A 461,373-nucleotide genomic window follows, 5' to 3' on the forward strand; every position below is an offset into this window, starting at 1 on the left:
CCTCTGCTGCAGGGGGTACTGGCGGATAACATAGGTATTCAGCATGCTTTCTTCCTGCCGATCATCTGTTACCTGTTCATTATGTTCTATGGTGTGAAGGGGTCTAAGCTCTAAGGGCTATGCTCTAAGGCTTGGGTCATTAAACCTATAATTCAGAGGCAAGCAGCAATGCTTGCCTTTTTTAACGCCATAATGGCCGCTAGCGCTTGCCTATTAGGGGCTTAACTCCTATGATCGCCAGCGATTTTTATTATCTAGGCTCTGCTACTTTAGGCTCAACTATGTTAAATGCGTCGCTATCTCCAAGTTCAACCGAATTAGTTATCAATGTGCTGGCCATGGTGCTCGAAGAGGGCAAACCGCTGGACAGAGCCTATTCACATCACTTCTCTGGACTCAAATTAGCGCCGTCGGAGCAGGCACGCATCACCTATGTCACCGGTGATCTGCTGCGCCGCCTCAACTTCTACTGCTATTTGGCGGATATCTCAACCGATGAGATTGCCCGTATGGGTTCACGCCTGCTCAATGCCTGGCACATGGCGAACGAGCTGCCTATCCCTAAGTTGCAGTACACCTTGGCGATCGAAGAAGATGATTTTAATCAGCGCCTGGCAGCGGCCAAGCAGCAAGCGGCACTGTTCGATGGTTGTCCCGAATGGCTCGATACCTTGGGGCAGGAGCAGTTAGGCGAGGATTGGGCCAAGGAGCGCGCCGCGCTGGCACAGGCGCCTAAGCGTTACCTGCGCGTTAACCCGCTTAAGACAAATAGCGAAGATCTAACCAAGCGTCTTGCCAAGGAAGGGGTCGAGACCCGTGAGGTGCCAGGCGTGCCAAGCGCGCTCGAGGTGATCTCTGATGCGGCGCTGTTTCGTACCGAGTGCTTCAAGCAGGGGCTATTTGAGCAGCAAGACGCCGGTTCTCAGCACGTGGCCGCCGCTGTGGGCGCTGAGCCAGGCATGCGAGTGATCGATGCCTGCGCCGGTGCCGGCGGTAAGACACTGGCCATCGCCGCACAGATGCAGGGCAAGGGTCGTTTGCTGGCCATGGATGTGGAGCAGTGGAAACTGGATAACCTCAAACAGCGTGCTCGCCGCGCCGGTGCCCACAATGTCGAGACCCGTATCATCGCCAGTAGCAAGACCATTAAGCGCCTTAAGCTGAGTGCCGACCGGGTGCTTCTGGACGTGCCTTGTTCTGGCCTTGGGGTTCTCAAGCGTAATCCCGATGCAAAGTGGCGCGATACGCCGGATCGCCTGCCTGTACTGGTCGAGCTGCAAAAGGAGATCCTGCAGAGCTACAGCCGTATGGTGAAGGTCGATGGCATCTTGATCTACGCCACTTGCTCTATCATGCCTCAGGAGAATCGCCTGCAGGTTGATGCCTTCCTGGCCGCCAACCCACACTTTAGTTTTATCGACGATGAAACCGTGAGCGTGGCCGATACCGGCTTCGATGGCTTCTATCTGGCGCGTATGAAGCGTACCGCCGAGTCTGCCTAATCCTTTCTCGAGAACGTAATTTTTTGATCTCAGTCACAGGTGTCGGTTTAGGGCGTGGGTAACTGCGCAGTAAGCCGACACTTGACCTTAGTAGGCTACAACAAGCCTGATAAATAGTGATATCATCTCTCCTTTCATTTGCTGATCTTGGTCTATCTGCCTTTTTCTCGGACGATGTTATTACAAACGGCTGTACAAGAGTTTTCACATCAAGAAAGGTTTTCCGCGCTGCAAGCGTTATTGGGCGGTCGGTTGCTGGAGTGTCAGCGCCAGGCCCATATCATCCGCGGCGTCTTTGCCGGTGAGCCTAAAATAACCTGCCAGGTCTCCCTTAACGATCAGGGTAAGATAAGCGGTCGCTGCGACTGTGGTCAGCCTCGTTGCGCCCATCAGGCGGCGTTAGTGATCGAGCAGGCGGCGCTTCGTGCCCTCGATGAGCAGGGGCGCTCCAGACGTTCAGATACCGCCATTCGCCTGTTTAGAAGCGATCTTAAGGAGCGTTTCGATCCTTTCCCCACCATGGCGCGCCACCGCATCCTCTATCTGTTAGTGCCGAGCGAGGCAGGCTTGCAGCTCAAGGTATTAAAAGGCTATCTGAATAAGAATGGCCGCTACCAGCTCAAGGGCCCGTTAGGATTCGAGCTGCTGCAGAGCCAGCCTGTGCCCAAGTATGTCAGTCAGACTGATCTCAAGTTGCTGCACACGCTTAGGGCGTTGGCCGATGACTTTAGCAGTCACAATAGCGCTGACTTTAGCAGTCAAAATAACGATGAACTCAGCAATGCTCTTGGCAGCAGCACGGAAGGCAGTAGTAGCGTTAGCGAAAGCAGCAGTAACTTCAACGCCGAAAGAAGCAGTGAAAAGAAAGGCCAAGCCAAGCTACCCGATTATTTAACCTCTGTGGCCTCGAGCCTGGAGGTTCAAACGGCGCAGCAAGATCTGTCACCGGCCGAAGCATCGAGTGAGCAGGCGATCATTATCGATCTCGATTGCGCCTTTGCCAAAACCAATAGCGATACAGATAACTCCAATGACAGTTCGGCGCAGCTTGGCAGCGATTTTTATCGCCTGCTGTTTGCCAGCGGTCGCTGTTTCTTTGGCAAGGTGGCGGGGGAGCCGGTGCGGCTTTCTACCCACTATGATGAAGACTACCTAGATGAAAGCTTCATGCTGCCCCTTTGCCCCGGTGTCTGGCTCGATACCTGCTCAGGCACAGGGATCATCGATAAACGCCGTGACGTGCGGGTGAATCAAACTCTGTTAGAAGGCGTGGATCTCGACGGCGACTGGCTGCCAAGGCTAGAGATCGCCCGCGAGAGCCTAGATCAAAACTGGCTTGAACCCCTGCTGGCGCCAATCGACGTGGCCAAATTTTCCATGGTTCACCGCGGCCAGCGTTATGACTTCGAGTCGCTCAGTTATCTTGGTGCGGGCCATAAGGCCTTCATGGCGCAATTTGCCAAGTGTCAGCTGCTGCTCAATCCCTTGCCGCTACTCACCAGTCAATTCGAGCCGGCCGTGACTGAATCACTCGGCGAGGGCCTGCGTCTGGTACCGGGTGAGGCGAGTGAGCATGTGGTTCTGCTGCGCACGCTCTCCCTCAAGGGCTGGCAGGTTGAACTGGTGGCCAAGCAACGTTTCGTTCAAGTGGCGGCCAATGCCTGGTATGGCGAGGTGAACAGCGCCGACAAGGATTGGTTCGAGCTCAGCCTTGGGGTCGAGGTGGAAGGAAAGCGGGTTAACCTCCTGCCATTGCTGGTCAACCTCATTCGTCAAGGCAAGCTCAGCCGGGATTTCAATCAGGTGACGAGCGCCGATCAATCTGACGCAAAAGGTAGTGCGGATCAACCGCAGGAGGTGGCACTTGAGCTGGAATCTGGCGCCATCCTAACCCTGCCGGCGGCGCGTATCCAGCGCATACTCACGGTGCTCGACGAGCTATTTGCGCAGCAGCCGCTTAACGATCAGGAAAAGCTGGTGCTGGCACGCCATCACCTCGGGCGCATTCCGCTGCTCGATGATGCCTTGAGTCAATCTGAGCAGGCGCTGACCTGGTCGGGTGAAGCCAAGCTGAGGCAACATGCAAAGGCGCTCGGCCGTTATCTTAATGAGCAACAGAGCAGGCGCGCAGATAAGCAGGGAACCACAGACTTTGTCGTACCCGATGGGCTTAACGCCGAGCTGCGTCCCTATCAGGTAGAGGGTGTCGCCTGGCTACAATTTATCAAACGACATGGCTTCGGCGCCATACTGGCCGATGACATGGGGCTGGGTAAGACGCTGCAGACCCTGTGTAGCATCCTCTTGGATAAACAGGCCGGGGTGACTAAGGCGCCCGTGTTGGTTATCGCGCCAACCAGTTTGCTCAGCAACTGGCAGCGGGAGATCGCCCAGTTTACGCCTAGCCTGACTAGTTTCGTCTGGAGCGGCCGCGCCCGCCATGATAACGAGCAGGCGCTGACGGATGTCGATGTGCTGATCACCAGCTATGGGATCCTGGCCCAAGACGCCGAGCGGCTGACCAAGCTCAATTGGCATCAGGTGATCCTGGATGAGGCCCAGACCATCAAGAACAGTCGCAGCCGTATCACTAAGCTGGTGAACCGGCTGCAGACCCAGCATCGTCTCTGTCTGACGGGGACGCCGATGGAGAATCACCTCGGTGAACTCTGGTCGCTGTTTCATTTTCTGATGCCGGGCTTTCTCGGCACGGCCACTCAGTTTCAACGTCAGTTTAAACAGCCGATAGAGAAAGATCATTGCGATGCCAGTCGTCAGCGGCTGGCTCAGCGCCTGGCCCCTTTCATGCTAAGGCGCACCAAGCGTCAGGTGGCGACCGAGCTGCCGACCAAGACGGTGATCAATACCCTGATCGAGCTCAGCCAGAGCCAGTCGGATCTCTACGAGACCATACGTCTCACCGTGGCCGAGCAGGTGCAGTTGGCCCTGAGACAAACCGGCGCCAAGGCCAACCGCCTGATGATCAGCAATGCGCTGCTTAAGCTACGTCAGGTGTGTTGTCATCCGGCAATGCTCAATCTGGCTCAGGCAGGCGAGCGCGCGCATCTTGCTGAGGCAAGCTCTGGCGGTAAAACAAGCCTAATGAATGCGGCCTACGATGGTGGCCAGGATGAGCTTAACGTCGAGTCCTCTAAGCTAGCCTGGTTAGAGAACAAGTTGCCGAACATGATAGAAGATGGTCGCAACATTCTGATCTTCTCCTCCTTTACCAGCATGCTGGATCTGATCGCCGAGCAATTGGATCGCCAGCAGATAGGCTATGAGATGCTTACCGGGCGAAGCCGTCATCGCGATCGCATCATAGAGCGTTTTCGTCGCGGCGAGGTCAATGTGTTTCTCATCAGCCTCAAGGCTGGTGGATCTGGTCTCAACCTGACCGAGGCGGATGTGGTGATTCATGTGGATCCTTGGTGGAATCCCGCGGCCGAGGAGCAGGCCAGTGACAGGGCCTATCGCATCGGCCAGGATAAGCCGGTATTCGTCTATAAGCTTATCTGTCAGAACACGGTCGAGGAGCGCATTCAGCAGCTGCAGCAGAGTAAGCAGGCACTGGCCCAAAGCATGTATCAGACCGAGAGTCTCACGGCCGCCGAGATGGACAGAGATGATTGGCTGGCCCTATTGCAGCCCATTACTGAGCAGCCAACCTAAACACAACCAAGGACTGAGCAGCCAATCACCGAACCGCCATGTACAGATGGGTAGGGGCTATTCGCCCTGAATGGTGAGTATTAAGGTGCGGCCACTGGCGCGGTTGCGGGCCTCACACAGGTAGACCCCTTGCCAGGTACCCAGATTAAACTCGCCGTCGGTGATCGGCAGGGTAAGCTCGCAGCCCAGCAGGGATGATTTAAGGTGCGCCGGCATGTCGTCATCACCCTCATAGGTATGGGTGTAGTAGGGCTCATTCTCCGGCACCAGACGGTTAAAGAAGCGCTCGAAGTCCTCCCGCACGCTGGGGTCGGCATTCTCGTTGAGGGTGAGTCCCGCCGAGGTATGCTGTAACAGGAGATGGGCGAGACCTATCTTAATCTCGCTAAGCTGGGGAGCGGCGCGATAGATCTCTTCGGTGATCAGATGATAACCGCGTTGTCTCGGGGCTAGATTTATCTCGACTTGAATCCACATGATCAATTTTCCTACGCTATTTTTTATCGCCAAATTGCGGCACTTTTTGTTATTTTGCTAAGAGTGCTTCAACTTCTCATGCTTGTAAATAGGCTTTTAAGTAAGCGAGTAAATTGGCTTGTAGAGGCTGTTATAAAAGGAATCACCACTAAGAGTATAATCGCTGCTTAGGGGATGATGAATTGACCAAAACGAGCGACCAAGGCGAGCGTTCAAGACAGAGCGACCAAGACCGCGCGAACACGATATAGAGACCTGAACCTCAATGACGCAGCGAGAGAACGAAAAGCCAGTAGGGGTTAAAAACCCAGTGCGGATAAGTGGAGAAGCGTCACGGCCGGCTAAGGTGCTGCCGACCTATTACTACCTCAGCAATTTTCAGATAATGCTTGAGGGCGTCGCTCGCCGCTATGGCGATCTCCTCGATGAGGTTGAGCTTGGCTTCATCGATACTTTCTCAGCCTTGACCCCTGATGCCCAGTGTCTGCTGGTTAGGCTTATCTCCCGCAAGGGCCCCTGGTTCTGTGAGGCTCAGCTCAATTACAGTGAGATCGAAGGGATCCCTGGGGCCATCTCCGAGCTTTGTGAGCACAGTCTTATCTGCTATGAACAGCCAGATACGACCTGGCTGCTGCACAAGAGCACTAAGACGGAGCTGATCCAGGCCTTAGTTGAGACAAGACAAGCCTTGGTGGAGACAAGCCAAGCCTTGATTGAGACAAATGAGGCATCGGCGCGGGAAGGGGCGTTGTCTGAGATAGCGAGCCTCCACGCCTATCAAACACGGGCGGATATCAAGCGGTTAAAGAAGAGTGAGCTTGTTGGGTATGCTCAAGAGACAGGCTTGTTACCGCATCTGCTAGGGCGTTTGGCACCAAAACAGCATTGGTTCTGCCTTAGCCCTCAGGCTGTCTATCGCCGCTTCGAATTACTCTATTTCGAGCGCATGAGTCAGTCCTTGAGTCAGTTTATCTTGGCCGATCTTGGTATTCATAATTTTGAAGCCTACTCGACCAGCATCGCCAGTCGCAGCTTCAATACGCGAGTCGAGATAGAAGGCTTGTATACGTTGTCTTGTCTATACCAAGAGTTTGAAGAGGGTGGTCTGAGCGGCAAGCCCAGTGACATTGGTATCGAAAAATTTGATTCATTTTGTCAAAGACTCACCGAGCTGCCTGATTTCGCCAAAGAGGCTGGGAATGAAAAGCTGAACCGCATGACCCAGGGGCTCTGGCTAATGGCGGCGCGCCAATTGGAGCGCTTAGGCCACTTTGAGCGCGCCTTAGCCCTGTATGGAAACACAGAGAGACCGCCGAGCCGGGAGCGCCGGGCTCGCTGCCTGAATAAGCTTGGCCGTGATGATGAGGCGTTAGAATTAGTAGAGCTGATGCTAGCGGAACCTTTGGAGGAGAGTGAGCGTCTGGTCGCCAGGCGTTTGCAGAAAAGCCTGCATCGCAGCCTAGGACGCGCGGCGCCAAAGCCTTGGCAAGGGGAGTTTGATACCTTTAATCTTGAGTGTCAGCGCACAGCGAATGATAAGAGCCTTGAAGGCGAAGAGTTAAACGCCGAGCGCGTCGAGCAATGCGCCGCCAGGCACTTGAGCACTATGCAGGGTGAGCCGCTGCGGCTTTGTGTCGAGGTAGAAAATCGCCTCTTCTGTAGCCTGTTTGGCCTGGCCTTCTGGGACATCATCTTCGCCGATGTTGGCGGCGCCTTCGCTAATCCCTATCAGAGCAGGCCGAGCGACATGTATCAGAGTGAGTTCTACCCAAGGCGCAAACAAGCGATAGCGTCGAGACTCACTGCATTAGCCTCGGGTGACACCCAGATGATCATGGAGCATTTTTATCAAAAACGCGGCATCACCAACGACTGGGTACACTGGCCCCTGTTTGAGGAGCTAAGCCTAGATCTGCTAGGGCTTAATCTGCTCAAGCTCCATCTTACGAATAGTCGAGAAAACGTTGAGATTCCGCTTCTCCTGCAACTGGCACTACAGGCATTCAGCGGCGCCTTTCTTGCGAAACTATTTCGACAGATGCTGTTCGATCTGCGTTATTACCGCGCTGGCTTTCCCGATCTTATCTGTTTTCATCTAACTGCCGAATATCTTGCAACCGAACGTCTAGCAACCGATGACGGGGCAACGAGCTTAGCGCATAACAGAGTCACAGCCGAGCTTATCGAGGTGAAGGGCCCGGGAGATGCCCTAAGAGATAATCAGACAATCTGGCTGGACTGGTTTAACCGAAGCGGCGTTAAGGCCAGCGTCTGCTATCTCTCTTGGCTCGACTAACATTGAGCAGCCTTGACTAAAAAAGGGTGTTCGCTCAGGCGTTTTCACAACGCATACTCTTTCTTGCGAAGTGGTATAACTATATCTTTCGCTGTCCTAATACCATGATTTTTTGCTAACCTCGTTAATAAGATAGGAAACTTTTGTTAGTAAAGTTCGCCTGGTACAAGCTTTAAAGAAAGCTATAAAAGAAAGTGGTTAACCAGCTGTGAAGGGACAATGATGTCACGAGAACAGAAGATGCAAGGCGTTCTGCCGTCGGTAGAGGGGAGAACGAGATCCCCCATGATAGTCAGGCTTCTTTGGCTGTCGATGGCAATGCTCGTTAGCTTGTCTATGGTGCTGCCGAGTCACGCTGCGCCGCGCTTGGATTTGAGCGCCAAGACACAAAGCGGCGAGCTGGTGTCACTTGAGGCCTATAAGGGCAAGGTGGTCTACGTGGATTTCTGGGCCTCCTGGTGCGCACCCTGTCGTGACTCCTTTCCCTGGATGGAGCTGATGCATCAACGCTATGGCGATAAGGGGCTGGCGATCGTGGCGATCAATCTCGATGAAGAGAGTGAGATGGCCGGGCCATTTCTGGCCGACTTCAACACCAGTTTCGATATCCTCTACGATCCCAAGGGGGAGGTGGCCGGTCACTTTAATCTGCAGGGGATGCCCAGCAGTTATCTGTTTGATGCCGAGGGAAATCTGGTTAGCGAGCATCTGGGCTTCTTCAAGTCCAAGCAAGTTGCCGTCGAGCAGGAGATCCAATCTTTGTTGAAGAAGAGGTCTGCCGATGCGAACTGATTTAACGCTGCTGCTCATATTGATAGCCTTGCTGTCTGGCTGCGCCAATCTGGGCGTAAAGCCCTGGGAGCGAGGGCAGTTTGCCCGGGAGGATATGCAGCTAGAGGCCGATGAGATGGATATGGCGATAGAAGATCACATCTATTTTAGTAAGGAGGGCGCCAGCGGTGGCCGCACTCTTGCCGGCGGTGGCTGCGGTTGTAACTAGGTTGTTTTAAGAGATAACAGGGAAAAGGAAGATCGCTTGAGCGACATGAATGACAGGCCGACACCAAATCAACTCGGTACATTAGAAAGCGCTTTGCTAAAAAGTGGATCGCTAAAAAGTGCCTCGCTAGAAGGCGAGTCTGTGATGGCATCTCTGCTGATGGCCAGCAGCCTGTTTCTCGGTGTCGGCGCGGCACTGACCAGTGACAATGCGCTTGCAGGCGAACAAGCCGCCGAGACGCGCGATAATACCGCTGAGCAAGAGGAACATGCGAGCGATCCGCTCGCCGGCGCGACCATAGATGCGGCCCTGGTCTACTATCAGGAGCAGGACAGGGTCACGGCGGCAGAAGGGATCATCAACTATCGTCAGGCACTGGATGACGCCAATATTATTCGCGGCAAGATAGCACTGGACGCCCTAACTGGTGCCTCGGCTAATGGCGCCGTGATCCAGGCAAACCCTCAAAGCTTTACCCGGCCTTCGGGTACCGGTGTCTATCAGGCGAGAGCCGGAGAACTGCCGCTGGATGACACCTTCAAAGACACCCGCTTGCAGCTGAGCGCCAACTGGCAGCATCTCTTCTCTGCCAAGTGGCAGGCCAGTCTCGGTGGGTACCTCTCGCGCGAATATGATTACACCTCACTTGGTGTCAATGCAGGGCTCGAGCACTCCTTCAATCAGAGCAATACCCAGGTGTTTGCCGGCGCGGCCTACTATTTTGATATCGTCAATCCTGTGGGCGGGCGGCCCGTGGGGATGAGCGAGATGGTGTTTCGTAATGACTTTGCCAGCGAGGCCGAGTTTAGGCAGGCATTCGATGCCACCCGTTTCTATGACAGCGCACTCAAGCGCACCTTAGATCTCAATGTGGGCATCACCCAAACCCTGAATCGTCGCTGGCAGGCTCAGCTAAGTTATGGCCTCTCCAGTGTGAATGGCTACCTTAATGACGCCTACAAGGTGGTTAGCCGGGTCGATAGTAGAGGGCAGGCGCTTGGTTACCACTATGAGCAGCGCCCCGACGAGCGGCTGAAACATAACCTTTATCTCATGACCAAGGGCGCCTTAGAGAGCGGCACGCTGACCTTTTCCTATCGCTACAGTAATGATGACTGGTCGCTGCAGGCCCATACCTTTGATGCCCGTTATCGTTACAACCTCAGCGGCGCCGCCTATTGGCAATGGCAGTTTAGAGTTTATTTGCAGGATGCGGCAGAGTTTTATCACCTCTATCTCACCGAGGGTCAGCCCTTGCCCGAGTTCGCCTCGGCGGATCATCGTCTGGGTCAGATGCAGACCTATACGATAGGCGTCAAATATGGCCAGAAGTTAGAGCAGGGGATGCTGGCCAGTTTGCGCCTGGCCTACTATCAGCAGCGCTCGCAAAACCCGGGTGTCGAGTTGCCGGGTGAGCTCGCCAGTTTCAATCAGTTCCCGCGCCTCGATGCCATAGTGCTTCAATTTGGAATGCGATTTTGATCTCAACAGGTGAAGGTCTAAACCTGTCGCCGCTCGTTGATCTGGGCGATCAACAGGCGTTTGCCTCAGTTGAAAGCGAACATGCTTTCGCCGATAGCCAATATGGACACAAAAACCTTAAGGGTCTCAAAGGCGAGTTCATGGCCATGGCCAGTCGCTGTGAGTTCTTGGCGCGTCCTAAGCAAGCAGGTAGCAAGGCGCAAGGTAACAAGGCTCAAGGTGACAAGGTTCAAGCTGACAGGACTGGCCAAGAGCGAATAACTCAGGCCTTTGAGCGCGCCATGGCCGAGGTTAAGCGCATCGAGGCTAAGTACAACCGTTTTAGCGAGAACAGCGTATTAACTCAGATCAATCGCGGCGCCGGAGACTGGCAAGCGATCGACGATGAAACCCAGGGGCTACTCAAGTTTGCCGAGCATTGTTACCGATTAAGCCAAGGCTGTTTTGATGTGACCGCAGAGCCCGTATTGGCCCTCTGGCCATTCGGCATTGGGGAGAGTGCAACTCCGCCGAGTAACAGCCAGATAGAGGCGGCGCTTATATGTGTCGGCTTCGAGCGGCTGATTATCGAGGATCTGCGCTTCTTTCTACCCGATGGCATGGGGATCGATCTCGGCGGGATCGCCAAGGAGTATGCCGCCGACAAAGCCATAGAGGTTCTGCGTCATGAGCTGCCAGAATATGATCTCTTAGTGAACCTCGGCGGCGATATGATTGCCTCCCCAGGTTGCGAGCAGCCCTGGCAGATAGGCATTGAAGATCCCCGCAAGCTAGATACCCCGGCACGTGTGGTGACGCTTAAATCTGGCGCGCTAGCCACCAGCGGACACTCCCGGCGTTATCTACTGCACCAAGGTAAACGCTATGGCCACATCATAGACCCCAGCACTGGGTACCCCATCAAAGGCGCGCCGCTATCGGTGAGTGTGTTTGCCCCTCAGTGCGTGGTCGCTGGTATGCTGGCGACTCTGGGCATGTTACAGGGGGAGGAGGCAGAGACCTTCCTTGCCAGTCAGGGGGCCGTGCACCATATCATCCGTGGCTAGTCTTTTATGATGAGCTTGTCATGACTAACTTTTCATGACTAGTTTTTCACGATCAACGTTTAGGTATTTAAGTCGCGGGAGCGAGTCAATAGTCATGCTCGCTTTGACTTTTCTGGTGCTCGTTTATCCGGCAGGATTGTGCTAGAGTGTTAATAAATCAATGACTTTAGTTTAGTAAGTCATCAATAATAGGTTTATTAAATATGCATGCGTGTTTTTCCAAGTTGAGGCGCTTTCGTACTAGTAAAATGTTAGTTGCATAAGGTATCGAACCATATGGGCTTAAAATGAACAGATGCAGAAAATGTGGCCTGCCAACTACAACTGGTGATTGTTGTAAGTTTTCTACTAAAGATGAAGAGTTCAAGACAGAAATAAAATCATAAATAATATGAATTGGCAGCGGACCAAGCATTGGAAATTGGATTAGCCAGCTTTATCTGGAGAAGATTTATCAACGCCAAAATAAGTGAGCAACAGGCGTGGAAGGAGAAGCAAAACGCAATAGCAAGCATGGCGTCTAATTACGAGAATAAGTACAAGCCAATCATAGAAGAAAAAGATAGAGAAATTGTTTACCTCCAAAATTTGGTTAAACGGTAGCAGGGTATGCTCCAGGAAAGTAAAGAAGCTGATAAGCAATCAAACGGCTCTTCTATTGTTTGTAGCGGTTGTGGTTCTACCACAGGTTGTTATTGTCGGTAAGCAACTAACAAGTCGCTTAACTTCGCGCCTTCGGCGCCGGAGGCAGCGAATCAGCTCCGGTTATTGAGGCGTTAGGCGTCTCTGAAGCCGATGGAAGTTTAAAGTAAAGATCCGTCCCTAAAACAGGACCGTAAGTATGTCAAAAGTAGTTCTATCTCTCACTCTAGTTTTGGCAATACTAGAGTCAAGTGCTTTCGCTGCGTGGACAAAGCCCGCCGAGAAGACATTAGCTGTAAAGTGTATTCTCAATGATGGAAATGAAGTGTCGTTTGAGTCCGAGAAGGATGGAAAATCAGTACTCTTCCCACCTTTGTTCCAAGAGGCTGAAGTAGAGCTGAGCAATCAACTCTACCGCAGTGACGGCTTCGTCATATCTGGGAGCGGAAGTTCTGCTGGTTATAATCATTTGTTCAATTTATATGTGTCGAATAAAAAGGCGAGTAGTTATTTTATCTACGCGAGAACAAACCCTATGGGGGAGTTAAACCGAGCGCTTACTGCGGAGGTTGATTGTATCACGACTTACAAATTTAAGTGATCATGCAACTGCCTAACAATGCGGCTCACTAACTCGTCGCTTCGCTCCTCTGGGACAAAAGGCACAGCGAGGCAAGCGGCTAGCCTTTGCCCACGGCGTTAGTCCATAGAAATTGCTATCTGAAACCTGCGCCCATAAAAAACGCCCCGTAGGGCGTTTTTTTGCAGAACTTGCTAAGAACTTAGCCGGCTTTAGAAGTTTGCAGACTTAGGCGCGCGTGGGAATGGGATCACGTCGCGGATGTTCGATACGCCGGTCACGTAAGAGACCAGACGCTCGAAGCCCAGACCGAAGCCTGAGTGTGGCACTGTGCCGTAGCGGCGCAGGTCACGATACCACCAGTAATCTTCCTTGCTTAGACCCATCTCGTCCAGACGGGTATCTAGCACGTCCAGACGCTCTTCACGCTGGGCACCACCGATGATCTCACCGATGCCAGGAGCCAGTACGTCCATGGCCGCAACCGTCTTGCCATCTTCGTTAAGACGCATGTAGAAGGCTTTGATATCTTTTGGATAGTTCTTCACGACCACAGGTGCCTTGAAGTGCTCTTCTGCCAGGTAGCGCTCATGCTCAGATTGCAGATCGATACCCCACTCGACATCGAACTCGAACTTCTTGCCGCAAGATTTTAGGATCTCGATGGCGTCTGTGTAGTCAACTTGGGCGAAATCGCTGTTAACGAAGCTTTCTAGACGTTCGATGACTGTCTTGTCGACACGTTGGGCGAAGAATTCGAGATCGTCACGGCGCTCGTTAAGCACGGCGCGGAAACAGTACTTCAGCATGCGCTCTGCCAGACCGGCAACATCGTTCAGATCGGCGAAGGCCACTTCCGGCTCAACCATCCAGAATTCTGCCAGGTGACGGCTGGTGTTTGAGTTTTCGGCGCGGAAGGTTGGGCCGAAGGTATAGATCTTAGACAGCGCACAGGCATAGGTCTCGCCGTTCAGCTGACCCGATACCGTCAGGAAAGATTCCTTACCGAAGAAGTCTTCGCTGAAATCGACCTTGCCATCGTCGGTGCGTGGCAGGTTTTCCAGATCCAGAGTCGAGACGCGGAACATCTCACCGGCACCTTCACAGTCAGAAGCGGTGATCAGCGGGGTAGATACCCAGATGAAACCTTCTTCGTTGTAGAAGTTGTGGATCGCGTGAGACAGACAGTTACGCACACGGGCCACGGCGCCAATGATGTTGGTGCGTGGACGCAGGTGAGCCAGTTCGCGCAGATGCTCGATAGAGTGACGCTTGGCCGCCATAGGATAGGTATCAGGATCTTCAACCCAACCCGTAACCTCAACCTTAGTCACCTGCATCTCAAACGCCTGGCCTTTACCTGGGCTCTCTACCAGTTCACCCGTCATCACGACTGAGCAACCGGCCGTGAGGCGTAAGATTTCGTCGTTATAATTGTCTAAGCTATTTGGCACAACGCCCTGAATGGGATCAAAACAGGAACCATCATATACGGCAAGAAAAGAGATGCCGGCCTTGGAATCTCGGCGAGTTCTTACCCAACCGCGTACGGTAACTTGCGAACCAACCGCAAAATCACCCTTAAATACAGAAGCGACAGATGCAATGCTCATTGTTGCTTAGTTCTCCAACGAAACGTTTTATTAAAAATTTTGGAGGTTTATATTACCTTGCTGGTGGCTTTTCTCAAGGGAAAAACAGCAGATAGATTGGCCTAAAGGCAAATAAAATGGGCATTTCAGCCAAGGCAGGCGTAAGCGCCGTGAAAAAGCGGCCTTAATCTGCTGTTTATCCGTGAATGGTGTTAGGCTGGAAAGCTTGTTATGCTTAAAATATGGCCAGTTAATTCAGTGGGCTAAATGAAAAAAGTCAAAATTTTCCAGATTTTTTTAGGCACCTTGTCGATCTTAGGTTGGTCCTTGGCCGTGTACGCATTACTGCTATTTGGTGAGGCCAGACCGGATCGCGCCGTGGGCTACTTTCTCAGTAAAGGGGCCAGCGTGCGCCTTACCTGGGATCCCACCATTACCCTGAGGCTGGAGTATGTGATCTGGAGCTGCGCCGCCATCAGTTTGATCAACCTGGCCTTTAATTTCTATGTGGCCCACCACAGCCGCATGGGCTACTGGTTTAATATTCCACTGCTCTTGTTAACCTCTACTGCGGCAGGTCTTTATCTTAAGTTTTTTGTCTAGTTCTTCGTCTAGGGCTTCAGCACATTTATTTTCGCTGTATTCACTATTTGCTGGCGCAAGTACGCCAAGAGGCTTTCGTAGCGTGGGCTAGCTGGGGCTTAGCTCTTATTTGGAGTGGGCTTAGCCATTTTTGTAACGATCGGGTTTAGAGCGGTTGTTCATTGCCTATCTGGCGGCAGAGTCTGTCTATCATGGCGGCAGTGGCGCCCCAGATAAAATAGTCGCCGTAGGGAATGAAGTAGACGGGGTAATTCACGCCGCGGCGGGAAAACTGCTTCTGAATGCGATTGGCAGGATTTAACAGGAAACTTAGGGGCACGCTGAACAGCTCATCCACCTCGCCGGGATCGAGCACAGGCTCAAAAGCTTCTCTTACCACACCTATGATGGGCGCGATGGCAAAGCCGGTGAAGGTGTTGAACATGGGGTATTGGCCCAGCACCTCGACATTGTCTCGCGGTAGGGCGATCTCCTCAAACGCCTCACGCAGGGCGGTGTCGGCGTAACTGGCGTCACTCTCTTCAACCTTGCCGCCGGGAAAGCTTATCTGCCCCGGATGGGCCCTGAGGTGAGTGGGCCTGCGAGTGAGCAGTAGTTCCAGCTCGCCACTAGCTTCCATCAGGGGAACGAGCACGGCGGCCTGTCGCAATGTGCGATGGATCTGCGGCCCTGTGTCTGTGGGCAGTTGGTGCAGAGCGTAGCGCCGTTTAAACTCGTCCAGTGTCATATTTGCCTAATTACTTGTCAGTGACTCAGTATGGGGAGGATCTTACTCACCTTATCATAACTCTCCTGATATTCGGCATCGACCTGTGAGTCGGCCACTATGCCGCCACCCGCCCAGCAGTAGAGACGTGGTGGCTCGGCCACCAAGGTACGTATGGTGATGCTGGTGTCCATCTGCCTGTCTTGGCTGATATAGCCGATGGAGCCACAGTAGAGGCTGCGGCGCGATGGCTCCAGCTCTTCGATGATCTCCATGGCGCGGATCTTAGGAGCGCCCGTAATGGAGCCACCGGGAAAAGCGGCTCTTAATAGATCGCAGGGGCTGTTGGGGGTAGCCAGCTTGGCAGTCACTGTGCTCACCAGATGGTGCACCGCCGGGAAGCTCTCGATGGCAAACAGATGGGGCACCCGCACGCTGCCGGGGCTTGCCACCTTGCCGATATCGTTTCGCAGCAGATCCACGATCATCAGGTTTTCGGCGCGATCTTTCTCCGATGCCGCCAGGGCTTGGGCGGCGGCCTTATCGGCTGCTGCATCAATGGATCGCGCCATGGTGCCCTTGATCGGCTTGGTCTCTATGGCATCGCCCTTAAGCTTGATGAAGCGCTCCGGCGAGATGGAAAGAATGGCGTGTTGTTCGAGACGGATAAAGGCAGAGAAGGGCGCCTTGTTGCTAGCTCTGAGTTTCAGGTAGGCCTGCCACTCATCTCCACGAAACTCGGCCTCGAAGCGCTGTGTCAGGTTGATCTGATAGCAATCGCCGCTGTGTAGATAATCCTGCACCCGATCAAACTTGTCTCTGTATTCATCCTTAGTGATCTGTGGCTGCCAGTCGCGGCTCAGGGCAAACTTCTCACCATTGGCTGCTTTGCTTGACCGCGAATCTAGTCTCGCCTCTAAGTCTGCTAGACGTTCTTTAAGCGCCGTTTCACCTCGATAGTGCACCAGAGACCATGTCTGACTCTGGTAGCAAAACAGCAGCGCCCAGTCATAGAGGCCGACATTCATCTCGGGAAGCGCGATATCCTTGGCCGCGGTGGCGGGGAGCTTCTCGATGCGTCTGCCCAGATCATAACTAAAGGTGCCCAGTGCGCCGCCGCTGAAGGGCAGCTCACAGGCATGCTGTATTGGGAAGTAGTCGGCTACTGCCGCTTGCAATATCGAAAATGGATCGTCCTGGCTAGTATCATCACTGTTTTTAGGGTTGTTTTTCCCAGTAGCGGTCGCCGCAGTTGGACGCAGATGCTTGGTTTGGGTCACGCCATCCTGGCTGGTGATGGTGGCCAGAGGATTGAAGCTGATGATGTCGTACTGGGCGTCAATGTGGTCGGCGCCGGCAGAGTCCAGCAGTATGGCCCAGGGCAGGTGAGCGAAGCAGTCAAATACCTCAATGGTGGAGAGTTGCCAGTCTAACTTTTGCACTGCAACGCCTTGAGTCGACGAAAAATCCATCGATAACCCTTATCTAAAATGTGATGTTCCCCTAAAAGTCGCGAAAGAGTATCATATTGTGAACGGATTCAAAAAAAATACGCGACCCTGCAAAAGGGCGGTGAATAACCAAAACGTGAGTAAGGAAATGTCTGTGACTATAGAACAGCCCATCATCAAGCAAGCGGACCTCATCGAGAGTGTCGCCGACGCACTACAATATATCTCCTATTACCACCCTAAAGATTTCGTTGATGCCATGGCCGAGGCCTATGAGCGTGAAGAGAGTGCGGCGGCAAAAGATGCTATCGCGCAGATCTTGATCAACTCTCGTATGTCCGCCGAAGGCAAGCGCCCGCTGTGTCAAGATACAGGTATCGTGACCTGTTTCGTTAAGATCGGTATGGGCGTCAAGTGGGACAAGACAGACATGACGGTGCAGCAGATGGTGGATGAAGGGGTAAGACGCGCCTACACAAACCCAGATAACCCGCTGCGCGCCTCTATCGTTGCCGATCCTGCCGGTGGCCGTAAGAACACTAAAGACAACACGCCATCTGTGGTACACGTCGAGATGGTGCCAGGTAACCATGTTGAGGTCGCCATCGCCGCTAAGGGCGGTGGATCGGAAAACAAGTCTAAGATGGTGATGCTTAACCCATCGGACGATATCGCCGAGTGGGTCGAGAAGACACTACCAACTATGGGCGCCGGCTGGTGTCCTCCAGGCATGCTGGGCATAGGTATCGGTGGCACCGCCGAGAAGGCGGCCGTGATGGCCAAGGAAGCCCTGATGGATCCTGTCGACATCCATGAGCTGCAAGCCAAGGGCGCCGAAACCGCCGAAGAGAAGCTGCGTCTAGATATCTTCGAGCGCGCTAACAAGCTAGGCATAGGTGCCCAGGGCCTTGGCGGTCTGACTACCGTGCTAGATATCAAGATCAAATCGGCGCCAACCCACGCGGCCTCTAAGCCTGTGGTGATGATCCCTAACTGCGCCGCGACCCGCCACGTGCACTTCCACCTAGATGGTTCAGGCCCAGCCGAGCTGGAGACGCCTAAGCTGGAAGATTGGCCAGAGATCACCCGCGAAGCGGGCGAGGGCGTACGCCGCGTGGATCTTAATACTGTTACCCAAGCTGACATCGAGCAGTGGAAGAGTGGTGACGTGCTGCTGCTAAACGGTAAGATGTTGACCGGTCGTGACGCGGCGCACAAGCGCATTCAAACCCTTATCGAGAGCGGTGAAGGTCTGCCAGAAGGCGTTGATTTCACCGGTAAGTTTATCTACTACGTTGGCCCGGTCGATCCTGTGGGTGACGAAGTGGTTGGCCCTGCGGGTCCAACGACGGCGACCCGTATGGATAAGTTCACCGACCTGATGCTGGATAAGACAGGTCTGATGGGCATGATAGGTAAGGCTGAGCGTGGCCCGGCCACTGTCGAGTCTATTAAGAAGCACAAGGCGGTTTACCTGATGGCCGTCGGCGGCGCCGCCTATCTGGTGTCTAAGGCGATCAAGAAGTCACGCGTAGTGGCCTTCGAAGACCTAGGTATGGAAGCCATCTACGAGTTCGACGTGACCGATATGCCGGTGACCGTTGCCGTAGACAGCGAAGGGGTCAATGCTCACGAAACTGGCCCTGCCACCTGGCGTGTCAAACTTGCCTAATCCAGAGTAAAGCAAGAAGAAGTGGGTGGGTTTTAGGTGAGTCAGACGACTTGCTTAACCCCCCATTTTTGTTTAGTGTCTGTTGCGTATTTTGGCGACACTTTTTGGCTTTAGGCGCCTTTTCTTAGCATTAAGCATTGTCGCCTTGCCGTTCAACCATAAAGATGACTATAACAATGAAAAAAACTGCAATCATACTTGCCTTGGCGACAGCCGGTCTGGTGTCTGGCGCTCACGCCGCAGCACCAGAGCCTTTCAAGGTACAACATCTCGTTAAAATGAATAAGCTGCATTCCAGTGCACTGTCTAATGACGGCACTAAAATCGTGTATGCAGTTAAAAAATTTGATGATAAGGGTGATGCGCAATCTGACCTTTATCTTCAGTCGCTGACCGATGGCAAGGTAAAACGCCTGACCTCGGCCAAAGGCACTGAGCATAGCGTTGCCTTTAGCGCAGACGATAAGAAGATCTACTTCCTGGCGGCGCGCGATGGCAGCTCACAACTGTATGAGCTGGCACTCGATGGCGGCGAAGCGGTTAAGATCTCTAATCTGCCGCTGGACGTTGAAGGCTTTAAGCTGTCTCAAGATGGCGCTCAGGTCGTGATGAACATGCGTGTCTACCCTGAGTGTGACACCTTGAAGTGCACCGCCGACAAGCGAGAGCAAGAAGCCGAGCGTAAATCTACCGGCCGCGAATACAAGCAGCTGATGGTGCGCCACTGGGATACCTGGGGCGACCACAGCCGCAGCCACCTGTTTGTGGCAAAACTAGACGGCAAGATGATCGACACTGTCGTGGATGTGACTAAAGGCCTGGACACCGAAACCCCACCACTGCCATTTTCTGGCATGGAAGAGGTGACCTTTACCCCAGACGGTAAGTATGTGGTCTACAGCGCCAAGGCGCCGAGCAAGTCACAGGCTTGGGAAACCAACTACGACCTGTGGCAGGTCTCAGTGCTGGGCGGTGAGGCGAAAAACCTGACCGACAGCAACAAGGCGTGGGACGCCCAGCCAACCTTCTCGGCCGATGGCCGTTACCTGGCGTATCTTGCCATGAGCAAGCCTGGCTTCGAGGCGGATCGTTACCGCGTCATGCTGCGTGACACTGTGACTGGCCAAGAGAAAGAAGTGGCGCCGCTGTGGGATCGCAGCCCAAGCTCGCTGACCTTCGGCGCAGATAACCGCACACTTTACGTGACGGCGCAGGATCTGGGCCAGGTGAGCATCTTCGAGGTTAACACTCAATTTGGTGACGTGAAGACGCTACACAACGACGGCAGCAACAGCATCTTGGGTGTGACCGGCGATAAGATCGTCTTCAACCACAAGAGTCTGGTTGAGCCGGGCGATCTCTATACCATGTCTCTCGACGGTCAGAATGTAAATCGCCTGACCGAGGTGAACAAAGACAACCTGGCCAAGATCAAGTTTGGCGAGTTTGAACAGTTCAGCTTCAAGGGCTGGAACAACGAAGAGGTCTATGGTTACTGGATCAAGCCTGCTAACTACAAGCAAGGTAAGAAGTATCCCGTTGCCTTCCTGGTACACGGTGGCCCACAAGGCTCATTCGGTAACTCATTCAGCAGCCGCTGGAACGCTCAACTTTGGGCAGGTGCCGGTTACGGTGTGGTGATGATCGATTTCCACGGTTCTACCGGTTATGGTCAGGCCTTCACCGACTCTATCTCTAAGGATTGGGGCGGCAAGCCGCTAGAAGATCTGCAGAAGGGTCTGGCTGCGGTTACCGCTCAGCAGAAGTGGCTAGATGGCGATCGCGCCTGCGCCCTGGGTGGCTCATACGGTGGCTACATGATGAACTGGATCCAAGGTAACTGGAACGACGGCTTCAAGTGTCTGGTTAACCACGCGGGTCTGTTCGACATGCGCTCTATGTACTATGTGACCGAAGAGCTGTGGTTCCCTGAGTATGAGTTCGGTGGCACCTACCAGGACAACAAGGAACTGTTCGAGAAGTTTAACCCGGTTAACTATGTCGATAACTGGCAGACGCCTATGCTGGTTATCCATGGTGAGAAAGACTTCCGTGTGCCTTACGGACAGGGCCTAGCGGCGTTTAGCTTCATGCAGCGCAAAGGGATCCCATCTGAGCTGCTTGTCTACCCAGATGAAAACCACTGGATCCTTAACCCAGACAACCTGGAGCAATGGTACGCCAACGTGCTGGGCTGGATGGACCGCTGGACCAAGAAATAAGCCGAGTTTAAGACTCGTAAGATGCGGGTGATAATTTAGTCACCCGATCATAGAAAATAAAAAGCCAGAACTGAGTTCTGGCTTTTTTGTGTGAGCTGATAGGGCTTACTGTTGTCTAGTTCACATGCGCTTTTAATGATAAACGGGCAGGGTGAGCAATCGTTTGCCTACATCGCGCCCTCATTCGACAAATTTGCACATACCTAGTCCGAGAGGTTCCCCGGTTCTGGGGCTGTAGCCAAATCGAGAATAAAATGCTTCCTTACCGCAGGCGGCCAACAGCCCAATGGTGGCGCCGGGCAGGGCGTTGTCTGCAAGAAAACTCTCTATCTCCTTCATAATTGATCTGCCTACACCTTGGTTTTGATACTCGGGTGAGATCACTATGTCTTGCAGATAAAAATACATAGCGCCGTCGCCCACAATACGGCCGTAACCCACAAGCTTCGAATCGATATGGGCGCAAACGTGAAAAATCGAGTTATTCAGGCTTTGTTGAACCAGTCCAGGCTTGGGGGTCGTCCAGCCAACTGCAGTTCGCAAAGTCATGAACTCTTCGAGATCAGGTGCTTGGTTGCTTATTCTCACTTCCATCTTTCTCCTTGTGGTGTTTCCTCATCTTGCTAAAGATTTATCTCGTTGATTCATTTTATGATATTTTGTCAAACGCATTTGTAATGGGTATTTAATAGACTTAGCCCCACGGCAACCAATAGCCAGTGAACATCCTATTTTCAAAGGCTGACGCGTATGATGCTGATATATGCATCCTCTGGGAGTCGAATCGCTTTTGCGCGTTCCATTCGAAGAATCATAACAGTGGGCCTGCAGATTTCTTTTAATAGTACACCTAGTGTCAGGAGAGTCAGTCAAGATGAAAGGTAAATGTCTGTGTGGAGGTGTCGAATTTTATATAAGCGGACCTCTTCCTCATTTCTATCAGTGTCATTGTTCTTTATGTCGAAAGTTGTCTGCTTCCTCGTCAGATACCGCCACATTTCTTAATAAAGCGCAATTTACATGGATTAAAGGTGAGTCCCTTGTTAATTCATACATCACTGAAACCGGTTATCGTTCCGATTTCTGTAGCAAGTGTGGCAGTACAGTCCCTCACCTGATGAGTAATAAAAAGCAGTATTGGATCCCAGCCGGTTTACTCGATGATGCGAAAGATAGCCGTGTCGTCGCGCATCTGTTTGTTGAGTCTAAAGCCCATTGGGACATTATCGGTGACAGCGGAGCACAATTTGAAGAGATGCCCGATATGGAAACCCTTAATAACGCTTTGCAAAGATCAAATTGACGATCAATTTCGGCTCGTCATTTCTCAGTAAGGCTCTATCAAATTAAGCGTGTTATCTCCCTTAGTGGCAACCTGTGATGAGGCCTGAAAAATCTATGTCGCTTTCCAAAGTGGTCGGTCGAGATATGCGGCCAACTGTTTAGCGCTGGCTTCGATTTCTAACTCGCTGCCGTGATCCATCACATTGGCTCGCTCACCATCGCGAAAAACCAGATTAAGCTCATAGCTGCGGTACGATCGATTGTTAGAACGTATAGACTCACTGATGAGCTGCAACGCGTAGATGTCGCTGAGTCTTCCCTGGCGACTGGCATCATCTCTTTTCGCGCCATCGTAGCTTTTGCCGCAAAAATAGGTGCCTAAGGCTTTATCGAAGGTCATGTGCTTCTTGCCGGACAGCATCATGAGACTATCCCCGATGAATAGGGCGCCAAGTAACGCCATGGCGCTGCCACCACCTGATTCACCTTCGAGAAACAGGGTGGGACTGACGATGAAAAATATCCCTAAACCAGGTAGCAAAAACATCGAATATAAAATAATAGCCGTGACAGAGTGCTTAATAACAATTCGGCCTTGGGTCTCGACCATATCTTGTGTTTTAAAGTTTGCGCCGCCAGATTTCAGCGGATCCCAGCTGGTCTTTTCGGCAACAGGGTCATCCGTATCAGCTAATTTCAATTCGAATTTGTTGATTCTAATGTCCTTAATGGCGCTCATGGGCGTTTCCTTCTGTGGCATTACTCCTTAAGGGAAAGAGTGCAATGCTATGGGAGTATTGAGTTTGAATATCAGTGTCGGCGTCAATTATGACTTGTCATCTTCTATGCGGTTAGCGACTTCTCAAGCGAAAATCATTTCAAGCGACAGTCATCTCAAGCAACAGGCACTTTTAGCGACAGGCATTACTCTCAGAGTGAGTAAACAAAGAGTCCTTTTCATCTGGCATTTCCTATCGGTTACCACCTCTTAAGAACGCGCACCTTACTCGGCGCACCTGGCCAGCTTTGCTAGCAAACTTTAAAGGAGATAATTTATTTTACAATAACTTAGCACCGTCTTTGGCTGGTTGCCAATAGGTTGAATTGGGGGAGCGTGGGAGATTTACTAAGCAAGAGCGCTGGTCGGTAGCTTGCTGTGTGATTCATCGCGAGCTCAGATATCGATGAGCTCGCAAATGCATCTGGATTACATCTTAAGGGAATTCTGGGGACTTGCTTTCGATGCTGCGACGCTTAGTGCCCTGGCAAGCCGTCGTTGATGCGATACCAAGAGGTGAGGCTGTATCTGTCGTGGTGCGACAGGGAGACCTCGTGGGGGAAGAGTTCGCTTAAGAAGATCACCATGGTACCGAACCTTGGCTCGACAACTTGGAATGAGGTTGTTTCGTCGCCTTCGTACATCAGTAGTTCACCGCCGTGGCTGGGTTGCCAGTCTGGGTTGAGGTAGAGGATGCTGGTGAGCTTGCGGTTGGTCTGGCCCCTAAAGGCATCTAGGTGGCGTTTATAGAAGGCACCGGGCGCATAATAGGCCAGCATGGCTTCTTGATCGAACAGGCCCAGATAGAGATAGCGGTTGACGGCGAGGCGAAGCTCTTCAGACCAATCGAAATAGGCTTTGGCGAACTCTACCGACTCGTTTAACCAGCAGATCTTGTCCCGGCGAATCGACTCGACGACCTGTTGGTCTTGCTGACGACCTATGGCGGCGGCCTTAAAGTCTTCCTCGGCAAGTCCCGTGATGCCATCCAGCAGTTGTTGCAACATAGGCTGAGCCAAGACGTTGTGCAGCACAACATAGCCGTGGGTAGCTAGCCGATCGCAGATGTCGGCAAACAGGATATCTTTGAGTTCTGAATCTGATATTGAATCAGACGTTAAGTCTAAATGTGCTGTCAATGGCTTAGGATCCTAACAAGGGGTGGTGCCTTATAGCCCTAAGCTGACAGTCTTGCTAACTAATAATTTTTGTGGTCAAGGTAAAAAGCTTTTTCACTATTAATTACTGATTTAAAACAATTGGATAGAGTCGTTATGAGGAACGGTTGGCGCTGAATGAGAGGCACAAAAAAGGTGCTCTAAGAGCACCTTTTTAATGATGAGTGAGAGATGTAATTCGCGATACTAGCGCTCGCGTGAGTCCCTCAAGCGATTAGACGGCGTCTTGATACTTCTTACCGTAGAAGCTGGCGGTGAGGATCGCCTTGAGCTCTGCAATCAATGGGTATCTTGGGTTTGCCCCGGTACATTGATCGTCGAAGGCATCTTCGGCAAGCTCGTCGAGTTTAGCGAAGAAGTCGGCTTCGTTGACGCCTGCTTCTTGGATCGAAGCCGGAATGCCAATCGTCTTCTTGAGTTCATCGATTTTTTCGAGCAACGCTTCCACTTTTTCTTCATCGCTAATGCCTTCGCCTGTCGCGCCTTTTAATTTGAGATGTTCGGCAATCTTTGCGTAACGACAAAGGGCCTTGGGTCGATCGTACTGGCTGAATGCGGCCTGCTTAGTCGGTAGATCGGTCGCATTAAAGCGGATCACGTTGCTGATCAGCAGGGCGTTTGCCAAACCGTGTGCCAGGTGGAACTCGGCGCCCAGCTTGTGCGCCATAGAGTGACAGATCCCCAGGAAGGCGTTGGCGAAGGCGATGCCGGCAATGGTTGCGCCGTTATGTACCTTCTCACGGGCCACTGGTGCCTGAGCGCCCAGTGCGTATGAGTCTGGTAGGTACTTAACTAACAGATCCAGCGCCTGCAGTGCCTGACCGTCGCTGTACTCGTTGGCCATCACGCTGACATAGGCTTCCAGCGCGTGGGTGATGGCGTCGATACCCCCGAAGGCGGTGAGCGACTTTGGCATGTCCATCACCAGGTTAGGGTCAACAATCGCCATGTTGGGCGTCAGCTCATAGTCGGCAATTGGGTATTTCATGCCGGTTTGCTCGTCGGTGACTACGGCAAATGGTGTGACCTCTGAACCTGTGCCTGAGGTAGTAGGAATCGCCACCATCTTGGCCTTCTTGCCCAGTTTAGGGAACTTGTAGATACGCTTACGAATATCCATGAAGCGAAGCGCCAGATCGGCAAAGTCGACTTCAGGGTGTTCATACATCACCCAGATGATCTTGGCCGCATCCATAGGTGAGCCACCGCCGAGGGCGATGATCACATCGGGTTGGAAGCTCTTAGCCACGCTGGCACCTTGGTTAACAATCGCCAGGGTTGGATCGGCCTCTACTTCGTAGAAGACTTCGGTTTCCAGGCCCTGAGACTTTAAGATCTTGATGGTCTCGTCACAGTAGCCGTTATTAAACAGATACTTGTCGGTAACGATCAGCGCGCGTCTCTTATCGCTTAACTCTTCGAGGGCGATAGGTAAGCTGCCGCGGCGGAAATAGATAGAGGAGGGGAGTTTATGCCACAACATATTTTCGGCTCGCTTAGCGACAGTTTTCTTGTTGATCAGGTGGCTAGGACCTACGTTTTCTGAGATTGAGTTACCGCCCCATGAGCCACAGCCCAGGGTGAGTGATGGCGCCAACTTGAAGTTGTAAAGATCGCCGATACCGCCTTGTGAGGCCGGGGTGTTGATCAGAATACGCGCGGTTTTCATTCTAAAACCGAAAGTTCTTACCCGCTCTGTCTGAGTATCTTGGTCGGTATAGAGACCCGATGTATGGCCTATGCCGCCCAGTGTCACTAAGGCTTCGGCCTTGTTGAGCGCGTCGTCGAAATCGCTGGCGCGGTACATGGCCAGTAGCGGAGAGAGCTTCTCGTGGGCGAAGGCCTCGCTTTCGCTGATCTCGGTTGCCTGACCAATCAGCACCTTAGTGCTGGCGGGCACCTTGATGTTGGCCATTGCCGCTATGGTTGCCGCGCTTTGGCCTACGATGTCGGCGTTGAGTGCACCATTTTTAAGGATCACCTTCTGCATCGCCTTGGCTTCTTTGCTTGAGAGCATGTAGCCGCCATGGCTGGCGAAACGCTCTTTGACCGCATCATAGACGGTATCGACCACGACCACGGCCTGCTCTGACGCACACACCACGCCGTTATCGAAGGTCTTTGACATCAGGATAGAACTAACCGCGCGTTTGATGTCGGCGGTCTCGTCGATAACGATAGGCGTGTTACCCGCGCCGACACCGATTGCTGGCTTGCCTGAAGAGTAGGCGGCCTTCACCATCCCTGGGCCCCCTGTGGCCAGGATCAGGTTGATCTTGTCATGGGTCATCAGTTGGTTAGACAGTGCCACGCTGGGCTCATCGATCCAGCCGATAATATCTTTCGGCGCGCCGGCTTCGACCGCCGCTTCGAGCACCAGGCGGGCGGCGGTAGTGGTTGAAACCTTGGCTCTTGGGTGCGGCGAGAAGATGATGCCGTTACGGGTCTTGAGGCTGATCAGCGCCTTGAAGATAGCGGTAGACGTTGGGTTAGTGGTTGGCACTATGCCGCAGATGAGGCCAACGGGCTCGGCGATGGTGATGGTGCCGAAGGTTGGGTCTTCCTCTAGGATGCCACAGGTCTTGTCATCCTTATACTTGTTGTAGATGTATTCGGAGGCGAAGTGGTTCTTGATCACCTTATCTTCCAGTACACCCATACCGGTCTCGTTGGCCGCCATCTTAGCCAGGGATATACGGGCATCGGCCGCGGCCAGGGCGGCGGCGCGGAAGATTTTATCGACCTGCTCCTGACTAAAGTTGGCAAATTGTGCCTGGGCCTTGGCGACCCGTTCGACCAGTTGGTCGAGTTCCTGTTGGTTGCTAACAGTCATAATAAGATCCTTGGAAAAAAATTTAGCGAAAATTGGTTTTGGCTAAATTCTCTTTATGAAGGAAAATTACACTTTTGGCGGGGCGCTAACCGTGATCGGCGCCGCAAAACCGCCTGTTAATGTAATAAAATAACATTGTGAGCACAATGTGACGGCTTTCACTGGGTTAATTTTAGTCGGGTAAAAATAGAATATTTAAGTCAAAGTTGTGAATTGTGATAGAAAATCTCGTTTTTCCACGGAGGAGCAATACTGTACAGTAGGCGTTTTTCAACCATACTGCTTTTTAACCGACTATAGCGTCACTTGAGGAGATGACATTGGATTTAACACTTTATGTTAAATTTTTTCTTGGCTTGGTAGCGATAATCAACCCCATAGGTTTGCTGCCCGTGTTTGTGAGTCTGACCAGTCACCAGACAGAAGCGGAGCGTAACCATACGGGTAAGGTTGCCAACTTTGCCGTGGTGGTGATCCTGCTTGTGACCATCATCGCCGGCCAGCATATCCTCAACATGTTTAGTATCTCGCTGTCGGCGTTCAGAATTGCCGGCGGAACCCTGATCGCCATCATCGCCATGTCCATGCTGCAAGGTAAGCTGGGCGAGGTGAAGCGTAACCAGGAAGAAGACAGGGAGGCGTCGGGCATGGAGTCGGTTGCCGTAGTGCCTCTAGCCTTGCCGCTGATGGCCGGGCCTGGTGCGATCAGTTCGGTGATCGTATCGGCGGCGCAGCACAACACCTTTAGCGACCTTATTGGCATGTCGATCACTGTGGTGATCTTCGGCCTCACCAGCTTCACCCTGTTTCGTATGGCGCCGGTGATCTTCAAGCTGCTGGGTAAGACGGGCATTAACGTGATCACCCGTCTCATGGGTCTGTTGATGCTCTCTATCGGTATTGAGGTGATGGCGGCCGGTTTCAAGGGCTTGTTCCCCAGCCTGATAGGCAGCTAACCGGCTTTGGAAAAGCCTATGAATAAGAAAAACGCGCCCGGTGCGCGTTTTATATGCCTATTTCCTTCGTGTCTCTTGGTGCTTTGCGTTGGGCTTACTGCAGATCGATCAGGGAACCCGCCTTGGCGCTAAACAGATGTTGGTGCAGGCGTGCGGCAAACTCATCTGTCATTCCCGAGATGTAGTCGGCGATCACCCGGTTGCAGTTGCCTTCTTGCTGGGCCATCTGTTGCCAGCGCTCCTGGGTATTGAGCGGTAACAGACGCTCGGGATCAGAGGCGAAGGCCTCGAACAGCTCCATCACTATCTGCTGGCCCTTATATTCCAGCATCTGGATCTCGGGTTTGCGGATCACCCGCTTATAGACAAACTGCTTAAGCACATGGAGCGCCTCGGCGAAGGGAGGCTCCAGGCGGGCGTTATATCTGAGCAGTGGCTCGATAAAATTAGGGTTTTCATCGATCAAGATGGCGGTGACGAAACCGTTAACCAGGGTACCTATGGCGTCTTTGCGCAGGTGATTTTCCAGCGCAAACAGCTTATCGCCTATGGTGGCGAACTCCTTGGCAATCCATTCATCGTCGCTGCCCGCTAGCAGGCTGGCCACATCTTGCTGCCACATGGCCTGGGTGACGATTCCCATGACGATGGCATCTTCGAGATCGTGAATGGCATAGGCGGTATCGTCCGCCAGCTCCATGATAGAGCAGTCGAGCGACTTATGCCGGGTGCGTCTGTGTTGATCTCTTTCCCCTGCCTCTGCCGAGACGAATCGCTCTCTGTCTTGGGTCGATAGCGGCTCGAGTACCCAGTCGAGCACTGGCTTGTCCTCAAAGAAGATCCCTTTAACCGGACGCCACTGGCTGGGCTTGAGCTGACGATAGCTGTCGACCTCTGGCCTTGGCTGGGACTGATACAGTTCATTGTAGCTGGCGGGGTATTTAAGGATCCCCAGCAAGGTGCGCCGGGTGAGGTTCATGCCAAAGTGCTGGGTATAGGGCTCGAGTGCGGTGAGGATCCTGAAGGTTTGTCCGTTGCCCTCGAAGCCGCCGTCGCTACGCATCATATAATTGAGCGCGACCTCACCGCCGTGACCAAAGGGAGGATGGCCTATGTCGTGGGCCAGACAGAGGGATTCTATCAGGCTCATGGAGTCGAGCAGATGATGCAAGTCCGGGTATTTCTGTTTGAGCTGGGCGCAGATCCCTGTGCCTATCTGCGACACCTCCAGCGAGTGGGTGAGGCGGGTGCGATAGAAGTCGTTCATGCCGACACCCAGCACCTGTGTCTTGGCCTGTAAACGTCTGAAGGCGGCCGAGTGTAGAATGCGGGCGCGATCGCGCTGATAGGGGCTGCGGTGGTCGTTGCGCCTGAGTTTCTCTTCGCCCAAGCGTCTTTCATGCCAGATGGCTGATGTCATATGCTTTCCTCGTTGCCAGACATTGCTGCTAAAGCAGGCGATTGATCTCGTCGAGATTTAGCTCGAAGCTGGGAATAAAGGTATCGATAAAATATTTTACCGCTGGATCCGGATTTTTGCCGAGGGATTCGGTGAGGCGTCGCTTGGCGGTATTGAACTCGTGGTTGCCGGCCGTCTGCTCCTCCAGGCATTTGAGGTAGGCGCACAGGGTATCGGCAGATTTCACCAGTTGCTTGTACTCCTCGTCGGCCTGATCGCTCAGTAAAAGGTCCCGGTAATCTTCTTGAAACTCTTCGGGCACCATCTCCAGCAGCCTGCGCTCGGCAATCGCCTCTATCTTCTTGTACTCGGCCTCGATTTCCTTGTTGAAATATTTGACCGGGGTCGGCAGGTCACCGGTGAGGATCTCGCTGGCGTCGTGAAATATTGCCAGGGTGGCGGCGCGCTCCGGGCTGAGCTGCTTGTTGAATTTCTTGTTGGCTATGATGGCTAAGGCGTGGGCCACCATGGCGACCTGAAGCGAGTGTTCCTGCACATTTTCCGGCCGGACGTTGTACATGAGCGGCCAGCGTTGGATCAACTTCATCCTGGCCAGGTGGGCAAACAAATGACTCATACTGCTATCCCTGTTGCTAAGTTGCTTTAACAGTAACACAGGGCAAGTAAATAGAAACAGAGCCTTAAAAATAAAAAAAAGCGATCCTGAGATCGCCTTTTCTTTGTTTAGTTACAGCCAGAAAGCTTATTGGCTGTAGCTGGTGAGGAAGTCACCGAACTCCACCAGTGCCTTGTGCAGATCTTCCTTGTGGGGCAGGAAGACCACCCTGAGATGATCCGGCTCTGGCCAGTTAAAGGCGGTGCCTTGGACCAGTAAGATCTTCTTCTCTTTGAGGAGATCCAGCACCAATCGCTCATCATCCCTCAGGTTAAACTTCTTGGCGTCGAGCTTAGGGAAAGCGTACAGCGCGCCCTTAGGTTTCTTACAGCTGACCCCTGGGATCTGATTGAGTAGCTCATAGCAAGTATTGCGCTGCAGCGTGAGTCTTCCCTCGGGAGCCACCAGCTCGTTGATGCTCTGATAGCCGCCCAGCGCGGTCTGTATCGCGTGCTGATTGGGCACGTTGGAGCACAGTCGCATGGAGGCCAGCATGTCCAAGCCTTCGATATAGCTCTTGGCGGCCTTGAGGTTACCCGAGAGCATCATCCAGCCGACGCGAAAGCCCGCGGCGCGGTATGACTTGGAGAGACCATTGAAGGTGACGGTCAGAATATCGTCCGACAGTGTCGCTGCCGGAATATGCACAGCGCCATCGTAGAGGATCTTGTCGTAGATCTCGTCGGCAAACAAGATGATGTCGTGCTGACGGCACAGCTCGATGATCTCCAGCAGTAACTCGCGGGAGTAAACGGCGCCCGTGGGGTTGTTAGGGTTGATCAGCACAATTCCGCGGGTACGGCTGCTAATCTTGGATTTGATGTCGTCGAGATCGGGAAACCAATCGGATTCTTCATCGCAGCGATAGTGCTGCGCCTTGCCGCCAGAGAGGTGCACCGCCGCCGTCCACAGAGGATAGTCGGGTGAGGGCACCAGCACCTCATCGTCACTGTTCAGCAAGCCCTGCATCGCCATCACGATGAGTTCCGACACGCCGTTGCCTATGTAGATATCCTCGATATCGACGCCAAACAGCCCCAGGCTCTGGTAGTGCTGCACGATCGCCTTGCGCGCCGAGAACAGCCCCTTGGACTCGCTGTAGCCTTGGGCGCTGGGCAGGTTGAGGATCACGTCGCGCACTATCTCTTCCGGGGCCTCGAAACCAAAGGGGGCCGGGTTACCAATATTGAGCTTAAGGATGCGATGGCCTTCATCTTCCAGGCGTCTGGCTTCCTTATGGACAGGCCCGCGGATGTCGTAACAGACGGTGTCGAGTTTATTGGATTTAATGATAGGGCGCATCGAAACCTCGTGATAGCCGGTAAAGAAAAAAGCTGATTGTGTCAAAGCTCGTAAGTTATCGAACAATAACGAAAAAAAGTATTGTTTAAAAGGGGCTTTGCTGCAATTTAGGAAATATTTTTAGAGGAAAATGCTGAATAGGTTATTTGTTAAAAATAATATTGGAGTTTTATTCTAGTGTGTTTGCTGTTGGCAGTTATTGTCACTACTTTTGTCAGCTTCAGGTACAAAAAAGCCAGCGAATTACGCTGGCTTTTGTTATCGAGTTAACGGCTTGTTTAAGCGCGCTTTTTGAACTCGTGTGTGCGAGTGTCGATCTCGATCAGGTCGCCAGTCTTAACGAAGTCTGCAACGCTCAGGGTTGCACCACCAGCGATAGTGGCAGGCTTCATGACTTTACCTGAGGTGTCGCCACGAGCTGAAGGCTCGGTGTAGGTCACTTCACGTACAACAGTGGTTGGTAGTTCAACAGAGATAGCCTTACCTTCGTAGAAAGTTACCTGGCACTGTTCTTCCATACCGTCAACGATGTAAGCAGCAGCATCGCCTAGGTTGTCGGCTTCAACGTCGTACTGGTTGTATTCGGCATCCATGAAGACATACATAGGATCGGCGAAGTAAGAATAAGTACAATCAAGACGGTCTAGAATGATATCTTCCATCTTGTCTTCACCCTTAAAGGTGGTTTCGGTAGATGATTCTTGAAGTAGGTTCTTCAGCTTCATCTTAACGATAGCCGCGTTACGGCCTGAACGAGTTGTTTCAGTCTTTTGAACAACCCATGGGCTGCCATCTAACATGATCACGTTACCTGGACGGATTTCATGAGCAGTTTTCATTTCTCTATTTCCTATATTTTAGGGTGTTTCTATTTCAACGCAGTATCTTAGCTATTTTTAACGAATTGAACTAGTCGTGTTGCAAGATCTGCATCATTTAATGCTTCATTCGGCCAATCTTGTGCGTGTTGCGTGAGGGCCAAATACGCGTTATCCACTCGTTGCCACAGGGAAAGCAGGCTTTCCTGCTCGCCTTGGTTAAAGCCGATATTGAGCTTTTTCCAGGCGCTGGCGATTTCTGGGGCCAGATTATGACAATAAAGTGCCATAAAGGCTTCTAATTTTATCAGGTGATAGTCTTCTTCCTGGGGATAGATATGCCAGATAAAGGGTTTCGCGGCCCATTGGGCGCGCAGGAAGGAGTCTTCACCGCGCACTATGTTGAAGTCACAACTCCATAGCAGGCGATCGTAACCCTGCTGATCTGTCATCGGCAGCAGATGTATGGTCAGCTTGCCGTGGTGAAAACGACTTCCAGGTGTCAAAGCCTGCTGCTGGTCGATGAAGGCTCCCAAGCTATTGAGGCTGCGGCCGATAGGCACTAACAAATGCACTTGCTTGTCGCCATCTTGCCAATGGCGGCACAGCGCCTCGAGACTTTCGGTTTCATAGCTAAACAGGCTGATGACGGTATCGTCAGTCTTAATGCCGCTGAGTCCTAAGGTCTCAAAAAAGGCCAGCCGTTCGTTGTTTTCCTGCCACGTTTGACGGCGCTCCAGCAGATCCGCTTCGCAGATGAGGCCGCCAGTCTTGTTGGTAAAGCCAGGAAAATAAAATTGCTTCTTTAGGCCACTGCGCTGCAATGAGGGGAGGCCGTGGCAGCCCTCGACCCAGTCTTCGGCGCTCAGATACTCAAGGTTTAGCCAAACGGGCACCTTGTCGCCGCCTTGATGTAGCTCGGCTATCTTGCTGAGCACCTCGGGGGGCAGTTCACAGGCAAACGCCTCGATAAGTACCTCTCCCGGCAGATACTCCTGGCTTAGCGGCGCATCCCACTGTTTGATGCAAACGCCCTCGAAGTTTTGGCTAGCACATTTAGGGTCCAGCTTTGGCAAGATATGACCAAAGCTGGCTAAGTCGTCCACCCATAGGGTGACGGCCAATCCATATTCTTTTGCTAACTGTTTGGCCAGACGCCAGGTGACGCCGATATCGCCATAGTTATCGACGACGGCGCAGAAGATATCCCAGTGGTTGGCGTGTGTTTGACTCTGCATGGGGTTAGCTAATTTGGGTTCTCTATTACTCGGGGAGTGTTTAACGCGACTTATTTCTTCGCTACTATCCCTTTGCCATTATCCCTTCGCCATTATGGCTTCGCAAAGGCGAGAGTGAAGTCTTGCATTAGGGTTCATATATTAGGGCTAATATGTCAGGGCTAAAAAAAGCGGCTATTCGCCGCTTTTTATACTGATGTGGCCGAAAGATTAGTCTTCCAGCTCTGCCAGGCACATCTCTTCGTAGATCTGCTTAACCCAGGCATCGACACGCTCTTCGGTCAGCTCTGGTTGACGATCTTCGTCGATACCCAGACCCACGAAGTGCTTATCGTCGGCCATGCCTTTAGAGGCTTCGAAGTCGTAGCCGTCGGTTGGCCAGTGACCGATAACCACGGCGCCGCGCGCCTCAACGATCTCGTTAACCATGCCCATGGCATCGAGGAAATACTCGGCGTAGTCTTCCTGATCGCCACATCCGAAGATAGCGACTAGTTTACCGTCGAAATCGATCTGTTCTAATTCAGGGAAGAAATCGTCCCAATCGCATTGGGCTTCACCGTAATACCAGGTCGGGATACCGAATAGCAGCAGATCATATTCTGCAATCTGTTCTTTGGTACTCTTAGCGATATCCTTAACGTCGACCATCTTCTTACCCAGTTTCTTCTGGATCATCTTGGCGACGGCTTCGGTATTACCTGTATCACTGCCGAAAAAAAGACCTACAGTTGCCATTGTCTTTCCTTTATCTAGTTCACTGACGTTTGTTTCAATACCACTTAAGATCAGCTTCTGACCTGCTTAAGCAGTATCGATTCGATTAATTGGCTGCGGCTGATGTTACTGGCCAAAGCCTTTTCATTCAAGGCGTCGTATAAATCTTGTGACACCTTTAACTCTATTCGTTTTAATCCTGCGGCTCTGTCGCGCTGGATCTGATTTCGCTTATTGACCTTTAGTTGTTGCTCCCGGGGAAGGGGATTGCTGCGAGGGCGTCCTCGGCGTTTCTCCGTTGCAAACAGGTCTATCGTTGTTCTGTCTGAAGATTCTTTTGCCATCGAATGTTCATTTAACCTATGCCAGAGCTCTCCCAGGAGAGTTGGATCAAGCCCTTAGCTATAAACCCGGCACAGCCGAGAAATAATACTAACCAAACAATATAGCGGCCAAATTTAGGGACATTTCCCTGTTTGAGCACGTCATGTATTGCCATACCAATAAAGAAAAATATCGCTGCAAAGAACAGGTTTAAGCCAACTGCCTCTATCTGTTCCATATACTGAGATAACATGCTGCGTTCCCTCAGGCTAAAAAAAGAGGCGCGAATATACCATAGTTAAGCGATATCTGCTACACGCTTTACAGACAAGATTCAGTCATTTTCTGCGATAAACTCGGCGACGATGCGATTGAAAATAGCCGGTTTTTGTGCGTGTAACCAATGACCTGTGCCGGCCAGTGACTTGGCCTGGATCTTAGGGAACTGAGACAAGAAAGCCTGACGGTGCGCCGCGGTGACATAGTCTGAATCGGCGCCGCGAATGCAGAGGCTAGGGCCAGTGTAGGTTTTATCTGCCAGCGGCCAACCAATGAGGTGCTCGTAGCTGGATTTCAGACCGGTCAGGTTCATCTTCCAGGCAAAGCCTTGCTCATCCTTGGTGAGGTTTTTCAGCAGAAACAGCGCCGTACCTTCATCAATACCGGCATCGAGTAGCTGCTTTTGCGCATCAGCGCGGTTAGCCAGTGTGCTAAGGTCTAGGTTGCTTAGGCCTGCAAACACGGTTTGATGCCTGGGCTGATAGGCGACGGGCGAGATATCTGCCGCCACCAGACTCTTGACGCGATCGCCATAAAGCAGGGCCGTCGCCATGGCGATCTTGCCGCCCATAGAGTGGCCGACCAGGTGCGCCGATCCCAGCTCAAGCTCATCCATCAAACCAATTACGGCCTCGGCCAACATGGGATAATCCATGTTGGGCCAGTGTGGGCTGAGGCCATGGTTTGGCACGTCGATACGGATCACCTGATGATCTTCGAGTGCATTGCCTAAGGTTTTTAGGTTATCCAGGTTGCCAAACAGGCCGTGGATAAGGATAACCGGGCTACCTTGTCCCGATTGGGTGTAATTCAAGCTGGTCATGGAAAGGCTGGTCTTGGAAAGTTAAGCGTGAAAATAATTGCCCAAATTGTGCCTGTAAAACGGCTTAAAAGACAGCATTAAGCGCGATCGCGCCATTCTCTGACGGGTTTTTGCGCACTTGAGGCGTAATTTATTGATCTTGTAACCAAGTTGTGGATTTTTAATGCGATCGCTCTTTATTCCTGTGGGAAAGATAGCATACACTTGAACGGATCTGGCATCAGTTGCTGCGGATCGCGTTCGCGATAACAATAACCTAATTACCTTTACCGTCTAAGGAAGATTCTAGTCATGAAATATATTGAGATTGATGAAGAGCTATATCGCCATATTGCCAGCAAGACAGAGCGCATAGGAGAGAGTGCTTCAGAGATCCTGCGACGATTACTCGGCCTAGACGTAGAGACGGTTGCCATGGAGCAGCCTAAGCAGATCAGCCAGCCAGGCCTAGATAAAGAGGTGGCGCAAACTCATCAGGCGGCAAGTATCGATCCAGAGACCTTGATCGACAAAGGGGCTCTGGCCCAGCAAAAAGGCGCCGTTGGCCGTTTCCTGTTTACCTTAGAGGCTATCTATAAAGCGACGCCTAATCAGTTTGACCAGGTGCTGCAGATCCAGGGGCGCGATCGTCTCTATTTTGCGACCTCTAAAGAATCGCTACTCAAGGCCAGTAAGTCGGCCAACCCGAAAGAGATAGGTAACAGTGGCTTCTGGGTCACCACCAATAACAACACGGCGAAGAAGCGCACCATCCTAAGCGAAGTATTAGGTCAGTTCGGCGTGCAAGAAAAACAGATTGAATCCATTATCGGTCATATTTAAGTGAGATACTGAGGCTCAATCTACCCGACACTTAGGAGTACATTTTGGCGCTACACGAGCGAGCCGGTAAACCGGCACAACAAAGGGACTTGGTTAATATTCCTAAACTGATGAGCCACTACTATCGGCTCTCTCCGGATGTGACCAAAGATGCGCAGAAGGTCACATTCGGCACCTCGGGTCACAGAGGCTGTGCCTTTAATAAGAGTTTCAACGAAAAACATATCCTGGCGATTGTGCAGGCGGTGGTGGATCACCGCATCGAGGCGGGTATCAAGGGGCCGATGATCGTCGGTATCGACACCCACGCGCTGTCTCAGGCGGCTTATGTCACCGCCCTCGAGGTGTTAACCGCCAATGGCGTACAGGTGATTGTCGCTAAAGGTGATGAATATACGCCGACTCCAGTGGTGTCCCATGCCATCATAGCGGCGAACAGAGTGCAGGGGGCAGGGCTTACCTATGGGCTTAACTATGGGCTTACTGATGGCCTTATTATCACGCCATCTCACAATCCGCCTCAAGATGGTGGCATCAAATATAATCCCCCCCATGGCGGACCCGCCGAAGGCGGTATTACGGCCTGGGTCGAGCTGCGCGCCAACGAGTATCTGGCGAAGCAGTTAGAAGGGGTTAAGCGCCTGACCTATTCAGTGGCGGTTACGACCAGTCTTATTCAAGAGCGCGATCTGATGGCGGATTATGTCGAAGATCTCGAGCAGGTGATCAACATGCAGGCCATTAAGCAGGCCGGCATTCGCATTGGCGTCGATCCCCTCGGCGGCTCAGGAATTCACTATTGGGCCAAGATTGCCGAGCGCTATGGGCTGGATATTACCCTAGTGAACGATCGCATCGATCCCGCCTTTGGTTTTATGCCCCTGGATAAGGATGGCAAGATCCGTATGGACTGCTCATCGCCCTATGCCATGGCGGGTCTGTTGGCCCATCAGGATGCCTTTGATATCTGTGTCGGTAACGACCCCGATTACGACAGGCACGGTATTGTGTGCCCGGGCAGCGGCCTGATGAACCCAAACCATTATCTGGCGGTGGCTATCGAGTATCTCTTGTCCCATCGCCCGCAGTGGTCTGCCGATCTTAAGATAGGCAAGACACTGGTCTCCAGCGCCATGATAGATAAGGTGTGCTTAGAGCGGTCTCGCAGCCTCTGTGAGGTGCCGGTTGGCTTTAAATGGTTCGTCGACGGCCTGGCCGATGGCAGCTTCGCCTTCGGCGGTGAAGAGAGTGCCGGCGCCGCCTTCCTACGTCGTGACGGCGGCAGTTGGTGTACCGATAAAGATGGTTTCATCCTGGCGCTGCTGGCGGCAGAGATACTGGCGGTAACGGGTAAGACGCCGGCTAAGCTTTACGCCGAGATGGTTGAGCGTCACGGCGAGAGTTTCTACAAGCGTATCGACTCGCCGGTTAACCCTAAACGTAAGGCTAAGTTTAATCAGTTGGTGAGCGCGCCCCTGAATGTCAGCGATATTGGCTGTGAAGCCATGGCTGGAGATGCCATCCTCGAGGTGCTGACCCATGCCCCGGGCAATGGCGCGGCTATCGGCGGCATCAAGGTAGTGACCGAAAATGCTTGGTTCGCCGCACGCCCATCGGGCACTGAGGCGTTGTTTAAGCTCTATGGCGAAAGTTTTGTCAGCGAGGCGCATCTCGAGCAGGTGCTCGAGCAGGCCCAGCAGATGATAGAGCGGCTCTTGGCCTAATCGAAGTTGGCCTAGTTCGTTAGCCTAGTTCGTTGGACTAGTTCGTTAGACTAACAGGCTCTTGGATAAACCTTAGTCGGTTACTCCATGGAATCTTAATTCTTAGTACAGATCAAAAAAGCCAGTGATTCACTGGCTTTTTTTGTGGGCGTAACTTGCATCGAGCTGCTTGGAATAACCAAGCGCTAGTAGGTGAGGTGACAGCTAGGCAAGTTGTTCTTTTCTAGATAGTTCTGATGATACTCCTCCGCCTTATGGAAGGTGAGCACTGGGACTATCTCAGTCACTATGGGTCTAAGCCCCCATTTACCGCTGCGGGCGAGGGCCAACTTTGAAGCTTCGGCCTGTTCCTTCTGGGTCTTGTCGTGGAAGAAGATGGCGCTGCGATACTGACTGCCGATATCGCCGCCCTGCATATTGAGCATGGTGGGATTATGGTTACTCCAGAACACGGCCAGCAGATCGTCGAAGCTCACCTTGGTCTCGTCAAACTCGACCTGTACCACCTCGGCGTGCCCGGTTGTGCCAGTCTTAACCTCTTTATAGGTGGTCGCCTTGTCATCACCGCCCATATAGCCACAGGTGGCAGAGGTAACGCCGTCTATCTGCTTGAAAAAATACTCTACGCCCCAGAAACAGCCTGCGCCAAATGTTGCTAATGCCATGGTTGACCTCTTCTCGATTAACGCTTATCTATCTTTTGTTCATCTAGATAACCAATTATCTAGTGTCTAAATTATCTAACGAATCGTCTAGTCCAGTTAATTTTATACGTTTAGATGGCTAGACGGCTTTATTCTGTATTATCTGATTAACGAATGCAACAGGGAAAATATGCGGCGATCGACTGGCCCGCGTGGTCGTCGACTCGCTTAAGTGTTACTATGCTGGCCAACTGATAATAATGCTAATAAATCCAAGGAGTCGCTATCTTTCAGGCCTACAAGGTGGGCGCTGTGATGGTGATGCAGTAAGGAGTTTGCAGTGCAAGACACCCTGATGTTGTCGAAAGACTTTTTGCAATTGACACTAGACAATCCTGTCGGCCTCGAGGCGTTTGAATTTACCCTGGGGCAACACACACAGGTGTCGGTATGGGATACCGGCGTCATCCAATTTGAGCCACTCACTAAGCATGAAACTGATCAAGAGGGCGAGCTAGATGGAAAGGAAGATGCGCTTAAGAGCATAGTGCTTTCCTCGGCGGTGCACGGTAATGAGACGGCGCCTATCGAGCTGTGTGATCAGCTTATTACTGTGCTGCTATCTGAGACGCTGATCGCCCGTCATCGGGTGCTGTTTCTAATCGGTAACCCACCTGCAATACTCAATGGCACACGTTTCGTCGAAGAGAACCTCAATCGTCTCTTCAGCGGTGCCCATGCCAAGGGTGAGAGCAATGCCGAGCGGGTACGTGCTAAGAAGCTGGAGCAGTATGTGGATCGCTTCTTTAACGCGGCGCCCGAAGGCGGCAGTCGTTATCACTACGACCTGCACACGGCAATTCGCGCCTCTAAGCATGAGAAGTTTGCCATCTACCCTTATCCCCATGGCGAGCCCTATAGCGGTGAGCAGATCATGTTCCTGGCCGCCTGCGGCATCAAGACAGTGCTGTTCCACCACGAACCTACGACCACCTTTAGTTACTTCTCGGCCCACGGTTATCAGGCACACGCCTTTACCATAGAGCTGGGCAAGGTGATGCCTATGGGGCAGAACGATATGACCCGCTTTATCGCGGTCAAGGAGATGCTGACTCGTCTGGTAAGCGGCCGCGATCTCGAGCTCGGTGAGTTTGACCCGAGTCAGGTGAATCTGTATCAGGTTAATCGCTCAATCAATAAGCAATTTGACGACTTTAGCTTTACCTTTGCCGACGACGTAGAGAATTTTACGGCGTTTCCAAGAGGTTATATATTGGCTAAGGATGGCGGGACTGAGATTAAGGTCGAGGCCGAATCTGAGTCCATCGTGTTTCCCAACGCCAATGTGCCGGTTGGCCAGCGCACTGTGCTGTGTTTAGTGCCTGCCAAAGATTATCGCGTGGTTTAGGCTCTGGCTTGTAAAGCTAGCGATACATGGGTGAGGCTAGCTAGTTGCTAACCGCGCCCCGTGATAGCTTGCTAGGTAGTTTACGTTAACGTAACTTTAAGGCCGCGTCATAATAGAGAATAGTGAACAACTTAGGGTGTTCGCAGTCAGATAACAAGAATACTCAGCTGATAAGAGAATAGTATGAGCAACGCAACGAGCAATACAGAGACTGTCCATCGCGTCAGTTTTCTCGATAAGGATTCATTATCGATCCCGATCCTGAAGATCCTTCAAGCCGACGGTACCACCTTCGAAAATGCTGTGTTACCCGTGATCGATCAGGATTTGGCTGCCAAAATTTATGATACTTGTGTGTTCACACGAGTACTCGATGAGCGCATGTTAGCCGCTCAGCGTCAGGGACGGATCAGCTTCTACATGACCTGTACCGGTGAAGAAGCCGCCGTGGTCGGCAGTGTCGCCGCCTTGGATCAAGACGATGTCATTTTAGCCCAGTACCGTGAGCACGCGGCGATCCGCTATCGTGGCTTCACCACTGAGCAGTTTATGAACCAGATGTTCAGTAACGAGAAAGATCTGGGTAAGGGCCGTCAGATGCCGATCCACTACGGCTGTGAGGCGCTCAATTACCAGACCATCTCATCACCGTTGGCTACTCAGATCCCACAGGCGACGGGTGTTGGCTATAGCCTCAAGATGCAGGGCAAACGTAACGTTGCCATCTGCTACTTCGGTGAAGGTGCTGCCTCAGAGGGCGATTTCCACGCCGGTCTAAACATGGCTGCAGTGCTGAACTCTCCTGTTATCTTCTTCTGTCGTAACAATGGTTACGCCATCTCGACCCCGACCAACGAGCAATTTGCCGGTAACGGTATCGCCAGTCGTGGTGTGGGCTATGGCATGCATACCATTCGCGTGGACGGTAACGACATGTTGGCGGTAATGGCCGCGACTCAGCAGGCGAGAGCCTATGCGCTGGAGCACAACAAGCCTGTGCTGATTGAAGCCATGACCTATCGTCTTGGCGCTCACTCCTCTTCGGACGATCCATCTGGCTACCGTTCTAAGGATGAAGAGGCCAAGTGGCAGCAGCATGATCCGGTTAAGCGTTTCAAGCTGTGGTTGATCAACAAGGGCTGGCTTGCCGAGAGCGACGATACGGCCCTGTATGAGAAGTACCGCGAAGAGGTGCTGGCCGCAGTGAAGGTTGCCGAGAAACTACCTGCACCGAATATCGACGAGATCATCGAAGATGTCCTCGACGAGCCGACGCCTAGGCTTAAGCAGCAGCTGACCGAGCTTAAGCAGCACATCAAGAAATATCCTGATTCCTATCCACGCAGCGCAGGGAGAGATTAAATCGTGGCAAAGATTAATATGTTACAAGCCATCAACGATGCCTTGACCATTGCGATGGAAACCGACGACAAGGCGGTGATCTTCGGCGAAGACGTTGGCCATTTTGGCGGCGTATTCCGCGCCACCTCTGGCCTGCAGGATAAATTCGGTCGCGATCGTTGTTTCAACACCCCGCTGACAGAGCAGGGTATCGCTGGTTTTGCCAACGGTCTGGCATCTAACGGCATGACGGCCATCGCCGAGATCCAGTTTGCCGACTATATCTTCCCGGCCTTCGATCAGATAGTAAACGAGTCAGCCAAGTTCAGATACCGCAGCGGTAACGAGTTTAATGTGGGCGGTATCACTTACCGTACCCCTTATGGTGGCGGCATCGCCGGTGGTCACTATCACTCGCAATCGCCAGAAGCGTATTTCACTCAGACACCGGGTCTTAAGGTGGTCGTGCCCCGTAACGCCTATCAGGCTAAGGGTCTGCTGCTTGCCTCTATTCGTGACAAGAACCCTGTGGTCTTCTTCGAGCCTAAGCGTCTCTACCGCGCCAGCGTGGGCGAGGTGCCGGATGAAGCCTATGAGATTGAGCTAGGCAAGGCGGAAGTGGTTCAGGAAGGTACAGACATTACCGTGTTGGCCTGGGGCGCTCAGATGGAGATCGTCGAAGAGGCGGCTAAGATGGCAGCCAAGAAGGGGATCTCTTGTGAGGTTATCGATCTGCGCACACTAGCGCCTTGGGATGTCGATACCGTTGCGGCATCGGTTAAGAAAACCGGACGCTTGGTGATCAACCATGAAGCGCCGCTGACCGGTGGTTTTGCCGGCGAAATCGCCGCGACCATTCAGCAGGAGTGTTTCCTCTATCTGGAATCGCCAATTAGCCGTGTATGTGGTCTGGATACCCCATATCCGCTGATCCATGAGAAAGAATATATGCCTGATGCGCTCAAGACCTTTGAAGCGATCAAAGCATCGATGAAATACTAGGAGCCCCAGGCATGATTAAAGATTTTATTTTGCCCGATATTGGCGAGGGCGTGGTGGAGTGTGAGCTGGTCGAGTGGTTGGTTGCCGAAGGCGATACCGTCACCGAAGATCAGCCCATTGCTGATGTGATGACAGACAAGGCGCTGGTGCAGATTCCAGCGGTTCACGGTGGTGTCATCAAAAAACTTCACTATAAGAAAGGTGACATAGCCATCGTTCACGAGCCGCTGTATTCAGTGGAAATCGATGGTGAGATAGACGGCGATGCGACCACAGAATCGGCAGCTGAAGAAGCTGTCGTTCAATCTGATTCACAGCCAGTTGTTGGCGGCAAACGTGTCGAAGAGTTCCTGTTACCGGATATCGGTGAAGGGATCGTCGAGTGCGAGTTGGTGGAGTGGTTGGTTGCCGAAGGCGACATGGTGGTCGAAGACCAACCTATCGCCGATGTGATGACCGACAAGGCACTGGTGCAGATCCCGGCCATCAAGAGCGGTAAGGTGGTTAAACTCCATTACCGTAAGGGTCAGCTGGCACAAGTGCACACCCCGCTTTTCTCTATCGAGGTAGAGAGCGAAGAGGGGGCCGTTGCCGCGCCGGTAGCAGATTCCGCCCCAGCTGCGGTTGACCACGAAGAGGTTGAACTGCACGCCCCAGCAGGTAATGGCAAGGCGCTGGCCAGCCCGGCCGTGCGTCGTCTGGCGCGCAGCTATGATATCGATCTCAGCCTGGTACCGGGTTCTGGTAAACATGGCCGAGTCTATAAGGAAGATGTCGAGCGCTTCCGTAGCGGCGAAGCGGTGAAGGCCAAGGCGGCGAAAGCACAGACCCAAAGCGAGCCAACAGCAGCGCCTGTAGCGGTTTCACCAGGCGATCGCGTCGAGCCTATTCGCGGCGTCAAGGCGGTCATGGCCAAGATGATGACAGAGTCTGTCTCTACCATTCCACACTTCACCTACTGTGAAGAGCTGGATCTGACCGAGCTGGTTGCGCTTCGTGAATCGATGAAGGCGCGCTACTCCAGCGACGATCTTAAGCTGACCATGATGCCTTTCTTCATGAAGGCGATGTCGCTGGCGCTGACTCAGTTCCCTGGCATCAACAGCCGTGTGAACGACGATTGCACCGAGCAGACATTCCTGGCGTCACACAACATAGGCATGGCGGTAGACTCTAAGGTGGGTCTATTGGTGCCAAACGTGAAGGATGTGCAGCAAAAATCGATTCTTGAGGTCGCGGCTGAAATTACCCGCCTGACCAAGGATGCCCGCAGTGGTCGTGTCAGCCCGGCGGACCTAAAGGGTGGCAGCATCTCCATCTCGAATATCGGTGCCTTGGGGGGGACTGTGGCAACGCCTATCATCAACAAGCCTGAGGTGGCCATCGTTGCCCTAGGTAAGTTGCAGACCCTGCCGCGCTTCAACGATAAGGGTGAGGTCGAGGCCCGTAAGATCATGCAGATCAGCTGGTCTGGCGATCACCGTGTGATAGACGGAGGCACAATAGCCCGCTTCTGCAACCTGTGGAAGCAGTATCTTGAGTCACCACAGGAGATGTTACTGGCGATGCACTAATCGCATGTAGCAGTTCACTAATAAGAGCGCCATTTGGCGCTCTTTTTTTTATCCAGAGTTAATCTTTGGCGTCAGATTAAGTATAATGCCGCTAATTAGTCCCACTCTTTGGTTTGAGCATGAGTCAAGTAGCACCAAGCATCGAAAATATTCAGTATCCATTTCCAGCAAAGCCCATTCCCCTAAGCGATAGCGAGAAGCAGGCCTACAAGGCGCGCATCAAGCAGCTGTTGAAGGAGAAAGAGGCTGTCTTGGTGGCCCACTACTATACCGATCCTGAGATCCAGGCGCTGGCGGAAGAGACGGGCGGCTGTGTATCTGACTCGTTAGAGATGGCCCGCTTCGGTCGTGAGCATCCCGCCAAGACGCTGATCGTGGCCGGGGTTAAGTTTATGGGCGAGACCTCTAAGATCTTAAGCCCGGAAAAGACTGTGCTTATGCCAACCTTGGATGCGACCTGCTCACTGGACGTAGGCTGTCCTATCGACACCTTTAGCGCCTTCTGTGATGCCCATCCAGATCATACTGTCGTGGTATACGCCAACACCTCGGCCGCCGTTAAGGCGCGCGCCGACTGGGTGGTGACCTCGAGCATCGCGCTTGAGATCGTCGAGCATCTCGATAGCCAAGGTAAGAAGATCATCTGGGGACCGGACCGTCACCTGGGAAGCTATATCGCCAAGCAGACTGGCGCTGACATGCTGATGTGGCAGGGCGAGTGTATCGTGCACGATGAGTTTAAGGCCAAGGCGCTGCGTCAGTTAAAAGAGCAGTATCCCAATGCGGCAGTGCTGGTGCATCCCGAATCACCGGCGAGTGTGGTGGAGATGGCCGATGCCGTTGGCTCCACCAGTCAGCTGATCAAGGCGGCGCAGACCCTGGACAATGACACCTTTATCGTGGCGACCGACAAGGGCATATTCTACAAGATGCAACAGACGGCGCCGAATAAGACCCTAATCGAGGCGCCCACCGGCGGTAACGGCGCGACCTGTCGTAGCTGTGCCCACTGTCCTTGGATGGCGATGAACGGCCTTAAGGCGATCGAGGCGGCATTGCTTAACGACGGCTCTGAGCAACATGAGATATTCGTCGATGAGTCGCTCAGAGAGCGTGCACTACTGCCGCTCGATCGTATGCTGGATTTTGCCAAGACGCTGAACATGCAAGTTAAAGGTAACGCCTAGGCGTCAAACGGCTTCTGCCAGCACACTTTGCTAACGTTAAAAGCGCCTCTATGGCGCTTTTTTGTTGCCTGTCGACCGACAGTGCCCCGGCTATACTAGACTTTATGGGCATTGTGAGGCTCCTTAAGGCATGTTAAAAAGTGCATAGTGTCATTTTATTGGTGCCTTTAGTGCATGTTTTTAGGCGAGTTTTACTTTAACGTCAGATTTTTATGCTAGTGTTAATACGGTAATGGGCAAGGCTTAAGTGCGCCTTGTCTATGAAGTGACGCAAGGCCACTCTATCAACCCGCGATGGTTAGGGATAACGCAAGATGAATATGCAATGGATCAGTGATCTCAATATAAAAAATAAGCTTTTGCTGGTGATAGTGCCGCCTATTCTGGGGGCAACTTTCTTCGGTCTGTTCGTGGTCTATGGCCAATATCAGCTGCATCAGGGACTGAGTCAGGTAGAGACCCTTTCCGAGCTGGCTGTGGTGAACAGTGATTTTGTACATGAGTTGCAAAAAGAGCGAGGCATGAGCGCTGGCTTTCTCGGCTCAAAAGGCAAGAGTTTTGGCGATAAGTTGCCAATGCAGCGTCAGTTGAGTGACGAGCAGCTTAATAACTTCAAGGCCTTTACGGCAAGTCATGAGCTGCCTAGGGCGTTTGCCCAGCAGATGAGCCAGGTCAATCAGATGATTAACCAGCTCGGCGATATACGTAGCAGGGTCGACAGCTTAAGCATCTCTGTGCCGGAGGAGGTGGCCTATTACACCAAGCTCAATGGCCTGCTGTTGGCGATTGTGGATCAGACCAGTCAACAGGGGGCTAGCCGTCAGATCGCGGTGGAGTCGGCCAGTTTTGCCGCCTATCTGCAGATGAAGGAGCGCGCCGGTATCGAGCGCGCCGTGCTGAGCTCCACCTTTGGTAACAGCGCCTTTAAACCCGGCATGTTCCTCAAGTTTGTCAATCTGGTCTCAGAGCAGAACACCTATCAGGAGCGCTTCTTAGCCTTGGCGACCGATAAGGTAAACGCCGATTATCAGCAGGTCGCCTCTTCGCCCACCTTCATGGCGGTCAATGCACTGCGTGACAAGGCGATGAGCCAGGACGCTGGCGCCTTGAGCGGTCAGAGCTCTACCGACTGGTTTGCCAAATCCACCGCCCGTATCGACGCCCTGCGTCAGTTCGAGCGTCAATTGTCCCATCATCTGTTAACCGATACTCGCAGCGCGCTAGCCAATGCCAAGTCGCTGATGGTGAGTGTTATCGTCTTGATGTTGGTATCAGGCCTCATTGTGATCTTGCTATCGCTGTTTATCGGACGTTACCTGCATGCCTCTCTCAGACACCTGTATCACAAGGTGACCGAGTCGCAGAAACATTACGATCTCAGCGTGCGGGTCGACCTTAAGGGTAAGGATGAGATAGGGCAACTTGGCTCTGCCTTCAACCACATGATGGCCGATTTCGAGAAGGTGATCGGTATGGTGAGGACCAATACTCAGGGTCTGCTCACCGCCTCTCAAGAGATGGAAGGCTGCGCCCGCATCATGCGAGAAGATGTGGCCCTGGGTCACAGCGAGGTGGATCAGGTTGCCTCTGCGATGACAGAGATGAGTGCCACGGTACAAGAGATCGCCCAAAATGCGGTGCAGGCCTCTGAAGCCTCTGCCCAGGCTAACAAGGAGGCGAAGGAGGGCAGCCTGGAGGTGGAGCGCACCGCAGATTCCATCAATGAGCTGGCTCAGGAGATCGCCGATGCGGCTCAGGCCATCAATAACCTGGATGAAGACATTAAAGGCATCGTCGATGTGCTTGGGGTGATCAGCGGTATCGCAGAGCAAACCAACCTGTTGGCGCTTAATGCAGCCATCGAGGCTGCCCGCGCCGGCGAGATGGGCCGTGGCTTCGCCGTGGTCGCCGATGAGGTGCGCAGTCTGGCTCAGCGCGCACAGACCTCCACCGAAGATATTCGCAGCATGACAGAACGACTGGAGCGTGGCGCCAAGATCGCCGTGAAGGCGATGGAAAGCGGTCGCAACAAGGCGGAGATCAGCGTGGTCGAGTCCAAGCGCGCCGGTGAGGAGCTTATTCGTATCGTTAGCGAGGTGAGCGTTATCGACAGCATGAACGAGCAGATCGCGGCGGCGACCCATGAGCAATCGGCGGTGTCCGAAGAAGTGAACCAAAATGCGATGAAGATCAGCGACATCTATCGTAATACCCACGAGGTGTCCGATCGTCTCAGCCAGCTCAACGAGTCACTGCTTAACGATGTAAGCGCCATGTCGGAACTGGTGAGTAAGTTCAAATAGGGCGGATATGCAGCGAATTGGCGATCTATTACGCAAATGCCTGAGTGGACAGTTTTTTAACTTGACCCTGTTTAGCGATTTGCGTAAAGTACCGCTCCGTTGATGCAGTTCCTTGAAGGATATTTCAGGATAGCGCGCATCAAGATTCGGTGAGTTGTCCGAGTGGCTGAAGGAGCACGCCTGGAAAGTGTGTATACGGCAACGTATCGAGAGTTCGAATCTCTCACTCACCGCCACATTCAATAAGAAAGACGCCTAAGGGCGTCTTTTTTATGCCTGTCATTCGGCGCCAGTCCTATTTATGCTCGGCTTAGGGGGTAAGTCATCGCTCTCCAGAGCGCATTCCTGATAAAAAATGCTCATAGTCCGAACCGCAATAGCCAACGTGAAAATACGCGTGGCATCCGACGCAACCCATAGCCGACTAACTAACATGGTACACAAGGCTAACTTGTTAGCTTGGTTATTCTTTCTCAACGCTTTAGGGCAGGCTATAGGCAGGCGGCGTCTTAATGATTATAATCAAATGATAATGTTTTTAGTGCGAGGAGTTGGCAATGGAAAATAAGACGGCACGCTTTACCGTGTTACTCGACCCCAGTAAGAAACAGGCATTCGAACAGTTGTGCGCCTCTCAGGATTTGACGCCCTCACAGGTCGTCAGACAGCTGATCCGCGGCTACTTAGAGCAACATGGGGTGAGCTATGGTCAGGCTGAGCCGACCAAGAATCCTAAGGTTAAATCTTAAGGCTAAATCTAAAGGTCAAATCTTAAGGCTAAATCTAAAGGTCATAGTGTAGCCAAGTTCGGCGTCTAGAATCTTAGCTGGCCTGAGTATGATAATTTTATTATAATACTATTATCATTGTGAGCGGTTTTAGAAGAAAGCCACCAAGTCATTCTAAATGACAGGCCGGATACTTAGACCGATCCTTACCTTTTTAATGAAAGAGAAAGAGTTATGAGCGATACAATTCCACCATGCCCAAAATGTGAGTCACCTTATGCCTATGAAGATGGCTCATTGTTGATCTGTCCAGAATGTGCTCATGAATGGAACCCTAACGAAGTGGCTGTCGATCCCGATGCGATCATTCTGAAAGATGCGGTAGGCAACTTGTTAGAAGAGGGTGACAAGGTTACCCTGATTAAAGATCTTAAGGTGAAGGGCACTTCACTGACCCTGAAAGTGGGTACCAAGGCGGTGATCAACCGTTTCGTCGACGCCGACCACGATATCGACTGTAAGGTTGATGGTCACGGCCAGATGATGCTGAAATCTAAGTTCGTGAAGAAGCAGAGCTAAGATCTCTGATTAGGCATAGGCTAAGAACAAGTTTTAGTTTTAGGTTAAGCCCAAAGATTCAATAAAAAGACCTGCCAGCTGGCGGGTCTTTTTGTATCTAAGCTAAGTTTGAGCTTTGTAAACGTTAGCTATGAATGCCAATCAAGGTTTTCATGCAGTAGCCGTGAGCCAATTAAAGTAAAGGGCTGAAGAGATAGAAGAGGTGTTCAATCACCCTTTGGTATAGTGGTCTGCTCTGCCAACGCTTGTATTCGAGCTGCTCGGCATTGTCGATATAGCCCTGCTGCAGCACTCTTAACTCCTTAGCAAATGTCTTATCATCGACCGCTAGAGTCAGTTCGAAGTTAAGCCAAAGGCTGCGCATATCCATGTTAACCGTGCCTATGAGGCAATGTTCATCATCGATCAATACAGATTTGGTATGCAGCAGGCCGCCCCTGAATCTGTGGATCTTCACCCCAGCCTTGAGCAGCTCGGCAAAGAAGGAGCGACTGGCCCATTTGACCATAGTCGAGTCGTTCTTCTGGGGAATGATGATGTTAACATCGACGCCCCTCGCCGCCGCAGTCACCAAAGCGTCCAGCAGGTTCTCGCTGGGCACAAAGTAAGGCGTGGTGATCACTATCTTATGGCAAGCCTGGTAGAGGCTCTGTAGCAAGACCTGGTGGATCACCTCTTCGGGCATACCCGGCCCTGAGGGGATCACCTGTACTAGGGAATCCGCCTCACGGCTCACTTCACCTGATGGCTCACATGATAGCTCATATGATATCTCGTGTGATGATGCATAAGGTTTTTCGGGTTTGCTCGGCGGCTCGGGCAAATAACGCTCGCTGGTTTCCACCTCCCAATCCCAGGCGGCGACAGTGTTGACTAGCGGTACGGCCGGCCCCACCATGCGCACCATGACGTCGATCCACTGGCCGACGCCTTCTCCCTGCTTAAAGTACTTAGGATCCACTAAATTCATCGAGCCTGTGTAGGCGATTCGGTTATCGATAACCACTATCTTACGGTGCAGGCGCAGATCTAAGCGCCTGAAGAACATCCTCAAGGGGCTAACACTTAGGGCCTGAGATATCTCTACGCCGGCCTTGCGCAGCTGTGTCGGCCAGGGAGAGTTAAAGAAGGTGCGGCTCCCGGCAGCGTCCAGTAGGAGTTTTACGGTGACACCACGTTTTGAAGCTTTTATCACGGCCCTGGCGACATCATCGGCCAGCCCGCCAGGATGCCAGATGTAGAACTCCATCACTATGCTCTCCTTGGCCGCGTCGATATCCTGGATGATGGAATTGAGTATGCTCGATGGCGTATGCTGCAAGCAGAGCTGGTTGCCGCTGAGCGAGGGTATGCCGAGCTGAGTATCGCACAGCTGACTGATGGCTCTGGCGTGGTTACTCTGGCGCTCTGGTGTGTGCAGCGGATGCTGATACAGGGCCGCAAACCACTGGCCGTAAGGTTTAAACATCGCCTTGGAGCGACTCGCTCGGGTCTGCCCCAGGTGCAGCTCCCCAAACAGGATGTAGGCGATGATACCGACGAGGGGGAGAAAATAGATCACCAGTATCCAGGAGAAGGAGACCCCTATGGTGCGGCGTTTAATCACCAAGCGCAGCGCAATGGCGCCAAGAAACAACCAATAGATGAATACGCCGGCAATGGCGAGGATTTGATGTACATTTTCCATAATGTCTGCTTGAGCCTGAATTGCACTCGCTCGAGTATGATTCGATAATGGCGTTGAATCTAAATATAGCCTGATCGCTATCATATAGGCTAAGCTGCTGGTGCTAAAGCACTATTTTTATCAGCTAGATTTAACGACAGTCACTTCGACAGTAGAGTAACTCTGTGAGCCAAAACCGATCCAATTCGCCGCGTTTACTGCGCTGGGGGATAAAATCATTACTATTATTACTCCTAAGTGCGGCTGCTTATGTGGCCGTGGTGACCTATCTTAACGGCGAGCCCGAGGTGATGATGAGTGAGGTTGAACCGGTTTTTGTCTCCCAATGTGTTGCCGCGCACACTAGTCAGGCGCTAGATAATGATGGTCAACTCAGGGTCGGTGTGTGGAACATCTATAAGCAGCAAAAGCGTGGCTGGCAGCAGGATCTCAGTAAGATCGCCGAACGTAGCGAGCTCATGTTGTTGCAGGAAGCTAAGTTAAACGCAGGCTTTAATCAGTATCTTAACGGCTCTAGCCTGCATCTGGTGATGGCTAAGGCGTTTTCGCTGCTGAAATCTTCCGTAGGGGTAATGAACCTCGCCACAGAGCAGGCGCGCGATGCCTGCGCCTATCATGCCGTCGAGCCCTGGATCCGTTTTGCTAAATCGACCCTCATCTCGCGTTACCCCCTGTCCAATGGACAGACTCTCCTGGTGGTCAATCTCCACGGCATCAACTTCGACTGGCAGCTTAAGAGCTATCGCGCCCAGTGGCAGCAGATAGTACAGAAGATTAATCTGCATCAGGGGCCAGTGATCTTAGGCGGAGATTTTAATACTTGGCGGGGTCAGCGTATGGCCTATATCGAGCAGCTCGCCCACCAGCTCAGGCTGAAGGAGGCGGTATACGAGGAGGACAAGCGTCAGCGGGTGTTCGGCTTGCCGCTGGATCATCTCTATTATCGGGGCCTGAGTCTAGTTGCGGCCGAGTCTTTTACCAGCCAGGCATCGGATCACAATCCCATCTGGGCCGAGTTCAGGTTAAAGCCAGTGGCACATTAGCCCCTCGATACCTCACCACCAATTGAAGCTCATTGATAGTCGAAACGACATTCCTCCGTATGACGGTTGAACCTGGCGAGGAAGCCCGGATGCTTGGCCAAGAAGGTTTTACCAAAGTAGACCCCAAGATCGATACGCATGTTTGGGCGTTTGACGAAGGCGTCCATTGAGAGGTGCGACTGACGTACCTGCTCCTCAAACAGAAGTGCATTCTCCATCACACCGTCAATGCGCCTGGCGTCCAGTAACTTGACCAACTCGTTGATGGTGGGAAAGATCTTCACCTTTTTGAACTTATTCTTGGCTAACCAGTGGGCGCTATTGGAATGGATCCGCGCGCCAAACAGGGTATTGGATTTCAGGCTAGCCACACTGGTCGGGATCCGGTACTCGTTGTGGTAATAGAAGTTCCACTCCTGTTGAATGAAGGTATTACTCTGCACGGCAAATTGATCGCGCCATTCGTTGCGCGAGGCGGAGAAGAAGCCATCATATTTTCCCTGTTTGACGCTGTTTTGTGCCCGGCCCCAGGGAAGGAAGATCACTCTATAGGGTTGATCGATTCTTGTCATGACACAATCGAGCGCGGTTAGTCCAAAACCGCCTTGATGGGCGACGCCCTGTGCGTCTATCTCCTGGCTATGGTAGGGCGCCCATTCCTGCGTTGCTATTGTTACTAGTTTAGGAGTTACTCGCTTAGGCTTTTCTTTATTTGATGAATCATTTTGATTCTCTATTGCCTCTACATTAGTGGTCGTGAAGAGTGGAGCTCCTAAAACTAATAGGCTTGCGTAAAATATTTTCACGGCTATGTAATGCAAAGAAAGTTGCCTAGAAGGGTCACTTTTCCTGCTTTTTAATTGGGCGCTATTCTTAGCGTTTGTGCGCGCGCTAAATTGGGCTTTCGACTGGGTGTTATTCAGCATGACTACCTCTTGAGGCTCTAAATTCAGTGTAGTGCCCGTCAACTCTCTGTCAAAAGCCGCTTGCCTTATACCTTGTGTGGTTGAGCTAAGCGCTTAACTCCGGTGCAAGGTTAGTTTTTCATGCTTGGCCGATAGAGGGTTAAGCCTAGCAAACACCTTTGTAACAAAGCTTGTCTAAGATGGTGTGATAGCTGCAATTTTCATGGCAACGTGATTTACTATGGGCCAACTGGGCTAAGCTCATGTATCAGCTCATCTATCGGTTCAAGTATCGCTGCCGCTAAAAACGTCGAGTAATGCCATTAAAGGCATGTTATAGGCTGCAAGCTAAGAAGTCGTTATTAGAAAACCGTTAAGAGAAAGTCGTTAATAATAAGAATGAAGGGAAGAAGAATCATGAAGAAAAGCGTCATCGCTGCCGCCATCATCCTGGGGCTAGGTAGTCTTACCGCCTGTCAGACACACACTAGCGAAACTGCAAGTACTCAGATGGCGAGCGTTGCCGAGGTACAGGCACTGAGTTTTGCCGAGTTTTCCAATCAATTTATCGATGCCTTGTGGCAGCAGTCGCCGACCTGGGCGCTCTATAGTGGTTATCACAAATATGACGGTGTGCTTAAGGTGCCCAATGCCCAAAGCCGTATCGAGAGCTTAGCCTTCGTCGACGCCCAGCTTAATCTGTTAAATGGCTTTGATGTGAATAAGCTGACGCCGAGTGAGCTTATCGACTACAAGCTTATCGAGAACCTGTTGAAGCAAGACCGCTGGGAGATAGACACCTTCAAGTCTTGGCAATGGAATCCCGCGAACTACAACGTAGCCGGTGGATTCGCTCAGCTGGTTAACGAAGACTTTGCACCGCTGGACGAGCGTCTGCGTTCATTCCTGGCTCGCATGGAGAATGTTCCTGCCTACTACGCCGCGGCAAAAGAGAATATCGACAAGCCGACCCTAGAGCATACTCAGTTAGCCATAATGCAAAACCGCGGCGCCTTCAGCGTCTTCTCAGACGACTTATTGAAGCAGGTAGCTGCCTCGGGTCTCAGCGATGATGAGAAAACCCTGTTCACTGCCCGTTTCAAGCTCGCGGTCGATGCCATCAATCAACATATCGATTGGTTGACTGGCCTGGAAGCCAAGCTGACTAAAGAGGGCGCCCGTAGCTTTAGAATTGGTGAAGAGCTCTATGAGCAGAAGTTTGCCTTCGATATTCAATCGGGCATGTCGGCCAAGCAGCTCTATGAGAAGGCCTTAGCGGATAAGGCAAGAGTCCAGGGCGAGATGGCTAAGATCACCACGCAGCTGTGGAGCAAGTATTTCAATACAGAGATGCCCAGCGACACTAAGGTGGCGACTCGACAGTTGATCGACAAGCTGTCGGCCCGCCATGTGAAACGCGAAGACTTTGTTGCCGAGGTGCGTGCCCAGATCCCTGAGTTGGTCAAGTTCGTCAACGAGAAGCAGTTGGTGACGTTAGATCCTAACAAGCCCTTGGTGGTGCGTGAAACCCCAGAATATATGCGTGGTTTCGCCGGCGCTTCGATTAGCGCACCTGGCCCCTATGAGAAGACGGGTAATACCTACTACAACGTCACACCGCTGGATGGCATGAGCGACGCTTCTGCAGAGAGTTACCTAAGAGAATACAACCATTGGATCTTGCAGGTACTTAACATTCACGAGGCGATCCCGGGTCACTACACCCAACTGGTTTACTCTAACGAGTCGCCAAGCTTGGTGAAGAGCCTATTTGGTAACGGTGCCATGGTTGAAGGTTGGGCGGTTTACGCCGAGCGTATGATGCTGGAAGAGGGCTATGGTAACTTCGAGCCAGAGATGTGGCTCATGTATTACAAGTGGAACCTAAGGGTCATTGCCAACACCATTCTGGACTACAGCATTCAGGTTAAGGGGATGACAGAGGAGGAGGCGATTGCGTTGATGACTCAGGAAGCCTTCCAGCAACAGGCTGAGGCCGAAGGCAAATGGCGCCGCGCGACTCTGAGCCAGGTGCAACTCACCAGTTACTACGCGGGTTATCGCGAGATCTATGATTTCCGTGAGGAACTTAAGGCTAAGCAGGGAGAAGACTTTAACCTTAAAGGCTTCCACGAACAGTTCTTAAGCTATGGTAGCGCGCCGGTGAAATACATTCGCCAGTTGATGCTCAAATAGAGACAACTTGTCTTTAAGGGCCCCAAAAGGGGCCTTTTTTATGTCGCGAGTATCAATGGGGTGGGATGCTGGTCAAAGTTTTATCCTTTAGAGGTATAAAGGACTGGATTGGCCCGATGAGTTAATGTAACCTTAATGATAACAATTATCATTAAGGTTCTTAAATGGAAAGAGTGTTACTCGTTGATGATGATCCCTTTGCGCGCGAAGTCCTCTATCTTGGCCTAGTCGCCAGCGGGTATCAGGTGCATTGTGCCAGTAATGGCCAGGAAGCACTGCTTATTCTAGGCAAAATGGCGATCGATCTCATTATCTTGGATATCGAGATGCCCCTTGTGGATGGTTTTGCGTTTCTTGAGGCGCGCAGCGACAACCTGCCGGTGATTCTGATTTCGGCCACCGATGAAGAGGAGCGGCGGGTAAAAGGGTTTCGTCTTGGCGCCGACGATTTTCTCTCTAAACCTGTGAGTGTACGTGAGCTGGTGGTGCGTATCGATGCCCTGCGTCGCCGCGTGGCCATTACCAAGGCGCAGCTGACCGAGGTTCTGCCGCTGCCAATCAAGGCGATCTATTTTAACCAAAATGATTTCAGCATAGAGGTGGCTGAGCGTCGCGTCGCCCTGACCCAGACCGAGTTTAAGCTGCTCAAGTACCTGTTCGATCGCAAAGGAGAGGTGATCACCAAACAGGAGCTGCAGAAAAGTGTGCTGAAGAAAGATCTGGGGCAGTTCGATCGTAATCTGGATATGCACATCAGTAATACCCGGCGTAAGCTTGCCAAGATCTGCCTGCCGAAAACCATCATCAATACCGTTCGTGGCCAGGGATACAGCTTTCTGTGTTAGTCAAAATGACAGCAAAAAAACTGGCTTTTATTTGGCGCTAGCGGTGCGAAAACGGGGCGAATTAGTTTATCCTTAGGGGATCAGCAGACCCAAGATGTCTGCCTTAACTCAATGAAGGAATGGATATGCTAATCAGTGCCAATTTTGACGGCGGTAATATTGAGGTCATCAACCAAGATGATATCAATAATGTGCAACTGGCCATTAGACCCGATGAAGGGGGCGAGTTTTTCCAGTGGTTCAACTTTCGTCTGCAAGGTGAAGTAGGCCAGCGCTATACCCTGAATATCATCAACGCGGGCCAAGCCTCTTACACCAAGGGCTGGGAAGACTATCAGGCTGCGGCCACCTACGATAGACAGCAATGGTTCCGCCTGCCGACCCAGTATCAAGATGGCAAACTTACCATAGAGGTCGAGCTGGATTGCGAGATGATCCAGATCGCCTACTTCGCGCCCTATAGCTACGAGCGTCATCAAGATCTGCTTAGCGCCGTTCAGGTGCATCCACTCGTCTCACTCGAGCATCTGGGTAAGACCTTAGACGATCGCGACATGACCCTGGTAAAGGTGGGTGATGAAGATGAAGAGAAAGCTAAGATCTGGATCACCGCGCGTCAACATCCTGGCGAAACCATGGCCGAGTGGCTGGTGGAAGGCCTGCTAAATAATCTTCTCGATGGCGATTGTCCGACGGCCAAGGCCCTGCTGGATAAGGCCAACTTTTATATCGTACCTAACATGAACCCGGATGGCGGCGTACGTGGCCACCTGAGAACCAATGCTAAAGGCGTTAACCTAAACCGCGAATGGCAGAGTCCGTCGCTGGAGAAGAGCCCAGAGGTGTATCATGTGGTCAATCGCATGAAAGAGACTGGCGTCGATCTCTACTACGATGTGCATGGCGATGAAGGCCTGCCATATGTGTTCCTCGCAGGCTGTGAAGGCGTGCCGGGTTACAATCAAAAGATGGCGGATCTGCAGGGCGATTTCGTTAAGGCATTGCTGATGGCCAGCGCCGATTTCCAAGATGAGTTTGGCTATGATAAGGATGAGCCAGGCCAGGCTAACTTGACGGTTGCGTCAAACTGGGTGGCGCAGACCTTCGGCTGTCTCTCTAACACCCTGGAGATGCCATTTAAAGATAACGCCAATATGCCAGATCCTATGTCTGGTTGGTCGCCTGAGCGTTGTATCTACCTGGGTGAGGCGTCACTGCTGGCCATGCTGGCTGTGGTCGATAAGCTAAGATAGGAGTCCGAAATGGCCTTAGTAGAATGCCCAAGTTGTCAAAAGCGCATATCGAGTTTGGCTAAGAGCTGCCCTCACTGTTCCTCGGGCTTGTCTGGGGATAACGAGTCGCTTAATCGGATCAGCCATATCAAGCGTACCAATCAGCTGATGAACCAGAGCTTTCTGGCGATGACGCTGTTTATTGCCGGAGTGGTGATCTGGTTTTGGGGCGGCGAGCCGGCGGAAGGGCTCAGAGCCAATATCGCCGGCATCTGTTTCGTCTTTGGCTTCGTCGGCTATCTGATAGCCAGAGTCCGCATAGTGTTACATAAACGGAAGAGTATATGAGTGATATCAATAAGGTGATTGACGATATGCCTCAAGAGGTATACGAGCGATTACTCAGCGCCGCCGAACTCGGCAAGTGGGAAGATGGCACTGTGCTGTCTGATGAGCAGAAAGACTCTACGCTGCAGCTGGTAATGCTGTACCAGGCTCGCAGGTTGAACCAGACAGATCATTTCACCATCAATAATCAAGGTGAATTGAACGAACTGTCAAAGGCCGAGCTGAAACGTCAGTTCAAGGGCGAGAGTATCGCCGCCTTTAAAGAGCAAGACCTTTAAGAGTGAAAAGCCCCTGATGACAGGGGCTTTTTTATTTCGCATTGTTAGTCTTAAACCAATTATACCAATCACGGTAGGTAAGTGATCAGAAATTGCGCAGAAAAAACGGTCGAGAACAAGGCCGTATTTTTAGATAAGTAGTTATTCTACAATCAAAAATAGTAACGCCGTTATCGGATGTTTTAACCAGCTAGCATGATCAGTTATTTACTACGATTGGTATTAGTCTTCGGTGAGCTCGCCGCAGAGATCTTGCTGCATCTGCACGCGAATATCACTTGGCGAAAGCTCGGTAGATAGCAGGTAGTGCAGTTTGGTCAGCGCCGCTTCCGTGGTCATGTCAAAGCCGCTGATCACCCCGGCTTTGGCCAGTGCGTTGCCCGTAGCATAGCCGCCCATGTTGACCTTACCCTGCAGACACTGGGTCAGATTCACAAGTATGATGCCGCGCTCGTTGGCTTTGCGAAGACACTCGAGTAACTCTGGGTTTTGTGGCGCGTTGCCGACACCATAGGTAAGCAAAATTAGCGCCTTTACTGGCTGTTGTAGGATGTTGTCGATGATCTCTGTGGTGATCCCTGGGTAGAGGGTAACCACGCCTATGGGCTGTGGGCTTATCTTGTTGACCGTCAGGGTATTGGCCTTGCTCTCGCTGATGCGGCCCGCCTTGAGGCGGATCTTAATGCCTGCCTCTAACAAAATAGGGAAGTTAGGCGAGGCGAAGGCATCGAAGCCATCTGCATGGGCCTTAGTGGTGCGATTGCCACGAAACAGCTTGTTGTTAAAGAAGAGGCATACCTCGGCCACCGGATAGTTGGCGGCGATATAGAGGGCGTTAAGCAGATTGGTTTGGCCGTCTGAGCGCAGCTGGGCCAGCGGGATCTGCGAGCCGGTAACGATAACGGGTTTGGTCAGTCCCTGCAGCATGAAGGAGAGGGCCGAGGCGGTAAAGGCCATGGTGTCTGTGCCATGGAGGATCACGAAGCCATCATACTTGTCGTAGTTCGCCTTGATATCGTCGGCGATCATCTGCCAATCCGTCGGCGCCATGTTTGAAGAGTCGATCAGTGGACAATATTCACTGATGACAAAGTCTGGCATCTCCTGGTGAAAAAACTCGGGCATGGCTTTGACGCAGTCGGTGAGAAATCCCGGTACCGGCGCGAAACCATTATCTGTCTTTTGCATGCCTATGGTGCCGCCTGTGTAGGCGACATAGATGGAGGGTTTTTTCATTATAGTGATAGCTTTATTGATGCAGGATTGGCGGGATTATACTTAGGATGGCGCCAATAAAAAAGCCCGCATCGGCGGGCTTTTCTGTGATAGCGTCTTTGCTGCGAGTACAGCAGAGCGATTAGTAGTTACAGCTGTCGCAGTAGAGGTAGAGGCCATTTGGATCGTCAAAGGCGTTAAACTCTTCGACTACGCTGCTCACCTCGCCAAGCAGTTGTTCGACCAAGCTGCTCTGAGACAGACTCTGTGGCATATAGCTGACGGCCTGGGCAAACATCTGCTGGATGAACTGCTCCTGTGGCGACAGCTCCTGCTCAATAAGTTTGGTATCGAACTTCTCTAGCTTAGCCAGCTCGGCCGCCTTAGTCACCGCCTGCTCAAGATCGCCAAGTTCATCGACCAGGCCAAGCTCCAGAGCGCGTTTGCCAGACCAGACACGACCCTGGGCAATCTTATCCACCTCTTCGGGTTTCATGCCGCGCTCCTCTGAGACCAGCGAGATGAAGTCCTGATAACCACGCTCGATATGGCGCTGTATGATCTCCTTGAGCTCATCGCTGATCCCCTGGGTGCTTGAGAATGCGGTCCAGCCTGAGGTGGAGACGCCATCAGTGTGGATCCCAAGTTCTGCCAGGGAGTCTTCGAAGGTGGTCATCATGCCGAAGATACCGATAGAGCCGGTCAGCGTCGTTGGTGTGGCGTAGATATAGTCGGCGCTTGCCGAGATCCAGTAGCCACCCGAGGCGGCGTAGGTGCCCATACTGACAACTACTGGCTTGTTGGCCGCCTTGAGGGCCAACACTTCCTGGCGGATCTGCTCGGAGGCAAACGCGCTGCCGCCTGGGCTGTCCACTCTGAGGACCACAGCTTTCACCTTGTCATCGAATCTCGCCTTGCGCAGCAGGGCAGAGGTGCTCTCGCCGCCGATCTGGCCCGCTGCCTGGTGACCATTGAGTATGTTGCCCTTGGCGACTATGATGCCGACGGCGTCGTGCATCAACACTGGTGGGAACTGCTGGATCACGCTCTGATAGTCATAGAAGCTTATCTGCTTAAAGCTGTGACCTTCTTTTGCTTCTCCTACGCGTTCGACCATGTCCAGACGGAACTGCTCGGCAGAGGCGAGCTTATCGACCCAGCCAAGGTTGATGGCCATCTCGGATGAGCGACCATTGGCCTTGTTCAGCTCGGCAAGATAACGCTCGGCGCTCAGCATCAGGTCATCTTGTTTGATGCCGCGGTTTTCGCTGACCGTGGCTTCGAAGCTGTCCCAGATATCTTGTAGCAGTTCGCGGTTGGCCGATTTCGCCGCCTCAGACATGTCGTCGCGCATAAATGGCTCGACCGCAGACTTGAAGGTGCCCACCCTGAAGACGTGCGCCTTGATCTTGAGCTTATCCAGCGCCGACTTGAAATATTGGCGGTAGCGGCTCAGGCCTTCTATCTCTACCGAACCTTGAGGGTTGAGGTAGATGGTGTCGGCAAAACTGGCTAGGAAGTACTGGTTTTGTCCATACCAGTTACCCATGGCGATAATCGGCTTGCCTGAGGCCTTAAAGCGGGTCAATGCATCGCCTATGCTCTGCAGCTTGCTGATCCCTGTCCATCTTAGGTGACCTATGTCGAGCACTATGGCGGAGATGCGTTTGTCGCTGGCCGCATTGTCGATAGCATTTAGCAGATCGGCGAGTAGGATCTCGCCATCGCTTTGGCCCCCTTTACCACTCTTCATGGCGGCCTCTATGGGGTCCACCTGACGTTTCTGCTCCACCACGCTGCCTGAAAGATCCAGCACTAATGCCGAACCTTCTTCGACCGTTGGGCTCTCCTCACCGGCGAGGATCACGAACAATAGGGCTATAAAACCGAAGAAGAATAGATTTAAGATCACCTTGCGTGTGGTGTTGACCACCTTCCACAAGGTGGAAAAGATCCGTTTAAATATTGAGGGCTTAGCGGACATTATCCACTCCTTTATGACTCTGATCCCTCTATGCTAACTGAAAATGGCCATAGGGGCGAAACACAATTGTAAATGAATCTTAAGGCTTGGCACGCATTGAGTATTGAGCTAAATCCAAACAGCGGGTATGCTGATTTAAATCACTTGTTTAAAAAGGATGTTTAAATGTCGTTTCCGCATTTATTAGAACCCTTAGATCTCGGCTTCACACAATTGAAGAATCGTGTGCTCATGGGCTCCATGCACACCGGGCTCGAAGAAGAAAAGGGCGGTTTTGAGAAACTGGCAAAATTCTACCAAGAACGTGCTGCCGGTGGTGTTGGCCTGATTGTGACAGGCGGGATCTCGCCTAACCTCAGAGGGCGTTTGGCGCCCAATGCCTGTCAGCTAAGCTTCCCCTGGCAGGTTGCCAAGCATAAGATCGTCACCAGTGCAGTGCATGAGGCGGGCGGTAAGATCTGTATGCAGATCCTGCACGCCGGACGTTACGGCTATCATCCTTTTTCACAGGCGCCTAGCAAGATTAAGTCGCCTATTACCCCCTTTACCCCCTCGGCCATGTCGGCCCGTCAGGTAAGAAGCACCATCAAAGATTACGCCACCACGGCGGCGCTGGCCAAGAAGGCGGGCTACGATGGCGTGGAGGTAATGGGATCTGAAGGTTACCTTATTAATCAGTTTATCTGCGCTAGAACCAATAAGCGCAGCGACGAGTGGGGCGGTGAGTTCAGCCAAAGGGCTAAGTTCCCGGTGGAGATTGTCAAGGCGATCCGTGAAAGGGTCGGCAGCGATTTCATAATAGTGTTTCGCCTCTCTATGCTTGATCTGGTGGATAACGGCTCCTCCTGGGAGGAGGTGGTGCAGCTGGCCAAGTGGCTGGAGAGCGCCGGCGTGACCATCATCAACACAGGCATAGGCTGGCATGAGGCCAGAGTACCTACCATTGCGACTAGCGTGCCCCGCGGCGCGTTTGCCTGGGTAACTGAGCGCCTCAAGCAAGAGGTTAGCGTCCCCCTTATCGCCACTAACCGTATCAATACCCCAGAAATCGGCGAGCAGATCATTGCATCGGGTCAGGCGGATATGGTCTCTATGGCGCGTCCTTTCCTGGCCGATGCCGAGTTCGTCAACAAGGCGGCCGCGGGTGAGAGTCAGCTGATTAACACCTGTATCGGGTGTAATCAGGCCTGTCTGGATCATACCTTCGCGCTGAAACGCGCTACCTGTTTGGTCAACCCCAGAGCCTGTTACGAGACAGAGCTGAATTTTGTGCCGGCGACAAACAAGAAACGCATCGCCGTCATGGGCGCAGGCCCAGCGGGCATGGCATTTTCCATCTATGCCGCCAGCCGTGGCCATCAGGTGGTGCTGTTTGAAGCTAAGGGTGAGGTCGGTGGCCAGTTTAACCTGGCCCGTAAGATCCCGGGTAAAGAGGAGTTTGATGAGACCATCCGCTATTTCACCGAGCAGATGAAGCTCAACAAAGTCGAGCTAAGGCTCAACACCCGATTGGACGCCTCTGTGGTGAGAGACGAGCCTTTCGATGAGGTGGTTATCGCCGCCGGTGTTGTGCCAAGAGCGCTCGACCTCCCCGGTTTCGACAGCCCCAAGGTAGTGAATTACCAGCAGGTGCTGAATGGCGAGGTCGAAGTAGGCGAGCGGGTTGCCCTGATCGGCGCCGGTGGTATTGGCTTCGATATGGCGCACTATCTCGGAGAGCAGGAGTCGATCACACTCAAGCCCGATATCTGGCTCAAGCAGTGGGGCATAGACAAGGCCTATGGTGAGCGAGGCGGTTTAACCACGCCGCAACCGGAACACACAAGCCGAAAAATTTATCTATTGCAGCGTAAAACCAGCAAGATGGGTAAGGGACTCGGTAAAACCACAGGTTGGATCCACCGCGCTGTGGCTAAGCACCATGATGTCGAGATGCTAAACGGTGTCAGCTACCAGAAGTTCGATGAGCAAGGCCTACATATCAAAGTCGGTGAGGCTGCTCAGGTTCTAGAGGTAGACAATGTGGTGTTATGTGCCGGACAAGAGTCTAATCGCAGCTTGGTCGATGAGATGAACAACACAGGTCTGCCTGTGCATCTTATTGGCGGTGTAGATGTAGCCGCCGAGCTCGATGCCAAACGAGCGATCCGCCAAGGCGCAGAGCTGGCCGCACGCATCTAAAAAATTAAAAAGTCGGCTACCGCTAGCTTGTGGTTATTAAACTAGTTTGCGGTTATAAAAAGTTAAAAGCTAATCCTTTGGGTTAGCTTTTTTTATGGCTTTGGCATAACTTAAGCTAATGCTTACTAAGGTGGATTAGATAATGATCGAAACTAGAACAAAAGCGAATACAAGAACGAGTACCAACAACCATCGCTTGCTCGTTACTTTGATGGGCGTAGTAGCGGCACTGGTGGTGAGTTTGCCGCTTAGCGCGGAAAGCTATGATGCCGAGCTTGCGGCAAGAGTCGGCGCCGATGACTATGGTATGAAGCGTTACGTGATGGCTATGCTCAAGAGTGGCCCTAATCGCAGCCAATCTGAAGAAGAGGCAGAGCGGCTGCAGCGCGCACACCTGGATAATATCGGCCGACTGGCCGAGGAGGGTAAACTGGTACTGGCAGGGCCCTTCTTGGAAGAAGGGGCGTTAAGAGGCATCTATATCTTTAACGTCACCAGTGTCGAGGAGGCCAAGGCATTAACCGAGTCTGATCCCGCCATTAAGGCCGGGCGCCTGATGATGGAGCTGCATCCCTGGTATGGCAGCGCCGCCCTGATGGAGGTGAACCGACTACACCATAAGCTAGCGAAGAAGGCTATTTAGCTGAATATTATGGGGATCTGTCCTGTGTATCAGTTAGCTTATCTGTTTAATGCTTCTGTTTGAGACAAGTTTCTGGTGAATCTGCAAAGGAATACCTGAATATCGTCGCAGGTGTTTTTTGGGATTTTACTTGGAACTTGAAAGCTTTTACCTAGCGCCTGTCTGAGGCTAGATTTGAATTAGTTTCAGCGGCTAGCTATTCGGCGGTGCAGGCAACGGGCTCTGGTGCATGTGTCGTGACCACCTCTGCACCTTGGGCAGAAAGTGCCAGGTCGAGATCGCCGTCGGGATGACAGCAGCAGGGCAGACACTCATCGGCTTCCAGTTCGACCAGCGGCTCTGTGTGATAGACGACGCTACCGCGATTAATCTTGGTCTTGCAGGCACCACAAAAGCCGTTACGACACTCAGAGAAGATACGAACCTTCTTCTGCTCGAGTGCCGCTAACAGGCTCTGGTGGTTACTGGTATAGAGGAGTACAGGCTGTCCATGAAGGCTCACGATGGGAGCCTTCTTAAAGACCGCCTGACTAAAGACCGTCTTGTTAGAGATCAAAGTCGGCAAACTCACTCTCATCGACAGACGCGTCAATTTGACCAACCAGGTAAGAAGATACCTCTACTTCCTGCGGTGCAACCTGTACCGAGTCACTCTCGAGCCAGTTCTTCATCCACGGCAGCGGGTTACTCTGGTCGGCATAAGGGCTTACCAGGTTAACCGACTTCATACGCTCGTTGGTGATGTACTCGACATACTGGCAGAGGATCTGCTCGTTCAGGCCGATCATAGAGCCGTCTTTGAACAGGTACTTGGCCCACTCTTTCTCTTGCTCTGCCGCCTTAACGAAGATGTCGATCGCCGTCTGTTGGCACTCTTTGGCGATCTCGGCCATCTCTGGGTCGTCCTTGCCGCCTTGCATCAGCTTAAGGATATGCTGAGTGCTGTTCAGGTGCAGGGCTTCATCACGGGCGATGAGGCGGATGATCTTAGCATTACCTTCCATCAACTTGCGCTCGGCGAACGCAAATGAGCAGGCGAAACTGACGTAGAAACGGATCGCTTCGAGCACGTTAACCGACATCATACACAGGTACAGGGCTTTCTTGATCGCGCGGGTGGTGACCTCTACAGTCTTGCCGTTGATCTCGTGGGTGCCTTCACCCATGAGGTGATAGATTTGGCTCAGCTCGATCAGGTTATCGTAGTAATCGGCGATATCGCTGGCGCGCTTGAGGATCTCTTCGTTCTGTACGATATCGTCAAATACGACCGAAGGATCGTTAACGATATTACGAATGATGTGGGTGTAAGAGCGCGAGTGAATCGTCTCAGAGAAAGACCAGGTCTCGATCCAGGTCTCAAGTTCAGGCAGCGAGACCAGCGGCAGGAAGGCGACGTTTGGCGAGCGGCCTTGAATTGAGTCCAGCAGGGTCTGGTACTTGAGGTTAGAGATGAAGATATGCTTCTCGTGATCCGGCAGCGCAGCGTAATCGATCTTGTCTTTGCTGACGTCAACTTCTTCTGGACGCCAGAAGAAAGAGAGTTGCTTCTCGATCAGTTTCTCGAACACTTCATATTTTTGAATATCGTAACGGGCAACGTTAACCGATTGACCGAGGAACATAGGTTCCAGCAGGGCATTGTTAGGTGTTTGACAAAATGTTGAATAGGCCATTTTTCTATCTTCCGATAAAGGGGGCAAAGCCCCCTGATAAAAGGTTAAAACACGTAGAGTTAGATCTTACATGCGCCGCCTGCGCAGCTATCGTCTTCTTTCTCAATGGAGGTGATATCGTCATATTTGTCTGACGCACCGTCACGCGTGTTGTGATAGTAAAGTGTCTTCACACCGTATTTATATGCGGTCAACAGGTCCTTCAGCAGCACCTGCATAGGTACCTTGGCACCTGGGAAGCGGCTTGGGTCATAGTTGGTGTTGGCTGAGATAGATTGGTCAACAAACTTCTGCATCAAACCGACCAGCTGCAGGTAACCTTCGTTGCCTGGCATCTGCCATAGCAGCTCATAGCTGTACTGGTACTTCTCAAAATCAGGGACCACCTGCTTGAGCTGACCATCCTTACTCGCCTTAACGCTGATCAGGCCACGTGGCGGCTCGATACCGTTAGTCGCGTTAGAGATCTGCGATGAGGTCTCAGATGGCATCAGGGCTGACAGGGTCGAGTTACGCAGGCCGTGAGTCTTGATCTCTTCACGCAGGGTTTCCCAATCCATGTGTAATGGCTCGTCACAGATCTTATCGAGGTCACGCTTGTAGGTATCGATAGGCAGGATACCTTTGGCATAGTTGGTCTCGTGGAAGGCAGGGCAGGCGCCTTGCTCTTTCGCTAGATTCATCGAGGCCTTCAGCAGATAGTACTGGATCGCTTCGAAGGTCTTGTGAGTGATGCCGTTGGCGCTGCCGTCTGAGTAGCGCACGCCTTCTTTAGCCAGGTAGTTAGCAAAGTTGATCACGCCTATACCCAGGGTACGACGGTTCATCGAGCCCTTGTGCGCCGAGACGATTGGGTAGTCCTGATAGTCGAGTAGGCTATCGAGCGCGCGCACGGCCAAATCGGCCAGGCTTTCCAGCTCATCAAGTTTCTTGATGGCACCCAGGTTCAACGCAGATAGGGTACACAGGGCGATCTCACCATCGGGATCGTCGATGTTGTTCAGCGGTTTGGTCGGCAATGCGATCTCAAGACACAGGTTCGACTGACGTACAGGGGCAACCTTAGCGTCGAACGGGCTGTGGGTATTACAGTGATCGACGTTTTGAATATAGATACGACCGGTAGAGGCACGCTCCTGCATCATCAGGGAGAAGAGTTCTACCGCCTTGATCTGCTTCTTACGAATGCTCTCATCTTGCTCATACTTCACATACAGACGCTCGAACTCTGCCTGATCTTCGAAGAAAGCATCGTACAGGCCTGGTACGTCTGATGGACTGAATAGAGTGATCATGCCACCCTGGATAAGACGTTGGTACATCAGCTTGTTCAGCTGCACGCCGTAGTCCAGGTGACGGATACGGTTATCTTCGACGCCGCGGTTGTTCTTAAGTACCAGCAGAGACTCTACTTCCAGGTGCCACATAGGATAAAAGAGGGTTGCCGCACCGCCGCGCACGCCACCTTGAGAGCAAGATTTCACCGCCGTCTGGAAATACTTATAGAAAGGCAGACAGCCTGTGTGGAACGCTTCGCCGCCGCGAATTGGACTACCCAGCGCGCGAATACGACCTGCGTTGACCCCTATGCCCGCTCGTTGCGACACATACTTCACAATAGAAGAGGCGGTCGCATTGATTGAGTCTAAGCTGTCGCCACACTCGATCAGTACGCAAGAGCTGAACTGACGTGTCGGTGTACGCACACCTGACATGATAGGTGTAGGTAGCGAGATCTTAAAGGTCGAGGTCGCGTCATAGAAATCTTTAACGTACTGAAGACGCGTCTCTCTCGGGTAGTTGGCGAACAGACAAGCCGCTACCAGAATATAGAGGAACTGCGCACTCTCGTAGACTTCGTGAGTCACACGGTTTTGAACCAGGTACTTACCTTCCAACTGCTTAACCGCAGCATAAGAGAAGTTCATGTCGCGCCAGTGGTCGATATAGCTGTCGAGTGTATCTAACTCCTCGCGGCTATAGTCGTTCAGAATATGCGTGTCATATTTACCCAGCTCAACCAACTTCACCACATGGTCGTAAAGCGAAGGCGGCTCAAACTGGCCGAAGGCTTTCTTACGCAGGTGGAAAATGGCCAGACGCGCAGAAAGGAACTGATAGTCTGGTGACTCTGGCGAGATAAGGTCGGCAGCGGCCTTAATAATGGTTTCGTGGATCGCTTCAGTTGGGATTCCATCATAGAACTGAAGGTGTGAACGTAATTCGACTTCCGATACTGAGACGTTATTCAGTCCTTTGGCCGCCCAAGTGATCACTCGGTGGATCTTATCGAGATCGATGGTTTCACGTTCGCCACTGCGCTTCGTGACTTGCATATTGCTGTTCATTGAAGATAAGCCTTGAATTAAATATCGCTGGGAGGGAAAACTCCGCCCTACGTTTCCATGTAAAAACAATCGAAGATGTTAAAAAAAGTACCTGAGCACTACTGCAGTTCTAGTGGCTTCGACCGCCGCCCATACACAAGATATGGTGTTTTTTCTTTTATAGGATACAAGATAGTGAGGTTGGTGGGATATTGCAAGCGGGTTTTTAGGGGACAAGTTGTGGATATCTTGGGGGTAAACCAAAGGGTTAGTAACGGCTTACCTTTAACCCTTGTTTTCAATTACGATAGCACCGGCGGGTCAAGTTTTAGGCGACTGATTCGCCCTATCATGAAAGCTAAAATATTGGCCAGATCCTGAGGATCTTTTTACGCCGAAAAAGGATCGCGATCTCAGCTTCGACGACTTTTTACTGACACGTCACACGCTCTAGCACCAGAGCGCGTGATGCATCTCATTTAATTGTGACTTAACCGTGACTTATGCACGACTTAACCGCCACTTAGTCCTGTCTTAGGAGTTCAAGCACGGCGACTGGTGTGTTGAAGCCAAAGTCGTGGGGCCAGAGGTGCGCCTCATCATTGTTTCCAATATAACCCCAATGGGCGATGCCCCCCAGCATGTCGCTATTGCGAGCAGCTTCTAGGTCTCGTTTGGCATCACCTAGGTAGAGAATTCCCTGGCAGCTGACGCCAATTTGCGACGCCGCCAGACGCATAGGCGCCGGATGGGGTTTACTCTGAGTGGTGGAATCACCGCTGATGATGGCTGGCATCTTGTCGGCTAAATCAAGCCTGTGCAGCAAAGGCCTCGCGAAACGCGCCGCCTTATTGGTGACGACACCGAAGGGAATGCGTTGCTCGCTAAGGTGCTCGAGCAGGGAACTCATGCCATCGAAAAGCTTGGCCTCTTGGCCGTTAACATTATGGTAGTGCTCAAGCAGCGCCTGCTGGACGGCCGCTTTTTCCTCATCATTAAGATGAGGCTGGGCGGCGTTAACTAATGCCAGGCTGCCATGGGAGGCGGCAAAGCGAATATCTTCCAGTCGTTGGCTCGGCAGTCCAAAATCATTTAGCGCCAGGTTAAGCGCCAGCACAAGATCCGGCGCCGTATCGACCAGGGTGCCATCGAGATCAAACAGCACTCCTTTTATTGGCCTAGTGGCAGTTCGCGTACCTTCAATCGTTTCAGCGTTAGCACCTGGCACGATTTGATCAGTCATCCTGCTTAACCGTGGCGATCATATAGTTAACTTCTAGCGACTTGGTGTAGCGGAAGATCTCCGTCAGCGGATTGTAGGTGATGCCGGTTGCATCGACGCACTCGAGATCTACCGCATCCGCCATGCCAATAAGTTCGGCAGGCTTGATGTACTTCTTATGATCGTGGGTGCCTACCGGTAGCATCTTAAGCAGGTACTCGGCGCCAATCACTGTCTCTACATAGGCTCTGATGTTGCGGTTAATGGTCGAGAAGAACACATAGCCGCCAGGCTTAACCATGTCGCTACAGGCCTTGATAACAGAGGCAGGGTCGGGCACATGTTCGAGCATCTCCATGCAGGTGACCACATCATACTGGCCCTGATGACTATCTCTGTGATGCTCCGCCGTGTCCTGGATATAGTTGATCTCGACACCCATCTCTAAGGCGTGCAGCTTAGCGACATCGAGGGGCTCGGCGCCCATGTCCAGACCATCTACCTTGGCGCCAAGACGTGCCATGCTCTCAGAGAGAATACCGCCGCCGCAGCCGACATCCAGCACGCGCTTACCAAACAGACCACCGACGGCTTGATCGATATAGTTAAGTCTCAGGGGATTGAGCTTATGGATGGGTTTAAATTCTCCTTCGGGATCCCACCAAGTGGCTGCCATCTTCTCAAACTTAGCGATTTCTTGTGGATCGACATTGGCATTACTAGTCTCAGAAAAATTTGTCTCAGAAAGGTTAGACACGGAGAGTCCTCTGAAGGGAATAAATGATGTAGCTATTATACCCATCGCCTTAGATAAACAAAGGAGAACCCGGCGAAAATGTCTGCTTTGTCATCAGATTGCTGTTAAAGCGCTCATCTTGGTCAAAACGAGGCGGGGTTTTGGGTCGTAAACAGATATTTGGCGTGAAATTTCAATAGGGTCTAGCGCCTTTAAATATCTGTGTTAGAATGCCAAATCACGTTTTCAGGCTTGGTAAAATATTGCCTGGTTTTTAAGCAGTATTTTGTCGGCTAAATTTCAAGGGATCGAGCAGTTTATGACTGATCTGGCTTCATCTATAACACCAATTAATATTGAAGACGAATTAAAGAATTCATATTTGGATTACGCCATGAGCGTGATCGTGGGCCGTGCGTTACCCGATGTACGTGACGGCCTAAAGCCGGTTCATCGCCGCGTATTATTCGCGATGAACGAGTTGAAGAACGATTGGAACAAACCTTATAAAAAGTCGGCGCGTGTCGTCGGTGACGTTATCGGTAAATATCACCCACACGGTGACTCTGCGGTTTACGACACCATCGTTCGTATGGCGCAGCCATTCTCTATGCGCTACACCTTGGTCGATGGTCAGGGTAACTTTGGTTCGGTCGATGGCGACGCTGCGGCGGCCATGCGTTATACCGAAATTCGTATGGACAAGCTGGCGCATCAACTGCTGGCTGACCTAGAGAAAGAAACCGTCGACTATGTACCTAACTATGATGGTACAGAGCAGATCCCAGCGGTATTGCCGACCCGCATTCCTGCTTTGCTGGTGAATGGTTCATCGGGCATCGCCGTCGGTATGGCGACCAACATTCCTCCTCACAACCTGTCAGAAGTGATCTCCGGCTGTTTGGCTCTGATCGATGAGCCAAGTCTCTCCATCGAGCAGCTGATGGAACATATTCCTGGGCCAGATTTCCCAACGGCAGCGATCGTCAACGGCCGTAAGGGTATCGAAGATGCCTATAAGACGGGTCGTGGAAAGGCGGTCATGCGTGCCCGCGCAACCGTTGAGACCGAAGATAACGGCCGTGAGCGTATTATCGTAACCGAAATCCCTTATCAGGTGAACAAGGCACGTCTGATCGAAAAGATCGCCGAGCTGGTAAAAGATAAGAAGATCGAAGGCATCAGCGGCCTGCGCGACGAGTCTGACAAAGACGGTATGCGTATCGTTATCGAAGTGAAACGCGGCGAAGTAGGCGAGGTGATCCTCAACAACCTGTATGCCCAGACTCAGCTGCAGACCTCTTTTGGTATCAACATGGTGGCCCTGACCAATGGTCAGCCTAAATTGTTCAACCTTAAAGAGATGCTCGAGTGCTTCATCCTTCACCGTCGTGAAGTGGTGACTCGTCGTACCGTATTCGAACTGCGTAAGGCTCGCGAACGTGCTCATATCCTTGAAGCACTAGCGATTGCTCTGGCCAACATCGACCCTATCATTGCGCTTATCAAGGCGTCACCAACCCCTGCCGAAGCCAAGACTAAGCTGGTTGCTCAAGGCTGGGCCCTTGGTAATGTACAAGGCATGCTGGAGAAGGCCGGTGATGATGCAGCGCGTCCAGAGTGGTTGTCGGCGGAGTTCGGTATTCGTGATGGTCTCTACTACCTGACCGAGCAACAGGCGCAGGCGATTTTGGACCTGCGTCTGCACAAGCTGACCGGTCTGGAACATGAGAAGATCCTAAGCGAATATGAAGAGCTCCTAGAGCTGATCGCAGCCCTGCTATATATCCTCCGCAGCCCTGAGCGTCTGATGGAAGTGATTAAAGAAGAGCTTCAGGAAGTGCTAGAAGTGTTTGGCGATGAGCGTCGCACCGAGCTTAATGCCTCTGCGGTCGATATCAGCCTTGAAGATCTGATCAACGAAGAAGATGTAGTAGTGACCCTGTCGCATCTGGGTTACGCCAAGTATCAGCCTTTGAGCGATTACCAGGCCCAGCGCCGTGGTGGTAAGGGTAAGGCTGCGACTAAGGTGAAGGATGAAGATTTCGTCGAGAAGCTGCTGGTTGCTAACACCCACGACACCATCTTGTGTTTCTCTGACTTCGGTAAGATGTACTGGCTCAAGGTGTACCAGCTACCGCTGGCTAGCCGTCAGGCCCGTGGTCGCCCAATCATCAACCTGCTGCCGCTGGCGGAAGGTGAGCGCATTACTGCTATCTTGCCGGTGCGTGATTACGACGCCGACAAGTATGTGATCATGGCAACTTCTCACGGCACCGTGAAGAAAACCTCGCTGGATCAATACTCTCGTCCGAGAGCCAACGGTATCATCGCCGTTAACCTCAAAGATGGCGATCAGCTGATTGGCGTCGATATCACTAACGGTGATAACGAGGTGATGCTCTTCTCTAACGAAGGTAAGGTCGTTCGCTTTAGCGAAGATCAGGTTCGTGGCATGGGCCGCACCGCAACAGGTGTTCGCGGTATCAAGCTCGAAGATGGCCAGAGCGTAGTCTCACTCATAGTACCTAAGAACGACGGTGCAATCCTGACCGTTACCGAGAACGGTTATGGTAAGCGCACCGAGCTGGATGAATACCCAGCTAAGAGCCGCGCAACCAAGGGTGTAGTATCGATCAAGGTGAGCGAGCGTAACGGCGCCGTCGTCGGGGCGGTACAAGTACTCGAAAACGACGAGATCATGTTGATCAGCGATAAGGGTACCCTAGTTCGTACACCAGCATCTGGCGTATCAACCATAGGTCGTAACACTCAAGGTGTGACCATTATCCGTACCGCTACCGACGAGACGGTCGTTGGGCTGCAGCGTATCGATGAGATCCAAGATGAACAGGAGTTTGACGAAGAGGGCAACCCTATCATCACGGATACTGTCGATGAGCAGCAAGTCGAAGGCGAAGCGCCCGAGGCTGAGCCAGACGTTGAGCCAAATGAATAACGTTTAACGAAATTAACGGGCGTCCTTATGGACGCTCGTTTTGTTTCGGCAAGTGAAACCCGATAATAAAATACGCCAATGGCATTTAATCTGACGCAACACAGTTGAAAGAAGAGCAAAGGAGAAAGCAGTGAGCGCGACATATAATTTCTGTGCAGGGCCGGCCATGTTACCTCAGCCCGTGATGCAAAAAGCACAAGAGGAGTTATTGGATTGGAACGGGCAGGGTGTCTCCGTAATGGAGATCAGCCATCGTAGTAAAGAGTTTATCGCGCTTACCGAGCAGGCCGAGGCCGACATCAGAGATTTGATGAATATTCCCAGCAACTACCATGTGCTCTTTATGCATGGTGGCGGTCGCGGACAGTTCGCCGCGGTTGTGAATAATTTTTTGGGTGAACAGGGTAAGGCCCTCTATCTGGTCGATGGCAGTTGGTCATCTGCCGCGGTCGAAGAAGCCAAGAAATTGGCCGGTGACGCGCAGATAGATACGTTAAACATTGTCGAAAAAGTCAATGGTATCAGCCGCATTGTCGTGCCAGATCTTAATGAGATCAAACAAGATTATCGTTACCTGCACTACTGCCCAAATGAGACGGTAGATGGCATCGAAATTTTTGAAGAGATTAATTCACCTTGGCCGATCGTTGCCGACATGTCTTCAAACATCATGTCGCGCGAGATAGATGTCAGCCGTTATGGACTCATCTATGCCGGCGCCCAGAAGAATATCGGACCATCGGGTTTAAGCATCGTCATCGTTCGCGACGACTTACTCGCGTATCCGCAGCTCACCCAGGCATCGATCATGGACTATCGCCTGGCGGTAAAACATGACTCCATGTTTAACACGCCGCCGACCTTTGCCTGGTATCTGGCCGCCGAAGTCTTCAAATGGCTCAAGGCACAGGGTGGGGTGGCAGAGGTTGCCAAGGTCAATGATCGTAAGGCCGAGACGCTCTATGCCTATATCGACAGCGGCGATTTCTATGAAAACCGCGTCGCGGTTGCTAACCGCTCTAAAATGAACGTTACCTTCTATCTGAAAGATGAGTCGTTGAACGAGCAGTTTTTGGCGGAAGCCAAGGCCGCTGGCTTAGTGGCGCTAAAGGGTCATCGCAGTGTCGGCGGTATGCGCGCCAGCCTCTACAACGCCATGCCATTAGTGGGTGTCGAGGCCTTGGTCAGCTTCATGAAAGCCTTCGCCGATAAATACGCAGCCTAACTTTAAAAAAACATCAAAACATAAAGGGGACCAAATGGTCCCCTTTTTTATGAGTATTCAGGCTGTATTACAACACCTTGGCGATAGACTCCGCCAGATAGTCCACATTACCTTCACCAATACCAGCGATGCTGATGCGGCTCGAATCGACCATGTAGATGCTGTGATCTGCTTGAAGCTTAGCGACTTGCTCTGGGGTAACGCCGAGGAAGGAGAACATGCCTTTCTGCTTGGCGATAAAGCTAAAGTCTCGGGTGACGCCTTTTTCGATCAGCTTATTGACCAGCATGGCGCGGTTGCCGTTGATGCGATCGCGCATGATCTTCAACTCATCGAGCCATTGCTGCTTAAGCTCGCTGGAGCCGAGAATCGTCTCGACGATGGCGGCGCCATGAGCCGGCGGCATAGAGTAGATGCAGCGCACCACATAGAGCAGTACCGAATAGGCCACATTGGCCGAATGACTGTCTTTGCCGACGATAGAACAGGCGCCTATTCGCTCACGATAGAGGCCGAAGTTTTTCGAGCAAGAGCTACACAGGATCATGTCATCGACGTTAGCGGCCATCTGGCGCACGCCGTAGGCATCTTCATCGACACCATCGCCAAAGCCTTGGTAGGCCATGTCGATGAGCGGCGTGAACCCCTGTTGCTTGGTCAGCGCGATCACCTGATCCCACTGCTCGTTAGTGAGGTCCATGCCGCTTGGGTTGTGACAGCAGGCGTGGAACAAGACCACATCGTCGGCGCCAATCTGGGAAAGGGCTGCCAGCATCTCATCAAATTTCAGAGTCTTGTTCTGATAGTCATAGTAAGGGTAGGTCTTAACCTTAATACCGGCCGCCTCAAACAGACCCGTGTGGTTGGCCCAAGTCGGGTCACTCACCCAGATCACGCTATTTGGGTTAACACGCTTGATGAAATCTGCCGCGACGCGAAGGGCGCCCGTACCGCCCGGAGTCGATACTGTACGAATGCGATCGGCTAGCAGTGCTGGGTTGTCCTGGCCAAAAGCCAGTTCGCCCATCAGCTGATTAAAGGCAGGAGAACCTGTTGGGCCAATGTAAACTTTGGTTGCCTCTGTGTCGATACGGTGCTGCTCGGCGCGTTTGACACAAGCTAAAATCGGGGTGTTTCCCGCTTCGTCCTTGTATACACCTACACCCAGATCCACCTTGTTTGCATGGGGATCTTCACGGAATTTAGTCATTAGCCCTAGGATAGGATCGGCGGGCATAGGGGAAAGATTCTCGAACATGGCTCCAACTACCTTATGTCTTGTTATAGGCCCTAAATGGCCTTCGCTGTGCGTAGCCTTAGGATAAACTAATTTTGCGCGGAATTTACAGCGCAAGGCGAGATTTTATCGAAACTTAAACTTGGCAAATTTTCATGCCAGTGGCGGTAGACGGGTCTGCTTTTGGCGATTTTTTGTGAGCATGCAAAGTGCTAAGAAAGAAAATTACTCATTAAAGGCCATAAATCGTAAAAAAGGGTTGAATAGTCCGCCTCAATCAGTAATTTTATAACCACGAGGCTCAGGTCTATTGAGCAGATGGCCATTTTGTCGTGATGGCAAGTTTTTAGTATCTAACAGTATCAATAATCCGCGGTCGATTCTGACTGCAACCAATTAAGAAGTGATTAATGAAACAACTACGACTCGATCCCATATCTAAGGTTCATGGTACCGTGAATATTCCCGGTTCTAAGAGTATTTCTAACCGCGCCCTGTTATTGGCGACCTTAGCTGAAGGGAAAACCCGACTGACCAATCTGCTCGATTCTGACGACATTCGTCACATGCTTACTGCCCTCAAGCAGCTCGGGGTTAATTATCAATTATCTGACAATAACCGGGTTTGCGAACTCGAGGGGCTGGGCGGCGTGATTAATAACGGCACAGCCCAGACACTGTTTCTCGGTAATGCCGGTACGGCGATGCGCCCCTTATGTGCTGCGCTGACTTTAGGCAGCGGCGAATTTACCTTAACCGGTGAGCCGAGAATGGAGGAGCGTCCCATTGGCGACCTAGTCGATGCCCTAAACACACTGGGTGCCGATATACGCTACCTGAAACAACCTGGCTTTCCGCCACTGACCATTAATGCCACCGGACTCAATGGCGGCGATGTTGAGATCGCTGGAGACCTTTCCAGCCAGTTTTTAACCGCGCTGCTGATGGTAACGCCGCTTGCCAAGGCCCAGGTGAATATCAAGATTAAAGGAGAGCTAGTCTCCAAACCTTATATCGACATCACTATCGCGTTGATGGCGCAGTTTGGCGTGACGGTTATTAATCACGACTATCAGCGCTTTGAGATTCCTGCAGGCCAGAAATATGTCTCCCCCGGCACTGTGCTGGTTGAAGGCGACGCCTCATCGGCCTCATACTTCCTGGCGGCGGGAGCCATTCAGGGCGGTGAGGTTAAGGTCACCGGCGTTGGACTGAAAAGTATTCAAGGGGATGTTAAGTTTGCCGAGGTGCTCGAAGCTATGGGCGCAGAGATAGAGTGGGGCGATGATTTCATCATCGCCAGAAGTGCGCCGCTACATGGGGTGGATCTCGACATGAACCATATTCCGGATGCTGCCATGACCATAGCGACAGCAGCGCTGTTTGCCACAGGCACCACGACGCTGCGTAATATCTACAACTGGCGTATCAAGGAGACGGACCGTCTCGCGGCCATGGCCACCGAGCTACGTAAAGTTGGCGCCGAGGTAGAAGAGGGCCATGATTATATTCGCGTCACGGCGCCAGCTCAGTTAAATACGGCCGATATCGATACCTATAACGATCATCGCATGGCCATGTGTTTTTCGCTGATGGCCTTTGCCGATTGTGGCATTACCATCAACGATCCCGATTGTACCTCCAAGACCTTCCCCGACTACTTCGCCCAGTTTGCGGCGCTTGTCCAGTAGACGCAGTCTCTCATCGCGGGTCAGTGTTTTTGACCCGCGATAATAAGTGATCCAATTATGTTAATTCGTAACTTTTTGCCGCTTTATGATTGCTTTTAGTTTATAATGCGCGCGCAGTTTTTTCGTGGACGACATTCAGGATCTTTAGGGAAGATAGATTTAATTTGGAGAATCATATGTCACAACGGGCTCCCATCGTCACTATTGACGGCCCAAGCGGTGCAGGTAAAGGCACTATTAGTCAGATACTTGCTTCGCGTTTAGGATGGAAGCTGCTTGATAGCGGTGCCATATATCGTGTCTTGGCCCTCGCGGCAATTCACCACAACGTCGAGTTAGATAACGAAGCCTCGCTGGCCCTGTTAGCCGCGCATTTAGATGTGCAATTCATTACGGCTAATGGCAATGGCATTAAAGTGGTCCTTGAAGGCGAGGATGTATCCCACGCCATCCGTAGCCAGGAGTGCTCTAATGCAGCCTCAAAAGTCGCGGCATTCCCCCGCGTTCGTGAGGCACTTCTTCGTCGTCAGCGCGCCTTTGCCGAGGCTCCAGGTTTGATCGCTGATGGTCGTGATATGGGCACGGTCGTTTTTCCCACAACTCCAGCTAAACTTTATTTAACCGCGTCAGCTGAGGAAAGGGCCCAAAGGCGCTATAATCAGTTGCAGGACAAGGGCTTCGATGTTAATATCGACCGTCTTTTGGCCGAGGTCGTTGAACGCGATGAGCGTGATATGAATCGCCCGGTCGCTCCTCTGGTTCCTGCCGAGGATGCGCTGGTGATCGATACGACTGGCATAGGCATTGATGAAGTAGTTGAGCTTGCGCTCTCTCACATCAAAGAAAAATTACCTGATCTTGTTCTCTAGGGGGCAGGGTCGTTACGATTTGTCACATGGATGCGACAAATGATTAATCTGACTCCACGTCTAGGATGGGCCGTGGTTTATTACTTAAAGTAAATTAACATGACTGAATCTTTTGCTGATCTATTTGAACAATCCCTTCAACAACTTGAGTTCCGTCCAGGTTCTATCGTTCGTGGTACTGTAGTATCAATCCAGAACGGTATGGTACTGGTTGACGCTGGTCTTAAGTCTGAAAGCCCAATCCCAGCTGACCAATTCAAAAACGCTCAAGGCGTTCTAGAAATCGCTGTTGGTGATGAAGTTGACGTAGCCCTTGACTCTGTTGAAGATGGTTTCGGTGAAACTCAACTTTCTCGTGAGAAAGCTAAGCGCCACGAAGCTTGGATCGTTCTAGAAAAAGCTTACGAAGATGCTGAAACTGTAATCGGTGTCATCAATGGTAAGGTTAAAGGCGGTTTCACCGTTGAACTAAACGGTATCCGTGCATTCCTACCAGGTTCTCTAGTTGACGTTCGCCCAGTTCGCGACACTGCTCACCTAGAAAACAAAGAACTAGAATTCAAGGTTATCAAGCTAGACCAGAAGCGTAACAACGTTGTTGTTTCTCGTCGTGCTGTTATCGAATCTGAAAGCAGTGCAGAGCGTGATGCGCTACTTGAAAACCTACAAGAAGGTCAAGCAGTTAAGGGTATCGTTAAGAACCTGACTGACTACGGTGCATTCGTTGACCTAGGTGGCGTTGACGGTCTTCTACATATCACAGATATGGCTTGGAAGCGCGTTAAGCACCCATCTGAAATCGTAAATGTTGGTGACGAAATCAACGTTAAAGTACTTAAGTACGATCGTGAGCGCACTCGTGTTTCACTAGGTCTTAAGCAACTTGGCGAAGACCCATGGTTAGAAATCAGCAAGCGCTACCCAGAAAACACTAAGTTGACTGGTCGCGTAACTAACCTAACTGACTACGGCTGCTTCGTTGAAATCGAAGAAGGCGTTGAAGGTCTGGTACACGTTTCTGAAATGGATTGGACTAACAAGAACATCCACCCATCTAAGGTTGTTAACCTAGGTGATGAAGTTGAAGTTCTAGTTCTGGACATCGATGAAGAGCGTCGTCGTATTTCTCTAGGTCTGAAGCAATGTAAGACTAACCCATGGGATGATTTCGCAGAGCGTTACGCGAAAGGCGACAAGGTTACTGGTAAGATCAAGTCTATCACTGACTTCGGTATCTTCATCGGTCTAGACGGCGGCATCGACGGTCTGGTTCACCTGTCTGACATTTCTTGGAACGGTACTGGCGAAGAAGCTGTATCTGACTACAAGAAAGGCGACGAAATCAGCGCAGTTGTACTGTCAGTTGACCCAGAGCGTGAGCGTATCAGCCTAGGCGTTAAGCAGACTGAAGACGATCCATTCAACGCTTATCTTGCAGATAAGAAGAAAGGTGCTATCGTAACTGGTACTGTTACTGCAGTAGACGCGAAAGGCGTTACTATCGAGTTGGCTGAAACTGTAGAAGGTTACCTACGTGTTTCTGACATCTCTCGTGAGCGCATCGAAGATGCATCTACTGTATACTCAGTAGGTGACACTGTTGAATCTAAGTTCATGGGTGTTGATCGCAAGAACCGTTCTATCAGCCTGTCTATCCGTGCGAAAGACGAAGCTGATGAGAAGGAAGCGATGGCTAACTTGAACAAGCAAGATGACGTTGCAATGAGCAATGCCATGGCTGAAGCGTTCAAAGCGGCTCGCAAATAATTCGCCTGAAGTTCGGGGATGGTAACATCCCCGCTAGGTGACTGTGTTTGGCTTGATTATAGAGGGTACAGGATGACTAAATCCGAACTGATCGAAAAACTTGCCACTAGGCAGTCGCAGCTGTCGGCAAAAGAAGTAGAAAGCGCTATTAAAGAGATGTTGGAGCAGATGGCAACGACATTGGAAGGCGGTGACCGTATCGAGATCCGTGGCTTTGGTAGTTTTTCCCTTCATTATCGTGCACCACGTACAGGCCGTAATCCTAAGACTGGCACTTCAGTTGAGCTGGAAGGCAAGTATGTACCGCACTTTAAGCCTGGCAAAGAACTGCGTGAGCGCGTTGATGCTATCAACTCGTAAATGACATTGTTTTAAAAGCCTCCGAAAGGAGGTTTTTTTATGCCTAAATTCTAGGTATGGCTAGCTAGTTCGCTAAATTTCTTGGATAATCAACCCACCACCACGGGTTTATGGAGAGTAACGTGAAGTCATTTATCGCGACCGTGCTTGTCGCCCTGTTTTTCGTCTTGGCTTTATTGTTTGGTGCACGCAACGAACAGCTGGTGAACATCAGTTATTTTGTCGCTCAGGGTGAATATCGACTGCCTGTCGTGCTCGGCGTGGTGTTTCTGGCGGGCTTCCTGGTTAGCTGGCTGTTTGCCATCTACCATATTACTAAGGTAAGGCTGCAACTGCGAAAGGCCAATAAAAAATTAGAGCAGTTAGAAGCCAAGTTACCGGTTGAGATACTCCCACCATCTACCCAAATCGAACATCAAGCGAAGGAAGTAAACGCTTAATATGTTAGAGATTCTGTTTCTGTTGTTACCCATAGCAGCCGGTTATGGTTGGTACATGGGGCGCCGTAGTATCAGGCACAAGCAGAATAGTAAGCGAAAGCAGTTAAGCCGCGATTACTTTACCGGCCTTAATTTCCTTCTGTCCAACGAATCGGACAAGGCGGTCGATCTCTTTATCTCCATGCTCGACGTGGATGATGACACCATAGATACCCATCTCTCGCTAGGCTCGTTATTTCGTAAGCGAGGCGAGGTGGACAGGTCTATCCGCATTCACCAAAATCTTATCGCCCGCCCAACCCTGACCACTGAGCAGCGCGACATCGCCATGATGGAGCTCGGCAAAGACTATCTGGCCGCCGGCTTCTACGACAGGGCAGAGGAGATCTTCCTCAATCTGGTTCGACAGGAAGATCACAGCGAAGAGGCAGAAGATCAGCTGATCGCCATCTACCAGGTGACCAAAGACTGGCAGAAAGCAATAGATATCATCAAGAGCCTCAAGCGTAAGCGTCAGCAGTCGCTCAAACACTTGCAGGCCCATCTCTATTGTGAGCTTGCCGATGAGGCCAGCGATAGCGAGCTCAAGCTTAAACACCTGGCGCAGGCGATAAAGCAAGATCCCCAATGTGGCCGCGCCATGTTAACCAGCGCCAAGCTGTTCCTCGCTCAGCAGGAATTTGGCCGTGCCAAGGAGATGCTCTGCCGGCTGAAAGATGCCGATATCGAACTCTTTCCCGAAGCCCTCGCCATCGCCAAAGAAGCTTATCAATCGACCGAGGATCTCGGCGCCTATCGTGAACTGCTACGCGAAGCGTTAGAGCAGGGTGCTGGCGCGAGTGTGGCCATCACTCTGGCGCAGCAGATGATCACCCAGGGGGAAACCCAAGATGCCGAGAAGTTGATCCTCGACGGCCTCTATCGTCATCCCACCATGAAGAGCTTTCAGCATCTAATGAAGATGCAGATCCAATATGCTGAAGATGGTCAGGCAAAACAGAGTTTGAACATGCTCGCCGAACTGGTCGAGCAGCAGATAAAATTCCGTCCCAGTTACCGCTGTATTGAGTGTGGTTTCCCGTCCCACACCCTCTACTGGCATTGTCCTTCCTGTAAGAGTTGGGGCACCATCAAGCGGATACGCGGACTCGACGGGGAGTAAATAGACAATAAAATGCAAAGCAACAGGAGAACAGCATGAGCAACAAACCTATTATAGTGGCGCTAGATTACGATAATAAATCCGAAGCTTTGCAGCTCATCGATCAGCTAGATCCCAAGATGTGCCGCCTCAAGATAGGCAAAGAGATGTTCACCCTCTTTGGTCCTGAGTTGGTCAAAGAGATCCACAGTCGTGACTTTGACCTCTTCCTGGATCTCAAATTCCACGACATTCCGAACACCGTCGCCAAGGCCGTCGCCGCAGCGGCAGAGCTAGGGGTGTGGATGACCAACGTGCATGCCAGCGGTGGCCTGGCCATGATGCAGGCGGCTCGCGAGGCGCTGCTTCCTTATGGCGACAAGGCGCCACTGCTGATCGCCGTGACGGTACTGACCTCTATGAGCGACGATGAGCTAGCGCTGCTTGGCATCAATGTGCCAGCGGCCGAGCATGTCAAGCGTCTGGCAAGCCTCACCAAACAGGCAGGACTGAACGGCATCGTCTGTTCGGCCCAGGAAGCTAGCATGCTAAAGACCGAATTTGGCGCCGACTTTAAGCTGGTCACGCCGGGGATTCGCCCTGCCGGCAGCGACAAGGGCGATCAACACCGTGTGATGACCCCGACGCAGGCGCTGGCAGCGGGTTCCGATTACCTGGTGATTGGTCGTCCTATCACCAAGGCGGCTAATCCACTCGCGGCATTGACCGAGATCCATGCATCGCTTAAATAGCTTGACCTGACACTTCGAGCCTCCTAGTTTAATTCTTAAGGTTTTATTAGACAGGGAAAGAAGATGTTCGATTATCAAGGGAAAAACGTCTTTGTAGTGGGCGGTACCAGTGGCATCAACCTGGGCATCGCCAAGGCTTTTGCCAAGGCGGGCGCTAACGTTGCCGTGGCCAGCCGCCGTCAGGAAAAGGTCGATGCGGCCGTAGAGGCGCTGCATGCGATTAATGGTCAAGGTAAGATGCTTGGCGTCGCCTTCGATGTGCGGGATCTCGACGCGCTAAAGGCAGGTTTTAAGCAGATTGCCGCTGCATATGGCCAATTGGATGTGCTGGTCAGTGGCGCGGCCGGAAACTTCCCGGCGACGGCGGCGGAACTTTCCGAAAACGGCTTCAAGTCGGTGATGGATATCGATCTGCTGGGCAGTTTTCAGGTGCTCAAACAGGCCTATCCCTTAATGCGTCGCCCCGGCGGCGCCATAGTGCAGATCTCGGCGCCTCAGGCCTATATTGCCATGCCGATGCAGTCCCATGTAAGCGCGGCCAAGGCCGGGGTCGACATGCTGACTAAGAGTCTGGCACTCGAGTGGGGCGTTGAGGGGATCAGGGTTAATTCCATAGTGCCCGGTCCCATCAGCGGCACCGAAGGATTCAATCGCTTGGCACCCAGTGATGCACTGCAACAGGCAGTCGCCCAAAGCGTGCCTCTTAAGCGAAACGGCAGCACGGATGATATTGCCAATGCGGTGATGTTTATCGCTTCACCCATGGCCAGTTACATTACCGGCACAGTGTTGCCTGTAGACGGCGGTTGGTCCCTCGGTGGTGCCAGCATGGCCATGAGTCAATTAGGCAAAATGGCCCAACAACCGAAAGAGAAGTAGGTAGCGCAGATAGTGTTGCCCAATGAGTGAGAAGAAAGATGGCAAACCCATTTCAAGAGCAGTTGCTCAAAGCTGGCTTGGTCAGCAAACAGAAGGTTCGCGATGCCAAGACCCAGAAGCGTCGCGATCGTAAAGCTAAGGTCGATGATGGTTCAGAGGCCTTGAAACAAGAGATCGCAGCGAAGAAACAAGCCCAGATAGATAAGGATAAGGCGCTAAACGAGCAACGTTTCGCCGAGGCGATGGAGAAGGGCCAGGTGCGCGGGCTAATCACCGAATTTAAGCGCTGCGCCATCGAGCCGCCAAAGGATGCCGAAGTTAAGTTTAACTACACGCTAGGCACTAAAATCTTTAGCCTGTACGTGAACGAAAAACTGCAGAGCCAACTGCTCAACGGCCAGTTAGGGATAGTTCGCCACGAAGAGGTAAGCTACCTGGTTCCCCATAAGCTTGCCGAGCGGGTTAACCTGCTGGTGCCCGACTGGTGCGGTTACCTGTGGCAGGCAGAAGATGCCACCCAAGTGGTGGAAGAAGACGACCCATACGCAGATTATGTGATCCCAGACGACCTGATGTGGTAAGTCCCTCATTTGGTAACTAGCTGTAACTTAAGAAGCCTCGCAATCTACGCGGGGCTTTTTTATTTGCGCTGGCGGACAATATTTGACTAAAGGGCTTTATTCTCAGCCGCAACTGAGATAGATTAAAACAACTGTTTTAATCTAACGTTTAAGAGAGGCGAGATGAATCCATACCAGGCGCCATTGGCCGACATGAAATTTCTGTTGGAGCGCGTGTTCGATGCTCCACAAACTTGGGGTGAACTAGCGGCCTTGGCCGAGACAGTCGATATGGATACGGCAACGGCGATCCTCGATGAAGCCGAGAAGATCTCTCGGGATCTTATCCATCCTATTAACCGTCCCGGTGACGAGCAAGGCGTAAGCTTTGAAGATGCTATGGTGATCACACCCGATGGCTATCGTGAGGTTTATGACCAATATGCCGAAGGTGGTTGGGTAGGGCTGTGCGGCGATCCTGAGTTTGGCGGCATGGGCATGCCTAAGATGCTTGGCGTGCTGGTCGATGAGATGGCCTATAGTGCCTGTAACGCCTTTACCTTGTATGGTTCACTCACCGCGGGTGCAGCCCTCTGTATCAATGCCCACGGCAGTGACGAGCTAAAAGAGAAGTACCTGCCAAATCTGTACTCGGGTCAATGGGCCGGCGCCATGGACATGACAGAGCCACAGGCGGGTTCAGATCTACGTAACATCCGCACCAAGGCCGTACCACAGGATGATGGAAGCTATCTTATCTCTGGCAGTAAGATTTTCATCACTGGCGGCGACCATGATCTCACCGAAAATGTTATTCACCTGGTACTGGCAAAACTGCCGGACTCGAACGGTATCTCACTCTTCTTAGTGCCTAAGATTAAGGTGGATGATAACGGTGAGCTAGGCGAAACCAACGGCGTTACCGTAGGCTCAATTGAGCACAAGATGGGGCTTAAGGGCTCGGCGACCTGTGTGATGAATTTCGACGATGCCCAGGGTTATCTGATCGGCAAGGCGAACCGTGGCTTAGTGTGCATGTTCACCATGATGAACTATGAGCGTTTGGCGATTGGTATTCAGGGCCTAGGCATTTCTCAGGCGGCCTACCAGATGGCTAGCGATTATGCCAAGGAGCGTCTGCAGGGCCAGGCCGCAGGTGGTAGCGACAATGCCAGTGACCCTATTTTGGTACACGGTGACGTGCGCCGCATGCTAATGACCATACGCTGTTATACCGAAGCGGGACGCGCGCTGTCGGTGTTTACCGGTCAGCAACTGGATCTCGCTAAACACGCAGAGGGAGAGGTGCAGGAGAAGGCGGCTCGTTATGTCGGTCTGCTGACTCCGGTTGCCAAGGCGTTCTTGAGTGACAGAGGCCTGGATGCCGCCGTGATGGCGCAGCAGGTGTTTGGTGGTCACGGCTATATTCGTGAGACGGGTATCGAGCAGCTGGTTCGTGACACCCGTATCGCGCAGATCTACGAGGGTACAAACGGTATTCAAGCCATCGATTTCCTGGGTAGGAAAACCACGGGAGACGATCTGCGTACATTGACTGAGTTTGTTGCCGAGTGCCAGAGTCAGCTGACAGCCATGACCAATGTAACGGATGCGCAAAAGGCGCTTATCACTTCGCGTTTCGATGCCTTGCTGGCGAGCGGTGAATACATCAACGCCAACAAACTAAGCAATCCGGCCTTGATCAACGCCTGCGCCGTCGATTTCCTCGATGCCTTTGGTCATCTGGTCTATGGCTATTTCTGGTTGCTGATGGCCGATAAGGCTGCCGATCACCAAGATGAAAGCTTTAGCACGGCGAAACAACAGCTGGCTGATTTCTATCTGGCCAAACTACTGCCTAAGGTCGACTACCATCTGGCGCAGGTCAACGCGGGTGATGCCAGCGTGATGGCGATGGCAGAAGAGCTGTTTTAGCAGCTAGATTTAATAATATGAAAACGCCCGGTTCATTAGGCCCGGGCGTTTTTTTATTTAACCTATTTTACTAAGTGCATGTTATTGCGCAGTGAGCGTTTTTGGGGTGCTCTTCTTATCCTCGTTTTCATTACCTTGGCTTTTGACTATCTGCCCTTGATTATCCAGCAGGCTTTGCAGGAAGAGGGCGCTAAAGGGCGCAGGGCTTTGTTTCTTACTCTCTTGGCTCTGGCCATTTTCCATGACCACGAAGAGCAATTGGTGACTTGCGTCGAGTGAAAGGTAACCCGCTAAATTATCGACACCCTGCATAGAACCTGTCTTGGCAGAAACCTTATTCATCAAGGGAGCTTGATGAAAGCCGCGCTTATAGTTGAGGGTACCGCTAACCCCGGCGACCGGCAGCAGCTCAATGAGGGGGCGTAATTTTTCATCCTTCGCCATCAGGCCCAGGACCTCAGCCAGTTGCCTGGCCGAGATAAGGTTATAGCGAGAAAGGCCCGAGCCATCGATGATCTGCGTGTGGCTGAGATCTATCCCGTCCGCCTCGAGTATCGCCTTAACGGCCCTGGCGCCGGCATGAAAGCTTTCTGGCACCTTGTAATAGTGTGCGCCTACGGCTTTAAACAGGCTGTCGGCAATCAAGTTATCCGAATCGAGCAGCATGGTACGAAGGAGCGCCTCGAGCCTTTCCGATTTGTGGGTCACTAAGGGCTTAAGGCCTATCGGCGTTCTGTGCGCAATAGCTACTTGTCCGCTCATTTTGATGTGGGCGCTCTTTAACATGCGCGTTAGCATCTCTTTGGCGTAGAGCGCAGGGTCATCCACGGCGATTGCCAGATTAAGCGGCTTATCACCCGGATAACAGCCACTGATGTGGTAATGATTGTCGGGCAGCCTAGCTAAGTTGAGTTCACAGAAGGGCTCTTGCTGCGTCTTATCAAATACCGCGGTTGTCGACACCTTGATGGGCAGATATCGCGGAAAGTTGAGTTGGCTGGCGCTGCTTGCCAGCTTTGGCTTTAACTGGCCCTTGACGCAATTTTGATTGACGATAAAGCTGGAAACTGGCGCGGCGTAGCAGATCCCAAGATCGTCCCACACCCAGCCGGGGGCGCGCGTCTGCTCCTTGGCTTGCCCCACAAGCAAGAGGTTCCCTTTAACGGTATGAATGCCTGCATCTTTCAAGCTCTTTAACATAGCTCGTAGATCGTCTGTGGTTAAGGTGGGGTCGCCACTAAAGGAGAGATAGAGATCGCCCGTTAACACACCGTGAGACAAGCGCCCCTTGGTTGAAAATTGGGTCGCAAAGCTGAACTCTTCACCCAATACCCGCATCGCGGCGACGGCCGTGAGTAATTTTTGCGTACTGGCAGGCAGCAACAGGGTATCGGCGTTGTGCTGATACAGTATCGCGTCGGTGCTGAGATCTTGAGCCAAAATAGACAGTTGCGAGTGAGGCGGCGCGATCACCGACAAGAGGTTGTCATAATAGCTTTGATTATCATAACCCTTGCTATCAAGCTGCTTGGTATTGGTATTGGTATTGGTATTAGCGTCGGTCCCGGCATTGCTGGCTGCAGGTATTAAGGCAGCCGCGACAGCTAAAGACAAGGCGAAAGGTTTTGCAGCCGGAATCGCCTTAGTCAGCAAGCTTGGGAAATTAAGGGGAAGGGCGCTTAGCCCGCTTGTCAATCTTGTAAACATAAGCGTCGAAACAGTTCCTTGTTTTCGGTTTTGGCTAATCGTCCGTTGAAGGCTCATCTTTTTCCATCAAACGGTATAAACGCAGGGTGACAAATAGCACTAATACAATAAAGAGCGGCAGCACCATAAAACCGAGCTGCGCCTTAAAATGAAAGATGCCCCATGCGGCTAACAGGGTTATTGCCAAGGTAAGAAGAATGGTTTTATTCATGCTGGAACCTAAACGAAGACAGATAAGCCTATTGTAAGGTGTTTTACGCCCAATGTCGGAGCGTTAAACGAGAATTAAGACTAAGGATGCAAAACTTAGCACTTTAGCCGCTGATTCTGCTTAATTTTAACCCGGTTTGTCTCAAGTGCGACTGACAACAACAGAAAACCCTTGCCCCAAACCCGGTAAATGGGTAATTTCTACCCCTTAAGATTTGGGATGGAACCAGTATGCCACACATTCGTATGCGCGGTTTACCGCAAGAGGCGGTATGTCGAATCAGTGAGACCTTACTCGATGAGCTTGCAAACCTTTGTCAAATCAAGGCTGAGAGCTTCACCTTAGACTGGGAGCCAAGCGTCAGCTATCGCGCCGGCAAGGTCGATACGACATTCGTGCAAGTCGAGGTGCTCTGGTTTCCTAAAGATCCCGAAATTCGTCACGCAGTAGAGCAGATCATTCGTCAGGCCGTATTAGCGCACTATTCGCCTGCAAAACATATCTCAATCATGTTTATGGCGCTCACCCCACAATGCTACTACCGTGATGGGCAGCATTTTTAAAGGAGGATACCTTGCTGGATAAGCTAGGTGGAATTGCGTTACCCGCCGACGCCATACGTTGGTTGCTAACGCCTGCGGCGCTTAAAGCCGAATTACTCAATCAGATCGCGAACGCCAAACGAGCGATCACCCTTGCCGCACTCTATCTTGAAGACGATGAGGCGGGCAGGGAAGTATTGGCTGCCCTGATGGCGGCCAAGGCAGCCACACCCGAATTGGATATTACCGTTCTGGTTGATTTTCATCGTGCCAGACGTGGGCTTATCGGCCATAAGGGTGACAGCGGCAACTACCTCATGTATCAAGAGGTGGTTAACGCCGCAGAGCATCCGATCAATATTCTTGGCGTACCGGTAAAGTCCCGTGAATTTATGGGCGTACTCCACCTTAAAGGTTTCATCATAGATGACACTGTTATCTACAGCGGTGCCAGCCTGAATAACATCTATCTGCATCAGGGCGAGAAGTACCGTTTCGATCGTTACCATGTGATCGAATCTAAGCCATTGGCTGAATCCATGCGTAACATGGTGATGGAATATATCGCCAGTGACAGAGCCGTGACTTCGCTCACCCAAGATAGGGCGACCGAAAAGCTGCCGGAAAAAAATGATGTTCGTAGCCTGAAACAGCGTCTGGCTAAGGCCAAATATCGTTTTGCGAGTACCAAGACGGGCAATCGCATCACTCCTGTGGTTGGTTTAGGGCGCAAGAAGAATAAGCTAAACAAGCTAGTGATCGATCTGGTATCCCAGTCTCAGCGCTCACTGTTTATCTGCACGCCCTATTTTAATCCGCCTTATATTCTCTCCAGAGCGCTTGCTAAGCATCTGCGAAAAGGCAAACGAATCGACATCGTAGTGGGCGACAAGACGGCTAATGACTTTTACATTCCGCCGGAGGAGAAGTTTTCGACTATCGGCGCCTTGCCCTACATGTACGAGCAGTCGCTGCGTAAATTTGCCAAGCGTCAGCAATGGGCCATTGATGCCGGGCTGCTCAACATTCATCTGTGGAAGCATGATCGCAACAGCTATCACCTTAAAGGAATTAGCGCCGATGATCGCCTGCATCTGATCACTGGCTCTAACCTAAATCCAAGGGCCTGGGCGCTGGATTTAGAAAACGGTTTATTGCTGCAAGATGAAACCCAAGCCTGGACCGAAGAGTTCAAACAGGAACAGGCGCACATCCTCGAGCATACAGAGCGTCTCTATCATTACAGCCAGATAGATACCCTGAATAACTATCCTAAGCCGGTACGCAAGATCATGAATCGTATCAGACGTCTGCGCGCCGATTTCCTGCTACGCCGTATCTTGTAAAACAAGAAGGCGAATCGTTGTCGCCGCGCATAGATAATGAGTTAGCATTAAAACAGGCGAACATCATGGTTCGCCTTTTTTATGAATGAGATTTGAATGGTTCTGCCCGGGTTATACTTAACCAGGCAAGCCATTGCGTGTAAGCACCAAGTTTTTAGTTTTTAATAGGTTACCCAATGACACTTCCTCCCCATGCGGTACATCAGCGCTACCAATATCGAAAGGCGATCTCTACCCGTCCCTATAATGCCCGGGGGAAAAACCTTGAGCGCTGTGAGGCCTGCCTGCTGGCTCAGCGCTACTGTACCTGCGATACCCGCGCGCTGTTGCAATCCAAGGTTAGTTTTCTGCTGGTGATGTATGACGATGAGGTGTTAAAACCCAGTAATTCTGGTCGCTTAATTGCGGATCTTATCCCCGATACCCATGCCTATATCTGGGATCGCACTCGGACTAATCGTAAGCTCCTGGCGCTACTCGACTCGAGCGAATATCAGCCTTATCTGGTTTTCCCCAGCGAATATGCCATGCCATCTCAAGCAGTGGTGCCCGATGTAGCGCTTAAAACGCGTTTAGCCTCGGAAACCAAACGCCCGTTGTTTGTGCTGCTCGATGGCAGCTGGCGTGAGGCGATCAAGATGTTTAATAAGAGTGACTATCTGCACCATCTGCCTATGCTGTCGTTTGCTCCGGACGCCGCGGCGCGATATGGCCTACGTAAGGGAAGTCGTGACTTTCAGCTCGGTACCGCCGAGGTGGCGAGTCTGGTACTTAGCGCTGCCGCAGAGCCCGAGAATGCAGCCAGTCTGTCGGCCTGGTTCTCGCTGTTTATCGAATCATCCCTCTATAGCCGCAGCCGTAAGAGTCCTAAAGATCTCGCGTCGCTCGATAGTTTGAAAGCCGCTTTCCTAAAGACTTTAAAGTTAACGTTAAAGTAGACCTTAAAGTCACAAGCCTGTCTGATTTTTGCGCCGAGGGGAATATTCTCATATAGTGAAATAAGCGGCTATGCCAGAGGTTGGCGTGTTTAAGTCGGGTTATTCGATATTGGCTTTTGCTCAACGGGGTGTAGCATCAAACAAAATAAGGAGTAGCTATGTTAAATATACCTCTACATAGAAGCTTGCGCATAAGTGGGCATAGTTTCTCTTCGGGCGGCTACTCACTCTTGTTCGGAATCTTTCTCTTAATGGGCTGTGGTACGCCAAGCCAAATCGGTAACGGCTCAAATCAGGCTATTGGTCTGGATACCGTGAGCTACAACAGGTATCAAGCCATCTATTTTTGCAAACAAAATCGCTGGGCGTTTTGCCAGAGTTGGGGCGAGCTAAGTGTTACACGGCTCGCCTAAGGCTTGAGACCTGGATGTTAGTTCGACCAGATCTGCGGTTTGAGATAGTTGCTTTGCATCTCAAGCTATCTTTATTCTTCTTACTGACACGCTTACTGTATCTGCGGGCTGAGCCAGAGAATTAACTAGATGCGAGGGGCATTTGCCAATTTAAATTGCCGACTTATTCGCTATTGAGACAACTCGTTAGCCAACAGACAAATGCCCCCTACGGACTAATCTTTGTAGATCACGCCATCCTTCATAACGAAGCTCACCCGTTCCATTAGTGATATATCCGCTAACGGATCGCCATCTACGGCTATGATGTCGGCATAGAAGCCAGGCTTAAGCTGCCCAAGGGTGTCTTCTTGCTGGATCAACGCCGCACTGTTAACGGTCGCGGCCTGCAGCGCCTGAGCTGGCGTCATCCCAAAGGTAACCATACGTGAGAACTGTTTACCATTGTCGCCATGGGGATAGATGGCCGCATCCGAGCCAAACACCATCTTGGCCCCGGCTAAGGTGGCGCGTCTGAAACTATCACGCTGGGCCTTAGAGACTTGCTTCTCTTTCTCTATGTTGGCCTGGGGTACGCCATTGGCTTCGCCAAAGGCCAGGGTATATTCAGTATTGTAGATGTCGCAGGACAGGTAGGTTCCGGCTTTAACCGCCATCTTAATTGCCTCCTCATCCATAAAGCTGCAGTGCTCGATGCTATCTATGCCGGCGCGAATCGCGGCCTTGATGCCGCTGGTGCCGTGGGCATGGGCGGCAATGACTAAACCGCGTCGATGGGCTTCGTCGGCCGCCGCGGCTAACTCCTGCTCGCTATATTGCTGCACGCCGACCTTGGTTCCCTTTGAAAAAACGCCGCCGGTTGCGCAGATCTTAATGGCATTGGCGCCATATTTGATATTTTCGCGCACCTTCTGCCTGACAGCCCAAGGGCCATCGGCGACACCAGCTGCGACACTATGCGCCTCTGGCGCGGCAAAGTTATCGTCACAATGGCCGCCAGTGATACTCAGCGCATGGCCAACGGCCCAGATGCGGGGCCCGGGGATCTCACCAGCGTCGATGGCATCGCGCGTAGCGATAACCGAGTAGCCAGAGGCGCCGAGATCTCGCACAGTGGTAAAACCTGCCATCAGGGTGCTGCGGGCATTTTTAACCGCCTTCACCGTCTGTCTCGGAATGGAGTAATTCATCGATTCGAGAAAGTTGTCTTCGGCGTCGCTGGAGAGATGCACATGCATATCCATGACCCCAGGTAACAGATACTTATCCTTAAGGTCAACCACCCGATAATCGCCTAGCTTAGCCACACTGCCTTGATGGCCGACCGAGATAATCTGATTGCCGCGCACCACTATGGCTGCATCTTCGATAGTCTTTCCCTTAGCGACGTCAACATAGCCTTTAGCAAGTAGCAAGGTGTCTTGCTCTTGTTGCTGAGTTTGGCTCTGAGCCAGGGTCTCAGCTTGAACTTGAGCATAGCTCGGCAGTACTACCGCCAAGGCCAGTGCAAGTGTGCTCAAAGGTTTGGTTAGGGCTAGCAGGGAAAAAGATGCTCTTTGCTGAGAATCATCATAGGGGCGTTGCAACATCATAGGTTTTCCTTATTGTTATTAATGGGTAACGCAAGAGTCATCTTAAGTCATATTGGGCCGAATAGACGAGTAAGTTTTAAAGTCAGTCCTTAGCCGTTAACTTTGCTTAGTGGCGAACACCTGTTGCCAAAACTCAGCGCCGAGGGCGCTGATCACTCGTGACTCGCCGTTGAGTAAGATGGCGATCCCCAGATCCAGCTCAGGAGAGTAAGCCACTTCGGTCACATAACCTGCGACCCAACCGGCGTGATAGATCAGCCGATGGCCGTTAAACTGGTAGATGCGCCAGCCCTTGCCGTAGTGAGCATCATCAAGATAGGGTTTCCAATCGCGCCGGCGCAGCTCCTTAGTGGTGCGAACCCCTGGGGTAGTGATATCTTCAAGCACCTGAGGCGAGAGCACCTTAGGTTCATGCCCCATGTTGGCCATGAGCCACTTAGCCATATCCTTGATACTGGCATTGACTCCAGCCGCCGGCGCCAGCTGATAATAGTTAGGTTTCACCTTAACCTGCTTAAAACCATGTTTCGTCTTGATGTGAGGCTCGGCGCGATTGCTGGTATGCGTAAAGGCCTCATAGCCGATAGAGGCTGTCTCCATGGCAAGTGGTGCGAAGATACGCTTGTCGATCAACTCTTCATAAGGCTGACCGCTTTCCTGCTCGATCGCCTGCTCGATAAAGGAGAAGGCGACGTTTTGATAGCTGTAACAGACGCCCGGCGGGCAGATGGGGGTCAGCTCGGCAAATTTGGGAATGATCTTATTCAACTTAACGTTGGCATTAACCAGGTTATCGTAGCTGTTTGGCATCAGGCCCGTGCTTTGACCTATCACATGCCCCAGGGTGATCGCATGACTATCGGCAGGCTTAGCCAGGGAAAAGTCAGGAAGGTATTGATTGATAGGTTGTTGCCAGCTGAGTTTATGTTCGTGAACTAGTTGACTCGCCAGCGCCCCGGCAAAGGTTTTTGAGACGGATGCCAGGCGAAACACAGTGTCGGCATTGATCTTCTTGCTACCGCCTTGATGGCGTTTACCATAGGTATCCAGAGTAACTATGTTGTTGCCCTGGACTATCACAAAGGCGCCGCCGGGTACTTTGTTCGCCTTGAGCTCCTTCTTAAAATTTTGCTGAAAACTTTTGCCTAGGTGTTGATAAGACTGGGCCATTGTCGAGGCATTGAAAAGGAGTGCGCAGCAGCACACGGCGAATGACGACAGGGCCGTATTGAAAGACATGAATAAGCTACCCGAATAAACAAAGTGAAACGATCAACGTCTGTAAATTATGTACGTTTGTATTAGTTATTATCTTAAAAATCATGCCCTTTAGAAAAAGGGCGCGTCAAAATCACAATCTCTGTCATGACTTTGACGTTCACTCCATACTAACTAAAGGTGGTTGAAGATGTAAGTCGTGATGGTGTAACAATCTGGTAACTGCGCAATTGTTCGGCAAACCCAGCAAGGAAATTCAGCTAGCAAGCTAAGGTTAAGTGACACGGGTTTGAAATCTAACGCTACTAGACACTAAGTAAGGTTTCTATTTACCTGCTTGTTATCCCAAGGTTATGATGCTCGGTTCGTTATCTGTTGGAAATAAGGGAGTAAAAGATGAAGGTAGCCGATAGCCAGAGATTAAGGTTTGCGATGATCACCGAGCAAGACGCCCAGCTGCTCTACGATTTAAATCTAGATCCCGAGGTAATGCGATACATCAATGGTGGCAAGCCATCGACCATGGCCGAGATTGAGGACTATTTCATCCCCCGTATCCAAGGCTTTTCCAATAGCGACACGGGATGGGGTCTCTGGAAGGTCACCACGTTAGCCAGCGAATCGGACCTTGGCGATACCTTTATCGGTTGGATCCTGGTGCGGCCGATGGATTTCTATACCGATGAGCCAAAGCATTCGGATCTCGAGGTGGGTTGGCGTTTTGCTCAGGCGAGTTGGGGAAAGGGCTACGCCACAGAGGCTGCCAAGGCGGTTTGCAACGCGCTAGTTAAGCAGTCTAGTGGTAATGGCAAGGCAATCACCCATTTCAGCGCCATCGCCGACCCGGATAATAAGGGGTCAATCAATATTATGACCAAGCTTGGCATGGAGTATATTAAAAACACTAGCGTCGACACCCCGGAAGGCGAGGTCGAGGTGGTGTTATACCGCATGGCGGTTTAACGCAAACTAGCCTAAGGGGACAAGGTTTAGCCCTTTTTCTAGATGACAAACCTAAGGGCAAGGGCATTTTCCGCCAGGCTATCCATAAATAACGTTTATTTAGCTCCTATTGGGGCGTACCATTTATCTTGAACCCCTGCATTAGACTAGCGTCTAACCAATTAAAGGCAGGGGAGTAATGTAAATTGGTTTTCCTTTTGGTAAAATGCCGCAAAATTTACTGTGAGAGTTAATTATGCCAATGTACGTTGTGGGTCATAAGATCCCAGATTCAGATTCAATTTGTGGTGCGATTGCACTGGCTTACCTTAAAAACCAGATCGGTGAAGAAGCCATTGCCGCAAGACTGGGTGAGCCATCACCAGAGACCGCCTTTATCCTGGAACGCTTTGGTTTTGAAGCCCCGCTGTATAAAGAGCACTACGCCGGTGAGCAGGTTTACATCGTTGATCACTCTGAGCTGACACAGGCACCGGACGATATTGCCGAGGCCACTATTGTCGGCATCGTTGATCACCACAAACTGGGCGACCTGACGACCTCTACACCGCTTGAGTGTTGGATCCGTCCTGTGGGCTGTAGTAACACAGTGATCAAGATGATGTACGACTTCTACAATGTCGAGATCCCGAAAGATATCGCTGGCATCATGATGTGCGCCATCCTGAGCGATACAGTGATCTTCAAGTCGCCAACTTGCACCACGGCCGATATCAAGTGTGTCGAAGCCCTGGCTGAGATCGCCGGTATCGAAGACTACAAGGCGCTTGGCATGGAGATGTTCAAGGTTAAGTCGGCTGTCGAAGGCACGCCGGTTCGCGATCTAGTGATGCGTGACTTTAAAGACTTCAACATGAACGGTAACCTGGTCGGTATTGGTCAGCTTGAGGTTATCGATCTGTCAGTATTCGATAAGGTTAAGGCTGAACTCGAAGCCGATATCGCGGCGCTTAAGGTTGAAGGCAATCGCCACAGCGTGCTTTTGCTGCTGACCGATATCATGAAAGAAGGCTCTGAGATGCTGGTCGTGTCTGATGATGCTGACCTCACCGAGCGCGCCTATGGTAAGGCAACTGAAAACGGCCGCGTATGGTTAGATGGCGTACTCAGCCGTAAGAAGCAGGTGGTTCCGCCGCTGCAAGAAGCCTTCGCTTAATAGCTAAAGCTTAATAACTTAGCATTAATGGCAATGCTCTTAGCATTAGCTAAGTGGCTAAGTGGCTAAGTGGCTAAGTGGCTAAGTGGCTAAGTGGCTAAGTGGCTAAGTGGCTTAGTGATTGGGAAGATTAAAAAAGCCGGTCAAGTACCGGCTTTTTTTTTGGCTAATGATTTGGGTTCTAGTCTCGAATCGGCGCTTAAACCTTAATCCTCAAACCCTAACTAATTTTCCATAAATCTTTGCTCCTAGACCTTAGCCTTTTGAGTGCGCTTCACATGATCCCTCAGTTTCTGCAGTCTGGCATCGGCCATGGCGTAGAGGCTGTCCTTCGGATAGTCTTCGAACTCAAAATCACGTTCACCCGCCGAAATACCCGTTAAGATCTCAACCGCTTCATTGACATGATCGATCGCCCAGATGGAGAACTCTCCCTTGCTCACGGCATCGACGATATCGGCTCTAAGCATCAGATTTTGCACATTGGTGCGCGGAATGATCACCCCTTGGCCCTTATGACGTCCCTTGATCTTACAGACATCGAAGAAGCCCTCGATCTTCTCATTCACGCCGCCGATGGGCTGTGCCTGACCAAACTGGTTCATCGAACCTGTAATGGCAATATCTTGGCGCAGTGGCACCTTGGCAAAGGCGGAGACGATGGCACACAGCTCTGCCATCGAGGCGCTATCACCGTCGACACCCGAATAGTTTTGTTCGAAGGTGAGGTGAGTGGATAGCGGTATCTTATCCGTTTGACCAAAAATCGTCGCAAGATACGCCGTTAGAATTATCACCCCCTTGGAGTGGATCTGACCGCCGAGTTCTACCTTGCGCTCGATATCGAACACGGCGCCTTCACCGAGTGAGACGCTGGCGGTGATACGACTTGGGGCGCCGAATTGATGATCAGAGGTTGCCACCACAGACAGGGCATTGATCTGACCTACCACACTATCTTGCGTATCGATGAGCGTGGTGCCATTGATGAAGCTCTGCATCACATGATCACGCAGGCGACAGACCCTGAGCTCATGATTATGCAGTGCTTGCTCAACATGGCCTGCTCGGATCATATTCGACTTACTCGTCCTGGCCACATAATTAGATTCCCGCAGCAGGTTGGCAATATCCGCCGAATGCAGGGATAACTTATTTTGCGCATCGGCCTGGCGCGCACTGAACTCTATGACGCGTTTTATGGCGCCGCGGTCGCAGTGCAGCATCTTGTTGCCCACCACTATGCTAGAGATAAATTTCGCGTACTGCACCTCGGAGGCATCGGTACGTGGCATCTCATCTTCAAAGTCTGCGGTAACTCTGAATAGCTCTTTAAATTCAGGATCATAATGTTGCAAAAGCTGATAGGTCTGATAGTCGCCAAATAAAATGATCTTCACATCTAATGGGATGGCCTCTGGGTCCAGCGAGATGGTACCCGATAGCGTTACCTCGCGCTCCAATGAGCTGAGACTCAACTTACGAGAGCGCAGGGCGCGCTTCAAGCCGTCCCATACATAGGGCTGTTCCAGTACCTTGATGGCGTCAATCATCAGCACGCCGCCGTTGGCCTTATGCAGGCTGCCTGGCCGGATCAAGGAAAAATCAGAAAAGATGGTGCCCTTATAGGTGGCGTTTTCTATGTAGCCGAAGATGTTGTGATAGTTAGGGCTCTCCTCAATCACTATGGGCATAGGGATATCGGCATGATTAACTAACACATTGACCTGATAGCGCCTCGGCATCTTCTTAGCCAGGGAGGCGTAGGAGAGGGCGATCTGCTCCTCATTTTGCTCGAGGAAGATATCCAGATTGTCTAAGATATCTTTGTGCATCTCATTAAGATGGGCCTTCACCTCGGGATATTGCGCGTAACGCTCCTTTAGGGAGTCAAGCAGATGCACCAAGACTTCCTGAGCCACCTGTTCATCATGCTTCTGCTGCTTGTCCGAATAACTCTCTTCCCAGGCGGTGAACTTGCGCACGACTTCCCTAAGCTTAGATTCGAGTGCCCCGATATTTTTCTCGAGTTTCGCCTGTTCCTTGCTGCTTAGCTCGGAAAAACTGGATTCGGTATGGGGTTCCTCACCATTCATGGCGACCAGCTCGTAGCTGCCTTGTGGGTTGATGGACAGGCTGATCTGCTTGGCGGCGGCTTCTTTGGTTATCTGCCCCAGCGCCGATTCTTGCTTCTCGGCCAGCTGTGTCTTTAGTTTCTCGGCCCGCGAATAGTAGAGCTCGTTATCAAAAGCCAAGGGTAGGGCCTTAACCAGGCGCTTCATTAAGTTTTCGATATCAGCCTTGAAGGTCTGGGCCTGACCACGAGGTAGTTTAAGCACCTTAGGCGTGCGGGCATCGTCGAAATTCACCACATAGCACCAATCGAAGAGTTGGTGATGCCCGTTGGGGTCATATCTGTCCAGGTAACGCATTACCATAGTACGTTTACCCAGGCCATTTCGGCCGATGGCGTAGATGTTGTAGCCCTTATCTTTCATCGACATGGCAAATTCAACCGCCTGTTGGGCGCGTTCCTGACCGACAATTTCGTTGAGCGGCGTCAGCTGTTTAGTCGATTTAATGCTGGGATCGAGTAGGGCAAGTGTGGAAGAACGATATAGCTTGTCACTGGCAAGAGGAGAAATGGACATAGGCGAGTGCCCTCATATGACAAATGTTAACCCCAGTGTAGGCAGCTCATTTTTCAATTTACAATCATTTTTTATGTTGAAAGAGGTATTTAGGCGCGCCAATTGATTTGTTCGCTCAATATCTGTACAAATCGTTAACACTTTCGAAGTAAAGCGGCTCAAGATGATTATTTTGACGATTCAGGACCACAAAAACGAGTCAATAAATCCCGCAGCGCCGAGATAACTTGTTAATATAGCACTCGTAGTTAACACAACTATACTCTTGTTAGGTACAGGGAACGTCAATTTAAACAAGAAGAGACCCTAATATGCCGTATGATGCGCCCAATCTACATCCAGATCTGCTCCAATGTCTGGCCAGTGACAGCTATCTGTTGCAACTGACATTAGATACCTTACCTGTGCCTATCTTCTATAAAGATAAGGCAGGCGTCTATCTGGGCTGCAACAAGGCATTTGAATCCTTCATTAAACTCACCCGGGACGAATTAATTGGTAAGAGCGTTTATGAGCTGTTCGACGAGGAGCTTGCCGAAGTCTACCAACGCGCCGATCAGGCGTTATTCGACAATCCTGGCGTGCAGATCTATGAGAAACAGATAAAGACCCGTGAAGGTGATTCTGTCTTTGTGCGTTTTCATAAGACAAGTTTTAACGACAATCGTGGTGAGGTGGCCGGCCTAATTGGTGTGATATTCGATATCACTGAGTTAAAGGCGCTGGAAGCCCAGCTGACACACCATGCTATCTACGACGATCTCACGCAGTTTTACAACCGCCGCGAGGGTATCGCCATTGGTGAGCGTCTGTATCACGCCTGTAGTCAGCAGCTGGGAGAACTGGGCGTCATCCTTATCGATGTCGATTATTTCAAGTTGATCAACGACACCTACGGCCACATGGTCGGCGATGATGCGCTGCGCCATATTGCCGCGACCTTAAAGCAACAGCAGGATCCCGAAGATGTGCTGATGCGTTGGGGCGGCGAAGAGTTTGTCGTCTTGGTTAATCGTCCCTTTGGCACAGACCAAGACTTCGAGACTTATCTCGAGGCCCGTGCACAGGTCTATTGTGATGCTATAAGAGAAAATCGATTTCAGATCGGTGATGACGCGCTGCAGATCACTTTTAGCTGTGGCCTAAGCGCGTTCGAGCCGGGTAAGAGCCTGACGCAGATCCTACACGATGCAGATGCTGCGCTTTATAGGGCAAAGGATGCTGGTCGCGATAATGTAAGCTGGTAGTTGGCCGACTTGGTAGGTTGTTATTTTAACGTAAAAGTTGCTAACGTTGCTTCAGGCTAATACTCGTTCTGCCCCATTTAAGCGTCTCATGGCTTGTAAATCTTACGACGCTAATTTAAGAGTCTCTTGGTAGTACTGATATTTTGTTAACCTATATTTTGGTAACACTGATATTTTGGCGTTTTCAGCCTGACCAGGTTGTCACACTGAATTTATTACTTCATAATATTCAGCACTTTATTTGCATTTGTTTATCTAGCGCCTATTTTATCTTTGAGCGGATATGTCATTTTAGGCAATCAATAAGTCACTTTGTGCAAACCCACCTCTGCTGTGATTCCTATACTGAATCGTAAGTCGGGAGGGCAGATACTTGAACGTATTTTCTCTCCTGCTACCGATAACGAGTACGGAGTAAAGCAGATGAACCGAGTTACCTTTCCAAATACCAATGGCCTAGATATCACCCTAGCTGGGCTAATCAATTTCCCTGCAGATTTTGATGAGAATAAAACCTATCCAGCGATCGTCGTTTCTCATCCTGGCGGTGGTGTAAAAGAACAGACTGCGGGCACTTACGCTAAAAAACTGGCCGAAAACGGTTTTATCGCTATCGCGTATGATGCTTCTTACCAGGGCGAAAGTACTGGTGAACCCCGTCAGCTGGAAAACCCACATGTGCGCACCGAAGATGTTAGCGCTGTAATTGATTATCTTACAACGCTGAACTATGTAGACAACGATCGCATTGGTGCCATGGGCATTTGTGCGGGCGCAGGTTACACAGCCAATGCCGCGATAAACGATCGCCGCATTAAAGCGGTCGGTACCGTGAGTATGGTTAATATCGGTCAGATGTTCCGCAACGGCTGGGAAAACAATGTTAAGGATAGCGATGCTCTGCCATACATAGAGGCAGGCTCTGGTGCCAGAACGTCAGATGCTAGCGGCGCAGAAATCGCCACCATTCCAATGGCACCGTTAAAAGAAGAAGACGCACCTAACGAAGAACTCCGCCAAGCGTGGGAATACTATCACACTAATCGCGCAGCTTATTGCACTGCACCGGGCTTTGCGACAGCACGCAGTCTGACGCAAATCATTACCTACGATGCGTTCTTCAAGGCGGAGGCCTTTTTGACTCAACCGCTGCTTACCGTTGTCGGTAGTGATGCCGGCAGTAAGTGGATGAGTGAAGACTTGATGGCGCGCGCGGCCAGTAGCGACAAACAAATGTATGTCGTTGACGGCGCAAATCACATGGATCTCTATGATGGTGAGTCCCCAATTGCCGAAGCTATCGGTGTGCTAGCACCATTCTTCCAGCGCACGCTGTAACCACGCGCCAAAGTATTAACCAATAGAAAGGCTTAGTGCTACTAGGCCTTTCTATCAGATAAGGCTTTCATTATGAACATCCAAAAAGTGACATTCAGAAATGCAGATATGGCCTGGGATATGGCGGCGCTAATTCTGTTGCCAGAAGGCTTCGACGAGTCAAAACGCTACCCAACTATGGTCAGTGTCCATCCATTTGGTAGCTGTAAAGAGCAAACATCCAGTGCCGTGTACGGTAAAGCGCTGGCTGAGCTGGGATACGTGGTGATCGCTTTTGACGCCAGTTTTCAGGGCGAATCTGGCGGGTCACCTCGCTATGTTGAAGACCCAAGCCAACGGGTCGAAGACATCAGCCGTGTGATCGACTATGCGGTTAGTTTACCTTATGTCGACGAAGACAGAATCGGTGGTCTTGGTATCTGTGGTGGCGGCGCTTATATTTTCAGTTCCGCTCTGATTGAAAAGCGTTTGAAGGCGGTTGTTGGTATCACCCCGGTAAACTTGGGACGCTTATTCCGAGAAGGATTCAGCCAGTACAATCCAATCGGAGCACTAGAAGCTATGGCCACCCAGCGCACTGCTGAAGCGAGGGGTGAGAAGCGACAGGTCAATGAGCTTCTGCCGCCGAGTCCTGAGTTTGCAAAACAAAATGGATTGACCGAACGCGACCTGTTCGAAGCCACGGATTACTATAAAACGCCACGAGGGCAGGCCGAGGGCGGGGCAACGCGTATGTTGTTCTCTCATGCGCAAAAAACGCTGAGTTGGGATGCTTTCGCCTTTGTAGAAACCCTGATGACGCAACCAATGATGGCAGTTGTCGGTCAAAAAGTAGGTGCATTTGGCGCGTATCGTGACGGACACGAGATCTATGGCCGCTCAATTGTGTCCAAAGACCGCCAGTTGGTCGAATTGCAAGATTGGTCCCACTACGATCTGTATGACCATCCGCAAGCGGTGAGTCTGGCAATAGAGAAAATTGGTCCTTTCCTGAGCCAACACCTCTAACCAACACTTCTAGCCAACACCGCTAACCAAAGAGGTGAACGTGTCCTGAACACTGCCGAGGGCACGTTCTCTTTTTACAAGGCAGCGAGTTTGCGCTAAGGCATATTGGCTTTAGCGATAAATAGCCAAAAGTAACAAAGGAAGCAACTATGGGTCGTTGGATATTGATTGGTTTGCTGATCGTGCTGGCATTAGTAACATTAATTGCCTTAGTCGTGACGCAGATTGAAAACGCCCAGGACGCCAAGAATAGATCGCATCTGTCCAGCGCGACGACCGGTCGAGTGGCCATGGTCAGTACGGCTATTGTGGTGTTCTCCCGCTCTGGCAATACTGGCGTCCTTTCGGACCATATTGCGCAGCAAACCGCGGGTCATGTGTATGAGATCACGGCCGATAGTTACCAACTTGGGATCCCGGGCTGGATTAACGCGCTGAAAGACGCAAGAAGCAATGTCGCCGACATTTCGCCATCGCATATTGATCTCGAGCCTTATGACACTGTCTATCTAGGTTCGCCGATCTGGCTCTATAGCCCGGCACCACCGATTTGGCAGTTTGTCAAAAACAATGATTTTACTGGCAAAAACGTCGTGCTCTTTAATACCTTCAACAGCAAGTTTAAGCAGCAATACATTGATGATTTTGCTAAATTGGTTTTTGCTAAAGGCGCCAAATCATTCAAGCACAGGTACGTAAAACGAGGACGTATGGGCGACCAAATTTCACAGCAGCAGATGCTGAAAGAATTTGACGCGCAATCTAACGAGGTCAAGCAAGTAGGGCATGTTTATGTTAATCACTAGCGGTAACAGCATGATTCAATCTCTAGCAGATAAAGCATTTGCTTACGGGAGAAGGGAAGGTGACCATGACACCAGCATCCCTGACCTGACGCTTCACATCAGAAACAACCCGACCGAGCCACTGCACTGTATCTATACCTTAAGTCTGTCGCTTATCTTGCAAGGCAGTAAGCAAGTCGCTATCGACGACAGTTTGCGCGTCTGTAACGCAGGACAATCTATGCTGACGACATTTGATTTGCCTGTCATTTCACATGTAACAGAAGCGACAAGGCATCATCCGTTTATCGGCTTAGTCTTGAAGTTGGACTATGGATTAATTGCCCAGACTTGCACTGAACTTAATCTGGAAAGACCATCCAAAGATCTTAGATATCAAGCCATTTCTACCCAAGATGTCGATACTGGGTTGTGTGATGCAATGAGCCGTTTGCTGGGGTTACATCACACGCCTGAATATATCGAAAGCTTGGCACAACTGTATAAAAAGGAAATCGTTATTCGATTGCTCCATGGCCCACATGGAATGCACTTGCGACATTTGGCGTCGGTTGGCTCGCCGAGCAGGCAAATCGTACAGATAGTGGCTTGGATGAAGCAGAATTTCGCTCAAGCGATAGGCATCAATGAATTAGCTGACAAAGCCCATATGAGTGCATCAGCCTTTCGGCAACATTTTAAAGCGTTGACGGGTAGCAGCCCATTGCAATATCTCAAGCATCTGCGCCTGCAGGAAGCGAGGGACCAGATGCTGTTAAATGGTTTAGATGCCAGCCAGGCAAGCGGAGTCGTTGGCTATGAAAGCCCATCTCAATTTAGCCGTGAATACAGTCGGCTATTTGGGCTTCCTCCACAAAAGGATATCCAGCGATTACGTCAGGCGTAATGAATAATGTTGTGCTCCTAGAGTGGTACGCGACATTGCGACGGGTAACTTGTATCGGAAAAGGTCATCTGCAGGCTTATGACAACCTCCATGGAAATGTTCACTTAAACTCAGAATCTGAGCCAATTAAATCCCAACCAAATCATCAAGCTTTCTTACATTGTCGTAGCAGCCTTGCTAGCGTAAATCCTCAACATCTAACACAGTTATCGTGTGAAGCGCTGTAGCAGAGTGGTGGATTATTGAATTAGTTATGCGGTGAACGAGATTCGCAGTCTGAATGAAAATGCCCAAAAATTTGGTAAGGTTCACTGAAAGTCAGAATCTGAGTCTTCTAAGTGATTCAGGTTCCTAGGGTTCTCTAAACCATTGTTCTTAAATCGTTCTTTTAAGTTAAGATTATCTTCATTCATTTTCATTTAAAATAAGATTTTATTGCAAACCTGCGAAAAAAGTAGGGAAGTGCAATTAAGTGATTGATTTTTAGTGCTTTCATTTTGACTTGGATTTACCTTGAAAATTTTCATTTAAGTTAAGATTTTCTGATCCCAATACACTCGACTATACATGTATTTACGATAGCTTCTAGGTAAATCGAGAAGACTAGTGATACGGATGGTTTAACTTTGGCTGAATGATTGGTGATATGGAGAACTGATCTTCTTTGCTGCAACTTGCTTTAGTTAAATGGCTTAATGAAGGCAATCATAAACAGTGTATGAGGTTTCGCTTATTAAGGCCCTCAATCACAACAACTTCACTTGTCCACATTCTGTAACTTTAAGTGGCCTCCCTTGTCAATACTCTCATGCTAAGAGATAGTTCTAACTATTCCCTATGTGTCGACCTGCATCGGCATAAAATCAAAGAATAGGTACGAGCGCGCCTAAGAGAAGTTATGTCCGAGGTTGTCTAGGCTATAAGAGGTGATTCAGTATGGTGTTGTTAACAAATAACTACTCGATACAAAATTTTACGACTTAGCTAGGCACTTTAACAAAAAAACTCTATCTAACTTGCCCTGTTTACGCTTTTAGCTGCGTTTTACAATTACTTATGAATTCTTGATAGGCTGGGAAGACAATGAGTAATGAACTTGTTACAGGGCTTTATTTCAACGAACATCATCATCGTATGTGGATCTTGTACACTGAGCTCTACCCCGAGTGTATTGAAGGTATCGACAAAGACCGATACGTTGGACTATTAGAAGAGTTAAGACATACCAATGGAACACGTTATGACATCTACAACTTGCTGCTATTCAAAACAGAAACAAAATCACGTGTTTTCGATGTTTTTGAAGCACCTCAGGTCGAATAACGGGCTCTCTCAAGAACAGCTTTGTATGCATCTTAGAGAACACAGCAGTTTATTTTATAATCTAGATACTATAACTGTCAGTCGTTGGGAGAGAGGAGTGAACATTCCATCTTTGGCTAAGCAAGCAGAGATTGTTGAGTTATACGATAAAGAACTAACTAGTATTTATAGTGCAGACCCCTTATTTCTCGATGAATGTCGAAATCTGGTATCAATACCAGAAACCCAGCCAACTAAATCTAATCATCCTTATTATTCTAACGAGACGTACGAGATAAAATCTATTGATATCAACGATGACAGCTTTTATCTAGTGCTAAAAATGATATTACGATATGAGAATAATCCTAGTCTAATATTGAAGCCTCCATTGGAATCTTATCACGGCCTTGACAAGCTAAAGATAAACATAGCGACAGCGTTTAATGGACAGATCGTCGGGCATGCGCTTTTTGTAGAAACTTCTTCACAAAACATATTTGAATTGATAAACATAAAAAGTGACTTAAAAACCTTGATGTCTGGCTTAACAAATAAAACACCTGATGGAATGTTGGTTCTATCTACGGCTGGTGCGACAATAGAACTTGAAAATAGTATTATGTCATCTTATATAAATTCATTTTCGGCAAACAAAAAGCTAAGATATTTATGCTTTAGTGTTTGCAACGATAATTTTATAAAAAAGCTTCAATCTGAAAAGATTGAAGCATTTAAGATTCGCAAGTTTTGTAGTGGCGACAAGAAATTAACAATACACTCTTTTCTTTTAAGTCGCTCTGAGTTAATGGCGAATAAGTTTTTGTTAAAACTAGCAGTTATATCGTCTAATCAATTGTCTAGTTTTATTGCTAATAATGTTAGGTAGTAACAATGAATATTCTAATTGTTGATGATCAAGCCTTTATTCGTGAGTACATAAAAAATGAACTGTTATCATTGAATTATGATCACAACTTTAAAATATTTGAAGCGACTAGTGGGAACGCAGCTATTGAAGTTTTGGAAGAGTCGAGTATCGATGGTGGAAACTGTATTGACCTAGTTATAGCTGATTTAAAGATGGATAATGGCGATGGATTGTCAATAATTAATCATTTGGCAACATCGAGAGATAAATCTATATCTTTAGCAATAATCAGTTCTTCTGATATTCGCACATTGGAATTGATAAGTAACATTGTCAATGGTTTTAATTTAAATTTTGTTGGTGTTTATCAAAAGCCAATAGATGTGAATGCTTTGCTAGATAATATTCTCAAGAATCAAAATGACAAAGAACTCGCCCCAGAACCTGACGTGCCAGTTCTGTGCAATGAATATAATATCACAGAATTATTAAATGAAGACAATCTGTTTCTTTGTTATCAGCCAAAAATTGAGATTGCCAGCGGTGATATAATAGGTTTTGAAGTTCTAGCAAGATTATGTTTAAAGGGCGACGGTTTTATCTACCCTGATAAGTTCATCCCTTTAGCAGAAAGGGCTGGGCTAAATTGTCAATTGACTAAGCTCGTGTTAAATCAAGCCATATCTCAGTGGTTGTTGTTTCCCGCCTTAAAGAGTTATAGCTTATCGGTAAATATCAGTGCCGGTGAATTAATGTCCGTTGAATTTATAAATTATATTATTGGTAAACATAATTCAAATACAGACATTAAACTAATGCTAGAGTTAACTGAATCTCAAGATATGATAAACCAAGAGCAAACACTCCAGGCGCTTGCGAAACTAATCATAAACGGTATTCCAATCTCTCTTGATGATTTTGGAAAAAGTTACTCAACATTTGATCGCTTAGATAACATTCCGTTTGAGGAAATTAAAATAGATAAGGATTTTGTTTGTGATCTTGACAGTAATTCTCAACATCTTGCGATTGTAGAAGCAACAATTGCATTAGCACAAAAGTTGAAGGTTAATGTTGTCGCCGAAGGTGTAGAAACCATAGGAGTTTTGGAAAAGTTAAAAACATTGGGCTGCGATAGAGTCCAGGGCTACTACTTTAGTCCACCTATCGAAGGAAGACACTTGCTTAACTGGATTGACGAATACAATAAACAAAAAGAGGCTATATATGCCAAGACAAATTATAAACCTAAAATTAATAGAGTTCTTTAAATGTTATGACAAAGCAACTCAAAGCAAAATGTATTGCCTTTTGTTGATAGAGTTAGATTCATTACTTCAATCAGCAAATTTGTTAGGTGATGAACAGCAAAAAGAACTAAATAATTTAAATCATAAATTCAATGGTGTTTGCCGCTACCTTAAGCTTGAAAAGGATATCATAGTTTGTAAGGACATGAGTAGAATTGAGATTTTGTCTAAGCTAAGTGCTTTACAATGTTCACTTAAGGAAATTCATATTGAGGCCTTGTAATTTAGCATGCATATCTTTGGTTATTGGTTTTTTAATTACAATGTCGATAGACGTGACGTTGTGGGAGCATGCACGCAACGAAATACAGAGTGAACACCAAAGAAAAGTTGATGCTGCCCTTGATTCAGCAAGAGAAATGTTGATACAACACAAAATCATGATTGGGGCGTTAAAGTCTTTCTTTAATGCATCTGAGGAAGTATCACAAACAGAGTTCTCAATCTTTTCAAAAGACCTATTAAAGATAAAATTAGCTATTGCATTCACCCTTAACGAAGAACTAAAGCCAACTTTAATATCAGATCCGTCTTTTATTAATGTAATCTCAGCTGGCGTTATAGAAAGAAAAAATCAAGAAATTCACGATTTCCGTTTGGACGGTTTCGAAACTATACTGATTCCAATTGATGTTCCTCATATGCCTTATCTTGTTTACGCCATATCTCACGAGCGGGTTCAAAAAAAGATTGATTCAAATACTGATATGTGTGAGCACTTCATTTTGGGTGGTGCCGAGTTTGAAAATAAAGAGTGCAATCTGATCGATCAGAGTTTTTTATATGACGTGATAGGTATTAACACAGAATATAAAGTTAAAATTCAAGAGTATGGTTTAAATTATACACTAGTTGTTGGTACGCTACCTTCAGAACAAAAGCTGTTCGAAGTTTCGATGTTGCTACTTACAGCGACTATATTCGGAATTTCATCTTCTTTGTTACTTTTTATTTTCATCCAGAATAGATTAAATGTAACCAGAGAACAAACAGAAACAAATTCAAAAATTGCGTTGCTATCTACTTTGAATCATGAGATACGGACACCTATAAACGCAGTTTTAGGTTATGCTGAAATGCTTAAAGCCATGAGCTCATGCAATGCATCTGGCCAAGAGGTTTTAGAAAAAATAATATGGTCAGCAAATTTACTCAATAGTGTTGCGCAAAATACATTGATGTATTCGAAAGCGGCTACAGGCCCATTAGAACTACATTATGAAAATGTTGATTTAAATGAATTTTTAAAAAGTATAAGTGATTACTATGAGGCATTTGGTAAAACTCAAGGGAAAAATCTAATCATAAAGGTGGATGAATTGCCTTGGCCAACGTATGCTCTTGACAAAACTAAGTTCTTTCAATTGATCACTAACTTTATAAATAATTCATTCAAATATAGTAGTGGTGATAATGTCATAGTTAAAGTAAGTGTAAAGAACAACGCCTCTGTCAACAAAGGCTTATCCTGCCCTAAAGTAGATGGATTTATAAGAGTTGCCGTGAGAGATTTCGGAAAGGGAATGTCATCCGAATCTAAACTGGCTTTAAGCAGACCTTTCACCATCGATAGTAAAAGCGCTACGGCGTTAAAATCCGGCATTGGTATTGGCCTATACACTTGTAAGAAAGTAATAGAAAGCGTTGGTGGCTCTATAAGAATCCGTAGCGAACTTGGCAAAGGAACATTGGTTTTGTTTAACTTCCCATATAGAGAAGTCAGCGAAGAACACATAGTTAATGCGATGCCTGAACCTTCTAAAATGGATTTCTGTGAAAGGATAGAAAAGGAAGTTGAATCATGTGTTATAGGTGCACCTAAAAAAGTTATATTGGTTGATGATAATGTGTTTAATCTTGAAGTTTGTAAATCGATGCTTGAAATTGCTGGATTTACTGTCTTTCCAGTTCAAACAGTTGAAGAGTTATTTAGTTTGCTCAAGAAACTCGACGTCAAACCACTAATGACATCTAAACAAAAACTTACTGAATTTATTGTTCTGATGGACTATAAGCTTGGCAATACTAACGGCCTTACACTCATTAAGTCTTTGCAGACTCAAGGCTATCGCCAAATGCGATATTTTATCCTTTCTGCCAATTCCAAAGATGAAATCCCTGATTCTGAGTCTGTCAAGGATGTTGATTTTCTTGAAAAGCCATTAGATTTAGCAATTTTAAGGGAGCAATTGAACTTACCTACGGATATAGGTAATGATTGAATCTCCACTCATTTTGTTAAGAGGTGGAGTGGACCTCCACCAGTGGTTAACTATCAACTATGAATTGCCCAAAGTGAAACAGAAAGTTGGATCAAACTCCTCATTCTCTTCACCTTTATATCCCTTTGGATTACACAGCACATTGCAAGACTCAATATGATAATTTGCACTGTTATGCAAATGACCATGTAGCCAATAATCGGGCTTATGCTCTTGAATAAAAGCCATTAAATCCGAAGCGTAAGCAGCGCAGAGGATATCCGCTTTGTAGTATTCCGGAACGGATAGCATATGAGGTGCATGATGTGTAACGACAACATTAACATTACTAGTCGAATTCTTTAAGCTATCTGAAAGCCACATTAGCGAACGGTTATGAATTTCGGCAACATCTATCGATCTTAATTTAGAATAAGATGGTTCCTTTCTAATCTTTTTGTAATCTGTCATCCTTTGCTGGCATTGATAACCTGAAATTCTCGCATCACCAAAGATTTGAAAATCAGTCCAAAGTGTTGCGCCATGAAATCGCACGCCATCAATTTCAACACTCTCATTTTCAAGAACATGTATGTTGGGTTGTACAGCTCGAGTTTTTATTTTATCGATTAGACTTGGATAACGGTGCTTATAATATTCGTGATTACCTAAAACATAAATTACAGGGCACTTAAAATTTTGACGAGTTATCCAATCAACACCCTTAGTGCCTATATCAATATCACCGGCCAGAACGACAACGTCAACCTCTGATGTTGTAGCTTCAAAATCTTGAAACTCGATGTGTAAATCACTGTATAGACGAATCTTCATTACTTATCCAAATGAAAGAAATAGGCTTATTGTCAATAGGTTATAGTGAGAGTTAGAATTAATCTCAGTTAAATCCGCTGTTCAAAGAAAGTCTACGAACAAAAATTTCCATACTCGCAGGTAGTAGTAAACTTAAATTGGCCACGGTTTAGTTTCCCTGTTATGCGTATTGCACTCATTAGAAGTGAAACAGTTGTAGTACAGGTGAGTGTTTTGCCAATAGGCCACATTTAGTGTTGCAGTGTTAGCTATATGGCTATCTTTCAACTGATTCACACCAATGTTAGCTATATAGCTAACTTCACAAGCTAATCCTTCAGTAAAAAGACACTTTAGTGCAATGACGGTCGTGATGTCTACTGAACGAGGTCCACTCAATGGAATTTGACAGGCGTCTAGTTAATTACTGGCGATTCACTACATTTTTTCTTTAGATGGTATGAAACCTAATGTTTTCCAGTACATGACAATAGTAAAAATCAGCTCTCTAATGTCCGAGTCAATATCTATATTGCGTTCCTCTAGGGAACTTAGCTTGGTAGTGCACACATTAGGACGCTATAACCTTGCTAAGAGCGCTTAAACAGATTTGGTTGCTCTGTGTGCTATGGAGATACTTTGGTACCTCACCGCTGATATCAATTGCGCTTCTGACGTCTAAACCGAGCTCTTTAATAAAATTGAGGATGCCTCACTCTTAGTGTACTACATCATCAACATTGAATGCGGTTTCGAACAATAGGGGCTCTGAATTTCCGTTACTTTACTAATCGACTCCCTGGCAAGTGGTGACTTATACTGTCTAGAAGGGTAATAACTAGAGACTTAAATCTTTGAGACAAGAATTAGCTGTTAAAAGACTTTACGAGCTTGATTCAAAAGGCAGTTATGTCTTTTTGCACCGAGATTTAGCCAAAATTTTTCACGAAGATTCCCAGCGTTCATTGAACGATAGCCTGGCTCGCCTAGTAAAAAACGGATTACTCGAGCGAGTTGCGAGAGGAGTCTACGTATATGGCTTATCAAGAAACAAAAACTCCTCAAAGACAATTGAGCTTATTGCTATCGCATTAAGAAGAGGCCAGTACAACTACGTAAGCCTTGAGTCGGCATTGTCTTATTATGGGGTTATTTCTCAAATCCCAGTAGACAGACTCACCTTGATGACAACAGGGGTCAAGGGAATTTACAAGACAGATTACGGAGTAATCGAGTTCACTCATACAAAACGCTCAGTTTCAGATATTTTAAGTCAGGTGATCAACACCGATAGGCCGCTTAGGGTTGCGTCAAAGGCTGCGGCTCTGAGAGATTTGAAGCGCGTGGGTCGTAATACGCAATTGATTGATATGGAAGCGATTGTAGATGACTAAGACGAAAGAAAATTTGTGATGTACTAGTGTAGAAAGGGCTTGCTCTGGGGGCACTACGTATATAGATCCTGTAATTGAGATGGAAATCCTTCATCAAGACATCGAGTTTACATTAGATGAGTCTAAGTTGCTTGATCGACAAGTTTTAAAGCCGGTACTGAATCAGTTGAATCCCTGCAATTTCTTAGAAATGAAGTTAAGGCCAATGGAAGGGTAATTGAGTATGGAAGCTGGGACACCTCGTTTTTCAAGTCTAGCCCTTAGTGACAGTAGCGACTGTGCTAAGGAACCTACTTCGTTTAACAGTCTTTCGGCCGACACCAAATCATCTAGAGTTTCCGCGATTTTCATAAAGTTTAATAGTCCTCCAATCTCGATACTCGAAGCCCAAGTGATAGTCCTCACAACACCCTGTGGGTCGGCCTTCATTGGTGCAAAATCATAGATAGGTGCGAGCATTATTTTTCCTTGGCTTCTCATCATAGAGATGTTGCGCCCATGGTTGTCTGAGTTTCCAAAGATGATGTTCAAGAGGTCTCTTTTAACCCACTCTATGACGAAGCTCTCTACGTCAAACTGATAACCCTGTTCTTGAACCATGAAGCTGCTTTGAATTGTCTGAATCAGTGTTCTTAGGGTTTCTTCGTGGTCCAGTAGAGAGCCTGGAGGCTTTTCCAAAACCGAATACACCGACTCGACCGCTAGTTGAGTTACGCCGCCATCATCGGCCGCTAGAACATCGAAACGAGGAAGCCAAAGAGAAGGGCACTTCGGGCCCTCCAGTAACATCATTCCGTTTGTAGCGATAGTATTAAACCCCAAAGCTTCCAGTTCGCGATAATAGTGAAATTCAGCTCTAAGGATGTCTGAGTCAATTGCTGATTGCTTTCCTCTAGGGAACTTAACTAGGTAATGCACAGAATTGGGCTCTATATCCTCCCCAGGAGTTCTTAAGCAGATTTGTTTACCCTGCTTGCTAAGCAGAAACTTTGGTGCCTCGCCGCCGGCACCAGTAGCGCTTCTAACGTCTATACCGAGCTTTTTAGCATAATCGAGGAAGTCCCATCCTTTATTTACTACATCATCAACAGTGAATGAGGTTTCGCACAGCAGCGGGGCTGCACATGTTGAGGCATTAGCTTCTTTTACTCGGATATTGCCAATTGGTCCACAAGCAAATTGATGAAGCAGGTTGTAGGAAGAGGAGTCTTTTGGCAAACCATTTGCCATCCAGAACCGTTTGCCGGCACCACTGAGGATTATGTCATCAATGAATCTAAACGGTTTCTTTGTCGGAGTGTGATAGGGGAAGACAGTGACAGGCAGGTTTACTGAAAGCGCGCGATTGTCGTCGCAACCAAAATGCTCGAGGGCGTATGATTCAAGATATCTTAAAGACATTTTATCTTGTTCAATCTTTAAAATAGCCGCATCGTGCCAAGTAAAGTTTAGTTTAATTTGAAGTGTCAATTCTGCCATTTCATGCCTCGTCCATTTTTCTAGACCGTCAACTCAGTTCAGTCACGAATTGTCTCTTGGGCAGAGGGGAATAACTTCTACCGTCACCCCTTCGATTTCGCAATCGTGGATAATTTTGTTAAAGACTGACTCCGCATAGCTTGATAGGTCATTCTCACCATCTTTATATAGGTGATAGACAGTCCCTGAAGCCTGAGGCCATTCAAAGTGGCCTCCTTTGTCTGATAGCTCGGACATGTCATAGGTGCCTGATGACAGCCTCCAACTTTCTTCCAGCACAAAGGATGAGAAGACTTTAAAAATGGCCGGGCCTTTTGGTGGCGATATTCTAATAACAATCCAACCCGATGGCTTCATTATCATTGTTTAACCTCCTACTTTATCGACCAGGTGACTCCTCTTCGGCTTTGGTACCCGTGATGCAAAGAGGTCTAACTGGTCAGATTCAACGCTATTGCGCAGTGCGATAACGTCTTCGAAATTACATAAATCATGACCACCATGAATAGCAACGCTTGGAGGCCTTAATCTCCCTAGCTTTCTCAGCAACCGTAGACTAGATACTGACACCTTGGTGAGCTTACTGGCTTTATTGAAAGAGACATATTGAGGCCGAAACTCCTGAAACTTTCTCAGTCCAAAGGTTTTTAGCTCTTGTTCTGTCACAAAAATTGAATCAGTAATGTGCGAACCAGGTTTGTAGTTTGTGGTTAAAACACCAGACTTAATGGCAATGAGAATATCGACCAGGTTAAGTGCGTAAAAATCCATTATCTCGCGAAGTTCCATTAGTGATTTCTGGCAACGCTGTTTTGTCTTTTGCGTTTCTAGCAGCACTAGGACAAGGCTGATATCGATAATTGAATCTAAATGAAGGCGAGAGTGCGTCCGAGATACCAACTCTGCTTCTTGCAGCCTTTGTAGACCATCTCGGTTTGTCACCAACAACTTGGTTGCTTGTTCAACACTAACCTTTAATGTGTTGGATAAGCAGGGGGGTGATGGCCTAAACAATTGCTTTTCAAATAGGGCCTTATTTTTCCAATCACCTATCAAATTGGCTAACGTTGTGTTGATGATACTTCGAAATGTTGATGGCCATGCTCCGGGAAACTCTTTAGCTAGTTTAAGGAGCCAGTCATTTGCCGCTTCTTTGCTGGTTAGCAGCCTAAATCCATTCGTAACCGCCTGAGTTGGCAGCTCCAGTTTTGGCCATTTTGAACCCACGCAATGTAAATTGCCTGGTGCTATTGAGTAATAGTAGTTAGCCAGTAGACAGTCAGATACTTGTTGTTCAGTTAGATCTCCTGGATAGCCAGCATTTAAGTGAGGAGCGAGTAAAGCGCCACAGTTGATATTAGTACATCTCGCATCTAGCAAACTAATATCCCATTCCAGGTGCTTATTACAACACCGGCACCACTCAACAAAGTGAGCTTTGTGCACACTACACGTTGTGACAAAAGGGTTTTGTACTTCCTTCGCAATTAACTGGTTGTTGGTTATACAATCTAAACAAACTCTAGCAGTCAGCAATCGATTGACTTTGAACAGGGGGTTAAAAGTAGCACTCAGTGACTCAGTCGCTTCTATCTCAAGTAGTCTACCTGTATCAATCTTTTTGCTATTAATACCTTTACAGAGCCATTCTATCTCCTGCGCTTTATAAAGTGAGGATAGGTACTGAATACCGTTACGCTGGGCGTAGCGTAGCGCGTATCCAATACCGCTTTCATTTGGTATTGGGGAAGGCTTAATAGCCATTATCATGTCTCCAATCTAACACCTGTTCCCGATGGTGCTCCATCATTGAGTTGGCATCGGTTGCACTGAATGCTTTAGTGCAAAAAGGATTATCTTCCTGGGGGCAGTTAAGCTCGAAGCTTTTCTTTAAGGCATTAAGTAAAGATTTGCGGTCGGTAACATATGAGAAATCATAGCCGCTGAACAGTTTGTCCAAAGTACCGAAATAGTGGTTCCTATATGCAAGGCACAATCTTGCAATAATATCTTTTTCGTCTTGAGCGAGTAGAGGCAAGTTCGCTTTAGCAAAGAAGAAGTTAAAAGCTTCAAAGCATTCTATGTTTCTTGGTAAAATCTCGTGCAATTTAATCGGTTTGATTAAACGTCGAGAAAGTTGTTCGTCGTCATCATAGGTACCTTTGCTCTTACCAAAATTCATTAGACGTTCTGCTGCTCTTGTTCCCATGAACACAGTAGGCACCCTTGATTGGTCCAATAGACTGGCAAAAAATTTAAGCATTTCTTGCGTTTTTATACCATCACGCTTCGGAAGTGTGTGTTGAACTTCATCGAGGATTAGCAACTCCACTTCAAAGGCTTTTAGCAGGTAATTGAACTGCGCGAACAATTCACTAAACTCTACAGTCTTACGTGGTACTGGTGCTCCCATTGCTTTAATAAGGCTTCTTAGCAGTATCCCTGGACTATTTGTCGCAATCGGCACCTCAAAGTGGAGCACCGGTATAGTGTTCAGCTCAATAGTCTTTTTAGGAACACTTTGGTTCGTGTAGGTCTCAGCTAAAAAGGACTTCCCAATTCCAGAAGGGCCAGTAATAAGCAATCCAAAGGCTTTTTCATGCTGCCTAAAATTATAATGAACATGGTTCATCGCTTTCCAAGCCGCTTTTAAGGTAGGATGAGACGCCATAGTCAGAGGCATTTCCATGTGCGCTAGGCCATGATTATTTAATCCCATAAGTCACCCTCATTACGACGTTTAACATCTGATTCAATACCTTCTTCTGGGAGTTCACAGGTCAGATTAGCATCATAGGCAGTCCGTTCTTTAGTCACTTTATGGTGCGAAGCATTTATCCTATCTAGAGCCGATAGATGGTTTGAATTGTTGTCTTCGAACGAGCTAACAGCCTTTCCAGAGCGATTTCTTCGGGTTTTTACTTTATGCAGTTCACTATGGACTTCATTGGTATATTCGAACCCTTTGTCTTCAAGGTACACTGTTATGGCTTTAGGCTTTTTCCCATGCATTTCTTCGACCGATACTGGATGAGGCCATTCTTCTATTGACTTTATTGGTACCACTTCTTTGATAACCTGTCCGGTTTTTGGGATTTGACCTATTACTGTGATATGTCTTATATCAAAAGGGTTGTATAGAACCGTGACTTCTGGTGTACCAGAGCCATACGTTTTCATTTGTATGAAGAGCCTTTTCAACCCAAGTGAAGAGTAGTAATGATTAAAACAATAGACATAACCTCTATCTTGCAGCTTCCGAGTGTTTGGTTTTGTATATACATGAAATGCTGCAAAAACTTCGTCATAGGTCGAATCTTTCTTTGAGCGCATTACTAGACTTCTGTTAAATCGTTCCGCTGGTGTTTCGCCTGTTTGACTATGTTTGGTGAGAGTGTACTCCTGTAGAAAGCGGTTGAAATGCTTTATAAAGTCACTGACTGTCATTTTCGCTTGTTTTTTAAGGTCAACTGCGGCGTAATCATTTTTTGTTCTCTTAGGAAAGTAGCCAGGTATTCCAATCACTCTGCTTCCATCCTTCAGATTGACTTTATACCCTTGGAAAAACTTCTTCCTAAGAGTGTTATTAAATGACTCAACAAATGGTTTCATTGCCGGACAATATGCTGGGTTGTAGATCAGGTTCGCCCCTAAGTTCGAAGCTACCGATTGAAGTACGCTATTGTTGAATCCGGGTCCATTGTCTGTAACAAGGTCTTGCGGTTTTATACTGGCGGGCAAAAATTTGTCCGACTCAAAAATGGACTGAACTAAGCGGGTTGCAGATTCTTTATTTTCACTTTGTCCGAACTCTAAAACGATACCTATGGGATAACGGCTATAGGCATCAAATGCGACATATATCCCCAACTTTTCTGTCGGAAGGTTTGTTTCATCATCTATCAAGCAAAAATTCAAGCAAAGTTTATCGAGTTCAATCCGCTCACCTACATAGGTTAGTTTGACTTTCTTTAATAAAGTCCGAAGTAGTGATGCTCTCTCAGATTCATGAAGATTAGGATTTTTCAATTTTTCTTCGTACTCGCTCAATCTTCTGATTCGACGCCGATATGTGCTGTAGGAAGCAAGTTTCAAAGGCTTAGCACTTTTTTCTACACTATCTTTATATGCGTCGTAACATCCAATAACGGTAGAGTAAGTTCCCTTACAGAAATCGGTGCATATCAACTCCTCAAGAAATAGCTCACTTTCAAGATCCAGGCGGAGTGATGTTTTTCTCTTTTTGGGCGCTAGAGAATTGTCGTCAAAACCACTAGTGACCCATCGCTGCCAGTAACTGCAGATTGTCGACCGCCCGGGTAAATTCTTGTAGACAAGTTCTGGTTGCCTCTTCAACAAAATTTCTTTCATCGCTTCGTAGGCTGCAGGAGTGGTTGGTGCCAGGTGGCGTTTTGGGTCATTGACTATCTCATTTAGTGTATGTACATAGGCCAACTTCCGCTTAAGGACTTCTTGTTGCATTTCATTCAATATGCAGGGTTCTGACTTTGCTTCAAATTCTTGTAGCTCGCCATTAACTATTTTTTCTGCAAACTTGTCCATTTCATAATATTCGCGATGGTTTTCACCGGTTTCGTCGTCAAGAATAACCAGGTTTTCATCTGCGAATATCTGTGTAAGGATTGCCCCGGTATCAGTCTGATAACGTTTGAGTGTAGGCAAGGCTTGTTGTCCCATCAGCTGATCCTCCTTAAGAGCGAATCAGGGTTTAACGGTAAACACTCTTGATATTCATATTCCTGCTGTGCAAGTAGTTCATATATCGCACCTGCGGGATCAGAACTTACCGCTGAAAGGCATTGGTGTAGGTCGCTAAACGTTGTTTCTAAGGGCAGGGTATCTACATTAACGTGTTGTAGTGCGGTTTTATTTCTGTTGACGGTAATTAGCTTCAGGTTTTCCCCAAGCTCAGTAGGCAGGTCTTTGTTTGTGACAATAATAAAACCTGAAGTGGAGTGCGCTTTGATGTGTTCGCTTACCGCTTCCATTTTGGATAAGAACGTTTCATTGATGAATTCGGTATGGTGTACTTCGACGTAGTAGGAAGAGCCATCGACATTTGCCACTAAGAAGTCTGGAGTATATGTCGACTTCCGACCATTTATCCTCACATGGAGGCTTTCAGGTTGGGTGGCATAACTCTTTACCTCTGCAGATAGCTCAAGCAGGTAGGCATAAGTTTGCTCTAAGAATGAGTCAATAAAGATACTTTGACCATTCTTAGCACTGAACATCCATGTTACGTTACGTCCTCTCCGTTTTCTCGGTACACGTCGCGTATTCAACTTTTTTTCCTCATCATGTCGCGCTGAACAAATAATAGCCTATTGGCGGGTAAACAGGTGTTTGACTAGGATTTTGGGTCTTCTCCCCATTCAACGACAAAAACTCAAAAAAATCTCAGAAAAATCAGCCTCTAAAAATTTAAAAAAGAGATTTCAAAATTTTTTAAGTCCGCGTATTACGACACATTTATGTTTACTGTTACACCCAAACTCGAAAAAAGTTTTGTGGATAATTTCGGGGATAAAGCTGTTGATAACTTGATTTTGCCCAAAAAACGAACAGGGGTTCAAAAAATATATATTTCCAACTCATTGAAAAATAACAGTTAATTTTTGCGCAGATTTACACTTTGTTACAAAATACTGCTGCGACATATTATGTCAAAATTTTTTTGAAAATTTTTTAGGTAAGTATTTTCTTTTGGCGTTAACAACTTAGTTGTCAACTTAATTTTTGGTTTAACTGACGGTTAGCTCTATAGCCTCCAAAAAACACGTTTTTTTCAATTATTAATTTTTTTTAACCTAAGCAAAAGCAATGCAAATAGCTGTCTAGATGCATGTTTTTTCACCTTTGCGCTGTCTAAAATTTAAACTGCGCCCCCTGCAAATTTGAAATTTTGGGACTCAAAAAATCGATGTAAACCGATCAATGTTTTACTGAGTGAGGAAAAGGGATAAGGGAGTAAAAGTTCTTTGGTGAATTGTGAACAGCACAGCTTTACACAACAGAGAAGGGGCTTTAGGCTGTCCGGCAACATGTCATTAAGGGATTAGGAACATGCTAAAACTAGCTAGTTTTGCTTTATCAGCATTAATCACCATCACATACGTGATTGGGTTCATTTATGACGCCTCGTTTCTAGAGGCATTTCATTTGTCCTACTACGAGCTTCTTGGTTCGCCTCTCGATTACCTGACGATTGGAGGCATGTACTTAGCTTTAATTACAACTAAGAATCTCCTCGCAGTAGTTATCCTTTCTTTGTTGAGCAGTTTATTAGCGGCGGCTATAAGCAATTATTCGCACCTCTTTAATCAACTGCTCCCGAATCGATACAATTCTGCGTTTGTGTTACTAACACTAAGTCCTTTGGGGCTCATACTGCTCATGCTGGTTGTACATCATTCTGCGCGAGCAAATTCAGAGAACTACAAGAAAGATGGCAATCACATCATTCAGGTTGAGGCGGCTACCGGTCAGGTTGTGAGCTACTGCGGAAACATACTCAGATATCGTGATAACAAGACAGTTTTTTACATACCTTCTAATGATAAAACTATGGTGGTACCGGATAAAAGAGTGGTTCAAGTTTTCACGAGAGAATGTAGTCGTCAAAAAGAACAATGATTGGTGATTGGCATTCAAAATCGAGTTGTTGGTAAGTGATAAGTTTACTGTTCGGGTATTTTCTATCCGTTTTCGTTCACTCAAGATTCGATGTTTATCGATAGACTTATTGCACGTTACTGATGGCTGTCGAAATCTTGTTCAAGCAGCCCGGTAAAGGGTGTAATTTCATTCCCTATAGGTGCAATATAATCCCCAACAACATTTCACGGGAATCTTTTAAATACCGCAAAACAGTAACTTAATGGAATAAGGCTTGTTGGCATGCTCCTTGATATCTAAACGGTATGTCTAACAACAGAAAAAGGAACAACGATGGCGTTATTGCGATATGCAAATCTAGTAGAACATCGACCAGACATTCTTCTTAAGAATGCGGTCAGAGGGCTCGGTGATTTCTATAAATACCTTGATACAACCCGTAAATACCTTGAAAGCACTAAGGCTGTAAAAGCGGTCGCTTGGGAACTAATTGAAAAATCATCTGAAGGTGTTTGGGTGCATTTATTAGAACCTGATGATGATTGTGGCGATTTTGAGAAAAACGTAAAGCTCATCCTTGATGAGAATACAGAGCGGGTATACGAAGCTAGTCCAGCTCGCTGGCAAGCAGTTGGTAGTGCTTCTAAGGAGTGCCCCAAATGCGTTCGCCATGGCAAGCCTAAAATGTCATATGCAACTCAGGAACATGCGCAGGAAATTGCTAACGACCTGAATGGAAACCTGTCGGTATATCCATGTGAGCATGGTTATGGATGGCACCTGACCAGTAACCCACAAGACAATATACACTTTAAGGCTTCAAACGCTTTAGAGGTCCTTGACCGTTCGGTTGAAAATGACAGCATTCTCCTGAATCGCTTGCCTAAATACGATTACTTGGTGGTACGCCCCAATACCTATCAATTGCAATGTCAAATAAAAGCTTTGCAGAAACTACAAGATTCGCCTTCGAGGCATCATCTACCTTTACTGCGCCTCTTTGAGGGCATCAATCATGTTAAATGGCCAAATGTTCCCTTTGAAGAACATTTGTTTAACAACGATTATTTTGTACTAACTAATACTGAACGGCCAGGAACTAGTCAACAAAGAGAATTCGTCAATATTGCTTTAAATACGCCGGACTTTGCCTTTTTAGAAGGCCCCCCAGGTTCAGGCAAAACGACAGCCATTTGCGAATTGGTTCTTCAGTTAGTAAAGCGTGGTAAACGTGTACTGCTTTGTGCTTCTACTCACGTCGCTGTTGACAATGTGCTGGAACGCATAATGAGTGATGACAATGCCTGTAAAGACATGGTGTTACCAGTGCGTATAGGGGACAAATCTGACGTTTCCCAAAAAGTGAAGAAATGGCAACTTGAGGAGTTCGTAAAAACTGAGCGCACCCGTCTGGGTCAGCATCTACAGCGTCAAGAGGAACTTTCACTCAGTCAACAGCTGCTAAAAAGCAAACTGAGTGAAGGTCGTTATGTTGTAGAGCGCATGGTTTTAGAAGCCGCTAACTTAGTATGTGGAACGACGATTGGATTGCTGCAGCACCCAGACATAAAAAACAAACGTTCTTCCTCACCAATATTTGACGTCATGATTATTGATGAAGCATCTAAAACTACCTTTCAGGAGTTTTTAGTGCCTGCTGTGCTAGCAAAGAAGTGGATTTTAGTTGGCGATCCGAAACAGCTCTCTCCCTATGTTGATGATGAAGCAACTGAAGTAAACCTACAGCCATGTTTGCCACAAAACCATATAAGGAAAGCGTGCGCTGATGTTTTTGCCGCCAGCCAACCTAGCGCGAAAAAACGAAACGTTTCTCTAGTATGTGATGCTACTTCTGAAACGATTGAATTCTATCAAGCGCAAGGTAGGGCAAGAGGGGTTCCAGTTGCAACCTTAAGCAGCACACCGATGGAGATTGCAACCGCATCTATCATTATTGGTAGTGAAGAGTTCATTAATCAAAATGCGGCTAACCTTCCTTTAGATATTTCTGTTGTACGTGATTTAGATGTCATGCCAAATTTACTGGAACGGCGTTTAACTGCCTATAGCCGGAGAAGCAATCAAACCATTCACAATAGCAACGAAAGTTGGGAGGCTATGGCAGCCTGGCGCCTTGCGCGCATGTACGAGCAGCGCTTGAATGTTGAAGCTACCGGCAAGTCTGATACGGCCGAAAAGCTACAGGCTCACATTCATACATTGCTACCTTGTACAACTGAGAAAGAAACGTTCGCAGCCATTGATCGTGTTCGTCGAATCGCATTGCCCTCCATCTTAGAGTCATTGCAATGTGGCTTTGAGCGTTCCCAAAACCAAAGACAAGGAACAGCTTTATCTGATGGCCTGCTTCCTGAGGTTTTACGGCAGCGCCAGGTAACTCTTACTTACCAACACAGAATGCATCCCGACATCGCAGAGTTCTCACGCAAGCATATTTACCATGGGAAGGCACTAATAAGCCCTGAAGGACAGGCAGAAAAGCGCGACTGGGGATACAGAAAGGGCGGCTATCGTAGTCTTTGGCACGATGTTAAAGGAAAGAAAAACAAGGATGGTGCTATTTTGGCGGAATCCAAAGCGATGTTGAAGGAACTTGAATCTTTCCATCAATGGGCGTCTCAAAACCCAAACATTGAAAATGGGAGACAGAAGCCATGGGAAGTAGCCGTTTTAACCTTTTACAAAGCTCAAGAACGTGTCCTACGTAAAGAACTTCGTAAATGGTCAAAACAACCTAAAGGCATTCGTCACTTCTATCGTGGTACCAAAACTAACCCCGTCATAGATGTTCAAGTTTGCACAGTTGATAGGTTTCAAGGCCATGAAGCTGATTTAGTTTTACTCAGTTTTGCTAATGATCATCCAACGAGTTTTTTAGAAAGTCCCAACCGACTCAATGTGGCTATTACGCGTGCCAAGCACCAACTTATCGTTTATGGAAACCGTCCAGCAATGAAAAGGGCATCTGGTGTACTGGCAACTTTTGCTAGTCAGGATTTTTGGTCAACGACGATAGAAACAGAAGCAGATTCACTGGAGGCAGTATGAGCCAAGACATCATTTTGAAGCGAAAATTGGTAACACAGACCTGGCTTGTTCAAGGAGAGATCGCTACTGCTAGTAAGCGACCTGAGATCAATTGTGTATTGGCGTTTTTAAGTGAGTACCCCAACTCAAAAGCTAAGGTATGTTCAGAACATTTATTTGGCGACAAAATTGGGCGTCAAGTTGTTGCACAAAGACTGTTAGACATGGCTATCCGCCTGGAGTTGGCTGAATCGACTTACGGAAGTTACAGACTGACTGATTGCGGTCAAGAAGCGTTAGATAAAGAACAAGTAATGGTTCCCGAGGATGGGTGCTGGAAAATATGTGTATCCAATGACGCCTTGCTTCCACACAAACTAGTGAGCATAGAAGCTCATACAGAGCCAAGTGCTAGCATGGTTGGATTGGGTAAAAATTCTAATAATCTCATAGCGCGAAAAGACAGACTTGTACCGATCCCGCCCATTATTAAATCCATTGCTAATCTGCAAGCTCAACCGATAGCCGGCGGTGATGAAGTCAAAGTAAATGTTATCGAAAACAAAGGTGAGAATTTACAGGACCAGGACAATCAATTCCAAATCGAATGGAACATTACCAGAGGTTCCATTTCGGTGAAGAAGGGTAAAGAGGTCATCCACACTAGAAATGTTGAGCCTATCGATCGAATGAAGGTTTTGAATTTGTTTTTCGATGGTGAGGGCCTACTCAATCAGTGGGACGAGAGCACTGAAACGCTTTCTGTTAATTTCAATGAAACAACTGATGCTGAGCGTATTAGCATGAAGCGAAATGTCAAAATTGCTAGACCAACTATTTCGCCAAATTCATCGCCAGTTTCAATGGCCGCCCCCCAATCATTTGAGCCTCTAACTTTGCAAAATTTGAACATATCGGCAGATTCCGATACCGACGCGTACGAATGGGCATTGTGGAGACTAGCAAACAGCATCAACATGTATGCATCAAAAGATAAATATGAATCATGGAAAGAGAAGTCACAGGCTCCATTTGCTCGCTTCGAGTTGTCACTTCCAAGTAGAGATGAGCTTGCCAGTAGTTTGTGGTTTGAATCAGACAAGCTTTCACAAGCTAACTGGCAGGTGATCGCCGCCAATGATTGGAACTTGTAAGGAGACAGAGAGATGAATTTAATTAACCGTTTTACAAAGAGTGAAAGTCAGGAAGTGGATCAATCAAAGGTAAAGCTTCCACCAGTTTTTATACCACTACTGACAGATAATGCCTCAACGCCATTATCTAACAATGGTTCGGTGTACGCATCTAACTTACAAGAGTTGGCTGTAGAGCTAATAGACTCAGCGAAAGAGTCAGTTGTTCTTTGTACATTCCTGCTTGCCGATGAACGGGTTGAAGCAGCTGTATACGCCGCGGCTATGAGAAAAGTCAGAGTCTATCTTTTGTTAGCTTGTGAGACTCGTTTAGAAGGGGCGGAGCCTGACGATGATTTTGGGAAAAAATGTCTCACACAGCATAAGTCGATGTTGGCAAAGTTATCTGGCCACGTTCATTTTGCTTCTGCACCTCATTTTCACGCAAAGGCCATTTTAGTCGATGCATTACAAGGGATTGATCATGCGAAAGGCCTGCTGTTGACAGCCAACCTGACTAATGAAGCACTGACTCGAAATGAGGAGTTGGCAGTATCTCTTAGCAAACAGCAAATATCAGAATTTATAGAAATTTTCCGGTGGGCGATTTTTGAAAGTGCAGAGCATCACATGATAAACAAGGGAGAATTCGCTTCATACAAATCACCAGGGAATGTTCATTTCCCTAATCAACTAGAAGAAGTCCTTTTCACTTCAAGTGAAGGTGCCACAATACGTGAACGAGCACTTCAGATAATACAACAAGCCGAAAGGGAACTTATCGTTTCCAGCTTTGGATGGCAAGAAGAGCATGTTCTTATTGAGGCAATCTGTAATAAAGCTCGTGCGGGAGTTAAAGTAACTGTTCTTGCACGTCAAAGACCTGCTGCCATGCCGGCGTTGTTAGCTATGAGTAAAGCGGGTGCTGTAGTTAAGTGTTTCAGGTGGTTACATGCCAAAGCAATCTGTGCAGATGGAAACCGCGCAATGATTATGACAGCCAACCTACAATTACATGGCATGGACGAAGGCTTTGAATTAGGTATTCCATTAAAGGGCAGCCAAATTTCAGAGTTGCAAACGTGCTTAAACAGCTTTATTGCTAAGGATCATAAAGAGTTGCACACAAACATGTCACTGGGACTATTGTCAGGAAGCTTCGAGGTTTGGGAAAACGACCAGTTTAAAGAATACTCTGCTAAAGATTCAGAGATTATTGAGCTTAAGCCCTTACAGGCTGAGTGCCTTTCCCAAATGAATCTTAAACAACAAGTTCCTAAGGTAGACTGGCGAAGGAATACTAGTAGCAAGATTGAGTTTAAGTGGATAGTAAAACCACCAGTCATTTCTGCTAACAAGCCAGAGCATTATATGCCGACTGTTTTGCCCGATTCGGAGATGAATGAGCAGAAAGTGAGTGTTCCTAAAGTAAGTTATCAGCCTAAAGTGGTTAAACTTACCAAAAAACAATTGGCAATCACTGTACGCAAGGAATCTGAACTAGCTTTAGCCGAAGCTTTAAAGAAAAATGAGTTTCCTAAAGCTGTAGTTGTACTTGAGGCTTAGCTATGACAACAAACAACAATACTTTACTTTGCTGGCATTCTAAGCGAGCAGGAGTTGAGGTACTCGTTGAAGCAATCAAGTGTCTTAAGAATCGTAGGGTTCTTATAAATAGAGCTATTGTATTGGTGCAGACTGATACCGACAGCTCCCTTTATTTGAACCATGAATTTGGAGACATAGGACTTAGGTTTATAACAGCAAGTCTAGAAAACCCAGCTAATCACAATGAAATTTATCAAAGATTAGAGACAAGCGTTTTACCTGAGCTAAAAGATGTCGCCAACCTTCATATCAATGTATCGCCGGGGACTCCGGCGATGCACGCTGTATGGTTAATTTTGCACGCTCGAGGCCACTTTCCATCAGGAACTAAGCTTTGGTCATCCCAGTTTAATCCTGATACAAAAAGAACAAGCATTTCTTCGGTTGACTTCAATGTTAATACTTATTTAGCTGAAATATCCGCAATTTCAAACAGCGAGGGCAGTTATGCCCTCTACGGAGTGGATCCAAAATCTGCGGCTAGGCGGGAAGCTTTAGCAACATTAAAGGAGTTTGCTCAAGTACCCAAAGCCCCTTTATTGGTCTTAGGTGAGCGGGGGACCGGGAAAACCCGTTTAATCGAAAGTGTTGTAGGTATAGTTAAACAGAAAAAGGTGGTTACCTTAGCTTGTGGAGGTTTGGACTCCCAGGTGGTGGACAGCATGCTTTTTGGTCATGTAAAAGGTGCCTTTACGGGCGCCGAAACGCAAAGAAGCGGCCTGTTAAGGGAAGCTGAAGGAAAAGTTTTATTTCTCGATGAAATCCAAGACTTACCGACTAGTGTACAGCGTAAACTTGTTCGTGTATTACAAGATAACCACCACTACTATCGTTCAGTTGGTAGTGACAAGGAAGAGACATCTGACTTTGAATTGGTTTGCGCAAGTAATAAAACCATTAAGGAACTAGCCACAACTTTGGATGCCGATTTCTTTGACCGGATCTCCATGCTAACAATCACAATCCCTCCGCTGAGGATCTGTCGAGAAGACTTACTAGACGACTGGCAAAAAATATGGGGAGAAGTAAACGTCAATCCTAGCTTGCCAAAGCATGCGCCTACATCTAGACAATTGAATAAACTTTTAGAGTCGTCGTCATTGGCCGGCAATCTTCGAGACCTGAAGAAGCTTGCTTTTATTACCTGTGCATACATGAATAGCTATAGCCCAACTGAAGCACTGTCCAAAGCCATCTGCTCGCTACAGGCGTTTGACGACATTGAGGAGAATGAAGGAACCAAATTTAGTTTTGGGGACTTGTCTAATACGACCAAAGATGAATTAGACAAGCTATTTAAGTATGAGCTAGCAAGGGCTGCGAAACGCCAATTTGGGACTTGGAGTAATGCCGGTAAAAACCTTCAGGTTGACCAGAAAACACTACAGAAGTACATGAAAAATGATAGCTGATAACTTTTGCGGACTGATACACATCTCTGGAATGCATTAACGATGCTTCGCAATATAAATTGCATTTTTGACCATTCTAGCGACTGCTCAAATGCATCAGCCACTCCTCTTTTGGTTAAAAGTTGCATTTACAGATCGGTTAACTAAAGGGGGAGGGCCAGTGTGTTACGCTTATCTTTCTTTGTGTTCTACACTAATAGTTCTACACATTAACAAGGACGTATAATGCTGATACTTACCCGAGCGGAAGGCGAATCGCTCTACCTAGATAACATCTACGACGCAGACGGCAATCAATTGCCTCCCATTGAAGTGATCAATATGGGAAAGAATAGCATTGGCGTACATGCTGCCAACTCAATCACTATCTTAAGATCAGAAGTCCATCACAGAGCCAAAATAAAGGAGCTCAATGCACGGTATCGAGACAATGTTTGCTTAGCTGACAATGATGAGTAAAATCGCTTCTTTTCTAAATAATGCAATATCGCAAAGCTGGGCATTCAAAGTAGAAAAGGCCGGGGTTAATCTATTACTGTGAGTGCAGCACAATGTTCTCCCAACTTTATCTGGCAAACTATCCACTAGCATGAAAATGCCCCTTTTCGTGTTTCGCATGACTGAACTAGCTTTGGTAGGTACTTGCCTGTTGACTTAATTTTAGTAATGCTGAAAAGTGTCTATTGTTCTAGGGGCATACCAACAACTTGCTTCTATCAAGATCTACACAAGGACATGAATAAATTGGCAAGGAATAATAACCAGATCGCGTTGGCTGATGTTTTAAGGGAGTTTGAAGAAAACGGCACTACCTTTACCGCTGAGATGGTAGCCCAACGCACCACGTATAGTAAAAACTCCATCAACAAGTACATTAATGAGAAGTTGCTTGATAAGTACATTTTTCATGCTGGTTCACGTGCCAAATACCGAATTGAAGGGATAAGTGTCTTATCAAATGACGAGTTCCTTGCGGTAATGAGTCAGTCAGCGAAAGCTAAGCAAAAAAAACCGGAAGAGCAGTTTCACGACAAGCTGGTTAGTCGGAGTCTCGATGCGTTTACTTTAGCGCTGGAGGTATATAACCGACCAAGTATGAAAAATCGTGTTGAGGCCTTCGCAATCATGATGGTCAATGCTTGGGAACTGTTACTCAAAGCAGAAATACTCAAGGCTGAAGGGTATGAAAAAATTTTTTATGATGGGGATAAAAGTATATCTATTTCAGATGCGGTTAAAAGGAGGCTGCAAGAAAAAGATCCTGTCAGAATCAATTTAGAGACGATTATTGATTTACGTGACCACGCCATCCATTTGCTGATACCAGAATTACAGCCACAATTGTCCCGGCTTTTTCAAGCAACCGTTCTGAACTATCAGACACGTTATAGGAATGAAATGGGTAATGCCCCTCTTGCTGGGCAAAGTGTGGGTATGCTGAGTTTGGTAGTAGATGGCCCCGCTCCAGAAGTAGCATTAATTCAAAAGTTGTATGGTAAGCATGCAGCTCAATCAGTATCGAAATTCATTCAGCGCTTTGACGAAACATCGAAGAAGGTTGATTCTACGGAGTTCTCAATCCCGGTTGACTACAGGCTTGCGCTTGTTAAACGGGAAGATGAAAGCGATCTGTCACTTAGTGTAGGTGATGCCGGTGAAGGGGCTATTATCATCACGAAGACTAAAGATCCAGATGCTACACACCCCTACCATACGAACGAGGCCCTTGATGAAATAAACAAACGGCAGGCAACTATTTCAATCAAGAGTGGCGCTTTTCAGGCCGTGCTGAATAAACACAAAATTAATAGTCAGCCAAAGTCAGATATGCGTTGGGTGATTGATGGGAGACCTCGCTATTCTGAAAAATTCATTAGATGGTTTGTGGACAACTTAAAGCAACCCAAGTGGCTGGAATCTGCTAAGGAATTTAGACGCAGCCAACTTAGGAACAAGAGCTGATATGTCAGAAATAAAGTTTGATCGTGAGGCTCTAGATGGATGCCTATTCATCGGCGTCGTGTACGACTTATACCAACCGCTCTACTTTCGAGATTTTGAATTTGGAACAACTCCTTCCGACGTGAACTACGTTTTGCACGTCCATCACAGGGCAAGTGCCCTGAACGATACATTTAAGTCACTTGAAACTATCTACCAACTATTGTCACTGACGAATCTTCCGGTTGAAACGCCACTTGGAAATATTTCACGTTACAACTGGGTTCGTTCGATTCTAGATGTCATGTTAGGTAGAGTAACGTCGATTAGGGATTGCGTATTTCTATTGATTGAATCGGTTTGTGAGGTTGGCCTGTCTCCGCGAAAGGTATCCAGAAAAGCGTTAATTAGGAATAAAAAAATAACTAACAATAGGTTAATAGAGCTAATAGATGAAGTGGCTGAAACGGGAAAACATTTGCGTGAGGAAAGAGATAGACTTTTTCACCGGGGAGAGAGAAGAACTTTGGGGAGCCTCCCAGAATTTTATTATGCGGCAAGTGCAATGGAAGCTTTTGGAAGTTCAGGCAAGCATACTGGACCGGACGGCGAGGAATTGGTTCTAGAAGCGGAGCACAAAAATGTTATCACGGAGATAGAGGTCGATTTCCATCAAGTTGTAACTGTTCTGTCGGCAACACTCACAGAAATATTTTCAAACCTTTACCCGGTGTTTAAAGAGACATTTATTGGAAAGATGAAAGCCGAAGATGGTACAAGCGAAGTCGCATTGGGTTTAATAGAGCGAGCGGAATACTACAACAGTAAGTTTTATCAAAACTAATCTATTGAAACAGAATTTGTTGAGCATTCACGACTATGATTGTTGCTATTAATGCCGGAGATGTGGTTGCTTGTTAATTACTCGATTTATTAGCGCTTAACTGTTTCTCAAAGTACTATTTTTCGAACTGTAGAGGATGGGTGGGTTTGGCCACTAGCTGAGAATCCTTGCCACACATAAAGTAATCCGTAAAACGCTAATCAAGCAAAGCCAATGACTCATTTTTGTCCAATTTCTAGTTATGGCTCTTCTAGTTATGCCTCTCTGTAGCAATAGAGCTGAACTTAGGCAAACCCACTAGTTCAAGAAAGCCGCATTGCAGATGAAATTACTTTCCTTTGTTAGCTCCCTCTTCTAACACTTAATCCTAGGAATGTCTGACCACCGTGTCGTATATCGCGGAGTTAGAAAGTCTCGCCTCATTTGCCATTTCGGCTCAACGCCTTGGCCAGCTACAAAAAGCGAGTCAGCTCCATAACGCGCATTGATACAATCAAGCGCCTTCATTAGAGTCGAACTCTTAGGTTGATTGAATAGATCTTGTTGGAGGTGCTTTTCGCTACATAGCTCAATCAGGCCTACGCCAACTTTGTAGTAACGTACCCCTGGTTGAAATCTAAGGCTACTGTAGTGCACAGCCTTTTCTATCAATTCGCATGTATCATTCGTTAGTATCTCGAGGGGGAGCGTGATTTTGAATCCTGTCGGACGCTCATCAAACGGTGAGTTACTCGCAAAGACAAGCAACGTTTTGCAAAGGGAGCCTTGTTGTCTTGCTTTGGCTGCTGCGATGGCGACGTGCTTGGTGATAGCTTGGAGTAGGGATGCTTTATCAGAAATACGGTTACCCATACTCCTCGTTGAAAAAATCTGCTTTTTATCAGCCCTTGCAGCATCCCAGCCTTTGCATGGAATGCCATTGAGTTCTCTTACTGTGCGCTCGAGTTCAATACTAAATTGCTGACGCGCAACACTCGGTTCAAACCGGGCCAAGTCTAATGCTGTATTGATACGAAGAGCCGCGAGGCGTTTTGCGATACGCTTACCCACTCCCCATACATCTTGAGTCTCCATTTGCTCGAGAATACAACTGCGCTGCCCATCTGTGGTGATAGCACAAACACCGGCGTAGCCTGGTAGGTGTTTAGCCGCATGGTTTGCTACTTTGGCTAGTGTGAGAGTCTCTCCTATACCTACACACACCGGCAACCTTGTTTCTTTCCATACGGCTCTGCGGATTTTATGGCCGTGAGATATTAGACAGGGGATAGCCGGGTAAACATTTCTGAAAGATAAAAATGACTCATCAATACTATAAATGTGTTGTTCAGGCGCAAACCGACCAATAACTTCCATCATGGCGGCAGAAAGAGAGCCGTATAGTTCATAGTTGGATGACAGAGCAATCACGCCTTTCTGCTGACATAATGATTTTACCTGAAAGTAGGGGACGAACTTACTTATCCCCGCTTCCTTGGCCTGACGATTAGCCGCGACAATGCACCCATCGTTATTGCTGAGCACCACTATTGGCTTTCCACGCCATTCAGGTCGAAACACCTGTTCAGCACTGCAATAAAAGGAATTAGCGTCGACCAAAGCAAACAAGGTTATTAACTCCTGCTCAGTATCGAGCTTTGCCTGTGACAGCGAATTGAACGAATCACCACGCCCTCAATAGTAAAGGAATCATGCTCAAAAATAGGTGTGTTCATATGAGATTCGTTCGCAGATATCAACTGCCTGTTGACTGTATCTATGATTTTGCAAACAAAGCAGCCATTGTAGTTCGCAACGATAATGTCTTGGTTTTTGACGGTTACGTGCCTATCTACAATGAGTATATCTTGATCAAAGATGCCAACACCTTGCATTGAGTCGCCACTTGCCTGGCCGATAAAGGTGGCGCTAGGGTGTTCAATAAGCAACTCATCGAGGCTTAATGGCAACTGTTTATAGTCCGTTGCTGGGGACTCAAAGCCGGTTATCCCGGCACTGGCTAAAATGGGTATGACTTTCATTTATGGCTGACACTGTTTATTTGTACAGTATTTTAGCTGAATTTAGTTTTTTGGCAATATTCGGGAGCTTTCCTTGTGCATGCTACAGCTCGGTTCAGCGAAAGGTCACAATCCGTTTTGATTTTTACCACCCAAATAGCCCTACACCAAAGTCCGCTAGTGTGCAGATTTTGCTAGCTTTTCTCGGCAAAGTTATTTAGCTTACCGAAGAGACATATCAAGTATCGGCGAGAAATGAAACCAAGGGTTGGTCTTTCAATCGCTGTAATGTCATAAACATGGAGGTTTGTATGAATAGGGTGTACGCGGGCTTAATACGCCGAATCGCATTCGCTTTGGCTTTTACCGTGCTCACGCCTAGTGCCATTGGTCATAGTGGTGCAAAAGATGAAAATGGTGGCCACCTTGATAGGTCAACCCGTACATACCATTGCCATACCCAAGACTGTCTGCTCCCAATTAATGGCGCTGCTGCAACTAATTACCTTTCGATTGTGTCTTTCAATATTCAATTTCTGGGTAACTTTAAAGACCGCGATGATAAGGCGCTAGCTCAACTATTAGCGAATGAGGATATCGTCGTCATTCAAGAGCTCGTAGCACCACCTTACGATGGTACCTTTCCAGACAACACCTCATACAAGCCAGATGTTGAAGCTCGGCGCTTTTTTGAAGCTATGTCCTCATATGGGTTTGATTACATTCTGTCAGAAGAAGACACGGGCACGAATGACACCATACACCTTAATAGTGCTGCAACTGAATGGTTTGTCACGTTTTTTAAACCAGACAAAGTGCAATATGAACCAAGCTTGCCAAAGGGGTTCTTAGCGGCAGATCGCTCCAATAACGATAAGTTCGAGCGCGTCCCATACGCTACTCCGTTTAAAGCAAAAGCGACGGGGAATGACTTTGTCCTGATATCTGTCCATCTGCAACCTGGCACAAGTAAGAAGGATGAGGTACGCCGTAAAGGTGAGCTATTCGAAGTAGCCAAATGGATAGAAGAGAACGATTCTGTTGAACGAGATTTCTTTGTATTAGGCGACATGAACTTCGAAGACTGCGATGAAATCTCAACGATTTTACCTGACGCATTGTCTGCACTAAATGCAGGGGATAGTTGTCTCATGACCAACACTAACGTTAATAGTCCCCGGCCGTATGACAACGTCATCTTTCCGACCTCAAATACAAGTAGTTTGTTTTTGGGCGGGCAGTTTGAAGTCATCGACTTAATAGATGAGATGAAAGATGACTGGTTTGAGGATTTTACGACTCCATACCCAGGCTCCCCGTACAACCACAATGCATTCAGGGCTCGGTATTCTGACCACCATCCAGTTCGTTTTAAGGTCGTACTAACTGGCGATGATGATTGAGTTGATAGAGATGAACAAGACAGATTTGGCGACCATGATGCCCCAAGAAAGTACTAGCTCATGAAAAACTTTTACACCGAGCATGTGAAAGCACTCTGCACCCAATACAACGCACAACGCTTTGAAGATGTGCATCAATCATGGCAAGACTTTTGGCCGACAGCCGAACAGCGCGTGCTTGATGTCGGGGCTGGCACCGGGCGCGATGCAAAGTGGTTTTCCCATCAAGGCTGCGAAGTATATGCACTTGAACCTAACGATGAAATGCGCGCAGAAGGGAAGCGCTATACCCAATCACACAGTGTGACCTGGCTGAATGATAAGTTACCCGAGTTAAAAAATATTCTTTCACTGGGTGTTCAGTTCGACGTTATTCTCGTCAGCGCGGTGTGGATGCATTTGGCTGAGTCCCATCGTCAGCGTGCATTTCGAAAGCTCAGTAACCTTTTAGCACCCAACGGAAAGTTGATTATTACACTTCGCCATGGTGAGTTTGATGATGGTCGCGTCAGCTATCCGGTGAGCGTCAGTGAGCAAGAAACACTTGCCAAGATACATGGCTTGCAAGTGGTTCATGTACAGAGCGCGCCGGACAATATGAAGCGCGACGCAGTTAACTGGGAAACGGTTGTAATTAATATGCCCGACGATGGTTCGGGGGCACTGCTTAAAATTCGGCATATTTTGGTTAACGACAGTAAAGTCGCAACCTACAAACTCGCGCTCCTGCGGGCATTGGTCCGAATAGCTGATGCGCATCCTGGATGCGTTATAGATAAGACGGACGGTAAAGTGGCGCTTCCATTAGGGCTTGTATCGCTTTACTGGACCAAGCAATATCACCGCCTTCTATCTTATCCGCTAAAGCAAGGCAGCGATGATGATTACCATGAGAGTCATAGCGGAATTCAACAGAGCAGCAATAAAACGAAAGGGCTGGGTTTCATCAAAGATAACTGGCGCTCTTTGAATAGCCTTCTCCATACCAATGACTTATCTATCGGCGCGTTGTTTCTCGGCCAAGAGGCCCGAGCAGTGACAGGTACACTCTCTGATTGTGCAGCAACAATACGCGATATGCCGGTTAAGCATTTATGGCACAAAGATAAAGCTAACCATTTATTTCAGGTCAATAAGCTAACCGTCCGAAAAAGCGACCGAGTGATAATTGATAGACAATACCTCGAATCTTTCGGTGAATTCATTCTCGATGAACAGTTTTGGCACAGTTTAAAGGTGTTTGGAAGTTGGATAGAGCCACTTATTGTGAATCAGTGGATAGGGCTGATGCAAAGTTTCGCGTTGAACAAATCAAGACAAGTATCACTTGAACAGTACTATCAAGCACTACAATGGGAAGACGCTAAGCATGATACCAGAGCTGTGCGACAACGCGCAGACGAGTTAATACGTCAGAAAAGTAGGTTGGAGTCAGTGTGGAGTGGTAAAGATATTAGTAAAAACTATCACATAGACCATTGCATACCATTTGCTCACTGGCCAAATAACAATTTGTGGAACTTGCTTCCATCGTCAGTAGCTGAAAATCTGCGCAAGAAAGATAGGGTGCCTAGTGCAGCACAATTACAGCAGTCAAAAAATCGAGTTTTGGAGTGGTGGCAAGAGGCCTGGAGTAATGAAAATGAAAAGCAGAAGTTCATGATTCAAAGCACTATGGCATTGCCAGGTCTAGCTATAGATACTCATAGCTTTGAAGATGTATTTGAAGCTATGAATTACCAGGTTAAAGGTGTTAAGGGTAAATTCTTGTTAAGTGAATGGCATGCGTAAAAGTATAATAGGTTAGAGCGTCTAGCTCTGAAAGCCCCATTCCAAGCTAGCGCATTTATGTATCACACTTTACTGATGGGAATTTGACCTATTTTGTTCTAATCAATGTATTGTCTAGTGAAATGGGGACTTACCTATCTGTCAAAGAGTTATCTTGTGCTTAAAGAGTCGAGCCCACCGTTTGTAATTGAACGAGAACATCACTTTCCAGATATTAAGTCGGACCGATTATGAACCAGAGATTGCTCAGATCAAAGTAGTGATGTGAGTCGAGGATTAACTAATGGGAAGTTTTGCAGACATAAATATTAACAGCCACGAGCTTCTATCTTGGAAAAACACCTATGATGAGTGGTTTTTCACCAAGCAAGATAGGGTGCGGGAAGTTCACGATGATGAAGGGCTGCAAGATTTCATTGGATATAAGATTAATGCAAAAACTCTGAAGAGGCGTTTACAGCTTGCAGGTTACGATTTGAGATTTGCTGAACAGGATTTTAATGACGTTAAAAGCTCTTGGATCAAGGAAATGAAAGAGACCTTAGAGTTATGCAAAAGCAATAAAAATGGCATCTATGTTGATGATGTTGACCAGATACTAGCTGATTTAAAAATTGTTGAGAGTCATAGTTTTCAAGATTGGCTGCAAACACTTCCCAAAGTATTTGATAAGTCGAGTGCGGATTTAGATACCGATTGCTTTAATCCCAAAGTTAACATTGATGGTGAGCCACTACTGTCATTCATGCTCTCTGCATTTCATAGTGTTTATGATGAACATCAGGGGTTCGCTGGTACTTCATTCCCATGTAAGTATGCTGAAACTTATGCCGTGGTTCTTTTAGAGCATTGCGATGACGAAGCAGAGTGTGTGCTTGATATCACTGACATAGTTAACGATGGATGGGTTACCGATTTTGACGATATTGCTGAGGTTCAGGCAGGAGAAACAAAGTTTCATCAGAACTTTTATGCTTCTTTGAATGAGCTAGCAGTTCTAAACGAATCAACGGAAAATGCAACACTACAAAGAATGGTGTTTGCCAGTGTGATTACTGCGATGGAGGCGTATCTGTCTGACACAATGAAAAGCCATGTGTTGAACCAAAGTGCAGTTAAGCGACGATTTGTTGAATCACATCAGTTTTTTAAAGAAAAACTAGCTAAGAAAGACGTGTTTGCGTTTTTAGACACACTTGATAAGACGCTAAATACGGAAATCGATAAAATCTCATTCCATAACATTGATACCGTAAAAGATCTGTATCAAAAAGTTCTGGCCTGTGATTTCCCAGAGGATAAATTGGATCAACTAAGACAGTCGGTTTTCGTTAGGCATGACATTGTGCATCGCAATGGAAAAAAGTCAGATGGGTTCTCTGTTAATGTGTCTCAGCAGGATGTGATTGAGCTAATTGAGTTGGTTAAGAGTCTTATCAGAGACATTGATCAGCAAATTCTAGATGGATTATTGATAGATTGATAGCTAACTGAAAATTCAACAAAATATATGAGTTCCTGTTCATTGAGTATGTGACCTATGGCATGATTAACCTGTTCATAGATACAGGAATTTTGAATGGCACAGCAGATCCTCAAATCGAGAGTCAATTTACTGGGTAATTGCAAAGGGATTGTGCTCGGAAAGCACTCTCTCAAGATTGTTTACAAGTCCCGTACTCAAAGGGTGAATTACTCAGAAATACTCGGTTTTTGTACGATAGAGCGTTCATTGCTTGGACATAAGTTTGAGATAACTACAGATAGTGGGGTTATTAATGTCAGTGGTCTTAGTCATCTAAAAGTAATCCCACAGTTCAACACTATCAATTTCAACATCAAGTCATTCATAGAGACGCAGATTAAAGATACTTACAGTAAGTTTTCAAAAGCTGCTGTTGGTCAGTATCTTCGTGAATCTAAAATCTCCGAAGTTCAGTCTATAATTGAGCCAATGGTTCGTTTGTTTAACAAAAATAGTGAATCTTGGAGTTCGCACATATCGCAAGAACATTTCGATAGAATGAAAAAGTTGGCTGAGCTAAGCCCTTTATCGAAATCTGCTGAATCATTAAGAGCTATTCATACCAGCAGAGTGCTAGAAGGTCGTGAAGCTTTTTACGACAGCATTGAGAATAACCCACTAACACCAGAACAACGTTTGTCAGTTGTACAGCATGATGATTACAACATGGTGCTTGCGGCAGCGGGTACTGGTAAAACATCAGTTATGGTCGCTAAAACAACAGATATCTTGGAGCGTGGTTTAGCAAAGCCTAACGAAGTTATGGTTTTAGCATATGGTCGTGAAGCTGCAAAAGAACTAAAAGCTCGCTCCAAAGAAAGACTCAAGAAAGCAAACATCTCATATGACTTAGATAAACAAATCTCAACATTCCACAGTCGTGGTTATCAGATAATCGCAAAAGCCCAAAAAATGTCTGTTGAGGAATTCAAAAAACTCAGAATGAGTCGATTAAGAAAAGATGGGGCTCGTAAGGAGTTCATCAATAACTGGTTGGTAACGTTCATAGAAGACAGCGAGGATAATCTAAATGCATTCATTGAAACTGTTTACTATGCATATAACCCGTTCTTAGCCGAATCTGAAGAAGCTCATCAGGAAGCTCTAAAAGGCAAGAAATACATCACGCTTAATGGTGTAGAAGTTAAAGGTTATCAAGAAGTATTAGTTGCTAACTGGTTGTTCAAAAACGGTGTTAACTACAAATATGAACCAAATTATGGAAATGAGATTAGTAAGGATATTGGCTTTCCGTACCATCCTGATTTCCAAGTTAGAGATACGAATGTTTTCATTGAACACTTTGGTATAGACAAAGACGGTAAGACTAGAGCGGGTATCAACAATATTAAGTATAAACAACAGATTAAAGAGAAGATTGCACTCCATGACGATATGGGTACAAGGTTGGTTAAAACATTCCATTATAATTGGTGTGATGGTGAGCTTGAGTCAGAGCTAGAGAGGCAACTTGTTGATTATAAAGTCGAGTTGAGTCCAATTTCGAAAGAACAAATTATTGCTGCTGTTACGCAACAGAATTTTATCAAGAATGCAGTTAATGAGTTAAGTGCTACGTTGGCTGCTGTTCGTTCAGAAGCTATCGAAGGCTATGAAATACAAGCTCGTCTCGAAAAAGCTGGCGTTCAAAACGCTAAAAGCCATATGTTGCTGATTGAGAGTTTACGTCAAGCATATGTTGCTGAGCTTAGAAGTAGAAACCAGATTGATTACGACGATATGATTCTATTAGCGACGGAGTATCTTCGTGATGGAATGTTCGAGCCTCAGTGGAAGTACATCTTAGTTGACGAATTCCAAGATATCTCTGTATCTCGTTGGAACTTCTTACTTGAATTACTCAAAGCCAAAGACAGTAGTTTAACGGTTGTTGGAGATGATTGGCAGGCAATCTATGCATTTACTGGTGGTAAGTTAGAGTACACGACGAGGTTTAAAGAAAAGCTAGGCAATCATGCTCTAACGATGTTGCAAAAGACATTCCGCTATAACAACAGTATTGCTGATACTGCTGGTGGATTTGTAATGAAGAATCCAGAGCAGTACAAAAAGGATATAGTTACTCATACTCAGGTTAATAGCTCTGAAGTCTATCTAATGGATAATCAAGATGATGAGAAAGATCCGTTACTAGCCACGTTGAATGTAGTTGAAAGAGCCATGCTTGAAATCTACAAAGAAGACCCACAAGCTTCTATTAGTATTTTGTCGAGATACAATAAAACGAAGAATGCTGCCAAGGAAAGATTTGGTAGACACAGTGGTTTTAACAACATTGATTTTTGGACATTGCATGGTTCCAAGGGTCTTGAAGCTGATTACTGCTTTATCTTGGATTTAAATCAGGGATTTTTTGGATTTCCAAGTGAAAGAAAGGAAAACGAAATTGTCAGCGCATTGATGCCTACCATTGATATCTATCCGCATGCTGAAGAACGTCGCCTATTCTACGTAGCCATCACCCGCTCAAAAAAACGATGCTATCTCATAGCTGATCCTAAAGAGCCGTCAGAGTTTGTTCTAGAGCTTCTTAGACCTGAATATCAATTGAATATTGTGTCAGAGCACTTTACTCCAGAGAAGCTAGCTGCCAGAAAATGTCCTAAGTGTAAAACTGGGTACATGAAACCGAAGTGGGGTGCATGGGGTGTGTATGAGTGCTCTACAGGTTTAGGGTGTCTCACTGAAGCCGTTGATTGTGATGATTGCGGCGGTATTGCTATCAAAAAGGAAAACTACGGTGAGTGCATCAGCTGTAAATCCAGGTTTCAGCTTTGTCCTAACTGTAAAGCCCCGAAAGTTGTGCGAGCAAATAGTAAGAATAAAAGACTCTTCGTGGCATGCAGTTCATTTCGTGGTGATAAAGATAAGTCATGCAAGTTTACGGGCCCACTTAACCCAAGACTACAGCAGCGATTAAAAGAGAAAGATAGAGTTCCTTTTAACTAAACCTTATCCACAATAAGAAACTGATATGCCAAAAACTAAAACGCCCCCAACAGATAACTTGTTGGTAAAGAGAGCTGACATTACTAGTTGTCACTTTATAACTCAGAAGTGTCCATAGGTGTGTCTGAGGCGATCAAGTTCAACACATCTTTGCCCCAAAACGAGTTAGCAGTGAGATTCCCTTCTAACTCTAATACTTCGTGATTGACAAAATTTGAGTGTTGTTATGGAGTGAATAGGGTAACGATGGCTAATAATGTCACGAGGGAATTGAAATAATGAAGCTGTTAAGTGTTTTTATAAGAACAATCAAGATTGTTTTTACTCTTGGTAGCATTCTATGTACCAACGTCCAATCAGCTGATATGAAAATTTACAGTTCTCCTATTGGTTCTAAACACTTAATTTTGTCTGGTGAAATTGGAGATGGGGATTTTAACAATCTTATTAAAGCTCTTTCCAATAATAGCATCGGATTGGTTGAGCTAAATTCAAATGGAGGAACGGCTCTGGAAGCCATGAAAATGGGAAGATTCATTCGGCAGATAGGTATTGATACTGTTGTTCAGCACAAGTGCTTATCTGCATGTAATTTTATTTTTCTTGGTGGTAACAAGAGATACGTGTTTAGGCATGCTGTCGTTGGTCAACATCAAGGTTCTTATGGCAGTGGCGTAAAGTTGTCTCCTTTAGATCTCATCAGTTATAACAAAGCTGTCGCACAATTTTATCGAGAGATGTTGGTTCCGGATGATAAAAATATGTGGTCGTTTAATTGTGAAAATAAATGGTTTGAGCTAGGAAAGAAAAGAGAGTTCTCTTACATTAGCTCAAAGGTTTACCATGAGATTCCACTTAACTCGAGTGCAATGCCAAAAGAACTAGTTGAGTATTTGATAACAGATTTGGATGCCCAGATGTACTGTGTTGAGCCTATTGACTAAGTAACAGATATAGGATCTAGTTTGCTGCAGGAAGTATTAAAAAGGGGGCGACCTTGGCCGACAAAGATATACAAAAATCAAAAAAACTACCCAAATGGATCACAGAACATTTCGAAGATTCTGTAGAGTCTATTCAAACGTTGATACAGATCGTTCATTTAAGCGAAAAGGGAATATCTGTTCTCCGGGGGATGCCACAAATCGTAGGTGTTTTGGCCAAGGTTAACGGCGACACTGAAGCAATTTCTACGGAGAAACAACTTGAAAATGCCAAAAAGGAAGCTTTACTAGCACAGACTGAGGTTGAAAGTGGCTTTCCTGTCCTCCACGGTTTTGCTGTCGTTTCTCTTTGGAGTTGGCTTGAGCAATTTATTAAAGAGTTTGTAGCACTGTGGCTTTTTCACCGTAAATCAGCCTTGTCTGCACCTTCTGTTCAGAAACTTAGAATCAGATTTGGAGAGTACATGCAGCTCCCCAAGAGCGAACAGGCTGCTTATCTCGTAGAGTTGTTAGAGAAAGATATGGCAAGTTCTTTGAAGAAGGGAGTCAATCGATTCGAAAGTCTTCTTGACCCATTTGGATTGGGGGGAGCATTGTCTTCCGGTTGTACTCAGAGCCTATTCGAGCTTCAGCAAGTAAGAAATTTATTAGCACATCGAAGTGGTCGAGTTGATCGGCGTTTTAAGTCTGAATGCCCATGGATAAAGTGTCGGGTGAAGGATCAATTAGTAGTTAATCAAGAGATGCTCGAACGCTACAGCTCTGCATGCATAGAATATTGGATGGAGTTACTTTATCGACTAGGGGATGTTCACGGAGTTGCTCTTCGACCAGAATCTGGTAAAGCCTTCGATGCAAATACCTAGCAACATACCGTGTTGATATTGCTTTGGGACTGCACTGACTCTGGCATATTTTCTAAAAAAGTACTGGGTTTACATTGCCCGTCAGTACAGTTCCAAAATCGTGCATTAGTTCATAGAAATTCGCCTGATACAGCCGACGTTCTAACACGGGAATGTCCAAAAGCGGGTTAGGGGTCTTAACTCGCTGCAGCTCAGTTAATTGTCCCCGAAAAAATTAAGTTCGATGAATTCATTTCTGTAGCAACGATGCCACTGTTGATAGGAAGTCTGGCTTAATATGGTTTGCGACTCTAGATGAAGCAAAACACCATAATGGTTGAGGGTAAAAAGATGAACCTAGTACTTTGTCGTCAAAACTTACTGAATGACTAGGAACCTGATTAGCCCACTAACTTGTTCACCACAAAGAGGGTTCATCTAAGACAGAAGATTTGAAGAACCTAATGATCATCTGCGAACGCGGTGGTTAACCGACGTAGCACCAATGCCACAACTAAACCTGGAAGTTAAAGCCAGAGATTTTGATCCGTCGCAGTTGGTTCCGCTTAGACTTGGTCGACTAGGTTGGCAAACGCACCTATAGGTACAACTTCATATCTGCTTTTAAGTACACGCAGAAACAAAAGCCTATTTTTCTTTAGAAACATACATCTGTGTTGGTTCCAAACTGAACCACATGGAAAGAGTATAGGTGGGGGCCGGGTTTTATTTAGCTGTTTGAACGAGATTCTGACTTTCAGTGAACCTTGCCAAATTTTCCGGGAACTATTTTAACTCACATATCGCATTTAACATAATATACATTGTGCGCACTAGCGTGTGATTAGATAAAACATCTTTATTTCAGCGCTAGTGCTTTCTACAAAAACACTTTCGTAGGGATACGTCTAGCAATCTGTTTAGCGAGTGTTGTTGATAAAGCCCTTTAATGCCCACATCGTTGGTGATTCAGTCAATAAACGATGGGCTCTTTGGACAACATCTTGTAGTTTTAACTATTGTACCACAAACTGACGACAACAAGAAAATAAACACGTAAAAACAGTGCCTTACACAATAACGCGTTATTGTTCCTCGTCACTCACGATTGCTATTACCTAAAATAGAAAATGACATAAATTTAAGCGTCGCTACGTGAAATCTGGTGGGTAATCCCCTTGTTTAAGTCATTTCGTGCACGTAGCAACGCGTGCAATTTGTATTGGATTTTCCCTGCGTCAGCTATTTGTTTAATAACGATAGAATTTTGCGAACTACTAAAGCTAGTGCAGACATAGCCTTCAATTAGCAAGCACTTGGAAAGCTAAAGTTAGTTTAGATGCTTTTAGTGTTACGGGTGTTAGTTAGGAACCAACCAGGCTTGCCGGTTTGATCGTTTCGGTGCGTTACTCTGAATGCTTTGCCTAATTTTAAACATTTAGATGTTTAATCTGGGGGCTCTCAATAGACGAGTAATGCAAAACTCAGCGCATGACTAACCTAACTACAGCTCATAATCTGCCTAGCAATACGCAATCGGCACGCCTTAGCAGCTTAACAAATGATTCAATCTAGCCCCTCAGATGCAAACGTTCAAAAGTAACCTAAGTAACTTAAACCTCTTGATATTGAGAATCGTCATATAGACTGAGAGCTGCCAGTCAGAAAATTTGCTAAAACGAGCTTTTAGTCAGATGCCGATAATGATACTTATCGGCATTAAGCGATTTGAAAAATGGCTGCCACTCATATGTTAAAAGTAAGGTTATCAGTATGGCTAAAATTTACGCACCCGGTCATCATAATGTTTATAGGTTGGCAGAAACCTTTAGTTAAGCATTAACTAAAGCGTCATCTGAATGACATGGAATCGCAAAACAGCCTGTTTAAACTATTATCGTCAACTCAAATTAGAGCCCTGTCTATTAAGTCTTTTCTTGTTGAGATACTTAAGCGATGCGACCGCTTTAGGCTCCCTACCCGTGTCTTCCCGGACACGGGCTTTTTTGATCATTCGATGCCGGCTAATCTGTCCATAGGCTTATTAGCTGCACTCTGATGCCTTTCGGCCTGAGATGTGTGCAGATACTGAGATGTGGTATCGATGCTCTCATGCCCTGCGTCCGCCTGAACATGGGATAAGGGCCGACCATTGAGGTTAATGTCATGGGTGATCCCGGTATGGCGGATGCTATGCACTGTCAGTTTTCGCATCACCTCTGCATCTTCCCAAAGCCCGTCCGCATGGGCCTTGTTGGCGGCGTGATTGATCAGCGACTGTACCGCCTCCCTCACCTGGCGAATGCCCAGATTCGCATCGACCAATCCCGCTTCACGTCCTCGCCCAGCGGCCCTATGGCGCACGAAAATTGGCGTCTGTTCCTGATAGCCGGGTAAAGGTGGCAGCCCCAAATGTTGCCGATACTGTTTAAGTGCCTCTATTAATGCATTGGACAAGGGGATTTGTCGCTGCTTGCCCCCTTTACTCTTGGGAATATGAAAACGCCAGATCCCTGTCTGCTTGTCTTGCTTAAATTGTCCCATGATAGGGCTGTAACCGGTTCGCGCACTCACATCAGATACACGCAAATAACAGCCGTAAATCAACTTGATAAGAAATAAACTGCGTTGATGGATTTCAGGTTCCGCATTAGCAAGCTGTTCGACACTTGAGATCACATAGGACCATTGCAATTCGGTAAAGGCGAGTCCACTACCCTCCTCTTCACTCATGGCGAACTTTCGCTTATGGGCAAACTTTGAATGGTTCATCCAGGCCTGTGCCGGATTGCGCTCGCAGTAATCTTCTGCCACCAAGAAGCCATAAAATGAAGAGAGTATCGCCATCTTAGTTTTGAGGGCGTTATCGCTAAGGCGGTATTCTTCCCCTCGTTTCCCCACAAAGGGTCGCCATAACAGATTGGGCACGCGCTGCTGACTCGACTTGTCGAGTTTAAACTGGGCAACGTTAAATTGACCGATTAATTCCTTTGGTGGCGACTGACAGTAAGCCACGAATTTATCCATGTCACGTCTACTTATTTGCCCAGGCGACTGCTGCACCACATCGAAACACCAATGCAGAAAACAGGTGATTTCGCTTCGAAAACTCTTATAACTGTTCTCATTTTCCCGCTGGGCGAACAGTAGATCGGATGCCAGCTCATAAACCAAGCCTGCATCTTCGACGCTATTCATGGCTATCGCCGTAATGTGCTGATTGATGATGGGATTGCCGGCTTCGATATAATCGATCGATTCAAATAGAGGTAAGGCGTGCAAGAGTCGACTCCAATAAAAAAGCGCCATGGGATGCCCCACGCACTATAGCAACAAAAGCGGGAAAATATTTAATAAAATTGGCACGTTAGATCAGTATTTGATCGGTTAGATTAAAGAGCGCTTGCTCAGTAAACACAAGTATATGTTTTCCGCCCTTATGTTCGCCGCCCTGCTATCATCACGCGATACGCAACAAAGAGGGCTAACTGCCTCATTTAATCTGCAATTTCAATTTCTCACCTTCTAAATTCTCCAGCTAAATGCCACGTGAGTTACTACACTAATAAATAAGGTCAATTTAGTTCACCTAAGAGGGGTACGGATGCTAATTGATATGGCGAAAAAGAGTCCACTGTTCTCAGGTAAAAAGAAAGCAGCCGAAACAGAAACAGGACCGGCCTGGCGCATACTGATCGTAGACGATGAGCCCGATGTACACACAGTGACAAAACTCGCACTGTCGCGGTTTAAACTAGATAACCGCGGCATAGAGTTCATTAATGCCTATAGCGGCGAAGAAGCAAAGCGGGTGTTACAAGATGAAAAAGACGTGGCCATGGCGTTTATCGACGTGGTCATGGAGAGCGATCACGCCGGTCTTGAGCTGGTCAAATGGATCCGTGAAGATCATAACGACCGCAGCATCAGATTAATCCTGCGTACCGGTCAGCCGGGACAAGCGCCTGAAGAAGATGTGATCGTCAATTACGACATCAACGATTACAAGGCAAAGGCTGAATTGGATTCACGTAAGCTGATCACTAGCGTCTACTCTGCGCTGAGAAGTTACCGCGATATCATGGAGATCGAAGCGGCCAAACAAACGCAAATCCGCTATCGAGAAGGACTAGAGCGTGTAGTTAAGGCGACATCAGGCCTGTTTGAACTCAGAACTCTGTATCATTTTGCCGACGGCCTGCTGACTCAGGTCGCCAACCTGCTTAACCTCAACAACGAGACCTTGCTGCTGACCTGCAATGCCATAGATGCGATGAGCAAGGATTTAAGTACAGACAAACTCCATATCCTGGCTGGCACCGGCCAATTTGCCAGTCACCATGAACAAGCCATCCCCGAGCCCATTGAGAAGTTGCTTAAACGGGCACTACAGGAACAGACATGCCTGTATGAAGACAATCTGTTTGTGGGTTACTTTCCGGCCAAGAGTGGCTGGATCAACCTGTTGTATATGGACAACATACATGCCATCGGCGATCTGGATAAGAAGCTTATCGATATCTTTGCCATCAATGTCGGCGTCGCCTTCGAGAACCTGCTGCTGAACAAAGAACTAGAAGATACCCAATCAGAATTGATCTTCCGCCTAGGCGATGTGGTCGAGAGCCGCTCGAAGGAAGCTGCCAACCATGTCAAGCGTATGGCCGAGTACTGTTATATCCTGGCAAAATTGGCCGGGCTCGATGATCAACAGGCCGATCTCATCAAACACGCATCACCCATGCATGACATAGGTAAGATTGCGACACCGGATGCCGTGCTGTTAAAACCTGGTAAACTAAACGATGAAGAGTGGCAGATCATGCGCCAGCACCCCGCCATCGGTCACCAGATCCTGGGCAACTCAGAGCGCCCTATTCTTAACGCCGCCGCCATCATAGCCTTGCAACACCATGAGAAGTACGATGGCAGTGGTTATCCTGATGGCTTAAAAGGCGATGAGATTCATATATTTGCGCGCATTGTCGCTATCGCAGATGTGTTCGATGCGCTCTCCCACGAGCGCTGCTATAAACCAGCCTGGCCGTTGGATGAAGTGATAGCCGAGATCGCAAAAGGTGCGGGGTCACACTTTGATCCTGACCTTACCTCGCTCTTTATCGATAACATAGAACGCTTCAATAAGGTGCGATTAGCCCTGTCTGACAGCAATTAAGGTTTAAGCAATCAGCGGTCGGCGTGAGCGGGTTTTATTGATCTAGTGAGTTGTGTCTATTTTTTGAGTCTGATTATTTGAGTCTAAATATTTGAGTACGATGGCATAGATGAAGCTAGCTGCCCCTAAAAAGCTTTGTTCCATACAAGGCAGCTTGAGTCGATTAGCACAGCTTTTAGCCATTCTTAGCCGGATTATCGGCCAAAAAGTCGTACATAACGGTCTTAGATTGACCGCCTATCTGGAAGCTGGCGATAAGACGCCACACCATATAATTACTGCTGCAAGAACCGTATATTAGCGTTCCTTGATAGGTGTTTTTACCAGTTTCACTTAAAATGAGTGGAATAACCCCCATAAACATATCTCTACCCTCAACACTAACCTGGAGGTTTTCCAGTGGTTCACTACTGGTCAAGGTCACCGATAACGGCTTCTCGCTAGGGGTGTCTTCAGGTGAAATTGCCAATGAAATAAGCGTTTCACCGAGTTTTTTATCGCAGGTTTTTTGATGGAAATCGCACAGACTCGGGTCTATTTCAAAGGCGGTTTCTTTAGCCGCTTTTACATCTTGTTTAGGGGTTTTTGGCGCTTTTTCGCAGCCCGTTAACAGGGGCATTAAAAATAGGCTTGCAGTCAGCGTAATCAGGGAGATTTGTCGATTCAGTAGCACAATTATTAACCTTTTGAATCATAGTGTTTACATTCTATCCAGGTAGTTTGATCTGGATCAATATCCTAGGCCGCATAATTCCTATCTTTTTTGATATTGCTCAAGTATCATTGCGTTACTCGGCATTAATTTGCGTTAATGTTGCGTGACACATTGACACAAACTTGTTTGTTTCGTAGGGAAACAAGCCTTTGATGTCATTTTACCGGGTAAAGTGCCGCTTTACTCAAACAATAAGTATAAGTAATAAGCAGTGGAAGCAATATGATGAACCATTCCCAGCCTCAAGGCGCTGATTACAATTACACTGTTGTCCGCCAATTTGCCCTCACCACAGTTTTGTGGGGCATTATCGGTATGACAGTAGGTGTATTGATCGCGGCCCAGTTAATCTGGCCACAACTTAACTTCGAAACTCCATGGCTAACGTACAGTCGTCTAAGACCTCTGCACACCAACGCCGTGATTTTCGCGTTTGGTACTTCAGCGTTATTTGCAACATCCTATTATATCGTCCAGCGTACCTGCCAAACCCGCCTATTTGCACCTAAATTAGCTGCATTTACCTTCTGGGGATGGCAAGCCATTATTCTTTCAGCCGTTATTACTCTGCCGCTTGGTCTAACCAGCAGTAAAGAATACGCTGAACTTGAATGGCCTATCGACATCGCTATTACCATAGTGTGGGTAGCCTATGCCGTTGTGTTCTTTGGCACAATTGTGAAACGAACCACGTCACACATCTATGTGGCAAACTGGTTCTTCGGCGCCTTCATCATCACGGTTGCAGTTCTGCACATCGTGAACTCTATGGCAGTACCTGTCAGCCTGTTCAAGTCATACTCATTATACTCTGGCGCCGTCGATGCCATGGTGCAATGGTGGTATGGCCACAACGCCGTTGGCTTCCTACTGACCGCCGGTTTCCTGGGTATGATGTACTACTTCGTACCTAAGCAAGCAGGTCGTCCTGTTTATTCTTACCGTCTGTCTATCGTTCACTTCTGGGCATTGATTGCACTGTACATCTGGGCGGGTCCTCACCACCTGCACTACACAGCGCTACCAGACTGGACACAGTCACTGGGTATGGTGATGTCTCTGATCCTGTTCGCACCTTCTTGGGGCGGTATGATCAACGGTATCATGACCCTGTCAGGCGCTTGGCATAAGCTAAGAACTGACCCTGTTCTACGTTTCTTGATCGTTTCTCTGTCTTTCTATGGTATGTCGACCTTCGAAGGTCCAATGATGGCCATTAAGACAGTTAACGCATTGTCTCACTACACCGACTGGACCATAGGTCACGTTCACTCAGGCGCACTTGGCTGGGTGGCTATGGTATCTATCGGTTCGCTATACCACCTGATCCCTGCTATCTACGGTCACGGTCGTATGTACAGCACACAACTGATTAACGTTCACTTCTGGTTAGCGACTATCGGTACTGTACTTTACATCGTTTCAATGTGGATCTCGGGTGTTATGCAAGGTCTGATGTGGCGTGCAGTTAACTCTGACGGCACCCTAACCTACAGCTTCGTTGAAGGTCTGGAAGCATCATACCCATTCTACTTTGTTCGCTTCTTAGGTGGCCTGTTCTTCGTCACTGGTATGCTGCTAATGGCATACAACGTGGTTAAGACAGTAAAAGCGCCAAAAGAATCTTTGCCAGCGCTGGCTGAAGCATAAGGAGTAGATTTGATGAAATTTAATCATGAGATAGTCGAGAAAAACATCGGTCTGCTAGGTATCTTTACCGTAATTGCTATCAGTATTGGTGGCCTGGTACAGATCACTCCCCTGCTTTTCCAAAAAGACACTACTGAGCCAGTAAACGGACTACGTCCATACTCAGCACTTGAGCTCGAAGGTCGTGACATATACATCCGTGAGGGTTGTGTTGGTTGTCACAGCCAGATGATTCGTCCGCTTCGTGCAGAAACTGAGCGTTACGGTCACTACTCTGTTGCCGGTGAATCAGTTTGGGATCACCCATTCCTATGGGGTTCTAAGCGTACTGGTCCAGACTTGGCCCGTGTTGGCGGTCGTTACAGCGACAAGTGGCATGAAGTCCACCTACTTGATCCTCGCGCAGTAGTACCACAATCAAACATGCCTGCCTTCCCTTGGTTGGCCGAGAACGTCCTAGATGGCGAGCTAACGGCTAAGAAGATGGAAGTGTTCCGTGGTTTCGGCGTGCCTTATTCTCAAGATGATATCGACAACGCTAAGAAAGCGGTTGAAGGTAAGACTGAGATGCAGGCACTAATTGCATACCTGCAGTCGCTAGGTCACGCACTGAAATAAATTGGAGGCATAAATATGGATTACGGCACAGTACAAGGGATTATTACCATTGTCGTCATGGTGACGTTTGTCGGTATTTTTGCATGGGCTTATAGCGGTCGCCGTAAAGCGCAGTTTGACGAGGCCGCTAACCTTGTTTTCTCAGATGATGAGAAGCACAAGGACTCAGGAGAACATAAGTGATGATGAGTAGCTTCTGGAGTATTTGGATTACCGTACTCACAATTGTGGTAATCGCAGGATGTTTCATCCTACTGTTTGTTGTCTCTAAAAACACCACAGGTGTTGAAGAAGGCAAATCAATGGGTCACAGCTTTGATGGCATTGAAGAGATCAATAACCCGCTGCCTAAGTGGTGGAGTTATATGTTCTACATCACCATCATCTTCGGTGTGGTCTATCTGGCAGCCTACCCAGGTCTTGGTAACTATAAAGGTTTCCTAGGCTGGTCAAGCTCGAACCAAAGCATTGGTACCGACAAAGGTATCAAGGAAGATTCTGCCGCTGCCGTTGAACTGGCTGCAAATGAACATCGCTGGGTTCAGTATGACCAAGAGGTTGAGAAAGCCAATGCTAAGTACAGCCCGATCTTCGCGGCTTATCTGGCAACACCGCTCGAAGAGCTAGTGAAAAACGAAGAAGCCCTGAAAGTGGGTGGTCGTTTGTTCCTGCAAAACTGTGCTCAGTGCCACGGTAGTGACGCACGCGGTAGCAAGGGCTTTCCTAACCTGACTGACGGTGATTGGTTATATGGCGGCGATCTTGCCACCATCAAGACCACTATCATGAACGGTCGCAACGGCATGATGCCACCAAAAGGCGGTCTACCTATCGAAGACAGCGAGCTGAAAGGCCTGGCTGAATACGTCGTTAAACTGTCTGGTCGCGACCACGATGAAGCCTTGGCCGCTCAAGGTCAGGCGTCATTCATGAAAGGTTGTTTCGCCTGTCATGGTATGGACGGTACTGGTAACAAGTTCATGGGTGCACCTAACCTCACCGACAACACCTGGTTGTACGGCGGTAGTCGTGGTGTGATCCAAGAAAGCATTAAGAACGGACGTTCTGGTGTAATGCCTGCTTGGAAAGATGTCTTGGGCGAAGAGAAAGTTCACGTCATCGCAGCCTATGTTTATAGCTTGTCAAACAAGTAATTACATATAAGTAACACCAAGGCCTCGAAACAGATCGAGGCCTTTTTTTTAAGTGCTATCACTGCCTTTTAACGGTAAGATATGGCCAACAAAAATAACAGGTAGTATCCATGAATAAACCACAAGCTTGGTATAAACAGTTTTGGCCTTGGTTTCTGATTATTTTGCCGCTGTGTGCCGTATTTGCCAGTGTGAATTTGATGTTGCTCGCAGTCGAAAATAAAGACTCCTTAGTATCGGAAGACTATTACAAAGACGGCAAGGCCATTAACATGGACCTGCGTAAGATTAAACACGCCAAGCAACTTGGCTTGCAGTTTGAGTTACACCTTACCCAAGATGAACTCACCCTCACCCAGCATGGCGGTGAGCCCTATACAGCTGCGCTCAACGTATCCTTCTATCATCCAACGCTACAAGAGAAAGATTTCGCCGAGGTTGCCACCGCCGACGGTAATCAGGTTTACCATATTGCGCTCAACTCGCCACTTCAGGGCAGCTGGGAAGTCAGACTGGAAGGGTTTGATGGCACATGGCGCATCCAGAAACGTCTCGAGCTAAAAGATAATCAACAATACTGGTTAAATTAATCTTTTATGGATGCGTTAAACTGCTTTCATTGCGGCGAGCCGGTAACCACCGGCCGCCAGTTCGAGACCCTTATCGACAATGTCCCTCAGCCCATGTGTTGCCCCGGCTGCCAGGCGGTATCTGCCGCCATCATAGAGGCGGGACTGACTAACTATTATAAGTATCGCACCGAGCCAGGCAGCAAGCAGACGGCGCTGGTGCCCGAAGCCCTTAACGCATTTTCCGCCTTCGATCTTAAAGAGGTGCAGCAGGACTTTGTGCATCAAGACAAACAGAGTGCCAGCACCTCTCTAACCATAGATGGCATTACCTGCGCGGCCTGCGCCTGGTTGATCGAACATAAGCTGCAGCATCTCGAAGGCATCAATAAGATAGCGGTCAACACCACCACAGAGCGGGCCCAGGTCAGCTGGGATCCCGAAAAACTCAAGCTGTCAGAGATCTTAGCGCAGATCAGCCGTATCGGCTATCAGGCGGCCCCTTATCAGGTGGATGACGAAGAGATCCAGAGCAAGAAGAACAGTCGTAAGTTCCTGCTCAGACTTGGCCTGGCAGGCTTTGCCACCATGCAGGTGATGATGTTTGCCCTGGCGCTCTACTCTGATTACTTTACCGATCTCGACGTGGAGTTCAGGGACTATTTTCGCTGGGTCAGCATGATCTTCGCAGCGCCCGTGGTCTTCTATTCGGCGCAGCCCTTCTATTTCAGCGCCGTGCGGGCCATGTTATCCGGCCGGCTCAACATGGACGTGTCTGTGTCAATCGCCATCTGCGGCGCCTATATCGCCAGCTGTATCGCTACGGTATCTGGCCAGGGCGAAGTCTATTTCGAATCCGTCAGCATGTTTACCTTCTTCCTGCTGCTAGGCCGCTATTTCGAGCAAAATGCGCGGCAGAAGGCCTCGATTAGCTCCAATAACCTGCACAAATTGATCCCGCTTACAGCTAACCTTTTGGACGATGAAGGTAATCAAACCGAAGTGCCGGCCAAGCGTCTCAAGGTTGGCGATCTCATCATGGTCAAGCCCGGTGAGGTGATTGCCGCCGATGGCGATATCATAGAGGGGATGAGCAGCGTCAATGAAGCCATGCTTACTGGCGAGCAGATGCCGGTGACCAAGAATGTCACCAGCCAGGTGTATGCGGGCACCATCAATGTGGATCATCCGATAAAGGTCAAGGTCACCGCGACTGGGCAAGACCAATTGGTCGCCGAAATCATTCGCCTGCAAGAGGCGGCATCGAACAACAAGCCAAAGGTGGCGCTCTACGTCGATACTATCTCCAACTATTTCACCTGGACCATCTTAGTGGTTGCCGCCCTCACCTATCTGGTATGGAAGCACTATTGGCCGGATGATGCCTTTTGGGTCACGCTTTCCGTCTTGGTCGCTACCTGCCCCTGCGCGCTGGCATTGGCGACACCGACTGCGGTGACCTGCGCTACCGGCCTCTTTACCAGGCTTGGGGTGGTTGCTCGCCGTCCAGGTGTATTTGAGAAACTACCCAAAGTCGATCAGGTGGTGTTTGATAAGACGGGCACTCTCACCTGCGGCAGCCTCACTCTGCGCGAGACTAAGAAATTTACTCAGCGTTTTAACCCAGATGACTCTCTCGATGTGCTGGCCATCGCCGCAGCCATGGAATCGCATTCGATTCATCCCATCGCTAAAGCGTTTGCGCCATATTATCAGAGTGGCTACCGTTTGGATGAGAGTCAGTACCTAGCAGGTGCGGGCGTGCAGGCTAAGGTCAACGGCACTCGCTATTTCCTCGGCAGCGCGGATTTTATTCTCCAAAACACAGGGCTTACCGCTATCGACGGCCAATACAGCGTCTATCTCGCCGATAATGACGCGCTGCTCGCCGGTTTTACCCTGAGCGATACGGTGCGAGAAGATGCCAAGGCAACTCTAGCAACCCTCAAGGAGATGGGCTTTGCCACCTGTATTGCCAGTGGTGACACCAGTGAACACGTTGAGCAAGTTGCCAAAGAAATTGGCATAGAAAACTTGCACAAAGGCCTCAAGCCTCAAGATAAACTTAAACTTATCAATCAACTAAAAGATGAAGGTAAGCAGGTTGTGATGTTCGGCGATGGTGTAAACGATGCGCCGGTACTTGCCGGAGCCAATCTGTCGGTAGCCATGGGCAGCGGCGCGGACATTGCCAAAAACAGCGCCGATCTTATCCTGCTCGGCGATCAGCTATCACGCTTTCCTCAGGCGGTTCACATCGCCAAAATGACCGAGCAGATCATCAGACAAAACCTGATCTGGGCGCTTGGCTATAACCTGCTTATCATTCCTTTAGCGGTAACTGGACACGTGTTACCCTACATTGCCGCCATAGGTATGTCGGCCAGCTCATTAATTGTTGTCGCCAATAGCCTCAGACTACTAAAGGTTCGTTTATGAGTATTATTTATGTCTTGATCCCTATCGCCATGCTGTTCGTGCTGGTTGCCGTAGGCATTTTCTTCTGGGCGGTTAAATCTGAACAATTTGACGATCTCGACAGACAGAGCGTGTCTATCTTGTTCGATGACGACATCAAACAGAAGCCAAGTGAGTCCAGCGATGAGTCGACACCGCGTTGATCGACTTTAGCATTACCGGCGCCTTCCTCGTCGGCCTAATGGGTGCTGGCCATTGCATCGGCATGTGTGGTGGCCTGGTGGGCGCCTTCTCCCAGCAGCTCCCAAGAAAGGCCAGCGACAATATCTTGCTGGGTCAGCTGCAGTTTATCCTCAGCTATAACCTGGGCCGAATTCTCAGCTATACCCTGGCAGGCGCGCTAGTAGGCGGTTCAGCCAGCCTCCTCACTACCCTCTTCAGTATCGATGCTTACCTGATTGGCATGCGTGTATTTGCCGGTGTGATGATGATAGTCACCGGACTCTATATCGCGCAGATCTGGTCAGGTGTGGTGCAGATTGAGCGTGTAGGGAAATTATTGTGGCGCTTCATCGGTCCTATTGCGAATAAGTTGTTACCGATAACAGATTTAAAACAAGCCTTTGCGGCAGGTCTACTATGGGGCTGGCTGCCCTGTGGCTTGGTCTATAGCACACTTACCTGGGCGGTCGCGGCAAACTCGGCGCAGCAAGGGGCGATGATAATGGCCGCCTTCGGTCTAGGCACCCTGCCGGCGCTGGTCAGTGTCGGCATCGCTGCACGCTATTTTGCCCAGCTAGTACAGGCACGAAAAGTAAGGCTTATCAGTGGCTTAATCTTAGTAAGCTTTGGCATACACACTTTGTATATTGCATTTGCGCAGCTAGGCTAGCTGTGACTATTAAATTAGTTTAACATAAGCCTAATTGTGAAATTCGAGAGAGATTATGACAGATAATATTAAAAGTCGTCGTTCGGCTGTACCCGGATGCGCCATTCATTGTCATGACTGCAGCATGGGTACTTTGTGTATCCCTTTCACGTTGAATAACAACGAGCTAGATCAGCTTGATGACATTATTGAACGTAAGAAACCGATACAAAAAGGCGAGCAAATTTTTAAGTCTGGCGACTCGTTAAAATCTCTCTATGCGATTCGCTCGGGTACCATCAAGAGCTACACCATAACCGAACAGGGTGATGAGCAGATCACTGGCTTTCACCTGGCCGGTGACGTGATAGGTTTCGATGGCATTCACTCTCAGATCCACCAGAGTTTTGCCCAGGCACTAGAGACCTCTATGGTATGTGAAATTCCTTTCGATACCTTAGACGAACTCTCGGGCACCATGCCTAAGCTCAGACAGCAGATCATGCGTCTGATGAGCAACGAGATCCAAAGCGACCAAGAGATGATCTTGCTACTCAGCAAGAAGAACGCCGAGGAGCGTCTAGCGGCATTTATCAGTAATTTGGCCAGCCGTTTCGGCAGCCGTGGTTTCTCGCCCAAAGAGTTCCGTCTCACCATGACACGCGGTGATATTGGTAACTATCTTGGTCTGACTGTTGAAACCATCAGCCGTCTCCTGGGACGCTTCCAAAAAGCAGAATTGATCGAGGTAAAAGGAAAGTACATTACCATCGTCGATTTTGACTCGCTCAACAAGTTAGCCGGTAACAACAAGATAGGCCGCTAATTAGCCGATTTTCTGGGCAAATTTGATCTAAAACAAGGCAATTTGCCCTATATCGCTCATTATTTAAGTACCACCTCAGATAAAGGAAGAATCTATGAAGGACTATCATAAGATCCTTGTTGTAGTGGATCCAACAAGCGACAAGCAATCTGCCCTCGCCAGAGCCGTCGAACTTGCCTCTAAAAACCAAGCGTCAATCACCGTTTTTCTCTCTATTTTCGATTTTTCCTACGAGATGACCTCTATCCTGTCGGGTCATGAACGAGAAGCCATGCGCCAAGGGGTGATTGCCCAGCGCAGAGCCTGGCTAGACGATATCCTCGCCGGTTACAAAGATAGCGGCGTTGCCATCGACAGCGAAGTGATTTGGCACAATCGTCCCTTCGAGAGCATCATCTTACACGCCATCGAAGGCGGTTATGATCTGATCGTTAAAGGCACCCACGAACACGATAAGCTCAAGTCGGTGATCTTCACCCCGACCGATTGGCACCTGATGCGTAAGGCGCCGGTGCCTGTGCTCTTGGTGAAAGAACATGACTGGCCTGTGGCCGGTAAGATCCTGTGCGCCATCAACGTGGCCTCGGAAGATGACGATCATCAAACTCTTAACGGTAAGATCATCGAACATGCCCTGGATCTGGCCAAGAAATTCGATGCTCAGGTACATCTGGTGAATGGTTATCCTGGCACCCCAGTTAACCTGGCTATTGAGTTGCCTGACTTCGATGCGCACACCTACAGCGAAACCATTCGCATGCAGCACGAGCAGCGCGTCTGTTACCTTGCCAGCAACTATGGTATCTCCAGCGACTTCTGCCATATCAAGGAAGGTCTGCCTGAAGATGTTATTCCTGAGCTCGCCGAGCAGCTGGATGCCGAGCTGGTGATCTTAGGTACCGTAGGTCGCACCGGCTTCTCGGCGGCGCTTATCGGTAACACCGCCGAGCATGTGATCGACAGCATCAACTGCGACCTGCTGGCGATCAAGCCTGACGGTTATAAGTCACCGTTAGAAGAGGAATGATCGCCTTAGGCCATCTTCTTTAGCCCCATTTTTTAAGCTATACTACGCGCCCAGAATTTTACGATACTAGGCGCGTTTTTTATTATGTCTGAAGAAACCCTCTCAAAGAAACAGATAACTCGGCTAAACAAGCTACAAAAGCGCCTAAGGCGCGAAGTCGGTAGTGCCATCGCCGATTACAACATGATTGAAGAGGGCGACACCGTCATGTGCTGTCTTTCTGGCGGCAAAGACAGTTATGCCATGCTGGACATCCTGGTCAATCTGCAGCAGAGAGCGCCGGTTAACTTCAACCTGGTGGCCGTTAACCTGGATCAGAAACAGCCCGGTTTCCCAGAAGATATTCTGCCGGCTTACTTAGATAGCCTAAAGGTGCCTTATCATATCCTCGAGAAGGACACCTACTCTATCGTTAAAGATAAGATCCCAGAAGGCAAGACCACCTGCTCACTCTGCAGTCGTCTGCGCCGCGGCACCTTGTACGGTTTTGCCCAGAAGATTGGCGCCACCAAGATTGCTCTGGGTCATCACAGAGACGACATCATAGAGACCATGTTCCTCAACATGTTCTACGCCGGTAAGCTCAAGGCGATGCCACCTAAGCTGCTCTCAGATGATGGCGCTAACGTAGTGATCCGTCCCCTCGCCTACAGCCGCGAGAAAGATATCGCCGAATATGCCGAGTTAAAGGCATTTCCTATCATCCCTTGTAACCTATGTGGCTCACAGGAAAACCTTAAGCGTGCGGCGGTAAAAGAGATGCTCAAGAGCTGGGATAAGCAGTTCCCGGGCCGTATCGAAACTATCTTCACCGCGATGCAAAATACCAGCCCGTCACAGGGCGTTGACCGAGACCAGTTTGATTTCGTCTCTTTGAAGCAAGATCCCGATGCACCGATGAAAGGTGATGTTGCTGAGTCGGACCTGCCGGCATTCGATTTCTTAGACCTTGCCAACAGCGGTCATATCGATCTCGATGCAGCCAAGCGCAGCAGTGACCTGCTCAAAATTGATGTGGTGAGCACCTATACGCCTTAGGCGCTTATCTCAGATATAAAAACGCCCTCAGTTGAGGGCTTTTTATTATTCAGTCATCGTGACCAATGAAGCGCTTAGATTAGGAGCTTTTCACCCAAGGGCTGACCACCTTAGGCGTTTCACTAAAGCTAATCTTAATTAGCGCGCTTATTTCATCACTCGCTAAGCGATAGATGCCGTCAACCTGCTGCGCTTTACCATCGATCGTCACCTGCGCCTTACCCGCAAACTCAAAGCTGACCCCGGCAATATCTTCGGCGAAATATTTCATCGGAAAGCCCTGCATCTGCTTGAGCAGCTCATCCATCTGGGTTGCCAGCTCGCTAAGTGCTGCCTGGCTATATTCGCTCGATGGTGATTTGGCGCGGATCTGCATGGCGACACCACAGCGGGTAGCATCATTTTTCATCTGCAGATTGATCAGGGCACGCTCAGACTTTAGGGTCTCATCGAACGGAATATACAGACGTTGGTCATTGGAGATCGTCAGCGGATAATCGCGCTTCTCCGTGGTGATTGAGCCACTCTCGATAACACAGCCGTTCGCCTTAGGGACGGAAAAGGCGATATCGATAAGCGAATAGTTGCCTTTGTTCATCTGCTTCATTCTTTGATAGAAGCCCTGATAGTCGAGAGAGATGGGCGTTGCCTGAACAACACTCGTTGCCAGAAGCAGGCAACTACACAGCAGGCCTTTGTTCATGATTTTCCACCAAAAATTGATTGTTATGACGTAGCATATCAAGCAGCTCTTCAACATAAGCTTCTTGACGCTCTGAGTAATTCATTAGGCCGTACACCAACTTCTCGGCGCTAACCGGCTGATTCTGCGCTCTTAGATCGGCGCGAATGGCGCGCAGCAGCGAATAAGCCGCATTCGAGTTGAGGTTACGCATATAGGAGCCCACCGAATCTTCGACGCTCTTAAAGACGGCCACTTCATGGCTTAGCCCCTCGCTTCGTGATTGCGGCACCAGACCACAGCCCTTCTTAAAGCACCATTGGCCGAAGAAGTTCATCCCTTCTCTGGCAAAACGGCTACTGCCCCAACCTGTCTCGTTAGCCGCCTGAATGAGTACTAAATCTTCGGGAATGGTATCGACCCGCGTTAATAGCTCATCCAGAGACTCCAGAGTAGCTGTGCGCATCGAATACTGGTATTTGCTTGCGAGCTGCAAGATACGATAATCCTCGGCCTCGGACAGTGCCTGTTGGTTAGCCAAGTGGGCGCGAGATTGCTCCAGAAACTTGCGCTCATCGCTAATCACCGCATTGTGATGCCTGATAGCCGGGCGCAGGAAATCGAAGAAGGCCTGCTTTTTCATGCCGACATCGCCGATCGCCTGAAAATCTGGGATGGCACTAAACTGACTGCGGTTTTTCAAAATCGTCCCGGGCGCTTGGTCTGGCTCGGTTTTGCGCTCAATCAAGAATAGCTTTACCGCCAATACCGCCAGCGCAACAATCCCTAGGGATAGTATCAACTTGTTGATGTGACCTGTTCTCAAATGCTTCGCTCTTATTATGAGTTCATGGGCGGCATTATATGTCATCTGCGCGATGAACAAAACCGCTATACCTAGGGGGGGAATTGGTTATAATGAGCGGCAGGTAAATGGGGATTCAGGAAGGAAATACCCGAAATGCGCGATTGTGCCATCAATCAATATCAACATGTCGTCGCCATCGGCGGAGGCCATGGACTGGGCCGAGTCTTATCCTCTCTCTCATTTATCGGCCCTAAACTGACGGGCATAGTGGCGACCACAGATAACGGTGGTTCTACCGGACGACTACGCCAGCAGCAAGACTGCATCGCCTGGGGCGATCTGCGTAATTGCCTGTCGCAACTCGCCAGCCGGCCTTCCGTCGGCTCACTGCTGTTTGAATATCGATTCGGCGGTACGAGTGAACTTGCTAATCACAATCTGGGGAACCTAGTGCTGATGGCGCTGGACGACCTCTGTGTACGGCCGTTAGATGCGGTCAATCTGATCCGCAAGCTGCTCAACATTGAGACCAAGGTGATCCCCATGTCGGAGCAGCCTACCCATCTGGTCGCCATTCAGTCGTGTGGTAACCGTATCTTCGGCGAAGTCGAGGTGGACCAGAAGTGTGAAGACCCTATCGCCCTATCGCTGGAACCTATGGTGGATGCCACCCTCGAGGCCTGTGAGGCGGTTCGTCAAGCCGATCTCATCATCTTAGGCCCTGGAAGCTTTTTGACCAGCATCATGCCGCCACTCCTGCTGCCTAAGCTAGCTGAGGCGCTGCATGCCTCTAAGGGAAAAGTGATTCTGATCGATAATCTCACCCAGGAGCCTTCGGCCGCGGCGAACTTCAGCCTGGAGAAACGCCTTGGCTGGTTTAAACAGGTGATGGGCAATAAGGCTGTCGATCATGTGCTTTGTCACGGTGACAGATATCTCACCACAGGCATAGTCACCCATTACCCGCTACGTAGTCGTCATCATCAGGCGCTCCACGATAGAGCGGCGCTGGCAGACGCTTTGTCTCTCATCGTTGAGCCTCAAGCGCTTGAGGCACTGGCATAAAAAAACGCCACGTTATTGCTAGCGTGGCGTCTTTGTTAATCGTGTTTTACCTATTATGAAGGTTACAGCACCTGGGCAATCGCGCGGCAGATGGTATCCATGTTAGCACGGGTCATGCCGGCAACGCTGATGCGGCCCGAACCTACGATATAGACGCCAAACTCTTCTTTCAGGCGTGCCACCTGATCCTTATTAAGACCAGAGAAGCTAAACATGCCGTTTTGCGCCGAGATAAAGCTGAAATCTTGCTCGACGCCCTGCTCAGACAATGTCTTAACGAACAGTACGCGCATCTCCGCGATACGTTCACGCATCTGTGTCAGCTCTTCTTCCCATAACTTGCGAAGCTCTGCGTCACCGAGAATGGTCGCCACAATCAATGCACCATGTGCCGGTGGATTAGAATAGCTGCTGCGAATGGTGCTCTTGATCTGGCTAAAGGCACGTTTGGCCGTCTCTTCGTTTTCGGCGACTAGGGTCACGGCGCCGATACGCTCATTATAGAGACCAAAGTTTTTCGAAAATGAGTTAGCCACCAAGAGTTCAGGCACCTTGCTGGCGACCAGACGAAGTCCCTGAGCGTCTTCTTCTACACCGGCGCCGAAACCTTGATAGGCGAAGTCAAACAAGGGGATCAGGCCTTTGTCGACACAAAGCTGGGCGATCACTTCCCACTGACTAATGTTAAGATCGATACCCGTTGGGTTGTGGCAGCAGCCATGCAGCAGGAGTAGATCGCCGCTGTCTGCCTGCTCCAGGCTGGTAAGCATGGCATCGAAATCGATGTCGTGACTGGCCGCATCATAATAACCATATTGCTTAACGGTTAGACCGGCAGACTGGAAAATGTTGTTGTGGTTTGCCCAGGTTGGGTTGCTCACCCAAACGGTGCGCGAATCGGTATTACGTACCACGAACTCGGCCGCCATTCTAAGCGAACCTGTACCGCCCGGCGCCTGAGCCGTTACCGCGCGCTTCTCACTCATCACGGCGTGATCTGCGCCAAACAACAAACCTTGTACCGCTTGGTTATAAGCGATCACACCATCGATACCCAGATAGCTCTTACTGGTTTCAGTTTCCAGCAGTTTTTGCTCGGCTAACTTAACTGACTTGAGGATCGGCGTCTGTCCAGACTCATCCTTATAGATGCCAACACCTAAATTAACCTTATCTGCGCGAGGATCGGCCTTAAAAGCATCGGTAAGACCTAAAATGGGATCTGCGGGGGCCAGTACAACCTGGTTAAATATCATGGTGGTGTTCCTAAACGTCAATATAAGAAGGGGTTCGGGGCTAGTTATACCACTGTCTCATCGCCCTTCAAAGCGGATATTTTTCTATATCAATATTTTTCTTGTGCCGCCCTAGCTTTCCTGATTTTTAAAGGGTTAAAGCGTAATTCTTTTAGTGATTATCGAGCGATATGAGCAAAATTTAGCAGATCCCTTAAGATGAGATCTCGCTCACATTAGCTTTGTTCAAAGGAGTAGACTTACACTTTTAAACTTGCTGAAAGTAAGAACCGGGTTGCAGTGCTAACAATAAATGAAGCGTTAACTCTAAGGTTAGATAAGAAAGTGATTGCCCAAATACAACAAAGCCCCACTTATTAGCGAGGCTCTTTTCAATCATATTCTTTTGATTATGATGGTACCCGAGGACGGACTTGAACCGTCACGCTGTTACCAGCGAGGGATTTTAAATCCCTTGTGTCTACCGATTCCACCACTCGGGCCTAGTGTGTTTTATCGTGATTTACGTTAAAACGAAAAGTGGAGGCGCGACCCGGAGTCGAACCGAGATCGACGGATTTGCAATCCGCAGCATAGCCATTCTGCCATCGCGCCTTTATCTGAAGCGGTTTACGGTGTGACCGTAAATTTGGAGCGACATATCGGGTTCGAACCGATGACCTATACCTTGGCAAGGTATCGCTCTACCAACTGAGCTAATGTCGCATCTGAAACGCTTGCCAGCCAAGTGCTCTATCGAGCTTTCCCCTGACTGCGGAAAGGAATTCTACCGATTTACCTAAAAGTGTCAACGTCTATTTATGGCTTAAACAAGGTTTGTTGCATCAACTGCTGCATTAATCACCTTTGTGACTCTTTGTTAAGCATATTCAACTTCTTATGGATAAAAAAAATGCCCCGGTACTTACCGAGGCGTTTAGATTTATCTAGCGGTTAAGGTTAAGCAGCAGGTAGAGACTGGTAGTTTAGACCCAGCATCTTCTGCATTACGCCAACAACCTGGCAGCTATAACCGAACTCGTTGTCGTACCAAACATAAAGAATGGCGCGGTTACCCTCGGCGATGGTTGCCTGTGAGTCGACAACACCAGCGTAGCGAGAACCAACCAGATCAGAAGAGACGATCTCTGTTGACTCGGTGAAGTCAACTTGGTTTTGCAGCTCAGAACATAGCGCTACGTTACGTAGGTACTCGTTCATGTCTTCTTTGCTGGTTTCACCATTCAGGTTCAGGCTGATGATCGCCATAGACACGTTTGGTGTAGGTACGCGAATCGCATTACCAGTTAGCTTACCAGCAAGCACTGGCAGCGCCTTAGCGACAGCCTTGGCCGCACCTGTTTCGGTGATCACCATGTTTAGCGGTGCGCTGCGACCACGACGATCGGCTTTGTGGTAGTTATCGATCAGGTTTTGGTCGTTAGTGTATGAGTGAATCGTTTCAACGTGACCGTTGACGATGCCATACTTGTCGTTTACCGCCTTCAGCACTGGCGTGATGGCGTTAGTCGTACAACTTGCCGCCGAGACGATAGTGTCTTCATCCAGGATATCGTTTTCGTTAACGCCGTAAACGATGTTCTTAATTGCGCCTTTGGCCGGTGCAGTCAGCAGCACCTTAGAGGCGCCGTTACATCTTAGGTGTAGTCCCAGACCGTCTTCATCTTTCCAGATACCTGTGTTATCGACCACCAGCGCATTGTTGATGCCATAACGAGTGTAATCTACTTCATCTGGAGAGTTGGCGTAGATCACCTGAATATAGGTGCCGTTGGCGATAATAGCGTTGTTCTCTTCATCGACTTCAACTGAGCCGTTGAATGGGCCGTGTACAGAGTCACGACGCAGCAGGCTGGCGCGCTTCTCGAGATCGCCCTTACGACCGCCGCGCAGAACGATAGCGCGAAGACGCAGCTTGTTGCTCACACCCGTTCTTTCGATCAGTAGACGCGCAAGCAGACGTCCGATACGGCCGAAACCGTATAGCACTACATCGCGTGCTTCTTGGTTGTCTTCATGATCGATTGCCGAAGCCAGCTCTTGTGACATGTAGGCTTCGATCTGGCTCGCATCCTTATGTTCGCGCCAGTAGTTAACCGCTAATTTACCGATATCAACTTTACATTGCTTCACCGCTAGTTTGCTAAGTGCCTCAACAAACGGGAAACTTTCGCGTAATCTGAGTTTGTCACCCACATGACGACGCACTAAACGGTGTGACTTAATGATCTCGATAGTGGAAGCATTAAGAAGCGGCTTACCGTATAGAACGACTTCTACACCTTGGTTACGATATAACTTACCAAGTAGAGGCTGCATTGCCTCCGCCATTTCGAAACGTTCTTGCCAGCTTTGTAGGTGTTTATCAGCGGTCATTTACAGATCCTTTATCTCACTTTTACTACATTTATTGTAGAAATGATTGAGTAACAAAAAGAAAAGACCAATACTCTATTATTATCGGACGTCAATCCTGTTATTGGTCGGCGCCATTGTAATGAAAAGTGAGCCTGCGATCTAGTAAGATATTTTCTCTAACCGTGTAATTTTATTAGATAAAATCCTAAGGAGACACGCTTTTGAGATTAAATTTTGTAATCATTACACCAATTATGTCTCTTTTGGCGCTTTTCAGCCTGTTTGGCTGTGATAATGCTGCTAATACCGCCACGATTTGTAAAAATAATCCTGAGCTTTGCGACGATTTACATCGCGATAGCTGGTGTCGATATGAGCGAGCCGACCTGATCCAGAAGCGTTACACACTTAAAAACACCCCCTCGCCCACCGGCAAGCAGATTTATCAGCATCTGATCAATCTGGAAAACTATAGTAAATGTATCGAACTGGCCGCTGGCGTGCAGCACATCATGCACCCAGAGCGGACCAACGATAGGGTGCGAGCCTTCGGCATCAGCGCCCAAAACCTGGCGCAGCTGAGAGAGACGACCAAGGACAACCCGGATCTCTATCTCTCCTACTATCACTGGATCCGCCTAAATGACCAGGCGGCCCTGTCTCGCGTGATTAAGGCGCAGCAGGCAGGCAGCATAAAAGATCTCGAGATCCTGGCCAGTCTCGCCTCTTATTACCAGAAGTCGGATCTCGATAAGGCCAAGGCGCTCTATCTGCAGCTGTTAGACAATGCCGATCCGGACAGCTTTAATCCCGACTGGCTATTAGGCCTTGCCAGCATCTACCACCAGCAAAACGATCTGGAAAAAACCTATCTCTTCTCAAAAGCCAACGTATTGATGACGCGCAACACGGCATCCGATGCCAAAATGAACGCCTTAATCAATGGCAACCAGCAACTGGCGCATTTTTTAGATGAACAAGCCGATACCTTAGTGGAACATCTGAAAAACGGTGACTACGCTTCTAGTGAGATCCGCGCTCAGTTAAATACCTCGTCTTAATTGAGCCATTCTCCTTGCTGGCAAAATGTTTGCCACTAGTATTTTTTTTACAGAAATCGGCTCGGTTTTTGTAAAAAATCTGATCTTTGTAAAGAAAACAGCAAATTTGTTAAGCTAACTAGCCAATAAAACCCGATATTGCTTGACGATAGCTGTCAATTTGGTAATTTTACTACCAGATATTTTTATACATTTACCTGAGGGATATGAGATGACTATCCGCGTAGCAATTAACGGCTATGGCCGTATCGGTAGAAACGTACTTCGCGCACTTTATGAAAGCGAAAAGCAGTACCCCATCCAAATCGTTGCCATCAACGACCTGGGTGATGCTTCAATCAACGCTCACCTGACTAAGTACGACTCTGTACATGGTCGCTTCAACGCCAAAGTTGAGCACGACGACGAAGCTATCTACGTCAACGAAGACAAAATCCAAACTTTCTCTGAGCGTGACCCAGCTAAACTGCCTTGGGCCGAGCTTGAAGTCGATGTTGTGTTCGAATGTACCGGTATCTTCACTTCTAAAGAAGCGGTTCAGCCACATCTAAACGCTGGCGCGAAGAAAGTGATCATCTCTGCACCGGGTAAGAACGTTGACGCAACTGTTGTTTACGGCGTAAACAACGATGTGATCACCTCTGACATGACTGTGATCTCTAACGCGTCTTGTACCACTAACTGTCTGGCGCCTTTCGCTAAGCCGCTGAACGACGAGATTGGTATCGAATCTGGTCTGATGACCACTATCCACGCTTACACTAACGATCAGCGTCTATCTGACGTTTATCACACAGACCTACGCCGCGCTCGTGCCGCTGCTATGTCTATGATCCCAACTAAGACTGGTGCTGCAGCAGCCGTTGGTCTGGTGGTACCTGAGCTGGCTGGTAAGTTCGACGGTATGGCAGTACGTGTACCTACAGTAAACGTATCTCTGGTGGATCTCTCTTTCGTTGCCGCGCGCGACACCACTGTTGAAGAGATCAACGCCATCATCGAGAAGGCTGCAAGTGTTGCACCTATGAGTGAAGTGCTGTCGGTAAACAAAGAGCCATTGGTTTCTATCGACTTCAACCACAACCCATTTTCTTCTAACTTCGATGCGACACAGACCCGTGTAAATGGTCGTCTGGTTAAAGTGATGGCATGGTACGACAACGAATGGGGCTTCAGTAACCGTATGCTAGACAACGCAGTTGCGCTGATGACTGCTAAGTAAGCAAAGTTTTATTTGAGTTACATTCATAAAAAAGGAGCCATTTAGGCTCCTTTTTTGTTCCTGTCTTTCAACTTCTTTTTCTGTTCTATCGTATGGCTTAGTGTTATTTTCTTAGTGTTTTTTAATCGCGTTATACCGTGCGCGCCATGGCATCGTCCAGGCTCGCTATCCCCTGCGAAAGATACCCGAGTAGAATGTCTGTCTCTGCATTGCTAAGATCAGCCGACAGCACATAGCGATAGAGTTCGAGTAATCGACTCTTATAGGAAAGAAGCTGCTTAACACCGATAGCACCGGGTAAGAAGTAATGCTCCGCCAGGCAATCTGTGACCCGCTGGCAATCGCTCTGAATAAGGCGCTTGATAAAATAGGCTCGGCTATTGGCAGCGTGAAGTGCACCGGCCTGCGCCGCTGGAATATGTTTGAGTTGTGCTTGGAGTCTTGGGGTGGCATTTGCTTGCATAGTGAACCTCTTAAGCCTATCGCTTATTTCGTTTCACTATTATATTGGCCACAAACTGAACAGCGGCTTACCCGAAATGGATTAATCAGCTTTTAAATCAGTTCTAATGCCAAAACTTTAACTAGATCTGCCTGACCTAGCCAGCAACCGTTCACTATCATCTCGAATTGCACTAAGCACATTGCACGCACATAGCATCAAGTTAGAAACGTTTGATACGCACCACTTTCATCACTTCAAAATCGAAGCCAGCAACGGTTTCAGTCTCAGGGTAGTAGGTCATATTTACCTTGTGTCCCTGTAGGCTGCGGTACTTCTTGGTACGGCGAAACTTAAAGGGGGCGTCACAACCTTCTATGGTTACCGTATGTTGCACCCATTCATCAATCTCTCTCTGGGTATGGGATAAAATTTTCACGCCCTCTGAATGCACCAGTTTCTGATGTTTATCGAGCATCTTATCTACAACATGTTTCATAGCGGGTAACCTTTATCGATGAGTTCTAACCTGTTTAAAAAAACGACAGTAGAAAATTATAGAACATCTCATCGGCTTTGCGTGTGGTTGAGCTATGGTATCAAAAATTCGGCCCTAACTGTACCTGTCCCTGAGCCAAGCATATTGATAATAGGCACTTTGTCCTAAGCGTCGCAGTCGCGCGAAGGGAAACTTAGGCAGTGGTGATTGATAAAGCGGCAGCTCAGGCAAGCGCTCGCCGGCAATATGCTGTGCCAGGCGATAGGCGGCCTGAGCAGAAAATGCAACGCCTGAGCCACAATAGCCCAGGCTATAACCCATATTTCCCTGACTAAAGACATGGGGCATATCATCTAAGGCGGCAGCGATCCATCCGGTCCAGTTATGATCAACTGTTACTTCGGCAAGCGCCGGGAAGCAATCTGTCATGGCGCTCTTTAATCGCTCGCCATAGCGAGGATCGCCGGCATCGGCGCCGCTTATCGCGCCGCGCCCCCCAAACAGCAGGCGATTACCGCTAAGCAGGCGATAGTAGTACTTGAGCCTGCGGGTATCCATCACCACCTGATGTGTCTTAAGGCCCGTCGCCTCAAGTTGCGCATCAGTGAGAGGCGCAGTCACTATGATGTTACTCAATATGGGCAGGTAGCGATTATCAACCGCTTGATTAAAACGTTTAGGCGTATAGGCGTTACCTGCACTGACAACCTGGTTTGCGATCAGCTCTCCCTTATCGGTTATGAGTCTGTGGTGAGGTCCCTCCTTTAACCACTGCCTCACGCAGCTATTTTCATGCAAGGAAACGCCAAGGGATTGCACCACGCGCTTATAGCCCAAGCAGAGTTTTAGGGGATTGACGCCGAAACCATCGTTAAGGCGCAGCGCGCCATAGGCTTGATGGTTATCCATGTAGCTCTCTTTAAGATCGCTGGGTGTGAGAAACTGGGCGTCGTCGCCAAGATGTTCGGCGATGAAGTCGGCCGCTCCCTTTAATGTGCTATAGGCCTTGGCGTTGTGCGCTATCTTCAGATAGCCCTTGGGCTGCGCATCGCAGGCAATCTCATGCTGTTCAATCAACTGCTCGACGCGGCGCACCGCGCTCGTGAACTCACCATAGATCCCTTTGGTGGTCTCCATGCCCCACTTCTTGGCCATTTGACTATAGCCCATACGTCCAGAGCCTTTGAGTACGAAACCGGCATTGCGGCCGCTGGCGCCAAAGCCTATCTGATTTGCCTCTAACACCCTGGCCTCAATATTAAACTCGCTGGCAAGATAATAGGCGGTCAGCAAACCAGTAAAGCCTCCACCGACGATGGCTACATCGGTTTGCACCCGCCCGCTGAGAGATGGCAAGCGTGCAGGACGAGAGACGGTCGTCGCCCAGTAAGAGTCCGGCCAGGGCTGACCATCGGGAAAGTCATTGAGTAAAGGATCGTAGGACATAATGTTTAGGACTTATAGAAAGTGATGACGTATAAGGTTATGGCTGGTCGATTCCCTAAGCTAGAAAGTCAGGATCATCTCGCAGGCGACGCAATGACATTCGCTGCCACACAGCACGCAGATATAGTCGGGATGATCTGGGTTATTGTTCCAGCGCTCAGGATGTTCCTTGATAAGCTTGCCTCCAGCCTTGGTAAAGTAGCCCACGGCTGAGTTATCTGGGCTCTGTTTCCAGAGATGGCTAACGCCAGCCAAGGCGCCTTGGGCCTTACAGGTTTCAATCGAGCTTTCAAGCAGGGCCTTACCTATGCCGAGTCCCCTAGCCTCCTCGGCGACCGTATTACATTTAAAATAACAGCAATGTTCGGGTGCAACAGGCCAAAGCGCTGGCGAGCACCAGCGATCCAGCGACCAATTGCCTGGCGCGTAGGTAAGCCGAAAGCCGACTAATTCGCCCTCTAAGTAGGCAACAAAGTTTGCATTGAGGCCAGATTTTAATGCCTTATGTTGCATCTCGCTAAGCATCTGCTCATCCAGATAGCCATCGCCGTGCACCAGATTACCAAGGGCGATGACTCGCTGAAAATCTTCCTGTGCTAAGGGTCTTATCTCTACTTGGCTACGCATCGCCTCACTCATCTGTTTACCTTAAATTAACCTCAAGGTAACATAAAAACCCTTAAATGAAGTAAGGATGCGATTAAGCGCGTATTTCTTGAACAATCCCAAATCATAATGGAGTCATTGGGTGAATACAGATTTCTCAAAACCTGCGCTGGAAGACAAACTCAACCGGATCACTTCGATACCACAAAGATTCAACCAGGGCCTTAAGAACGTCTGGCAACGCCTCACGCTGCCACAAAGGCTTTACCTACTGGCCGCGCCACTGTTGATGAGCGAACATTTAGGCTTAGTGGCCATCATTACCACAATAGCCCTCACCCTGGAGTTTTGGCCTCTGTTTGAGCGTGTGTGGCACTCGCTCGCCGGTAAAGCGGTATTGCTACTCTTCTACGCTATTGTGGCCAACTATGCTCTGGCAATGGCCGGCGCCATTGTTAACGAGGTGGTGGGCGTACCGGCAACGCACTTTAATTACACCCACAACTTTGCCATCTTGCTGCTTCTGCCCGCCTGGATCTTGGGTATCAGCGCCATCGGACTGTTGTTTGTGCAGCTATTGATGCCTTTCTACCTCATGATAGCCCTTATGTTAAAACCCATTGGTATCAAACTCTTTTCGCTGACAGGTAACAGTCACTACCGTTTCACCACCCTGATGGTGAGATTCGTACTCTCCTTGGTCTTGCTCTACCATTTGATCTTGCTAATCGGTGATGTGGAGGAGAGAGTGGAATCTGCGCTGAACGATTTAAAAACCATTGAGGAATCGGTAAAGGACGACTCGAACAAAGGTCAAGACAAGCAGCTAACCGCAAACACAGATGAGGTGGCCGCCAATTTAGAAATGAAGGCGCAACCCGGCGCTGAAGCGCCAGAGAAGGATGAAGCGTTATCAAACGCCAAATCTGCCGAAAGAGGGACAGATGATCAACAAACTCGCCAAGCAGAGAGCGAGGCATCGTTAGCGAAAGAATACGCCTCGCTACGTCACGCCTATCAGGGTGAGATCCGCGAATTGATTGCCGAGTTCGCCTACCGCCTCGAGGCCGATAGCCGTTCTCGTTGTGAAAAGAGTGAGAATGCCAACGTCGTCGAACTCAACGACTATGAAATTCTCGAGGTGGTGCCAGACAGTACGGCAAAATACCGTTATCGGTTTACGGTAAGAAAATGCATTTCACCGGCTTTTCCGGCCAAATAAGCTAAATACTTCGCTTGGGCGTTAGCCATAGACCGTTAATAAAAGTCCGTTAATAAAAGGCCGTTAACAATAGGCTGTTAATCATAGCGCCCAAGCCAGTAACCAATTGTCTTAACCGCTACCAAGGGAGCTGCTGGCCATCGAAGTTTAAAAACTGTCCGGACTGAGTTGCGTCCAGGTTTTCGATACATCTAGCCATCTGATCTACAGCCTCATTTACTGTGATCAGCGCGTTGGGCCCGCCCATGTCTGTCTGTACCCAACCAGGATGAAACGCTAGGCAGTAGATCTCCTCGCTACTCAAGTCGATAGCCAGGCTCTTAAGCGCAGCGTTGAGTCCCGCCTTTGATGACCGATAGAGATAGCTGCCACCACTCTGGTTATCCGCTATGCTCCCCATCTTTGAGGAGATACAGATCACCTTGGCATTAGTCGCCTTTTGCAACATGGGATAGCAGATCTGGGTCACCATGATGGGGGCTATGGTATTAACCGCAAGCACCTTCTGCCACTCTGTCGCCCTAAGCTGACCGAAACCTATCCCCTTAGGGCCATAGTAGCCGGCGTTATTGATCAAGATATCGATGGCCGCGTCATTTAAATGCTGGGGTAAGGCGTGCACCGAGACATCATCGGTAACGTCCAGCTGAATAATATTGAGCTTGGCATGGATCTCAGCCAGTTGGATCAAGGCACTTGCTTGAGCGGGCTGCCGGCAACAGGCACTCACTCTATCGCCTTTAGCCAGATAATGCCTGACAAAGCCTAAGCCTATACCGCGATTTGCCCCTGTGATCACCACATGCTTTGTCATAACAACTCCCTACATCATCAATAGTTAACAACAAGAATCATAACCTAAGGTTCGATGTTTTGCCTGTTTTACCCATCTTTGCACATCTATAAGCCCTGGATATGCAAAGGGCTAAACCTGCAAGTTGACAAGTCGCCTTTCCTCGGTTTTTATTGTCTGCGACAATAGGGACAAATTGATGACAACCTATGTCATGTCAGCATGCCCTGTCAGTGACTAGCTAGGAATCCTCTATCTTGAATATTGAGCAACTGCTTTGCGAAACACTCTCATGCGAAAAAGTCATAAAGCTGGGTAAACTGCAGACCCTTTGGAGTGGCTATGGCGAGATAGCCCGCTTTATGGTGCATTACCTGCCAGAAAGACCATATGAGAGCTCCCGTGATGATTTAATTAACAGGCCTGCTTCGCAAACTGTCATCGTTAAACATATCGCACCGCCAACACAGAGCAGCCATCCACACCAATGGGACACAGAGATCTCTCACCAACGTAAGATGCGCTCTTATCAGGTAGAGCTCAATTGGTATCGAGATTTCGCTTGCCGTTGTCGGGGTATGCTTAACCTCCCGCAACTTATTGCCGCGAAGGAAGATACTGAGAACCAAGAGATGCTGCTGGTCATGAGCGACCTCGACGCACAGGGATTTGATCAGCGTCGCATCAACCTAACCCAGGCGGAGCTTTACGCCAGCATAGAATGGCTGGCACGTTTTCATGCATTGTTTACCTATGAAGCTTTTCCAAAAGAAGATACGCTGGATGATGCTTCCTACGCTGGCCTTTGGCCCATCGGCTCCTACTGGCACTTGGCGACCCGGCCCGATGAGTTAGCCGTAATGACAGATTCACCTCTGAAACGCGCCGCAGAGGCGATCGACGCTAGACTCAATCAAGCCAGGTTTCAAACCTTAGTGCACGGCGATGCTAAGGTCGCCAACTTCTGCTTTCACAAAGAGATAGAGACCTTAGGCGTTGACGGTGTAGCGGCGTTAGATTATCAATATGTCGGCGCCGGCATTGGCATAAAAGACTTTATCTATCTGCTAGGCAGCTGCCTGGACGAGGCTCAGTTGGTGACTAATTATGACGCTGCCTGTAGCCACTATTTTAAGACCCTCAAACAGCAGCTTTCTGGTCGTTGGGCGGCTGAGCAAATTGAGGCTTTGGTAACTGAGTGGTACGTGCTACTCCCCTTTGCGTGGGCCGACTTTGAGCGTTTCCTCGCTGGCTGGCAGCCAGAGCATCATAAGCGCAACGGCTTTAGCCAAGATATGACTCAGAGAGTGCTAAAGGCGCTCGGCTAAATACGGTAGCTAATCCCATTGTCCAAGTCCAAGTTCATTGTTTAAGTCCATTGCTTGAGCCCAATGTCTAAGATTGTTGTATAAGTTTATTGGTTAAAGGCTGTTTATTTAAGGCGACTGATTTAAGAGGACTGATTTAAGACGATTAGTAGAGCCATTGAGTTGATGTTGAGCAGTTTCAGCAAGCGCCTCCACACCCCAAAGCTAGCCTCTAATGACTGACTCCCCCAAAGCGTCCAAAAGGCCCGAAAACAGGGGGCAAATCACACCAGAAGGGCTACAATCATACTAAGAGAGTGCTCGATATACGCAAACGGGTGAGTACCCAAATGTGCTATCTAAGTTAGCCAATAACGCGGCATCACGCTCTCTTTCTTTTGCCTGTTTCTTTCGGCTCTATCTTGCCTAATCTTTTACCTTTCTTGCTACTTTGTTCTGGTGCATTTGCGCCTCAAGCGAAAATTGCGAATGCCCCATACAACGCAAATTACATACCTGTTTACATTTAAGCGCTTTAACAAATTACCCATTTCGATAACATTTACCCTGCAAAAAATCTTTCGCCTAAGTATAAAAGCGTTTTTATTAATAAATTTATTATCTTAGCTCCAACAAGAGGAAGTGTTTGTGGCTACCGTAAAACAGTTCGTATTGCCCATCGCCGTGCTAGTGCTCGGGGGCGGCACCTTTGCCGTGCTAGCATCGATGAAAAAACCACCAGAAGAGAAACCTGTCGTTGACAATACGCCCGTCGTGGCCGTCGAGATTATCGACAAGGAGCCCATGACCTTTACCGTAAACTCCTACGGTATCGTCAACGCCAAGTATGAAACTGACCTTGTGTCTCAGGTTACCGGTGAGATCGTCTACCTGAGCGACGCTTTCGTTCGCGGTGGCTTCGTGAAGAAAGGCCAGATACTGGCAAAGATAGATCCTAGCGATTACGAGGCCGCCCTTATCGATGCCAAGGCCACAGTGGCCAGTGCAAAGGCGACTCTGGTACAAGAAAAAGCCTATGGCAAGGTGGCCGCCGAAGAGTGGAAGCGAATCGAGAACGGCACCCCTACCGAGCTGAGCCTGCGTAAACCACAGCTGGCTCAGGAAGTTGCCCGCCTCAATTCATCTGAAGCGGGCCTCAAGCGCGCGACCCGTAATCTCGAACGCACTGTTATCAAGGCGCCCTATGATGCCTTAATCGAGAGCCGTCATATAGGCTTGGGCTCATACGTCTCCGCCGGTACCCAAGTGGGTAAGCTGCTTAGCACGGAAAAAGCCGAGATCCGCCTTCCTCTCCCCGATAAGGAGATACGTTATCTCGACAACAAGGGCCTGGGTGCTCAGGTGATGGTTAAGGGAAACTTTGCCGGTGAGAACACCGCCTGGAAAGGTCAAATAGTGCGCAGCGAAGGCGTTATCGACAATCGTAGCCGCATGACCTATCTGGTGGCCGAGGTGATCGATCCCTATGGCCTCAAGGACAACAAGCAACCGCTGAGATATGGCAGCTATATCACGGCGCAGATCCACGGCTCACAGGCCCAGGATGTCACCACCATCGCCAGACACCTGGTAGTTAACGACAAGGTCGCCGTTATGACGCCGGAAAACACCCTGGCATTTAAGTCGGTAGATATACTGCGTCAGCAAGGTACCCAGGTAGTGATCGGTGACGGGTTAGATGATGGCATGCGCCTCATCACCTCGGCACTGGATTACCCCATCGAAGGTATGAAACTTGCCCTGGCCGAAGACAAGCAGACCCCGGGACAAGATGAAGCCGTCGCCGATCAACTGGCCATGGAAGACAAGGAGTAAGGGCGAATGCCAGATCCAAATAAAGGCATGATCGCCTGGTTTGCCCGCAACAGCGTGGCGGCAAACCTGCTGATGATCATCATCATTATCGGAGGTCTGCTGACCGCCAGCACGATACGCAAACAGTTTTTTCCCCAGACAGAGACCAACTGGGTCGAGTTTAGCGCCTTCTATCCCGGCGCCGCGCCCCAAGAGGTGGAGGAAGGGATCACCATCAAGGTCGAGGAAGCCCTGGAGCGGGTACAAGGCCTGAAGCGGGTGATCACCTATTCTAACCGTAACTCGGCATCGGGCTATTTTCGTATCGAAGACTCCTACGACCCTCAGGTGGTCTTGGATGAGATCAAATCTGAGATCGATTCTATATCGAGCTTCCCCGATGGTATGGAACGACCACGGGTTGAGCGCATCAAGAATCGACAGGAGGTGTTTTATATCAGCCTCTATGGCGACCTGCCGCCAAAGCAGCTCAAAGAGTTCGGCGAGAAGATCCACGATGAGTTGATGCAGCTGCCGCTGGTAAACATCACAGAGTTTTATGGCGGGCTGGACTATGAGATGTCCATCGAGGTCAGCAAGGATAAGCTGCGCGAATACAATCTCTCCTTCAACGATGTCGCCAAGGCGGTTCGCGGTTATTCACGCAACATGTCGGCCGGCCAAATCAAAGCCGAAAACGGTTACATCAGCCTGAGGGTGCAAAATCAAGCCTATGTCGGTTACGAGTTTGAGAATCTGCCGCTGATCACCCTAGAAGATGGCACCAAGTTGCTGCTTGGCGATGTGGCCAATGTGGTCGACGGTTTCGAAGAGGGTATTCAATACTCCAAGTTCAACGGTAAGAACTCGGTGACTTTCTTCGTGGGCGCATCAAACGATCAGAGCATGACGGATGTCGCTAAGGTGGTTAACCAATACGTCGAAGATAAACAGGCTTCACTGCCCCAGGGCTTGAACCTGGAAACCTGGGTCGATATGACCTATTACCTGCAGGGTCGTCTGGATCTTATGCTCGACAGCATGAAGAGCGGCGCCATCTTGGTGTTTATCATGTTGGCCCTCTTCCTGCGGGTTCGCCTCGCCTTTTGGGTGATGATGGGGCTGCCCGTCTGCTTCTTAGGTACACTGCTGCTGATGCCGACCGCCATGATAGATGTCACCATCAACGTGATCAGCCTGTTTGCCTTCATTCTAGTGCTGGGGATAGTGGTCGACGATGCCATCGTCATGGGCGAGAGCGCCCATACCGAGTGTGAAGAGAAAGGCCAGAGCATTGACAATGTGATCCGCGGCGTGAAGAAAGTAGCCATGCCCGCCACCTTCGGCGTGTTGACCACAATTGCCGCCTTCCTGCCCATCACCATGGACGATGGCCCCTCGTCGGCCTTCGGCCAGTCAATCGGCTATGTGGTGATCTTATGTCTGCTGTTTTCCCTGGTGGAGTCTAAGCTCATCCTACCGGCGCACTTAGCCAAGATGAAACATAAAACCCAGGTTAAGCCGGGCTCGAAGAATCCCATCAACCTGCTGCGTATCGGGGTCAATTATCTACAGGCCAAGGTGGACAATGGACTGCAGTTTGTGATCTATCGTCTGTACAAACCCTCGCTGACATTGTCGGTGAAATACAGATATATGATCATCGCCCTGTTCATCTCCTTAATTCTGGTCTGCGCCGGCCTCTATTCCGGCGGGATCCTGCGCTACGTGGGACAACCTAAGATCCCCCATGATTTCCCACGTATCAGCGTCGAGATGAACCTGGACTCATCAGAGCAAGCGACCCTGTCTGCCGCATTGGCAATCGAGGCGGCGCTGCATAAGGTCGATGATCAGCTGGAACAAGAGTTTGGCCAACGAATGATCGCCGACATGCAAGTCGATCTTCAAGGCAGAACCCGTGCCCAGGTGATGACCAAGCTAGTGACCCCAGAGCTAAGGCCTATAGATACCTTTGCCCTCGCCGAGCGCTGGCGTGCAGCCATGCCGCAGATCCCAGGGGTGAAGTCCTTCAATATTCAGGATAACCTCTTCGGTGGCGGCCGCGACGATGGCGACATCAGCTTCCGTCTCGAAGGCAAAGACGAGGCACAACTCATCGCCGCGGCCAAGGCATTAAAGGCTAAGCTTAACAGCCTGCAGGGCGTTGGCGACGTCAATGACAGCCGCCAGTCCAGCGCCAAAGAGGTGCAATTTAGCCTTAAGCCGCTGGCCAACAGCGTCGGCCTTACCCTTGCCGATGTCGCCTCTCAGGTCAGCGCCAGCTTCTACGGTCTCGAGGCCCAGCGTATTTTACGCAACGGCGAGGAGATCAAGGTGATGCTGCGCTATCCCGAGGAGCAGCGTAACTCTATCGCCCATGTGACCGAGGTGATGATCCTCACGCCACAGGGCGCAGAGATCCCGCTCTCCGAGGTCGCAGAGATCCAGGTGACGCAAGGAGTCAGCGGTATCCGGCGTGAAAACGGCAACCGGACCATCAACGTCTGGGCCTCGGTGGACGCCTCTCAGGCCGAGCCATTTAAGCTAGCCCAGGACATTCGTGATAACTTTATCCCCGAGCTGCTGCGTCAGTATCCTAGGGTGAAGAGTGAGGTGGCAGGTAACATTCAGGAGCAGATCGACAGCGCCAATACCCAGATGCGTAACTTCATCATCTCGCTGCTGGTGATCTATAGCCTGTTAGCCGTGCCGCTTAAGTCCTATGTGCAGCCAATGATGATCATGTCAGTGATCCCCTTTGGCATCATAGGCTCTGTGCTTGGCCACATGCTACTTGGGATAGACCTAAGTGCCCTCTCCCTATTCGGCATCATTGCCGCCGCCGGGGTGGTGGTGAATGACTCCTTGGTGATGGTGGATTACATCAACCGCGCCCGACTGGCCGGTATCAGCATGAAGGTTGCCGTGATTGAAGCAGGTTGTCGTCGTTTCAGGGCAATTCTGCTCACCTCGCTGACCACCTTTATCGGCCTGGTACCCATCATGAGCGAGACCAGCATGCAGGCGCAGATGGTGATCCCTATGGCGGTGTCGCTCGCCTTCGGCGTACTGTTTGCCACTATAGTGACTCTGGTACTCATTCCATGTCTCTATGTGGCAATCGAAGATACCAAGTCTGCGTTTAGTTGGATATACAACCGAATTACCGGTGTTAAGGTGAATCAAGAAGTGGTGTCAGAGCAGTAGTCTGATTGCCACTTGCTAAAACAGAAAAAGCCCGCGTAACAGCGGGCTTTTTTATAACCAAACTCTTCTCCAGCGCCAGAAGGCTTTAACTAATGATTCAAACAGTCTTTGGATATGAAAAGAAACGAAAAAAGGGCTCCATTTCTAGAAGCCTTTTCTCTTAATGTGGAGGAAAGATAGCTGGGCTTAAACGTTAGGAACCCGGTTATTGCTCTTTTCCGATATGCTAGATAGCACAAAGCCCGCTTGTTAGCGGGACTTGTTAATGTGGTGAAGAGATAGCCTGATTTAAATATTGGGAAGCCTGGGTTCAAATTACTTCCGTTTACCTAGTAACTACTTAGCGCTTATCGAGTCCAAAACGAAAAAGGCTTCCATTTCTGGAAGCCTTTTTTCTTAATGTGGCGGAGAGATAGGGATTTGAACCCTAGACGGGCTATAAACCCGTGCCGGTTTTCAAGACCGGTGCATTCGACCACTCTGCCATCTCTCCGAACGCCGCGAATAATATAGCGCCCTATTTCACTTGTAAAGGGAAAATATAACGAAAAGGCGAATTTGGCGAACTTACGCTCACTTTGTCGAATCTTCCTCCTGATGCAGCGCAATTTTTGCCGGATCTGGGGTAGAAATGGCGCCGAACACAGCTCGCCACTTGTCGTAACCTCTCACCTGAAAACCGATTAGCACGCCTATGGCGCTGACGACTATGCCGACACCAATCGCCTTCTCGCCGCTACTGGCCCATAACGCCACAAGAGAGGATGCGCCAAAGGCGATACTGATCTGCAAGAAGTTTTGTAATCCCGCCGCCTTGGCCGATGCCTGCTTGAACACCTGCAGCGCAGAGTTAACCACTATGGGATAACAGGCGCCATTGGCCGCCGCCATCACAGAGAAGATACTCAACAGAGGCCAGATAGTGCTAGATGGGTAACACAGGGTGACCAAGGCGATACCGGCGACACAGGCACCGAATAGCAACAAGACCCAGGTAAGCGTCACCTCGGCGCCTAAGCGTCGAATAAACAACTTGCTCAGATAGCCCCCGAGAATAAACATCACGGTCTGCGGAACGAAACTCAGGCCGATCGCCTTAGCCTCATACCCATGTTGCTCCATCACTATCGGCCAGAGGGTTAGGTAAGAGAAAAATGCCGCGGAGCAGGCCCCAAATATCAGCACGTTGCCCAGATATCTGGGGCTGGCCAGCATCGCCAAATAGCTCACGCGCACACTCTTTTGAACTTCAGTGGGTTTACTGCCTTGCTGGCTACTTGCCTCGTCGGTCTTACTATTAAGGCTTTCCTTGCTATCGACCCAGGCAAGGGTCGCTAGGATAAGCAGCAGGCTTAAGCCGCCTAGGATGAAGAAGATGCTGTGCCACTGCTGCCACTCCAGCAGATAGGCGCCCAGGATAGGCGCTAAGGCCGGCGACAGAGCCACGAGCGGCATGATATTACTAAATACCTGCTGCGCCTCGCTGGCCTTATAACGATCGATCACTATCGCCTGCCAGATCACCGAGGCGCTACAGGCACCCAAGGCTTGGAAGAAGCGCGCCACATTAAACATGGCGATTGAGTCGCTATTGGCAATCACCAGACTGGCTGCGCCGAACAGAACAAGACCCAATACCAGACTCAGACGTTTACCTATGGCTTGTACCAGGGGGCCATACAAGAGCTGACCCAAGGCCAGACCGGCGAGGAAGAAAGTCAGCGAGCTTGCGACCTGAGTAGCACTGGCATCTAAACTTGTTTCAATTGCTTTGAAAGCAGGTAAATACATGTCAGTCGCAATAAAGCCCAACATGCTGAGTAGCGCTAGATAGATAAGAAAAGAAAAATTAGCGATTTTATTCATAAAATTAGAAGATTCACTTTAACTAACCAAAGAAGTCGGTGAGTCTATTGACTTGCCAATTGCTTGTGAAACGTTTATTTTTGCTTACAGCCTTCAAATATTCTCACGGCAAATTTAGGAGCAAATTCGAGATGCTTTCAGAACAGTCGATGCAATTAATTGATATGGTGGCCCGAGTCGGCAGTTTTACCGCGGCGGCCAACAAGTTACACAAGGTGCCCTCTGCCGTGAGTTATGCCGTGAAGCAGGTTGAGGAAGATTTGGGGGTCGTGTTGTTTGAGCGCCACCATAGAAGCGTGAGCCTCACCCCGGCAGGCGAACATTTCGTCAAGCAGGTGCGCTCCATGCTTACCCATTTGGCGTCGCTAAAAGAAGACACCAAACGCGTGGCCAACGGCTGGCAACCCACACTCTCAATCGCCCTGGATAACATAGTGCGCGCCGATAAGATCAGTAACCTGATCGCCGATTTCTATCGCCATTTCGACAATGTCGAGCTGATCATACGCATCGAGGTCTTTAACGGCGTTTGGGAGGCAATAGCCACCGGCCGCAGCGACATCGCCATCGGTGCCACCACCGCGATTCCTGTGGGCGGTGATTATCGCTTTAAGGATATGGGCGATATCGAATGGACCTTCCTGGTGAGTAAGCATCACCCCCTGGCCGCTATAGATAGACCGCTGCTGGATGATGAGCTGCGCAGCTACCCCTCTATCTGCTTGGAAGACACCTCTCGCGAGATCCCCAAACGCATGACCTGGCTATTAGACAATCAGCGCCGTTTAGTCGTCCCAGACTGGATCCGCGCCATCAACTGTTTCCGCGAAGGCCTGGGCATAGGTTACATGCCCAAGCACTTCGCTACCCCTTTTGTACAGGCCGGCGCGCTGATAGAGAAAGAGCTGGAACGCCCTAAGGCTCCAAGCCCCTGTTGCCTGGCCTGGAACGATGCCAACATGTCCCCCGCCATGGCCTGGGTGCTGGATTATCTAGGCGATAGCGAAAAACTGCAGCGAGACTGGTTTAACTAAATCTCTTTAAATCAGTCACGTTTAATGAGTTATGTTTAGTTACGCGCTCTTAACTGAACGCATTGAATTTACCAGGCTTAATTAACCGCTTATCGAGCAGATGGGGTTTCGCCCTCCCCTTGGCTCGGTTATGATAATAGCTTTGAAAAACAAGTTAAATCCGGTTCATGAAATGGAACTCTTGCAACCGATTTGACTCAAATAAACCATCAAGTTAGTGATAGTCACTGGAGATAAAGATGACGCAAGAAACACTATATGCAAGCCATGCTTCGACACAAGAAGTGAATAAGCTGCTTAAAAATACCTATCTGCTGCTCTCAATGACACTGGGCTTCTCCGCGCTCTGTGCAGGATTGGCAATGGTGTTGCAAATCAGTCCTCTCATGTCTATCGGTCTGTCGATCGGTGGTTTCATTTTGTTGTTTGTCACCCTGAGAAAAGCCGAGTCGGCCGCGGGTCTGTTTTGGGTATTCGCCTTTACCGGAATGGAAGGTGCCTCGCTTGGCTACATGCTTAATCATTATGCCGGCATGGCCAACGGTCCTCAGCTGATCATGCAGGCCTTAGGCCTAACCGCAGTGGTGTTTGTAACCCTAAGTGGCTATGCCATCACCACTAAGAAACACTTCTCTTTCATGCGTGGCTTCCTGCTGGCTGGTCTAGTCATTGCCATCGTTGCAGGCATCGCCAACATCTTCATCGGTAGCGGCGCGGTGTTCATGGCCCTCAACGCGGGTATCGCCCTGTTGATGACAGGCTTTATCCTGTTCGACACCAGCCGCATCGTCAACGGAGGAGAGACCAACTACATACGCGCTACCGTGTCGCTGTACTTGGACTTCCTCAACCTGTTTATCTCTATTTTGCACCTGCTGGGTGCAGGCAGTGACGATTAAGCAAGCTAAGCTTAGAAAGCCCGCCCTCATCGGCGGGCTTTTTTTATGCCCGTTTCTATGACTAATTGGTCTTTTACTTGGGTAAAACTCCCTCCTTATCCACCAGACATTTGGGATCGATTTAAAAAACAGATAGAATAGCGGCTCAAAGCCGAGCTCTTACGGCGCAATATTAAGTTATGGTTAATGAGTAAGCTCATCATTCAAGTCAATCAGGCTGGGTACGGCCAGGGTAGCAGCTATCAGGCGCTGCAATTTACTAAGGCGGCTATCGACGCCGGCCATGAGGTGATTAAGGTCTTCTTCTATCAAGACGGCGTATTGTCGACCAATCATCTGCAATCGCCTGCCTCCGATGAGTTTGCCCTCTACCAGGCCTGGCGAGAGCTGGGACAGACACATCAGGTGCCCCTGGTTAATTGCGTATCGGCGGCGTTACGCCGCGGCGTGTTGTCTGCGGCCGAATCGGCTGAAAACCAATTGCAGCACTGGAATCTCGAGCCCCCCTTTCAGATGGGCGGCCTTGGCGAACTCGTGACCGGTGTGGAGCAAGCCGATCGCGTGATCTGTTTTTAAGCGCCAGATGTTAAGCATTCGCTTTTTGGAAAAATGATGAAAAAGATCACCATTATCTTCAGGCATGCCCCCCATGGCAGTGCCAAGGGCCGGGAAGGACTGGATTTTGCGCTGCTCAGCGCCAGTTTCGAGCAAGAGGTCAGCCTCATCTTCGTCGATGAAGGCGTACTTAATCTGGTGCCGCAGCAGACGCCGGAAGCCATAGGCGCCAAAGATTTCCTGGCAGCCTTCAAGGCATTGCCCCTTTACGATGTCGAGTGCGTCTATGCCTGTCGGCAGAGTCTGGCAGACTATCAACTGGATGAATCGGCCCTGGCCATTCCGCTGGAAGTCAAAACCCCAGCCGAGATAGGTGGGCTGTTAACCCAAGCCGATGAGGTCTTTGTCTACTGATGATACTGCATATCGTTCAATACTCAGCGACTCAAGATAACGCGCTTACCACCTGCCTTCGCTACATTCAGCAGCAAGACACTCTCTTGCTGCTCGGCGATGGCGTAAACTCTCTGCTGCTACAAAATTGGCAACAAGCCTTGGCTGACACCCAGATCTGCCTGCTTGAGCAAGATGTGATCGCCAGAGGCTTACAAACTCGCTTAAGCCATTATAAACAGCTTAGTCAGGATGAATTTGTTCAATACACATTAACTCACGCTAAGGTGATCACTTGGTAAATTTTATTACATATGGCGATAGTCAGATCCCCACGGATCCACAGGGCTATTTGAAAAATGTCAGTGACTGGAATGAAGAACTGGCAGTACTTATCGCCACCGAAGAAGCGATAACCCTAACGCCAGCGCACTGGGAAGTGGTGCATTTTGTGCGTGATTTCTACATGGAATTTAAGACAAGCCCGGCCATTCGTGTGCTGGTCAAGGCGATCGGCCAGAAACTCGGCGCCGAAAAGGGTAATTCCAAGTATCTCTATACCCTCTTCCCCCTTGGGCCGGCGAAACAGGCGACAAAGATAGCTGGGCTACCTAAGCCAGCCAAGTGTATCTAATCTTTAAGCCGTTATTACCACCTAATTAATTGTATTTAGATAATAAAAAACCTTCGCGATTGCGAAGGTTTTTTTGTTGTTAGAGATTTTTCATCACTAACATAATCGCTTTCCCAAATGTTGCTAACATTACTGCGACGAAGATACAGATAATGACGACATAGGTTAGCCACTGAAAATAGCGCCCACCGTTATCCATGTTTCACACTATCTCTTTATCGCGTTAGCCTATTTGAGTCAGGCCGCCCATGTATGGACGTAGCGCCTCAGGTACTGTGATTGAACCATCGGCATTCTGATAGTTTTCCAGCACGGCCACCAAGGTACGACCGACTGCCAGACCTGAGCCGTTCAGTGTGTGCAGCAATGCCGGCTTCTTGGCAGATTTGGCCTTGTAGCGCGCTTGCATGCGACGCGCCTGGAAATCTTGCATGTTGCTGCAAGATGAGATCTCGCGGTAGGTGTTCTGCGCCGGCAGCCAGACTTCGATATCGAAGGTCTTCGCCGCGCCAAAGCCCATATCACCAGTACAAAGTACTACGGTGCGATATGGCAGACCCAGGCGTTGCAGCACGGTTTCGGCGTGTAGAGTCAGGCTCTCGAGCGCAGCCATAGATTCTTCAGGCTTCACTAGCTGCACCAACTCTACTTTGTCGAACTGGTGTTGACGAATAAGACCACGAGTATCGCGGCCGTATGAGCCGGCTTCGCTGCGGAAACAAGCCGTATGAGCAGTCATCTTAATCGGCAGCTCATCTTCATCGATAATGGTATCGCGAGCCAGGTTAGTCAGCGGCACCTCGGCGGTCGGGATCAGGCTTAGGCCCTGACCTTCTTCGGTCGCAGGCTTGGTGTGGAACAGATCTTCACCAAACTTAGGCAGCTGACCGGTACCAAGCAGGCTGTCTTCGTTAACCAGCAGCGGCACATAGGTTTCAGTGTAACCATGCTCGGTGGTGTGCAGATCCAGCATGAACTGGGTTAGCGCACGGTGCATGCGGGCAATCTGCCCCTTCATGACGATGAAACGAGAACCGGTGATCTTAACGGCGCTCTTGAAATCAAGACCAGCGTGTTGCTCACCCAAATCCACATGATCTTTCACTTCGAAATCAAACTGCTTAGGCTCACCCCAGCGGCGGATCTCAACGTTGTCGTTTTCGTCCGCACCTATAGGCGCCGACTCGTCCGGCAGGTTAGGCACGCTCATGGCGATGGCGTTTAACTCTTCCAGCAACTGGTTGAGTTCGGCTTTCTTGCTGTCTAGCTCGGCGCCAAGATCGCCGACTTTGGCCATAATAGGCTCAACATCTTCGCCCTTTGCCTTAGCCTGACCGATAGACTTGGAGATCGCATTACGGGACGCTTGCAGCTCTTCTGTCGCCACCTGTAGTGACTTACGCTTTTCCTCTAACTTGCTGAGACGATCCACATCCAGGATAAAACCACGGGTGGCGAGACGCTCGGCGGTCGCTTCTAATTCAGTACGTAAAAATTTGGGATCTAACATGTTTTTAGTTTCTTAATAGTTAAATGCGAGAAAAAACCAACTGCTGTCCTAAGTAAACCATGAATAAACATAGACATAGGTTCAGAGCGATATTTGTAAATGCTTTCAACCAGGCGCCCTGCTGCATCAATAACAGGGTTTCGTTCGAAAAAGTTGAAAACGTCGTAAGTGCTCCTAATAACCCAACACCTACTAATGCTTTGATTTCAGGACTGACCTGGCTCGCTTCACCTAGGGCATAGATCACCCCCATCAGGAAGGAGCCGATCACATTGACCATGAGTGTACCAAAAGGAAAAGAAGAGCCAAACACCTGAATCATGAATATTGAAATAAGATAACGAAATACCGCGCCGATGGAACCACCCAGGGCCACAAAAATGAGATTATTCATAGCGTTTCACCTCACTTGCCCTGTCCATTTCGGCCAAGGTGGCCAGCTTGGTCTTGATACGTTTCTCGAAACCATGTTCGCTAGGGTAATAGAACTGCGCCCCTGCGAGCGGCTCGGGGAAATAACACTCACCACTGGCATAATGATTGGGCTCATCATGGGCGTAGCGATACCCCTCGCCAAGGCCGATATCGGCCATCAACTTGGTCGGCGCATTGCGCAAATGATTAGGCACAGGTTGACTGCCGGTCTCCCGCGCCAGCTGGCGCGCCGCCTTGAAGGCGGTATAGACGGCGTTACTCTTGGGCGCGCAGGCGAGATAGACGACGGCCTGGGCAATTGCCCGCTCCCCTTCAGCCGGCCCGACCCGATGGAAACACTCCCAGGCATTGACCGCTACTGACATGGCGACAGGATCGGCGTTACCTATATCTTCCGAGGCGATGGCCAGCAGGCGACGGGCTACATATAAGGGATCGCAGCCCCCTTCGAGCATGCGGCAATACCAGTAGAGCGCCGCATCCGGCGCCGAGCCGCGAATCGACTTATGCACAGCCGAGATAAGGTCGTAATATTGATCGCCATTCTTATCGAATCCGGCCAGCTGATGCCCGGCCACCTCGATAAGCATCTGGGGATGAAACTCGCCGCCGTCCGGCAGCATGTCGCTCATCAACTCGATAAGGTTTAGAGCCTTACGGGCATCGCCATCACAGAGACTAGCGAGTTTGCCCGCCACTTCATCAGGCATCTTAAGCTGACGCTTACCCAAGCCACGCTCCTCATCTTCCAGCGCCTGACGGACTATCTTGATGATCTCAGCGTCTTGCAACCGCTTGATTAGATAGACCCTGGCGCGGGATAACAGCGCGTTATTGATCTCAAACGAGGGGTTTTCCGTGGTGGCCCCGATAAAAATCACAGTGCCATCTTCGATAAAAGGCAAGAAGGCATCTTGCTGGCTCTTGTTGAACCTGTGCACCTCATCGACAAACAGCAAGGTGCGCTGCCCACGCGACTGGGCCACACTCTTGGCGTGCTCGATGGCGGCGCGGATCTCTTTCACCCCAGAGGTGACCGCAGAAATACGCTCGACATGAGCATTGGCATAATGGGCAACCAACTCGGCGAGTGTGGTCTTGCCGGTTCCTGGGGGGCCCCAGAACATCATGGAGTGAGCCCTGCCAGCTTCGAGGGCCTGACGCAGCGGCTTACCCTCACCTAACAGATGATCTTGCCCTATATATTGCGACAGGGTTTCCGGCCGCATTCTTGCGGCAAGCGGGCGGAAATCGGGCGCGAAATCGAAACTTAAGCTAGACACAAATGGCCTTTTCTAATGACTTATTCAAATGGCTTATTCTAATAGCTAATTCAAAGACTTAATCCAATGCTTTGAGGCGCTGATCGTCAATATCGACGCCTTCGGGGACGGTAAACTGAAACAGGTTAGCATCGGCGTCTTTCAAAGGCGCCTGGGCTGACAGATTGAAGACGCTGAGGTTACCCTGCTGATCTGTCAGCTTCATCACCTCGAGTAGCTCATCCTTAAAGCAGACCTCAACACCGGTCACGCTGGCATCGACGGCCTTAGGGGTTATCTGATAACAATCGTCCTGACGCTTTACCTGATAGGCCTGCCAGGTCGCTTCGTCGCGATGAACCAAGAGCGCGATCGGCGAGGCATCGATGGCCTGATTGAAATCTAACACGGATACCTCTTCGGCGAAGGGATTGTAGATCCACACGTCCCGGCCATCAGCAACGATAAGCGACTCATCGGGCTGGGTCAGATGCCAATAAAACTGATTGGGTACCGCCAGGGCGAAGGTGCCCGTGCCCTGCTGGATCACCTTGTTGTTAACGTCGGTGACCTGCTGGCTAAAATTGGCCTTAAGGTTATCCAGCTTGGCAAGCTTATCCTTTAGGGCTGCCGAATCATCGGCGTAGCTCGATGCCGCCACGACTAAAGGCAAGGCACAGACTAATTGAGATAAGGGTTTTAGCATTACAAATCCTTTCATGTAAAAGCGCTCGCTATTCACTCGGGTTACTGTCCCCATAAACTCAGGAGTTTAAAGTCCTGACTTATAACTCTCTACCTTTTATCAGAGAGTGTCTCACGAGTTTGTCACGAGAAATATTAACGAGAGCTTAATAATCTTTCGGCGGCGGAGGCGCCAGCACCTCACGGTTACCGTTATGACCTTGAGAGCTGACGACGCCCTGCATCTCCATCTGTTCTATGATGCGAGCGGCGCGGTTATAGCCAATCTTAAACTTACGCTGCACGCTGGAGATAGAACCACGACGGGTCTCGGTCACAAAGGCCACCGCCTCATCGTAGAGAGAGTCCATCTCTTCATCATTCTCCGCGGCTTCACCCGGCAGCAGCACCTGCTCCCCTTCGGCCGAGCCCTGCAAGATCTCATCGATATATTGCGGTTTGCCGCGACTATGCCAGTCGGCCACCACAGCATGGACCTCATGGTCATCGATAAAGGCGCCGTGAACACGGATAGGCACACTGGTCCCGGGTGGTAGGTAGAGCATGTCACCCATACCCAGCAGCGTTTCAGCGCCCTGCTGATCTAAGATGGTGCGCGAATCGATACGGGATGATACCTGAAACGCCATACGGGTTGGGATGTTGGCCTTAATCAGGCCCGTGATCACATCGACCGATGGACGCTGGGTCGCCAAGATAAGGTGAATACCGGCCGCACGCGCCTTCTGGGCGATGCGGGCGATCAACTCTTCCACCTTCTTACCGACGATCATCATCATGTCGGCAAATTCGTCGACGATCACCACGATAGACGGCAGTTTATCTAGCTCAGGCGCCTGCTCTTCCATGCTGTCTTGTGAGCGCCAAAGCGGATCTGTGATCACCTCACCGCGCTCCTTGGCTTCTTTGATCTTGGCGTTATAGCCTTTGAGGTTACGCACCCCTAAGGCAGACATCAGCTTATAACGACGCTCCATCTCACCTACACACCAGCGCAGGGAGTTGGCGGCTTCCTTCATGTCGGTGACCACCTCACAGAGCAGATGCGGGATCCCTTCGTACACCGAAAGCTCCAGCATTTTAGGGTCAATCATGATGAAGCGTACATCGTCGGGACCCGACTTATAGAGCAAGCTGGTGATCATCACGTTGACCCCCACAGACTTACCCGAACCTGTGGTACCGGCTACCAGGAGGTGTGGCATCTTACCAAGATCCACCACCACAGGCTCGCCCGAGATATCCTGACCCAGCACCATGCTAAGGTGCGACTTGCTATGCTCAAAGGCTTCGCTACCCAGCACGTCACGCATAAACACGGTTTCGCGGAACTTGTTAGGGATCTCCAGACCCACATAGGCCTTACCCGGGATCACCTCGACCACACGAACGCTCTCGGCTAGCAGCGAGCGCGCGAGGTCCTTCGACAAGTTAGTGATCTTAGACGCTTTGACGCCTGGCGCGAGCTCAAGCTCGAAACGGGTCACCACAGGACCAGGGAAGACGCCGACCACCTTAGCCACAATGTTAAAGTCTGCAAGCTTGACCTCGACCAGACGCGCCACCTGATCCAGCTCTTCCTGACTGATTGGGTTTGTCTTACGATTTGGCACATCAAGCAGTGAAATATCCGGTAGCGGCGTAACAGGCTTCTTCGGCTGAGCCTCTTCGCCACCCGGCAGGACGACTATGCCATCGACAATCTTTGCCTGCTCGACCTTCTGATTTTTTGGCAGTTTCTTGGGTAGTACGGCGCCGGTTGAATGCTTGGCATCGAAATCTATGGAGACTTCATCATCCTGAGCACGGAAGCTCAGAGCAGGCTCTTGCGCTTCTACCTCGGCAGCGGTTTTTGCCGTTGGCAGGCTAAAGCTTGGCTCCTTAACCCGGCCGCGAGAAGAAGTTTCTTGAGCCTCATCTTCACCATATTCTTCATCGTAATCATCCTGATCGTCTTCATAGACCTCTTCTTCGGCCTTAGCCAAAGCCTTTTGACGACGAGACTCCTTATATCGGTCAAATACCGACATGAACCCCTTGGTATCATCGGTTTCGGGCGCACTCGAGAATTTCTCGGGAACATGTTTAAGCTGCTTCAAACACCAGATGGTGGCAAAACCAACCACCTCGACCACGGTTAGCCAGCTGATGCCGGTCAGCAAGGTAAAGCCGGCGCCGACGAAACAGAGCAGCAGCAAGGTGGTGCCCAGCTGATTAAAATAAGGCAACATGGCATCGGCGATCACATCACCGGAGACGCCGCCGGCCGAGAACTCGTAGATGTCGTTGGCATTCATGCTGGCCAGGGATGCCAGGCTAAAGGTGATCAGCAAGAAACCAATCAGCCTTAGGCCTACCGAAAAATAGTCGATCTCCAACAGGCGATGAATACGTTTGAACAACAGCCAGCCGGTCACCGCCACTATGATAGGGATAAGGTAAGCGGTGTAACCAAAGAAATAGAAGAGCACATCGGCAAGCCATGCTCCCACGGCGCCGGTAACGTTTTTAATCTCACCTTCAAAATTAGACTGACTCCATCCAGGATCAGACGAATGAAAGCTGCTCAGTGCAAGCAGAATATAGGTGGCGACCATGCAGCAGAGGATGAGTCCGCCTTCAAGCAGACGCTGCAGACCGCTGAGTGTTTTGACACTATTTCCCTTAGACAAAAGACAACCCACAAAGCAAAAACGAAAAGGTGAGCCTAAGATATCAAAATAATTCGTGCTATGCAGCGTTTTACCTGCCTATACAGCACAATAGCAAGGCAAAAGGCCTTCATTGGTGAAAAACTATTCGAGGTGAAAAAAAAGGAGCCTTTATGGCTCCTTTTTTACGACATAAATCGTTTTTAAGACTCAAGCGTTACATTGATTGCAACTCTATTGGTCTGCTTGACTTCTTCCATCACAACGTAGGTACGAGTATCAGAAACAGCGGGCAACTTAAGTAGAGTTTCACCTAACAAGCGACGATAGGCAGACATGTCAGAAACACGGGTCTTCAATAAATAGTCGAAGTCGCCAGAAACCAGATGACATTCTTGAATATCATCGAGCAGCTGTACGGCACGATTAAACTTATCAAATACTTCTGCAGTATCGCGATTTAGCGTGATTTCTACGAACACAAGTAATGAAGCCCCAAGATAATGGGGATTTACTAGCGCAGTATATCCATTTATGTAACCTTGCTTTTCGAGTCTTTTAACTCTCTCTAAACAGGGAGTGGGGCTCAGCCCTACACGCTTTGACAACTCAACATTGGAAATGCGGCCGTCGATTTGCAACTCGTTAAGGATGTTACGATCGATCCGATCTAAGTCTTTTATAGGACTCTTTTTATTATTAACCATATTTTTAACCTTGCTTTATCACTAAAACAACATTTACTGCTACGTATGTCAAAAGTTCAGCAGCATTAACTGCCGAAGTGATACTATACTAGATTTCCCTGAAACAATCACGTTCAGGACCTATAAAATAACAATTCAACCCAGAATAAATGGGTTTTTATTCAATTTGAGGCTCGAAGATGATAATTGGTGTACCTAAAGAAATCAAAAACCACGAATATCGTGTTGGTATGGTGCCGTCAAGTGTCCGCGAATTGACCCTAAAAGGTCATGAAGTATTTGTAGAGAAGAATGCAGGTGTTGGGATCGGTTTTAGCGACCAAGACTATGTCGATGTAGGCGCGTCAATCTTAGACACTGCAGCTGAAGTTTTTGCGAAAGCAGAAATGATCGTTAAGGTAAAAGAACCTCAAGCGGTCGAGCGTGCCATGTTGCGTGAAGATCAGTTGCTGTTCACTTATCTTCATCTTGCTCCCGATCTGCCACAAACTGAAGATCTTATTAAGAGCGGTGCCGTCTGTATCGCTTATGAAACAGTAACCGATGCCCGTGGTGGCCTTCCGCTACTGGCGCCAATGTCTGAAGTTGCCGGTCGTATGTCTATCCAGGCTGGTGCCATGGCACTGGAAAAATCAATGGGTGGCCGCGGCATGCTACTTGGCGGCGTACCTGGTGTTGAGCCAGCTAAAGTCGTTATCATCGGCGGCGGTATGGTTGGTACCAACGCAGCGCAGATGGCCGTAGGCCTGGGCGCAGACGTGGTAATCCTAGATCGCAGCATCGATGCGCTGCGTCGTCTGAACGCTCAGTTCGATAACCGTGTTAAGGCGATCTACTCGACTGCCGACGCTATCGAGAAGCACGTACTGGAAGCCGACCTAGTGATCGGTGGCGTACTGGTTCCTGGTGCAGCAGCACCTAAACTTGTGACCAAAGATCACATCAAGCGTATGAAGCCAGGCAGCGCTATCGTTGACGTCGCCATCGACCAAGGCGGTTGTGTTGAGACTTCTCATGCGACCACTCACCAAGACCCAACTTATATCGTTGATGAAGTGGTACATTACTGTGTGGCTAACATGCCAGGTGCAGTGGCTCGTACCTCTACCTTCGCGCTTAACAACGCGACCCTTCCTTACATCATCAAGTTGGCCGACATGGGCTACCGCGAAGCACTGCGTCAAGACAAGCACCTGCTAAACGGCTTGAACGTAATGCATGGCAAGGTAACCTGTAAAGAAGTTGCCGAAGCCCTGAACTTTGAGTTTGTTGATCCAAGCGTACTACTCGCTTAATCAAGTAAAGAGTGTAAACAAAGGGAGCCAATGGCTCCCTTTTTCGATTAGAACAATCTAAAAGATTGCCTTTACCCCTTAGGGGAAATTCCCTACAATCGCTGCAATTCGCTAAAGGCACGGAGAAAAAGATGAGCCAAGCTAGACACTGTAACTTATTAATTTTGGGTTCGGGCCCTGCTGGGTACACCGCCGCTGTTTATGCTGCCAGAGCAAACCTAAAGCCTGTATTGATCACGGGTATGCAGCAAGGTGGTCAGCTGACGACCACGACTGAAGTTGAAAACTGGCCAGGCGACGCCGACGATCTAACCGGTCCGGCTTTGATGGAGCGTATGCAGAAGCATGCCGAGAAATTTGAGACTGAGATCATCTTCGACCACATCAACGAAGTTAACCTGCAAGAGCGCCCTTTCCAACTGAAAGGCGACAGCGGTGAGTACACTTGTGATGCCTTGATCATCTCAACCGGCGCCTCGGCCATGTACCTTGGCCTGGAATCGGAAGAAGCCTTCAAGGGTAAAGGTGTTTCGGCCTGTGCCACCTGTGATGGTTTCTTCTACCGTAACCAGAAGGTTGCCGTGATCGGTGGTGGTAACACGGCGGTTGAAGAAGCGCTTTATCTGAGCAACATCGCATCAGAAGTTCACCTGATCCATCGCCGTGACAGCTTCCGCTCAGAGAAGATCCTGACTCAGCGTCTGATGGACAAGGTTGCGAACGGCAACATAGTACTGCATCTCGACAGCACACTAGACGAAGTCGTTGGCGACAACATGGGTGTAACCGGGGTGAAGATCAAGAGCACCAAAGACGACGCCATCACAGAGTTTGATGTCATGGGCGTGTTCGTCGCTATCGGCCACAAGCCAAACACTCAGATGTTTGAAGGTCAGCTAGAGATGAACAACGGCTATATCAAGGTGCAGAGCGGTCTTGGCGGCAATGCCACCCAAACCAGCATTCCTGGTGTATTCGCAGCTGGTGACGTGATGGATCAACATTACCGTCAGGCGATCACCTCTGCCGGCACCGGCTGTATGGCTGCCCTGGACGCAGAGCGTTTCTTAGACGCACAGTAAGCGTTACGCTTAATAAGAAAGCAGGCCGAGTGCCTGCTTTTTTTTGTCTTTAATACCAATCACGGTAGATAAGTGCTCAGAAATAGCACGGGAAAAACGTTCGAGAACAAGGCAGAGTTTTTGATAAGTAGTTATTCTACAATCAAAAATGATAATACCGTTATCGGACGTTTTAACAAGCTAGAGTAACCAGTTATTGACTACGATTGGTATAAGTTCAGCCAAATAAATTTGCGGTGATCGGGCACAAAAAAAGGGACCCAGGGGTCCCTTTCAAAGCAAAGCTCACTAATTACTTAGCTAGAGCCTCTTTTGCCTTTTCAACTAGAGTGGCGAAAACCACTTTGTCGAATACAGCGATGTCTGCCAAAATCTTACGATCGATTTCGATAGACGCCTTTTTCAGACCGTTGATGAAACGGCTGTAAGACAGACCATTTTGACGAGAAGCCGCATTGATACGTGCAATCCACAGTTGACGGAATTGACGTTTCTTCTGACGACGGTCACGGTAAGCATATTGGCCAGCTTTGGTTACTGCTTGCTTAGCAACACGGTAAGTACGTGAGCGAGCTCCGTAATAACCTTTAGCTAGTTTTAATACTTTCTTGTGACGAGCACGAGCGGTTACACCACGCTTAACTCTAGGCATTGTTCTTTACTCCTCTAATTAAGCGTATGGTAGTTGACGTGCAATTGCTGGCACATCAGACTTCGCAACTAAACATTTAGCACGTAAGTGACGTTTACGCTTAGTGCTCTTCTTGGTCAAAATATGACGTAAATGGGCTTGCTTGCGCTTAAAACCGTTAGCGGTTTTCTTAAAACGCTTTTGTACACCCTTGTCTGTTTTCATTTTAGGCATTGCTAAAACTCCGCATTGGGAAATTAATAAAACGCAAGGCGAGCAGAGGCCCTCAGAGAGGTCTCTGCTACTTTTAAATTTGCCTTACTATTTCTTTTTCGGCGCAAGTACCATCACAGCCTGGCGACCTTCCATTTTTGGAAAAGCCTCCACAACTGCTATCTCAGCCAGGTCGTCTTTAATACGATTCAAAAGATTCATACCAAGACTCTGGTGAGCCATCTCGCGACCACGGAAACGCAGCGTAACTTTCGCCTTGTCGCCGTCTTCTAGAAAACGCTTCAGGTTGCGTAGTTTTACCTGATAGTCGTTTTCGTCAGTACCGGGACGGAATTTTATTTCCTTCACCTGTATCTGTTTCTGCTTCTTCTTTTGCTCTTTTTGGGCCTTAGCCTTGTCAAAAAGATACTTTCCGTAGTCCATTATGCGACATACAGGCGGCTCAGCGTTTGGGCTGATCTCTACCAGATCTACGCCCGCTTCATCTGCAAGTTCTTGCGCTTCACGAAGACTTACAATGCCGATAGTTTCACCGTCTAATCCATTGAGGCGTACTTCTGATACGCCAACAATGAGTTCGTTAATTCTATTCGCCGCTGCTTTACGCACGTCTGTTTTCTTGATCTTTATGACCTATTCCTCCAACAAATTTAGACTACGGAGCGAAATCTGTTCTTTAACCATGGCAGCAAATTGATCGATTTTGATCTTACCTAGGTCAACACCATCTCTGGTTCGCACCGCGACTTCCCTATTTTCCATCTCTTGATCGCCCACGACCAATAGATAGGGAACACGCCTTAGGGTGTGTTCGCGTATTTTAAAGCCAATCTTTTCATTCCTCAAGTCTTTCGAGGCACGAATTCCCTGATCTTTAAATAATTTGACCACTTCGTCAACATATTCAGACTGTTTGTCAGTAATATTCATCACAACGGCTTGAACCGGTGCTAACCAGGTTGGGAACTTACCTGCGTATTCCTCGATCAGGATTCCTAGGAAACGCTCCAGCGAGCCTAGAATCGCACGGTGGATCATCACTGGCGTCTGACGGCTGTTATCTTCGGCAACATAAGTCGCGCCTAGACGTCCAGGCAAGGCGTAGTCGAGCTGCACTGTACCGCACTGCCATGCCCTGTCTAAGCAGTCATGGAGCGTAAATTCGATCTTAGGACCATAGAAGGCACCTTCGCCCGGTAGGATCTCATACTCGATGTCGTTGGCTTTCAGTGCATCCATCAGCGCCTGCTCTGCCCTGTCCCACATGGCGTCGTCACCGATACGCTTCTCTGGGCGAGTAGAGAGTTTCACCACGATATCGTGGAAACCAAAGGTCGCATAGGTGTCATAGACCATCTTAATACAGCCACTTACCTCTTGCTGCACCTGCTCTTCGGTACAGAAGATATGGGCATCATCTTGGGTAAAGCCACGAACACGCATCAAGCCATGTAGAGAACCCGATGGCTCATTACGGTGACAACAACCAAACTCGGCCATACGCAGTGGCAGATCGCGGTAAGATTTGAGGCCTTGGTTGAAGATCTGCACGTGACCCGGGCAGTTCATCGGCTTCACCGCGTACTCACGGTTTTCCGAATGCGTAGTGAACATGGCTTCGGAATACTTATCCCAGTGACCACTGCGCTCCCACAGTACGCGGTCCATCATCAAGGGGCCTTTCACCTCTTGATAGGTGTATTGACCCAACTTCTGACGAATGAATCTTTCAAGCTCGAGGAACAGGCTCCAACCGTCGTTGTGCCAGAACACCATGCCAGGGGCTTCTTCCTGCATATGGTACAGGTCAAGCTGCTTACCTATCTTACGATGGTCGCGCTTGGCCGCTTCTTCGAGGCGAGTCAGATGCGCCTTAAGGGCCTTCTTGTCTGCCCAAGCGGTACCATAGATACGCTGCAGCATCTTGTTGTCTGAGTTACCGCGCCAGTAGGCACCGGCAACACTCATCAGCTTGAAGTGATGACAGAACTTCATGTTAGGCACATGGGGGCCACGACACATGTCGGTATATTCTTCGTGATGATAGAGCGCAGGCTGGTCGTCTTTGCTGATGTTCTCATCCAAGATGGCCATCTTGTAGCTTTCGCCGCGTGACTCGAAGGTGTCACGGGCCTCTTGCCAGCTGACGACGCGCTTCACCACATCATAGTTTGTCTTAGCCAGTGCCAGCATACGCTTTTCTAGCTCGGCTACATCTTCCTCGGTCAGCTTATGATCGAGATCCACGTCATAGTAAAAACCGTTATCGATCACCGGGCCGATGGCCATCTTGGTTTCAGGCCACATCTGCTTGATGGCGTGACCCAATAGGTGAGCACATGAGTGACGTAAGATCTCTACCCCTTCATCGTCTTTTGCGGTGATGATAGCGAGTTCGGCATCTGTCTCGATCAAGTCACAAGCATCTTTCAGCTCGCCATTGACGCGACCTGCGATACAGGCTTTTGCGAGACCAGGACCTATGTCCGCGGCGACATCTAGGGTAGAAACGGCGTTAGCAAACTCGCGCTTGCTGCCATCGGGAAGTGTAATTACAGGCATGTATAATCCTTATCCAGTGGTGACCCCTACGTAGGGCCACTTGGTCATATTGAGAAAAATTTAAGCAACTGAAGCGCAAAACATTACCGGAGTTTTGATCTACTTCAGCGCAGGCCTGACATTCTAGGGCCGCATCAGGCAAATCGCAAGGTTTAAGGCCGCCGCTTCGCTTAAAATCACCAACCAACTGACTCGCTAGTCGCTGCCAGTTAAATCTGTCACCAATTGTCCATCTGGATGTCATCGAAAAGTCATGGACGGCCCCTACTCTAGCCGCCATATCGTTATGGCTAATTCGCTAAGGAGCCCGACCATGATGAAGCTTATATTATTGACCGCACTCTTCTATCAGCCTTTGTATCCTAACGACGGCACTCGCGGCGCGTCTATGCTAGAAACTGCCGCACAGCAAACTCAAGTGCAGGCTTTCGAAGCCAAAGGTATCGAATTGCAAACATCGACTATTGGCCTGGATGTGAGCCAACTCGAAAATGAGATAGCTATTGAGCTCGACCAGCAGCTCAAGGCGCTACATGCCGAGTTGCCGCAGCAAGGCGGCGATCAGGAGCTGCTCGCCAGCCAAAACTGATAACGATTAAAACCAAACAGGTCAGTTGCCTTGGGCTTAAACTGCACTATAGTGCCTGCTATTGTCCGTGCACTTGCTATGCTATTGCAACCTATTGCTATACGGGAGAAAGTCATCCAAGATTGTGCTCAAAAGATGATGAGCAACTTAGATGACAATGAGCAAGTGGGCACTGGTAACCGGCGGCGCCAAACGTATTGGTGAAGCGATCGTATTAGCCTTGCACGGTAAAGGCTTCAATATACTGCTGCACTATAAGGGATCAGAAAGTGAAGCAATGGCGCTTGCAGGCAAGCTTAACCTCAGCCGAGTAAACTCGTGCCAGACTGTGCAAGCCAACCTCGCCACCGAACAAGGGCCTCTTAGCCTTGTCCAACACATTAATGACCATCAACTCCCGCTTGGGGCTCTTATCAATAACGCCTCGCTGTTTGTACCAGACAGCAGTATTGAAGACTGGCAATCTAGTCAGCAGGTGTTAAACCTTAATCTGCTCGCGCCCTATCTGTTAGCCACAAAGCTTAGTGAAAACCTTGCCAGTAATGACGGCTGCGTCATAAACCTGGTGGATATTCACGGGGACCGCCCCTTAAAACGCCATGGGCTATACTCAATATCTAAGGCAGGATTAAACATGGCGACCCGCGCCCTAGCCCAGGAGTTAGCACCTAAGGTCAGGGTCAACGGCATATCACCAGGCGCGATACTCTGGCCATCCCAGAGCGATCAAGCGGCTATCTCCAGCGTCACTCAGGCCATCCCTCTGGCTAGAGCCGGCAGCCCCGAGGATATCGCCGATACCGTATGTTTTATCCTGGAAAGCCCCTACCTTAATGGTCAGGTGATCGCTATCGATGGCGGTCGTAGCGCAACCGGATATACAGGAGCCGACGGATGAAAATTTTTGATAAAGTGATCTGTTGTCCCCACTGTGGGCACCATCAACATATCAACTTAGATATCAGCTGTGGCGATCAGGACTACTACGACGATTGTCGCATATGCTGCAACCCAATCCATTTTCGAACCCACATAGACGATTCCCGGCAAAAAATTGAAGTCTATGTGGACTCGGACGATGAGCAGTACTATTAAGCCAAGGCGGCTTAAACTTATAGACGGTTTAAACTTATAGGCAACTGAATCTTATCGCCCGCTTAATCTTATAGGTTGCTAGGGACTTGCCACAAAAAGCCTTGGCTTATTATCTACGTTGCTAAATTTAGCCAGATAAAGGTCACCCACACCTGGTTACGCCTTAATCTACGCCTCAACGCCAAGCCTTATCCGTTAACCAAGCCGTCTAACCCAAACGCTTGGCCAATACCCGCTCAACCGTGTCCACGATAGCCTGAGTCTGACTGTCTATCTCGATATTAAGCATGGTGCCGACAGCGACCTCGTCTAAGTTGGTGATCTCCAGGGTTTCTGGAATGAGGTGCAGCATAAAGCCAGATTCACTCACCTCACCAACGGTCAGGCTACAACCATTCACGCCAACGAAACCTTTGTAGAGAATATAGTTCATCCATTTAGGGTCGACTTCGAGACGGATATCAAAATGGGCAGGCGTATGACTTACCTCGACAACGGTTGCCTGAGTGTGCACATGACCCGACAACACATGGCCACCTATCTCGCTGCCATAGGTCAATGAGCGCTCGATATTAACCTGGCTACCCACAGACAGACCGGCCAAATTGGTAAGCCTCAATGTCTCTTCCATTACATCGAAAAACACCCTATCATCTGCCATCTCGGTAACGGTCAGACAGACGCCGTTATTGGCGACACTTGCACCTCGCTGCAAGTTTTCCTTAAGGTGTGACGGCATCGCAATTTCGATTGTATTAAGACCATCTTTTTTATGAATAGCCACCACTTCACATGTGGCTTGAACAATACCTGTAAACATTTTTTACTCTCTGCATTAAGGCGTTTTCATGAATCAATTCGGCTTTCAAGCCAAAAAGCTCGTCCATCTCGCGTTACCTGTGCTAATCGCCCAGGTCACCCAAACCATGATGGGGTTTATCGATACCGTCATGGCCGGACGTGTCAGCGCATTGGATATGGCCGCGGTGGCCATCGGCGGCAGTCTGTGGCTGCCGGCGCTACTGTTCGTACAGGGTTTGCTGGTCGCCTTTACCCCTGTGTTTGCCAGCCATCATGGCGCCGATAATCAACACGCTATCAGGCCTATGGCTTTTCAGGCTGCCTATATTGCCATAATCGGCGCGGCCGTAGTGATAAGCTTTCTGCTTTTTGCGCCGCAGATCTTCAAATTAATGGATTTGTCCCCCGAACTGGCCGAGCTGAGTGTCAGCTATCTCCATGGATTTGCCTGGGGCGTCCCCGCCTTCGTGCTCTATCAGGTCTTGCGAGGATGTAGCGAGGGGATCTCCTACACGCTGCCGACTATGGTAATAGGGTTTGTTGGCCTGGCGGTAAACATCCCGGCCAACTATATCTTCATCTATGGCCACTTAGGTGCGCCCGCGCTGGGCGGTGCGGGCTGTGGTATCGCAACGGCCCTGGTGTTCTGGGCCATGTTTATCGCCATGACCATTTACATGCAGTGGCACAAGCGCTTCGCCGTTATCAAGCCTCTAGGTGCCTTCCACCTGCCGGATCTTAAGACCATGAAGAGAATGACGAAACACGGAATGCCCATCGCCATGGCCTTGTTTTTCGAGGTGAGCCTGTTTGCCATCATAGCGCTGCTGCTCGCCCCGCTCGGCGCAGACGTTGTAGCCGGCCATCAGATCGCGCTTAACTTTTCATCCATAGTGTTTATGCTGCCACTCTCTATCGGCATCGCCGTGTCGATACGGGTTGGATATTATCTCGGACAGGATAAGGCGGACGTGGCTAAGCTAGTGACTAAGGTCGGTCTGGCTATCGCCTTTAGCCTGGCGGCCTGCACGGCCGTCATCACTGTGGTGTTTCGCACTCAGATAGCGCTGCTCTATAACCAAAACCCCGAGGTGGTCGCCCTGGCGAGCAGCCTGATGTTCCTGGCCGCCCTATATCAGCTGTCTGACTCGGTGCAGGTAGTTACTGCAGGTGCCCTGCGTGGCTATCACGACACCCGCAGCGCCTTCTACATTACCCTTGTCTCTTATTGGGCCATCGGCATGGTGCTCGGCTATCTGCTGGCAGAAACCGACTTACTGGTGCCCGCCATGGGCGCCCACGGTTTCTGGATTGGTCTGATCGCCGGCCTCACCAGCGCCGCACTGCTGTTTGCCTTAAGGCTTCAGTATATTCAAAAGCATCCAAAGCAACTGGCCTTGGTTGATCAGCCGATTAATCACGCCGACCTATAGCCAAGATCAACACAGGCAAGCTGATGTTTAGCTAAATAATCATCATCTTGCCTGAATCTTTATGTAAACGATTTGCCGAATATAACGACACTTTGGCGTTAAAAAGATCAAGTTGCGCAGCAAATCACCGCTTGATTGAAAAATTACGATTTTTTACTTGCAACTCACATCACATCCCTCGTAATATAGCGCTCGTTCGCTGGCCGACAGGTCGTGAACGGTAAAGCAGTACAACCGTAGCTCAGTTGGTTAGAGCACCACCTTGACATGGTGGGGGTCGGTGGTTCGAATCCACTCGGTTGTACCAATTTTACAAGAGATAACAATACAACCGTAGCTCAGTTGGTTAGAGCACCACCTTGACATGGTGGGGGTCGGTGGTTCGAATCCACTCGGTTGTACCATCTTGTAAAAATATCAGCCAGCGCAAGCTGGTTTTTTTATGCCTGTTACTCGCTATTCAGCCTACTTCGCACTCACCATAACAACAATCGGCTCACCACCGCCGGATCTATTGCTGGCAAGATCGGTAATGCTCACCTTGGTCTTCACGCGATTGGCGCTCGATGAGTGACGCTCAAGAAACTGAAAGCTTTGTGATGCCTGATACTGGTAGGCAAACTGCGCCAGACTCACGCCATTGCAGGAGATGCTGTTGACCCCAAAGCGCATGTTGTGGTCATAGTTAACCAGTTTACGCTTTAACGCCGAACTGTTATCGCTACCCGCCGCAATACAGATCTTAGTCTCGACACTACTGTCCTGCGCCACAAATCTATAATTGGCATTGGTGTTAGTGCTGGTATTAGCGGCGGCTGCCGCCTCTTCACCCACTGCCAGCTGAGAACTCAAGCCTAAACCTAGAGCCGTAACAGCTACACCGATAGATACAAACGCCCCTGTTTTCATCTTCAACTCCTTAAGCCGTATTGATAACGGCGCCGCGATACCTGTTTATTGCCGATCCGCAAAGGCACTTAGGTCTGCATCTCATTGCATTGCCAGTCGCCTCGGCGCGTCAGAACCCCTCAAGTAAAGCCCAAAAACCGCGTCAAGGTTGTTAACCCTTGATGTCAAAGTGTTGCAAGCTGTGTAGCCCAAATGAAGGGCATGGTGAATGGTGCTTATCCTACTAAAATCCTAGAGAAAAAAAGTACAACTGAGGTACACTGTTTGCTGGCGAGTGACAACAGGAGCCGCGAATGAGCCAGCGTACATTACACACCCTTTTTAAACCTAAGTCGGTGGCCATCATTGGAGCCTCGAACGGCGCCAAGCGCGCCGGCAATGTCGTAATGCGCAACCTGCTCTCCAGCGGGTTTTCCGGGCCTATCATGCCGGTCACGCCAAAATACGATGCCGTGATGGGCGTGCTGGCCTACCCCAATATCGAAGCTCTGCCGCTTAAGCCCGATCTGGCCATCATCTGCACCGCGGCCAGCCGCGTCCCCGCCATCGTCGAACGTCTCGCCCAATTTGGCTGCAAGGTAGCGATCATCAACGCTTCCGGCATGGCCAATCAGCTCGATGAAGAGGGGCAGAATCTACTGACGCTGACCCGCGCCCACGCCAAACGCTACGGCATGCGGATCCTCGGCCCTAACAGCCTGGGGATGATGCTGCCCAATTTGGGGCTCAATGCCAGCCTGGCACACACCAGCGCCCTACCGGGTAAAATCGCCTTTGTCTCCCAGTCTGCCGCCATCTGCACCACGGTCCTGGACTGGGCCAACAACAAGGGGATCGGCTTCTCCTCCTTTATCTCACTTGGCGATGCGACAGATATAGATTTCGACGAGCTGCTGGACTTTCTCGGACGAGACTCGCGCACAACGGCGATCATGCTCTACATCGACTCTGTCAACGAGAAGCGCCATTTCCTTTCAGCAGCCCGCGCCGCCGCGCGTAACAAGCCAATATTAGTGATCAAATCGGGTCGCAGCCTTGAGGGCACCACGGCCGCTAAGCTCCACACCGGCGGCGAGGTGGGTAACGACGCCGTCTACGAGGCCGCCTTCAGACGCGCGGGTATGCTGAGGGTGAACGATCTGGTAGAGCTGTTTGCCGCAGTAGAAACCCTGGCTCACTCGGCGCCCCTTCAAGGCGAGCGTTTGGCCATTCTCAGTAATGGCGGCGGTCCCGCCGTACTAGGCCTAGATCAGCTAATTCTCGGCGGCGGTAAAGCCGCCACCTTAGACGATGACACCTTCGACAAACTCAATGCCTTGCTACCCGATACCTGGTCCGGACAAAACCCGGTGGATATCGGAGGCGATGCCGATGCCAAGCGTTACACCCAGAGCCTGGATATCCTGATGAACGCCGATGTGGCCGATGCCATCTTGGTGTTGCACTCTCCTTCTGCTCTTGGAGATAGCATAGAGATCGCCGACAGCATCATAGAGCTCGTCTCAAAACATCCAAGGCGTCACAAGGTCAATGTGCTCACCAACTGGAGCGGCGAAGACTCGGCCTATCAGGCCCGTAAACACTTTAACCGCGCCGGGGTGCCCACCTATCGCACACCAGAGGGAGCCGTTGGCGCCTTCATGCATATGGTGGAATACAGACGCAACCAAAAGTTGCTACAGGAAGTGCCGCAATCTATCCCAGATAATATTCCAACCGATGCTCAACTTGCGCGCTCCTTGCTGCAAAGAGCGATAGCCGATAACAAGCAAGTGATCGAGACCCATGAGGCAAGCGCTATCCTCAAGGCCTATGGGCTTAACACCATAGAGACCCACTTTGCCGCCAGTGCGGAGCGCGCCGCCGAAATCGCCGAACAGATAGGCTATCCCGTCGCCCTCAAGGTGCAATCGCCGGATATTCACCATAAATCCGATGTTCACGGCGTCATGCTCAACCTCACCTCCCATCAAGAGGTGTTACAGGCTGCCGATGCCATGGTCGGGCGGGTACACTCGCTCAACCAGGACGCCGACATTCAGGGGCTCATAGTGCAGAAGATGGCACTCACCGCCGGCACACAGGAGATCCGCGTCGCGGTGACCCATGATCCCGTGTTTGGCCCGGCGATTCTGCTTGGCGAAGGCGGCTCCGAGTGGCAACCCAGCACAGATGCCGCGGTTGCTCTGCCACCACTGAATATGACTCTGGCCCGCTACATGGTGATCCAAGCGCTGAAGACCCACAAGCTCAAAGACAGGCATCTGCCGCTGGGCTTAGACATGAACGCCCTGTGCGTCATGCTGACCCAGATCTCTCATCTCATCATAGATTGCCCCGAGATCGGGGGCTTAGATCTTAACCCTGTGCTGTGCGCCGGTGAGCAGATCACCCTGTTAGATGTGAATATTCAGCTCAATGCCAATGCCCAGGACAATACCAACCGCCTAGCTATCTGCCCCTACCCTAAGGAGCTTGAAGAGCATGCGGTATTGAAAAACGGTCTTGAGATCATGCTAAGGCCAATTTTACCGGAAGATGAGCCTAAGCATCTGGCCTTTGACAACTCCCTCTCCGACGAAGACAGGTATAAACGTTACTTCGGCGTGCGCTCTAAGATGACCCATGAAGAGATGGCTGTGCTTACGCAGATTGACTACGCCAGGGAGATGGCCTTTATCGCCACTACCAAGGGTGCCGACGGCGATGATATTACTTTAGGTGCCGTGAGGGCTTCTATAGACCCCGACAATACCGAGGCCGAGTTTGCCATGGCGGTGCGCAGCGACCATCAGGGGATAGGCATAGGTAAATTATTACTGGAAAAATTGATCGCCTATTACAAGGCCAATGACACCGAGCTGCTTACCGGCTTCACCATGTTTGAAAACCGCAACATGGCAAGCCTGGCGAAGAAGTTGGGCTTTAGCGTTACCTTCGACATGGAGGAGCATCTGATCAAGATGGACATGCCCCTCAAGCCGAAACAAGACTAGCTGGTGCGCCCAGCTTGTAAGCCGTGCTTATTTAGCGTGTTTGCTAAGCGTTAACCATTTTACGTTTAGCTGCTAAATCTGCTTTCACACCTGCATACAGAGAAGCTAGCTCACAACAGAGCTAGCCTTTGAAACAGTTACTTATTGAGCCCCTTAGCCCTTCACACAGTTACGGCCCGCCGACTTGGCTCTATATAGGGCCTCATCGGCACGCACCAGATAAGACTCTCTGTCATCATCGTGGCGCAGTGTCGCCACCCCGATGGAGACGGTGATCGCCCCAAGTGATAGCTTCTTACCTTTGCCTATGCTTAGATGGCGCTCGGCGATACGTGCCCTAAGCTGCTCGGCCACGACCATGGCGCCTGAATGCTCGGTATCGGGCAGCAGGATCACAAACTCTTCACCGCCGTAACGCGCGACAAAGTCATCCCCCTTCACCCCTTGTTTTAACGCCAGTGCGATATAGGCGAGTACCTTATCGCCCACCAGGTGACCATGGGTATCATTAAACTGCTTAAAGTTGTCGATATCGACCAGCAGCAAGCTGCTAAGGCGCTGCTCTCTTCTGAACCTTTGAATATGACCCAGCACCTCCTCATCGAAGGCGCGGCGGTTACGAAGCGAGGTGAGCTGATCTGTCATCACGGCGATATTGAGATCTTCCATCTCGGCCTTCAGCGCGGCGACCTCCTGATTCATCGTCTTCAGATTCGCTTCCATCTGACGATTGCTGATCACCACCTGAGACACCTCTTCGGCCAGGGTATCGACCAGGCGCTCGAGGGTCTTAGGGTCTGGATCCTGGCTGATATTCTGCTGAAAGGTTGTCAGACTGAGGTTAAATTGCGCCGTACCTGCGGTGACCTCGGATAAACGGGTCATAAAATTATTGATCAAGATCTGCGTCTCTATCTGCACATTCTCGATCACCTCGGGTGACTGCTCGCGAATGAAGCTGTTATAGAGACCGGCATTGACCTCAGAGGTAAACTGAGCGCGGCTGGCCACCAGGGTGTCGATGGCGCGCTTAAGATCCAGATTGACCCCACGGAAATACTCATACCAAACGGCATAATTATCTGGGGTTACTGGGATATTGAGTTCTGACATGCGCGGAACGGCATGTCGGAGAATTTTAGCGGAAAGTTCGGTCTCGGTAAGTTGCTTAGCCAAATTCATAGAGATTTTCGCCATTTTATTATTAGAGAAACACTAGCGCACACTAGGCGCCTTCATCCGCGTAATTTAATGAATGAAGGCGCAATCTCTACAATAACGAAAATTTTAAGCCTTACCAGCTATTTTTGTTGTTTTTATGTTACAAACCACTATTTTACCCGGCAAGTCGCAAACAGATCCTTCTCCTTGCGATACACCTCGGTCGATACGTTCATCAGACCAAGCAGGCTGGAAAAGAGGTTATCGTGGGAGAAGCCGCCCTTGGTGGCATGGTCGCGCAAACACTGCTTGTCTAAACCATTGTCGGAGGCGAAGTCCGCTGAAAGCCAGGCCAGCATAGGGATCTTGATCTGCTCATCCGGCGCTATCGCATAAGGCGCGCCGTGAAGGTACATGCCACTCTCCCCCAGCGACTCGCCGTGGTCTGACACATAGAGCAAGGCGGTATCGGCCTTGTTCTGCTGCGCCTCAAGGCGTGAGATCACCTGAGCGATAATATAGTCGGAATACAAGATGGTGTTGTCATAGGTATTCATCAGCTCTTCATCGCTGCAGTTTTGGATGTCGCTACGCTGACAATCGGGCACAAACTTGCGATGGGCTTCTGGATAGCGCAAATAGTACGTCGGGCCGTGTGAACCTATGATGTGAAGGACGATAAGGGTATCCTTGGTGACACCTTCGGCAAGGCGCTTATCGAGTTCATTCAGCAGCACCTGATCGTAGCAGTAGTGACCGTCGCAGAGCTCCGGGTCGCTATTGAGATCTATGTTGATGTGTTTAACGCGGTCACACACGCCCTTGCAGCCACTGTCATTATCCAGCCAGTCCAGCGAGATACCGGCGTGATCCAGCACGTCCATGGCGGTGTCCTGGGCCTGTGCCTGGCGCGCGTCATAATCTTCTCTATCCATACTCGAGAACATACATGGCAGAGATACGGCCGTTGCCGTGCCGCATGACTCGGTATCTTTAAAGGCGATCATGTCATAAGCCTTGGTATGGGCGTTGGTTGGCTTATCATAGCCATAATACTCATAGTTATGGGCCCTGGCGGTCTCGCCGACCACAACCACCACCAAGTTAGGCTTGCCGTTATGATCTAGCGTCAGGTTCTTAGCATCTTTGCCCTGCACCTTATAGACCAGTGGTTCCTGGAAGTAGTTAACCTTGACATACTTGATCATAGAACCGATGGCATAAGTAGGGACTATGTAGCGCTTCATCTGATCGTTGTTACGGCCAAAGGCGACATAGTTTTGATAATAGAAGAAGCCGATCACCGCGATACCGGCAAGCATGGCGAACATGAAGGCAAGCTTATGCAGTAACTCTTTCACGAAAGGCTTGTAGACGATATCGGCCTTAAAAATCAGCAGGGCCGGCAGCAAACCGGTCAGGGTAAAGTTTAAGATTGATGACCAGTTAAGATAGGTTAAGGCCTCTGCGCTGTTGGTCTGCACTGTGTTTTCAATCATGCCGTAATCGAACACGACGCCATATTGCAGCGCGGCGAAAAACACGCTGGAAGAGATCAGGGTAACGATGATGAAAAACGGTTTAAGTAGATACTTAACCGAAAAAAGCGAGAAGATGAAGCTTAACGCGAAGATAAGAAATAGCGGAATGGTGGCGATGAAGAGGTAATTAACCTCGCCCTGCTTCTCTATACCCTGCTGAACGATCTGAAACAGCGGAATATTAAATACGCCTACATAAAATAACGCGGTGATCAGTGTAAACTGATTCACCGAAAGGGTTTTAACGCGTGACAGCACTGAGTGTTCTCTCTGTAAATAAACCTAAAATGACGTTCAAAAAAATCGCCAAGCCGCCGGTTACAACGACCTGCCTATCAAATAACGCCAAGACTTCGTTTTCATCTTCTGCATCATCTTTCACATCAGGGCCAAACCTGGCCTGAGTCAGAAGCAATTCATGCTCTAAGCACTTAACTTTTAACACTTAGCTAGCAGCACTTAACTAAAAGTACTTAACTAATAGCACTTCTCAAATAGCACTTAGCTATCAAAATTTTGCCATTAGCCAAATTTCAGATAGCCTTGGCGCAGAAATGTTGCGGCAATATTACCAATCAACACACTGCGCCACAATTGTAATCGCTATCCGCCTACCAACACAGGCACAGAACACCTTTGTTAACAGCTATGATTTAAGGGCGATAGGTGAAAGGCTATTTATTAACTGCTATTTGCTTATCGCGTAATCCTATTAACCAGCACGATTTGAAAGTTTTGAATTAACACTCGGGAGTTTACACACCCGAGGTGAAAAAAAAGTGTTTTTACAGACGCAGTGCATGAGTTGCGGGTTAAAACTCGCTGTTCATGCGCTGAAAAAAACTCAACAAGAGCTCACGCTCGCTGTCGGAGAACTTAGCGGTAAGTTGATCGGACAAACCGTGGTGCAGTTGGTCATGCTCCCGGTAGACAGCCTGCCCCTGCTGGGTTAGACCAACCAGAATCGATCGTCTGTCTTGCTGGTGGGCCTTGCGTGCCACCAGACCCGCCTGCTCCATCTTATCGATCTGCACCGTCAGAGTACCTGTGGTGATCCCCATTTTCTCCGCCAGCTCTTTCATGCGCATGTCACCATTGCCGCCCAAAATCTCTACGGCATGGATCTGAGGCAAGGAGTGGCCAGCATCCTTGACTACGGCCATCTCCCAAGACGAGAGCTTTTCATAAAATTCGACTATGGTGTGGCTCAATAGGTCATTATTCATCTTTAACGCACAATTCCTTTTTAAAGAGTTCGAAACTTAAGCTTATTCTGCCACTTGGCAAGCGGTTTGACGGCAAGTGATGAGTTCGACCGTCAGATGGTCAATACGTTCAAATCTCGCCAACTTCTGCTTGAAATAATCCAGCTCCTTAGGCGCATGGCTGACGATTGAGACCATGGCGGCATAATGATCGGCGCTAATGCGCCAGACGTGAATGTCGCTCACCTGATGATCTTGCTCAGCCTCGATCAACTCGACCATCTGCTTAACGTATTGTTTCTCTATGCTGGCATCGAGTAGAATCGGCCCGGTTTGCTTCATCAAGCCCCACGCCCAGCTGGTAATGATCACAGCGCCAACCACGCCCATCACGGGATCTAACCAGGTCAGTCCCAGATACTTACCGAACAGTAAGGCGCCAATGGCGAGCAGAGAGGTCAAAGCATCGGCCATCACATGGAAATAAGCGGCACGCAGGTTGTGATCATGATGCCCCTTGTCACCTTGTGCATGCGCTTTTTGATGTTTATGCTCATGAACATGGTGATGAGCATCATGCTCGTGGCTATGATCATGGTGATGACTATCGTGGTGAAGGTCATGGCTATCTTCGTGCTCATGGCTGTGATCATGATGGTGGTCATGGCTGTGATCGTGATGATGTCCATGACTGTGATCATGATGATGCCCGTGGTGGTGATGTCCATGGTGGTCTTTTAGCAAAAAGACAGAAATTACATTGACCGTCAGGCCGATCACCGCCACAAAGATGGCTTCGTTAAAGTGGATCTGCTCGGGGTTAAACAGGCGGCTCACCGACTCAACCACCATAAGTAACGCTACCAGTCCGAGCGCGACGGCACTGGTAAAGCCCCCTAAGACGCTTACCTTACCTGTACCAAAGGCAAAATCAGGGCTGTTGGCATGTTTCTTCGCATAGTGATAGGCAAACAGGGTAATGAGAAACGCTGCGGCATGGGTACCCATATGCCAACCGTCGGCCAATAAGGCCATCGAACCGTATACGGTACCAGCAACAATCTCGGCAATCATTGTAAATAGGGTTAGCAGTAACACATAACGGGTGTTGCGCTCGCCATCAGTGTTTAAATTAGCGAACTGGTGGCTGTGCTGCCAGGGGGCTAGATGATCCTTTACGTTAGGCATGAATGTTTCTCTATTCGTTTTTATTGGTTAGCTTTTGCTGTTTACTTTGGTTAATTAACTTTGGCTAGTTAACTTGGGTTGTTTAGCTTTTAACGATTAACTTCTACTGGTTCGTATATAGGTTCGTACATCGGCTCGTATATTGATTCGAAGCTAGCAGTTTGTGTTTATCAGTACCCGAGACGCTCAGCCAAATACTTTGAAAACCAAACAATCAGCATATTAACTAGTTTGATTTTCAAAGTAAACAAATATGAGATGCTCGAATAGAAAAGTGCCATTCTCGTCACAAGCCATATTAAAAATTAACTAAAAACAATAAATTAAAAATTATTTCTTTGCTTTTAACCCTTTTCCTCTATGCTAGCGTTTATACCTGGTATAACCGTTCAATTTAACGCTAGGAGCTTTCATGAAATTACCATTGAACAAATATACATCTGTCCTATTAATCGGCCTGAGTCTCTCCCTTAGCACCTTCTGTGCCCAGGCGACCAGTCCTGCCAAGCCACAGCAGTTAACCATGCCCGTCGCAATAAGCTACTCTGCAAGCGACTATCAAGCCGAGGATGCAACTAAGATGTTTCCTGCGCCAACTGACGGCCTGGTGCAACACATTCTTACCCTGCCAAAGCTTGCCAATGAGGACGACTACCGACTGGAGATAGCCATCGGCCGAAGCGAAGAGGTAGATTGCAACAAACATGGGCTGTCGGGGGAGATAACTCAGCATACGGTACAAGGCTGGGGCTATAACTATTATCAGGTCGATGCCATACATCAAGGCCCTAGCACCATGATGGCCTGTTTCGATAAGGCAAAGAAGACAGCATTTCTCACCCTGCCTGAGAAACTTACCTTAGCCTACGACAGTCGCTTACCTAAGGTGTTTTACTTGCCAGCAGGTGCTCAGCTTAGATACCGCATCTGGCAGGCCAGCAGCGACTACCAGTACAGCGAAGCCAAGTAGTTCTGTTCAGGTTGACGGCCTGTAGCTCATATTCATCAGATACAAAAAAACCTCTGCCTAGGCAGAGGTTTTTTATATTGCTATCTGTATTTAGAAGCAGTTATTACAGGCCGTTGATGGCGTCTTTGCACAACTGGGTGATACGCGCCCAGTCGCCCTGCTCCATGGCATCGGTTGGGGCTATCCAGCTGCCGCCGATACAATCGACATTCTTAAGCGCCAAATAATCTTTGTAGCTGCTCGGGGTAATGCCGCCGGTTGGGCAGAAACGTATGTCGGCTAGCGGACCTGAGAAGGCCTTCAGCGCATTCACGCCGCCAGATGCCTCTGCTGGGAAGAACTTAAAGTTGGTGTAACCCAAGGCCATACCCGCCATCACCTCAGAGATGCTAGCAACGCCAGGGATTAACGGCACGCTACCCTTCATCGCCGCCTTTAGCAGCTCAGGCGTGGCACCCGGGGTGATCACAAACTGAGCGCCGGCATCGATAGCCTGCTGCAGCTGCGCTTCGTTGAGCACGGTACCTGCACCAACCAGGGCTTCGGGCACCTCTTTGGCGATCTTGGTGATCGCTTCCAGCGCACAAGGGGTACGCAGCGTCACTTCCAATACGCTGATGCCACCTTCGACCAGGGCTCTGGCGAGTGGAACCGCATCCTCAATCTTATTAATCACCATGACGGGAACGATCGGGCTACGTTTAAAAATATCTTGGGGTTGAATTGACCAGTTATTCTCAGCCATTGCTAAAAGCTTCCTCAATGATTAATAATTTTCGTCTATGGTCGTGGTGCAACGTGCACCCGTCTCTGGACTACTTAAATTGGAACGCAGCGCCGCAAACAGTTCGCGGCCCATGCCGAAACTGGTACTGCGTAGATCGACTTTTTCCGCTTCACGACTCGCCAGTACAGCCTCATCGACCAGCAGGCTCACCTCACCTGTATTAGCATCGACACGAATCAGGTCACCATTTTCAACTTTAGCGATCAGACCACCGTCTAATGCCTCTGGCGTCAGATGGATCGCCGCAGGCACCTTACCCGACGCGCCTGACATGCGGCCATCGGTCAGCAGCGCGACCTTAAAGCCTTTATCCTGTAGCGAGCCCAGGATAGGCGTTAGCTTGTGCAGCTCAGGCATACCGATCGCCTTAGGTCCCTGACCTTTAACCACGACGACGCAGTCTCTGTCGAGCTCTCCGGCCTTGAACAAGCCTTCGAGTTTGTTCTGATCGTCGATCACTACGGCTGGCGCCTCGACGAATCGGTGAGATTCGGCAACCGCTGAAACCTTGATCACCGCGCGGCCCAGGTTACCCTTAAGCAGTTTTAATCCGCCGTTGGCCTGGAATGGCGATGCCACGGCTGTCAGCACCTCTTTATCTAGAGAGTCACTTGGGCCTTCGACCCAAACCAATTCATTGTCGATGAGGCGTGGCTCCTGGGTGTAACGACGCAGACCAGGACCGGCCACCGTCAGCACATCTTCATGCAGCAGTCCGGCATCGAGCAGTTCCTTGATCAGGAAGGCCATACCGCCAGCGGCGTGGAAGTGGTTGATGTCGGCGTGACCGTTAGGATAGACGCGAGCGAGTAACGGCACGGCATCTGACAGCTCTGAGAAATCATCCCAGTTAACGATAATGCCGGCAGCACGGGCAGCGGCAACGATATGCATGGTCAGGTTCGTCGAGCCACCCGTTGCCAGCAAGGCAACTATGCCATTGACCACAGATTTCTCGTTGACCACTTCACCGATAGGCGTGTATTGAGTGCCCATCTCGGTGAGACGACACACCTGCTTTGCCGCCATCTTATTGAGGGCTTCACGCAGCGGATCATCAGGATTCACGAATGAGGAACCTGGCAGTTGCAGACCCATCACTTCCAGCATCAGCTGGTTGCTATTTGCCGTACCGTAGAAAGTACAGGTGCCAGCGCTGTGATAAGACTTAGACTCAGCTTCAAGCAGCGCAGCGCGATCCACCTGCCCCTGGGCAAACTTTTGACGAACCCGCGCCTTCTCCTTGTTAGGAATACCGGATTTCATCGGGCCGGCTGGCACAAACAACATAGGCAGATGACCGAAGCTCAGGGCACCGATCAACAGGCCTGGAACTATCTTGTCACAGATCCCCAATAGCAAGGCGCCATCAAACATGTTGTGAGACAGACCCACAGCCGTTGACATGGCAATCACCTCGCGGCTCAGCAGGCTGAGTTCCATGCCCGGTTGCCCTTGGGTCACACCGTCACACATGGCGGGCACACCGGCTGCCACCTGGGCAACACTGCCGACCTCGTGACAGGCGTCTTTCAACAGCTGAGGGTAATGCTCGTAGGGCTGATGGGCCGACAACATGTCGTTGAAGGCGGTGACAATACCTATGTTGGCCTTGTTAAATGCCTTGATGGCATTCTTGTCCGCCGGGCTACAGGCGGCAAAACCGTGGGCTAGGTTGCCACAGCTCAGGCTGCTGCGATGAACGCCGTTGGCTTTTGCTTCGCCCAGCGCCGCAAGATACTTTGCGCGAGTCGCTTGGCTTCTGGCAATGATCCTGTCGGTAACTGACTGTACTACTGAATGCATAATCGCTCCTTAAGCGCTCCAATAAACATCGACGGGTGTCTTGTGCTGGGCAAGTACCGCACGTATCGGCATCGCCTTGGCATCGTCATTCTCGAGCGCTTGTCGGTAAACGGCGAGCTTCTGTTCACCGACTATGTGTAAATAGATCTGGCGTGACGCTAAGATCCCCTGCTTGGAGATGGTCATGCGACCATGGGGCGCCTCGCCCGGATTCACCGCCAGGCACAACGCCTGGGTAGTCAGCGCCTGTTCTATCTCCTTAGCGCAAGGGAACCATGAACAGGTATGGCCATCGTTGCCCATGCCAAGCACCACCACATCGAAGGGCCTCGGGAAGTTGGCGAGTTGCTCTATGGCCATGTCGACGCCAGCCTCTGGGGTGGTGAACATATTCTTCAGGCCGCGAAACTTAGCGCCCGCGGCGCGGTTTTGCAGCAGGTGTTGTCTCACCAAGCGCTCGTTGGAATCGCTGTGCTCGCTATCGACCCAGCGCTCATCGGCCAGGGTGATATAGACATCGTTCCACTCAATTGCCTTCTGACTCAGCAGCTTAAACAGGGCCAGCGGTGTCGAGCCGCCAGACACTACTAGGCTCGCCTTGCCGCGGGCGTCGATAGCCGCCTGAAGCTGCTCGGCGATGCGATCGGCAAGCTGCGCCTCCAGGCTGGTTTTGCTATCAAAAGATTTGAATACGGATTCTTTAATCATCTTAAAATCCCCTTATTCGTCCCAAGAGCGGCCGTCTTTAGCGATCAAAGCAACTGATGCCACAGGGCCCCAGCTACCGGCAGGGTATGGCTTAGGCTTCTCATTACTCTCTTCCCACGCCTGGATGATGCCGTCGACCCAGGTCCATGCCTGTTCAACTTCATCGCGGCGTACGAATAGCGCCTGATTACCCAGCATGGCTTCGAGCAGCAGACGCTCATAGGCATCGGCGATACGATCGTTCTTGAAGGTATCGGAGAAACTCAAGTCCAGCTTAGTGGTTTGCAGTCTTTGTTTCTGCTCAAGACCCGGCACCTTGTTCATCATCTGGATCTCAACCCCTTCATGAGGCTGCAGACGAATCGTCAGCTTGTTTGGCGGCAGGTTACGGTAGCTTGAGCGATACAGGTTGTGTGGTGGATTCTTGAAATAGACGACAATCTCAGAACTCTTGGTCGGCATACGCTTGCCGCTACGCAGATAGAAAGGCACACCGGCCCAACGCCAGTTGTCGATGTCGACGCGCAGGGCGACGAAAGTTTCGGCGTGAGACTGAGTATTCGCGCCCTCTTCCTCTAGGTAACCAGGTACTGGCGCCCCTTTGAGGAAACCGGCCGAGTACTGACCGCGCACCGTGTTTTCATAGATGTTATCCGCATCTATCTTACGCAGTGACTTAAGCACTTTTACCTTCTCATCGCGAATGCTGTCTGCATCCAGGTTTACCGGTGGATCCATGGCGACCAAGGTAAGTACCTGTAGCAGATGGTTTTGGATCATGTCCCGCATCTGACCGGCCTTATCGAAATAGCCCCAACGCCCTTCGATACCCACCTCTTCGGCAACGGTGATCTGCACATGGTCGATCGTGCGGTTATCCCACTTAGAGGCAAACAAAGAGTTGGCGAATCGCAGTGCGATCAGGTTCTGTACCGTCTCTTTACCTAGGTAGTGGTCGATACGATAGACCTGGTTTTCATTAAAGTAGGCGCTGACTTGATCGTTGATGACTTTAGAAGAAGCGAGATCTGAGCCAATGGGCTTTTCGAGGACGACACGGGTATCGGGATAGATAAGGTTTTGTTCATGGAGGCAACGACAGATATCGCCGAAGATGGCCGGCGGCGTCGCGAAGTAGTTCACCATGACGCGCTTCTTAGGCTCGAGGATCTCATGGAAGGCACTGTAACCTTCTGCCTCGGTGAAGTTAGTCCCAATATAGACACAGCGCTTTAGGAATCGCTCGAGGGTTTCATCACACAGGGCTTCTTTAACGAAGCTCTTTAGTGCCGTGACGACCAGCTCCTGATACTCATCATGGCTAAAGGCGTCTTTGGCTACCCCGACTATCTTAGTCTCCTCATTGAGCAGACCGGCCTTATCCAATTGATAAAGAGAAGGGAGTAACTTACGTCTGGCGAGATCGCCTTTGGTGCCGAACAATACAAAATCACAAGCTTTGGCTTCTGGTGATGTCATGCCCATAGCTTAAAAATCTCCTATGTACTGTGTCCCATCGTTTCGATGAGAAGCTCACATGTTTGTTGTAATATAACAACAGAATTTGTTAATTGCATCTAAATTTTGCAAAAAATGACCTATTAGTAAACTAGCAACGAGACACCAAAATCTGATATGCTTTTTGTGATTAAATTACTATATATAGTAGAAAGTTTGCTCTGTAGTTAGATCATAATTCGTCATATAAACCAAACTGTAGCACTTTTTGTTTGGTTCTATCATGACATAAAAGAATAAATATAATTACATTACAATCCAGTGGATGTACGCATATGAATACCCTAGAAAAGGTTCAGAAAAACCTAACACATTTCAGTAAGTCGGAACGTAAAGTGGCTGAGGTGATCCTGGCGTCACCACAAACCGCGATTCACTCCAGCATCGCCACCCTGGCTAAGATGGCCGACGTGAGTGAGCCTACTGTGAACCGCTTCTGCCGCCGTCTCGACACTAAAGGCTTCCCCGATTTTAAGCTGCACTTAGCACAGAGCCTGGCCAACGGTACGCCTTATGTCAGCCGCCACGTCGAAGAAGACGACAGCCCAGACTCCTACACCACCAAAATCTTCGAGTCTTCAATGGCGGCACTGGATACCGCCAGACAGAGCATGGACACGGCTGCCATCAATAAGGCGGTCGATATTCTTACGCAGGCAAAGAAGATCTCCTTCTTTGGCCTTGGCGCCTCGGCCTCTGTTGCCCATGACGCACAGAACAAGTTTTTCCGCTTCAATGTCCCTGTGATCTGCTTCGACGATGTCTTGATGCAACGCATGAGCTGTATCAACAGCAGCGAAGGCGACGTGGTGGTATTGATCAGCCACACGGGCCGTACCAAGTCACTGATTGATATCGCCCGCCTGGCCCGTGAGAACGGTGCCGCGGTGATCGCCATCACCTCTCGTAACTCACCGCTGAGCGCCGAATGTACCCTACCGGTGACCATGGAAGTCCCCGAAGATACCGACATGTATCTGCCCATGGCTTCACGTCTGGCTCAACTGGTCATTGTCGACGTATTGGCAACTGGTTTTACCCTGCGCCGCGGACCACGTTTCAGAGAGAGTTTGAAGCGGGTAAAAGAGGTGTTGAAAGAGTCTCGCATCGACAAAGAAGCGACACTATAGTCCAGTTTTGTAAGGATATTAGGCGGCCCTTGTATAAGGGGCCGCCTTTTTTTTCACTTTTAATCGCAGCAGTTCACAAAATTAATAATTTGAGATAGATCATTTTGTTTGTAATTTTCCTACAAAACTCCATTTTGTCTGTTAATATAGAGTAAGATTATTTAAAACTTAACGGAGTATCTCATGTTCCGCAGAACCAAAATTGTAACGACTCTGGGTCCAGCAACCGATCGCGACGACAATCTACGTCGTATCATCAAGGCTGGTGCAAACGTTGTTCGCCTAAACTTCTCTCATGGTTCACCTGAAGATCACCTGAAACGTGCCACCGACGTGCGAAATATCGCCAAAGAACTCGGTGTTCACGTTGCCATACTGGGTGATCTACAAGGCCCTAAAATCCGTGTATCAACCTTCAAAGACAACAAGAAGGTGCAACTGGATATCGGTCAGGCATTTATCCTAGATGCCGATCTCGAAAAAGGCCAAGGTGATGAGCACCAAGTGGGTATTGACTATAAAGAGCTACCACAAGATGTCACCATCGGCGATATCCTGATGCTCGACGATGGTCGTGTTCAGCTTAAAGTAGAAAAAGTTGAAGGTAATAAGGTTCACACCACAGTGACGGTTGCCGGTCCCCTGTCTAACAACAAGGGCATCAACAAGAAAGGTGGTGGTTTGTCTGCCGCGGCGTTGACCGAGAAAGACAAGCAAGACATCATCACAGCAGCGGCTATCAAGGTCGACTACCTGGCGGTTTCTTTCCCACGCAGCGGCGCCGATCTGAACTACGCCCGTGAACTGGCCCAGAAGGCTGGTAGCAATGCCCTGATCGTCTCTAAAGTTGAGCGCGCCGAAGCCGTTGCCTCTGACGAAGCGATGGACGATGTGATCCTGGCCTCTGACGCCGTGATGGTTGCCCGTGGTGACCTGGGTGTTGAAATTGGTGATGCTGCTCTGGTGGCTGTACAGAAGAAACTGATCAGCCGTTCTCGCCAGCTGAACAAGAGCGTGATCACCGCGACTCAGATGATGGAGTCTATGATCACCAGCCCAATGCCAACCCGCGCAGAAGTAATGGACGTGGCTAACGCCGTGCTTGATGGCACTGACGCCGTGATGCTTTCGGCCGAAACCGCTGCCGGTGATTTCCCAGAAGAAACCGTTAAGGCGATGGCTAACGTTTGTCTTGGCGCCGAGGCTCACCCAAGCGTTCAGGTGTCTAAGCACCGTATGGACGAGCGTTTCACCTCGGTTGAAGAAACCATCGCGCTATCAACCATGTATGCGGCCAACCACCTAGAAGGCGTAAAGGCTATCGTTGCGCTGACAGAATCTGGTGCGACACCTCAGCTTATGTCTCGCATCAGCTCTGCCCTGCCTATCCTGGCCCTATCACGTCACGACGTGACTCTGGCTAAGATGGCACTGTATCGCGGCGTACAACCTGTCTACTTCGACTCAACGGCCCACGGCGCAGACGAGCTAGCGAAGAAGGCACTCGAAGCCCTGACCGAAGCAGGTTACCTCACATCCGGTGATATGGTACTGATGACCAAGGGTGACGCGATGGAAACTATCGGCGGCACTAACACCTGTAAGGTTCTGATCGTCGCCTAAGACTTTCAGCAACAATCAAGCGGTTCGCTTAGTTAGATGAACCGCCTTAAAAGAAAAAGGTACGCAATGCGTACCTTTTTTTATGCCAGGCTAAATGTCAGCGCCTGCATATTAAAACTGAAAGCTTAACGTCACCGACCGTTAGAGGCTTTCAAACTCATCCACAGCGATCGCTATCTTACGTAGCCTGTCGGCCTCGAGTAGCGTGTCGCGCTCTGCCTCTGTGATGATCTTAAGCTCATAGGCTTGGGCATACAGGGCATCGTTTGCCTGTTTACGCTCAAGTTTGCCTTCCTTCTGAGCCTTGCGCAGCGTCTTAAACAGGTGCTTTGCCTTGTACTGAGCGATAAACGCATCTTCCACCTCGGCGATCCCGCCATTATCCCCTTCGAAATCTGGGCAAAGATGGGTCAACCTATCGCGGGCAGGACCGGGTCTGAGCATACTCTGACACACGGCAATGGTGAGCTTGTCATCTGGACCATCGAAATGGTTACCCAGAGGGAACACCAGCGCACGCATCGCATAGGCCAGTGGGCGATTAGGGAAGTTACGCAGCGCGCCATAAAGCGCCTTAGCTGCCCTTTGCAACCTAAGCTGCATCACATAGTGTACGGTCGGAAGATCATCCTGCTGACGGCCATTGTCTTCGAATAGCTTGAGGGTAGCCGAGCCAAGATAGAGTTCACTGAGCACATCACCAAGTCGCGCCGACAACATCTCCTTGCGCTTGAGATCGCCGCCCATCACCAACATGGAGAGATCTGTGACGAAGGCGAGCGCCGCCGACAGACGAGTCATGTCTTTGTAGTACTGTTTGGTTTCGCCAGATACGGGCGCCGAATTGAATCGGCTGCCGGTTAACGCGCCCCATAGTGAGCTCAAGGCATTACGAGCCGCATAGCCAATGTGACCCAGCAGCAGATTATCGAAACGCTCTAACGCCTCGCCGGTATCTTCCATGGCCGCGGCTTCCATCTCGGCCAGCACATAAGGATGACAACGTGTCGCCCCCTGACCGAAGATCATCAGGCTGCGGGTAAGAATGTTCGCCCCTTCTACCGTGATCGATATCGGCGTGGCCATATAGCCATGACCTAGATAGTTTTTAGGCCCAAGCTGGATCCCCTTGCCCGATTGAATATCCATGGCATCGTTGAGCACATCCCGGCCCATCTCTGTCATATGATACTTAGCGATAGCGGTAACCACTGAAGGCTTGACCTTAAGATCTATCCCCGTTGTGGTCAGGCGGCGCGCCGCCTCTAGCTGATAGGTGTTGGCGATAATACGCGCCAGGGCCTCTTGCACCCCTTCAAACTGGCCGATCGACAAGCCAAATTGATGGCGTACATAACTGTAAGCAGTCGTGGTCTTAGTGGTGACATGACCGGAAGCCGTCGCCAAGGCGGGCAGCGAGATGCCGCGTCCTGCAGAGAGACACTCGACCAGCATACGCCAGCCACGGCCCGCGTATTGCGGCCCACCAATGATCCAATCCAGCGGAATGAAGACATCCTCGCCGCGAGTGGTACCATTCATGAAGCCCATGTTAAGCGGGTTGTGACGATTACCTATTTCAACGCCGGGATGATCCGTTGGAATAAGGGCACAGGTGATCCCTATCTCTTCTCTGTCTCCCAGCAAGCCTTCAGGGTCACGCATCTGGAAGGCCAAGCCCAATACCGTCGATACCGGAGCCAGGGTGATATAACGCTTGTCCCAGTTAAGCTTGAGGCCTAATACCTCTTCGCCCTGGAACTCACCGCGGCAGACTATGCCGGTATCGGGAATGGCGCCCGCATCTGAACCCGCCTCGGGACCTGTCAGGGCAAAACAGGGCACAGCTTCACCGCTGGCCAGTTTCGGCAGCCAGTGATCGCGCTGCTCCTTGGTGCCATAGTGGGTCAGCAGTTCGCCAGGGCCTAGAGAGTTTGGCACCATAACACTCACCGCCGCGCTGACGCTACGACTGGCAAGCTTGCTGACGATGGTTGAGTTGGCATAGGCAGAGAAGGCCTTACCGCCATACTCTTTGGGAATGATCAGGGCGAAGAAGCCCTCTTTCTTAAAGTAGTCCCACAGCTCGGGCGGCAGATCTTTACGCTCCTGCACTATGTTGAAATCATCAATCATAGTCAGGGCCGTCATCACCTGCTCATCGATAAAGGCTTTCTCCTCTTCGGTCAGCCTTGGACGACCGTAGCTGTGCAGCGTGTCCCAGTTGGGCTTGCCACGAAACAGCTCGGCTTCCCACCACACATCGCCGGCTTCCATCGCCTCTTTCTCAGTATCGGAGAGCGGCGGCAACACCTTCTTAAAGAAGGCAAATACGGGCCGCGTGATGCACTGCATACGGATATTTTTGACGCCAAAAAGCACTATGATGACCAATAGTGCTAGGATAAAGAGTGTCATGTTGCCCCCTACTGCGTTGTCACAGGCACTGCCACACCGGCAGCCAGATATGGAATAACCTTGCGGATCACGGCTTCGATATCATTGTGCTCATTGAAATCTGCCTCGGCAATTTCGGTCAAGGCATCGGCCGATGCCATGGTGAAGACCACAGTGCCTAAGGTAAAGTGTAATCGCCAAAACATCTCTGCGGGGGGAATATGTGGCGCGCTTTCGGCAACCGCCTTCACAAACTCGCTCAGATGCTCACCATAATGCGTGGTGATGAACCATCTCAGGTGCCCCTGACTCTCAATATAGCCACGGCCCAGCAACTGCAAAAAGGTGCGTGTGCCATCGGCCTTAAACTTGTTAAGCTCGAGGAGCGGTTTTACCAATGACGAGAAGATCTCATTCAGGCTAGGTTCGCTAGCCTGTTTTAATTGCACCACGGCATCTGAGGCTTCTGGCATGAAACGGTCCAGATAGCGCGCGAGTACGGCGCGGATCAGCTCTTTCTTAGAGCCAAAATGATAGTTTACCGAGGCGAGGTTAACCTCTGCCTTGCTGGTGATCAGCCGCAAGGAAGTTTCTGAAAAGCCGCGCTCGGCGAATAGCTTTTCTGCCGCATCCAGTATTCTTGTTTTCGTGTCGGATCGATTTGCCATTCCGTGACCTACAACTCTGATTTAAACGTGTGTTTAAATTAAACACTGGTTCACCTATTGTCAAATGGAAATCGACAAGCTTTACGCGGCCTTGCACAAGCATTGGGACCATTAATGGCTATGACAGACAAGGAAACGCGCGTTCAACTGTAAAATTTGGTGAAATTGAGTAAACTATGCCCCACAAAAAGCCACACAAAAATAACAAAGGAAGCACTCATGAAACCAATTTGTGCCAAGTTGACCCCGGTTGCCGTGGTCATCGCACTCTCTCTAGGGATCGGCGGCTGTAACGACGATAACAATGCTAATACAGAAAGCAAGGCCACTGCAGAAAGCAAAGCCCAGCAGGCAGCAGGGCAAGATGGTCTAAAACAGCAAACCTCTGAGCAAGATAAGCTGGCCGAGGCCAAACAGTTTATCAGCAATGCCGAGAGCCAACTCGCCGATCTGTCTATCGAACAAAACCGCGCCGAGTGGATCTACAGCAACTTCATCACAGAAGACACGGCCGCCCTCGCCGCCTCTGTCGGCGAACGCCAAACCGCCCTATCGGTACAACTTGCCACCCAGGCCGCCAATTATAGCCAGCTGCCGCTGGATGAGGTTAACGCCCGTAAACTCAATATCCTACGTAGCGCATTGGTGCTGCCGGCCCCTCTGGATCCTAAGAAGAATGCCGAGCTTGCCAATATCAGCGCCGAGCTAAATGGCCTCTATGGTAAAGGCAAATACTGTCTGGCCGATGGACGTTGTCTCACTCAGCCAGAGCTTTCGGGCATCATGGCCAGCTCACGCGATCCAAAAGAGCTTGAGGAGATCTGGAAAGGCTGGCGCGAGATCGCCAAGCCGATGCGTCCGCTATTTGAGCGCGAGGTTGAGTTAGCCAACGAAGGGGCTAAAGATCTCGGTTATGCCAACCTGTCTGAGCTCTGGCGTAGCCAGTACGACATGCAGCCTGATGCTTTCTCTGCAGAGCTCGACAGACTCTGGGGCCAAGTAGAGCCTCTGTATGAATCGCTGCACTGTTATGTCAGGGGCGAGCTGAACGAAAAATATGGCGATGAAGTCGCACCTAACAAAGGCCCTATTCCAGCCCACCTACTTGGCAACATGTGGGCCCAGCAATGGGGTAACGTCTATGACATGGTGGCGCCGCAAGATGCGGACCCTGGCTATGATGTGACCGAACTGCTGGCGAAACAGGGCTACGATGAGCATCAGATGGTTAAACAGGCCGAGAGCTTCTTCACTTCGCTCGGTTTTGACGCACTACCAGAAACCTTCTGGAGCCGTTCGCTCTTCCTGCAGCCTAAGGATCGCGACGTTGTCTGTCACGCATCTGCCTGGGATCTGGATAACTTAGATGATATTCGTATCAAGATGTGTATCCAGAAGACGGCGGAAGATTTCACCGTGATCCACCATGAACTGGGCCATAATTTCTATCAACGCGCCTATAAAGAGCAACCCTTCATCTTTAAGAACAGCGCCAACGACGGCTTCCATGAGGCGATTGGTGACACGGTTGCCCTGTCGATCACGCCTAACTATCTGAAACAGATCGGCCTACTGCAAGAGGTGCCGGATGCCTCTAAGGATATCGGCCTCTTGCTAAGACAGGCACTTGATAAAGTAGCCTTCCTGCCCTTTGGCCTCATGATAGATCAATGGCGCTGGAAGGTATTTAGCGGTGAGATCACCCCGGCGCAATACAACCAAGCCTGGTGGGAACTGCGTGAGAAGTATCAGGGCGTCAAGGCGCCAATCGCCCGTAGCGAAGCCGACTTCGATCCGGGTGCCAAGTACCATGTACCCGGCAACGTGCCCTACACCCGCTACTTCCTGGCGCATATTCTCCAGTTCCAGTTCCATAAGGCGCTGTGTGATATCGCCGGCGATAAGGGCCCGGTTCACCGTTGCAGCATTTATGGTAACAAGGACGCGGGCGCTAAGCTAAACGCCATGTTAGAGATGGGTCAGAGTAAGCCTTGGCCAGAAGCCCTTGAAGTGGTCACTGGCTCGCAAAACATGGATGCCTCAGCGGTACTCGATTACTTTGCGCCGCTAAAAGTCTGGCTGGATGAGCAGAACAAGCAGGCTAACCGTCAGTGTGGCTGGTAAGCGGTAATCTCATTAAACAGGCACACTTAAACCAACACATAGCCTGATTTGATACAGTAGAAACAAAAAATCACCTCCTCGGAGGTGATTTTTTTAAACTAAACACTATTAAGGCAGCAACAAACGCTCTCACAAATTAAGAGCCTTGCTAGGTTAAGCCCAGCGGTGTGTGCCTTTAGCATGTTGCTCTGCGGTGTCTAACTTATCTTGCTCCGATTTCGTTAGCATCACCATCATGGCACCTGGACCGCCCCAGGCAGCTGGCGCACTATGAAAGCCCTGCACCACCTCTATCTCGGCAAGCCAGGCAGCAACGTAAGATTTGAGCTTGGCGGGAATAGGCTGACTATTCACCCCTGTGCCGTGGATCACGATAAGGTTTCTTAGCCCTGACGCCTGACTGTTTATCACAAAATCGAAAAGCAGCTCTCTGGCCCTGGCTAGACTCAGGCCGGTTACATCCAGATCCGCCTGTACAGCATATTTTCCCTGGCGAAACAGCTTAAACACCTGTCCCTGCACGCCCTGTTTCTTAACGCTCACCACGGCATGTGGGTCCAGCGGCGTAATATCATTCAGTTCGAGGGACAAGTTCTCCAGCGCTAAGCGCCGCTGCGCATCATGATGACGCTGCTGCCCCTCAGCGCTCAAACCACTCTTTATTGGCGTGGCCGCATTACTTGTCTTTAATGGCTTAACACCTTGCATAGAAGCGAGAAATAAAGCGCTTTCATCTTCACTCATGCCTATCTCCTCAACTTCTTTCTTTCACTAACACGCCGGGAACCGCTATGGGTGTTATTGTTACGAGCGACACCGCCTAAAAGCTCACTCAATGCATAAGCAAATCGGCGAGTCATTCGCAGGGTTAATTTGCTACAAGCATCGCGAAACCAATCACAATAACCATCGCAAACCAATTGCAGCATACAAGCACCCGGTCAGGTAAAAGTATCCGTTTAGCCTAAGCAAAACTCAAGTGCGGTATCGAGCGGGCCCCTTCAAGCGACTCAAAAATCACCAATCCATGGTCAGCAACCTGGTAGGTTTTGCTTTGCAGGCCTTATAAAGCTCTGAAGCCTTGATGCTTGTAAACGTCTAGGAAAGAGGTGATTAGCGGTAAAGTTGCAGAAAAAAGCAACGTCCAGTGCCAGAGACACAATTTGTTAAGAACTAAATCTTTCGCATCAAAAGGCCATGGATTATAGTGACCCTAGTATTAGCAGCAGCGTATAGCTAAATGAAACTCTTCAAATTTGTCCTTGTCTTGGGGCTCTGTGCTCTCAATTTCCAAGCCTTTGCCCAAAAGAATGACAATGATGCCTTAAATCAATTCTATAAGCAGTTCAGCGTCGCGTTTGAACAGCTAGACGCGGCCATCATTCAGGATATCTATGCGGAGAATGCCTGCTACATTCCCGAGCAACAGAACAAAGAGATCACCATGGGGCGCGATAACATTATCGAGCTCTACAAACGCTTCTTTGGCAAGATTAAACATAAGAATGCTCAGATAGAGGTGGATTTTCGCGTGGTCGAGCGCCAGCTAGATAAACAACAGGCGACAGATGTGGGCTACTATCTGATCCGCTTCTATCCGCCTAAAGAAACCGAAGAACCCGTGAGTGAGTTCGCCGGTAAGTTTGTCACCGTCTCCAAGAAGAAAGCAGATGGCAAATGGTACCTCACGGTAGATACCAACAATCGCTCGGAACCGTCGTTTTACTACAGTGCCAAGCCGTTACCTAACCTCTATTATGGCCGTCAGTTTTCGACCCTAAATGAGTCAAGCAGCAATCATGATTAACCCCTCCCTCCCATGCCCCTGTGGCAGGTCGGTGAAAGATAAACCCCTAAGCTACAACCAGTGTTGTGAACCTTTTCATCTCGGGGTCATTGCACCGGATCCCGAATCTTTGATGCGCAGCCGTTATTCGGCCTTCGTGCTCAAGTTGCACAAGTATCTGATCGCGACCCATCATCCCGATCATCTGGACGGCCTGAGTGTCGAGATCCTCGATGAAGAGAATCATACGAGTTGGCTGGGGCTGAGCGTTAATCGAAGCAGCAGTACCCAAGATGCGGGAATGGTAGAGTTTCACGCCTGGTACCAGAGCAGCAACGGACTGGACGCCATTCATGAAATCTCAGACTTTGTGAAGCAAGATGGTCGCTGGTGGTACACCCAGGGCGAGCAACTTGTGCCTAAATACCCCAAACGCAACGATCCCTGTGTCTGCCAGAGCGGCAAGAAATTTAAGCAGTGCTGTCTTAAATAGTTAGATTGGATTTATTTAGCCGAGAAAACTAATAGATAGGCTAGCAAACCGGCTATGGCGGCTTATCCACCACAAACCTGAGCGCCCACGCCAACTTTCAACGCTAGCTCACTACAAAGCGGTGGCATTACTGTGGCATCAGTTTGGTTGCTTTAATGCAGCGGCGTCTCGGCATTGGCTCGCAGGAACTGGCTGAATTCGGCCTCCCTAAGGGCTGGGCTGTAGAGGAAACCTTGGGCCTGATGACAGCTCAATGCCGATAGGAAAGATTCTTGTTCTGCGGTCTCGACCCCTTCGGCCGTCAACGACAGGTTAAGTGCCTTGGCCATGGCGATGATGGCGCTGACGATCTCACGGCTCTCACGGCTGACACTCAGATCTGAGATGAAGGATCTGTCTATCTTAAGCTTAGAGATGGGGAACTGCTTGAGATAACGCATCGAGCTGTAACCCGTGCCAAAATCGTCGATCGCCAACCCTACCCCTAGCTCGGCCAGCTCCTTACAAAGATGCGTCGCATAGACCACATCTTCCATCAGCTCTGTCTCGGTGATCTCTAAGATCAGGGTATTGGGCCGAATACGATAACGGGTGACCAGCTGCCATACCTGATCATAGAGCTGAGTACTGAAAAACTGCCGCGCCGATACATTCACATGCATGGAAATGTTGATGTTATGGTGCTGCCACAGGTTGAGCTGACGGCAGGCGGCCTCTAACACCCATTCGCCAATGGCGGCGATCATTCCGGTTTGCTCGGCGATATCGATAAAGGCGCCGGGATAGAGCACGCCCTTTTTGGGGTGATGCCAACGGATCAATGCCTCGGCGCCGATATAGGCCTGACGGCCGAGATCTTTAAGCGGCTGATAATAGAGTTCAAACTCACGATTCTTCAATGCCGCCTGCAGATCCCGTTCGATCTGCGCATCCTCTTTGAAAGTGTTTAACAGTGCGTGGTTAAAGATCTGTATCGCGCTGCCCTGCTTCTTCTTGGCATATTGCACTGCGATATCGGCGCAGGTAAGCGCAGAAAACCCTGCCTCCAGGGCATCTATCTCGACCACAGAGAGCGCAGGTTTAGCTTCAAATGATTCGGCGCCCACCTGCACAGGCAGGCTCAGCTGATGATAGAGGCGCTTGATGGCATAATCCAGGTTCTGCTCATCCTCTACCCCTTGTAGCACCAGGGCAAACTCATCGCTGCCTACACGGGCCATCAACTCAGCCTTCTTCACGCTGGCAAAATGTTTGATACGACGCGCTACCTCGATCAACAGGCTATCGCCCTTCTCATGACCATAGGTATCGTTGAAGCGCTTAAAGCCCCTGAGATCGATCAGCATCAGGTGGCCGCTGCGCAGTTTTTCCAAGGCGCGATTGAAATAGCTGCGGTTATACAGGCCAGTCAGCGAGCAGCGCCAGGCAAGACGCTCGAGTTCATTCTGCTGTACCAACTCTTCCGAGCAATCTTCTGCGGTCACCAAGGCGTAATGGTTGCCTCTGGGCGTGGTGAAGGGACGCACTCGATAACGCAGCCAGTAACTCTCGCCGTCGCGGCGGGTCAACTGGGTGTTTCCCTTGGTGATCTTGCCTTGCTTGACCTGAGCGAGTACCGCATCGGCCTGCACCGGCGATTGCTTAAAAAAATCCAGACAGGCGAGCGATTTGCCTAAGATCTGCTGCTTAGGCACCCCAGAGATGGCGTGATGGGCGCCGTTGACGTATTCAATCTTATCCGTGGCCAGATTGACTACCATGCTGATCTGTTCAGACTGCTCTATCGCCTTCAAGAACAGGCTCAGGCGCTCGTCTGTTTCGTAGGCTCTCTGGGTGGCCAGGGTCAACGCTAGCTGATCGGCGACCTGGGAAACGATATGGATCTCGCTTTCCGGCCATTCATGGGGCTGTAAAGACTCGAGATAGAGCACACCTTCAAGATGGCCATTGATCCGAATCGCCACATCGAGATGTGACACCACAGCGTTAGCCGTTAGATGCTCACGAATCTCGGCGACGCGGTAGTCCTGCTCCACGTCGAGCACATCTATGATACGACCACGTTTGAGTTGTTCGAAATAGTTAGTACAGAGACCCTGTGCGGGGCGCGAAGCATGACGCTGAGCAGAGTGATTAAATGAAGCTTGGCTTTGAGAACCCGAAAGAGCTATGAGCTCACTTGTTTCGCAACCGGAAAACAGGCAAACACCTATGTTGTCGACCTTCAGGGATTGACTGAGCAGATCACAGGCAAGCTCGGCCGTCTCTTTAAACTGGCCTTCTTGTTTCTGCGTCGAATTGACTATCGTTTCAAGCAGATGTTGAAATTGTCGCTTGGTCATAAAATCCTACTGCCGATAACCTTTGCCAATAAAAAGGTTATCAAGATAAAAACCGCCAAAGACGGTACAACATAGATGTTATTGTTATTATTTAACGTTCAATTTGTGCACATTACACGAATAACTAGCTAATTAGCAAGCAAATATGGCTGCCCCCTATTAGAGGCCATGCTCGAGTTGAAAAATCATCTTCTCGGCGCTGTAACCAAAGGTCAGACGTAGCTCCAGGGCGCCTTCTACCGCCTTAATTTCACTCTCTACGCCCTCGAAACGCTGTTTGGCCGCATCTGCCATGGCTTGCAACTCGCTCTGGGCCTTGTCACCCTCACGAACCAGAGTCAGTACGGTATCAAACTCATCGATCACCGCGCCAATATCGGCATAGCTGCCACAATCGTTACAGGTATCGTTGACTAACTCGGATTGACCTTCTTGAATCTTCTTCATTTTGACGCTTAACCTTTTAACTGAAAATGCTCTTAGCTATATATAGCAAAACCCGAGCGTTCGCACTTAAAACTAAGCCAAAATGTCTCCTAACGCACGTTGCCTGACGATCTGCTCGGTAAAATGGGGCAGCTCCATCACAGGTGCATCGGCGTCGAGTTCATTATGAAAACGCGCCAAGGTAACGGGATCGCAATTAGCCAACACCTCTTGCATCGCCAGTGGATCTCGCCCTCTATGCACCAAGGGCTCGGGGTTTAAATATTGCTGTAGATGAAAACCACAGAGACCCGCTTGATGAAACTGCTCACTATTATCTCTGTCTTCACCCAGATGCAGTGCGCTGGTCAGGGGCTGAGCGTCCGGTAACTCAAACTGACGCTTGAGTTTCGCCTCAATATCACTGGGTGCTTGCTCCAGGTTAAACTGCGCCATATCGCGGGCGTCGTTAGACAACATGGCCAGCAGCAGACCAAATTCGCCCCGGCGATGATCGACTATCGCCTGGTTGAGTCGGGTCCCCAATTGATTTTCGTTGATGATCAACTGACTAGTTCGCATAAAAAAACATCAATAAAACAGCTCGTTGCTATTTAATCGACCGCTTGCGCCATAACTTTAGTAATTATTTTAAATTGGGGCTTTACAGCGCCAACGATTCTGACTACTATGGCCGCCGCAATTGAGGAGGGGTTCCCGAGTGGCCAAAGGGATCAGACTGTAAATCTGACGGCTCAGCCTTCGAAGGTTCGAATCCTTCTCCCTCCACCATTTGCCTACAATGTAATAAAGAGATACTCGTGGAGGGGTTCCCGAGTGGCCAAAGGGATCAGACTGTAAATCTGACGGCTCAGCCTTCGAAGGTTCGAATCCTTCTCCCTCCACCATCTTTATCTTGTTATTACCTTGTGCTGCTGTAAAAAATATGGAGGGGTTCCCGAGTGGCCAAAGGGATCAGACTGTAAATCTGACGGCTCAGCCTTCGAAGGTTCGAATCCTTCTCCCTCCACCATTTTTTCTCCTGCGTTATCTCATCTCTCAGCTTTATCCTAAACCTCAGCTTTCTCTTAAAACTTGGCTTCCCCGTTTGTTTTACCTATTGCCTTAAAGCGCATCTGTTTTAAAGCAAAACTAATTTCGTCCCGTTTGCTACCCACTGCAGCCTACGGCTTAAGCAATTTTCCTGTCGCTCCTTCAATCATCACAACACGCGCCCTCAACGCTCAGTCGCATTTCTTTTCGATTTTCCTTTTCGTTATAAATTATTTCGTTAAGCTATAAGGTCTATCCGCTCAATAACCTCAGGAGCCACAATGGATCAATCTTGGGTCAACCAGGCCATCGCAAAGATCGAGGCTGATTATCAACGCAGTGCAGACACTCATCTGATCAAGCTGGAACTGCCCATGCTGCCCGGCATCGATATCTACCTAAAAGATGAAAGCACCCATCCCACAGGCAGCCTCAAGCATCGCCTGGCGCGATCCCTGTTTCTCTACGCCCTGTGTAATGGCTGGATCACCCAAGATACGCCCATCATAGAGTCTTCATCTGGCAGTACCGCAGTATCAGAGGCCTACTTCGCGCGCTTGCTGGGGCTACCCTTCATCGCCGTGATGCCCGCCTCTACCGCCAAGAAGAAGATCCAACAGATAGAGTTTTATGGTGGACGCTGCCATTTCGTCGAGCATTCGAGTCAGATCTACGCCGAATCACAACGCCTGGCCGACGAGCTATCGGGCCACTATATGGATCAGTTTACCTATGCAGAGCGGGCCACCGACTGGCGCGGTAATAACAATATCGCCAACTCCATCTTCGAGCAGATGCAAAGAGAACCGCATCCCGTTCCCAGCTGGATCGTGATGAGCCCTGGCACGGGCGGCACTTCGGCCACCATAGGCCGCTATATTCGTTACCAGTGTGCCAAGACCAAGCTTTGTGTGGTGGACCCAGAAAATTCGGTGTTCTATGACTATTACCATAGTGGCGACGCCACCATCAGCTGCGCCAGTGCCAGCCGTATCGAAGGCATAGGTCGGCCGCGGGCGGAGCCCTCTTTTATCCCTGGGGTAGTCGACCATATGGTCAAGATTGACGACAGCGCATCGATCGCCACTATCTATTGGTTAGAGACGCTGATAGGCCGTAAGGCAGGTCCTTCTACAGGCACCAACCTCTATGGCGCCCTGCAACTTGCGAGCGAAATGCATGCCAACGGCCAAACCGGCTCTATCGTTACCCTACTATGCGACTCGGGAGATCGTTATCTCGATACTTACTACGACAAGCAATGGGTCGATGAGCATATCGGCGACATCAGTGAGTATCAGGCCAAGCTTACGGCCTTTAATGAGTCGGGGCATTTGGAATAGCGAGTTCAATCTTTTCGGTTCTCAAACAAGGACTTTAGAGAAGATAAAGAGGCTCAAGCAGTCATCAACGAAAAACGGCGCCTTTAACTGGTTACTCCCGGTTGGCACCGTTTTTTTATGTAAATATAAGTATCCCTAATACTTAATCGATATTCAGATATTTATGGGTCTGAATAGAGAGGCGCCAGTTACGCTCGATGCAGACCTTCATCGCCAGCTCGGTGGCGCGAGGCTTCTGACTAATCGGCTGCAGACAGATGGTCTTGCCCAGGGTATCAATGCCTTTGAGCAGCTCATCGAGCTCCTCGATATGCGAAGCCTTGGCGACCGGGTGTTTGATCTCATCGGCGCGTTCCAGCGCCTGCTCTAACACCTTATATCCGCCCTTCATGTTGATCTTAGGCGATACCGTCACCCAGGCACGAGGGTCCACCAACACATCGAAGGTCCCACTGGTCTCGATTTGACACTGCATACCGGCATCCGCAAAAGCTTGAGTCAAGGCGATAAGGTCATAGATACAAGGCTCGCCGCCGGTGATCACCACATGTTTGGCGCTAAAGCCCTGCACTTTGAAGTGCATCAGCAGCTCACGGGCATCCAGCTCGGCCCAGCGGCCGATGGCGCCGTCCACCTGGATCACTTGCTCCGAGGAGACGCGGTTCTCGGCTAAGGTTTCCCAGGTATGTTTGGTATCGCACCATGAACACCCCACAGGGCAGCCCTGCAGACGGACAAAGATCGCCGGCACGCCCGTGTAAACCCCTTCACCTTGGATGGTTTCAAAAACTTCATTAACCGGATACTTCATCTTAAACCTCGTCACTTGCGGGCGGCTTTTATAGAAGATTTTGCCCCTACAAGCAAGTATAACCCCATTAATTCCCCAAGGTTTCACCAATTTGCCCATGGCTTAGGCGGATCGCCACAAGAAAATTTGCAAGGCCTTGTGGGTCAGTTAAACTATCGACAAATTTTCTATCTGGACAGAGCAGATGTCTAAAGCTGTTGTTGTGTTTAGTGGCGGACAAGATTCCACCACCTGTTTAATTCAAGCCCTGAATCAATATGATGAAGTGCATGCGGTTACCTTCGATTATGGCCAGCGCCACAGCGAAGAGATCGCCACCGCCGCCAAGCTGGCCAAGGACCTCAAAGTCGCCAGCCACAAGATATTAGATGTAACCGTGCTGAACGAGCTGGCTATCTCAGCCCTGACCCGTGATGCCATTCCTGTGTCGAATGAATTAATGGAAAACGGCCTGCCCAACACCTTCGTGCCCGGCCGCAACATACTGTTTCTCACCTTGGCCGGGATCTACGCCTATCAGCTGGGCGCCGAGAGTGTGATCACCGGCGTGTGCGAAACCGACTTCTCCGGCTATCCAGATTGTCGCGATTCATTTATCAAGGCGATGCAATCGGCGCTCGAGCAGGGAATGGATCGTGAACTTAAGCTTGTCACTCCCTTAATGTGGCTTAACAAGGCACAGACCTGGGCACTGGCAGACAAATACCACAGCCTGGAGCTGGTCAGAGACCAGACCCTCACCTGCTACAACGGTATCGTCGGCAGTGGCTGCGGCACCTGCCCCGCCTGCCTGCTGAGAGCCAAGGGACTGAATGACTATCTAGATGACAAAGCAGGCGTCATGGCCGAACTGGACACAAAATGTTAGGTCGGCTGACGTCGCGCGCTACGCCCTATGGCGTGGTGCTGGGGATCAGCATACTCTGCGCTCTGCTCTACTTTCTCCATCTTGACGGTACACTCGCCTTTCGCCGCAGTGCCATTGCCCACGGAGAGTGGTGGCGCCTGGTTAGCGGTAATCTGCTGCACACCAATCATTGGCACCTGCTGATGAACCTGGCGGGTCTGTGGGTGATCAGTTTTCTGCACGAAAACCACTACCGCGCCGGTAATTTAACCCTGCTGTTTGTCCTTCTCTGTCTGCTACAGGGACTGGGGCTCTACTGGTTTTTCCCCACCTTAGGCGGCTATGTAGGCCTCAGCGGCATGCTGCATGGTTTGTTTGCCTACGGCGCCCTCAAAGATATTCAGATGAAGATCCGCTCCGGCTACCTGCTGTTTGCCGGCGTCTGCTTCAAGGTGGCTTATGAGCAGTATTACGGCGCCACGGATCAGATCACTAAGCTGATCGATGCCAGGGTCGCCACAGAGGCGCATTTGGTTGGGGTTATCAGCGGCGGGCTGGTATTTTTGCTCTATCGTCTCATCAGGCGACTGGCGCGCTAATGACCAGGCACTAATGACAAAGCGCTAATGACCTAACGCTAATAACCTAGTTAACGGCATTGCTTATAACATTGGCCCTGAAAAGATAAAAAGGCTCACCTAGGTGAGCCTTTCTTTGTCGCATCGCTTATAAGTGAGTGCTAAGCCTTAATCAGCGCCTCGCGCAGGGCCAACACCTCGTCACGCAGCGCGGCAGCCTGCTCGAACTCCAGGTCTCTGGCATGCTGGTGCATACGCTTCTCCAGCTCATCGATCTGATGACTGAGGCTGGACGCGTCTTGCTTGGCATAGGTAGTTCTGGACTCGGCCACCTTTTGATATTTCGGCAACACCTTGGCGGTATGCTCGTTATAGTCACCCAGATCCATCACATCGGCGATCTTCTTCGACACCCCCTTCGGTGTGATACCGTTGGCCAGGTTAAACTCATGTTGCTTCTCCCTGCGACGCTCAGTCTCGCCGATCGCCTTGGCCATCGACTTAGTTATATTATCGGCGTAGAGGATCACCTTGCCGTTCACGTTACGGGCGGCGCGACCTATGGTCTGAATGAGGGAGCGCTCCGAGCGCAGGAAGCCTTCCTTATCGGCATCTAGGATGCACACCAGGGAGACCTCGGGCATATCCAGGCCCTCCCTAAGCAGGTTGATACCGACCAGCACATCGAACACACCGAGGCGCAGGTCGCGGATGATCTCCACCCGCTCGACCGTATCTATGTCTGAGTGCAGATAACGTACCTTGACACCATGCTCATCGAGATACTCGGTGAGATCCTCCGCCATACGTTTGGTTAGCGTGGTCACCAGCACCCGTTCGTTCACCGCGACGCGCTTGTTGGCTTCAGACAAGAGGTCGTCCACCTGAATAGCCACCGGGCGCACCTCTATCTCGGGATCCAGCAGGCCTGTCGGGCGCACCACCTGCTCGGCGATCTCGCCGTCACTCTTATCCAGCTCATACTGGGCCGGGGTCGCCGACACGAAGATGGTCTGTGGCATCAAAGACTCAAACTCTTCGAACTTGAGCGGACGGTTGTCCAGCGCCGAGGGCAGACGGAAACCATACTCCACTAGATTCATCTTGCGGGAACGGTCCCCCTTATACATGGCGCCGATCTGTGGCACGGTCACGTGAGACTCGTCGAGGATCAACAGACCGTCGGCGGGCAGATAATCCAGCAGGGTCGGCGGCCCCTCACCCGGACGTCTGCCAGAGAGATAGCGGGAGTAGTTTTCGATGCCGGAGCAGTATCCCAGCTCTGTCATCATCTCAATATCGTATTGCACCCGCTCGGAGATCCGCTGCGCCTCGATAAGCTTATTATTGTCCAGCAGATACTGCTTGCGCTCTCTGAGCTCCTGCTTGATCTCCTCTGTGGCTGCCAGGATCTTCTCTCTGGGCGTCACATAGTGGGTCTTAGGATAGACAGTGGTGCGCGCGATGCGCTGCAAAATATGGCCGGTCAAGGGATCGAACAGGCTGAGACGGTCAATTTCATCGTCGAACAGTTCGACACGGATCGCCTGCTTGTCAGATTCGGCCGGGAAGATATCTATCACCTCACCGCGTACCCTGAAGGTGCCGCGATCCAGCTCGATATCGTTACGGGTATATTGCAGCTCGCTCAGGCGCTGCAGGATCTCCCTCTGCCCCATAAAATCGCCCTGACGCAGATGCAGCAACATCTTCATGTAGGACTCAGGGTCGCCCAGACCATAGATGGCCGACACAGAGGCGATCAGCACCACATCGCGCCGTTCAAGCAATGCCTTAGTTGCAGAGAGTCGCATCTGCTCGATATGGGCGTTGACCGAGGCATCCTTCTCGATGAAGGTATTGGTCGACGGCACATAGGCTTCGGGCTGATAATAGTCGTAGTAGGAGACGAAATACTCCACGGCATTATTAGGAAAGAACTCCTTCATCTCGCCATAGAGCTGGGCCGCCAAAGTCTTGTTGGGCGCCATGATGATAGTTGGGCGCTGCATCTGTTTGATAACATTGGCGATGGTAAAGGTTTTGCCGGATCCCGTTACCCCAAGCAGTGTCTGGCTTGCCAGCCCGGCATCCAGGCCGTCGACAAGTTGCTTAATCGCCCCTGGCTGATCGCCGGCGGGCGCGTACTGCGAAACGAGATCAAATGCTGATTCACTCAATGGTGCACTCCTTTATAGCTGTGCACCTATCTTAAAGTACCCACAGCTATTAGCCAATGAGACGGTTCATTTTCTTATTAGGCAGAATTCACCGAATCGCCCCATAAATGTCATCGGTTTGTCATGTAAGTTTTGTACAAGCGGCAAATTTGTACTCAGCGGTCAAAAAACAGGCTAAAACTCACGCCTGTAGCCAATTTAATACACAAGTAAAGGGCAAAAAGTCATTACATATCTGTAACGTCTTGCAGATAATTGCATTAAGGGGCTTGATTTTCATAAGTTGTTGATAATTGGTGCCAATATTAAGATGCGCTAATTCTTGTCATTTTAAGTACAACCCGCAGAGCCACTGCGTTTGCCCGGCGATTTAGTGCCTAACCCACAGGCTTATCCACAGATTTAGTGGATAACTCCCGCAACCTCAGGATAATCGCGGCTTTAGCCCCTTTTGCACATAGCCGCCCTTTTCGCTATAGGGATGTAATTTTACTACATTTGAAAACCCAACCTATCAGAGGAGCGTCGTCGGCTGTCATATAGCGTCAGCATAAAATGCCAATAGCCGATAAATTTCAGCCAGATATGGCCGTTAAAGCAGCAAAATGCGCACTTAGCGATCACTGTGCGCATTAGATGAGCACTTAACAGCATAATTACACTTTTTTTGCCAAGTCGAGTTGACTCATGTGTAAGAGCGATTTAATATGCGCTCCGTCTTCAACGACGAGTCGCTTACACGATTCCCCAGTAGTTCAGTCGGTAGAACGGCGGACTGTTAATCCGTATGTCACTGGTTCAAGTCCAGTCTGGGGAGCCAAGCGTCAAATTGAAGAAGATGAGTTAGCTATATAGATGTTCCCCTGTAGTTCAGTCGGTAGAACGGCGGACTGTTAATCCGTATGTCACTGGTTCGAGTCCAGTCAGGGGAGCCAATTTAGTTAACCATATAAGTATCAATTCCCCAGTAGTTCAGTCGGTAGAACGGCGGACTGTTAATCCGTATGTCACTGGTTCAAGTCCAGTCTGGGGAGCCACTTATACCATAGAGAAGTATCTACTCCCCTGTAGTTCAGTCGGTAGAACGGCGGACTGTTAATCCGTATGTCACTGGTTCAAGTCCAGTCTGGGGAGCCACTTCACTATCATATCTCTCTCGATTCCCCAGTAGTTCAGTCGGTAGAACGGCGGACTGTTAATCCGTATGTCACTGGTTCAAGTCCAGTCTGGGGAGCCACCTTCTTAAGTTTTACCCTCTGCGTTAACCTAAAAAACTCATCGGCCATAAAGCGTTAGACTAACTGTTTCAAATTTAGCTAGAATGAGCAGTCGATCAATTTAGGTTACTTTCTTATGGGCGTTGGAAAATCTATACATCTATTGCTGATAACGGCTTGTCTTGCCTTGACGGCGCTGGCCTATCTCAATCAGCGACAAGAGATCGCCGCAATAGCTGACTTCCAACTCAAGGAATATCAGGCCGATCCCATCTGGCAACAGCCCCTGCCCGAGCAAGGCCAGGCACTCTATACCCTGCTGACTAAGCAATACGAGTTTCAGTTCTTCCAATATGTGCACCAATTAGACGGCAACCTCAACTACACCCATGGCGAACTTATCGCCTCAGACACAGATCTGGCAACGGCGCTCTTTAATCAGCCAAGGGAAAACACCCAGGCACTGCCCCAAGGCCGCCTGCAGGTGAAACTCTCCAGCCGCGCCATAGCCAAGGATGCACTGACTCATTTTACCCAGACTCTTATCTGGATAGTCGGTGGCTATCTGGCCCTGGCGGTACTCTTTACCCTCTTGATGGCCAGACAGAAGCGGACCATAGGCTATGCGGTCAATGCCCTGGACGGTTTCGCCGAGCTTAAATTTGATGCCATCGCCCATTCACGTTTTCACGGCGAACTCAAACCCTTAGGCCAGGCGCTGGAGCATTGCCGCGTCGCCCTGCATGACAAGTTCGATCAGCTGCAGCAACAGACAGAGCAGCTTAATCGTGAGGCCTATCAAGATCCTGTCACCCTATTTGGCACCCGCCCCAAGTTTACCGAGAAGCTCGACGCCCTCGCCAAGCCCGGCAAGTCGCGTATCGGATTGATGGCGATGATTAAGGCCACCGAACTTGGCCATGTTAACCAGAGCCAGGGCCGCGCAGCGGGCGATGACTACCTGGCAGGCGTCGCCACCTGCATCCGCAAGGCCCTACAAGGGATGCCCAATATTGAGGCATTTAGGATCAGCAGCGCCGATTTTGCCGTCTTCATACCGGATCTGGTACTAAAGGATGCCCAGCAGCCACTGGAGAAATTAAAAGCCCAGTTTGATGAGTACCAGCAAGGCAGCGATCTCGAATCGGTCGCCTATATCGGCATGGTGCCCTATGAGCAAGGCGGCGACGCCCTGTCTCTGGTCTATATTGCCGACGCGGCCGTCAGCATCGCCCAGACACTCGGCCCCAACAGCTATCATGTGCAGGAGAAGCTCAGCGACGAGGAACTGGTTGGCGATTCCCATTGGAAACTGGCCATCGAAGATATTATCAAGCGCCGCGCCATCAAGTTTCACGCCCAAGATATTCAACCCTGTCGCGGCGCCGACAACGTCTATCGCGAGTTGCTGTCGCGCTTCTATAGCAGCGAGGGCAAGTTTCTGCCCACTGGCACAGTGATCGCCATGGCCGAGCGTCATGGGCTCAGCGTAGAGCTGGATAAGATCATCATACTCAGCACCCTGCGCCTGTTGCTCGACACCCCAACCTTCACCGGCGCCTTAGGGATCAATATCAGTACCGCCTCGGTCAACCAGCCCGCCTTTACCGCCTGGCTGAAAGATATCTTCGTGCGTCAGCGCCAGATCGCCTCGCGCCTGGTGTTGGAGGTGAATGAGGCGGGAATGCAGGCCAATATCCGCCAGGCCCATAAGTTTGTACGTGACATGCACAGCGTCGGCGCACGGGTGGCGGTCGAGCACTTTGGCATGGGGTTCACCTCCTTCAAGTTCTTTAAAGAGGTCAGGCCCGACTTTATTAAGCTCGACGGCAGCTATTCTCAGGGAATAGACACAGATAGCAACAATCGCTTCTTCGTGAAAATGATCGTCGATGTGGCCCGTAAGCAGTCAGTGAAGGTGATCGCCTCTAGTATCGAGCGCCAGGAAGAGAAGTTTGCCCTGGAGCAGCTTTTGGTGGACGGTCTGCAAGGCTTTTACATCGCTAAGCCTAAACCATTCACCGTAAAGGATGAACAATCTGCGCGCAGTCAGACGGCGGGATAAATAATCCCTTCATTCTTTGTGTTGTTTATCCCGGCCGAAAGGCCGATAATAGCCCGTAAATTAGATATAGATAACCCATTGAGATGAGCGAATATCTCCTCCTATTGGTCGGCACAGTGCTGGTCAACAACTTTGTATTAGTTAAATTTCTCGGCCTCTGCCCCTTCATGGGGGTCTCGAGTAAGTTGGAATCGGCTATCGGCATGTCGATGGCGACCACCTTCGTGCTCACCCTTGCCTCTATCTTAAGCTATCTGGTCGACACCTATCTGTTGACCCCTTTCGATCTCAGCTATCTGCGCACCATGGCCTTTATCTTGGTTATCGCCGTCGTGGTGCAATTTACCGAGATGCTGGTACAGAAGACCAGCGCCGCCCTGCACAGGGCTCTGGGTATCTATCTGCCGCTGATCACCACCAACTGCGCCGTACTGGGTGTAGCCCTGCTCAACGTCAACGAAAAACACGACTTTATCGAGTCGGCCATCTATGGTTTTGGCGCGGCGGTCGGTTTCTCCATCGTCTTGATCCTCTTCTCCGCCATGCGTGAGCGCCTCGCCGCAGCCGATGTTCCAGCGCCATTCAAGGGCGGCGCCATCGCCATGATCACCGCAGGCCTGATGTCTCTGGCATTCATGGGCTTCACAGGTTTGGTTAATTAAGCATGAGCCAAGTTATTATTGCCATTATCCTATTAGGATTACTCGCCCTCGCTTTCGGGGCGCTGCTGGGTTACGCCGCCGAAAAATTTAAGGTCGAAGGCGATCCCATTATCGACCAAGCCGAGGCACTACTGCCGCAAACCCAATGTGGCCAATGCGGCTACCCAGGCTGCCGTCCCTACGCCGAGGCGATCGCCAACGGCGAGAAGATCAACAAGTGTCCACCGGGCGGTACCGCCACCATGGAGAAACTTGCCGAGTTGATGGGCGTCGACCCAGAGCCACTTACCGCCAGCGCCGAGACCCAGGTAAAAAAGGTCGCCTTCATTCGCGAGGCCGAATGTATCGGCTGCACTAAATGTATTCAAGCCTGTCCGGTCGATGCCATCCTAGGCACAGGCAAACAGATGCACACGGTTATCACAGACTACTGCACCGGTTGCGATCTGTGTGTCGAGCCTTGCCCTGTAGACTGTATCGACATGATCCCCGTTGCCGAGACACTGCAAAACTGGAGCTGGCAGCTCAATGCCATACCCGTGGTCAATATTAGCGAGGAATCTAAGTGTTAACCTTGTTAGAACAGATAGATAAAGGCACACTCTGGCGTATCCCCGGCGGTATTCACCCACCCGAACATAAAACGCTTTCCAACCAGAGCAAGATAAGCCGCTTGCCCCTTGCGGACCACTACCTCATTCCTGTCCCGGGCGTCGGCGAAAACTGCACATTAGCCGTGAAAGTCGGCGACACTGTCACCAAGGGACAGCCCCTGACCCTGGGCGAAGGCTTTCGCCATCTGCCGGTGCACGCCCCTGTCTCAGGCAAAGTCGTCGCCATCGAAGAGCGTGCCAGCAACCACGCCTCTGCACTCCCCGTGCTCACCTGCGTGATTGAAAACGATCATCAGGAAAAGTGGATCGAAAGCGTTCACGCGCCACTGAGCCTTGAACAAGTGGCTGAGATGGACAACGACGCCATCATTAGGCGGATTCAGTCGGCCGGCATAGCGGGCCTTGGCGGCGCCGCCTTCCCAACTCATATCAAGCTGAAACCGGTTAGCGAGATTGAACTGCTGATCATCAACGGCGTCGAGTGTGAACCCTATATCACCTCGGACGACAAGCTGATGCAGGAAAGCTGCGATGAGATAGTCCGCGGCATAGAGATAGTCCATCAATTACTCAGCCCGAAACGCATCATTGTCGCCATCGAAGACAATAAACCAGAGGCCATCGAGCAGATGGGCCATGCGCTTAACCGCAGCCAGCTGCCGAGTCACTGCGCGCGAGTGAGCAAGATCCCCACGCTCTATCCGTCGGGCGGCGAAAAGCAACTTATCCAGATCCTCACAGGACAAGAGGTGCCATCGGGCGCCATTCCGGCCAACCTGGGCATTCTGGTACAAAACGTGGGTACAGCCTACAGCATAGCCCAGGCAGTCTATCGCAACATGCCGCTGGTCGAGCGCGTGGTGACTCTGACAGGCCAAAATATCGCCAAACCCGGCAACTACTGGGTCCCTATCGGCACGCCAGTCGAGCACCTGCTAGAGGTGGGTCAGTTTAGGGGCGATGCTAATGCCCCGGTGATCATCGGCGGTCCCATGATGGGCTACATGCTGCCGAATGTGGCGGCGCCTATCACCAAGGGCACCAACTGTGTCCTGATGCCGAGTGAGCAAGAGGTTGCACCGCCGAGTCCGGAGCAGCCCTGCATCCGCTGCGGCGAGTGTGCCCAGGCTTGTCCGGCGCAGCTGCTGCCTCAGCAACTGTTTTGGCATGCCAAGGCCCAGGAATATGACAAGGCCGCCAGCTACAATCTGCGCGACTGCATCGAATGTGGCTGCTGCAGTTATGTCTGCCCCAGCGACATTCCACTAGTGGAATACTATCGCGTCGCCAAATCTGCACTGCGCCAAGAGGCGGAAGAGAAGAAACAGGCGGAGCTTGCCAAGCAGAGATTCGATTCCCGCACCCTGCGTCTCGAGCAGGAGAAACTGGCGCGTGAAGAGAAAGCCAAACAGGCGGCCGAGCGTCGCAAGGCGCAGATGACTGGCTCTGATAAAGATGCCGTCGCCGCCGCCATGGCAAGAATCCAGGCCAAGAAAGCCGCAGAGGCACAAGCCTCAGCAGGCGCTACAACAGAGCAGCCACAAGACAAGGTCGCCGCCGCTATCGCGAGAGCTAAGGCTAAGAAAGCGGCCCAGAAAGCTTCCAGCGAAACAGAAACTGAGACGACCGAGCAGCCAGCATCACAAGTCACGGGTGCCGACAATAGCGAATCGGCCGCTCTGAGTCAGAAAGAGAAAGTGGCCGCCGCCATCGCCAGAGCCAAGGCGAAGAAGGCCGCACAAGACACGAGCGATACCACTGAAGCAAGCCAAGCGCCCGCTCAGCAAGGTGCTGAGACTGCGCCATTAAGCCAGAAAGAGAAGGTCGCGGCGGCAATCGCCCGCGCCAAGGCCAAGAAAGCCGCTCAAGCAGGCTCTAACGAGCAGCAAACCGCGACTGTTGAGCACAGCGACGAGCCAGTTGAGCGCAGCGGCAAACCAGTTAAGCCAAGCGAAAGCCAGAGTGCTAGCACAGATGATGCCGAAGGCACCGAGAAGGCCGATGCTGCGGCAGCTAAGAAGGCAAAAATTGCCGCCGCCGTCGCTAACGCTAAAGCCAAGAAGGCACAGCAAGCCGGATCAGGACTAGAGCCAAAAGCGGAAGCCGCAACTGATGCAGAGCCAGCTAAAGCGGTACAGGTACAAGCTGAAGCGATAGACAATGCAGAGGCCAACAGTCCTGAAGCGATCAAGAAAGCCAAGATAGCCGCGGCGGTCGCTAAGGCGAAAGCCAGAAAGACACACCAGGCCGGATCAGGCGATGAGCCAAAAGCGGAAGTCACAACTGATGCAGAGCCAGCTAAAGCTGCACCTGTACAAGCAGAAGCGATCGACGATGCAGAGGCCAACAGTCCTGAAGCCATCAAGAAGGCAAAGATAGCCGCCGCTGTCGCCAAGGCCAAGGCGAAAAAGGCCGCTCAGGCAAACGCAAGTGATGAGCAACTCGCGCCAAGTGAAAGCCAGACCGATATCGAAGACTTTGCCGATACCGAAGACTTTGCCGATACCAGCAGCCCAGAGGCCATCAAGAAGGCAAAAATTGCCGCCGCTGTCGCCAAGGCCAAGGCGAAGAAGCAGGCTAAGGCCGAGGCAGAGACCCCAAACAATGAGCACAAGGATTAATCATGGCATTTAAGTTGGCCTCATCGCCACACCTATCCACCAAGGCACAAACCCGTGGCCTGATGTTTAAGGTCATGCTGTGCGCCCTGCCCGGCGCGCTGGCCCAGTGCTACTTTTTCGGTTGGGGAACCCTGATCCAGATAGCCTTGGCTATTGCCATCGCAGTGGCCACAGAGGCGGCGGTACTAAAGTTACGTGCGCGTCCCGTGGGCAAGACCATCAGTGACAACAGCGCGGGCCTTACTGGCCTGCTCATAGGTGTGGCGATTCCTGCCCTGGCACCTTGGTGGATTGCGGCCATAGGCGTAGTCTTTGCCATCTTAGTGGTCAAGCAGCTCTACGGCGGCCTTGGCAACAACATCTTCAACCCGGCCATGGCGGCCTATGTGATGCTGCTGATCTCCTTCCCGGTGCAGATGACCACCTGGGTCGCCCCAAGCGGCGCTGCCCTGCATGACCTGGGGCTTATGCAGAGCCTGAGCATCATCTTCCAAGGCGCCGACGCCGAGCTGATCCTCGCCTATCGCGCCGGCATAGACGGCGTGACCATGGCCACGCCTCTCGATGCGGTGAAGACAGGCCTCTCCACCGGCCTGACCCTGGATGAGATTTTAACTAAGGCCAGCTTTAGCGACGGCTTTGGCATCGGCTGGGCGGTGATAAACCTGGCCTATCTGGCTGGCGGTCTGGTGATGCTCAAGCTTAAGCTGATCCGCTGGCAGATAAGCACCGCCATCCTGGCAAGTTTGTTTGTCTGCGCCAGCATAGGTTATCTGCTGAGCCCTGATACCCACATGGGCCCCTTGCTGCATCTGTTTTCCGGCGCCACCATGTTAGCGGCCTTCTTTATCGCAACCGATCCTGTGACCGCGGCGACCAGTACCCGCGGCCGACTGATCTTCGGTGCCCTGATCGGTCTCCTGGTCTATCTGATCCGCAGTTTCGGCGGCTATCCCGATGCCTTTGCCTTTGCCGTGCTGCTGGCAAACCTGTGCGCGCCCTTTATCGATTATTATGTCAAACCCCGAGCCTACGGCCACAGAGCAAGCCGCTAAGCCCACGGCAGGAGTATGAAGTGAAACGTTCTATCGTCAAAAATGCTAGCTTACTGGGATTATTCGCCCTCCTGTGTACCGCCTTGGTGGCCCTGGTTAACCAGTTCACCTTCGAGCGGATCAAGCAGCAGCAAGATCTCGAGCTAATGCGCACCCTGCATCAGATCATCCCTGATGAGATGCACGACAACGCGCTTATTGAGCACTGCATCCTGATCCAGGACGCCGATGTGCTGGGCATAGATGAGCCTCTGCCCGCCTACATCGCCAGCCATGGTGGTGAGCCGGTAGCCATCGCCATGGAGACCGTCGCACCGGACGGCTACAACGGTCAGATTAAGCTGATCGTCGCCATCGATGCCAAGGGCGAGGTTTTAGGGGTGCGTACGCTCAACCATAACGAGACGCCGGGCCTTGGGGATAAGATAGATCTGCGTAAGTCTTCCTGGGTACTGGGCTTTAAGGGTCACAGTATTCAGGGCGAGCAAGATAAGCGCTGGGCGGTGAAGAAAGATGGCGGTCAGTTTGATCAGTTTACCGGCGCCACCATCACGCCAAGGGCCTATGTCGGCGCCGTCAAGCGCACCCTGGCCTATTTCAATGCCAACCAGCAGACCCTGTTAAACCGCCCTGCCAACTGTGAGGTCCAGTATGAGTAACTATCGTGATATCGCCTGGCAAGGGCTATGGAAGAATAACCCGGGCCTGGTACAGCTCCTGGGCCTGTGCCCGCTGCTGGCGGTCACCGCTACCCTGACCAATGCCATAGGCCTTGGCTTAGCGACACTTGTGGTGCTGGTGGGCTCCAACGTGCTCGTCTCCCTGGTGAGAGAGTTTGTGCCCAAAGAGATCCGCATACCCGTATTTGTGATGATCATCGCCGCGTTGGTGACCTGCGTGCAGCTGCTGATCAACGCTTATGCCTATGGCCTCTACCTGTCTTTGGGGATCTTCCTGCCGCTTATCGTCACCAACTGTGTCATCATTGGCCGCGCCGAGGCCTTCGCCTCACGCAACAGCGTGGTTAAGGCGGCGTTCGATGGCCTGATGATGGGACTGGGCTTCACCCTGGTGCTCATGCTGTTAGGCGCTTGCCGCGAGATCTTGGGCCAGGGCACACTGTTTGACGGTGCCGATCTGCTGCTTGGCGACTGGGCTAAAGGGCTAACGATTCATCTCTGGCAGGTGGATACCAACTTCCTGCTGGCCATGCTGCCGCCCGGCGCCTTTATCGCCATGGGCTTTCTTATCGCCATCAAGAACATGATCGACAAGCAGCTCGAGGCGCGTAAACCCGCCTTAGAGGCCGCACCAGCCGTCACCCGCGCACGCATTACCAAGGTGAGTTAAGTTATGAATACCGAGAAGCGCCGCAAGATCCTGGAGATCTTTCGCGACAACAACCCTAAGCCAGAAACCGAGCTTAACTTCTCCTCTCCCTTCGAGCTGCTGGTTGCCGTCACCCTGTCGGCCCAGGCCACGGACGTGAGCGTCAACAAGGCCACCGACAAGTTATTTCCCGTCGCAAATACCGCCCAAGCCATCTATGACCTAGGCGTCGAGGGGCTCAAAGACTATATCAAGACCATAGGCCTGTATAACAACAAGGCGATCAACGTCATCAAGGCGTGCGAGATCTTGCTGGAGAAGCACGGCGGCGAGGTGCCCGAAGATAGAGAGGCACTCGAAGCCCTGCCTGGCGTGGGTCGTAAGACGGCCAACGTAGTATTAAACACCGCCTTCGGCTGGCCGACCATTGCCGTCGATACCCATATCTTTCGCGTCGCCAACCGCACCAAGTTTGCCATGGGCAAGAATGTGGATCAGGTGGAGCAGAAGATGTTAAAGGTGGTACCGGCCGAGTTTAAGGTAGATGTGCACCACTGGTTTATTCTTCACGGGCGTTATACCTGTGTCGCCCGCAAACCAAGATGCGGCAGTTGTGTGATTGAAGAGCACTGCGAGTTTAAAGAGAAGGTCTATCCAGACGAATAGGCGTTCAGGCTTGAGCTGATTCTAGAACTAATACTTGAGCAAACACTTAAGCAAACTCTTGAATAAAAATAAGCTCTCAAAGATAAAAAGCCGCAGATGCGGCTTTTATCAGACTCAGTAGCGAGGGTTCGCTGCTGAGCTATACCAATCACGGTAAGTAAGTGATCAGAAATAGCACGGGAAAAACGTTCAAGAACAAGGCAGCATTTTTTGATAAGTAGTTATTCTACAATCACAAATGGTAACACCGTTATCGGACGTTTTAACACGCTAGAGTGATCAGTTATTTACTACGATTGGTATCAAAACATACAGACAAAAAACACAGATAGAAACAGTGCTATGGTGGCCGTTAATCCCAGGGCCATTTTCAATTCGTTTGGCATCGACAACTCCTCTAGTAACCAAGCTCAATTATCTCAGCCATCCGGGTTAACACCAGTGACATCACCCCATTCTGTGACAGTGATCATGGCGATTTACGCCTGTTATTCCCAGGCTGTTATTGAGCAAGCAAACCGATAGCGCAGATTTAAATGGCGGATAAATAAGGTATACTTGGGCCTAGCATTCCCCTAAAAAGAGGTCCTTATGGCACAACTTTTACACACCATGCTGAGGGTCGGCGATCTCGATCGTAGCATACATTTTTACACCGAGATCCTGGGCATGAAGCTACTGCGCAAGTCCGAGAATCCAGAATACCGCTATACCCTGGCCTTCGTTGGTTTCGACGAAGAGGCGACTGGCGCCGCTGTGGTCGAGCTCACCTACAACTGGGATACGGACAAGTATGATCTCGGCACCGGCTTTGGTCATCTGGCGATCGGCGAAGAGGATATCTACAGCCGCTGCGCCGCCATCGAAGCCGCCGGTGGTAAGGTGACCCGTCAGCCTGGCCCCGTTGCCGGTGGCACGACTGAGATAGCCTTCGTAGAAGACCCTGATGGCTACAAGATTGAGTTCATTCAGATGAGATCTGCCCAGCATGGCTTAGGCTAATTTTGGTACTCGCATAAAAAAAGCGCCCTAGGGCGCTTTTTTATTTTCAACTACTCGTTAGAACTTAACGGTTACACCGCCGTAGATCTGACGACCGATAGTGTCGTAAACCTCAGGCACTGTGCCTGCCTCGTTACCACTTGCCACCATCACAGGCTTCTCGTCGGTGAAGTTCTTCACGCCCAAGCTTGCCGTAATGCTGTCGTTGATGTGGTACATACCCGAGATGTTGTGGTACAGCACTGAATCAACTGTGTCACCATAGTTGATGTCATCCATCTCACCGATAAAGCGGTTAGAGTACATCAGACTCCAGTCACCCTGGCCGGCCTTCACGCTGAAGTTGTTCTTCACCTTAGCGTAACCACCGAACATGCCGCCGATAGTGCCAGTGTAGTCGATGCCATCCTGTTCAAACTCGAGCAGGTAAGTCAGATCGTTGCTGATGCTCCAGTCCAGACCCAGGCCTTCGAAACGGTAAGCCAAGTTAAAGTCGATACCACTTGTGTCTTGATAACCCACGTTGGTCAACGGGTTAGTCAGGTTCTCCAGGTTACCGTCAGGGGTAACACCGAAGGTTTCACAAGCTGTAGTATCACCGGCGTGACAAGCATTCAGACCAGCTTGAACGTCCAGACGCGAAATGGCGTCTTTGATCTTGAAGCGCCAGTAGTCCAACGTCAGTGACATACCGTCGATATAGCTTGGCGAGTAGACCAGACCAGCTGTGTAAGACTCTGAAGACTCAGCCTTCAGATCGGGATCTGAAGTGTAGTTCACCAGGATCTGTGGGTCTTGCTCGTTGCCCCAAGGATCGTCCAGGTAATCGTATGACCCCACGTTACCACCGAACAACTCGCTCACGTTTGGCGCACGGAAACCGGTTGCCGCTACAGCGCGAAGCATAAGATCGTCGGTCGCCTCATAGGTCAAGCCTATCTTCCAAGTTGATGCGTTACCAAAAGTTGAGTAGTCATCGAAACGCAGCGCAAATTCACCGGTCAGCTTGTCGGTGAAAGGTACGCTCACCTCTTGATAGACGGACACCACGCTGTAGCTACCATCGGTAGGGTCTTGCTGTGCTGCTGTACCTTCACCGGCGACGATCACTGGATCTGGATTGTAGTAACCACTGTCATGGCGATACTCGGCGCCAATCGCATACGCTACTGGGCCCGCTTCCAGGTCGAAGGCTTCGCCACTGATCACGCCGGAGACGATGTGCTGCTCGTTACCACCGGTAGTGCTTTCCAGGTAGCTGATGTCGTCGACGATAGCTTGAGACAGTGGGTCACCGCTGAACCAGGCATCCTGGTTGTCATAGACAGACTGCGCCATGTTCTTAGCGTTGATTGAGTTGTGCACCCAGGTCTCTGCCTTGTTCTTACCATAGGTGTAGGAAAGATCCCAGGCGATGCCTGTGTGAACATCGAATTCACCGGCCAGACCCGCTGAGACACGCAGGGTGTCAGTGTCTTGCTCATAGATACGGTTACCCGCATCTGTCGTTCTTCTGCGATATTCGACGCGGCCTTGGTCGTCAGGCGTGATGCCACCGGCAACCATCTCGTCGGTTAGCGTGATGCAGTTACCTGTTGAAGTTGGTGTGCACACATCTAACATCACAGAGGCTGGCTGAGCCGCCATCATCTGCTCAGATTGACGCTTGGTATAAAGCAGATCGCCGGTAAAGACGATTTCGTTCGCAAACTCTTGGGTCGCATTGGCGAAGAAGCTGTAACGCTCGTTAGGTGTCTGTAGCCAGCTGTCCTGGGTATAGTCATAACCTTCGGTTCGATCGACCCAGTTACCGTTCTCGTCTTGTACCTTGCCGCCTAATGAGCCGGTTGGGATGAAGCTACTGGCGCCCTTCTCGACCCAGTCGCGATCTTTTTGCATCACGCCACCACGGTCTGAGTAAGCCACACCAAAGGTATAGTTACCACCGTCTGTGTTGAAGCCGTAAAGTGCGCTGATCTCAACGTTTTCGCCGTCGCCCTTGTCGGTCGCGCCGCCATTGATGTCCAGCTGGAAGCCTTCAAAATCTTTCTTGGTGATGATGTTCACCACACCGGCAATGGCGTCAGAACCATAAACCGCTGAGGCACCGTCTTTCAAGATCTCCACACGGGCGATCATCGCCACAGGGATAGTGTTCAGATCCACTGCACTGTCGGCGCCCGAACCTGAGTTCACCATGCGGCGGCCATTTAACAGCACTAGCGTACGGCTTGCGCCCATACCACGTAGATCCACCTGGGCGACACCGTCGGCACCATTGTTAGTGGTAGAGCCTACTGCCATACCCGCCATGGCCGGTTGCGCCTGTAGGATCTCATCGACCGAGTTGTAACCCTCGGCGCGAATGGCACTGGCGTCGATAACGGTAACAGGTGAAGCCGTTTCCATGTCTTGACGTTGAATGCGTGAACCCGTTACCGCGATACGTTCAAAAGAGGCACTTTCTTCGGCAGCAACTGCATTGTTGGCAACAAAATATCCGCTGGTCGACACTGTCGCAATTAAACTTAATTTAACTGCCGCAGCTAATCTGCTTGTTTTAATCATGTAGGTCTACTCCCTAATTCAATTTTTATTCGGCGCCGTTCTTTTATTTATTCAACGCTCGATTCGATACTCTCCTTTCACCCCAAATGCGTCAATCCACCAATTCATTAACCAATGAAAAATAAAAGTTAATACAAAGTATTATTTAAGTAACAACGCAAGTTTAATATTTCACCCCAGAGAGTGAATAAGCATTCACCTGGTTTAATTAACTAGAAAATTTGTTCCGAGCCAGTGTTTTCCTCCGCAAGAGTTGCAACACAATCACAACGCACACAAAAGACAAAAGTGTGATCACCATCACAAATTAACAGTCTAAACACTTGTTTCAATCTGGCGTTTTTACGCCGCAGGCACATAAACACGCCACCATTAACAAATCCGCCGACCTGGGCCTTAAATGAATAAGGATGCTGAGCGATGATTAGACTTGCTTGTTACAATATTTTACAAGCGCGGAGAAAAGCAGCGTTAGTTAACTTATCTCTCTACCTAGTTTCCATCCCGCCCAATTAAATCAATTACTGACTTAACGCATTTAATCTTAAGGAGTAACTAAGTGCAGAGTTAATAAAGCGGATATAAATCAAGCTTCAATTTAAATACACTCAATCTTTGTGGAGAATTAACACAATCACTAACAAGTAGGCTTATTAAATTATATAAGTGTAACGCTTTGTATCTTTTATTCCCTTAACATGAACTCTTTTAGCTTAAATTTTAAACGAAAGGATTCTGAAATAGGATTCAGAATAGCTAGACAGCAACCGACTCGAATCATCGACCTGATTGCATAGAAATTCGAATGCGTCCCTAGCAACGACAGCGCGACAGCCGCAAGATCATAACGCTCACGGCACACTCATGAAGACGTTATATTAGCGCCTTAGATTAAAGGCTTTGATTGAAGGCTTTGATTGAAGGTGTTGATTGAAAGCTTTGATTAAATGTTCAGACAGGGAGGTACTGGGTAGACAGCAAAGCAATCGTATGTCGAGCCAGTTGGTGACAACAAAAAAGCGCGGCCTCTCGACCACGCTGTTTAACGCTCAACTCACTAATGTGAAAGATAATAGCCGTTCGTCTAGTGATTATTCCGGCTGGATCAGGTTGAAGTGCTGATAGGCTCTGGCTGTCGCAATACGACCCCTTGGGGTGCGCTGGATGAAGCCTTGCTGGATCAGGAAGGGTTCGAGCACATCTTCAATAGTCTCACGCTCTTCGCCGATGGCCGCGGCCAGGTTATCCAGACCCACAGGGCCGCCCATAAACTTATCTATGATAGCCAGCAACAGCTTGCGATCCATATAATCGAAGCCTTCGACATCCACATCCAGCATATCCAAAGCGCTCTCGGCGACCACCTTGTTGACCTCGCCATCGTGCTTCACCTCGGCGTAGTCACGCACCCGTCTAAGCAAACGGTTAGCGATACGCGGCGTGCCGCGAGAACGTCTGGCAACCTCTACCGCGCCTTCTTGATCGATCGGCAACTCAAGCACCTTGGCCGAGCGCGTGACGATACTGCTAAGATCTTTGACGTTATAGAACTCGAGACGCAGGGGGATGCCAAAACGGGCACGCAGCGGCGATGTCAGTGCGCCGGCACGAGTGGTGGCGCCAATCAGGGTGAAAGGAGGCAGCTCTAGCTTAATGGAGCGCGCCGCCGGGCCCTCGCCTATCATGATATCCAGCTGATAGTCTTCCATCGCCGGGTAGAGGATCTCCTCCACCACAGGGCTTAGTCTGTGGATCTCGTCGATAAAGAGCACATCACCTGCCTCGAGATTGGTAAGCAGGGCCGCGAGATCCCCCGCCTTCTCCAGCACAGGGCCCGAGGTGGACTTGATGTTAACCCCCATCTCGTTGGCGACGATCATGGCGAGCGTGGTCTTACCCAGACCTGGTGGTCCGTAGATCAACATATGATCCAGGGCCTCGCCGCGCTTCTGCGCCGCCTCGATAAACACCTTAAGCTGGGCCCTGGCATCGTCCTGGCCCGTGTACTCATCCAGCAGCTTAGGACGCATCGCCCTATCTATCTGCTCGTCCCGCTCCTCTGTGCCTTGGGGCTGGGCGTGAACTAACCTATCGGCTTCAATCATCTATTTCTCACTCTGAGCGCTAGAGCATCGATTTCAGCGATGCCTTGATCAAGGTTTCTGAATCCATGCCCTCTTCGAAGACACTGGACACCGCCTTACTGGCCTGTGCCGGCTTATATCCTAACGCCAAAAGCGCCGAGATGGCATCTTCTTCCGCGGTGTTGACCACAGGTGCAGGAGTATAGTTAGACTGCAACACAAACTCGCGCTCATTGCCATGGGAGGCTTCCATCAGGCTCTTGAGCTTATCGCGCATCTCAACCAGCAAACGCTCGGCAGTCTTCTTGCCGACACCCGGCAGCTTAACCAAGGTTGCGATATCGTCATGCTCGACGCATTTCACAAATTCGCCCGCCGTCATGCCAGAGAGAATGGTCAGTGCCAGCTTAGGACCGACGCCATTGGTCTTGATCAGCAGCCTGAACAGCGCCCTCTCCTGCTTGGTGATGAAGCCATACAGCAGCTGGGCATCTTCACGCACCACGAAGTGGGTGTAGATCACCGCCTCTTGGTTTAAATCTGGCAGTTCATAAAAACTGGTGAGCGGCATCTGCACCTCATAGCCGACACCGCCAGTTTCAATCAGCACCTCGGGCGCTTGCTTCTCGACGAGTAATCCCCGTAAACGACCTATCATCTATATCTTCCGTAAGTTCTCGCGCTAGCCTTACCGCCCATGGCGATCAGGCTCTGATATGTGTGGAAATGGCACAGGGCAACGCCTAACGCATCGGCCGCATCGGCCTGCGGCGCCGCCGGCAACTTGAGGATCTGTTGCACCATGTGCTGTACCTGACTCTTCTGCGCCCGTCCCGTGCCTACCACGGCATTCTTGATCTGGGTCGCCGAATATTCGGCCACCGGCAATTGAGCATTGGTGGCGGCGACGATGGCCGCCCCGCGCGCCTGGCCGAGCTTTAACGCCGAATCGGCATTCTTAGCCAGAAACACCCGCTCGATAGCAAATTCATCCGGCTGGTATTGGCGAATGATCTCGCTTATCCCATCGAAAATTACCTTGAGACGGGAAGGCAGATCATCGGATTGGGTACGAATACAGCCGCTGCCCAGGTAGATCTGCTGCCTGCCCTGGCACTGGATCACCCCATAGCCTGTGATCCGCGAGCCGGGATCCACCCCCAAGATTATCGGCATACTCTGCCTATTCGAGGCTGGCTAAGATCTCATCTGAGATCTCGGCGTTATGATAGACCTCTTGTACATCGTCGTGATCTTCAAGGTTATCGATGAGGCGCAGAAATTTAGGCGCCGTCTCAGCATCCAGCTCTGCCTTAGTCGATGGCACCATGGTCACCTCGGCGTTAACCGCCTCGAGACCGGCTGCATCCAATGCATCCTTAACCGTACCAAAGGCCTCAGGCGTGGTGTAGACATCGATAGAGGTATCATCATTGGTCACCACATCCTCGGCGCCGGCGTCTAGCGCCGCGTCCATGATGGTGTCTTCATCGCTGCCTTCGGCGTAAGAGATCACGCCACGCTTCTCAAACAGATAGGCTACAGAACCATCCGTGCCCAGGTTACCGCCCGACTTGCTAAAGGCGTTACGTACGCCAGAGACGGTGCGGTTACGGTTGTCTGTCATGGTCTCGACCATCACGGCGGTGCCGCCCGGACCATAACCTTCATACATGATGGTTTCCAGCACCTGACCATCGAGCTCACCGGCGCCTCGCTTGATGGCGCGCTCGACCGTGTCACGGGTCATGTTATTTGACAGCGCCTTATCGATTGCTGCCCTGAGTCTCGGGTTTGAATCGGGATCCGAGCCGCCTTCTCTGGCCGCTACCGTGAGTTCGCGAATGAATTTGGTGAAGAGTTTACCGCGTTTGGCGTCTTGTGCCGCCTTGCGGTGCTTGATGTTGGCCCATTTACTGTGACCGGCCATAGGGACTCCTTATTCGAGTTTGCCTCGAAAAAGCCGAGCAAGATGCTCGGCTTATTGGTTCAATCTTGCTTTATTCCTGCTCTTTTTTCGCTTCTACTACGCTGACCCCGAGCTCCTCGAGCTGTACAGGGTTAGCAAAGCCAGGGGCATTGGTGAGCGGACAGGCTGCCGTGGTGGTCTTAGGGAAGGCCATCACGTCACGAATCGAGCTGGCACCTGTCATCAGCATCACCATACGGTCGAGGCCGAATGCCAAACCTGCGTGTGGCGGCGTACCATACTTGAGGGCCTCGAGCAGGAAGCCAAACTTCTCTTGGGCTTCCTCGTCGTTAATCCCCAGAATTCTGAACACGGCCGACTGCATCTCTGCGTCGTAGATACGTACCGAGCCACCGCCCAGTTCACAACCGTTAAGTACCATGTCATAGGCATCAGAGATGGCCGCCGTAGGATCCGCTTCCAGCTCGGCTGGCGTGATACCACTCGGCGCGGTGAACGGATGGTGCATGGCATGCAGGCCACCGTCAGAGGTGCGCTCGAACATTGGGAAGTCAACCACCCATAGTGGTTTCCAGTCGCCTTGTAGCAGGTCGAAATCTTCACCTACCTTGAGACGCAGCGCGCCCATGGCTTCGGCCACTATGTTCGCCTTGTCGGCGCCGAACAGGATAAGGTCACCGTTGGCCGCACCTGTGCGCTCCAGGATCTCCTTAACCACCTCTTCGCTTAAGAACTTAAGCACTGGCGACTGAATGCCTTCCAGGCCTTTCTCCAGCTCGTTGACCTTCATCCATGCCAAGCCTTTGGCGCCATAGATGTTGACATACTTGCCATATTCATCAAGCTGCTTACGTGACAGGCTAGCACCGCCCGGCACACACAGCACGGCAACACGGCCTTCACTGTCGTTGGCTGGCTCCTGGAACACCTTGAAGTCGACATCTTTAACCAGGTCGGCTACATCGACCAGCTCCAGCGGGTTACGCAGATCTGGTTTGTCTGAGCCGTAACGGCGCATCGCTTCGGCGAAGGTCATCTTAGGGAACTCGCCCAGGTCGACGTTTAGCAGCTCTTTAAACAGGCCGCGTACCATCTCTTCAGTCTTGTCCATCACCTGCGCTGAGGTCATGAAAGAGGTTTCGATATCGATCTGGGTAAATTCAGGCTGACGGTCGGCGCGTAAGTCTTCGTCGCGGAAACATTTCACGATCTGGTAATAACGGTCGAAGCCAGACATCATCAGCAGCTGCTTAAACAGCTGTGGTGACTGTGGCAGCGCGAAGAACTGGCCCTTGTAGGTACGGCTAGGCACCAGATAGTCCCTGGCACCCTCTGGGGTTGCCTTGGTCAGAATTGGGGTCTCGATATCGAGGAAACCATTGCCGTCGAGGAAACGACGCACGGCGCTGGTCACCTTAGAGCGGAAGATGATGCGCTCGGCCATCTCTGGGCGACGCAGATCCAGGTAGCGATACTTCAGACGCTGCTCTTCGGTGTTGTGTTGATTTTTGTCCATGTTGATCGGCAGTGCCGGTGCGCTGTTGAGTATGGTCAGGGCCTTACCCAGCACCTCAATCTCACCTGTGCGCATCTGGTCGTTGATCTGGCTGTCTGGACGCGCGCGTACCAGGCCTTTCACCTGAACACAGAACTCGCTGCGCAGTGTGCTGGCGACATCGAATACCTCTGGCAGATCAGGATCATATACTACCTGAATCACGCCTTCACGGTCGCGCAAATCCAGAAAAACCACGCCGCCGAGATCGCGACTACGGTTAACCCAACCTACGAGAGTAACTTCTTCCCCAACATGAGACCGATTAACGTCTCCACAATAATGACTGCGCATCTAACACTTTCCTTTCATCCGTCAAGGCCGTGCTTGAGGATATTCAATACATGACAAAAGCGGCATTATAGTGAAATATTGCCGATTTCAAAACAACTTCATCCGCTTAAAATGAAGTAAACCTTTGGGTTGGATAAATATCCATCAAATCCTGAACTGGGGTCACAGATCAGGCGCTCTGGTAACAGCGCCCGCCCTGTTTCACCGCCCGCGACATCAGCTTGTCGGCGGTCTTGAGTAGCTCCACCACAGTATCGCCATCGCTTGGGAACATGGCCACCCCTATGCTGACCGATAGTGCCACATCTAGGCCGTTGATCGCAAAGGGGGCGCTAAAGCCACCGACTATGCCATCGGCCACTTGGCACACGGTATCGAGATCTTTGCTGCGATTAAGCACCATCACAAATTCGTTGCCGCCGAAACGCGCCAGGGTATCAGACTTACGCACCGCCGATTTAAGGCGCTGCGCGCCCTTGGCCAGTACCCTGTCGCCCACCTGATGGCCATAGGTCTGGTTGATCTCACGCAGGTTATCAAAGCTGATAAAGAGTACGGCAAAGGGCTGCATCTCGCGGCGATGTAAGAGCACAGACTGCTGCAATCTGTCATCGAGCAGGCTGCGATTCGGCAAGCCGGTGAGTGCATCGAACTGCCCAGCCCGGGTCAGCTCATGGGCAAGCTCCTTGGCGGCCGCCAGGCGGCTACGCTGAGCGCGCCAGATAAGATAGACAAACACCACAAAGCTGAGTAACGCCAGAAGATAGAAGGCACTCTGATAGTTCACCCAGGCCCTCCAACTGCTAGGTTCTTCTTTTACCCAGTGCTGATAGATTTCCTCTTGCCGCTCTGGGGTGATCTGGGCGATGGCCTGATCCCACAGAGGCACCAGCGCAGCAAACTTAGGGTTCAGGGCGAAATGGCTCTGCTGCTGGGAAAAGTCCGCCAGCACAGACATCTTAAGTGCCTTGTAGTCTGACTCCTTAAGCACCATAGCCATGTTGATCACCTTCTCGATGAAGGCATCGGCCTTGCCTTGGGCCACCGCATCGACACCGGCGCGGCTGTTGGGCACAATCACCAGCTCGATTCCCAGCGCCTTGTTCATCAGATTGGCGATGAGATGATACCCCTCGACGATCGCCAGACGCTTACCACTCATCTGACTCAGGTTAAACACAGTCACTTGGCTAAGGTTGGTTACCAAGCCCCAGGGGGATGGCCAATATGGGGTGGTAAAGATCATCTCCCGCTCACGCTCTGGGGTATGGGCGACGCTGCCGACCATATCGATGTCACCCTGTTTAAGCGCCTCTAGCAGACTGCTCCAGCGATCAAATGGCACACCCTCTATGGTTAAGCCCAGCTGCTCTGCGACCCAGTGGCTGATCTCGCTGTTGATCCCCATAAACTCACCGGACGGCCCCTGATACTCCATGGGCGCCCAGGCAGCAAGGTAGCCCACTTTAAGCGTACCCAAGCTATCCAGATAACGGCGCTGCTCCTCAGTGATAGCGAGCGGATTAAGCAGAGACTGCACGCTCCTGTCGTCTCTATCCAAGATCCATTTATTCTCTATGGCAGCGAGCTCGGCGTTGCTGATCAGACGAAAGCCCGCCGCGATACGCTGAGCCAGTCCCTTGTCCTCGTTGCGGGTCAAGGCATAGATGTCTGTGGTGAAGGCCAGTTTGCGATACTGGTGAAAGTCAGACCAGGATTCGGCGCGCAGCAGATAGTGCTGGGTCCAAGCCGATGCCGCCACGAAGGCGGCGATATGCCCCTGCTGGGCGGCTTGGATCATCTGAGTCACATCGGTATAGAGCTTGAGCTCGGAATTTGGCAGCGCCTGCTTGAGTTTATCCAGATAAGGCGCGGTGGGCACGGCGCCGACACGCTTACCCTTTAACTCATCCAGGCTATTGATCGCCTTACCATAACTGAACAGACGACTCTTGACCTGATAGGTGCGCCACGCACGGGTGAGATTGGTCTTCATGGTGTCGCTCTCTGGATACCCCACATGGATATCGGCGCGGTGAAACTTGAGTTCATCCAGGCCATCTTCCATAGCGGCGGGGCGAAACTCCACCTCTATGCCCGTCTTCTTAGACCAGAGCTTCCAGATATCGATATAGAGACCGTGTGGCTCGCCGTCACCGCCGGTATCGACAAACGGTTGGATACCTGTCGTGGTGGCAATCACTAAGGTGTTGGCATCATGGCTAAAACCTAGCCAACGCTTGTCTATCTCGGCGCGGCTGGTTTGGCTCAAGCGGTCAAAGCCGCGGTTGATCTCTGTGATAAGATCCAGCCGTCCCTTGCTGACGGCGGGCACCAGCGCCGTCTTCTTGATAAGCAGTCGATTATCCAGGGGAAACTCTTCCAGGACGGCGCGGCTAACGGCGTTATCCTTTAAGTAGCCTTCCATGCCGGCGAAGACATCGACCTCGCCTGCCACCACGCCACGGAGCAGTTCGGCGCGGCTATTGTAGTAGCGGTAACTCAAACCATTAACTTGCTGATTGAGAATGGACTCATGGGATGAGCCGGTCACTATGCCGATACGATAGGGCTGGAGATCGCTAAAACTCTTCTTACCCTTTAGCGTGTTGCGCACATAGAGATAGGTACTGACATAGGCGATGGGCGCCGCGAAATCGAAATCTTTATCCCGCTCCTTGGTGATCCCAAGGCCGATATGGATATCGGCATCCCCCAGCGCCAGCTGTTTCAAGGAGTCCTGCCAATGACGGGCAACAAATACAACGGGCACCTGAGTCTGAGACGACCACTCACGCCAGAGATCCACCAAGACCCCCTTGACATCGCCATTCTCATCGACGAACTGATAAGGGTAGCTGTCCTCCCCCATGACCAAGACTAGCGGGGTTTGCTGCTCTTCTGCAGACACCTGAAAACTAAGCATTAGACTCAGCGCCAACGCGGCAGTTCCCAGCACAAAACGGGCCATCATAAGCGGCGCAAAGACTATGCATGGCGACAGGAGGCGTCGCCAGGCAACATAGGCCGAAGCAAAAGAGTGTAGTGGTGTCAAAGGTAGGTCCCAGTTTCTATTATCATTTTTATATCAAGCCAAGCTATCACTTGTTCTAAAAACAGTCCCTTATAAAAAGGGCTTATAAAATGCAGCTTATATTACAAGCTGGCTACAAAAAATAACCTTAGCATCTCTGCGTCGAGCGCAAAGTCACCGCGCTGTAAAATATATGTTGTTATTAGGATATTAGACAGAATTTTATTCCTAATTACCAGTACCAGACTTGCTGCGAACTGTTATCATTAGCTAGAATGAAATATTGAATTTACTCAAAAAACTCTGATGAACTCAACTCAAGATACTATTTACGCACAGGCCTGTGAACATATCAGTGACTTTCAATTCGACGATAGAGTCGCAGGCGTCTTTAGCGATATGATCCGCCGTTCTGTTCCCGGCTATGGACAGATCATCAACACCCTGGGCGATTTCGCCGACAAATGTGTCACCCCCAATAGCAAGATATATGATTTGGGCTGCTCCTTAGGTGCGGCCACCCTGAGTGTGCGTCGCCGCATCGAAGGTCGCGGATGTGAGATCATCGCCGTCGACAACAGCGAATCTATGATCGAGCGCTGTAAACAGAACCTTAGCGCCTATGTCAGCGAAACCCCGGTCGACCTTATCTGCGCCGATATTCGCGATATCGAGATCCAAGATGCCTCCATGGTCATCTTAAACTTCACCATGCAGTTTTTGGCCCCAGAAGACAGACAGACGCTGATCGCCAAGATCTATCAGGGGCTCAAGCCCGGCGGCATTCTGGTGCTGTCAGAAAAATTAGTGTTCGAAGATGAGCCGGTGCAGCATCTGCTGGATGAGCTGCACCTCGACTTTAAGCGCGCCAACGGCTATAGCGAGCTTGAGATCAGCCAAAAGCGCAGCTCGCTCGAGCATGTAATGAAACCTGACACCCTCCCTCAGCATCAGCAACGGCTTAAAGCCCAGGGCTTTAGCCATTTCAGCGTCTGGTTCCAATGTTTTAATTTCGCATCTATGGTGGCCATCAAGTGATCAGCTTCAGCTCCTTTTATCAACAAATTGCCGACTCCAATCTTCAACATTGGTTAGAAGAGCTGCCGGCGATCCTCGGCCAGTGGCAACGTGAACATAAGCATGGCAACCTACCCAAGTGGGAGAAGGTGCTCAATAAGTTGCACTATCCTGCGCCGGACAGAATCGATTTCACCACTAAGGTAGAGGTCGGCAGCGGCGAGCAGCTCAGCAAGGGCCAGCAGGAAAAACTCAAGAACCTGCTTAAACTCTTCTGCCCCTGGCGCAAGGGCCCCTTCGATCTACATGGCATCCATATCGACACCGAGTGGCGCTCAGATTGGAAGTGGGAGCGAGTTCAGCCCCATATCTCACCACTGAAGAATCGCACCGTGCTGGATGTCGGCTGTGGCAGCGGCTATCACATGTGGCGTATGCTGGGTGACGGCGCTAAACGCGTCGTGGGTATCGACCCCTCGCCGCTGTTTCTGTGTCAATTTGAAGCGGTAAAACGCCTGGCGGGCAATGATCACCCAGTGCATCTGCTGCCTCTGGGCATAGAGCAGCTACCGCCACTGGATGCCTTCGACACCGTCTTCTCCATGGGCGTGCTATATCACAGACGCTCCCCCATAGATCACCTGCTGCAACTGAGGGATCAACTGAGAACCGGCGGTGAACTCGTCCTCGAGACCTTAGTGGTCGATGGCGATGAAAATACCGTACTGGTCCCAGGGGAGCGCTACGGCAAGATGAACAATGTCTGGTTCCTGCCGTCGGCCAAGGCGCTGGAAGCCTGGCTAAAGAAGGCGGATTTTGTCGATGTTCGCTGCGTCGATATCGATGTGACTTCACTTGCAGAGCAGCGCAGCACAGAATGGATGCCTAATGAGTCCTTGGTGGACTACCTGGATCCTAACGATGTCAGCCTGACGGTTGAGGGGTATCCGGCGCCCAAACGCGCCACTTTTATCGCCGTTAAGAATCAACCTAACAAAGATTTGGTTTAAACAAAAATAGTAAACGGGAAGCACTATGTTAAAACAGATGACCACTCTCGCCTTAGTAACCAGCCTGGTAGGCTGCGCGGCCACCCAAGATCCTAAGCAGCCCGCGCCTGTCGATGTCGACACCTTCAATGCGAGCCTGAGCGAGCAGAAGAGCGAGCTAGTCACCCTGATAAGCACCAGCCAAAGAGAGCAGCAGGCGGCGCTGACTTCCCTGTCTGCCCAGCTGGAGCAGCTGTCCAAGCAAGTGGCGGCCGTCAAGTCCCAACCCGAGAAGCAGGTGGTACAGGTTCCTATGCAGTGTGACCCGTCCCCTATCGGTGACAAGTTTATCCTGGGCGCGGTTGAACACGTCTATATCGATGAGATCAAGGCAGGCTTCGAGACCCGTATCGATACCGGCGCTGAATCTTCATCCCTCGATGCCCACAACATCATACTGTTCGAGCGTAATGGCAAGCAGTGGGTACGCTTCGATGTCTTCACTCAAGGCGTCGATAAGCCATCACAGACCTTCGAGTCAAAGGTCGAGCGCTTCGTGCGCATCAAGCAAGATGCAGAAGATAAGAATGACAGACGCCCGGTGATCCATGCCCATCTACAGATTGGCAATTACAAGGCGGAAACCGATCTTAACCTGGTCGATCGTAGTCACCTCGACTATCAGCTGCTGCTGGGACGTAAGTTTATGCAAGACATTGCCGTCGTCGATGTAGGACAGACTTTTGTGCACGGTAAGAACAATCCATCAAAAACAGCCAAATAATAGGATGTAAATTCGATGCACTCTAAAAAACCTTTTTATATCTTAGTGGCCCTGCTGTTTATCGCCGGCATTGCCGCCAGCGTCTATCGCGGCATAGAACACAATGTCCCCTTCCTCCCAGGCGAGCAGGTACAGAGCTGGGCCGTGGATGCCAAGGTGAGCTTCCAGGGCACCGGCGAACCTGCCGAGGTGACCTTCTCACTGCCCAAGGATCCTGCCTTTGAGATCTTAGCGGAAAACGCCACCTCACCAGGCTACGGCTTGTCAGCCAAAGAGGATGACACAGGCCGTCAGGTCACCTGGTCGACCCGCGAGGCGATTGGTCAGCAAGATCTCTACTATAAGGTGACACTAGTACCGACCGGCAAGAATGAGATCCCGGCCGACAAAGAACCCGACGCGCCGCAGGCCTACAACTGGCCTGCCACAGAGAAGGCCGCTGCCGAGCAGGTGATGAGCGAGATCTGGTCGCGCAGCGCCACTAACCTGTCGTTTGCGCAGCAGCTTAACAAGAGCTTCAACGCCACCGAGCGTAGCCAGAACCTTGAACTACTTCTGACCAGTAACTCCCGCGCCGAACTGTTTATCCGCATGCTCAACAGCAAAGGGATCCCGGCGAAGAAGGTCAGCGGTCTGTTTTTAGAAGATCAACGTCGTCGTCAGCAGCTGACCAACTATGTTGAGGTCTATCATCAGGGTCAGTGGATCATCTTCAATCCCAACGATGGTACCCAGGGACGCCCTGACAACCTGCTCATCTGGGATAGAACCGCCAAGTCGACCCTGGACGTAGTAGGCGGGGTTAACTCTCAGGTTAACTTCTCCATGTTGCAAGACACCCGCTCGGCACTCGCCACCTCTATCGACATGCTGAAGAACAAGAATGCCTTGGACTTCTCCCTTTATCAGCTACCGCTGGAAGAGCAGAGCCTGTTTAAGGGTATCTTGCTGATCCCTATCGGCGTGCTTATGGTGGTGTTCCTACGGGTGATTATCGGCATCAAGACCTCGGGTACCTTCATGCCCGTGCTGATCGCCCTGGCCTTTATTCAGACAACCCTGCTGACCGGCCTTGTCGGCTTCCTGCTGATCGTCGCCTTCGGTTTAATGATCCGCTCCTATCTGTCGGATCTCAACCTCTTGCTGATCTCGCGGATCTCGGCGGTGATCATTGTGGTGATCGGCATCATAGGCCTGTTTACCCTGCTCTCTTATAAGTTCGGTTTGAGCGAGGGTCTCACCATCACCTTCTTCCCGATGATCATCCTGGCATGGACCATCGAACGTATGTCGATTCTCTGGGAAGAGGAAGGCGCCAAAGAGGTAATGGTTCAGGGCGGCGGCAGCCTGTTTGTTGCCACCTTAGCCTACCTGGCCATGAGCGCTACCTGGGTACAACACTGGGTATTTAACTTCCTGGGTATCCACCTGGTGATCCTGGCAACTGTACTCCTGATGGGCCAATACACAGGTTATAAGTTATTGGAACTTAGACGCTTTAGACCTTTAGCGGGAGAATAACTATGCTGTTTGCAAAGCCCCGAAAGCTGAAGGAAAACGGCGTACTTGGCATGAACAAGCGCAATATCGACTACATAGGTCGCTACAACCCGCGCAAGTTCTACAAGCGAGTGGATGACAAGCTCACCACCAAGCAGTTGGCCCTGGCGAACGATATCGCCGTGCCGGCGCTAATCGGCACCGTCTGTCAGCAACATGAGATCATGCACATCCCCGAGATGGTCAACAACCGTGACGGTTTCGTGATCAAGCCGTCACAGGGCTCGGGCGGTAAAGGGATCTTGGTGATCACTAAGGTAGAAAATGGCCACTATTTCAAACCCAACGGGCACGAGGTGACGCCAAGCGAGATCGACCGCCATATCTCTAACATTTTGAGCGGCCTCTTCTCTCTGGGCGGCAAGCCAGATGTGGCCATCGTCGAGGGACTCATCGAATTCGACCCCGTATTCGACGGCTACTCCTTCGAAGGGGTGCCCGATATTCGCCTGATCGTTTTCAAGGGCTTCCCTGTGATGGGGATGCTCAGGCTATCCACCGCGGCGTCCGACGGTAAGGCCAACCTACACCAAGGCGCCGTGGGCGTCGGCCTGGATATCGGCACAGGCCGAGGCCTGCATGCGGTACAATTTGACCGTCCGCTCGATCTGCATCCGGATACCGACAAGAAGCTCACCGAGATCCAGGTGCCCCATTGGGACACGCTTCTGCATACGGCCTCTAAGGCCTATGAGATGAGTGAGCTGGGTTATCTGGGTACCGACATGGTGCTGGATCAGAAGCTTGGTCCTCTGCTGCTTGAGCTCAACGCTCGTCCGGGTCTGGCGATTCAAATCGCCAACGGCCAGGGCCTGCTGCCAAGGCTCAAACATGTCGAGCAGATGAAGAACAAATCTATGTCAGTGGAAGAGCGCGTCGCCTATGCTAAAACGCATTTTAGCAGTCTCCCTAGCGCTTAACTTCAGTCCGGCGGCCCTGGCCGCCTCTCCTATCACACTGCTCAGCGAGCAGTGTATCGACTATCAGGTTTCCCTGTCTCAAGCTCAGGAAAGCCCCACACCGCTCGATGCCAGTGTGCGACTCGAACGCGAGTTGATCGGTCTGTTTAACCTCAAAGACAGCGTGCGCTTCTATCGCCACTATCCTTTAAATGCCGAAGATAAAGAGGCGCTGCTTCAATGTCAGCTGCATCTGGCCGATGAGTTTGACCGCCTGGCACACGAGCCTTGGCTCCAGACCCAAAGCCAGAACTGGTCTCAAAGCGACTCGCCAGGGCTGCGCCAGTTTGGTCAGTTGCTGACGCAGCAGATCGCCGAGCAGATTGACCAGCAGCAGAAGGCAAAGATCCACACCGCCCAGGCCAGCATCGCCCACGGTCTGAAGCAGAAAGATCTGTCGCTCATCATAGGTCAGAGTCAGTGCCGCCTTACTGATGAAGAAACGGATCACGCTGACCAAACAAAGCAGACCTTCGATAATTCGATAGCCAGCTACCTTATCCATCAACAAGATGAAAGCTGTAAGCGTCAGGTGTGGCAGGCCTACCAGGTCAGGGCCAAACAGAAGAATCAGGCGGCCATCTCCCTCATCATGGCGACCAAGCAGACGATAGCGCTCGAGCATGGCGCCGACGACTATGCAAGCTGGGCGCTGAGCCATCAGCGGCTCACCACCCCCGCACAAGTCAAACATTTCCTCGACAGCCAGACCCAGCTAGCCCCAGCCCCCTGGGCACTCGGGGCCGTACTTGCAAAGCTTTCCAAGGTCGAGGTAACACCACACTCGGGTGAGCAGCTGCTGGATGATATTCAAGCCGAGCTCTCGCTCTTTGGCCTTGAATTTGAAACCGTTAATGCCAATATGCTGCGGCTTTGGCATAAGGGGCGTTTGCTGGGGGATGTTTTTCTCGATCGCCCACCCAAACCCCAATTAGCAGGTTCGCAGCGAGCTAATCCGCCGCTAGGAAAACAAGAGCCCCCCCCAACAGAGAAAGCGCAGACGCCGACACTTAAGACGCCGACACTTAAGACGCAGGCGCTTAAGGAACATAAGGCTCAGTTGAGCCCCCTGAGACAAACCGTGGTCGGGCAACAATTTGGTCAGCTGACCCTGACCCTGCCAGATCAGTTAAATGATTATCGCAGTCAGGAACAGCTTATCGCAGCGGTGGCCGAGATGGTGTCTCGCCTGCTCACAGGTGGGCGCTACTATCTCAACAACACCTTAGGCGATGGCCAGGCGATCGCCAGTCTCTGGCTGAATCAATATCTGAGCCAACAGCTGCTGCCCGAGCTGCCATCCAATAGCCGCGAAGCCGAGCTTAAGGCCTTCTCCAAGCAGCTAAAGGTATTTCGCAGCAAGCTGGCTTTGTCTGCGTATCAAACCTTCGGTAATCGACTCTACCGGGATCTCAGCCAGGAATTTGGTGCCAGTTTCGGCGCGCCCTGGCCATGTGCCGATGACGCCCTCTACAGTTTTACCGGTGTGGTGACTCAAGGGCCACTCTATTACCTCACGCTGTGGCATCAGCGCCTGGCTGAGCAGATCTTGAGTGACACTCAGCTGGAGGCAAAAAAGGTTTTTGAACTCCTTCTCATCAACGAGCAGCAACAGCCCCTTGATGAGCAACTCACCGCAATTTTTGGCAGCGCGCAATCTGTCGCCACCATCCTAGAAAGGAGCCAACATGATCAACCTAAGCCCGTACACTAGAATCTTTGGTGCACTCGCACTCACCTCCGCCCTGCTACTCCCTAGCCTGCCTGCGGCGGCTAAAACAACAGCATCACTGGACGCACAGGGCGTCAAACAGGCGATCCAACAAAACCTGGAAGATAACCTCTACCAGCTGCCACCAAGGGTGCAGGGACATTACGGCATCCGCCTCTATCGCATGACGGGCGATGACAAGTATGCCAATGCGGCCCTGGTGGATCTCTACGCCGTCACAGAGTCTCAGGCCTTCTACGCCTGTCAGCTGGATAAACCGGGTTTTATCGAGCAAGAAGCTCAGGCCGCCATCGACGTGCTGGGTAAGGGCCCAAGAGCCAAGGCTCGCAAGAAGGCGCTGGCTCCCTTCCCCGAGTTTCTCTTCTATACCGACGTGCTACTAAGATTCTCGAGCCGCATCGACGAGTTTGGTCTACAAGGTCCCTGTCACGACAAGTTGGTCAAGGCGCTAAAGGCAACCGATCTTAAACGCGGGCTCACCGACAAGGCGATGATCGAAGCCTGGGCGGCGCAGCTAGTGAACTATGTTTACTGGGCGAAGCAGCTTGGTGTGGGTGATTATGTGCAGGAGTATAAGGACGGGTTCAATCGCGTCTATCCTCAGAGTCGCGATGCCAAACTCGATAAGAAGCAATTTCGCAACAAAATCTACGGCATGACACACTTTATCTTTGCCGCCAGTGAGTATTATCAGCATCCGGTCGATAGAGCTGAGTTTGCCTGGATCTTAGATTACTTCGAGGCCAACATAGACAGGATCCTGAAAGATGCCACCGACGATATCATCGCCGAGGTGGGCATCAGCTTCCATCTGGCGGGAATGTCAGACAATCCTGTGGTGAAGAAGACCCAGGCGCACATCATGGCCGCCTTCGATCCTAAGGCACAGACCATACCCTCACCCCGTGGCAACCCAGATCTCGCCCTGGGCGAGCACCGCAACGTGTTAGCTATGATGCTGTTAGATTGGCCTAAGAGCCTGCATCAGGGCCCCTATTTCCATCAGCTAAAGGCGACCAAGAAGTACCTGCCTAAGCTGGTCAGCATCAAGGCCGATGCTGCAAAGGGAAAAACCGATAAAGCAAAATCTAAAGCCGAAACGCATTAGGAGCGCAGGAGCAATATGAGTCAGGCAAAATCGACCTTCGAGCAGTGGCGGATCCTACAGGCGGTTGTTGACTGCGGTGGCTACGCCCAGGCGGCAGAGAAGCTTAACAAGAGTCAGTCTTCCCTTAACCATGCGGTGGCCAAACTGCAGACCCAGTTGGGGGTCGCCCTGCTGGAAGTGAGGGGACGTAAAGCTTATCTCACCGAGAGCGGCGAGGTGCTACTTCGGCGCTCTCGCCACATCACCCGCTCGGTGAGTGAGCTGGAGCAGTTAGCCAGCAATCTGGAGAAAGGCTGGGAGCCGAGCCTGTTGATCTCCCGCGAGATGATCTATCCCATGGAACATCTCATCGACGCCCTGGCCGAGTTTGAGCCTCAGGGGCGCGGCACCCGGATCACCATCTTAGATTCGGTGATCAGCGGCAGTGCAGAACTGGTCGAGTCGGAGGCCGTGGATCTCGCCATCATAGGCGGCGCGCCGCCAAAGGGTCATCTGGCTCAGCCCCTGTGCAACGTCGATTTTCACCTGGTCTGTCACCCCTCTCACCCCTTGGCGAGCATGGAGTTACCGCTGGACGATCAGACGCTGGCTGAGCAGCTACAGATAGTGATAAAAGATACGGGCCAGATCGCCCGCGGCGAGCTGGGTTGGCTCAAGGCGGAGCGGCGCTGGACGGTAGCCAATTTCCATGAGGCCCTGGTGGTCCTGTCCAAGGGGCTCGGCTTTTGCTGGATCCCCAGTCATCTGATCTGCGATGCTATCAAGGAAGGTCGCCTCACCCGCTTGACCCTCAAGGGCTCGAGTCATCGTCAGGTGCCGCTCAGCCTGGTTATCCCCAACCGCGACAAGCAAGGACCCGCCTCACAGTTGCTGGAGCAGTTGATCCTCAAGAATCATTCAGTCTTAGAGGGAGAAGGCGAAGGATGAGGCAGATGTTGAAGAAGCGTCAGACTCGCCCGCTTGGTAGCGCATCGACAGGGCTTCAGCGCTAAACAGAAGACCATTGGCCGCCAGGAGCTGGCGACTGATCCGCTCTATCGATTGTGAAGGGCTTCTATCATCATCCAGCGGCGAGGGGGAGTCGATTCTGGCCGCAGAGATCTTGCCCTTATCATCCACGTTACCGCTCACCTTTGGCGTCACTGGCTCTGGCAGCTGACGCTGCTGCTCACTCTTACCAGCATCGATAAGTGGCTGCATCTGCTCTGGGGTGATGGCGCTTTGCTGCCGCGTCTTAGCCAGCTCCGCCTTTGCCGAATTCATCTTACGCAGGGCTTCGCTGGCCACCCGGATATCTGCCATCGATGGGGTCGCGGGCGCCATCGCCGCCGCGTAGACCTGCTTCATCTTGTTCAGGGTAGCCAGGGGATCTCCAGGCACGGAGGAGATATCGATCGCCACCTCGCCATCTACCGCATAACGCCTGCCATCGCTGCCCTGCTCATACTTAAAACTTGGGCTGCGCGCGAAGGTTCCCCCGACGCTAGCATGGGCCTGCTCATGGGCTCTCACCTCGGCGTCACGTCTGGACAGCTCTTTTAGCTCGGCCTCCTGGCGGGCAAGTTCTGGATCTTGTGAGCGGCTCTCATCGCCCGGTGCGTCCTTTCCCTCTCGCTTGTCCGCGAAGGGGTTGTATGCCTCGCCGCGGGTTTCCTCGGCCCCACCAAAGATATCGACTACCGGCTTTTCCCCCTCAACTGCGCTGCCGCGACTAACATCTGCCCCACCACCTTGTCCGGCTGCAGTACTCGCACTTTGTCCTTCATGACGACTTGTATCAGGCGCTAAACCGCGAGTAAAACCAGAGTCAGGTGTTACGCCGCCTCCAGTGCCCGGTAGTGCAAGAGCAACATCGATCCCGCCGCCATTGCCCATGCCTTTGCTCAAGCCACTGCTAAAACCAGAGCTCGCCGTTTGATTGAGTAGGCCGCCGACTCCGAGCGGCCCGCTGGAGAGGCTATATCCCCCTTGGCCTGACGAACTGCCATTGAAGACAGGCTGACTCTTACTTGAGCCGCTTTGCGTTGTCAGGCTAGAACTTAAGTGACCAGAGGTCAGTACACTGCTTGCTACCGAAGGCGTCGAAGAAACCGCCGTGTTGGCCTTTAGGCTGGCATGCGACGCTTGATGAGAGAAAGCTGGCGTTGAAACAGCACTTACAGAACTTGAAGCTCTATTTGAAGAAGATAAAGAAGCTGTAGAGGATGAGGAAATTGAAGACGTTGAAGCAGAAGAAGACGGCAATGCGCTAAGGCGCATCGCCGTTAAGGGGGGCGTAGTCATGGCACCGGCCATGGCCTACACCTTGATATCTATCACTGTACCTAGGGTCTCGTTAGCGGTCTCTAATACTTCAACCGCGGCTTCCCCTTGGTTTTTCGATTCTATCGCCGAGACCAGGGCCTCAGTTTTATCTGTGGCGTTGACCGGATTGGTCATCTCTGTGCCGCCAGCTTCACTCACCTGAGGTTGGCTGGGTTTGGCGACATCCACAGTAGCCTGAGTCAGGCCAGACTGAGCGCTTTGCAAGCCGGCCAGACCGGAAGAAAAGCTCGATGGTATTTCCATAATTGATGGCCCTTTTTCATGAGTCACAGTTATGGCTAATTATTAATCAAAAGCCAAGCAAAGTACAGCATTACAGAGGGCTCGGCTAACATCTTGAATTGGTTAGCCTGCGCCTATCCAGCCAGCCTCCCAGTCTTTCCACACAGGGGTAAAGCCACGGCTTCGAAGGACACTGGCAACCTCGGCGGCGCTACGTTCATCGCTGATCTCAAACTGATCTAGCTGAGCGGCCGGATTGACATAGCCACCCGGTTCGGTGCGACTACCGGCGCTCATCTGGGTGATGCCGAGCCCTATCAGGTTATCTCTCAAACTAGGCGTCTCTCGGGTCGAGAGGCTGATCTCAAGCTGCTCGTTGAAGAGACGAAAGGCGCAGATAAGTTGTACTAAACCTTTGTCGGTCAACTGCACCTTTGGCGTGATACCGCCGACGCAGGGTCTGAGCCTGGGCAGGGATATGCTGTAACGACTGCGCCAGAAGCGGCGTTCGAGATAATCCAGGTGATAGCCCATCAAGAGCGCGTCCATGCGCCAATCATCGAGACCCAGTAACACACCTAGGCCTATCTTATCCACGCCCGCCTGGGCGATCCGCTCCGGCGATTCGAGACGATAGCCATAGTCCTGCTTATTGCCCCTCAGGTGATGTCTGCGATAGGTCTCAGGATCGTAGGTTTCCTGATAGAGCATCACGGCATCCAGCCCCTTCTCCACCAAAATCCCATAGTGTTCACGGCTCAGCGGCTGCACCTCCATGGCCACATGGCTAAATTCCGCCTTCACCAAGGGTAAGATATCGGCAAAGTAATCTATGCCGACCTTGGTTTCATGCTCGCCGGAGACCAACAAGATGGAATCAAATCCCTGAGGCTTAATCACCGCCATCTCCGCCGCCAGTTCATCATGGCTAAGCACCTTGCGCTTAAGCTTGTTGCTCATGGTGAAACCACAGTAGTCACACTCGTTGGCGCAGAGATTTGAGAGATAGAGCGGCAGATAGAGGCCGATGTTGTGACCAAATCGCTGCCGGGTTAAGGCGGCAGCATGTTGCGCCATCGGCTCTAGGTACTCCTCAGCGGCCGGCGACAGCAGGGCTAACAGATGATCCAAGTTGCCCTGCTCACCCTCGATCGCCGCTTCTACCTGGGCCGCCGTGGTGGAATAGAGCGCCATACGCAACTGCTCGCGAGAGAGTCCACTCAAGGTATCGAAGAAACTCATTGGGTTACTCCGATAAGAAGGCGGTGAGCGCCTGCTGGGGACTGGTGCCAATCGCCCTCTGGTGAACCTGGGCCAGGCCCGCCTCATAGGCCTTACGCCCCGTGGAGACGGCATCGGCAAAGCAGAGCGCCATCTTCACCGGATCGCGGCTGGCAGCAATTGCCGTGTTCACTAGTACGGCGCTCGCGCCCATCTCCATGGCCGCCATCGCCTGAGAGGGTGAGCCTATTCCGGCATCGACCACCACAGGCACCTTGGCCTGCTCTATGATCATCTTCAAAAATGCCGCCGTCTCCAGCCCGCGATTGGAGCCTATTGGGCTACCCAGAGGCATCACGGCCGCACAGCCTACAGATTCCAAATTACGGCAGAGCACAGGATCGGCATGCACATAGGGCAATACGGTAAAGCCGCGTTCACACAGCACCTTGGCGGCGTTAAAGGTCTCTATTGGATCCGGCATCAGATACTTAGGATCGGGATGGATCTCAAGCTTTATCCAAGAGGTACCCAGCACCTCGCGAGCCAGCTCGGCGACGAAGATCGCCTCCTTGGCATTGCGCGCTCCAGAGGTATTGGGCAGCAGCTTAACACCGCTCTGACGTATGGGCGCCAGAATATCATCGAAACCCGCCTTGAGATCGAGCCGCTTCATCGCCAGCGTCACTAATTGCGAACCGCTTGCTGCCAAAGCCGCCAACATCTGATCGGCGCTGGCAAACTTGCCCGTGCCGGTAAAAAGGCGTGAAGAGAACTGACTATCGCCTATCGTTAACATATTAACCTCCTGCCACTACGCCAAAGAGTTCAATCACATCGCCCGCCTCACACAGGGTTAATGCCCACAGAGACTTTGGAACCACCTCACCTGCCCGCACCAGCGCCACGCTATCCAGGGTGATCTGCTGGTCCTCCAGCATAGACAGCAGACTCGCATTGGCTGGCACCTGTATTAACTGACCATTTAAACTTAAGCTGATCTCACTCATCATTTTCTCCTAAGGCCGATGAACAGGCTGTCTCACCACGTGCCGCATAAGCCTTTTCATTCGATTCTTTAATTTCCGCGCAGACCGCGCATTTGGGATCCCGGCGCAGCGCGAATTTCTGGATTTCGCCGGTTAAACCATCGAATCTGTGCAACCAGCCCAGGCCCGGTAACCCCAGCAATAGCTTTATCGCCAGCAGCGCCTGCATCGACGCCATAGTGCCCACCATGGGCCCAAGTATGCCGATGGTGCTGCAGCTCTCGCTCACCTTAAGCTCTGCCGGAAACAGGCAGTGATAGCAGCCGCAATCCGGGGATTTGCTCAGATCAAACGCCATCAACTGACCGGCAAAGTGGGCCGCAGCCGCCACCACGGTAGGCGTGCTCAGCGCCACACAGGCGGCATTAATATGCTGGCGCGTGGCGAAGTTGTCGCTGCAATCGAGCACCAGATCCACACCTGAAAGCAGAGACTCGGCGTTATCGCCATCCAGACGCACAATCTTGGCCGCTATCTGATAAAAAGCTGATACCTGACTGTTTTGAGTCTTGCCTTTTTCTACCAGCCTGTCTCTGGCGACTTCCGCCTTGTACTGGCCGCAATCGTCATGGGAAAACAGCAGCTGCCTGGGCAGGTTACTCAGCTCCACCTTGTCATCATCGATCAGGATCAGGCGGCAGATCCCCGCCGCGCTCAGATACTGGGCGCAGAGCTGTCCCAAGCCGCCAAGCCCCACGATGGCGACACTTACTTCCATCAGCCTTTGCTGGCCCAGTTCGCCGACCTCGGGCAACATGATCTGCCGTGAATATTGGATAAACGTCTTATCATCGAGGGACATAGGCTTTCTCCCACGTCTTGGCAAGCTGTGTATAGGCCTCGCCCGGCGAGTCCGCCTGAGTCACCGCGCGCACCACGGCCACCGCCTCAACACCTGTTGCTTTAACCCCCTCCAAACGCGAAGCATCTATACCGCCGATGGCGACTCTGGGGCAATCGGGCGTCCAAAGCGCGACCATACGAGCAAGCGTACTCAGCCCCTGAGGATTGGAAGGCATAGATTTCGTCGGTGTGGGGAAGATATGCCCCAGCGCCAGATAGGATGGATTAAGCTGACAGGCCAGTGCCAACTCAAACACCCCATGGCTGGAGACGCCCAGGGCTATACCCGCCTCGGCGATCCTCTCGAGATCCACCTCAAATAGATCTTCCTGCCCAAGATGGATACCGAAGGCGCCATGCTTTAACGCCAGCTGCCAGTGATCGTTGATAAACACCTGCGCATCGTAATTACGCCCCAGCGCGATTGCCGCTTGGATCTGCGCTTCTAACGCGGCAGCGCCTTGGCCCTCTTCTTGTTTGCTCTCTTCTTGTTTGCTCTCTTCTTGATTGCTAGCTGCTTGGCCATCATCCTCAAGCTTGATCCTCAGCTGAGCCGTGCTTGCCCCGGCGGCCAACACCTGCTCCAAAGTATTCAGATTATCCACCACGGGATACACCCCAATGGGATGCTTAAGCCTTGGAAAACTCAGCGTCGAGGGGCTATCTGAAGCGCGATCTGAAGAACTTAACCAAGTGGTGCCAGCCAACTTTGTGATACGGGGAAGCGATACCAGGCCCGAAGGCCAGCCGCAGCGGGCTAAAGGCCCGGCACCGGCGCCCAAGGCCTTGGCCGACGCTATCCCTTGAGCGACATAAGTTTTAGCAAGCAGAACAGCATCGTGGAGCACCAGGCCCTGGGCCAGAAAACTGGCAATCGCCGATGACAGGGTGCAGCCGCTACCGTGGTGATTGGGGTTATCCACTCGCTCACCATTCAAGCGAAAGCTGGTGTGCTGGTGCTGCGGCGAGGTATGCGCCACCGCGTTACAGATAAAGAGATCTTCCGCCTTATTGCTGTGCCAGAGCGCGCCCTTGTCACCACCTGTGATCAGCAGATTACAGGCTAAACGCGTTGAAAGCGCACTTGCCTGACTTAACATCTCATCACTCGATCTCGCCTCGCTTCCCACTAACTTGCCAAACTCGCTGGCGTTCGGCGTCATCAGGGTAAGCTGCTTAGCGAAGGCGGTGAAATCCAACCCGGTAAGGTGCTTGGGCTCAGTTTTGAGCTCAGTTTTGGGGTGAGCGGAAGCCTGAACAGCAGGTTCGCCAGTAAAGGCATCGCCGCAGGAGGCCACCATCACGGGATCCAGAATAATCGGAATAGGCTGGCCATCATCCGTTTTCAGTGGCGCAATATGAGTCGCCAGCCAATCGGCGACAAGATTAATCTGACGCTGATTGGCAAGCAGCCCTATCTTGATCGCCTCGGGCGGCAGGTCTGCTAGCAAGGTATCGAGCTGAGCGAGCAAGATAGCCTCACTCACTGGCTCGACACCGTTAACCGCCACCGAATTTTGCGCGGTGACGCAGGTGATCACGCTGCAACCATGGCAGTCCAGATCCGCCATGGTCGCAAGATCCGCCTGAATGCCCGCACCGCCCCCGCTGTCTGAACCGGCAATGGTCCAGACGATAGGTTTTTTAGCGGACATGGCTACACCTCTTCTGCTTTTTCGAGAGCCGCACTTTCGAGAGAGGCGCTTTCAACGTCAGGGCTTTGCTTCACCGCGCTGTGATAGAGCTCGCTGCCACTTTGCTTAAACTGCGCCGACATCTGCGCCATTCCTTGCTGGATCTCCGCCTTTGGCGCGCTAGCAGTAACGTCAATCTGCTTAACCTCAACCTCCCTCACCTCAATCTCTCTCACCTCAATCGCTTGGGCCGCGGCGTATTCGCGCACCTCCTGGGTGATCTTCATCGAGCAGAACTTGGGGCCGCACATGGAACAGAAATGGGCTACCTTGGCCGACTCCTGCGGAAGTGATTCGTCGTGATACGCCCTGGCGGTGTCGGGATCCAATCCCAGGTTGTATTGATCTTCCCAGCGGAACTCGAACCTCGCCTTAGACAAGGCGTTGTCGCGGATCTGCGCGCCGGGATGGCCCTTGGCGACATCGCCGGCATGGGCGGCAATCTTATAGGCGATCAGCCCCTGCTTAACATCTTCCTTGTTTGGCAGACCAAGATGCTCCTTGGGCGTTACGTAGCAAAGCATGGCGCAGCCATACCAGGCGATCATCGCCGCCCCTATGCCAGAGGTGAAGTGATCATAGCCTGGAGCAATGTCGGTAGTCTGAGGGCCTAAGGTGTAAAACGGCGCTTCGTCACATAGCTCGAGCTGCTTTTCCATGTTCTCCTTAATCAGCTGCATCGGGATATGACCCGGCCCTTCTATGATGGTCTGCACGTCATACTGCCAGGCCTTCTTAACCAGCTCGCCTAAGGTTTCCAGCTCGGCAAACTGCGCCTCGTCGTTAGCATCGGCGATGGAGCCTGGACGCATGCCATCACCCAGCGAGAGGGAGACATCGTAGGCGGCGCACAGCTGGCAGATCTCATCGAAATGCTCATAGAGGAAGTTTTCCTTGTGATGAGAGAGGCACCACTTGGCCATGATGGAGCCACCGCGAGAGACGATGCCAGTGAGGCGCTTAGCCGTCATAGGCACATAACGCAGGAGGACACCGGCGTGAATGGTAAAGTAATCCACCCCCTGCTCCGCCTGCTCGATCAGGGTATCTCTGAAGATCTCCCAGGTAAGATCTTCGGCGACGCCATTGACCTTCTCCAGCGCCTGATAGATGGGCACAGTCCCGATGGGCACCGGCGAGTTACGTATGATCCACTCGCGGGTCTCGTGGATATAACGACCGGTCGAGAGATCCATCACGGTATCTGCGCCCCAACGGGTGGCCCACACCAGCTTCTCCACCTCCTCTTCGATAGAAGAGGTAACCGCCGAGTTACCTATGTTGGCGTTGACCTTCACCAGGAAATTACGGCCGATGATCATAGGTTCGGCCTCGGGGTGGTTGATGTTAAGCGGTAAGATTGCCCGGCCCGCCGCCAACTCCTGACGCACAAACTCTGGTGTGATGGGCTCACCTAGCTTGGCACCAAAACTCTCGCCCGGCGCGCGCTGATTGAGCACCTCTTCGCTCACTGTCTCGCGAGCCATATTCTCACGCAGGGCCACATACTCCATCTCTGGGGTGATGATGCCGCGTCTGGCGTAGTGCATCTGAGTCACTACTCTGCCTTCAAGGGCGCGTATTGGCTTGGGCAGCAGCTCAAATCTCAGATGATCCAGCCCCTCATCGGCCAGACGCTGCTGGGTAAAACCTGAGCTGACCTGCTCGAGTTCTTGGGTATCGCCACGCTCAGCGATCCACTCGCTGCGCAGCTTAACAAGACCACGACGCACATCGATATCGGCCTCGGGATCTGAATAGGGCCCGGCGCAGTCATAGACTGTGATGGGGGCATTCTTCTCATAGACAGGCGCCTCAGCCGTGCCGCCAATCAGGGTGTCTGACTGAAAGATCTGCCGCATGGCGACCTTGAGATCCGGCCTGCTGCCGCTTAGGTAAAATTTTTGCGAATTAGGGTGTTGTAAGGGTTTTAGGTTATCGATAAAGGCCTGGGCCTCTGCTCGCATTTCACGACGTGTTGACATAAGCAATCTCACTATAGGGTTAGATGAAGTTGCTTGTCTGGAGAAGTTTGGCGTTGAGGGCATTGAGCCGGGCCAGATAATGGCCTGATTCAAAAATATGCTGGGTGTCACTGGGATTTAACTCGCCAAATTTGCGGCGATTTTAATCCCATTGGCCGATAAAAAACGGCGGGACACTAAGGTCATATTATGCTTGTTTCCTTCGCAGGGACTAACCTGATCAGGTTCAACGGATCCCGAATAAACGGTCTCAGCCTAATGGCACTCCGACAAGAGGGGCTCAGTATAGACATAAGGGAGTGAGGGTGGCAAGCCCCTTTAAACTCTAGCTGAAATCAAATTAATCGAAACAAATAATAAAATAAAATCAATAAATTGTATAAAATAAAAGTATCATGGTAATTTAAGCCTGAAAATATATCACACTAGTTTTTATCTTTAATCTCTACTCCCATCATACTCAGATGCTTATCAAGGGAGTCTTTAATCGCCTGTTTCACCTTATCGCCACCACACTTAAAGGGGAAGCCTAAGTTTTCCCCGTGGGGGTTAATTGGTGTCGCCACACTCACCACGCGATAACAGGTATCCCCTATCTTGACGATGCGATTGGGATCCACCTTGCTGTCTAAGGTGATTGCCGTCTCATACTCGTTCTCCTTAGGTAGGGCTAACACCCTCATCTTGCCATTCATCTCGCTCATCGACTTTTTCTGGGTGGCCTTGTCGGCGGCGTGCTCGACTAGCTTATCCAGCTGTGCCTGCCTGTATCTCGCCATATAATCGCCAGTTGCAGCGCTTACCGCTCCCGAGTCTGCTGCCGCGCTGCTCTCCAGATTAAGACCTTTCGCACCATCGAAGGAGAATGCTTCATTCTCTTTCTGAGTATCAGCGGGAGCCTCGATTTTAGAGACGATGTTAGACTCGGATAGCTCAACTGCTGGCTCAAGGGCAGGATCAACACTTGCTTGGGTAACATTAGGCTGGAAACGAGTAACTTGAGTCGCTGACGCCCCCTTCTCAGGACTCGACTTAATCGGAGCGGCACTTTGCTGAGCAGAAACCGGCGCCAGATTGTCCTCTGTCACTTCAACACTTTGATTAAGCGTATCTTGCTTTGACGCGTTTTGATTTGACTGGCTCGTCAGCGGCGCGTTTACTGGTACCTCGGCAGGGCGAGATTTGGCCTTCATGGCGTCAAACTCTGCCTGAGTCAGCATATAGGCGCTGATGGCCTGCTTGTCTCGCTTAATTGATTCCTGAGCTAAATATGGCCCCTTAAACTGCCAACTCAATAAAGCCAGCAACACAAGGTGCGCCAGCAAGACGACCAAGAAGAGTGACAGATCTTTCCAGCCAATCCTTGCAGCTATAGCGATAGATAGTGGGCCTTCAAGAGGTGCGTTAGGAACAAGCTCCTTAAGCGAAAGTTCCTCAAGCGAAAGCTCCTTAACCAAAAGCTCCTCAGCATGAGCGCCTTGCCCGGCGTGCTCACTCGCCAAAGGCTCTCTCGCTAATGGAGCGTAGACGAGATGACAGAAGGCCAATTGCTCGACATCAATATCAGCATTAAGGTTTAGATTAAGATTGAGGTCAAGCCAGGAAGATTGACTATCCTTAGGGGGCACTCGCAATAGCAACTCATCCTTTCCTTAGGAAACTTAGCATTTTAGAGAAGAAGAGAAGCTATTAGTTCAATCAAGGATAGATAGTGGACAGCGTTAAATTTAAAAAATAATAAATTCAATTGCTAACAAAACAAAATCCAAATTAGGCGTACACATGTACGCCTAACTATTTCTTTTGTACCAGCATGCTGTTAGACTCACCATTAACGAGGTCTAACCAGTTTTAGAGAGTCTAATGCCACCACAATCCCTGCCCCCACAAACCATACAGCCCCAAGAGATCGGCCTGAATAGTCAGCCCAGCTTTGCTGCTACGGCCGCTCCCTATAGCCGCGCAGAAGAGCTGGCAAACGCCCTCAGCCATGGCCTGGGTGTGATTGCCGGTATTCTGGCGCTGGCGTTTTCACTGCATAAGGGATGGGACAGGCTCACCGATCTTCAACTTGGCGGATTGGCACTCTATTGTTTGAGCATCATACTCCTGTTTCTCTGCTCAACGCTCTATCACAGCGTCTCGGCACCTAAGTTAAAGCATAAACTCAAGATAGCCGATCACTGCGCCATCTATCTGTTGATCGCCGGCACCTACACGCCGCTGATGCAGATCCTGCTCGACAGTGTCGAGGCCGATGCCATTCTCATCGCCATCTGGGGTCTGGCCCTAGGCGGGATCCTGTTTAAGACGCTGTTTATTCACCGCTTCAAGATCTTTAGCCTAGTGCTCTATCTGGTGATGGGCTGGTTGTGTGTCATAGTGATGAAGCAGCTGCTTGCAGCCATGAGTCCACTAGGGTTTAAGCTCCTCTTGGCTGGCGGAATTTTTTACAGCGTCGGGGTGATCTTCTATGTGGGTAAACGCATTCCCTATAATCACGCCATCTGGCATCTGTTTGTCCTCGCAGGCGCCCTCAGCCACTTCCTATGCGTCTATCTGACGGTGATCTAACATAAAGAGATCAAACGCCTCATCGAGCTGCTGTGCCTCTTGGCTCATCCCTAAACTGTGCATCAGGCTAATGATGCACTCTATGGTGCACAGACCTTGAGATAATTGATTCCGCCTTAGGCGATAGCGTGACGGTTCGCTCTCCTGCAGCGTCAGCCTTCTCGCCGCTTGCAGATAGGGGCTCTGACGCATCATCTTTCTGGCCTCCTGCCAGGTGGCATCGAGAATGATCACCTGACGCATGCCCTGCTCCCCATCCTTTTTAAGCTGAAGTTGCTCGGGCGTGATAGCCTGATTCACGCTCGAGCCCATTCTCGAACCAGAGTCCGTCTCATCTGCATCGTACTCCTTTGGAAAGAGCAGCAGAGCTTCACCCGATTCACAGGCCTGTTTTAACGCCTCATCGGGCGTAACCCGTGACCAGGGCACACGGCGACACAGCTCAGGGAATGCGGCTAACGCCAGCTGGCCTGTGTTACTGGGACGATCGTACTCCCGCTCGTGCGTTAACAAGACAAACTTCACCCTTTCTCTCCCCGTCATTTTGCTGGTATTTGGAGCCTAAACTCACGCCTATCGTTAAACCAAAGGCGATGAGTATACCTCAAAGGACTAGGGCTAGAACGAGGACAATGACAGGAACAACCCGAGTAGGCCTGTTGTGGCTCGCCCGGATGACATGATTAACGTGCGACCACTAACGAAAGTCCCGCGAGCTCGATTCAAAATCATTCACCAGAGCCGATAGATCGTCCAGTCTACCCGCGATAACATGTGACACGCCAGACTGGGTCTCAAGCACCCCTGTTACCTTTAAAATTTTTGATGTCAAAAATGGCTGACGCTGCGCCCTGGCCGTGGCGCTCCAGACGATCACATTGATGTTGCCCGTCTCATCTTCTAAGGTCACGAAGGTGACCCCTGAGGCGGTACCTGGACGCTGACGCCCCACCACCACGCCCGCCACATGCACAAGTTGCCCATGACGACAATCGGCTAACTCACTGGCACGGCGACAGCCCACAAATGGCGCCAACCCTCTGAGCTGAGCCATCACATGGCGCCCCAGGCTGAGCCCCAGATGGCGATAGTCGCTGTGCATGGCTGCCATCTCACTTGGAGGCGGCAACACCACCTCACTGGCGACAGCTGGTAAGTCATCGAACAGCGGAAGACTCGGCTGATAGGCACTGAGTTGCCAGCGCGCCTGATACCTATGCCCGGCCAGCGTCAACAGGGCATCTGCACTAGCCAGCAAGGTCAGACAGCCCTGAGATAAACCTAGCTCATAGAGCTGCTCGACCCGGGTAAAGCCGCCTTCGGGGCGCGCTTCGATAAGGGTCTTGATCTCCTCCAGCCTGAGTCCCTTCACTTGCCTAAAGCCCAGGCGTATCGCAGGCTGCTCAACCTCCACTAGGGTCACCAGGCTACTATCCCATTCACTGTGATTGACGCACACCGGTAGCACCATAACGTCGTGGCGCTGCACATCCTGAATAAGCTGCGACGGGCTATAGAAGCCCATGGGTTGGCTGTTAAGCAAGGCGCAGCAGAAGGCCGCCGGATAATGATGTTTAAGATAGGCCGACACATAGGCCAGCAGGGCAAAGCTGGCCGAATGCGACTCGGGAAAGCCATACTCACCAAAGCCTTTGATCTGCCTGTAGATCTGTTCGGCGAATGTTTGGCTGTACCCCCGCGCCGCCATCCCCTGAAGCAGTTTAACCTCAAACTTTTCCAGCTCACCGGTACGCTTCCAACTCGCCATCGCCCGGCGAAGCTGATCCGCCTCGCCGCCACTGAACCCCGCGGCCACCATGGCCAGCTGGATCACCTGCTCCTGAAAGATAGGTACCCCCATGGTACGGGACAGCACGGACTCGACCGCCGGGCTGGGATATTCCACCGCCTCCAGACCATCCCGCCTTCTCAGATAGGGATGTACCATGTCCCCCTGAATTGGCCCTGGCCTAACGATGGCGATCTGCACTACCAGATCGTAATAGCAAGCTGGCTTCAGCCTTGGCAGCATGGCGCTCTGCGCCCGGGACTCGACCTGAAACACCCCTATGCTGTCGCCCGCCTGCAACATGTAATAAACCTCGGCCTCTTCCCATACCACATCGGCCATGGAAAAGACTTGCTCTGGGCCGCTCAGCAAGGCGAAGGTCTTACGGATCGCGGTTAGCATCCCCAGGGCGAGGATATCCACCTTTAACAGCCCCAGGCTCTCCAGGTCATCCTTATCCCACTGGATCACGGTGCGATCCGCCATGGCCGCATTTTCAATGGGAACCAATTCAGACAAGGGCCCTGCCGAGATGATAAAGCCTCCCACGTGCTGAGACAGATGGCGGGGAAAACCGATCAGCGTCTGCACCAAGGGCAGCAACATGCGCCCGCGCCCAGCCTCTGGCAACATGGCGGCAAGCTGAGTCGTCCAGTGATGCTTGGGATCCCGGCGATCGATATTTTTAATCATCAGGGCTACCTGCTCGGCATCTATCCCCAGCGCCTTGCCCACATCCCCCATGGCACTCTTGAAGCGATAACAGATCACCGCCGCGGCCAACGCCGTACGCTCACGACCATATTTGCGGTAGATGTACTGAATCACCTCCTCGCGCCGCTCATGCTCGAAGTCCACGTCGATATCTGGCGGCTCGTTGCGCTCCTTGGAGATGAAACGTTCGAACAACATGTTGATCTTAGTGGGATCCACCTCTGTGATCCCCAGGCAATAACAGACCACAGAGTTGGCCGCCGAGCCCCTTCCCTGATAGAGGATTTGCTGAGACTTGGCGAAACAGACGATGTCATAGATGGTCAGAAAGAAATACTCATAGGCCATCGCCGCGATCAGCTCTAGCTCCTTCTCATACTGCGCCTTCACCCTATCGGGCACCCCGTCGGGGAAGCGGCGTCTGGCGCCTTCACGCACCGCCTGCGCCAGATAATCGCTGGCCTGCATGCCGGCGGGTACCACCTCGGCCGGGTACTCATACTTGAGCTCATCCAAAGAGAAATGGCAGCGACGTGCCAGAGCCAGGCCGTTATTGATCCACTCCTGTGGATAACGTTTACGCTGCGCTGCAATCGGCTTGAGGCTAGCCTCGGCGTTGATGGAGCATAGCGCCGCGCCGCTGTCGAGATCCCGACCATGGGCGATACAAGTTAAAATATCCAGCAGCGGCTGACGCTCCGCCTCGTGCATGCGCACGCCACCGGCCGCCACGCAGGGGATCTCCTGAGCCTGACTCAGCCATTGCCACTGCTGCAGATTAAGGGCCTCTCCCGGCAGTAAGAGCCGCTCCATCAGCAGATGCAGGCGGTCCGGGAAGGCTACAACCAGCCGTGAGGCGATGCTCGCGATGTGCTCACGATAACGGGACAACAGATTAGGCTCATCGCTCTGTGCCACACTCCCCTTTGCCGTATCGCCCCCAGCCATCTCACTCTCTGCCGTATCGTTTACGGCCAAGCCACTCCTTGCCTCATCACTCCTTGCCTCATCACTCCTTGCCTCGCCACTCCTTGCCTCGCCACTCCTTGCCTCGCCAGCCAGCCTGAACTGCGCCAGCGTGGGCGGGCGCCACAGCAGCAGGCTCTGCTGCTGAGCCAAGATAGCCTCCAGGCTCGCCCGGTACTCACCCTTGCCCTGGCTTCGCCTGGCGTTGGTGATCAGGGCGCTGATCTCACCATAGGCGAGACGGCAAGGCGCCAGCAGCACGAACAACCCCTCATCGAGATGAAACTCTGCGCCCAAGATCAGCTTAAGATCGCAGCGCTTGGCCGCCTCATGGGCCTTAACCACACCGGCAAAGGAACACTCGTCGGTCAGCGCCAATGCCTGATAGCCAAGGCGCTTGGCCTGCTCCACCAGCTCATGAGGATGAGAGGCCCCGCGCAAGAAGCTGTAGTTCGAGAGGACGTGCAACTCGGCGTACTGTAATTCGCTGTACATTAGCCAAACCATCCCTGCAGGAATAACCCCTCAGGCGAGCGAAATACCCAGCAGAGCCCTCCCTGATGCATGCGGGCAAGGTAATAATCCCGCGGCGAGGCCGCCGACCAAGGACTATGCAGCCGCTCTGGCCCCTTGAGTAAACTCACCGACTCAGGCGCCAACGGCTCGGGCTGGCGCAGGAGCCAATTAGGGCGGATGCGGCCATCGCACAGGCCATGAAACAGATCTGTAAACAAGGTCGCCTCCTCGCTCAGCGCCCGAGTCTTACCCTGATAGCTTGCCCTCGGCTCGGCGCACCGTTCATACGCTTGGCGCTCAAGCACTTGGCTCTCAAACTTTTGGCTGGAAGCACCTCGAGTAGAAAGGCTTTGACGAGAAGTGCTTTGACGAGAAGTGCTTTGAGAAACAGCTTGATTAGATCCCTTGCACCCTTGGGCACCCAAGCGGCTTTGAGAGACTCGGCTCTGAGAAAGCGAGCGGCTCTGCCAGCTCAGCTCCGGCAGATGGTGACTGCAGTGCTCAAGTCCCTTAACCTTATCCGCTCCTAGACGTGCCTCAAGCAGTGAGAGCAGGCGCATGCTGGCATCACTCTTACCCTCGCCCTGCCACCAATTGGATGTCTGCACCGATAGCGGCACTAGGGTATCGGCCTGAATCGCCAGGCTGATCACCGGCGCCGCCAGGGTGAGACTCTCTAGCTGCACACGGCAGAGTTTAAGTAAGGCATCCCCCCTATGCTCGGCGAAGGGATAACGGATCTCGCAGCGCAGTGGCACCAGACTCAAGTCGCGAAACACTAAGGTTAATGACAGGGCCAGCACTGCCTGCTGGCGCTGCACCAGATAGGCCGATAGGGTTCCTAGCATGCGCCCGAGGGGAAAGGCCAAACCTTCGAGATGACTCACCTCATAGAGCAATTCAAGCTTGTGACGATAAGACTCTGGCATCTGGTAAAACTCATGCATCTGAGGCAGCTGCCCCTTGAGCTGAGCCAGCAGGATTAAGCCACTCTCGCCAAAGCGCTCACCAAGCTCCTTGAGTGGCAAGTCGAGCAGCGCCTGCACCTGAGTAAGCCCCATGTTCTCGCAAGACTGCAGCACATGCCCAGACAGTGGCAAGACAGAGATCGGCAGGGGCGCGATCAGCTTGAGAGCGATCTGAGGTAAATTCACCGAATACGCGACTGTCCGATCATCTATCGATTGGGCTTTGGTTTCTTCTCCTTGGTTTTTCTCTTCTAGGGCAGCTTCTCTCACTTCTCGTTTGGCGAGATATGTGGATGCTGTGGCACCAATTTCCGACTCTAGGCTCTCTGGCTTAAAGTTCCCTCGCTTAGAATTCCCTAACTTAGTGCACCTAGACTCGCGAGTTTCTTTCGGGTTTCTCTTGTTATCACAGGTGACATCTGCAGACAGAGTGAGCGGTAGATGCCTGGCTCCCAGCTGAGCCAACAGTGCATTCTCCCCCAGGGCAAATTGACACTCGAGGCCATAGCCTTGGGCGCTCTTCTGATATTGGCTAATGAGCCTGTCCAGACCGCCGAAGATCTTCGTCATTGAGCCCACCTCCAGCAGCAGGGTATCTGCCACACTGGGCACATCAGAGGATCGACTCGATTTGCTTGCTTTATGTGACTTACTCGGCTTATTTAGCCTATGCTGCTGGGCCTGCTCGAACGGGCAGACAGGCGGCACGACCCTGGCACTGTAGCCATAGCTCCACTGGCACAGCCAATGGCTGGCCTCCTGACTCAAGGAGGGTTCATAGGCCAGCAGTTGCAGCGATGGGCAGAGCGTCTGGGCGGTAGCCAGGCTCTGCCCCGGCTCCACGCCCAGCTTAGCCGCGGCTCTTGAGGCGATCAGGATCTGACTCGACTGACGCTCGAAAAGGGCCAGCTCGTTGCCCTGGGGCAAGCCTTGATGATAGCTTTGATACTGGAGTAACCAGTGGGGAAAATAGACCGCCAGCCACAACATCTACGCACTCCAGGGACCTTGTAAGATCTGACCGCTCTGCTGCTTATTAAGCTTATTTTCCAATCTCTCATCCTGCTGTTTAGTCACATCGAGCATCAGACTCTGGGCCAGCAACTCAGGTAGCAGGAATAAGGAGAAGCGCGGCGCCGGCCAGCCCCCACGGCGCTTTAGAATATCCACCTGGGTCTCGAGAAGCCTATCGTTGCCCATTTTTATGTTAGCTTCGCTACTGGTTTCTATGTTGATTCCTGTGTTGGTTTCTGTGCTGGGTTGCAAGGCGATCCGCAGTGGCACGGGATGAGCCTGCTCCTTGACCTTGCTTGGCAGATAACAGAGACACAGGCTCTCGCCCTTCTCGCAGGCAAGCTGCAAGCGCCTGGCCTGACTGACACTGAGATCCTCGAGCCAACATAAGACCAGAGGCGAGGCGCCGCTGGTTAAGATCTGCTCGAGCGCCCAAAGCTGCTCCTTCGGCGTCTGGGTATCGACCCACAAGAGACAACTGACATCTATCCCCTGCATCGCCAGCGACTGGGGATAAGGCACGTGAGGCGGAGCCACCAGACTCACCAACCCGGCAGCACTTCCCTCCCTCGATTGCCTAGGGATCAGACGGCGCATCAGAGGCAGCGCCAGGCTCAGCTCGCCGATCCCTTCGCTGGAGCAGAAGATCTCGCACAGCCCCTGACTGGGCCAGCCTCCCTGTCCCAGATGGCGATTAAACTCGGGATAGCCGCTGTCCAGCCCCATTTGTTGGGGATGATAGGCATCGCCGCGCCAGAGATCGCTGCGCTGGAGTAAACGTTCAAGTTGAAGATCTGCCAAGGCCATGATGCACCCGCTCTCATTCGGTTCGGTTAAGCGCTCCCTCGGAAATCGGACTATAGGCTTAGACCTAACTTAAGCTATCGCCATGCCTGACGTCCGAGCAACACTCAACAGAAATATCACACAAGCACTGTATATAAACACAGTATATTTATAAATTGGCAGATCGCAAGCAGAGAAACCTAAGATTGGAGTGGAAGCTCATGTCAAAGCATCGTGCCAACAAGCGGCAGACAGGCACAAAAAAACCACCCTAAGGTGGTTTTATCGGTTATCGGTATCGGTTATACCTTTGATTAGCGATATTTCTTTACCTTCTTGAGCGCTATCTGCTGCTTGAGGGGCGACAGATGCTCGATAAAGACCTTGCCATCGAGATGATCCATCTCATGCTGCAGGACGATTGCCAGGAAGTCATCGCTCTCGATCTCAAAGGCCTCTCCCTGGCGGTTAAGTGCCTTGACCTTCACCTTCTCGAAACGTGTCACCTTGGCGCGGTAGCCAGGAATAGAGAGACAACCCTCCTCGCCGACGATCTCACCCGAACGCTCGACGAACTCAGGGTTGATCACCACCATGGGCTGATCGCGATCCTCAGACAGATCGATCACTAAGATGGCGTGTTCGCTGCCCACCTGGGTAGCGGCGAGCCCTATGCCATCGTCTGTGTGGTACATGGTTTCGATCAGATCATCGATAAAACCTTGCACGGCGGCAATGTCTTCTACGGGCTTGGCCTTACGTTTCAGGCGCTCATCGGGAATGGTCAATATATCGAGTACAGGCATAGTCTCAGGTTCTGGTTAATCAAATTAGGCATATAAAGTGGCGCCATTATGACCGAAATCACATTAAAGGCAACCGCAATCGGGTTTTCCCTTCAGGCCATACCCTGCCGGCGACTTGTATTTCATCGCTCAAGTCGATAGCATGACCAGACAAATGTATACAATATACGAGAATAATAATGACGACCCCTATACGTAACCCTCTGCCCAGTACCTTTTATGTGGCCAATACCATGGAGATCTTCGAGCGTCTCGCCTGGTATGGCTTCTTTACCCTCTCCTCCCTCTACATGACCTCTCCTGCTCACCAAGGTGGCTTAGGCTTTAGCGAACAGGAGCGTGGCCTGCTGCAGGGAATGATCCCCTTTTTTCTCTACCTGTTTCCCGTACTTACCGGCGCATTGGCCGATCGCTATGGCTACCGTAAGATGTTTCTTATCGCCTACGCCATCATGTGTCCCAGCTATTTCCTCCTGGGTCAGGTGAGCAGCTTTAGCGGCTTCTTCATCGCCTTCATGGGGGTCGCCATAGGCGCGGCCTGCTTTAAACCTGTGGTGACGGGCACTGTGGCACGCACCACAGATCACACCAACCGCGGCCTGGGTTTTGGCATCTTCTATATGATGGTCAATGTGGGCGGCTTCCTCGGCCCCTTCATCGCAGGTTATGTCCGCGCCATCAGCTGGGACTGGGTCTTCATCATGTCGGCGATCTGGATAGGCATTAACTTCATACCGGCAACCTTCTTCTACCGTGAACCGACGGATCCCCACCAGCAGCGGGGCAAGCCGCTGTCTCAGGTGTTGAGAGACATCCAAGAGGTGCTGGGCAACGCCCGTTTCGCCCTGCTGTTTTTCGGCACCTTAGTGATCCTGCTCTCCTACGGCGCCAAGTGGATCAGTGGCGAGCAGTGCCTCACCATCTATCTGGTGTGGTTTAGTCTGCATTTTCTCTGGAACACGCTGGCCAAGTCAGATAAGCAACTGCCCTGGTATCAACAGAAGATCGCCCTGGGCAACAAACCCTTCGTGATCTACCTGCTTATCCTCTCCGGTTTCTGGATGGTCTACCAGCAGATCTTCATCACCCTACCCATCTATATCCGTGACTTTGTCGATACCTCAGACTTGGTCGCTATGCTCGCCCCCTGGCCAGGACTGCTCGACTTCTTCGCCCCCGTGGATATCTCTCTGCTCAGCGACGAGCTACTGAACGCGGCAAAAGTCTACACAGCAGGAAGCCTGAGCCTGTCAGAGGCCTACTTCGACTTAGTACATGCCAAGGTAATGATCCCAAGGGAGGAGCTGGGCGCAGCCCTTGGCGCCATCGCACAAACGCCAGAACTAGCCAGTCAATACAGCCAGCAGTTCGCCCAGCAGTATCGTCAGGTGAACCCCGAATACCTTATCGGCTTGAACTTTCTCTCGATCGTGCTGATGCAGGTGATGGTGAGTCGCATCGCCGAGCGCTTCAGTCCGCTACCTGTATTGGTAGCCGGCACCCTCATCCTGGCACTGGGCACGGCGCTGGGTGGACTGGCTCACGGCATACTCATGGGCGGCGCCATGGTGCTCACCTCTATCTTAGTCTTCTCTATCGGCGAGATGGTGGCATCCCCTAAGAGCCAGGAATATGTGGCCAGCTTTGCGCCGCAAGATAAGAAAGCGATGTTTATGGGCTACTATTTCGTCTCATCGGCCATCGGCTTCCTGCTGGCAGGCCCGCTTTCTGGTTACCTCTACGCCGAAGTGGCTAAGGGCGCCGGGGAGCCCGCCCTGATGTGGTACATCATAGGCGGCTTTGGCCTGCTGGCCGCCATAGGCCTGGTGCTGTTTCACCGCTTTGGTGCCAAACAGGCATTATCACAAGTCCAGCCAACCGCCTTGGGCGCACAAGGCTAGCGATACCGCCGCTTTACGCAGATAAGTAAACAGACAGTTGAACAGACAGGCCGAGCGACAAGGACCTGTCTGTTCTCTTTCCCCAGCAAACTCATAGCAGCGGGTTCTTCACCTCTCTTGCCCATTTCATCTCACTCGCCCATTTCGCCGCTCTCGCCGCTCAGGCTCTCGGATAAATTAACTCCGCCTTTAACCTTAGAAATTATAAAAAATCTGGTTTACTATCAGAACATAGCCCTTAAGCCGGACAGAGGCGTGCTTAAGTTAAGCGCTTTGAATTAAGCGCATTGAGCTAAACACTTTGTGTTAAACACTCTGGGCTTAAACAAATAGATCACTAACCTAAATAAGCAGAGGCCTTAGGGCCAAAACGGAGAACGCGTGGATCAGACACAGTTATCGCCCATGGCCAAGATATGGCATGTGATTGCCCTGATCCCCGAGGGAAAGGTCAGCTCCTATGGCAAGATAGCCGATCTCGCGGGGCTGCCCGGACGGGCACGCTATGTCTCCCGCGCCCTCAAGATGGCGCCCGATACATTGGAGCTTCCCTGGCATAGGGTGATCAACAGCCAAGGCAAAATAGCCTTTCCAGAGACCAGTCCCTATTTTATCGAGCAGATGCAGAGATTAAGAAGTGAAGCGATAGAAGTGAACCGAGGTAGGGTTAAGCTGTCCAAGTATGAGTGGCAGCCGGATCTGGCGACCCTAGTGTTTGCATTACCCTTTTAACCTTTAGTTACCCGGGAGAAGGCCTTGTCGATATTCAAATCCGCATTCATGATTTCATCTTTCTGTGCCATTGCCCTTACCGCACAGGCCGATGAATACCCCTTGACCCCCCACACGGCCGAGTATCAGGTGAACTACGGCAGCATAGAGTTGGGTAAGGCGCGCTATCAACTGCCGGCACCTCAGGGCAACTTGTACCAATATCGTTTCGACAGCGACGTCAGCCTGTTGATGCTGTGGGATAAACGCACCGTCATCAGCACCTTCAGCAAGGAGGGTGAGCAGCTTATTCCCATGCGTTTCACCCATAACCGCAACGGCACCGGCTCCGACTATCAGGAGCAATCCGCCTATGTACTGGATCAGAAACTGGTGCACAGCCGCTACAAGGATGAACGGGCAAAGTTTCCCTATACCCCGGATCTCTTCGACCCCTTGATGGTTCAGCTGCAGTTTAGGCTAGATATAATGAAGGGCAGCAATAAGCTGCACTACAAGATGCTCAAGAGCGGCGAGATAGATGAGTATGACTTTAAGGTGGTCGGCAAGGAGCGCATGGTGATCGCGAGCGGCACCTATGAGACGGTCAAGATAGAGGTGGTGCGGGACAACGACAAACGCCAGACCTTTTTCTGGATGTCGCCCGAGCTCGGCTATCTGCCTGTCAGGCTCACCCACTTCGAGAAGGGCAGCAAACAGCTGGATATCACCCTGCTTAATTATCAGTACAGTGAGCCGACCATGGCGCAAACCAGCGAGCAGACCAATAAACAGGCAAGTAAACAGGCGAATCAACAGTCAGGTGAACAGGCCAAGGCCCTCGTAGATAGACAAAACCAATCTCACCCATAGAAAGTCAGCCATTAAAAGTCGGCCATGAAAATCAGACATAGACTGAATTACTCGTCTGAATCACGCGCGCATTCTGCCCGAAGGATTGGCGTTACCAACATCAGCATTAAAAAGGGGCCTTAGGCCCCTTCTCTTTTTCCACGGTTTACAACTAACCGTTTGCTTGGCTTAAGCCTTTTAACTTAAGCCCTTTTAACCTAAGCTCGCTTGGCTTCAGCTCTCTTGGCTTCAGCCTTCTTGAGTTAAAACAAGCTCGCCCCGGGCAAACAGCTTCCACTCTCCGGGCTTAAGAATATGCCAGTCTTCGTTATCGGTCAGCGGCCTGGTCGCGATCACGGTGACGATATCGTTGGGCGTGGTCTCCTTGTCGAAATCGATCACCACATCGGTATCGATAAGCTTGGCCTTACCAAAGGGAGCCCGTCGGGTGATGTGACACAGGTTATTGCTGCAATAGCTCATCAGGTGCTCGCCATCGCTCAAGATCATGTTAAACACCCCAAGGGCGCGGATCTCATCGGCCAAGGTGGCGATAAACCGATATACGGGCAGCAGATCCGCTGGCGCCTGATCGCCGAAGCGCTCCACCACCTTCTCTAGAATCCAGCAAAACGCCAGTTCGCTGTCGGTGTCACCTACAGGCTGATAACGGCGCACCGCAAATTTTTGCTGATAATCGCTCAGCTGGCCATTATGGGCATAGGTCCAGTAGTGTCCCCATAACTCACGGGTGAAGGGATGGGTATTTTCCAGTGATACACAGCCGCGATTGGCCTGGCGGATATGACTGACCACCACCTCACTCTTGATGGGGTACGACTTGATCAACTGCGCCACATGAGACTGACTGCTTGGGCAGGCATCCTTGAAGGTGCGACTCCCCTTGCCCTCATAGAAGGTGATCCCCCAACCATCGACATGGGGACCTGTGACGCCACCACGCTCCGCCAGCCCGGTAAAACTAAACACGATATCCGTGGGCACATTGGCACTCATGGCCAGCAACTCACACATAAACAGACACCTTAACTCTAAATTGCTTATCTTATTTAATTCTAACGACTTGACCCAATTTGTGGAATCCTCGCCTCAACAAAAAAGTTAAACAATTGTTTGAAAAATGCTTGTATAAAACCCGCCATAGGGTTAGATTTTATGCGACACAGGTCTGACCAGCATCTATAATTGTGATTATGGTCATATAAAAAATGCTGACATAGAGCAGCTTTCGGTCGCTATTGAAGGAGAATTACCGTGACTAGCTTACTTTGGATTTTTGTGATGCTCTTTGCGTTAGGCGCCTTAGCCTACCTTAGAGTATCCCTGCTGACCTCGACCATCATCGCGGCTATCGTGATGGCACTGGGTACAGCAACCGCGAGCATTTCCCCCCTTGCCTGGCTGGTCTTCCTGGCCATCGCCCTACCGCTTAACATAGGCGCCTTCAGAAAAAGCGTGATCACCCGTCCGCTGCTGAAACTCTATAAAGGGATCATGCCGGAGATGTCTTCCACCGAAAAAGAAGCGATCGAAGCCGGTACCACCTGGTGGGAAGCGGATCTCTTTGCCGGTAAGCCAAACTGGAAGAAGCTGCACAACTATCCGGTCGCCCGTCTGACTGCCGAAGAGCAGGCCTTCATCGAAGGACCGGTTGAGGAAGTGTGTAAGATGCTCAACCAGCATCAGGTTTCTCATCAGCTCGGCGATCTGCCAGAGTCTATCTGGCAATACCTCAAAGACAACGGCTTCTTCGCCATGATCATCAAGAAGAAGTACGGTGGTCTGGAATTTTCTGCCTATGCCCAGTCTCGCGTGCTGCAAAAGCTGGCGGGCGTCTCCAGTGAGCTGGCCTCAACCGTTGGCGTGCCTAACTCACTCGGCCCCGGCGAGCTGCTACAGCACTATGGTACCCCGGCGCAGCAAGATCATTATCTGCCTCGCCTGGCCAAAGGCCTCGAAGTTCCCTGTTTCGCCCTCACCAGCCCTGAAGCGGGTTCGGATGCCGGCGCCATCCCTGACTTTGGTATCGTCTGTAAAGGCCAATGGCAAGGCGAAGAAGTGCTGGGGATGAAACTGACCTGGAACAAGCGCTATATCACCCTGGCGCCGGTTGCGACCGTGCTGGGTCTGGCGTTTAAGCTGCAAGATCCCAACAAACTGCTGGGCGACAAGGAAGAGCTGGGCATCACCTGCGCCCTGATCCCAACGGATGTGCCTGGCGTCGAAACCGGTCGTCGTCACTTCCCGCTGAACTGTATGTTCCAAAATGGTCCGACACGCGGCAACGAAGTGTTCGTTCCCCTGGACTTTATCATAGGTGGTCCAGAGATGGCCGGTCAGGGCTGGCGCATGCTGGTCGAGTGTCTCTCGGTTGGACGCGGCATCACACTACCTTCTAACTCAGCCGGCGGCATCAAAACCGCAGCGGTGGCCACAGGCGCCTACGCCCGCATTCGTCGTCAATTCAAGCTACCTATCGGTAAGCTGGAAGGTATCGAAGAGCCAATGGCTCGCATCGGCGGCAACGCCTATCTGATGGATGCGGTCACAACCCTGACCACCACAGGTATCGATCTTGGCGAGAAACCATCGGTGATCTCGGCCATCGTTAAGTATCACCTGACCGACAGAATGCAGAAATGCGTCATCGACGCCATGGACATTCACGGTGGTAAAGGCGTCTGTCTTGGCGAGAACAACTACCTGGGCCGTGGCTATCAGGCGGCGCCTATCGCCATTACCGTTGAGGGGGCTAACATCCTGACCCGCTCTATGATCATCTATGGTCAAGGGGCGATCCGTTGCCATCCTTACGTACTGGCCGAGATGGAAGCGGCGTTTGACCCTGACATGCACAAGTCGCTGAACGACTTCGACTCAGCCCTGTTTGGCCATATCGGCTTTACCACCAGCAACCTGGTGCGTAGCTTCTGGCTGGGCTTGACCTCGAGCTACTTCTCGAATAGCCCATACAAGGACAAGACTAAGCGTTACTATCAGCACATGAACCGTTTCAGTGCCAACCTGGCCTTGCTATCGGACCTGGCCATGGCAACCCTTGGCGGTGGCCTCAAGCGTAAAGAGCGCGTCTCTGCCCGTCTTGGCGATCTGCTAAGTCAGCTGTATTTGGCCTCGGCGACCCTGAAGCGTTATCAGGACGAAGGCCGTCAGAGTGAAGATCTTGTGCTGGTACAATGGGCGGTTGAAGATGCCCTCTACAAGCTGCAAGACTCGCTGGACGATCTGCTCAACAACTTCCCGATGGGACTGGGCCGCGTGCTAAGAGTCATCCTCTTCCCATTTGGTCGTCCACTTAAGCGTCCAAGCGATGTGCTGGATCATAAGGTGGCTAAGATCATGCAAACCCCTTGTGCAAGCCGAGATCGCCTGGGTAAAGGCCAATTCTGGACACCGTCACCATTCAACGCCGTCGGAATTCAGGAGCAGACCTTTAAAGATATCCTGGCCTGTGAACCGCTGCACGATAAGATCTGCAAGGCAACAGGTAAGCGCCACCCCTTCATGTGGCTGGACAAGCTAGCCGCCGAAGGTAAGGCACTGGGGATCTTGAGCGATGAGGAAGTGGCGCTGCTCGAGCGCGCCGAAATTGGCCGCATGAAGTCAATCAATGTCGATGACTTCGACCCAGCCGAGCTCAGAGCGCAGACCCTAGACGATGAGACTCAACATCAGGCCGCCTGAACTCGAGGCGATAACTGATCCGTAAAAAAAGGAGGCAATCGCCTCCTTTTTTATCTCCTAAAACTGCCAACTAATATTGAAGCGATAAAAATTAAGACTAAAACATTAACCTGCCGCTTTCTCGTCTGCCGTCGCGGCAGACGGCTGCTGACTGCTTTTACTTTCCTGACTCCCATCAACTGACCTAGAAGGCACACATTCACCGTCTTCAAGGGACGCTGCCTCCTTCTTCTCGTCGGCCAGCAGCGCCTCATTGAGCGCCTCCTCGGATAACAGGCTGATAAGCTCTATGCCCACAGGTAAGTCATCCACCGCCTGGGTGATAAGCTTCACCTTACCCTCTTGCAGATAGATGAGCGGTAAGGCGCCTTCGCCGTAGCGCTGCTTAAAATCGGCGAAGCTAAAGTTCTCCGTCAGGCTGGTGCTCTTGATCTTGCCGCCTTTGGCGATGGTGCTGGCGAGCCTTGCATAGGTGACATTGTCACCAAACAGACACAGACGCTCCAAATAGGACTCGGACAACTGATGGCGGGCGCTGTTACCCTCGCCGCTTCCCAGGCCAAACACCTTATTCTTGCCGAGAATATCTTGAAAATGAAAAGTCACCAGCGGATTGAGCTGACGATAGGGAGACAAGACCAGGAGGCGACCCAATCCCGTCATATCCAGTGCATTATCGGCATGCTCTGAGGCGGGATTACCAAAGTACACGGGAATATTATCCATGCGCGATAAACGTATGTTATCCCAGTTGTTATCTGCCAAGACCACGGACACATTCTTCTGAAGCAGTACCTTGGCCAGCTCCCTGGCAAACTTGGAGGCGCCAAAAATCAGCAGCCCCTGAGCGGAACCCGCCTTCACCCCTAAGAACCGCGCCCAGGCCCCGGCCGTGAGGCTCTGCGACACCACTGTGCCTATGATGATCAAAAATACCAGCGGCACTATCTTATCGGCGCCCGCCACCCCGAGGCGCTCAAGCTTGATGGCAAACAGTGAAGACACCGCCGCCGCGACTATCCCCCGCGGAGCCACCCAGCTGAGAAACCATTTATCGGCGCGAGGCAGCGAGGTGCCCACGGCGCAGCACCAGACACTTAAGGGTCTGGCGACAAACATCACCACCAGCAAAAGCGCCAGCCCCTGCCATCCCAGTTGCATTAGCGCGGTAGAGTCCAATCTGGCCGCTAACAGAATAAACAGGCCCGAGATGAAGAGTACGGTAAGCGTCTCCTTAAATTCGATGATCTCACCAATATCCACACCGCGCATATTCGCCAGCCAGATCCCCATCACGGTCACGGTAAGCAGGCCAGACTCTTCCTGCAGCAGGTTAGAGGCCACAAAGGCGCCGAGCATGATGGTGAGCACGGCGGTATTCTTAAGATAATGCGGCACCCAGGCACGGCGCAGCATCACCCCTATGCCATAACCAAACAGGGCGCCAAGTCCCAGGCCGACACCCAGCATGGAAAACAGCGATAACAGCACATGACTGGCGGGCTCGGCGGCCACAGTCAAATATTCAAATACTAAGACGGCCAGCAAGGCGCCGATGGGGTCGATCACTATCCCTTCCCAGCGCAAAATACTGGCCAGTTGCGATTTTGGCTTGATGCTGCGCAGCATAGGCACGATCACCGTAGGGCCGGTCACCACTACCAGCGCGCCAAACAACATGGCCAGCTCCCAAGAGAACCCCATGATGAAGTGCGTCGCTACGCCGATACAGAGCCAGGTGACTAAGGTGCCGAGTGACACCAGATGGGTCACCATGCGGCCATGTTCGCGGATCTCGGAGAAATTGAGTGTCAGGGCACCTTCAAACAGGATCACCGCCACACCGAGGGAGATCACTGGAAACAGCAAATCGCCAAAAATGGCGTCGGGATCCAGCAAATTAAAAACTGGCCCCACCAACAGACCACAGAGCAGCAAGGGGAGAATCGCCGGCAGTCGCAGCCGCCAACCGAGCCACTGACACACGATTGACAAGATCCCCACTAACCCCAACATGGCCGTGATCTTTTCTACCATTATTTTTATCCTTAATGCGCTAAGGCTGACTCGTCCCAGTAACTAGCATGAGTATAGCCAAGACGGGCGACTAAATAGCACGCCTACTTTCCCTTTGTTTGCAAGATAACACTGTCAGCTCAAATGTATAGGACAACTGGATGCGAGCAGCGCAGTTTGGAGAGTCTGCTCCTTACAGAAACAAGATATTGGAAAGATTGCTCGTCCCTTCACCATTGAGACCTGAATCTTGTCGGAGAGTTGGACAGGACTCGAAATTGCGCCCTCCGGTATGACATGCCGCCATGGTTTCAAAAGCGCTAACTAACTGAGCTACAGTGCTTATCCTAAAACCCTGGTAATCTGGGACCTATGCAAATCAAAGAAAAATAGATACAAAAAAGCCCCGTCATTGCTGACGAGGCTTCGATGTAGTTGGCGGAGCGGACGGGACTCGAACCCGCGACCCCCGGCGTGACAGGCCGGTATTCTAACCAACTGAACTACCGCTCCTAAACTCGGATAAAACGCCTTGGCATCTCATCAAAATTAGGTACTTGACTGGCGGAGCGGACGGGACTCGAACCCGCGACCCCCGGCGTGACAGGCCGGTATTCTAACCAACTGAACTACCGCTCCACATCAAGTTGCGAAGGATAATACTTAGGCCACCTAGTCCCGTCAATAACTTTTTTCCTGAAACAAACTAATCAGTTAAAAATTCGCCAACCAAGCCTGATTATTCAACAAGAGCGGCTAGCTTTTCTCCGGCTCGGCGCCTTTTAGATCGTCCTCTTCCGGCATGGTCAGGTCGATCTCATCCAGGGTCGGCCCTATCTCCTTAGCCCGCTGCTCTTCGAGGCGCGCCGCGGTTACCGCCAGCGCCTGCTTAAGATTTTGTCGCTTGCGCCACACCAGTAGCGCCAGCGTGCCCAAGACCAAGAGGCTAAGGTTCACAGTAACTATCCAGAACATAGCATCATCTTTTGCCTTGGCCTCGGCTATAGCCGCCTTCTTGGCCGCTATGGCCGCCAGCTCTTCAGCCGTTGGCGGTGGCTCGGGTGGTGGAACCAGATTAAAGAACTTCTCAGGCAGAGTGAGCAGCACCTCGCGCCCGGAGACAGAGGTGGCCGCCGCAATCCCCTTGATTCGATAACTGCCGAACTCAGACACCTGAGGCAGGGTCAACTGCATACGCTTATCGGTAACACTTTGCACCGGCAGGGTCAGCTGCAGCCCGGCGGGGCCGACTAATTCAAATTCGAAATGGGTGTTTGCCAGCTGCAACTGCTCATCATCGACAATCACCTCCACCTGCCAGCGGCCTTTAAGGTGATCCTTCGGGGCGATGACAGAGAGGGAAACCGGCATGGGCAGCAAGACGATGTCGCCGCCAACCTCTCGGCTGAAGGTGTTGTTCTTGGCGCTGACCAGAAAACGATAGTGGCCCCAGGGCTGATTGAGGTTGATATCGGCGGTAAAGATGCCATCGTCGGGAGCGCCATCCAAGCCTTCGCCGTTATCCTTATAGCTGCCGACGATTAAGGTACCGGCGGCAAAGTTCTCGTCCCCGGGTCTGTGCTCGCTGATGAACTTCGCCGTCCAGTCCACCAAGTAATCCAGTCCAGGCATGCGCATCCGCTGCTCGTCGCCTAACAGCTTGGCGGTTACCTTGACACGCTCACCCTGATAGAGCGGCTGTGGCATGGGGTCGACCTCAATCCCCAGCTTGGAGACCTTATCAATTTTAGACCCCTTAGCGACCTTACCTAGCAACTGCCAAGGCCCAGGCATGGGAGATTTGATGGTGATGATGTCGCCGCTTAAGCCATCGACCCACTGCACCGACTCTGGATGGCGCGAGACATACCACTTGCTGCCGTCGGGCAGCACGATGATCACAGGCGCGCTGCCATAGTCGCGCTGCACAAACAGGGTCAGCTCATCGACCATATGATCGATCCTGAAACGGTTTTTAAGCTCGCTCGCCTGGGATGATGGCACGACCTGGGCCGTGGCATTCAAAGTAAGCAGCAATAATCCTGAGGTGAAAATCGCGCGTAGCAGCCAATTTCTCATAGGATGACGTTTATCCTCGCCAAATACATTGTCCTGATTTTTCGACTAAATCTAATCTTTGCTCATGCATATTCAGTTCATCGGCCGAAGCGCCGATCACTTTAAGACTTGGACGATTATTTGCGAGCCGTATGATGCCGCCGCTCTCCTGCCCCGGTTTCTCATTTGAGAGTTCAAACTTGGTCTGTCCCCCCGTCATGATGAGGTAAACATCGGCCAGGATCTCGGCATCCAGCAATGCCCCGTGGAGTTCGCGGCGCGAGTTATCTATGCCGTAACGCTTACACAGGGCGTCCAGGTTATTCTTCTGGCCTGGGTGAAGAAACTTGGCGATCTCCAGCGAATCCAGCACCTGACAGATATCAGTGGTCTTGGGTCCCCTGGGGGTGAGCAGCGAAAACTCGTGATCCATGAAGCTCACGTCGAAGTTCGCGTTGTGTGCCACAATCTCGGCGCCGTCGATAAACTCGAGGAAGGCTGGGGCTATCTGGGCAAAGACAGGCTTATCGGCCACAAACTCGTTGGTGATACCGTGCACCGTGATCGCCTCTTCGTCGATCGCCTGCATCGGATTGATATATTCGTGAAAATGGCGGCCGGTCAGCTTACGGTTAATCACCTCGACACAGCCTATCTCGATAATACGATGGCCAAAATAGACGGCACCGGCCCCCTGGTTCATACCCGTGGTTTCGGTATCGAGAATCACTTGGCGCTTAGCATTGGAGATAATATTCATATAATTACACGCTTTTACAAAAAAATATTGGGTATACTGCAGTCCTATTTGGCTATGGTAGCAACTTGATGCACGGACTGAAACAACTCTTAATCTTTACCGATGGTTCTTGCCTGGGCAATCCGGGGCCCGGCGGCTACGGCGTGGTGATGAAATATAAGGCCCACGTGAAGGAACTCAGCGGCGGCTTCGCCTTGACCACCAACAACCGCATGGAACTCCTGGCCCCCATCATGGCGCTGGAGGCGCTCAAGGAGCCCTGCCAGATCATTCTCACCAGCGACAGCCAATATATGCGCCAGGGGATCACCCAGTGGATCCATGGCTGGAAGAATCGCGGCTGGCTCACCGCCGCCAAGGAACCGGTGAAAAATGTCGACCTCTGGCAGCGCCTAGATGCCGCCACCAGTGAACATAAGATAGACTGGCGCTGGGTAAAGGGCCACGCGGGTCATATCGAGAATGAGCGCTGCGATACCCTGGCGCGAGAAGCCGCCGAGGCTGGCCCGAGTGAGGTAGACACAGGCTATCAGGCGAAAGGCTAGCGCTTAACACCTAACTAATTAACGCCTCATTACTTAACACTTAATTACTTAAGCTTAAACTGCTTGACCCTGCCCGCGGTTGGCGCGGTAGACCATTTAGGCTGGCGCACCTTCTGCCTGTCTAGGATAGGCGTCATGGGCGAGTCCAACTTGCGAGCCACCAGAATATAGACGCTGCCACTGCCAGGCAGCCAGGCCTGCAGCGCATGCTGCCAGATGGAATCGCCGCGGATCTCACTGAGCAGATGATGGTAGACCAAACGCTCATCGCCCACCACCTGATAGCCCAGCAGGCCGAGCCAGTCCTTGACCCTGGCGGGGGTAAAGAAACGGCCGCTCCAGGGGAGCTTTTCCTGACGACTGGGGAGCATCTTACCAAAAAAAGCCGGGCTCAGAGGGTTAAAACCTATGATAAACAGATAGCCACCGGAGATAAGCACCCGGTCGGTTTCGCGCAGCACGCTATAGGGATTGGCCTCGAAATCGAGCAACATGGAACAGACCACGGCGTCGATCACCCCATTTTGAATCGGCAGTTGGGAATACTCTCCCTGTAGGCAGCACAAGGCAGACTCACACAGGGAAAACTCACGGCCGATTGGCAGGTTAGGCTTCTCAAGCGCATGACTGAGGGGCCCCATGCAGAGCATATGATAGCCAAACACCTTGGGCCACCAGGGCATCAGCTTATCCTCGATGGCCTCTTGCAGCCACAAGCCGTTGGGCAACTCCTGCCAAGCCTGGGGTTTTATCACATTAAAGGACACTGGCCACTCCGCGACTCACTTTTCCGGTTTCCCTAATGATTTGACTATTTTAGTATTAAATCCTTAAAGCGCTATACACGCAATAGCTTTGCTCAGTAAACTAAATCCGTGTCACCCAATCCCTGTGAGAGACGAGTATGCATACTGTTACCCCCATCCCCGCCTTCAACGACAACTATATCTGGCTGATTCATGCTAAAGATAGCGGCGGTCATTATGTGGTCGATCCCGGTGATGCCCAGGCGGTTCTTGACTATCTCGAGCGACATCAAATTGTGCTCGATGGCATCTTAATCACCCACCACCACAGCGATCACACAGGTGGCATCGCCGAGCTACAGGCAAGCCATGACCATAAACTCACTGTCTACGGCCCAGATAACGAAAACATCAAAGGGATCAATCATCCTATCTCGGGGCAAACTGAGTCCGTTAAGCCAGAAAAACTCGACAGTGACGCCGCGGTTTTTCATCTTCCCGGCCACACCTTGGGACACATTGCCTACCTGATTGACGCTCATCTGTTCTGCGGCGATACCCTGTTTAGCGCCGGCTGCGGCCGACTGTTTGAGGGCACCCCAGCTCAGATGCGCCTATCCCTGCAAACCTTGGCGCAGCTCGATAACGATACACAAGTCTATCCCGCCCACGAATATACTCAGGCAAATCTGGCGTTTGCCCTGACTGTCGAAAATGACAATGAGGCCCTCATCGCCCATGCCGCCAAGGTTAAACAGCTTCGTGACCAGAACCTTCCGAGTCTGCCCTCCAGCATAGGTTTAGAGAAGCAGATCAACCCCTTCCTGCGCCCTGAGCAGGCAAGCATAAAACAGAATCTGAGTCGCCATTTCGCCCAGGATGTGACAGATGACGCCACCAGTTTCACGCTTCTACGTCAATGGAAGGACAATTTCTGATAATTCCTATACAATGGCGCGCTAATTAAGTCCCCACCGAGGCGGCCCAAGGGTTATCGCCTTGCCGAGAGGGACCCAAAAGTAAGGAATTATTGTCGATGCGCTTACCCATTGTCCTGGTCGCAGGGGGACTCTCTCTGCTCACAGGCTGTCAAACTTTTACCCAGCCGGAACCGGTTGCGCCGGCGATCACCACAGCGCCCGTGGTCGTCGAGCCTCAAGTTATCGCTCCTGTCGAGCCTGAGCCGATTAAGATCACCGATGTGTGGCAACGTATCCGGCTAGGACTTAGCCTCCCGGTACCGGACCAGAAACTGGTCAATCAATACCGTAACTGGTATCTGAAACACCCACAGCACCTGGCCCGGGTATCTGAGCGCGCCGAGCCTTTCATGTATCTGATCGTCGAAGAAATTGAGAAGCGCAACCTGCCGATAGAGTTGGCGCTGCTGCCGATCGTCGAGAGCGCCTTCGATCCCTTCGCCTATTCCCACGGCGCCGCGTCAGGCCTGTGGCAGTTTACCGCCCCCATGGCTAAACACTTTGGCCTGGAGATGAACTGGTGGTATGACGGTCGCCGCGATGTGCCCGCCGCCACCGTTGCCGCGCTGGATATGATGGAATACCTCTACCAGAAGACGCACAACAACTGGCTGTACGCCATCGCCGCCTATAACACGGGCGAAGGCCGGGTGCTCAACGCAGTTAAGCGCAACGAGGCCAAGGGGCTGGCGACCGACTTCTGGGCACTTGACTTACCACGGGAGACTGAGCGCTACGTGCCTCAGCTACTGGCACTGGCCGATGTGATCGCCAACGCCGATGATTACGGCATCTCCCTCTATCCCATTCCTAATGAGCCACAGCTCAAGGTTGTCGAGGTAGGCAGTCAGATCGATCTGGCACTGGCCGCCGACATGGCCGGCATGAAGCTCAACGAGCTGCACTCGCTCAACCCAGGCTTTAACCAGTGGGCGACGGCGCCCGAAGGCCCACACCGTCTGGTGGTCCCCCTGGATCACGCCGAGCTGTTTGAGACCAAGTTGGCCGCCAGCGACCAAGACCAGCGTCTCAAGTGGCAGCGCTACAAGATCAAGTCCGGCGATAGCCTGGGGCTGATCGCCAAGCGTTTTAACACTACACCGTCGGCCCTTCGCGCGGTAAATGACATTAAGAACAACCGCATCATCGCAGGTAAGCATCTGTTGATCCCTGTCTCCTCCAAGGATCCGGCAAAATATCTGCTCTCGGCCGAGCAGCGCCTGCAAAAGCGTCAGTCCGGCGGCAGCGGCTATAAGCTGAGTTACAAGGTAAAATCTGGCGACTCCCTCTGGCTGATCGCCAAGCAGCATAAGGTGAGCGTTGCCAAGCTTGCCAAGTGGAATGGTATGGCGCCAAAGGATCCCCTCTCTATCGGACAGAAGCTGGTGATCTGGCAACAGGGCGACAGCAAGGCGGTGACCCGCACGGTGAACTACACGGTACGCTCCGGCGACTCACTGGCTAAGATTGCCACTAAGTTTAATGTCAGCGTGAGCCAGTTGGTGAAGTGGAACAGCCTCTCGACCAAGAAGTACCTGCAACCAGGCCAGAAGCTGACTCTGTATGTGGATGTGACTAAATCTAGGGTGTAAATCTCGGATGTAAAGACCGGAGTTAAAGTCCGGGTTTAAAGTTTCGGGTGTAATCTCACACACTACCAAGTATGACAGCGTTACTTTCATGACTGCTTTACCTTTATGACAGCTTTTATTTAAGCAGCAATTACCACACGCAAAAAAGCGATGTCTCGGCATCGCTTTTTTATAAGTGCTTTTTTGTTAGTGCTCTTTTGTTAGTGCTCTTTGTTAGCGCTTGTTTATCGGTTACAGCGCTCGCTTACAGACCGCCTAACTTCTTAAACAGCTTGTCTTTTAGCTCGTCGGTCGCCTTCTCGGTTTCCTTTTTCAACTTGGACTCGAACAGGGCTGCGGTATCGAGGGAAAACTTAGGCTCGCTGATGGTGCCAGCGATGGCAAAGGGGATCTCGACGCCATAGAGCACGTCTTTCTCCGCGCCGCCCTGCCCCTCTAACGAGCCGACCACCGAAGTCTTCAACGCATAATCGATCGCCTCGGAGAGTAGATTCACATTGCCCTTACCCTGTAAACGAATCAGCGGCGATGCCATATTGAGATCCGGGTTGTTCACTATCCCTTTGGCCATGGTAAAGCTGCCAGTCAGGCTGGTGAAATCGGTTTTCTTCTCACCGCTGGAGGCCGCATTCAGGTTACCACCGAGTTTTGCCTTGGCGTCACGCAGCATCTGCGGAATGTTCACCCCATAAAGGGCACCGTCGGCGATCTCAAACTGTCCCTTGGCATCGAGGTTACGCTTGATGTTATCCGGGATCAGGCTGTGGCCGCTGCCTGTCACCTCAAAATTAGTGGTACCGGCCAGCATGTCGACCTCGGCGGCATCGGTCAGCAAAGGACGCACCTTAATACCGGAGATCTTCTTGTTGAAGCGGTAGCTGGCCACAGATTTACGGCCATCTAGCTGAGCGCTGGCAAGTAGTTTACCCTGATAGAGCTCGGCGCTTAGCTGGCTGACATCCAGCACACCATTTTTCAGGGTCAGCTTCATCAACCAGTTCTCTGTCTTGATCTTATCGGCAGTCACAGACTTGGCATCGAGATCCAGCTTGAGGTTAACCGCCTTCATGCCGCTAAGGTCAGGCTCCTTGGCAGGCGCCGTGCCCTCACCTTTAGCCGTCTTATCTTCGCCCTTAGTGCCATCATCTTTGGCCATAAATGGCGTCACATCGACATCGCCAAAGCTCATCGAGGCCACCACATCTGGCACCTTGGCACCGTAATTAACCGACATTTTGCCCTGGGCCTTAATCTGCTCGATATTCAGGCTTGAGAGCACCAAGGCCATGGTCTTGGCGTTGTTGTCCAGCTCGAGTTGAGTGGTGAGATTGATGTTCATGCGCTTGTTGGGAATGGCATCCCCTTCCAGGCTGTTCTCAATCTCAAAATCCTTGATGGCGATTTTCGCAAGACTTGGGTCGACCTTGATCTGTCCCTTACCTTGGCTGCTGACCTTCATCTCAGGCTGGGTCATGGAGAACTTGTAACCCAGATCGGCAAACTGCCCCAGAGAGAACTCGCCTAAGGTTAAGGATTCAAGTGTCAGTGCCTGGGTCTTACCCGTCGCCTCATCATAAAGATTCACCTGAGTGTTGGTGATGGCGATGCCACCAATATTCAGGCTACTCAGCTGCACGCTACCCTGAGCGGCCCCATCGCTACCGGCTTTGTCGCCAGCCTTATCGGCCTTCTCGCCAGTGGACGTTAATCCATCCATGCTGCTGCGGCCATTCTTATAGCTGTCGAAGTTTAGGGTCAGGCCATCTAAATTCAGCTGGGCGATCTCCACCTCTTTACTCAGCAGCGGCATTAGTGCCACCTCGGCCACTATGCCGTCGACCTTAAGCATAGTGTCATGTTTGAACCCCTCAGGATTCGACAGGCTGATGTCACCAAGGGCGATGCCTATGCTGGGGAAGAAGGTCCAGCTGAGGTCTTGCTTGATAAGTAGATCGCGCCCGGTTTGCTTTTTCACCGCCTCGACAATTTGCGGCTTAAAGTCATTGGGATCGAATATAAGGGTGAGATAGGCGATCAATAATAGGAAAAGGGAGGCAAATACTATGAGTAGCCATTTTACAAATTTCATAACAGGTTCCGTCTGGTAAGGGTGAGCAATTGGCCCGTTAGGCCAATTGCGAGAGATCCAACTGCTCTGACGACACGGCAACGCCATTATCGTCGGCATAAAGCATCATACCTGGCTTTATTATAACGCGATCTATCTCAAGCGTAACGTTAACATCGCCAAGATCCCGTTTATCCGTCTTGATGGGGTTAGCGCCAAGTGCTTGAATTCCAATGGGCATCTGCGCCAAGGCGCCGACATCACGCACATAACCGTTGATCACTATGCCGCTCCAACCATTGTCCACTGCACTCTGGGCAATCATATCGCCAAGCAGCGCGCGCCGATTCGAACCGCCGCCGTCCACCACCAGGACTCTGCCTTCACCGGGCTGTCCCAGCAGTTGCTTGACCTTGGAGTTGTCTTCGAAACACTTCACCGTGACCACCTCTCCCCAGAAGATTCGCTTCTGGCCAAATTGTCGATAATGGGGCGCCAATAACGACAGTTGAGTCTCATAGTGGTCAAATAGATCGGGCAGTAGATCTTGCATTGCAGCCTCCCTGCAGAACTGAGAAAAGTTAAGTTACTATAACAAGGCGAATATAAAATGAAAATTAGATGAATTTAAATTCGATCGGTTTTAGAATGTGCCTTCGCTAATATAGGTTGGCGATTAAATCATCAAGATAATAAACACAAGACCCTGGCTAATAGACACGTCGATATTGACCAATATCGACCAAGCGATAATGGAATCACATGACAGATCATCTCAATTTACATGATGCAATGGCTGCTCTCGACGAATATGGCTACGAGCAAAAACACAGCAGCGAACTGAGTCAGGCCCGCACCCATACGCAGATGGATAAATATCTTAGATCGTTAGACTTCAACCTGCGCAGATTGATGATTTTACAAGAGGTCGTTGGCAAGCTGGTCGACGAAGAACAGGCCAATCTGGCCCGCCAGGAAAACATCCAAACCTATAAGACCAAGGTGATTAACCTGTCCCGCGAATATGGTATCTCTTACGACCGCGTACTTGAGATCATGCAGCATGGAACAAAGTAATCCAAATAACCTGCCAGATAGCAGGTTATTTTCCATTACAGCTTAAAGGTCGAAATAAGGGATTCAAGATCCGCCGAGCCCGATTTTATCTGCTCACTAGTACTGCCAATCTCTTCACTCTTCTGCTGATTCTCCAGCGAAATATCGTTAATCCGAGTCACATTCATATTCAACTCGGCGATCACCGCGCTCTGTTCCTCGGTCGCCGTGGCGATCTGGATATTCATGTCGGAGATCTGTCTGATGGAAGACTTGATGGTCTGCAGCGCCTCCACCACCTGACTGGTTTCACCCACCGTCTGCTCCGACTGCGCCTTGGCCCTGGCCACCGAGGCGTTGACACTGTCTACCGAGGCGCGGATAGCCTCTATGATGGCATTGATCTCCTGGGTCGATTCCTGAGTTCGACTGGCCAGGGTGCGCACCTCATCGGCCACCACGGCAAAACCGCGCCCTGCCTCACCGGCCCTCGCCGCCTCGATAGCCGCGTTAAGCGCCAGCAGATTGGTCTGCTCGGCGATGCCGACGATCACATCCAAGATCTGGCCTATCTTACCCGAGCTTATCTGTAACGCCTGAGCCTCATCGGCAGTCACCTCTAACTCATTCGACAGACCTTTGATCTTAGCCACGGCGCCATCGACCACGGTCACGGTATCATCGGCTTCGCCATCGGCGCTGCCGGCACTATCGGCGGCAAGCTGGGCATTAGACGCCACCTCGGAGGAAGCCATGGACATCTCATTGATGGCGGTAGCGACACTTTGGGTCTCCGCCTGCATATTGGCCGTCACCATATTGGCCTGGGCCGAGATATCCGCAAGCCCTTCGGCCAGTTCGCGGCTGTGAGTCACTGAGGCGCTCACCGAATTGACCAGCGCCTGTATCTTGGCAACGAACTCATTAAAGCTCGCCGCCACCTGCTTAAGTTCATCCCCGCCCGACTCCTCAAGCCTCAAGGTGAGGTCGCCTTCACCGCGGGCGATATTTTCGAATGCGGCTATGGTGTCGGCCATGGGCGCCGAGATACTGCGGGAAATCACCCCTAAGATCAGGATCACCGGCAGCCACACCGCAATGCAGATCAGCAGATACTTGTAGATGAAGGCCTGCATCTCCTCTTGGATATCATCCACATAGATGCCGGTGCCGACTATCCATCCCCAGGGAGTAAAGCGTTTGACCACACTCATCTTAGGGCTCGGCGCCGAGGCATTGGGACGATTCCACATATATTCGATCAGCGCATAATCTCTGTTTGCCGTACCTGTCACCATCTTCTCGAATAGCCTGACACCATTGGGATCTTTCATCCCCAAGACATTGGTGCCCACCAGCTTCTTGGCAAAGGCATGCTGCACCATGACCCCCTGTCTATCTATGGTCCAGAAATATTCGTTACCCTCATACCTCAGGGCATCCAGGGCGGCGATGGCGTTGCGCTTGGCCTCTTCCTCACTCATGCTACCGGCCTGTGACGCCTCATAAAACTGACTGATCACCTTCTCGCCCACGTCGGACAGGGCCGATAACTTAGCCTGTTTCTCCTTAACCAAGACCTCTTCGATATTTGCCAACGCAAACACAAACATGATGCCGGTCGCGACGATGGCAAGCAGCAACATAAATAGCAAACGATGGGCAATTTTAAACTTGCGAAACAGGGCGTAAATGGCGTTCATGGCGATCACCTTAAGGCAAGTGACAGGAAAAATAGGACAGCCCTTTAAATCTCGCCCATTCAAAACCTTTTGTCAAAGCCGCTAACTACCTATAAATGCATACTTTAGTGGAATAAACAGGGGTCGAAAGCAGGATATAATACCTATTGGTTAATTATTCGTCTGTGTCGGCCGATAACAACTAAACTAAAGTGTCAGTACTTTTTATAAGGGTAATCTTTCACGATGAAAGCTAAGGGAATAGTGCTTCTGGTCTTAGTCGTTATGGGGCTCTTATCGATCAACTGGTGGGGTGGCAAGGCGCCCGCTACCGAACCACCCATTAAGTTAAAAATAGCAACCTCTACCACGCCCCTGAGTGCCCCGCTGATCATCGCCAGGGAGCTTGAGCTGTTTAAGCCCTACAACCTGGATATCGAACTTATTCCACTGCGCGGTGGTCACCTCTGTTTTCAGGCGATGATACAGGGCGTTGCGGATCTGGCGACCAGCTCGGAAACCGTGATAATGTTCAACGGCTTTCAGCGCAGCGACTTTCGATTGCTGGCAAGTTTTGTCGAGTCGGATAACGATCTCAAGCTACTCACCCTCAACGATGAACAACCCAAGAGCATCACCCAGCTCAGCGATAAGAAGATAGGCATGGTCAAAGCCAGCTCCAGCGAGTTCTTTGCCGATGCGTTCCTGATCATCAGTGGTCATCAACAGCAGGATTTTCAGAAGGTATTCATGTCCCCCCAGGCGTTAGGGCCAGCGCTGCTGGCCGGTGACGTCGACGCCATCTCGGTATGGGAACCCTTCGGCTATAAGCTGATCGAAGAGCATGGCGATGCCATCTACCAGTATCCGGGTAAAGGGATCTACAACCTCTCATTCAACCTGGTCACCTCGGCGGTCAACGCCAGGCTACATGAAAAGCAGCATGCTGATATTCTGCGGGCGTTAAAGAGTGCACAAAACTTTATTAATCAGCACCCTCAAAGTGCCAAGCAGATCATCAGCGACTATCTGGATATCTCCTTGTCCGAACTGGAGTGGGCGTGGAATGATTACGTATTTCGGCTATCTTTAAATAACTCACTGATCTCAAATTTACATGCGCAGGCACGCTGGGCCATTGCCAGCGGCGCCGTCGATGCACAGACCACCCCGGATTTTAGGCTGCTTCTGGATGATTCAGCACTCAAGCAGGCGCTCGATAACTAGGACGTTAACAGCAAATGATGATCAATACCCGGTTGAAATTGTTGCTCTTTATCAGCCTTTTTCTGACAACTACCATACTGTTAACCTTTGCCGGGCTGAGACACATACAGCAGGAGAACCTGCAGCAGCTTTCCCATATCATGCAGCTGGAAAGCAGCATAGACGTGCTCAGGAGCCGGCTCTGGGCCCTGCAGGAGTTTCAGGATGAAGAGGTGTTGACCCAGACCCTCAACGCTCATCAACAGCTCAAAGCCAAGCTTGCCGAGGCGCAGTTCTTGGCGCCCGCAACCAAAGTATTAACCACCAATTTGAATCGTCAGGCGGACAGCCTGGCCGCACTACTCAAACTCACCCAGCAGCATATGAGCTCGCCGGCACAACGGGGCATCACCTCCGCCCGCGGCATGTTAACCACCCGGTTTAACATCACGATACAGTCGATGAGTGAAGATCTCACCAGTCTACAGCGTCTGGTGATCGACAGCCTGGCCGAGCAGCAATCGCAGATCCTCTCGTCCACGATTCTCTTCCTGCTGGCAGGCTCAGTCATCTCGCTGCTGGTTACCATGTCGACTCTCAAGGCATTCAGAGAGAGCCTGCACCGCATGAAGATGGGGATCAGCAAACTCAGCCAGGGGGATCTGGACAGTCATATCGAGATAGTCCACCAGAACGAGCTGGCGATACTGGCGCAGAAATTTAACGCCATGACCCACAAGCTCAAGGAGACCACCATACGCAAGGAGGCACTTCAGGGCGAAGTGGCGGCGCAGACCAAGCAACTCAAGCGCCAGACTCAAAAGCTCAAGTATGTGGCGGAGCACGACGATCTCACCGGCCTCTATTCCCGCAGCGCCTTCGAGCGCCAGATAGATACCGCCATCGCCCGCTGTCAACGCACCCAGATGCACGCCGCCATGTTGTTTATCGATCTGGATAAATTTAAGCAGGTTAACGACAGCCTGGGCCATGACAATGGCGACAAGGTGCTGTCGACGGCGGCGAGACGTATACAGAGTGCGGTGCGAAGCTCAGACATCTGCGGCCGCCTGGGGGGAGATGAATTCGTGGTCTGGCTCGAACCCATCAACGACATCGAAGAGGTGACCATAGTGATCGATAAGATCATACGTCAGATCTCACCACCTATCGTCTGTGGCCGCACCACGGTTTCACTCACCGTCAGCATAGGCGTGGCCATGTATCCGCGCGACGAACTCTCCCGTCTCAGCCTGATCAAAGTCGCCGACGACAACATGTACCAAGCCAAGCAGGTTAAGGGGAACAGCCACCGCTTTACCGAGCAGGTAGCCCGCCAGGTTGACAAACACCAGGTAGACGAGAGTCAAATAGATGAAAGCCAGGTGGGCTAGTTGGCCCGCAGCGACAGTCGCCGCTGCAACTGCTTGAGATTAACCCGGATAAGTAGCAAGCAAATCAAGCCGATAAGATAAAGACTCGGCTCTATCACCTCAGATTTCACCGACCAATAAAAATGGATAGGTGCCAGCAAGGCCACCAGATAGACCCAGTTATGCAGCTGTTGCCAGCGACGCCCCATGGCGCGTTTGACCTTTGCAAAGGAGGTGATCGCCAGCAGCACCAAGATAAGATAGGCGGTGGCGCCTACCAGAATATAGGGGCGCTTAACAATCTCACTCAGCAGCAGTTGCCAGGCGAACAGCAAATCCAGACTCAAGAAGGCCAAGATATGTAAGCTGGCATAAGCAAACACATACAGGCCCACCAAGCGCCGGGTTTGCATCAAGAGGCCTAACTTAAAGTGTTTCGCCACCGGCGAGATCAGCAGCACGGCGATCAGAGAATTGATCGCCCCCATCCCGGTGTAGTGGATGATGTACTGTACGGGGTCGCCCCCAAGCTGGTCATTTAATACGCGCCACACCAGCACCACCAAGGGCACCAGGGCGATAAGATGAAAAGCTATCTTTAAGGGCAACAGATGCCTGGCTTGCAATCGAAACAAAGGCTTCTCCTTACTGGGTCACTTTAATAAATGAAGGCTTAATAGTACTGCCGCAGGTTCATCCCCTTATAGAGATGGGCTACCTGCTCGCCATAACCATTAAAGGGCAAGGTTGCGATACGCTGGGCCGAGAAGATCCCGCCCTCACCTATGCGACGCTCCGTCGCCTGAGACCACCTTGGATGGTCCACCTCAGGGTTCACGTTGGCGTAGAAGCCATATTCGTGAGGCGCCAACTGATTCCAGCTGGTGGGTGGCTGCTTGTCCATCACGCGGATCCGCACCACCGACTTGATGCTCTTGAAACCATATTTCCAGGGCACCACCAGACGGATGGGCGCGCCGTTTTGCGGCGGTAGCGTCTTGCCATAGAGACCGACGGCCATAAAGGCAAGCTCGTTGGTTGCCTCATCCAGCCTTAGCCCTTCGACATAGGGGTAATGTATACCGCCGCCCATCAAACGGCTCTTCTGCCCCGGCATCTGGTCGGGATCGAACAGGGTCTCAAAGGCAACATGGGTCGCGCCCGCCTTGACCCCGGCCTTAGCCAGCAGCGCCTTCAGGGGAAAGCCCACCCAAGGGATCACCATAGACCAGGCCTCGACGCAGCGCAGGCGATAGATGCGCTCCTCCAGTGGCAGCAACTTGGTCAGATCTTCCAGATCCAGTGTCAGCGGGTTGTCTACCATGCCCTCTACCCTCAGCGTCCAGGGATCCACCTTAAAGCCTTGAGCATTCTCGAAGGGATCTGTCTTGCTGGTACCAAACTCGTAGTAGTTATTATGGGTGGTCACCTTCTTCTCGGGGGTGAGGATCTCCTGTTGGCCGTAAGCCTTGTTGCCGCTAAAGGCTAACGGATGCGTCACAAAGGGGGCGTGGGGCTCAGATTTACCGAACAGATCAAACAGCCCTGCCTGCACCTGACCAGGTATGCTTGCCCCCAGTGCGCCGAGGCCGAGCGCCTTGATGATGTTGCGTCTATCGTTAAATACCGCCTCTGGCGTGACGTGCGCACTCTTCTCTTGCCAAGCCTTTCTTCCTGTACCCATGATGCCCTTCGCCATATCTGTTACCACCTTTTATCCATTGCGTTTCAGCCCATGCTTAATTAGATAGTCAAAACCCTTAAAAAATTTCACCTAAATAATATTTAACGAACAAGTGTTCGTCATTTGCCCTATCTCCCCTTGAACCTGCACTGGCCTCGTGAGAGGCTTAACGCCAAGCTTATAACGGGTATCGACTATGTTGACAGAACTTCCTTTATCTCTCCCACAAATCATCGCCTTAGGCGCGGTGGCCATGTTAGCACTACTGATCGGTGCCCTGCTCAATCAGCGACTCACCCGAAATAAGTGGCAGAGGGTCAGAGAGGAGCTAGTCCAGGAGCACACCACGGCCATCGCGCTGCTGGAAGCCTCCCTGGAAGAGAAGCGTAGCGATATCGCCCAGCTCAACCAGAAGCTTGAACACCAGATTAATCTACTCGGCATGAGCCAGGCCCAGGCCCAGCGCGCAGACGATCTCGAGCAGCAGCTCCAACAGAGCCAACGTAAACAGATGGAGACGCAACTGGCCCTGTCCAAGTCTAATGCTATTCAGCAGACCCTGACGGTAAAGTTTGAGACAGAGCAGCAGGCACTGGAAGACAAGATTAAGCACCTGCATGAATCAGAGACCCGCCTGACCCAACAGTTTGAAAATCTCGCCAACAAAATTTTTGATGCTAAGGCGCAGCGTATACAGCATGAGAGCGAGCAACAGCTCTCTAATGTGCTGTCTCCCTTCAAACAGCAGCTTGAAGGTTTTAGAAAGCAAGTCCAGGAATCTTACACGGTTGAGCAAAATGAACGTAGCGCCCTCAAGCATCAGCTGGAATCGCTCAAGGCGCTAAATCTGCAGATGAGTCAGGATGCCATCAACCTCACCAAGGCACTTAAGGGCGACAACAAACAGCAAGGCAACTGGGGCGAAGTGATCCTCGAGCGCGTGCTGCAAGAGAGCGGCCTCAGAGAGGGTCACGAGTATGAGACCCAGCAGGATCTCAAACACGACAACGGTAAACGCTTCAAGCCCGACGTGATAGTACATCTGCCGGAAAACAAAGATGTGGTGATCGACGCCAAGATGTCGCTGGTGGCCTACGAGCGTTACTTCAACAGCGAAGATGAGACCGTCAAGGCGGCCGCTATCAAGGAGCACTGCCTGTCTATCCGCAACCACATCAAGGGCCTCAGTCAAAAGGATTATCAAGCGCTTCACGGCTTAACAAGCCTGGATTATGTGCTAATGTTTATTCCATTGGAGCCCGCGTTCCTGTTGGCACTCGAGCATGAGCCCAGCCTGATCAACTATGCGCTGGAGAACAATATCATGCTGGTGAGCCCGACAAACTTGCTGGTGGCGCTGCGTACCATCAACAACATCTGGCGCTATGAATATCAGAACCAGAACGCCCAGCTGATTGCCAAGCAGGCGGGTAAGATTTACGACAAGTTATGCGGCTATCTCGAAGACATGGAAAAGATTGGCCGCGCGGTGGAGTCGCTGGACAAGCACTACCAGGCGGCCATGGGCAAGCTGAGCACGGGGAAGGGCAACCTGATCCGCCAAGCCCATCAGATGCAGCAGATGGGGGTCACCACCAACAAGCAGCTGGATAATCAGTTGCTCGACAAGGCTCTCAGCGACCACCTGGAGCATGACATAAAACTGAATTGATCCGGCGTTACACTGTAAATGGGTAAGTAGATGGGTAAATCTGCGTCATTGGACGAATCGAGCACTGCAGGAAAACAAGGATAGGAAGACAATGCCAAAGCGGTTAGGCACACTTTTTCAGGCAAAACGTTATCTCCTCTTAGGCTTAGGGGCGCTCATCCCCATGACGCTGTCCGCCGCCAGCTTAACCCCAATCCAGCAGCGCTACCTGGATGCCAGAGAGGCCCTGGATAAGGGCCAACTAGACAGCTATCAGGCGCTGAGAAAGCAACTCAATGGCTATCCCCTCACCCCATATCTCGACTACCACGCCGAGATAGATAGCATTCTCGACGCGCCGGGTGCTAAGGCACTGGAGTCTATGGCGCGCTTCGATGGCACACCGCTCTATAACAGCGCCCGTCACCGCTATCTGGAAAATGCCGGTAAGCAAAAACATTGGCAAGATTTTCTCGCCATGAGCCCTGAGCTGCCCCGCAGCATCAACTTACAGTGTTATTACTACCGCGCCCAGCTAAGCCAGGGCGATAAGGCCGCAGCCTTCGACGGCGCCGAGAAGCTCTGGCTCCACGGCCATTCGCGCCCAAAGGAGTGCGATCCCCTGTTTAACGCCTGGGAAAAGGCTGGCCATCGCAGCCAATCTCTGCTCTGGTCGCGCATGCTACTGGCCTTCAACGGTGGCGAGTATGGCCTACTCAAGTATCTTGCCAGTAAGGTCACCGCCCACCAGAAAGAGGCCAAGCAACTCCTGGCCGTCTATCAAGATCCCCGCAGCCTGAGGCACACCAAACGCTTCAAGGTTAAGGCCGCCATCTATGGTGATATCGTCGATGCCGGTCTCAGACGTCTGGCCCGAAAAGATCTTGTTAAGGCAGTCAGCCTGTTTACTAAGTATGAAAAGGCCCATCGCTTCAGCGACTATCAGGGGCAGAAACTGGCACGCTACCTGATGAAACGGGCCCTAGTTGCTCAGGAGACAGAGCTCAAAGCCTTCGTCGACAGTCGCCTGCCCAAGACAGACAGCGACGATCTTAAGGCGCTGCGCCTGCGCTGGGCGATTCGAGAGGCGGACAATCAGAGTCTGGACAACTACCTGCCCCTGCTAAGCGAGGCTAAGCGGCAGAAGGCTCGCTGGCAATATTGGATAGCCAGGCGTCAGATGGAGACAGGTACAGAGATGGCCGAGACCGCGCTGCCGAGCTTAAGTAAACAACGCAACTTCTACGGCTTTACCGCGGCCGACCTTATATCGACCTCGATAAACCTGGCGCAGATAGACACACAGCTCGATGACAGCCTGACGCCACAGCTCGCCCAAGACCCAGGCCTTGCCCGGGTCGAAGAGCTGTTGGCGCTGGATAAAAAAATCGATGCCCGCGCCGAATGGGTGTTGCTGCTTGGCCGCCATCCACAGAACAAACAGGCGCAGTATGCCCTGCTGGCTCAACGCAACCGGTGGCACGATCTGACCGTGCAGGCCAGTATTCAGGGCCAGCTGTGGAACGACATGACGCTGCGCTTTCCCTACGCCGCCGACGAGGCCTTCAAGGCCGCCAGCAAGAGCGCCAAGGTTGATATCGATGAGATCCGCGCCATCGCCCGCAGGGAGTCCGCCTTCTATCCCTACGCCACATCAGGCGTGGGCGCCCGCGGCTTGATGCAGCTGATGCCGGCTACGGCAAAGGAGACCGCCCGTAAGCACGGCATGAAATACAGCGGCAGCAAGAGCCTCTACGACGTCTCCTTCAATACTGCATTGGGAAGCCGTTACTACAAGTCGCTACTGGACAAGTTCGATGGCAATCGGGTGCTGGCTACTGCCGCCTATAACGCAGGCCCCCACAGGGTAACCCGCTGGTTAGAGCAGAGCCAGGGCAAACTAGATGTGTATGCCTTTATCGAGTCTATCCCCTTCACCGAGACCCGCGAGTATGTGCAGGCGGTGCTCAGTTATCGCGCCATCTACCAGGCGAGACAGCAAAAACCTATCGCCCTCTTCTCCGCCGAGGAGCTAGCGTTCAAGTATTAACCCTTCATCAGCTGCTTAGTTAGCCTCTTGATAAGTCCAACTGGCCGTCAAGAGGCTGGCGCTTATATGAAACCTTTGCCTCACCTCGCTACGCGTAACAAGCCCCCACAATAGGCCCCGCAGTCCCCCCGATAATAGTACAGAGGATATGTCAAAATTCTGGCAAAACTCAGAGCAATATTTCTCTTAAGAAAAAGAAGAAAAAAGCTGGCCAATCATAGACTTCTGCCTCATAGTTAAAGGTCATCATCATGGTGACTTTCGACTTTATTCTTTGATTAATACCTGCTCGCCATTAAGGAGTTCCATGTCTCATACCAACATCACGGCGATCTTAAACCAGCTGCAACGAGTGCTGTTGGGTAAACCCCATCAGATAAAATTGGCCCTCACCTGTATCCTCGCCAAAGGACACCTTCTTATCGAAGATCTGCCCGGCATGGGCAAGACCAGCCTATCCCAAGGGATGGCTCAGAGTCTGGGGCTGAGCCATCAGCGCATCCAATTTACCAGCGATATGCTGCCGGCGGATATTCTCGGCGTCTCCATCTTCGATAAGGAGCAGTCCCAGTTTGTGTTCCATCCAGGTCCCATCTTCAAGCAGATGATCCTGGCCGATGAGATCAACCGTGCCAGCCCAAAGACCCAGAGCGCGCTGCTCGAAGCCATGGCCGAGCAGCAGATCTCGGTCGATGGCGTTACCCACGCCCTGCCCAGCCCCTTCTTCGTGATCGCTACCCAGAACCCCAGCGAGCAGTCGGGTACCTTTCCCCTGCCAGAATCCCAGCTCGACCGCTTCATGATGCGGATCTCCATCGGCTATCCCGATGAGACCGCCGAGATGGCCATGCTGAAGGGGGAAGATATCTCGCCGCAGCTGCAACACCTGCCCGCCTGTGTCGACCCACTCACCCTGATTGAGCTGCAGTCTCAGGTGAGTAAGGTTAAGGCCTCTGAGGCGCTGCTCAACTATATTCTCGCCCTGGTAAAAGGCTCGCGCAAGCTCAACGAAGGTTACGGGCTATCACCCAGGGCCAGCAAGGCGCTGCTCAACGCCGCCAAAGCCTGGGCCTTCATTCAGGGACGCAACTATCTGGTGCCCGACGATGTGCAGGCGGTATTTGCCGCCGTGGCCGAACACAGGCTAAGACACACCAGTCAGCAACAGGGTGAGGCCCTCTCCCAGCGCCTGCTCGCCAGCACCAACCCCATCTTGTAAGCCTCACTTATTAAGCCCATGGCCAGGATGAAGACGAAGAGCAGTAGATTAACAGCATGGTGGCAGGCCTGGATCGCCAGACGCCTGCCCGCCAGCACTAAGGTGACCCTGGCCCACCGCAGCATATTTATCCTACCCACGGGTTTTGGCCTCTTCTGGCTGCTGTTTGTGGTCTTGCTGTTTCTTTTTGGCACCAACTATCAGAATAATTTGGTGATCGGGCTTTCTATCTTGCTGCTCAGCCTGTTCAACACCTGCATCATCTACAGCTATCGTAATCTGGCGGGCATGACATTAGAGGCGAAAACCGGGCCCGAGGTCTATGCCGGCGAGACCCTGCTCTATGGCATCTCACTCCATGCCAAACAGGTGCAACATCAGGTGGAACTCAGCTATGATAAGACCCAGGTACAGACCATAGACAGGGTAGATGATAAGCCCCAAGAAGCGCTGATCCCCCTGAGCAACAACCAACGAGGCTGGATCGCTCCCGGCCGCCTCAAGGTAGAAAGCCGCTATCCGCTGGGGCTTTGCCGGGCCTGGTCCCATGTGGATCTCGCCAATGCGCAGATCGCCTTCGCCCAGCCCAAGGCGGGCCAATATGAGCTCAGCGCCGAGCAGCAAGGCGACGATCATCAGGCGAAGGATATGGGTAAGAGCGTCATAGGCGTCGAGGAGTTTCGCGGCCTCAAGCCCTTCGTCACCGGCGAGTCGCTCAATCAGATCGCCTGGAAACAGCTGGCCCAGGGCCGCGGCATGCTCACCAAAGAGTTTGAGCAGCCCCAGAGTGCACCACAATGGCTGACCTTAGACACAAACGCACCGATAGAGGAGCAACTTAGCATGCTGACCTGGGCGGCAGATAGGCTTGCTGCCAAGGGACAGGTCTTCGGCCTCAAGCTACCGAACAAAACATTAGCGCCCGCCAGCGGCGAGCAACACAGACGTTTAGTGCTCGCCACTCTCGCCGTCTATCCTGTCGCCGTCTATCCTGAGCATCTGGAGAGTCCCCATGGCCGATAGCAAGAGCGAAAACATCGGCCGTCAAAGCCTGCTCTGGTTGCTGCTGGTTAACCTCTGCGTGCTTGCGCCCCTCTACGATAAGATGACCCCCTGGAGCATGGCCATCTGCGCCATCTGCCTCCTATGGCGGGTGGGGATCTTTGCCGGTAAGGTGGCCAAGCCACCGAGATACCTGGTCACCACATTGGCGATCGCCTCCGCTGTCACTCTCGCCTTAGTCACGACGCAAATAGGCCTGCTTAACGGTTTGATCAATTTGCTGATCTTGGGCTATGCCCTTAAGTATATCGAGATGCGCGACAGACGCGACGTGCGCGCCGTGGTGCTGGTGGGCTTCTTCCTCATCGCAGTCACCCTAATCGAGAAGCAGAGCCTCTGGTTTACCCTGCAACTGACACTGGTCGCCACCATTAACATCTGTGTGCTGGTCAGCCTCTATCTTAATGCCAGCTCCATTCGCCGCACCGCCAAGCTTGGTGCCAAAATCATGCTGCAGAGCCTGCCATTGGCGATTGTATTGTTTATGGTGCTGCCCAGACTGCCACCACTCTGGCTTGTGCCTAACCCCAAGAATGCCACCACAGGACTCAGTGACGAGCTCTCTTTCGGCGATATCGGCAAGCTGACCCGCTCCAGCGCCCTGGCCTATCGCGTCACCTTCGATAACCGCCGTCCTGCCAACAATCAGCTCTATTGGCGCGCCCTGGTGCTGGATCACTATGATGGCAAGACCTGGACCCAAGACCCAGGCATCAAGACGCTGCAACGACAACTCACAGTGTCAAACGCTCGCCCTAGCCCCAAAGGCACCTCGATAAATTATGAGGTGATCGCAGAGCCGAGTTACCAAAACTGGCTCTTCGGCCTAGATCTCGCCTACACCAATACCAGGGAGATCCTTGAGCTGCCAGATGGCCGCCTCTACGCCAAGGCGCCCCTGAGTCAAAAATACCAGTATCGAGTCTCCTCCTATCCAGAGGCGAAACTGGATCCTCGTCTGTCACCTGAGCTTAGACGCCGCAACCTGCAGTTACCCCCAAATTCCAATCCAAGATCTCAGACTCTGGGGCTTGAGTTGAAACGCGACTACCCGCAACCCGAGCGGCGCCTTAACGCCATCATGACGTTGTTTAACGAGTCGCCCTATTTCTATACCCTGGAGCCGCCTAGGGTCGGCCCACAGCAGATCGATGACTTTCTGTTTGAGAATCGCGCCGGTTTCTGCGCCCACTACGCCAGTGCCATGGTGTTTCTCGCCCGCCAATCAGGCCTGCCAGCCCGCATGGTCACGGGTTATCAGGGCGGAGAGTGGAATCAGGCCGGCGGTTACCTCAGCGTCTATCAATATATGGCCCACGCCTGGGTCGAGGTCTGGCTCGAGGGCAAGGGCTGGACCCGCTATGACCCCACCGCCATGATCGCCCCCGAGCGGGTCGAGGCAGGCTTCGATGCCATGTTCTCCCCCGAGCAGAGCTATCTGATCAACAACCCCTTTAGCAGCCTGAGGCTGCGTCAGTATCCCCTGCTCAATAACTTGCGCATGTCCCTGGCGAGCATAGATTACTACTGGAGCAAGTGGGTACTGGGCTTCGATGAAGAGAGACAAAGCCAGCTGCTCAAGGAACTGCTGGGCGAGATCAACGCCACCAAGCTGGCGATCTTCATCATCGCCTCCTTCAGCGTCATCGCCCTGTTTATCGCCTACAGCGTTGGCCTGCTGCGCTTTACTCGCCATCCGGATCCTGTCGTCGCGGGTTTTGAGCAGATAGGCGCCATGCTGGCCAAACGCGGCCTGCCCCGTGCTCAGGGTGAGTCGGTCGATGCCTATCAAACGCGAGTACTCGCCGCCGCGCCCGAGCTGAGCGAGCCCATGACACGATACACCACAAGTTATATGACCCTTAAATATCGCGCCCCCTCACCAAAAGCCAGCAAGCAGCTTAAGCGCCAGCTGAAACAGGATCTGCGCCTCCTGCGCCTGGCTATCCTCAGGCTCAAGGGCAACTTAGCTACCAGCGAAAACACAGATTAGTGGCCACATAAATACAAATTAGTTCGATAACGTCAGGATGCTTGTTCAGGTGTTGTTGATGCAGGCTAATCCTCAAGCAAAGCCATTGAAAATGTGTGAAAAATAAGCATAAACTGGGCTAACATATCGAATTACGCCGTTATTATACGGCGAGCATTGGCCGGATAACCCAGATGTCCTAGAATGGCCACAGAACAACGAAATGGATAAGTGATCTCATGCTGTATTTGGTGCAATCGAATCGAATGGAAGCTTTGGCAGAGCTGCTCGCCAACGAGCTACAGACGCCCCTGCCGGGTCAGTCGCCGCTGAGCAATGAGCAGATCTTGGTCCAAAGCCCCGGCATGTCCACCTGGCTCAGGCTCGCCATCGCCAAGCAAAATCAGGTCGCGGCGGCGCTGGAGTTCCCCCTGCCGTCGAGTTTTATCTGGCAACTCTGCCACCAGCTGCTGCCGGATGTTCCCAAGGAGAACGCCTTTACCAAACCGGCGATGACCTGGAAGCTGATGGAGCTGCTGCCAGGCCTCCTGTCTCAGGAGGTGTTTACCCCGCTGGCAAACTATCTGAAAGACGATGCCATACTCACAGACAGCGCGGCGCCGCACTCGTTAAAACTGTTTCAGCTTTGCAGCCAGATAGCCGACATCTTCGACCAATATCTGGTCTATCGCCCCGACTGGATCTTGGCTTGGGAACAGGGTGAGGATCGACTGCCCCCCAAGGAGCGTCCGCTAGCGGCCAACCAGCAGTGGCAAAGCCTGCTGTGGCGCGAACTTATCCACTACAATCATCATACGCTGAACCAGAGCCGCTATCACAGGGCGAACCTGCACCAGGCGCTATTTGATGCCTTAAGCGATCCCCAGTGCGATCTTAGCAAGTTGCCGCCGCGCCTGTTTGTCTTTGGTATCTCCTCCATGGCGCCGCAGACCCTGGAAGTACTCTACTTTTTGGCCAAACGGATCGATGTGGTGATGCTCAACTTAAGCCCCTGCCAACACTATTGGGGCGACATAGTAGATCCTAAGCTCAGGGCGCGAATGGCGCTGCAATATGGCGACAAGCAGCAACTCGCCATCGATTGGGAGAGTAAGCTCGAGGTGGGTAATCCCCTGCTGGCCAACAACGGTAAGATGGGCCGCGAGCTGTTAGACCTTATCTTGGAACTGCCGGAAAACGATACCAACTTCAACTTCGAGTGCTATCAAGACCCAGGCTCAAACACCCTGCTCCACGGCGTGCAGCAAGATATCTTGGAGCTTTGCACCCGGGGCGAAACCCTAGGACCGGACGCCGAACTCTATCTCACCACCAAAGGCAGACGAGTACTTAAGATTGACGATGATTCCCTGACCCTCAGAAGCTGTCACAGCCCACTGCGGGAGCTTGAGACCCTGCACGATCATCTGCTGGAGCAGTTGTCGCAATCGGATGGTCTCGCCCCCAAAGATATCGTGGTGATGATGCCAGATGTGGCGGCCTACGCGCCCTACATAGATGCGGTATTTGCCTCCAAGCGCGGTGATCATTTTATCCCTTACGCTATCGCCGATCGCGGCGCGGCCCAGGAATCACCGCTGATCAACAGCTTCCTGCACCTGCTAGATCTCAACAAGAGCCGCTTCGCCCTGACGGACATCTTAGGCATACTCGAGGTGCCCGCCGTGATGCGCCGATTCGACCTGGACGATGATGATCTCCTGCTTATCCGCCGCTGGCTGGAGCAGGCGGGCGTGCGCTGGGGACGGGATGAGCACAGCCGTCAGGCGCAGCAGCTGCCTGCCTTCGAACACAACTCCTGGGCCTTTGGTATCAAGCGATTGATCTTGGGCTATAGCTTCAGCGATGAGGCCCCCATCTATCATGACAGCCTGGCCCTCCCCGGTGTCGAGGGGCAGTCTGCCCAGGCTCTGGGTAAACTGCTTAATTTTATCGAGGCAATCGACGAGTTTAACCTGGCGCTTGGCGAGCATTGCCCCTTAAGCGTGCGCATCACTCAGTTGCAATCACTGGTGGAGACCTTCTACGACTGTGTCGATGAGGAGCTGAGTCAGAAACAGGAGCTTTTACAGGCAATCACCCGTCTGGATGAGGAGCTCACCGCCACACAGTATCAGAGCGAACTCGAACTTGAGGTGATGCAGAACTGGTTTACCCGTCACCTCACCGAGTCCCGAGTGGGACAGCGCTACCTGGCCGGTAGCGTCAACTTCTGTACCCTGATGCCGATGCGCTCCATCCCCTTTAAGCTGGTCTGTCTGCTGGGCATGAACGATGGCGTCTACCCCAGGGTACAGCACCCAGTCGGCTTCGACCTGGTAGCGCAAGAAGGGCCACGTAAGGGCGACCGTTCCCGCAGGCTGGATGACAGATACCTGTTCCTCGAGGCGCTGCTCTCTGCCAGAGAGCAGCTCTACATCAGCTATATCGGCCATAGCGAGCGGGATAACAGTGAGCGCATCCCCTCTATGCTGGCGTCCGAGCTCATCGAATACTGTCAGCTCTGCTATTTGCCGGAAAATTGTGCCCACCTGCTGAACGGGGCTAATGCAGATGACACAAGCACAGCAGATATTGCAAAAATCGAGCAGGCCATCTTAGACCAGCTAATCATCACCATGCCGCTACAACCCTTCGATGAACGCCTCTATCTGGCAGACGAGTCTGAAGGCGCAGAGTCTGAAGGCGCAAATAGTGAGCCAAGACGTCTTCGCCAGAGCTATAGCGAGCAGTGGTGCCCTAGCGCCCTTACTGAGCAGGATAAGCAGCACGACGGGGAGCAGGGTGCCAAGCCAGCAAGTGCTGGTCATTTCATCGAGGCGCCGCTGAATCTGGTCGCCGATGAAGATAAGGGCGAGCCGCTTGAGCTCTCGGCGCTGATCCGTTTCTACCGCAATCCGGCGCAGTATTTCTTCAATCGCACCCTCAAGCTGGATCTTAATCTCAGCATACAGGCGGATGAAAATGATGAGCCCTTCGCCCTCAATCCCCTGTCTCGCTATCAGCTGCAATCGACCCTGATAGAAGATGCGGTCAAATCCGGCGATGAGCGGCCATCGAGTGAGTTGCTAGAGCGCTTGCGGCTCTCGGGGCAGTTGCCCCTTGCCCCCTTTGATGATCTCCTGCTTAAACAGTATCAGCACGATATTCGCGCCTTGGTCGGTCGCACCCTCTATCTACAGGGAGAGAGCAGCCATACCCAGGATATCGACCTGCTGTTGAGCGATAGCGCCGCTACGGCTCTGGTTGGGCGAATCGACGGCGTCAGCGCCAAGGGGCTGGTCAACTACCGTCCGGGAACGGCAAACGCAAGGGATCTGATCCGCGTCTATCTGCGTCATCTTTGTCTTAACGCTAGTCTTAACACCTGTCTTAACGCCAGCCTCAAAACCAGTCTTAGCGACAATACCAACATGGAAAGCCATGAAGCAACGCCCTGGCAGCGCCACAGCTATCTGCTCGATATCGGCCATTTCCACGCCTTCGCGCCGATAACGCCCGAGCAGGCGCTCAATCAGCTCTCGCTCTGGGCCGAGCATTATCATCAGGGGCAGAGCCAGCCCCTGCCCTTCATGCCAAGAACCGCCTTTGCCTATGTCGAGGCCGAGGGTGATCATATAGAGAAGCTGATCGCCGCCCAGCCACAATGGCTGGATGAACAATCTAACCTGGGCGAAGGACAGGAGGCTCACTATCAGCGGCTGTTTGCTTTCCCCGATGACTTTAGCGAGACAGGCTTTGGCACCATCGCCAGCACGCTGCTCTCACCCATGCTGAGTCTCTATCACAAGGCGCCGCTGAGCGAGTTGGCCGATTTCGTGGAGGGCCAATAAGATGGCGACACAGACACTGGATCCCCTAAGCCTGCCGCTGTCGGGTACTCGGCTCATCGAGGCCAGCGCGGGTACCGGCAAGACCTACACCATCGCCGGACTCTATGTGCGCTTATTATTGGGCGATAGCCAGCGCGCGCCGCTAAGCTGCGAGCAGATCCTGGTGGTGACCTTTACCAACGCCGCCACCCAGGAGCTTAGGGATCGTATCCGCAAGAAGATCCAGCTGGCCTACCGCGCCTTTCTCGGCATGGAGGTGGATGATCCGCTGATCAACACACTCTATTCTGAGGCTGAGGCCGAGCCCGAGGCGCGAAGCCAGGCGCTGAAGCGCCTGGATCTCGCGCTCAAGTCGCTGGATGAGGCGGCGATTTTTACCATTCATGGTTTCTGTCAGCGCATTCTGTCGGACATGGCGTTCGAATCATCCCTGCTGTTTGAGTCTGAATTTACCCTGGACGACAGCGAGTACTTGCACCATGCGGTGCGCGACTTCTGGCGAGAGGCCTGCTATCCGCTGCCCGGCTATCTGGCGCAGATCATCAGCAACAAGTTTAGCGATCCAGACAGCCTGACCAAGCAGCTAAGGCCGCTACTCGGCGCCAATCAGGCCAGCGTCTCGCCGACACCCGAAGCCTTCAGTCAGGTATCGGAGCGCCTGAGTCAGAGCCTTTCGAGACTCAGGCTTATCTGGCCGCGCGAGCGCGAAGCCACTCTTGAGCTGCTCAAGACGCTGCCGCTCAACGGCACCCGCTTTGGCAAGAAAGATCAGGGCTATCCCAAGCTAGAGACCTTGTTCGCCGCCATGGATAACTGGGCGGCTCAGCCGCTCTCCCTGCCCGACAGCAAGGTACTAGGGGCCTTGGCCTTAGGCGACCTCAAGCTCAACAAGGGCGGCGAGATCCCAACGCCGGAGCAGGCGCCGCTGCTTGCCCATATAGAGCGCGTCACAGAAACCATAGACACCTTAGTGCCCAGCTTCCTCTATGGCGCCCGTGATGGGATTAAGCGCCGCTTTGCGGCGCAGAAACAGCTTAAGAATCTGCGCACGCCAGACGATCTGCTGATCGCCCTGGCCGATGCCCTGAGCGAAGAAACCGACCAGGAGCAGGCGCTGGCACGGGCCATCGCCAAGCGTTTCCCTATCGCCCTTATCGATGAGTTTCAGGACACAGATCCGCTGCAATATCAGATCTTCAGCCGCATCTATCAAGGCCAGCAGGTCTCGACCGATAGCGACCTCGGGCTTCTGATGATTGGCGATCCTAAACAGGCGATCTACGCCTTTCGCGGCGCCGATATCCACACCTATATCCATGCCAGGGGCCAGACGGAAAACCACTACAGCCTGGACACCAACTACCGCTCCAGCCAGGCCATGGTCGAGGCGGTCAATCAGCTGTTCTCAAGGAGCGACGATCCCTTTATCAGCCAGGCGATCCCCTTTGAGCTCATCAAGCCATCGCCCAAGGCGGCAGAGAAGCGCCTGGTCGAGAAGGTATCCCAAACGAGCGCGCTACGGCTTAAGCTACTCGGCGAAGATCCCAACGCCGGGCTCAATAAGGCCAGCGCCCGCAGCCAGTTGGCCGAAGATGCCGCCAACGAGATAGCCAGGCTGCTCAACGAGGCCCAGCGCGGCGAGTGTCTGAAACAGAATAAGCCACTCAAGGCAAAAGATATCGCGGTGCTTGTCAGGGATCGCAACGAGGCCGCCTATATCAAATCGGCGCTGAGTGCCCGGGGGATAGGCGCCGTCTTTCTCAGCCGCGACAGCGTATTCGATACCCTGGTGGCCAAGGAACTCGCCCTGGTGCTACTTGCCATCGCCAATCCCAAAGATGAGCGCGCGCTGCGAAGCGCCATGGCCACAGCCCTGCTGGGCTATGATGCCCAGGCGATCCATGCCTTTAACCTGGATGAAGATGTGCGTCAGCAGCAGCTCGAGGCCTTCGACAACCTGCATCACACCTGGCTCAAGCGCGGGATCATGCCCTGCATGATGGCCTTGGCGGCCGATACCCACCTCATCGAGCGTCTGCTGACTGCAGATGAGGGGCAGCGCCGCCTGACCGATTTCAGGCACCTCGGTGAACTGCTGCAACAAAAAGCGATGGAGCTCGACGGCATCAGCGCCCTGCTCAACTGGTATCAGCAGACGCTGATCGAGGTAAGCAGCACGGAAGAGGCCCAGCTCAGGCTGGAGAGCGAGCAGAATCTGGTACAGATAGTCACCATACACAAGAGTAAGGGACTGGAATATCCCATCTGTTTCCTGCCCTTCGTCAGCCTGGCCAGAGACAATCGCCGCAAACCGGCGCCCATGCTCTACCACGAGCAAGACGCCCTGGTGTGGGATATCGACCAGAGCGACGAGGGCTGGGCCAAATACAAGGCGGAGAATCTCGCCGAAGATCTGCGCCTTCTCTATGTGGCGCTCACCCGCCCGGTGCTCGCCTGCTACTGCTATGTCGCCAACCATTCGCGCTTTACCAAGCGTGACGGCATCAGCAGCCAGTTGTTCGAGACTGCCATAGGTTACCTTTTGGGCATAGAGACCAAGGCCTGCGAGTTTGCCGACATTCAGGCCGCCGCCCAGGCACTGGCGAGCGAGGCGATCTCGGTCGATTTGGTGGAAAGCGACGCGCCCAAACTAGACTTTGACCCTATCGACACTACCGATGCCGTCAAGCTGGCGCCGCGGCCACTTAGCCGCAGGCGCGAGATCCCCTGGCGGGTGGGCAGCTACTCTGGCCTGGTGAAACACTCGGCTCACGAACAGATCAGCCCAGGTATGGGTGATGAGGCCTTTCCCGAACTTGAGCAGTTAGCTCCCGACAGCGAGCAGCTGTCACGGTTCAGCTTCGAGCGCGGCGCCAACGCGGGGAGTTTCCTCCACTGGGTGCTAGAGCAGATAGACTTTACCCAGGCCGATACCAGTCTAGGCGATGAGCTGCCCAAGGCAATGGAGCGCTTCGGTATCGATAGCGAGTGGCAAGATATGCTGCATGCCTGGTATCTGGATCTGCTGCATGTGCCGCTCGATGGTGATGCGCTGCGTCTTGCGAGCCTAAGCCAGGCACAGAAACTGGTGGAGATGGAGTTTTACATGCCCATAGGCAAGCTCGATGCACCTGGGCTTAATCAGCTGCTGAGGCAGTATGGCTATAGCGCCGCACTGAATTTCGAGACCCTCGAGGGGATGCTCAAGGGCTTTATCGACTTAACCTTCGAATACCAGGGCAAGTTCTATATCGCCGACTATAAGTCCAATCATCTGGGGGATCACCTGAGTCACTATGAAAAGCCCGCCATGCTGCGGGCCATCGCAGGTCACCACTATGACCTGCAATACATCATCTATAGCCTGGCGCTGCATCGCTACCTCAAGCTACGCCTGCCCGGCTACCAGTATAACCAGCATGTGGGCGGCTGCTACTACCTCTTCCTTAGGGGCATGTCGGCCGACTCACCGAGTACCGGCGTCTATTACGACAAGCCTCCCCTTGGGCTGATCCAGGCCCTAGACACCCTGCTTAGCGAGGCAGAAACCAGCAAATCTCAAGCTGAGTCTCAAGCTGAGCCTGAGTCGCACTCGCCAACAGACAGGCAATCTGACATGCCATCAGGCCCAGCACAAGGAGAGCTAGACCTATGATCCAGCTAGCACAGCCACTTAGCCAGCTGCTTAAGCACTGGCAGCAGGAGGGACTGCTGACCCCATTGGATCGCCACTTTGCGCTGCAGATGCAAGCCCTACATAGCGATGGCGACGATCTCTTTACCCTGATCTGCGCCCTGCTCAGCCGTCAATTGTCTCAGCAACACACCTGTCTGCCCCTGACCCAGATAGACAGGAATAACCCGCTACATGAACAGCAGCCTCAGTGTCAGCTTGAGCTGTCACCCCAGGCACTGGCCGAGCAGTTGACTCAATATCAAGCCATTAGCCCGGCCGATGGTGAGCTAAACACCCCCTTGATCCTCGATGGCGACAGGCTCTACCTGCAGCGTTACTACCAGTTTGAGACTCAGGTGGCCGAACGTCTCACTCGCCTCAATCAGCCCATCAAAGTTGCCGCGCCAGACAAGGTAGCCAGCATACTGAATATTCTGTTTGCCGGTCAGGCCGAGAAGCCCGATTGGCAGAGGGTAGCCACCGCCACCGCCTTTAGCCAGAAGCTGGCGGTGATCACCGGCGGACCTGGCACGGGCAAGACCACGACTGTGACCAAGCTGTTACTGCTGCTCTGCCTGGAGCAGCAACTCACCATCAAGTTGGTGGCGCCAACGGGTAAGGCGGCCGCGCGCCTTAGCGAATCGATCAAGGCCTCCAAGGCGAGGCTGGCCCAGGAGCTGGCGCCCTATGGTGATGAGTTAGATCTTGAGCAACTTAAGCAGGTGCCCGAAGAGGCGGCCACCCTGCACCGTCTGCTGGGGGTGATCCCCGGCTCCCACAGATTCAGGCACCATAAGGACAATCCTCTCAGGCTAGATCTCTTGATCCTCGATGAGGCCTCCATGGTGGATCTGCCCATGATGCACAAGCTGCTGGCCGCGCTGCCGGAGCATGCCAGGCTCATTTTGCTTGGCGATCAGGACCAGCTCGCCTCGGTCGAGGCCGGCGCCGTGCTGGCTGATATCTGCGCCGGGCTCAAGCAAGCAGAAGCTCAGAGCATTGCCTCTATGAACATTGGCTCTCTGAACATTGGCTCTCTGAACGCTGAGATTCAGCAAGCAAATGGCTGGCGCATGCGCTACTCACAAGAGAAGGCAGCACTCCTGAGTCAGTTAACCAAGGAAGATCTCAGCGCCTATATCGATGCGCGCCCGGCACTGGGCGATAGTCTGGCCATGCTGATGCACAGCCACAGATTTAAGGGCGATGCCGGTATCGGCCAACTAGCAGGCGCCGTCAACCGCCGCGATCTGACGGGCATATTAAGTGTCTGGCAGAGAGGATACGAAGAGCTTAGCTGGCTTGAGCATCAACTCTCGCCCCAGGGCGACGCCGGACTCAAGGCCTTGATGGCACAGAGCGTCTACAAATATCGCCCTTATCTTGACTTGGTTTGTCACCTGGCCAACAAAGAGCAGGCTCAAGAAGTAGATAAAGAGGCAGATCAACAACTGGATCTGGACGAAATCGCCAACCAGATCATCACTCGCTTCAACGACTACCGTATCCTCTGCGCCATGCGCGCCGGCGAATATGGCGTCGAGGGGATCAATGCGGCGGTCACCCAGGCACTGAAGGATGCCCAGCTGATCCAGCCATCCAGCGAATTTTACGCTGGACGCCCTATCATCATTCAGAGTAACGACTATAACCTTGGGCTGTTTAACGGTGATATCGGGGTGATCCTGCCAGGCCACGGCCCCAGCCACCGCCTGATGGCCTATTTCGTTCAGGCCGATGGCAGCCTGCTCAAGGTGCTGCCCGCCCGCCTGCCGAGCCACGAGACCTGTTACGCCATGACGGTGCATAAGAGTCAGGGCAGCGAGTTTCAGCAGGTCGCCTTCGTCTTGCCGCCAAGGCCTAGCGTCGCCCAGCGTCAGTTGCTCACCAAGGAGTTGGTCTACACCGCCATCACCCGCGCCAAGGGACACTTTAGCTGTCTTGGCAGCCAGGCGGTGTTCGAGGCGGCCTGCAGCCAGGCGACCCTTAGGGCCTCGGGTCTGGCCCAGAGGTTGTGGCCGGCATGAGTCAAACCTTGTTCCAGCTGCTCAACCAGCGCCAGAGTGCCCATCCGAGGGCATTAGTGGTGGGTAACGGCATCAATCGCTATCGCCCTAGCAGTCAAAGTGACGAGCAAGCAACCAGCATCAACGCCTGGGATAAGATGCTCCTCAGCCTTTGGCGTGCCCACCAGGGCGATGAGGTAGCAAGCATCCCGGCTGGCATCGCCCTCACCGAGTTTTATGATGCGCTGGATCTCATCAGTAGTCAGCCCAACACGCAGCTACAGAAAGCGTTCTGTAACCTGATGGCCAGCTGGCAACCCCAGCGTCAACACCAACGAATGATTGCCTGGGCAGCGGCGAACAACACGCCTGTGCTGACCACCAACTTCGAACAGACCCTGGCGAAAAGTCACCAACTTAAGCTACATCATCTGCAGGCCAAACATTTTACCGACTTCTACCCCTGGTCCAGCTACTTCGCTAGCGCGCCCATCGCCTCGCCCACAGCGGAATTTGCCATCTGGCACATTAACGGCATGCAGAGATATGCCCGCAGCGTGCGCCTGGGACTGAGCCATTACATGGGGGCGGTAGACAGGGCCAGGGATATTCTGCATCAGGGCCATCTGGGTGGAGGCTTTAAAAAGGCGCTAAAGGCGCATTGGCGCGGTAACAGCACCTGGCTCAATATCTTGCTGCATAACGAACTGGTGTTTATAGGACTCGGGCTTGAAAGCAACGAGATCTTTCTGCGCTGGTTGCTCATCGAGCGCGCCAAGCTGTATAAGGCTTTTCCCGAGCGCAGACGCGCGGCCTACTATGTTTATGCCGGTGAGCCCATCTCCCAGGGACAAGCGCTGTTTCTTGAGGCGGTAGGGGTAACTGTGCTGGCGCAAACCGGTTATGATGCGCTCTATGAGGCGCCTTGGGCCGAGCGTTAAGGCGCCACAGATAATGATTTCGGCCACAAATTGCCCGGTCAGACATTAAGCTTTCTTTAAGCTGCATCCAGGACTTGCATAAAAAAATCAGCACGTCATAGTGAGCATGGAAAACGATACTGAGTCGAAAACGGAGACCCGATGAATCCGATCAACCTTTTACTTTTATGCGGTGGTGGCGGCGATGAACACGCCATCTCCCTGCTGTCGGCCAACTACTTCGAGACCTCGCTGGCGAAACTTCCCCACCTAAATGTGCTGCGGGTCGAACTCGATGCCAAGGGACAATATCAGACCAAATCAGGTGAGCGTTGTGAGCTGACCAACCGCCGCGAGATCCGCTTCGAAGATGAAAGCCTGGCGCCCTGGCCGGTGGATTATGTGATCCCCTGTATTCATGGCTACCCTGGCGAGACCGGCGACATTCAGTCCTATTTCGAACTCATAAACCTGCCCTATTTCGGCTGTGACGCCGAGGGCTCGCGCAACTGTTTCAACAAGATCACCGCCAAGATGTGGTTTAGCGCTCTGGGGATCCCTAACACCCCTTACCTCTTCCTGAATCAACTGGACGAGCAGGCAATTACCCAGACCACAGATGCCCTGGCCAAGTGGGGCTCAGTATTCGTAAAGGCCGCCTCACAGGGCTCATCGGTTGGCTGTTACCGGGTCGATGACGCGGCGCAGATCCCGGCCATTCTGGCCGATGCATTTCGCTATTCTCCTTATGTGGTGGTGGAGAAGACCATTCAGGCGCGTGAACTGGAAGTCGCCGTCTATCAATATCGCGGCGAGACAGTCGCCACCCTGCCTGGCGAGGTGATCTGCGCCGGTGGCACCTTCTACACCTATGATGAGAAGTATGCTGCCGACAGTAAGGCCACCACTAAGGTCGTGGCTGAAGTCAGCGATGAGGTAGCCGAGCAGATCCGCGCCTATGCGGTAAAGGTATTCGATGGCATGAAGCTTAGACACCTGTCGCGCATCGATTTCTTCCTCACGCCAGAGGGCGAGATCTTACTCAACGAGATCAACACCTTCCCGGGCCTAACGCCGATATCTATGTTCCCTAAGATGCTGGCTAACCATGGCGATGATTTTAGCCAATACCTGAACGAAGCCATTCTGACCGGGCTTAATCGCTGAACCTGAAAGGTGAACGTTAGCCATTAAAAAAGGGAGCCTGGGCTCCCTTTTTTTATTCGATGCTGCGCTCTAAAGCGCTGCACTTAGCCATTCATTTAGGCGTCTAGCAGCCTTGAAGTTGAGATCTCAATCTTGCGCGGCTTTAGTGCCTCGGGGATCTCACGCTGCAGATCGATATTGAGCAGGCCGTTTTCAAGGTCGGCGCCAATCACAGTCACATAATCGGCCAGCTGGAAGGTGCGCTCAAAACCGCGCTCAGCGATGCCTTGGTACAGGTATTTGCGCTCGCTCTCCTGCTCCGCCTTGGTGCCTTTCACCACTAGCTTGTCGCCTTCGCTAGTGATATCTAATTCTTCCATCGCAAAGCCGGCCACCGCCATGGTGATGCGATAGCGATTCTCGCTCAGCAGCTCTATGTTGTATGGGGGATAACCCGAATTACCCTTGTTCGATGCAGCATGCTCGGCAAGCTGGGCTAAACGATCGAATCCAATGGCACTACGGTATAGAGGGGTTAAATCATAATTACGCATAGGTATATCCTTTTATTAAGCAATATAGAGGTTAGTGGCCGACAATAATTCACACGATATGATTCGAATAAATTGCGCCGCGCCTTTTAGTGATATCACCGGGCAGCCCAAAGGCACTGCCATAACAAGATCAACATCTTGGGTAACATCAGGGGCCTCGATGAGCGCCCCATACTCACTATATGTGGATAGGCATTTATGATTTCAAGGAAGAAATTTAAAAAATTTTTCTGCGCTTATGAATGGGCGAATACACAAGCTGATCACCCAGAAATTGCACCAGAAATCGAATCAGAGCGTGGATCAGAGAATGGCCCAGAGAATCACCAAGAGAATGACCCGGCTAATTCCTCTCGTAAATTAACTTACTCCGACTTAGATGAATGTGAAAAATCTTGGACATAAAAAAGGCAGCCCTGAGGCTGCCCTTTGTGTCGCTTAATCCTGCTTATTGAGCAGTGATCTGACAACCTTCAACACTTTCAGAGTTTTCGTAAACGATGTCGCCTACTGGGTTGTAGTCGGCCGCTACGATAGTGCCTGCATCCTTGAAGAAGGTGTACAGTACTTCGGCATCAACATAACCAGTTTGTACTGGGTTTAGCTTAGGATAGCCGTCACCACCTGCCGCGTTGTAGCTAGGTACTGTCATGGTGTAAGAGCCAGTCGCGCTGTACTCTTTACCGTTAACTTCGCTGATGGCCACTGTCTTAGCCGCACAGTCAACCGTCATCTTAACGCCAGTGATCTGAGCGTAAGCGCCTGCACCAATCTGTAGGCTAGCCACTTCACCCAGGTAAGCGCTAAGCTCTTCACCTGTCATGGTGCTTAGGGTCACCATGTTACCGAAAGGCTGTACTGTCAGTACGTCGCGGTAAGAGATGTCACCGGCTTCGATTGACGCACGAACACCACCAGAGTTCATCACGCCCACATCGGCCGCAACCTTGGTACGCTGTGCATCGGCGATCAGACGACCCAGGTTAGTCTGCATGTAACGAACGTTTGCACGCTCACCGTCTAGCAAACCATCGGTAGAAGCAATCACTTCGTCCAATTGGCCTTGACCACGCTCTTGATAGTAAGAAAGCATCTCTTTCAGTGCAGCATCTGCCTCGATCGCTTCACCTACCAGTACTTTAGTCTCGTTACCTTGCTCATCTTTTACTTTCTTCACTAGGTTAACTGGAACCAACTTGTAGTTAGCCAGATGCAGTTCACCGTTGAAGTATTCAAAATCGGCACGACCAACATACTTACCCCACTCGTGAGCTTGCATGATGTAAGTACCGTTTTGCTGATCAGGTGTACACTCGTCGCCCGGTGCGAAGTCAGCATACTCGCCGCCTTCCATACAAACTGGGTTTTGTGAGTGACCACCGATCACAGCCTGAAGTTGACCTTGCTCAAGCGCCTTGGCCAAAGCCACGTCGCCAGGTGCGTTGCTGCCGTGTTCGCCGTTCGCATAGTGACCCATGTGAGTCGTTGCGAAGATAAGATCGGCTGCCTTAGCGTCTTTGATCTCTTTGATCACCTTAACGATCTCTTCTTTAGGATCGGTGAACTTAAGACCTGAGATAAATTCTGGGTTACCCAGCTTAGCCGTGTCTTCGGTGGTTAGACCGATAACAGCAATCTTGATGCCGTTAACATCGAATACCTTGTAGGCTTCGAAGTAGCGAGTGCCATCTTCTTTGTAGATGTTAGCCGCTAGCATTGGGAAGTTAGCGATAGAACGCTGTGAATCCAGTACCGCCAATGGGTTATCAAATTCGTGGTTACCGACCGCCATAGCGTCATAACCGATATCGTTCATACCAAGGAAATCTGGCAGTGCGTCTTGCAGATCAGACTCAGGTACACCTGTGTTGATATCACCACCAGAAAGTAGCAGCGTTTCGCCGCCATTGGCCGCCACTTCGGCGCGGATCTTTTCGATCAGCGTCTTACGTGCCGCCATACCATATTCGCCGTCTTTGTTTTCCCAGAAACGACCATGGTTATCATTGGTGTGCAGTACGGTAAATTTGGTGCAAGCAGTGCCAGCTTCAGCACATGTTGTTGGCGCCTTGTCGTCATCGCTGCTGTTACAACCAGCAAGTGCTGCCAATACAGCGGTAGCGACTAATCCTTTTAAAAGCTTATTTGTCATTACATCAACCCCTAGATTATCTTTTTTATTAACCATCATATTTTTTGATAGCGAACGTCATAATCTCGCCGCGAAATATAATAGCAAACAATATCTAGGAAATGTGGCATTTTTATGAACAAACATAGGGCAAATGTTTATTTTAAAAGCGTTTTACGCCTTTCATTGTTTCACCATCAGAACAAGGTAAAAATGAATCGCGAGACCTATCGATAAATTAAAACGGCCATAGATATCGATTTCCCATCTATTTTATTAACTTGCATCTGTTTTCTAAAAAATGAGGATACTCCCATTAAACAAACAAGCTCTAGCGTACCTAGATCACAAAACCGGTAAAAATTTCACACTAGATCAACTTTATCTAAAGCAGTAAAACGTAATACAGCACAAATCGATGCTTTTTTAGCCGCAAAGGTCGCCATTTATCGGTAATTGTTAACTTATGGTTACGGAAAAATGATCAGGCTGTACCCGCCAATTGATTGACGTGATATCCATCACACTCTTGCAAGCATAAAAAAGAGGCGCCAACTGGCGCCCCTCGCTTATTGTAATAATCCTGTTTCAGAGCAGGCAGGTAATAGCCAGGTAAACAGGTAGCCTATTCGCTCAGACGCGCCTTAAGCCACTGACCTATCTCCTGAAGCTGATTTGGCAACACACTATGGCCCATAGGATAGGTATGCCACTCGCTGGAATAACCCGCCTTAGAAATCAGATCATAGGCCGCGCGTCCAAGTGCCAATGGCACCACCTCATCCTGCTCACCGTGTTGTTGCAGCAGCGGCGTATTACGATTGGCCTCGCTCAAGTTATCGGGCATGGCATGGCCCGTCGGCAGATAGCAAGATAGTGCCATGATCCCCGCCAGACGCTTAGGAAAACGTAGCCCAGTAAACAAGCTCATCACCCCGCCTTGACTGAAACCGGCCAGGACTATTTTATCGCTCGGCACGCCAGAGGCGATCTGCTCCTCGATCAACGCGCTAATCGCCAGCTCAGAGGCCAAGACGCCAGCCATGTCGGCGCGATTGTCTACATCCATCCCCTTGATGTCATACCAGGCGGGCATCACATACCCCTGGTTGATGGTCACCGGCATGTTTGGCGCATGGGGAAAGATGAAGCGCACACCGAGTTCATCGGGCAGACCCAGAAGTGGCACCACAGGGGCAAAACCGGCACCGGAATCGCCAAGACCATGCAACCAGATCACGCAGGCGCGGCACTGGGATTGAGGTTCTATGGTGATCCTCTCTAACGGCTGTTGAGACATAGGGTTTCCTTTATTACTCTTCATTAGGTGTTTATGTGCGGCCGATCATATCAGGAAGCCTAATTCCACCCAACTATAGTCCACCCAACTATTCGATAAAGTCGAATAAAAAACGCCAGTTTTCGCGTTTTTTATCCGCTTAGGCGACTGTTACACTGCACTTAACGAGTTAGAAAAGCGAGGCAGACACAGATGGGATTACTTCAAGGTGGCCAATGGGTCGATAAATGGTATGACACTGACAAGAGCAAGGGCGCGTTTGAGCGGGAAGACGCCGCCTTTCGCCGCTGGATAAAGGCGCCAAGCGCAGATGAGCCTGAGCCCGAATTTAAAGCCGAGTCGGGTCGCTACCATCTCTATGTCTCTCTCGCCTGTCCCTGGGCACACAGAACCCTTATCTTTCGCGAGCTGAAGTCTTTGCAGGCCCATATCGGCGTCACCGTCGTCGAGCCCCATATGCTGAGCAACGGTTGGGAGTTTAGTGGCCCCAAGCAGAGTGAGAGCGCCCAGCATATAGAGGGTAGTGAGATCGACAGGCTAAACGGCAAAGATTATCTCTACCAGATCTATCAACTGGCCAAGCCAGACTACAGCGGTAGAGTGACAGTGCCCGTGCTGTGGGACAAGCAGACCCGAACCATAGTCAGTAACGAGTCGTCGGAGATCATCCGCATGTTTAACAGCGCCTTTAACGAGATCATCGGCAATCATCTCGACTTCTACCCCGCCGCCCATAGCGAGGAGATAGATGAGATCAATCACTGGATCTATCACAAGATCAATAACGGGGTATACAGAGCCGGTTTTGCCACCACACAGGCGGCCTATGAGCAGGCTTTCGATGAACTGTTTGACGCCTTAGACACCTTAGAGACTCGTCTTAGCCAGCAGCGCTATCTAGTGGGCGACCAAATTACCGAAGCCGACTGGCGCTTGTTTACCACACTCGTGCGTTTCGATGCCGTCTATGTGGGTCACTTCAAGACCAATCGCAATCGCATCGCTGACATGCCGGCAATCCAGGCCTACCTGAAGGAGTTATACCAACACCCTGGAGTCGCCAAGACGGTCAACTTTGAGCATATCAAGCAGCACTACTACTTCAGCCATGGCCAGATCAATCCGACGCGCGTGGTTCCCAAGGGGCCCAGTTTAGATCTCGACTCGCCCCACGGCCGCGACAAACTTGGCCACAATTAGCCCTGCTTAGACGCGACATGCTTAGCCGGGACTTGCTTAGACGAGACTTGCTTATTCGCCACAAGCATGGCCGTTAACGGGCGGCATGGGCAGCAACTGATGAAGTAGAAATCAAACGCAGCTAGGCGATATCGACACCGAGACACTCGGCGATATCGCCTAGCTGGTTTGCATCGTCTAAGATGAGGTGCCAACGCACCGCGCCCGCATCGGCCACCATGATGTTGCCCGCACTGAGTAGGCGTAGATCATCGGCCATGGCATAGAGGCTGACACCTGTGGTGAGTTTTACCAGCACCTCATGGGGCGAAACGATTATCCGCCCCCCTGAAAATTCGATGACCACTAGATCTTCCTTCAATTGATATCATACCAATCCTAGTCAATAACTGATCATGCCTTGTTCTCGAACGGTTTCCAACGCGACTTCTGATCACTTACTTACCGTGATTGATATAAAAAGACCCAGGTTCACCCGGGTCTCTATGGTTATTCAGGTATTCGCCACTAGTCTAGTGGCCGTGACCATTCTAGTGGTGGTGACCGCCGACGCCATGGGCGTGACCGTGGGCGATCTCTTCGGCAGTCGCCTCGCGCGCGTCGACAACCTCAAGATCGAAGGTCAGTTCGCGGCCAGCCAGAGGATGGTTGATATCCACGGTCGCCATAAACTTACCCACCTTGAGTACGGTCACCTGGCGCTGGCCCTGGTCTGTGCTCACGATGGCACGCATGCCAGGCTTCCACACTTTCGCGCCTTGCAGATGCTTGATAGACACGCGCTGTTCGCCGTTTTCGTTACGTACGCCATAGGTTTCTTCCGGTGGCAGGGTCACAGAAAACTTCTCGCCCACAGCCTTACCTTCCATCGCCTTCTCGACGCCAGGCATCATGTTGTCATGCCCATGTAGGTAGGCAATAGGATCTAATCCTTCGTTGGTTTCGAGCACTTCACCTGCTTCATCGCGTAAGGTGTAGTTAAACTGCACGACCATATCGTCTTTAATGCTCATCAAGCGTCCTTAGTTAGTCTCTTTTCATCAAGTGGGCGAAGCTTAGCAAAACTTCCCCCGGGGCGCTACGCCTGTTATGCCTTGGCGCCAGGCACTATGGCCAGATGCTCTATCTCGCTTAAGATGGCGTGATTCTTAAGCGCCAGCTGACAGACGCCGCTGCGGATCTGATGCTGAGCCGAGCAGTCTACGCTCCACTGGCGCAGCAAATAACCGGCTAAGGCGGCGCGGCAACTGAGCACCAACTCCCCCTCGCTCATCTGATAGTCCAGCGCGATCGCCTCGGGATGCTTCAGGCTAGGATGGGGGATCAACACCAGAGAGACCAGCTTCTGCCAGTAGCTATCCTTATCTTGCAGCTCATGATCGAAGGGTTCGGTAGCGCTCTGAGTCACCGCCTTGAAGCGGGTCACCACAAAGTCGGTAAACACTTGATGGGTGCGGTCGAAACAGCGCACATGCCAGCGCTGTCCGTTATTCACCAGGGTGTGCGGCACCAGCTCTCTTTGAGTCTCCCCCGATGAAACAGACACATAGGTCACGGCTATCGCCTGCTTATGGGCGATAGCCCGCATCACGGCGGCGATAATATTGGTATCGGGATGAATAAGCTGCACCGCATCCAGACAGACGCTACTTGGCGTCACCGGATGGGATAGCCCGTCGCCGAAGCCATTGGCCAATCCATGGAGGATCGCCTCGGGATCATGGTCAAACAGGGGGGTAAACTCGGCGCGCCTATGGTAACGCTTGGTCTGATGCACCAGCTCCATGTTGTGGGGCGCCAACTCGCGGTAGCTGGCGAAATCCCGGGTCGCCGCCGCCAGGCCTGTGGCGAATTTGGCGATCAAGTCCTGGCGCGATACCTGGCCAAAATACTGCAAACTAAAGTCGATAAACGCCAGACGTTGCCGCTGGGCAAATGACAAACTCTCCATCGCATCCATATTGCTACCTTATGTGGCCACTCGTTAGTTATTACAATTTGGCCGAGCAAACTGCCCGGCCAAAATCTTAAGCTAATGTAATTCTTAGCGAGATGCAATCATAATGGTTAGCACTATTTGATGCCCAGGGCGCTGAAGGTCTCATCGCTTGGAAAACCATCGGCCACCAGGCCAACACTGCGCTGAAAGGCCTGCAGGCCGACGCGGGAGTTGACCCCAAGCACCCCATCAGGCTTACCCACCTCATAGCCCTTCTCGTTGAGTTTGGTCTGCAACTGCTTGAGCTTGGCGCGGCTGATGTTGTCATGTTTCGGCGGCGCTACATGCAGGCGCGCACCACCATTGATGCGATCGGCCAGATGCCCGACGGCGATGGCGTAAAACTCTGAGCGGTTCCAGCGCATGATCACATCGAAGTTGCCATAACCTAAGAATGCCGGGCCCGTATGCCCTGCCGGTAGATAGAGGGCGGCTTGCATGTCGGGGGTCGACAGCGCGCGGCCATTGGCCTGAGTGATCCCTAAACCGGCCCAGGTCGTTAAACTTTGTTTATCGTTACGCCCAAGGTGGCGATAATCATAATCCTTTGGCAGGGAGACCTCGCGGCCCCAGCGCTCGTTGCGCACCCACCCGAGATTATTCAAGAAGTTAGCTGCACTCGACAGGGCGTCCTGGGTGCTATTGAACAGATCGGCCTTGCCGTCACCATCGGCGTCCACCGCGTACTTGGCATAGGCCGAGGGCATAAACTGAGTGTGCCCCATGGCGCCGGCCCAGGAGCCTTGCATCTGGGCGTTATCAAATTGGTAGGCCTCTTTAAGCTTCAACGCCTGAATCAATTCGCCGGTGAAATAGTCGCTACGTCTCGGATCGCAGGCAAGGGTTGTCAGGGAGTCGATCACTGGCATCTTGCCTTTATAGGAGCCGAAATTGGTTTCCAGTCCCCAGAAGGCCACCAGATACTGGGGCGGAATGCCATATTCCTGCTGCAACTTATACAGAAGCTGGCCATGCTGCTTAAGCAGACGCCTGCCCTCCTGAACCCGCCAGTCGGTAACCCGCTTGGAGAAATAGTTGTCGAAAGTCTGACTAAATTCCGGCTGCTTCTTATCCAGCTCAATCACCCTGGTAACAAACTTCACCTGACCCAGCCCCTCTTCTACCGTCTTGCTCGACACCCCGGCGGCCAGCGCCTTCTGTTTGAGTGCACTGACACAGGTATCGAAATCTTGGGCGAGCACGCTAAGGCTTGGCAAGCCGGTTGCCAGGATCAGGGATGCAAAGGTGAGCAATTTTTTCAAAATAGAGACTCCAAAAGAAAACGGCTAAAAAAATAAGAAACTTAATGATCTGCAGCCAGCGAGAAACCAGACCTTCCCCAGACATGATAACGACTCGGGACACTTATACTAAATGATTTATGATTAATTATTCGAACTAAGACCAGTTTGTCCCGTGAGCGGATAAATAGTGGGCTGATCGGGTCACCTAGCGCTTGGCTCGTTAGCCACATCGCGTATAATGGGCTCGATTTTACCCACTCTAAGAGAACTCACATGACAGACACTAAGATGACAGACAATAGTCCCGTTTTAGCAAGCTTTATCGACAACGTAAAAGAGCAGCAAGCCGTTTGGGGCCTGCAAGATGAAACTGGCGAAGGTTGGGTCGTGTGTGACTCGTCAGAATATGAAGAGACGGATGTGATGCCGCTGTGGTCTAGCGAAGATCAGGCCAAGGTACACTGCACTGAAGAATGGCAGGATTATCAGCCGGCTCCCATTCCACTGGAAGAGCTGCTGGAATACTGGATTCAAGATCTGCACGATGACGGCGTATTAGTGGGTATCGACTGGGTCGCCGAGCAGGAATGCCTTGAGTTAGATCCTATCACCCTGGCCAAGAGCCTGGTCGACATAGAGCAAGAGTAAGCCCAGAGCTTACGCTTTAATATGCGCTTATGCCAAGTAGCAGACAGGGGATAGCCCTTGTCTGCAAGCCTGCCCCTGGTCGACATCCCCTTCGACAGACGCCACACCTGCTGGTTCTGCGCCGAGCCCTGTGCTCATCAGTTTGACTATCACGCCTTGGGCCATTGCCCTCACCCCTCGTTAGCGGTTCCCGCCTGTAAGGAGTGTCTGCAGATCGCCGAGAAGGCACCGCTTAGCTCTATCTGGGACTGCCACAGCGCAGTTAAAGACGAGTTAATGCGCCGCTATGCCAAACACCTGGCCATAGGCGAAAACTGGACCCAAGAGGAGCTCGAAGAGTCGGACTTTAGCTGTAAGGTGTTCGAAGGCTTTAAGAAGAGCGCCTGGTTTATGTATCAGGTCGCCAAGGCGCGGGTGAGCGTTGCCCCCTGGCCCCTCAGCCTCAGGGGGATCCCGCTCGACACCGCAGGTTTTGGCGGCGGTTTTGAGTTCGATGGCGTGCAATTCTCGTCGCTGGCCAAGGCCGTCGAACATTACGCCAAGATGCTGGGACTGGATAAGGCCTTCCTGCATCAGTTGCTGGCCGCCGTCGGCCGTGACCGTTTCGGCTACGCGGTGCGCATCGCCAGGATCAATATCGTCTCCACCGCCGTGGTCAAGCGTCAGGTATTGCGAGATATCCTTGCCGAGCAGGCCCTCGACTATGATTCTATAGGCAATGATTCGATAGACAATGATTTGTTAGACGATGAGTAGCTTGCCGACAATAACTAGTAGTTAGCTAGTAGTTAGCTAGTAGTTGGCTAATAGTTGGTTAATAGCATAGAAAATTTCCGCTTAATTTACCTGTTCGGGCAACTGAGTACGTAGACGCTCCTGCACCACATCCACCAGCAGATCCGGCTGGAACTTAGAGATAAAGCGATCACATCCCACCTTCTCCACCATGGCATTATTAAAGCTGCCACTCAGCGAGGTATTGAGGGTAATAAAGAGATTGGCCATCCGCTTGTCGTTACGTACCTCATAGGTGAGACGATAGCCGTCCATCTCGGGCATCTCGGCGTCGGTGATCAGCATGAGTATCTCTTGGTTGATATCACGCCCCTCATCGCACCAGCGCTTCAACAGCTTAAGCGCCTGCAGGCCATCGGAGGTCTCTATCACCTCGATACCCAGGGGGGCGAGCGTGTCTTTCACCTGACGGCGGGCCGTAGCCGAATCATCGGCGATCAAGATCTTGCGCCCTATCATCTTGTCCACCAAGGCCTCATCCAACACCCCATCCGAGATGGCGATATCATAGTGAACGATTTCCGCCAGCACCTTCTCCACATCGATAATGGAGACCAGACGCGTCGCGCCATCTACCTCCACCTTAGTGATGGCGGTCAGATAGTTGTGACTGCCGGTGCTCTTGGGCGGCGGCATGATGTCGCTCCAGGTCATATTGATGATATGGTCGACCTTGCCCACCATGAAGCCCTGCACGCTGCGGTTATATTCGGTGATGATCAGGTTTGCTTCCTGGTCGCTGTTCATGGGCTGAAAACCGATGGCGGCGCGAAGATCGATAACGGGAATCGAGGTGCCACGTATGTTGGCGACCCCCTTGATGCTAGGATGGCTACCGGGCAAGGCGCTCAGCTTCGGCAGCTTAACCACCTCTTTGACCTTAAACACATTGATCGCAAACAGCTGCGTCGCATTGATACGAAACAGCAACAGCTCGAGACGGTTTTCGCCAACCAACTGGGTACGCTGATCGACACTCTCTAGCACTTTAGCCATACAATTCTCACTACGTCATGATGTGATGGACGCGATACGCCATTAATTATAGCCATGATCCCCGGATTTCGAGCCGACATCAAGACCCAGAGATCACAGCTTTAACATTTATCCATTATTCAGGGCAACAGGTGCCACCGGCACGATGCGAGAGCCATTCCTCACCACTATATCCATGATTTTTAAATGTAACTCTTCCGATGCCAACTGAAAGGTGGGAAAACTCTTGGTGCCGATATAGGCCAGCACATTGACCTGCAGACCATGAAGACCGAAGCCCTTAAAGGTGACCCTGAGGGGCTCTTTGAGCACCAGTTCATGCTCTTCGAGCATAGCTTTAATCTCGGCGACAATCGCCTTGAGCTGCTCCGAGGTGGTCACCGCATAATCGAGACGAATATCCGCCTTGAAACGGATCTTCTCACGCTGGGAGATGTTCTCGATCTCCATCTCCACCAACTTAGCGTTAGGCACATGGATAAGCGTCCTGTCCAGGGTGCGGATCTGAGTGCAGCGCAGGCCTATCTCCTCGACCGTGCCGCTGATGCTACCAAACTTACACAGGTTGCCCACCTTAATCGGCGCCGCCGAATAGAGGGTAATGGTGCCGATAAAGTTCTCGATCGACTGTTTGGAGGCGAGCGCGATGGCAATGCCCCCTATGCCCATGCCGGCGATGATCGCGCTGGCGTTAAAGCCTAGATGTTCGAGCCATAACAGCACCGCCATGATCACGAAGATCACCCGCAGGAAATTGGTCAGCGGCCGCAGCAGGGAGGCGGCCTGATCTTTGCCCTGCTCTTTCCAGCGCTTCTTCAGGCCCTGCTGGAAGATCCCCATGGCACTCCAGCCAAACCAGATGATGGCCGACACCAGCAAAAACCCCGTGTCTATCATCTCGATTGCCGCCGGAGAGATGCTGCTATGAGACACCCAGGCTCTGACCAGTAACACGGCCGCCAGCAAACGCAATGGCCCGGCGACGATATAGGCCAGTTCCTCTTTAAGCTCATATTGGGTTAGCAAGATAACGCGCTTGATGATCCAAGTAATGGGCACCATCACCAGAAATGCGGTGATCAGATACGCCAGCAGCAGGGCCCACTCCCACAGGTTGACGTTAAACCAGCGCCCCTCGGGGATATGATTGACAAACCACTCAGCCACGGGCCCATAGCCCAGGTTTTGATAGAGCAGTGGCACCTTGGCCACGGTAGCGTTGGAGACCTTCCAGATGGTGCCGCCTTCACTGGGTACCCGCTGTAGATAAAGGGCGATCTGATCGCTCTGCAAGGCGACCCGGCCGAAGAGATCCCGATAGGCAGGAAGCTGATCGTTATCCTGTCCCAAAGGGGTATCGTTAAGCTGTCCCAGGTCGAGCCAGAGATTACGCTCTATGATCAGCTGTAGCTGCTTAGCATATTCGGCGCCTTTGCTGGCCGACATCCCCTCGGGCAGGTAACGCAGATCCAGATATTCTGCCGCCTTCTCATAATCCTGCTCATAAACCGCCGCCATAAAGCCTTCTACCGTGCCCCTGGGGGTATCACGCTGCAGGCTGTCCTGATAATCGAAGTGCTCAACCGAGCGCACAAATTGGCTCTGACCACTGTCGGCGGCGGCATCGCTTAAGGCCCCCACCAAACTATTTGGCGCCGCGCTCCAGGCGCTGCCGACAAAAAAACTCATCACCAACATAAACTGCCAAACAACAAAGCGCATCCCAGTCCCCTTAATTGTTAACAAGCGCCTAGAAATATTAGCATTTATTCCTAAATTGCACAGTAGAAAGCTAAGCAGGAACGGGCCTTTTCATCGCCATGGGCGTGGTCAAATCGACAGAATTGATTAAATATTGACAAGTACGGCGCCGAGATTATAATGCGTCACTTCTGCAGTACCCTGCTTTAAGTTTTCTGCCTTCAAGTTTTGCATCGCTAGACTCCAGGTCATTACCCAGATCATTACATAGTCATCGCTTCAACAACTCGCAGTTTTATCGTCACACTATTGTCATTTATTGATGATTTACTGTGTCCAATCCGGTGAAAAGCCCCCGTTTAGGGCGCAAGCAACGGCTTTAGCGAGGCAGATCACTTGATTATTTAAATTAGGCTGGGTAGTCTCAGAAAGGATTTAATTCATCTTTCGCAACAGCTAAGGATCTATTATTTGTTAAATTTTTACTGCCACAAGGCAGTTATAGTAATAAGGAGTATGGCCTATGTCGTACAAAGTTAACGGTCATGAGATCACGGTAAACTTCCCGGTGGACTCAATTTCAGTCAACAAATCCTCTATCGCATTTACCGATAGCCTAGGAAAAAACAAACAAACTTTTGCTAAGCGTACCGACGCCCTGCAATTTATGAAATGGTTGCTCTCAAGCAACAAATAACCCCCACGCTATTCGATACACCTCCTCTCACACGTATCGAAGGTTGCCCAGGCAACAAGTAGGATTGACCCCATTCGTCAACGACTCAGCAGGTAACATTTGGCTCAGGTTGTACCCCTTTCACAGGTACCGACCTGGCCAAATGGCATTTATCTCTCTAGCTCACCAAACTTACGCCTATACCTAGGCAGCATAGATTGATTACCCAGCAGGCCCCCTTGGTGCAGATAGAGCACGGGCGCAGCTAACCCCTGTTGCCACAGCTGCTTGAGGCAAAGCCAGCCCAGGGGATCGTAGAGCAGCTCAAACGCTATCCCCGTCGACTCGAGTTCATGCCACATCTGGTAAAACTCAGGGTACAGCTTGCCAAAGTGGTAGCGCTTAGCGGCCGGGACTATCTGAGGATGCAGCGCTTCGTCTTGCTCAAGCGCTAAAAATTGCTTCTTAAGATACTCATCACCCCCCACCACGGCGCAGGTCATGACGCTGATGCTGGGATCTATAGCTAGGAACTGTTTCTGCAGATAGAGCGCCGTGGTGCCTGTGCCGGATGGCAGAAACACCACTAACTCGTTAAGGGGCTGCGCGCTTTTCCAACTGGCTATCTCGCGGGCAAGCTGGGCAACGCCCGGCTCGGCAAAGGCGCAGCGCCCGCCTTCTGGCACAAACAGCTGCTCATCGCTGCCCGTCAACACCCTTTGCCTTATATAAGCTTCGCTATCCAATCCATCTCGATCCGTCTTTCTTGAGAGATCTATTATGTTGGCGCCGTTATCTAACGCGGCCAGGTAGTTGCCGCAGGGGTGCTCCGTCAGATAACCGGGGAGATGGTCCACGTAGAAATCCAGCCGCCACCCCTTGAGCTTAGCCAGGGCCGAAAGCGAATAGAGGGAGTTGGCCTGGGGCGAGCCATAGCCAATCAGTTGCCTAACAGAGGGGAAGTCGTTCTCGAGGAAATAGGCAAACTTACGCGCCTTATTACCGGAAAACTCGGCATGCAGCAGATCGTCGCGCTTCACATAGACCTTGTGCTCCCCAAGGTAGACAGCCTCTACGGGCGTGTGGCTAAGCTTCATGTTATCGGGCCTGAATGAAATGACGCGCCAGAGTGTACACCCTTTAACGGCAAATGCGTAATTTGACCGACTTTTGGCATATTATGTCAACACTCCAGAATCACACCAACACAATAATCAATAAAAACATAGAGATATAACATGGCATGGTTTTCGCTTATTCCCTAGTAGATCTAATTTAAGGCCAATGCCTTAACAACAATAAAAGCACTGCAACAAGGAGCTCTTCATGGCACTACTGCACTTAATCTTTAATATTGCATGGTTTATTTTAGGCGGATTCGTGATGGGGCTGGCCTGGTGGCTGGCAGGCCTGCTCTGTTTTATCAGCATCATAGGCATCCCCTTCGGACGCGCCTGTTTCGTTATCGGTGAGATGGCCTTCTGGCCCTTTGGTCAGCAAAACGTTAATCGCCGTGCGCTGCAAGGGGTCGATGATATCGGTACTGGCCCGCTCGGCATGGTAGGTAATATCGTCTGGTTCCTGCTATTTGGGATCTGGCTTGCCATCGGTCATATCACCCACGCGCTGGCCTGTTTCGTCACCATCATAGGGATCCCTTTTGGCATTCAGCACCTGAAACTGGCGCTGCTGAGCCTGACCCCTATAGGGCAGACAATCACGGCCAAGGCTTGATTCAAGGTCAGATGAGGAGAGCGGCAGTATCGACGGTTGAACCGAATCAGGATAACTACTATGCGACGAACTAGAGGCTTTGCAGATAATCTTTGAGGAGCTGCTCGACTTGGATACGGGCCAGGCCTGCGTTATAGATCTCTCGCCACCTGCGCCCCTCTGGAGTGTTTCTAAAGGCGATATAGAGCTGTTTCGACTCCAGCAACTGCTTATTAAATTGCAGCCTGGTCTTGAGTTCGCTCAGGTGTGGCTGTTCGATGAGAAACTGATAAACATAGAGATCCATGACGGCGCCCTGAACCCTTCCAGTGGCCACCTTGCGGATATTGTGTTCATCTGAGCTTACCAGCTCTACCGGCTGGGCACCGATGGCAATCATCTCATCGAGCGCCTGGGTGTTCACATAGTCTCTGACCACGCCCAAGGTGTAGGCATTGAGGTCCTGCACCCGCGACCAGGTAATGGGGTGCTGGCTCTGCTCCAAGATCCCAAGGGGACTCTGTCCCATGGAGTCGGAGAAGATGAATTTATCGGTTGGGTGATGATACTCGGGGAAATAGCCCTGATAGCCAGAGTCGTCCCGGGTCACCACACGCACTGTGCGGCTCCAGGGGAAATAGTCCACCTGAAGCTCATGACCCATGGCGGCAAGTGCGGCTCTGGCCACCACCACACAGGCGCCGCCATCCTTCAGCGTCGGCCCCGAATAGGGTGGCCAATTTAAAGAGGAAAGCTTGAGTGTCTCGGCCTTCGGGGCTGAAACAACACACAACAAGGTAGCGATGAAGATGGAGACAAGCAGTAAATGGAAGCGTCGTAGCGCCCCTGGCCATAGCTTTACTGGCAATAGCGGCGTAGAGAGCAAGGCCTGCCTATTAGCGTTTTTTATGCTTAAGTTAAAGCCGCCTGTTCTCATCAACACCCTTCCCCCGAATCACTGTTTCGCCGCACTCCATCGCGCCATAGATGTCCTTTTGTTACACATTTTCACTGGCATGGATAAACAAGATGATGCAAAACAAGTATAGGAGAGAAGGTCAAATGAGGTATTTATGCTGAGAAAAACCTTGGTCACCGTCATCGGCGGCGCACTTTGTCTACTCGGGTTGGCGCTGGTTATCTTGCCTGGCCCGGCCTGGTTACTGCTGCCCATAGGACTTGCTGTATTAAGCCTGGAGTATCACTGGGCCAGAGGCTGGCTAAAGAAGAGCCAGAAACAGATGACCCGCAGCGCCGCCTGGCTTGACGCCAAGGTGCGCGATTGGCGTTACAGCCGCTAATATGCGGCTATGTGCCACCATTAGCGCTATTTCCCACCAATAGGGCTTATTTCCCACCAATGAAGGCTTGGGCGCTAAGGCGTCTTATGCCAATAAAGGGTGGCAAACCAACAAAAACTAAGCCAAGACAAAGAGTTGGGCCAGCACAAAGAGTTAAGCCAGCACAAAGAGGTCGCGCCCGCAGCTCTTATGAGTCAATACGTTGAGCCGCTCCAGAATCGCCAGCAACACCCCTTGCCTGCGCATATTTTCCAATACGCCTCGGCTGAAGCGCTCCAAGCGGCTCATGGCGGTTAACAGTAAGCGGCACTGATAAAAGCTCGCCTCGCGGATATAATCTGGCTTATCGACCAGATGAGCATTTTGGTACCACTCCTGCCAGTTGAGGGTATCGAGTAACAGTCCCTGCTGAGCAAGCTGCTCGACAAAGCCCTGCATCGTCAGCTGACTGCTGGCCTGATCGCCACGGGCAAACTGCGTGGCATATTGAGAGTAGAGATTTGCTATCTGCAAAGATATTACACTTTTCATATCGCACTCCTTAGTCCCAAGGACAGGTTGCCCTTAGCGGCCCCCATTGCCCTAACGCCTTTCGCCTTACTTTCTAGGCGTTTACCTGACTTCACATCTCATAAAACGCTTGCTGAGCCTTATAAGAAGACATTCGCTAAGCCTCTTACCTAGAGAATTTGCATACTCCGTACCACAGCTTACCTAGGAGGCTAATAGCCTGGTGAGCCCGGCGCTTTATCAATGACTTAACTCCAGGTTAATGAGAAGATGCTGAATACAAGCTGAACATGGCTAAGGTCCTGACTGGCTGGACATTGACGGGGCGAGACCATATGCTAGCTGAGAACGCAATGATTGCGCTGGAGAATTCAGATGAAGAAATACACCACAGGCGTTAGCCTTATCCTACTGGGACTGTCTATCGGTTTTTCGCCGCTAACCCTGGCTAAAAACGATAAGCATGAACACGGTGCCAAGGCCCATAACGAAAAGAGCCTGCCACCTGGATTGCAGAAGAAGGTGGCCCGCGGCGAGCCGCTACCACCGGGCTGGCAGAAGAAACTGCACAAGGGCGATTACCTGTCTGATGACTATTATGATCGCGGCAAGATCCATGTGCCTATCGACCGTGATGGCAACATCACCATAGATGTCGATGGCACCTTTATTAAGCTGCACGACAAGACACGTCGTATCCTCGATATTATTAACGACTAGCTATTATTAACGACTAGCTATTATAAGCGACTAGCTTGCAATTAAGACTAGCCATATTGAAAAGCGAACTTAACGGCTCGCTTTTTTGATCTAAAAATATCGGCTTTAACGACTGGCCTGGGCTTGGTAAAGGTTAAACTCTTCCAGGATCAGGCTGGTAAAGAGCCGCCCAGCGCGACCTAAGGGGCGCTCCATGGTCGATACCAACTGAGGGGTAAAGCTGTAACGACTGCCACCGAGAAAATCCAGTTCCTGTAACTCACCGCTGGCCAGCTCCTCTTTAATGAGAAAATCAGGCATCCAGCCGAATCCCAACCCCATCAGGAGGGCATTCTTCTTCATGATAAAGCCTGACAGGTAAAACACCTTATCGCCGCCAAATTGCAGCTCATCGCTGTGGATCTTGCCGGGGGAGGAATCCTCGATGGTCAGCTCCACATGCTGCAGCAACTCAAACAGGCTGAGCTCCTTGGCCTTGGCTAAGGGGTGAGAGCGACTCACCACCAGTATGCTGTTAATGTCAGGCAGAGGCTGCGGCCGATAGCTAGGCCCGGTGCGATAGTCTTTCACCAACATGAGATCGGCATTATCCCGCTCGAACCTGTGTTGTACCCCGCCGAGAAACTCCATGTTGAGCTGGATCTTGGTAGGGATCTTATGCTCAGACACCCGCTTCAGCGCCCGCATGATAGGCTCCATGGGCAGTGAGCCATCCACCACAAGTTCGAGTTTAGGTTCCCAGCCTTCGCTGAAACGGCTGGCTAAATGTTCAATGTTGCCAAGGTATTGCAGCAAGCGTTTACCTTCGGCGAGGATCACCTTACCCTCTGGGGTTAATTCCGCGCGATACTGATCCCGACAAAAAAGCTTTACACCCAGGTGCTGTTCCAGCTTCTTCACCTGATAGCTCACCGCCGACTGCGCCTTGTGCAATCGCTCGGCAGCCTTGGAGAAACTGCCCTCTTCCACCAGAATCGACAACACCCTAAAGGCTTCCACATCGATCTTCATCTCACATCCTCGGCGTAAACAAAAGACAACCATCTAAAATTTAGATTGAGTTAAGCTATTTATTATTCTTTTTTTTGTTCATGCCAGCAACTAAATTGTTACTTAGATCACATAAACATAAGTGTGCCCGCTAAAGCACCCAAGGAAAGAAGCCATGCCATTTTATGTAAGACAGGGGGAGATCCCCCATAAACGCCACATCACCTTCAAGAAAGAGAATGGTGAACTCTACCGGGAAGAACTCTTCTCCACCCATGGCTTCTCCAATATCTACTCCAACAAGTATCACCACAACATGCCGACCAAGGCATTAGAGGTGAGCCCGTTCGAGGTCAATCACGGCCAAACCTGGCAAGACACCTTGATTCAGAACTATAAGTTGGACGCTAAGCTGGCCGACCGCGAGGGTAACTTCTACTCGGCGCGCAACAAGATCTTCTTTAATAACGACGTGGCCATGTACAGCGCCAAGGTCACCGAGGCGACCGAAGAGTTTTACCGCAACGCCTACGCCGACGAGGTGATCTTCGTCCACGAGGGCCAGGGCAAGCTCTACAGCGAATATGGTGTGCTCGAGGTGAAAAAGTGGGACTACCTGGTTATCCCGCGCGGCACCACCTACCAGCTTAAGTTTGACGATTACAGCCAGGTTCGCCTGTTTGTTATCGAAGCCTTCTCCATGGTGGAGGTGCCTAAGCATTTCAGAAACGAGTACGGACAGCTTTTGGAATCTGCTCCTTACTGTGAGCGCGACATCCGCGTTCCTAGCCTACAAGAAGCCGTGGTCGAGAAAGGCACCTTCCCCTTGGTGTGTAAATTTGGTGACAAGTATCAGCTGACACAGCTTGAATGGCATCCCTTCGATCTCGTGGGCTGGGACGGCTGTGTCTACCCTTGGGCTTTCAACATTCAGGATTACGCCCCTAAGGTAGGTCAGATCCACCTGCCGCCGTCGGATCATCTGGTGTTTACCGCCCACAACTTCGTTATCTGTAACTTTGTGCCGCGCCCGTACGACTTCCATCCCCAGTCGATCCCGGCGCCTTACTACCACAACAATATCGACAGCGACGAAGTGCTCTACTATGTCGACGGCGACTTCATGAGCCGCACCGGCATCGAGGCCGGCTACATGACCCTACATCAGAAAGGGGTACCACACGGACCACAACCAGGCCGCACCGAGGCTTCAGTCGGCAAGAAAGAGACCTATGAATACGCAGTGATGGTCGACACCTTCGCCCCACTGCAGCTAACCCAACATGTACAAGGTTGCATGAGTAAAGACTACAACCGCTCTTGGTTAGAAGACTAATACCGTTCGGTACACACCGAATCACAATGAATAGCCAGACAAGTCACCAAAGAGTGACTGTGGTTGTAACAAATTGAACGAGGATACTCACATGGCAAGCGAACAAAATCCACTGGGATTACTGGGCATCGAATTTACCGAGTTTTGCACCCCAGATCTCGACTTTATGCACAAGGTCTTCATCGACTTTGGCTTCTCTAAGCTGAAGAAGCATAAGCAAAAAGATATCGTTTACTACAAACAAAACGACATCAATTTCCTGCTAAACAACGAGAAGAGCGGCTTCTCTGCCGAGTTTGCCAAGAAGCACGGCGCTGCCATCAGCTCTATGGGCTGGCGCGTAGAAGATGCCAAATTCGCCTTCGAGGGTGCGGTTGCCCGTGGCGCCAAGCCTGCAGGTGATGAGGTGAAAGACCTGCCCTATCCGGCCATCTACGGCATCGGCGATAGCCTGATCTACTTTATCGACACCTTCGGCGCGGACAACAACATCTACGGCACAGATTTTGTCGATCTTGAAAACCCAGAAATCGTACAAGAGAAAGGCTTTATCGAAGTCGACCACCTGACCAACAACGTCTACAAGGGCACCATGGAGCATTGGTCGAACTTCTACAAAGATATCTTCGGCTTTACCGAGGTGCGCTACTTCGACATCAAGGGTTCGCAGACCGCACTGATCTCTTATGCCCTGCGCTCACCCGATGGCAGCTTCTGTATCCCAATCAACGAAGGTAAAGGCGATGACAGAAACCAGATCGACGAGTATCTGAGAGAATATGACGGCCCAGGCGTGCAGCATCTGGCGTTCCGTAGCCGCGACATCGTAGCCTCACTGGATGCGATGGAAGGTAGCTCGATTCAGACCCTCGACATTATCCCTGAATACTACGACACCATCTTCGACAAGCTGCCACAGGTGACCGAAGACAGAGAGCGCATCAAGCATCACCAGATCCTGGTGGACGGTGACGAGGACGGCTACCTGCTGCAGATCTTCACCAAGAACCTGTTTGGTCCTATCTTCATCGAGATCATTCAGCGTAAGAACAACCTGGGCTTCGGCGAAGGCAACTTCAAGGCGCTATTCGAATCGATTGAGCGTGACCAGGTGCGTCGCGGCGTACTCTAAACACTGGCTCATACAGAGCAGTATGACACTAAGAACCAGCCTCATCGGCTGGTTTTTTTTGCTTTGCAGCAAGGCGATAAATCACTACACTAGCCTGCCTAGTCACTCATTCATCGCACAACAAGATGTCAGATCATATTCTTATTGCCGTTTTTCTGCCCACCTTCTTCTTCGTCTCCATCACACCCGGGATGTGCATGACACTGGCGATGACCCTCGGCATGAGCATAGGGGTGCGCCGCACCTTGTGGATGATGATAGGCGAGCTGGCCGGGGTTGCCCTGGTGGCGGTTGCCGCCGTGATGGGAGTCGCCGCCATGATGCTAAATTATCCGCAGATCTTCGAGGTGCTCAAGTGGGTCGGCGGCGCCTATCTTGGCTATATCGGCATTCAGATGTGGCGCGCCAAGGGCAAGATGGCGAGTCTCGATGATCAAAACACACAGATCAGCAACCAGGCCTTGATCTCACAGGGTTTTGTTACTGCCATTGCTAACCCCAAGGGCTGGGCCTTTATGATCTCTCTGCTGCCGCCTTTCATCGATGTAGAGCGCGCGGTGGCGCCGCAGCTGAGCCTGCTACTGATGATCATCATGATGACAGAGTTTGTCAGCATGCTAGCCTACGCCAGCGGCGGTAAGTCGCTCAAGTTGTTTTTGGCTAAGGGCGATAACATCAAGTGGCTCAATCGTATCGCGGGTTCCCTGATGATAGGGGTCGGCTTCTGGCTGGCGTTGGGCTAAGCACACTTAAGCTTACTTTGCTTACTTTGCTTACTTAGCTTGCTTTGCTTACTTAGCTTGCTTTGCTTACTTAGTCGCCCTCACGCTTAAAGGGCAAGATGGCCTCGAGCTCACTCATATAGATCTTCACCGCCCGCGCTTCCTGCTCAATGAAATCGGCAATGGCGCGGCGAAAATCACTGTGCAAGATCTCATGCACCGAATAGGTGGGGATAGGCTCAAAGCCCCTGAGCACCTTGTGCTCTCCCTGGGCGCCGGCATCAAACTTCTTAAGCCCCTGCGCGATGGCGTATTCTATCCCCTGATAGTAACAGGTCTCGAAATGCAGCCCCTCTATCTCCTCCAAAGCCCCCCAGTAACGGCCATAGAGGCAATCACCACCGACGAAATAGAGCGCCGCCGCGATGGGCTCGCTTTCTTGCGCGCTCTCTGCCTCCTTCTCTGCCTTGCTCCCGACTTCACTCCTTGCCTCACTCTCTGCCTCACTCACTGCCTGAGCTTGAAGCTTGTTAGCTTGCGGGCACTCTACCATTAAGAGGCGCACGTTATCGGCCATGTTTTTGACGATAGCGCTGAAGAAGGCGGCGTTTAAATAGCCCTGATGGCCGGAGCGCTTGTAATAGGTGCGCTGATAGCAGTGCACAAAGTGAGTGAGCTCATCTTCAGTGATATCTACTCCGTCGATGAAACGAAATTTCAGCCCAGCGTTTACGATGGCGCGGCGCTCTTTGAGGATCGACTTGCGTCTTCGGCTGGTTAGATTCGAGAGAAAGTCATCGAAACTTTGATAACCTTTATTAAACCAGTGAAACTGAGTGCCGAGGCGCTCAAGATACCCCTGACTCACCAAGGGCAGCCGCTCATGCTCTAACAGAAACAGGCTGTGCCAGCTCGATGCCGAGCAGGCCTTGGTGAGCAAATCCAGATGCTCGCCAATTTTACCGATAAGCCCCGCTTTTTGCGCCTCAGACAGATCGACTCTAAAACCGATGCGCGACCCCGTTACCGGAGTAAAAGGGATAGCATTGACCAGCTTAGGGTAATACTCGAGCCCGTGGCACTCATAGGCCTGGGCCCAGGCCCAATCGAACACATACTCGCCATAGGAGTGCCCCTTGAGATAGAGCGGCATCACGGCGAGCACCTTATTGGGATCAAGCTGACTCTCATCGCCCTGATTATTTTCCCCTATTTGCCCGGCCTCGCTAACCACAAGATGCATGGGTCGCCAACCCGTCTGTTCTCCCACGCAGCCGCTTAACTCGAGGGCATGTAGATACTCATAACGACAAAAGGGGTTAGCCGGTCCGTTCTGATCCTGCATGTTCGCGCTCGCCATCAGGGCATTCCACAGAGGCGCCCCCAGGATAGCGATTTGACTAACACACTGAATCGAATATGATGTCGCCAAGAGCTGCTCCTTAAAAAGATGGCTTGATTTCAGCAGTGATAATCGGCACATTGAAACCAAGAGAACTGACTCAGTAGCTTAACACGCTTAATATTCTTATCACTCTTCTTACTCTTAACGCGCGTATTCATTGCAATACTTTTATTACTTTAATCATTAAGGAACCCGTGTGCGTCCAATAAAAACCTTACTCTTTGCCATCAGCCTCAGCCTGCCGCTCGTCGCTGGTCAGTTTGCCCAGGCCACCGAATCCTCCATCTATAGCCACAGCGCCACAGTTCAACCCATTTGGGCCAAGCACGGCATGGTGGCCAGCCAGGAGGCCGTAGCCACTCAAGTCGGGGTCGATATTCTCAAGCAAGGCGGTAACGCAGTCGATGCGGCGGTCGGCGTCGGGTTTGCCCTGGCGGTAACCCTGCCAAGGGCCGGCAACATAGGCGGTGGCGGTTTCATGCTGGTGCATCTGGCCGAGGGCAACAAGACGGTCGCCATCGATTATCGCGAGGTTGCCCCAAAACGCGCCCACAAGGATATCTTCCTTAACGAGCAAGGCGATGCGGTCGCCAAACTCAGCCGCGAACATGGCCTGGCCGTCGGCGTACCCGGCACCGTCATGGGGATGGAACTGGCCCTTAAGAAATATGGCACCATGACCATGGCCCAGGTGATCGAGCCCGCCATTAAGCTTGCTGAGCAAGGCATCACAGTCACCCCGGATCTCGCCACCTCCCTTGCCGGGCTTAAACGTCGCATCTCTCAGTGGCCAAGCTCCAAGGCGATCTTCTATCGCCCAGATGGCAGCAACTTCGAGATAGGTGACACCCTCAGCCAAAAGGCGCTGGCCCACTCACTCAAGCTGATCAAGACGCACGGCAGCAAGGGATTCTATGAGGGCGAAACCGCCGATAAGATAGTCGCCAGCGTCACCCAGGCCGGCGGCATCATGACCTTAGATGATCTTAAAGGCTATCGTGTGGTCGAGCGTCAGCCCGTGCAGGGCGAGTATCGCGGCTACCAGGTGATCTCCATGCCGCCCCCCTCATCCGGTGGCATACACATTATCGAGATGCTCAACATGCTCGAACCTTATCCCATCGCCAAGTTAGGCCATAATACGGCCGATACCCTGCATTTGATGGCCGAGGTGATGAAACGCGCCTATGCCGATCGCAGCGAATATCTGGGGGATCCCGATTTTGTTGATGTACCGGTGAAAGCGCTCATCAGTAAAGACTATGCCAAGTCCCGCGCCAAGGGGATCGCCATCAACCGCGTCACCCCAAGCAGCGAAATTGCCCCGGGCAAGCTAGCAGGTTACGAGAGTCCACAGACCACCCACTACTCTGTGGTCGACAAGTGGGGCAACGCGGTGGCTAACACCTACACCCTCAACTTCAGCTATGGCTCGGGTCTGGTAGCCGAAGGCACGGGCATCCTGCTCAACAACGAGATGGACGATTTCTCAGCCAAACCCGGCGTGCCTAACGGCTATGGCCTGATCGGCGGCGATGCCAATGCGGTCGAAGGCGGCAAGCGCCCCCTCAGCTCTATGAGCCCCACCATAGTGATGAAAGACGGCAAGCCCTTCATCGTCACCGGCAGCCCAGGCGGTTCACGCATCATCAACACCACACTACAGATCATCATGAATGTGGTCGACCATGGACTCAATATCGCCGAGGCCAGCTACGCCAGCCGCGTGCATCACCAATGGCTACCCGACGAGCTGAGAGTGGAGAAGAGCCTCAATCGCGACACCATCTCGCTATTGGAAGCCAGAGGCCACAAGGTCAGCGTCAAAGACGCCATGGGCTCGACTCAGTCGATCATGATCACAGACGAAGGCCTGTTTGGCGCCTCAGATCCTCGCCGCGCCGGCAGCGCGACTGCGGGTTACTAGTATCATTCGCAGTAGTATGACCCACAAAAAAGGGAAGCTAAGCTTCCCTTTTTCTTTACTCAATATTGCTACTCAATGTTTTATCACTTAATGCGCAGACTCTGACGCCAGAACTGCTGTGACAGATGATGAGTCTTGGCCGACAGACGCTCCACCTGGCCGCCCCGCTCTGCCGCGGCCTGGGTCTGACTCAGGCTGGCCAGGGCTAGCTCATTGATCAGCTGAATGGACTGACTGATCTCACTGGCCACCGCCGTCTGCTGGCTCATGGCCGCGGCGTTGGCATCGCTCATCTGATTGATCTTATCGATAGAAGCGCGCAGCTCCTCGAAGGAGGCATCCACCTGCTGGGCCAAGCCTACCGAGTGCTGTGCCTGACGCTGACCCGCCTGCATGGTCTGACTCGCCTTTAAAGTGCTGTCTCTGAACTTACTGACGATCGCCTCGATATGGCTGGTCGACTCGCTGGTGCGGCTAGAGAGCTGGCGCACCTCATCGGCCACCACGGCGAAGCCCCTGCCCGACTCACCTGCGCGGGCCGCCTCGATGGCGGCATTGAGGGCCAACAGGTTGGTCTGCTCGGCGATACCCCGTATCACCTCCAGCACCTCGTTGATCTCCTGACTGTCCTGCTCGATTGAGGCTACCACGGCGGAGAAGTTACTCACCTCCTGATGCAGACCCTTGATGGCCTGGATCACCTCGTCCAGCAGCTCATGGCCCTTCTCGGCTGCCTCATGGCTCATCGACATCTCTTCGGCCGCATGCTGGATATTCTGGCTCACCTCGTTAAAGCTAGCGCTCATCTCCTCCACCGCGGTAGCCGCTTGACTGGTCTGCTGGCTCTGACTGTCGGCGCGATCCCGGGTATGACTGATGGTCTCATTCAGACTGACGCTGAGTTCCTGTATCGACTCGGCCGAGTCCGCCATGCGACCCACGGCGCCGCCGGTTTCTGTCAGCAGATACTGCAGGGCGAAGCTGAGTTTGCCCAGCTCATCCTGACGGCCACAGTACACGGCGGTCGCCAGAGGATCGTCTATGATGCCGCTCGCCTGTTCCACCAGCGCATTAAAGGGCTTGAGGATCAGAGAGAGTCCGGCTAGTCCCAGGCCCGCAGCCACCAGCAGTGCCAGCAGGGGCGAATAGCCGGCGAGCGCGACGCCGACGCCGAGGCTCAGCAGCAAGACCAAGCCCAAACGCTTACCAAAGCCGAGGCGCGCCGCCTTGAGGGCGCGGGGCTGTTTACCGGCGTTGAGCTCGCCATAGAGTGCCTGGGCGTTATCTATCTGCGCCTGGGTGGCCTTTCTGCGCACCGATTGATATTCGTGTACCTCACCGCCTTCGAACACGGGAGCGACATAGGCGTTGACCCAGTAGTGATCTCCCGACTTAGCGCGATTCTTCACTATACCAATCCAGGGCTTACCCTGCTTGAGGCGAGACCACATGGATTCGAAGGCCGCCGGCGGCATATCCGGGTGGCGAACAATATTGTGGGGCTGGCGATAGAGTTCATCCTGGGTAAACTCAGACACCTGAGTGAAGCCAGCATTAGCGTATTTGATCTTGCCCTTAAGGTCTGTGGTCGACAACAAGATAGTGTCGGCGGCAAACACCTTCTCTTTCTGGGTGACAGGTTGGTTATTTTTCATATTATTGTTCTTCTGGGTACAAAGACGTTAGCTATGCTTATCTAACGCAATTAAAAAGTCATTGATAATTATCAACAAAGACTAAATTACCTTAAAAATTGTCAGGTTATTTTGCAAGCCTTAATCGCTGCTGCGCTGCGCCCCAGTGTTAGCCGCTTGCTTAGTCTTTTGCTTAGTCCCTTGCTTAGCCTGCTCGGATAGCTGCTCTGGCGATGCGGCCAGCTCGACGAAGGCGGCGGTATACATCTGTAGATTGAGCATAAACTGCGTCTTGGTGATGAACTCGTGCTCGCTATGGCCGGTATATTCAACGCCAGGCATGGCGGGGCCAAAACTTAGTGCATTGGGAAACAGCTTACTGTTGGTCGAGCCACCGATGGCCACAGGCCTTGGCGATGGCGTATCGGTAAAGTGACCAAATACCGACAGCAGGGTCTGCAGATGCGGGGCCTTATCCATCAACTTAGGCTCGCCCCAATAGGTCTCGACCCCCTTAAGTGACACACTTTGCTGCGCCTGCCAGCTCTCCAGCGCCTTATACGTTTCTTGGTCCAGCTGCTCGGGCGTCTTGCCCACGGGGCGTCTCAGGTTAAGCACTATCTCCGTGCCCTGATCATTTGGCTTCACCAGAGTCGCGGCCAGGGTCATGGGCCCCATAAAATCATCTTCATAGGCGATATCACCAAACTGTTCGCCATAGAGCCCTAACCCAACCATCTGCTGAATAAAATGCGCCGTCAACGCCGACTCGCTACGCGAAAAATGAATCCCCTTTAACAGCGCTGCCAGATGAGTCACGGCGTTGACCCCCGCCTCAGGCGTTGAAGAATGGGTAGACTTGCCCTCGGCGGTGATGGTCAGCTGTCCGTTAGCCTGGCCCGCCGATGATGCCTGCTCAAATTGATACTTCATCCCCTGTTGGTTGCTGGCCTTCTCTTTTAGCGCAGCGATTGTTTTCTTATCTAGTCCTGAGATTTTGGCCACCGCCTGCTGGGGTACCTGACTGGCAAAGGCGCCGCCAGAAAAACCATCTAAGCTGGCCGACGCGCCAGAGGTTGCTATACCATCCTTAGGCATCTTGGGCGTCTTGGGCATCTTAGGAATAGTCAGGCGAATTTCACTCCAGCCTTTCTCGGCGGTCACCACCGGGTACTCGGCGTCTATGGTGATATTGATATCGGCGGGGGTAAATTCGGTCAAAAAGGCCTTCAGCGGCGCCCAATCCGACTCTTCGGCCAGATAGACCAGCAGCTCGATGCGCCTATTCAGAATTAGCCCCTTGTCTTTGATCGCCTTCATGGCATACATGGCGGTGACTATGGGCCCCTTGTCATCTTCGGTGCCACGGCCAATCAGGTAGCCTGGCTGTGACTGACTGTCCAGGGTAAAGGGGTCTTGCTGCCAGAAACTGGCATCGGCAGGCTGCACATCGCCGTGGGTGATCACCCCAAGTTTTTGCTCCCCTTCCCCCAGACCGATGAGCACCACATAGCCTTGATCGCTATAATCTAGCCCCAAACTCTGACTCAAAGACTTTAACTGCGCCTTGAAACCGACAAATTCGGGATGGGTCAAGGGGGTCATCCCCTCTGTTTCCACCGTCTTAAAGGGGATCAGGGTCGACAGCGCGGTTATGGTCTCATCACCATAGGTAGCCAGGGCATATTGAGCCACTCGGTCGGCCAGGGCCGAGACCTTAGGCGCGGCTTGTAGAGAGGCATTAGCACTTACATCTGAATCGCCTTGGGCACTAAGCTGTGAATCGGCTTGAGACGTGGCAAAAGTTAAGCCGCTGCACAGCAATAGACTGAAGGCGCCGGCGGCTTTAAGGGAGAGTTTAAGAGTCATCTGTTATTATCATTTTTAACGTCGAATTGACGCATTTTGCCACATTTATGTGCATCTAGGGTGCAAAAACAGCCAACTCAAAACATTTGTTACAAACAAAACACAAAATCGATAGATTTAACCGTCAGAAACCTGATAATGAGCAGTTTAATGTCGCCGCTTAAGCCAATTTAAGCGCAGATATTTGCGGTCAATTTGGCCGCTTAACGAGTCGTGACGCCAGATCGCGGCCTAAAACAAGCCAATCATCGGGGAATTTAACTATGAAGGGATTGACCCTCAAGCCAATCGTGTCGGCCATGGCACTCGCCATCGCCTTAGGCGGCTGTAGCGCCCAGCAAGGTAGCAGCCAGCAAGCGGAAGTCGCACCCAACGTGGTCGCGCAGCGCATCATAGACAACAACGCCAGCAACCCCTTCTTCAAGCCCTACGATACCTTCCTGGGTATGCCAGATTTCGACAAGATCAAGCCAGAGCACTACCTGCCGGCCTTCAAGGCGGGTATCGCCCAGCACAAGGCTGAGATCCAAGCCATTATCGATAACCCGGCGGCCCCTACTTTCGCCAATACCATCGAAGCCATGGAATTTGCCGGCGATCTCACCACTAAGGTGGCCAGCGTCTTCTATAACCTGACCAGTGCCGACACCAACGAGCAGCTACAGGCGATCTCTAAAGAGGTCTCGCCTATGTTGTCTGCCGCCGGTGATGACATCCTGCTTAACGACCAGCTGTTCAAGCGCGTCAAGGCCGTATATGACCAGCGTGATGGCCTGGCCCTCAATACTGCCCAGCAGAAGCTACTGGAAGATACCTACAAGTCATTCACTCGCGGCGGCGCTAACCTGAGCGATGCCGACAAGGTTAAACTCAGAGCCCTGAACGAGAAGATCGGCAAGCTGAGCCTAGAATTTGGCGATAACCTACTGGCCGAAACCAACGCCTTCGAGCTGGTGATCGACAACGCCGCCGACCTCAAAGGTCTGCCGCAGGATGTGATCAACACCGCCGCGCAAACCGCCGAGAAGAAAGGTCATCCGGGCAAATGGGTATTCACCACCCAGCGTCCATCTATCACCCCTTTCCTCACCTACGCTGACAACCGCGAGCTGCGTGAGAAGATCTACAAGGGATACGTTGAGCGTGGCAACAATAACAACGCCCACGACAACAAGAAGATCTTGGCTCAAATGGCGGCCCTGCGCGCCGAGCGCGCCCAGTTGATGGGCTATAAGAGTCACGCCCACTTCGTGCTGGAAGAGCGCACCGCCAAGACCCCTGAAAATGTCTACGGTCTGTTAGACAAGGTCTGGCCGGCAGCCCTTGGTCAAGCCAAGGCAGAAGTCGCCGTAATGCAGGAGCTGATCGACGCCGAAGGCGGTAACTTCAAGCTGGCGGCCTGGGACTGGTGGTACTATGCCGACAAGATCCGTGTGGCCAAGTACAGCTTTAACGAGCAGGAAACTCGCCCATACTTCTCGCTGGAAAACACCCTGAAAGGCGTGTTCTACACCGCGAACCGCCTCTACGGCATCACAGTTAAAGAGCGCACCGACCTGCCTAAGTACAACGACGAAGTGCGTACCTGGGAAGTGTATGACAAAGATGGCTCGCTGATGGCGATCTTCATGGGCGACTACTATGTGCGCGACAGCAAACGTGGTGGCGCCTGGGCCAACGCCTATCGCAAGCAGTACAAAATGCATGGGGTCGAGTCTAAGCCGATTATCGTCAACGTGCTCAACTATCCACGTCCGGTAGGCGACGAGCCGGCGCTGCTCACCTTCGATGAGGCCAGCACCCTGTTCCACGAGTTTGGTCATGCCCTGCACGCCATGCTGTCGGACGTCGAGTATCGCTCACAGGCCGGTACCTCAGTGCCACGTGACTATGTAGAGTTCCCATCACAGGTGATGGAAAACTGGATGACCCAACCTGAAGTGTTGGCGCAGTTTGCCAAACACTACAAGACGGGCGAAGTGATCCCTCAGTCGCTGGTTGAGAAGATCCAAGCAGCCAGCAAGTTCAACCAGGGCTTTGCCACGGTTGAATATATGGCGGCCACCAAGCTGGATCTCGACTGGCACACCCTGAGCGACTTCGAGCCTAAGGATGCGGCCAAGTTTGAAGCCGACTCACTGAGCAAGATGGGCTTAATTGAGGAGATCGCGCCGCGCTACCGCAGCACCTACTTCTCACACATCTTCTCGGGTGGTTACTCTGCCGGTTACTACAGCTACCTATGGTCTGATATCCTGGGCGCCGATGCCTTCGAGGCCTTCAAAGAGAACGGTATCTTCGACAAGGCAACCGCCGACGCCTTCAGAAACAACGTACTGTCTCAAGGCGGCAGCGAAGATCCTATGCTGCTCTACAAGCAGTTCCGCGGCAAGGAAGCGGGCATCGAGCCGCTGCTTCGCAGTCGTGGCCTGCTCGCCAAGTAAGCAGCACTCGTCAATCGACAAGAAGCACGCTCCGGCGTGCTTTTTTTATCCCATCAAACCGCGAGATTGCGCAATTCCTGCGCAACCTGCTCAAGGGTTCACCAACCCATAGCAAGTCGATACAAACTGTCACATAAACAGTCGCTTACTGTCACAGTTTTTACATTTCATCTCTCTATAATTCGCCAGGCGGCACTCGGGGATAAGCAGGCTAAAAATAAGCCTGACCAAGGCCTTGCCGCACAAATGAAGCCCAACTGAAATCAACAGCGGCTTCGGGGTCAAACAATAATTAATAGAGATTGATGGATATGTTTAATAAAAAACTATTAGCCGTGGTTATCGCATCGAGTATCGGACTCACCGCCTGTAGCTGGAACGATGATGATGAGGATACGATCACCTCGGCAAACGTGGAGCTCAGAGTACTGGAAACCACAGATCTGCACACTAACATCATGGACTATGACTACTACCAGTCTAAGGTCGATCCCACCATAGGCCTGGCGCGCACCGCCAGCCTGATCCACGCCGCCCGTAAAGAGGCAACCAACTTCGTGCTAGTGGATAACGGTGACCTGCTTCAGGGCAGCCCCATGGGCGACTACATGGCCAAGATCGGCCTCAAGGAAGGTGATGTCCATCCAGCCTACAAGGCGATGAACACCTTAGACTATGAGGTGGCCAACATAGGTAACCACGAGTTTAACTATGGCCTGGATTTCCTTGAGAAGGCCCTCAGCGGCGCCGAGTTCCCCTATATCAACGCCAACGTCTACTGCGCGGCCGATGACTGCTGGAATGACATCAAGAAAGGCGACAACCTGTTTACCCCTTACCTGATCAAGGAAAAAGTGGTTATCGACACCCAGGGCCGTGAACACACCATCAAGATAGGTTACATAGGCTTCGTGCCGCCACAGATCATGTTGTGGGACAAGCAGCATCTGACCGGTAAGGTAGAGGCCAAAGATATCATAGAGACCGCCAAGCTGTTTGTGCCTAAGATGAAGGCCGAAGGCGCCGATGTGATCATCGCCATCCCTCACTCTGGCATAGGCTCGACGGAAAACCCTGGCGATGCCATGGCTGAGAACGCCACCTTCGCCCTCACCAATATCGAAGGCATCGATGCCATCATGTTTGGCCATAGCCACTCTATCTTCCCCCACGCTAACTATGCCGATCTGCCCAATACCGATGTGGAGAAGGGTCTGCTCAACGGTGTGGCCGCCGTCATGCCGGGCCGTTGGGGCGACAACTTAGGGGTGGTGGATCTTAAGCTGACCCTCAAAGATGGCGCTTGGTCGGTAACCGATGCCCAGACCGAGGCGCGTCCCATCTATGATGGCGCCAACAAGGTAGCACTGGTCGATGCCGACAAGGATATTCACGATGCGGTCGAGCTTGAACATCAAGGCACCCTGGCCTTCGTGGATCAGCCCATAGGGGTTGCCGCGGCGGACATGTATAGCTTCCTGACTCTGGTACAAGATGATCCTACGGTACAAATCGTCTCGGATGCACAGATTGCCCAGGTGAGCGCCAAGCTACCCGAATCACTGCAGGGGATCCCAGTCCTCTCGGCCGCAGCCCCCTTCAAGGCGGGTGGGCGTCACGCCACCGAGGCCGATGCCTCGCAGTTCGTGCAGGTGGATGCCGGCGATCTGACCTTTAAGAACGCCGCCGATCTCTACCTCTACCCTAATACCATGGTGGCGGTGAAGATCACAGGCGTCGAGCTGAAAGACTGGTTAGAGTGTAGTGCCAACCAGTTCAATCAAATAGACCCGAGCTCGAGCGAGCCTCAGTCACTGATCAACTGGAATGGTCATCCTACCTACAACTTCGATGTGATCGACGGCGTGACCTATAAGATAGATGTCACTCAGCCAAGCAAGTTTGACCGTAACTGCGCCGTTATTGCTGGCAACGAGAACGCCCAGCGTATCGTCGATCTGGCCTACACCACGCCAACAGGCGAGGTGTTAACCGGTGATGCGCTAAGCGCCCAGGAGTTTATCGTAGCCTCTAACAACTACCGCGCCTTTGGCGGCAAGTTTGCCGGTACGGGCTCAGAGTATGTGGTGATGGAGCTGCCAGACACCAACCGTGAGGCGCTGGCCGCCTATATCACGGCGCAATCCAAGCCAAACGATCAGGGTGGTTATGATGGCATGGTCGACCCAAGAGCCGACTACAACTGGGACTTCAAGACCATCAACACTCAGGTGGCGCTGGACATCCGCTTCGAGACTCAGAACAGCGACAAGGCCGACAAGTTCATCAGCGACAACCAGCTGCGTAAGATGGAAAAGCTGGCCGAGCCTGATGCCCTTGGCTTTGCCATCTACCGCATCGATCTGACCAGCGATCCCGTCGCGAAATGATCATTCTGTAAAAAGCCTCATAGTTAAAAGCGCCTACGGGCGCTTTTTTATTGGCTTGCGAACAGGCGCTGAAATATCGTAGATTGGCACTCACTGCCCACAATTAACATGCATTATGTCTCTCAGCCAACTGCCCTTTTCACAATCCTGCGAAAACAACAAGGCGCCTATTCTGGCGGTACTGCAACAGAGCTTTAGGACCACACGACGAGTGCTTGAAGTCGGCAGCGGCACGGGCCAGCACGCGGTATTCTTTGCGGCGCACCTGCCCCATCTCACCTGGTGCCCCAGCGATCAGCCGCGATTTATCGAGCCGCTCGAGAAGCGAATCGCCCTGCAGGGCGGCGATAACATCGCGCCGCCCGTTAGCCTGGATGTCACCGCCCCCTGGCCCCTGGCCCAGGGAGAGGTTGACGGCATCTTCAGCGCCAACACGCTGCACATCATGAGCGAGGCCATGGTGACCGATTTCTTCAGGGGTGTTGATCGCCACCTCAGCGAGACTGGCAGCCTCTGCGTCTACGGCCCCTTCAACTACAACAACCAATACACCAGCGACAGCAATCGCCAGTTCGATGTCTGGCTCAAGCATCGCAACATCCACAGTGGCATCCGCGACATCGAATGGATAATGGATCTAGCCAACTCGGCGGGCCTCAGCCTAGAGGCCGACCATGCAATGCCCGCCAACAACCGTTTGCTGCATTTCATGCGCTAACAACATCCCCCTGTCGCTTACTCTTTAAATCAGCAAGTGAATGGGCATTAAAAAAGGGCCTTGCGGCCCTTTTTGCTAGATCGAATCTGACTCAATCCTAACTTGCCCATTCGAATCTGGCCGAATCGAATCTGGCCTAGTCGAAATCGCTGTCTTGTAACTGAGTCAGCAGCTCACAGCTACGCTCCATCTGGTAGCGAATACTCCTGCTCTGAGGCGCCCAGTAACTCATATAGAATTTCGCCGTCACCAGCTTGTTGGCGTAGAATGCCTCCTCTTCGCCCGCCGTAATGGCCTGTTGAGACTTGACCGCCATCCGCGCCCACATCCAGCCCAGGGCCACTATACCCAGGATCTGCAGATAACCCATGGAGGCGGCGCCTATGATGTCGGGATTCTTAACCCCATGAGCGACGATATACTGGGTCGCCTTCTCGAGATCAGTCGTGGCCTCCATCAGCGGCATCAGGTAAGGTTTCAGCGCCTCATCCTCGAGATGTTTAGCCAGGAACGGCTTGACCATCTCAGACCAGAGCCCCAGCGCCTCGCCTTTATCGGCAAGCAGCTTACGGCCAACGAGGTCCAGCGCCTGCACGCCGTTGGTACCTTCGTAGATCATGGCGATGCGGCTATCGCGCACAAATTGCTCCATGCCCCACTCGTGAATATAGCCATGGCCTCCATAGACCTGCTGGGCATCGACACAGGCCTTAAAGCCTTGATCGGTCACGAAGCCTTTCACCACTGGGGTAAAGAGGGCCGCTAACTTGGCCGCTATGGTCGCCTTGGCCTTGTCCTGATGACGGTGAGACTCGTCTAGCCATAGGGCCTGCTGACCCATCAGGGCCCTAGCGCCTTGGTTGAAAGCCTTCTGGGCCATCAACATGCGTCTGACATCGCCATGAACCAGAATCGGATCGGCCGGTGACTCGCTCGCCTTGACGCCACTTAAGGCGCGCCCCTGCAGGCGTTCTCTGGCGTAACTCAGGGCATTTTGATAGGCGATCTCAGAGACCCCGAGCCCCTGCACGCCCACGCCGAGTCTCGCCTCATTCATCATGGTAAACATGGCCCTCAGTCCCTGATGGGGTTCGCCCACCAGCTCGCCGATGGCGCCGTCGAACACCATGACACAGGTAGAGTTACCGTGGATCCCCATCTTATGCTCCAGGGCACTGGCCTCGACGCCGTTACGGCAACCTAAGGTGCCATCATCATTTACCAGGTATTTGGGCACGGCAAACAGGGAGATACCCTTCACGCCATCGGGCGCATCGGGCAGACGCGCCAGCACCAGGTGCACTATGTTGTCGGCCAGGTCGTGATCGCCAGATGAGATAAAGATCTTCTCGCCGCTGATGGCATAGGTGTCTTCGCCCACCGGCTTAGCCTTGGTGCGCAGCAGTGCCAGATCCGTGCCCGCATGGGCCTCTGTCAGGTTCATGGTGCCAGTCCATTCACCCGACACCAGCTTCTCGAGGTACTTGGCCTTGAGAGCGTCGCTGCCATGGGCATGGATCGCCGCATAGGCGCCGTGGGTTAAGCCCGGATACATGGCAAAGGCCATGTTGGTCGCCGTCTTCATCTCTGTAGCAAACACCCCGATACATTCGGGAAGACCCTGACCGCCATATTCTGGGTCACTGGTGAGCGTCGCCCAGCCGTTATCCACGTATTGTTGATAGGCGTCTTTAAAGCCTTCGGGGGTGCGCACCTGACCGTCCACCAACCGGCAACCCTGGGTATCGCCCTGGCTGTTGAGCGGCAACATGATCTCTGTGGTGAAGTCGGCGACCCCTTGAAGAATGGCGTCACTCAGCTCGGCGTCGATCTCATCGAATCCCTGAAGGTCATCGCGCCCATAGATGTTAAGTAGCTCGGAGAGAATAAACTGATAGTCGCGCAGTGGAGCTTGATAGATTGGCATTCCTTAATCCTTCTATTGTCGAAACCCAAAACGAACAGGCGCTAGCCGGGACATTAGCGCTCGCTCAACTATAGTGCTCCGACCACTTTACCCAAATCTGCTCAAAAATACAGCCCTTAAACTCGGCTGTTTTATTTCAATCGTCAAAAAGCCTAAAAACAATCAAGGTCATACTACAGCTTACAACGAAAACTCTGTAAGCTAGGTCATCAGCTAAATGACCAGCCCGGCTTAACTCGTGAGGAGCATTTATGGGTTCTGTAACCGTAAAAAAACATCCCCTGGGACTCGAATATGTCGAGGTCGATACCGATCTCTGTCAGGCGCGCATCTTCATGCAAGGCGCCCAGATAGACAGGTTTCAGCCTAAGGGCCAAGCCCCGCTGCTCTGGGTATCGAGCGCCGACGACTATCAGCCGGGTAGCGGCATCCGAGGCGGCATCCCTGTCTGCTGGCCCTGGTTTGGCATGCATGAGAACCCTCAGTGGCCGCAACACGGTTTTGCCCGTACCCGCCTATGGAATTTAGATTCGGTGCAGATGCTGGATCAGGTGGTGGAGCTCAAGTTTAGCCTGACGGTAAGCGATGAAGACAGGCAGTACTGGGCGCATCCGAGCAGGGTCGAGCTCATCTTTACCTTAAGCGATAGCCTAAGCGTCAGCCTGGTCAACACCAACCTGGGTGATACCCCGTTCAATCTGACCCAGGCGCTGCACACCTACTTCCCTATCGAAGATATTCATCAGCTTAAGGCCAGCGGATTTAGCGGCGCCCGCTATATCGAGTTTGGCGAAGGCCCCTTCGAGCAGGAGGGCGATGCCGTGTTATTTGACCGGGAAACCGACCGTGTCTACACCCAGCTTGGCGACTGCCAGCTACTGCATACCCCACAGGGGATCATAGAGGTGCGCCGCGAAAACAGTCGATCGGCGGTGCTGTGGAATCCTTGGATAGAGAAATCTAAGCGTCTGTCGCGCTTTAACGATCAGGATTATCTCACCATGGTCTGCCTCGAGGCCGCTAATGTATTGGAAGATAGGGTCGAGCTGGCGCCGGGTGAGTCTCATACCCTGAGCACCCATATCCGCTGGCAACCTCAGGGCTAAACATGAGATTCTGGGCACCAGATTAATAAGGTGCCCTCTTTAGCCAGGTAAACTAGCGATGCATCGAAGCCGCTCTCTCCTATTGATCAAAAATTTTACTGGTGGTCATAGGTTTTACTGCATAGGTTTTACTGGCAGTCATAGGTTTTAGTGGATAGGTTTTAGTGGATAGGTTTTACTGGCAAGAGCGCTAAAATGAAAAGGTTAGTTTCAATAATTGAGACCTCAGTAGGCAGAGCTAACAGCTAACGCTAAATAATCAGAGACAGGGACAGATGTCGCGACGCTTTTTTACCTCCCGCAGCATAAAATGGATAGCCGGCGCCATGGCGCTGTCCCTGCTGCTGTTGCTGCTGCTCCTTGTGCTAGCGGCGAGTCAACTGGAATACCTGGTTAAACGTCTCGCCAATCCCTATCTGGCTGATGCCGGCATCAGCATAGAAGCGCTGCGCTTAAGCTCCAGCGATCTGATGGCGCTTAAGCTGCCCATGGCACTGCTTAAGGTCGATGGCAACCTGGTGAGACTCGACGATCTTCAGCTTACACTCGCCGAAGACTGGTTATCGGCGCCAATGGGTCTCACCCAGATAGACTCGCTTTCGGTGCGCCGCGCCGAGGTGTCACTGAGCCAGGACTATTTCGATAATCTAGGTCGTGAGCAAGAATCAGGCGCCAGCAGCGCCCTCAATATGGGCGCCCTGCCGCAGATCGCCCTGGGCGAAGTCGGCTTCAACCTGTTAGGCAAACAAGCTAGCTCCTTAAAGACCCAGCCACTGGGCCTCAAGCTGGATTATCTTAACCTGGATAATCAAGGTCGGCTCACCGGCGCCCTCAGCTTCTATCAGGCGCCACTGCTGAGCTTAGCTGCGACACTCGAGAAGACCCGCTGGCGACTCGATAGTCGCCTCGAATTCGAGCCCCTTGGCCAGCTCATCGGCGAGCTCAGCATGCTGACCTCTACCGCCGGTCCAAGTAAGCCAAAGCCAGACACGTCTCCTGCGCAACAGGCATCTAATGTTTCAGAGGCGTCTGGCGTTTCAGACATGCCTAGCCTTTCAAAGGCACCTGCATTAGTCACGGCCCTGCATGATGTTAACCAGCGTTTAACCGAAATCTTTACCCTAAGCGGCAGCCTCAGCTCCCGCGGCGAGTTAGACCTTATCAAGGGTGAACTGCATTCAAGCCATGAATTTGATGGGCTCAAGATCCAGCTAAAACAGCTAGCTGGCCAGACGCTATCGCCAGAGCTAAGCATTACCGTGACCGGCCAGGGACAAGCTAAACAAGAAAGCGCTAATCTCACTCAATCAAGTCATGCTCAGTCCAGTCAGGCTCAAAGCATGATACTTGGGCTCAATGGCCCCCTTAACGATCTGCATCTCACGCTGTCGCCAACCTTAGTCACCAGCAACACATCGCTGGAGCAGCTTGGAGAACTGGCAGGTGAATCTGAGTCGGTCGCCGCCCTACTCACGGCACTTAAGGCCCAGTCTCATGATAAAAAGTCTCATGATAAGCAGGCACATGATAAGCAGGCGCCAGATATGCGAGCTCCAAACCAGCGCTCAGCCGATGAACATACGACCAAGCTCTCTCTGGAGCTTGGCCAAGAGATGAGCGATGAAGATGCGCTCGATTTTTCGCTCCAAGATGTAGACTTGCAGCTAGGAGTTCTCACCGCCAAGGTTGAAACTCAAGGCCTGATGCTCGCAGCTAAGCTTGAAAAAGCTAGGCTAGAACACGTTAGCCAGCCAAAGTCAGCCTCAAATCCTGATTCAGATCCTCAGTCAAAGCCGACTTCGGCCTGGCAGCTCACCGGCAACTGGCAACTTGATGCAGCGCTTAAACAGCCGCTGTGCCTAATCCTACCGCCCTATCCAGAGACAGGCAACGGCTGTCAGGATCGGGCTAAGAATGAAACCAACATAGACAATCGCCTCACGCTTGCTAAAGCAAACTTGAAGCTTGAAGGCGAACTGGATGCCAGACAAGCAGATGCAACAGATGATTCGACAAATGATTCGCCGGGAAGTAGCGCGATTAATCTAACCCTGGCGGGCGAGCTGAATCTAGCGCAACCCGAATTTAATCATAGAGACCTTAAGGTGGGCGCGCACAGTATCACCACAGAAATTCCGGCGCCTCTTAATCTCAGCATCAACACCAGGCCAGAACTTAAGCTAAACCTCGATTGGCAAGGGCTAAAAGTCGCGATCGATGGGCATCATCTAAGCTGGCCAGCTATGCAGGAGATGGCTAACAAAGAGCCAAAAGCACAGCTAACCAGCAAGCAGACCCGCACCACTTTTGGCGCCGGTCATTTTACCTTTATCCCAGGTAAGCCTCTTCTGGCCGAGTTAGCGAGCTTTATGAGTATCACTCACTCCCCTCATCTGACGCTGCCACAGGCCTCAATACCTGAGGTCTCATTGGCTAACACCTCTATGACAGACGCCTCAATCACAGGCGCCTCAAAAACAGAGAGAGTAGCAAAACCGCTGGAGCGCGAACTTACCGCTAGTGAATTTGTACTCGAAGCCAGGCAGCCAATGCGCCTCGATGCGCAAGCAGTGGTGCTCCCGCCCGTCGGGTTAAAGGTTATTGCGCTAGCCGCCAGCGAGCAGAAAGCCGTTAAGGGAAAGGACCAAGAACAGGCTCAAGCTCAGGTTAAAACCACTCAAGTTAAAACAACTCAAGTTAGAACCACTCGGGTCAACCTGGATGAATTAAGCCTTGCCACCCAGACCATAGCGCTAACGCCAAAAGCCACCAAGGCTGGGACAGAAGCGGAAAACGCCGCGGCGACACTATCACAGTCGACGTTATCGCAGTCGACGCTATCACTGTCGCCAGATGCCCTGTTAGCCTTCCCCTGGCAGAGTGAGGTGAACTACCAGCTGACTAATCTCAAGGTGAGCGAGGAGAGTGTTCGCCTCAATAAATTGCGCCGCAAGACGCTGCTTAAACTGCCCAGCACCAGCCTGAGTCAGTCGCTGCATTGGCAAGGTGCCCTGCAAACTTTTGGCAGCTCAGGCACTAAGTCCGCAGCAGCATATGAATATGAGCCTGGCTCTGAGTCATCAAAAATTTTGATCCAATCTGAGCACGATGGCTTAGTAAAAGATTCGTCGCCAGGCTATCAGCTCGCGACCGAAGAGCGGTGGAACCTGGATGGCCTGCCATTTTACAGCGAGCATCTTCTTGCGCTGACTCATTCACTTAAGCCAAGCCTGCTTACCGGAGAGTTCACACTAGCAAGTGATGCCAACGAGCTGATGAAGCGTGTAACCCGTATGCAAGGCACAAGCCTGGAAAATCCCTTAATTGGCGATATCAATCTCACCAGCAAGCACAGCCTCAACTGGCATGGCGATAGGATGGACTTCGCCTTTGCCTTGACCCCAGAGGTTAAGCTCAGCGAGGGTAGCTATAACGCCCTGCCCTTCGAGCAGGCCGAGTTTACCGGCCAATGTCAGTTAGATGGTGTCAAAGCGCCTCACTCTCAAACGGCAAAGCTTGCCTGTGAGCCGCTGTCGCTCAAGGTCGCCGCCTTCAATCCTGGGGTGCTGATCACCGACATAAACGCCCACGCCAGACTCGAATTAGATCTGACCCAGGGAGAAACAGAAGCCGCAGTCGGTGCTCAAACAAGTGCAGAATTGGCGCTGAGCGGCGCCGATGTGAAGCTCGATGCCAGGGCCAACACCTTGGGGGGCGAGATCTTACTGCCTATCTTTAACCTGAACCTCGGCGCCCCCTCCTCCGCTTATCTGGTGCTGCAGGGGTTGGATCTCGAGCAGCTGCTCGCCGCTCAGCCCCAAACCGGCATCTATGCCGACGGCATCTTCGACGGCGTACTGCCGGTGCAGCTCGAGCATGGTCAGGTGAGTATTACCAATGGGCAGCTCGCGGCGCGCACCCCCGGTGGCCTCATCAAGGTGGATGACAATCCGGCCGTGCTGCAGATGCGCCTGTCACAGCCCTATCTCGATTTTGCCTTCTCGGCCCTTGAGGAGCTGCACTACACCCAGCTGTCGAGCAGTTTTGACATGGCCCCTAACGGCGATGCCCTACTAAAGGTTCAGGTGAAGGGGCGAGCCAAAGATATTGAACGTCCTATCCATTTAAACTACGCTCAGGAAGAAAATATGTTGCAGCTACTCAAGAGTTTACAAATCGGTGATAGACTGCAGAGCGAAATCGAGCGGGCCATGGCCAACTAATTTTTTGGCACAAGACTCGACATAAGAGTCATAGCCAGCGATAAAAGCAAACGTTCAGCCTATGGTCATCTTAGGGATCTACACTAAGACCATAGCCAATAAAATTTTCAACCAGATTAAGGAAGCACTGTGAAGAAATTGCTAACCTTGCCGACGATAACCCTGAGCCTGGCCGCCGTGCTGCTCATGAGCGGCTGCACGCCAACGGTCAAGATAGAGCCACCTGAGAAGCCTATCGTTATCAACCTTAACGTTAAGATTGAACATGAGATCAAGATTAAGGTGGATAAAGAGCTCGATGAGCTGATCAACAACGATGAACTCTTCTAATCAAGGTATAAGGTGATCCTAATGAAAAGCAAAATACTCGTCCTCATGGCCGGACTTCTTCTCAGCCTCAATGCCTTCGCCATATCGTTGCAAGACGCCAAGGCGCAAGGATTAGTGGGCGAACAGGTCAACGGCTATCTCGGTGTGGTGGTCAACAATAGTGAAGCCAGCGCCCTGGCCAAATCGGTCAACGCCAAACGCAAGGCGCACTACGAAAAGATCGCCCGCAAGAACCAGATCAGCGTAGATGATGTGGCCAAGCTGGCCGCCGAGAAGGCGATAGCGGCTACCGCCAAGGGCCATTATATTCAGACTCCCCAAGGAAAATGGGTCAAGAAATAAATGATGCAAAGAATAGATGAGGCATAAATAGATGGGCAAAAAGTCGCCGTTGATAGTCCTGGCTGCTAGTTCCCTTCTCAATCTATGATGAGTGCCTAACCAATAAGCGACGCCTAATGCGTCGCTTATTGGTATCTTTAACTCTCATTTATCTAACCGACTAACCACCTGCTCTCGCAGTGACTCGTTCAAACATACTAGGGCTAGATGGCGTGAGCGCTTTGAGGTTTAACCACCAAGAGATCACACTGGATCCTGTCGATCACCTGCTCGCCCACATGGCCGCACATGTTAGAAAACATGCTGCCATTGCCAGTATCGCCGACGATCACCAGCTCAGAATCCACCTCCTTGGCTAAGGATTCGATGGCATCTTCCGGCAGTGACTTGGCCAGATGAAGATGATGATTGCTCACCGCCGCCCCCTTTGGCTGCAGGTGATAGCGGCTGGAATAACTAGACATCTTCTGCAGGTGGTAATTCTCATCATTGGCAGGGGCCAGCGCCTGATGGAAGGAGATGCTTGGCGTCTCGCCATAGTAGCAATCGATAAGATGACAATCCCCCGCCAGCAGCTGAGAGAAATGCTCCGAAGTCTGCAGCACAGCGTCATTGAGCGCCCTATGGGTGACATCATCGGCGCAGGGCTCAACCAGGGAGAGAATGTGCCCGCCGGGTTGCCACAGATGGTCCTTAACCACCACCACGGGGCGGGAAGACTCGCGGATCAGCCGCACATCCAGCGGTTTGATGGTCAGCCAGTTCCATAGCTTATGGCGCGAGGCAGCCAAGATCACCGCATCCACCTTGAAGTCGTCGCAAAACTGCAGCACATCGTCGCTGCTATGACAGGCGATAGACGCCTTGGAGATAGAAAGCCCCGATTGGGCGGCCTGACTGATAAAGGCGTTTAAGCAGGTCAGCTTACGCTCCTTGGTCAGGGGTTGGGTCTGCCCCTCGTTGCCATCGGCCTCGAAGGTGTCCACCAGACGGTTAACGAAGTGGCTGTGCTCTAACATCATCACTATGATTGCCGCGTTGGTTTTACTGGCCAGATACACGGCGCGGGAAACGGCCTTTAAACTGAAATCGTGTTCATCTACAACCACTAAAAGTCTCTGATAGCTATCCATAACTTTGCTCTCACCTAGGATTCGCACCTAATTGTAGCTCAAGCTAGAGGCGCCAAAATGGCGCTAGCCCTTTATTGGCGTGGGTTTGCGGCAACTTCATGATAATAGAAATGATTATTGTTAAGAACATTTTTAGCTAACCTAGCCCCAATGGAAACCTTTAGCTATTAGCTGAGCGCAAAATGGCTTTTTAACCATTAAAATCATCAGATTAGATAGAATTTAATATAAATTAAGCATAAAAAAGGCCACCCTAGGGCGGCCTTTTCAAGCTGTATTAGCTAAACATTAGAAGTTTAACTTAGCCTTACCCTTGAGGCCGTCGTTATCCTCAACGGTCAGCTTCACCTTACTGGCGCGGTGACCCAAGCTGATGGCCACAGGACCCGTCTGCTTGCTGCCGTTGTTAAACTTCCACGACTGCGACACTATCTCACCGTCTGTGTCATAGCTTAGCGAGACAAACAGATGCATAAACCAGAGATCCAGGTGCTCAATAACGGCAACAGGCTTTTGCTGCTTCACCTGTACCTTCACCACCTGGGTCACGCTATGGCTCAGACCATCGTTGTCGGTTACCGTCAGGGTCACAGGGTATTCACCGGCCTTGGCATAGCGATAGCTTAGCTGCTGGCCGCTGGCGGTCTCACCATTACCAAGATCCCATTGATAATCGACTATCTCGCCATCTTCATCTGTGGCGCTGCTCACCAGGCTCAGGGTGCGGCCCTGCAGCTCATAGCTAAAGCTGGCAACTGGCGCTATGGTCTCACGCTCAAGCAGCAGAGAGATCACAACAGGGTCATGGTCCGATGAGCGATAGGCATCACTGCTGTAGAGCGACTCAATCTGACCGGCAGACTTAAACTCTTCGTTGTAATCCAGCAGTCTTGGCTCGTCGGTATTGATATGCCACTCGGTCACATCGACAACCCTGTCGGCCAACTGAGTATTAGCCAGTGCATGATCCAGTTGCCCCGTCTCACCGGAGAAGACATAGGAGTATGCTCCCGACTTGCCCAGATGGTAGAACAGCTCAAGGTAACCGGCGCCGCGTAGCGCATCGATTGGATCTTCCTTGGCATAGGCGTTCATGTCACCAATCACCAGGGTCGGCAGCTCACCATACTCGCTGGCCAGCCAAGCCCCCAGGGCGGTCGCCGCACGGGTACGGGTTAGGTTACAGTTACCCTGACCGTCGTTGAGATCTGGGTCGCCCAGACTGACACAATCACTGCCCTTAGACTTAAGATGGTTCACCGCCACCACAAGTTGTTGCTCTTCACCCAAGACCTCGAAGGCCTGGGTCAGACTCGGACGATTCTTACCATCGTTAAACAGCACCTCACCCTGCTCATCCAGCGGCGAGTTGGCGCTAGACAGCACCTTAGCCGCGCCCACAGGCGTGACGCGATCGCTACGATACAGCATGCCCACGGTAATGGCGTCTGTGCCTATGGTTGGCGTTGGCGCCGAGATAAATTGGTATCTTGCCTCGCCCACCGCCTGGTTCAGACCGCTCACCAGATCATTGATAGCCGACTCAGTACCAAAGCCGTCGTTTTCTATCTCCATCAGGCCGAAGATGTCGGCGTCTATGCTCACCATGGCGCTGATGATCTTGGCGCGCTGACGGGCAAATTCGCTAGGCGTGTCGGCGCCGCGATCCGTCGGGAAGCCACCGCCCAGGCCATCGCCGTTGAAGTAGTTCAGCACGTTGAAGCTGGCGACCTTGAGGTTACCGCCGACGGCCAGTGCTGGCTCGCTGCTTCTTGGGTTGGTCGCCACGAAGTTAACTGTATCGATTGGCATCAGACGATACTTGCCAAAGCCATAGTGCATCACGGCGTGAAGCTCGGTGATCGAGTCGCCCACACGCACAGTATTGTTGGCGCTCAGGCCAGGCGCTGGGTAACGCACAGGATCTGGGTTTTGCGAGGTTAACCCATCGTCCAGCAGCACTGAGTCTAAGGCGTTGGCCTGACTCACCGCCAGCGCCTCGCTGCCAGGCTCGGCCACCTGAGTCCCGATGAAGTGACGCTTACTACCGAGCAAGATCTCGCCGTAGCGTCCCAGATTATAGACCTCGTTCACCACCAGGTTCTGGGTAAAGTGTACGCGCATGCCTTCGACTGCTTCCAGGTCGCTGCTCTTAGCCAGCGGCAGGCTCACCTCGGCGGCGCTCGGCAACTCTTGAGCGCTGGCACACAAGGCGTGCTCGCTGACATTGGTCAGCTCGGTCAGGCCGTTGTACTCCTTGACCGTGGCGGTCAGACGCACACGATCGCCCGCCTGATAACCTAGCGAACCACCGGTATAAACGAAGACCCCCTCAGAGGTGTTGATGTCAGCGTCAGCCTCAGCATCGGCCATCTGCAGGAACAGACCCTTGAGCCCAGCTTCCTGGTTGCTGGTCACGATCGCCTCGACCGTGACGCTCTGTCCATTGAGCGGGCTGACATCGCCACTGCCCTGCAGTTCTGAGATCTTGGTGGCCGGATCATGACAAACCAGACTCACCGGCGGCTCGGTAGGATCCGTCGGGTCGGTTGGGTCTGTCGGTCCCTGACCGGCAAACTGGCCGAGATCGCTAAAATCATCCTGTGCATGACCTGTCCAGGTGGCCAGGGTCACGGCATCATCGAGCTGAGTATCGGCGATCAGCTGGTTAGGATCCCGGCGCAGGGTGTTATTCTGGGTCGACAGATCGCCGCTGCCCCACTCAGACCCCGGATCTGTGCCCAACTGGCCAAGGCTGTCGATCACCTGGCCCTGCTTGCGCAGCACTAAGGTGTCGTCACCGTTGAAGAAACTGGCTGTGCTTAGCTGGTCGGCGACCGCTAAGATCTCAGCGGCGGCATCGTTGTCGGCCAGAACATAGGTCTTGCCGGCGGCCAGGCTACCGGTAAGGGCTATGGTAGAGCCGGCACTGGTGCTGCCGTTAAAGTAGAACTCGAGTTGATATTGACTTAAATCGATGGCGGCGCCGGTGGGATTGTAGAATTCGACGGCCTTGTTGTTGCTGCTGCCTTCTACATACTCTGAAATGATCAGATCGTCTGCGGCCTGGGCAAAGGTGGAGACACCACCAATCGCCAAGGCAAGCGCGCTTGCTTTGGTAAACATATTAACCCCTAAAATTATCCATTAACCTAGTGTTTAACTAGTGCTGTGCTAGACAGTATCCGAGTCTTATCGCTCAAATTACTGCGGTACTGATCCTTCGACCAGCGCACACTATAAATCAGCTTAGTGACAAAGAGGTTACAAATTTTACATAAAGTTAATGCGTAGGGTGTTAAGCACAATTGACAGCTTAGAGGTGATTTTGCAGCACAATTCTCTTTTATCAGCGGTTCGATGAGGTCAGTCGACAGAGGCTTACTGAGGTAGACGGATTTAGAATCTGACGTGAAGAAGTACGAGATATGTGTTTGAAAAAGAAGAAGGAAATGAGGTAAAGAGACAAAAAGAGATGTTTAAAGCGAAAGCCAGACCCAGGGCTATATGCCCAGGCCCGGCTTCAAAACAAGCTAATACTTTAGATAGCTTATTGTTGGATGTGCTGATTGTTGCAAGTGCTTTTTGTTGAAAGTGCTTTTTGTCGAAAGTAATTAGTTATCCTGCCAGATCATCACCTTGGCCGGCTCGCCGCCCTTGCGGGTCGCGCGGTACATGCCTTCGGTATTAAATGGGGTGGCGATGTTGCCGCGCTGATCGATGGCGATCACCCCGCCGGTACCACCTGCGGTGATCAAACGCTGATTGATCACCTCATCCGCCGCCTGCAGAATCGATTTTTGCTGATATTTCACCTTGGCGCAGATATCCCCCGCCACATGGTAACGAATGAAATACTCACCATGGCCTGTGGCCGACACGGCGCATACCTGATTTTCGGCGTAGGTGCCGGCGCCGATCACCGGCGAATCGCCGATACGGCCGAAACGCTTGACCGTCATGCCGCCGGTCGAGGTGCCGGCCGCCAAGTTGCCTTGCTTATCCAGGGCCACGGCGCCCACGGTACCAAACTTGTAATCCAGATCCAGATAGTTAACCGAGGCCTGATAGTCGGGCTTGCCCGCCTCCTTGCTCTCGGCCGCCTTCAACTTGGCCTTAGCATCGATAAGCTGCTGATAGCGGCTGTCGGTATCAAAATAGGTCACAGGAACCAGGCTAAAGTCCTGACTCAGGGCAAACTCCTCCGCCCCCTGGCCCGATAGCATCACGTGGGGCGACTTGTCCATCACGGCGCGCGCCAGGTTGATCGGGTTCTTGATATGCTTCACCCCGGCCACGGCGCCGGCGTTGAGGCTGCGACCATCCATGATGGAGGCGTCCATCTCATGGGTGCCGTCATAGGTGTAAACCGCGCCTTTCCCCGCATTAAACAGCGGACTGTCTTCGAGAATATTGATTGCAGTGGTCACCGCCGTCAGGCTATCGCCCCCCTTCTCCAGCACCTTATAGCCGGCATCCACCGCCTCTTTTAACTTGTCGCGGTAGGCTTGCTGCTGCGCCTCGGTTAGATTGGCCTTAGAGATGGTGCCGGCGCCGCCATGGATGGCAATGGAAAATGGCTGGGTTTCGGCCAGAGTGCTAGTGCTGATCAACAGGCCCATCAGGCCGGCCAGTAGGCAGGGGGTAATAGTGCTTCTCACGGTAGGCTTCCTCGTTATTGTTTGCCTTCTTTGTACCGATTTTCATCATTAATTACAATCACCATCTTGCTTGGCCTCTATAATCTGCGACAATAAACAGCAACAAACTTTTCAACTAGATAGAGCCTTTTTCTTGCGGATCTTTGCGACCTTATCCCGGCTATCGATACTCGCCCTACTCAGCCTCAGCATGGGTATCTCCCCCGTCTGGGCAAACGACTGGTTGAAGGTCGAGGTCGACGGCGCGAATGAGTCGCTCAAACGCAACATCACCGCCCACCTCGGCGCCCTGCCAGGCTCAGAGGTGCAGCGCCGTGCCTATATCTTCAACGCCGAAGAGAACATAGAGGCCGCACTTCACTCCCTGGGCTACTACAAGGGCAAGATAGACCAGCAGCTGGAGAGCCCGGAATCCGGCCCCTGGACGCTCCGCCTCACCGTCACCCCGGGCGCCCCGACTGTGATCCAGTGGATAGATATTCAGCTCTCTGGCGAGATCCTTGATGATGAGGTGATCAACGCCTGGCTCAGGCAGATAAAGGTCAAACCCGGTGATGTACTTAATCATGGCGAATATGAGGCGATCAAGTCGCAGCTGCTCACCTACGCCTTGGCCAGGGGTTACTTCGAAGGCAAATATCTGACCAATAAGATAGTGGTCAACCGGGATCTCGACATCGCGCAGATCAGCCTTCACTACGACTCCGGCCCGCGCTATCGTATCGGCGAGGTCAGCTTCAATGGTCACGACCTGGTGCCCGGCTTTCTCGACAAGTTGATCCCTTTTGAGCCAGATTCCCACTACAGCACGGGTAAGATAGGCGCCCTCAACCGTGAGCTGGTAGATACCGGCTACTTCACCAATATCAAGGTGTTGCCGCAGCTGGACAAGATGCAGGATGACAGGGTGCCCATTCGGGTTGAGGTGACGCCTAAACCCAGCCACTCCATCGAGCTAGGTCTGGGCGCCGACATAGGCAACTCCATCGACAACAACATAGAGCCGAGAGTCAGGGTCACCTGGCGCACGCCGCAGATCAATCGCTATGGCCACTCCCAGGAGACCAGCCTGGAGTGGTCGCCGGACAGACCTAAGTTTCTGACCACCTATACCATTCCCCTCACCCATCCACTGGACGATCAGCTCAAGCTACGCCTCGGCTTGCTGAGGGACAAATATGGGGTGACCCAGATCTACGACCCCGATAAACGCGACTATCGCAACACGGGTGAGCTGGAGTCGGTCAAGAAACTCATGGGGGTCGTCAGGCAAAAACGCCTGCACAATCAATGGCTGTTTACCTATTCGTTAGATGCCATCAACGAAGAGTATACCCAGTCGGATATCAAATATAATCCCGACATCTTGCTGCTCGGCACCAGCCTGTCCAAGACCAACAGGGGCGATAAGAGCCTGGATCCTAAGTCGGGCTTCTTCCAATATTACAGCCTGGAGTATGCCGACCCGAGTCTTGGCTCAGATCTGCGTCTGACCCGGCTCCAGGCCAAGTTTAAGTGGATAGACACCTTCTTCGACAAGCACAGGTTTGTCTCCCGGCTGGATCTGGGCGCCAACCTGGTGAGCGAAGAGGATCTCCCCATGGTTCCGCCTTCATTGCGCTACTTTGCCGGCGGCGATCAAAGCATCCGCGGCTATAGCTACCAGGAGCTAGGCCCCTATATCGAATATACCAACAGCCAAGATCAGCTGGCCCGCATGGTAGTGGGTGGCCGCTACCTGATGGTCGGCAGCCTGGAGTATCAATACTACCTCACCCCCACATGGCGTCTAGCTACCTTCGTCGATGCCGGTAACGCCTTCGATAATCAGCAGTTCGAGCCTATCGTCTCTGTGGGCGGCGGTGTCCACTGGATCTCCCCCATCGGCCCCATCAAGCTCGACCTGGGTGTCGGCCTTAAGGAGACAGAGACAGTTGATCGCAGCTGGCGCATCCATATCACCATGGGGGCCGAGCTATGATAGAGCGGCCAGATGGGTTAGACCAAGGGCAGATGACCCAGGAACAGCTGCTATCGGCGCAGGGCGGCGAAGCGGCAGCACAGAGATCTTTGCTATATCGCCTGCTCTGCTGGCTGCGTAACCTGGTTAGGGTGCTGCTCTATCTGCCACTGGCCCTGCTCATCCTGCTGGCCATCTTGATAGGCACCCCCTTTGGCAGTCGCATCGCGGTCAACCTCGCCGATCTCTTGGTGCCGGACTTAAGCCTGAGCTATGGCGGCGGTACCCTCAATGGCCAGCTGCAACTGGAGCATGCTAAGTGGCAGATGACGGGCATAGAGGTCGAAACAGAAGGGCTTAGCCTCAACTGGCGCCCCCTGTGTCTGCTGCAGCGCCAGGTGTGCGTCGACGAATTGGACGCCGATGCGGTGCGGGTCGATATCGACACAGACCTGCTCACCGCATCATCGCCAGATGCTCCTCTCGAGGAGACAACTCCGACAGACGAAACAAGCGAGCATGGCCCGCTCACCCTGCCTATCGGCATAATCCTCAACCAGAGCGACCTCAATCAAATTAGGGTGCGGGTCAATGAGATGCAGTTTAATGCCGAGCAGCTCGCGGCCAAGGCCAGCTGGTTAGAGACAGGCCTGAGGGTCAATCGGCTCGACAGCGCCGGACTCTTGGTCTCGATTCCCCTTGGACAGAGCGAAGATGATACTCAGCAAAATCAAACTAATAGCCAAATCCAGGCTCAAAAGCAGGTAAAAGGCGAACCTCAAGATGCCAAGGCGAGTTGGCCCTTGAGTCAGCTACCCGAGGTCGAGATCCCCATGCCCATCTTCGTCGATGGCGCGCATCTGGTGAACAGTGAGCTCAGGCTCGGCGGCCGCATAGACAAATTTGCCGCTATCGATCTTGCCGGCAGTTACCTTGGCTATAAGATCACCGTCGATAGCCTGGCCTTCAGCCATGACTATGGTAAGGCGCGCCTCGATGGCGAGATGAGCCTGACTCAAGACTATCCCATGGCCCTGCATCTTGAGGCGGAGTTGAATGCCAACAAGATCAGCGAGCTGCCGGAACTCAAGCGCCAGCGCCTGAACGCCGAGATCAACGGCGGTTTCTCGGCCCTTGCCGTCAAGCTCAAGGGCGAAGGCCACCTCGCGCTGGATCTCGACGCCAAAGGGAATCTGAGCACGCCTGCGATGCCCTACGAGATGACGCTTTCCAGCCCGCACCTGATGTGGCCACTTACCCAAGCGCAATATGAGGCCAAGGCATTGAACCTTACATCGAGCGGCAGCCTAGCGGCCCAAAGCCTGAGCCTAAGTGGTGAGCTTAAGACCCCTTATCATCCCTGGTTAAGCCTGAACACCCAGTTGACCCATCAGGACCAAAACGTCGAGGTGGCTGCGCTTTCCGTCGACAGCGAGATGGGCAAGTTGGATCTTAAGGGCAAGCTGGGTTACGGCGAGGCGATTAGCTGGCAGCTCGAGGCCGACACCCAAGACCTAGATCTTGCCCAGCTGGATGTGATGCCAGACAAGCCCCTGCCCGAGACCCAGATAAGCGGCAAGCTGCATAGTCAGGGACGCTTCAGCGACAAGCAGTGGTCAGTAGGCATCAGCCAGGTGGATCTCGAAGGCCAGGTGGATCAATATCCCCTGAGGCTTCAGGGGGATATCTCCCTGAACGATAAGTTCCAGCTTAACGCCGAGCATCTGCAGCTCGACGCCCTTGAATCACAGCTTACCCTCTCCGGACGGGTAGATGATGCCTGGGCGTTGGATGGCCAGCTGAGCGTGCCTGCGCTGAGCCTGTGGGATCCGAGCGCCAGCGGCGCCATCAAGGCGGTGATCAACGTCTCGGGCGATGACGAGCACCCGGAAGTGGCCATCAACGCCGACACCATAGAGTTTAAGTACGCCGATATCACGGTAGACAAGGCCAAGCTTATCGCCTTCTACCGCCCCCAGGATGCGCACCAATTTGCCCTGTCGCTAAAATCTTCGGGTATCAAGGGGCAAGGCATGGCGCTGAGCGACCTCACCTTGGGCTTCAAGGGGGATATCGCCAAACAGAAACTGGGCCTACAGACCTATGGTGACCTGCAGCTCAACACCTCTATCGCCTCTACCTTCGACGAGAAAACCCAGCGCTTCGACGCCAAGATAAAGCGCATCAGCCTCAATTCTCGCCTCGGCGCCATGGCGCTGGATGAACCCTTCGACCTCTATTGGGATAACAAGCACGCCAAGGGCGAGATCTCCCCCTTCTGTTGGCGCCATGACGCCGCCAGCCTGTGCCTCACCGACACCGCCGAGCTTGGCGACAAAGGCGATACCCGATTGCAATTTGCCGGCGATCTCGGCGCCCTGCTGGCACCCGTGCTGCCGGAAAACCTCAAATGGAGGGGGCCGACTCAACTCGATGGCGAGCTGCAATGGGCCAAGGGAACCAAGCCCACGGGCGAGCTGACACTGGCCATGGCGCCGGGACAGTTTGATCTCACCACCACCAAGCGCCATATCGAGGCCCAATACCATTACCTCAACCTCAAGGCCCGCCTGGATGAGCTGCAACTGGCCATAGACACTCAGCTGGAATCTGAGCGGTTTGCCAAGATAGACAGTCAGCTCACCATAAGTACCGATCCCGAGCACAGGCTGAGCGGCAAGATAGATCTTAAAGATATCGACCTGCATGCCCTGGCCGACTTTACGCCTCAGCTTGAGGTGCTCGACGGTAAGGTCTCAAGCGCCATCATCTTGGGCGGTACGCTGAATGAACCTGATCTCAGCGGCACGGTAGATCTCATCGACGGCCAACTGGCGGCCGCCGCCAACCCGACCCTCTTGGATAACATCAAGCTCAAACTCACCCTGCTGGGGCAGACGGGTCAGGTGAAGGGTCAGTGGACCATGGGCGATGGCAAGGCTGGCCTAGATGGCGAAATCGGCTGGCAGGAGGGCCTCAAGGGGGATCTTAACTTTAGCGGCGACAAGCTGGCGATCATTCAGCCGCCGCTGGCGATACTAGATGTGTCACCGGATCTCGACATCAGCTTTAGCGATAAACACCTGGATATTAGCGGCAAGCTGGATGTGCCCTCTGGCCATATCAAAATAGTGCAGCTGCCCGAGGGCGGCGTGGCCGAGTCCAGCGATGTGGTGTTCAATGATAGTTTGGCCAGCCAAGCCCAAGTAAAAGATCCCATCGCCGTCACCAGCCAGATAGCGGTTAAGGTAGGCGACAAGCTCACCATAGACGGTATGGGGCTGCGAGGCATGCTAGTCGGTACCCTGGAGCTGCGCCAGGCCGCCTTTAAGCCGCCGCTACTCTATGGCGACATCAAGGTGGTAAACGGTAACTATAAATTTATGGGCCAGACACTGTCGATCAAGGCGGGCGAGGTGCAATTTATCGGCCCCATGGCGGTGCCTAACCTGAATATCGAGGCGATCCGCGAGATCAAGGATGAAGATGTGGTCGCCGGGGTGCGCATTACCGGCACGCCGCTAAAACCTGTGGTCACCCTCTTCTCCAATCCCGCCAAGGAGCAGGCAGAAATCCTCTCCTACATCATCAAGGGCACAGGGCTAAATAACTCAAGCTCAGATCAGAACAATGCCCTGATGATGGGCGCCGCCCTCACCCTGGGCAATCAGCTGGGGGATAACGCCTTTAGCAATCTTGGCAGCTCAGCCTCCGGCATCATAGAAAAGTTCGGCATCTCCAACGTGCAGTTCGACGCCAACGACGAAGGCAAGGTCGCCATCAGTGGCTTTATCGGCGAAGATCTTATGGTCAAATATGGTGTGGGGGTGTTTAACCCAGGCTATGAGATGACGGTGCGCTACTACCTGATGTCCCAGCTCTATCTGGAGAGCGTCTCGGGCACCATCTCCAAGACACTGGATATCTACTACAACTTCGATATCGATTAGTACTGCTAGAAACTACCAGATAAAAAGACACCACAAAAAAAGCCGCTTCAATGAGCGGCTTTTTTATCATACGGTTTTGCGGCTGGCGCTTAAGCCTTACTCGCCTCGGCCGACTGCATCAGGTTGGCCTTGTAACGCTGCCACACCTTACCGCTGTTGATGCCATAGCTACGCATCAACACAGGTACGTCATTGTGGTTATGATCTTTGGCCAGGGCTTCTAGCGCCTGGTAGAAATCCAGCGCCAGCTCGCGCGCCTTCTCGATGGCAAAGTACTCTTCACCCACGCGGCTATAGAGGCCCTTGAAGCCGTTGAGGATCAACACATACAAAGGATTACCCGAGTGGTACGCCAGGGTGTGATGCAGTTGGTAATCGAACTCGATGAAGGCCTTGGCATCGTCTTTCAGGGTGGCCAGTGGGGCTAACGCCTCAAGCACCTTGTCTGGGTTGTAACGCACGGCGCCCTTAAAATAGATGGCGCTGATGTTGGTGCGGGCAGATAAAAGCTGCTCCAGCAGCACAGGTTCACCGGCAGGGTTAAGATCGGCGATGGTTTCCAGCACGTTCAGACCCGAGGTTTCCCAGATATCGTTAACTCGTGTTGGCTTACCGTGTTGAATGGTCAACCAGCCGTCACGGGCCAGGCGCTGCAGCACTTCACGCAGCGTAGTACGTGTCACGCCAATCAGTTCAGACAGTTCACGCTCGGCAGGTAGAATGGAACCGGGTGGAAACTTTCCCTCCCAAATCGAACGAACAATATACTTTTCGGCAAAGCTCGCAGGACCTTTCGCTTCAATAATATCTTTGTCTTTAGGCGCTACAGGTACTTGGGGGACAGTTGTCATCAGGCCACTATTCCAATTTATTCAAAGTTATCTTGGGAACTGATCATACCAGAGCGGTAAAAAATGGAAACCTAATCCGTAACATTACTGGATAAGATCAAGGACTCAGATCTCATTAATGAGCAAAATACACACCACATCAACAAGCTTGTGATATAGATTGCAGTTAATGTCTGTTTTTGGGCAATGGGGACCATAAAGGTATTAAATTCTACATATCATTAGGATACACTGAATTGAACAGCGGACAGTTCGTTAACTTTCTGTCAAAAAATAATTATATAGATGAGAGGATGCCATGCCTGTGACCATGAGTCAGGCGTTTATTGACAATTTCTTAGGAAATTCTCCTAAGTGGTTCAAAATCGCAATTTTATCATTCTTAGTGATCAACCCGATCGTCTTCTACCTCAACCCATTCGTCGCCGGATGGTTACTGGTAGTCGAGTTCATCTTCACGCTGGCAATGGCGCTGAAATGTTATCCCCTACAACCCGGTGGTCTGCTGGCCATCGAAGCCGTCATCATAGGCATGACCTCGCCCAGTCAGGTCTTGCATGAGATAGAAGCCAACCTAGAAGTACTGCTGCTATTGATCTTCATGGTGGCCGGCATCTACTTCATGAAACAGCTGCTGCTGTTCGTGTTCACCAAGATGATCACCAAGATCCGCTCTAAGGTCGTGGTCTCCTTGATGTTCTGTATCGCCTCGGCCTTCCTGTCTGCCTTCCTCGATGCGCTGACGGTAATCGCCGTGATCATCGCCGTGGCCGTGGGTTTCTACTCCATCTACCACAAGGTGGCCTCAGGCAAGAGTTTTACCGACGATCACGACCACACCTCAGATAGTCATGGTGAAGGACATCCCCTGTGTGAAGATGAGCTGGAGGCGTTTCGTGGCTTCCTGCGTAATCTGCTGATGCATGCCGGTATTGGTACCGCATTGGGTGGTGTGTGCACCATGGTGGGTGAGCCACAAAACCTGATCATCGCCGCCCAGGCCAACTGGCAGTTCGGTGAGTTTGCCCTGCGCATGGGCCCGGTCACAGTGCCAGTGTTCATCTCAGGTATCGCCACCTGTTTCCTGGTGGAGAAGTTTAAGTGGTTTGGCTATGGCCAACAGCTGCCAGAGGCGGTACACAAAATTCTGTCCGATTACGCCTCCTATGAAGATGCGCACCGCACCAAGCATGACAAGATCAAGCTGGTTATCCAGGCGTTTGTGGGTGTATGGCTGATCGTCGGCTTAGCCTTCCACCTGGCCTCTGTGGGTCTTATCGGTCTGTCGGTGATCATCCTAACCACCGCCTTTAACGGCGTCACCAACGAGCACGCCCTGGGTAAGGCCTTCGAAGAGGCACTGCCCTTCACCGCGCTGCTGGCGGTCTTCTTCGCCATCGTAGGCGTGATTATCGACCAGCAGCTGTTCGCCCCTGTGATCCAGTGGGCACTGAGCTACGAGGGTAACACTCAGCTGGTGATCTTCTATATCGCCAACGGCCTGCTCTCTATGGTGAGTGATAACGTGTTCGTGGGTACCGTCTATATCAACGAGGTGAAAGCCGCGCTGTTAGATGGCCAGATCACCCGCGATCAGTTCGACCTGCTGGCAGTTGCCATCAACACGGGTACCAACCTGCCATCTGTGGCAACCCCTAACGGTCAGGCAGCCTTCCTGTTCCTGCTGACCTCGGCGATTGCCCCATTGATCAGACTCTCCTACGGTCGCATGGTGTGGATGGCGCTGCCCTACACTATCGTATTGTCTATCGTGGGCATCCTGGCCATCGAGACAGGATTCCTGGGCGAGATGACCCAATACTTCTACGATTCCCATATGCTGATCCACCACTCCGTGGCGGAAGCGGCCAAGGGCGCAGTCACCGGACACTAATTTGTTGATTGACTGAACTTATCTAGTTTCGTAAAGTCTTAAAAACGCCTCTAGCAGTTAGAGGCGTTTTTTTATAGGAGAATATCGTTGAGTGCCCTGACCCGATTTGCACAGTCTCGTTTAGCCTGGAGTATACTGCTACTCACAGCCGCAGGCCTGGAAGCTTGTGCCCTCTTCTTTCAACACGTGATGAAACTCGACCCCTGCGTCATGTGTATCTATCAGCGCTTAGCGGTGCTCGGCGTATTAACCGCCGGCCTCATCGGCGTAGTTGGCCATCAATTGCGTCTGCTGCGTTTCCTCGGCGTACTCCTCTGGGGAGTTAGCGCCGCCTGGGGCCTCAAGCTGGCACTTGAACTGGTCGAGATGCAGACCAACCCATCGCCCTTCTCCACCTGCTCCTTCCTGCCGGAATTTCCAGAATGGATGCCGCTGCACGAGTGGTTCCCGTCAGTCTTCCTGCCCACCGGCATGTGCACCGACATTCCCTGGGAAATGTTTGGCATCACCATGTCACAGTGGATGGTGGTGGCCTTCAGCACCTACCTGATTGCCCTGGTGGTGTTTATTGTTCCGGCACTAATGCCGACTAAGAAAGCCTAATTGCGTTTAGGTTACCGCTTATAAGAAACGCCCTTAATGGGCGTTTTTTTGTGGCTAGCTATCGCCTAGCCACAGACGTACCTTGTTCACACATCTACCTTGAATCCTATTGACTAGATATTTGAAAGTCACTCCTTCAACCTAGTTAATAGCCTGCGGCTCGCTCATGTGCAGATACATCTGCTACACGCCGTGAATCCCTCCATGGAGGCTCGACGATGGCATCCCTGCCATCGACGTCCGCAGATGCATCTACACTGGGTATCTAACGTCTCTTCGATTTGGCGGTATTGGCAATAAAAAGGAGATAAGACAGGGACTAGAGGTACAAGCCCCTACTTAAGAATGAGGGGCTACGATGTGTGAAAACTAAGATAACAATAGTCTAAACGCCGAAGTCACTTGTTATATATTTTTACGATACTTGCGCTCTGAGGAGTACCAAAGCCAATTGGTCCAAATTAGACCGCCAACTGGAAAAACGATAATAGCGACAAGCGGTCTAACCCAAATAGGTTCCTGTGGCTGAAAAACCTGCATCAAAATTGACCATAGCACTGCAGTAGAAACGCCCCAAAGTAGAAAGCCATTCATCCAGATAAACCTAGCTTTGCCCTTGGCACGTACTTGCTTCCATTTCTCTATCTTCATCGACTTCTCCATAATTCGATTTTCACATAACGCCACATTCGGCGTAAGCAACGCTCGCACCGAGCCTACCCCATCGCACGATAAACACAAAATTCAACAAGAGTCATGTGCCAATCAACTCTCTTAAAAAGTTTACTCTGACCCCATTTATTTAGTGTAAGACTTTTGGTTTATTTTAGAGGCTGCACTATTTTTAAGGGAAAGTTGATTGTATCAATTGTAGACAACAACAATTTAAGAACTTATGATGAAATCAAGTCCTTAGCATGAAGTGTAGTAATTTACTGCATCTTTTGAGGTTGGTGAATAGCCGACCCGAAGAAATCGATCGAGATTCTTTTGGTACTAAACAGAATCTCGATCCGCTCCTTCGCAGAGCGAGATTCTGTTTAGTACCCAGTCGCACAGAATATGTCTTCGATTCTAGTTACCTAGAATCTCTGACAGATTCCGTACTCCTGCAGTAAGGACTTTTCTAATTCCTTTTCATCTTGGTACCGTGAATGTGGTTTGAGCACCCAAAATACAAAGTAGCATACCGAGAGTTGATTTCTCAACTTAAGCGAGACTCTTCTTCTACTAGCCTTTCCGCTAAACGATCGTACTTATTTGGTAGGGAACCACTTCCCAAAATAATTTTTATATGTGGAGGGGACCCAGAGTTTTGTTCCAATCGTGAAGTGATGGAAGTTTACTTAAAAAGGCACGCATCTAATATACTAACGTTTCGTGCTGAGTATGCATGGGATACGATTGTAAAATCACGTAAAAACAATATTAATGCGTTAGCTTTAGAAGAATGGCTAGCCGACTTTTCAGATGTTGTGATTATTCTTGTTGAATCATTTGGAACAGTGGCTGAGTTAGGTGCCTTCTCCATGGCCACGGATCTTAGAAGGAAGTTATTGCCAATACTTGATAAACAGTTTGAACATGTCCCATCATTTATTAACACAGGACCGGTTAAATGGGTTAATCAAGAATCGAAATATGGCCCTTGCATATATTCAGAGTTCGAATCAATTCTTACGTGCATGCCAGAACTAATAAGCCGAGTGGATTTAAGACGCAGCCGAAACTATACCACAAGAGATGAAGAACATACATATGGAAATATGAAGTTCAACAGAAAGGAACTCTTATTTATTGTAATCCTGATAATTATTTCAATTGGCCCAGTTACTGAAGATATCATTCTTGATGCCTGCAAAGATTCTTTCAATATACATACAAAAACAGAAGTGTCTGATTTGAAATTCATTGTTTCTTTATCTGTTGCACTAGGTGTTATAGGCTGCATTGAAATAAATGAAGTTGTTTACTATTATTGCAATTCATTTGAAGAGTTAAAAAGTAATAAGTCGATGCAAGCATTAATGAAAGTATCTCAAGACATTAGAGCTAAATGCGCCAGCTCTTTGGTATATATTGACTCATACAATAAAACTTTGAATAAGGTCCTAAACTTTTGATATTGGAAGAGATACAAAAAAGAACATTTTTGGATATTGATTATATTAGAAGCATAATCAATCGTTCCAATAGTCTTTATTCTAAATTCCACATTTTAAAACGTGATGGGACGAAGAGATGGATTCATCATCCAAAAAAGGAATTAAAACTAATTCAAAGGGTTGTTAATGATAACGTTCTGGATAAGTTAAAGATTCATCCTTCAAGCACTGCATATAATAGAGGTTGTAGTGTAAAGAAAAATGCATTACTTCATGTAAATAATGATTTTCTGCTCAGAATGGATTTTAAATCATTCTTTGATTCAATTAGTTATGATGACATTGAGAACTTCCTTGATAGAGAGTTTTCGATCTTAGACCCAAACTGGACACATAGCGACACTAAATTATTAGCAAAATTATTATGCTATAAAAATAGTTTAGTGATGGGAGCAGTAACTTCCCCATGTATATCTAACGCTATATGTTACAAGCTAGACAAGAAGTTGTCAGGTTTATGTCAAAATAATAATGTAGTATATAGTAGGTATGCTGACGACTTATATTTTTCAACTTCTGAAAGAAATATTTTATTTTTTATTGAAAAAGAGGTGTTAAAAATTGTAGCTAACCTTGAACTACCTTCAGGACTGACGGTAAATAATAACAAAACATTCCATTCATCTAGAAAACGAAAGAAACAAGTAACTGGATTAATACTAACTCATGATAAAAAACTGTCAATTGGAAGAAATAAGAAGAGAACAGTTAAAAGTAAAGTACACAATTGGAAAACACTAAATGAAGCTGAACGCTCTTATTTATCCGGTTACATTTCATATATTCATTCGATAGAACCTCAGTTTATTAACCGGCTGTGCTTAAAGTATGGAGCAGATTTAGTGGGTGAGATAATAAGTTATAATTCCAAATTGTAATTACCTTTAAGAAAACTTTGCTAGAGGACAATTCGAGAAGTCAGATAACCCAGTATAAACACGCTTTTAGACTTCAAAATCAGGGAATATAAAAACCCAAACGAATGTTCTCCAATAACTTACTATTTTATTACCAATTCGACATCCACTCCTCTCGTTCATAAGAGTAACGCTTCATTTCATTCACCATAACAATAAAGCAGTTGCAAATACATAATTACTTCACATGCCAGCGATCACAACATTGGTACTTTTACAGCATCCGCCGGGCTGGAGTTAAATGTCCGTGAAGGTATGGTTTGAAGCTCCCTGCCAAATATAAACTTAGCTAGACGCTACAGCCAAAACTTCAACGAGTAATCAGAAATGCTAAATCGAAGAGATGATAAATACGGGTGTAAGCACGCTTTTGGCCTTCGAAATCAGGGATGATTTCGCAGAGCCCACACGGACGTGCTTGCGGCGTGCCAAAAGAGTGCTTGCACAACCCTCGCCGGGCAAGCGTTAGGTTGCCATGAAGGTATGACCTTCAAAATCCCATCAAATGCCCAAACTGGTAGACGCTACAACCACATTTCCCCCGCCGGGCAGGCGTTAGATAACAATGAAATTATGGCTTTAGATACTTTAGCAAATAACCAAGCCCAACAGGCACAGTAGCAGAGTTATCTCACAAGCGTATCTGCACTTGAGCCTGCCGCAGGCAATTGCTCCACCATGAAGTGATGATTCTAGGTGCCCTTCCAAATACAAAACGTCGCTAGACGCTCTAGCCCAAACATCAACTAGTAGTCAGAAAGGCTAAATCGAAGAAACGTTAGATACCGAGTGTAGATGCATCTGCGGACGTCGATGGCAGGGATGCCATCGTCGAGCCTCCAAGGATGGATTTACGGCGTGTAGCAGATGTATCTGCACAACCCTCGCCGGGCAGGCGTTAGGTTGCCATGAAGGTATGACCTTCAAAATCCTATCAAATGCCCAAACTAGTAGACGCTACAACCACATTTCCCTCACTTTAACGAGAAAGTGAAGAACTAGTCACAGTCCTTCAGCGGCCACAAAACGATATGGTCCTCAAGGTACCTGACCTTGTTCTCATTCACTATCTTGTTGCGGGTCGACATCCCCAGCTCATGCATCTTGGCCTTATCGCCGGTTAACAGCGGGTGCCAACTGGGAAGATCCCGGCCCTGATACAGGCGGCGGTAGGCGCAGCTGTCTGGCAGCCAGGTGAGCTCGGCGATGTTATCTACCGTCACCTTGGTGCAGCTGGGGACGAAGGTAAAACGCTGCTCATAGTGCATGCAGTGACACGCCTTTGCATCGAGCAGCTTACAGGCGGCGTTGGTGTAGTAGAGCTCATCGGTTTCATCATCGATGATCTTGTTGAGGCAACACTTACCACAGCCATCGCACAGCGATTCCCATTCCTGGGCACTCAACTCTGCGAGGGTTTTCTCTTTCCAAAACGACATCTTTACAATTCTTTCAAGGGCCAACTCTTTCAAACGCCATATATTTCAATGCTCAAGAGTTAGCGGAGTGCTTAGGCGCCGAGCCAGCTCAAACCGGCTCGGCGTCTCGAGTAGCCTATTTTATCTCAGGATACTTAATTCTTTCTGACAGGTAGGTCACAGCCAGGGTCAGATGATCCGATGCCTGGGTCTGTCTCAGCACCCGGTAGTTGTCATACACCAGATAGCTACGACCTCCTTTGCCATCGGGCCTGATCAGCGACACCTGCATATCCTTGCGTGACGGCAAGTCGCTGCCATTGAAGCGCCTTACGCCGAGCGCCTGCCACTGGTCAAAGCCTTTGTGTACCTCTAGCCCCACCAGATCCTTGGGCAGTTCGCTAGGGGATTTCACCTGGCGTCCCCAGGTGCCATCATAATCCCAGCCGAGCTGCTTGAGATAATTTGCCGTAGTGGCGAAGGCATCGGCGAGGTTCTGCCAGATATCCACCTTACCGTCGCCATTACCGTCTTTGCCGTACTTGGCCAATTGCTTAGGGGTAAAGTGGGGGTAGCCCATCAGGCCGGTGGCATCACTCTTGAGGCTGTCGAAGCTAAGCTTATCACGCTCCATCAGCTTGAGCGCCGCGAGAAACGCCGCATCCTGGCCATCACCATGATAGGCGTTGGAGGCGATCACCGTCAGCGCCGGATAGTCGCTGGCATCGAAGGCCGAGGCTATGCCCCAGTAGGCCAGCACAAACCTTGGCTGGACACCGTATTCCTTACCTAGACGGTCGAAAAGCGCCTTGTTATCGCGATACAGGCTTCTTGCCTCCTCTACCAGGGCTTCGCTCACCCGCTCTGGGAGATAGGTATCCAGATTTTGCGGGCTATTTTGCGGGCCATTGGCGGCGGGTTCGTTAACCACCGCCTTCTTGAACAGCTTTATCTGATCGAAAACCGCGTCTATGGTGCCTTGGGCGATCCCCTGCTCGACTGCTTGCTGCTTTAACTCAGAGAGATATTGATCGTAACTGAGCGCTGACTCTTGGGCTTGCAAGGAGCTGGTCAAAACCAAGCCATTTGCAAGTAGAGCACTTAGCAAAACATTCTTCAAAAACATGCACTTTCCTAGTCTCTGCTATAACCTATCTCTTTCTTGTACTCTTCGAGTAGGTTAACCGGCGGTGGTGGTAATTGAAGATAATACCCCTTCTCGGCTAGTTCAACTTTTACTTTTTCGATATCGGCAAGGGCTAACTGTTCACGTTTGTTTAGCGGCAGCAACATCACCAGTTCTGGCGTGCCAAACATCTTCATCAGAGGCTCGGGCACACGCTCGAAATCGTTGCGTTTCTCCACAAAAAGATAGCTATCGGGTTTTAAGCGACTCTTATATACAGCACAGATCATATAGGGTGAAATTTCCAGTTTATTCAACTTGCCAGCAAATTGCGCACACTATAACATGGAGCGCAAGGATTATAATAATATCTAGCCGGCGCGAGCCGGTTAATTTTATCAAGAGCAAGTTTAGGAATGCAGAAACCTAGCCTCGAATTAAAAGGCTCTTCATTTACGCTTTCAGTGCTGCATATTAATGATGCAGATCTCGACGGAATTGCCCGCGAACTCGACGATAAACTGGCCATCGCGCCGCAGTTTTTTCTTGGTGCGCCCCTAGTGGTTAACCTCAGCGCCATCTCAGACCCCGATTACAACCTCGCCGGCCTCAAAGATCTCTTGATCTCCAGGCAGTTGGTGATTGTGGGGATCACAGGCGCGCCGAGTGCTATCGCCAATCAGGCCAAGGCCCTGGGGCTTGCGCTGATCAAGTCTGGCAAACAGAGTCAGACCCAGCCGCAGCTGCCAAAAACCACCAAGATAGTGAAGCAGAACATTCGCTCCGGGCAGCAGATTTACGCGCAAAATGGCGATCTCATCATCATAGGCGCCGTCGGTAATGGCGCAGAAGTGATTGCAGATGGCAGCATACACATATACGGTAGTCTTAGAGGCAAGGCCATGGCGGGTGCCAATGGCGACAAGAATGCCGTGATCATCGCCCAGAATATCGATGCCGAGCTGGTCTCCATCGCAGGGCAATATTGGTTAACCGAGAATCTACAGGCACATGCCTCGATCAAGAGCGGTTGCATCAGGCTTGACGGCGACAGCCTTACCGTCGAAGCACTATCGCTATAGAAATTGAAAAGGACAGAAACAAACATGGCACAAATTATTGTTGTCACCTCAGGTAAGGGTGGAGTGGGCAAGACCACTTCGAGTGCGGCCATTGCCACCGGCCTGGCATTGAAAGGACATAAAACCGTCGTGGTCGATTTCGATATCGGCCTGCGTAACCTGGACCTCATCATGGGGTGCGAGCGCCGCGTGGTGTACGACTTCGTCAATGTGATCAACGGCGAAGCCAACCTGAATCAGGCGTTGATCAAAGACAAGCGCACCAGCAACCTGTTCGTGCTGCCCGCCTCTCAGACCCGTGACAAAGACGCCCTGACCAAAGAAGGGGTCGGCCGTGTGTTGGACGAGCTTAAGCAAGAGTTCGAATACATCATCTGCGACTCACCTGCGGGGATCGAAACCGGCGCCATGATGGCCCTCTATTTTGCCGACACGGCGATCGTCACCACCAACCCTGAGGTTAGCTCGGTGCGCGACTCGGACCGTATCCTGGGCATGTTGCAGAGCAAGTCTAAGCGCGCCGAAGAGGGCCTGGAGCCGGTCAAGGAGCTGCTGCTACTGACACGTTACTCCCCTACCCGCGTCGCCACCGGCGAGATGCTGAGCGTGGCCGACGTAGAAGAGATCTTGGCCATTCCGCTACTTGGGGTGATACCCGAGTCGCAAGCCGTACTCAAGGCCTCTAACTCGGGCGTACCTGTGATCATCGACCAAGAGAGCGATGCCGGTAAGGCCTACAGCGACGCCGTGGCACGACTAACGGGTGAAGACGTAGAGATGCGTTTCGTCACCGAAGAGAAAAAAGGATTCTTGAAAAGGATATTTGGTAGCTAATTATGTCTTTACTCGATTACTTCAGAGCGAAAAAAGAGCCTACGACCGCAACCACCGCCAAGGAGAGATTGCAGATCATCGTCGCCCATCAGCGCGGCGAGCGTGATGCGCCAGACTACTTTCCGGCGATGAAGCAGGAGATCATCGAGGTGATCCGCAAGTATGTGCAGATAGACAGCGATCAGGTATCGGTGCAGCTGGATCAGAACGACGACAACCTGTCGGTACTGGAACTGAACGTGACCCTGCCGGAAAAGCCATAGGCGACGAGCAGGTCTTATTCAATAGCCAGAATATGCATACAGAAAAGCCCTCTTTTGAGGGCTTTTTCATGGGCGCCGTTTGGCGTTTAGCAAGTTGGATAATCCCGGCTTAACAGCTGATCTCGGCCAAGGCAGCCTGACTCAACTCACCGCGCCAGCCCTGTAACACCAAAGGCATCTCGCCCTGGCCATCATTCCAGCGCCATTGCAGGTATTCATGAATATGACGCTTAGAGCCCAGCAGCTCCATCGGCACCTGATGGGATTCCGCCACCTGGGTTAGCGCCTGTTTGATCGCCTTGAAGGCCGACTTGTAGCCAGGTTTCAGGGCGATCACATCGATAGCTTCGGGCAGGTTATCCAGATCCGCCTTGGCCATCTCGGCGATGATCGCCTTGGCATGCAGACGCTTCTCCTGCTCGGTCAGCTCTGTCATCCTGAAGATCTCGCCTGTACTCTTGGGCTGCTTCTTGGCCAGCGCCAGCAGCGCGTGATCTTTGATGACGAAGCCCAGGGCCAAGTCTCTGTCCAGCGCCTTCTGTAGGCGCCACTTGGCCAGCACCTTCAGATAGGCCAGTTGTTTAGGGCTTAGCTGGAAGGCGTTCTTCACCTTGAGATAGGCGGTGTCACCATCCGGGCTCTCCAGACGCCCCTGGGTCATGCGCTCGCCCTCTTCCAGCAGCCAAGGCATTCTGCCAGACTCTTGCAGCTTTTCTAGCAGCTGAGGATAGAGCCGATAGAGATAATCCACATCGTTGGCCGCATACTGCAGCTGGGCATCGCTGAGCGGACGTTTCATCCAGTCGGTGCGCGACTCGCCCTTATCCAGCTGCACGCCCAGGCAGTGCTCCACCAGCTTGGCGTAGCCCATGCCATGACCCCAGCCGCAGAAGGCGGCGGCGATCTGGCTGTCGAACAGCACCTTAGGCTGACAGCGACCGTAACGGGCCAAGACTTCGAGATCTTCGCTGCAAGAATGCAGCACGCTAATCATATCGTCGCGCTCCAGCAGGGCCCAAAATGCAGAGAGATCGCTTACCGCAACAGGATCGATCAGCGCCAGTGTCTCGCCGTCATAGACCTGGATCAGTCCCAGCTTGGCGTAATAGGTGCGGGTGCGAACGAATTCGGTATCCAACATCAGGACCTTAGCCTGACGATATTTAGCCACCAGCTCTGTTAGGCTGGCGTCATCCTCTACATATTGAAAGGTCAAATCTCATCTCCAAATGCTATGGCTCGGTGAACACAAAAGCCGGCATAATGCCGGCTTTGAGTCACCTACAACGGGTGGTTTCCTATATAACTAGGCCGATTTGGCTTCGTCACGCAACTCGCGGCGTAAGATCTTGCCCACGTTGCTCTTAGGTAGCTCATCCCTGAATTCTACCAGCTTAGGAATTTTATATCCCGTCAAATGATGACGACAGTGCTTGATCACCTGCTCTTCGGTCAAAGATTTGTCTTTTGGTACCACAAATACCTTCACCAGCTCGCCGCTCACCTCATGGGGAACGCCGACGGCGGCCACTTCCAGCACCTTAGGATGCAGGGCAACCACCTCTTCCACCTCGTTGGGGAAGACGTTAAAGCCAGAGACCAAGATCATATCCTTCTTGCGATCCACGATAAAGAAGAAGCCTTGCTCATCCATGTAACCGATATCGCCGGTGGCCAGGTAGCCATCCTTATCGATCACTTTGGCCGTCTCTTCGGGGCGCTGCCAGTAGCCTTTCATCACCTGAGGGCCCTTGGCAAACAGCTCGCCGGTCTCGCCTTGAGGAAGCACATTGCCCTCTTCGTCGCGCACCTGCATGTCGGTATTGGCGACCGGGAAACCTATAGAGCCGTTGTAGCCCTCCAGGTTATAGGGGCAGCAGGTCAGCAGCGGTGAGGCCTCGGTCAGGCCGTAACCTTCCAGCAGACGCGTCTTGGTGATCCCCTGCCACTTATCGGCCACGGCGCGCTGCACCGCCATGCCGCCACCGATAGAGAGTTTAAGATTGGAGAAATCCAAGGTCTTAAACTCTTCCGAGCTCACCAGGGCGTTAAACAAGGTGTTCACCCCGGTGAGCGCCGTAAACGGATGCTTCTTCAGCTCAGACACGAAGGCCGGGATATCCCTTGGGTTAGTGATCAGCAGGTTGTTCGCGCCTTTATGGAGGAACAAGAGACAGTTCACCGTCAGGGCGAAGATGTGATACAGGGGCAGCGCGGTAACCACAAATTCCTTACCATCGGCCAGCAACGGCGAATAGGCGGCGTCGGCCTGCAGCAGGTTGCTGACGATATTGCCGTGGGTCAGCATGGCGCCCTTAGATACACCGGTTGTGCCGCCGGTGTATTGCAAGAAAGCGATATCATCCCCCTTGATGGTCGGCTTCACATACTGCAGGCGACGACCCTTAGAGAGCGACTGACGCATAGAGATGGCATGTGGCAGATGATACTTAGGCACCATCTTCTTGATGTACTTCACCACAAAGTTCACTAGGGTGCGCTTAGGCGCGCTCAAGAGGTCGCCAAGACCTGTGAGGATCACGCTCTTCACCGGCGTCTGATCCACCACCTGCTCCAGGGTGTTGGCAAAGTTAGATACCACGACGATCGCCTTGGCACCCGAGTCGTTGAGCTGATGCTTCAACTCTCTCGGGGTATACAGAGGGTTCACGTTGACCACCACCATGCCGGCACGCAGTATGCCGAACAGGGCGATGGGATACTGCAGCAGGTTAGGCATCATGATCGCCACGCGATCGCCCTTCTGCAGCTTGAGTTCGTTTTGCAGATAAGCCGCAAAGGCACGGCTACGCTCTTCGAGTTTTCGATAGGTCAGCGTCGCGCCCATGTTCACAAAGGCGGGCTGATCGGCATACTTGGCTACCGAGCTTTCAAACAGGTCGATCAGCGAGCTGTATTGCTTTGCATCGATAATAGCGGGCACATCATGGGGTAAATTTTTCGTCCAAAGCTGTTCCACGAGTCTCTCCTAAATCCCCAGGCAGAGTTAGGTGAATGAGGTCATTCACTTAAGGTTTCAAAAACAGAAACTAAACACTGACTTATAAATATTGTAGGTAACACCCGAAAAATCATACGGGCGTTTTAATTTTGAACATCATCACACAATTAGAGTAAAAATCCTAGTGTAATTTTACCATCCCTCCCCGAGGGGCTGTCACGCTAAAAATGCCTTAATTGCCTTGGCCACCTCCAGGCTATTGCCCATATGGAGATGATGGTCACCTTCGAGGGTCACCTGAGTGAGATCTTGATACCAAGAAGCGGCGGCTTCGCATAGATCTTCGCCAGCCGTATCATGGGCTTCAGACACCTTTTCTGTCTGGTGATAGCCCATCAGGGGATAACCCTCTTTGCCTCTAATGACCAGCACCTTGCCAGCGTGGCCCTGCATCAGGCCGCTGACATGGTCAAAATCGAGCCGCATGGGGGAATCTAACTTGAGTCTGGGGTCGCTACGCCAGTAGTAGTGACCGTCTGTTAGCTGCAGGTTGCGCTCGAGGATTAGCCTACACCAGGACATATCCAGCCCGGTGAGTTTATGCCTTGCCCTGACGGCAGCATCCAGCATCACAGGCTTAGGTGCGAGCTGACTCATGGCGGCCCGCTGATGGGCATCGAAGCTGCGCCTGAGTCTTAGCTTGCTCTTAGCGGGCGCCTCAAACAGCGGCGCGAGCGCCTCGATAACGATCCAATGCTTGGCCTTCTCGGAGAAGGCGGCGCTGTAGGCCGAGGCCACTATGCCGCCCAGCGAGTGACCTATCACACCATGCAGGGGCTGATGACGCACTATGGCATCGATAAGCAGCTCGAGATCATAGAGGTAATCTATCCAGTGCAGCGGATAGCCGCCGGGCCTGTGCTGTGACGCGCCGTGGCCCGGCCAATCGATTGCCAGCAGGCGATACTCGCTTAAATGCTCCGCCAAGGGTGCAAAGCTGTTGGCATTATCCAGCCAACCGTGCAGCGCCAATAGCAGAGGTTTATCCGCCTCCCCCCACAGCCGACCAGAGAGACGAATATGGGGCAGTGATAGCATCACTTCATTGCCATCACTTGAGGGCTGACACAGAGGGGCTAGCGGATCGCTCATGATTAAGACTTCTTCACAAATTTAAGCGTCATGCGATCGCTCTCGCCGATGGCAAGATACTTGGCTTTATCCTGATCGCCCAGACGCAGGCTTGGCGGCAGAGTCCAGACGCCCTTAGGATGATCTTTGCTGTCTTTAGGATTAGCATTGACCTCACTGGTGGCCACCAGGGTAAAGCCAGCCTTCTCGGCTAAGGCGATCATCTCATCCTGCACCATGTAGCCTGTGCTCAGATCCATGCCAGGGTTTGCCCTGTGCTCCACCACGCCAAAGGTACCACCAGGCTTTAACACCTTGTAGGCCGAGTCGAACACCTGCTCTAATACCCCAGACTTGGCCCAGTTGTGCAGATTTCTGAAGGTCAGCACCACATCTGCGCTATTAGGCGCGCCAAGCTCTATAAGCCTTGGAGGGTCGAAACTGATACTCGACGCCTGGCCTAAGGTATCGCCATGATCCTTGAGCCACTTGTCCAGCGCCTTACCCAGGCGAATACGATAGCCGGGTACCTCTAGGCCCTCAGGCGGGTTGGCATCGAAATTCGCGGCGATATAGTGACCCTCTTTCGCCAAATATGGGGCGAGGATCTCGGCGTACCAGCCACCGCCCGGCCAGAGTTCCACCAGGGTATCGCTTGGCTTAACACCGAAGAAGCTCAGGGTCTCCCCCGGGTGACGATACTGATCACGCTCCATATTTGCCGCTTGTCTCAGCGGATTGGTGAGCGCATCTGTGACCTGCTGATTGACCAGATGTGTCTCGTTAGCCTGGGCATAGTTTGGGCTGACTAGGCTAGGTGCCGCCACGCCTATGGCTAATGCCAGTGAGGCCGCTAAGGTTAAACTCTTCATATTCTCTCCCTAGATATTAGATAAGGCTAAAACACCTAAGCTATCAGGCTAATAACGAAAATTAAACTAGATATACAGTCGGTTACACTTTTTGCGCGCTCAGCTGATTGGCACTATCGACCCGGCGCCAGCAGAGCCAGAGCATGGTTAAACTGGTGAGCAGCCAGATACCGACCCAGATCCAGGCCGGGATCCAGGTCTGCTCCGCCAGCATGGCCGCATCGCCGCGCCCCGGCATGCCCAGCAGCACTGTGGGGCTGGCGAGCGCGTTCAACATCACCATCAGCGCCATCACCCTGAGGGCAAAGGTCAGCAGTGGACTATGACTGAGTTTTAACGGCAGCAGAAACAGCAAGGCGAGCATTAGCAAGATGGCGACGGTGAGCAGGTCCCGCCCCCAGAGCACGATACTTAGCAACACCACCAACCCGAGACAGCTAAAGCTGACGCGGATCCCCCGGGCCCAAGTCGCCAGATAAAAGATGAGTAGCCCCCAGAGCGCGGCGCCGAAATAGCCGGCAAAGCCAATCAACACGGGCCAGCCTCCCTGGCTCACGCACAGACCGGCGCCGTTGGGATAAAGTTCGATATGACTCACCATACCGCCGCTAATCAGGGTCGCCAGGGCGTGAGACGCCTCGTGAAAATAACTCTCCAGCCACTTAAAGGGCACGCTTAGATAGGGAATGCGGGTGACGACTAAAGCCAGCAGTAACTCGACCATGAAGAGGCTGCGAGATGGCATACCAGAGCGAGAAGAGGGAGAATCGATAGAAAAAGCCATACTGAAGAACCCGTCCTATAGGTTGTTGATGCCTTAATGGCCGGCAATTTAGACACGCTGGCGCTACGCCGAAACATCTTCCTTTATTGAAGACTAAACATATCCCTGTTTACGAGACTAAACATGAACCTAGCTAAACATGAACCTAGACATAGGTGTCTACGCCCACCATCTGGGAGATGGCATCGCGCTGGGCGGCGTGTTGGTGCAGCAGATATTGGCCTATGGCGCCGCGACTGCCGCCAGTTTGTTGATCGTATTCAAGCTTGGCGCTGAGCCGCTCTTCGAGGGATTCCTGCTTGCGCTCGACCAACTGAGTAGCGTCGCTATTTGCATCGCTAGTGGCACTAGCATTTGCCGCAACTTGGATCTCGTCTCTAGCTGGTACGGCGGGACCCACTGGCGTCACATCGATAACATTGGTCCGCAGATCCTGCTGTGGGGCGATAGCATCGCTAATAGCAGAGGCGGCCGAAGAGAGCCCGGGCATCAGGTTAGATGACAAAACTTGCATCAAAGTAATTCCCCCTTCTCTCCTGACAGTCTGGTTACACGATAATGCTTCAAGCCTACACTAAATTACTCGCGACCGGGCAGTTTTTTCCAGGTCACAGTATCACGCAGATACACTGGCTTTAACTGATCCACATCGGTCGCCAGCCCCGCCTTCACCGCGGCTTCTGCCAGCGGCAACATAAAGCGCGCCAATGGGAACTTAGCCTCTTCAACCAGGCTCATCTGCTCGGTCAATAGCGCCGGATAGGCATCGAAGCCAGTGCCACAGGCGGCAAGGGGCGTATCAAAAGCCAGCTGGCTCGACAACTCCTCTGGCGCACAGACCCGCTCTTCCCCAACCAGGCTGGCCAAGCCATCTACAGACAGGTACTCGCCGTAGTAGATCTCGCCCATGCGCGCATCGATGGCGGTCGCTACTTGAGTCGCGCCCTTTATCTCGATAGCGGCCTGAGCCATGGCCGCCAGGGTTGAGATCCCCACCACCGGGATATCTTGGCCTAAGGCCAGCCCCTGGGTCATAGAGGTGCAGATACGGATCCCGGTAAAGCTGCCTGGCCCACGGCCATAGGCGATCACATCCACCTGACTCAGCGCGATCCCCGCCTCCTGCAGTACCTCCTGCACCATGGGTAGCAGGCGTTGGCTGTGTTCCCGCGGCGCATCGGCCTCACGGGCAAACACCTGTCCCTGATATTGCAGGGCGACCGAACAAAACTCGGTGCAGGTGTCCAGGGCGAGTAAACTTAATGGGGCTGAGAAATCTTTATTTTCCGGCATGCAAAAACGAACCAAATCTGTCGCGATATCATGGCACTGCGCGGCTATTCGAACTGCGCTAACGCCTTATCGCCAAAACCATAGGATGAATGGCGCCGATTATAACGTAAAACCCGCTTAGGTATAGCCTTAATTGCCCGCACCATAGCGGTCAATCTAGGTATTTTAGCGGCTAGACGTCACTTGCCCTTTGTCCCTATAGCCCCTTGAGTTGATATCGACGCCAGGGCAAAAAATCCGTTTTCTCTTTGAGATAAACCCGATAGGATAGGCTCACGCTTATCGGCTTCTTAGCTTAAGTTGGCGCTTAAATCAGCGCGCAAGCTAATGACCTAATACAAAATCAAATACAGAAAGCTAGCACAGACACTCAACCCAAGGATCTAGAGTCGTACTCAGATGTAGGCTAATGACGTAATGAGTCAATCAAGAGCACAGTCCCAACCTCTGTCACAATCGCTATCCCACTCCTCCTCCCAGGCCGTGATGATGGCACTAGGCTCGGCCATTTTAATGGGCACAATCGGCGCACTGGCGCGCACCGCCAACCTAGAAGCCAGTATCATCACCTTCTATCGCCTGCTGATCGGCGCCGCCTGTCTCATCGCCTACATGCTTGCCACAGGCAAGGCCAGACAGATCCTGCATCGTCCGGGGAAACGCCATCTGTTTAATGGCGCTATGCTCGCCGGTTTCATGGTGTTTTACGTGCAATCCATAGGTTACATCAACATGGCCAATGCGGTGATGCTGATCTACCTCGCCCCCTTGGTCAGTGCCATTGGCGCTCACTTCCTCTTCCATGAGCGGCTGACGCGCCAAGACCTATTAGCCATAGGCATCGCCCTTATTGGCGTCGTAGCCATATTGCCGAGCCTTGAGAGCCTCACGGGCAGCACGGCCGAACTCAAGGGCTATGGCTTTGCCCTGCTGGCGCTGCTGAGCTACAGCGGTTTCATGTTAATCAATCGCAGGCCTGCCAGTGCCAGCCCCTACCAGAGCACGCTTATTCAACTGAGTTTCGGCGCGCTCTGCCTGCTGCCCTTCGCCCTGCATCAAGCCGTGCTCCCAAGCTTAACCCAGTGGTTCTGGCTGGCGCTGATCGGCGTGTTTCCCGGCTTTCTGGCGATCTTATTCGCGGTCAAGGCGCTACGGGTGTTGCCCGCGGCCACCTTCGGCACCTTGGCCTATATCGAACCTGTGACCGTGGTGATCCTCGGCTGGAGCCTGTTTGCCGAGCACCTCACCCCGATACAATTAATGGGCTGTGGCCTTATCATCTGCGCCGGACTGATACAGACGCGCAAGCGACGCCGGGCCCCTAATCCCCAATAGAAGGAGTTGTCGATGAGTGCAAAGATCCCAAGAATCGTGATAGTGGGCGGCGGTGCCGGCGGACTCGGCCTAGCCACCCAACTGGGACACAAGTTAGGCAAGAAGCAGCGGGCCGAGATCCTGCTGATAGACAAAAACCGCACTCATATCTGGAAACCCTTGCTCCATGAGGTAGCCACCGGCTCACTCGACGCCGACCTCGACGGCGTGGTCTACTCCGCCCATGCGGTTAAACATGGCTACCAATTTCAATTGGGGGAACTCACCGGGCTGGACCTTAAGGGCAAACGATTACAGCTCGGTGCCATCAGCAACGATAAGGGCGAGGCGCTACTGCCCGCCAGAGAACTTGAGTACGACACCTTAGTGCTGGCCGTTGGCAGCGTCAGCAACGACTTTGGCACCCCGGGCGTAAAGGAGCACTGCTTCTTTCTCGACTCCCACCACCAGGCGAACCGCTTTCACAACGCCCTGCTCGACAGCTTCACCCGCATGCATCAATCGGAGGAGCAGCAAAAACTCAATATTGCCATCGTCGGCGGTGGCGCCACCGGGGTGGAGTTGTCCGCCGAACTCTACCATGTGACCGATCTGCTCAAGAGTTATGGCCTGAGCAAGATGACCGCCGACAGGCTGAGTATCACACTGATCGAGGCGGGCCCGCGCATCTTACCCGCCCTGCCCGAGCGTATCGCCGCCTCGGCCACCCGTGAGCTGATTAAACTGGGCGTGTCGGTGCGACAAAACACCCGCATCGAAGAGGCGACCTCTAAGGGCTTTGTCACTGCAGACGGCGAGTTGATCGCCGCCAACCTGATGCTGTGGGCGGCCGGGGTCAAGGCGCCAGATTTTATCAATAAAATTGAGGGACTTAACCTCAATCGCGCCAATCAGATATTGGTGCGTCCGACCCTACAGTCCCAAGGCCATGACGATCTCTATGTGATCGGCGATTGCTGCGCCTGTGAGCAGGCCGATGGCAGCTTCGTGCCGCCCAGGGCGCAGTCGGCGCACCAGATGGCCCAGTGTGTCGAGCACAATATTCTCAACGAGCTCAGAGGTTTGGGTCTCACCGAATATGAGTATGTGGATCACGGATCCCTGGTTAATCTGTCACGCTTTAGTACCGTGGGCAGCCTGATGGGTAACCTCACCAAAGACAGCATGTTTGTCGAGGGAAAGATCGCCCGCTTCATGTATATCTCCCTCTACCGCATGCACCAAAAAGCAATTCACGGCCTGGCCAAGACCATCGCCCTCTGGTTGGTGGAGAAGATGATGCGAGTGGTGCGCCCACGGATGAAGCTGCACTAAGCAGGCTTAGCGCTAGTCTATGGCTTGCAGGAAACGCACCGCCCTGTCGAGCTCCCGGGTGCGATGCATGGGCGGCAGCGAGTTGATAAAGGCCTGACCATAGGGGCGATTGACGATGCGATTGTCACAGAGGATCAACACGCCCCTGTCTTTCTCATCACGAATCAGGCGGCCGACGCCCTGGTTAAGCGCTATCACCGCCTGGGGCAGCGACAAGGTCATGAAGGGATCTTTGCCCTCACGCTGCACCCCGTCGGCCCTGGCCTTGTAGAGGTTATCGTCCGGCGAGACGAAGGGCAGCTTGTCGATGATGACGCAGCTCAGCAGCTTACCGCGCACATCTACCCCCTCCCAGAAGGCGCCCGTGCCCAGCAGCACGGCGTTGCCCAGCTGTCGGTACTTCTTCAAAAGCGTCTGCTTGCCCGCCTGGCCCTGTACCAGGAGCGGATAATCGACCCGCCCCTGTAACATCACCGCCACCAGATTGAGCATACGATGACTGGTGAACAACATGAAGGTGCGCCCCTTGGCGGCGTTTATCGCCTTCACCGCCACCTCCACCAGCTGCCTAGCCGCGCGCTCCTGACTGGTGACCGATGCCAGATGGCGCGGCACACAGAACAGGGATTGGCGCCGATAGTCGAAGGGGCTGTCCAATATACTCGTGTTGGCCTTTTCCAGCCCCATTGCCTTAGTAAACAGCGACAGGTCGCGATTGATCTGCAAGGTGGCCGAGGTAAAGATCCAGCTGACATCCGGGCTAAACAGCGACTGGCACTCCTTGGCCACCTTGATGGGCGAGATCCTTAAGGTCAGGTGCTGATAACCATAGTCTATGCTGTAGGCGCTATCTGGGTTATCGCATTGAATGAACACGGTTAACTTGCTGAGCAGCCCATCGATTTTTTCGACGCCATCGTCGAACGCCTCGTTGCGGCCAAGATAGCCCAGCAGCATGGTGCGATAGGCGGTCAGCTCGGAGACCAGCGACCAAGCCGCCTCCATCAGTGCCTTATCGCCGATAAGCCTGCGCCAGTCACGCTCCTCGGTGGCAAACAACAGCCCCTGCCAATGGATCAGCTGAGTATGGCAGCGGGCCGTCATGGCGCCAATCTGCGGCGAATCGGCCATCTGAGTACGATAGAGTTCGTTGAAACGTTCCAGCAGGCGGATGAGGCTCTTGATACTGAGCTGCTGACCGAAATAGGTCACGGCGATATCCGGCAGCAGATGCGCCTCATCGAAGATCACCACGTCGCTGTCGGGTAACAGCTCGGCAAATCCCGTCTCTTTTAGGATGCGATCGGCAAAAAACAGGTGATGATTGACCACTATTACCTTGGCATCGAGCGCCTTGGCGCGGGCCTTACGGGTAAAGCAGGCCTCATAGTGATCGCAGGCCTTGCCTATGCAAGACTCTTTACTGCTCACCACCAGCGGGATAGCCGGTGAGTTTTCCGGCACGGCGTAGAGGCTGCCGATATCGCCATCCACAGTCTGACTGGCCCACTGATCGATTCGCAGCAGGTCGTCGAGGATCTTGCCATCATTCACCTCGACGCCGCTGAGTTGCTTCTCCATTAGGTATTGGCACAGGTAGTTGCTGCGCCCCTTGAGCAGGGCCACTTTGGGCCTGATCCCTAAGATGTTGAGCAGTGCGGGTAGATCTTTGAAAAACAACTGCTCCTGCAGGTTCTTACTGCCGGTGCTGACGATGATCTGCTTACCGCTGAGCAGCGCCGGCACCAGATAAGCGTACGTCTTGCCCACGCCCGTGCCGGCCTCGACCACCAGGTTGTCGCCCTTTTGCAGGGTCTCGCTCACCCGAGTCGCCATCGTCTGCTGCTGGACACGACAGCTATAGCCCTTGATATGACGGCTTAAGCTGCCATCTGGGGCGAATACCTGCTGTACATCCTGGGTCAGTCGTTTATTCAATGAATGGCTGATGATAGTTAATGTTTAAAATGACATGCTGGCATTATGCGGATTTTCTTACCCAGTACAAGCCACAAAGCACCCGCGATAAAGAAACAGGAAATCATTGAGATCCCATGGGGATATTGCAGTGTTAGTTGAATAATTTTCAATCGACCCAAATTAGCGCTTGCATACGCCGAAAAACTTGATTAGTTTAAATACAACTTAGGGCATATACTGCCCATTGATACGCACTAAGCGAGAGAAGACAGAACATGACACAGCGTTTGAATACTATCCATCATCACCATCATATGCGGTAGCCTTCGGATGCTTACTGCCGGAGGACTATTTCCTTCTGGCGGTTGATTCAAAAGCGATCTAAGACCCCTGGAAGGAATTCCGGGGGTTTTTAGTTTTTAGCTTAAGATTTTGTTTTAAAACGATTTAAACAATTTTACTGAATCAACAAATGAGGAAATATCCTATGTCAGAGTCAAACCGATTACGTATCGCCATTCAAAAGTCCGGCCGCCTGTCCAAGGAATCCCAGAAGCTCCTCAAGAGCTGCGGCATCAAGTTTAACGTTAACGAACAGCGCCTCATCGCCCACTCTGACAACATGCCTATCGACCTATTACGGGTTCGTGACGACGACATTCCCGGCCTGGTGATGGACGGCGTGGTCGACCTTGGCATCATAGGCGAGAACGTGCTCGAAGAGGAGCAGATCGAGCGCCAGTCCCTGGACAAGCCGAGCGAGTGCATCAAGCTGCGCCAACTGGATTTCGGCGCCTGTCGCCTGTCGCTGGCGGTGCCTACCGAATTTCGCTATCAAGACGCCAGCTCGCTCGAGGGCCTGCGCATCGCCACCTCCTACCCTAACCTGCTACGTCGCTACATGCAGGAGAAAGGCATTAGCTATCGCGACTGTATGCTTAAGGGCTCGGTGGAGGTTGCGCCCCGCGCTGGCCTGGCCGACGGTATCTGCGATCTGGTCTCAACTGGCGCCACGTTAGAGGCCAACGGCCTGTACGAGACTGAGGTGATCTATCGCTCCATGGCCTGCATCATCCAATCGACCCAGGAGCAGAGCGAGGCCAAACAGGCGCTGATCGATAAGATCCTCTCCCGCGTCAACGGTGTGGTGCGCGCCAAGGAGAGCAAATATATCCTGCTGCACGCCCCGACCGAGGCACTGGATCAGATCGTCGCCCTACTGCCAGGCGCCGAGAACCCGACCGTACTGCCGCTGAACGACGACACCAATCGCGTGGCGATCCACGCGGTAAGCAGCGAAGATCTCTTCTGGGATACCATGGAGGCCCTGACCCAGCTAGGTGCCAGCTCCATCCTGGTGATGCCAATCGAAAAGATGATGGGATAGCGCCATGACGACAAACACCATGACATCCACACAGATGCAGCGCCTCGACTGGCAGGCGCTCGATGACCAGGCAAGACGAGAGGCCCTGTCACGCTCACCTCTGATTGGCGACGCCAACCTTGAGCAGCAGGTCAAGGCGATTATCGACCAGGTGGCCAGCCAGGGCGACGCGGCACTAAAAGCCTTCTCCCAAAAGTTCGATAAGGTAGAACTCGACACCCTGCGCCTTAGCGAAGCGGCAATAGCGGCCGCCAGCGAGCGAGTGACGCCCGAGATCAAGGCAGCTATCGAGCAGGCCAAACAGAACATCGAGACCTTTCACCAGGCCCAGGCCTTCAAGGGGATCGACCTTGAGACCCAAGCCGGAGTGCGCTGCGAGCTTAGAAGCGAGCCTATCGAAAAGGTGGGCCTCTATATTCCCGGTGGCAGTGCGCCGCTCATCTCTACCGTGCTGATGCTGGCACTGCCGGCCAAGATAGCCGGTTGTGAGCAGCGGGTGTTGGTCAGCCCACCACCGATCGACGATGCTATCGTCTACGCCGCTAAGGCCTGTGGCATCACAGATATCTATCAGATAGGCGGCGCCCAGGCGATCGCCGCCCTGGCCCTAGGCACTGAATCTGTACCAGCGGTCGATAAGATCTTCGGTCCGGGCAACCGCTATGTTACCGAGGCCAAGCGCCTGGTGGCCCAGGACAGCCGCTGCGTGGTGAGCATAGACATGCCCGCCGGCCCCTCAGAGGTATTAGTGATTGCCGATAACGATGCCAATCCCGACTTCATCGCCGCCGATCTCCTCTCTCAAGCCGAGCACGGCCCCGACTCTCAGGTGATGCTGGTCACCGACAGCCAAACCTTGGCAGACGCGGTCAACCTGAGCCTTAGCGAGCAACTGGCAAGACTGCCCAGGGCCGAGATCGCCTTACAGGCGCTGAGCGCCAGTCGCACCCTGATTGTCGAAGATATGGCCCAGGCCGCCGAGGTTTCTAACCGCTATGGCCCTGAGCACCTGATCATTCAGACCCGCGCCCCCCGTGAACTGCTGAGTAAAATCCGCGCCGCCGGCTCAGTATTTCTCGGCGCCTACACACCAGAGTCCGTTGGCGATTACGCCAGTGGCACCAATCACGTGTTGCCAACCTATGGCTATAGCCGCGCCGTCTCCAGCCTGTCTCTGGCCGACTTTAGCCGCCGCTTCACCGTGCAGGAACTTAGCGCCGAAGGCTTGCAGGGCCTAGGCGAGTGCGTGATGACTCTGGCCAGCGCCGAGCTGCTCGATGCCCACAGAAATGCCGTCGCGGTGCGCCTTGCCACGCTAACGGGCGAGGAGAAATAAGATGAGTGTAGAAGCTAAGATGAATGTTAACGCGACATCGCTCGCCGAGCGTCTCGCTAGGCCCGAGCTCCTGACGCTTGAGCCCTATCAGTCGGCGCGCCGCATCGGCGGCGAGGGGCAAATTTGGATCAATGCCAACGAGTCGCCCTTTAATAACAGCGACCTGGACAGCCTCAACCGCTACCCTGAGTGCCAGCCGCCCGAGCTTATTACGCGTTACGCCGAGTATGCGGGCGTAAGTAATCGGCAGGTACTCACCAGTCGCGGCGCCGATGAAGCCATAGAGCTGCTTATCCGCACCTTCTGTATCCCGGGGCGGGACAGCATCGCCTGCTTCGGCCCCACCTACGGCATGTACGCCATCAGCGCCAAGACCTTCAACGTCGGCGTCAAGGCGCTGCGCTTGGATAGTGAGTATCAGCTGCCACAAGCACTTTGCAGCCAGGTCGGCGATGCCAAGCTGGTGTTTATCTGCAATCCCAACAACCCAACCGGCACAGTGATCGCCCCAGACGCCATAGAGGCGGTGATCCGCAGCCTGCCCGATACCTTGGTGGTGGTGGATGAAGCCTATATCGAGTTTTGCCCGGACTACAGCGTGGCAAGCCTGCTGGATAAGTACAACAACCTGGTGGTGCTGCGCACCCTGTCCAAGGCCTTCGCCTTAGCTGGTGCCCGCTGCGGCTTCATGCTGGCAAACCCAGAGGTCATCGAGATGGTGATGCGGGTGATCGCCCCCTATCCCGTACCGTTACCGGTCGCCACGCTGGCGATAGATGCACTAAGTCAGGAAGGGATAGCCCGAATGCAGACTCAGGTCGCTCAGCTTAAGGCTAACGGCCAACGACTCGCCGATGCCTTACGGGAAGCTGGGGCCAGAGTGCTGCCTGCCTATGGCAACTTCGTGCTGGCCTATTTCGACCAGGCAAATGAGATAGAAGTCAGTGAGATGCAGGCACGTCTCAAACAGACGGGTGTGGTCGCCAGGGCCTACAAAGACCCGGCTCTTGCCGATGCGATACGCTTTAGCTTTGCCAGCGACGCCCAGACCGAGACGCTGCTTGCCATACTCAAGGCCGACTAATAGAGCCTCACCCAGCCAGACAATAACGACAAATTTAAGATAGAAGCAGATTTAAGGTAGAAGCATGATGAAACAGAAAATCCTCTTTATCGACCGCGATGGCACACTGATCGAGGAGCCAGTCACCGACAAGCAGGTCGATAGCCTGGCTAAGCTGGTGTTTGAGCCTCAGGTGATCCCGGCCCTGCTTAAGCTGCAGGGCGCCGGCTATCGCCTGGTGATGGTGAGCAATCAGGACGGCCTTGGCACTCCCTCCTTCCCCAAGGACGACTTCGATGCACCCCAGGATATGATGATGCAGATCTTCAACAGCCAAGGGGTCAAGTTCGATGAGGTGCTCATTTGCCCACACTTTGACGATGAAAACTGTAGCTGCCGCAAACCTAAGCTGGGTCTGGTCAAGGCGTACCTCACCGAGGGTCGGGTCGACTTTACCCAGTCGGCGGTGATCGGCGACAGAGAGACCGATCTGGGCCTGGCAGAGGCGATGGGCATCACAGGCATACAGTACAATCGCGACACCTTGAACTGGGACGCCATTGCCGAACAACTGCTTGGGGGTAATCGCGTGGCGACTGTGGTGCGCACTACCAAGGAGACCGACATCAAGGTCACTGTCGATCTCGATAGCCAGCTAAAGAGCAGCATCAATACCGGCATCGGCTTCTTTGACCACATGCTGGATCAGATAGCCACCCACGGTAACTTCAGGCTGGATGTGAGCGTCAATGGCGATCTTGAAATCGACGATCACCACAGCGTCGAAGACACGGCGCTGGCCATTGGTGATGCCCTCAGGCAGGCCCTTGGGGATAAACGCGGCATCGCCCGCTTTGGCTTTAGCATCCCCATGGATGAAGCCAGCGCCAGCTGTCTGCTGGATCTCTCGGGTCGCCCCTTCATCAAGTTTGAGGGGCAATTCGAGCGCGAGATGGTCGGTGAGATGGCCACTGAGATGGTGCCTCACTTCTTCCGCTCCCTCGCCGATGGCCTGCGCTGCACCCTGCACCTCTCGACTCAGGGCGATAACGATCACCACAAGGTGGAGAGCCTGTTTAAGGTCTTTGGCCGCACCCTGCGCCAGGCGGTGAAGGTTGAAGGTGACGCCCTGCCATCGAGCAAGGGGGTGCTATGACCCAATCCGATACCATCATCATAGATACCGGCTGCGCTAACTTAAGCTCGGTGCGTTACGCCTTCGAGCGGATCGGCGCCGACGTCGAGGTGAGTGACGATATCAACAAGATAAAGGCAGCCACCCGAGTCGTGTTGCCGGGCGTTGGTACCGCCAGGGCCGCCATGAAGGCGCTGAAGGACAAGAAGCTTATCGACACCATCTGCTCCCTCACCCAGCCTGTGCTCGGCGTCTGCCTCGGCATGCAGATGCTAACCAAGGCGTCACAGGAGCGCGGTGGCTTAAGTTACGGGAATAGTAGCAAGAACTGTCAGTGCCTTGGGCTGATCGACACCAATATAGAGCAGCTGGACGCCAAGGGCCTGCCGCTACCCCACATGGGCTGGAATCAGATAAGTCCGAGCGATCACCCGCTGTTTGCCGGGGTTGCCGAGGGCAGCTATGTCTATTTCGTTCACAGCTACCGGGCACCGCTTGGCGATTTCACCATCGCCAAGTGCGAATATGGCGAGGGCTTTAGCGCCGCCATCGCCAAAGATAACTTCATGGGGGTGCAGTTCCACCCGGAAAAAAGCGCCGCGGTGGGCGCCACCATATTAAGAAACTTTATGAAAATGAATGCCGGCAGCTTTGCAGGTAACCACAAATCTACACAGGAGCGCACCCTATGATCATCCCAGCAATCGATCTCATCGAGGGCCAAGTGGTGCGTCTCTATCAGGGCGATTATGCCCAGCAGACCACCTTCGACCTGAGTCCGCTCGCCCAGCTACAGGGCTATCAGGCCCAAGGTGCGACCTGGCTGCATATCGTCGATCTGACCGGAGCGAAAGACCCAGACAGACGCCAGACCCGACTCATAGGTGAACTGGTCGAGAATCTCCAGGCCAATATTCAGGTGGGCGGCGGCATTCGCAGCGAGGCCCAGGTCAAGGAGCTGTTAGATCTCGGCGTCAAGCGGGTGGTGATAGGCTCCCTCGCCGTCAAACAGCCAGAGCTGGTGCAATCCTGGCTCGAGACCTACGGCAGCGACGCCATCTGCCTGGCACTGGATGTGAACATCAACGAGGCGGGCGAGAAGATAGTCGCCGTGTCGGGCTGGCAGAGTGGCGGCGGTAAGACGCTGGAATCTCTGGTGGCCACCTTCGCCCCCTATGGGCTCAAGCACGCCCTAGTTACCGACATCAGCCGAGACGGCACGCTGCAAGGCAGCAATACCCAGCTCTATCAGGAGATCGCGGCGCGTTATCCCGATATTGAGTGGCAGGCATCGGGCGGCATCGCCACCCTGGACGATGTCAGCGCCGTGCGTGATAGCGGTGCCAGCGGCATCATCATAGGCAAGGCCCTACTCATCAACAACTTTACCGTGAAGGAGGCGATCGCATGCTGGCCAAACGCATAGTTCCCTGTCTGGATGTCCGTGACGGTAAGGTGGTCAAGGGGGTTCAGTTTCGTAACCATGAGATCGTCGGTGACATAGTGCCCCTGGCTGCCCGTTACGCCGCAGAGGGCGCCGACGAGCTGGTATTTTACGACATCACCGCCAGCGCCCACGACAGAGTGGTGGACAAGAGCTGGGTCAGCCGCGTCGCCGAGCAGATAGATATCCCCTTCTGCGTCGCCGGCGGCATCAAGAGTATCGAGCAGGCTCGGGAAAAACTGGCGTTCGGCGCCGATAAGATCTCGATAAACTCGCCGGCACTTAGCGATCCCAGCCTGATCGACCGCCTGCAGGATGAATTTGGCCGTCAATGTATCGTGATAGGCATAGACTCTTACTATGATGCCGACACCGACTGCTACAAGGTGAAGCAATTTACCGGTGACGAGGCCGCCACCAAAGATACCCAGTGGTACACCCAAGACTGGGTGGAAGAGGTGCAGAGACGTGGCTGCGGCGAGATAGTGCTGAACGTGATGAACCAGGATGGCGTTCGTCAGGGCTATGACATCAAGCAACTCGCCATGGTGCGCGCCATCTGCGACGTGCCCCTCATCGCCTCGGGCGGCGCCGGCACCATGGAACACTTCCTCGAGGTGTTCACCCAGGCGGGTGTGGATGCGGCCCTCGCGGCCAGCGTCTTTCACAAAGGGATCATAGAGATAGAGGCGCTTAAACGATACCTGCTCGACAACGGCGTACAGATGCGCCTGTAACCGCCCCAAATTAGTTCAAGGAATTAAGATGAAAAACCTAGAAGATTTTAACAACTTAGATTGGGACAAACAGCAAGGTTTGCTGCCCGCCGTGGTCCAGAACCACCTCACGGGTAAGGTGTTGATGCTGGGCTATATGAACCAAGAGGCGCTGACCCAGACCCTGGCAAGCCGCAAGATCACCTTCTTCAGTCGCAGCAAGCAGCGCCTGTGGACCAAGGGCGAAACCTCGGGCAACACCCTAGATCTTATCGCCATCGACAGCGACTGTGACAACGACAGCCTGCTGGTGCAGGTGATCCCCAACGGCCCCACCTGCCACTTGGAACGGGAAAGCTGTTGGCCCGACGGCGAGGCACATCCCTTTATCGACAATCTGGCGAATCTTATCGCCTCGCGCAAGGGACAAGATGCCAAGAGCAGCTACACGGCGCACCTGTTCGAGCGCGGCACCAAACGGATCGCCCAGAAGGTCGGTGAAGAGGGACTGGAGACCGCCCTGGCGGCCGCCACCCATGACAAGGAGGAGCTGATCAACGAGGCATCAGATCTCATCTATCACCTGCTGGTGCTACTTGAAGATCAAGACCTTAGCCTAGAGGATGTCACCGCCAACCTGCTAGCGCGTCACAGCGCCGCCAGCAAATAGGCCAAGGTTAGCATTAGCCATACAATTAAGGGCGTCCGAGAGAAGCGGGCGCCCTGATCTATATCTTGCCATGATGGTTTATGCCCATCCCCACGCAATCCCCCTTTTCATACTCCTCTGGGCGACTTAAGCCACTGTCTCAAAAATCCACTACGCTATCTCAAAGATCCACGTCCCTGTCGTAAAAATCCACGCCGCTATTGCAAAAATCCACTCTGGCACATAATATACATTCATATACAAAAGAATACATGGTGTAACAAACGGACTTATTGGCAACAAATTCATTACAAATTCACCGATGAAATGCCCACTGATGTTAGCGTTCAAACAAGAGGTATCCGGTTATGGCTAGGCGTTTTCGACAGCTCTCACTCAAAACAACTACATGCTTTGCCTTTAGCTTAATGCTACTAGTCACTAGCCAGGTCGCGGCGAGTACTAGCCAGGCTCAGCCCATGCCTTATGCACTCACATCTCACGCACTTATGCCTAGTGCACTCATGCCTAGTACGTTGGCCGCCCCCTATAGCATGGTCGCCACCGCAAGCCCTAGACTTGAGCAGAGCAGTAACCAGCTTCAGTTTGCCAAGGCGCAATCGAGTATGGCATCCGCAGGGCTTTCCCAAATTTCCAAGGCCTCAGCATCACCGCTACACGACCCAAGCCGTCAGGCCGGCACTGGCTCCTCATGGCTGGGCAAGCTCAAAGCCCATTATCCGAATCTGCTGCTTCACTATCTTGCGCCGCTTATTGCCATCGCCTTGGTGATGCAGCGGATCTACAGACAGGCCAGTACCCTATCCAGAACACGACTGGAGCAAGCGATCGATGAACGCACTCAGGCGCTGCAACTTGAAAACCTGCGCCTGCAGGAGATGAGTCACAGAGATCCCCTGACCGGACTTAAGAATCGCCGCTTCATCGAAGAGATGATTGCCCAAGACCTGAATCGGGTCGACCGCAGCTATGACGCCACGCAGCTAAGGAATGAAGAGCTGCCGAGCAAAGCCGACTTGTTGGCGCTCATCATAGATATCGATCACTTTAAGCCCATTAATGACACCTATGGTCATCTGGCCGGCGATCGCGTGCTGAGCCAGGTGGGTCAGCGACTGACGACTCTGTTTCGCAACTATGATTATGTGGTGCGCTGGGGCGGTGAGGAGTTTCTGGTGGTAGCACGCTTTATCGATCGCCAAGAGATAGACCAGCTCGCGGAAAAAGTCCGTCACGCCATCGAGTCGATGGAGATCGAACTCGACGCTAAGCGCAACATCAAGATCACCGCCTCGGTCGGCGCCGCCCCCTACCCCTTCTCTACAGCCCAGGCGGACAGGATAAGCTGGGAGCAGGTGGTTCATCTTGCCGATATGGCGCTGTACCAGGCCAAGACAAGTTCGCGCAATACCTGGTTTAGTTACATGGGGAGTGACCAGCTGTCTATCCCGGATGAGCTGCAATTAGACCCCGCCAAGATCCCTCGAATCGCTATGGTTTCATCTAAGCCATTGTCTAGGCAGAGTCTCTAAGGAAAGCCGCTTTTTAAGCAAAGCTTCTAGCCTCCCAACAACAGCCTTATCTCGTTCTGAGTGCTAAGTGCTAAGTGCTAAGTGCTAAGTGCTAAGTGCTAAGTGCTAAGTGCTAAGTGCTAAGTGCTAGGTTTTATGTTTAAGGCAGGGAAGCCTTAAACTTTTTTATCTCCCCTCAGCTTCTAACCCTTCCATTACGCAGTTAACTTATGTCACTAATTTATGCTGCTAGCTTATGTCGCTGGCTATAGTTTCTAGCCACTCTTCGAAATTAAGCTTCGAAAATAAACGCCGAAAATAGGCTTGGAAAATAAGCCTGTTTGCCCCGAAGTTGGACCAATTTTGCGCTAACTATTGCTTTCACAACAAGTTTTATATACATAAACATACATTAGAATACAAAAGTGATATATAATAACTGGCAATAAACCTTTTACAGTATTGCAACACTTCAGAGGGATATCGTGAAGGATAAAAACTGGATTCTGATTGTCGATGACGATGCCGATCTGGCAAACCTGGTCGCCGATTTTCTCGAGATGAACGGCTACAAGACCGAGATAGAACACAACGGTGCCAAGGCCGTCGAGCGCATCATTGCCGAGCAACCTATGTTGGTTATCTTAGATGTGATGCTGCCCGACATGGACGGTTTGTCCATCTGCCGCGCGGTGCGTCATGGCCATCCGGGGATCGAGGGTAGCTACAACGGCCCTATCCTGATGCTGACCGCCCTTAACAACGATATCGACGAAGTTGCCGGCCTGGAGACAGGCGCCGACGACTACCTGGCCAAACCCGTGCGCTCCCGGGTGTTGCTGGCCAGAGTCCGGGCCCTACTGAGACGTAAGCCTGAGCCACCTGTCACCGAGAAGCTCAGTAAACTGCACAGCAATAACGAAAGCCTCATCGAATTTGACGGCCTCAGCATAGATAAGAAATATCAACGTATCCAACAACATGGACAGGATATCGAACTCACCACTGCCGAATTTGAGCTGCTGTGGTTGCTGGCCAGCCGACCCGGCGAGATCTGCGACAGAGACTCTATCTCTGATTACTTCAGCGACCTGGGGTACGAGAGTTCCCACAGGACCATAGATCTTAGGGTGTCACGCATTCGCCGCAAGCTTGGCGACGATCCCAGCCACGCCACGCGCATCAAGACGATCCACGGCAAGGGTTATCTGTTTGTCGGAGACTGACTCTAGATGCGAAAAAAGCCCATTGCCTTACTACTGCTCGCGATACTGATCAGCCTAAGCCTGGTCGGTATCGCCGCACGTATGGATCCTCCCGAGGCAAGGGCCGACATCACAGAGCGAGAGGCACAGCTGACGACGCTACCGGAAAACCAGCAGGGAGAGCTGCTCACCGCGCTGGTCAAACATTATCGCGACAACGACCCCCTCAAGAGCCTGGCCTATGGTGAACAGGCGCTGACCCTCTTCTCCAAGATCCCCGACGATATCCGTAAAGTCACAGTGCTGAACAACATGGCCTGGATATATGTCTCCCTGAGTCAGTATGAAAATGCTCAGCTGCGCACCGACCAAGCCAAACAACTGGCCAAGGCAAACAATGACCCACATGGACTCTTTACCGCACAGACCATGCAGGGGATCATCTATTGGCGCAAAGCGGACTATCAGACCGCCCTCAAGACCTTCGAACAGGCGCAGGAGATAGCCAAGCAGGAGAAGAATCTCAGGGGAATCGCCAGCACGACCAACTATATGGCGATCATCTACCAGACTCTGGGGCAACCTGAGAAGGCGCTCGACTATTTCATACGCGCCTTCAACATTCAAAAAGAGGTGGGGGATGAAAAGAGCATTGCCGTCTCCCTCAATAACATCGCCAACATGTATGGCACCAGCGGCAACTATAGCCTGGCGCTGGACTATCAATTGCAGTCGAGGAAGATTCGCGAGGAGCTGAACGATCTGCCTGGCCTGGCCCAGATCCTAGGGAATATCGGCCTCACCTATTTCTATCTGAAGGACAGCGAACAGGCGCTCTCTTACCTGCAACGCTCTCTGGGTTATTACGAATCCCTCAAGGATCAACAGGGCATCGCCGAGATCCACGGCAACCTAGGCATGGTCCATCTGCACGAGCATCAATTGGAATCGGCGCTGTTGCAGTACCAAGAGGCCCTGGCGCTGGCAAAAGCGATCCCGGATACGGCGCTCGAGGCCAGGATCAACATAGATCTCGCCAATGCCTATATCGAACTCGATGACCCCGAGCAGGCCTTCAAGCAGATCACCACGGGCTTAGATCAGGCCAATAAGCTCGGCATCGTCTCCCTCAGCGCCTATGGCCTGCTGACCCTCGCCAAGGTGGAGAAGCTACGCGGCAACAGTGAACGCGCCCTCACCTTGAGTGCGGCGGCGTTAAGCAGCTCCCAGCAGCTGCAAGATAAGCGTATCGTGCGCGATGCACACGAGTTTCGCTATCAGCTCTACAAACATCTCGGGCAGGCCGAACAGGCGCTGGCGAGTCTGGAAGCCTTTAAGCAGGTAAACGATGAGATGTTTAACTCTGAGAGCGACCAGAGAATGGCCTTTCTCCTCAGCCACTTCGAGGCCGAGCAACAAGAGCAGCAGATAAAGTTGCTACAGGCCGATCAGGCGCTGCAGAAGACCCAACTGGCTCAACATACTTATCAGCGCAACGTATGGCTAGGTGGTCTGAGCGTCTTGTTTATCATCCTGCTCCTGCTGGTGAATCGACATCACCAGCGCAAGATCAACGCCTCCCTCAATCAGAATATTCAATCTCAACGTGAATTAATTCAAGCCGTTGCCCACGAGTTTAGATCCCCGCTTGCCCGGGTTCAGCTGGCCTTCGACATGCTGGAAGAACAGTTTGAGCAGGACAAACCCACTCGCCTTATCGACACCATCAACAAAGGCCTGAGTGAACTGGAGAAGCTGATCAAAGAGGCACTGGATTTCATCCAGATAGAGAGTAAATCCAGGCCGTTGCACCTCTCACTGGTTAACCTCAATAAACTGCTGGGTGAGTTGATGGACGCCAATAGTGTCCTCTATCCCGACAAGGCCTTTAAGCTGGAGGTTAACCCAAGCGAAACTTGCCTGGTTAAGGCCGATAGCACCCAGATTACGCGGGTATTTTCCAATATACTGCGCAACGCGGCGCGCTTCGCCCGCTCTCAGGTACTCATTAGCCTCAAGCAAGAAAAGTCCCGTATCCTGGTCATCATAGAAGATGATGGCCCAGGGATCCCCACGGAGCAGAGAGAAAGGGTATTTGAGCCCTTCGTCAGGCTAGATCAAAGCCGTTGTCGGGATTCGGGCGGTATCGGCCTGGGTCTCGCGCTGGCCAAGAAGATATGCGAAGCCCATGGTGGCGCCCTCACCATCTCCGCGTCCAAGCTCGGCGGCGCCAAGTTGTCGCTCGCCTGCCCTTTAGTTAACAGAGAGTCTGATAACAAAAATTCTTCAACCAAGCCAGCTGAACACTAAGCGGTAGAACATAAGGCGACGGAACATCAATCGGCCGAATGCAAAGCCCCTGAAAACAGATAAGCCAGAAACAGAAAGTCGGTAAAGCCTGTAGAAACAGGTCTATAAAACCGATCCGCTGCTAGTGCCAGTTCGCTGCTCATCCCCCTTCCTCTTCTAATGCCCCTCTAATCTCCCTGCTGATAAGCCAACTTTTCACCCCCAAGCGACGAGAGTTCATCCGGTTGCATCCCAACATTTTCCGCCTAATGCACTAAACCACCCTAAAAAATGTTTGTTATTTGTTAAATATATTTGATTAAATGAATATCTTTGTATATAAATGTATATTTAAAGCTGTAAATCTTGCAGAGAAATCCCCCTCAGCAAGGGGAGCGGCGCCATGAGCCTAGCTCATCCCTACCACACACAATAACAACGAGGCACCTGAGCCGGCAGCGATATAGCAGGATATGCAAGCTGCCAATGCAACAGGAAATCGTGGAGCATATAAGATGAAAATCAGTAAACTAGCAGGCATGATCTCCCTAATCACACTGGGCATCGCCGCCTCGAGTCAGGCAGCAGACAACCGCTATGTGGTTCAAGTCGATAATCAACACAAGGGCATAGTGAAGGCCCTGGCGGTCAAGTCGGGCGCGACAATCGAACTCGATGGTGATGGCTTCTTCGCCGCCAGCTTTAACGCCCAGGATCTCGCCCAGGTCAAAGGCCTGTTAAACAATCCCCATGTGAAGCTGGTCGAGGAAGACCAACGCCGTACCCTGCAGTCACTCTATCAGGATGATGCAGGCGACCCTATGTTGAGCCAACTCACCCCCTATGCCATCTATCAGTCTCAGGCAGATCAAGTTGATTTCGTGCCGGGCGCCGGCATTAAGGTGTGCGTGATCGACTCGGGCCTGGATAGAAGCAACCCTGACTTTAACTGGGGAGCCATCACAGGCGATAACGATTCAGGCACAGGCGATTGGGATGTCAACGGCGGACCTCACGGCACCCACGTTGCCGGTACCATAGGCGCGGCAGACAACGGCATAGGTGTCGTTGGTATGGCACCTGGGGTCGATATGCATATCATCAAGGTCTTTACCGCCAGTGGCTGGGCCTACTCTTCTGATCTGGCTCATGCCACCGACCTCTGTAGCCAGGCGGGCGCCAACATCATCAGCATGAGTCTAGGTGGTGGCGGTGCGAGCAGCATTGAATCTAACGCCTTCGAAGCCTTTACCCAGGCAGGTGGCCTGGTGGTCGCCGCCGCCGGCAACGATGGTAACAACGCCCGCTCCTACCCAGCCGCCTACCCCGCCGTCATGATGGTTGGCGCCAACGATGCCGATAACAATATCGCCAGTTTCTCACAATTTCCTAGCTGTAGCAGTGGCCGAGGCAAACATGCAACCCAAGATGAAATGACCTGCGTAGAAGTCACCGCCGGCGGCGTACAAACGCTGTCTACCTATCCCGCCAAAATGGCCACCATAGCCGCCATGTCGGCGGATGATGTTTTCTTCGAGGCCTCGGCCATGGAAAATATCGGCAGCGCCAGTGGCAGCACCTATTTCATGGGCACGGCCGAAACCTTAGACACCCGAGCCCAGGGCAGTGTCTGCGTTATCGATCGCGGTAACATCTCCTTCCATGACAAGGTCGCCAACTGTGAGGCCTCTGGCGGTATCGGCGCCATCATAGTCAATAACGTCGACGGCATGCTATATGGCACGCTGGGTGACGCCAACAGCACTCAGATTCCCGCCGTGGGTGCGGCGCTCAGTGACCGCACAGCCTTAATGGCAGCGACTCAGGCATCAGTGTCTATCGCGAGTGGCGATTACGGTTATATGAGCGGCACCTCGATGGCGACCCCTGCCGTGTCGGGCGTAGCAGCACTGGTGTGGTCAAACTTCCCAGAATGTACTGGCAGCGAGATCCGTCAAGCGCTTAAGGCGACCGCCGAAGATCAGGGCATACCTGGACACGATGAGTATTTTGGCTTTGGCATAGTCAAGGCCAAGGCCGCTTATGACTATCTGCAAAGCAGTGGCTGTAACGGTCAAGGCGGCACGCCGGGCAGCTTTAGCCTAAACGCCGAGTATGAATACGCGCGAGGCAAACACAGGGTTAACCTGACGACGGTCGCAGCATCGAGTCCTAAAGTAGATATCTACCGTAACGAGCAGCTCATCGCCACGGTAGCGGCAAACACCCTCTATACCGATAGCTTTGGTCGCAAGGCGAGTGGCAACTTCAGCTACAAGGCCTGTGAGGAAAATACCCAGATCTGTACCGAGACCCAAAGCGTCAACTTCTAGTCACGGAGATTTTTCGCTGCAGCTAATCAAGGCGATTTGGTAAGGTGCTGATAGCCTTAGAGATGAGTGCTGTAGCGGCTGACGCGAGCCATTGAGCATTAGCTCATCAAGTGCGAGCTCATTGGGCATTCTCTCGCTAAGAAAAGGCTCGGTAAGAAAAGGCTCGCTAAGAAAAAGCTCGTAAAGCACAAGCTGATTGAGCACAAACTCGTTAGACACGAGCGCCTTATGCGTAAGTAAATTGAAGGGCGGAGATCATCTCATTTGATCTCTGCCCTTATTCTTGATTGGACAGAGCTCAATTAGACATATCTCAATTCGACAGGGCGAGATTAGACAAAGCTCGACTAGTCAAATCTGAGTTAGACAGGGCTCGATTAAGCAGTGCCCGATTAAGCAATGTTAGTTGAATCCCAGTGTTTGTCGTCTAGGGATTCGTCGATCCCAGTACATTTCCCCAACTCATACACTGCTTCACCACTTCCACACTATATACAGAGCACTCCCCTTCTCCATCGCATCTATCTCCAATCAAATGCTATTTATTTATAAATATCAGTCCATTGCGACCACTCAGTCAGATTAACACACAAAAACATATATACATAAATTCACATTTAAGACGAATTTGTGACATTTTTGATAAACAAATGTTGATCAAAACCAAATCGAGGTATATAAATGTATACATATCGAATACATTTGTATGTGATATAGCCCTATTGAAGACCTCATCAAGTAACTGGGTGCGACAACACTGAGTACTTATAAATTTTATAACAACAGGAGAACAGTTGATGACTACACCCAAGAAATCATCTTCCAAGCTGCTCACAACACTATTAGGTGCCTCACTCTTAACTGGTTTGAGCCCTGTAGCACTGGCCGTAACCAAGGCGCCGCTGAAGGCAATGCCGCAGTACGATAACCAAAGCGTACTGGTCAAGTTCAAACAGAAAGTCACTAAGAAAGATCGTAAGGCGCTGACCCGTAACCTGGGCGTCTCTTTCAAAGATAAGAACAACGACGGCGTGGATGACCGCCTACGTAACATCGCCAATGGTCGCCTGGCCGTGCTCGATCTTGGCCAGGGTCGCCAGGTAGAGGCCGTCCTCAACAGCCTGAAAAACCACCCACTAGTTGAATACGCAGAACCTAACTACATAGTACACACCACTGCGGTGCCCAACGATACTTCATATGCAAGCCTTTACGGCATGCAGAAGATCCAAGCTGAAACGGCCTGGGACTATGTGATCGGTGATTCTTCTGTTGTTGTTGGTGTTATCGACACCGGCTTCGACTTCAACCACCCAGATCTAGCTGACAACATCTGGACCAACCCAAATGAAATCGCGGGCAACGGTATCGATGACGACGGCAACGGCTACATTGATGATATCCACGGTATCTCAGCTATCCTGGATAACGGTAACCCGTCTGATACAGGTGCTCATGGCACTCACGTATCTGGCACTATCGGTGCCAAAGGTAACAACGCCCTGGGTGTTGTCGGGGTAAACTGGCAAACCAACATGGTCGGCTGTAGCTTCCTCGGCACAGGCGGCGGTACCCTAGCCGATGGCGTTCAATGTATCGACTATATGATCGGTCTTAAAAACGCCGGCAACAACGTCCGCGTGCTGAACAACAGCTGGGGTGGCGGTGGCTTCACTCAAACCCTAAAGGATGCCATCTCGGCGGCCAACAATGCCGACATCCTCTTCGTCGCGGCTGCGGGTAACGATTCTGCAGACATTGACAACGGTGGTTTCTACCCTGCCGGTTACGATGTGCCTAACGTAGTAGCGGTAGCCTCTACCGATAGCGCCGACAACCTGTCTGGTTTCTCTAACTATGGCGATCAACTGGTTCACCTGGCTGCACCGGGTTCATTCATCCTGTCAACGACGCCTAATAACAGCTACGACACTTTCAGCGGTACCTCGATGGCGACACCGCACGTAGCTGGCGCCGCCGCCCTGATCCTGGCGGGTAACCCGAACCTGACCACGTCTCAGCTAAAAAGTGTACTCATGAATACTGGTGATGCGCTTACAGCATTGCAAGGTAAAACCATCTCAGGTAAGCGCCTGAATCTTGCCAACGCCCTGATCGATTCAGGCGGAGCGGGACCTTCTTTCTTCATGGAAGCAACACCAACTAAATCGACCGTCAACCAAGGCGACAGCCAGGCTTATGCTATCGATCTGGTGGCTGCGGGCGGTTTCAACGGCACAGCGACCATGAGTCTGAGCAGCGTGCCTGAGCTCAACGCTGACGTGGTATTTGCACAAAACCCGGTTGCGGGCGACACCACTAACACTATGACGATCAATACGACCGAGCAAACTGCGCCTGGTACGTACAACATGACGGTCAACGCCACCGACGGAGCCGTTTCTAAGAACATCAACCTGGAGCTGAAAGTATGGCCTCAAGGTACTGTTTCTACTATGTTGACCAGCAACCAAGTCGTGCCTATCAGCGATAACGATCCTTCATTCCCTGCAACCAGCAGCATCAATGTTCCATACGACATGACGCTGACTCAGGTTGAAGTGTTTGTTGACATCACCCACGCTTGGGCACCTGACATGCTTGTGTCTGTCATTTCACCAGCCGGCGAAGAAGTCATACTGCACGACCGTGCGGGCGGCAATGGTACTGGCCTTGTTGGCAACTTTATTCCTACCGAATACGAGCTGGACAACGCATTGGGTGAGTGGACACTGAAAGTTGTTGACGAAGTTGCGGGCGACACGGGCGCTATCAACAACTGGTCGCTAAAACTGACTGGCGCACCATCGGCAGGCACGGATTTCGTACCAAACGTACAGATAGCGACGCCTGCTAACCAAGGCGCGTACCTGACCGGTGAAACCGTCAGCTTCAGCGCAAGCTCAAACGACACCGAAGACGGCGACCTGACGTCTGGCATCGTTTGGACCTCAAGCATCGACGGCGTTATCGGTAACGGCGCATCGTTCACTAAGTCTAACCTGTCGGTAGGCGACCATGTGATCACTGCGACCTCTACTGATTCAGCAGGCCAGGCAAGCACAGAAACTGTTGAGCTATCTGTTGCCGATGCTAACACTACAGTAAGCGGTGCTAATAACACGGCTATTGCTATGCCTGAGATGGGCGGCAAGGTATTTACTGAGATCGACCTGCCTACCGGCGTTGCTATCGATGCAATCGAAGTCAATGTCGATATCTCGTTCGAATCGGTTCAATACCTGAACGTGTGGCTACAGTCTCCGTCTGGCACCCTGGTTAAACTGGTGACTTGGCGTCAGTTCTGGAACAAAGACCTGGTTAAGACCTTCAACCCGGTTGAGTTCGCAGGCGAGTCGAGCATGGGTACATGGCGTCTGTTTGTAGAAGATACCTCTAGCTACATCATGAATGGCGTACTGAACAACTGGAGCATCTCGGTTTCAAACGGCGATGCAGTACTTCCGCCTCCTGCTGAAAACACAGCGCCTGTGATGACTATCAATGCTCCTATGGGTGGTACTAGCTTCAACCTGGGCGACAGCATCACCTTCGAAGGCAGCGCAATTGACGCCGAAGACGGTGACGTAAGTGCCGGTATCGACTGGTACTCAAACTTCGGCGGTAAGATTGGTACCGGTGGTTTATTCACGACTAGCTCACTCGTCGCAGGCGACCACATAGTGACAGCAGTAGCTCACGACTCTGAAGACGCATTCGACCAGGCACAGGTAAGCTTTACCGTGCTAGATGCGCCTGCTAACGAAGCCCCAGTGGCTGACTTCAGCTTCGCGACTAACTTCTTAGCGGTGCAGTTTAGCGACCTTTCGGGCGACAGCGACGGCGCGATAAGCAGCTGGTCTTGGGACTTCGGCGACGGTGCTAGCTCAACGCTAGCAAACCCAGGCCACAGCTATGACGCCGCAGGCATCTACACTGTCACCCTGACCGTTAGCGATGATGACGGCGCCGAGCACTCAGTCACTAAAGAAGTAACTGTAACTGAGCCATCTATCGTACTAGAAGGCAGCGCAAGCAGTGATGGTAGCCGTGTGGTAGCAAGCTTGTCTTGGACTTCGAAGAATAAGGTAAACTTCGATGTATACCGCGACGGTGCCCTAGTAAGCTCTGGTGTAAGAAAAACAAGCTACACAGATCGCTTCAGCTCTAGCGCTACTAGCTTCACTTACCAAGTATGTGAAACTGGCACAAGCACCTGTTCTTTAGAGGAAACCATTGTGGCTACTCCTAAGACTAAAGGTAGAAACAAGTAAGTTGTAACCCAGGGAAGGCTCTGCCAAGAGCCTTCCTTTTTTTCTATCTATATCTAATTTTAGCTAACGCTATCTAACGTTATGAAAAGCAATCACTCCGCCGCTGGATTGACCAACATCCAGGCCGGGCAGACACCCGAGGCACAAGCGGTGAACAACAACCGACTCTCCCTATTCGCGATACTCCTGCTATTTATGCTAACGCCCTTCACCCATGGCTCGAGCGAATTTCGCGCCTACCAGAGCCGCTATAACGACCCACTGCTCAATATGGTTGCCGAGGACCGGGAAACGCTTGAAAAGTTTAACGCCCAGAGCAAGGCAACTATCGGCTCAGTAGAGATAAAACCCAAACGGATAAGCGAAACGAACACAAAAAGCAAGACGCCGATAGCGAGCGATCAAAAGGAGGCTTCAGCCACTCCAGAGGACAAGCCTACGGAATTGACGCCCGGTTTCGTGCTGTCGGTAAAAGAGAAACGCTTAAGCAAAGCTGCCGGTGAGACCGCGATTTATCACTTCTCGACACTTGAAGACGGGACTCTTGTAGACACTAGCCTTACAGGAACGAGTTTGGTTAGTGAGAAATTAGGGGGACAGATATGCCTGAGCCTGGCCTCCTCGCTTCCCGGCGCCAGGCTCTCTAAAGAAAGGGTTCATCCTGGCGACACATTCAGCCTCTTGGTGCCATCAAATAGTGACGCCCGATGGGGCGACTACATGTTCACCGTGACCGCCTCGGCTGACGGCGGCAATTGGGTCAAGCAGCAAAGTGTCAATCTTAGCCTGCTTCCCGGCGACATACGAGAGATACAGCAGGCCAACTTCACTTGGCATCCCATCATAGACAATGCTCCTGAGGGGATAGAGAGTCGCATCACCGTCGAAGATGAACTTGCCGCCTTTGGCGTGCGCGTCTTAGTTAATGTCTCCCATACCTGGCACAGGGATCTTAAGATGACCCTCACCTCCCCCATGGGCACAAGCTATCAACTAGAAAGCGAAAGCTATGGTGCAAAAGAAAGTAAAACAGTAAAAGCTAGCAATTCGTCAAAAGAAAGCCATGCAGGAAGAGACAATCAGCATCGGGAATACCGCACCCAGGTCTTCAATAACGAGGCGATAAAAGGCGACTGGATCCTCAAGGTGAGTGACCTGGCCGCAGGCGACATAGGCACGCTAAGGGGCTGGCAACTTCTCATCTCGGGTTACTCGGCTGCTCAGCCACAAGAGATAAGTACTAGTCCTTAGTCCTTAGTCCTCCACAGACCAAAGTCCATAATCCATACAATAACATGAGCCAGAAGCGCGCTGAATCATGGCAGACCAACACCCGAGAATCCTAGCCCAGAAAGCCGCCATTTCGCGCGAGAAAACGCCAATTTTATCGTGCATCTTACATTCACCTTCTTCCAATGAGAACACTCTGTTTTCGCAAAAGAATTAAAGCGAAAAAGCTGTTGTCCCATAGCAGTTCTGCTACAATTTCGCCGTAATTTCCTCCTCTAACATTACATATAAAAATAGTACCCTATGAATCAATCTAATAAAGTTCTAGCCGTTAACGATGATCTGCCCATCCGCACCGACAAGCCGGTACATTCAGGTAAAGTCCGCAGTGTTTATTGGTTAACCGCCGAAGACAGTGCGCGCCTGATCGAGCAGAAAGGTTATGATGTTCCCGCCGACACGCCGCTGGCGATCATGGTGATCAGTGACCGTATCTCTGCCTTCGACTGCATCTGGCAAGGCGAAAACGGCCTCAACGGCGTCCCTGGCAAAGGGGCGGCGCTTAACGCCATCTCTAGCCATTGGTTCAAGCTATTTAAAGAGAAAGGCTTAGCAGACAGCCATATTCTGGATGTTCCACATCCTTTCGTGTGGATCGTGCAGAAGGCGCAGCCAGTGATGGTCGAAGCGATTGCAAGACAGTACATCACAGGTTCTATGTGGCGTGCCTACAGCAAGGGCGAGCGCGACTTCTGTGGTATCACACTACCCGAGGGACTGGAGAAGGATCAGAAACTGGAAGAGGTGCTGATCACCCCATCGACCAAAGGCGTACTGACGGGTCTTGAGGGCGTTCCCGAAGCCGATGATGTTAACGTCTCTCGCGCGGATCTGGAGCGTCACCTGGAAGGCTTTAACTTCCACAGCAAGGGCGATATCGACCTTTACGAGAAGCTGCTTAAAGAGGGCTTTGCGGTGATCAGCGAGGCCCTGTCTGAGCAGGATCAGATCTTCGTCGACACCAAGTTTGAGTTTGGTTACGTGAAAGATGCCAGTGGTCAGGAAAAACTGATCTATATGGATGAAGTGGGCACCCCTGACTCATCACGTATCTGGGACGGTGAAGCCCGTCGTAACGGCAAGATCGTCGAGAAGTCGAAAGAAGGCTTCAGACAATGGCTGCTAAACCACTTCCCAGATCCCGATATTCTGCTCAACAAGGAGCGTATGCCTGAGCGTTTCGCCCTGGCGCGCGACAACAAGCTGCCAACCGAGGTGATGATGGATATCTCTAACACCTACGTAGGCATCGCCGAGACCATCATAGGTGAGAAGCTACACCTGAGCGAGAATCCTCGTCAGGAGATCATCGATATCCTGCGCGATGAGTATCAACTGATCCAAGCCTAATGGCGCTAAGCTTCTGATGCTCAACTGGCATAATTTGCCAGGGCAAGATGAGATACAGGATTTGCTAATCACTAAGGCCAGCGTTCAACAGACGCTGGCCTTTTTATTGGAATGTCACCCAGAAGTGGTTTCATCATGTTTGAGCTTGAGCCCAAAAAGCCGCTAGCAATGGCGTGAAAAACGGGCGCCGCTCGTTCATAAGGCAATGATGAAAGAAAATTAATCTGCTAAAGCAGATAGACGCGCCATCTAACGGCGACTAAAAACTCGATTAATCTGCGCCAATAATTCGCTTTGCCCAAACGTGACCAAGATGGCAACTTACCTCAGAGAGAGAAACCTCATCCGCTGTCGGCCAACATAGCTTAGCTCAAATAACGACAGCACATCCATTTAAACGGTTTAACACGCAATACCCAATAAAATCAGCACGATATAAAGAAACCCAACAAGTCTCAATCCATTCAGGCCTGGATATTGGAGGGGAATAAAACCTGCAACTCGTCTCTAAAGCACCGCTTGCCTCAACTTTATAAAAGGTAAGGCAACGAAAATGAACATTAACTAACGAGAGACAAACAAGATAGGATCTGGCAACTCAAACCGCAGTTAAAAAACCAGTTGTAAAGATTGCCTTAATATTTTCTCACAACTTTATTAATCCAATCTTAAACTTTTGATTTGCCGCGCCCCTGCCCGGCTTGATAAGGTATGGCGGCAATCACATCTTTAGCGCCCCCATGCCTGTTAGGCAGTAAAAAAACGATTGGGCGCCAGCAACAGGGAGAACCCATGCGTAAGTCTATCCTCACCACGGCTATCTTAGCCGGTCTATATCTCACTGGCTGTACACCAGCGAGTCAGGAAGCAAGCAATACAGAAGTAGCAAGTACCGAAGCGGCGAAGCCCGCCGTACAGGAGAGTGAAGGCCAAATCAATGCCAGCAACGTACTGCTCAAGAAGAGCGTGCTACAGTATCAGGCGCCTGAGTTTGATAAGATCACCTTCGACGATTATGCACCAGCATTCACCCAAGGGATCATAGAGCACGATAAAGAGATCCAGGCGATCATCGACAATCAGGCCGCCCCAGATTTTGACAACACCATAGTCGCCATGGAAAAGTCTGGCAGCCTGCTTACCCGCGTGGCCAAAACCTTCTTTAACCTGGCCAGCGTTAACTCTAACAGCCAGGTACAAACCCTGGAAGCCGAGCTAGCACCTAAGCTGTCTGCGCACTGGGACAACATCTTCTTAAACCCTGAGCTGTTTGCCCGCGTCGAGAGCGTCTACAAGAGCCGCGACAGCCTGAGCGCCGAAGATAAACACTTGGTCGAGTATTACTACCTGGCATTCGAGCGCGCCGGTGCCAAGCTATCTGACGCAGATAAAGAGAAGATGCGCGATCTCAACGGTCAGCTCGCCAGCCTAACCACAGAGTTTTCTAAGAACGTTCTAGATTCATTTAAGAACGAGGTGATCATAGTTAAAGACAAGGCAGAGCTCGACGGCCTATCTGACGCCGAAATCGCTACCCTCGCCCAGGCCGCAAAGGATGCAGGCAAAGAGGGATACCTGATCACCCTTGTGAACACCACTCGCCAACCTATCCTCTCCAGCCTAAACAATCGCGAGCTAAGAGAGAAAGTGTGGAAGACCTCGGCAAACCGCGCCATGGCGCTTAACGGCCCGAATATCGTCAAGCAGTCACACCTGCACGCCGAAAAGGCGGCGCTACTTGGCTATGACTCTTGGGCAGCCTACACGGTAGCCGATCAGATGGCCAAGACACCGACGGCCGTATATGAGATCTTAGATGACCTAGCACCTAAGGCCGTGGCCAAGGCCAAGCTAGAGGCGGCGGACATACAGGCGCAGATTAAGGCATCGGGTCAAGACTTCGAACTGGCACCTTGGGACTGGGCCTATTACAGTGAGAAGGTTCGTAAAGCCAAGTACGACCTGGATCAGAGCCAAGTCACGCCTTATTTCGAGTTTAACCGCGTCCTCAACGACGGTCTCTTCTTCGCCATGGAAAAACTCTACGGCATCACGGTCAAGCCGCGCAAAGATCTGCCTGTATGGAACCCGGATGTGCTCGCCTATGAGATCTTTAACAAAGACAAGAGCTCTATCGGCATCTTCTATCTGGACCCTTACGCCAGAGAAGGTAAGAACGGCGGCGCCTGGATGGATGAGTTTGTGACCCAGAGCGGCCTGCTAGGCACTAAGCCTGTGGTCTACAACGCGCTGAACATTCCAAAGCCAGCCTCAGGCCCAACCCTGATGACCTATGATGAAGTGAGCACCATGTTCCACGAGTTTGGTCACGCTGTGCATGGTCTCTTCTCTCAGGTGAAATACCCAAGTGTGGCGGGTACGGCTACCCCGAGAGACTTCGTCGAGTTCCCATCACAGGCCAACGAAGACTGGTCGATCGATCCCGAAGTCCTGGCCAACTACGCCAAGCACTATCAGACTGGCGAGCCTATCCCTGCCGAGCTGCTGAAGAAGGTCTTGGCGGCGAGCAAGTTTGGACAAGGCTTCGATACTACAGAGTATCTGGCGGCGGCCATCCTGGACATGGAGTGGCACTCAATTGGTGTCGATGCCAAGATCGACGACGTGGCTAAGTTTGAGCAGCAGGCACTGGCGAAACACGGCATCGACTTTGCGCCTATCCCACCACGCTACAAGTCAACCTACTTTAGCCATGCATTCGCCGGCGGTTATTCGGCGGGCTACTACGCCTACCTGTGGACCGAGGTCTTTGCGGCAGACGCCTTCGACTTTATGAGCCACAACGGCGGCCTGTCACTGGAGAACGGTAACAAGTTCCGCGACAACGTGCTGTCTAAAGGTAACAGTGAAGATCTGATGCAAGACTACATCAAGTTCACCGGCAGAAAGCCAACCGTGGATGCCCTGCTAAAACACAGAGGCCTAACGGAATAAGTCTGAATTTCAGGCATTAAAAAGCGGCTCATAGAGCCGCTTTTTTTATCACTATCTACTTCAGCGTAATCGTATCCCTAACTCTAACGCTAACCGCAAAGCGCTAACTTTAAAAGCTAGTAGATAGAGGCTTCGCCCGGCGGACGGGTACGCAGCAGTTTAAGGAACCACATATATTGCTCAGGATAGGCGTTAATCACCTGCTCCACCGCGCGGTTTAATGCTAAGGCCTCATTCTCCTTACCCTGCATCTCCTCGGGTGAGATGGGCGGCAGTACCGTCAGCAGATACTGACGCTTTTGCTGATCATAGCCAATCTTCACCGGCATCACCTGGGCATTACCGGCCGAGGCCAGACGCCCTACCACAGGCAGAGTAGCCTTAACCGTGCCAAGAAATGGCGCAAAGACACTCTTCTCTGGGCCTAGGTCTTCATCTGGCAGATAGAAGAAGCTGTTATCGTTTTTCAGCTCAGATAGGAGCGCACGAATACCCGCCTCGCGCATATAGACGTTGCCGCCCTTGGAGCTACGCATGCGGTTATTGAACCAGTCAAACAGCTTGTTACGATGGGCCTTGGCCATGGTCACCATGGGCAGCTCCAGGTTCAACCTGAGCCCGGCATATTCTATGCCCCATACATGGGGCATGATGAAGATCACCGGCTGACCTGCATCACGGGCGCGCTGCACATGCTCGAAGCCTTCAAGCTGAACCCGGCGACGCAGATTAGCATCTGAGCGCAGCAGCAACTCTGACTGCGCCAACAGGATCAACACGAAATTCTCGATATTCTCATCGAGTAGCTTATCGATTTCGACCTTGGATTTATCCGGGAAACAGGTCTCCAGGTTCGCCCTGGCCACCCTGAGAGGCTTCTTGGCGATCTTCTTCACCAGACGCGCGAGCAGGCGCGCTATCGGATCCCTTAGCCAGGCGGGCATCAGGCCGAAAAACACCAGCAGCCCTATGGCAAACCAGGTGGGCCAATGCTTAGGATGTAATAACTCGGCGCGAAAGCGGCGATCGAAATACTTAGGTTTTCTAGACAAGAGTACAACCTCTTACTCATCCAGCGCCTGTGACCACACAGGCATAAACAACAGATAACCAGTTCAGAAGAAACAGAAAAAGCCACTCAAGGAGTGGCCTTCTCTATGCGTTAAGTCGGATTATTTACCGGCGTTAGCCTCTTCAACACGACTCTTAAGTTTCTGTCCTGGACGGAAAGTCACCACGCGGCGAGCAGAAATCGGGATATCCTCGCCTGTTTTAGGGTTGCGACCCGGTCTTTGATTTTTGTCCCTTAGGTCAAAGTTGCCAAAGCCAGATAACTTGACCTGCTCACCGTTCTCGAGGGCTTGACGAATTTCTTCGAAAAATGCCTCAACCATCTCTTTCGCAACTCGCTTGTTAATGCCAAGCGTTTCAAAAAGATGTTCTGCCATTTCGGCTTTGGTAAGTGCCATACTTTTAATCCCTCAACAATGCGTTGAACTCGGTCTTGAGTTCAGAAACTACCTTTTCTACCATTTCAGCAATTTCTTTCTCTTCAAGTGTACGAGCGTTGTCTTGTAGTGTAAGTGCAATCGCCAGACTCTTTTTACCTGGTTCAACACCTTTACCTTGGTATACATCGAACAAGTTTAAGCCAACCAACTGATTTTCGCCAACTTTTCTTATCAAATTTACAACATTTCCTGCCGAGACATCTTCATCAACCAAGATGGCAATGTCACGTCGGTTTGCTGGAAACTTAGACACAGTCTGGGCTTGCGGCAAACTTGCGTGCAATAAGGCATCTAATTCGAGCTCGAATACGATGGTTTTACCATTTAAGCCGAAGGGCTTTTCCAGGCTCGGATGGACGGCACCAATGACACCAATCACACGATCATTTCTTAAGATTTCAGCACATTGCCCCGGATGAAGCGCCGGATGAGATGCTTTTTTAAAAGTAAATTCATCCTCTGAAACTGTCAAGCCGATAATGGCTTCCAGATCGCCCTTAAGGTCGAAAAAGTCTACAGTTTTTGATTCCATCGACCAATGTTCGTCATTTTGGTTACCGGCAATGACGGCACCTAGCATAGCCTCTTGACGCACACCCGATTCGGCGTTGGCATCTGGCACGAAACGCAGACCCGTTTCAAACAGGCGAACACGGTTTTGCTGACGGCTCTGGTTGTAGCCCACGGCAGTCAACAGACCGGTGAACATAGACAAACGCATGGCCGACATCTCTACCGAGATAGGATTCGGTAGCACCATAGCATCGACGCCCGGATGCACCAGCTGCTGCAGCTTAGGATCGACGAAACTGTAGGTCACGGCTTCCTGGAAGCCACGGGCCACCATCATGGCGCGCACGCGCTTAAGGTCGATATCCGACTCATTGTGTAGAGGCATGCTCAGGGCCGCCACAGGCGCAACATTCGGAATATTGTTGTAGCCATAGATGCGGGCAACCTCTTCGATAAGATCTTCTTCGATCGCCATATCGAAACGGTAAGTCGCAGTAACAACCTGCCAGTTGTCATCCACACGTGACACGCCAAAGCCAAGGCGCTCAAGGATCTCGGTGACATCGGCATCTGCAATATGATGGCCGAGCACGCGATCTAGCTTGCTGCGACGCAGCAGTATGTTAGCAGCCTGAGGCAGATGCTCGTCGGCCTTAGACTCAACCACAGGGCCGGCTTCGCCGCCACAGATCTCAAGCACCAGACGGGTCGCTCGGTCGATCACCTTATGTTGTAGCTCAGGGTCGACGCCACGCTCGAAGCGGTGTGACGAGTCTGTGTGCAGGCCAAGACGACGTGATTTACCCATGATCGCCAGCGGCGCAAAGAAGGCGCACTCCAACAGGATATCTTGGGTCTCACCGGTCACACCCGAGTACTCGCCACCGAACACACCGGCCAAGGCCAGAGGTTGGCTGTTATCGGCGATAACCAGGGTATCGTTTGGTACGGTAATTTCGTTGCCATCGAGAAGAGTCAGCTTCTCCTCACCATCACCCAGACGGATCTGGATCTTGCCGTCGATTTTCGCCAAGTCGAAGGCGTGCATCGGCTGACCGAACTCGATCAACACATAGTTGGTGATGTCGACGATAGGATCGATAGCGCGAATGCCGCTGCGACGCAGTTTTTCCTGCATCCAGAGTGGCGACTGCGCCTTAACGTTAACGTTTTTCACCACACGACCCAGGTAGCGTGGACAGGCGTTAGGCGCCTGATTGTCGATCTCGATAGCATCTTCGATGCTAGGGGTGACCGCTTCCCATGTCGGGGCAACAACCGCTTGACGGTTAAGCACACCCACTTCGCGGGCGAGACCCACCATACCGAGACAGTCGGCGCGGTTAGCGGTCAGATCGACATCGATCACCGCATCATTAAGGTCCAGATACTCACGTACGTCCTGACCGATAGGCGCATCGAGCGGCAGCTCGATTATGCCATCGCTCTCGATGTCGATACCCAGCTCGCCATAGGAGCAGAGCATGCCAAATGATGGCTGACCGCGTAGCTTGGCCTTCTTGATCTTAAAGTCGCCCGGTAAGACGGCGCCCACCATAGCCACGGCCACTTTCAGGCCCAGACGGCAGTTTGGCGCGCCGCAGACGATATCGATCAATTCATCCTGACCGACATTAATCTTAGTGACACGTAGCTTGTCGGCGTCTGGGTGCTGGCCACATTCGACCACCTCACCTACGATAACGCCTGAAAAATCACCGGCTACCGGATCGACACCGTCGACTTCCAGGCCCGCCATGGTGATCTGATGTGACAAGTCGTCACGGCTAATACTTGGATTGACCCACTCACGAAGCCAAGACTCACTGAATTTCATTATTTACTCGCTCCGTTATTTGAATTGCTTAAGAAAACGTAGGTCGTTTTCGAAGAAAGAACGCAGGTCATTAACCCCATAACGCAACATAGAGAGACGCTCTACCCCCATACCGAAGGCGAAACCTTGGTACTTCTCGGGATCGATGCCAACACTGCGCAGGACATTAGGGTGAACCATGCCGCAACCCAAGACTTCTAACCACTTGCCGTTTTTACCCATTACATCCACTTCGGCTGAAGGCTCTGTAAATGGGAAGTAAGAGGGACGGAAGCGTACTTGTAGATCTTCTTCGAAGAAGTTACGCAGGAAATCATGCAAGATCCCTTTCAACTCCGCGAAGTTAACATTTTCATCGACAAACAGACCTTCCACCTGATGGAACATAGGCGTGTGAGTCTGGTCATAGTCGTTACGGTAAACGCGGCCCGGAGAGATGATACGCAGCGGCGGCTTTTCCGTTTCCATGGTGCGGATCTGCACGCCCGAGGTTTGGGTACGCAGCATCAGCTTAGGATTAAAGTAGAAGGTATCGTGATCGGCACGTGCCGGATGATGCTCAGAAATGTTGAGCGCATCGAAGTTATGGAAATCGTCCTCGATCTCTGGCCCCTGCTTTACGCTGAATCCCAGCTCACCAAAGAAGGTTTCGATACGTTCGATGGTACGGGTCACAGGATGCAGGCCACCATTGTCGATGCGACGTCCAGGTAGGGTCACGTCGATACTTTCGGCGCTCAGCTTAGCTTCGAGCTCCTGAGCCTTTAAGCCTTCGATACGCTCAGACAGCTTTTGCTGTACCGCTTGCTTCGCCTGGTTGACCGCCTGACCGAAGGCCGGCTTCTCCTCTGGACTCAGCTTACCCATCATCTTCATCATGTCGGTGATCTTACCCTTCTTACCCAGGTAATCGACACGAAGGTCATCGAGGGCTTTCAGATCATCTGTCCCTTCGATTGCCTGTAAGGCCTGTTCTACGATTTCTGTTAACTCTGACATCATCTCTTCCAGTACGCCCGCCCTCACGCTGAGAGCCAAGACTTTCTATATGCTGACTATTTAATCTTTACGAAAATAGAAAAAGAGACAAATTTTACGTGACCATAAGACGTTTGACTAGGGCTTATTTGGTATTTTTCTAACGAAATCCGTGAGAAAAGGCCAAGCTGACTAAGCATCAAACTCAGATAGGCTAAAAAGCCATCCCAAAATGTAATTTTGATTCGCCGCGATCACAGCAAGCATGTACACTTGAGCCGTACCTTATTTAACAATAACGATAAAATCCCAGTACAAATAAACAACAAACAAACGCCCTGGGGCAAAATTCTCGTTAAGTAATCACTTTGCGATCCGATAACGAGATCATCCCCAGGCGGCAGAGAAAAGCTATGAGAGAAGTAAAGTTTCGATGGATAGATCAGTATCTTATCCATATGACCCTGAAAACCAAATTTACCATTCTGGCCATCATCCCCATCATCACCCTAATGGGGCTTTCCTATATCCTCTATGGGCAGTTCAATAGCCAGATTAAGCAGAGTCACCAACAGAGTGCCTTGGCAGATGCCCAGAAGATGGTCGAGCTTATCGACCTGAGCCTTAAGTACGTGCCAAATGACAAGGCGGCGAGCTTTAAGCAGGAACTGGTCAGTGCCGGCTTTGCCGATAACCCATCGTCCCTCAACGCCAAGGCGAGCCGTCTAGTACAGGCAGGTGGTGGCACCTTAATGCAGGGGGACAGCCTGACAGCACATAGCCGCGCCTCAAGCGCCAACCTGGTAGCCAAGACAGAGGTGACAGATCTCGACCAGGTACTCAGCTCGGCTCAGAGCGTGGTCATCATCAGCCTGGTGGCACTTATCTTTGTTATCCTGCTAAGCAGCTACTATATCTCCACCTTCGTCGGCGGCGCCCTCTACACCAACGTGATGGCACTTAAACGCGCGGCCGATGGCGATCTCACCGGACGACTGAACTTCTTCGAGGTGAAAGATGAGTTCAGCATCCTGGCGGTGAGCATAGACACACTCGTCGAGCGTCAGCATCAGCTGGTGAGCCGCATGACCCAGGCCAGCAGCCAGATCCGCACCGTAGTGCAGGCCTTCAGACAAACGGCTCAAGAGGGACAAACCCTGGCCGCCGAGCAGCGTCAGCATCTGGATTCACTGGCCACGGCCATGGAGGAGATGACCGCCGCGGTGAAAGAGGTGGCCCGCAACGCAGAGCAATCTTCTAACGAGACCCAAGAGGCCAACCAACAGGTTGAGGCGGGCTCGAAAGATATCGCCATCACGGTCGAGGCGATTGGCGATCTTGCCAACGAAATTGGCGACGCCTCGACGGCGGTGAATACCCTGAACGACAACGCCGCCAAGATCGACGAGGTGGTCACCACCATCAACGCCATCTCAGAGCAGACCAACCTATTGGCGCTCAACGCCGCCATCGAAGCAGCCCGCGCCGGTGAACAGGGTCGCGGCTTTGCCGTGGTCGCCGATGAGGTCAGAACCCTAGCGGGACGCACCCAGGCCGCAACGGTCGAGATCAAGTCGATGATCGAGGCCTTGCAGACAGGCTCTCAGGCGCTCACCCAGGTGATGAAACGCACGGTCGAGAAGGCCCAGGACGGCAAGCAGCATGTGCTGGAGACAGGTGAGGATCTCAAGGCCATCGCCCATCACAGCGAGCGGGTATACGAGATGAGCGTGCTGATCGCCACCTCGGCCGAGGAGCAATCGGCGGTCGCCAACGAGATCGCCACCAACCTGATGGAGATCCGCAATCAGTCTCATGACGTGGAACAGTCCGCCAACCAGTCTGTCTCAGGCTGCGACGAACTGCACGCCACCGCCGAGCAGTTGGATCAGCTATTGGTTGGACTGAAAGTCTAGTCACTAATGTTCTAGTCACTAAAAGCTAGTCACTTTAACGGCTTAGGGAGGCAACTCGTCACCCTAAGCCGACTTCATAAGAGTTTAATCCTGTCGCATTTTGATTTAATCTTGAGCTATCACTAATGCATGAATGGATCACAAGCCCCTATGGTCGCCAATGAGAAAGACGAGGCCGGCTCATTAAACACCCAGTGGAAAAACAGCCTTACCTTTAAATTCACCATAGTCCAATTTGTGGTCGCGGTCCTGATCATCGCCTCAAGCATCTGGTTGATCTTCTCAACCGAGAAGAAACATCACATGGACACCCAGCTCTCGCTGAGCCAGAACTATGGCCTGGCGGTCATAGAACAGCTGCAACAGGTCACCTCCAAAATCGAGACACTAGCGAACACCATAGGCATAGTGGGCGAAACCTATCGTGGTCAGGATGAGGTGGTCAAAGAACTGATCCCTTCCCTGCTGGATATTGGCGAGCGCCATCAGCTGATCGCTGGCGGCGGGATCTGGCCCGAGCCCGGCATGTTTGGTAAACAGAAGACGCGTAACAGCTTCTTCTGGGCGCGGGACAAGCATGATGAGTTTCAATACCTGGACAACTACAACAGCGCCGAAGGCCCAGGTTATCATCAGGCCTTCTGGTACCTGCCGGCGAAATATTTCCAAGATGGCCATACCCATTGGTCTAAATCCTATGTCGACCCCTACACCAAGGAGGTGATGATCACCGCCTCTGTGCCCATGCGCGCCAACCACAGCTTCATCGGTGTGGCCACGGTCGACATCGCCCTGCGCGGCCTGGATAAGCGCTTTAATTTTTCCGACCAGAACCCCCTCTCTAAGGGATATATACTGGCGCTGGACAGCTACAACAATCTGCTGGCAGATCCTTTCGACGAGTCTGATAAACAGCAGACCGCCATGCTCGGCCAGCCGCTCTCTAGACTTATTCAGCGCTACCCGCAGCTCGCCCCCATCGCCAAACGCATAGAGACGATGGACCAGACCTTTAGTCAGCAGATAATGACCAGCCCGGCCTATCGCCCCGAACAGCTCGAGAAAGTGCTCGTACAGACGCCTAGAGAGGAGCGAGAGCGCTTAACCACACTCATCAATGCCTCTATCAGGGGAAGCCATGGCAAGACGCCTATAGTGACCCTGGAGCTAAGTAGCGATCCCCTGTTTAACGAGCCCGTGCTGGTGTCGATCCTCACCATGGCCCAGACCCAGTGGAAGATCATCTTAGTAACGCCGCTGTCGAGCCTCGCATCCCAGGCCAACGCCATCGCGCTGAAGATAGGCGCGTTTCTGTTGCTGGCGCAGCTCATCGCCCTGCTCATTCTGTTTATCTTTCAGCACAAGCTCTTTATCCGGCCAATCTTTCAGATCGTCTCGGCGCTGCAAAGCGGTAACCTGGGCAGGCTGGAGCTAGATGCCAACAAGCGCCACGACGAGGTTGGCCAACTGGCCAAGGCCTTTATCGCCCGCAGCAATCAGCTGGAGATCGCCTATGCAAGTCTAGATGCCAGCAACCTAGCGCTGGAGCAGCAACTGGCGATGCAACAACTGGCGCAGCAGGAACTGGAGAATAAGAAGGAGTTGATCAACTCCCTGCTCAACGCCTCGCAAAACCTCATCTGCATCAAGGATACCCACGGCAGTTACTCCTTGGTCAACGACAAGTTCTGCGAGGTGATGGGCATAGAGCGAGCCCGGGTCATCGGCATGCGCGACAGCGACCTCTATCCGGCGCATATTGCCGAGATCATCAATCATCACGACCATATCATCTTAGATAGCGATCAAGCCCAGAGCTTCGAGCAGCCCATGCCGACGGTACACGGCGAGCGTATCTACCTGATCACTAAGTACCCGATCAAAGACAAGGATGGCAACATCATCGCCCTGGGGGCCATGGCAGTGGATATCAGCAGCCTCAAGGCCAAGCAGGCAGAGCTGGAGCAAACCATCAAGCTACAAGGGGCAAGAAACACAGAGCTAAAACAGGCCTTAGATGCCAAGCCACAAGCCGTGGTAAAAGAAGGGATAGATCCCAAGGGGCTGGCGCAGCTTAAACAGATAGAGCTGGCCCAGCAGGCTATCTTGCCTCAAGTAGTTCATCAGTTACTCCGCCAGGAGCTGCAAGCGCTAGAGCAGATCTTTATCATGCTGCGTCAGTTAGATGCAGCCGATATCGAAGAGCCTCAGCTTGCCAAATTTACCGAGGCCCTGACTTCCCAGATAGATATCATACGTCATGGTCAATCCTTGATCAGCGCAGACATCACAGATGTTCGCGCCACTGTAGCAGACCTCTTCTTGCAAGACCTGGTGGCCATGTTAAGGCCTCAACTCGAGGCCAAGGGCGTAGCGGTGGAGATAGACTGTCCCCATCACCTGACACTGCCCATCTCACCCTGGCATTTTCTGGTGCTCTGCCACAGATTGCTCGGCAACAGCCTACAACATGCGTTTCCCGACGGTCAGGCGCTCAATCGACCGAAACAGCTGCGCATAGGTATTCGCTATCAAGAGGGTGTACTCACGCTGACCCTGAGAGACAACGGCCTAGGAATTGGCCAAGCTCGGCTGGAGAAACTCATTCAAGCACTTGACAGCAATAGCAATAGTAGTGGCAAGGGACAAGGCTCCCTCATCCATATCAATCAGTGGCTCAAGGCCCACTTCAACGGCAGACTCACAGTCGCCAGTCAGAGCGCGCAGTTTACCGAGCTGGTATGCGAGTTACATCTCGATATGGCATAAAAAATCCCCGGAGGTGGCCACTTCCGGGGACGCTATTTTGTCTGCCGTGTCTAACGGGTTACTTCGCGACGTCGACCAGGTAGTGGCCCTGCAACCAGTTACGGCCAATCAAAAGCTTGTTGGACATCTTAGTACGGTCTCTCAGGTTCACCTTGACCTTATACTCCCTGCCCGGCTCGCCCACATTGAGTTCCACCATGTAGCGCACCTCACTGCCTTGGGCATTGCGAATAAGCGAGGTTTCGACGATACGGGCATGGACACGTTTTGTTTCACCTTTCTCGTTTTCCGTGGTGAAAGTGAGCATCTTACCGACATTCTGCTCCATATCTTCGACACCATTTTCCACCTTGAGATCCACCGCGTGTAGCGAGTTTTCTACCGCGCCGGTATCGATGCGGGTATCAAACAACAGGCCGGTTTCCAGGATGCTGATGGGGGCCCTGGCACCTATCACCCGCTTTTCAGACACATCCACCACATACTTGCCTTTTAGCCAGTTACGGCCGATCAGCAGCTTATAATCCATGTGACCTCTGTCTCTAAGGTTTACCTTGACCTTGCGGGTCTCACCGGCAAAACCGACATGCATCTCCACCATGTAACGTGTCTCAGTACCCTGAGAGTTGCTGACGGTAGAGGTTTTAACTATCTTGGCGCTCAAACGCTTACGCTCGCCGGCAACGTTTTCTGTGGTAAACCAGATGGTCTTACCCACATTGTCAGCCATCTTCTTGGCACTGCCCCCTTGGATCTCAAGGTCGAAGGCATGCAAGGAGGTATTACCTGCGCCGGTATCGATGCGGGCCTGATAGACGAGCCCGGCTTCATCGACCGTCATCATGGCCGTCTGGCCAATGACGGCTTTATCCTCGCCATAGGCTGGCGCCAGCAGAAATAGCGCCACTAACATTAATGCTTTGGTCAACGCTTTAGGGCTCAATGTTCTCAAGGTCAACATGCTCAAGGTCAACATTCTAATCATAAAAAATATCCTAAACCCAATGAAACGAAGCCGACTGAGTGTCGGCCTATCTACAATCTTATTCCGGCGAACTCTCACCCAGCCAGCGCAGCGCCTCATCCGCCGCTTGCCGGGCAAATACCTTCACCGGACAGGGCGCCATATAGGCCATCACTTTGGCAGTGTTGGCCACCCACTCACTATCTGTGATGATGGCCACTCTGGAAAAGTCCGTCAAATGAAAGAATCCTAATTTGGCATCATCCCACAAGGTTTCAACAGAAACCCCTTCAAATTCTTCACTAAATTCATACCAGAGCTTAATGGTTGAGTGATCTTGCAACTTGGTCTCTATCGCCGGAACCAGAGTCTGATCATAGTCGGCCCGAGAGAGCACGCCTCTGGCTTTGACCGCCACGGTATCATGATGAAATCCCGACAGTAGTTCTATCATCAACCACTCCTTTTGAACTAATAAACAAAATGATAGACGAAGAGACAAAATAGCGTACAGGTACAGACACAGTGCACCAGGTGCTCGCTGATGTTGGGTCCTAATCGTATGTACCTGTAATGGCGCACAAACTGCACTCCCAACCAGACCAAGATGAAGGGCACAAAGGGCAAGGAGATGACGAACGGAATGAACCCCCAGCCAAACGCCAAGGCGTTAGCACTAAAGATCTGAAAAATAACCCAAAACAACACGAGTACCGCATAGATAACAAAATGTTGTTTACTGATAGAGGTTGCAGACATGCACACAAACTTCCCAATTTCGCACTTATGCTAACAGTAGGAATAAAGACTGACATTCTCAAGCAGTGAGTTGTAAACACCTGTTTCGGATTGCAAAACCTAAGCTTGCATCTTGGCAATTTCTTGATCGAACAGATTTTTGATCAATCCCGAAAACTCGGTAATAAACAGGGTCTGCTCTTGGGTGGCATTGTGGTTTGCCACCTTGGCTAAGATCTCTTCTAAGTCATAGACGATGGCGTCGACTTCGCGGATCACCATGTTGCGTTCGGCAAAGGTTAAGGAAGGATTTTGGCCACACACCATGATGATCTGCGCCGCCAACTGCTCTTCAAACAACTCCATGACGGTGTCACCCGCTACCCCACCTGCTTCGGAGGCCTCAAACAGGCCTAGATGCTCGGTAAGATATTGTATTAGATGTATGTATCCGTCTTTATCAGTAACCATTTTTTACCCTAAACACACGACTTATATATGAGCATGGTATAGCCCATGCTCAATATCCAGTTTCTACCGCCATTATGATATAAATCGAGTATCCAATCTTGTTGTTAGTGCACGTTTTTCTATCGCATTAAGGTTAACACGAAAGAAACCGGTACTGCCTTGCTGATGGCTGGCAGACCGGCTATTTCTCTGAGCTTCTCAACCCCAGGTGTCAGGCCAAAGTCACCTGCATTGACTACCAGCGGCGCCTCACTGGCCACCATTAACTTATCATTGGCCACCTTGGCCACACTCACCATCACAGGTAGAGTCTGGGTCTTACCATGCAGACTCACCTTTGCATCGACACTCATCGACATTATGGTGCCGACGCTGGCCTTATCGATCGCCTGTCCGTCGAGGCTGGCACTTAATTCGACGCTCGGATACTGAGCGGTTTCAAACAATATCTCTTTCATGCGCTGGTCGCGGATCTCCACATTGGTGACCACACTGTTCAGGGGAATAGACAGGCTAAAGGCGCCGGCGTCGCTAAGCTTGCCCGAGACCTGGGTAAAGTGATGCACCTCTGCGATATCACCCTTCTTGATTGAGATAAAGTTAACCCGTGACCCCTGGTTACTCACCTGCCAATCGGCCGAATAGGCGTTTAAGCTTAAGATCCCAAGTCCTGCTGCCATGATCAGTGTTTTCATTTTACGCTCCATTTATAACCCTAAGTCCGTCGAAACCTCTGCGGTGAAACCCAGCTAGTTGAATGATTAGCAAGGTAATCTTATCTATATTAGCCTAATACAACAGATTATGAACCACTAATATTTATCCCAATAAAAAAGCCCTAACTCAGTTAGGGCTCTTCTTAGATAATTGACAGGATGTCAGTTAGGCTTTCTTCTTAGCCTTTGGCTTAGCCTTGGCTTCGCTGACCCACTTACCGCCGACAAACTTGGCCGTCCAACCGGTCGCCTTACCGTCGATTTCGGTTGCCACATACTGCTCCTTGGTCTTACGGCTAAAGCGCACAACTGCCTTATTACCGTCATCGTCCGTTACAGGGGCATCGGCCAGATATTGATACTTGGGCCATAAGAGCTCACGGTACTTCACCAGCTCTTCCACTAAAGGCGCGCGGGTTTCACGGGATTTAGGGAAGGTGCTCGCGGCCAGGAAGATGCCTGCGGCGCCGTCTCTTAGCACGAAATAGCCATCAGACTTGGTGCATTTCAGCTCTGGCAGGTGGATTGGATCTTCCTTTGGCGGAGCCACTTCACCATTTTTCAACAGTTTACGAGTATTCTTACACTCGCTGTTAGTACAGCCAAAATACTTACCAAAACGGCCATTCTTCAGCTCCATATCGTTGCCACAGCGATCGCATTCGATAATCGGCCCTTCGTAACCCTTGATCTTAAACTGCCCTTGCTCGACTTCGTAGCCGCCGCAGATAGGGTTGTTACCACACACATGCAGCTTGCGCTTCTCATCGATAAGATAGCTGTCCATCGCCGTGCCGCAAACATCACATCTGTGCTTGGCGCGCAGTGCATCGGTTTCGGCATCTTCGCTGTTTTCGCTGACGGCCTCTTCACCCGGCGTCAGGTTCATGGTCGTCTTACAGCGCTCTTTCGGCGGCAGAGCATAGCCTGAACAGCCCAAGAACACGCCGGTAGTACCGGTGCGAATCCCCATTGGGCGTCCACAAGTCGGACAGGCGATATCGGTCAGCACCATCTCGTTAGGGCGCATGCCGCCCTCTTCCGGCGGTAGCTCGGCCTTTTCAAGCTGAGCGGTCAAACCTTTATAGAAGTTATCCAACACCTTCTTCCACTCGAGCTGGCCCTGGGCCACGTTATCCAGGGTCTGCTCCATGCCGGCGGTGAAGTCGTAACTCATCAGCTCTTCGAAGCTGCCGATGAGGCTCTCGCTAACGATCTCACCCATCTTCTCGGCGTAGAAACGACGATTCTCGACCTTCACATAGCCACGGTCTTGAATGGTCGAGATGATGGTCGCATAGGTCGACGGACGACCGATGCCGCGCTTCTCGAGCTCTTTCACCAGCGATGCTTCGCTGTAACGCGCGGGTGGTTTAGTGAAATGCTGCTTAGGTAACAAATCTTCTAACGCCAGCACATCACCCTCGGCAACCATCGGCAGGGTGTTCTCTTCCTCATTTTTCTTCTTAAGCGCGGTCTGAACCCGAGTCCAACCGTCAAACTTAAGGGTACGGCCACTGGCCTTGAGTTCGTAATCCCCTGCGGTCACGGTCAAACGCGTAGCATCGTATTTCGCTGGGGTCATCTGACAGGCAACGAATTGGCGCCAGATCAACTCGTAGAGACGCTGGGCATCTCTTTCCATATCGCTAAGGCTGCTGGCACTGACGTTCACATCAGACGGACGAATCGCTTCGTGAGCCTCCTGGGCTCCCTCTTTGCTGCCATAACGGATCGGTGCATCGGGCAAGTACTTATCGCCATACTCCTTGCCGATCATGTCACGCACACTGTCGAGGGCTTCCTGACTCAGATTAGTCGAGTCCGTACGCATATAGGTGATATGACCCGCTTCATAGAGACGCTGAGCCATCATCATGGTCTTCTTCACCCCAAAGCCGAGACGGGTACTGGCCGCCTGCTGAAGGGTCGAGGTGATAAAGGGCGCCGATGGCTTGCTAGAAGTCGCTTTGACTTCACGGCTAGTGACCTGATACTTGCTGTCTTTTAGTGCGTTAACCGCCACCATGGCCTGAGCTTCGTTTACAGGGTTAAAGTTATCACCCTTAAACTTAGCCACCTGCATCTTGATCCCTTCGTTGCTCAAGGTCGTCAGCTCGGCATGAATGTCCCAGAATTCTTCTGGTACGAACGCCTTGATCTCGCCTTCACGCTCGACCACCAAACGCGTCGCTACCGATTGCACACGTCCTGCAGATAGGCCACGGGCCACTTTCTTCCACAACAAGGGTGACACCATGAAACCCACTACGCGGTCGAGAAAACGTCTCGCCTGCTGGGCATTAACCATATTGGTGTTGAGCTGCGACGGATGGCTGAACGCCTCTTGAATCGCGCTCTTAGTGATCTCGTTAAAGACCACGCGCTGATAGCGCTCTGGATCCCCACCAATCACTTCTTGAAGATGCCATGCAATTGCCTCCCCCTCTCTATCCAAATCGGTTGCGAGGAAGATATGATCTGCATTTTCAGCAAGTGACTGTAATTCTTTGACGACTTTCTCTTTGCCAGGCAAGGTTTGATACTTAGCCTTCCAGCCTCGCTCTGGATCGACGCCCATCCGCGCAACCAGGGCTTTCTTCGCTTTCTCTGCCTTATATTTAGCCTTCTCTTCGGGGGACATCTTGCGCACTTCGGCGGGCGATTTAGTCGACGAACTGGCGTCACTGGTGGATGAGGTAGGAAGATCACGGATGTGACCTACACTCGATTTTACGATGTAATCTTTGCCGAGATATTTGTTAATAGTCTTGGCTTTGGCCGGTGATTCGACAATAACTAGCGATTTACCCATAGAATGATCTGCGCCAAAAAGTCTCAAAATTCTGTAAATTGGCTCCATATATAGAGGGTTGTATCAATAGTTTCAAGCTAATCCCTGTTTTATTTGTTACGGCGAGCCAATTTTTAACCGTTTTTGAAAAAAATGTGAAAAATAATATTGCGTAATTAAAAACTAATATTTCATTATTCCCCAACTAGCAAGTAATACTTATGCATTTCTGAGCCAATATCACAGATAAGGCCCCATTCCCCTAGCTTGTTATGCCCCAAAGCTCAAGTATACTGGAGCACAAATTCAACGAATTACGGCGCCACCTCTACCCTGTGTTGACGCCCTATTAAAGCAATAATAACTTGAAGGATATGCAATGAAGCATTACGAAGCGAATTTTGATGGACTCGTCGGACCGACTCATAATTATGCGGGCCTGTCATACGGTAATGTGGCTTCTTTAAATAACGCCGCCGCAATATCCAGCCCTAAGGCGGCTGCGAAACAAGGCCTCAAGAAAGCCAAGGCCCTCGCCGATTTAGGCCTGACCCAAGGGATGCTTGCCCCTCAGGAGCGCCCAGATCTTCACACACTGCGTCGAATTGGCTTTTCTGGTACAGATGCCGAAGTACTAAATAAAGCCGCCAAACAGGCCCCTGCGCTCCTCAGAGCCTGCTGCAGCGCCTCGAGCATGTGGACAGCCAATGCAGCAACCGTCTCACCAAGCGCCGATACCCATGATGGCAAGATTCATTTCACCCCGGCAAACCTGGTAGACAAGCTCCATCGCAGCATAGAGCCTGTGACCACAGGTAACATACTGGCCGCCACCTTTAATAATTCGCGTTACTTCCATCACCATCAACACCTGCCTGAACACGTGAGCTTCGGCGACGAAGGTGCGGCTAACCATACGCGTCTTTGCAGCGAATACGGACATGCAGGTATCGAACTCTTCGTCTACGGCCAGGAAGCGACTAACCCTAACGCGCCAAAGCCAAAGAAATACCCGGCGAGACAGACACTCGAAGCCTCACAAGCCATCGCCCGTCTGCATCAACTCGATGATGAGAGCAGCGTCTTTATCCAGCAAAACCCAGATGTCATCGACCAAGGCGTGTTCCACAACGATGTGATTGCCGTGGGTAACCAGAATGTGCTCTTCTACCACGAGCAGGCCTTTGTCGATACGCAGAAGAAACTGGCCGAGATCCAAGGTAAGTTCAACAGTAAAGAGCTGCACTTTATTGAAGTCCCTACAGCCAAGGTGGGCATTCAGGATGCGGTAAAGAGCTACCTGTTTAACACCCAGATTGTCACCCTACCCAATGGTGAGATGGCAATTATTGCGCCGACAAACTGTCAGGAAAATGAGGCGGTATATGCCTACCTTAACGAACTCGTCACCTTGGGCACACCGATCAAGCAGGTGCACTATTTCGATGTGAAGCAGAGCATGCAAAATGGTGGTGGCCCCGCCTGTCTGCGCCTGCGCGTCGCCATGAACGAGACCGAGCTTGCTGCCGTCAACCCCAACACCTTGATGAATGATGAGCTGTTTAACAGGCTGAACCTCTGGGTAGAGAAACACTACCGTGATGAGCTCGCCATCGACGATCTCGCCGATCCACAGCTCATCGTCGAATCGCGCACCGCGCTGGACGAACTGACACAGATCATGAAGCTCGGCAGCGTGTATCAGTTCCAGAAATAGCTATTAACTACTAAGTTAAAACTGAAAAAGCCATCTGAAAAGATGGCTTTTTGTTTCTTTCGGAAAGGAATTGGCAACTACCAGTTGTTATTCATCAAATAGATAAAATCAACTCGATAAAAAAGACGCCCTAGGGCGCCTTTTTCAAAGGATAATCTAAAGGATATTTACACCAATAGAGACTACTTGTGTAGTGGTTCCACCTGGCGTTTCTACCTCAACAATAAACACCCCAGAGTTAGGCTGATCCTCACCCTTCAATGTGACGGTAAATTCACGACCACCATTATAGTTAGAACTTGGCCAAACATATTCAGCACTGCTTACTACAGAACCCGCACTCGTCTTAAAGAGAACTTTAGAGCCGGCAGGCATCTGCTGGTTATGAAGATCCGAGATAGTAAAGGAAACATTGGCCGCCCCCTTACCTACTATATTGATGCTGCCACCGTAATGATCACCATCTTTGTCGCTGATCAGGATGTCGTCCGGTGCAGTCGCATAAGCGGTACTACCCGACATGACAATTACCAAGCTACGGCGCACATAGAGAGATTTCGAATCATTGACACCATCTGCGCAGCCTGCATGCACAGGGTCTGAACACAAGACCCCATTGTACTTACCATCTTTGGCTTCAAAGATACCATTTGAGTTGAAATCGATAAGCTCCTCGAGTGAGCCTCCGTCTTGTCCGCCAGCCTGCTGCGGGTTAAACAAGCCATCTTCGTTGTAATCGTTATAGGCATCGGTCAGATCGAATGACTGACCCGTTACATCTGTACCATTGGTAAACTCTGCCATCTCAGAGGCATCGAAGCGACCATTACCATTGAGATCTGGGAAAGATTCTTCACCGATAGCCGTAGCCGTAACTGTGGCGCGACCACCATACTTCTGACCATAAACGTTTCCGTATACCCCAAGCGTCGGATAATAGATCAAAGCCGCACTTGGATTACGAATCATCTCTCCTGCGCCAGAGATAATAGTCTCACCTTCAGGACGTGGTAACTGACTGGTCCAAGTCACCGAACAGGCACCATTGACCGTCTGACAGGCATCTTCGATTGAACCACCTTCTGTAGTAAATGAAACCGTCGTCCCATCAGGCACAGGGTTATTGAAGGCATCGGCCATACGAGCGGTAACGACTACTTTAGTGCCATCTTCGTTCCAACCTTCTGCATTAAAGACTGACGCAGACAGTGAGAAACTGTCTTGATCAGGAATGCCGGTAGAGACAATCAACTGGCTCGACTGGCTCGAAATGGCCGGTACCGCACCATTATCAACGGTCGCGGTAACGCGTAGCGATGTGGCTACCGTACCCGTAGTAACGACAGTTTGAACGATACCCTCGTTGTTAGTAGTCGCCTGCAGAGGCGAGATATCTACGCCGCCTACTTTTGTGTTAAGTGAAAACAAAACGTTTTGGTTTGGAACAGGGTTACTGTTCTTATCCAGCACTTTAAATTTAACGACAGAAGACTCTATGCCGCCCGTACCCAAAATTGCGATATTCTGCGGCGTTGCCGATTCAAATACGATACTGCCAACATCTGCTTGCAGGACAGTTAGTGTGCCCGTTGAAGATAGACTAATTCCACCTGCGTTGGCCGTGACGTTAATCTGATCTTCACCCACACAACCTTGCGCACGGTAGGTTGAAGTAGCAACACCATTGCTCGAAGAGACTGGCGAGCTAATCTCGGCCTGAGCAGGATTCTTAGTCGCGCAGGTTGAAGAGAAGTTAACATCTACAGGTTGAGTGAAAGGATTACCTTTATCATCTTGAATAAGCACGGAAATCGTTGCAGTACCACCAGCTGAGAGAGTTGCGGTACTGATCTCAGCTTTTCCTTGGACAAAAGGATCGCCGCTTCCCATCACTACATTGGTCGCACCAACCACAACGATAGTCTTTCCCACCTCATTGGTAGACAGGCTCGCGGTCACTTCACCCGCCCCTAAAGAGCTACCCGCATAGATGTCTACCGTAGCCTTACCTTCAGAGTCGGTCACCGCCGTCTTGATAGGCAGGTCGCCGATAGTCGTCGCAAAGGTCACGATTGTCGGCTTAGTGATGCCTGTTACCGTGGCAGTGATCTTGCCAGGCTCAAGAATGCTTATCGATTGAATAGGATTACCGGTACTGTCGGTAAGTGATACAGAAACTTGCGCTCCACCGCCGGCTTCGCCGCCATCACCTATCATGGTGACGTTAAGTGATGCACTCTCGCCAGAACTGGTCGTCGCAGTAATAGTCGCGCCAGTATTAATGGCTGCCGTATCCAAGCGCACCTTAGCAATACCATCGGCATCGGTGGCGACTTCACCCGTACCTGGAGAGAAGGTACCGTAAGTATCATTGTTCAAGCTAAACGTTACTAGTGTACTGACTGCGGCTCCGGTTGAATCTTTCACCTTAGCGGTGATCATCGCGGGTTCCGCTACTGAGATCTGCGTATTATCGATAGATAAAGCAATAGAGATAGTTGGCGGCGTCGGTGTACCACCCGATCCACCGTCTGTGACATTTCCCCCGCCGCTACAGGCGACAATAAAAAGCAAAAATAAATATGAGGTAAAAACTTTAAACGCTGACTTCATTGTCAGACTCCCTGTTACTCAGATTATCATTAAAAGCATCTGCTTATTACTTATAGGCTAACATTACACAATTTTCCCATAACTTTTCCATCACTAATCGCAATTAAGGGCGTAAAAGTGACAAAAACTTTAACTATTTAGCCGTTTCATCACCTAGGGTTTCTTGCTAGGCTTTAGGTGCAAATTGAAAAGCATAAAAATAATACAGGAAGCACTATGGCTGGCACGCAAAACAAAAAATTAGGCCTCACCGGAAAAATACTCATAGGTATGGCCGGAGGCATTTTAATCGGGCTACTGCTACGCAGCTTTTTCCCCGGTAGTGAGTTTATCGAAGAGTATATTACTAACGGCTTATTGAACGTGATCGGCAGTATTTTTATCTCGAGTTTACAGATGTTGGTCGTCCCTCTGGTCTTCATCTCCCTAGTCTGTGGTACCTGCTCGCTGAGTGACCCATCATCCCTTGGCAGGCTCGGTGGAAAAACCATCGCTTTTTATCTGTTTACCACGGCGATTGCCCTTTCTATGGCCATTTTGGTCGCGCTGCTCGTTCATCCAGGTAACGCCTCGCTAGCGGCAGAGAACATGCAGTACAGCGTTAAAGAGGCCCCTAGTCTTTCGGACGTATTGATCAACCTGGTTCCCCGCAACCCGATACAGGCAATGACAGAAGGGAATATGCTGCAGATCATCATCTTTGCAGTGATCTTTGGCTTTGCCATTTCCCATATTGGCGAGCGCGGCAAACGTGTATCGGCACTATTTAATGACTTAAATGAAGTGATCATGCGTGTGGTCACCCTCATCATGCAGCTAGCCCCCTACGGTATATTTGCCCTCATGGGTAAACTCGCCTTAACCTTAGGTCTCGAGACATTTGAAAGCGTCGTTAAATATTTCATGGTAGTACTGGCGGTGTTATTAGTGCACGCCTTCGTGAGCTACCCTGTGCTATTAAAACTCTTCTCCGGACTCAGTCCCTTTACCTTTATTCGTAAGATGCGTGATGTGCAGCTGTTCGCCTTTAGTACGGCCAGCTCAAATGCCACGCTGCCAGTGACACTAGAGACCTCTGAGCACCGTCTAGGGGTGGATAATAAGGTTGCCTCTTTCACTCTGCCGCTGGGCGCCACCATTAACATGGATGGCACCGCAATTATGCAGGGTGTCGCCACAGTCTTTATCGCCCAGGTTTTTGGTATCGATCTCACCATTACCGACTATGCCATGGTGGTGGTCACAGCGACCCTCGCCTCTATCGGCACGGCGGGCGTTCCAGGCGTCGGTCTTATCATGCTGGCAATGGTACTGAATCAGGTGGGTCTGCCTGTTGAGGGTATCGCCCTCATCATGGGAGTCGACAGACTGCTGGATATGGTGCGCACCGCGGTCAACGTGACCGGCGACTCGGTGGCGACTGTGATCATTGCCAAATCGGAAAATGCCTTTAACCAGGCTACCTTCGATGATCCTCAGGCAGGTAAGACGGCGGGCAGCTTCGTCGATCAAGTAAACGCCGAGCTCAAAGAGTAAAAATGCTAGATATCATCAATCTGTAAAAACGAAAAAGGCGTCCAATGGACGCCTTTTCTATTGATATACAGTAGAACAGAAATTAGCCTAATCGAGCCTTTCTAAATCAGCACAAGCCTCTTGAAAACAGCACAAACCTGTTTAAAACTGCCAAAGCCTGTCTTTCCCAATAGCCTATCTTTCCCAGTAGGCTTCTTCTAAGCTGTCTTCCCGCTCTGGCAGGCCGCGAGACAGGCGCGGACTGTGCTGCGCCAGCACCTCGTAGGCTACGCGGTTGGCATACTTACAGATCTGCGAGAAAGAGGAGTAACACAGGCCGTCGCGCTTGTGCTTGCTTGAGCCGGGCACATTGGCCTTATGATAGGTGTTAGAGGCAAGATCGTGCAACAGCGCCGCCAGCGCACCATCTCCCGCGCCATTGGTGTTACGTATGATCTCAGGACCGCCCATATAAGGCGAGATATGCGCAAATACCTTGATCGGCGTCTGACAGTCACGCTTTAGTTTAGGTCTGGAGAACTCATAGCGATTAAATTCTGGAATTGCGCCAGGTAGCAGCGTATGACTGGTTTCGCGCTTCTCAGAGTCCTCGGTATAACCCGCGGTATAGAGCCCTAACGGCCCCGCCGTGGTGAGCACCATATCACACCACTCAAGCGCCGCATTGCTGGCACTCAAGGGGTCTTTAAAGCCGGTCAGGGCTTCGCCCTCATCTTCGTTCATTGCCAGTATGGTGACATTTTCCTTAATGAATTCGATCCACCACTGGGGATCTTCCTCAATAAGAAAGCGTGTTCCCAGAGTAAGTACCACGGGCACATCTGCCGCCTTGGCGTACTCTATGGCTTTTAACGCCGCATCTGTGATCTTATCGCCACCGCTCGCGCGCATCAGGTAGGCGGTAAGCACTAGCGCCGACGAGGTCTGCACTATCTCTTGGTCGATATATTCAGGCGTGAGTTTATCCATCGAGCCCTTGCTGATAGCAAAGGTACGCTCGCCGCACTCTGAGATCAGGGTGAAACAACGACCGATAGGCCCATCGACCGGCTGCAGAAAGTTAAGATCCACCTTAGAAGAGGTGTTGCACAGGTAACGATAGGCGTAACTACCCACCTCGATGTGGTTGCTCATCACCCCAAACAGCACTGAGCGATCGTCGGCGAGAATAGAGTAGTTGTGTACCGTGTTACCTATGGTGCCACCGGCAAATTCATCGCTGATCAGCTCAGAATACTTCAGTTCGGTGTAGAGCTGGTGCGCCTTCTCGTCATCGATCAGTGTCGAGTTTCCTTTCGGCAGGGCGTAACGGCTAAGCAGTTCGTCCCCCACTTTGGCTTCGATGTCGACCAGCGTCTGATCGATTCCACTGATATGGGTTGAAATATGCTGCGGCTGCAGGGTTAACTGCGCCAATAATGGATCGCGATTCTTAACTGGAAAGTAATGTTTCGACTTACGTTGACCGGGAAACTTCATACAGAACTCACTCTAATGCATCCATGCAGAATCAAATAAGAATAAACAGCACACTAGACCCCCTTAGTCTGCTGTCTACCAGGCCGCGTTATGGTTAATGCTACGCGGACGCCATCGCCTCAAAAAAACGGCGGCAGATCGTACCATATAAAATAGCATCGGGCAGTGATTTATGCCGTTTACCTAAGATTCTTTGCTTAAGATTTAAGCCAGCCCGCCGCATGTTCGTCGACCAAGTCCGCAAGCAGCTGCATGTGAGCTTCATCCTCGTTCAGACAAGGGATGAAATGATAGGCCTCACCGCCGGCCTCAATAAAGCTCTCTTTGCCGCCAATGGAGATCTCTTCAAGCGTCTCCAAACAATCCACGGCGAAAGCCGGACAGAGAATGTCCACGCGCTTTACCCCTTGACCCGGAAGGCTCTCGAGCAGCGCATCCGTTGCCGGTGTCAGCCACTCCTCCTTACCAAATTTCGATTGAAAACACAGGCGCCACTGTGACTCGGTCAACCCCAAGGCCTCGGCCAGAAGCTCGGCAGTACGTTGACACTGACGCTGATAGGGGTCACCCTCGGTCACATAACGCAGTGGCACACCATGAAAAGACATCAAGAGGCAATCCCCCTGGCCCTTATCTTGCCAATGACGCCTTACAGAATCGGCCAGCGCCGAGATATAGGCCGGGTGCTCGAAATATTCTTTACTGAAGCGGGTCTCTGGATAGTTGCGTCTGCCCTTATAATCACTGGCAATGGCATCGAATACCGGTGCCACGGTCGAGCAGGAATACTGGGGATATAAAGGCAGCACCACTAGGCGCTCGACCCCTTTCGCCAGCAAGCTATCTATCCCATCTGTCAACGAGGGGTTGCCGTAACTCATCCCCAACTCCACCGGAATATCGCTGCCATGACGCGCTTTTAGAATCGCACTCAGCGCCTCACGCTGACGCTCGCTGATCACCATCAGGGGCGAGCCCTCGGGCCACCAGATAGACTCATAGAGCTTGGCTACGGCCTTGGGACGCGTATTTAATATGATGCCATTGAGTATGGGTTTCCAGATCCAAGGATTTAGGTCGACCACACGGGGATCGCTGAGAAACTGTTTTAAGAACTGCTTTACATCTTTAGGCGTGGGCGTATCGGGCGTGCCGAGATTAACCAGCAAGACACCAAGCTTAGCGGGAGATAAGTTGTCGACTTTATTCAAGAATTACTCTACTCATATTCTCTGGCAAGGATAGCGCTAGGCTAGCACCCACCCTGGCATAAAAAAAGCCCACCTAGGTGGGCTTTTTCAAATATGAGAAGCAGCTCATATAGCGCTTCACTTTATAGCAGCGGAATTAGCCAATCGCCTTAACGATAGCCTCGCTCACAGCACCAACACTCTGGGTGCCATCGAACTTGTTGTAGGACAGCTTGCCTTGCTCGGCAACTTTACCATAGTACTCAACCAGCGGCTTAGTCTGCTCATGATAGATGCCTAGACGCTTACGCACTGTGCTCTCTTCATCATCGGGACGGATAGCCAGATCTTCACCGGTCACATCGTCTTTACCTTCCACCTTAGGTGGGTTGTAAACGATGTGGTATACACGGCCAGAACCTGGGTGTACACGACGACCGCTCATACGCTTAACGATCTCTTCGTCTGGCACGTCAATTTCGATCACGTGATCGATATCGATGCCGCTAGCCGCCATGGCATCTGCCTGAGGAATGGTACGTGGGAAACCGTCTAGCAGGAAGCCCTTGGCGCAATCGTCTTGGGCGATACGCTCTTTAACCAGTCCAATAATCAGCTCATCAGAAACCAACTGTCCTGCATCCATCACTTTTTTGGCTTCTAGACCCAGAGGCGTTCCCGCTTTAACGGCTGCACGGAGCATGTCGCCCGTAGAAATTTGTGGCACACCGTATTTTTCCATGATGAATTGGGCTTGAGTACCTTTACCGGCACCTGGGGCACCTAATAGCATAATGCGCATCTGAGAGTCCTCTTATTTCGCATAAATTTGATTATTAGTTTTATCTGGGCGGCGATCTTCGCACAAATGGGCGCCTATTTGAAGGGCCGCATGGCCAGTTTTAATTCGACTTTAGGCTGATACCACAGATACCACCTTACAAAGCGACCTGATCAGCATATATCACTGGCATGACGGCCCAATGCAGAGACTCCTTAGAGCCTGTTGAACTTTCAAGTTTAATTTTTGTTCAATCTAAACGCGTTTTGCACGAGGCGAGAGTCATGAAGCATAGTTACTCTATGTGAATGGCGAACAACCAAGAAATCGTCTGGAACGATTTCCAACAGCATTGCTGACCGCCCACGGTGAAAGGCAGGAAGCCTTTCATAAAGTGCAGTGCGTGTTTAGATGAACCCATTGGGCAGTATTTGTAGGCCATTTTTACAGCGTTATCACCCGTTTGTGTAACTCTGGTTTATAAAAACACTACACGCACAGGCTCTGCCTTGTATAAATCACCTACAAACTGCTGCAAAAACAAACAGCAAAGATCAACAGGCCCTAGTAGAGCAAGGTGTATAATTTGCGGCGATATTGATTGGCCACGGCATGTCCCTGACCTAACGCGGTGAGGATCTCCATGAAAAGCTGCTTGATCTCACCTTGCTGGGCCTGCAGATCTGTCTTTAATACCAGATAGAGACGCTCAAGCGCTTCTTCATCGCGCTTGGCGCCGTGAAGTGCCTTGGCAAGGGAAAGTAGCTTGGCATAATCGCTGGGGTCTTGTTCGACATCATTCAGCAGACTTCTGATCTCCGGCGTATCGGCGGCGTCCAGCGCCAGGGAGAGCTTGGCCTTGAGGCTCTGATAGTAGGCGTCTTGATCGGCAAGGCCGACACCATCGAGCAGCACCTTAGCCTGATTGATGTCTGACACGGCCAGCAGCGCATCGGCATACACTAAAGATACCTCGGCCGTCTGGCACTCCTGATAGGCTTGCTTGAGCAGCGGCAGCGCCCCTTCGGCATCGCCCTGCGCCAGTTGCGCCTTGGCCTGATTAAGCGCGACTTGCCAGGCCTTAGGCAGATGCTGGTCGAGTAAGGCCTCAATTTGCGCCGCCTCTTGCAGGCCGGCAAAGCCATCGACAGGCTTACCCTCTTTCAGTACCAAAGTGGTTGGTAGACTCTGGATCTGAAAATAGTTGGCTATCTCCATCTCCTGATCGCAGTTGACCTTAGCCAGCAGGAAACGTCCCTGGGCGGCGATCTGGGTCAGCATCTGCATCAGCTGCAGGCTCTCTGGGCTCTGCTGGCTCCAAAACGTAATGACCACCACCTGCTGCATGGAGGCATCGACCACTTGCTGAATGTTTTCTTTGGTTAAATCCAATACTAAATCCATAATATCTCTTTTATCGAGAGCGTCTCTTTTTTTGAGAGAGCTTGTCTCTGTTAATGAGTTAGCGATAAGTAGATAGCATAAGAGGCAGTCAAACTGCCTCTTACTAACTCTAGCTTAGATTTACTTAACGCTGGCTAACAACATCTTGTTCATCAATTTGATAAAAGCTGATGGGTCGGCCAGGCTGCCTTTCTCAGACAGCTGCGCCTGTTGCAGCAAGAGCTCGGCCCACTGACCAAACACCTCTTCATCCTGCTCGTTGTCCAGACGTTTCACCAGCGGATGCTCAGGGTTAAGCTCAAACACAGGTTTACTCTCTGGCACTGCTTGACCGGCGGCCTGCATCAATTTAATCATCTGCGACGACATCTCACCGGCGCCAGCAACCACACAGGCTGGGGTGTCGGTTAGACGACTGGTCACCTTCACCTCGGCCACCTTATCGCCCAGCACCTCTTTGACGCGTTTCACCAGGCCTTCAGACTCGGTTTCCAGCTTCTCCTGGGCCTCTTTCTCGGCGGCATCTTCCAGCTCGCCCAGTTCGAGATCACCTCGGGTCACCGAGTGCAGCTGCTTGCCGTCAAACTCGGTGAGATGGTTGATCAACCACTCGTCGATACGCTCCGACATCAACAGCACCTCGATACCCTTCTTACGCAGTAGCTCTAGGTGTGGGCTGTTGGCCGCCGCTTCATGACTGTCGGCAACGATATAGTAGATCTTGCTCTGACCTTCCTTCATGCGCTCAACATAGTCACTCAGTGAAACGGTATGGGCCGCCTCGTTGGTGTGAGTCGAGGCAAAGCGCAGCAGCCCGGCAATCTTCTCCTTGTTAGCGAAATCTTCCGCCGGACCTTCTTTCAATACCTGACCAAATTCGGCCCAGAAGGTTTGATACTTCTCAGGATCGTTCTTAGCCAGCTTCTCTAGCATGCCAAGCACGCGCTTGGTGACTGCGGTGCGCAGCGCCGTGGTGATCTTGTTGTCCTGCAAGATTTCACGCGAGACGTTCAGCGGCAGATCGTTTGAGTCGATAAGACCCTGTACGAAACGCAGGTAGCTCGGCATAAACTGCTCGGCATCGTCCATCACGAATACGCGCTGCACGAAGAGTTTCAGGCCGTGTTTACGGTCGCGGTTCCACAGATCCCAAGGCGCCTTCGACGGGATGTAAAGCAGACTGGTGTACTCCTGCTTACCCTCGACACGGTTGTGGCTCCACAGCAGAGGGTCGGCAAAATCATGGGAGATATGCTTGTAGAACTCTTGATACTCTTCGTCGGTGACATCGCTCTTGTTACGAGTCCACAGGGCGGTCGCCTTGTTCATCGCCTGCCAGTGACCTTCGGTAGCAGGAATGGCCTCACCGCCCTCCTCGGTCGCTTCCTGGGCTGGCGTGCCTTCTTGCCACATCTCTACCGGTACCGAGATATGATCTGAGTATTTGGTGATGATAGAGCGCAGACGATAATCGCTCGCAAACTCTTTCTCTTCTTCGCGAAGATGCAAGATGATCTCTGTGCCGCGGCTCTCTTTGACAATATTTTCGACGGTGAATTCGCCCTCACCGGCTGATTCCCACTGCACCGCCTCATCTGCCGCGTGACCGGCGGCGCGAGTGCGTACGGTCACCTTGTCGGCAACGATGAAGGCCGAGTAGAAGCCCACACCAAACTGACCGATCAGCTGTGAGTCTTTAGACTCATCGCCCGACAGGTTCTTGAAAAATTCTGCGGTGCCCGACTTGGCGATGGTCCCCAGATGTTCTATCACGCCATCGCGGGTCATACCTATACCATTATCTTCAATGGTCACTGTACCTTTTTCGCTATCGGCGCTGACACGTACGCGCAGCTCACCGTCGCCTTCGTAAAGCTCATCTTTAGTCAGGGCTTCGTAGCGAAGTTTATCGGCCGCATCGGCGGCGTTAGAGACCAATTCACGCAAGAAAATCTCTTTATTGGAGTATAAAGAGTGGATCATCAAATTGAGTAGTTGTTTGACTTCTGTTTGAAAGCCATGGGTTTCTTGATGTGACATGGATGTTTCCTTCTCTATTTCACAAAAACGCTTATGGCTTTAGAGATGGGGCTGGATTTTCGCTTTTCAAGCCAAAAACAGACAAAGGGTTTTAATTGGTCAAAAAAAATCCAGCTCAAGATGAACTGGATTTTATTGTAGGACTTAAAAGAGCCTTATAACGGAATGCGTCCATTAAAGGAGAGCGCCAGCGTGGTGCTGTCGACATACTCCAGCTCGCCGCCTACGGGCACACCATGAGCGATTCGGCTCACATTGACCTCATGCTGCTTGGCCATATCGGCGATAAAGTGCGCCGTCGCGTCCCCTTCTACCGTGGGGTTGGTCGCCAGGATAAGCTCGCTCACCTCGCCACTAGCCAGATGGGTCTCCAGCAGGCTCAGCCCAAGCTCGTCCGGTCCAACACCGTCGAGGGGTGACAGGTGGCCTAAGAGCACAAAATAACGGCCAGAGAAGTGACCGCCGGCTTCAATCGCCAGCACGTCTGCAGGCGTCTCGACCACACAGATCAGATCTGAGCTGCCACGGCGACTACTGGCGCAGATGGGGCACAGGCTCTCTTCGGTGAAGGTGCGGCAACTGCTGCAGTGTCCCACATCACTCATGGCACTCGACAATGCCTGAGCCAGCTTGTGACCCGCCTTGCGATCGCGCTCAAGTAGCTGAAATGCCATGCGCTGAGCCGACTTAGGGCCAACCCCGGGCAAGCAGCGCAGCGACTGGATCAATTCATCGACGAGGGGACTAAATTTCATCGTTAGAAAGGCATCTTCATGCCAGGTGGCAACTGCATGCCGCCTGTGACTTCAGCCATCTTCTCTTTCTGGCTTTCTTCGACACGACGCGCCGCATCGTTACAAGCCGCCGCGATCAGATCTTCGAGCATCTCTTTGTCATCTTCTAGCAGGCTTGGGTCGATCTCGACCTTACGTACGCTGTGAGAGCCTGTCATAGTGACCTTAACAAGACCCGCACCGGCTTCACCGGTGACTTCCATACGCGCGATCTCTTCTTGCGCCTTGGCCATTTTGTCTTGCATCATCTGGGCCTGTTTCATCAGGTTGCCCATACCGCCTTTTCCAAACATATCGAGTTCTCTTCAATATTAAAAAAACTGGCTAATCTTACTGAATTAGCACCAATAAGCAATCAAAGCTGCTCACCAATCTTAAAACTTATGACCTGCGAGCCCTTTCGCACCGCTAAACCAATTCATTCCATCGAGCTCACTGCGTTTGCTGAGGACATTAGCAAGTCGTACTAACAACTGACTCAAGCTATCGCTCATGTAAGCGATAACTCGCGTGAGTTAAGACTCCTCTGTCGCCACAAAGTTCGACTTATCGATAAGTGCTATCGTCTGGCCCCGCTTACCCAGCAGCTCCGGCAGATAACTTAAGCTGTCTGGCTCCATCTCTGCCTGCATCACCTGTGTCAGCCATTGAATGTTTTCATCTTGCAATAACCCCTGATGCGCCTGCTCGAGCAGCTCACGATGAAAACGCTGACGGATCTCTAACGGCGTCTCACGCTCAGGCTCGACCCCGACGCTAAACGCCACCTGGCAGCTGCCGCCTAACGCCTTAGACAAGGCATCTTCGAGCTGCGTGATGGCGCCTGGCGCCGCCAGGTGCTTCTGATTGGGCTTAAGCACCAAAGGCAGAGGCTCGCTAAAAGCCTTACATACGGCGTTGACCGCCAGCTGTCTTACCCGGCCGCCGATCTCCAGCGCCGACATCAAGCGATACCATTTAAGATCCGTATCGTGCCCTGTGATCTCATCGGCCACAAAGGCCACTTGTGTCGTCTGGCTGACGGGCTCGGTTACGGCTGAAGGTGCCGACGACTCCTGGGCCTCAAGACGCTGGACGGGATGATTGTCGATAGCAGCGCTTTCATACGGACCTTGGTCATCCAAGCTTTGGTCATCCAAGCCTTGTTCAGTCTGAGCAGATGCATCGGCGCGGGCGTGTGACTCAGATTGAGTATCGACTTGCCCAGCAAGATTAGGCGCTTCATCACTCGGCGCGGTCATCGCCTGCGGGCTTGGCTCTGGTGATTCCCAAGGCGGCCTGTCTTCATCATTTAGGTACGCAGTAGGCTGCTCCGCAAAATTATTGTTCTGCGTCTCAGGCACTTCAGTCTCTTGCTCGTTCGTCACAGCCGTGTTCGAGTCAGCTTCGACGTTATCGGGAGTTGCTTCCCCGCTCGGGGCTGTTTCTACGCTCAAGGCTGCTTGCTCTGGCCGTTTGGGCGGCACATAAGGCTCTGCGCCAAACTTGCTCTCTTCGCCGATCTGCTGTTCGCTACTCGGTTGAACCTGGTTAGCCCCAGGCTTCTTAGCGCCGACTAGGGGCTTTTTTGATGCGCCCTCCTTAGCCGCGTCCTCCTTAGCCGCATCTTCCTCAAGATCGCTAAGCAGGCTCTGACGCGCATTCAATACGGCGTCGAGCAGATCATCTTCTAACAGGTTGGACGTTGTTTCTTCATTTGGCGATGCTGTATCGGGCGTCAAGCCGCCAAGTGGTGCATTTTCATTTACCGGAGCGCTACTAACCTGGGCACTGTTGTCAACAGGCCTTGTCGCCGCAGAGGAAGAGATATCGCCAGATGCCTGACTATCCTGTCCCTGCTGATAGGCAAGGTAGGCTTCATAGTCGCTTGGGTCACTTGACTCATCGTCATCTGAACTGAAATAGAGGTCATCGTAAAAACTGCCACTCTCGTCTGCTGACGAACTGGCTTGCTCGGCTATTGAAGCTGTTTGCTCGACGCTTTCTGCCGGCATTTTTGGCTCGGTTGACAGAGCCGCTTCACCGCCCTGTGCTGTCGCAGCACTCGTCGACGCATCCACTTTAGACTCGGCAGATGCTTCGCTTACGGGACTTTTATTTGCCGAGCTTGTTTCTTGCGGGCTCGGCTCAGGGCTAGATTCAGGCTCAGGGCTAGGCTCAGGACTAGATTCAGGCTCAGGGCTGTGCCCTTGGCTTTGGGCCTGACTCAAGATAAGCTGCTGCTCGGCAAACAGATCGAGTGCGCCCTCATCCTCTTCAAGCGCATCCTTTTCTGTCGAATCAGCTTCAACTAAATCCGCTTCGACTAAATCCGCTTCAATTGGGCCGTCAGTATCGCTTAACTTGTTCGTCTGCTCTGCAGTTGTCGTTTGCGCATCGTCTTGAGAAAACACTGCCGCACTTGCTTCACTGCTGGCCTTGACCTTAGCGTTTTCTTCTACCTTAGCCTTTTCTTCAACCCCGGCTTCCACTTCGACCTGACTGTTTGGCACAGACGCAGCAGGTTTCACCGACTTAACTGTTTCGTCTGGCTTAGCAGAGGTTAGCGCAACATCTTCAACCTTGCCCTGTTCTGGTAATGGTGTGTCAGGTAAGAGGATCTCGCTGCCAGCCTCGCCCATCCAGCGCTGCACGGGTGCCTCGGGCACGAAAGCGATAGCGCGCAATAGCGCCATCTCTAGGCCAGACTTAGGATCGGGCGCATGGGGCAGATCCTGCCGACCGTTTAGCAATAATTGATAATAGAGCTGTACCTGCTCGGGCCTTAGCTGTTTGGCGAATGCCTTGATCTGCTCGGCATATTGCGACAGCTGAGCGGCGCTGGGCGCAAACTGGGTCAAGGTGATCTGGTGCAGCAGTTCCAGCAGGCTGC

The 461,373-nt window shown here is 51.6% G+C and carries 367 protein-coding genes, 17 tRNA genes, 1 riboswitch and 1 other annotated feature (2 of these 386 running past the window's edge); of the genes, 213 read left to right on the top strand and 171 right to left on the bottom strand.

Annotated elements, in window-relative coordinates; all coding sequences use genetic code 11:
• The 3 genes from K0I31_RS09770 to K0I31_RS09780 form a co-directional block, all read left to right on the top strand.
• Nucleotides 1–114: the 3' end of a sugar MFS transporter gene (locus K0I31_RS09770; RefSeq protein WP_220080675.1), read on the top strand. 1,152 nt of this gene lie to the left of the window's left edge; 114 of the gene's 1,266 nt are visible here — the last part of the coding sequence; its start codon lies off the left edge, out of view; its stop codon occupies nt 112–114.
• Nucleotides 115–281: 167 nt separating this feature from the next.
• Complete coding sequence (locus K0I31_RS09775) at nt 282–1,502, top strand: RsmB/NOP family class I SAM-dependent RNA methyltransferase (RefSeq protein ID WP_220080676.1); 1,221 nt, start codon at nt 282–284, stop codon at nt 1,500–1,502.
• A 240-nt stretch (nt 1,503–1,742) separates the two neighbouring features.
• Nucleotides 1,743–5,174: a DEAD/DEAH box helicase gene (locus K0I31_RS09780; RefSeq protein WP_220080677.1), complete on the top strand. Its 3,432-nt coding sequence runs from the start codon at nt 1,743–1,745 to the stop codon at nt 5,172–5,174.
• Between the two features lie 57 nt (nt 5,175–5,231).
• Here K0I31_RS09780 and K0I31_RS09785 read toward each other — a convergent pair whose 3' ends face one another.
• The gene (locus K0I31_RS09785; RefSeq protein WP_011865691.1) at nt 5,232–5,651 is read right to left on the bottom strand and encodes a secondary thiamine-phosphate synthase enzyme YjbQ; all 420 of its coding nucleotides are present in this window, start codon (nt 5,649–5,651) and stop codon (nt 5,232–5,234) included.
• A 310-nt stretch (nt 5,652–5,961) separates the two neighbouring features.
• Here K0I31_RS09785 and K0I31_RS09790 point away from each other — a divergent pair, with 310 nt between their 5' ends.
• From K0I31_RS09790 to K0I31_RS09810, 5 genes are all read left to right on the top strand, one after another.
• Complete coding sequence (locus tag K0I31_RS09790) at nt 5,962–7,947, top strand: VRR-NUC domain-containing protein (RefSeq protein ID WP_220080678.1); 1,986 nt, start codon at nt 5,962–5,964, stop codon at nt 7,945–7,947.
• Between the two features lie 219 nt (nt 7,948–8,166).
• A complete protein-coding gene (locus tag K0I31_RS09795) occupies nt 8,167–8,739 on the top strand; it encodes a TlpA disulfide reductase family protein (protein WP_258406617.1) in 573 nt (190 codons plus the stop codon).
• The gene (locus K0I31_RS09800) at nt 8,729–8,947 is read left to right on the top strand and encodes a DUF4266 domain-containing protein (protein WP_220080679.1); all 219 of its coding nucleotides are present in this window, start codon (nt 8,729–8,731) and stop codon (nt 8,945–8,947) included. The genes K0I31_RS09795 and K0I31_RS09800 overlap by 11 nt, the downstream gene beginning before the upstream one ends.
• Before the next feature lie 144 nt (nt 8,948–9,091).
• On the top strand, nt 9,092–10,429 hold the full coding sequence (locus tag K0I31_RS09805) for a DUF3570 domain-containing protein (RefSeq protein ID WP_258406642.1): 1,338 nt from the start codon (nt 9,092–9,094) through the stop codon (nt 10,427–10,429).
• Nucleotides 10,426–11,475 (top strand): FAD:protein FMN transferase, encoded by a 1,050-nt coding sequence (locus tag K0I31_RS09810; RefSeq protein ID WP_220080680.1) that lies wholly within the window; start codon nt 10,426–10,428, stop codon nt 11,473–11,475. Before K0I31_RS09805 ends, K0I31_RS09810 begins: the two co-directional genes overlap by 4 nt.
• Before the next feature lie 1,434 nt (nt 11,476–12,909).
• Here K0I31_RS09810 and asnS read toward each other — a convergent pair.
• Entirely contained in the window at nt 12,910–14,310 is a 1,401-nt protein-coding gene (asnS, locus tag K0I31_RS09815) for an asparagine--tRNA ligase (protein ID WP_011865698.1), read from the bottom strand.
• Nucleotides 14,311–14,556: 246 nt separating this feature from the next.
• Between asnS and K0I31_RS09820 the strand changes: the two genes are divergently transcribed.
• Nucleotides 14,557–14,892, top strand: a complete 336-nt coding sequence (locus tag K0I31_RS09820) for a hypothetical protein (RefSeq protein WP_011865699.1) — start codon at nt 14,557–14,559, stop codon at nt 14,890–14,892.
• A 145-nt stretch (nt 14,893–15,037) separates the two neighbouring features.
• Here the strand turns inward: K0I31_RS09820 and K0I31_RS09825 are convergent, their stop codons facing one another.
• Together K0I31_RS09825 and pabB are read right to left on the bottom strand one after the other, a co-directional pair.
• On the bottom strand, nt 15,038–15,619 hold the full coding sequence (locus tag K0I31_RS09825) for a CoA pyrophosphatase (RefSeq protein WP_220080681.1): 582 nt from the start codon (nt 15,617–15,619) through the stop codon (nt 15,038–15,040).
• 17 nt (nt 15,620–15,636) lie between these two features.
• A complete protein-coding gene (gene pabB, locus K0I31_RS09830) occupies nt 15,637–17,070 on the bottom strand; it encodes an aminodeoxychorismate synthase component I (protein WP_220080682.1) in 1,434 nt (477 codons plus the stop codon).
• A 127-nt stretch (nt 17,071–17,197) separates the two neighbouring features.
• Here pabB and K0I31_RS09835 point away from each other — a divergent pair, with 127 nt between their 5' ends.
• Nucleotides 17,198–18,721 (top strand): fumarate hydratase, encoded by a 1,524-nt coding sequence (locus K0I31_RS09835; protein ID WP_011865702.1) that lies wholly within the window; start codon nt 17,198–17,200, stop codon nt 18,719–18,721.
• A gap of 176 nt (nt 18,722–18,897) precedes the next feature.
• On the top strand, nt 18,898–20,943 hold the full coding sequence (locus K0I31_RS09840; protein WP_220080683.1) for a dipeptidyl-peptidase 5: 2,046 nt from the start codon (nt 18,898–18,900) through the stop codon (nt 20,941–20,943).
• Nucleotides 20,944–21,123: 180 nt separating this feature from the next.
• On the opposite strand, the gene K0I31_RS09845 is transcribed toward K0I31_RS09840, so the two are convergent.
• Complete coding sequence (locus tag K0I31_RS09845; RefSeq protein WP_220080684.1) at nt 21,124–21,537, bottom strand: GNAT family N-acetyltransferase; 414 nt, start codon at nt 21,535–21,537, stop codon at nt 21,124–21,126.
• Nucleotides 21,538–21,817: 280 nt separating this feature from the next.
• Here K0I31_RS09845 and K0I31_RS09850 point away from each other — a divergent pair, with 280 nt between their 5' ends.
• A complete protein-coding gene (locus tag K0I31_RS09850; protein WP_220080685.1) occupies nt 21,818–22,246 on the top strand; it encodes a GFA family protein in 429 nt (142 codons plus the stop codon).
• A 93-nt stretch (nt 22,247–22,339) separates the two neighbouring features.
• On the opposite strand, the gene K0I31_RS09855 is transcribed toward K0I31_RS09850, so the two are convergent.
• The 3 genes from K0I31_RS09855 to adhE all read right to left on the bottom strand — a co-directional run bounded on the left by K0I31_RS09855 (nt 22,340) and on the right by adhE (nt 27,016).
• The gene (locus K0I31_RS09855) at nt 22,340–22,966 is read right to left on the bottom strand and encodes a hypothetical protein (protein WP_220080686.1); all 627 of its coding nucleotides are present in this window, start codon (nt 22,964–22,966) and stop codon (nt 22,340–22,342) included.
• A 515-nt stretch (nt 22,967–23,481) separates the two neighbouring features.
• Entirely contained in the window at nt 23,482–24,144 is a 663-nt protein-coding gene (locus K0I31_RS09860; RefSeq protein ID WP_220080687.1) for a 2OG-Fe(II) oxygenase, read from the bottom strand.
• Between the two features lie 253 nt (nt 24,145–24,397).
• Nucleotides 24,398–27,016 (bottom strand): bifunctional acetaldehyde-CoA/alcohol dehydrogenase, encoded by a 2,619-nt coding sequence (gene adhE / locus K0I31_RS09865; protein ID WP_220080688.1) that lies wholly within the window; start codon nt 27,014–27,016, stop codon nt 24,398–24,400.
• 320 nt (nt 27,017–27,336) lie between these two features.
• On the opposite strand from adhE, the gene K0I31_RS09870 reads away from it, so the two are divergent.
• Entirely contained in the window at nt 27,337–27,972 is a 636-nt protein-coding gene (locus K0I31_RS09870) for a YchE family NAAT transporter (protein WP_041406624.1), read from the top strand.
• Between the two features lie 94 nt (nt 27,973–28,066).
• Here K0I31_RS09870 and K0I31_RS09875 read toward each other — a convergent pair whose 3' ends face one another.
• The 9 genes from K0I31_RS09875 to K0I31_RS09915 form a co-directional block, all read right to left on the bottom strand.
• Nucleotides 28,067–29,392, bottom strand: coding sequence for an anti-phage deoxyguanosine triphosphatase (locus K0I31_RS09875; RefSeq protein ID WP_220080689.1), 1,326 nt, complete (start codon nt 29,390–29,392; stop codon nt 28,067–28,069).
• Between the two features lie 28 nt (nt 29,393–29,420).
• Entirely contained in the window at nt 29,421–30,008 is a 588-nt protein-coding gene (gene yfbR / locus K0I31_RS09880; protein ID WP_220073828.1) for a 5'-deoxynucleotidase, read from the bottom strand.
• A gap of 126 nt (nt 30,009–30,134) precedes the next feature.
• Nucleotides 30,135–31,349 (bottom strand): pyridoxal phosphate-dependent aminotransferase, encoded by a 1,215-nt coding sequence (locus K0I31_RS09885; RefSeq protein ID WP_011865712.1) that lies wholly within the window; start codon nt 31,347–31,349, stop codon nt 30,135–30,137.
• A gap of 278 nt (nt 31,350–31,627) precedes the next feature.
• Entirely contained in the window at nt 31,628–32,188 is a 561-nt protein-coding gene (gene efp, locus K0I31_RS09890; RefSeq protein ID WP_011865713.1) for an elongation factor P, read from the bottom strand.
• 47 nt (nt 32,189–32,235) lie between these two features.
• A complete protein-coding gene (gene earP, locus K0I31_RS09895; RefSeq protein ID WP_220080690.1) occupies nt 32,236–33,405 on the bottom strand; it encodes an elongation factor P maturation arginine rhamnosyltransferase EarP in 1,170 nt (389 codons plus the stop codon).
• Nucleotides 33,406–33,615: 210 nt separating this feature from the next.
• On the bottom strand, nt 33,616–34,143 hold the full coding sequence (gene fldA / locus K0I31_RS09900) for a flavodoxin FldA (protein ID WP_011865715.1): 528 nt from the start codon (nt 34,141–34,143) through the stop codon (nt 33,616–33,618).
• 50 nt (nt 34,144–34,193) lie between these two features.
• Nucleotides 34,194–34,466, bottom strand: a complete 273-nt coding sequence (ybfE, locus tag K0I31_RS09905) for a LexA regulated protein (protein ID WP_011865716.1) — start codon at nt 34,464–34,466, stop codon at nt 34,194–34,196.
• An 11-nt stretch (nt 34,467–34,477) separates the two neighbouring features.
• Nucleotides 34,478–34,699, bottom strand: a complete 222-nt coding sequence (locus tag K0I31_RS09910; protein ID WP_011865717.1) for a DUF2788 domain-containing protein — start codon at nt 34,697–34,699, stop codon at nt 34,478–34,480.
• Between the two features lie 81 nt (nt 34,700–34,780).
• A complete protein-coding gene (locus tag K0I31_RS09915; protein WP_220080819.1) occupies nt 34,781–35,539 on the bottom strand; it encodes an alpha/beta fold hydrolase in 759 nt (252 codons plus the stop codon).
• 300 nt (nt 35,540–35,839) lie between these two features.
• Between K0I31_RS09915 and seqA the strand changes: the two genes are divergently transcribed.
• Together seqA and pgm are read left to right on the top strand one after the other, a co-directional pair.
• Nucleotides 35,840–36,370 carry a replication initiation negative regulator SeqA gene (seqA, locus tag K0I31_RS09920; protein WP_011865719.1) on the top strand — a complete coding sequence of 177 codons (531 nt, stop codon included), beginning with the start codon at nt 35,840–35,842 and terminating at the stop codon, nt 36,368–36,370.
• Between the two features lie 44 nt (nt 36,371–36,414).
• Nucleotides 36,415–38,094, top strand: a complete 1,680-nt coding sequence (gene pgm / locus K0I31_RS09925; protein WP_220080691.1) for a phosphoglucomutase (alpha-D-glucose-1,6-bisphosphate-dependent) — start codon at nt 36,415–36,417, stop codon at nt 38,092–38,094.
• A 185-nt stretch (nt 38,095–38,279) separates the two neighbouring features.
• On the opposite strand, the gene msrA is transcribed toward pgm, so the two are convergent.
• A complete protein-coding gene (gene msrA, locus K0I31_RS09930; RefSeq protein ID WP_011865721.1) occupies nt 38,280–38,759 on the bottom strand; it encodes a peptide-methionine (S)-S-oxide reductase MsrA in 480 nt (159 codons plus the stop codon).
• 334 nt (nt 38,760–39,093) lie between these two features.
• Between msrA and astE the strand changes: the two genes are divergently transcribed.
• The 9 genes from astE (at nt 39,094) to K0I31_RS09975 (ending at nt 48,860) form a co-directional block, all read left to right on the top strand.
• On the top strand, nt 39,094–40,146 hold the full coding sequence (gene astE / locus K0I31_RS09935) for a succinylglutamate desuccinylase (RefSeq protein ID WP_434086924.1): 1,053 nt from the start codon (nt 39,094–39,096) through the stop codon (nt 40,144–40,146).
• 183 nt (nt 40,147–40,329) lie between these two features.
• The gene (locus tag K0I31_RS09940) at nt 40,330–41,508 is read left to right on the top strand and encodes a thiamine pyrophosphate-dependent dehydrogenase E1 component subunit alpha (protein ID WP_220080693.1); all 1,179 of its coding nucleotides are present in this window, start codon (nt 40,330–40,332) and stop codon (nt 41,506–41,508) included.
• Nucleotides 41,509–41,511: 3 nt separating this feature from the next.
• On the top strand, nt 41,512–42,489 hold the full coding sequence (locus tag K0I31_RS09945) for an alpha-ketoacid dehydrogenase subunit beta (protein WP_011865724.1): 978 nt from the start codon (nt 41,512–41,514) through the stop codon (nt 42,487–42,489).
• 11 nt (nt 42,490–42,500) lie between these two features.
• Complete coding sequence (locus K0I31_RS09950) at nt 42,501–44,063, top strand: dihydrolipoyllysine-residue acetyltransferase (protein ID WP_220080694.1); 1,563 nt, start codon at nt 42,501–42,503, stop codon at nt 44,061–44,063.
• Nucleotides 44,064–44,182: 119 nt separating this feature from the next.
• Nucleotides 44,183–45,250 (top strand): quinolinate synthase NadA, encoded by a 1,068-nt coding sequence (nadA, locus tag K0I31_RS09955; RefSeq protein ID WP_220080695.1) that lies wholly within the window; start codon nt 44,183–44,185, stop codon nt 45,248–45,250.
• Nucleotides 45,251–45,564: 314 nt separating this feature from the next.
• Nucleotides 45,565–47,553: a methyl-accepting chemotaxis protein gene (locus K0I31_RS09960; RefSeq protein ID WP_220080696.1), complete on the top strand. Its 1,989-nt coding sequence runs from the start codon at nt 45,565–45,567 to the stop codon at nt 47,551–47,553.
• A 148-nt stretch (nt 47,554–47,701) separates the two neighbouring features.
• Nucleotides 47,702–47,789, top strand: a tRNA-Ser gene (locus tag K0I31_RS09965).
• A gap of 321 nt (nt 47,790–48,110) precedes the next feature.
• Nucleotides 48,111–48,302, top strand: coding sequence for a ribbon-helix-helix domain-containing protein (locus K0I31_RS09970; RefSeq protein WP_144199243.1), 192 nt, complete (start codon nt 48,111–48,113; stop codon nt 48,300–48,302).
• Between the two features lie 213 nt (nt 48,303–48,515).
• The gene (locus K0I31_RS09975; RefSeq protein ID WP_011865729.1) at nt 48,516–48,860 is read left to right on the top strand and encodes a zinc ribbon domain-containing protein YjdM; all 345 of its coding nucleotides are present in this window, start codon (nt 48,516–48,518) and stop codon (nt 48,858–48,860) included.
• Nucleotides 48,861–49,032: 172 nt separating this feature from the next.
• On the opposite strand, the gene cls is transcribed toward K0I31_RS09975, so the two are convergent.
• On the bottom strand, nt 49,033–50,547 hold the full coding sequence (gene cls / locus K0I31_RS09980) for a cardiolipin synthase (RefSeq protein WP_220080697.1): 1,515 nt from the start codon (nt 50,545–50,547) through the stop codon (nt 49,033–49,035).
• A gap of 164 nt (nt 50,548–50,711) precedes the next feature.
• On the opposite strand from cls, the gene K0I31_RS09985 reads away from it, so the two are divergent.
• The gene (locus K0I31_RS09985) at nt 50,712–51,590 is read left to right on the top strand and encodes an endonuclease/exonuclease/phosphatase family protein (protein ID WP_220080698.1); all 879 of its coding nucleotides are present in this window, start codon (nt 50,712–50,714) and stop codon (nt 51,588–51,590) included.
• 29 nt (nt 51,591–51,619) lie between these two features.
• Here K0I31_RS09985 and K0I31_RS09990 read toward each other — a convergent pair whose 3' ends face one another.
• On the bottom strand, nt 51,620–52,162 hold the full coding sequence (locus tag K0I31_RS09990) for a substrate-binding periplasmic protein (RefSeq protein ID WP_220080699.1): 543 nt from the start codon (nt 52,160–52,162) through the stop codon (nt 51,620–51,622).
• A 750-nt stretch (nt 52,163–52,912) separates the two neighbouring features.
• Here K0I31_RS09990 and K0I31_RS09995 point away from each other — a divergent pair.
• The 5 genes from K0I31_RS09995 to K0I31_RS10015 all read left to right on the top strand — a co-directional run bounded on the left by K0I31_RS09995 (nt 52,913) and on the right by K0I31_RS10015 (nt 57,394).
• Nucleotides 52,913–54,691: a DUF885 domain-containing protein gene (locus K0I31_RS09995; RefSeq protein ID WP_220080700.1), complete on the top strand. Its 1,779-nt coding sequence runs from the start codon at nt 52,913–52,915 to the stop codon at nt 54,689–54,691.
• A 164-nt stretch (nt 54,692–54,855) separates the two neighbouring features.
• On the top strand, nt 54,856–55,536 hold the full coding sequence (locus K0I31_RS10000; protein WP_220080701.1) for a response regulator transcription factor: 681 nt from the start codon (nt 54,856–54,858) through the stop codon (nt 55,534–55,536).
• Nucleotides 55,537–55,661: 125 nt separating this feature from the next.
• Nucleotides 55,662–56,789 (top strand): M14 family metallopeptidase, encoded by a 1,128-nt coding sequence (locus tag K0I31_RS10005; protein WP_011865735.1) that lies wholly within the window; start codon nt 55,662–55,664, stop codon nt 56,787–56,789.
• A 9-nt stretch (nt 56,790–56,798) separates the two neighbouring features.
• A complete protein-coding gene (locus K0I31_RS10010; protein WP_011865736.1) occupies nt 56,799–57,116 on the top strand; it encodes a hypothetical protein in 318 nt (105 codons plus the stop codon).
• The gene (locus K0I31_RS10015; protein WP_011865737.1) at nt 57,113–57,394 is read left to right on the top strand and encodes a YeaC family protein; all 282 of its coding nucleotides are present in this window, start codon (nt 57,113–57,115) and stop codon (nt 57,392–57,394) included. The genes K0I31_RS10010 and K0I31_RS10015 overlap by 4 nt, the downstream gene beginning before the upstream one ends.
• Before the next feature lie 222 nt (nt 57,395–57,616).
• Here K0I31_RS10015 and ansA read toward each other — a convergent pair whose 3' ends face one another.
• Both ansA and sppA read right to left on the bottom strand, forming a co-directional pair.
• Nucleotides 57,617–58,630, bottom strand: coding sequence for an asparaginase (ansA, locus tag K0I31_RS10020; protein ID WP_011865738.1), 1,014 nt, complete (start codon nt 58,628–58,630; stop codon nt 57,617–57,619).
• A 121-nt stretch (nt 58,631–58,751) separates the two neighbouring features.
• Nucleotides 58,752–60,593, bottom strand: a complete 1,842-nt coding sequence (gene sppA, locus K0I31_RS10025) for a signal peptide peptidase SppA (protein ID WP_220080702.1) — start codon at nt 60,591–60,593, stop codon at nt 58,752–58,754.
• A gap of 165 nt (nt 60,594–60,758) precedes the next feature.
• Between sppA and K0I31_RS10030 the strand changes: the two genes are divergently transcribed.
• Nucleotides 60,759–62,774: an NADPH-dependent 2,4-dienoyl-CoA reductase gene (locus K0I31_RS10030; protein ID WP_220080703.1), complete on the top strand. Its 2,016-nt coding sequence runs from the start codon at nt 60,759–60,761 to the stop codon at nt 62,772–62,774.
• Nucleotides 62,775–62,985: 211 nt separating this feature from the next.
• The gene (locus K0I31_RS10035) at nt 62,986–63,417 is read left to right on the top strand and encodes a YciI family protein (RefSeq protein ID WP_258406618.1); all 432 of its coding nucleotides are present in this window, start codon (nt 62,986–62,988) and stop codon (nt 63,415–63,417) included.
• 196 nt (nt 63,418–63,613) lie between these two features.
• Here K0I31_RS10035 and yfaE read toward each other — a convergent pair whose 3' ends face one another.
• The 5 genes from yfaE to ubiG form a co-directional block, all read right to left on the bottom strand.
• Nucleotides 63,614–63,994, bottom strand: a complete 381-nt coding sequence (gene yfaE, locus K0I31_RS10040; RefSeq protein WP_220080705.1) for a class I ribonucleotide reductase maintenance protein YfaE — start codon at nt 63,992–63,994, stop codon at nt 63,614–63,616.
• Nucleotides 63,963–65,093 carry a class Ia ribonucleoside-diphosphate reductase subunit beta gene (nrdB, locus tag K0I31_RS10045; RefSeq protein WP_220080706.1) on the bottom strand — a complete coding sequence of 377 codons (1,131 nt, stop codon included), beginning with the start codon at nt 65,091–65,093 and terminating at the stop codon, nt 63,963–63,965. The genes yfaE and nrdB overlap by 32 nt, the downstream gene beginning before the upstream one ends.
• A 59-nt stretch (nt 65,094–65,152) precedes the next feature.
• A complete protein-coding gene (nrdA, locus tag K0I31_RS10050; protein WP_220045152.1) occupies nt 65,153–67,441 on the bottom strand; it encodes a class 1a ribonucleoside-diphosphate reductase subunit alpha in 2,289 nt (762 codons plus the stop codon).
• Between the two features lie 502 nt (nt 67,442–67,943).
• The gene (locus tag K0I31_RS10055) at nt 67,944–68,663 is read right to left on the bottom strand and encodes an HAD family hydrolase (protein WP_220080707.1); all 720 of its coding nucleotides are present in this window, start codon (nt 68,661–68,663) and stop codon (nt 67,944–67,946) included.
• A complete protein-coding gene (gene ubiG, locus K0I31_RS10060) occupies nt 68,656–69,444 on the bottom strand; it encodes a bifunctional 2-polyprenyl-6-hydroxyphenol methylase/3-demethylubiquinol 3-O-methyltransferase UbiG (RefSeq protein ID WP_258406619.1) in 789 nt (262 codons plus the stop codon). Before ubiG ends, K0I31_RS10055 begins: the two co-directional genes overlap by 8 nt.
• 253 nt (nt 69,445–69,697) lie before the next feature.
• On the opposite strand from ubiG, the gene gyrA reads away from it, so the two are divergent.
• Both gyrA and serC read left to right on the top strand, forming a co-directional pair.
• Nucleotides 69,698–72,337, top strand: coding sequence for a DNA topoisomerase (ATP-hydrolyzing) subunit A (gyrA, locus tag K0I31_RS10065; RefSeq protein WP_220080709.1), 2,640 nt, complete (start codon nt 69,698–69,700; stop codon nt 72,335–72,337).
• 130 nt (nt 72,338–72,467) lie between these two features.
• Nucleotides 72,468–73,562, top strand: coding sequence for a 3-phosphoserine/phosphohydroxythreonine transaminase (serC, locus tag K0I31_RS10070; protein WP_220080710.1), 1,095 nt, complete (start codon nt 72,468–72,470; stop codon nt 73,560–73,562).
• A gap of 67 nt (nt 73,563–73,629) precedes the next feature.
• On the opposite strand, the gene K0I31_RS10075 is transcribed toward serC, so the two are convergent.
• Nucleotides 73,630–74,820 (bottom strand): amino acid aminotransferase, encoded by a 1,191-nt coding sequence (locus K0I31_RS10075; protein WP_220073853.1) that lies wholly within the window; start codon nt 74,818–74,820, stop codon nt 73,630–73,632.
• A 389-nt stretch (nt 74,821–75,209) separates the two neighbouring features.
• On the opposite strand from K0I31_RS10075, the gene aroA reads away from it, so the two are divergent.
• From aroA to K0I31_RS10125, 10 genes are all read left to right on the top strand, one after another.
• Nucleotides 75,210–76,490 carry a 3-phosphoshikimate 1-carboxyvinyltransferase gene (aroA, locus tag K0I31_RS10080; RefSeq protein WP_220080711.1) on the top strand — a complete coding sequence of 427 codons (1,281 nt, stop codon included), beginning with the start codon at nt 75,210–75,212 and terminating at the stop codon, nt 76,488–76,490.
• A 176-nt stretch (nt 76,491–76,666) separates the two neighbouring features.
• On the top strand, nt 76,667–77,359 hold the full coding sequence (cmk, locus tag K0I31_RS10085; protein ID WP_220045158.1) for a (d)CMP kinase: 693 nt from the start codon (nt 76,667–76,669) through the stop codon (nt 77,357–77,359).
• A 99-nt stretch (nt 77,360–77,458) separates the two neighbouring features.
• On the top strand, nt 77,459–79,126 hold the full coding sequence (rpsA, locus tag K0I31_RS10090; RefSeq protein ID WP_011865752.1) for a 30S ribosomal protein S1: 1,668 nt from the start codon (nt 77,459–77,461) through the stop codon (nt 79,124–79,126).
• A gap of 72 nt (nt 79,127–79,198) precedes the next feature.
• The gene (gene ihfB / locus K0I31_RS10095; protein ID WP_011865753.1) at nt 79,199–79,486 is read left to right on the top strand and encodes an integration host factor subunit beta; all 288 of its coding nucleotides are present in this window, start codon (nt 79,199–79,201) and stop codon (nt 79,484–79,486) included.
• A 122-nt stretch (nt 79,487–79,608) separates the two neighbouring features.
• Entirely contained in the window at nt 79,609–79,926 is a 318-nt protein-coding gene (locus tag K0I31_RS10100) for a LapA family protein (RefSeq protein WP_220080712.1), read from the top strand.
• Nucleotide 79,927: 1 nt separating this feature from the next.
• Entirely contained in the window at nt 79,928–81,088 is a 1,161-nt protein-coding gene (lapB, locus tag K0I31_RS10105; protein ID WP_220080713.1) for a lipopolysaccharide assembly protein LapB, read from the top strand.
• Between the two features lie 35 nt (nt 81,089–81,123).
• Entirely contained in the window at nt 81,124–81,819 is a 696-nt protein-coding gene (gene pyrF / locus K0I31_RS10110) for an orotidine-5'-phosphate decarboxylase (protein ID WP_220080714.1), read from the top strand.
• 63 nt (nt 81,820–81,882) lie between these two features.
• The gene (locus tag K0I31_RS10115; protein ID WP_220080715.1) at nt 81,883–82,698 is read left to right on the top strand and encodes an SDR family oxidoreductase; all 816 of its coding nucleotides are present in this window, start codon (nt 81,883–81,885) and stop codon (nt 82,696–82,698) included.
• A 38-nt stretch (nt 82,699–82,736) separates the two neighbouring features.
• Nucleotides 82,737–83,279 (top strand): DUF2058 domain-containing protein, encoded by a 543-nt coding sequence (locus K0I31_RS10120; RefSeq protein ID WP_144199286.1) that lies wholly within the window; start codon nt 82,737–82,739, stop codon nt 83,277–83,279.
• A 162-nt stretch (nt 83,280–83,441) separates the two neighbouring features.
• Nucleotides 83,442–85,193, top strand: coding sequence for an acyl-CoA dehydrogenase family protein (locus K0I31_RS10125; RefSeq protein ID WP_220080716.1), 1,752 nt, complete (start codon nt 83,442–83,444; stop codon nt 85,191–85,193).
• Between the two features lie 81 nt (nt 85,194–85,274).
• On the opposite strand, the gene dacB is transcribed toward K0I31_RS10125, so the two are convergent.
• Nucleotides 85,275–86,807: a D-alanyl-D-alanine carboxypeptidase/D-alanyl-D-alanine endopeptidase gene (gene dacB, locus K0I31_RS10130; protein WP_258406620.1), complete on the bottom strand. Its 1,533-nt coding sequence runs from the start codon at nt 86,805–86,807 to the stop codon at nt 85,275–85,277.
• Between the two features lie 127 nt (nt 86,808–86,934).
• Complete coding sequence (locus K0I31_RS10135) at nt 86,935–87,111, bottom strand: hypothetical protein (protein ID WP_220080718.1); 177 nt, start codon at nt 87,109–87,111, stop codon at nt 86,935–86,937.
• Between the two features lie 230 nt (nt 87,112–87,341).
• On the opposite strand from K0I31_RS10135, the gene K0I31_RS10140 reads away from it, so the two are divergent.
• From K0I31_RS10140 to K0I31_RS10150, 3 genes are all read left to right on the top strand, one after another.
• Entirely contained in the window at nt 87,342–87,674 is a 333-nt protein-coding gene (locus tag K0I31_RS10140) for a DUF1904 domain-containing protein (protein WP_011865762.1), read from the top strand.
• 11 nt (nt 87,675–87,685) lie between these two features.
• Complete coding sequence (pssA, locus tag K0I31_RS10145) at nt 87,686–88,999, top strand: CDP-diacylglycerol--serine O-phosphatidyltransferase (RefSeq protein WP_220080719.1); 1,314 nt, start codon at nt 87,686–87,688, stop codon at nt 88,997–88,999.
• 176 nt (nt 89,000–89,175) lie between these two features.
• Nucleotides 89,176–89,937, top strand: coding sequence for a tRNA-uridine aminocarboxypropyltransferase (locus tag K0I31_RS10150; RefSeq protein WP_220080720.1), 762 nt, complete (start codon nt 89,176–89,178; stop codon nt 89,935–89,937).
• A gap of 628 nt (nt 89,938–90,565) precedes the next feature.
• Here K0I31_RS10150 and K0I31_RS10155 read toward each other — a convergent pair.
• Complete coding sequence (locus K0I31_RS10155; RefSeq protein WP_258406621.1) at nt 90,566–91,942, bottom strand: Xaa-Pro dipeptidase; 1,377 nt, start codon at nt 91,940–91,942, stop codon at nt 90,566–90,568.
• 96 nt (nt 91,943–92,038) lie between these two features.
• Nucleotides 92,039–93,181 (bottom strand): serine hydrolase domain-containing protein, encoded by a 1,143-nt coding sequence (locus tag K0I31_RS10160; RefSeq protein ID WP_220080721.1) that lies wholly within the window; start codon nt 93,179–93,181, stop codon nt 92,039–92,041.
• 375 nt (nt 93,182–93,556) lie between these two features.
• Between K0I31_RS10160 and K0I31_RS10165 the strand changes: the two genes are divergently transcribed.
• Both K0I31_RS10165 and K0I31_RS10170 read left to right on the top strand, forming a co-directional pair.
• Nucleotides 93,557–94,123, top strand: coding sequence for a GNAT family N-acetyltransferase (locus K0I31_RS10165; protein ID WP_220080722.1), 567 nt, complete (start codon nt 93,557–93,559; stop codon nt 94,121–94,123).
• Between the two features lie 235 nt (nt 94,124–94,358).
• Nucleotides 94,359–95,279, top strand: coding sequence for a manganese-dependent inorganic pyrophosphatase (locus tag K0I31_RS10170; RefSeq protein WP_220080723.1), 921 nt, complete (start codon nt 94,359–94,361; stop codon nt 95,277–95,279).
• A 248-nt stretch (nt 95,280–95,527) separates the two neighbouring features.
• Here the strand turns inward: K0I31_RS10170 and K0I31_RS10175 are convergent, their stop codons facing one another.
• Entirely contained in the window at nt 95,528–97,930 is a 2,403-nt protein-coding gene (locus K0I31_RS10175) for a Lon protease family protein (protein ID WP_220080724.1), read from the bottom strand.
• Between the two features lie 311 nt (nt 97,931–98,241).
• Here K0I31_RS10175 and K0I31_RS10180 point away from each other — a divergent pair, with 311 nt between their 5' ends.
• The 9 genes from K0I31_RS10180 (at nt 98,242) to K0I31_RS10220 (ending at nt 108,920) form a co-directional block, all read left to right on the top strand.
• Nucleotides 98,242–99,177, top strand: a complete 936-nt coding sequence (locus K0I31_RS10180) for a GGDEF domain-containing protein (RefSeq protein ID WP_220080725.1) — start codon at nt 98,242–98,244, stop codon at nt 99,175–99,177.
• Between the two features lie 423 nt (nt 99,178–99,600).
• Nucleotides 99,601–100,515: an alpha/beta hydrolase gene (locus tag K0I31_RS10185; RefSeq protein WP_220080726.1), complete on the top strand. Its 915-nt coding sequence runs from the start codon at nt 99,601–99,603 to the stop codon at nt 100,513–100,515.
• A gap of 72 nt (nt 100,516–100,587) precedes the next feature.
• Entirely contained in the window at nt 100,588–101,523 is a 936-nt protein-coding gene (locus K0I31_RS10190) for an alpha/beta hydrolase (RefSeq protein WP_220080727.1), read from the top strand.
• A gap of 149 nt (nt 101,524–101,672) precedes the next feature.
• Nucleotides 101,673–102,329: a flavodoxin family protein gene (locus K0I31_RS10195; protein WP_220080728.1), complete on the top strand. Its 657-nt coding sequence runs from the start codon at nt 101,673–101,675 to the stop codon at nt 102,327–102,329.
• A complete protein-coding gene (locus tag K0I31_RS10200) occupies nt 102,316–103,215 on the top strand; it encodes an AraC family transcriptional regulator (RefSeq protein ID WP_220060737.1) in 900 nt (299 codons plus the stop codon). The genes K0I31_RS10195 and K0I31_RS10200 overlap by 14 nt, the downstream gene beginning before the upstream one ends.
• A 1,083-nt stretch (nt 103,216–104,298) precedes the next feature.
• The gene (locus K0I31_RS10205; RefSeq protein WP_220080916.1) at nt 104,299–104,538 is read left to right on the top strand and encodes a hypothetical protein; all 240 of its coding nucleotides are present in this window, start codon (nt 104,299–104,301) and stop codon (nt 104,536–104,538) included.
• A gap of 97 nt (nt 104,539–104,635) precedes the next feature.
• Nucleotides 104,636–105,406 (top strand): hypothetical protein, encoded by a 771-nt coding sequence (locus K0I31_RS10210; RefSeq protein ID WP_258406622.1) that lies wholly within the window; start codon nt 104,636–104,638, stop codon nt 105,404–105,406.
• A 5-nt stretch (nt 105,407–105,411) separates the two neighbouring features.
• Nucleotides 105,412–106,659, top strand: coding sequence for an EAL domain-containing response regulator (locus tag K0I31_RS10215; protein WP_220080730.1), 1,248 nt, complete (start codon nt 105,412–105,414; stop codon nt 106,657–106,659).
• Between the two features lie 302 nt (nt 106,660–106,961).
• Nucleotides 106,962–108,920: an ATP-binding response regulator gene (locus tag K0I31_RS10220; protein WP_220080731.1), complete on the top strand. Its 1,959-nt coding sequence runs from the start codon at nt 106,962–106,964 to the stop codon at nt 108,918–108,920.
• Between the two features lie 57 nt (nt 108,921–108,977).
• On the opposite strand, the gene K0I31_RS10225 is transcribed toward K0I31_RS10220, so the two are convergent.
• Complete coding sequence (locus K0I31_RS10225) at nt 108,978–109,733, bottom strand: metallophosphoesterase (RefSeq protein WP_220080732.1); 756 nt, start codon at nt 109,731–109,733, stop codon at nt 108,978–108,980.
• A gap of 833 nt (nt 109,734–110,566) precedes the next feature.
• Here K0I31_RS10225 and abiEi point away from each other — a divergent pair.
• Nucleotides 110,567–111,106 carry a type IV toxin-antitoxin system AbiEi family antitoxin gene (gene abiEi / locus K0I31_RS10230; protein WP_220080733.1) on the top strand — a complete coding sequence of 180 codons (540 nt, stop codon included), beginning with the start codon at nt 110,567–110,569 and terminating at the stop codon, nt 111,104–111,106.
• Nucleotides 111,107–111,268: 162 nt separating this feature from the next.
• Here abiEi and K0I31_RS10235 read toward each other — a convergent pair whose 3' ends face one another.
• From K0I31_RS10235 to K0I31_RS10260, 6 genes are read right to left on the bottom strand one after another with little or no spacing between them, the layout of a single operon-like run.
• On the bottom strand, nt 111,269–112,585 hold the full coding sequence (locus K0I31_RS10235; protein ID WP_220080734.1) for a type II toxin-antitoxin system HipA family toxin: 1,317 nt from the start codon (nt 112,583–112,585) through the stop codon (nt 111,269–111,271).
• 42 nt (nt 112,586–112,627) lie between these two features.
• A complete protein-coding gene (locus K0I31_RS10240; protein WP_220080735.1) occupies nt 112,628–112,948 on the bottom strand; it encodes a hypothetical protein in 321 nt (106 codons plus the stop codon).
• Between the two features lie 3 nt (nt 112,949–112,951).
• A complete protein-coding gene (locus tag K0I31_RS10245) occupies nt 112,952–114,349 on the bottom strand; it encodes a hypothetical protein (protein ID WP_220080736.1) in 1,398 nt (465 codons plus the stop codon).
• Nucleotides 114,339–115,304, bottom strand: a complete 966-nt coding sequence (locus K0I31_RS10250; protein ID WP_220080737.1) for a TniB family NTP-binding protein — start codon at nt 115,302–115,304, stop codon at nt 114,339–114,341. The genes K0I31_RS10245 and K0I31_RS10250 overlap by 11 nt, the downstream gene beginning before the upstream one ends.
• Nucleotides 115,295–117,283, bottom strand: coding sequence for a TnsB C-terminal domain-containing protein (locus K0I31_RS10255; RefSeq protein WP_220080738.1), 1,989 nt, complete (start codon nt 117,281–117,283; stop codon nt 115,295–115,297). Before K0I31_RS10255 ends, K0I31_RS10250 begins: the two co-directional genes overlap by 10 nt.
• Entirely contained in the window at nt 117,283–117,891 is a 609-nt protein-coding gene (locus K0I31_RS10260; protein WP_220080739.1) for a Tn7 transposase TnsA N-terminal domain-containing protein, read from the bottom strand. The genes K0I31_RS10255 and K0I31_RS10260 overlap by 1 nt, the downstream gene beginning before the upstream one ends.
• Before the next feature lie 781 nt (nt 117,892–118,672).
• Here K0I31_RS10260 and K0I31_RS10265 point away from each other — a divergent pair.
• The 8 genes from K0I31_RS10265 (at nt 118,673) to K0I31_RS10300 (ending at nt 129,210) form a co-directional block, all read left to right on the top strand.
• Nucleotides 118,673–119,242, top strand: coding sequence for a hypothetical protein (locus tag K0I31_RS10265; protein WP_220080740.1), 570 nt, complete (start codon nt 118,673–118,675; stop codon nt 119,240–119,242).
• Between the two features lie 315 nt (nt 119,243–119,557).
• Nucleotides 119,558–122,293: an AAA domain-containing protein gene (locus K0I31_RS10270; RefSeq protein WP_220080741.1), complete on the top strand. Its 2,736-nt coding sequence runs from the start codon at nt 119,558–119,560 to the stop codon at nt 122,291–122,293.
• Nucleotides 122,290–123,426 carry a hypothetical protein gene (locus K0I31_RS10275; protein ID WP_220080742.1) on the top strand — a complete coding sequence of 379 codons (1,137 nt, stop codon included), beginning with the start codon at nt 122,290–122,292 and terminating at the stop codon, nt 123,424–123,426. The genes K0I31_RS10270 and K0I31_RS10275 overlap by 4 nt, the downstream gene beginning before the upstream one ends.
• A gap of 12 nt (nt 123,427–123,438) precedes the next feature.
• Nucleotides 123,439–124,971: a phospholipase D-like domain-containing protein gene (locus K0I31_RS10280; protein ID WP_220080743.1), complete on the top strand. Its 1,533-nt coding sequence runs from the start codon at nt 123,439–123,441 to the stop codon at nt 124,969–124,971.
• A gap of 2 nt (nt 124,972–124,973) precedes the next feature.
• Entirely contained in the window at nt 124,974–126,425 is a 1,452-nt protein-coding gene (locus K0I31_RS10285; protein WP_220078311.1) for a sigma 54-interacting transcriptional regulator, read from the top strand.
• A gap of 225 nt (nt 126,426–126,650) precedes the next feature.
• Complete coding sequence (locus tag K0I31_RS10290; protein ID WP_220078312.1) at nt 126,651–126,884, top strand: carbon storage regulator; 234 nt, start codon at nt 126,651–126,653, stop codon at nt 126,882–126,884.
• Nucleotides 126,885–127,160: 276 nt separating this feature from the next.
• Complete coding sequence (locus tag K0I31_RS10295; RefSeq protein ID WP_220078313.1) at nt 127,161–128,387, top strand: DUF3644 domain-containing protein; 1,227 nt, start codon at nt 127,161–127,163, stop codon at nt 128,385–128,387.
• Nucleotide 128,388: 1 nt separating this feature from the next.
• Nucleotides 128,389–129,210: a Cthe_2314 family HEPN domain-containing protein gene (locus K0I31_RS10300; protein ID WP_220078314.1), complete on the top strand. Its 822-nt coding sequence runs from the start codon at nt 128,389–128,391 to the stop codon at nt 129,208–129,210.
• A 354-nt stretch (nt 129,211–129,564) separates the two neighbouring features.
• On the opposite strand, the gene K0I31_RS10305 is transcribed toward K0I31_RS10300, so the two are convergent.
• Nucleotides 129,565–130,818 (bottom strand): Y-family DNA polymerase, encoded by a 1,254-nt coding sequence (locus K0I31_RS10305; RefSeq protein WP_220078315.1) that lies wholly within the window; start codon nt 130,816–130,818, stop codon nt 129,565–129,567.
• Nucleotides 130,819–130,823: 5 nt separating this feature from the next.
• Nucleotides 130,824–131,231, bottom strand: coding sequence for a LexA family protein (locus tag K0I31_RS10310; protein ID WP_081730731.1), 408 nt, complete (start codon nt 131,229–131,231; stop codon nt 130,824–130,826).
• Between the two features lie 290 nt (nt 131,232–131,521).
• Here K0I31_RS10310 and K0I31_RS10315 point away from each other — a divergent pair, with 290 nt between their 5' ends.
• The 6 genes from K0I31_RS10315 to K0I31_RS10340 all read left to right on the top strand — a co-directional run bounded on the left by K0I31_RS10315 (nt 131,522) and on the right by K0I31_RS10340 (nt 140,709).
• Nucleotides 131,522–132,613: an endonuclease/exonuclease/phosphatase family protein gene (locus K0I31_RS10315; protein WP_220078316.1), complete on the top strand. Its 1,092-nt coding sequence runs from the start codon at nt 131,522–131,524 to the stop codon at nt 132,611–132,613.
• A 60-nt stretch (nt 132,614–132,673) separates the two neighbouring features.
• Nucleotides 132,674–134,404, top strand: a complete 1,731-nt coding sequence (locus tag K0I31_RS10320; RefSeq protein WP_220078317.1) for a class I SAM-dependent methyltransferase — start codon at nt 132,674–132,676, stop codon at nt 134,402–134,404.
• Between the two features lie 283 nt (nt 134,405–134,687).
• Complete coding sequence (locus K0I31_RS10325) at nt 134,688–135,887, top strand: HEPN/Toprim-associated domain-containing protein (protein ID WP_220078318.1); 1,200 nt, start codon at nt 134,688–134,690, stop codon at nt 135,885–135,887.
• A gap of 96 nt (nt 135,888–135,983) precedes the next feature.
• A complete protein-coding gene (locus K0I31_RS10330) occupies nt 135,984–138,899 on the top strand; it encodes a UvrD-helicase domain-containing protein (protein WP_220078319.1) in 2,916 nt (971 codons plus the stop codon).
• Between the two features lie 278 nt (nt 138,900–139,177).
• Nucleotides 139,178–139,843 carry a hypothetical protein gene (locus tag K0I31_RS10335; RefSeq protein WP_220078320.1) on the top strand — a complete coding sequence of 222 codons (666 nt, stop codon included), beginning with the start codon at nt 139,178–139,180 and terminating at the stop codon, nt 139,841–139,843.
• 53 nt (nt 139,844–139,896) lie between these two features.
• Nucleotides 139,897–140,709, top strand: coding sequence for a hypothetical protein (locus K0I31_RS10340; RefSeq protein WP_220078321.1), 813 nt, complete (start codon nt 139,897–139,899; stop codon nt 140,707–140,709).
• A gap of 1,989 nt (nt 140,710–142,698) precedes the next feature.
• On the opposite strand, the gene K0I31_RS10345 is transcribed toward K0I31_RS10340, so the two are convergent.
• On the bottom strand, nt 142,699–143,997 hold the full coding sequence (locus tag K0I31_RS10345) for a tyrosine-type recombinase/integrase (RefSeq protein WP_220078322.1): 1,299 nt from the start codon (nt 143,995–143,997) through the stop codon (nt 142,699–142,701).
• A 295-nt stretch (nt 143,998–144,292) separates the two neighbouring features.
• On the opposite strand from K0I31_RS10345, the gene K0I31_RS10350 reads away from it, so the two are divergent.
• Nucleotides 144,293–145,864 carry a response regulator gene (locus tag K0I31_RS10350; protein WP_220073876.1) on the top strand — a complete coding sequence of 524 codons (1,572 nt, stop codon included), beginning with the start codon at nt 144,293–144,295 and terminating at the stop codon, nt 145,862–145,864.
• Between the two features lie 175 nt (nt 145,865–146,039).
• Here K0I31_RS10350 and K0I31_RS10355 read toward each other — a convergent pair whose 3' ends face one another.
• Nucleotides 146,040–146,537 (bottom strand): hypothetical protein, encoded by a 498-nt coding sequence (locus K0I31_RS10355; RefSeq protein WP_258406474.1) that lies wholly within the window; start codon nt 146,535–146,537, stop codon nt 146,040–146,042.
• Nucleotides 146,538–146,801: 264 nt separating this feature from the next.
• Here K0I31_RS10355 and ccoN point away from each other — a divergent pair, with 264 nt between their 5' ends.
• The 11 genes from ccoN (at nt 146,802) to ttcA (ending at nt 156,750) form a co-directional block, all read left to right on the top strand.
• Nucleotides 146,802–148,229 (top strand): cytochrome-c oxidase, cbb3-type subunit I, encoded by a 1,428-nt coding sequence (ccoN, locus tag K0I31_RS10360; protein WP_011865783.1) that lies wholly within the window; start codon nt 146,802–146,804, stop codon nt 148,227–148,229.
• 12 nt (nt 148,230–148,241) lie between these two features.
• Nucleotides 148,242–148,847 carry a cytochrome-c oxidase, cbb3-type subunit II gene (gene ccoO / locus K0I31_RS10365; RefSeq protein ID WP_011865784.1) on the top strand — a complete coding sequence of 202 codons (606 nt, stop codon included), beginning with the start codon at nt 148,242–148,244 and terminating at the stop codon, nt 148,845–148,847.
• A 15-nt stretch (nt 148,848–148,862) separates the two neighbouring features.
• A complete protein-coding gene (locus tag K0I31_RS10370; protein WP_011865785.1) occupies nt 148,863–149,030 on the top strand; it encodes a CcoQ/FixQ family Cbb3-type cytochrome c oxidase assembly chaperone in 168 nt (55 codons plus the stop codon).
• Between the two features lie 2 nt (nt 149,031–149,032).
• Nucleotides 149,033–150,001, top strand: a complete 969-nt coding sequence (gene ccoP, locus K0I31_RS10375) for a cytochrome-c oxidase, cbb3-type subunit III (protein ID WP_220045271.1) — start codon at nt 149,033–149,035, stop codon at nt 149,999–150,001.
• A gap of 110 nt (nt 150,002–150,111) precedes the next feature.
• Nucleotides 150,112–150,591 carry a FixH family protein gene (locus K0I31_RS10380; RefSeq protein WP_011865787.1) on the top strand — a complete coding sequence of 160 codons (480 nt, stop codon included), beginning with the start codon at nt 150,112–150,114 and terminating at the stop codon, nt 150,589–150,591.
• A gap of 6 nt (nt 150,592–150,597) precedes the next feature.
• Nucleotides 150,598–153,009, top strand: coding sequence for a heavy metal translocating P-type ATPase (locus K0I31_RS10385; protein WP_220078323.1), 2,412 nt, complete (start codon nt 150,598–150,600; stop codon nt 153,007–153,009).
• Nucleotides 153,006–153,191, top strand: coding sequence for a cbb3-type cytochrome oxidase assembly protein CcoS (ccoS, locus tag K0I31_RS10390; RefSeq protein ID WP_220042481.1), 186 nt, complete (start codon nt 153,006–153,008; stop codon nt 153,189–153,191). The genes K0I31_RS10385 and ccoS overlap by 4 nt, the downstream gene beginning before the upstream one ends.
• Entirely contained in the window at nt 153,188–153,880 is a 693-nt protein-coding gene (locus tag K0I31_RS10395; protein WP_220078324.1) for a sulfite exporter TauE/SafE family protein, read from the top strand. Before ccoS ends, K0I31_RS10395 begins: the two co-directional genes overlap by 4 nt.
• A 55-nt stretch (nt 153,881–153,935) precedes the next feature.
• On the top strand, nt 153,936–154,685 hold the full coding sequence (etrA, locus tag K0I31_RS10400; protein WP_011865791.1) for an electron transport transcriptional regulator EtrA: 750 nt from the start codon (nt 153,936–153,938) through the stop codon (nt 154,683–154,685).
• 94 nt (nt 154,686–154,779) lie between these two features.
• On the top strand, nt 154,780–155,712 hold the full coding sequence (gene uspE / locus K0I31_RS10405; RefSeq protein ID WP_144199325.1) for a universal stress protein UspE: 933 nt from the start codon (nt 154,780–154,782) through the stop codon (nt 155,710–155,712).
• Between the two features lie 84 nt (nt 155,713–155,796).
• Nucleotides 155,797–156,750, top strand: coding sequence for a tRNA 2-thiocytidine(32) synthetase TtcA (gene ttcA, locus K0I31_RS10410; RefSeq protein ID WP_220060731.1), 954 nt, complete (start codon nt 155,797–155,799; stop codon nt 156,748–156,750).
• A 79-nt stretch (nt 156,751–156,829) separates the two neighbouring features.
• Here the strand turns inward: ttcA and K0I31_RS10415 are convergent, their stop codons facing one another.
• Both K0I31_RS10415 and K0I31_RS10420 read right to left on the bottom strand, forming a co-directional pair.
• Nucleotides 156,830–157,453, bottom strand: coding sequence for a DUF2987 domain-containing protein (locus K0I31_RS10415; protein ID WP_220078325.1), 624 nt, complete (start codon nt 157,451–157,453; stop codon nt 156,830–156,832).
• The gene (locus K0I31_RS10420) at nt 157,431–158,258 is read right to left on the bottom strand and encodes a glucosaminidase domain-containing protein (protein WP_220078326.1); all 828 of its coding nucleotides are present in this window, start codon (nt 158,256–158,258) and stop codon (nt 157,431–157,433) included. Before K0I31_RS10420 ends, K0I31_RS10415 begins: the two co-directional genes overlap by 23 nt.
• A 135-nt stretch (nt 158,259–158,393) precedes the next feature.
• Between K0I31_RS10420 and yvcK the strand changes: the two genes are divergently transcribed.
• Nucleotides 158,394–159,305, top strand: coding sequence for a uridine diphosphate-N-acetylglucosamine-binding protein YvcK (yvcK, locus tag K0I31_RS10425; protein ID WP_220078327.1), 912 nt, complete (start codon nt 158,394–158,396; stop codon nt 159,303–159,305).
• 62 nt (nt 159,306–159,367) lie between these two features.
• On the opposite strand, the gene K0I31_RS10430 is transcribed toward yvcK, so the two are convergent.
• From K0I31_RS10430 to K0I31_RS10450, 5 genes are all read right to left on the bottom strand, one after another.
• A complete protein-coding gene (locus K0I31_RS10430) occupies nt 159,368–160,561 on the bottom strand; it encodes an amino acid aminotransferase (RefSeq protein ID WP_220078328.1) in 1,194 nt (397 codons plus the stop codon).
• Between the two features lie 395 nt (nt 160,562–160,956).
• Nucleotides 160,957–161,043, bottom strand: a tRNA-Leu gene (locus K0I31_RS10435).
• Nucleotides 161,044–161,081: 38 nt separating this feature from the next.
• Nucleotides 161,082–161,155: transfer RNA gene (locus K0I31_RS10440), tRNA-Cys, on the bottom strand.
• A 35-nt stretch (nt 161,156–161,190) separates the two neighbouring features.
• Nucleotides 161,191–161,266 (bottom strand) — tRNA-Gly (locus K0I31_RS10445).
• A 234-nt stretch (nt 161,267–161,500) separates the two neighbouring features.
• A complete protein-coding gene (locus K0I31_RS10450; RefSeq protein ID WP_011865798.1) occupies nt 161,501–162,937 on the bottom strand; it encodes a glyceraldehyde-3-phosphate dehydrogenase in 1,437 nt (478 codons plus the stop codon).
• 236 nt (nt 162,938–163,173) lie between these two features.
• On the opposite strand from K0I31_RS10450, the gene K0I31_RS10455 reads away from it, so the two are divergent.
• Complete coding sequence (locus tag K0I31_RS10455; protein WP_220078329.1) at nt 163,174–163,980, top strand: DUF2989 domain-containing protein; 807 nt, start codon at nt 163,174–163,176, stop codon at nt 163,978–163,980.
• Between the two features lie 211 nt (nt 163,981–164,191).
• Nucleotides 164,192–165,202, top strand: coding sequence for a type I glyceraldehyde-3-phosphate dehydrogenase (gap, locus tag K0I31_RS10460; RefSeq protein ID WP_144199353.1), 1,011 nt, complete (start codon nt 164,192–164,194; stop codon nt 165,200–165,202).
• A 130-nt stretch (nt 165,203–165,332) separates the two neighbouring features.
• On the opposite strand, the gene K0I31_RS10465 is transcribed toward gap, so the two are convergent.
• From K0I31_RS10465 to K0I31_RS10480, 4 genes are all read right to left on the bottom strand, one after another.
• Nucleotides 165,333–165,665 (bottom strand): hypothetical protein, encoded by a 333-nt coding sequence (locus tag K0I31_RS10465; RefSeq protein ID WP_220078330.1) that lies wholly within the window; start codon nt 165,663–165,665, stop codon nt 165,333–165,335.
• Between the two features lie 202 nt (nt 165,666–165,867).
• Nucleotides 165,868–166,143, bottom strand: a complete 276-nt coding sequence (locus K0I31_RS10470) for a hypothetical protein (RefSeq protein ID WP_011865802.1) — start codon at nt 166,141–166,143, stop codon at nt 165,868–165,870.
• 114 nt (nt 166,144–166,257) lie between these two features.
• Nucleotides 166,258–167,589: an NAD(P)/FAD-dependent oxidoreductase gene (locus K0I31_RS10475; protein WP_220078331.1), complete on the bottom strand. Its 1,332-nt coding sequence runs from the start codon at nt 167,587–167,589 to the stop codon at nt 166,258–166,260.
• A 60-nt stretch (nt 167,590–167,649) separates the two neighbouring features.
• Nucleotides 167,650–168,228, bottom strand: coding sequence for a GNAT family N-acetyltransferase (locus K0I31_RS10480; RefSeq protein WP_258406475.1), 579 nt, complete (start codon nt 168,226–168,228; stop codon nt 167,650–167,652).
• Between the two features lie 109 nt (nt 168,229–168,337).
• On the opposite strand from K0I31_RS10480, the gene K0I31_RS10485 reads away from it, so the two are divergent.
• On the top strand, nt 168,338–169,417 hold the full coding sequence (locus K0I31_RS10485) for a hypothetical protein (RefSeq protein WP_220078332.1): 1,080 nt from the start codon (nt 168,338–168,340) through the stop codon (nt 169,415–169,417).
• Nucleotides 169,418–169,535: 118 nt separating this feature from the next.
• Here the strand turns inward: K0I31_RS10485 and K0I31_RS10490 are convergent, their stop codons facing one another.
• Entirely contained in the window at nt 169,536–170,231 is a 696-nt protein-coding gene (locus K0I31_RS10490) for an SDR family oxidoreductase (protein ID WP_220078333.1), read from the bottom strand.
• Between the two features lie 497 nt (nt 170,232–170,728).
• On the opposite strand from K0I31_RS10490, the gene K0I31_RS10495 reads away from it, so the two are divergent.
• From K0I31_RS10495 to K0I31_RS10505, 3 genes are all read left to right on the top strand, one after another.
• Nucleotides 170,729–171,538 (top strand): phosphotransferase, encoded by an 810-nt coding sequence (locus tag K0I31_RS10495; protein WP_350354881.1) that lies wholly within the window; start codon nt 170,729–170,731, stop codon nt 171,536–171,538.
• 627 nt (nt 171,539–172,165) lie between these two features.
• Complete coding sequence (locus tag K0I31_RS10500; protein WP_220078334.1) at nt 172,166–173,353, top strand: efflux RND transporter periplasmic adaptor subunit; 1,188 nt, start codon at nt 172,166–172,168, stop codon at nt 173,351–173,353.
• Nucleotides 173,354–173,359: 6 nt separating this feature from the next.
• The gene (locus tag K0I31_RS10505; RefSeq protein ID WP_220078335.1) at nt 173,360–176,542 is read left to right on the top strand and encodes an efflux RND transporter permease subunit; all 3,183 of its coding nucleotides are present in this window, start codon (nt 173,360–173,362) and stop codon (nt 176,540–176,542) included.
• A 402-nt stretch (nt 176,543–176,944) separates the two neighbouring features.
• On the opposite strand, the gene K0I31_RS10510 is transcribed toward K0I31_RS10505, so the two are convergent.
• Together K0I31_RS10510 and punC are read right to left on the bottom strand one after the other, a co-directional pair.
• Nucleotides 176,945–177,035, bottom strand: a tRNA-Ser gene (locus K0I31_RS10510).
• 80 nt (nt 177,036–177,115) lie between these two features.
• Nucleotides 177,116–178,408, bottom strand: a complete 1,293-nt coding sequence (gene punC, locus K0I31_RS10515) for a purine nucleoside transporter PunC (protein ID WP_220078336.1) — start codon at nt 178,406–178,408, stop codon at nt 177,116–177,118.
• A 131-nt stretch (nt 178,409–178,539) separates the two neighbouring features.
• On the opposite strand from punC, the gene punR reads away from it, so the two are divergent.
• The 6 genes from punR (at nt 178,540) to K0I31_RS10545 (ending at nt 181,923) form a co-directional block, all read left to right on the top strand.
• On the top strand, nt 178,540–179,442 hold the full coding sequence (punR, locus tag K0I31_RS10520) for a DNA-binding transcriptional activator PunR (RefSeq protein WP_011865811.1): 903 nt from the start codon (nt 178,540–178,542) through the stop codon (nt 179,440–179,442).
• A 239-nt stretch (nt 179,443–179,681) separates the two neighbouring features.
• Entirely contained in the window at nt 179,682–180,341 is a 660-nt protein-coding gene (locus K0I31_RS10525; RefSeq protein WP_220078337.1) for a Bax inhibitor-1/YccA family protein, read from the top strand.
• A gap of 186 nt (nt 180,342–180,527) precedes the next feature.
• A complete protein-coding gene (tusD, locus tag K0I31_RS10530) occupies nt 180,528–180,917 on the top strand; it encodes a sulfurtransferase complex subunit TusD (protein ID WP_220078338.1) in 390 nt (129 codons plus the stop codon).
• Nucleotides 180,918–180,953: 36 nt separating this feature from the next.
• The gene (gene tusC / locus K0I31_RS10535) at nt 180,954–181,310 is read left to right on the top strand and encodes a sulfurtransferase complex subunit TusC (protein ID WP_220080824.1); all 357 of its coding nucleotides are present in this window, start codon (nt 180,954–180,956) and stop codon (nt 181,308–181,310) included.
• The gene (gene tusB / locus K0I31_RS10540; RefSeq protein WP_220078339.1) at nt 181,310–181,591 is read left to right on the top strand and encodes a sulfurtransferase complex subunit TusB; all 282 of its coding nucleotides are present in this window, start codon (nt 181,310–181,312) and stop codon (nt 181,589–181,591) included. The genes tusC and tusB overlap by 1 nt, the downstream gene beginning before the upstream one ends.
• A complete protein-coding gene (locus K0I31_RS10545; protein WP_220078340.1) occupies nt 181,585–181,923 on the top strand; it encodes a TusE/DsrC/DsvC family sulfur relay protein in 339 nt (112 codons plus the stop codon). The genes tusB and K0I31_RS10545 overlap by 7 nt, the downstream gene beginning before the upstream one ends.
• A 223-nt stretch (nt 181,924–182,146) precedes the next feature.
• Here K0I31_RS10545 and serS read toward each other — a convergent pair whose 3' ends face one another.
• From serS to lrp, 6 genes are all read right to left on the bottom strand, one after another.
• Nucleotides 182,147–183,433, bottom strand: coding sequence for a serine--tRNA ligase (serS, locus tag K0I31_RS10550; protein ID WP_220078341.1), 1,287 nt, complete (start codon nt 183,431–183,433; stop codon nt 182,147–182,149).
• 19 nt (nt 183,434–183,452) lie between these two features.
• Complete coding sequence (crcB, locus tag K0I31_RS10555; protein ID WP_011865819.1) at nt 183,453–183,827, bottom strand: fluoride efflux transporter CrcB; 375 nt, start codon at nt 183,825–183,827, stop codon at nt 183,453–183,455.
• The gene (locus K0I31_RS10560; protein ID WP_220078342.1) at nt 183,820–185,151 is read right to left on the bottom strand and encodes a replication-associated recombination protein A; all 1,332 of its coding nucleotides are present in this window, start codon (nt 185,149–185,151) and stop codon (nt 183,820–183,822) included. The genes crcB and K0I31_RS10560 overlap by 8 nt, the downstream gene beginning before the upstream one ends.
• A gap of 58 nt (nt 185,152–185,209) precedes the next feature.
• On the bottom strand, nt 185,210–185,836 hold the full coding sequence (lolA, locus tag K0I31_RS10565) for an outer membrane lipoprotein periplasmic chaperone LolA (protein WP_220078343.1): 627 nt from the start codon (nt 185,834–185,836) through the stop codon (nt 185,210–185,212).
• 145 nt (nt 185,837–185,981) lie between these two features.
• Nucleotides 185,982–188,507 carry a DNA translocase FtsK gene (locus K0I31_RS10570; RefSeq protein WP_220078344.1) on the bottom strand — a complete coding sequence of 842 codons (2,526 nt, stop codon included), beginning with the start codon at nt 188,505–188,507 and terminating at the stop codon, nt 185,982–185,984.
• A gap of 182 nt (nt 188,508–188,689) precedes the next feature.
• A complete protein-coding gene (gene lrp, locus K0I31_RS10575) occupies nt 188,690–189,193 on the bottom strand; it encodes a leucine-responsive transcriptional regulator Lrp (RefSeq protein ID WP_011865823.1) in 504 nt (167 codons plus the stop codon).
• A gap of 179 nt (nt 189,194–189,372) precedes the next feature.
• Here lrp and ald point away from each other — a divergent pair, with 179 nt between their 5' ends.
• Nucleotides 189,373–190,488: an alanine dehydrogenase gene (ald, locus tag K0I31_RS10580; RefSeq protein ID WP_011865824.1), complete on the top strand. Its 1,116-nt coding sequence runs from the start codon at nt 189,373–189,375 to the stop codon at nt 190,486–190,488.
• 131 nt (nt 190,489–190,619) lie between these two features.
• On the top strand, nt 190,620–191,570 hold the full coding sequence (gene trxB, locus K0I31_RS10585) for a thioredoxin-disulfide reductase (protein ID WP_220078345.1): 951 nt from the start codon (nt 190,620–190,622) through the stop codon (nt 191,568–191,570).
• A gap of 292 nt (nt 191,571–191,862) precedes the next feature.
• Here trxB and rplT read toward each other — a convergent pair whose 3' ends face one another.
• The 4 genes from rplT to thrS form a co-directional block, all read right to left on the bottom strand.
• Nucleotides 191,863–192,222 carry a 50S ribosomal protein L20 gene (gene rplT, locus K0I31_RS10590; RefSeq protein ID WP_011865827.1) on the bottom strand — a complete coding sequence of 120 codons (360 nt, stop codon included), beginning with the start codon at nt 192,220–192,222 and terminating at the stop codon, nt 191,863–191,865.
• Nucleotides 192,223–192,240: 18 nt separating this feature from the next.
• Nucleotides 192,241–192,435 carry a 50S ribosomal protein L35 gene (gene rpmI, locus K0I31_RS10595; RefSeq protein WP_011865828.1) on the bottom strand — a complete coding sequence of 65 codons (195 nt, stop codon included), beginning with the start codon at nt 192,433–192,435 and terminating at the stop codon, nt 192,241–192,243.
• An 87-nt stretch (nt 192,436–192,522) separates the two neighbouring features.
• Nucleotides 192,523–193,065 (bottom strand): translation initiation factor IF-3, encoded by a 543-nt coding sequence (gene infC / locus K0I31_RS10600; protein WP_041406632.1) that lies wholly within the window; start codon nt 193,063–193,065, stop codon nt 192,523–192,525.
• Nucleotides 193,066–193,068: 3 nt separating this feature from the next.
• Complete coding sequence (thrS, locus tag K0I31_RS10605) at nt 193,069–194,997, bottom strand: threonine--tRNA ligase (RefSeq protein WP_220078346.1); 1,929 nt, start codon at nt 194,995–194,997, stop codon at nt 193,069–193,071.
• Between the two features lie 313 nt (nt 194,998–195,310).
• Here thrS and K0I31_RS10610 point away from each other — a divergent pair, with 313 nt between their 5' ends.
• From K0I31_RS10610 to K0I31_RS10620, 3 genes are all read left to right on the top strand, one after another.
• Nucleotides 195,311–195,586, top strand: a complete 276-nt coding sequence (locus K0I31_RS10610) for a hypothetical protein (RefSeq protein WP_220078347.1) — start codon at nt 195,311–195,313, stop codon at nt 195,584–195,586.
• Between the two features lie 151 nt (nt 195,587–195,737).
• Complete coding sequence (locus K0I31_RS10615; protein ID WP_220078348.1) at nt 195,738–196,484, top strand: SDR family oxidoreductase; 747 nt, start codon at nt 195,738–195,740, stop codon at nt 196,482–196,484.
• The gene (locus K0I31_RS10620; protein ID WP_220078349.1) at nt 196,481–196,681 is read left to right on the top strand and encodes a CPXCG motif-containing cysteine-rich protein; all 201 of its coding nucleotides are present in this window, start codon (nt 196,481–196,483) and stop codon (nt 196,679–196,681) included. The genes K0I31_RS10615 and K0I31_RS10620 overlap by 4 nt, the downstream gene beginning before the upstream one ends.
• Nucleotides 196,682–196,889: 208 nt before the next feature.
• On the opposite strand, the gene K0I31_RS10625 is transcribed toward K0I31_RS10620, so the two are convergent.
• Entirely contained in the window at nt 196,890–197,501 is a 612-nt protein-coding gene (locus K0I31_RS10625; protein ID WP_011865834.1) for a riboflavin synthase, read from the bottom strand.
• A 28-nt stretch (nt 197,502–197,529) separates the two neighbouring features.
• On the opposite strand from K0I31_RS10625, the gene K0I31_RS10630 reads away from it, so the two are divergent.
• The 3 genes from K0I31_RS10630 (at nt 197,530) to K0I31_RS10640 (ending at nt 199,319) form a co-directional block, all read left to right on the top strand.
• Entirely contained in the window at nt 197,530–198,915 is a 1,386-nt protein-coding gene (locus K0I31_RS10630; protein WP_220078350.1) for an MATE family efflux transporter, read from the top strand.
• 230 nt (nt 198,916–199,145) lie between these two features.
• Nucleotides 199,146–199,222: transfer RNA gene (locus K0I31_RS10635), tRNA-Val, on the top strand.
• Nucleotides 199,223–199,242: 20 nt separating this feature from the next.
• A tRNA-Val gene (locus tag K0I31_RS10640) sits at nt 199,243–199,319 on the top strand.
• 61 nt (nt 199,320–199,380) lie between these two features.
• Here K0I31_RS10640 and K0I31_RS10645 read toward each other — a convergent pair.
• Nucleotides 199,381–199,824: a DUF3718 domain-containing protein gene (locus K0I31_RS10645; RefSeq protein WP_220078351.1), complete on the bottom strand. Its 444-nt coding sequence runs from the start codon at nt 199,822–199,824 to the stop codon at nt 199,381–199,383.
• A 293-nt stretch (nt 199,825–200,117) separates the two neighbouring features.
• Between K0I31_RS10645 and K0I31_RS10650 the strand changes: the two genes are divergently transcribed.
• Nucleotides 200,118–202,820 carry a bifunctional acetate--CoA ligase family protein/GNAT family N-acetyltransferase gene (locus K0I31_RS10650; protein ID WP_220078352.1) on the top strand — a complete coding sequence of 901 codons (2,703 nt, stop codon included), beginning with the start codon at nt 200,118–200,120 and terminating at the stop codon, nt 202,818–202,820.
• 153 nt (nt 202,821–202,973) lie between these two features.
• Here the strand turns inward: K0I31_RS10650 and K0I31_RS10655 are convergent, their stop codons facing one another.
• From K0I31_RS10655 to K0I31_RS10675, 5 genes are all read right to left on the bottom strand, one after another.
• Nucleotides 202,974–204,002, bottom strand: coding sequence for a GGDEF domain-containing protein (locus tag K0I31_RS10655; protein WP_220078353.1), 1,029 nt, complete (start codon nt 204,000–204,002; stop codon nt 202,974–202,976).
• A gap of 149 nt (nt 204,003–204,151) precedes the next feature.
• Nucleotides 204,152–205,780, bottom strand: a complete 1,629-nt coding sequence (locus tag K0I31_RS10660; RefSeq protein WP_220078354.1) for a phosphoethanolamine transferase — start codon at nt 205,778–205,780, stop codon at nt 204,152–204,154.
• Nucleotides 205,764–205,967 (bottom strand): hypothetical protein, encoded by a 204-nt coding sequence (locus K0I31_RS10665; RefSeq protein ID WP_220078355.1) that lies wholly within the window; start codon nt 205,965–205,967, stop codon nt 205,764–205,766. Before K0I31_RS10665 ends, K0I31_RS10660 begins: the two co-directional genes overlap by 17 nt.
• A 367-nt stretch (nt 205,968–206,334) precedes the next feature.
• On the bottom strand, nt 206,335–206,748 hold the full coding sequence (locus K0I31_RS10670) for a MarR family winged helix-turn-helix transcriptional regulator (RefSeq protein ID WP_220042510.1): 414 nt from the start codon (nt 206,746–206,748) through the stop codon (nt 206,335–206,337).
• Nucleotides 206,749–206,790: 42 nt separating this feature from the next.
• Nucleotides 206,791–207,915, bottom strand: a complete 1,125-nt coding sequence (locus K0I31_RS10675; RefSeq protein ID WP_220078356.1) for a cation diffusion facilitator family transporter — start codon at nt 207,913–207,915, stop codon at nt 206,791–206,793.
• Between the two features lie 412 nt (nt 207,916–208,327).
• Between K0I31_RS10675 and eco the strand changes: the two genes are divergently transcribed.
• On the top strand, nt 208,328–208,885 hold the full coding sequence (eco, locus tag K0I31_RS10680) for a serine protease inhibitor ecotin (RefSeq protein WP_220078357.1): 558 nt from the start codon (nt 208,328–208,330) through the stop codon (nt 208,883–208,885).
• A gap of 103 nt (nt 208,886–208,988) precedes the next feature.
• On the opposite strand, the gene K0I31_RS10685 is transcribed toward eco, so the two are convergent.
• Genes K0I31_RS10685 through zwf form a run of 4 tightly spaced genes read right to left on the bottom strand, consistent with a single transcriptional unit; the run spans nt 208,989 to nt 213,671 of the window.
• On the bottom strand, nt 208,989–209,630 hold the full coding sequence (locus K0I31_RS10685) for a bifunctional 4-hydroxy-2-oxoglutarate aldolase/2-dehydro-3-deoxy-phosphogluconate aldolase (protein ID WP_144204237.1): 642 nt from the start codon (nt 209,628–209,630) through the stop codon (nt 208,989–208,991).
• A 21-nt stretch (nt 209,631–209,651) separates the two neighbouring features.
• Nucleotides 209,652–211,478 (bottom strand): phosphogluconate dehydratase, encoded by a 1,827-nt coding sequence (gene edd / locus K0I31_RS10690; RefSeq protein WP_220078358.1) that lies wholly within the window; start codon nt 211,476–211,478, stop codon nt 209,652–209,654.
• Between the two features lie 9 nt (nt 211,479–211,487).
• A complete protein-coding gene (gene pgl, locus K0I31_RS10695; protein WP_220078359.1) occupies nt 211,488–212,186 on the bottom strand; it encodes a 6-phosphogluconolactonase in 699 nt (232 codons plus the stop codon).
• A 12-nt stretch (nt 212,187–212,198) separates the two neighbouring features.
• On the bottom strand, nt 212,199–213,671 hold the full coding sequence (gene zwf, locus K0I31_RS10700; protein WP_011865846.1) for a glucose-6-phosphate dehydrogenase: 1,473 nt from the start codon (nt 213,669–213,671) through the stop codon (nt 212,199–212,201).
• A gap of 308 nt (nt 213,672–213,979) precedes the next feature.
• Here zwf and K0I31_RS10705 point away from each other — a divergent pair, with 308 nt between their 5' ends.
• Nucleotides 213,980–214,834, top strand: a complete 855-nt coding sequence (locus K0I31_RS10705; RefSeq protein ID WP_011865847.1) for a MurR/RpiR family transcriptional regulator — start codon at nt 213,980–213,982, stop codon at nt 214,832–214,834.
• Nucleotides 214,835–215,017: 183 nt separating this feature from the next.
• Nucleotides 215,018–216,457 carry a pyruvate kinase gene (gene pyk, locus K0I31_RS10710; protein ID WP_220078360.1) on the top strand — a complete coding sequence of 480 codons (1,440 nt, stop codon included), beginning with the start codon at nt 215,018–215,020 and terminating at the stop codon, nt 216,455–216,457.
• A 141-nt stretch (nt 216,458–216,598) separates the two neighbouring features.
• On the opposite strand, the gene K0I31_RS10715 is transcribed toward pyk, so the two are convergent.
• Nucleotides 216,599–218,875: an acyl-CoA dehydrogenase gene (locus K0I31_RS10715; RefSeq protein ID WP_220078361.1), complete on the bottom strand. Its 2,277-nt coding sequence runs from the start codon at nt 218,873–218,875 to the stop codon at nt 216,599–216,601.
• A gap of 8 nt (nt 218,876–218,883) precedes the next feature.
• Complete coding sequence (gene psrA, locus K0I31_RS10720; protein WP_011865850.1) at nt 218,884–219,522, bottom strand: TetR family transcriptional repressor PsrA; 639 nt, start codon at nt 219,520–219,522, stop codon at nt 218,884–218,886.
• 219 nt (nt 219,523–219,741) lie between these two features.
• Between psrA and K0I31_RS10725 the strand changes: the two genes are divergently transcribed.
• Nucleotides 219,742–221,646 (top strand): M2 family metallopeptidase, encoded by a 1,905-nt coding sequence (locus K0I31_RS10725; RefSeq protein ID WP_220078362.1) that lies wholly within the window; start codon nt 219,742–219,744, stop codon nt 221,644–221,646.
• Nucleotides 221,647–221,799: 153 nt separating this feature from the next.
• Here K0I31_RS10725 and smrA read toward each other — a convergent pair whose 3' ends face one another.
• Complete coding sequence (gene smrA / locus K0I31_RS10730) at nt 221,800–222,390, bottom strand: DNA endonuclease SmrA (RefSeq protein WP_220078363.1); 591 nt, start codon at nt 222,388–222,390, stop codon at nt 221,800–221,802.
• Nucleotides 222,391–222,886: 496 nt separating this feature from the next.
• Here smrA and K0I31_RS10735 point away from each other — a divergent pair, with 496 nt between their 5' ends.
• Together K0I31_RS10735 and K0I31_RS10740 are read left to right on the top strand one after the other, a co-directional pair.
• Nucleotides 222,887–223,453, top strand: coding sequence for a YybH family protein (locus K0I31_RS10735; RefSeq protein WP_220078364.1), 567 nt, complete (start codon nt 222,887–222,889; stop codon nt 223,451–223,453).
• Nucleotides 223,446–223,925: a YchJ family protein gene (locus tag K0I31_RS10740; protein WP_220078365.1), complete on the top strand. Its 480-nt coding sequence runs from the start codon at nt 223,446–223,448 to the stop codon at nt 223,923–223,925. The genes K0I31_RS10735 and K0I31_RS10740 overlap by 8 nt, the downstream gene beginning before the upstream one ends.
• 152 nt (nt 223,926–224,077) lie before the next feature.
• On the opposite strand, the gene K0I31_RS10745 is transcribed toward K0I31_RS10740, so the two are convergent.
• The 3 genes from K0I31_RS10745 to K0I31_RS10755 form a co-directional block, all read right to left on the bottom strand.
• A complete protein-coding gene (locus tag K0I31_RS10745; protein ID WP_220078366.1) occupies nt 224,078–226,267 on the bottom strand; it encodes a putative bifunctional diguanylate cyclase/phosphodiesterase in 2,190 nt (729 codons plus the stop codon).
• Between the two features lie 159 nt (nt 226,268–226,426).
• On the bottom strand, nt 226,427–226,714 hold the full coding sequence (locus tag K0I31_RS10750; protein WP_220078367.1) for a DUF406 family protein: 288 nt from the start codon (nt 226,712–226,714) through the stop codon (nt 226,427–226,429).
• Nucleotides 226,715–226,786: 72 nt separating this feature from the next.
• Nucleotides 226,787–227,275 carry a VC2046/SO_2500 family protein gene (locus tag K0I31_RS10755; protein WP_220078368.1) on the bottom strand — a complete coding sequence of 163 codons (489 nt, stop codon included), beginning with the start codon at nt 227,273–227,275 and terminating at the stop codon, nt 226,787–226,789.
• A gap of 125 nt (nt 227,276–227,400) precedes the next feature.
• Here K0I31_RS10755 and K0I31_RS10760 point away from each other — a divergent pair.
• The 4 genes from K0I31_RS10760 (at nt 227,401) to K0I31_RS10775 (ending at nt 229,089) form a co-directional block, all read left to right on the top strand.
• Nucleotides 227,401–227,485: transfer RNA gene (locus tag K0I31_RS10760), tRNA-Tyr, on the top strand.
• 31 nt (nt 227,486–227,516) lie between these two features.
• Nucleotides 227,517–227,601, top strand: a tRNA-Tyr gene (locus K0I31_RS10765).
• A gap of 40 nt (nt 227,602–227,641) precedes the next feature.
• Nucleotides 227,642–227,726 (top strand) — tRNA-Tyr (locus K0I31_RS10770).
• 301 nt (nt 227,727–228,027) lie between these two features.
• Nucleotides 228,028–229,089: a PLP-dependent cysteine synthase family protein gene (locus K0I31_RS10775; protein ID WP_220078369.1), complete on the top strand. Its 1,062-nt coding sequence runs from the start codon at nt 228,028–228,030 to the stop codon at nt 229,087–229,089.
• Nucleotides 229,090–229,231: 142 nt separating this feature from the next.
• Here the strand turns inward: K0I31_RS10775 and queE are convergent, their stop codons facing one another.
• Nucleotides 229,232–229,900: a 7-carboxy-7-deazaguanine synthase QueE gene (queE, locus tag K0I31_RS10780; RefSeq protein ID WP_011865859.1), complete on the bottom strand. Its 669-nt coding sequence runs from the start codon at nt 229,898–229,900 to the stop codon at nt 229,232–229,234.
• Nucleotides 229,901–230,084: 184 nt separating this feature from the next.
• On the opposite strand from queE, the gene queC reads away from it, so the two are divergent.
• The gene (gene queC, locus K0I31_RS10785; RefSeq protein ID WP_220078370.1) at nt 230,085–230,768 is read left to right on the top strand and encodes a 7-cyano-7-deazaguanine synthase QueC; all 684 of its coding nucleotides are present in this window, start codon (nt 230,085–230,087) and stop codon (nt 230,766–230,768) included.
• The gene (gene rrtA / locus K0I31_RS10790) at nt 230,762–231,346 is read left to right on the top strand and encodes a rhombosortase (protein WP_220078371.1); all 585 of its coding nucleotides are present in this window, start codon (nt 230,762–230,764) and stop codon (nt 231,344–231,346) included. Before queC ends, rrtA begins: the two co-directional genes overlap by 7 nt.
• Nucleotides 231,347–231,486: 140 nt before the next feature.
• Here the strand turns inward: rrtA and uvrB are convergent, their stop codons facing one another.
• Complete coding sequence (gene uvrB / locus K0I31_RS10795; protein WP_220078372.1) at nt 231,487–233,505, bottom strand: excinuclease ABC subunit UvrB; 2,019 nt, start codon at nt 233,503–233,505, stop codon at nt 231,487–231,489.
• Nucleotides 233,506–234,249: 744 nt separating this feature from the next.
• On the opposite strand from uvrB, the gene K0I31_RS10800 reads away from it, so the two are divergent.
• The 14 genes from K0I31_RS10800 (at nt 234,250) to gloA (ending at nt 244,736) form a co-directional block, all read left to right on the top strand.
• Nucleotides 234,250–234,325 (top strand) — tRNA-Asn (locus K0I31_RS10800).
• Nucleotides 234,326–234,364: 39 nt separating this feature from the next.
• Nucleotides 234,365–234,440, top strand: a tRNA-Asn gene (locus tag K0I31_RS10805).
• A 26-nt stretch (nt 234,441–234,466) separates the two neighbouring features.
• A tRNA-Asn gene (locus K0I31_RS10810) sits at nt 234,467–234,542 on the top strand.
• A gap of 24 nt (nt 234,543–234,566) precedes the next feature.
• A tRNA-Asn gene (locus K0I31_RS10815) sits at nt 234,567–234,642 on the top strand.
• 24 nt (nt 234,643–234,666) lie between these two features.
• Nucleotides 234,667–234,742, top strand: a tRNA-Asn gene (locus K0I31_RS10820).
• 116 nt (nt 234,743–234,858) lie between these two features.
• Nucleotides 234,859–236,787, top strand: a complete 1,929-nt coding sequence (locus K0I31_RS10825; RefSeq protein WP_220042526.1) for an EAL domain-containing protein — start codon at nt 234,859–234,861, stop codon at nt 236,785–236,787.
• A gap of 83 nt (nt 236,788–236,870) precedes the next feature.
• On the top strand, nt 236,871–237,449 hold the full coding sequence (gene rsxA, locus K0I31_RS10830; RefSeq protein WP_011865864.1) for an electron transport complex subunit RsxA: 579 nt from the start codon (nt 236,871–236,873) through the stop codon (nt 237,447–237,449).
• A 2-nt stretch (nt 237,450–237,451) separates the two neighbouring features.
• Nucleotides 237,452–238,021 carry an electron transport complex subunit RsxB gene (gene rsxB / locus K0I31_RS10835; RefSeq protein WP_144204256.1) on the top strand — a complete coding sequence of 190 codons (570 nt, stop codon included), beginning with the start codon at nt 237,452–237,454 and terminating at the stop codon, nt 238,019–238,021.
• Complete coding sequence (gene rsxC / locus K0I31_RS10840; protein WP_220078373.1) at nt 238,015–240,684, top strand: electron transport complex subunit RsxC; 2,670 nt, start codon at nt 238,015–238,017, stop codon at nt 240,682–240,684. The genes rsxB and rsxC overlap by 7 nt, the downstream gene beginning before the upstream one ends.
• Nucleotides 240,685–240,686: 2 nt before the next feature.
• Nucleotides 240,687–241,739, top strand: a complete 1,053-nt coding sequence (rsxD, locus tag K0I31_RS10845; protein WP_220078374.1) for an electron transport complex subunit RsxD — start codon at nt 240,687–240,689, stop codon at nt 241,737–241,739.
• Nucleotides 241,740–241,759: 20 nt separating this feature from the next.
• Nucleotides 241,760–242,398 carry an electron transport complex subunit RsxG gene (rsxG, locus tag K0I31_RS10850; RefSeq protein WP_220078375.1) on the top strand — a complete coding sequence of 213 codons (639 nt, stop codon included), beginning with the start codon at nt 241,760–241,762 and terminating at the stop codon, nt 242,396–242,398.
• Nucleotides 242,391–243,089, top strand: coding sequence for an electron transport complex subunit E (locus K0I31_RS10855; protein WP_011865869.1), 699 nt, complete (start codon nt 242,391–242,393; stop codon nt 243,087–243,089). Before rsxG ends, K0I31_RS10855 begins: the two co-directional genes overlap by 8 nt.
• A gap of 3 nt (nt 243,090–243,092) precedes the next feature.
• A complete protein-coding gene (gene nth, locus K0I31_RS10860) occupies nt 243,093–243,734 on the top strand; it encodes an endonuclease III (protein WP_220078376.1) in 642 nt (213 codons plus the stop codon).
• A gap of 591 nt (nt 243,735–244,325) precedes the next feature.
• Nucleotides 244,326–244,736, top strand: a complete 411-nt coding sequence (gene gloA / locus K0I31_RS10865; protein ID WP_220060682.1) for a lactoylglutathione lyase — start codon at nt 244,326–244,328, stop codon at nt 244,734–244,736.
• Nucleotides 244,737–244,793: 57 nt separating this feature from the next.
• Here gloA and K0I31_RS10870 read toward each other — a convergent pair whose 3' ends face one another.
• The 7 genes from K0I31_RS10870 to K0I31_RS10900 all read right to left on the bottom strand — a co-directional run bounded on the left by K0I31_RS10870 (nt 244,794) and on the right by K0I31_RS10900 (nt 256,141).
• Nucleotides 244,794–247,304, bottom strand: a complete 2,511-nt coding sequence (locus K0I31_RS10870) for a TonB-dependent receptor plug domain-containing protein (protein WP_220078377.1) — start codon at nt 247,302–247,304, stop codon at nt 244,794–244,796.
• A gap of 1,091 nt (nt 247,305–248,395) precedes the next feature.
• The gene (ruvB, locus tag K0I31_RS10875; RefSeq protein ID WP_220042533.1) at nt 248,396–249,409 is read right to left on the bottom strand and encodes a Holliday junction branch migration DNA helicase RuvB; all 1,014 of its coding nucleotides are present in this window, start codon (nt 249,407–249,409) and stop codon (nt 248,396–248,398) included.
• 19 nt (nt 249,410–249,428) lie between these two features.
• Nucleotides 249,429–250,046: a Holliday junction branch migration protein RuvA gene (ruvA, locus tag K0I31_RS10880; protein ID WP_220060679.1), complete on the bottom strand. Its 618-nt coding sequence runs from the start codon at nt 250,044–250,046 to the stop codon at nt 249,429–249,431.
• Nucleotides 250,043–250,564, bottom strand: a complete 522-nt coding sequence (ruvC, locus tag K0I31_RS10885) for a crossover junction endodeoxyribonuclease RuvC (RefSeq protein WP_220042535.1) — start codon at nt 250,562–250,564, stop codon at nt 250,043–250,045. The genes ruvA and ruvC overlap by 4 nt, the downstream gene beginning before the upstream one ends.
• A gap of 7 nt (nt 250,565–250,571) precedes the next feature.
• Entirely contained in the window at nt 250,572–251,318 is a 747-nt protein-coding gene (locus K0I31_RS10890) for a YebC/PmpR family DNA-binding transcriptional regulator (protein ID WP_220060678.1), read from the bottom strand.
• Between the two features lie 70 nt (nt 251,319–251,388).
• Complete coding sequence (gene aspS / locus K0I31_RS10895) at nt 251,389–253,167, bottom strand: aspartate--tRNA ligase (protein WP_220078378.1); 1,779 nt, start codon at nt 253,165–253,167, stop codon at nt 251,389–251,391.
• Between the two features lie 169 nt (nt 253,168–253,336).
• Entirely contained in the window at nt 253,337–256,141 is a 2,805-nt protein-coding gene (locus tag K0I31_RS10900) for a transporter substrate-binding domain-containing protein (RefSeq protein ID WP_220078379.1), read from the bottom strand.
• A 366-nt stretch (nt 256,142–256,507) separates the two neighbouring features.
• Between K0I31_RS10900 and cmoA the strand changes: the two genes are divergently transcribed.
• The 8 genes from cmoA to K0I31_RS10940 are packed head-to-tail and all read left to right on the top strand — an operon-like array spanning nt 256,508 to nt 265,277.
• A complete protein-coding gene (cmoA, locus tag K0I31_RS10905) occupies nt 256,508–257,239 on the top strand; it encodes a carboxy-S-adenosyl-L-methionine synthase CmoA (RefSeq protein WP_011865879.1) in 732 nt (243 codons plus the stop codon).
• Nucleotides 257,236–258,228, top strand: coding sequence for a tRNA 5-methoxyuridine(34)/uridine 5-oxyacetic acid(34) synthase CmoB (cmoB, locus tag K0I31_RS10910; RefSeq protein WP_220071534.1), 993 nt, complete (start codon nt 257,236–257,238; stop codon nt 258,226–258,228). Before cmoA ends, cmoB begins: the two co-directional genes overlap by 4 nt.
• A gap of 25 nt (nt 258,229–258,253) precedes the next feature.
• The gene (locus K0I31_RS10915) at nt 258,254–258,991 is read left to right on the top strand and encodes an ATP-dependent zinc protease family protein (protein WP_220078380.1); all 738 of its coding nucleotides are present in this window, start codon (nt 258,254–258,256) and stop codon (nt 258,989–258,991) included.
• Nucleotides 258,992–259,006: 15 nt separating this feature from the next.
• Complete coding sequence (locus K0I31_RS10920) at nt 259,007–260,512, top strand: inactive transglutaminase family protein (protein WP_220078381.1); 1,506 nt, start codon at nt 259,007–259,009, stop codon at nt 260,510–260,512.
• Between the two features lie 2 nt (nt 260,513–260,514).
• A complete protein-coding gene (locus K0I31_RS10925) occupies nt 260,515–261,471 on the top strand; it encodes an alpha-L-glutamate ligase-like protein (RefSeq protein WP_011865883.1) in 957 nt (318 codons plus the stop codon).
• Nucleotides 261,434–263,224, top strand: a complete 1,791-nt coding sequence (locus tag K0I31_RS10930; protein ID WP_220078382.1) for a hypothetical protein — start codon at nt 261,434–261,436, stop codon at nt 263,222–263,224. Before K0I31_RS10925 ends, K0I31_RS10930 begins: the two co-directional genes overlap by 38 nt.
• A complete protein-coding gene (locus tag K0I31_RS10935) occupies nt 263,199–264,350 on the top strand; it encodes a DUF3541 domain-containing protein (protein ID WP_220078383.1) in 1,152 nt (383 codons plus the stop codon). Before K0I31_RS10930 ends, K0I31_RS10935 begins: the two co-directional genes overlap by 26 nt.
• Nucleotides 264,351–264,365: 15 nt before the next feature.
• Nucleotides 264,366–265,277 carry a LysR family transcriptional regulator gene (locus K0I31_RS10940; protein WP_011865886.1) on the top strand — a complete coding sequence of 304 codons (912 nt, stop codon included), beginning with the start codon at nt 264,366–264,368 and terminating at the stop codon, nt 265,275–265,277.
• Here K0I31_RS10940 and K0I31_RS10945 read toward each other — a convergent pair.
• The 9 genes from K0I31_RS10945 to K0I31_RS10985 form a co-directional block, all read right to left on the bottom strand.
• The gene (locus tag K0I31_RS10945; protein WP_434086897.1) at nt 265,254–266,645 is read right to left on the bottom strand and encodes a putative metalloprotease CJM1_0395 family protein; all 1,392 of its coding nucleotides are present in this window, start codon (nt 266,643–266,645) and stop codon (nt 265,254–265,256) included. The two genes, K0I31_RS10940 and K0I31_RS10945, sit on opposite strands and share 24 nt — an antisense overlap.
• A 3-nt stretch (nt 266,646–266,648) precedes the next feature.
• On the bottom strand, nt 266,649–266,918 hold the full coding sequence (locus K0I31_RS10950) for a chemotaxis protein (RefSeq protein ID WP_220078385.1): 270 nt from the start codon (nt 266,916–266,918) through the stop codon (nt 266,649–266,651).
• A 102-nt stretch (nt 266,919–267,020) separates the two neighbouring features.
• A complete protein-coding gene (gene thiH, locus K0I31_RS10955; protein ID WP_220078386.1) occupies nt 267,021–268,139 on the bottom strand; it encodes a 2-iminoacetate synthase ThiH in 1,119 nt (372 codons plus the stop codon).
• 4 nt (nt 268,140–268,143) lie between these two features.
• Nucleotides 268,144–268,917 (bottom strand): thiazole synthase, encoded by a 774-nt coding sequence (locus tag K0I31_RS10960; RefSeq protein ID WP_220078387.1) that lies wholly within the window; start codon nt 268,915–268,917, stop codon nt 268,144–268,146.
• Between the two features lies 1 nt (nt 268,918).
• Nucleotides 268,919–269,131 carry a sulfur carrier protein ThiS gene (thiS, locus tag K0I31_RS10965; RefSeq protein ID WP_258406476.1) on the bottom strand — a complete coding sequence of 71 codons (213 nt, stop codon included), beginning with the start codon at nt 269,129–269,131 and terminating at the stop codon, nt 268,919–268,921.
• Nucleotides 269,121–269,969 (bottom strand): HesA/MoeB/ThiF family protein, encoded by an 849-nt coding sequence (locus K0I31_RS10970; RefSeq protein WP_220078388.1) that lies wholly within the window; start codon nt 269,967–269,969, stop codon nt 269,121–269,123. Before K0I31_RS10970 ends, thiS begins: the two co-directional genes overlap by 11 nt.
• The gene (locus K0I31_RS10975) at nt 269,956–271,665 is read right to left on the bottom strand and encodes a bifunctional hydroxymethylpyrimidine kinase/phosphomethylpyrimidine kinase (RefSeq protein WP_220078389.1); all 1,710 of its coding nucleotides are present in this window, start codon (nt 271,663–271,665) and stop codon (nt 269,956–269,958) included. Before K0I31_RS10975 ends, K0I31_RS10970 begins: the two co-directional genes overlap by 14 nt.
• A 2-nt stretch (nt 271,666–271,667) precedes the next feature.
• Complete coding sequence (gene thiC, locus K0I31_RS10980) at nt 271,668–273,689, bottom strand: phosphomethylpyrimidine synthase ThiC (RefSeq protein WP_220078390.1); 2,022 nt, start codon at nt 273,687–273,689, stop codon at nt 271,668–271,670.
• 180 nt (nt 273,690–273,869) lie between these two features.
• Nucleotides 273,870–273,968: riboswitch (TPP riboswitch) on the bottom strand.
• 146 nt (nt 273,969–274,114) lie between these two features.
• A complete protein-coding gene (locus tag K0I31_RS10985; protein ID WP_220078391.1) occupies nt 274,115–274,984 on the bottom strand; it encodes a hypothetical protein in 870 nt (289 codons plus the stop codon).
• Nucleotides 274,985–275,552: 568 nt separating this feature from the next.
• Between K0I31_RS10985 and trhA the strand changes: the two genes are divergently transcribed.
• Entirely contained in the window at nt 275,553–276,263 is a 711-nt protein-coding gene (gene trhA, locus K0I31_RS10990; RefSeq protein WP_258406477.1) for a PAQR family membrane homeostasis protein TrhA, read from the top strand.
• On the opposite strand, the gene K0I31_RS10995 is transcribed toward trhA, so the two are convergent.
• From K0I31_RS10995 to def, 5 genes are all read right to left on the bottom strand, one after another.
• On the bottom strand, nt 276,237–276,788 hold the full coding sequence (locus K0I31_RS10995; protein WP_220078392.1) for a DTW domain-containing protein: 552 nt from the start codon (nt 276,786–276,788) through the stop codon (nt 276,237–276,239). The two genes, trhA and K0I31_RS10995, sit on opposite strands and share 27 nt — an antisense overlap.
• Nucleotides 276,789–276,960: 172 nt before the next feature.
• A complete protein-coding gene (locus K0I31_RS11000) occupies nt 276,961–280,227 on the bottom strand; it encodes an error-prone DNA polymerase (protein ID WP_220078393.1) in 3,267 nt (1,088 codons plus the stop codon).
• Entirely contained in the window at nt 280,227–282,206 is a 1,980-nt protein-coding gene (locus tag K0I31_RS11005; RefSeq protein WP_220078394.1) for a Y-family DNA polymerase, read from the bottom strand. Before K0I31_RS11005 ends, K0I31_RS11000 begins: the two co-directional genes overlap by 1 nt.
• Complete coding sequence (imuA, locus tag K0I31_RS11010) at nt 282,207–283,031, bottom strand: translesion DNA synthesis-associated protein ImuA (protein ID WP_220078395.1); 825 nt, start codon at nt 283,029–283,031, stop codon at nt 282,207–282,209. It abuts the gene before it with no gap.
• Between the two features lie 299 nt (nt 283,032–283,330).
• Nucleotides 283,331–283,822, bottom strand: coding sequence for a peptide deformylase (gene def / locus K0I31_RS11015; protein WP_041511142.1), 492 nt, complete (start codon nt 283,820–283,822; stop codon nt 283,331–283,333).
• A 179-nt stretch (nt 283,823–284,001) separates the two neighbouring features.
• Between def and K0I31_RS11020 the strand changes: the two genes are divergently transcribed.
• The 3 genes from K0I31_RS11020 to K0I31_RS11030 all read left to right on the top strand — a co-directional run bounded on the left by K0I31_RS11020 (nt 284,002) and on the right by K0I31_RS11030 (nt 287,307).
• Entirely contained in the window at nt 284,002–285,723 is a 1,722-nt protein-coding gene (locus K0I31_RS11020; protein WP_220078396.1) for an MFS transporter, read from the top strand.
• A 405-nt stretch (nt 285,724–286,128) separates the two neighbouring features.
• A complete protein-coding gene (locus K0I31_RS11025; RefSeq protein WP_041406634.1) occupies nt 286,129–286,455 on the top strand; it encodes an MGMT family protein in 327 nt (108 codons plus the stop codon).
• A gap of 48 nt (nt 286,456–286,503) precedes the next feature.
• Nucleotides 286,504–287,307, top strand: a complete 804-nt coding sequence (locus tag K0I31_RS11030; RefSeq protein ID WP_220080826.1) for a DUF3108 domain-containing protein — start codon at nt 286,504–286,506, stop codon at nt 287,305–287,307.
• A 228-nt stretch (nt 287,308–287,535) separates the two neighbouring features.
• Here K0I31_RS11030 and K0I31_RS11035 read toward each other — a convergent pair whose 3' ends face one another.
• Entirely contained in the window at nt 287,536–288,321 is a 786-nt protein-coding gene (locus K0I31_RS11035) for a class II glutamine amidotransferase (protein WP_220078397.1), read from the bottom strand.
• Nucleotides 288,322–288,561: 240 nt separating this feature from the next.
• On the opposite strand from K0I31_RS11035, the gene fadE reads away from it, so the two are divergent.
• The gene (fadE, locus tag K0I31_RS11040) at nt 288,562–291,009 is read left to right on the top strand and encodes an acyl-CoA dehydrogenase FadE (protein ID WP_220078398.1); all 2,448 of its coding nucleotides are present in this window, start codon (nt 288,562–288,564) and stop codon (nt 291,007–291,009) included.
• A 105-nt stretch (nt 291,010–291,114) separates the two neighbouring features.
• Here the strand turns inward: fadE and K0I31_RS11045 are convergent, their stop codons facing one another.
• The 5 genes from K0I31_RS11045 to dnaQ all read right to left on the bottom strand — a co-directional run bounded on the left by K0I31_RS11045 (nt 291,115) and on the right by dnaQ (nt 295,843).
• Nucleotides 291,115–293,046, bottom strand: coding sequence for a cation:proton antiporter (locus tag K0I31_RS11045; protein WP_220078399.1), 1,932 nt, complete (start codon nt 293,044–293,046; stop codon nt 291,115–291,117).
• Nucleotides 293,047–293,461: 415 nt separating this feature from the next.
• Nucleotides 293,462–293,538: transfer RNA gene (locus tag K0I31_RS11050), tRNA-Asp, on the bottom strand.
• Between the two features lie 49 nt (nt 293,539–293,587).
• Nucleotides 293,588–293,664 (bottom strand) — tRNA-Asp (locus K0I31_RS11055).
• Between the two features lie 117 nt (nt 293,665–293,781).
• Nucleotides 293,782–295,104, bottom strand: coding sequence for a TIGR03503 family protein (locus K0I31_RS11060; protein ID WP_220078400.1), 1,323 nt, complete (start codon nt 295,102–295,104; stop codon nt 293,782–293,784).
• Between the two features lie 10 nt (nt 295,105–295,114).
• Complete coding sequence (gene dnaQ, locus K0I31_RS11065) at nt 295,115–295,843, bottom strand: DNA polymerase III subunit epsilon (RefSeq protein WP_011865909.1); 729 nt, start codon at nt 295,841–295,843, stop codon at nt 295,115–295,117.
• Between the two features lie 68 nt (nt 295,844–295,911).
• Here dnaQ and rnhA point away from each other — a divergent pair, with 68 nt between their 5' ends.
• On the top strand, nt 295,912–296,388 hold the full coding sequence (gene rnhA, locus K0I31_RS11070) for a ribonuclease HI (RefSeq protein WP_220078401.1): 477 nt from the start codon (nt 295,912–295,914) through the stop codon (nt 296,386–296,388).
• Between the two features lie 44 nt (nt 296,389–296,432).
• Here the strand turns inward: rnhA and K0I31_RS11075 are convergent, their stop codons facing one another.
• On the bottom strand, nt 296,433–297,155 hold the full coding sequence (locus tag K0I31_RS11075) for a methyltransferase domain-containing protein (protein WP_011865911.1): 723 nt from the start codon (nt 297,153–297,155) through the stop codon (nt 296,433–296,435).
• A 137-nt stretch (nt 297,156–297,292) separates the two neighbouring features.
• Between K0I31_RS11075 and gloB the strand changes: the two genes are divergently transcribed.
• Complete coding sequence (gene gloB / locus K0I31_RS11080; RefSeq protein WP_220078402.1) at nt 297,293–298,072, top strand: hydroxyacylglutathione hydrolase; 780 nt, start codon at nt 297,293–297,295, stop codon at nt 298,070–298,072.
• Nucleotides 298,073–298,170: 98 nt separating this feature from the next.
• Complete coding sequence (locus K0I31_RS11085; RefSeq protein WP_220078403.1) at nt 298,171–299,706, top strand: LysM peptidoglycan-binding domain-containing protein; 1,536 nt, start codon at nt 298,171–298,173, stop codon at nt 299,704–299,706.
• 244 nt (nt 299,707–299,950) lie between these two features.
• On the opposite strand, the gene K0I31_RS11090 is transcribed toward K0I31_RS11085, so the two are convergent.
• Nucleotides 299,951–301,795 (bottom strand): AsmA family protein, encoded by a 1,845-nt coding sequence (locus tag K0I31_RS11090; protein WP_220078404.1) that lies wholly within the window; start codon nt 301,793–301,795, stop codon nt 299,951–299,953.
• A gap of 37 nt (nt 301,796–301,832) precedes the next feature.
• Entirely contained in the window at nt 301,833–302,327 is a 495-nt protein-coding gene (locus K0I31_RS11095; protein WP_220071560.1) for a putative 4-hydroxy-4-methyl-2-oxoglutarate aldolase, read from the bottom strand.
• Between the two features lie 209 nt (nt 302,328–302,536).
• On the opposite strand from K0I31_RS11095, the gene K0I31_RS11100 reads away from it, so the two are divergent.
• Complete coding sequence (locus K0I31_RS11100; RefSeq protein ID WP_220078405.1) at nt 302,537–302,851, top strand: hypothetical protein; 315 nt, start codon at nt 302,537–302,539, stop codon at nt 302,849–302,851.
• A 35-nt stretch (nt 302,852–302,886) separates the two neighbouring features.
• On the opposite strand, the gene K0I31_RS11105 is transcribed toward K0I31_RS11100, so the two are convergent.
• Nucleotides 302,887–304,533 (bottom strand): methyl-accepting chemotaxis protein, encoded by a 1,647-nt coding sequence (locus tag K0I31_RS11105; protein ID WP_220078406.1) that lies wholly within the window; start codon nt 304,531–304,533, stop codon nt 302,887–302,889.
• Between the two features lie 225 nt (nt 304,534–304,758).
• Here K0I31_RS11105 and K0I31_RS11110 point away from each other — a divergent pair, with 225 nt between their 5' ends.
• A complete protein-coding gene (locus K0I31_RS11110; RefSeq protein WP_220078407.1) occupies nt 304,759–305,739 on the top strand; it encodes an ABC transporter substrate-binding protein in 981 nt (326 codons plus the stop codon).
• A 14-nt stretch (nt 305,740–305,753) separates the two neighbouring features.
• The gene (locus tag K0I31_RS11115; protein ID WP_220078408.1) at nt 305,754–307,112 is read left to right on the top strand and encodes a GGDEF domain-containing protein; all 1,359 of its coding nucleotides are present in this window, start codon (nt 305,754–305,756) and stop codon (nt 307,110–307,112) included.
• Here K0I31_RS11115 and msrQ read toward each other — a convergent pair.
• A complete protein-coding gene (gene msrQ, locus K0I31_RS11120) occupies nt 307,109–307,726 on the bottom strand; it encodes a protein-methionine-sulfoxide reductase heme-binding subunit MsrQ (RefSeq protein WP_220078409.1) in 618 nt (205 codons plus the stop codon). The genes K0I31_RS11115 and msrQ overlap by 4 nt on opposite strands.
• A 38-nt stretch (nt 307,727–307,764) precedes the next feature.
• On the bottom strand, nt 307,765–308,790 hold the full coding sequence (gene msrP, locus K0I31_RS11125) for a protein-methionine-sulfoxide reductase catalytic subunit MsrP (RefSeq protein WP_258406478.1): 1,026 nt from the start codon (nt 308,788–308,790) through the stop codon (nt 307,765–307,767).
• A 181-nt stretch (nt 308,791–308,971) separates the two neighbouring features.
• Here msrP and rmuC point away from each other — a divergent pair, with 181 nt between their 5' ends.
• From rmuC to K0I31_RS11175, 10 genes are all read left to right on the top strand, one after another.
• Complete coding sequence (gene rmuC / locus K0I31_RS11130; protein WP_220078410.1) at nt 308,972–310,447, top strand: DNA recombination protein RmuC; 1,476 nt, start codon at nt 308,972–308,974, stop codon at nt 310,445–310,447.
• 91 nt (nt 310,448–310,538) lie between these two features.
• Nucleotides 310,539–312,476, top strand: a complete 1,938-nt coding sequence (locus K0I31_RS11135) for a transglycosylase SLT domain-containing protein (protein WP_220078411.1) — start codon at nt 310,539–310,541, stop codon at nt 312,474–312,476.
• A gap of 307 nt (nt 312,477–312,783) precedes the next feature.
• Nucleotides 312,784–313,695, top strand: a complete 912-nt coding sequence (locus K0I31_RS11140) for an AAA family ATPase (protein ID WP_220078412.1) — start codon at nt 312,784–312,786, stop codon at nt 313,693–313,695.
• A 27-nt stretch (nt 313,696–313,722) separates the two neighbouring features.
• Entirely contained in the window at nt 313,723–314,718 is a 996-nt protein-coding gene (locus tag K0I31_RS11145) for a DUF58 domain-containing protein (protein ID WP_258406479.1), read from the top strand.
• On the top strand, nt 314,708–316,750 hold the full coding sequence (locus tag K0I31_RS11150) for a transglutaminase TgpA family protein (RefSeq protein WP_220078414.1): 2,043 nt from the start codon (nt 314,708–314,710) through the stop codon (nt 316,748–316,750). The genes K0I31_RS11145 and K0I31_RS11150 overlap by 11 nt, the downstream gene beginning before the upstream one ends.
• A 218-nt stretch (nt 316,751–316,968) precedes the next feature.
• Nucleotides 316,969–320,583 (top strand): exodeoxyribonuclease V subunit gamma, encoded by a 3,615-nt coding sequence (gene recC, locus K0I31_RS11155; protein ID WP_220078415.1) that lies wholly within the window; start codon nt 316,969–316,971, stop codon nt 320,581–320,583.
• 1 nt (nt 320,584) lies between these two features.
• Nucleotides 320,585–324,238 carry an exodeoxyribonuclease V subunit beta gene (gene recB / locus K0I31_RS11160; protein WP_220078416.1) on the top strand — a complete coding sequence of 1,218 codons (3,654 nt, stop codon included), beginning with the start codon at nt 320,585–320,587 and terminating at the stop codon, nt 324,236–324,238.
• Nucleotides 324,235–326,286 (top strand): exodeoxyribonuclease V subunit alpha, encoded by a 2,052-nt coding sequence (gene recD, locus K0I31_RS11165; protein WP_220078417.1) that lies wholly within the window; start codon nt 324,235–324,237, stop codon nt 326,284–326,286. The genes recB and recD overlap by 4 nt, the downstream gene beginning before the upstream one ends.
• Nucleotides 326,283–327,206, top strand: coding sequence for an SIR2 family protein (locus K0I31_RS11170; RefSeq protein WP_220078418.1), 924 nt, complete (start codon nt 326,283–326,285; stop codon nt 327,204–327,206). Before recD ends, K0I31_RS11170 begins: the two co-directional genes overlap by 4 nt.
• A gap of 141 nt (nt 327,207–327,347) precedes the next feature.
• Complete coding sequence (locus tag K0I31_RS11175; protein WP_220078419.1) at nt 327,348–328,352, top strand: D-alanine--D-alanine ligase; 1,005 nt, start codon at nt 327,348–327,350, stop codon at nt 328,350–328,352.
• Nucleotides 328,353–328,447: 95 nt separating this feature from the next.
• On the opposite strand, the gene K0I31_RS11180 is transcribed toward K0I31_RS11175, so the two are convergent.
• The 3 genes from K0I31_RS11180 to K0I31_RS11190 form a co-directional block, all read right to left on the bottom strand.
• Nucleotides 328,448–328,885 carry an Hsp20 family protein gene (locus K0I31_RS11180; protein ID WP_011865932.1) on the bottom strand — a complete coding sequence of 146 codons (438 nt, stop codon included), beginning with the start codon at nt 328,883–328,885 and terminating at the stop codon, nt 328,448–328,450.
• 448 nt (nt 328,886–329,333) lie between these two features.
• Nucleotides 329,334–331,037: a bifunctional UDP-sugar hydrolase/5'-nucleotidase UshA gene (gene ushA / locus K0I31_RS11185; protein WP_011865933.1), complete on the bottom strand. Its 1,704-nt coding sequence runs from the start codon at nt 331,035–331,037 to the stop codon at nt 329,334–329,336.
• 604 nt (nt 331,038–331,641) lie between these two features.
• Entirely contained in the window at nt 331,642–332,316 is a 675-nt protein-coding gene (locus tag K0I31_RS11190; protein WP_220078420.1) for an alpha/beta hydrolase, read from the bottom strand.
• A gap of 192 nt (nt 332,317–332,508) precedes the next feature.
• Here K0I31_RS11190 and K0I31_RS11195 point away from each other — a divergent pair, with 192 nt between their 5' ends.
• Nucleotides 332,509–333,516 carry a glutathione S-transferase family protein gene (locus K0I31_RS11195; RefSeq protein ID WP_220078421.1) on the top strand — a complete coding sequence of 336 codons (1,008 nt, stop codon included), beginning with the start codon at nt 332,509–332,511 and terminating at the stop codon, nt 333,514–333,516.
• 121 nt (nt 333,517–333,637) lie between these two features.
• Here K0I31_RS11195 and K0I31_RS11200 read toward each other — a convergent pair whose 3' ends face one another.
• The 4 genes from K0I31_RS11200 to K0I31_RS11215 all read right to left on the bottom strand — a co-directional run bounded on the left by K0I31_RS11200 (nt 333,638) and on the right by K0I31_RS11215 (nt 336,777).
• The gene (locus K0I31_RS11200; protein ID WP_220078422.1) at nt 333,638–333,862 is read right to left on the bottom strand and encodes a DUF3389 family protein; all 225 of its coding nucleotides are present in this window, start codon (nt 333,860–333,862) and stop codon (nt 333,638–333,640) included.
• A gap of 184 nt (nt 333,863–334,046) precedes the next feature.
• Nucleotides 334,047–334,529 carry an FKBP-type peptidyl-prolyl cis-trans isomerase gene (locus K0I31_RS11205; RefSeq protein WP_011865937.1) on the bottom strand — a complete coding sequence of 161 codons (483 nt, stop codon included), beginning with the start codon at nt 334,527–334,529 and terminating at the stop codon, nt 334,047–334,049.
• 74 nt (nt 334,530–334,603) lie between these two features.
• Complete coding sequence (locus K0I31_RS11210; RefSeq protein WP_220078423.1) at nt 334,604–335,476, bottom strand: WYL domain-containing protein; 873 nt, start codon at nt 335,474–335,476, stop codon at nt 334,604–334,606.
• 113 nt (nt 335,477–335,589) lie between these two features.
• Nucleotides 335,590–336,777, bottom strand: a complete 1,188-nt coding sequence (locus K0I31_RS11215; RefSeq protein WP_220078424.1) for a lytic murein transglycosylase — start codon at nt 336,775–336,777, stop codon at nt 335,590–335,592.
• Nucleotides 336,778–337,032: 255 nt separating this feature from the next.
• On the opposite strand from K0I31_RS11215, the gene K0I31_RS11220 reads away from it, so the two are divergent.
• Both K0I31_RS11220 and K0I31_RS11225 read left to right on the top strand, forming a co-directional pair.
• Nucleotides 337,033–337,407, top strand: coding sequence for a DUF2750 domain-containing protein (locus tag K0I31_RS11220; RefSeq protein WP_434086898.1), 375 nt, complete (start codon nt 337,033–337,035; stop codon nt 337,405–337,407).
• Between the two features lie 57 nt (nt 337,408–337,464).
• Nucleotides 337,465–338,163, top strand: a complete 699-nt coding sequence (locus K0I31_RS11225; RefSeq protein WP_220078425.1) for a hypothetical protein — start codon at nt 337,465–337,467, stop codon at nt 338,161–338,163.
• An 81-nt stretch (nt 338,164–338,244) separates the two neighbouring features.
• Here K0I31_RS11225 and K0I31_RS11230 read toward each other — a convergent pair whose 3' ends face one another.
• Nucleotides 338,245–339,198, bottom strand: a complete 954-nt coding sequence (locus K0I31_RS11230; RefSeq protein WP_220042591.1) for a chemotaxis protein CheV — start codon at nt 339,196–339,198, stop codon at nt 338,245–338,247.
• A 108-nt stretch (nt 339,199–339,306) separates the two neighbouring features.
• Nucleotides 339,307–340,920, bottom strand: a complete 1,614-nt coding sequence (locus K0I31_RS11235) for a mechanosensitive ion channel family protein (RefSeq protein WP_220078426.1) — start codon at nt 340,918–340,920, stop codon at nt 339,307–339,309.
• 502 nt (nt 340,921–341,422) lie between these two features.
• Here K0I31_RS11235 and K0I31_RS11240 point away from each other — a divergent pair.
• Nucleotides 341,423–341,596, top strand: coding sequence for a hypothetical protein (locus K0I31_RS11240; RefSeq protein WP_011865944.1), 174 nt, complete (start codon nt 341,423–341,425; stop codon nt 341,594–341,596).
• 149 nt (nt 341,597–341,745) lie between these two features.
• Here the strand turns inward: K0I31_RS11240 and K0I31_RS11245 are convergent, their stop codons facing one another.
• Complete coding sequence (locus K0I31_RS11245; protein WP_220078427.1) at nt 341,746–342,672, bottom strand: 1-aminocyclopropane-1-carboxylate deaminase/D-cysteine desulfhydrase; 927 nt, start codon at nt 342,670–342,672, stop codon at nt 341,746–341,748.
• Between the two features lie 229 nt (nt 342,673–342,901).
• Between K0I31_RS11245 and K0I31_RS11250 the strand changes: the two genes are divergently transcribed.
• Nucleotides 342,902–343,309 carry a YccF domain-containing protein gene (locus K0I31_RS11250; protein ID WP_220078428.1) on the top strand — a complete coding sequence of 136 codons (408 nt, stop codon included), beginning with the start codon at nt 342,902–342,904 and terminating at the stop codon, nt 343,307–343,309.
• 70 nt (nt 343,310–343,379) lie between these two features.
• Here the strand turns inward: K0I31_RS11250 and K0I31_RS11255 are convergent, their stop codons facing one another.
• On the bottom strand, nt 343,380–344,225 hold the full coding sequence (locus K0I31_RS11255) for a substrate-binding periplasmic protein (RefSeq protein WP_258406645.1): 846 nt from the start codon (nt 344,223–344,225) through the stop codon (nt 343,380–343,382).
• A 136-nt stretch (nt 344,226–344,361) separates the two neighbouring features.
• On the opposite strand from K0I31_RS11255, the gene K0I31_RS11260 reads away from it, so the two are divergent.
• Nucleotides 344,362–344,589 carry a PGPGW domain-containing protein gene (locus tag K0I31_RS11260; RefSeq protein WP_220078429.1) on the top strand — a complete coding sequence of 76 codons (228 nt, stop codon included), beginning with the start codon at nt 344,362–344,364 and terminating at the stop codon, nt 344,587–344,589.
• Nucleotides 344,590–344,742: 153 nt separating this feature from the next.
• Here K0I31_RS11260 and K0I31_RS11265 read toward each other — a convergent pair whose 3' ends face one another.
• Nucleotides 344,743–345,120 (bottom strand): DUF6508 domain-containing protein, encoded by a 378-nt coding sequence (locus tag K0I31_RS11265; RefSeq protein WP_220042595.1) that lies wholly within the window; start codon nt 345,118–345,120, stop codon nt 344,743–344,745.
• Nucleotides 345,121–345,474: 354 nt separating this feature from the next.
• Between K0I31_RS11265 and K0I31_RS11270 the strand changes: the two genes are divergently transcribed.
• On the top strand, nt 345,475–345,819 hold the full coding sequence (locus K0I31_RS11270; protein ID WP_011865950.1) for a hypothetical protein: 345 nt from the start codon (nt 345,475–345,477) through the stop codon (nt 345,817–345,819).
• Nucleotides 345,820–345,924: 105 nt separating this feature from the next.
• On the opposite strand, the gene K0I31_RS11275 is transcribed toward K0I31_RS11270, so the two are convergent.
• Nucleotides 345,925–346,830 (bottom strand): LysR family transcriptional regulator, encoded by a 906-nt coding sequence (locus K0I31_RS11275; protein ID WP_220078430.1) that lies wholly within the window; start codon nt 346,828–346,830, stop codon nt 345,925–345,927.
• Between the two features lie 154 nt (nt 346,831–346,984).
• Here K0I31_RS11275 and K0I31_RS11280 point away from each other — a divergent pair, with 154 nt between their 5' ends.
• The 3 genes from K0I31_RS11280 (at nt 346,985) to K0I31_RS11290 (ending at nt 350,020) form a co-directional block, all read left to right on the top strand.
• Complete coding sequence (locus K0I31_RS11280; protein ID WP_220078431.1) at nt 346,985–348,145, top strand: homogentisate 1,2-dioxygenase; 1,161 nt, start codon at nt 346,985–346,987, stop codon at nt 348,143–348,145.
• 91 nt (nt 348,146–348,236) lie between these two features.
• Entirely contained in the window at nt 348,237–349,277 is a 1,041-nt protein-coding gene (gene hppD, locus K0I31_RS11285; protein ID WP_220042597.1) for a 4-hydroxyphenylpyruvate dioxygenase, read from the top strand.
• Nucleotides 349,278–349,402: 125 nt separating this feature from the next.
• Nucleotides 349,403–350,020 carry a LysE family translocator gene (locus K0I31_RS11290; protein WP_220042598.1) on the top strand — a complete coding sequence of 206 codons (618 nt, stop codon included), beginning with the start codon at nt 349,403–349,405 and terminating at the stop codon, nt 350,018–350,020.
• A gap of 70 nt (nt 350,021–350,090) precedes the next feature.
• Here the strand turns inward: K0I31_RS11290 and K0I31_RS11295 are convergent, their stop codons facing one another.
• On the bottom strand, nt 350,091–351,431 hold the full coding sequence (locus tag K0I31_RS11295) for a GNAT family N-acetyltransferase (protein WP_350354869.1): 1,341 nt from the start codon (nt 351,429–351,431) through the stop codon (nt 350,091–350,093).
• A 169-nt stretch (nt 351,432–351,600) separates the two neighbouring features.
• Here K0I31_RS11295 and ggt point away from each other — a divergent pair, with 169 nt between their 5' ends.
• Complete coding sequence (gene ggt, locus K0I31_RS11300) at nt 351,601–353,331, top strand: gamma-glutamyltransferase (RefSeq protein ID WP_220078433.1); 1,731 nt, start codon at nt 351,601–351,603, stop codon at nt 353,329–353,331.
• A gap of 83 nt (nt 353,332–353,414) precedes the next feature.
• Here the strand turns inward: ggt and K0I31_RS11305 are convergent, their stop codons facing one another.
• On the bottom strand, nt 353,415–354,986 hold the full coding sequence (locus tag K0I31_RS11305) for a methyl-accepting chemotaxis protein (protein WP_220078434.1): 1,572 nt from the start codon (nt 354,984–354,986) through the stop codon (nt 353,415–353,417).
• 120 nt (nt 354,987–355,106) lie between these two features.
• On the bottom strand, nt 355,107–356,834 hold the full coding sequence (locus tag K0I31_RS11310) for a dipeptidase (RefSeq protein WP_220078435.1): 1,728 nt from the start codon (nt 356,832–356,834) through the stop codon (nt 355,107–355,109).
• Between the two features lie 263 nt (nt 356,835–357,097).
• Here K0I31_RS11310 and K0I31_RS11315 point away from each other — a divergent pair, with 263 nt between their 5' ends.
• From K0I31_RS11315 to K0I31_RS11325, 3 genes are all read left to right on the top strand, one after another.
• Nucleotides 357,098–359,278, top strand: coding sequence for a M3 family metallopeptidase (locus K0I31_RS11315; RefSeq protein ID WP_220078436.1), 2,181 nt, complete (start codon nt 357,098–357,100; stop codon nt 359,276–359,278).
• A gap of 311 nt (nt 359,279–359,589) precedes the next feature.
• Nucleotides 359,590–361,668: a bifunctional 2',3'-cyclic-nucleotide 2'-phosphodiesterase/3'-nucleotidase gene (locus K0I31_RS11320; RefSeq protein WP_220078437.1), complete on the top strand. Its 2,079-nt coding sequence runs from the start codon at nt 359,590–359,592 to the stop codon at nt 361,666–361,668.
• A gap of 115 nt (nt 361,669–361,783) precedes the next feature.
• Entirely contained in the window at nt 361,784–362,386 is a 603-nt protein-coding gene (locus K0I31_RS11325; protein ID WP_220078438.1) for a DUF938 domain-containing protein, read from the top strand.
• A 136-nt stretch (nt 362,387–362,522) separates the two neighbouring features.
• On the opposite strand, the gene K0I31_RS11330 is transcribed toward K0I31_RS11325, so the two are convergent.
• Entirely contained in the window at nt 362,523–364,313 is a 1,791-nt protein-coding gene (locus K0I31_RS11330) for an acyl-CoA dehydrogenase C-terminal domain-containing protein (RefSeq protein WP_220078439.1), read from the bottom strand.
• A 251-nt stretch (nt 364,314–364,564) separates the two neighbouring features.
• Here K0I31_RS11330 and K0I31_RS11335 point away from each other — a divergent pair, with 251 nt between their 5' ends.
• From K0I31_RS11335 to K0I31_RS11350, 4 genes are all read left to right on the top strand, one after another.
• Nucleotides 364,565–365,419, top strand: coding sequence for a D-hexose-6-phosphate mutarotase (locus tag K0I31_RS11335; protein ID WP_220078440.1), 855 nt, complete (start codon nt 364,565–364,567; stop codon nt 365,417–365,419).
• A 275-nt stretch (nt 365,420–365,694) separates the two neighbouring features.
• Nucleotides 365,695–369,642, top strand: coding sequence for an intermembrane phospholipid transport YdbH family protein (locus K0I31_RS11340; protein WP_220078441.1), 3,948 nt, complete (start codon nt 365,695–365,697; stop codon nt 369,640–369,642).
• Nucleotides 369,643–369,828: 186 nt separating this feature from the next.
• On the top strand, nt 369,829–369,972 hold the full coding sequence (locus tag K0I31_RS11345; protein WP_258406646.1) for a YnbE family lipoprotein: 144 nt from the start codon (nt 369,829–369,831) through the stop codon (nt 369,970–369,972).
• 21 nt (nt 369,973–369,993) lie between these two features.
• Nucleotides 369,994–370,314, top strand: coding sequence for a YdbL family probable chaperone protein (locus tag K0I31_RS11350; RefSeq protein ID WP_144203094.1), 321 nt, complete (start codon nt 369,994–369,996; stop codon nt 370,312–370,314).
• 203 nt (nt 370,315–370,517) lie between these two features.
• Here the strand turns inward: K0I31_RS11350 and K0I31_RS11355 are convergent, their stop codons facing one another.
• Nucleotides 370,518–371,447, bottom strand: a complete 930-nt coding sequence (locus tag K0I31_RS11355; RefSeq protein WP_220078443.1) for a universal stress protein — start codon at nt 371,445–371,447, stop codon at nt 370,518–370,520.
• A gap of 288 nt (nt 371,448–371,735) precedes the next feature.
• Complete coding sequence (locus tag K0I31_RS11360; protein ID WP_220078444.1) at nt 371,736–374,573, bottom strand: ExeM/NucH family extracellular endonuclease; 2,838 nt, start codon at nt 374,571–374,573, stop codon at nt 371,736–371,738.
• A 304-nt stretch (nt 374,574–374,877) separates the two neighbouring features.
• On the opposite strand from K0I31_RS11360, the gene K0I31_RS11365 reads away from it, so the two are divergent.
• Nucleotides 374,878–375,039 (top strand): hypothetical protein, encoded by a 162-nt coding sequence (locus K0I31_RS11365; protein ID WP_220078445.1) that lies wholly within the window; start codon nt 374,878–374,880, stop codon nt 375,037–375,039.
• A 22-nt stretch (nt 375,040–375,061) separates the two neighbouring features.
• Here K0I31_RS11365 and K0I31_RS11370 read toward each other — a convergent pair whose 3' ends face one another.
• On the bottom strand, nt 375,062–376,069 hold the full coding sequence (locus K0I31_RS11370; protein ID WP_220080830.1) for an isoaspartyl peptidase/L-asparaginase family protein: 1,008 nt from the start codon (nt 376,067–376,069) through the stop codon (nt 375,062–375,064).
• A gap of 229 nt (nt 376,070–376,298) precedes the next feature.
• Here K0I31_RS11370 and K0I31_RS11375 point away from each other — a divergent pair, with 229 nt between their 5' ends.
• Together K0I31_RS11375 and tamB are read left to right on the top strand one after the other, a co-directional pair.
• Nucleotides 376,299–378,089, top strand: coding sequence for an autotransporter assembly complex protein TamA (locus K0I31_RS11375; protein ID WP_258406647.1), 1,791 nt, complete (start codon nt 376,299–376,301; stop codon nt 378,087–378,089).
• Nucleotides 378,086–382,018 carry an autotransporter assembly complex protein TamB gene (gene tamB / locus K0I31_RS11380; protein WP_220078447.1) on the top strand — a complete coding sequence of 1,311 codons (3,933 nt, stop codon included), beginning with the start codon at nt 378,086–378,088 and terminating at the stop codon, nt 382,016–382,018. The genes K0I31_RS11375 and tamB overlap by 4 nt, the downstream gene beginning before the upstream one ends.
• 89 nt (nt 382,019–382,107) lie before the next feature.
• Here the strand turns inward: tamB and fadR are convergent, their stop codons facing one another.
• On the bottom strand, nt 382,108–382,869 hold the full coding sequence (fadR, locus tag K0I31_RS11385; RefSeq protein ID WP_011865972.1) for a fatty acid metabolism transcriptional regulator FadR: 762 nt from the start codon (nt 382,867–382,869) through the stop codon (nt 382,108–382,110).
• A 298-nt stretch (nt 382,870–383,167) separates the two neighbouring features.
• On the opposite strand from fadR, the gene nhaB reads away from it, so the two are divergent.
• Entirely contained in the window at nt 383,168–384,763 is a 1,596-nt protein-coding gene (nhaB, locus tag K0I31_RS11390; RefSeq protein WP_220078448.1) for a sodium/proton antiporter NhaB, read from the top strand.
• Between the two features lie 87 nt (nt 384,764–384,850).
• The gene (dsbB, locus tag K0I31_RS11395; protein WP_220078449.1) at nt 384,851–385,366 is read left to right on the top strand and encodes a disulfide bond formation protein DsbB; all 516 of its coding nucleotides are present in this window, start codon (nt 384,851–384,853) and stop codon (nt 385,364–385,366) included.
• Nucleotides 385,367–385,771: 405 nt separating this feature from the next.
• Here dsbB and K0I31_RS11400 read toward each other — a convergent pair whose 3' ends face one another.
• Complete coding sequence (locus K0I31_RS11400; RefSeq protein WP_220078450.1) at nt 385,772–386,017, bottom strand: hypothetical protein; 246 nt, start codon at nt 386,015–386,017, stop codon at nt 385,772–385,774.
• A gap of 503 nt (nt 386,018–386,520) precedes the next feature.
• On the opposite strand from K0I31_RS11400, the gene K0I31_RS11405 reads away from it, so the two are divergent.
• Nucleotides 386,521–387,489, top strand: a complete 969-nt coding sequence (locus K0I31_RS11405) for a retron St85 family effector protein (RefSeq protein ID WP_220078451.1) — start codon at nt 386,521–386,523, stop codon at nt 387,487–387,489.
• Between the two features lie 2 nt (nt 387,490–387,491).
• On the top strand, nt 387,492–388,409 hold the full coding sequence (locus K0I31_RS11410) for a retron St85 family RNA-directed DNA polymerase (protein ID WP_258406480.1): 918 nt from the start codon (nt 387,492–387,494) through the stop codon (nt 388,407–388,409).
• A 1,037-nt stretch (nt 388,410–389,446) separates the two neighbouring features.
• Here K0I31_RS11410 and K0I31_RS11415 read toward each other — a convergent pair.
• The 3 genes from K0I31_RS11415 to K0I31_RS11425 form a co-directional block, all read right to left on the bottom strand.
• A complete protein-coding gene (locus K0I31_RS11415; protein ID WP_220078453.1) occupies nt 389,447–389,887 on the bottom strand; it encodes a YcgN family cysteine cluster protein in 441 nt (146 codons plus the stop codon).
• 115 nt (nt 389,888–390,002) lie between these two features.
• On the bottom strand, nt 390,003–390,941 hold the full coding sequence (locus K0I31_RS11420) for a lytic murein transglycosylase (RefSeq protein ID WP_258406481.1): 939 nt from the start codon (nt 390,939–390,941) through the stop codon (nt 390,003–390,005).
• Nucleotides 390,942–391,000: 59 nt separating this feature from the next.
• The gene (locus K0I31_RS11425) at nt 391,001–391,282 is read right to left on the bottom strand and encodes a YcgL domain-containing protein (RefSeq protein ID WP_011865981.1); all 282 of its coding nucleotides are present in this window, start codon (nt 391,280–391,282) and stop codon (nt 391,001–391,003) included.
• Nucleotides 391,283–391,408: 126 nt separating this feature from the next.
• On the opposite strand from K0I31_RS11425, the gene minC reads away from it, so the two are divergent.
• The 3 genes from minC to minE are packed head-to-tail and all read left to right on the top strand — an operon-like array spanning nt 391,409 to nt 393,171.
• On the top strand, nt 391,409–392,074 hold the full coding sequence (gene minC / locus K0I31_RS11430) for a septum site-determining protein MinC (RefSeq protein WP_144203067.1): 666 nt from the start codon (nt 391,409–391,411) through the stop codon (nt 392,072–392,074).
• Between the two features lie 24 nt (nt 392,075–392,098).
• A complete protein-coding gene (gene minD / locus K0I31_RS11435) occupies nt 392,099–392,908 on the top strand; it encodes a septum site-determining protein MinD (protein WP_011865983.1) in 810 nt (269 codons plus the stop codon).
• 2 nt (nt 392,909–392,910) lie between these two features.
• Nucleotides 392,911–393,171, top strand: a complete 261-nt coding sequence (gene minE, locus K0I31_RS11440; RefSeq protein ID WP_011865984.1) for a cell division topological specificity factor MinE — start codon at nt 392,911–392,913, stop codon at nt 393,169–393,171.
• 109 nt (nt 393,172–393,280) lie between these two features.
• Here minE and rnd read toward each other — a convergent pair whose 3' ends face one another.
• The 7 genes from rnd to tsaB all read right to left on the bottom strand — a co-directional run bounded on the left by rnd (nt 393,281) and on the right by tsaB (nt 400,213).
• Nucleotides 393,281–394,387: a ribonuclease D gene (rnd, locus tag K0I31_RS11445; RefSeq protein WP_220078455.1), complete on the bottom strand. Its 1,107-nt coding sequence runs from the start codon at nt 394,385–394,387 to the stop codon at nt 393,281–393,283.
• 90 nt (nt 394,388–394,477) lie between these two features.
• Nucleotides 394,478–396,151 carry a long-chain-fatty-acid--CoA ligase FadD gene (fadD, locus tag K0I31_RS11450; RefSeq protein WP_220071610.1) on the bottom strand — a complete coding sequence of 558 codons (1,674 nt, stop codon included), beginning with the start codon at nt 396,149–396,151 and terminating at the stop codon, nt 394,478–394,480.
• A 198-nt stretch (nt 396,152–396,349) separates the two neighbouring features.
• A complete protein-coding gene (locus K0I31_RS11455; RefSeq protein ID WP_258406482.1) occupies nt 396,350–397,285 on the bottom strand; it encodes an alpha/beta fold hydrolase in 936 nt (311 codons plus the stop codon).
• Nucleotides 397,286–397,287: 2 nt separating this feature from the next.
• The gene (locus K0I31_RS11460; RefSeq protein ID WP_220078456.1) at nt 397,288–398,136 is read right to left on the bottom strand and encodes a class I SAM-dependent methyltransferase; all 849 of its coding nucleotides are present in this window, start codon (nt 398,134–398,136) and stop codon (nt 397,288–397,290) included.
• Nucleotides 398,137–398,218: 82 nt separating this feature from the next.
• Nucleotides 398,219–398,920, bottom strand: coding sequence for a M50 family metallopeptidase (locus tag K0I31_RS11465; protein WP_220078457.1), 702 nt, complete (start codon nt 398,918–398,920; stop codon nt 398,219–398,221).
• Between the two features lie 145 nt (nt 398,921–399,065).
• Nucleotides 399,066–399,434, bottom strand: coding sequence for a hypothetical protein (locus tag K0I31_RS11470; RefSeq protein WP_220078458.1), 369 nt, complete (start codon nt 399,432–399,434; stop codon nt 399,066–399,068).
• Between the two features lie 65 nt (nt 399,435–399,499).
• Nucleotides 399,500–400,213 carry a tRNA (adenosine(37)-N6)-threonylcarbamoyltransferase complex dimerization subunit type 1 TsaB gene (gene tsaB / locus K0I31_RS11475; RefSeq protein ID WP_220078459.1) on the bottom strand — a complete coding sequence of 238 codons (714 nt, stop codon included), beginning with the start codon at nt 400,211–400,213 and terminating at the stop codon, nt 399,500–399,502.
• Nucleotides 400,214–400,630: 417 nt separating this feature from the next.
• On the opposite strand from tsaB, the gene K0I31_RS11480 reads away from it, so the two are divergent.
• Together K0I31_RS11480 and K0I31_RS11485 are read left to right on the top strand one after the other, a co-directional pair.
• On the top strand, nt 400,631–401,548 hold the full coding sequence (locus K0I31_RS11480; protein ID WP_220078460.1) for a DMT family transporter: 918 nt from the start codon (nt 400,631–400,633) through the stop codon (nt 401,546–401,548).
• A 12-nt stretch (nt 401,549–401,560) separates the two neighbouring features.
• Nucleotides 401,561–402,862 (top strand): NAD(P)/FAD-dependent oxidoreductase, encoded by a 1,302-nt coding sequence (locus K0I31_RS11485; protein WP_220078461.1) that lies wholly within the window; start codon nt 401,561–401,563, stop codon nt 402,860–402,862.
• 12 nt (nt 402,863–402,874) lie between these two features.
• Here the strand turns inward: K0I31_RS11485 and yoaA are convergent, their stop codons facing one another.
• Nucleotides 402,875–404,800, bottom strand: a complete 1,926-nt coding sequence (gene yoaA, locus K0I31_RS11490; protein WP_220078462.1) for a DNA repair helicase YoaA — start codon at nt 404,798–404,800, stop codon at nt 402,875–402,877.
• Between the two features lie 280 nt (nt 404,801–405,080).
• Nucleotides 405,081–405,201: a sequence feature (His leader region), on the top strand.
• Between the two features lie 68 nt (nt 405,202–405,269).
• Between yoaA and hisG the strand changes: the two genes are divergently transcribed.
• The 17 genes from hisG (at nt 405,270) to K0I31_RS11575 (ending at nt 429,740) form a co-directional block, all read left to right on the top strand.
• Nucleotides 405,270–406,169, top strand: a complete 900-nt coding sequence (gene hisG, locus K0I31_RS11495) for an ATP phosphoribosyltransferase (protein ID WP_220078463.1) — start codon at nt 405,270–405,272, stop codon at nt 406,167–406,169.
• Nucleotides 406,170–406,203: 34 nt separating this feature from the next.
• Nucleotides 406,204–407,505 carry a histidinol dehydrogenase gene (hisD, locus tag K0I31_RS11500; RefSeq protein WP_220080832.1) on the top strand — a complete coding sequence of 434 codons (1,302 nt, stop codon included), beginning with the start codon at nt 406,204–406,206 and terminating at the stop codon, nt 407,503–407,505.
• Nucleotide 407,506: 1 nt separating this feature from the next.
• Nucleotides 407,507–408,589 carry a histidinol-phosphate transaminase gene (hisC, locus tag K0I31_RS11505; protein ID WP_220078464.1) on the top strand — a complete coding sequence of 361 codons (1,083 nt, stop codon included), beginning with the start codon at nt 407,507–407,509 and terminating at the stop codon, nt 408,587–408,589.
• Between the two features lie 64 nt (nt 408,590–408,653).
• Nucleotides 408,654–409,724, top strand: a complete 1,071-nt coding sequence (gene hisB / locus K0I31_RS11510; protein WP_220078465.1) for a bifunctional histidinol-phosphatase/imidazoleglycerol-phosphate dehydratase HisB — start codon at nt 408,654–408,656, stop codon at nt 409,722–409,724.
• Nucleotides 409,721–410,395, top strand: coding sequence for an imidazole glycerol phosphate synthase subunit HisH (hisH, locus tag K0I31_RS11515; protein WP_220078466.1), 675 nt, complete (start codon nt 409,721–409,723; stop codon nt 410,393–410,395). Before hisB ends, hisH begins: the two co-directional genes overlap by 4 nt.
• Entirely contained in the window at nt 410,392–411,129 is a 738-nt protein-coding gene (hisA, locus tag K0I31_RS11520; protein WP_220078467.1) for a 1-(5-phosphoribosyl)-5-[(5-phosphoribosylamino)methylideneamino]imidazole-4-carboxamide isomerase, read from the top strand. The genes hisH and hisA overlap by 4 nt, the downstream gene beginning before the upstream one ends.
• Nucleotides 411,111–411,884: an imidazole glycerol phosphate synthase subunit HisF gene (gene hisF / locus K0I31_RS11525; RefSeq protein WP_220078468.1), complete on the top strand. Its 774-nt coding sequence runs from the start codon at nt 411,111–411,113 to the stop codon at nt 411,882–411,884. The genes hisA and hisF overlap by 19 nt, the downstream gene beginning before the upstream one ends.
• Nucleotides 411,885–411,912: 28 nt before the next feature.
• Nucleotides 411,913–412,533: a bifunctional phosphoribosyl-AMP cyclohydrolase/phosphoribosyl-ATP diphosphatase HisIE gene (gene hisIE / locus K0I31_RS11530; RefSeq protein ID WP_220078469.1), complete on the top strand. Its 621-nt coding sequence runs from the start codon at nt 411,913–411,915 to the stop codon at nt 412,531–412,533.
• A 503-nt stretch (nt 412,534–413,036) separates the two neighbouring features.
• A complete protein-coding gene (locus K0I31_RS11535; protein WP_220078470.1) occupies nt 413,037–414,065 on the top strand; it encodes a GGDEF domain-containing protein in 1,029 nt (342 codons plus the stop codon).
• 464 nt (nt 414,066–414,529) lie between these two features.
• Nucleotides 414,530–415,270: a response regulator gene (locus K0I31_RS11540; protein ID WP_220078471.1), complete on the top strand. Its 741-nt coding sequence runs from the start codon at nt 414,530–414,532 to the stop codon at nt 415,268–415,270.
• 6 nt (nt 415,271–415,276) lie between these two features.
• Entirely contained in the window at nt 415,277–417,559 is a 2,283-nt protein-coding gene (locus tag K0I31_RS11545; RefSeq protein WP_220078472.1) for a tetratricopeptide repeat protein, read from the top strand.
• Between the two features lie 494 nt (nt 417,560–418,053).
• Nucleotides 418,054–419,871 (top strand): S8 family serine peptidase, encoded by a 1,818-nt coding sequence (locus tag K0I31_RS11550; protein WP_220078473.1) that lies wholly within the window; start codon nt 418,054–418,056, stop codon nt 419,869–419,871.
• A gap of 287 nt (nt 419,872–420,158) precedes the next feature.
• Nucleotides 420,159–420,281, top strand: coding sequence for a pentapeptide repeat-containing protein (locus K0I31_RS20180; RefSeq protein ID WP_220078474.1), 123 nt, complete (start codon nt 420,159–420,161; stop codon nt 420,279–420,281).
• A gap of 387 nt (nt 420,282–420,668) precedes the next feature.
• Nucleotides 420,669–424,145: a S8 family serine peptidase gene (locus tag K0I31_RS11560; protein WP_258406648.1), complete on the top strand. Its 3,477-nt coding sequence runs from the start codon at nt 420,669–420,671 to the stop codon at nt 424,143–424,145.
• Between the two features lie 81 nt (nt 424,146–424,226).
• Nucleotides 424,227–425,396 carry a proprotein convertase P-domain-containing protein gene (locus tag K0I31_RS11565; protein WP_220078476.1) on the top strand — a complete coding sequence of 390 codons (1,170 nt, stop codon included), beginning with the start codon at nt 424,227–424,229 and terminating at the stop codon, nt 425,394–425,396.
• A gap of 282 nt (nt 425,397–425,678) precedes the next feature.
• The gene (locus tag K0I31_RS11570) at nt 425,679–426,785 is read left to right on the top strand and encodes a phosphoribosylaminoimidazolesuccinocarboxamide synthase (protein WP_220078477.1); all 1,107 of its coding nucleotides are present in this window, start codon (nt 425,679–425,681) and stop codon (nt 426,783–426,785) included.
• Between the two features lie 792 nt (nt 426,786–427,577).
• On the top strand, nt 427,578–429,740 hold the full coding sequence (locus K0I31_RS11575) for a M3 family metallopeptidase (protein ID WP_220078478.1): 2,163 nt from the start codon (nt 427,578–427,580) through the stop codon (nt 429,738–429,740).
• 116 nt (nt 429,741–429,856) lie between these two features.
• On the opposite strand, the gene lpxM is transcribed toward K0I31_RS11575, so the two are convergent.
• The 4 genes from lpxM to pheS form a co-directional block, all read right to left on the bottom strand.
• Entirely contained in the window at nt 429,857–430,792 is a 936-nt protein-coding gene (lpxM, locus tag K0I31_RS11580) for a lauroyl-Kdo(2)-lipid IV(A) myristoyltransferase (protein WP_220060570.1), read from the bottom strand.
• A 120-nt stretch (nt 430,793–430,912) separates the two neighbouring features.
• The gene (gene ihfA / locus K0I31_RS11585) at nt 430,913–431,209 is read right to left on the bottom strand and encodes an integration host factor subunit alpha (RefSeq protein ID WP_011866012.1); all 297 of its coding nucleotides are present in this window, start codon (nt 431,207–431,209) and stop codon (nt 430,913–430,915) included.
• A 4-nt stretch (nt 431,210–431,213) separates the two neighbouring features.
• The gene (gene pheT, locus K0I31_RS11590; protein ID WP_220078479.1) at nt 431,214–433,601 is read right to left on the bottom strand and encodes a phenylalanine--tRNA ligase subunit beta; all 2,388 of its coding nucleotides are present in this window, start codon (nt 433,599–433,601) and stop codon (nt 431,214–431,216) included.
• Nucleotides 433,602–433,616: 15 nt separating this feature from the next.
• Nucleotides 433,617–434,600: a phenylalanine--tRNA ligase subunit alpha gene (pheS, locus tag K0I31_RS11595; protein WP_041407220.1), complete on the bottom strand. Its 984-nt coding sequence runs from the start codon at nt 434,598–434,600 to the stop codon at nt 433,617–433,619.
• 392 nt (nt 434,601–434,992) lie between these two features.
• Here pheS and K0I31_RS11600 point away from each other — a divergent pair, with 392 nt between their 5' ends.
• The gene (locus K0I31_RS11600) at nt 434,993–436,495 is read left to right on the top strand and encodes a methyl-accepting chemotaxis protein (protein ID WP_220078480.1); all 1,503 of its coding nucleotides are present in this window, start codon (nt 434,993–434,995) and stop codon (nt 436,493–436,495) included.
• Nucleotides 436,496–436,624: 129 nt separating this feature from the next.
• Nucleotides 436,625–439,264 carry a PAS domain-containing protein gene (locus tag K0I31_RS11605; RefSeq protein ID WP_220078481.1) on the top strand — a complete coding sequence of 880 codons (2,640 nt, stop codon included), beginning with the start codon at nt 436,625–436,627 and terminating at the stop codon, nt 439,262–439,264.
• Between the two features lie 58 nt (nt 439,265–439,322).
• On the opposite strand, the gene K0I31_RS11610 is transcribed toward K0I31_RS11605, so the two are convergent.
• The 5 genes from K0I31_RS11610 to topA form a co-directional block, all read right to left on the bottom strand.
• Nucleotides 439,323–440,177, bottom strand: a complete 855-nt coding sequence (locus K0I31_RS11610; RefSeq protein ID WP_258406649.1) for a putative ATP-dependent zinc protease — start codon at nt 440,175–440,177, stop codon at nt 439,323–439,325.
• 130 nt (nt 440,178–440,307) lie between these two features.
• Nucleotides 440,308–440,682: a SpoIIAA family protein gene (locus tag K0I31_RS11615; RefSeq protein WP_220060566.1), complete on the bottom strand. Its 375-nt coding sequence runs from the start codon at nt 440,680–440,682 to the stop codon at nt 440,308–440,310.
• Between the two features lie 404 nt (nt 440,683–441,086).
• Nucleotides 441,087–441,437 carry a DUF3802 family protein gene (locus K0I31_RS11620; RefSeq protein WP_011866020.1) on the bottom strand — a complete coding sequence of 117 codons (351 nt, stop codon included), beginning with the start codon at nt 441,435–441,437 and terminating at the stop codon, nt 441,087–441,089.
• A 119-nt stretch (nt 441,438–441,556) separates the two neighbouring features.
• Nucleotides 441,557–442,132 carry a YceI family protein gene (locus K0I31_RS11625; RefSeq protein WP_258406483.1) on the bottom strand — a complete coding sequence of 192 codons (576 nt, stop codon included), beginning with the start codon at nt 442,130–442,132 and terminating at the stop codon, nt 441,557–441,559.
• Nucleotides 442,133–442,319: 187 nt separating this feature from the next.
• A complete protein-coding gene (gene topA, locus K0I31_RS11630; RefSeq protein ID WP_220078484.1) occupies nt 442,320–444,968 on the bottom strand; it encodes a type I DNA topoisomerase in 2,649 nt (882 codons plus the stop codon).
• A 358-nt stretch (nt 444,969–445,326) separates the two neighbouring features.
• Between topA and astB the strand changes: the two genes are divergently transcribed.
• Nucleotides 445,327–446,664: an N-succinylarginine dihydrolase gene (gene astB / locus K0I31_RS11635; RefSeq protein WP_220078485.1), complete on the top strand. Its 1,338-nt coding sequence runs from the start codon at nt 445,327–445,329 to the stop codon at nt 446,662–446,664.
• A gap of 156 nt (nt 446,665–446,820) precedes the next feature.
• Here astB and K0I31_RS11640 read toward each other — a convergent pair whose 3' ends face one another.
• The gene (locus tag K0I31_RS11640; protein WP_220078486.1) at nt 446,821–449,277 is read right to left on the bottom strand and encodes an Ig-like domain-containing protein; all 2,457 of its coding nucleotides are present in this window, start codon (nt 449,275–449,277) and stop codon (nt 446,821–446,823) included.
• A gap of 216 nt (nt 449,278–449,493) precedes the next feature.
• Here K0I31_RS11640 and K0I31_RS11645 point away from each other — a divergent pair, with 216 nt between their 5' ends.
• Nucleotides 449,494–450,813 carry a dicarboxylate/amino acid:cation symporter gene (locus K0I31_RS11645; RefSeq protein ID WP_220078487.1) on the top strand — a complete coding sequence of 440 codons (1,320 nt, stop codon included), beginning with the start codon at nt 449,494–449,496 and terminating at the stop codon, nt 450,811–450,813.
• A 174-nt stretch (nt 450,814–450,987) separates the two neighbouring features.
• Here the strand turns inward: K0I31_RS11645 and K0I31_RS11650 are convergent, their stop codons facing one another.
• From K0I31_RS11650 to dnaX, 8 genes are all read right to left on the bottom strand, one after another.
• Entirely contained in the window at nt 450,988–452,292 is a 1,305-nt protein-coding gene (locus K0I31_RS11650; protein WP_220078488.1) for an inosine/guanosine kinase, read from the bottom strand.
• 197 nt (nt 452,293–452,489) lie between these two features.
• A complete protein-coding gene (gene hemH / locus K0I31_RS11655) occupies nt 452,490–453,503 on the bottom strand; it encodes a ferrochelatase (protein WP_220078489.1) in 1,014 nt (337 codons plus the stop codon).
• Between the two features lie 136 nt (nt 453,504–453,639).
• Entirely contained in the window at nt 453,640–454,284 is a 645-nt protein-coding gene (gene adk, locus K0I31_RS11660; RefSeq protein WP_220078490.1) for an adenylate kinase, read from the bottom strand.
• A gap of 543 nt (nt 454,285–454,827) precedes the next feature.
• Nucleotides 454,828–455,667, bottom strand: a complete 840-nt coding sequence (locus tag K0I31_RS11665) for a co-chaperone YbbN (protein ID WP_220078491.1) — start codon at nt 455,665–455,667, stop codon at nt 454,828–454,830.
• Nucleotides 455,668–455,787: 120 nt separating this feature from the next.
• Entirely contained in the window at nt 455,788–457,707 is a 1,920-nt protein-coding gene (htpG, locus tag K0I31_RS11670; RefSeq protein ID WP_220078492.1) for a molecular chaperone HtpG, read from the bottom strand.
• A 155-nt stretch (nt 457,708–457,862) separates the two neighbouring features.
• Nucleotides 457,863–458,462, bottom strand: a complete 600-nt coding sequence (recR, locus tag K0I31_RS11675; RefSeq protein WP_144202937.1) for a recombination mediator RecR — start codon at nt 458,460–458,462, stop codon at nt 457,863–457,865.
• Between the two features lie 2 nt (nt 458,463–458,464).
• Nucleotides 458,465–458,794: a YbaB/EbfC family nucleoid-associated protein gene (locus K0I31_RS11680; protein WP_144202934.1), complete on the bottom strand. Its 330-nt coding sequence runs from the start codon at nt 458,792–458,794 to the stop codon at nt 458,465–458,467.
• A 222-nt stretch (nt 458,795–459,016) separates the two neighbouring features.
• A protein-coding gene (gene dnaX / locus K0I31_RS11685; RefSeq protein ID WP_220078493.1) for a DNA polymerase III subunit gamma/tau crosses the window boundary here: on the bottom strand, nt 459,017–461,373 show its 3' portion. 847 nt of this gene lie beyond the right edge of the window; 2,357 of the gene's 3,204 nt are visible here — the last part of the coding sequence; its start codon lies off the right edge, out of view — the gene reads right to left on this strand; its stop codon occupies nt 459,017–459,019.

It is taken from the genome of Shewanella spartinae, assembly GCF_019457555.1.
Taxonomy (GTDB): Bacteria; Pseudomonadota; Gammaproteobacteria; order Enterobacterales; family Shewanellaceae; genus Shewanella; species Shewanella loihica.

Coding starts and splice junctions, on each gene's coding strand:
- K0I31_RS09775 (WP_220080676.1), top strand. CDS start 282: ATGTTAAATGCGTCGCTATCTCCAAGTTCAACCGAATTAGTTATCAAT.
- K0I31_RS09785 (WP_011865691.1), bottom strand. CDS start 5,651: ATGTGGATTCAAGTCGAGATAAATCTAGCCCCGAGACAACGCGGTTAT.
- K0I31_RS09795 (WP_258406617.1), top strand. CDS start 8,167: ATGATGTCACGAGAACAGAAGATGCAAGGCGTTCTGCCGTCGGTAGAG.
- K0I31_RS09800 (WP_220080679.1), top strand. CDS start 8,729: ATGCGAACTGATTTAACGCTGCTGCTCATATTGATAGCCTTGCTGTCT.
- K0I31_RS09805 (WP_258406642.1), top strand. CDS start 9,092: ATGGCATCTCTGCTGATGGCCAGCAGCCTGTTTCTCGGTGTCGGCGCG.
- asnS (WP_011865698.1), bottom strand. CDS start 14,310: ATGAGCATTGCATCTGTCGCTTCTGTATTTAAGGGTGATTTTGCGGTT.
- K0I31_RS09820 (WP_011865699.1), top strand. CDS start 14,557: ATGAAAAAAGTCAAAATTTTCCAGATTTTTTTAGGCACCTTGTCGATC.
- K0I31_RS09825 (WP_220080681.1), bottom strand. CDS start 15,619: ATGACACTGGACGAGTTTAAACGGCGCTACGCTCTGCACCAACTGCCC.
- pabB (WP_220080682.1), bottom strand. CDS start 17,070: ATGGATTTTTCGTCGACTCAAGGCGTTGCAGTGCAAAAGTTAGACTGG.
- K0I31_RS09835 (WP_011865702.1), top strand. CDS start 17,198: ATGTCTGTGACTATAGAACAGCCCATCATCAAGCAAGCGGACCTCATC.
- K0I31_RS09840 (WP_220080683.1), top strand. CDS start 18,898: ATGAAAAAAACTGCAATCATACTTGCCTTGGCGACAGCCGGTCTGGTG.
- K0I31_RS09845 (WP_220080684.1), bottom strand. CDS start 21,537: ATGGAAGTGAGAATAAGCAACCAAGCACCTGATCTCGAAGAGTTCATG.
- K0I31_RS09850 (WP_220080685.1), top strand. CDS start 21,818: ATGAAAGGTAAATGTCTGTGTGGAGGTGTCGAATTTTATATAAGCGGA.
- K0I31_RS09855 (WP_220080686.1), bottom strand. CDS start 22,966: ATGAGCGCCATTAAGGACATTAGAATCAACAAATTCGAATTGAAATTA.
- adhE (WP_220080688.1), bottom strand. CDS start 27,016: ATGACTGTTAGCAACCAACAGGAACTCGACCAACTGGTCGAACGGGTC.
- K0I31_RS09875 (WP_220080689.1), bottom strand. CDS start 29,392: ATGACATCAGCCATCTGGCATGAAAGACGCTTGGGCGAAGAGAAACTC.
- yfbR (WP_220073828.1), bottom strand. CDS start 30,008: ATGAGTCATTTGTTTGCCCACCTGGCCAGGATGAAGTTGATCCAACGC.
- K0I31_RS09885 (WP_011865712.1), bottom strand. CDS start 31,349: ATGCGCCCTATCATTAAATCCAATAAACTCGACACCGTCTGTTACGAC.
- efp (WP_011865713.1), bottom strand. CDS start 32,188: ATGAAAACTGCTCATGAAATCCGTCCAGGTAACGTGATCATGTTAGAT.
- earP (WP_220080690.1), bottom strand. CDS start 33,405: ATGCAGAGTCAAACACACGCCAACCACTGGGATATCTTCTGCGCCGTC.
- fldA (WP_011865715.1), bottom strand. CDS start 34,143: ATGGCAACTGTAGGTCTTTTTTTCGGCAGTGATACAGGTAATACCGAA.
- ybfE (WP_011865716.1), bottom strand. CDS start 34,466: ATGGCAAAAGAATCTTCAGACAGAACAACGATAGACCTGTTTGCAACG.
- K0I31_RS09910 (WP_011865717.1), bottom strand. CDS start 34,699: ATGTTATCTCAGTATATGGAACAGATAGAGGCAGTTGGCTTAAACCTG.
- seqA (WP_011865719.1), top strand. CDS start 35,840: ATGAAATATATTGAGATTGATGAAGAGCTATATCGCCATATTGCCAGC.
- msrA (WP_011865721.1), bottom strand. CDS start 38,759: ATGGCATTAGCAACATTTGGCGCAGGCTGTTTCTGGGGCGTAGAGTAT.
- astE (WP_434086924.1), top strand. CDS start 39,094: ATGTTGTCGAAAGACTTTTTGCAATTGACACTAGACAATCCTGTCGGC.
- K0I31_RS09940 (WP_220080693.1), top strand. CDS start 40,330: ATGAGCAACGCAACGAGCAATACAGAGACTGTCCATCGCGTCAGTTTT.
- K0I31_RS09950 (WP_220080694.1), top strand. CDS start 42,501: ATGATTAAAGATTTTATTTTGCCCGATATTGGCGAGGGCGTGGTGGAG.
- nadA (WP_220080695.1), top strand. CDS start 44,183: ATGAGTCAAGTAGCACCAAGCATCGAAAATATTCAGTATCCATTTCCA.
- K0I31_RS09960 (WP_220080696.1), top strand. CDS start 45,565: ATGAATATGCAATGGATCAGTGATCTCAATATAAAAAATAAGCTTTTG.
- K0I31_RS09970 (WP_144199243.1), top strand. CDS start 48,111: ATGGAAAATAAGACGGCACGCTTTACCGTGTTACTCGACCCCAGTAAG.
- K0I31_RS09975 (WP_011865729.1), top strand. CDS start 48,516: ATGAGCGATACAATTCCACCATGCCCAAAATGTGAGTCACCTTATGCC.
- cls (WP_220080697.1), bottom strand. CDS start 50,547: ATGGAAAATGTACATCAAATCCTCGCCATTGCCGGCGTATTCATCTAT.
- K0I31_RS09990 (WP_220080699.1), bottom strand. CDS start 52,162: ATGACAAGAATCGATCAACCCTATAGAGTGATCTTCCTTCCCTGGGGC.
- K0I31_RS09995 (WP_220080700.1), top strand. CDS start 52,913: ATGAAGAAAAGCGTCATCGCTGCCGCCATCATCCTGGGGCTAGGTAGT.
- K0I31_RS10000 (WP_220080701.1), top strand. CDS start 54,856: ATGGAAAGAGTGTTACTCGTTGATGATGATCCCTTTGCGCGCGAAGTC.
- K0I31_RS10005 (WP_011865735.1), top strand. CDS start 55,662: ATGCTAATCAGTGCCAATTTTGACGGCGGTAATATTGAGGTCATCAAC.
- K0I31_RS10010 (WP_011865736.1), top strand. CDS start 56,799: ATGGCCTTAGTAGAATGCCCAAGTTGTCAAAAGCGCATATCGAGTTTG.
- K0I31_RS10015 (WP_011865737.1), top strand. CDS start 57,113: ATGAGTGATATCAATAAGGTGATTGACGATATGCCTCAAGAGGTATAC.
- ansA (WP_011865738.1), bottom strand. CDS start 58,630: ATGAAAAAACCCTCCATCTATGTCGCCTACACAGGCGGCACCATAGGC.
- sppA (WP_220080702.1), bottom strand. CDS start 60,593: ATGTCCGCTAAGCCCTCAATATTTAAACGGATCTTTTCCACCTTGTGG.
- K0I31_RS10030 (WP_220080703.1), top strand. CDS start 60,759: ATGTCGTTTCCGCATTTATTAGAACCCTTAGATCTCGGCTTCACACAA.
- K0I31_RS10035 (WP_258406618.1), top strand. CDS start 62,986: ATGGGCGTAGTAGCGGCACTGGTGGTGAGTTTGCCGCTTAGCGCGGAA.
- yfaE (WP_220080705.1), bottom strand. CDS start 63,994: ATGAGAGTGAGTTTGCCGACTTTGATCTCTAACAAGACGGTCTTTAGT.
- nrdB (WP_220080706.1), bottom strand. CDS start 65,093: ATGGCCTATTCAACATTTTGTCAAACACCTAACAATGCCCTGCTGGAA.
- nrdA (WP_220045152.1), bottom strand. CDS start 67,441: ATGAACAGCAATATGCAAGTCACGAAGCGCAGTGGCGAACGTGAAACC.
- K0I31_RS10055 (WP_220080707.1), bottom strand. CDS start 68,663: ATGACTGATCAAATCGTGCCAGGTGCTAACGCTGAAACGATTGAAGGT.
- ubiG (WP_258406619.1), bottom strand. CDS start 69,444: ATGGGTATAATAGCTACATCATTTATTCCCTTCAGAGGACTCTCCGTG.
- gyrA (WP_220080709.1), top strand. CDS start 69,698: ATGACTGATCTGGCTTCATCTATAACACCAATTAATATTGAAGACGAA.
- K0I31_RS10075 (WP_220073853.1), bottom strand. CDS start 74,820: ATGTTCGAGAATCTTTCCCCTATGCCCGCCGATCCTATCCTAGGGCTA.
- aroA (WP_220080711.1), top strand. CDS start 75,210: ATGAAACAACTACGACTCGATCCCATATCTAAGGTTCATGGTACCGTG.
- cmk (WP_220045158.1), top strand. CDS start 76,667: ATGTCACAACGGGCTCCCATCGTCACTATTGACGGCCCAAGCGGTGCA.
- rpsA (WP_011865752.1), top strand. CDS start 77,459: ATGACTGAATCTTTTGCTGATCTATTTGAACAATCCCTTCAACAACTT.
- ihfB (WP_011865753.1), top strand. CDS start 79,199: ATGACTAAATCCGAACTGATCGAAAAACTTGCCACTAGGCAGTCGCAG.
- lapB (WP_220080713.1), top strand. CDS start 79,928: ATGTTAGAGATTCTGTTTCTGTTGTTACCCATAGCAGCCGGTTATGGT.
- pyrF (WP_220080714.1), top strand. CDS start 81,124: ATGAGCAACAAACCTATTATAGTGGCGCTAGATTACGATAATAAATCC.
- K0I31_RS10115 (WP_220080715.1), top strand. CDS start 81,883: ATGTTCGATTATCAAGGGAAAAACGTCTTTGTAGTGGGCGGTACCAGT.
- K0I31_RS10120 (WP_144199286.1), top strand. CDS start 82,737: ATGGCAAACCCATTTCAAGAGCAGTTGCTCAAAGCTGGCTTGGTCAGC.
- K0I31_RS10125 (WP_220080716.1), top strand. CDS start 83,442: ATGAATCCATACCAGGCGCCATTGGCCGACATGAAATTTCTGTTGGAG.
- K0I31_RS10135 (WP_220080718.1), bottom strand. CDS start 87,111: ATGAATAAAACCATTCTTCTTACCTTGGCAATAACCCTGTTAGCCGCA.
- K0I31_RS10140 (WP_011865762.1), top strand. CDS start 87,342: ATGCCACACATTCGTATGCGCGGTTTACCGCAAGAGGCGGTATGTCGA.
- K0I31_RS10150 (WP_220080720.1), top strand. CDS start 89,176: ATGACACTTCCTCCCCATGCGGTACATCAGCGCTACCAATATCGAAAG.
- K0I31_RS10155 (WP_258406621.1), bottom strand. CDS start 91,942: ATGATGTTGCAACGCCCCTATGATGATTCTCAGCAAAGAGCATCTTTT.
- K0I31_RS10160 (WP_220080721.1), bottom strand. CDS start 93,181: ATGTCTTTCAATACGGCCCTGTCGTCATTCGCCGTGTGCTGCTGCGCA.
- K0I31_RS10165 (WP_220080722.1), top strand. CDS start 93,557: ATGAAGGTAGCCGATAGCCAGAGATTAAGGTTTGCGATGATCACCGAG.
- K0I31_RS10170 (WP_220080723.1), top strand. CDS start 94,359: ATGCCAATGTACGTTGTGGGTCATAAGATCCCAGATTCAGATTCAATT.
- K0I31_RS10175 (WP_220080724.1), bottom strand. CDS start 97,930: ATGTCCATTTCTCCTCTTGCCAGTGACAAGCTATATCGTTCTTCCACA.
- K0I31_RS10180 (WP_220080725.1), top strand. CDS start 98,242: ATGCCGTATGATGCGCCCAATCTACATCCAGATCTGCTCCAATGTCTG.
- K0I31_RS10185 (WP_220080726.1), top strand. CDS start 99,601: ATGAACCGAGTTACCTTTCCAAATACCAATGGCCTAGATATCACCCTA.
- K0I31_RS10190 (WP_220080727.1), top strand. CDS start 100,588: ATGAACATCCAAAAAGTGACATTCAGAAATGCAGATATGGCCTGGGAT.
- K0I31_RS10195 (WP_220080728.1), top strand. CDS start 101,673: ATGGGTCGTTGGATATTGATTGGTTTGCTGATCGTGCTGGCATTAGTA.
- K0I31_RS10200 (WP_220060737.1), top strand. CDS start 102,316: ATGTTAATCACTAGCGGTAACAGCATGATTCAATCTCTAGCAGATAAA.
- K0I31_RS10205 (WP_220080916.1), top strand. CDS start 104,299: ATGAGTAATGAACTTGTTACAGGGCTTTATTTCAACGAACATCATCAT.
- K0I31_RS10215 (WP_220080730.1), top strand. CDS start 105,412: ATGAATATTCTAATTGTTGATGATCAAGCCTTTATTCGTGAGTACATA.
- K0I31_RS10220 (WP_220080731.1), top strand. CDS start 106,962: ATGTCGATAGACGTGACGTTGTGGGAGCATGCACGCAACGAAATACAG.
- K0I31_RS10225 (WP_220080732.1), bottom strand. CDS start 109,733: ATGAAGATTCGTCTATACAGTGATTTACACATCGAGTTTCAAGATTTT.
- K0I31_RS10235 (WP_220080734.1), bottom strand. CDS start 112,585: ATGGCAGAATTGACACTTCAAATTAAACTAAACTTTACTTGGCACGAT.
- K0I31_RS10240 (WP_220080735.1), bottom strand. CDS start 112,948: ATGATAATGAAGCCATCGGGTTGGATTGTTATTAGAATATCGCCACCA.
- K0I31_RS10245 (WP_220080736.1), bottom strand. CDS start 114,349: ATGGCTATTAAGCCTTCCCCAATACCAAATGAAAGCGGTATTGGATAC.
- K0I31_RS10250 (WP_220080737.1), bottom strand. CDS start 115,304: ATGGGATTAAATAATCATGGCCTAGCGCACATGGAAATGCCTCTGACT.
- K0I31_RS10255 (WP_220080738.1), bottom strand. CDS start 117,283: ATGGGACAACAAGCCTTGCCTACACTCAAACGTTATCAGACTGATACC.
- K0I31_RS10265 (WP_220080740.1), top strand. CDS start 118,673: ATGCTAAAACTAGCTAGTTTTGCTTTATCAGCATTAATCACCATCACA.
- K0I31_RS10270 (WP_220080741.1), top strand. CDS start 119,558: ATGGCGTTATTGCGATATGCAAATCTAGTAGAACATCGACCAGACATT.
- K0I31_RS10275 (WP_220080742.1), top strand. CDS start 122,290: ATGAGCCAAGACATCATTTTGAAGCGAAAATTGGTAACACAGACCTGG.
- K0I31_RS10280 (WP_220080743.1), top strand. CDS start 123,439: ATGAATTTAATTAACCGTTTTACAAAGAGTGAAAGTCAGGAAGTGGAT.
- K0I31_RS10285 (WP_220078311.1), top strand. CDS start 124,974: ATGACAACAAACAACAATACTTTACTTTGCTGGCATTCTAAGCGAGCA.
- K0I31_RS10290 (WP_220078312.1), top strand. CDS start 126,651: ATGCTGATACTTACCCGAGCGGAAGGCGAATCGCTCTACCTAGATAAC.
- K0I31_RS10295 (WP_220078313.1), top strand. CDS start 127,161: ATGAATAAATTGGCAAGGAATAATAACCAGATCGCGTTGGCTGATGTT.
- K0I31_RS10300 (WP_220078314.1), top strand. CDS start 128,389: ATGTCAGAAATAAAGTTTGATCGTGAGGCTCTAGATGGATGCCTATTC.
- K0I31_RS10310 (WP_081730731.1), bottom strand. CDS start 131,231: ATGAAAGTCATACCCATTTTAGCCAGTGCCGGGATAACCGGCTTTGAG.
- K0I31_RS10315 (WP_220078316.1), top strand. CDS start 131,522: ATGAATAGGGTGTACGCGGGCTTAATACGCCGAATCGCATTCGCTTTG.
- K0I31_RS10320 (WP_220078317.1), top strand. CDS start 132,674: ATGAAAAACTTTTACACCGAGCATGTGAAAGCACTCTGCACCCAATAC.
- K0I31_RS10325 (WP_220078318.1), top strand. CDS start 134,688: ATGGGAAGTTTTGCAGACATAAATATTAACAGCCACGAGCTTCTATCT.
- K0I31_RS10330 (WP_220078319.1), top strand. CDS start 135,984: ATGGCACAGCAGATCCTCAAATCGAGAGTCAATTTACTGGGTAATTGC.
- K0I31_RS10335 (WP_220078320.1), top strand. CDS start 139,178: ATGAAGCTGTTAAGTGTTTTTATAAGAACAATCAAGATTGTTTTTACT.
- K0I31_RS10345 (WP_220078322.1), bottom strand. CDS start 143,997: ATGGCGCTTTTTTATTGGAGTCGACTCTTGCACGCCTTACCTCTATTT.
- K0I31_RS10350 (WP_220073876.1), top strand. CDS start 144,293: ATGCTAATTGATATGGCGAAAAAGAGTCCACTGTTCTCAGGTAAAAAG.
- ccoN (WP_011865783.1), top strand. CDS start 146,802: ATGATGAACCATTCCCAGCCTCAAGGCGCTGATTACAATTACACTGTT.
- ccoO (WP_011865784.1), top strand. CDS start 148,242: ATGAAATTTAATCATGAGATAGTCGAGAAAAACATCGGTCTGCTAGGT.
- K0I31_RS10370 (WP_011865785.1), top strand. CDS start 148,863: ATGGATTACGGCACAGTACAAGGGATTATTACCATTGTCGTCATGGTG.
- ccoP (WP_220045271.1), top strand. CDS start 149,033: ATGAGTAGCTTCTGGAGTATTTGGATTACCGTACTCACAATTGTGGTA.
- K0I31_RS10380 (WP_011865787.1), top strand. CDS start 150,112: ATGAATAAACCACAAGCTTGGTATAAACAGTTTTGGCCTTGGTTTCTG.
- K0I31_RS10385 (WP_220078323.1), top strand. CDS start 150,598: ATGGATGCGTTAAACTGCTTTCATTGCGGCGAGCCGGTAACCACCGGC.
- ccoS (WP_220042481.1), top strand. CDS start 153,006: ATGAGTATTATTTATGTCTTGATCCCTATCGCCATGCTGTTCGTGCTG.
- etrA (WP_011865791.1), top strand. CDS start 153,936: ATGACAGATAATATTAAAAGTCGTCGTTCGGCTGTACCCGGATGCGCC.
- uspE (WP_144199325.1), top strand. CDS start 154,780: ATGAAGGACTATCATAAGATCCTTGTTGTAGTGGATCCAACAAGCGAC.
- ttcA (WP_220060731.1), top strand. CDS start 155,797: ATGTCTGAAGAAACCCTCTCAAAGAAACAGATAACTCGGCTAAACAAG.
- K0I31_RS10415 (WP_220078325.1), bottom strand. CDS start 157,453: ATGAACAAAGGCCTGCTGTGTAGTTGCCTGCTTCTGGCAACGAGTGTT.
- yvcK (WP_220078327.1), top strand. CDS start 158,394: ATGCGCGATTGTGCCATCAATCAATATCAACATGTCGTCGCCATCGGC.
- K0I31_RS10430 (WP_220078328.1), bottom strand. CDS start 160,561: ATGATATTTAACCAGGTTGTACTGGCCCCCGCAGATCCCATTTTAGGT.
- K0I31_RS10450 (WP_011865798.1), bottom strand. CDS start 162,937: ATGACCGCTGATAAACACCTACAAAGCTGGCAAGAACGTTTCGAAATG.
- K0I31_RS10455 (WP_220078329.1), top strand. CDS start 163,174: ATGTCTCTTTTGGCGCTTTTCAGCCTGTTTGGCTGTGATAATGCTGCT.
- gap (WP_144199353.1), top strand. CDS start 164,192: ATGACTATCCGCGTAGCAATTAACGGCTATGGCCGTATCGGTAGAAAC.
- K0I31_RS10465 (WP_220078330.1), bottom strand. CDS start 165,665: ATGCAAGCAAATGCCACCCCAAGACTCCAAGCACAACTCAAACATATT.
- K0I31_RS10470 (WP_011865802.1), bottom strand. CDS start 166,143: ATGAAACATGTTGTAGATAAGATGCTCGATAAACATCAGAAACTGGTG.
- K0I31_RS10475 (WP_220078331.1), bottom strand. CDS start 167,589: ATGTCCTACGATCCTTTACTCAATGACTTTCCCGATGGTCAGCCCTGG.
- K0I31_RS10480 (WP_258406475.1), bottom strand. CDS start 168,228: ATGAGTGAGGCGATGCGTAGCCAAGTAGAGATAAGACCCTTAGCACAG.
- K0I31_RS10490 (WP_220078333.1), bottom strand. CDS start 170,231: ATGACAAAGCATGTGGTGATCACAGGGGCAAATCGCGGTATAGGCTTA.
- K0I31_RS10495 (WP_350354881.1), top strand. CDS start 170,729: ATGCGCTCTTATCAGGTAGAGCTCAATTGGTATCGAGATTTCGCTTGC.
- K0I31_RS10505 (WP_220078335.1), top strand. CDS start 173,360: ATGCCAGATCCAAATAAAGGCATGATCGCCTGGTTTGCCCGCAACAGC.
- punC (WP_220078336.1), bottom strand. CDS start 178,408: ATGAATAAAATCGCTAATTTTTCTTTTCTTATCTATCTAGCGCTACTC.
- punR (WP_011865811.1), top strand. CDS start 178,540: ATGCTTTCAGAACAGTCGATGCAATTAATTGATATGGTGGCCCGAGTC.
- K0I31_RS10525 (WP_220078337.1), top strand. CDS start 179,682: ATGACGCAAGAAACACTATATGCAAGCCATGCTTCGACACAAGAAGTG.
- tusD (WP_220078338.1), top strand. CDS start 180,528: ATGAGTAAGCTCATCATTCAAGTCAATCAGGCTGGGTACGGCCAGGGT.
- tusC (WP_220080824.1), top strand. CDS start 180,954: ATGAAAAAGATCACCATTATCTTCAGGCATGCCCCCCATGGCAGTGCC.
- tusB (WP_220078339.1), top strand. CDS start 181,310: ATGATACTGCATATCGTTCAATACTCAGCGACTCAAGATAACGCGCTT.
- serS (WP_220078341.1), bottom strand. CDS start 183,433: ATGTTAGATCCCAAATTTTTACGTACTGAATTAGAAGCGACCGCCGAG.
- crcB (WP_011865819.1), bottom strand. CDS start 183,827: ATGAATAATCTCATTTTTGTGGCCCTGGGTGGTTCCATCGGCGCGGTA.
- lolA (WP_220078343.1), bottom strand. CDS start 185,836: ATGCTAAAACCCTTATCTCAATTAGTCTGTGCCTTGCCTTTAGTCGTG.
- lrp (WP_011865823.1), bottom strand. CDS start 189,193: ATGGTTAATAATAAAAAGAGTCCTATAAAAGACTTAGATCGGATCGAT.
- ald (WP_011865824.1), top strand. CDS start 189,373: ATGATAATTGGTGTACCTAAAGAAATCAAAAACCACGAATATCGTGTT.
- trxB (WP_220078345.1), top strand. CDS start 190,620: ATGAGCCAAGCTAGACACTGTAACTTATTAATTTTGGGTTCGGGCCCT.
- rplT (WP_011865827.1), bottom strand. CDS start 192,222: ATGCCTAGAGTTAAGCGTGGTGTAACCGCTCGTGCTCGTCACAAGAAA.
- rpmI (WP_011865828.1), bottom strand. CDS start 192,435: ATGCCTAAAATGAAAACAGACAAGGGTGTACAAAAGCGTTTTAAGAAA.
- thrS (WP_220078346.1), bottom strand. CDS start 194,997: ATGCCTGTAATTACACTTCCCGATGGCAGCAAGCGCGAGTTTGCTAAC.
- K0I31_RS10610 (WP_220078347.1), top strand. CDS start 195,311: ATGATGAAGCTTATATTATTGACCGCACTCTTCTATCAGCCTTTGTAT.
- K0I31_RS10615 (WP_220078348.1), top strand. CDS start 195,738: ATGACAATGAGCAAGTGGGCACTGGTAACCGGCGGCGCCAAACGTATT.
- K0I31_RS10620 (WP_220078349.1), top strand. CDS start 196,481: ATGAAAATTTTTGATAAAGTGATCTGTTGTCCCCACTGTGGGCACCAT.
- K0I31_RS10625 (WP_011865834.1), bottom strand. CDS start 197,501: ATGTTTACAGGTATTGTTCAAGCCACATGTGAAGTGGTGGCTATTCAT.
- K0I31_RS10630 (WP_220078350.1), top strand. CDS start 197,530: ATGAATCAATTCGGCTTTCAAGCCAAAAAGCTCGTCCATCTCGCGTTA.
- K0I31_RS10645 (WP_220078351.1), bottom strand. CDS start 199,824: ATGAAAACAGGGGCGTTTGTATCTATCGGTGTAGCTGTTACGGCTCTA.
- K0I31_RS10650 (WP_220078352.1), top strand. CDS start 200,118: ATGAGCCAGCGTACATTACACACCCTTTTTAAACCTAAGTCGGTGGCC.
- K0I31_RS10655 (WP_220078353.1), bottom strand. CDS start 204,002: ATGAATTTGGCTAAGCAACTTACCGAGACCGAACTTTCCGCTAAAATT.
- K0I31_RS10670 (WP_220042510.1), bottom strand. CDS start 206,748: ATGAATAATGACCTATTGAGCCACACCATAGTCGAATTTTATGAAAAG.
- K0I31_RS10675 (WP_220078356.1), bottom strand. CDS start 207,915: ATGCCTAACGTAAAGGATCATCTAGCCCCCTGGCAGCACAGCCACCAG.
- eco (WP_220078357.1), top strand. CDS start 208,328: ATGAAATTACCATTGAACAAATATACATCTGTCCTATTAATCGGCCTG.
- K0I31_RS10685 (WP_144204237.1), bottom strand. CDS start 209,630: ATGGCTGAGAATAACTGGTCAATTCAACCCCAAGATATTTTTAAACGT.
- edd (WP_220078358.1), bottom strand. CDS start 211,478: ATGCATTCAGTAGTACAGTCAGTTACCGACAGGATCATTGCCAGAAGC.
- pgl (WP_220078359.1), bottom strand. CDS start 212,186: ATGATTAAAGAATCCGTATTCAAATCTTTTGATAGCAAAACCAGCCTG.
- zwf (WP_011865846.1), bottom strand. CDS start 213,671: ATGGGCATGACATCACCAGAAGCCAAAGCTTGTGATTTTGTATTGTTC.
- K0I31_RS10705 (WP_011865847.1), top strand. CDS start 213,980: ATGAATACCCTAGAAAAGGTTCAGAAAAACCTAACACATTTCAGTAAG.
- pyk (WP_220078360.1), top strand. CDS start 215,018: ATGTTCCGCAGAACCAAAATTGTAACGACTCTGGGTCCAGCAACCGAT.
- K0I31_RS10715 (WP_220078361.1), bottom strand. CDS start 218,875: ATGACACTCTTTATCCTAGCACTATTGGTCATCATAGTGCTTTTTGGC.
- psrA (WP_011865850.1), bottom strand. CDS start 219,522: ATGGCAAATCGATCCGACACGAAAACAAGAATACTGGATGCGGCAGAA.
- K0I31_RS10725 (WP_220078362.1), top strand. CDS start 219,742: ATGAAACCAATTTGTGCCAAGTTGACCCCGGTTGCCGTGGTCATCGCA.
- smrA (WP_220078363.1), bottom strand. CDS start 222,390: ATGAGTGAAGATGAAAGCGCTTTATTTCTCGCTTCTATGCAAGGTGTT.
- K0I31_RS10735 (WP_220078364.1), top strand. CDS start 222,887: ATGAAACTCTTCAAATTTGTCCTTGTCTTGGGGCTCTGTGCTCTCAAT.
- K0I31_RS10740 (WP_220078365.1), top strand. CDS start 223,446: ATGATTAACCCCTCCCTCCCATGCCCCTGTGGCAGGTCGGTGAAAGAT.
- K0I31_RS10745 (WP_220078366.1), bottom strand. CDS start 226,267: ATGACCAAGCGACAATTTCAACATCTGCTTGAAACGATAGTCAATTCG.
- K0I31_RS10750 (WP_220078367.1), bottom strand. CDS start 226,714: ATGAAGAAGATTCAAGAAGGTCAATCCGAGTTAGTCAACGATACCTGT.
- K0I31_RS10755 (WP_220078368.1), bottom strand. CDS start 227,275: ATGCGAACTAGTCAGTTGATCATCAACGAAAATCAATTGGGGACCCGA.
- K0I31_RS10775 (WP_220078369.1), top strand. CDS start 228,028: ATGGATCAATCTTGGGTCAACCAGGCCATCGCAAAGATCGAGGCTGAT.
- queE (WP_011865859.1), bottom strand. CDS start 229,900: ATGAAGTATCCGGTTAATGAAGTTTTTGAAACCATCCAAGGTGAAGGG.
- queC (WP_220078370.1), top strand. CDS start 230,085: ATGTCTAAAGCTGTTGTTGTGTTTAGTGGCGGACAAGATTCCACCACC.
- rrtA (WP_220078371.1), top strand. CDS start 230,762: ATGTTAGGTCGGCTGACGTCGCGCGCTACGCCCTATGGCGTGGTGCTG.
- K0I31_RS10825 (WP_220042526.1), top strand. CDS start 234,859: ATGGGCGTTGGAAAATCTATACATCTATTGCTGATAACGGCTTGTCTT.
- rsxA (WP_011865864.1), top strand. CDS start 236,871: ATGAGCGAATATCTCCTCCTATTGGTCGGCACAGTGCTGGTCAACAAC.
- rsxB (WP_144204256.1), top strand. CDS start 237,452: ATGAGCCAAGTTATTATTGCCATTATCCTATTAGGATTACTCGCCCTC.
- rsxD (WP_220078374.1), top strand. CDS start 240,687: ATGGCATTTAAGTTGGCCTCATCGCCACACCTATCCACCAAGGCACAA.
- K0I31_RS10855 (WP_011865869.1), top strand. CDS start 242,391: ATGAGTAACTATCGTGATATCGCCTGGCAAGGGCTATGGAAGAATAAC.
- nth (WP_220078376.1), top strand. CDS start 243,093: ATGAATACCGAGAAGCGCCGCAAGATCCTGGAGATCTTTCGCGACAAC.
- gloA (WP_220060682.1), top strand. CDS start 244,326: ATGGCACAACTTTTACACACCATGCTGAGGGTCGGCGATCTCGATCGT.
- K0I31_RS10870 (WP_220078377.1), bottom strand. CDS start 247,304: ATGATTAAAACAAGCAGATTAGCTGCGGCAGTTAAATTAAGTTTAATT.
- ruvB (WP_220042533.1), bottom strand. CDS start 249,409: ATGATTGAAGCCGATAGGTTAGTTCACGCCCAGCCCCAAGGCACAGAG.
- ruvA (WP_220060679.1), bottom strand. CDS start 250,046: ATGATAGGTCGTTTACGGGGATTACTCGTCGAGAAGCAAGCGCCCGAG.
- ruvC (WP_220042535.1), bottom strand. CDS start 250,564: ATGCCGATAATCTTGGGGGTGGATCCCGGCTCGCGGATCACAGGCTAT.
- K0I31_RS10890 (WP_220060678.1), bottom strand. CDS start 251,318: ATGGCCGGTCACAGTAAATGGGCCAACATCAAGCACCGCAAGGCGGCA.
- aspS (WP_220078378.1), bottom strand. CDS start 253,167: ATGCGCAGTCATTATTGTGGAGACGTTAATCGGTCTCATGTTGGGGAA.
- K0I31_RS10900 (WP_220078379.1), bottom strand. CDS start 256,141: ATGATGGCCCGTTTTGTGCTGGGAACTGCCGCGTTGGCGCTGAGTCTA.
- cmoA (WP_011865879.1), top strand. CDS start 256,508: ATGAACTCAACTCAAGATACTATTTACGCACAGGCCTGTGAACATATC.
- K0I31_RS10915 (WP_220078380.1), top strand. CDS start 258,254: ATGTTAAAACAGATGACCACTCTCGCCTTAGTAACCAGCCTGGTAGGC.
- K0I31_RS10920 (WP_220078381.1), top strand. CDS start 259,007: ATGCACTCTAAAAAACCTTTTTATATCTTAGTGGCCCTGCTGTTTATC.
- K0I31_RS10925 (WP_011865883.1), top strand. CDS start 260,515: ATGCTGTTTGCAAAGCCCCGAAAGCTGAAGGAAAACGGCGTACTTGGC.
- K0I31_RS10930 (WP_220078382.1), top strand. CDS start 261,434: ATGCTAAAACGCATTTTAGCAGTCTCCCTAGCGCTTAACTTCAGTCCG.
- K0I31_RS10935 (WP_220078383.1), top strand. CDS start 263,199: ATGATCAACCTAAGCCCGTACACTAGAATCTTTGGTGCACTCGCACTC.
- K0I31_RS10940 (WP_011865886.1), top strand. CDS start 264,366: ATGAGTCAGGCAAAATCGACCTTCGAGCAGTGGCGGATCCTACAGGCG.
- K0I31_RS10945 (WP_434086897.1), bottom strand. CDS start 266,645: ATGGCCGGTGCCATGACTACGCCCCCCTTAACGGCGATGCGCCTTAGC.
- K0I31_RS10950 (WP_220078385.1), bottom strand. CDS start 266,918: ATGGAAATACCATCGAGCTTTTCTTCCGGTCTGGCCGGCTTGCAAAGC.
- thiH (WP_220078386.1), bottom strand. CDS start 268,139: ATGAGTTTCTTCGATACCTTGAGTGGACTCTCTCGCGAGCAGTTGCGT.
- K0I31_RS10960 (WP_220078387.1), bottom strand. CDS start 268,917: ATGTTAACGATAGGCGATAGTCAGTTCTCTTCACGCCTTTTTACCGGC.
- thiS (WP_258406476.1), bottom strand. CDS start 269,131: ATGATGAGTGAGATCAGCTTAAGTTTAAATGGTCAGTTAATACAGGTG.
- K0I31_RS10970 (WP_220078388.1), bottom strand. CDS start 269,969: ATGTCCCTCGATGATAAGACGTTTATCCAATATTCACGGCAGATCATG.
- K0I31_RS10975 (WP_220078389.1), bottom strand. CDS start 271,665: ATGTCCGCTAAAAAACCTATCGTCTGGACCATTGCCGGTTCAGACAGC.
- thiC (WP_220078390.1), bottom strand. CDS start 273,689: ATGTCAACACGTCGTGAAATGCGAGCAGAGGCCCAGGCCTTTATCGAT.
- trhA (WP_258406477.1), top strand. CDS start 275,553: ATGCCACCACAATCCCTGCCCCCACAAACCATACAGCCCCAAGAGATC.
- K0I31_RS11000 (WP_220078393.1), bottom strand. CDS start 280,227: ATGTACAGCGAATTACAGTACGCCGAGTTGCACGTCCTCTCGAACTAC.
- K0I31_RS11005 (WP_220078394.1), bottom strand. CDS start 282,206: ATGTTGTGGCTGGCGGTCTATTTTCCCCACTGGTTACTCCAGTATCAA.
- def (WP_041511142.1), bottom strand. CDS start 283,822: ATGCCTGTACTCGATATATTGACCATTCCCGATGAGCGCCTGAAACGT.
- K0I31_RS11020 (WP_220078396.1), top strand. CDS start 284,002: ATGACGACCCCTATACGTAACCCTCTGCCCAGTACCTTTTATGTGGCC.
- K0I31_RS11025 (WP_041406634.1), top strand. CDS start 286,129: ATGGCCAAGATATGGCATGTGATTGCCCTGATCCCCGAGGGAAAGGTC.
- K0I31_RS11030 (WP_220080826.1), top strand. CDS start 286,504: ATGATTTCATCTTTCTGTGCCATTGCCCTTACCGCACAGGCCGATGAA.
- K0I31_RS11035 (WP_220078397.1), bottom strand. CDS start 288,321: ATGTGTGAGTTGCTGGCCATGAGTGCCAATGTGCCCACGGATATCGTG.
- K0I31_RS11045 (WP_220078399.1), bottom strand. CDS start 293,046: ATGGTAGAAAAGATCACGGCCATGTTGGGGTTAGTGGGGATCTTGTCA.
- K0I31_RS11060 (WP_220078400.1), bottom strand. CDS start 295,104: ATGAGAAATTGGCTGCTACGCGCGATTTTCACCTCAGGATTATTGCTG.
- dnaQ (WP_011865909.1), bottom strand. CDS start 295,843: ATGAATATTATCTCCAATGCTAAGCGCCAAGTGATTCTCGATACCGAA.
- rnhA (WP_220078401.1), top strand. CDS start 295,912: ATGCACGGACTGAAACAACTCTTAATCTTTACCGATGGTTCTTGCCTG.
- gloB (WP_220078402.1), top strand. CDS start 297,293: ATGCATACTGTTACCCCCATCCCCGCCTTCAACGACAACTATATCTGG.
- K0I31_RS11085 (WP_220078403.1), top strand. CDS start 298,171: ATGCGCTTACCCATTGTCCTGGTCGCAGGGGGACTCTCTCTGCTCACA.
- K0I31_RS11090 (WP_220078404.1), bottom strand. CDS start 301,795: ATGAAATTTGTAAAATGGCTACTCATAGTATTTGCCTCCCTTTTCCTA.
- K0I31_RS11095 (WP_220071560.1), bottom strand. CDS start 302,327: ATGCAAGATCTACTGCCCGATCTATTTGACCACTATGAGACTCAACTG.
- K0I31_RS11100 (WP_220078405.1), top strand. CDS start 302,537: ATGACAGATCATCTCAATTTACATGATGCAATGGCTGCTCTCGACGAA.
- K0I31_RS11105 (WP_220078406.1), bottom strand. CDS start 304,533: ATGAACGCCATTTACGCCCTGTTTCGCAAGTTTAAAATTGCCCATCGT.
- K0I31_RS11110 (WP_220078407.1), top strand. CDS start 304,759: ATGAAAGCTAAGGGAATAGTGCTTCTGGTCTTAGTCGTTATGGGGCTC.
- K0I31_RS11115 (WP_220078408.1), top strand. CDS start 305,754: ATGATGATCAATACCCGGTTGAAATTGTTGCTCTTTATCAGCCTTTTT.
- msrP (WP_258406478.1), bottom strand. CDS start 308,790: ATGGCGAAGGGCATCATGGGTACAGGAAGAAAGGCTTGGCAAGAGAAG.
- rmuC (WP_220078410.1), top strand. CDS start 308,972: ATGTTGACAGAACTTCCTTTATCTCTCCCACAAATCATCGCCTTAGGC.
- K0I31_RS11135 (WP_220078411.1), top strand. CDS start 310,539: ATGCCAAAGCGGTTAGGCACACTTTTTCAGGCAAAACGTTATCTCCTC.
- K0I31_RS11140 (WP_220078412.1), top strand. CDS start 312,784: ATGTCTCATACCAACATCACGGCGATCTTAAACCAGCTGCAACGAGTG.
- K0I31_RS11145 (WP_258406479.1), top strand. CDS start 313,723: ATGAAGACGAAGAGCAGTAGATTAACAGCATGGTGGCAGGCCTGGATC.
- K0I31_RS11150 (WP_220078414.1), top strand. CDS start 314,708: ATGGCCGATAGCAAGAGCGAAAACATCGGCCGTCAAAGCCTGCTCTGG.
- recC (WP_220078415.1), top strand. CDS start 316,969: ATGCTGTATTTGGTGCAATCGAATCGAATGGAAGCTTTGGCAGAGCTG.
- recB (WP_220078416.1), top strand. CDS start 320,585: ATGGCGACACAGACACTGGATCCCCTAAGCCTGCCGCTGTCGGGTACT.
- recD (WP_220078417.1), top strand. CDS start 324,235: ATGATCCAGCTAGCACAGCCACTTAGCCAGCTGCTTAAGCACTGGCAG.
- K0I31_RS11170 (WP_220078418.1), top strand. CDS start 326,283: ATGAGTCAAACCTTGTTCCAGCTGCTCAACCAGCGCCAGAGTGCCCAT.
- K0I31_RS11175 (WP_220078419.1), top strand. CDS start 327,348: ATGAATCCGATCAACCTTTTACTTTTATGCGGTGGTGGCGGCGATGAA.
- K0I31_RS11180 (WP_011865932.1), bottom strand. CDS start 328,885: ATGCGTAATTATGATTTAACCCCTCTATACCGTAGTGCCATTGGATTC.
- ushA (WP_011865933.1), bottom strand. CDS start 331,037: ATGACAAATAAGCTTTTAAAAGGATTAGTCGCTACCGCTGTATTGGCA.
- K0I31_RS11190 (WP_220078420.1), bottom strand. CDS start 332,316: ATGTCTCAACAGCCGTTAGAGAGGATCACCATAGAACCTCAATCCCAG.
- K0I31_RS11195 (WP_220078421.1), top strand. CDS start 332,509: ATGGGATTACTTCAAGGTGGCCAATGGGTCGATAAATGGTATGACACT.
- K0I31_RS11205 (WP_011865937.1), bottom strand. CDS start 334,529: ATGAGCATTAAAGACGATATGGTCGTGCAGTTTAACTACACCTTACGC.
- K0I31_RS11210 (WP_220078423.1), bottom strand. CDS start 335,476: ATGGATGCGATGGAGAGTTTGTCATTTGCCCAGCGGCAACGTCTGGCG.
- K0I31_RS11220 (WP_434086898.1), top strand. CDS start 337,033: ATGACAGACACTAAGATGACAGACAATAGTCCCGTTTTAGCAAGCTTT.
- K0I31_RS11230 (WP_220042591.1), bottom strand. CDS start 339,198: ATGGCTAAAGTGCTAGAGAGTGTCGATCAGCGTACCCAGTTGGTTGGC.
- K0I31_RS11235 (WP_220078426.1), bottom strand. CDS start 340,920: ATGCGCTTTGTTGTTTGGCAGTTTATGTTGGTGATGAGTTTTTTTGTC.
- K0I31_RS11240 (WP_011865944.1), top strand. CDS start 341,423: ATGTCGTACAAAGTTAACGGTCATGAGATCACGGTAAACTTCCCGGTG.
- K0I31_RS11245 (WP_220078427.1), bottom strand. CDS start 342,672: ATGAAGCTTAGCCACACGCCCGTAGAGGCTGTCTACCTTGGGGAGCAC.
- K0I31_RS11250 (WP_220078428.1), top strand. CDS start 342,902: ATGGCACTACTGCACTTAATCTTTAATATTGCATGGTTTATTTTAGGC.
- K0I31_RS11255 (WP_258406645.1), bottom strand. CDS start 344,225: ATGAGAACAGGCGGCTTTAACTTAAGCATAAAAAACGCTAATAGGCAG.
- K0I31_RS11260 (WP_220078429.1), top strand. CDS start 344,362: ATGCTGAGAAAAACCTTGGTCACCGTCATCGGCGGCGCACTTTGTCTA.
- K0I31_RS11265 (WP_220042595.1), bottom strand. CDS start 345,120: ATGAAAAGTGTAATATCTTTGCAGATAGCAAATCTCTACTCTCAATAT.
- K0I31_RS11270 (WP_011865950.1), top strand. CDS start 345,475: ATGAAGAAATACACCACAGGCGTTAGCCTTATCCTACTGGGACTGTCT.
- K0I31_RS11275 (WP_220078430.1), bottom strand. CDS start 346,830: ATGAAGATCGATGTGGAAGCCTTTAGGGTGTTGTCGATTCTGGTGGAA.
- K0I31_RS11280 (WP_220078431.1), top strand. CDS start 346,985: ATGCCATTTTATGTAAGACAGGGGGAGATCCCCCATAAACGCCACATC.
- hppD (WP_220042597.1), top strand. CDS start 348,237: ATGGCAAGCGAACAAAATCCACTGGGATTACTGGGCATCGAATTTACC.
- K0I31_RS11290 (WP_220042598.1), top strand. CDS start 349,403: ATGTCAGATCATATTCTTATTGCCGTTTTTCTGCCCACCTTCTTCTTC.
- K0I31_RS11305 (WP_220078434.1), bottom strand. CDS start 354,986: ATGAAAAATAACCAACCTGTCACCCAGAAAGAGAAGGTGTTTGCCGCC.
- K0I31_RS11310 (WP_220078435.1), bottom strand. CDS start 356,834: ATGACTCTTAAACTCTCCCTTAAAGCCGCCGGCGCCTTCAGTCTATTG.
- K0I31_RS11315 (WP_220078436.1), top strand. CDS start 357,098: ATGAAGGGATTGACCCTCAAGCCAATCGTGTCGGCCATGGCACTCGCC.
- K0I31_RS11320 (WP_220078437.1), top strand. CDS start 359,590: ATGTTTAATAAAAAACTATTAGCCGTGGTTATCGCATCGAGTATCGGA.
- K0I31_RS11325 (WP_220078438.1), top strand. CDS start 361,784: ATGTCTCTCAGCCAACTGCCCTTTTCACAATCCTGCGAAAACAACAAG.
- K0I31_RS11330 (WP_220078439.1), bottom strand. CDS start 364,313: ATGCCAATCTATCAAGCTCCACTGCGCGACTATCAGTTTATTCTCTCC.
- K0I31_RS11335 (WP_220078440.1), top strand. CDS start 364,565: ATGGGTTCTGTAACCGTAAAAAAACATCCCCTGGGACTCGAATATGTC.
- K0I31_RS11340 (WP_220078441.1), top strand. CDS start 365,695: ATGTCGCGACGCTTTTTTACCTCCCGCAGCATAAAATGGATAGCCGGC.
- K0I31_RS11345 (WP_258406646.1), top strand. CDS start 369,829: ATGAGCGGCTGCACGCCAACGGTCAAGATAGAGCCACCTGAGAAGCCT.
- K0I31_RS11350 (WP_144203094.1), top strand. CDS start 369,994: ATGAAAAGCAAAATACTCGTCCTCATGGCCGGACTTCTTCTCAGCCTC.
- K0I31_RS11355 (WP_220078443.1), bottom strand. CDS start 371,447: ATGGATAGCTATCAGAGACTTTTAGTGGTTGTAGATGAACACGATTTC.
- K0I31_RS11360 (WP_220078444.1), bottom strand. CDS start 374,573: ATGTTTACCAAAGCAAGCGCGCTTGCCTTGGCGATTGGTGGTGTCTCC.
- K0I31_RS11370 (WP_220080830.1), bottom strand. CDS start 376,069: ATGGGCCTGTTGATCAGCACTAGCACTCTGGCCGAAACCCAGCCATTT.
- K0I31_RS11375 (WP_258406647.1), top strand. CDS start 376,299: ATGGGTATCTCCCCCGTCTGGGCAAACGACTGGTTGAAGGTCGAGGTC.
- tamB (WP_220078447.1), top strand. CDS start 378,086: ATGATAGAGCGGCCAGATGGGTTAGACCAAGGGCAGATGACCCAGGAA.
- fadR (WP_011865972.1), bottom strand. CDS start 382,869: ATGACAACTGTCCCCCAAGTACCTGTAGCGCCTAAAGACAAAGATATT.
- nhaB (WP_220078448.1), top strand. CDS start 383,168: ATGCCTGTGACCATGAGTCAGGCGTTTATTGACAATTTCTTAGGAAAT.
- K0I31_RS11400 (WP_220078450.1), bottom strand. CDS start 386,017: ATGAAGATAGAGAAATGGAAGCAAGTACGTGCCAAGGGCAAAGCTAGG.
- K0I31_RS11405 (WP_220078451.1), top strand. CDS start 386,521: ATGTGGTTTGAGCACCCAAAATACAAAGTAGCATACCGAGAGTTGATT.
- K0I31_RS11415 (WP_220078453.1), bottom strand. CDS start 389,887: ATGTCGTTTTGGAAAGAGAAAACCCTCGCAGAGTTGAGTGCCCAGGAA.
- K0I31_RS11425 (WP_011865981.1), bottom strand. CDS start 391,282: ATGATCTGTGCTGTATATAAGAGTCGCTTAAAACCCGATAGCTATCTT.
- minC (WP_144203067.1), top strand. CDS start 391,409: ATGCAGAAACCTAGCCTCGAATTAAAAGGCTCTTCATTTACGCTTTCA.
- minD (WP_011865983.1), top strand. CDS start 392,099: ATGGCACAAATTATTGTTGTCACCTCAGGTAAGGGTGGAGTGGGCAAG.
- minE (WP_011865984.1), top strand. CDS start 392,911: ATGTCTTTACTCGATTACTTCAGAGCGAAAAAAGAGCCTACGACCGCA.
- K0I31_RS11455 (WP_258406482.1), bottom strand. CDS start 397,285: ATGAGCGATCCGCTAGCCCCTCTGTGTCAGCCCTCAAGTGATGGCAAT.
- K0I31_RS11460 (WP_220078456.1), bottom strand. CDS start 398,136: ATGAAGAGTTTAACCTTAGCGGCCTCACTGGCATTAGCCATAGGCGTG.
- K0I31_RS11465 (WP_220078457.1), bottom strand. CDS start 398,920: ATGGCTTTTTCTATCGATTCTCCCTCTTCTCGCTCTGGTATGCCATCT.
- K0I31_RS11470 (WP_220078458.1), bottom strand. CDS start 399,434: ATGCAAGTTTTGTCATCTAACCTGATGCCCGGGCTCTCTTCGGCCGCC.
- tsaB (WP_220078459.1), bottom strand. CDS start 400,213: ATGCCGGAAAATAAAGATTTCTCAGCCCCATTAAGTTTACTCGCCCTG.
- K0I31_RS11480 (WP_220078460.1), top strand. CDS start 400,631: ATGAGTCAATCAAGAGCACAGTCCCAACCTCTGTCACAATCGCTATCC.
- K0I31_RS11485 (WP_220078461.1), top strand. CDS start 401,561: ATGAGTGCAAAGATCCCAAGAATCGTGATAGTGGGCGGCGGTGCCGGC.
- hisG (WP_220078463.1), top strand. CDS start 405,270: ATGTCAGAGTCAAACCGATTACGTATCGCCATTCAAAAGTCCGGCCGC.
- hisD (WP_220080832.1), top strand. CDS start 406,204: ATGCAGCGCCTCGACTGGCAGGCGCTCGATGACCAGGCAAGACGAGAG.
- hisC (WP_220078464.1), top strand. CDS start 407,507: ATGAGTGTAGAAGCTAAGATGAATGTTAACGCGACATCGCTCGCCGAG.
- hisB (WP_220078465.1), top strand. CDS start 408,654: ATGATGAAACAGAAAATCCTCTTTATCGACCGCGATGGCACACTGATC.
- hisH (WP_220078466.1), top strand. CDS start 409,721: ATGACCCAATCCGATACCATCATCATAGATACCGGCTGCGCTAACTTA.
- hisA (WP_220078467.1), top strand. CDS start 410,392: ATGATCATCCCAGCAATCGATCTCATCGAGGGCCAAGTGGTGCGTCTC.
- hisF (WP_220078468.1), top strand. CDS start 411,111: ATGCTGGCCAAACGCATAGTTCCCTGTCTGGATGTCCGTGACGGTAAG.
- hisIE (WP_220078469.1), top strand. CDS start 411,913: ATGAAAAACCTAGAAGATTTTAACAACTTAGATTGGGACAAACAGCAA.
- K0I31_RS11535 (WP_220078470.1), top strand. CDS start 413,037: ATGCCTAGTACGTTGGCCGCCCCCTATAGCATGGTCGCCACCGCAAGC.
- K0I31_RS11545 (WP_220078472.1), top strand. CDS start 415,277: ATGCGAAAAAAGCCCATTGCCTTACTACTGCTCGCGATACTGATCAGC.
- K0I31_RS11550 (WP_220078473.1), top strand. CDS start 418,054: ATGAAAATCAGTAAACTAGCAGGCATGATCTCCCTAATCACACTGGGC.
- K0I31_RS11560 (WP_258406648.1), top strand. CDS start 420,669: ATGACTACACCCAAGAAATCATCTTCCAAGCTGCTCACAACACTATTA.
- K0I31_RS11565 (WP_220078476.1), top strand. CDS start 424,227: ATGAAAAGCAATCACTCCGCCGCTGGATTGACCAACATCCAGGCCGGG.
- K0I31_RS11570 (WP_220078477.1), top strand. CDS start 425,679: ATGAATCAATCTAATAAAGTTCTAGCCGTTAACGATGATCTGCCCATC.
- K0I31_RS11575 (WP_220078478.1), top strand. CDS start 427,578: ATGCGTAAGTCTATCCTCACCACGGCTATCTTAGCCGGTCTATATCTC.
- ihfA (WP_011866012.1), bottom strand. CDS start 431,209: ATGGCACTTACCAAAGCCGAAATGGCAGAACATCTTTTTGAAACGCTT.
- pheT (WP_220078479.1), bottom strand. CDS start 433,601: ATGAAATTCAGTGAGTCTTGGCTTCGTGAGTGGGTCAATCCAAGTATT.
- pheS (WP_041407220.1), bottom strand. CDS start 434,600: ATGTCAGAGTTAACAGAAATCGTAGAACAGGCCTTACAGGCAATCGAA.
- K0I31_RS11600 (WP_220078480.1), top strand. CDS start 434,993: ATGAGAGAAGTAAAGTTTCGATGGATAGATCAGTATCTTATCCATATG.
- K0I31_RS11605 (WP_220078481.1), top strand. CDS start 436,625: ATGAATGGATCACAAGCCCCTATGGTCGCCAATGAGAAAGACGAGGCC.
- K0I31_RS11610 (WP_258406649.1), bottom strand. CDS start 440,177: ATGTTAGTGGCGCTATTTCTGCTGGCGCCAGCCTATGGCGAGGATAAA.
- K0I31_RS11615 (WP_220060566.1), bottom strand. CDS start 440,682: ATGATAGAACTACTGTCGGGATTTCATCATGATACCGTGGCGGTCAAA.
- K0I31_RS11620 (WP_011866020.1), bottom strand. CDS start 441,437: ATGGTTACTGATAAAGACGGATACATACATCTAATACAATATCTTACC.
- K0I31_RS11625 (WP_258406483.1), bottom strand. CDS start 442,132: ATGAAAACACTGATCATGGCAGCAGGACTTGGGATCTTAAGCTTAAAC.
- topA (WP_220078484.1), bottom strand. CDS start 444,968: ATGGGTAAATCGCTAGTTATTGTCGAATCACCGGCCAAAGCCAAGACT.
- astB (WP_220078485.1), top strand. CDS start 445,327: ATGAAGCATTACGAAGCGAATTTTGATGGACTCGTCGGACCGACTCAT.
- K0I31_RS11640 (WP_220078486.1), bottom strand. CDS start 449,277: ATGAAGTCAGCGTTTAAAGTTTTTACCTCATATTTATTTTTGCTTTTT.
- K0I31_RS11645 (WP_220078487.1), top strand. CDS start 449,494: ATGGCTGGCACGCAAAACAAAAAATTAGGCCTCACCGGAAAAATACTC.
- K0I31_RS11650 (WP_220078488.1), bottom strand. CDS start 452,292: ATGAAGTTTCCCGGTCAACGTAAGTCGAAACATTACTTTCCAGTTAAG.
- adk (WP_220078490.1), bottom strand. CDS start 454,284: ATGCGCATTATGCTATTAGGTGCCCCAGGTGCCGGTAAAGGTACTCAA.
- K0I31_RS11665 (WP_220078491.1), bottom strand. CDS start 455,667: ATGGATTTAGTATTGGATTTAACCAAAGAAAACATTCAGCAAGTGGTC.
- htpG (WP_220078492.1), bottom strand. CDS start 457,707: ATGTCACATCAAGAAACCCATGGCTTTCAAACAGAAGTCAAACAACTA.
- recR (WP_144202937.1), bottom strand. CDS start 458,462: ATGAAATTTAGTCCCCTCGTCGATGAATTGATCCAGTCGCTGCGCTGC.
- K0I31_RS11680 (WP_144202934.1), bottom strand. CDS start 458,794: ATGTTTGGAAAAGGCGGTATGGGCAACCTGATGAAACAGGCCCAGATG.